Source organism: Oceaniglobus ichthyenteri (assembly GCF_003057885.1).
GTDB classification, from domain to species: Bacteria; Pseudomonadota; Alphaproteobacteria; order Rhodobacterales; family Rhodobacteraceae; genus Oceaniglobus; species Oceaniglobus ichthyenteri.
On the sequence record NZ_QAGK01000001.1, the window covers coordinates 1 to 461373 of the forward strand.

Below are 461373 nucleotides of genomic sequence, written 5' to 3' on the forward strand. Positions count from 1 at the left end.
AGGGCCAAGGCCAGTTCTCTTTCCCACTGATTTCGTTTTGGTTTTCGTCATTCGTCCTCTCCAACTCGGGTTCGCAACTGGTGACGACGACGGCGAACAAGGGCGAGGATGTCCAGCGAACTGTCTCGGTCGTCCGCAGAATTCTCATTTATTGTCGGTGGGTTGGTGCGATCCACGGCTGTAGCGAGGATCTGGGCTAGTTCTGCCAGCCGCTCATCGGTGGTGAGGCTTTCAGGTGATCGGCACGCTGGTCGAACGCACGACCCGCTTCACCATGCTCCTGCACCTGCCGCGCATGAAGGGGCACGGGACAGGCAAGCCAGTCAAGAATGGATCAGCCCTCGCCGGTCACGGTGCCGAAGCCGTCCGCGATACCATCGCCGAGACGATCAGCAGCCTGCCTGCTCAACTGCGTCGCTCGCTGACCTGGGACCAAGGTGCAGAGATGGCCCAACACGCGCAACTACGGATCGAAACAGGTCTCGAGATCTACTTCTGCGACCCTCAAAGCCCATGGCAGCGGGGCAGCAATGAAAACACCAACGGATTGCTCCGCCAGTACTTCCCAAAGGCCACGGACCTCAGCCAGCATGGCGCTGACGAGCTGGGCGCCGTTGCCCACGCGCTGAACACGCGCCCTCGAAAAACGCTGGGCTGGCAAACACCGGCAGAAGCTCTCGACCGGCTGATTAAAAAGGGTATGATCCAAGGTGTTGCGACGACCGGTTGAACCCGGCCGGTATCGCTGGCTAGGCTGGCTGGAACGTATCGAAGCAGCAAATCTCATTCGCTCATTGTCACGAAAGGCGAGCTCATTGGACAATGCCGCATATGAAGATTTCTTCGGACGCCTGAAGACTGAGTTCTTCTATCCTCTTGATTGGCGGACTTTCACTGCGGCCCAGTTTAGTGACGAAATCAGCGCCTGCACCGCTGATATAACGAAATACGCGTCAAGATGCCCCTGGGTGTCAGAAGCCCAATTGAATACCGTAAAACCTTTGCCTTATGCCGTGAAAACAGTGCAGGTTTTTATCCGCACCCCCATAAATAATATTGAGACACGCAAACGTGATCCTCACTTCATTTCTGTTTTCTAAATATCTCCGCCGGAGGCTCAATAATCAATCCGCGAAGGCCACCAGGGCGCGGTCGTCCCAAGATATGCGCGTGGATTCTCCGCGCTCCAATACGCGGCGACCGACCAGATTTTTCATCGACAGGGTTACAGGTTTTTCGACGCCGGGCAGGGCGATGTCATAATAGGTCATATCGCCGTAATAGGCCAATTCGTGCACTGTGCCGTTGGTTTCGCGGGCCGGGGCCGGTTCGGTTCCGAACAGGATGGACATGGTTTCGGGCCGGATTCCGATGGTGCAGGGCCCGGACGGGGTGCCGCCGGGGCATTGCTCGGGTGTGAGGGTTGCCGCACCAAGGCCGGGAATATCAATTTTGTTGCCACTGGCGTTAGCCGGAAGAAAATTCATCACACCGATAAAATCAGCCACCCGGCGCGAAATCGGACGCCGATACAGGGTTTGTGGATCGGCGAGTTGCGCGATTTCTCCATCAAACATCACTGCAATCCGATCTGACATGATCAATGCTTCTTCCTGATCGTGGGTGACCAGAATAAAGGTGATTCCCACATGACGCTGCAATTGGCGCAGTTCGTTCTGCATCTGATCGCGCATCTTTTTGTCGAGCGCTGACAAAGGTTCGTCCAGCAGCAACACCTTGGGTTTGAGAATCAGCGCCCGGGCCAGGGCGACCCGTTGGCGTTGCCCGCCCGACAGGGCGTGGGCCGCACGTTTTTCAAACCCGACCAGCCCGACCATTTCCAGCGCGTCCTGCACCAATGCCGCTTTTTCCTTGGTATTCAAATCAGACCGTTTGCGCAGGCCAAAGGCCACGTTTTCACCCACCGACAAATGGGGAAAAATCGCGTAGGATTGAAACACCATATTCGTCGGCCGTTTATTTGCCGGAACATCCGCCATGTTTTGGCCCGATAAAATCAGCGTTCCTTCGGAGATATCTTCAAAACCGGCGATGGTGCGCAAAAGCGTGGTCTTGCCACAGCCCGACGGCCCAAGCAGCGAGAAAAACTCGCCCTGGGCAATATCAAGGGTGACACCGCGCAGGGCGTGGTAGGTGCCATAATATTTCTGTACGTCTTTCAGGGAAACAATGGCGGTCACAAAAAGCCTCCGGAATCTTGGGTGCCGGTGCGGTGCAAACCGCGGCGGCGGGCCATTTCGGCCAAAATCAACAAAATGATGGACAACACCACCAAAATCGTACCCAGCGCCATAACAACCGGAATTTTCTGAGGAAACCTGAGTTGACCCCAAAGATAGACGGGCAGGGTGGGTTCGGTTCCGGTGAGGAAAAACGCGATGATGAATTCATCCAGCGAAATGGTGAACGAGATCAGCATGGCCGCGATGATCCCGGGCATCACCAATGGCAATGTGATCAGGCGAAAGGTCGATGCGCGGGTTTCGCCCAGATCAATCGCCGCCTCTTCCAGGCTGGGATCAAGGTTGGCAAAGGCAGAATTCAGGATCGCGATGCAAAACGGCGTGCAGATCAACGTGTGCCCCAAAACCACCGTCCAACTGCCCAAAGGCAGCCCAAGGGCCAGCAGAACCACCAGCATCGATACCGCCACGATGATTTCGGGCAGAACAAGAGGCAGCATGATGAACCCCAGGATGGGTGCCTTGAGCGGAAAGGTGTATTTTGCCCCGGCACGGGCGGCGCAAATGCCCAGGGTCGTTGATAAAACCGCGGTGGTCAGCGCGATGATCACCGAGGTTTGCACCGATTTCACCAAGGCCGGCGTGTTGGGAATTTCGCTGAACCACTGTGTCGTGAACCCCGACAAGGGAAAGGCGATGATCGTGCTGTCGTTGAACGCAAAGATCGGCAACAGAATGATCGGTGCGTATAAGAACAGCAGGTATAAAACGGCATAGCCGCGCAGCCAGGTCATGAATTGCGCCCCTTCAGCCAGCGCCGGTTGAGAAAGATAAAGAACAGCGCGATTACCGTCACAATCGCCATGGCGATCACTGCCAAGGCGGCCCCCATCGGCGCGTTGTTCAGTTTCAAAAACTGTGTCTGGATCATGTTTGCAATCATCAAACCATTAGGTCCCCCCACAAGGCGCGGTGTGACATAATCACCGATGGTGGGAATGAACACGATCAACGTGGCCGCCACAACGCCCGGCACCGCCAGGGGTAGGGTGACGCGCAGAAATGTCATCACATGATTTTCACCCAGATCGCGCGATGCCTCAAGCAACGAGCGGTCAATCTTTTCCAGGCTCACGAAAATCGGCAGAATCGCAAATGGGGCAAAGGCATGCGCCAGCGTGATGACCACCGCATTGGCGTTGTACAAGATAAAGGTTAGCGGCTCATCAATGATGCCGATGCTCAAAAGCGATGAATTCAGCACGCCATTATATCCCAAGATCACCTTCCACAGGAACACCCGGATCAGATAGCTGGTCCAGAATGGGATCGTGATCAGAAATATCCACAGGGATTTGCGGCTTTGCGGCACATGGAACGATACGAAATAAGCGATCGGAAAGGCCAACAGGACGGTGGCAACCGTCACCGCCCCGGCAATCAGGACCGACCGCATCATGAGTTCGGTATATAATGGCTCGCTCAGCGCTTCGCGATAATTGTTCAGCGTTGGCGTATAATCAATGGTCAGAAAATCTTGCGACCAAAAACTGAAGGCGAAAATCGCCAGCAAAGGCACCGCCAACAGCAAAAGCGCGTAAAGTGCCGGAGGCGCGATAAGGGTCAGACCCCGCGCCGTTTGAGAATTGCGAAACATCAGCCCCCCAAGTCGCCATTATCGCAATGGTTTATCGACTGGGGGGAAAGTGCAACAGCAAAATCGTTGTTCAGACCGGCGCAGAGGGCCGCAACACGCGTTGCGCCTCGGAAATCAGCGCAATCAGGATTTCAACGTGGCGCGCAACCATGTAACCGGCATCCCCCGCGGCGCGGCGCGCTTCGTACTGGGCCTCTTGCTCGATCAGGGGCGACAGCGGATTGGCCTGGGTTTTGGCACAGGCATCAGGAAGGATTCGCCGCAGGCACCGGGTGCGATCATAATCCGAAAGACCGAACCGCGCGGCCCGGATCAACAGACGGGGACGGCGCAGGTGGGCAAGGGCGGATGTGGCAGGATGGGTCATTATCGGCTCCGTCAATTGTGGCGTTACTGTGGCACAATCTTGGCACAACCCAGACGTGTGTTGCGCAAACGGCGCAAAGGGCGTGCGCAAACGTAGACAATTATTCACAAACCGTAGGCATTGTCGCCAATACCGGTCGCTCGTTAACCATCTGATAAGATTTACAATCAAAAGTTGTGTCGGGTTGGGGAGAACTCTGTGGATAAAAACAGGCCCGGCGACCGGTTGAACGAGGGGACGTAACGATGTTGTTAGCAACGCCAGCGATGGCGGCACTGGGTTGGGTGCCAAACGATGTGAGGCTTTATTTGGCCCACACGGAACACGGAACATCCATTCGCGCCCTGGCGCGCGAGGCGGGGTGCCATGCGTCGACGGTGATGCGCCAGATCCGACGCTATGAACAACGCCGCGACGATCCCTTGATTGATCATGCCCTCAGGCGCCTTGGTGCCTTGGGCGTCGGGCGGGGGACGCCCGATCATTTGACCGGAGGCGAGATGAAACACACCAAGATCACCCGTGACAGTGCGGCCCCGACCGATACCCAGATCGAAAAAGAAGCGGCGCGTGTGTTGCGCCGCCTGGCCGAACCGGGGGCCTGTCTGGCCATTGCCCAAGGCATGGAAAACGCCGTGGTGGTGCGCGAAGGCGCCGATGGCCAAACCGTACGCACCGCCGTCGTGGGCCGCGCCGTGGCCGAGGCGATGGCCCTGCGCGATTGGATCGCAGCGGCGGGCGGTGGCAAGATTGCCCGCTATCACCTGACCAATGCCGGGCGTGCCAAGTTGAAAAAGATCTTGGCCGATGGCGCGGACCGGGCCGCGCCTTCGGTATCTGATGGCGGGCGGGTCCGCTATGGTCTGGCCGAAAGCCCGCTTTTAACCTTGGCAAGGCGGCGCGACAAAGACGGCACGCCATTCCTGACCGAACCTTTGCTGGCGGCGGGCGAACGGTTGCGCGAAGATTTCGAATTGGCGCAAATGGGTGGCTCGGCCCCACAGGATTGGGACCGCGTGGTGACCCAAGGCACCACAGCCCCAACCGCCGACCCCAAAGGCACCGGGCCCGAAGCGGCAAGAGCCCGTGTGGCGGCGGCACTTGGTGATCTTGGGCCGGGGTTGGGCGATGTCGTGTTGCGCTGTTGCTGTCAGCTGGAAGGGATGGAAGCGATCGAGCGGCGCATGGGCTGGGCCGCGCGCTCCGGCAAGATCGTGTTGCGAATCGCGCTGCAACGGTTGCGCCGCTACTACGATGAAATCGAAGGCAAATGGTCGCCAATGATCGGTTGACCGGCGGCCAATGCGACCGGGTCCGGGGCATGCTTCGGGCCCGACACGACATTCCTGCAGGGCGCGGCATCACGCCGTTGGACTTGGCCGCGGTGATCTAGTATTCCATGTCTGACAAGCATGAGGTTCCAATGGCCCGCGATCTGAAAATCCCTGAACAACGCCACCCCGAAAAGGCCCGCCGCCCCGACAACGTGCAGCCGAAAAAACCCAACTGGATCAGGGTAAAGGCCCCGACCGGCGCGGGTTACACCAAAACGCGCGATATCATGCGCGAACACAAACTGGTCACCGTCTGCGAAGAGGCAGGGTGCCCCAATGTCGGCGAATGTTGGTCCCAGGGCCACGCCACAATGATGATCATGGGCGAGGTGTGTACCCGCGCCTGTACCTTCTGCAACATCGCCACCGGCAAACCGCCCGAATCCCTGGATGTGTTCGAACCGGGGCGCGTTGCTGACGCGGTCAAAAAGCTGGGCCTGAACCATGTGGTCATCACCAGCGTGGATCGCGACGATGTCGAAGACGGCGGCGCCGAACATTTCGCCCAGACGATTCGCGCCGTGCGCCGCCAATCGCCCGGCACCACCATCGAAATCCTGACGCCCGACTTCATCAAATGCGCGCCCGAAGCGCTGGAAAAGGTTGTCGCGGCCAAGCCGGATGTGTTCAACCACAACCTTGAAACCGTGCCGGGCCTCTACCCCGAGGTGCGGCCGGGCGCGCGGTATTTCCACAGCCTGCGTCTGTTGCAACGGGTGAAAGAGCTGGACCCAACCATGTTTACCAAATCCGGCATCATGGTCGGCCTTGGTGAAGATGGCCAAGGGGTGCGCCAGGTGATGGATGATATGCGCGCCGCTGATGTCGATTTCCTGACCGTCGGGCAATATCTGCAACCCACGCCAAAACACCACAAGGTCGATCGTTTCGTCACACCCGAAGAATTCGCCGCCTACGAAAAGGCTGCCTATGGCAAGGGGTTCTTGATGGTGTCGGCCACGCCGCTTACCCGGTCCAGCTATCATGCGGGCGATGATTTCCGGCGCCTGCGCGCGGCGCGCCTTAAAAAACTGGGCATCGCCTGACGCCCATTTTCGTTTTTCAAATATCCTGGGGGTGAATGGCCCCCAGGGCCAGAGGGGGCAACGCCCCCTTACTTCACGCCGGGCACTGCTTTCAGATACGCGGCCACCGCAGCGCGGTCCGATTCCGGCAGTTTGGCAAACTTTTCAACCACAGCCACCATATGCCCGCCTGCGGTATCGAACTCGGGAGTGAACCCCGACGACAGGTATTCGGCAATGTCCGCCTCGCTCCAATCCAGCACGGCAGGGGTGATGTTTGGCACACGGCCTTTTCCATCGGGGTTTGGCGCACCGGCCAGCCATTGCGCCGTATCTGGCCCACCCAACAGATTGCGCGGGGTGTGACAGGCGCTGCAATGGCCCAGTGCCTCAACCAGATACCGGCCGCGCGTCGCCTCGGGCGACAGATCGCCGTCGATCGCCCACTCATCGGTCACAAACAGTGTTTTCCACCCCCCCAAGGTGCGGCGTATGTTGAATGGAAATCCAACCTCATGGGCCTGACTGACGGCTTCCGATGCGGGCAGGGTGCGCATATAGGCGATCAAATCGACAATATCGCCCAACTCCGCCTTGTTATACGCATCATAGGGAAAGGCCGGGTAATAATGCGCGCCTTCGGGGCTGATTCCACGGGTGATCGCATTGGCCAGGTCATAGTCGCTCCAGCTTCCCACACCATAGACCGGATCAGATGAAATATTGGGCGCGATGAACGTGCCAAAATCCGAGGGAAAGCGCATGCCACCGGCCAGAACCGGCGCCTCTTCGCCCTCGGCCCCGGCGCTGACATGGCATGACGCACAGCCAGCGGCCAGAAACACCTGTTCACCGCGCGCGGCATCGCCATTTAGACCGGCCAATGCATCCTCGGGCAAGGGGTCAGGCCGGGTCACGCCCCAGAACACGGCACCTCCGACCAAACCAAGGGCAATCGTCCAGCGCAGGAATGGGGGCATATCAGGAACCTTTCGCGTTAATGTTGCCCCAGACTATCCCAACGCGGCATCAGGTTACAACAAACCTTAGCGCCCCCGTATCGGCAGCCGGTCCGCCGTCAGCGCATCGGGCCAACCCAGCGTGCGTTCAATAACAACCAGCAGTACGCACAGAGCGACAACGCCAACCACAATTTTCACCATTTTGGCCGAGGGCGGGTTGCGCGCCCACCGCGCCATGCGCATGATCCAGTGAATATTCATGACCCGTCGCCCTTTGACCTGTGCCCGATCACACAGTGCATATTAGGGGGCGCAGAAAGGCGAAATCAACCATGCGCACACGTGCTGTTCTGGCTCTGACGTTGTTTTTGACCGCCACTTCCGGGTCGGCACAGGATTATGAAACCGCACGTCAGGCTTATATCAATGGTGATTATGCCGATGCTCTGGCCGTGCTGGAACCGCTGGCGCGGGCCGGCGACCCCGAAGCGCGCAACATTCTGGCCGACGCTTATGATGATGGCAATGGCGTGACCCGTGATCATCAGCGCGCGCTTGAATTGTATCGCTCGGCGGCGGCGCAGGGATTGGCAAAGGCGTCTTACAATCTTGGCGTTTTACTGGCCGAAGGCCGCCCCGGTATCCCCGCCGATATCGCCCAGGCGATCGTGCACTACCACGAGGCGATGGCAAAAGATTATCCTGCCGCGTTCAACAATCGCGGTATTTTGCATGCCAAAGGGCAGGGTGGGCCGGTTGATCCGGCCGCAGCGGTTGCGCTTTATCAGCGCGCCCATACCTTGGGCGATCTGAACGGCACTGACAATCTGGCCGATATGCTGCGCCGGGGCGATGGTGTGGCCAAGGACGAGGCCGCCGCGCTGGCCCTGTGGCGCGGTGCGGCAGAACGCGGGCACGGCCCGGCGATGAACAATCTGGGCGCGATGTATGCCAACGGGATTGTCGTGGAACAAGATGCCATCGCGGCACAGGCGCTGTATTTGTTGGCGGCGCAAACCGGGTCGGTTCAGGGTGGTATGAACCTGTCAGACCTTTACGCCATAAAAGGCGATGATCTGCACGCCTTGGCCTGGTGTCTTTGGGCGGTTGAGCGGGGCAGCGAAGCCGAATGTGGTGCTAAGGATGATGCCATGTGGCCCCCGGCGCGCGCGCTTGCCGCGCGGCTTACCCCGTAAACCGTACTTTGCCGATATAGGGCAGATTGCGGTTACGCTGTGCATAATCGATGCCATAGCCGACAACAAATTCATCGGGAATTTCAAATCCGGTCCAGGTGGCGCGCACGTCCACTTCGCGGCGTGACGGTTTGTCAAGCAGCGCAATGGTTTCCAAACGGTTCGGATTGCGGGTTTTCAACAATTGAATCACATGGTGCAGGGTAAATCCGGTATCCACGATGTCTTCCACCACCAGCACATCACGCCCGGCAATTTCACCGCGCAAGTCCTTGAGAATGCGCACTTCCTTGCTGCTTGTCATCCCATCGCCATAGCTGGAAGCCTCAAGAAAATCGACCTCGACGTTCAGATCCAGTTCGCGCACCAGATCGGCGATAAACACGAATGACCCGCGCAAAAGCCCGACCACAACCAGTTTTTTCGTCCCGCGAAAATGATCCTGAATTTCGCGCGAAAGCGCCTCGATTCGGGCCGCGATTGCCTTGGCCGAGATCATTTCGTCGATCACGTATTCCGCCTGCGCCATACCGACCCCTTGATTTTATGTGTCCTATGGTCGACATGACCGGGAACGCAGCAACATAGATAAGACATGCCAACACATCAAGAAACCCGAAAACTGCCTTATTCCGCACAACAGATGTATGATCTGGTGGCGGATGTGGGCAAGTACCCTGAATTCCTTCCCTGGTGTGCGGCGGCCCGCGTGCAACAGACCCGTCCGTTTGAGGGTGGCGAAATCATGGAGGCGGATCTGGTGATCTCATTCAAGGTATTCCGCGAAAAGTTCGCATCGCGCGTCACATTGTGGCCAGACGATATGCGGATCGATACCGAATATCTGGACGGCCCGTTCAAACACATGATTTCCAATTGGGGGTTTCGCGATGTTCAAGACGGGTGCGAGGTGAGTTTTTTCGTTGATTTCGAATTTCGAAATCGCGTTTTACAAGCTGCCGCAGGGGTGTTCTTTAACGAAGCGATGCAACGGATCGTGCGCGCCTTTGAACGCCGCGCGGCCAGTTTACATGGTTGATGTATCGCATTAGCAATGATGACCAACCTATTGATATAATTTAATCTAGGGGACGATTTGCAGTGGAGCCTTTTGCCGCCTCACGCAATGCAGCGTTGCATCAGCATCGTTAACCAAGGTATTGAAAATTAGTTAAAAAACTAGCGTGTTGAACGCAATTGCCATAATGTTGTCTCAAATTGGTCATGTTTTACCAGGAGAGGCTCGTGTACACATCGGATTCAACATCGTCCTGTGACCACTCTGAAAATGGATCGGTAGAGCGTTTTATCTTTCGACATCATTGCGGTGACGATGATGTGCTGGATCACGCGCCATTGCATTCGGGCCGTACCTTGGCAGACCAACGCGCCTTTCGAAAGGCGCGGGCGGGATATGGCCAATCGCGCGCGGCAATGATGCGCCCGATACGCAGGGCACTTTCGTTTTCCGTTTGACGATCTTTTCTGCTGATTATCGCAGCGATTTTGCGCCACAACGCCTATAATTTGGGCAATCTGGTAATTTCATCAATCATAAGCTGTAATGCCTGTTCCACACTGGCGCGGCGCACATGGGCGCGCCCGATCGGGCCGAAATCATGGGTGCGCGCGGCGGTTTGTGTGGCCGTGGCGATGCCAAAACACACCCGGCCTTCGGGCTTATGCTCTGACCCTCCTGGCCCGGCGATGCCGGTGACCGATACGGCAATCTGCGCATGGGACCGGGCCAAGGCTCCGGCAGCCATTTCGCGGGCAACCTGTTCGCTGACCGCGCCATGGGCCGCCAGCGTTTCGCCCGACACGCCAAGCATCTCGATTTTGGCCGCGTTGGTATAGGTTACAAATCCGCGGTCCAATACTGCCGATGATCCGGCGATATCGGTGATCGCGGCGGTAATTCCACCGCCTGTACAGCTTTCGGCGGTGGCGATCATGATTCCCGTTTCAATCGCGATTTCAACAAGTTGTCGCGCGCGGCTCACATGAACACCATGTGATATGCGGCACCGGAAACAATCACGCCCAGCGCGGCAAGTGCGCCGGCGAACACATCATCCAACATCACGCCCATCGCATCGTCGCGCCGGTCGGCCCAGCCCACGATCCAGGGTTTGGTGATGTCAAACAGACGAAACAAGACAAAGGCGGCAACCCAACCGGGCCACAACCGTTCAGGCGCGACGCCCATCATGCCTGCGCCATAGGCCACGGGCAAAAGTGCGATCCATTGCCCCACGACTTCATCAATCACAATCTCTGAGGGATCGTGATTGGCCTTGCCCCGGGTTTCAACGCCGGTGGCCCAGGTGCCGGCGACAAACGCCACCACCGCCATTCCCACCAACAGCGGCCAACCGCCCCAAACGATCAGCCCATAGCCCAACGGCAATGCGGCCAGTGACCCCCAGGTGCCGGGCGCCGGGCGCAGATATCCGACGCCCGCAACAGTGGCGATAAGTTGTGAAATTTTCATGCTGATACCAATGTAACTGTGGCCATTGCGGCGATGCCTTCGCCCCGACCGGTGAATCCCAACCGCTCGGACGTGGTTGCCTTGACCGACACGCGGTCGGCCGACAGGCCCATCAACGCAGCCATATGGGCAATCATATCATCGGCATGGGGGCCGATTTTCGGGGCTTCGCAGATCAGCGTCAGATCGACATTCGAAATCCGATATCCCCGATCTTTCGCCAACCCCACCGCGTGACGCAGAAAAATCTCAGATGCTGCGCCTTTCCATTGTGGATCAGAGGGCGGGAAATGGCGGCCGATATCGCCTTCGGCCAAGGCGCCGTAAATGGCATCGGTCACTGTGTGCATCCCAACATCGGCGTCGGAATGGCCCAATAACCCCTTGTCATGGGGGATTTTAAGCCCGCACAAAACCACATGATCGCCCGCGCAAAACGCGTGTACGTCAAAACCGTTTCCGGTACGAATGTCCAAATGACGCTCCATCAAATGTTCGGCGCGCGCAAAATCGCCCGCCGTGGTGATTTTCAGATTCGCCTCGTCGCCGTCGACGATGCGCACGTTCAAACCGGCCGCGCGCGCCACCTCAACATCATCGGCGGCGAGGCCGGTATGGGCGCGGTGGGCCGCGAGAATCGCATCAAAATGAAACCCTTGCGGGGTTTGCGCCCGATAAAGATGCGTGCGGTCGCGGGTGCCCGCGACAGTGCCACCATCGCCCAGCCACAGCGCATCAGACACTGGCAGGGCAGGGGCCGCGCCCACGTGATGATCAAGTGCATCATGTATCCGCGCGATCAGATCTAGACTGACCAAGGGGCGCGCCACATCGTGAATAAGCACCCGTGTCACGCCCTGATCCTGCAGGCTGATCAAACCGGCCAGAACGCTGGCAGCGCGGCTGGCCCCGCCCTGGGCCACGCTGACGTCGGGGTGGGCGGTATATCCGTGGGCCATGTCCATGTCTGACTCATTCAACACCAGAACGATATGGTCAATGTGGGGCGAGGCGCGAAATGCCGCAAGCGTCCAGGCCACAACAGCGCGCCCGCGCAACATGCGCCATTGCTTTGGCACCGGTCCGCCCACACGCGTTCCACGCCCTGCGGCCACGATGACTGCGGCTGTTGTCATATGGTTTGAACCCCTCTTCGCGGCCTATGGTCTAGGACACAGGCGCGCCGGTGACAACGAAAAGCAGACCGTGAATCGCCCTGCCTATTAATTGGGCGGTTCGTGTTTTTGGCCGGAAATGTGACAAAGGGGCGGGCCTATGGTTTGCCATGGCCCAATGCGCGCGATACGTCTTTTCCCAGATGCACAAAGAACAGGCAAACCCAAGTGAGCGATTTTCGTCTTGATACCCCCGTCGTGCTGGCGCCGATGGCCGGCATCACCGATCTGCCGTTTCGCCAGCTTGTGGCGTCCTTTGGCGCGGGGCTGGTGGTAAGCGAAATGGTCGCCAGTCAGGAAATCGTTCAGGCCAGGGCGGGAATGCGTGAAAAGGCTGAACTGGGTCTGGGAGTGGCGCGCACCGCCGTGCAGCTGGCCGGGCGCGAGGCCTATTGGATGGGCGAGGCCGCCCGCCTTGTCGAAGCCAATGGCGCACAGATCATTGACATCAACATGGGCTGTCCGGCCAAACGCGTCACCAGCGGCCAGTCCGGATCGGCCCTGATGCGCGATCTCGATCATGCGCTGACGCTGATTGATGCGGTGGTGGGCGCGGTCAAGGTGCCGGTGACGTTGAAAACCCGGCTGGGGTGGGATGATGACGCCCTCAACGCCCCCGAACTGGCCCGCCGCGCCGAGGCGGCCGGGGTGCAGATGATCACCATACATGGCCGCACCCGATGCCAGTTTTACAAAGGCACCGCCGATTGGGCCGCGATCCGCGCTGTGTGCGACGCGGTGTCGATTCCGGTGATCGCCAATGGCGATATCGTCGATGGCGAAACCGCCAGCCGCGCGTTGGCGCAATCGGGCGGGGCGGGGGTGATGATTGGCCGCGGCGCGCAAGGGCAACCTTGGATCCTGTCACAGGTGGCGGCGCATTTGGCCGGCACAGCGGTGCCCGCTGCGCCCACGGGTGGGGCGCGCGCCGATCTGGTGGCGGGTCATTACGAGGCGATGCTGGCGTTTTATGGCGCGGCCGTGGGCGCAAAAACCGCGCGCAAACATCTGGGCTGGTTCATGGACCATGCCCAAACACCGCCCCCCCTGCGGCGCGAGGTGTTGACCGCGCCCGATCCCGCAGCCGTGCTGCGCCTGATCCCGCTGGCGTTTGGCGAGGCCGCACCACGGGTTGCCGCATGACCGCGCTGCACGACACGCTTTGGGCGTCGTTGCCGATGCCCGCGATTTTGGTGGATACCGACGATGCGATTGCCGATCTTAACCCAGCCGCCGAATTGTTCCTGAACATCTCGGCGCGCGGCCTGCGGGGCACATCGGTATATGACAGAATACAAATCGAGGCCCCGATCAAAGAATCCTTTGCAAGGGTGCGGCGCGATCACGGGGCGCTGTCGATCAGCAATGTCGATGTGGGCGGACGACAGCGCCCGCCGGTTCAATGCAATGTGCAACTGGCCCCGCTGATTGGCAGGCCCGGGCATATTCTGTTGCTGATCGAGCCACGTCAGATTGCCGATCGGTTGGGGCGGGCACATTCGGCCAAATCCTCGGCCCGCTCGGCCATTGGCATGGCTGAAATGCTGGCCCATGAAATCAAGAATCCGTTGGCAGGAATCACCGGCGCGGCACAGTTGTTGTCGATGAACCTGAGCCGCGCCGATCAGGAAATGACCGATCTGATCGTGATGGAAAGCCGCCGTATCGTGGCGCTGTTGGATCAGGTGGAACAATTCGGCAATCTGCGCCCGCCGGTGCGTCGTGCGGTGAACGTGCATGACATATTGGACCGGGCGCGCAAATCGGCGCTGATCGGGTTTTCCGGCCATATGAAAATCATCGAAGATTACGATCCCTCGCTGCCGCTGACATTTGTGGATGCCGATCAGATCCTGCAGGTGTTTCAAAACCTGATCCGCAATGCCACCGAGGCGGCAGGCCCCGCCGGGGGCATCATACGTCTGCGCACGTTTTACGATGTTTCCCTACGATTGCTGCGCAAGGATGGGGTGAACGGCGCGCTGCCGCTTCAGGTTGAAATCATTGATGACGGCCCCGGCCTGCCACCCGAATTGGCACAGAATGTTTTTGAACCTTTCGTGTCGGGCCGCGTAAACGGCACCGGGTTGGGATTGGCATTGGTCAGCAAGATCGTATCGGATCACGAAGGTTGGGTTTCGGTTGAAAGCGCGCCGGGGCGGACGGCATTCCGCCTGTCGCTTCCTCTTGCGCCGAAAAACGAAATTCACGAAATATAAAGGATGACCAGAGTATGGATGGCACGGTTCTTGTTGCCGATGACGACCGAACGATCCGCACCGTTTTGACACAGGCGCTGACCCGCGCCGGGTGCAAGGTGCATGCCACTTCGTCGATGGTTACGCTGATGCGGTGGGTTGAGGAAGGCAAGGGCGATCTGGTGATTTCCGATGTGATCATGCCCGATGGCAATGGTCTTGAGGCGTTACCAAGAATTGCACAGGCGCGGCCGCACCTGCCGGTGATCGTGATTTCGGCGCAAAACACGATCATGACCGCGATTCAGGCCGCCGAGGCCGAGGCGTTCGATTATCTTCCCAAACCTTTTGACCTGCCCGATCTGATGAAACGTGCCGCCCGCGCGCTTGAGGTAAAACGTCATGTGCCCCCCCCCCGTGACCCCGGGGAGCAGCCCGCCGATGATTTGCCGCTGGTTGGGCGCACCCCGGCGATGCAGGCGCTGTATCGTTTGGTGGCGCGGGTGATGAACACGGATCTGCCGGTTTTGATCACCGGGGAATCGGGCACCGGGAAATCGCTTATCGCGCGTGCCATACACGATTTTTCTGATCGGCGCGCGTTGCCTTTCGTGGTGGCCAGCGCGACAGAACTGGCCACGATGGATGGCCCGGCCCGGGTGATCGCGCAGGCGCGCGGTGGGTCGATCCTGTTTGATGAGGTTGGCGATCTGAGCGAAGAGGCGCAAGCGCGGATCGTTCGGATGCTGGACAGTATCGGTGAGGATGCGCCCAGGATCATGGCGACATCGCAAAGCGATCTGACCGAAAAACTGGAAACCGGCGCATTTCGCCAGGATCTTTTTTACCGTTTGGGCGGGGTGACGATTCCGGTGCCGACGCTGCGCGAACGGGTCGAGGATATTCCGTTACTGACCGCCCATTTCCTGAATCGTGCCGAACGGGACGGGCTGTCGATGCGGGTATTTTCCGAACCGGCAATGGATTTGATGCGCGGTTATTCCTGGCCGGGCAACGTGCGGCAGTTGGAAAACACCGTGCGCCGGATCGTGGTTACCGGCACCGAACCCGACATCAGCCGCGCCGAGGCTGAATCGGTTCTGGGCAATCAGCCGACGATGGACACGTCGGGCGCAAAGGGCGAGGGTGAAAAACTGTCGGGATCCGTCGCCAAACACCTGCGCCGCTATTTCGATTTGCATGGCGGCGCATTGCCTCCTCCGGGACTTTACCAGCGGATTTTGCGCGAGATCGAAGCCCCCCTGATTGATATCGCGTTGGAAGCGACCGGCGGAAATCAGGCTAAGTGTGCTGATTTACTTGGCATAAATCGCAACACCCTGAGAAAGAAGATCACCGAGCTCGATATTCGCGTGACACGGCGCCGCAAATTGATGTAAAACCGCAACATAATGTGTGGCCATTTGGCGTCAGCCGAAACGAGACCACCAAATAGAGCGGTACGTCGCGCAAAGCGACACATCAATTGGGGGTTTCACCCGTGACAGGGCGTGTTCGCACGGCAACTTGGGATCGTTTTGTGCGCTTGCGGCGGCAGCGCCGGTTCAAGACGTGGTCAACCATTGGCCTGGTCATTTTGGGGCCGGTTCTTGCTCTTGCCACGTTCCTTGTTCTGGGGCCGCTGGATCAGGGCGCGTCTGGCCTGTCGCTGCGCGTGGTTTTGTTGGCCGATCTGGTTTACGTTCTGTTTGTGGCGGCGTTGGTCATGGGGTCATTGGCGCGGATGGTGGCGGCACGCCGCGCGCAATCGGCAGGCTCGCGGTTGCATATGCGGCTGACGGCATCGTTTGCGTTGATCGCGCTGGTGCCCACCGTGACCGTGGCGATATTTGCCGGGCTGACCGTGAATGTCGGGCTTGAGGGATGGTTTTCGGAACGTGTGCGCGAAGTTGTCGGTGCCTCGCTTTCTGCCGCCGAAGCGTATGAGGAAGAGCAGCGCCAGGATTTGCGCACCGATGCCGAAGTATTGGCCGCCTTCCTGTCATCGTTGCAGTCAGACAGTTTCATGGTGTCCGATGGCGAAATGCGGCAGGCTCTGGCCCAAGGGCAAAACCGCATCCAACGGGGCCTGCGCGAAGCCTATGTGATCAACAATTCCGGCGAAATTCGTGCGCGCGGCGAAGGATCATATCTGTTCAACTTCGAACAACCCGGCGATGCGGAATTGGCCCGTGCCGCCCAAGGCGAAACCGTTGTTATCGAGGATTGGGCGCAAAACGAATTTCGCGCTTTGGTGCGTCTGGGCGGGCTTGGCAACCGGTTTTTATATGTCAGCCGCGAGGTGGATGGCGAAATTTTGGCGCTGCTGGATGACACTCAGGAAACCGTGCGCCTTTACAATCAGCTGGAATCCGAACGGGGCCGGATCCTGTTTGAATTTGGCCTGCTTTACCTTGGGTTTGCGGTGATCCTTATCCTGGCGGCGATCTGGATGGGCCTGTGGTTTGCCGAACGTCTGGCGGGGCCAGTGGGCCGTCTGGCCGGGGCGGCGCAACGGGTGGGTGCGGGTGATTTGGATGTGCGCGTGCGCGAGGAAGAAGGCGACGACGAAATCGCCATGCTGGGTCGGTTGTTCAACCAGATGACCAAGCGGTTGAAAGGACAGCGCGACACCCTGTTGGCCACCAATGATCAGATTGATCGGCGGCGGCGGTTGTTTGATTCTGTGCTGTCCTCGGTCACGGCCGGCCTTGTGGGGCTTGATTCAAAGGGGCGTGTGACGTTCGTGAACCGCAGCGCCGAACGTTTGTTGCAGCTTGATGAAACGCCCGAGGCGAAAACCGCGCTGGCCGTTGCGGTGCCGGAATTTGGCCCGTTGTTCGAACGGCTGCGCGCCAATCGCCGCCTTGAGGTGGCGCAGGAAGAAATCAAGGTGTCGCGCGGCGGCACATTGGAAAGCCTGCTGGTGCGCATGTCGACCCGCCGGTCCGGAGCGGGAAAACTGGAAGGGTATGTTGTGTCGTTTGACGATGTGACCGACCTGGTCGCGGCGCAACGTATGGCCGCCTGGGGCGATGTGGCGCGCCGGATCGCCCATGAAATCAAAAACCCCCTGACCCCGATTCAGCTGAGTGCCGAGCGGATCAAGCGCAAGTTCAGCAAGGAGTTGAGCGAGGAAAGCGCCGAGTCCCTGACGCAATATACCGATGTGATCATCCGCCAAACCGGAGATTTGCGCCGGATTGTCGATGAGTTCAGCAAATTCGCCCGGATGCCCACCCCCGAACGGCGTACCCACGACATCGCCAAATTGTTGCGCGACGCAGTGACATTGCAAGAGGCGCGCGTACCCGATCTGCGCCTGATTACCGACATTCCGAAAGCGCCGGTAATGGCGGAATTTGACGATACAATGATCGGCCAAGCGTTCACAAACCTGATCAAGAACGCCGGAGAAGCCATTGAAAGCCTTTATGAAAAGGGCGCGCCTGACGGACATATCCCCGAGGTGCGGGTGACCATGACCAGTGATCCAACCGATATCCACGTCACCATTTCCGACAACGGCATCGGCCTGCCCGAAGACCGGGCGCGCCTGTTCGAACCATACGTGACCACCCGGTCCGAGGGTACGGGCCTGGGCCTTCCGATTGTGAAAAAGATCATCGAAGAACACGGCGGCACGCTGACCCTGAGCACCAGCGAGCCGTTTGGCGACACGCCCCATTGTGGCGCGCGTGCGCACATCCAATTGCCCCGCCTGATCGAAATCGACGGTGGGGACTTCCACGAGGCAGGGGTTCAAGAAAGGTAACAGACCATGGGCGACATTCTTATCGTTGATGACGAACGCGACATTCGAGAGCTGATTTCGGATATTTTGAAAGATGAGGGATATACCACGCGCATGGCCGGTGGGTCAGACGAATGTATGGCCGAAATCGCCAAGGAACTGCCTGCGCTGATGATCCTCGATATCTGGCTGAAAGACAGCCAGATGGATGGGATCGACATTCTGAAAGCGACAAAACGCGATCACCCCGGCGTACCGATCATCATCATTTCGGGCCATGGCAATGTTGAAATCGCGGTCGCCGCGATCAAACAGGGGGCCTATGATTTCATCGAAAAACCGTTCAATATTGATCAGTTGACGGTGGTGATTGGCCGCGCCATGGAAACCAGCCGCCTGCGCCGCGAAAACAGTGAACTGAAACGGCGTGACGGCACGGTTTCTGAAATGATCGGTTCAAGTTCGGCCTTCAAGAGCTTGAAAGTAAACCTTGATAAGGTCACCAAATCAAACGGTCGGGTGATGCTGACCGGTCCTGCAGGCAGCGGCAAGGAAGTGGCGGCGCGCTATATCCATGCCCATTCCAACCGGGCCGATGCGCCGTTTATCACCGTGTCCAGCGCCACGGTTGAACCCGACCGTATGGAAGAAGTGTTGTTTGGCCGCGAAAGCACCGAACGCGGCGTCGAACCGGGGCTGTTGGAGCAGGCCGATGGCGGCATTCTGTTTTTCGACGAAGTGGCCGATATGCCCCTGGGCACCCAAAGCAAGATCCTGCGCGTTCTGGTGGATCAGTCGTTCGCCCGTGTGGGTGGCAGTGAAAAGATCAAGGTTGATATGCGGGTCATCTCGTCGACCAATCGTGATCTGGCACAGGAAATCAAATTGGGGCGTTTCCGTCAGGAACTGTTTCACCGTCTGGCGGTGGTACCAATTGCCGTGCCATCGTTGGATGAGCGGCGCGAGGACATTCCCGAACTGGCCGATTATTTCATCACTGCGTTCAACAAGACCCAGGGCTTGCCCCTGCGTCAACTGAGTGATGAGGCGATCGCGCTTTTGCAAACCATGCTGTGGCCGGGCAATGTGCGACAGTTGAAAAACGTGATCGAACGGGTGCTGATCCTGGGCGCCGACAAGGGCGACATCGCCGCCTCGGAATTGCCCGGCATGGAGCCGACGCCCGAGGAAGACGGGCGCGTTGTCCTGTCAGGTTCGCTTGCCACCTTGCCGCTGCGCGAGGCGCGCGAATTGTTTGAGCGGGAATACCTGCTGACCCAGATCAACCGTTTTGGCGGCAATATCTCGCGCACGGCCACCTTTGTGGGAATGGAGCGCAGCGCGCTGCACCGCAAGCTGAAATCGCTGAACGTGGTCACCAGCAACAAGTTGGGCAACCGCGTCGCCCATATCGAAGATATCGAGGTTTAATTCACCGTCACAAACACATAATCGCGGCTTTGGGTGCGGGCCGCGCAGACCCGATCACTGAGCGGGGGCAGGGTGGTGATGGCCCGCCCTTCGATTGCCTTGCTCACTTGTGGGGTGCACAGCGGGATCTGCACCTTTTGATAGCCTTTGGCGCCCATGCATTGGTCTTCGACACGCTGGCGCAAGGGCAGATTGGTATCAACCGTATAGGCATCGCCGCCGCTTACCTGGCCGGGATACACGACACAATCGCCCGCTTTGTTGCAAACGCGCCGGGGCGGGGAAACGGTGACGGGGGTGCGCCGGATCTGGGTGTTTGGCGGCACCTTCTGGGCGGCCTGCACCTCGCATGTGGTTTGATCGGCATTCAGCCGCGCCACCGTCTGGCCCGCCTGATAATAGCCGGAATAGGGCGCGCAGGCGGCAGTTGCGCATAGGATCAGCATCAAAGCCCGGTTTTGCATTGCGTCCCCCTTCGGGTCTTGCCATGACTCATGGTGTGGCAGGATCGTTTCATCGAATGGTGTGACTGTCCAGTATCATAGGCCCGCCAGGAGTATCGAGATGAAAGTTATCATTTGTGGCGCGGGCCAGGTGGGCTGGCAGATCGCCAAACATCTGTCGGGCGAACGCAACGACGTGACCGTGGTGGACAACAACGCCGATCTGGTGCGCCGCGCCACCGACACGCTGGATGTGCAAGGCGTCGCCGGCTTTGCCAGTTATCCCGATGTGTTGGACCGCGCCGGCGCGCGCGACGCCGACATGGTCATTGCCGCCACCCACAGTGACGAAGTGAACATGGTCACCTGTCAGGTGGCCCATTCGGTGTTTTCGGTGCCGCGCAAAATCGCCCGGTTGCGCAGTCAATCCTATCTCAATGCCGGATATGCCGATCTGTACCGGCGCGATCATCTGCCGATTGATGTCATCATCTCGCCCGAGCGCGAGGTGGCCGAGGCGGCGTTGCGCCGGTTGGCCGCGCCCGTCGCGTTTGATACCCAGAGTTTTCTGGGCGGGCAGAGTCAGCTTTTGGGACTGGTTCTTGATGCCGATTGTCCGGTTCTGAACACATCCTTGCGCCAACTGACCGATCTGTTTTCCACGCTGCGCGCCACCGTGGTGGGGGTACGGCGGGGCGATGTCTTGTTTGCCCCCGATGCCGACGATCAACTGTTTGTCGATGATCAGATTTACGTTCTGTCCCACCGTGATGACGTGAACCGGACCTTGGAAATCTTTGGCAAATCCATCGCCAAACAAAACCGCGTGGTGATTGTGGGCGGTGGAAATGTCGGGCTTTCGGTTGCTTCGACGCTTGAGAAAAAGGCGGATCGCGTGCGCGTCAAGGTGATCGAACGTTCCCGCGCCATTGCCGAACGTGCCGCTGATCGGTTGGAACGCACCATTGTGTTGCACGGTGATGGGTTGAACATGGATCTGTTGAACGAGGCGCGGATCGGCAAGGCCGACGCGATCCTGGCCGTGACCGATGATGACAAGGTCAACGTTCTGGCCGCCGTGCGGGCCAAGGCGGCCGGGTGCAAGATGGCAATCTGCCTGGTCAATGATCCGACCTTGCAATCGTTGATGGTCCCTTTGGATATTGATGCGTTCATCAACCCACGCTCGACCACCGTATCATCGATCCTGCGCCATATCCGTCAGGGTCGCGTGCGCGGTGTCTATTCCATCGGCGATGCCGAGGCCGAAATCATCGAAGCACAGGTTTTATCAACCTCGCCAATTTCGGGGCAGTTGGTGCGCGACATCGATTTTCCCGAAGGCGTGTTGGTGGGTGCGGTGCAAAAGGGCGACACGGTGGTGTCTCCGCGCGGCGGCACCCGGATCGAAGAGGGCGATATCATCGTCGTGTTCGCCATGGCCAAGGACGTGCCCGAAGTCGAACGTCTGTTCCAAGTCAGCATCGATTTTTTCTGATGGAGCGGGTTCTGGTCCGGTTTCCGTTGATTGTGGTGCTGATGGGCATTGCAGCGGTCGGAATGATCGTACCGTCCATCCACGCCTATGTGATGCGCGATTTGCATGTGGCGCGGGTGTTTTTTTATGCCTCGTTGGTGTTTTGCATTCTCACGGCGCTGATTGCGATTGCAACCGATGGCATGATCCTGCGCCGTCAGGCGCGCGGCTATCTGATTGCGCTGGTTGCGGCGTTCACTGTGATTCCCGCGGTTCTGGCTGTGCCATTTTACGAGGCATTGGGAACCACCCGTTTCAGCAGCGCGTGGTTTGAAATGGTGTCGTCCATGACCACGACAGGTGCCACGCTTTATGATCCGGCGCGCCTGCCCGACAGTTTGCATCTGTGGCGCGCCATGGTCGGATGGTTTGGCGGATTGTTGGTTTGGGTCACAGCGGTGGCCTTGATCGCGCCGATGAATTTGGGCGGATTCGAGGTGTTGTCAGACGGCGGCATTGGCGAAGGCGCCAGCCCGGCCGCCAGTCAGATCACCCGCGTGGCTGACGGATCGGAACGTCTGGCGCGATTCGCCGGATCGCTTGCGCCGATCTATGTTTCGCTGACCTTGGTGTTGTGGATCGGCCTGGCGATGGCCGGCGAAACGCCTTTGGCGGCGATCTGCCGGGCCATGTCCACCATGGCCACCAGCGGCATCACCACGGGCCAGGGCGGGCAGGGAGGATTTTTTGCCGAATTCCTGATTTTTCTGTTTTTGTTCTTTGCCATCTCACGCCTGACCTTTTCAAGCGACAGCAGCGGTCGAACATGGGAACAACTGCGCCGTGATCCCGAATTTCAGATGGGCGTGTTTTGCATTACTGCGCTGCCGCTTTTGTTGTTTGCGCGCCACTGGATCGGTGCCTATGAAATTGATGGCGCGATGAGCGTTGAGCGTGCGGCGCGCGCGCTGTGGGGCGCCGTTTTCACCACGCTTTCGTTTCTCACCACCACCGGATTTGTTAGTGCCGATTGGGATGCGGCGCGAAATTGGTCCGGTCTGGAAACCCCCGGAATCCTTCTCATGGGGCTGGCGCTGATTGGTGGGGGCGTGGCAACCACGGCGGGGGGCGTCAAATTGTTGCGCATTTACGCGCTGTATAAACACGGCGTGCGCGAAATGGAAAAACTGGTGCATCCCACCTCTGTCGGCGGTGCCGGCACGGCGGCGCGGCGGATGCGGCGCAAGGGTGCGTATGTGGCTTGGGTGTTTTTCATGCTGTTTGCCGTTTCGGTAGCGGTGATGATGTTGGCCTTTGCCCTGACCGGCATCAAGTTTGAACAAGCCACGGTTCTGACCATTGCGGCCCTGTCCACCACCGGCCCATTGGTCACGTTGGGTGCCGGCGATCCAATTGCAATGGCCACGCTGACCGGAACGGCAAAAACCATTTTCGCCTTTGCCATGGTTCTGGGGCGGCTTGAAACCCTGGCCCTGATCGCACTTTTGAACCCGGATTTCTGGCGCCACTGACACGGTTATGATCCGAATTCGCCCAAGCCTTTATTAGCGCTGGATTCTCGGCAAAACTCGGCACATATTGGCAACGTTTATGTTATGCCTGTGCGAACAGGCCAAGAATAAAAGGTAGAGCAGAACTATGGCAGGCGACAGACAGAACCTTCAAGACGCATTTCTGAACCATGTGCGCAAAACAAAAGTTCCGGTCACGATATTTCTGATCAACGGTGTAAAACTGCAAGGTGTGATTACCTGGTTCGATAATTTCTGCGTGCTTTTGCGCCGGGATGGGCAATCGCAATTGGTGTATAAACATGCGATTTCAACGATCATGCCCGCCTCGCCAATCAATCTGTACGACGGCGAAGAATAAGAATGGATGAAACACGCACACAGGATATGCGCGCCTGGGTGTTGCATCCTGACATAAAATCAGACCGCACCCGCCGCGATCCTGAGGTGGCATTGGCCGAAGCGGTGGCATTGGCCGCGGCCCTTCCGGATCTCGAAGTGGTGGGCGGTGATGTCATAAACCTGCCCAAGATCCATCCGGGCATGTTGTTTGGCAAAGGCAAAATTGCCGAACTGAAAGCCCGGATCGAAGCCGAAGAAATCGGGTTGATCCTGATTGATGGGCCGGTGTCGCCGGTGCAACAGCGCAACCTGGAAAAGGAATGGCAGGTCAAACTGCTGGACCGTACCGGCCTGATTCTTGAAATCTTCAGCGATCGGGCGCGCACCCGCGAGGGCGTGCTTCAGGTTGAAATGGCGGCGCTGTCCTATCAACGCACCCGTCTGGTGCGCGCCTGGACCCATCTTGAGCGGCAGCGCGGCGGCGTTGGGTTTGTCGGCGGCCCCGGCGAAACCCAGATCGAGGCCGACCGGCGCGCCATTGATGACCATCTGGTCCGGTTGAAGAAACAATTGGCAAAGGTGGTCAAAACACGGGAATTGCATCGTGCAGCCCGGGCAAAGGTGCCCTATCCCGTGGTGGCGTTGGTTGGATATACGAACGCGGGCAAATCCACCCTGTTCAACCGCATGACCGGCGCCTCAGTCATGGCAGAAGACATGCTGTTCGCCACGCTTGACCCAACGATGCGCGGTGTCGAATTGCCGTCGGGCAAAAAGGTGATTCTGTCGGACACGGTGGGGTTCATTTCTGAGCTGCCCACACAGCTTGTCGCCGCATTTCGCGCCACATTAGAGGAAGTGCTGGGTGCCGATCTGATCTGCCATGTGCGCGACATATCCCACGCCAACACCGCAGAACAGGCCCGCGATGTCACCGCAATTCTGAAACAGCTTGGCGTGAGCGACGCGACGCCGCAGATCGAGTTGTGGAACAAGATCGATGCCCTGCCGCCCGAATCGCGCGCGGCCCTAGAAACCCAGGCGGCCCGGCAAGAAAATGTTCTGCCAATTTCGGCCCTGACCGGCGCAGGTCTCGATAAGTTTTACGACGCGATCGCCGTCGCTCTTGATGACGAACGCACACGGCGCGATCTCACCCTTACCTTTTCACAAGGCCGCAAACGCGCGTGGCTACACGAACAGAACGTGGTTGAGGCAGAAGAGCAAACCGATGACGGTTTTGCCCTCACGGTCTATTGGACGCCCCGCCAGGAACGCGAGTTTCGCACCATGTGATCCCGCTGGGCTGTTGGATGGCGATGGATGCCTCCGGCGGGGATATTTAAGAAAACAGAAATGAAAGGGCCTTTGTTTTCTCATTTCTGTTTTGAAAATATCCCGGGGTTTGGGGCAGCGCCCCAAGACACTTATTCCAGTTTGAACGCCGCCAATCGGTCGTGCAGCTGCGAAATTCCGATGCGATCAACGTTTGCGAACGCAATCCGCAACTGCCTTTGTCCTGCTACGTCGCCTTGGGGCGTGAACATTGTTCCGGGCAAAAGCAACACGCCCGCTTCACGCACCAGCCGCCGGGCGAGGGTGTCAGACGGGATATCGAAGGGATGTTCCACATAAGCAAAATATGCCCCGCATCCCAAAAGGTTCCAGTCAGGCAGGCGGGCAAATTCCTTTGAGATGGCATCGCGTCGGCCGAGGATTTCATCGCGCTCACCGGCCAGCCATTGGCGCAGGTTGCGCATGCCCCAAAGGGCAGCGTGTTGGCCCAATTGGTTCGGGCAAATCGTGACGGTATCGAGAAATTTCTCGATCTGGTGCAAGCGCGCGGTGCTGGCCGTCAGCGCGCCGACGCGGTGCCCTGTCAGCCGGTAAGCTTTGGAAAAGCTGTATAGGTGGATCAGCGTTTCATCCCAATCGGGATCGGTAAACAGATCATGGGGCGCGCCGCTTTGGCTGTGAAAGTCGCGGTAGGTTTCATCGACGATCAGGGGCAAGCCACGGGCGCGGGCCATGTCGGCAAAGGCGCGCATCGTTTCCGGGGGGTATTCCGCACCGCCCGGATTGTTGGGGGTGACCAACACGATTGCCTTTGTGCGGGGCGTGATCAAGGCGGCGCAGGTGTCAGGATCGGGAATCAGGCCGCGCCCGGTGGGCAGAGGAACGGTGGTGATCCCGTTCATATCGAGCCACATTTTATGATTGAAATACCAAGGGGTTGGAAGAATAACTTCATCCCCATTCCGAGCAATTGAACTGATCACCGCGGCAAATGCCTGATTGCATCCGGAGGTGATGGCAACCTGATCGGGCGATACCGCGCCGCCATAGGCGCGTGTCCATTCTGCCGCCACCTCGGCACGCAGTTCGGGCAGGCCCAGGACCGGGCCATAAAGATGCGCGCCCGGCACGGTCATGATCGTGTCGGCCATGGCTTCGCGCATTGCCAGCGGGGGCAGGGTGATTGGCGCGGCCTGACTGACGTTTATCAGCGGGCGATCAGCGGGGAATGTGACCCCCTCAAGCCAGCGCCGCGCCTCCATCACAGGGGGGGGAGACGTGGCAGCCATATTCGGGTTGACGGTTAATGGCATGGCGCGACCCTTTCACAGTGTTCAGTCGCGCGACCTTAGCATTCCAAAAACCGTGGTAAACCCTTATGGAATAATACGATTGTATTTTGTGCCCTTGACGGTGGCCCCGGCAATCAAACCGGCCTGACCAAATACAACCGCAATCACTGGCGACAGGGATGTTGTGGTGTCGGCTGTCAGGTTTCCCGCCTGATCGTTCACCGCATATTGCACATCGGCACCGGCCGCCCAACCGGGAGAGTTGCGAAAATTGTACAGCGCATCATTGGTCATGAAGAACAATACATGGGCGTATTGTTGTGCCCCGATCTGCAATCCGACGCTGGCCTGGGTTGCCGAATAATAATCAATTGTCGTTCCGTTGACCTGCAACGCGCCGCGCCCGTAACTGCCGCCGATGCCGAACCCTGCTTCGGTCACAAGGGGCATCACCAACTGGCCTGCGGCCTTGTCGCGCAAATCCCGGGTGGCGGGATAGCTGGAATATAAAAAGCTGAGCGATTGCGCGACGCGGGCATCGATGGTGCCGGGGCCGCGACTGCCCAGGCCATTGGAACAGGCCGCGCCAAAGGTGAGCGACGAAACCGCACCGGCCAAAACCGTGCGCCTGGAATATTTATTCATGGAAAATCCTTACTGCTTTTGAACCGCCTCATTGCCGCACTCTGTACCGACCACTGACGAGCACAGGATAGGCAAAACGTCGCTTGGTGTCACGGTGCGATCTTAGGTTCGGCGGGAATAAGCCAGATATGGCGTGTATTTTCGCGCCTGTGTTTTGCCCATGGAAGTTGGCGCAAGAAATTTCAGCCTTTCAGCACCCGCGCCATGGACGGCGCGAAATAGGTCAAAACCCCGTCACAGCCTGCGCGTTTGAATGCCATCAGGGATTCTTGCATCACCTGTGCGCCGTCGATCCAACCCTGTGCCGCTGCGGCCTGGATCATCGCATATTCGCCCGACACCTGATAGGCATAGGTGGGCACGCCGAACCGGTCTTTGACCCGGCGGCAGATATCCAGATAGGGCAGGCCGGGTTTGACCATGACCATATCGGCCCCTTCGGACAGATCCCGTTCGACCAAACGCAGGGCCTCATTAGAATTGGCGGGGTTCAGTTGATAGGTTTTCTTGTCACCGGTCAGCGCCCCGGTTGCGCCGACGGCATCACGAAACGGGCCGTAAAAGGCGCTGGCGTATTTTGCCGAATACGACATGATCGTGACGTTCTGATGGCCTGCGGCCTCAAGCGCGCGGCGCATGGCGCCAATCCGCCCATCCATCATATCAGACGGGCCAAGGATATCGGCGCCGCTGTCGGCTTGGGCCAGGGCCATTTTCACCAATGCCTCAACCGTTTCGTCATTGACGATGATACCATCGCGCACAATGCCATCGTGGCCGTTGATATTATACGGATCAAGCGCCACATCGGTCATCACCGCAATGTCAGGCACGGCCGATTTGATCGCGCGGATTGCCTGATTTGACAGGTTGTCGGGGCTCCACGCCTCTTCGCACAGTTGGGTTTTCAACCTGGGGTCGGTATAGGGGAAAATGCAGATCGCCGGAATGCCGAGATCGGCCGCCTCGCGCGCGGCCTCGACCAGCAGATCCACCGACAAACGATCAACGCCAGGCATCGAATTGACCGGCTCACGCTGGCCCTCACCATCGCGCACGAAGACCGGCCAGATCAGATCACTGACGCTGAGGGTGTTTTCAGCACTCAGCGCGCGCAGCGCAGCCGAGGATTTCAGGCGGCGGAAGCGCGCATTGGGATAGGGTGCTGTTGTCATGGCTCATCTCGTGGCTTTGTGTGCCCTTGGGTGCCATGGATGGCGGCGTTTCTCAAGTGGTGTCATCATGGGGTGGTCAATGGCGTGCGCCGAACGTAATGTCGCGCCGAATATGCCTTCGGAGTTGTTGCGTGAATTGGTACACGGCCGTTTTTGAACTGATCGATATGCGGTCATTCTCCAATCTGTGGTATTGGATCGCGCTGGCCACGGTTTGGTCCACTGCATCCCACTGGGTTCTTGGCGTGCCGTTTGACATGGTGACCCGGGCGCGCCGGTTTGGCGGTCAGGCCGAGGCCGATCTTGATACCATCGCGCGGATCAACGTGAACCGGTTGCTTTATATTGCGTCGGTTTCTGGGGTTGGCCTGGTTTCTTTGGGGTCAATGCTGTTGTCGGCGTTGGGGTTGTTGGCATTCTGGTATGGTGTCGAATTTGCCCAGGCGCTGTTTTTGATCGCATTTCCGATGACGGGTGTCTGGATGCTGTCGCTTAACACCGCCAGATTGATCGCGCATGAGGATGCCTTGGGCGAGGATTTGCGCGTGCGCCTTGCGCGGCACCGGATGATTACACAACTGATCGGCATTGTTTCGATTTTTGTTACCGCCATGTGGGGGATGTACAAGAATCTTGATGTCGGTCCGTTGGGTGGTTGACGCGCCCCGGCGCGGATTTAGGTAAGGGCGTCATGTCAGATTCAAAACATATCACCGTTTCCGGCGCGCCCGAAGGGTTTGATGCCCGTCTGTTGGCCGACGAATTGGCCAAATCCGGCACGGTCGTGCATGTGGCGCGCGATGATAAACGTCTGGCCGCGATGCGCGGCGCGCTGGAGTTCTTTGCGGCCCAAGCCACGGTCATCACATTTCCGGGATGGGATTGTCTGCCCTATGACCGGATATCGCCCAATGCCGATATTTCGGCCACGCGGATGGCCACCTTGGCCGCTCTGGCGCATGGTATGCCGGGGCCGTTCATTTTGTTAACCACGTTGAACGCGGCCACACAACGGGTGCCCGAACGCGCCCTGTTGAAAGAGGCGGCGTTTTCGGCCCGTGTGGGCGAACGTATTGACGAGGCGGGCCTGCGCAATTTTCTGGTGCGCATGGGATTCACCCAAGCGCCAACAGTGGTTGAACCGGGCGATTATGCCGTGCGCGGTGGCATCATTGATGTCTGGCCCCCCGGCGAAATGGGGCCGGTGCGGTTGGATCTGTTTGGCGATGTGTTGGACGGCGCGCGTCGGTTTGATGCGGCCACCCAGCGCACAACCGAAAAACTGTCGGTGATCGAACTGGCGCCGGTGTCCGAGGTGATTTTGGACGAACCCGCCATCACCCGATTCCGGCAGAATTACCGGATCGAATTTGGCGCGGCGGGCACCGATGATCCGCTGTATGAGGCGGTATCGGCGGGGCAAAAACGCGCCGGGATCGAACATTGGTTGCCGTTCTTTCACGAACGCTTGGAAACCCTGTTCGATTACCTGCCAACCGCGTCATGGATGTTGGACGATCAGGCCACCGGCGCGCGGCTGGCGCGGTGGGACAGTATCGCCGATCAATATGACAACCGCCGCGATGCGATGCTGAGCAAAAAACGCATGGACAGCGTGTATAAACCCGCGCCGCCGGGATTGTTGTATCTGGATGATGCGGCGTGGGAAAAGGCGATCAAAGGGCGGCGTGTGCTGCAATTAAACCCGTTGCCGCAATCCACCGGGCCGGGGGTGATCGACGCAGGCGGGCGTATCGGGCGCAATTTTTCACCCGAGCGGCAACAGGAAAACGTCAATCTTTTCGAAGCTTTGGCGGGACATGTTCGCGCAAAGCGTGAAGAGTCCCAGGTGCTGATCGCAAGCTATTCCGAAGGCGCGCGCGAACGCCTGTCGGGCTTGCTTGAGGATGAGGGCCTGACCCAGCCAACCCTGATCACCGATTTCCGCGATATCCCCGAGGGGCATGGCGGGCTGTTTCTAACCGTCTGGCCGTTGGAGCACGGGTTTGAAGGCAAGGGCCTGTGCGTGGTGTCGGAACAGGATGTTCTGGGTGATCGGCTGATCCGATCGACCAAGCGCAAGAAGCGGGCCGAGAATTTCCTGACCGAAACGCAATCCTTGTCGCCGGGCGATTTGATTGTGCATGTGGATCACGGCGTCGGCATCTATCGCGGGCTTGAAGTGGTCAAGGCATTGGGTGCCGACCACGAATGTATCCTGTTGGAATATGCCGGGGGTGATCGGCTGTATCTGCCGGTTGAAAACGTTGAACTGCTGTCGCGCTATGGCCATGACGAAGGCATGCTCGATAAATTGGGCGGCGGTGCGTGGCAGGCCAAAAAGGCCCGTCTGAAACAGCGGATTCGCGATATTGCCGACCGTCTGATCCGGGTCGCCGCCGAACGGCTGTTGCGCCGGGCCCCGATCATGGAACCGCCCGACGGCATGTATGACGCATTCGCCGCGCGATTCCCCTATCAGGAAACCGATGATCAACAGAGCGCGATTGATGACACTCTGGCCGATCTGGCCGCCGGTGCGCCAATGGACCGGCTGATTTGCGGCGATGTGGGCTTTGGCAAAACCGAGGTGGCGATGCGCGCCGCCTTTGTGGCCGCGTTGAACGGGCATCAGGTGGCAGTGATTGCACCCACAACCCTGTTGGCACGGCAGCATTTCAAAGGCTTTGCCGAACGGTTTCGCGGCTTTCCGGTTGAGGTGCGGCAATTGTCGCGCTTTGTTTCGACCCGCGACGCCGCGCTGACCCGACAGGGGATATCGGACGGGACTGTTGATATTGTGATTGGCACCCATGCATTGCTGGCAAAATCGATAAAGTTCAAAGATTTGGGCCTGTTGGTGATCGACGAAGAACAACATTTCGGGGTGAACCACAAAGAACGTTTGAAACAGATGCGCAGCGATGTGCATGTGCTGACCCTGACCGCGACACCGATTCCGCGTACCTTGCAATTGTCGCTGACCGGGGTGCGCGACCTGTCGATCATCGGCACCCCGCCCATCGACCGGTTGGCGATCCGCACCTATGTGTCCGAATTTGATACGGTCACATTGCGCGAGGCGCTGTTGCGCGAACATTATCGCGGCGGCCAATCGTTCATGGTGGTGCCGCGCATCACCGATCTGCCGGATATGGAGCAATTCCTGAAGGATCACGTGCCCGAAGTCAGCTATATCACCGCCAATGGACAGATGGCGGCGGGTGAGCTGGATGATCGGATGAACGCCTTTTACGATGGTAAATACGATGTGTTGCTGGCCACCACGATTGTTGAATCGGGGCTGGATATTCCCACCGCCAACACGATGATCGTGCACCGCGCCGATATGTTTGGACTGGCGCAACTGTATCAGATTCGTGGTCGCGTCGGGCGCAGCAAAACCCGCGCCTATGCGTATTTAACCACGAAACCACGCAGCAAACTGACCCCGGCGGCGGAAAAACGGCTGCGCGTTCTTGGATCACTCGACAGTCTGGGCGCCGGATTTACCCTTGCGTCGCAAGATCTGGATATTCGCGGGGCAGGCAATTTGGTGGGTGAGGAACAGTCGGGGCAGGTGAAGGAAGTCGGATACGAGCTGTATCAATCCATGCTGGAAGAGGCGATTTCCAAGATCAAGGCGGGCGAATTGGAGGGGCTGGTTGACGGTTTGGACGATGGCCAATGGTCACCGCAAATCAATCTGGGCGTGCCGGTTCTGATTCCCGAAGATTACGTTCCCGATCTGGATGTGCGGCTGGGCCTCTACCGCCGCCTCTCGGGCCTGACCACCAAGGTGGAATTGGAAGGGTTTGCCGCCGAGCTGATCGACCGGTTCGGCAAATTGCCGCGCGAGGTGAACAGCCTGTTGTTGGTTGTGCGCATCAAGGCCGAATGCAAACGCGCCGGGATTGCGAAACTTGACGCCGGGCCGAAGGGCGCGACGATCGTGTTTCACAATGACAAATTCGCCAACCCCGCCGGGCTGGTCGAATTTATCACCGAACAGGATGGTCAAGCCAAGGTGAAAGATAACAAAATCATCGTGTTACGTGATTGGACCAAAACCGCCGACAAGATCAAAGGCGCGTTTGCCATTGCGCAAAGCCTGGCAAAACACGCCCGTGCCAAACCCTAGGGGGTTGGCACGGTGGTGCGCGGCGTTGGGTCCGCCTCGCGGGATTTGCGCATCAGCCACCAGGCCAGCGCCGAACACAGGAACGTGCCCATCATCACCGGCAATGTCGTGCCGTTGAACGCCAGGCCAATTGGCACCGCAATCAACACCGACAACACGGTCGAAACTCCGCCCACGGTCGATGCGGCCATGCCGGCAATATGGCCCATCGGTTCCAACGCCAGCGCATTGAGATTGCCAAAGGTCAGCCCGGCCAAAAAGAACACCGAAACCACCCAAACAAAGAACAGCGGAAACGCCAGCGGTGCAGGAACGATACCGGCGCTGTTGGCCAAAAGCAGAACCGCCGAAATCACCGTTTGACTGGAAAACGCGGCAATCGCCAGACGCCGCATGCCCAGACGCATGACAAGCCGCGCATTGATCACCGTCGCGCTGCCCGAAACAATGGCGATGGCCATGAACCACAACGGAAAACTGTCGCCGCGCCCAAACACTTCGTCAAACAACTGCTGGATCGAGCTGAGCATCGCGAACAGTTGCGCAAACCCCAGAGATAGCACCGCGATATAAAGGCGCACCATCGGGTGGCTTACCACCTCGACCAAGGCGCGTTTCAGCGGCGCAAAGGCCAGCGCGCGGCGGTGTTCGGGGGCCAGTGTTTCGGGTTGGCGCAAGGTCATCCAAAACGCGCCAATCATCGAAAACCCGACAAATGCAACAAAGATCGAACGCCAGCCAAATGCCGCAATGATAAGCGAGCCGGTAAACGGCGCGATGGCCGGGACCAGAATGAAAATCATCGTCACAAAGGACAGGATTTGCGCCATCCGTCGCCCCGCATACAGATCGCGAATCATCGCCGTTGACACGATACGCGGCCCCGCCGCGCCCAGCCCCTGCACCAGACGCGCAAACAGCAGGGTTTCCAACGTGGGTGCAAAGGTTGCCACAATGGCGCCAAACGCATAGAGGGCAAAGCCCGCCAGAATCGTGGTTTTGCGCCCGATTGCATCGGAAATAGGGCCGGCAAAAAATGTGCCCAGCCCCATCCCCATGACGAAAGATGTGAGGATCAGCTGCGATTTATTCGGGGCATCGGGGCTGAGTTCGGCGGCAATTTCGGGCAAGACGGGCAACATTGCATCGATGGAAAAGGCCACGGTGGCCATCATCATCGCCATCAGCGCAATAAATTCCCCCTGGCTGAGCGCGCGTTGCGGCCCGGTCATTGCGGCGCACCGTTTTCTGCGGTGGATTGGGCGGCGATATCATCAATGATTTTCAACCACATATCGGTGGATTGCGCGCCGGGCAGGGCATGTGCATTGGCGATGACGAATGTGGGCACCCCCGTCACCCCACGTTCGCGGGTGTGAGCATCTCGGGCGCGAATTTCTTCGACATCGGCATCAGAGGCCAGCAAACGGGCAATCATTTCGCGATCCAGCTCGATCGAGGCGGCGATATCAGCCAAAACCTCGGGGTCGCCAATGTCCAGACCCTGGCGGAAATACCCGTTCATCAATGCCGATTTCGCCGCAGTTTGCCGCCCCTCAAGCCCGGCCCAATGGATCAGACGATGGGCGTTCAACGTATTCGGAGTGCGGGTGATTTTTGACCAATCGATATCAATCCCTGCTGATTTTGCCGCCTGTTCGATCTGTGAATAAACCGCGATCGCCCCGTCTTTGCCGCCAAATTTGGCCTCAAGATAGGCGCGGCGCTCCATGCCTTGGGTGGGCATGTCGGGGTTCAGTTGAAAGGGGTGCCATTCAATGAGGAACGGATGATTGGGGCGCTGTTCCAGCGCGCGGTCAAGCCAGGTTTTTCCGATCAGGCACCAAGGGCAAATGGGGTCAGACAGGATATCGAGTTTCAGGTTTTGCATCTTATGTCTCCGGAACGCAGCCTGATTGCCCTACGCCCCGCTGCGGCCAAAGTCACGCCTTGGGATCAAAATTTGATAAACCGTGATGGGGGCGGTGTGGCGGCACATTGCGCGCCGTGCCAATGTCGGCCATACCAGCGCCATGTCAGATACCGAACCCTCAATCATCCGCCTGGCGCGCAGCGATGGCACCGAAGAGGTGGCCCACCCCGTTGATCTGGGCGCGCGGGTGCGCGATCTGCGCCGCGCGCGCGACTGGACGTTAGAGCAGGCGGCGAAACAGGCCGGATTGGCCCGCTCAACCCTGAGCAAGATTGAAAACGGGCAGATGTCGCCCACTTATGACGCATTGAAAAAGCTGGCCCATGGGTTGCAGATTTCGGTGCCGCAACTGTTTACACCGCCACGTGCCGAAAAGGTAAACGGGCGCATGGCAATCACGCCCAATGGTGCCGGTGCTGCCCATGCCACCGCCACCTATGAGCATGAGCTGTTGGCGGGGACGCTGACCAAAAAACGCATGTTGCCGTACCGCGCCACGATCCGCGCCCGCAGTTTGGAAGAGTTTGACGGATGGGTGCGCCATGACGGCGAAGAATTGCTGTACGTTCTGACCGGCACCGTGCGGTTGTGCACCGAGTTTTACGAGCCCGTCGAGATGCGCCGTGGCGACAGCGCCTATTACGACGCGACCATGGGTCATAACGTGATTTCCACCAGTCAGGAAGATGCGACCATTTTATGGGTCACCACGCTGGATTGACCGGGCGTGACCAAGCGGAGCGGGCTTGCGCCCGCATTTCATTCTGTGTCGGTGTGTAAACGGGCAGTCACCCGCCATCGCCAAGGTGGTTCATGTGGTGGGGTCGGATGCCTCCGGCGGGGATATTTCGGGCAAGAAAAAGCCGGGCGCGCCCCGGATTTGCGGTCGGGGGCGCGGTTGGTTCAGTTTTCGTACCACCAGATATCGGGCTGGAACCCTTGCCAATCGCCATAGGCGGGAATGGTTTCGGGGTATTTCAATGACTTGGCATGGGCAATGTAGGACACCGGATTGTGCCAGATCGGAATTACGTAGCGCCCCGAGGTCAGCACCCGGTCAAGTGCGCGGGTGGCGGCGACGAAATCATCGCGATCGGTAGCGTTGAGCATGGTATCAATCATCGTTTCGGCGGCCGGGCTTTTCATGCCCATCCAGTTGCGCGATCCGGGGGTGTCGGCGGATTGCGCGCTCCAATACAGCATCTGTTCATTGCCCGGAGACAGGGACAGACCCCGCGTGTAATAGGCCATGTCGAAATCAAACGATTGGGTGCGTTCCTTGTATTGGGCGGCGTCAATGGCAGTGATCGTTGGGTTGATGCCGATGCGGTTCAGCGATGCGGTATAAAGATCAACGATTTGCTGGGTCTGGGTGTCACCCTGATTGAGCACGATTTCGAAGGTGAAAGGCGTTGCGTTTGCATTTTTCAGCGTGCCGCCCTGGACCGTCCAACCGGCCTGTTCCAGCAGATCAAGAGCTGCGGCCAGATTTTTGCGATTACGTTCTGATCCATCGCCCTGGGGCAGGGTATAACCGCTTATTGCGCCGGGCAGCAGATCATCGGCGAAGGGTTGCAAAAGATCAGCAACCGGCGCGGGGGCCGGGCCGGGCACCATACCCAGAACCGAATTGCCAAAATACGATGTGATGCGCGGGTTCACGCCACCATTCAGCGTTTGGTTGATGAACTCAAAGTTGAAGGCATGAATCATCGCCTCGCGCACGCGCCAATCGGCAAAGACCGGATTGCGGGTATTCATCACCAGACCGCTGATGCCGGTGGGCCGTTGGTGGGGGATTTCCGATTTCACCACGTCGCCCGATCTTACCGCCGGAAAATCATATTGCGTGCGCCACTTTTCTGCGTTGGTTTCGCGCATCGTGGTCAGCAGCCCGGCTTTGAACGCTTCGAACATGGCGGTGGCATCGCCGAAAAACTCCATGCGGATTTCATCGAGGTTATTGGTGCCCTTGCGAAATGGCAAATCGGCGCCCCAGTAATCGGGATTGCGTTTGAGCTGTACAAAACGCCCCGGGTCGAAATCGGCAATGACATAGGGCGCGCTGCCGATGGGGATGTCATCAATACCCGACGCGGCAAAATCCTTGCCCTGCCACTGTGATTTTTTCAGGATCGGGCGCATTCCCATGATCAGCGCCAGTTCACGATCGGCCACATTGAAGGTGAATTTGACCGAACGCGCGCCGGTTTGCTCCATCTTGGCGACCTTGGACCAAGTGCCGAGGTAGCGGGGATGGCCGACGGTGCCCAGTGTTTCATAGCTCCACATCACGTCTTCCACCGTGACCGGGCTGCCGTCAGAGAATTTGGCCGCCGGATTCAGGGTAAATTCAACCCAGGTGCGCGCGGGATCGGTTTCAACTGATTCGGCCAGAAGACCGTATAATGTGAACGGTTCGTCATAGCTGCGCCCCAGCAGGGATTCAAAAGCCAGAAATTGCAGCTGCCAAGGCACGCGCCCCTTGAGGATGAACGGATTAAGGGAATCAAACCCGCCGACTTCGCCTTGAACGATCCGCCCGCCCTTGGGGGCATCGGCGTTTACAAATGGCAAAGACACAAAATCCGGTGGGTTGGCCGGGTCGCCATACATAGCTATGCCATGTTCTGGTTCGGCCTGCGCGATTGTGGCGGCCAACATGGCGGCCAGAAACGGGGCCAACGCGCGGGTTGTTTTGGCGATGCGTGGGAAACGATGAATGCTCATCTTGGGTATTGTCCTTTCGTTCCCGAAAAATTTACCCGACTTTACGGGGGTATCCGTGTCAATTCAAACTTTTAGCTTGGAGAGTGGGCCGGGATTGGGTATAAGTGAGTCACTGCTCGATAGGTTTCTTGCCTGTATGAAACCTGCCTCAATAACTCAGCGCCCGCCTTGTGCGGGCGTTTTTTTCGTTTGTTCCGGCAGGTTTGAAGGCCGTTGTTGAACGGTAACCTGCACTGGGATCCTTCGCCGGGATTGATTAAACCCCTTATAGGCTTGACCTTTTGCAACTATTGCCGTTTTGCGGCGCGGCGGTGCCGGGTATTTGGGCCGACTGCCGCCATGGGGGCGAATGGGCGCTGTGCGATCCACCCGGTTGTATATATCCCACCGGCGAACCCTTGGCGAATCACTTTGACCATGTTCGTTAATATCGCCGCTCTGGCCCATGGTCATTGCCGCGTGAACGGTTAAAATGGCCAAAACCACCATGTATTTTAGGAGCGTCCATGTCACTTTCGGGAAAAACCGCGATTATCACCGGCAGCAATTCAGGGATCGGCCTGGGGATCGCGTGGGAATTGGCCCGTGCGGGCGCGAATGTCGTGCTGAACTCATTCACCGACAACGAAGAAGACCATGCCTTGGCGCGCGAGATCAGCGCCGAAACCGGCACGTCGGCCCGGTATATCAAGGCCGATATGTCAAAGGGCGACGAATGCCGCATGCTGATCGAACAGGCCGGGGCGTGTGATATTCTGGTAAACAACGCAGGCATCCAACATGTCGCCGCGATTGATGAATTTCCGACCGAAAAATGGGATGCGATCATTGCGATCAACCTGACCTCATCGTTTCACACAACCGCGGCGGCGTTGCCGATGATGCGCAAGGCGGGATGGGGCCGGGTGGTGAACATTGCCAGCGCCCATGGATTGACGGCCAGCCCTTATAAATCGGCCTATGTGGCGGCCAAACACGGCATTGTCGGGATGACCAAAACCGTTGCCTTGGAAACCGCGCAAGAGCCGATCACCTGCAACGCGATTTGCCCGGGATACGTTTTGACCCCCTTGGTCGAGTCGCAAATTCCCGACACGATGAAAGAATACGACATGGATCGGGAAACCGTGATCAAAGAGGTCATGTTGCAACGGCAACCGTCGAAAGAATTCGCCACGGTTGAACAATTGGGCGGCACCTGTGTGTTTCTGTGTTCGGATGCGGCGGCGCAAATCACCGGCACCACGATCAGCGTTGATGGCGGCTGGACAGCCTTGTGAGGGCGCCCAAGCGGATCAACCTCGCGCTTCAGGGGGGCGGTGCACACGGCGCGTTCACCTGGGGCGTTCTGGATCGGCTGCTCGAGGATGAGCGGCTGGAGATCGCCGCCATATCCGGCACGTCGGCCGGCGCTTTGAATGCCGCCGCGCTGAAGGCAGGGTGGATCGAGGGCGGGGCCAAGGGCGCGCGCGACAATCTGGATTGGTTATGGGGGCAGGTCATGGGCCTGTCCGATACCCGTGTGGCCGATTGGTTTGCCGCGCTCGCGCCGCCGTCGGATGTGTTTAACGCCATGTTGGAAATGTCTGCCGCCTATCTGGCCATTGATGCCAACACCCGGGCCACCAGTCCGTACTCATCCCCGATCGTGATGGAAAATCCGCTGTCTCGGATTGTTGAGCAGTTTCAGTACGATAAGGTTTGCGCCCATGACGGCCCGGCCTTGTTTATCGGGGCGACGAATGTGCGCGACGGCAAGATCAAGATTTTTCAGGGCGACGATATCTGCACCCTCTCAATCCTGGCCTCCGCCTGTTTGCCAACCCTGTTTCGCGCCGTTGAAATTGACGGTGAGGCCTATTGGGACGGCGGTTATACGGGCAATCCGGCGTTGTTTCCGCTGTATGAACCCGAATTTCCCGATGATGTGGTGGTGGTCAACATCAATCCTTTGGTGCGCGCATCGCTGCCACGCACGGCACAGCAAATTGCCAACAGGATCAATGAGATCAGCTTTAATTCATCGCTGCTGCGCGAATTGCGTGCCGTGCGTTTCGTTCAACGGCTTTTGGAGCAGGGTCAGGTGCAACCGGGCACGATGAAGCGGGTTCTGGTGCATATGATTTCGGACGATCCGTTGATGAACGATCTGGGCGTGGCAACAAAAACCATCGCAACGCCTGTGGTCGTATCCCGGTTAAAGGCCGCCGGACGGGCAGCGGCGGATCAGTTTCTGACCGATCATTTCGATCATATCGGGGAACATTGTACCGTCGATCTGGAGAAAATGTTTAGCTGATTTCACTCTGCCGCGCGATTGGGCAATTCGACCGGCGCCACTTGATTTTTGTTGGGATAGACCAGACCGGCGGAAATCACCAGTTTTGCCGCGTCTTCAACCGACATGTCCAATTCGATGATTTCGGATTCCGGCACGAACAACAAAAAGCCGGACGTGGGGTTGGGCGTGGTCGGCAAGAACACCGATACCTTGCCTTCGTCGGCAGGTATCTTTCGTTCGATTTCGCCCTTGGCTTTGGTTGATACGAACGCAATGGCCCAGATTCCGCGGCGTGGATATTCAACCAGACAAGCCCGATCAAACGAAGTGTCGGTCTGGGCAAACACGGTTTCTGCGATTTGTTTCAAACCGTTATAGACCGATCTGACCACCGGCATCCGATCGACCAGGTTTTCTCCCCAGCGGATCAGGGACCGCCCGATCAGCCCCTTGGCCAACCACCCGACGACGACCGTAAACACTAAAAAGATGATGACTCCGACACCGCGCAGATTGATGCCGATATAGTTTTCAGGCCGGAACCGGCCCGGCACAAACGGCAACACCCAGCCATCGATCCAGCCCACAACCGACCAGATCAACCACATGGTCAGCCCGATCGGGGCAATCACCACCAACCCGGTCAGAAAACTGCCGCGGATGCTTGTGAAAAAACTGCGGCGGCGCCGTGGCTCGTGATCGTGGTCCAAACCGATGCTCATTTTTAGGGGTAATCGACCCCCCTCACTTAAGCAGTGCGGGGGGCGCGTGCAATGTTACGCCGTATTTTCTGTGGCATCCGCGCGCAGGGCGCTGATTTCACAGGCGATTTCACCGGCAAGACGGGCATTGTTCAATACCAGCGCGATATTGGCGCGCAGTGATTGTCCTTCGGTCAGTTCAAAAATACGCGCCAACAGGAACGGCGTGACCGATTTTGAGGCAATGCCCTGCGCCTCGGCCTCAGAGATGGCCTGAGCGATGATTGGCGCAAGATCCTGGGGCGGAATTTCTTCGTCGACGGGAATCGGGTTGGCCACCAATTGCCCACCGGGCAGGCCCATATATCCCCGTGTGACATGGGCGGCGGCCACTTCTGTGGCGCTGTCCATCCGCAATGGCGCGCCCAGCCCGGAATCGCGTGACCAGAACGCCGGAAACGAATCCTGACCCATGGCAATCACCGGGACGCCATAGGTTTCCAGAACCTCCAGCGTTTTGGGGATATCCAATATCGCCTTGGCCCCTGCGGCAACAACCGTCACCGCCGTTTGTGCCAATTCCGCCAGATCGGCGGAAATGTCGAATGTGGTTTCCGCGCCGCGATGCACGCCGCCAATGCCGCCGGTGGCGAACACTTCGATCCCGGCCAGACGCGCCGCGATCATTGTGGCGGCCACGGTTGTGGCGCCGGTGCCGCCTGTGGCAATACATGCGGCAATATCGGCGCGCGACAGTTTCGCAACCGATTGCGCCTGACCCAGTGCCGTCAGTTCGGATTCTGACAGGCCGATGTGCAACACACCATCAATCACGGCGATGGTCGCGGGCACTGCGCCCGCCTCGCGCACCGTGCGTTCCACCAGCATCGCGGTTTCCACGTTTTGCGGATAGGGCATGCCGTGCGTGATGATCGTGCTTTCCAATGCGACCAATGGCAGATTGCCTTCGCGCGCTTCTTCGACTTCGGCCGAAAATTTCATAGGTAGTGTCATTATCCCAAATCCCCCGAGACATAGTCAGCTGCCGCGCGCAAGGCGCGATCCAATGCCAATTCTGGCGCATCACCCGATAAATCGGCCGCCATATGCGCCGCCATAAATGTATCGCCCGCGCCGGTCACGCGGGTGACCAGAACCTCGGGCGGTTGTGCCGTGAATATTCCGGTTGGCCCGGCTTCCGCCACGGATTTCCCACCATTGGTCACCAATACCCGGTGCGCGCCACGATCAAACAGGGCCTGCGCGGCGGTCTTGGCATCGTCAAACTGGGTTTTCAGCAAAAGGCCCGCTTCCTCCAGGTTCACATAAAACGTGGCGCAGGGGTGGGCGAACAGGCCCAGCAAACGCTCGGCCTTGCCCGGTGACGCGGGGGCAACCCGAAGATCGGCACGGGCAAACAACGGATCCTGCGCGATTGTGTTCAACAATCCCGTGGTCAGATTGCCATCAAGGGCAATCATGCCGGCAAACGGGGTTGCCGCACTGCCCAGCCGACCATCGGACAGGGCGCGCAAAATCTTGTCGCCTGCGGCCTCTAACGAATGGGCATCGGCCACCGCCGCAATCAGACCATTCGCGCCCTCGATCGCCATATATCGGTCGGTCGGCAGATCATCAGAGCGATACAGAAAATCGGTGATCATCCCAAGGTTGTGACAGGCAGCAATCAGTTCATCGCCCTCGGCGTCACGCCCCACAGAGGTAAGAAGTGCGGCTGACAGATCGAACCGCCGCAATGTCATGGCAATATTCATGGCCACACCGCCGGGCAGACGGGTAATGCGCCCGGGCACGTCCGAACCCACCCGCATGGTGGCGGGGGCGCGGCCGATTATGTCCCATAAAACGGAGCCGATACAAAGGATAGTGGGCGTGTTCATCTGCCGAGTTTTGACCCAGACCGGGGCAGGGCGCAAGACAACAGCGCACCGTGAACCAGAAATCCGGTGGAAAAAGCGCACGATGCGCCATCCGGCTTTGCCTTGGGCGTTTCAATGGGGCATTTTCCGCACGCCACCCTTGCAAGTGCTGTGCAACCGGTGTATCGCCGCCACACTTCACAGGTGGGGCTTGGGCCGTTGCGGGGAGACATCCCGTTACAGTCCGCCGGTTGAGCATATGCTCTGATGGCCCTGCCGAGGCGCAAACCGGAAAAGGAATATGGACATGGCGCTCCCCGATTTTACCCTGCGGCAGCTTTTGGAAGCTGGCGTTCACTATGGTCACCAGACTCAGCGCTGGAACCCACGGATGCAGCAATACATCTATGGCGACCGCAATGGCATCCACATCATGGATCTGACGCAAACTGTTCCGATGTTGGATCAGGCATTGAAGGTCATTCGTGACACCGTGGCCAAAAACGGCCGCATCCTGTTTGTCGGCACCAAGCGGCAAGCGCAAAACCCGGTGGCCGATGCCGCCGAAAGATGTGCGCAATATTACATGAACCATCGTTGGTTGGGCGGCACGCTGACCAACTGGAAAACCGTTTCGCAGTCGATCGCACGTCTGAAATCCATCGACGAAAAGATGGAGCAGGGCGCCGAAGGTCTGACCAAGCGTGAGCGTCTGAGCATGGAGCGTGATCAGGCCAAGCTGAACGCATCGCTGGGCGGTATCCGCGAAATGGGCGGTGTGCCCGATCTGTTGTTCGTAATCGACGTGAACAAGGAAGACCTGGCCATTGCCGAAGCGAAGAAGCTGGGCATTCCGGTTGTTGCCGTGGTTGATTCCAACTGTTCGCCCGATGGCATTGATTACATCATTCCCGGCAACGATGACGCCGCTCGCGCGATCGCGCTTTATTGTGATCTGGCTGCACGCGCTGCGCTGGACGGTATGTCGGCGCAGATGACTGCCGCCGGTGTTGACATGGGCGCCATGGAAGAGGCCGCCGTCGAAGAGGTGCTGGCCGAGCAGGAAGCCGCCAGAATGCCCCTTGGCGATACGAAAATGGACCAGTCGAACAGCGGCATCGCCAAAGATGCGCCTTACGATCTGGACAACAAACCGGCCGAACACAAAGCCTGATTGTTGCGGCGCGCCAGAGATGGCGCGCCACTTCCCAAAATTGCAATCAAGGCGGGCCTGTCCCGGCTTTGATCCCGCCCAATTGAATAAGGAGAGCCAGCTATGGCAATCACCGCTGCACAAGTGAAAGAACTGCGCGATACCACTGGCGCCGGCATGATGGATGCCAAAAAGGCGCTGACCGAAACCGATGGCGACATGGAAGCCGCGGTTGATTGGCTGCGCACCAAAGGTCTGGCCAAGGCTGCCAAGAAATCCGGGCGCACCGCCGCCGAAGGTCTGGTTGCCGTCAAGGTTGATGGCGGCAAGGGTATCGCCGTCGAAGTGAACTCGGAAACCGATTTTGTCGGCAAGAACGCCGAATTCCAAAAGATGGTTTCGGACATTGCCGATGTGGCGTTGACCGTCGACAGTGTTGAGGCGCTGAAAGCTGCTGAAATCAATGGCAAGCCTGTCGAAACCGTTGTGACCGATGCGATTGCCAAGATTGGTGAAAACATGTCGGTGCGCCGCATGTCGTCAATCACCGGCGAAACGGTTGTGTCCTATGTGCACAATGCCGCCGCGGATGGGATGGGCAAGATCGGTGTTCTGGTTGCGCTGTCGGGCGCTGACAATGGCATCGGCAAACAGATCGCCATGCACATCGCCGCCACCAACCCCGCATCCTTGTCCGAGGCCGATCTGGACGATGCCGTGGTGGAAAAAGAAAAGGCCGTTCAGATGGATATCGCCCGCGAAAGCGGCAAGCCAGAAGCCGTGATCGAAAAGATGATCGTGGGCCGGATGAAGAAATTCATGTCCGAAGTGACGCTGCTGAATCAGGCGTTCGTTGTGAACCCCGACCTGACGGTCGAGGCCGCCGCAAAAGAAGCAGGCGTTACCGTAACCGGTTTTGTTCGGCTTGAAGTTGGCGAAGGCATCGAAGTGGTCAAGGAAGATTTTGCCGCCGAAGTTGCAAAAGCCGCCAAAGGCTGAGCAAGTCTCAGATCTGAGAAATTTAAGGCGTGCCATCATGGCGCGCCTTTTTCGTTTCTTTCACAGGGCAAAACGATATTTAAACCTGTGCCGCCCTTTGCATGGTCAGTTCATTGGCGATGTACTGACCATGCAAATTTCGGCTGCGGTATGTGGCGAACAACAAACACATCTGCAACCACCCCAGACGAACACCACCGACCGCACCCGAAACATTGGATAAACCAAAGGCGCATTCCTTGGCCGCAACTGCCGCCACTTACGGAACACGGTGAATATTGCAGGTAAGATAACGTGACGGAAGTGGGGTTTTCCTTACCTGATCACGTGTTTGGTTGTGGCTCAAATACAAAAATCTGATTTTGAAACGTCGCTTTCAGAACCGCTTGCGCAGTGGTCTCAACATCCAGCGCCTCGCGCGCAAGGCGCAGGTGTTTTTCCACCGTGGCCGGGGTCAGCCCCATGATTTCGGCTGCCTCTTGGGTGGTTTTGCCATCGCGCACCCATTCCAGCGCTTCACATTGGCGTTTGGTCAATTGCCGTGCCGGGGAAGAGTAGGGCAGGTTGATCAGTTTCAGATGCGCGACGTTGTTCATGACGATGATATCGCGGCCATGGTGTTTCCAAATCTCTTCCACCTCATCCTGAGACATGCCTTTTTGCGCTGTCAGGGCTATTGCCCCCTTGCTGCGGATTGAAGCATCGCGAAAACTGATGGAATATCCGGCCGTAACGCCGTGTTTGCGGTTGAATTCAACAACTTGGCGTTCACTTTTGGTCATGGAGTCGACGTGATCTGTCCACCAGCTCCAACTGCAGGCCCCGTTGTTTGCAAGGGCCCATTTCACCATCGGCGCATGAAGATACATGCCATCGGACATGAACTTTTCCGCGTAATCCCCTGAATGGTTTGTCATAATCAGAAAATCTTCGCGCGCACCAAGCCCGGTTGCCGTGCGAAATCGGGTAAATCCATACAACAACCGATCAAACCCGTAATCGGCCATTTTTTCACAGTGCAATTGCCAAACATCTTCGACCGTGGTGGCCTCAATAAGGCGTTCAAGATGGTTGATCATGGGCTTCACTCCAAGTGGCGCGCCATTGCTTCCAGCGCAAGGGTGTATCCGTGCGGGCCAAACCCGCAGATTACACCCAGGGCCACTTTGGCGATGTAGGATTGATGGCGAAACGGTTCGCGCGCATGAACGTTGGACAGGTGCAATTCGATCGTCGGGATTTCAGCCGATGAAATCGCGTCCATCAATCCGATTGACGTGTGGGTATAGGCGCCGGCATTTAGGATCAGCCCGCCATGAACACCGCGCGCCGCATGGATCGCATCGATCATGACGCCTTCGTGGTTGGATTGCTGAAACTGCACATCAATCCCCAAACGCGCGGCGTCAGCCTGGCACATGGTTTCGACCTCGGCCAAGGTGGTGCGCCCGTAAACTTCGGGCTGGCGCTGCCCGAGCAGATTAAGGTTTGGGCCATTCAGAATGAGAACCGACGTCATTTTAAGGACTCCTTTACGTTAGCTGTGGCATAAACCCGTGATGACGCAACTGTCGACCCAGATCGGACCATATGAAACAGCTGTTAGGAGAATGTGAGGTTTTCATCAACAATCCGTGCAGTCGGTTAAGGTTTTATTTACATAATACTGATTATGAGCGATACGGATGATCCGTTCACCACCTGCCTATCCAAGCGCATAGCCTGCGCCGCGCACTGTGCGCACCGGATTATCGCCGCCATATTGGCACAGCACTTTGCGCAACCGTCCGATGTGAACATCGACCGTGCGGGTATCGACATACACATCGCGGCCCCAGACCCGATCCAGAAGTTGTTCGCGGCTCCAGACCCGGCCGGGTTTTTCCATGAACATGGTCAGCAATCTGAATTCTGTCGGGCCCAGTTTCACATCGGCCCCCGCGCGCTGTACCCGGTGGGTTTCGGGATCCAACGTAATGTCCTCAAACTCCAACCGCGTGCCCACGGCTGCGGGACGGATGCGGCGCAGTTGCGCGCGCACCCGCGCCATCAGTTCGACCACCGAATATGGTTTGACCATGTAATCATCGGCGCCGGTTTCCAAACCGCGCACCTTGTCCACCTCTTCTGATCGGGCTGATAGCATGATGATTGGCGTGGCGCGGGTTTCGGTGCGAATTTTCAGGCGACGGCACACTTCAATCCCCGATACACCGGGCAGCATCCAATCCAGAACGATAAGATCGGGCGCGTCTTCCGCGACCAGAAGCAGCGCCTCATCACCATTCTGCGCGCTTGAAACTTCATATCCTTCGGCCGTCAGATTATAGGCCAGAACTTCGCGTTGGGCCGGCTCATCCTCAACCACCAGAACGCGGGGCGCATCAACGGTCATCGTCTAGGCTCCCAGCTCGGGCGCATACGAGGTTCGATCCATTTTCTGACGCCCCTCTTCGGGAATTTCCCCGGTCACCAGATAGATCACCTGTTCGGCAATCGACGTGACATGATCGCCCATGCGTTCAATGTTCTTGGCAATGAAATGCAGGTGCATACAGGCGGTGATGTGGCGCGGATCTTCCATCATGTGGGTAATGAATTCACGAAACAGGGCATTATACATCTGGTCCACCTCACTGTCGCGGGCGCGCACGTCTGCGGCCAATTCAACATCTTGCTGAACATAGGAATCCAGCGCATCCCGCAGCATTTTTTCAACTTCGCGTGCCATCCGCCGGATGGCGGTGGATGATCCGTCAATCTGTGGAATTTCTGCCAGGATCGTCGTGCGTTTGGCCAGATTTTTGGCATAATCGCCCAACCGTTCAAGATTTCCGCTTATTTTCATCACCGACAGCACAGTGCGCAGATCCTGTCCCATGGGCGCGCGCAGGGCAATGATGCGCGCCGCCTCTTCGTTGACGCGCTCTTCCAAGGCATCAATCGCCTTGTCACCTGTGCGCACCTTGGTGGCCAATTCGATGTCACGCTCCACCAAAGATGTGGCGCTGTCCAGAATTGCGGCTTCGACGAGGCCGCCCATTTTCATGATCATGGCGATAACGCCTTCGAGATCGCGGTCAAAGGCCGAAGCGATGTGATGGTCTTGCATGGTTCTGCTCCTTACCCGATCCGCCCGGTGATGTAACTTTCGGTGCGCTTGTCCTGAGGGTTGGTGAAGACCTGGCCAGTGTCGCCAAATTCCACCAGATTGCCCAGATGAAAAAACGCCGTGCGCTGTGAAACACGGGCCGCTTGCTGCATCGAATGGGTGACAATCACGACACAGTAATTTTGCCGCAATTCGTCGATCAATTCTTCGACCTGGGCGGTGGCAATCGGGTCAAGCGCGCTGCACGGTTCATCCATCAACAACACTTCGGGTGCCGTGGCGACAGCGCGCGCGATACACAGGCGTTGTTGTTGCCCGCCCGACAGGCCGGTGCCCGGTTGGTTCAGGCGGTCTTTGGCCTCGTCCCACAGGGCGGCCCGGCGCAAGGCGTTTTCCACGATCTCGTCAAGTTCGGTTTTATTGCGGGCCAACCCGTGGATTTTGGGGCCATAGGCCACATTATCATAGATCGATTTCGGGAATGGGTTCGGTTTTTGAAACACCATTCCGACCTTGGCGCGCAACTGCACCGGATCGACCGCTTTATCATAAATGTCTTCGCCATCTAATTTGATATCACCGCGTACCCGGCAAATGCCGATTGTGTCGTTCATCCTGTTGATACACCTTAAAAAAGTGGATTTTCCGCAGCCCGACGGCCCGATAAATGCGGTGACGGTGTTATCGGCAATATCGACGCTCACATCCTTGATCGCGTGGGTTTCGCCATAGTGAACCTGCACATCGCGCGCGGCGATCTTGGGCTGCAAAATGGCTTCACATTCGACACTTAGATGGTCTTTCACGATCTCTCTCTCCTTACCAGCGGCGTTCAAAGCGGCGGCGTAAAATCACGGCAACGGTGTTCATAACGATCAAGACCACCAACAAGGCGATGATCGCCCCCGAGGCCCGTTCGACAAAGGCGGGATCGCTGCGTTGGGTCCAGTTATAGATTTGCACCGGCAACGCGCTGGCCGGGTCAAAAAAACCGTCAGGCGGGGCATCGGGAAATTCTTTGACAAACGCGACCATACCGATCAGCAGCAAGGGCGCGGTTTCGCCCAATGCCTGGGCCAGGCCGATGATTGTTCCCGTCAAAATGCCCGGTGCGGCCAACGGCAGGACCTGGTGAAACACCGCTTGCATCTTGCTGGCCCCCACGCCCAATGCCGCATCACGGATGCTGGGCGGAACCGATTTCAGGCTGGCGCGCGTGGCAATGATGATGGTGGGCAGCGTCATCAGGGTTAACACCAAACCGCCGACAATCGGCGCCGATTGCGGCAATCCGGCGAAGTTGATGAAAATTGCCAACCCCAGAATGCCAAACACGATCGACGGCACAGCGGCCAGGTTCGAGATATTCACCTCGATCAGATCGGTCCATCGGTTTTTGGGTGCGAATTCTTCCAGATATATCGACGCGGCCACGCCGATGGGCAGCGCCAGGCACAACACCACGATCATCATATAGAGCGAGCCCAGTATCGCCACGCCCAATCCCGCCGCCTCGGGGCGCTGATCGCTTGCGTCCGGTTGGGTCAGAAAACCGCGATTGAACTGAACCTTCAACACACCCGCAGCTTTCAAAGCATCGGCCAGCCGCAACTGTTCGACGCTGACATTGCTATCCAAAACAGCGGTTTGCAGGGTGACGCGGCCTTTGTAATACCCGTCAATCCGACCATTGGCGAGAAAGCGAAAGCTTTGGGTGGTGCCGATCAGATCAGGATTGGCAATCACGAAATTGCGCAGTTTGGCTGTGGCCTCTTTGCTGATGATATCGGCGGCATCTTTGGGCGACAGACCGTCAATCACTATCCCCTGCCCGGCCATTTCCACCGCCAGCGCATTACGGATCAACGGCGCATAACCAAATGTCGTGACCTTTTTGATCGTGTCGATATCGCGGGTGCCGGATCTGTCCAACCTGTCTTCGGCCAGTTCAACATCCAGCGTCACAAAGGTCTGGCGAAACGACGAAGCGCCATCGCCGATGATCGAGCTTAGCAGCAAAATCAGCGCCACAATTCCCAGCCCAAGCGCAAGCCTGCCATAAATCCGAAACCGTGTTTCGGCAGCGTTGCGTTTTCGGGTGCGGGTATTTTGCACCAACAGCGATGCGGCGCGCGGTTTTGTATCGCTCATTCATAGTGCTCCCGATAGGTGCGCACGATGATCAGCGCGATCACATTCAGCACAAGGGTGATTGCAAACAGGGTCAGGCCCAAGGCAAAGGCCACCAGGGTTTCAGGCGCGGCAAAATCCGTGTCACCGGTCAGTTGCGACACGATTTTCACGGTTACGGTTGTCATCGCCTCAAACGGGTTCAGATCCATCCGCGCCGCCGCCCCTGCCCCCAGGACCACAATCATGGTTTCGCCAATGGCACGCGATGCGGCCAGCAGCACCGCGCCAACAATGCCGGGCAATGCGGCGGGCAAGACAACCTGCCGTATGGTTTCCGATTTCGTGGCGCCCAGCCCGAATGACCCGTCGCGCAATGTCTGGGGAACGGCGTTGATGATGTCGTCCGATAATGAGCTGACGAATGGTATAAGCATGATCCCCATCACCAGACCCGCCGTCATCACCGAACTGCCCGACTCGCCCCAGCCCATGGGCTGTGCGAAATAATCCCGCAGCAAAGGGCCAACCGTAACCAGCGCGAATAATCCGTAAACGATGGTGGGAATGCCGGCCAATACCTCGATCAGGGGTTTGGCGATGGCGCGGGTTTTCGCCGCGGCATATTCCGACAGATAAATCGCCGCATACAGGCCAATCGGCACCGCCACCAACAGCGCGATTATGCTGATATAAAGTGTGCCCCAAAGCAGTGGCAAAATGCCCAGTTGTGAATTGCCCCGAAAATTCGGCGACCATGTGGTTGAGAAAAAGAAATCGGCAATCTGATACTGGCCAAAGAAATTGATCGTTTCAAACAGCATCGAAAAAACAATGCCAACGGTGGTAAGAATCGCAATCGAGGCGGCAGCCATCAGCATTACCAACACCGCCCGCTCAACCGTGTTGCGCGCCCGAAATGCCGTGTTGGTTTGCCCCATGGCCCAGTAAAATCCGGCAACCGCCAATGTGATCACCACAATCGTGCGCAAAACATCGCCGGTCTGGGTTTTGGCCAAATATGACTGTGCCGCGATCAAAACCACCGGCTCCACCTCTGATCCCAGTGCCACGCCAACTGCCGCCAATGCCGCGCGAATGGTTCCGTCACCCGTGGCCAGCGCGCGCATGTCATCGCCGCTCATGGCGCCCTGTGCGATGGCGGTTTTCAACCCCTCAGCCAACCGGCGCACATCACTCATCACCAGTGTATGTTCGGCTGTGACAGCCGGCAAACCGGCGGCGACGCTGTGTTCGATGAGCATCGGCTGCATCAACATCCATGCAAAAAGAACACCGAAAGACGGTACCAAAACCGCCAGTAAAACATTCAAACCGTAATAATTCGGCAATGAATGCAGCCGCCGGGCATCACCGCCCGCCACCGCCACAGCGCGCCGCCGCCCCATGGCATAGCCGACCGCGCCAAGGGCAAGCAGACTTGCAAAAATCCAGATCAGCGGCATGAAACCCCCAGAAAATGAAAACCGGGGGTGACAGCAATGCCACCCCCGACCGTATTTCAGATTAGTTTGTGACGCCCATCATCTGTTCATCGGCAATCAGGGCCTGCGTTTTGGCCAAGGCCGGATCAGAGACCAAACCGTATTGCGCCAGCGGCCCGTCTGGGCCGGCAATCTCATCCGCGACAAAGAATTCGGCAAATTCCTTGAGTCCGGGGATCACGCCGATATGCGCCTTTTTTATGTAAAAGAACAACGGGCGCGATACCGGATAATCACCGGTTGAAATGGTTTGCGTGTTGGGCACCACATCGTTCATGGTGGCCACTTGCAATTTGTCGGTATTGTTTTCGTAAAATGCCAGACCAAACACACCGATACCGTCTTTGTCGCTGTCTATGCGGGCCAGGGTTTCGGTATAATCGCCATCAATATCAACCGCGCGTCCATCGGTGCGAATGGTCATGCATTTGGCCTCGGCGGTGTCTTCGTCCATTCCGCCATCCAGCATTGCCTGTAAAAATCCGCCGTCTTCACAGCCTTGCAGGATTACCTTTTCCTCAAACACTTCGCGGGTGCCGTGTTTGGTGCCGGGAATGAAAGCCTGAATTGTCTGTGCCGGGAAATCGGGATTTACCTGATCCCAGGTCGCCAATTTGTTTTCCACCAACGCGCCATCAATGAAATGTTCGCGCGCCAATGCCTTGTACCAATCCACCGGGGTAAAGGCAAAGCTGTTGCCGTTGATATCAGAGGCAAAAACAATTCCGTCATAACCAATGCGCACTTCGATCATTTCGCTCACGCCATTATCGGCGCAGGCCTGAATTTCCTTTGCGCGAATTTGGCGGCTGGCATTGGCGATATCGATGGTGTTTTCGCCCACGCCCTGACAAAATTTCTTAAGCCCGGCCGATGATCCGCCGGATTCAACAACCGGTGTGGGGAAATCGAAGTTTTGCCCAAATGCCTCGGCCACAATGGCCGCATAGGGCAGAACGGTGGATGATCCGGCAATCTGTACCTGATCACGGGCGGCGGCGGCGCTGGCGGATAGGGCAGCAATGGCCAGGGCCGAGGCAGACAGTTTCATAACGGACATGGAAGACTCCTGTGGGTGTTTCGATGGCCGCAGACCTAAGCGTGCGATGCTGCCCTTTTGTGAAGGTTGTGTAACAGGAACATGACAATCGGCAGATTAATCGCCGTTCACCGGCAAAAGCACCGAAAATGTGCTGCCTTCTCCCGGTTCGGATTCAATGCGCAGCCGCCCGCGATGGCGGTTAAGTATGTGTTTCACAATCGCCAGCCCCAAACCGGTGCCGCCCATTTCGCGCGCGCGGTGGCTGTCAACGCGATAGAACCGTTCGGTCAGCCGGGGTATGTGCAGCGGATTGATACCTATGCCCTGATCAATCACGTCGATCTTGACTGCCGCACTGCGCAGCGATGGATCCCGCGCAATCGGCCCGGCCCGCACCACGACCGATTTGCCGTCACCGCCATATTTCACGGCGTTTTCAATCAGGTTCTGAAACACCTGTCGCAACTGATCGCCGTCGCCCACCACAATGGGCAGGTCTGCGGCTCCCTCAACGGTCACGCTGACGCCACGCTGCTCGGCCAAGGGCGTCAGCGACACAATAGCAGAGTTCAGCACGTCAGACAGGCTGATCCGGGCCTTGGGGCGCATCCTTTCTTCGCTTTCAACACGGGACAACGACAGCAGATCCTGCACCAACCGGTTCATCCGCGTTGCTTCGTGCGCCATGATCCCCAAAAACCGTTCGCGCGCGTCTGCGTCATCCTTTGCCGCACCGCGCAAGGTTTCGATGAACCCGTTCAGCGCGGTCAACGGCGTGCGCAACTCGTGGCTGACATTGGCGACAAAATCGCGGCGCATCTCGTCGGCCTCCTGGGCGGCGGTTCTGTCTTCAAAGCTGATCAAGACACCGGGCTGTCCCGCGGCCATCAGGGGCGCGGCACTGGCCATCCACACTGTTTCTGCGGGCCCTTGCGTGCCCAGATATCTGGCACGCGTCGCCCCATTGCCCCGCTGCACCGTTTCAATCGCATCAATGATCAAAGGCTGGCGCAAGATCGCAGCATAATGCCGCCCCACCGCCCCGGCACCAAATAAACCCAATGCTTCGGGGTTGCACAGGGCAATGCGATCATCATGATCCACAAATACCGCAGGCAGGTGCAGCGCATTCAGAACCTGGGAAATGGCGTTGATATCCATGGGCTGTATTCCATTCAGGAAAATAATATTGGTAATTTGTCACAGCGTCCCTAAGTAATAGAGAACCAGTGTTCATTTCATTGTCTCCAAAACAATGATGTGATTGTTAGTACGAGTGGCCTTTTGGCATGGGCAGTGTCGCGCGACGAACAACTTCTGATATTTGGTAACACCGTCATGGTAAGACCTTCAAAGATTGAGTATTTCACGCCACCAAGACACAGCGATGACAGCTGTCAGGTCAAGTTGCGTTGTTTGTTTGTCGGCGACGCGTTCAGCTATCGGCGCGCATCGCTGCAAATCGCCCCGGATTTGCGGTTTGACCATTGCGAGATTTTTGAAATCCTTTCTGTCATGCGCCAACCGGTGCATCCCGATCTGGTATTGTCCTTTGCCATTTCACCGATGTTCGATTGTCTGGACCTTGCGCAGCTGTTGCTGCTGAACGGGTTCCGTGGGCGGCAACGGTTTTTGGCCAATGATATCGCCGCACCAAGGATGATTTGCGCCGAAGTACGGCACGCCTGCCCCGAGTTGGATTTCGATATCCTGAAACAGTCTGATTTTTATCTGGCCTAGGCGTGTTTTGCCGCGCTTATTGCTTTGGTGAATTCTTCGATCAGCAGATCAATGGGTTCAACCCCGACCGACACCCGAAACACCCCCTCGCCCAGGCCCAGCGCGGCGCGCCGTTCGGGCGACAGGGCGCGGTGTGATGATGTGGCGGGATGGCTAAGCGTCGTGCCGATATCACCCAAGGTCGGCGCAAAGGCGATGTTTTCTGCCGCCTGAACCAATGCGTTGGTCTGGGTACGCCCACCTTCGATTTCGAATGTCACCATTGCCCCGCCCCGCCCGTTCAGCAGATGCACGGCACGGTTGTGATCGGGATGATCGGAGCGCATCGGATACAACACCCGTTTGACCCCCGGCAAAGGTGCAATCGCATCGGCCAGCGCGGCGGCGTTTTCTTCGGCCCGGTCATAGCGCAGCTCGAATGAATACAGGCCCCGTTCCGCCAGCCAGCAATCAAACGGGCTGGGCGTCAGGCCCAGTGTCACACTGGTTCCCAACATTTCGGCGCCAACTTCCGGGTCGCGCGCGGCGACATACCCCAAGGTCACATCGGAATGGCCGGCCAACAGTTTGGTCACCGAATGGATCACAATATCGGCCCCATGATCAAACGGGCGCACCCCGCGCGGCGTGGTGAACGTATTATCCACCGCCAGCAGAATACCACGATCCCGCGCCAATGCGGCAATCCCGGTCAGATCGGCAACCCGCAAGGTCGGATTGCTGACCACTTCGATCAGGATCATCCGGGTGTTGGGGCGCAGCGCCGCCGCCATCGCCGCCACATCGGTGGGATCGGCCAAAGAGGTCTCGATGCCAAGGCGCGGCAATTCATTGGCCATCATCCGCATTGACCGGCCATACAACTGATCACCGCCCAAGACATGATCGCCGGATTTCAGGCACCCCAACATCGCGGCCGTAACCGCCGCCATGCCAGACCCAAGGATGAAACCGCCACTGGCCCCTTCCATCCCGTCGATTTTCTGCGCCAGAACATCAGCGTTAGGATGGCCTTCGCGGGCATAGGTATAGCCCTGAGCGCGGCCCTCGTATTGATCATCCAGGGCGTCGGGTGACGCGCTGGCATATACCACCGAGGGTTGCAGCGGCGTCACAACCGCGCGCGACGATGACACAGGCCAAGGCGTGCGCCGCACCAGGGTTTTAGGCGTATCAGCCATCAATTTTTCTAAGCCCACGGGCAAAGCGCCAGGCGTTGGCGCGGTATCCTTCGGCCGATTTCAGCAAACCGGCGATGGCGGCCTCGTCGAGTTCGCGCACCACCTTGCCCGGCGCGCCCATCACCAGACTGCCATCGGGGATAACCTTGCCTTCGGTGATCAATGCATTCGCGCCGATCAAACAGCCCTTGCCGATCACCGCGCCATTCAAAACCGTGGCCCCCATGCCAATCAACGATCCGTCACCGATGGTGCAACCATGCAGCATCGCCTTATGGCCAATCGTGCAATTGGCACCAATCACCAGCGGAAAACCCATATCGGTGTGCAACACACAGTTTTCCTGCACATTGCTGCCCTGCCCCACATCGATCCATTCATTGTCACCACGCAGTGTGGCACCGAACCAAACCGAACCTTGGCTCAGCACGCGCACCTTGCCGATAAGGTTGGCATCGGGCGCCACCCAGGCATCGGCGGCGATGCGTGGCGAAATATCGTCCAGGGCATACAGGGTCATGATCGCTCCTCAAATTCATCTTGCAGGGCGCGCACGTGATCCAGCAAATCGGGCTGCTGGCTGCGGCGCAGGCGCTCTGCGGTGATGATGGTTTTCAACCGCTCTTCGGTTTCGTCCAGATTATCGTTGACCAGCACATAATCATAGCCATCCCAATGGCTGATCTCATCCCATGATTTTTGCATCCGTTCGGCGATGATTTCATCGCTGTCCTGATCACGTTCGCGCAGACGACGTTCCAATTCGCGGATCGACGGGGGCAGAATGAAAATGGCCAGGGTATGTTTGCCCAGGGCCGAGTTGCGAATCTGCTGCCCGCCCTGCCAGTCGATGTCAAACAACACATCGCGCCCGGCGCTGATGGCGGTTTCCACCGGGCCCGACGGCGAACCATAGTAATTGCCAAACACCTGCGCATGTTCCAGCATCGCGCCATCGCGCACCATGGCTTTGAACGCGGCCTCATCGACAAAGTAATATTCCCGCCCGTCCTTTTCGCCCGCGCGCGGCGGGCGGGTTGTGGCCGATACGGAAAACCGCAACCCCGGATCCCACGCCATCAACCGGCGCGCCAAGGTGGATTTGCCCGCCCCGGAGGGCGAAGAAAGGATGATCAACAGGCCACGGCGCGCCACAGGCTTACTCCACGTTTTGAACTTGCTCGCGCATTTGGTCTATCGTGGTTTTCAACTCAAGGCCAACCCTGGTCAGCGCTGCATTTTGCGATTTTGAACATAAGGTATTGGCCTCGCGGTTGAATTCCTGTGTCAGAAAGTCGAATTTGCGCCCGACCGGGCCGGTTTGTGCCAACAAGTCCCGCGCCGCGGAGACATGGGCGGCAAGCCGGTCCAATTCTTCGGTAATGTCGGATTTCACCGCGATCAGCGCCAGTTCCTGTGCGACGCGATCAGGATCGGCGCCATCGGTATTGTCCAACACCTTGGCCAAGGTCGTGCGCAGATGCGCCGCGATATCCCCGGCGCGGGCCGCGCACAGGCTTTGCGCCGTTTCGGTCAGCTCGGCGATGCGCGTCACCTGGCCCGATAAAATATCGCCCAAGGCCCGACCCTCGGCGGCGCGCATGGCATTGAACGATTCCAACAACGTGGGAAGCTGCGCCAAAAGCGCCGATTTCAGCGGCCCGGTGTCTTCGGCAACTTCGCCCTGTGCCTCAAGAATGCCACGATGTGACAGGATGTCGGTCGCACTTGGGGCGACGATGTTAACCCCTTGTGCCATCGCCGCCTCTTCGATGGTGGCGATGAACGCCAGGGTTTGCGTCAGCGCGGCGGTGTTGATCTGTTGCGTGGGTGCGCCCGCCTCACGCGACACCTTGAGCGAAAGCGTTACATTGCCCCGCGCCACAACCTTTTGAATAATCGGGCGAATGTCTGATTCCAGCCCGTCAATCCAATCGGGAATCCGCAGCCGCATATCCAAACCCCGACCATTCACCGCGCGAATATCCCAACTCCAGGACCAGCCCGAAATACCACCCTGTGCCGCCGCGAACCCGGTCATGGAATATAGCATTTGGATTAACCTTTTGTCTAAATTGTGACAGATTTTGGGCGCGGCCCATGGTATGACGTTGATAACGAAGATGACTCAAAAAGCGGTAGCAGAGCGTCGGACAAACGACAACGGCGCACGCAATCAGGATAAGGGCAAAACCGATGAGCACGACTGAATCATCCATTGGTAAAGTGGTTTCGATGTTTTTGCGCAAACCGGTCGAAACCGATTGTTTTGCCGAGGTTGAAACCTATTGGAAATCCCTGTGCGATGGGCGGATGATGCCACTGCGCGCTGAGCTGGACCCGCGCGGGATTGTCGGCGCGTTGGACCGTACATTTCTGGTTGAACGTGTAGCGCCGGGCGTTGCGCGGTTTCGGCTGGCGGGCAACCACCTGTCCGATCTGATGGGCATGGAAGTGCGCGGCATGCCAATGACCTGTTTTTTTCAGCCCGGCGCGCGCGCACAGATTGCCGAAGCGGTCGAGGCGGTGTTTGCCGAACCTGCCCGCGTTGATTTGTGGTTGTCCGGGCCGGGCCGGTTGGGCCGGGGTGAGATGAATGGGCGCATGATGCTGTTGCCCCTGCGCGACGATCAGGGGCAGGTCACCCGCGCCCTCGGTTGTCTGTCGGCCAGCGCGCCCTTTGGACGCGCCCCGAACCGGTTTAAAATCACGTCCGACAATCGGCAAACTCTGGTGGGGTATGGCCGCCGCCCTGCCGGACGGGCGGCAACCCTGCGCCCCACGGTGATTGACACGCTCAAGGCGCAAACCAATCGCGGCGAAACCGCGCAAAAGCCAAAGCTGACATTGATTGATGGCGGCGCCTGATCCGGCGCCGCCCTTTCGGGAATTACCCCGCAGCCGCCAGTTTTGCAGCAGTCTGGCGCGCGCTTAACTGTTCCGCGACGAGAAACGCCAATTCCAACGCTTGCGATGCATTCAGGCGCGGATCGCAAGCGGTGTGATAGCGATCTGACAGGTTTTCATCGGTCACAGCGCGCACACCACCGGTGCATTCGGTAACATCCTGGCCAGTCATTTCAAAATGAACGCCACCCGGCACGGTGCCTTCGGCGTTGTGCACGGCAAAGAATTCCTGAACCTCGCGCAAGACCGAATCAAACGGGCGCGTCTTGTACCCGCTGTCGGCCTTGATCGTGTTGCCATGCATCGGATCGCACGACCAGACCACGTTTGCGCCCTCTTCTTCGACGGCTTTGATCAGGCGTGGCAGATGATCACCGACAGTGCCCGCGCCAAAACGCGCGATCAGCGTCAGGCGCCCGGCCTCGTTTTTCGGGTTCAGCGATGTCATCAGGCGTTTCAGATCATCGGTTGTCATCGACGGGCCGCATTTCAGACCGATCGGGTTGGCCACGCCTTTGCAGAATTCCACATGCGCGCCATCGGGCTGACGGGTGCGATCCCCGATCCAGATCAGATGGCCCGATCCGGCGATGGTTTGCCCCGAGGTGGAGTCGACCCGGCACAGGGCCTCTTCGTATTCCAGCAACAATGCCTCGTGCGATGTATAAAAATCGACGGTGGACAGTTCATGGTTGTTGTCACTGGTCAAACCGGCGGCCGTCATGAAATCCAGCGCGTCCTGAATCCGGTTTGCCATATCGCGGTATTTTTCGGCCTCGTCGGTTTCGGTAAACCCCAGTGTCCAGGCGTGAACGTGGTGAATATCGGCATATCCGCCTTTGGAAAAGGCGCGCAACAGGTTCAATGTGGCGGCGGCCTGAGTATATGCCTCAAGCATGCGATTTGGATCGGGAATGCGCGCTTGGGGCGTGAAATCAAATCCGTTGATGATATCGCCACGGTAGCTGGGCAATTCGGTGCCTTTTACCGTTTCCGTCGGGGCGCTGCGCGGTTTGGCGAATTGCCCGGCCATACGCCCCACCTTGACCGTTGGCACCTTGGCACCAAAGGTCAGCACCATCGCCATTTGCAACATCACCTTGAATGTGTCGCGGATGTTGTCGGCGGAAAACTCGGCAAAGCTTTCGGCGCAATCGCCGCCTTGCAACAGGAATGCCTTGCCTGCTCCGACATCGGCCAGTTCACGGCGCAGGGTGCGCGCCTCGCCAGCAAACACCAGCGGCGGATATTTGGCCAACCGTGCCTCAACCGTCGCCAGCGCGGCGGCGTCGGTATAATCGGGCATCTGCACCCGCGGTTTGCTGCGCCAATCGGATTTCTGCCACTGGGCCATCGTCTCTGCTCCACAATCAAACGATATCAGGCCATATGTATAAGGGGCGCAGGGGCAGATGAAAACCGCTAAACCGCTATTGGTCTGTCTGCGCGGTGGCTCTATGCCTTGATATACGGGGGCAAACCTGTTTCGCTCGCCCGACCCGTCAGGACGGAAAAGAGTTATGGAACTGAGTCGGCACAGCGTTGAAATTGAAACCGAGCGCGTTGCGCCGCGCCATTTCGTGTTTGTGCTGCTTGAAAACTTTACACTTTTGTCCTTTGCCAGCGGGATCGAGGCGTTGCGCATTGCAAACCGCCTGTCGCGTCTGCCGCTTTATACGTGGTCGATTCAGGGCGAAGGCGGCGATACGGTAAACTGTTCGGCGGGCACCGCATTCAAGCTGGATTCAGACCTGGGCGAATTGAACCGCGATGACACCGTGTTGATCTGTGGCGGGATTGACGTGGCCCAGGCCAGCACCAAACGCCTGTTGAATTGGTTGCGCCGCGAGGCCCGGCGCGGCGTGACCATGGGCGGGCTGTGCACGGCGGGCTATGCCTTGGCCAAGGCCGGGCTGTTGGATGGCAAACGCGCCACGATCCATTGGGAAAATCAGGACAGCTTTGCCGAACAGTTCGAAGATGTGCAGCTGACCAGATCGGTCTTTGTGATTGACGGAAACCGCTATACAACGGCGGGCGGGACATCCTCGATTGATCTGATGTTGAAACTGATTGCCGATCATTATGGCGATGCCTTGGCCAGTGCCGTGGCGGATCAGCTGATTTACTCCAGCATCCGCACCGATCAGGACACCCAGCGCCTGTCGGTGCCCACACGGATCGGCGTGCGTCATCCCAAATTGTCATCGGTGATACAGATGATGGAATCCCACATCGAAGACCCGATCAGCCCTGCCATTCTGGCCAAGGATGTGGGGATGAGCACGCGACAGTTGGAGCGGCTGTTTCGCCGGTATCTGAACCGGTCGCCGAAACGGTATTACATGGAACTGCGCCTGCAAAAGGCGCGCAACCTGTTGATGCAAACGGATATGAGCGTGATCAACGTCGCTCTGGCCTGCGGATTTGCATCGCCGTCGCATTTTTCAAAATGTTACCGGGCGCATTATGACACCACGCCCTATCGTGAACGCGGGGTGCAAACGACCCGCGCGCCGGTTTGAGTGCGGGCCACCCCGTCTAGTCCGGCGTGACGCGATACAACGCGCCGTTGCCAACGCTAAGAAACCAAAGCGCGCCGTCCGGACCTTCGCGAATATCGCGCACCCGTTCTGTTTCATCCGATTGCAACCGCTCAACCTCTTGCATCGTGTCGCCATCGAGGCGTGAAATCAGCCCGAATTTCAACGATCCGACAAACAGATCGCCCTGCCATTCCGGCCAAAGACGCCCGGAATAAAACACCATACCCGAAGGCGCGATCGACGGATCCCAATAGTGTCGGGGCTGTTTCATCCCCGATTTTTCAGTGCCCTCGCCGATTTTCAGCCCCGAATAGTGCCGACCATAGGAAATCACCGGCCAGCCATAATTCGCGCCGCGCGTGATCTTGTTCACCTCGTCACCGCCGCGTGCGCCATGTTCGACCACCCACAGATCACCCTGTGCATCCAGTGTGGCACCCTGCGCGTTGCGATGGCCGTATGACCACACCTCGGGCTGTGCGCCGGACTGCCCGACAAACGGATTGTCGGCGGGCACCGATCCGTCCCGGTTCAACCGGATCACCGTGCCATTATGGGTGGCCAGATTTTGCGCCTGATCGCCGTCACCGCGATCGCCGATGGTCATGAAAATATGGCCCTCGGCGCCTTCGACGATGCGTGATCCGAAATGGCGCCCACCGCTTGATCCTGCGGCCATTTCAAAAATCACCCGCACATCTTGCAGCGCGGTTGCATCAGCATTCAATGTGCCAACGGCAAGTGCCGTGCCTTCGGAACGCCCCTGTGGTTTGGCAAAGCTCAGGTAAACCGCGCGGGACGTTGCAAAATCCCGCGGGATCATCACATCAAGCAGCCCACCCTGCCCGGCATTGCGAACATTCGGCACGCCCGACACTTCGCCGATCTGACCATCGGCTGCGATATGCAACAAACGCCCGTCACGTTCCGTGATCAACATTGCGCCGCCCGGCAAAAACCCAAGGCTCCAGGGTTCATCAAGATCAGACACCACCGCATTGAGCCGCAAAACACCGGCACTGCTGTCCAATGCAGGGGCGATTGTGGGCAGGGTCAGGGAAAAGGTCAGCAGACCAACAGCAAGGAGTCGTTTCATCGGATTGATCCTGTGTAACGGCATTTCATTGGAAATTAGGGCAGATGACACCAACGTAAACCTGCAATTGCGGGTTTTCATCGGGTGAATGCCCTTTTCTTTTGGACAACCCCACAATATCGTTTGCTCAGGGACAACGATCCTGAAATGGGAGAGACTTATGAAAAAGATACTAATGGCCTCTGCGGTCAGCGCGATTGCCGCGACCTCGGCCTTTGCTGATGGCGACGTTAAGATCGGCGTTTTGTTCGGCTTTACCGGACCGCTTGAATCCATCACCCCGGGCATGGGCACCAGCGCGGAACTGGCGATCAAAGAGGTCAGCGATTCCGGCATGTTCATGGATGGCATGACCGTAACGCCCGTGCGCGGCGACAGTACCTGTATTGATGCTGGCGCGGCCACTGCGGCCGCCGAACGTCTGATCACATCTGACGGGGTAAAGGCGATCGTCGGCGCGGCCTGTTCCGGTGTGACCGGCGCGGTCTTGTCAAACGTTGCTGTGCCAAACGGTATCGTCATGATCTCTCCTTCGGCCACATCGCCGGGCCTGACCAGCGCAGAAGACAACGGTTTGTTCTTCCGCACCGCCCCCTCGGATGCGCGCCAGGGGCAGGTGATGGCGGAAATCCTGATGGAACAGGATGTTAACGAAATCGCAATTTCCTATGTCAACAATGACTATGGCAAAGGCTTGGCCGATGCATTGCAGGAATCCTTTACTGCGGCGGGTGGCACGGTGACGATCAACACCGCCCACGAAGACCAGAAGGCCGACTATTCCGCCGAAGTGGGCGCGCTTGCCTCGGCTGGTGGTGAGCGTTTGGTGGTTGTCGGATATGTTGACGGCGGCGGATCGGGCATTGTGCGCGCCGCGCTGGATTCAGGCGCGTTCGATTTGTTCCACTTCCCCGATGGCATGGTTGCCAACGCGTTAGAGGGCAATTTCGGCAGCGAACTGGACGGATCCACAGGGCAGCTTCCCGGCACCGACAGCCCCGGATCCGACAAGTTTGTCGAACTCGTCGGCGATTCCTTTGACCCAAGCGGCCCCTTTGGCCCCGAAAGCTATGACGCGGCGGCGCTGATCCTGTTGGCGATGCAAAAGGCCGGATCGGTGGAATCGGCCGATTTCAAAGATCACATCATGGATATCGCCAACGCCCCGGGTGAGCCGATTTACCCCGGCGAACTGGGCAAAGCGTTGGAATTGATCAAGGCTGGCACAGACATCGATTATGTCGGCGCCTCGGCGGTTGAATTCATCGAGCCCGGTGAATCGGCTGGCAACTATCGCCAGATCGTCATCGAAGGCGGCAAGATCACCACCGAAAAGTTCCGGTAAACGATTGATTTGAAAACCCAAGCCCGGCGTACGGATGTGCGCCGGGCTGTTTTCGTACCGATGGGGGAACGGCATGATCGTCGTAACGGATGTTCATAAACATTTTGGCGGCTTTCACGCCGTGGATGGCGCAAGTCTTGAAATCAAAACCGGCTCGATCACCGGGCTGGTCGGGCCAAATGGCGCGGGAAAAACCACTCTTTTCAATGTGATCGCCGGCGTTCTTAAACCCACATCGGGCAAGGTGACGATGGCGGGGGAAGACATCACCGGGCTGCCGCCCCACGAATTGTTTCACAAGGGGTTGTTGCGCACGTTTCAGATCGCCCATGAATTTGGTTCGATGACAGTGCGTGAAAACCTGATGATGGTGCCGCCGGGGCAATCGGGCGAAACAATCTGGAACGCCTGGATCGGGCGCGCGCGCATCGCCCAGGAAGAGGCGGCATTGTTGAAGAAAGCCGACGAAGTTCTTGAATTTCTGACCATTGATCATTTGAAGAATGAAAAGGCGGGCAATCTTTCCGGCGGTCAAAAAAAGCTGTTGGAGCTGGGCCGTACGATGATGGTCGAAGCCAAGATCGTGTTTCTGGATGAGGTGGGCGCCGGGGTAAACCGGACGCTTCTGAACACTGTCGGCGATGCGATTTTGCGCCTGAACAAAGAGCGCGGTTATACCTTTTGCATGATCGAACATGACATGGATTTCATCGGTCGACTGTGTGATCCGGTGATCGTGATGGCCGAGGGTCATGTTTTGGCCAAAGGCACGATTGATGAAATCAAAGCCAATGATCAGGTGATCGAAGCTTATCTTGGCACCGGGCTTAAAAACAAGGCAACGGCATGACCAACCCGTATCAAGACAACCGCGGCAACAAAGACCGGTCGATCACCAAATCGTCGCAAATGGGCGGCAGCGTGGACGCCGTGCGCCCCCTCCGCAAATCGGGCGGCCATGTGGATGAGGCGGCATTTTTGATCGGCGATACCATGACGGGCGGCTATGGCACGGGCGCTGACATTCTGCATGGCTGCACCCTTGCCGTGAACCCCGGTGAAATCGCTGTGATCGTCGGGCCGAACGGCGCCGGAAAATCAACCGCGATGAAGGCCGTGTTTGGCATGTTGAACGTGCGGTCCGGCGCGGTGCGCCTGAAGGGTGAGGATATCACCCACCTGTCCCCCCAGGCGCGGGTTGCCAAAGGCATGGCATTCGTCCCCCAGACCCACAATATTTTCACCTCGATGAGCGTTGAGGAAAACCTGGAAATGGGTGCATTTCTGCGCCGCGATGATATTCGCAAGACCATCGACCAAGTCTATGATCTGTTTCCGATTTTGGGTGACAAACGCTATCAGGCGGCGGGCGAATTATCGGGCGGGCAACGCCAACAGGTTGCCGTGGGCCGCGCCCTGATGACCAAGCCCGAAGTCTTGATGCTGGACGAGCCCACCGCCGGGGTCAGCCCGATTGTGATGGATGAATTGTTTGATCGGATCATCGAAGTGGCGCGCACGGGCATTTCAATTCTGATGGTTGAACAAAACGCACGACAGGCGCTGGAGATTGCCGATCGGGGTTATGTTTTGGTGCAGGGTGCGAATGCCTTTACCGGCACCGGTCAGGAATTATTGGCCGATCCTGACGTACGCAAAAGCTTTTTGGGGGGCTAAAATGGCGAATTATTTGATCGAGGGCGCGGCCTGATGGATATTTTGAACGCCCTGGTGGTGTTTGCCAATTTTGTTCTGGTGCCTGCCACCGCATATGGAGCGCAACTGGCGCTGGGGGCTTTGGGTGTCACGCTGATTTATGGAATCTTGCGGTTTTCGAATTTTGCCCACGGCGACACGATGGCCTTTGGCGCGATGATCACGATCCTGTTTACCTGGCTGTTTCAAAGCTGGGGCCTGTCGCTCGGCCCGCTGCCCACCGCGCTTTTGGCGCTGCCGTTTGGGATACTTGGCTGTGCGCTGTTGCTACTGGCAACCGATAAGGTGGTGTATCAATTTTACCGACGGCAAAAGGCGGCACCGGTGATTTTGGTCATCGTATCGATGGGCGTGATGTTTGTGATGAACGGCATCGTGCGGTTTATCATCGGCGTCGATGATCAACAGTTTGCAGATGGTGAGCGGTTCATCATTTCCGCCCGTGATTTCAAAACCATGACCGGGCTTGATGAAGGTCTGGCCATTCGCACATCGCAAGGGATCACGGTGATCACGGCGATTATTGTGGTGGCGGCGCTGTTTTGGTTTCTTAACCGCACCCGCACCGGTAAATCCATGCGCGCGTTTTCCGATAACGAGGATCTGGCGCTGTTATCAGGCATCAATCCCGACCGGGTTGTGATGATCACCTGGATTATCGTTGCCGCTTTGGCCACCATTGCCGGCACATTATATGGGCTGGATAAGTCATTCAAACCCTTCACTTATTTCCAATTGCTCTTGCCCATTTTTGCCGCCGCAATCGTCGGCGGACTGGGCAGCCCGATTGGCGCAATCGCGGGCGGTTTCGTCATTGCCTATTCCGAGGTGATGGTCACCTATGCGTTCAAACGGGTGTTTGGCTATCTCATTCCCAGTTGGGAACCTGACGGCCTGATCCAACTGCTGAGCACCGATTACAAATTTGCCGTCAGCTTTGCAATTTTGATCATCGTATTGCTGTTCAAGCCCACCGGTCTGTTCAAGGGGAAATCGGTATGACTCAATCGTTCAAAACCCCGCTTTTGTTTGCCCTGGTGGGGGCGATGTTTATTTTTACCGGCTTTACCTCAAGCTGGAACAGCGCGCTGTCGATTTTCAACATGGGGCTGATCAGTGCGATCATGGCCTTGGGCGTGAATATGCAATGGGGCTATGCCGGGTTGTTCAACGTTGGCGTGATGGGATTTGTCGCGCTTGGCGGGCTGGGCGCGGTTCTGGTGGGAATGCCGCCGGTGGCCGAGGCGTGGGCCGCGGGCGGTGTGCGGATCATGCTGGGCCTTTTGTTGGCCCTGGCCACGATCATCGGAGCGGTCCAATTGTGGCAGCGGATGGCACCGGGACGCACCCGGGGCGTTGCCATGGCGGCGCTGTTGGTCATCGGGTTTTTCGCGTTTCGCGCTGTGTTTGATGGCGGTGTGGCGGCGGTTGAGGCGGTGAACCCTGCGGTCACGGGCAATTTGGGCGGTCTTGGCTGGCCGATCCTGATAGGCTGGCCCGTCGGTGGGGTGCTGGCCGCGGGGGCGGCGTGGATCGTGGGCAAAACCGCATTGGGATTACGCTCAGATTATTTGGCGATTGCGACCTTGGGAATCGCTGAAATCATCATCGCCGTGATGAAAAACGAAGATTGGCTGGCGCGGGGGGTGAAAAACATCATCGGTTTGCCGCGCCCGGTGCCCTATGAAATTGATTTGCAGGAATCACCTGCCTTTGTTGAGCGGATGCAAGGATGGGGCGCCGATCCCGTGACCGCCTCCTCGGTCGTGGTCAAACTGGCCTATGCCGGGTTGTTCGGCGTGGTTTTGATTTTGCTGATCTGGCTGACACAATCGGCGCTGAAATCGCCCTGGGGCCGGATGATGTGCGCGATCCGCGACAATGAGATCGCCGCCGAGGCGATGGGCAAAGACGTGACCGGGCGGCATTTGCAGGTGTTCATTCTGGGGTCGGCGATTTGCGGTTTGGCGGGCGCCATGATGACCACGCTGGATGGGCAGCTGACGCCCGGATCTTACCAACCGCTGCGCTTTACCTTTTTGATCTGGGTGATGGTGATTGTTGGCGGGTCGGGCAACAATCTGGGTGCGGTGCTGGGCGGATTTCTGATCTGGTTCCTCTGGGTGCAGGTGGAACCGATGGGCCAGTGGATGATGAACCTTGTGTCATCGGGGCTGGACGAAGGATCCCCGCTTAAGGCGCATCTGATTGAAAGCGCGGCGCATATGCGGCTGTTGACCATGGGGATTGTTCTGTTGGTGGTGCTGCGGTTTGCACCCCGAGGGCTGATTCCGGAAAAGTAAGTGACCTGGCGGAGCGGGCGTGCCGCCCGCATTTCATATTTTGATTGGCGCATGTGGTTGATGTGACGATCCTGATTTGTGCGGCGGGGTATTCTTCGCGCATGGCGGGGGCCGACAAACTGTTGGAGGATGTCGGCGGCATCGCGCTGTTGCGCGACCGGGCGCAGGCCGCACTTGCCGCCTGCCCGCGCGTGTGTGTTGCGCTGCCCGTGGCCGCGCGGGCGCGGTTGGCCGCCCTTTCAGGATTGCCGGTGGCGGTGGTTGAGGTGCCGGACGCAGCCGAAGGAATGGCCGCGGCATTGCGCGCCGGGGCGTTGGCGGCGGGCGCTCAGCCGGGTCTGTTGGTGATGCTGGGCGATATGCCCGAGATCACAGCGGCGGATTTGCGCAGGCTGATCAGTGCATTTGACGGTGAATCGATCATTCGCGCCGCAAGTGCCGACGGCGTGCCGGGCCATCCGGTGATCTTTCCGGCCGATTGCCTGCCTGCCTTTGCCGATTTGACCGGGGATCGGGGCGCGCGTGATATTCTTGCGGCGCACAAACATCGGATCAAGCTGATGCCGTTGGAAGGCATCCGCGCGTTGGTGGATTTGGACACGCCCGAGGCGTGGGCCGCCTGGCGCGCAAAACGAAAAAACCCACCGGATTAGGGTGGGATACGTCCATTCAGGACCGCACAAAAAGTGACCGGGAGGCAGCCCTCCCCCCAGTCACAAGATATCGGCGCGGGGAGATGCCCCGCGCCGATCGCTGCTTAACTAAGTCTTACTTCAGCAGAAGCCTGGCTTCGTGCTTTTTCAGGGTGCGGCGTGCGGCCTCATAACTGGCCAGGCCCTCTTGCTGCTCCAACTCGGGGAACAGTTCAAAGATTTCAGCGCGCTGATCGTCGCCGAGGCCCTTGAGGCTGTAATCGCCGGGCTGGAAGCTTTCGGTCCAGGCCCCGTCAGACAACACCACCTCGTGCTGATCAAACATGAAGTGAATATAGGTGGTCGCGCTTGCCTCTACCCGCATGACACCTTTGTCGTCGATCATATGCTTGGCCGCGACCAGAACTTCACGCTCTTCAAAGTAAAGCGATGTCTTGTCATTGGCCACCAAAACACGGTGGTTTGGTGATACCAGCATATCCCGTTCGGGCAGACCATTGCCAAGTGCACCGGCCTTGATCAGCACGGGTTGCATATGCGGCGCATCGCGCAGGGCGCTGCCGCTCAGGGCCTTGTGGCCGACCCAACGGATGGTCTGGATGCCATTGTCGCGGGTGATCACACGATCCCCCTCGACCAGCTCTTCGACCAGCCGTTCGCCTTTTGGCGTTGCGATCAGGGTTCCGGGGGTAAAGCACGGCACGATTTCTTCGATATTGGTGAAGGCGATCGTCCCGACTTCGTTGCCAGCCGCGTCAAAATACACGACCGACCCGTCAATGCCGTTGCCATCACTGTCGGTGACGGTGTCCTGCAATTCAAACCGCACGGCACCGGGTGTGTTGGCGATGGAACCGGCCAAAGACATGGTGTCGTAATCTTCGCTGTCGGGGCCAAAGCCCGCGCCACCGTTGACTGTATCTCCGCCGTTCAGACCCGAGAAACTGTCGGCATCGTCATTGCCTTCCAGCAGATCGGCACCCGCACCGCCGTTGATGGTGTCTTCGCCATCATTGCCACGGATCGTGTCATCGCCCGGGCCTGCGATGATGCTGTCATCACCGGCGCCGCCTTCGACATTGTCATCCCCGGCACCGGCATCAATCGTGTCGTTGCCAAAGCCGCCAATGACGCTGTCGTTGCCGTCACCGCCTGTGATCAGATCGTCGCCTTCACCCCCCAGAAGCGTGTTTTCACCCTCGCCCCCGTCAAGGGTATCGTCGCCGCGACCGCCATCAAGCAGATCGTCACCAATTCCGCCATCAAGGCTGTCATTATCGGCACCACCCAAAAGCGTATCGTTGCCCTGACCGCCGATCAAAACGTCATCGCCCGAACCGCCGACAATGCTGTCGTCATCAACGCCACCGTCCAGCGTATCGTTACCGGCACCACCCAGAAGGGTATCGTTGTCATCTTCGCCGAAGATCAGATCGTTACCGGCGCCGCCTTCGATGTAATCACGACCGTTTTCCGGCACTGGGTCGGCCACATCACCGGGATTGACAGGCACATCGGGAATTTCGCCTGCAAAACCCGGGATCGGATCGTTGCCAAAGCCACCATAGATGGTGTCATCGCCCGCGCCGCCATAGATGGTATCGGACCCGTGCGATCCGGTCAGGCTGTCGTTGCCCGCGCCGCCATCGATCAGGTCATCGTCGATCCCGCCATTGATGGTGTCATCGCCCAGACCGCCATAGATGGTATCGGCATCGTCACCGGTTGAAATGCTGTCGTTTCCGGCCCCGCCATCGACATAATCGCGCCCATCATCAGGATTGGGATCCGACGTGAAACCCGGAAACGCCGCATTTGGCAGGCTCGGATCGTCGCCCTCATAGTCAGACAGGGTGTCGACACCTGCTTCGATCGTATCGTCGCCATCGCCACCATAGATCGTGTCCGAGCCTTGGATATCGACGATCAGATCATCGCCATCGCCACCGTAAACCTCATCATCATCGATGCCTGGGCGGATTTCATCATTGCCCGCGCCGCCATAAATGGTGTCGGCGTCGTCACCGGTGATGATGGTGTCGTTGCCATCGCCACCCTGAACCAGATCGCGGTCATCATCGGGATCGGGATCGGCGACGTTTGGAAAACCGGGCACAATCGGATCATCGATCAACGGGTTGCTGCCCGACACATCGATCAGATCATCGCCGTCACCGCCGTCAACGGTTTCTGCGCCATCGATATCGTTGATTGTATCATTGCCAACACCGCCGGACAGATCATCGTCACCGGTGCCGCCATAGATGATATCGTCCCCCTCACCGGCATCGACGGTATCGTCACCGCCAAGGGCTTCGATGATGTCATCGTTGCTGCCCGGGTTGGGTGGCAGGATCGCGTCATTGTTATCGACACGGTCGCCATCGGGATCACCGGTGTAATCGACATCGATCAGGTCATCGCCTTCGGTGCCGGTGACAATTCCATCTGCGCCGGTCGGCGGGGGGGGCGGTGTCGGACCATCAAGAACCACGTTTTCGATTTCGGTGAAATCGACAATCGTGCCATCGTTCAATGTTGCCGTGCCGGTCAATCCGCCCCCATCGCCGGGATCGGTGTTGGTATAGACGATCTGTGTTTCGGCATCATCAACCAGCCCGGTCAGATCCAGGGTATCGCCGTTCACTTCGCCGGTTTCGCCACCGATTACCGTGATGGTTTGGCCCGGTGCCAATTGATCTTGGGCAATGCGGATGTAATCATCGCCGCCTTGGCCATTTACGGTGTCGCCAGCGCCGGTTGTGATGTCATCATTGCCATCGCCACCCTCGAACACATTCGCGCCATCGCCGCCAATCAGCGTGTCATCACCGGCCGAACCGATGACACCTTCAACGCCCGACCCGCCATCGATACTGTCGTTGTCAGCATCGCCGCCGGACAATTCATTGGTCGCAAGGTTCACATTTACCGGATCGGCAGAGGCGGAATAATCAATGATATCCATGCCTTCGCCGCCAAAGATGCTGTCAGCGCCGGGGCCCCCGACAAACACATCATCACCAGCGCCACCTTCGAGAAAGTTGAGCCCCTCACCGCCAACCAGCGTGTCGTTGCCATCTTCGCCGCGCAGCGTGTCGCGCCCGGGTCCGCCATACAAAAGGTCATCACCGCGCCCGCCGAACACATCATCATTGCCTTCGCCGGCCATCACGGTGTCATTGCCATCGCGCGCCTTGACGATATCGTCGTTTGATCCGGGATTGCCGAAGATTGCATCGTTGTTATCGATCCGGTCGCCTTCGGGGTCGTCCGCATAATCGAGATCAATCAGATCATCGGGGTCCGCATTCTGATCGCCATCGACCACGCCATCCTGGCTGGTCAAGATTGGCGATCCAGAAAGCGCTGTTACGCGGTCTTCATTCAGGTCCTGTTCATTATCCGACATCATTCGGCTCCATCTCTGTGCGACGCGCGACACTGCACCAGGCGGCGCGCCGTCGAGCTTTCCAATCCGAAATGCCTGTTCGTTCCCCGAGACAAGCAATCCCATTCCGACCGTCCCAATCCTTGGGACGTGTATTGATGATGTGCTTGGGCCATTGACGGCCCCTGCAAACACTCATTCGATCAAACCTGAATGATTGCCCATCACAGGTCAGATCCGGTCGCCCCCCAGCGACGCTCGAAACCCAGTTCGCACTTCAATCTACTCTACCCCGCGCAGCAACCAAGGAGAAAATTGTCGGAGAATCCTCTCTTTCTCTCTGGTTACGCTACGGCACGGTTAAAAACCGGGGTAACGGGGGCAGGATTGCAGGCGCATTGTTGACGTTTTTTAAACATTTAACGTTGTCCAATCGGGGGCGTTTGGGGGGTTATCCCCTGAAAACATGTCCAAATTACGGAATTTTGATGAATATAAAAATTTCGGGCAAAAGATCATCTGTTGCAAGTTTGTTAACAGTCTTGCTGTCATGTGCGCCTGAGATCACGTTTTTCAGGGCACCTCGTTCAATGGCCGATGATTGCAGTTTTTTAAACCAATCCGGGCAAAACGGGTTGATTGGCGTCGATTCCAGAACGATCAATTCGAATCAATTGCCCCTGTGTGGCCGCGTTGGCGCATGGGGTCGGGCATAAACGTTAAGCACCGAAAGCCATAAATCGGTGTCCGGCAGAACCGTGCGCAGTGCCGCCGATCTCGGCCAACATAACGATTGTCCCGCCACATCCAAGGTTAAAAACGCGTCATCACAGGCAGATACCCGCGCCTTCAGGCTGAACAAGGCCGAGTTTGCGCCGGGATCCCGGTCTGATACCAAAACCCCGTCGGGCGATAGGGCAAGGGACCATGTTTCACCGATCCGCGCCGCCAAAGGCAACGGCACCCGGTCACGCCCCAACGCCAGCATGGCGCGCGCGCCGCTGCGCCCAATCACCTGTCCGGTCAATCGGGCCGGTGGTGCCGCCCAGCCGGTAATTTTTCCATGGGCTACGGTTAAAACCCGGTCTGCAAGGGTCAGCACCTCGTCTTGGGCATGGCTGACGAACAGGGCGGGCAGATCGAATGTGTGACTGGCCCGGGCGATATGGGGCAGGATTTCGGCCTTGCGCGACGCATCAAGCCCGGTCATCGGTTCGTCAAGAAACAAGATCCGCGGCCCCGACGCCAGAACCCGGCCCAAGGCAACGCGCCGCGCCTCGCCGCCCGAAAGGCCGCGAATATCGCGTGTCATCAGTGGCCCAAGATCCAGAACCTGTACCACCTCGTCAATGCGGCCCTGCCCAACACCCCGCCGTTTCGCGCCAAAGGCCAGATTGTCGGCCACATTCAAATGTGGAAACAGGCGCGGTTCCTGAAACACATATCCGATATCGCGCTGGTGCGGCGGGATGAACGCGCCCTGCCCCTGCAACCGTTGTGCTCCAAGGGCGACGGTGCCGTGCGCGCCCGGCTCAAGCCCCGCCAAAACCCGCAACAGTGTGGTTTTGCCGCTGCCCGACGGGCCGGTGATGGCCGTGATCCCCGAAAGCGGCAAAGATTGCGCCATCGACAGCGCAAAGCCGGGCCGTGCAAGGCTGACATCAAAGCACAACGTATCAGACAAGGCCACGCCGCTTTCCCTGATTCAGCAGGTACACAAAGGTCAGCACGACAAACGACAACACCAAAAGCCCGGCCGACAAGATATGCGCCGTGCGGTAATCCAGCGTTTCAACGGCGGCGAAAATCTCGATCGAAATCACCCGGGTCTGACCGGGTATGTTGCCCCCGACCATCAACACCACTCCAAATTCGCCCAACGTATGGGCAAAGGTCAAAACCCCCGCCGTCAACATGCCGCGCCGGGCCAAAGGCATCGCAACGCTGGCAAACGCATCACGGCGCGATGCCCCCAGCATTGCCGCCGCCTCCATCAATCCGGGGCCGACAGCGGCAAAGGCGGTTTGCATGGGTTGTACGGCAAAAGGCAAAGAATACAGGATCGAAGCGATCACCAGGCCGGTGAAACTGAATGTTAAGGTATCGCCTGTTAAGCTGAGAAAAGCAGATCCAAGGGGGGCATTCGGACTCATCAGAATCAACAGATAAAATCCAAGCACAGTTGGCGGCAAAACCAATGGCAGTGCGGTCAGTGCTTCGATCATCGGGCGAATCCGACTGCGCGTTGTCGCCAGCCACCACGCCAAAGGCAGACCCAGCACCAGCAAAATCGCCGTGGTAATGACCGCCAGCTTCAGCGATAGCCAAATCGCCGCCCCCATCACGGCGCGGGTACGGTATATCCTGCCGCCTCTAGAATCGCGGTGGCGGCGGGGGTTTGCAACCAGTCCCAAAATGACCGTGCCGCATTAGATTTGGCACCGCGCAAAAGGAGGACCGCATCCTGACGGATTGGATCGTGCAGCGCGTCCGATATATTGTGGTGCGCCATGGCGCGCTGTTCCAACACTTGCGGCAGCAGTGACAGGGCAATCATTGCCGCATCGACATTGCCGGTGGCGGCGAATCCGGCGACCTGACCGATGCTGTCCCCCGTGATCAGGGTGGTTTTTGCCAGATCCACGCCAAGCTGTGCCAGCGCCTGTTCGGCCGCCAACCCATAGGGGGCAAGCGCGGCATCGGCGATGGCCAGACGCCGCCCGATCAGGGTTTGCGGCAAATCACCATCGAGAATTTCATCCGTCGCCACCAACACAAGCCGCCCCAACGCATAGGTGCGGCGCGCAGCGGTGAACCCTTCATCCTCAAGCCGGGCGGGGCGTGCAACATCGGCGGCCAGAAAAATATCGAACGGCGCGCCAGCCCGGATTTGGGCATAAAGCCGCCCCGTCGATCCATGGGCAATGCGAATATCGCCCCCATGGGCCGCCGCCAGATTTTGCGCCGTGGGCAACAGATTGGCAGCCACGGCAACGGTCACGCCGTCTGCACGCACAACACCAGCACAGATCATAAAGGTAAAAACGATGAAAGAGCGGAACATGACATACCCTTTCATATGACCGCACCACAATCGTGGTACCCGAGGCCGGACTCGAACCGGCACACCTTGCGGCGGGGGATTTTGAATCCCCTGCGTCTACCATTCCGCCACTCGGGCCCGGTGCGGTGATTTGTTACCGGACACCGGCTATCTATAACGACTGCGCGCCGGGGAAAAGCGAAAAGTGCACGCTTACAGACGATTGGCGCCAAAAGTATCGCATTCAGCCATATCGCCCGTGTCAAACCCCCGTGCGAACCAACGCTGCCGTTGTTCGGATGTGCCATGGGTAAAGGTGTGCGGGCTGGGCACGCGGCCTGCGTTGCGTTGCAACGTGTCATCGCCGATTTGTTTGGCGGCATTCATCGCTTCGGCCACATCGCCGCGTTCCAGACTGCCAAATTTCGCATCCGCAGTGCGCGCCCAGATGCCGGCGTAACAATCGGCCTGCAATTCGATTCGCACGGAAATGGCGTTTGACCGCTCCTGACTGGCTGAGGCGCGAATCTGATTTGCCTGCGCCAGAATGCCCAGTTCGTTTTGCACGTGGTGGGCAATTTCATGCGCCACCACATAGGCGGCGGCAAAATCGCCCTTGGCGCCCAGACGTTGCTCCATCGTGGTAAAGAAACTTGTGTCGAGATAAGCCTTTTTGTCAGCCGGGCAATAAAACGGCCCCGTCGCCCCCGAGGCACCGCCACACGGGCTTTGGGTTACGCCCTTGAACAGCACCATGGTTGCCGGTTGATAGGGTTCGCCCACCTGGGTGCGGAAAATATCGGCCCAGACTTCCTCGGTATCGGCAAGGGTGACGGCAACGAATTGGCCGACCTCTTGATCGGCCTGGGTGATTTCACCGCTGGTTTGCTGGGTTGGTGCGCCCTGTTGCAACAGGGGCGTGACATCAATCCCAAAGAAATATCCGATCGCAAGCACCGCAATCAGGCCAACGCCACCTATTCCGCCGACCCGTCCACCCGACATGCCGCGCCGGTCTTCGATATTGCGGCTTGCCCGCCTGCCCCGCCATTTCATTTTCTGTCTCTCCTGAGGTCATACAACCTTTATCTAACGCGCCACACAGTGCATTGGTTCACGCGGTTGACCCGCCGCGCACGGCGTGGTGCAAAGGCGCGGATAAAACAGGCGGCAAACATGATACGATCCCTTTACACTTGGGTGCTGGGCCTGGCCGAAAGTCGCCATGCGTTATGGGCCCTGGCCATCATCGCATTTCTGGAAAGTTCGGTTTTCCCGATTCCCCCGGATGTTTTGATGGTTCCGATGATTCTGGCCCGTCCGTCAAAGGCATGGCTGATCGCGGGCATTGCCATGGTCGCGTCGGTGTTGGGCGGAATGTTGGGGTATTGGATTGGTTACGGGGTGTTTGAAACCGTGGGCAAGCCGGTGTTGGAGTTTTACGGCAAGGATGCCTATTTCGACTCGTTTGCCGAACGATATAACGCCTGGGGCGCCTGGGCCGTTCTGATTGCGGGGGTCACGCCGTTTCCCTATAAAGTGATTACCATCATGTCGGGCGCCACGGGCCTGTCGGTGCCGGTGTTCATCGCCGCCAGTATTCTGGCGCGGGGTCTGCGGTTTTTCCTGGTGGCCGCGCTCCTGTGGAAATTTGGCGCACCAATACGTGATTTCATCGAGCGCCGCCTGGGCCTTATGTTCGCCCTGTTCATGGTGTTCTTGTTGGGTGGATTTTACGTGGTCAAATATCTATGACGCGGCGCAGGCTTATTTTGATCGCCGGGGCCGGATCGTTCGCCCTGTTGCTGGGGGCTTTCATGTTTCAGGCCATCGGATATGCGCCGTGCCAGATGTGCCTGTGGCAACGCTGGCCGCACGCGGTGGCCGTTGCGCTGGCGGTTGTGGGGGCGTTTGCGCCGCGTGCAGCGGTTGCGGCTCTGGGCGCGCTGGCGGCGTTTTCCACGGGTGCGATTGGCGTCTATCATGCCGGGGTTGAATGGAAACTGTGGCAAGGTCCGACATCATGTTCGGGCAATGGCGCGGGACTCGGCGGGTTCAGCGCCGAAGGGTTGTTGGATACCACGATTGCCGAAACCGTGGTGCAATGCGACGCCATCGTGTGGTCGTTTCTGGGGCTGTCGATGGCCGGGTGGAACGCACTGTTGTCGTTTGGGTTGGCCGCCATCTGGCTGGTGGCAATGACCCGGCGCGCCTGATTCAGCGCGCGGGGGGAATCGAATAGGTCAGGCTGGCGCGGGCCACCGGTGCGCCCTGCCCCTGTGAATACATCATCACATCACCCACCACCAGCACACGGCCCAGCTTCAGCACCCGCGCATGGGCCACAACATCGGCATCGGCGGCCGGTTTGCGCATGAAATCAATGCTGCAATTCGTGGTCACCGCCAGGGCCTGTGGCCCGATGCGCGACAGCACGGCCAGATACATCGCCACATCGGCCAATGCGAACAGAAATGGCCCCGACACCGTTCCACCCGGTCGCAAGTGCCGGTTTGCCACCTTCAGGCGCAACGTCACACCATCTGGCGTGACCTGATCCAGGGCGACATCATCTTTCACCTGGGGAAATTCCCGATCCAAAAAAGCCAAAAGCGCGGCGGTATCCATCAACAGGGTCATCATTTGCCTTTCATCTGCAATGGGCCAACGTCGCGCTAAATCGGGCGAAGGGCAAGATGGGTGAGGGCCGCCATCTTGCCCCTTGCCCCCACCTGTCATAGGAATGCGCAACCCGGGCAAAACCGGACCATTCATCAGGGGGCTCTTATGGCCAAGGTCGGCGCAGGCAAATCGTCAAACATCTTTGTGTGGATCATCGTTTTGCTGTTGATCGTGGGTTTGGCCGGATTCAGCACCGGCGGATTTGGCGGCACCGTGCGCACCATCGGCAGCGTTGGCAAAACCGAAATCACCACCACCCGTTACGCCAACGCGCTGCAACAGGAATTGCGCACCCTGACCGCCCAGACCGGGCGCAGCTTTACCATGAGCGAGGCACAGGCATTCGGCCTGGACCGGGCCGTGTTGCAACAGGTTGTCGCCACCGCCGCGCTGGAAAACGAGGCCACCCAACTGGGCCTGTCGGTCGGGGATGAGGCGGTGCGCCGCGAAGTGTTGCGCGTGCCCGCGTTTCAGGGGTTGAATGGCACGTTTGATCGCGAAGCCTATGAATTTGCGCTGCGCCAGAACGGGCAGACCGTGGCCGAATTTGAACGCATGATCCGCACCGACACTGCGCGCACTTTGTTGCAGGGTGCGGTTGTGGCGGGCGCATCAACGCCCGAGGCGTTTACCGACGCTGTGTTTCTCTATGCCCGCGAAAGCCGCGATTTCACTTATATCGCCTATCGCCCCGAAGATTTGCAAACGCCCCTGCCCGCCCCCACAGATGCGCAGTTGCAAGCCTATTATGATGAAAACCCTGCCGAATTCACCCTGCCCGAACGGCGCAAGATCACCTATGCGTGGTTGTCGCCCAGCATGGTTTTGGATCAGGTCGAAGTTGATGAAACCGCCCTGCGCGCGCTTTATAACGACCGGATCGAAGAATTCGTGCAACCCGAACGCCGCCTTGTCGAACGTCTGGTCTTTGGCACCGAAGAAGAGGCCGCAGATGCAAAGGCCGCACTGGATGCGGGCGAAACCGATTTTGACACACTGATCGAAGATCGCGGTTTGTCGGCGTCCGATATCGATCTGGGTGATCTGGACCGCGCCCAGTTGGGCGATGCGGGCGATGCGGTTTTCGCACTGGATGGTCCCGGCGTTGCCGGGCCGGTCACAACCGATCTTGGTCCGGCATTGATCCGGGTGAATGCGATTCTGGCACCCCAGAATGTTACATTCGAAGAGGTGCGCGAGGATCTGTTCACCGAATTTGCCGATGGCGCCGCCCGCCGTCTGGTCAGCGATCAGGTGGATCCGGTGGATGATTTGCTGGCCGGTGGCGCCACGCTGGAGGAAATCGCCGCCGAAACCACATTGGAGCTGGGCGAGGTATTGCTGTCAGATGACAGCGACGAGCCGATCACCCGCTATCTTGAATTTCGCACTGTGGCCGAGTCCGTGACCGCCGATGATTTCCCCGAAGTTGGCGAACTGGAAGACGGTGGCATCTTTGCCCTGCGTCTTGATGAAATCGTGCCGCCCACCTTGCAACCGTTTGACGATGTAAAGGTCGCCGTGATCGGCGCGTGGGAAACTGCAGAAACCACCAAGGCCCTGATCGCCCAGGCCGAAGCGATGAAAGAAGCGGTGGAAGCGGGCCAAGGCATGTTTGCTGGCCCGGTCGAACCCGAGGCACAGGCCGATGTGTTGCGCGATGCCTTTATCGAAAATACCCCCGGCGCGCTGGTCACCACCGCGTTTGACATGCAGCCCGGCGAGCTGCGCATCGTTTCGGATGAAACCGGTGCGTTCTTGCTGCGGCTGGATGCGATCACGCAACCCATGCTCGACACCCCCGATGCCGAAGCAGTCCGCGCCGGATTTGCTGAACAAACGGCACAGGGCTATGCGCAGGACATGATTGATGCCTTCACCCTGGCGGTGGAAAATCAGGCAGGCATTTCATTGAACCAAACCGCAATCAACGCGGTGAATGCCCAGTTCCCCTAATCCATCGAAGGTTTGAGATGCAGCTTACCCCGACTTACGAAAGCTTTGCCGCCGGATATGAACGGGGTGAAAATCAGGTGGTGTTTGCCCGTCTGGCGGCGGATCTGGATACGCCTGTTTCGCTGATGTTGAAACTGGGCGAAGCGCGCGCCGATACCTTCATTCTGGAATCGGTCACCGGGGGCGAAGTGCGGGGGCGCTATTCGATCATTGGTATGAAACCCGATGTGATCTGGCAATGTCACGGCACCCAAAGCCGGATCAACCGTCAGGCCCGCTTCGATCCGACGGCTTGGGAGGATCAGATCGGCGCGCCGCTTGATACCCTGCGCGCGCTGATTGCCGAATCGCGCATTGATCTGCCCGCCGATCTGCCCGCCGCCGCGGCCGGGCTGTTTGGATACCTTGGCTATGATATGATCCGGCTGGTTGAAAATCTGCCGGATATCAACCCCGACCCCCTTGGCCTGCCCGATGCGGTGATGATGCGCCCCTCGGTTGTGGCGGTTCTGGACGGCGTCAAGGGCGAAGTTACGGTTGTGTCGCCCGCCTGGGCCGACAGTGGTTTGTCGGCGCGCGCCGCCTATGCCCAGGCGGCCGAGCGGGTGATGGACGCAGTGCGCGATCTGGAACGCCAGCCCAAGGGCGAATCGCGCGATCTGGGCGACGAACTTGTCGCGCCTGAACTGACCTCGAACTTTACCCACCAAGGGTATCTGGACGCGGTCACAAAGGCCAAAGAGTACATCCGCCAAGGTGATATTTTTCAGGTGGTGCCATCGCAACGCTGGTCGGTGCCGTTCACCCTGCCCCCTTTTGCCTTGTATCGGTCCTTGCGCCGCACCAACCCGTCGCCGTTCATGTTCTATTTCAATTTCGGGGGCTTTCAGGTGATTGGCGCCTCGCCCGAAATCCTTGTGCGGGTGTTTGGCGGTGAAATCACCATCCGCCCGATTGCGGGCACCCGCCCCCGTGGCAAAACCCCCGAAGATGATCGCGCGCTTGAGGCTGATCTGCTGGCCGATCCGAAAGAGCGGGCAGAACATTTGATGTTGCTTGATCTGGGCCGCAATGACGTGGGGCGCGTGGCCAAAATCGGAACCGTGCGTCCGACCGAAGAATTCATCATCGAAAAATATTCCCACGTCATGCACATCGTCAGTAACGTCGTGGGCGAACTTAGCGATGAACACGACGCCCTGTCGGCGTTTTTCGCCGGTATGCCTGCCGGCACGGTTTCGGGCGCGCCAAAGGTACGGGCGATGCAAATCATCGATGAACTTGAGCCTGAAAAGCGCGGCGTTTACGGTGGCGGTCTTGGATATTTCAGCGCCGGGGGCGACATGGACATGTGTATCGCCCTGCGCACTGCGGTATTGAAAGATGAAACACTGTATATTCAGGCAGGCGGCGGCGTTGTTTACGACAGCGATCCCGAGGCCGAATTTGTGGAAACCGTCAACAAATCCAACGCGATACGCCGCGCCGCCGAACAGGCGGGGCGGTTTGTACGGTCGTCAAATTTCTGACCCTGATCCGGGCTGACCATGGTAGCGCGCCAAAGGTGGATAGGGGCGCGGCGGGGATGGTGTTTGGTTTATCCATTCGTTACAAGGCGTTGAATGGTTCGGGATGGCCGGGCGGGGGAAATTGCACAGTCAGGGGGCGGCGTTTGCGTTTCTTGCTTTGTGTCATTTTACCCCATACTGCGCCAAGGATGACACAAAGGCTGATGGGAAACAGATGCGGAGCAGCTTTTTAGTGGTCTGCCAAGGGCTTGACCGGATCACCACCTGGCTGTGCGCCACCGCCTGTGCGGTTTTGACCGGCGCTGTTCTGGGCACGGTCATACTGCGCTTTGGGTTTGATACCGGTTTTGTCCGGCTGCAAAATCTTGCCGGTTATGCGTTTGCGGTGCTGATGATCCTATCGCTGCCGTATTGTTTGCGGCGGGGGGGCCATGTGCGGGTTGAGGTTTTGTCAGAACGTTTGCCTGCGGGCTATGGCCGCGCCGCCGATCTGACCGCGCTGGTGCTGTTTTTGATCCCGGTGTTCGGTCTGATGGTCTGGGCCTGGCTGCCTGATCTGGCCTATAGCTGGAAAATCCTGGAAGGGGCGATTGAAACCGGCGGATTGGGGGGCGTGTTTTTGGTGAAAACCATGCTGCCTTTTGCCGGTGTGTTGATGATATTACAGGGCATCGCCGTGCTTCTTGATCCTGCGTTGTCCGCCCGATGATCGCGCACGAGGCGTATCTGATCGCCATGGTTCTGGCGCTTTTCGCCGGCATTCTCAGCGGCATTCCCGCGATGCTGGCGATTGCGGGTGTGCCATTGGTGATGGCGGTCATCGGCAGCCTGACGGGCGCGTTTGATATCGGGTTTCTCAATTTCTTTCCGGCGCGGGTGTATGGGGTGATGTCCAACCCATTGCTGATGGCGGTGCCATTGTTTGTGTTGATGGGCGTATTGCTGGAAAAATCGCGCCTCGCCGAAAGCATGCTGGATGTGCTGGGGCGGATGTTGGGCGGAACGGCACGCGGCATGGCAATTTCGGTTCTGGCCTTTTCCGCAATCATCGCCGCATCAACCGGTATTGTCGGGGCGACGGTGGTGATGTTGGTGCTGATCGCGCTGCCAACCATGCGCGAGGCTGGCATCCCAAAACGGCTGTCGGCGGGCATAATCTGTGCCAGCGGTACATTGGGTCAGATCATTCCGCCCTCGATCCTGCTGGTGTTGCTGGGGGATCAGATTGGCAATACCTATCTGGAGGCACAGCAAAAGGCCGGTAACTTTGCGCCTGATCCGGTTTCGGTCGGTGATCTTTTTGCTGGAGCATTGCTGCCGGGGCTGGTTCTGGTGGGTCTGTATGGGCTGTATATTTTCATACGTCTGCGCCCTACCGCGCGCGGCACCCCCGCCCCCGTGGCCGGCAAACCGGTACGCGGCGCCGAGATTCTGTCAAGTTTCGCGCCACCGCTGCTGTTGATCCTGTCGGTGCTTGGGTCAATCCTGGCCGGAATCGCCACCACCACTGAGGCGGCAGGCCTGGGTGCAATTGGCGCGCTGATGTTGGCGGGATATCGCAGCGGCGTGTCAGGCATCGGGCGTACCCTTGTGCTGACGTCGGTTGCGGCCGCCTTCGCCCTGATGGCCCTGCGCCTGTTCAGCGATTCCCGAACCGAGGCGGCGAGCTTGGGCATTTTGGCGGCGGCTCTTGCGGTGCTGTTGGTGCTGGGCGTGATCGTTGCCGCCACGCGCCTGTGGTCCAGCGGCATGTTGCAAGGCGCGGTGGGTGATACGCTGCGCATCTCGGGCATGGTATTTGGCATTGTCGTTGCCGCATCCATGCTGGCGCTGGTGTTTCGCGGATTTGGCGGCGAAGAAATGGTGATGGAGGCGATGGCCGCCGTGCCTGGGGGCACATGGGGCGCGCTGGCGCTGGTGATGGGTGTGGTGTTCCTGCTGGGATTCATTCTTGAGGCGGTCGAGATCATCTATATCGTCGTGCCATTGCTTGGCCCGCCGGTTTTGGGCGGTGACATTTCGCCGGTGTGGTTTGGCGTGCTTCTGGCGATGAACCTGCAAACCAGCTTTCTCACTCCTCCTTTCGGCTTTGCACTGTTTTATTTCCGCTCGACCGCACCGCGCGATATCACCACTGGCGACATATACATGGGCGTCGCGCCCTTTGTTGGGCTGCAACTGGTGGGGCTGGGGCTGCTGATTGCCTTTCCCGCCCTTGCCACATGGCTGCCCAAGGTGGTCTTTGGCGGGTGACACGATAAGGTTTTTTTAACTGGGAGAAGGATACAAACCATGAAACGCAGAACTTTCCTCGCCTCGGGCGTGGGTGTCACGGCGGCCGCTGGTGCGCTGGCCAGCCCCGCCATCGCACAGGGCAAGATCGAGTGGAATTTGCCCACCGCATTCCCAAAGAATGCACCCGGCGTCGGATCAAACGTGGTGAACTTTGCAGAAAAAGTGGCCGCCATGTCCGATGGACGGCTCAGCTTCAAGGTGTTCGGCGCCGGTGAGCTGGTTCCGCCCTTCGCGGTTGAGGATGCAGTGCAACAAGGCAACGCGCCCGTCGGCCATGGGCCAACCTATTACGCTGCCGGAAAAAATCCGGCGCTGCACTGGTTCACCGCGGTGCCGTTCGGCATGACAGCGGGCGAACAGGTGGCGTGGCTGAAATACGGTGGCGGTCAGGAGATCTGGAACGATATTTATGCCCAACGCGGGCTGGTGCCGTTTTACTCCGGCAACTCGGGCACGCAATCGGGCGGCTGGTTCAAGAATGAAATCAACAGTGTGGATGACCTTAAAGGCCTGAACATGCGTATCGCCGGCCTTGGCGGCGAAGTGTTCCGCAAACTGGGGGTAAACGCGGTGCTGATGCCTCCTCCGGAAATCTTTCAGGCGTTGCAATCGGGCGCGATTGATGCGGCTGAATGGGTCGGGCCGATGCTGGATCAGGCATTCGGTCTGCAAAAGATCACCAAGCTGTGCTATCTCCCAGCCCTCACCGAACCGGGCGCGGGTCTGGCCGTGGTGTTTAACAAGGACGCCTGGGCCGAACTGAGCCCCGATCTGCAAAGCATCTGCGAAAACGCCGCCTATGCCGCCGCATTGGAAAACCACGCGAATTTCGATTACCACAACGCCCAGGCCCTGACCGCCCTGCGCGCCGATGGTGTCGATTTCCGCGCGTTCAGCGACGATATCGTTGCAGCAATGCGCACCGCCTGGTTGGAAGTGCAGGACGAACTGACAGCGGCAAGCACCGATGTCGCCCGGGTGCGCGAAAGCTATGACGCCTATCTGTCAAGCGCGCAGGATTACGCCAGCGCCATGACCCTGCCGATGCTGGCCGGGCGCGGATAAGCCACACCAACGGTCAGGCCGGGATTCGGCCTGACCAAGCCACCGAATTGCGTTGTTTTTTCGTAACTTCGGACGCCCGCGCCAGACAAATAAATCAGCGCGGGCGCATGCCCGCTCCTTTGGGTCAGTCCAGCGCCTGCAATCGCTTGAGCAGGGCTGACGTGTCCCAGCGCCCGCCGCCCAGCTTTTGCACATCCTTGTAAAACTGATCGACCAACGCGGTGACCGGCAGGGAGGCGCCGTTTTCATTCGCGGTCGACAGGCAGATCCCCAGATCCTTGCGCATCCAATCCACGGCAAACCCATGTTCGAAATGGTCATCCAGCATGGTTTCATAGCGGTTGGCCATCTGCCACGATCCTGCCGCGCCCTGGCTGATCACCTCAACCACCGCGCGCCCGTCCAGCCCGGCCTTTTCGGCAAAATGCAGCGCCTCGGACAGCCCTTGCACCAATCCGGCAATGGCGATCTGGTTGCACATCTTGGTCATCTGCCCGGCGCCCGATTCCCCAATGCGGCGGCACAGCTTGGCATAGGTTTCCATGATCGGCTCGGCCTTGGCATAGGCGTCGGCATCGCCGCCACACATGATCGACAGCTGGGCGTTCTCGGCCCCCGCCTGTCCGCCGGAAATGGGAGCATCGACAAAGGCGATCCCGTGATCCTTGGCCACGCCATATAATTCGCGCGTCACTGCCGCCGACACTGTGGTGTGGTCAACAAAAACCGAACCCTTGGCCATGCCCGCAAACGCCCCATCCTCGCCCAGGCAGACCGAGCGCAAATCGTCATCATTGCCAACGCAGCACATCACGAATGCGGCATCCTTTGCCGCCGCACGCGGTGTGGTCGCGGCGGTGCCGGTGTGGTCTTTCGCCCAGGCTTCGGCCTTGCTGGCCGTGCGGTTATAGACGGTTACATCATGGCCCGCACCGGCAAGGTGCCCGGCCATCGGGCCGCCCATCACGCCCAATCCCAAAAATGCTAGTTTGCTCACGGCTTTCCTCCCGGTTTCAAATCGCTTACCACCTTCCTAGCTAATCATCCCCTTTCCCTCAACCGAGGTTTCATGGCTGTTCTTTTTCGCTGGCTTTTGCGTATATTTCTGGGGCTGGCTGCTGTGCTTTTGCTTGCGGCCTTTGTCACCTATTCTTTCGCATCCCGTTCAATACCGGATTACACCGCCGACTTTCGCGCGCCGGCCCTGTCGGCGCCGGTGGAGATTGTGCGTGACAACGCCAATGTGCCCCATGTTTTCGCCAGCCAGGATGCCGATGTCTATTTCGGGCTGGGGTTTGCCCATGCGCAGGATCGGTTGTGGCAAATGACCATGCTGCGCCGCACCGCCCAGGGGCGATTGTCCGAAGTGTTCGGCGAACGCACGGTGCGCATCGACGATCTGATGCGCCGAATCGATCTTTATAATCGCGCGCGCCAATCGGTCGAGGCGCAAAGCGGCAGCACCAAGATCGCGCTGCGGGCTTATTCGGCCGGTGTGAATGCGTGGTTGGAACAGGTGAATGACGGTGCGCGAGGCCGCGGCGCGCCCGAGTTTTTCATGTTCGCGCCACAGATCGCCCCGTGGCAACCCGCCGACAGTTTGGCGATCATCAAATTGCTGGCGGTGCAATTATCGGGCCATCTGGATAATGAGGTTCTGCGCGCACGCACGTCCCTGATGCTGCCCGATGCGCGGGTGCGCGATATTCTGCCCGACTTTCCCGGCGCCGCTGTGGCGGCCTTGCCAGAATACGCCAGCCTGTTTCCCGGTGTTCCGACCTTTGCCGCGTCCGATCCCACACCGCGCGATCCGTTGTCGCCGTTCAATGACCGCGCCTTTGCCGGGGCATCCAATATCTGGGCGGCCGCGCCTGCGCGCTCGGCCTCTGGGGGCACATTGCTGGCCAATGATCCGCATCTCAATTTCACCGCGCCCACGATCTGGTATCTGGCGCGGCTGGATCTGACCACCGGCGGCGTGATTGGCGCGACCATACCGGGGGTGCCGGCGGTTCTGATTGGGCGATCGGCGAAAATCGGCTGGGGCATAACCTCGGCTTATGTGGATGATCAAGATGTCTATATCGAAAAACTGAACCCCGATAACCGCGAAGAGGTGCTGACGCCCGATGGCTATAAACCGCTGGAAACGCGCACATCGATCATTCAGATCAAGGATGCCGATCCCGTCACCCTGACCCTGCGCTGGAGCGATAATGGCCCGATCCTGCCCGCGCATCATTACGATCTGGGCACAATCACACCGCCCGGCCACGTGGCTGCCCTGGCCTGGACGGCACTGTCATCGGCCGATACCTCGATGACTGCCGCGCTGAACCTGATGGCGGCGCAAAACGTCAAACAGGCGCTGGCCGCAGGCGAGGATTTCATTGCCCCGGCGCAGAACCTTACCGTTGTCGACAGCACCGATATTGCGATGAAAGTAATCGGCGCTCTGCCCGCGCGCGACGAAGATCACCAAAGCCAGGGCCGGATGCCCAGCCCCGGTTGGCTGCCTGAGAATCGCTGGAACGGTCGCCTGCCCTATACGGCCAACCCCGAATTCATATCGCCCAGCGGCGGAATCCTCGGCAATACCAACAACAAAACCGTTGATCGCCCGTTTCCCATGCATGTGTCCTGGGATTGGGGCGATACCGAACGTGTGCAGCGCTGGCAGCGTCTGATGCAATCACGCGAAGTGCACACGCGCGAAAGCTTTATCGAGGCGCAGTTGGACACAGTCAGCCCGACGGCGCGCGCGTTGCTGCCCCTTGTGGCCGCCGATCTGTGGTTTACCGGTGATCCAGCACCCGATGGCACGCCCGAACGGTTGCGACAGCGCGCGCTGGATCTGTTGGCCAACTGGAACGGCGAGATGAGTGAACATCTGCCCGAGCCGTTGATTTACGCCGCCTGGATGCGCGCCTTGCAGGATCGGTTGATCCGCGATGAATTGGGCCCGCTGGCGCAAGAGTTCAGCCATATTTCGCCGGTATTCATCGAACGGGTGTTTCGCAATACTGGTGGGGCGGCGGTGTGGTGTGATGTATTGCAATCGGCACCGGTTGAAACCTGTCAGGATGTGGCACGGCAATCCCTGGATGCGGCGTTGATCTGGATTTCCGAACGCTATGGCACCGCGCTGGAATCCCTGCGCTGGGGCGATGCCCATGAGGCGACCCATGATCACCCTGTGTTGGGCGGCACGCCGATTTTGCGTTGGTTCACCAACATCCGCCAATCCACCAGCGGCGGTGACAACACCCTGCGCCGGGGCCGCACCAGCGGGGTTGAACCCGACCCGTTTCAAAACGTCCATGGCGCGGGCTATCGCGGGGTGTATGATTTTGCCGATCCCGACAGTTCGGTGTTCATCATTTCAACCGGGCAATCTGGCCACCCCCTGTCGCGCCATTATGACGATCTGGGCGAACGGTGGCGGCGGGGCGAATATATCCCGATGTCGCTTGACCCCGAACTGGCCCGCGCCGCGGCTGTCGGGATCACGACGTTGCGGCCATGATCCGCGTTACCGCCCCTTGAACAGGGTGCCGAAGATTCCGCGCACGATGCGCCGCCCGGTGGTGCCTTTCAGCTCTTTCACCACCATTTTTGCCATTGCCTCGCCAAAGCCATCTTTGGCCTTTGGCGCGCGTCTGGTGGTGGTTCCGGGAGAATAGCGGCGGCCAGCGTTAAATTCGCGGTCTTGCTTTGCTTCGGTTTGCTGTGCCTCTTGCGCGGCTTTGGCGGCGCGGCGGGCAAGGATTTCGAACGCACTGTCGCGATCAACCTCGGCTTCGTATTTGCCTTTCAGCGGCGATGCGGCGATCACCTCGGCGCGCTGCATATCGGTGATCGGGCCAAGCTGTGAGGACGGCGGGCGGATCAGCGTGCGTTCCACCACGCCCGGCACGCCCTTGCGTTCCAACAGTGATGTCACTGCCTCGCCCACGCCGACCTCGCGGATTGCCTGTTCGGTGGAAAAGCGCGGATTATCGCGATAGGTTTGCGCCGCTTTGCGCAAATCGGTCTGATCGCGGGCGGTAAAGGCGCGCAGGGCGTGCTGCACCCGGTTGCCCAACTGGCCCAGAATATCCTCGGGCACATCAGCGGGGTTCTGGGTGACGAAATACACCCCCACACCTTTGGACCGGATCAGGCGGGCCACCTGTTCCACCTTGTCGATCAAGGCCTTGGGGGCATCATCAAACAACAGATGCGCCTCGTCGAAAAAGAACACCAGTTTCGGTTTGTCCGGATCGCCCACCTCGGGCAGTTCTTCGAACAATTCGCTCAGCAGCCACAACAAAAACGTCGCATACAGCCGGGGCGATGACATCAGCGTGTCAGCGGCCAGAATGTTGATCCGGCCCCGCCCCTGATCATCCAGCATCATCACATCGGCCAGATCCAGCGCCGGTTCACCGAAAAATTGCCCACCGCCCTGATTCTCCAGCACCAGCAGGCGCCGCTGAATCGCGCCAATCGATGCGGTAGACACATTGCCATAGCGCAGCGAAAGATCCTTGGCGTTTTGCCCGGCCCAAACCAGCAACGCTTGCAGATCTTTCAGATCCAGCAGCGCCATGCCATCTTCATCCGCGACCCGGAAACAGATGTTGATGATGCCCTCTTGCGCCTCGGTCAGATCCAACAGGCGCGAAATCAAAAGCGGGCCCATTTCGGCGATGGTGGTGCGCACCGGGTGCCCGGCCTTGCCGAAAAGATCCCAGAATGTGACCGGAAATGCATCATAGGTATAATCGCTGAACCCGATGGTCGCGGCGCGTTTACTGAAGGCGTCGTGCAATTTGAAATCGACCGACCCGGATCTGGCCAGACCTGACAGATCACCTTTGACGTCTGACAGGAAAACCGGCACGCCGGCGGCGGAAAACCCCTCGGCGAGGATCTGCAATGTCACGGTTTTGCCGGTGCCCGTGGCCCCCGCGATCAACCCGTGCCGATTGGCGTATTGCAGCAACAGGCCCTGTGCCACGCCATGGTCGGGGCCGCCGCCGCCCACGAATATCCGATCTGTCACCGCTCTATCCTTTTCACCTGAATTGGCATCAAAATACAAAATTAACCAATCTGTGCCAGAGTGGATATGTCATCGCCCTGCCCGGTGCAGGATTTGGATGACACTCCTCCCTGACGAACTGGCCGCGCCCCATGGGGTGCGGTCTTTTTCGATGATCAGTTTTTGGAATGAAGGATGCAAAATTTTCTATTGACGGTTTGTCGCAGGTTTCATAAGTTTTGCGCAATACATAAGTCGGTCAGTCCGGCAGGGAGAATACCTTAAAAGGGCCTGTGTTTGCAGGCCCTTTTTTGCTGCACAAGCCTGTGAAATGACCGATCCGGCGGCAAGGTTTCGCGAAAGGCGGAAATGTCACCTGACAGCGGCGGCGCGGCGTGGTAAGTGGCGCCTAATCTACGAAGTGAGCGATGGGAACACTATGTCTGATCTATTGAAAACACTCGGAATCATGGCTCTTGTGGCCTGGGCGCCAATGGCGTTGGCCCAAACCGCAGATGCCCCTGCCCAAACGCCGCCATCCGCCGATGGCAACACGGCCGATGGTCTGGCCCTGGGACAGGAAGTCGGCGACGACGGCGGAATCGGATCAACCTATATCGAAAAGGTTGAGGGCGATTGGGAAATCCGCTGTGTGCGCACCGAAGATGGCAATGATCCGTGCCAGTTGTATCAGCTTTTGGCCGATGAACAGGGCAATTCGGTGGCTGAAATCAGCATGTTTGGCCTGCCCGAAGGCAGCCAGGCCGCAGCCGGTGCAACCGTGATCACGCCGCTGGAAACCCTGCTGACCGCGCAAATGACCCTGGCCGTGGATAACGGCAAGGCGAAACGCTATCCCTATACATTCTGTGCCGCGACCGGGTGTTTCGCGCGCATCGGGTTCACCAACGCCGACATCGCCGCGTTCCGCGCCGGTGCCAAGGCAACCCTGACAATCGTACCCGCAGCGGCCCCCGATGAAACGGTCGCCTTGGCGGTTTCGCTGAACGGGTTCACCGCCGGATTTCAGGCCGTGAACGAGAAAAACGGCAACTAACCCCTGTATCAAAAGCAATAGAGCGCCGCGCCGATGGGTGCGGCGTTTTGCGTTTTACACCCGCTTCAACGCCAATACCGCGTTCAGCCCGCCAAAGGCAAACGCATTCGACAGCACAACGTCAACCTGTGCGGCGCGCGCCAAGTTCGGCACCACGTCAAGCGGGCAATCGGGATCGGGCGCTTCATGGCCGATGGTCGGTGCAATCACCCCGTCACGCAGCGCCATGAGACATGCCAAAAGCTCAACCGCGCCGGTGCCGCCAATCACGTGTCCATGCATGGATTTGGTCGAAGAAATCATCAGACGGTCGGTGTGGGGGCCGAATACCTCGGCCACGGCGGCGCATTCGGTTTTGTCATTGGCCAGGGTGCCGGTGCCATGGGCGTTGATATACCCCACCTGCCCCGGATCGATCCGCGCATCGCGCAGTGCCCCGGCCATGGCCCGCGCCGCGCCCTGTTTGCTGGGCATCACGATATCTGACGCGTCCGATGTCATGGCAAAACCTGCGACCTCGGCCAAAATCTCGGCACCGCGGGCGCGGGCGTGCCCGTATTCCTCGAACACGAAGATGCCCGCACCTTCGCCCTGTACCATTCCGGTCCGGCCCAATGAAAACGGGCGGCAGGCATCCCTGCTCATCACGCGCAGCCCTTCCCAGGCTTTGACGCCCCCAAAGCACAGCATCGAATCCGACCCGCCGGTAACCATAACCGGGGCCAGCCCACCGCGCACCATGTTGAATGCCTGTCCCATGGCGTGATTTGACGAGGCACAGGCGGTTGAAACGGTGAATGTCGGGCCTTGCAGGTTGTATTGCATCGAAATATGCGACGCGGCGGCGCTGTTCATCAGCTTTGGCACCACAAAGGGATGCACACGGTTTTTGCCCTCTTGATAGACGGCGCGATAATTTTCTTCGCTGGTTTGCATTCCGCCGCCTGCGGTGCCCAATATGACACCGCTGCGTTCGGCCAGTTCGCCATCAAATTTCAGCCCGGCCTGCGCCACTGCCTGTTGCGCGGCGATCAGCGCGAATTGCGTAAACCGGTCATACAGCGAAAGCTGTTGGCGGGTGAACGCCGCCTCTGGCGCATAATCCTTGACCATTGCGCCAATGCGGATCGACAACCGATCAACATCGCGTATGTCAAGCGGGCCAATGCCACAGCGCCCCTCGCGCAGCGCGGCAAGGGTTTGCGGCACCGTATGACCCAAGGCATTGATCGTGCCCGCCCCGGTGATGACAACCCGTTTCATTCCAGTCGCTGATCCGCAACCAGGGTTTGCACAGCCGTAATGATGGCGCGCACCGATGATATGTCAAACCCGCTTTGCGCGGGATCATTGGCGTTGAACGGCACCTGAATATCAAAGGTTTCTTCGATGGCAAAAATACACTCGACCAGGCCCAGACTGTCGATGCCCAGATCCTGCAAGGTTTGATCGGGCGACACGTCTGATGGTTCAACCATCGCCTGTTCGGCAATAATGTAGATCACGGTCTGTGCGATTGACACGGCTCTGCCCCCTCAAGACGTTGTTTCACCATGGGGCATCTAGTCATTCTGATCCGGGTTTGAAACCGCTTTTTCACCCACCAATCGGCGCAACATCCGGGGAAGTCGCCGCGCGGCTTTGTACATTTCCACATGTTGATCCATCCGCACCGCAGGAAAGCCCATCATCACCCGGCCCGCGGGCACATTTGACAGGATCTTTGTTCCGCCCGTTGAAATCACGTCATTGCCAATCGACAGATTGTCGGCCACACCGCTTTGCCCGCCAAATACACACCGATCGCCGACCGTGGTTGACCCGGCAATTCCGGTCAGCGCCGCCAAAAGGCAATCGCGCCCCATCACCACATTATGGGCCAGATGGCACAAATTGTCGATCTTGCATCCGTTGCCAACCACCGTATCGCGGATCGTACCCCGATCAATACAGGCGTTTGCGCCCAGTTCCACGTCATCGCCAATGCGCACCGATCCAAGCGAATGAATACGCGTCCAGCTTTGTTCAAGGATCTCACCCTGATCGCCCAGACTACTGCGCGCCCGTTCCACGCCCGAGGTTTGCGGCGTGACAAATGATAATCCATCGGCCCCGATCACAGCACCCGGTTGGGCGATGAACCGATCCCCGATGACGATCCGTTCGCCAATCCGCACGCCCGCCAGAATCATCGCATCGGCACCGATCCTGGTGCCGTCGCCAATGCTGGTGTGGCTGGCAATGCGGGCGTTTGCGCCGATTTCAACGTCTTTGCCGATCATTACAAACGGCGCAATCGCCGCCCCCGCACCGATACGTGCCGATGGATCAACCACCGCCGTGGGATGGATTCCGGCATCAATGCGCGGTCCGGGATCCAGCAGCCGTGTCAGATGCGCCATGGCATAACGGGGGCGCGGCACCACCAATGCGGCCTCAAGCCCCAGTGCCTGCCAATCGGCGCCTTCCCACAGGATCGCGGCACGCGCGTCGCCCTTGGCCAGACCTTCAGCATATTTCGGCTGCATCGCCAAAGCAATGTCGCCCGGCCCCGCCATCGCCGGTTCGGCCGCACCCGAGATTAAAATATCAACGGCGCCAAAGGTTTGAGCCCCAAGCGCCGTCGCAATCTGTTTCACTGTATAGGTCATGCCGCCCCCTGTCTGTCAGGGGACAGTGTTAGCTGCCTGTGCGGGGTATTTCCACCCCGGCCGCGCGCAATGCCGCAAGGATATCGGCATCGCGGCCATAAACATCACGGCGATACTCCATCCCGCCGGCGGGTTTGGTATAGGCCGTGCGATAGACCAGATGCACCGGCACCGGCTGTTCCAGATTCACCCGGGTTTCACGCCCTGTGTTCAGGTAATTATGGAATGTCGCCTTTGGATCGTCAGATTGTTTGGCCAGCAGCGCATAGGCAAAATCAAACGGATCGGCCAGCCGGATACACCCATGGCTGAACGCGCGCCGTTCGCGGCTGAACAGGTTTTTAGCAGGCGTATCATGGAGATAGATGTTGTACTTGTTAGGGAACATGAACTTGACCAACCCCAACGCGTTGCGCGCACTGGGGGGTTGGCGCATGGAATAGGGAAAGGTGCGCGCCGAATACTGGCTGAATCCGCGGCCCCGGTTCACAACACGGCCCCGGCTGTCGGTAATCTCAAGATACGACAGGGCGTGGGGATTGCTGCGCAGAACCGGCAGGTATTCATTTACGATGATCGAGCGGGGAATATACCATGATGGATTGATCACCATATGGTTCATCACGTCGGAAAATTCCGGCGTTTCGCGGTCTGGCACATCCTTGCCAATCACACTGCGGGTTTCGAACGTGACCTCGCCATCGTCGATGATCTTGGCTTTGAAATCGGTCAGGTTGACCCAGATGTGGCGCTTGCCCCGGTCGATGTTCATCCAGCGTTCCCGCTCAAGCGCGACCATGATCTGCCCCATGCGCGCCTCGGGGCCGATGTTGATCTTCTCGATGGTTGAGGAACCGGCGATACCATCGTCGGTCAGCCCGTTGTCGCGCTGAAACTCGGCGACGGCGCCTTGCATCTCGTCATCATAGACCTGGGTCGCAGAGCGGCGCAGGTAATCCAGCGCGATCAGCCGGTCGCGCAGGGCAACGACCTGCTGCCCCTGATCGCCCGGCTTCAGCGATCCGGCGTTCACCTGCGCGCCCCATCCGCCCTGTTCGATCTGCTGTTCCAGCTTGAGCTTTTCGCGCACAAGGCGGGTGTATTCCGGCGATGTCGGGGTCAGACCCCGCAAATAAGCCAACGGCAGGCTGGTTTCGAAATCTTTCAGCATTTGCAAACGGTCGCGCACCGGCACTTCGCGTTTGATGCCTGATACCACCTTGTTGGGGTTCAGGATGCCGGTGTTCTTATCGGTCGCAAAACGCAAAAACAGGCGGCTCATCTCCACCTCAATCCGGCCCCGGTCGCGCGTGCTGCGCGCACTGGCCAGCATCGCGCGCACATCTTCGGGGCGGTAACGATCGGCCGGCAGCCCGTGTTCACCGGCCACCTCAAGCACCTTTAACAATGCTGCGCGACGGTTCAGGTCGTCTTCGTCATCGCCCACCCAGATCGGTTGATACCCGTTGTCGCGATAAAATGCAGACAGGGCGTCATCCTGTGCGGCGGTTTCGGCAATGGCCTGTTTGAATGCCGTGACTTCGGCCGTGGCCATGCCGGTGGAAAGAGAAAGCCCGGCCACAGACATCAACGCCGCAGCGGCCAACGATCGGAATCGGGTCAGGGGGGCGGTTTTCATCACGGTCAACAAGGTTAAAAACTCCGAATCAAAAACAGTTTTGGCGATCACACGCCTGTGAACACAGCTTTGCCGGGGTATTTTTACCCTGTCCACTCACAATTACGACAGATATTCCAAGTCGCCCCAGAATTATAAGTTCCCGTAGCGACAAGATTTTCCAAAAAAGTCACACAGCGTTAAGCAAATTTTTGCCTATTTCGCTCAAACAAGAGCCAGCGCTCCGCCTTCCACCTTGGTCCGGCCGCCCACTCGTGTCATAGAGGGGACGCACCTTGGGGGAATGAGGTAGCAATCAAGCTGCGCAAAGCGGCAACAGGTAAGAAACGGGACATAATCCATGACGAATACTTGCTCAAAGGGCCTGACCCGGCGTGCGTTGCTGGGGGCCTTTGCCGCCACAACCGTTGTTGCGGCGCCTACCTATTCCAATGCTTTCGGCTTTCTGCGCGGCGCGGGTGATATTCGCCGGTTGCGGATGTATTCGGGCCGTACGGGCGAAAGCATCGATATGATTTATTGGATCGAAGGCAAGTATATCAAGGATGCACTGACCGAAGTGAATCACTTCATGCGCGATTGGCGCAATAACAAGGTCAAAGGTGTCGATCCGCGCACGGTTGATATCATGACCGCGGCGCATAATCTGATGGATACGACCGAACCCTATATGCTGTTGTCCGGCTACCGTTCGCCTGAAACCAATGCGATGTTGCGCAGCCGGTCATCCGGTGTGGCGAAAAACTCTCTGCATCTGCGCGCACAAGCGGCGGATTTGCGGCTGCAATCGCGTTCGGTGAACCAGATGGCGCGCGCTGCCTCGGCTTGCGCGGCTGGCGGTGTCGGTCGTTATTCGCGGTCAGACTTTGTTCATATGGATTGTGGTGTTGTCCGGACTTGGGGGCGTTGATCGTTTCTTGACATGACAACTCTGAAAACAGGGCGGCGGTTCCACACCAGCCGCCTTTTTTATTTTTAAATTATCATTCAGCCAAACGCGTCGGGCATCGATTCCTTTTTCTTCGCGACATAGGCATCCAATGATTCCGCAATTGCCGGATCAAGATGCGGCTGAACATAGTCACCCAACAGTTTGCTTACCCGCGCGGCGGCCAGGGTTTGCGTATCGCGCGCGCCCTCCTCATCCCATGTCTCGAACGGCTTGTAATCAAACAGATCGCTGCGCCAGAAGGCCGATTTGAAATTCTCCTGGGTATGGGCACAGCCCAGGTAATGGCCGCCCGGCCCCACCTCGGCGATGGCGCCCATCGCCTGTCCGTTTTCGGTAATATCAACGCCCCGCGCCAACCCATGCAGCGCGCCCAGTTGATCGGCGTCCATGACAAATTTCTCGTACGAACTCACCAATCCGCCCTCAAGCCAACCGCAAGCGTGCAACATGAAATTCACCCCTGACAAAAGCCCCACATTCAGCGAATTGGCTGTTTCATAGGCGGCCTGAGCATCGGGCAGCTTTGATCCACAGAAAGACCCCGCACTGCGGTACGGCAGGCCCAACCGACGCACCAGTTGCCCGGTGCCATAGGTGATCTGCGCCGCTTCGGGTGTGCCAAAGGTGGGCGCGCCGCTGTTCATGTCAATGGACGTAACAAACGCCCCCGCAATCACCGGCGCGCCTGGTCGCACCAATTGTGCATAGGCCACGCCGACCAGAATTTCGGCCAATACCTGTGTCAAGGTTCCGGCAACCGACACCGGTGCCATGGCACCACCCACGATGAACGGCGAAACGATACAGGCTTGGTTGTTGGCGGCGTACACTTCCAGCGCGCCCATCATCGTGGCATCGAAGGTCAGCGGCGAATTGATATTGATGAGCGAGGTCATCACAGTGTTATTTTGCACAAAATCAGCGCCAAACAGCAATCCCGCCATATCCACCGAATCCTGCGCGCGCACCGGTTCGGTGACCGAGCCCATGAACGGTTTGTCGGAATACACCATATGGGCCTGCAGCATATCGAGATGGCGCTTGTTCACCGCCACATCGGTGGGTTCGCACACCGTACCGCCGGAATGGTGCAGCCATTTCGACATATAGCCAAGTTTCACAAAATTGCGAAAATCCTCCATCGTGGCGTACCGACGCCCGCCGTTGATATCGCGCACGAACGGTGGCCCATAAACCGGAGCCAGCACCAGATTGCGCCCGCCGATTTCAACATTCCGTTCGGGATTGCGAGCGTGTTGGGTGAAACTGCCCGGTGCCGTGGCGCAAAGCTGGCGCGCCAATCCGCGCGGTATGCGCACCCGGTCGCCCTGAACCTCGGCGCCGGCATCGCGCCAACGCTGCAAGGCGGCGGGGTTTTCGGGGAAATTCACGCCAATTTCGGCCAGTACCGTTTCGGCGTTACGCTCGATGATTTCGATGGTTTCATCGTTCAGAATATCGAGGTTGGGGATGTTGCGCTCGATGAAGCGCGCCGCTTCAATCCGCACGGCGGTGCGTTCTGCCCGCCGCGCGGCACCGCCGCCGCCTCTTGCCCGCCGGGGCGCTACCGCTTCGTTCATCGTGACACTCCCTTGGTTTACCGTTGATCTAACCAGGTGCGCGGGCGAAATAGGGTCGGTTTCCGCCACATGACGGCGATTTGCGACTTTCCCGGCACTTGCCTGTAAAATTGTGCAAAAGTGCGCCGCCTTCTTGCAACGTCTGGCGCGCTGGCCTATGCCGCAAGACATGACAAATATCTCTCACGAGCGGCTTCTGATCATTGATTTCGGCAGCCAGGTAACACAGTTGATTGCCCGCCGGTCACGCGAACTGAACGTGTATTGCGAAATACATCCGTTCCAGAACGTGACCGAGGCATTTCTGGCCGAATTCGCGCCAAAAGCCGTGATCCTTTCGGGTGGTCCGGCCAGCGTGATTGATGCCGCATCGCCGCGCCCACCCGAATCTGTGTTTACCATGGGCGTGCCGGTTCTGGGCATTTGTTACGGCCAACAGGTGATGATGCAGATGCTGGGCGGCAAGGTCGAACGCGGCCATGGCACCGCCGAATTTGGCCGCGCCTATGTAAAGCCGAACGATCACGCCACCGACCTGCTGACCGGTTGGTTTCTTGAGGGGCGCGAACAGGTCTGGATGAGCCATGGCGATCACGTGGCGCATATCGCCCCCGGGTTCGAAGTGTCGGCCACATCGCCAAACGCACCCTTTGCGGTGATATCCGACACCGAGCGGCGGTTTTACGCGGTGCAATTCCACCCCGAGGTGCATCACACGCCGAATGGCAAAACCCTGTTTGAAAATTTCATCAAAATCGCGGGGTTCACCGGCGATTGGACCATGGGCGCCTACCGCGAACAGGCAATTGCCGCGATCCGCGAACAGGTCGGCACGGAAAAGGTGATCTGCGCGCTGTCGGGCGGCGTTGATTCATCGGTGGCCGCTGTTTTGATTCACGAGGCAATCGGTGATCAGCTGACCTGTGTGTATGTCGATCATGGACTGATGCGGTTGGGCGAAAGCGAACAGGTGGTTGGTATGTTCCGCGAACATTACAACCTGCCCTTGATCCATGCCGATGAATCCGAACTGTTTTTGGGTGAACTTGAAGGTGTAAGCGACCCGGAAACAAAAAGAAAAATCATTGGCCGGTTGTTTATTGACGTGTTCCAGAAACACGCCGATGCGATTGGCGGCGCGGCGTTTCTGGCCCAAGGTACGTTGTACCCTGATGTGATTGAATCGGTCAGCTTTAGCGGTGGGCCATCGGTTACAATCAAAAGCCACCACAATGTTGGTGGTTTGCCCGAAAAGATGGGCATGAAACTGGTCGAGCCTTTGCGCGAACTGTTCAAGGACGAAGTGCGCGCCCTGGGCCATGAATTGGGCCTGCCTGACAGTTTTATTGGCCGCCATCCGTTTCCCGGCCCCGGCCTTGCCATCCGTTGCCCCGGTGAAATCACCCGTGAAAAGCTGGATATTCTGCGTCAGGCCGATGCGGTCTATATTGATCAAATCCGCAAACATAATCTGTATGACGAGATTTGGCAGGCTTTCGTGGCCATTTTGCCCGTGCGCACCGTGGGTGTGATGGGCGATGGGCGCACCTATGATTTCGCCTGTGCGTTGCGCGCGGTCACGTCTGTTGATGGGATGACGGCCGATTACTATCCGTTCACCCACGAATTTCTGGGCGAAACCGCCACCCGCATCATCAACGAGGTGCCGGGCATCAATCGCGTGACTTATGACATCACTTCAAAACCACCCGGTACCATAGAATGGGAATGACGGCACAGGCTGGGCCCGCTGCTCAGCCGCTCAAGGCCGCGCTCTGGATGGCGGCTTCGATTGTTTCGTTTTCTGCAATGGCCGTCGCCGGGCGCAGTTTGGCCAGCGAACTGGATACATTTGAAACCATGCTGTACCGATCCCTTGTGGGGGTGGTTCTGGTGGTTGCGGTCTGTACGGCCCGGGGTCTTTGGCCCCAGGTCGAAACCCGTCGTTTTCGTTTGCATCTGATGCGCAATGCGTTCCATTTTACCGGGCAGAACCTGTGGTTTTTTGCCATCACGGTGGCCCCATTGGCGCAGGTGTTCGCGGTTGAGTTTTCATCGCCGCTTTGGGTGGCATTGGCGGCGCCGTTTTTCTTGAAAGAGCGCCTTACATTGATGCGCGCCTTTGCTGCACTGCTTGGATTTGTTGGAATTCTGGTTGTTGCACGGCCAACATTCACCAATATTGACCCGGGATTGGCCGCCGTTGCATTGGCTGCCATGTTCTTTGCAGCCACCAATATCACCACCAAGGTGTTGACCCGCGATCAGTCGATCATTTGCATCATGTTCTGGCTTACGGTGATGCAAGCAGTGTTCGGATTGATCACATCGGGGTTTGACGGTGACATCACCCTGCCGTCATTGGCGCTGTGGCCTTGGGTCTTTCTGGTGGGCAGTTCCGGTCTTTTTGCCCATTATTGCCTCACCACCGCGCTGAGCCTTGCGCCGGCAACGATTGTCGTTCCGTTCGATTTCATGCGCCTGCCGGTGATCGCTGTGGTCGGTATGTTGGTTTACAACGAAGCGTTGGATATTTTCGTTCTGATTGGTGCGGTCATCGTATTTTCCGCCAATTATCTGAATGTCTGGACCGACTCGCGCAGTCGCCGGCGTGCTGCCAAAAATAGCACAGCACAACCAAAAGTTGTCTAGGTAATTGACCGACTGCCTAACCTTGGGTCACCTATGAATCCAAAGGAAACGCCATCGTGTAACGGGGAACACCAATGAAACATGTTCGTTTGGCCAGCGCGGCCTTGTTAACCAGTGTCTCGGTTGCGCAGGCGGGCGGCGTTGATCGTACCGGGCAATCGGTGGCGGTTATCTTTGAGGCGGGCAATTATCTTGAGCTCAGCTTTGGCAGCGTTGCGCCTTCGGTAAGCGGGATTGGCACGGCTGCGTCGGGCACGCCGGCATCGTCAGGTGACATGTCGTCATCGTTCACCCAATTTTCGGGCGCGTACAAACACAGCTTTGGCAATGGCTGGGATGCAGCGGTGATTTTCGATCAACCCTTTGGTGCGGCGGTCGATTATCCGGCGGCACAGCCATACTATGCGCGCGGATCGGTGGCCAATCTTGCGGCTGATGCGTTGACGGCCGTGTTGAAATACAAGCTTCCCAGCGACGTCAGCCTTTACGGCGGATTGCGCTATCAGACCTTTACGGCAAGCGCGACAACCCCGTTCATCACTCTTGATCCCACGATCCCGACCGCGCCTTACGCGGTCAAGGGCGCCAAGGATGGCGCGTTTGGTTATCTTGTCGGGGCCGCATATGAACGGCCCGATATCGCGCTGCGGGTGGCGTTGACCTATAATTCCAAGATCAAACATGCCCTTGATACGTTGGAAACATCGGCCTTTGGCGGCCCGGTGCGCAGCGTCACGCCGGTTCATACGCCGCAATCGGTAAACCTCGATTTTCAAACCGGCGTCGCCGCGAATACATTGGTGTTCGGGAACATCCGTTGGGTCGATTGGAGCGATTTTGACATCTCGCCAACCGTCTATCGCCTGATCACGGGTGAACCTTTGGTCAGCTATCGCAAGGACACCGTGTCATACACATTGGGCATCGGGCGCAAATTGAACGATACCTGGTCGATCGCGGGAACCATCGGGTACGAGGAACCGATGTATGGGTTTTCATCAAACCTGGGCCCGACCGACGGATATATCTCTTACGGCTTGGGCGCGACATATACCAAGGATCAGATGAAGGTGACAGCAGGCGTGCGATATGTTGATATCGGTGACACCCAAACCACCTTGGGCGGTGGCGTGGCGGCAGCCGATTTCAAAGACAACCATGCAATCGCGTTCGGGCTGAAGATTGGGTATACGTTTTAACCCATTTTCTTAACCATCGCCAAGCGATGATAAAAACCACAGGTTTTCGTTTTGGCGCATGAAACGGATCGCACAGCCCCCGGTTGGCTGCTAAGGCTGCGCTATGGCTGATCCGAAAAACATATCCCCCCGCGCCTGGGCCGAGCTTTTGCTTTTGGCAATGATCTGGGGCGCGTCGTTTCTTTCGATCCGTGTGGCGCTGGATGAAATCGGCGTGGCCACGGCGGTGGCCCATCGCGTTGGGTGGGCGGCGTTGATCCTGTGGGGCGTGGTGGCTGTGCGCCGCCTGCCCCTGCCCCGCAACCCGCGAATCTGGGGCGCTTTTCTGGTCATGGGGATACTGAACAACGTAATTCCGTTTTCGATGATGGGATGGGGTCAGTTGCATATCGAAACCGGCCTGACATCGATCCTGAACGCGACCACAGCCATTTTCGGTGTCGTGGTGGCGGCTGCGGTGTTTGCCGATGAACCGCTCAGCCTGCGCCGGATCATCGGGGTCAGCCTTGGATTTCTGGGTGTGGCCACCGCCATCGGGATTGAGGCATTGGCAAATTTCGATATCCAGTCCTTGGCGCAATTGGCGGTTTTATGCGGCACGTTCAGCTATGCCTTGGCGGTGGCCTGGGCGCGCAAGACTTTGGGGGGATTGCCCCCCTTGGTGGCGGCGGCGGGCATGCTGACAGGATCATCCCTGATCATGGTGCCGGCGGCCTGGATCATTGACGGGCCGATAACACTGGCGCTGCAACCGCGCACGTTGATGGCAATCGCATATTATGCGGCCATCGCCACGGCCTTGGCTTATTTGTTGTATTACAGGGTGTTGGCCATGGCCGGGGCCGGCAACGTGATGTTGTGCACCCTGCTTATTCCGCCGGTGGCCATCGTTTTGGGCGTGATCGTTCTGGGCGAAACGCTGCATCCGTCGGCCTATGTCGGGTTTGCGATTCTGGCGGCCGGGCTGTTGATTCTCAACGGAAAAGGCAGGCGCAAGACACCCCTATCCAAACCCCAGGTCGCGCGTTAAACCACCGGCAAAGCAAAAGGGGCGCCCATGATATATCCCACATCTCAGGCCTGGATCGACGCCACCGAAAAACGCGTGATGGTGTTTGGCATGTCGGGTCTTGGCAAAACCTATCTGGCCAATATGTTGCGCGCCTCGGGTGATTGGTTTCACTATTCCATCGATTACCGCATCGGCACACGGTACATGGGCGAACATATCGCCGACAATTTCAAACGCGAAGCGATGAAAGTGCCGCTGTTGCGCGAACTGCTGATGAGCGACAGCATTTATGTGGCCAGCAACATCACCTTTGAAAATCTCGCCCCGCTGTCTACCTATTTGGGTAAACCGGGCAATCCCGAACGGGGCGGACTCAGCTTTGCGGAATACATGCGCCGACAGGAACAGCACCGCGAGGCGGAAACCGCCGCGCTGCTGGACAGTGTGCCGTTCATCGCCCGCGCTGCCGATCTGTATGGATACGATAACTTTGTTTGCGACACGGGCGGATCAATTTGCGAGGTGGTGAACCCCGATGATCGCGACGATCCGGTGATGGGTACACTATCGGCGCATCTGCTGCCGGTCTGGATCGAAGGATCGCAGGATCACACCGCCGAACTGATCCGCCGGTTTGATCGCGCGCCAAAGCCGATGTATTATCACCCTGATTTCCTGATCCCCGCCTGGCAGGATTATCTGAGCCAAAACAATTTAGTAGAGGGCGATGTTGATCCCGATGCCTTTGTGCGCTGGACCTATGCGCGCGCCATGGCCCACCGCCAACCCCGCTATGATGCCATGGCGCGGAACTGGGGCGTCAGCGTGACCGCGCAAGAAGTGACACAGGTGCGCGACGCTGACGGGTTCAACGCCCTGATCGCCCGCGCCATCGACAGAACACCATCGCGTGTGACGGGTTGAGCCGGGGCACATTTCACCCTATCTGACCAATCCACCTTAAAGGATAAAGACATGCCCATCAAACTGCCCTCGGATTTGCCAGCTTTCACCGTGCTGAAAAACGAAGGCGTGATGGTGATGGACGATTCCGCCGCCGGGCGGCAGGATATTCGCCCACTCAGAATCGCTTTGCTGAACCTGATGCCGAAAAAGATTCAGACGGAAAATCAATTTGCCCGGTTGATCGGTGCCACGCCTTTGCAGATTGATCTGCATCTGATCCGCATGTCCGAACACCAAACCAAAAACACCGCCGCCGCGCATATGGAAACGTTTTACCGCACGTTCCAGGAGATGAAGCACGAAAAGTTCGACGGGCTGATCATCACCGGCGCGCCGATTGAACATCTGCCGTTTGATCAGGTCACCTATTGGGATGAACTGATCGAAGTGATGGAGTGGACCCAGACCAATGTGCATTCGACCTTTGGGGTTTGCTGGGGCGGCATGGCGATGATCAATTACTTTCACGGGGTCGAAAAACACATTCTGCCAAAGAAATCCTTTGGCTGTTTTCGGCAACGCAACATGGCGCCCACCTCGCCCTATCTGAACGGGTTTTCCGATGAATGCGTGATCCCGGTATCGCGCTGGACCGAAATGCGGCAAGATGAAATTGATGCGGTTTCGGGTCTGCATACCCTGTTGGGCAGTGACACGACCGGCCCTTGTCTGGTCGAAGATCCGGCGCACCGGGCGCTGTATATCTTCAATCATTTTGAATATGACAGCGATACGTTGAAACAGGAATACGACCGCGATATCGCAGACGGAACGCCAATCAATGTGCCTGATAATTATTATCCGGGGAACGATCCGACGCAAAAGCCGTTGAACAGATGGAGAAGCCACGCGCATCTTCTTTACGGCAATTGGATCAACCAGATATATCAGACCACACCTTATGACATTTCCCAAATTGGCAGTTAGCCTGATCTTTGCCACACTCGCCCTTGCCGGGTGTGGCATTCTTGTGGATGGACGGGCCGACAAACGCGAGGCATTGGCCGAGGCGGCCTTTCCCCCCGGGGGGCAATTTGTCATGGTCGATGGTCGGCGCGTGCACTATGTCACCGCCGGGCGCGGCCCCGATTTGGTGTTGTTGCACGGCGCCAGCGGCAACACCCGCGAATTTACCTTTCAATTTGTGGATAGGATCAAGGACCGGTATCGCGTTTGGGTGTTTGACCGCCCCGGCCTTGGCTATACCGACCGGATATCGGAAACCTTCGAAGGCCCCGCCAACACCAACGCCGAAAGCCCGGCGCAGCAGGCGGCATTTCTGAAAACTGCCGCTGATCAATTGGGGGTACAAAACCCTATCGTGCTGGGCCATTCCTATGGCGGTGCGGTGGCGTTGGCCTGGGGGTTGAACCATGATCCTGCCGCGCTTGTGGTTGTGTCGGCGGCATCAAACCCGTGGCCCGGCAATCTGGGCCCGCTGTATGGTGTGGCCAGTTCGGCGATTGGTGGCGCGGGAATTGTACCGTTGATCACCGCGTTCACGCCCGAAACAACGGTTGACGCCGCGATTTCCGGCGTGTTTGCCCCGCAAGAGCCGCCCAAAGGCTATGCCGATTATATCGGCCCTGCCCTGACCTTGCGGCGTGAAAGTTTTCGCGCCAATGCCCGACAGGTCAATTCGCTGCGCCCGCATGTGGTGGCAATGTCAAAATTATATGGCACTTTGGCGCTGCCGGTGGAAATCGTGCATGGCACAGCCGATGATGTTGTGCCGCTGCGCATTCATTCCGAACCCTTGTCGCGTCAGATCCCCAATGCCAACCTGACCCGGCTTGAGGGCATCGGCCACATGCCCCACCACGTCGCACCGCAGGCAGTGGAAGACGCGATTGACCGGGCCGCAAAGCGTGCCGGATTGCGCTAATGCGCCCAGCCCCCTAGGCTGGTTCAACCACAGATCGGGAAATTGCAATGACACTGCCTTTTGATGGCGCCATCAGCCGGTTTTATGAACATGACGCACCAAAATCCGTGCGCGACGCCATTCGTGACCGCAGGAAAAAGGCAATTCTTGACCCCGAATATCCATATGCCGAACGTATGGAAAAAGACGATTACGAAGAAACCCTTGCCGCGCTGCAATTGAACCTTGTGCGCCTTCAGGCCGATGTAAAGGCAACCGGCAAACGGTTGGCCGTGGTGTTTGAGGGCCGCGATGCCGCGGGCAAGGGCGGTGCCATCGAACGGGTGCGCGAAAATCTCAACCCTCGTGTGGCACGTGTTGTCGCCCTTTCAAAACCGACCGAGCGGGAACAGGGCGAGTGGTATTTTCAACGCTATATCGATCACCTGCCCACTGCCGGTGAGATCGTTCTGTTTGACCGGTCGTGGTATAACCGTGGCGTGGTGGAACACGTGTTTGGCTTTTGCACCCACGAACAGCGTGAAAAATTCTTCCAGCAGGTCACCGAATTTGAACATATGCTGGTCAATGATGGCATCGTATTGGTAAAGCTGTGGCTGAACGTCGGGCGCGCCGAACAGTTGCGCCGGTTTCTCAAACGTGAACGTGACCCGTTGAAACAATGGAAACTGTCGTGGATCGATGTCGAAGGGTTGAAACGTTGGGATGCCTATTCCGATGCGATCCGCGAAACCCTGAACCGCAGTCATTCCAGCCATGCACCCTGGACCGTCATTCGCGCCGATGACAAGAAACGCGCCCGCCTGGCCAGCATCAAGACCATATTGCAAAATATTGAATTTGAGGGGAAATCCGAACATCTGGCCGCCCCCGACCCGAAAATCATCAAAGGCCCCGACACATGGTCAAACGCGCGCGATGTCTAAGCGGGGCTATCACCATGGCAATCTGCGTCAGGCTCTTGTGGATGGCGCGATTGCCCTGATCCGTGATCGCGGGCCGACCGGTTTCACCCTGTCCGAGGCGGCCAAACAGGCCGGCGTGACGCCTGCCGCCGTCTATCGCCATTTTGAGGGCCGCGAAGATCTGATCGCCGAGGTCGCGCAGCAAGGGTATGAGATTTTCGCCGATCTGATGGCCTTTGCCTATGACAGCGGGCAACCTTCGGATCTGGCCAGTTTTGAGGCAACAGGCCGTGCCTATCTGGCCTTTGCGCGCAAATATCCGGGGCATTATGTGGCGATGTTTGAATCGGGCATTTCAATCAACCGAACACCCGATCTGGCCCGCGTTGCACACCGCGCCCACAGCGTGTTTGAAAAAGCGGCGATAAAACTGTCAGAACATATCCCGCCCGAAAAACGCCCCCCCCCGCAAATGTTCAGCGCGCATATCTGGGCCTTGTCCCATGGCGTTGTCGAACTATTTGCACGGGGAAGTCCGGGCACCCAATCGCCCTTTCCCCCCGAAGACCTTTTGGAAACCGGCATCGGGATCTATCTGCGCGGTCTGGGGTTGATTGCGCAGGATCGTTAAATTCATGCCGAAAATTCAAAACTCGTTTACTTTAATGGCGTTTAACAAAAACAACTGCGCGATATATAGCTCTGAGTTGTTGGGTACCTTGGCAGGCCCAAAGGATTTCCCATTCGACCATGCCGCGCAAAATAAAACCGGGTCACTGGCCCGATGACCCAAAGGATCAATCCGATGACGCAAGACCCGCCAGTGACACAGGAAAGCACCGAAATACCAACGGATCGCGCGCAGGATCTTACGTTTGAGGCCGATCCAGGGGCCAAACGATCCACCTTGATTGCGGCGGTTCTGGTTGTGGCTTTGGTTGGATGGATGGGCAGCGGATTCATATTTCCGTCAGAAAACGGCGAACCGACCACCGCGCGCGCCGAACCAAAACCGGTTTCCGTGGCTGTAACCGCGTCACAGGCCGAAACCGTGACCCAGTTTTATCAGGCCGAAGGTCAGGCGCTGCCGGATCGTGATACGATGATGCGGGCCGAAACCTCGGGCGATATTCGCCAAGTGCTGGTGCGCAAAGGGCAGGATGTTGAGGCAGAAGCCGTGATCGCGCGGTTCGATCCGACCAACAACATCGCCGATGCCAACCGCGCCAAAGAAGAACTGGCGCGCGCGCAACGCGAATTTGACAATGCCGAACAATTGCTCGACCGCGGCGTGGCCACTGCCGACCGCGTATCACAGGCGCGCGCCGCCCTGGCCACGGCACAGGCGCAGGTCACGGCGACAGAACAGGCCGCCAGGGCACTGATCATCACCGCCCCGTTCGCCGGGCGCATCGAAACGCTGGATCTGGACGAGGGTGAATTTGTATCGGCCGGCACCGAAGTGGGCCGTTTGGTTGATATCACCCCCCTGACCGTGGCCATTCAGGTGCCGCAACAATCCCTCACCCGGATCAAGGTGGGCCAACCGGCCGATGTAAAATTCATCACGGGCGAAACGCGCAAAGGCACGGTGGCATTTGTGGGCACATCCGCCGCATCCGAAACCCGTACCTTTCTGGCCGAAATCGAGGTCGACAATGACGATGGCGCGATCCCTGCCGGGATTTCGGCCCAGATCGTCATTCCCACGGGCGAAGTCACGGCGCATTTCCTGTCGCCCTCCATTGTGTCGCTGAACAGCGATGGCGCGCTGGGGGTAAAAACCGTCAACGCCGACAATGTGGTTGAATTTTTCCCGATCGAAGTGGTCAAGGCGCAGATTGATGGCATCTGGGTCACCGGCCTGCCCGACAGGGTTGATGTTATTTCGGTGGGTCAGGGATATGTGAACGCAGGCGAAACCGTCGCGCCCAGCATGGCCGAGGTGGCCCAATGAACGGCATCATCGACGCTGCATTTTCGCGCAGCCGGGTTGTGATCATGGTGCTGTTGCTGGTTCTGGGCGTCGGCGCTTATGCCTATACCTCGATCCCAAAGGAATCGACGCCGGAAATTCCGCTGCCGTTCTTTTACATTTCAACCGGGCTGGACGGGATCAGCCCGTCAGACGCCGAACGCCTGCTGTTAGAGCCGCTGGAAACCGAATTCGCCTCAATTGCGGGATTGGACAGCCTGAAATCCGATGCCTCGGAAGGGTTTGCCAGCCTGCAATTGGAATTCATGCCCGGTTTTGACAGCCAACAGGCGCTGGACAAGGTGCGCGAAGCGGCGGACCGCGCCGAACGTGATTTGCCCGACGATGCCTATGACGTCACCATCACCGAAATCAACACGGCCCTGTTTCCCATTGTCACCGCGATCCTGTCGGGCCCTGTGCCCGAACGCACGCTGAACGATCTGGCCGACCGGATGCAGGATGAAATCGAAGGGCTTGAAGGCGTTCTTGAAGTCGATATCGGCGGGCAACGGTTTGAGTTTCTCGAAGTTCTGATCGATCCGACCGTGTTTCAAACCTATAATCTGTCGTTTGATGAACTGATCGGTCAGATTCAGCGCAACAACCGGTTGATCGCCGCCGGTGCGATTGAAACCGGATCAGGGCGGATCGTTCTGAAGGTGCCCGGCCTGATCGAAGACATGGCCGATGTGATGGCGATGCCGGTCAAGGTGCGCGGCAATGCCGTTGTCACATTTGGCGATGTCGCCACGATCCGGCGCACATTCGAAGACCCGGATTCCTTTGCGCGGATCAACGGCCAACCGGCGCTGGCGCTGGAGGTCAAGAAAAGATCAGGCGCAAATATCATCGAAACCGTCGCCGCCGTGAAGGAACGGATTGAACAATTGCGCGTCGATTGGCCCGATAATGTGGAAATCACGTACCTTCAGGATCAAAGTGAACAGGTGAAAACCTTTCTCAGCGATCTTGAGGCCAATGTGATGGCCGCCGTGATCCTGGTGATGATCGTGATCATCTTTGCCCTTGGGCTGCGGGCCGGCGTTCTGGTTGGCCTGTCTATTCCCGGTGCATTTCTGACCGGTGTGATCGCCCTGTGGGCGATGGATTATACGATGAATATCATCGTGCTGTTTTCGCTGATCCTGGTGGTGGGAATGTTGGTGGACGGGGCAATTGTGACCACCGAACTGGCCGACCGAAAACTGCAAGAAGGCGTCGCCCCGAAAGAGGCATATGCGCAGGCGGCCAAACGCATGGCCTGGCCGATCATCGCGTCCACCGCAACAACGCTCAGCGTGTTTTTTCCGCTGCTGTTCTGGTCGGGGATGGTAGGGGAATTCATGAAATTCCTGCCGATTACGGTGATTTTGACGCTCACGGCATCTTTGTTCATGGCGCTGATCTTCATTCCTGTTGTGGGCGGTCTGATCGGCAAACGCCAACCCCAGACCGAAAAATCCAAGGCCGCGCTGCATGCCGCCGAATTTGGCGATCCGCGTGATATGGGCGGGCTGACCGGCATGTATGTACGGCTGTTGGAATGGGCGATATTGCGCCCCGCAACCACGGTTTTGTTGGCTGTGGCGCTGTTGTTGGGCGGTTTTGGCTTATATGGTCAATTTGGCAAGGGCATCACATTCTTCCCCTCGGTTGAACCGGAATTCATGCAGGTTCAGGTGCGCGCGCGCGATAATTTCTCGATTTTCGAACGCGATGCTTTGGTGCGCGCGGTGGAACAGCGGCTGTTGGGCTATGACGAAATCGCCAGTATCTATGCCCGCTCAACCATGAGTGCGGGGCGCGGTGACGAAGAAACCATCGGCACCTTGCAGTTGGAGCTGACCGATTGGGACACCCGGCGCACCGCCGCCGAAATCGGCATTGAGATCCGGCAAAGCGTGTCAGACATTGCCGGCATCGATGTTCAGGTGCAAACCGAAAGCGGCGGCCCGTCATCGGGCAAACCTGTCAACCTGAGGCTGACCGGCGGCACCCCCGAGGCGCAAATCACCGCCGTGGCGCAGATTCGCGAAATGATGGACCAAATCGGCGGTTTTACCGATACAACCGATACCCGCCCCGTTCCCGGTGTCGAAGTTTCGATTCTCGTGAACCGGGCAGAGGCCGCAAGATATGGCGCCGATGTCAGCCTACTTGGCCAGGCGGTGCAATTGCTGACCCAAGGCATTACCGTCGCCGATTATCGACCCGGAGACATTGACGGAACGCTGGATATTCGCGTGCGCTTTCCCCGGCAGGAACGCACGTTGGCGGAATTGGCGGCATTGCGCGTGCCCACGGCAACCGGGCTTGTTCCGATATCGAATTTCGTCACGTTCGAGCCGACCGAACGTACCGGCGTGATCCGCCGAATTGATGAAAAACGGGTGATGACGATTGAATCCAACGTGGCCCCCGATGTTTTGGTCAACGATCAGGTTGTCGCCCTGACGGCGGCGTTGGAATCGGCCGAATTGCCCGATGGCGTTAACTTCAGTTTCGCGGGCGAAGCGGCAGATCAACAAGACAGCATGGTGTTTCTGATCGGTGCATTCATCAGCGCAATTTTTCTGATGTTCATGATCCTTGTTCTGCAATTCAACAGCTTTTATCAGGCGTTCATCGTGATGAGCGCGATCGTCTTTTCCATCGCCGGGGTTTTGTTGGGGCTGGTGGTTACGGGGCGGCCATTCGGGATTGTAATGGGCGGGATTGGGGTTATCGCGCTGGCCGGGATCGTGGTGAACAACAACATCGTGTTGATCGACACATTCAACGATCTCAAGAAAATCGGCCAATCCCCGTTAGAGGCGGCATTGCGCACCGGAGCACAGCGTTTGCGCCCCGTGATCCTGACCTCGGTCACAACGGCGCTGGGGCTGATGCCGATGGTGATTGGGCTTAACCTAAACTTTTTCACCCGCGATATCGTCTACGGGGCCCCGTCGACCCAATGGTGGACCGAACTTTCGTCGGCCATCGCCGGGGGTTTGGTGATTGCCACGCTTCTGACTTTGGTTGTCACCCCAGCGATGTTGATGTTGGGCGAACGCAAGCGGCACAAGCCATCAAAACAAACGGCAGTGGTCGCATGATCCGCCGCTTGCGCCCCTGCGGGATCGACAGTTAAGGTTGTTACACACTTGGGCCGTCCTGTTTGACAATGGGATACCCCCACAAGGAGAAACCGGATGTCAAAACCTATTGTGATCCTCGGGGTATTTGTGGCTGATGCCAGTTTCCGCGCTGACCGTCAGCCGGAAATGGGCGAAACCATCCTTGGCAAAAGCTTTGCCTTGGGCCCGGGCGGCAAAGGCAGCAATCAGGCGGTGGCAGCGGCGCGCGTCGGGGGGGATGTGCATTTCATCACCCGATTGGGCCAGGATACGTTTGGAGATATGGCGCTGGATTTATGGCGCGATGCGGGGGTTAACCCGGCGATTACCCGGCACGGCGATAATTACACCGGTGCGGCCTATATCTTTTTGGATGCGGCGACGGGCGACAATGCAATCATAATCTGCCCCGGTGTCGCGGGTACGATTACGGCCGATGATCTGATTGCGCAATCCGACCTGATAAAAGGCGCGGGCGTATTCATGACCCAACTGGAATCGCCCGTTCCCGCAGCGCGCGCCGGGCTGCAAATCGCCCGCGATGCCGGGGTGACGACAATTCTCAATCCGGCGCCAGCGGCAGATCTTGACGATGGGCTGTTGGCCTTGTGTGACTGGATCACTCCCAATGAATCCGAGGCCGAAGGACTGACCGGTGTGCCCGTGCATAACGCCGAGGATGCGGGGCGCGCCGCCGAGGCATTATTGGCCCGCGGCGTGGGCAGTGTGATCATCACTTTGGGCGCGCAGGGCGTTTTGGTGTGTCACGACGGGGTGCATACCGTGGTGCCGGCACTGTCGCCCGGTCCGGTTGTGGAAACCACGGGCGCGGGCGATGCGTTCAACGGTGCCTTTGCCACGGCACTGGCGCGCGGCGATGATCCGATTGCCGCGGCGCGATTTGGCTGTGCGGTCGCCGGAATTTCGGTCACCCGCGCCGGGGCGGCGGCGTCAATGCCCACCTTGGCCGAGGTTACAGACCTGTTGGCGTGATCCGGGTGCAATCTGACGCAGTTCTGACATCAGGCACGACAGCCAATAGATCAACGAGGTACGAGTTTTATGGACGTCGCTTTTCATCTGGGCGCGCATTGCACCGATAGTGAGCGGCTGTTGCGTTCACTGCTGCGCAATCGTGAGCCGCTTTCGGATCTGGGCGTATCGGTGCCCGGCCCCGGGCGGTATCGCGATGTTTTGCGCGATGTGATGACCAAACTGCGCGGTGATGTGGCCAGCCAGGATACCCGCGACGTGGTTCTTGAAACCGTGCTTGAGCGGGACGAACCGGACCGGTTGATCCTGTCAAACCCCAACTTCATCTCGCGCCCGGTGATGAGCCTGCAAGGCGATCAGTTGTATCCCAAAGCGTTCAAGGTGGCCTGGCTGCGCAACATATTCCCCGACAGCCCTGTCGCGCTGTACCTGGCGGTGCGCAATCCAGCCACTTTCGTGCCGGCCCTGTTGGGACTGTTGAAAGACGATAACGCAGATCGCGCCGCCCTGCTTTCTGGGCTCAATCCCTTGGCGCTGCGCTGGTCGCGCACCGTGGCCGATATTCAGGCCGCCTGCCCCGATTGCCCGATTACGGTTTGGTGCCACGAGGATTCGCCGCTGTTGTGGGGCGAAATCATGCGCACGCTGGCCGGGGTTGGCGAAGATGCGGGATTATACGGCGGATTTGATCTGGTGCGTGAGATTATTCAGCCTGAGGGTCTGAAAAAGCTGCGCGCCTATACCAAGGCGCATCCGCCCGCCAATGACGGCATCCGGCGCAAGATCGTGGGTGCCTTTCTGGATAAATTCGCCATCGAAGACGAAATCGACGATGTGCTTGATGTACCGGGTTGGACCCCCGATCTGGTGTCCCAAATGACCGAAGCCTATGAACACGATCTGGACGTGATCGAGGCAATGCCCGGCGTGCGCCTTTTGATTCCGTAGGATCAGGGCGTTTTTTGATCGAGAATTTGGCCAAGGGTCGATTTGACCTGCTCTTTCAACCCGACTGTTTCTGCCAGAATATCTTCGGCATGCAGAAAATCGAGCGCGCGAAAGCGGTCAACAGCGGGCCTGAGGATCACCGAGTCCGGGAATGAAAACGCCATCTGTTTGACGATGGATTTCTGCATGATCTGATTGGATGCATAAACCACATCGATTTTCGATGGCCTTATATGGTTTGCCCCAACCGGGCCACCCGATACGTCAATCGCAATCACCTGATTGGCCAATCCCTGTACCGCATTCAACGGACAGGGATTGGCCGATCCGCCATCGATGTAAAACCGTCCGGCAATGTCGACCGGCAGAAACACAGCCGGAATCGCCGATGACGCGGCAATCACCGTATGCAGCGGGCCGGATGTAAACACCCGGTCGGTCATCGCATAATAATCTGTTGCGACAACTTTCAACGGAATTTGCAATTCTTCGAATGTGGCGGGAATTTCCTGAGGTAAGAAGATTGACAGGATCGTTTCAAGATTAAGCTCGCCCAAACGCAAACCGCCGTCATCGAAAAACCGTTTCATACTGGTGGGGCGGATTTTGAAAATATCGCCGATCAAACGGGTGCGGTCATTCAAACGCGCGGCGATGAAACCTTCGATGTCGGCGCCTGACATGCCTGCGCAATACGCGGCCCCGATGATTGACCCGATGGATGTGCCTGCAACAACACTGGGGCGTATTCCAAGTTCATCAAACGCTTTCAAAGCGTGGATATGGGCCAGACCCCGCGCACCACCTGCGCCCAAAACCAATGCCACTGTGTCCATTTTTTGCCCTTGTTCTGGGGGGCGGACATGGGCCGCGCCGGTCATGGGCCACAGCCCTTTTTCACGCCCGCGCCACAATGGGCGATCAGGCGGGCGGTGTCGGAACCGGTCCAGTTGTCAGGGGCAGTCACAGCCACCCATGGGCCGATATAATCGGGTCCGTAATAGGCATGGCCATAACCGCTGGGCGCGGTATTGGCCAAGGCCATATCGACCGCCAACTGAAACTGGGTCACGATGGGCATGAATTTCATGTCGGGTGACACATCGGGGCCTGGGGGTTCTTTCATCCAGATCGGTTCACGATACAACGAAGACGGTTCGTAAAACACGATCGGATCACTGGAATATTGCAAATAGGCAATGCGCATGTTGCCCCACCCATCGGGGCCACCTGCCCCTTGGGTGTGGGATGCAAACCGCACCAGCCGCCCCTCGCCCAATGTGGGGGCAATATAGGGGCTGTCGGGATTGCGCGAGGCAACGATGCTTTGCCACCGCGCCGAGGGAAACGGCGGCCCGACCCAGAATGCGCCATTGATCGGATCATCCAAAAGCGCAAACATATCAGTGCCATGCATGGAGGACCACGCGCCAAGGCTGAGGCCGTGAATATACAGGCGCGGCCGGTTATCCTTGGGCAAACCGCGCCAATAGGTGTGGACTGTGCTGATCAACGCTTCGGCCTGATCCAGCCCCGAGCGGGTTTCAAGGATCAGCGCCAGTGGCGATTGCAGATAGGAATATTGCACGGCAATCGTGGCAATATTGCCCCCGTGCATATATTCCACCGTATCCACCGCCCCCGGATCCAGCCATCCGGTGCCGGTGGGCAGCGCCACGATCAGAACGTCACGCTCAAACCCGCCCTGTCGTTGCAGTTCGGCCAGGGCAATTTTGGCCCGTTGTTGCGGTGTTTCGGCCTGCGCGCGCCCCACATAAACCCGGATCGGTTGCTGTGCATCGCGCCCCGTAAATGCGGCAATATCGGCGGCGGTTGGTCCGTTCTGCACATAATCGCGCCCCGGCTGGCCCAATGCGCCCCAATCCACCAAGGATTGCGCACTGCCGGTCAGGGAATTGTCGGTCGGCGCCGGGGGTGCAGTATCAAACAGCTCTTGCGCCACGGTCACCGAATTATCCAACCCGGTGATTACCCGGTCCAACACCCCGTCGCGGGTGACAATCAGCACGATCAGCGCCGTCAAAAGAAACCCCGCGACATTGGCCGTGCGCGGCGGCATGTAACGGTAAAGCCGAAACCGAACCCGATCAAACAGCCATTGCAGCGCGAAACCGACAATCACGAGGGCCGCAAACACCGCAGCCGCCAAAAGAGTGATCTGAATGGTATGGCCGCTGTCGGTCAACTCCATTCCCATCAGGCTGCGCGTGCCGTTCTGCCAATCGCGCGCTTTTGCAAGGCTGAGCGCCAGGATGATACCAACCGGAACGCCCGTAAAAATCCGCAGGATCAGCAGGTTGCGGGACGCCAATTCAGGCAGCTCCATCAACCGCCAGATCGCAATCAAAAACCGCCCGATCAAATAGCCAAGCCCCATCACCAGCCCGCCCAATATCCCCTGAACCAGCCAACTGCGCGGGATCAGGGTGGGCGTCAGCGATGTGGCGAAAAACAAAAGGCCCAGAAAAAGGGGCAGAACATAAAGGCCGGTTAATTTGAAAAACTTCATGAAACGACGTTTTGTCCTGTAAAAGTGGTCAGCCTGCTGTGGCTGTTACTGTGCCACTTTGCGCAGCCGGAAGGCCAGCAAAACAAACAGGAAACCAAAGGCAACCGCCCAAAACCCGATCAGCCACGCGATAGACACCAGCCCGGCATGGGGCAAAACCAGGATCGCGATACCAAACAAGACCGATATCAGACCGCTGAGAATCAGCATCCATTCGCCCTCGATCATTTTGCGCAACTGGATCGCGGCAACGATCCGCAGCAGCCCGCCAATGATTGACCAGACAGCAACAAACGCCAGCAACACAAATGCGGTCGTGCCCGGCATGAACAGCGCCAACAGGCCAACGATGATGCCCAGCACGCCCTCAATCAGGGCCAACCACCAGTTTTCGGATTCACCGCGCGACCGCACCGCATCAACCACCCCGATCAATCCATCGGCCAGAACGAACGCCCCGAAAAGCAACACCAGAACCGACAGGGTCAGCCCCGGCCAGATAAACGCCGACACCCCAAACAGGATGGCGGCAATACCGCGCACCAACAAGACCCACCAATTGCGCGCCAATGATTTCAATGTGTTATCCATGGTTTTCTCTTTCCATTACCGGCGACGTGCGGTGATTGTCTGACCGCCCGTGGTTTCCAAAATCAGGGCACCTGTATCGTCTATCTGAAACCCCGAAACAGTTGGCAACAGATCCAGAAGTTTGCGTTCCTGATTTTCCAATGCAGGCGGGCAGGCCATCATCGTGGCGCCGACCACGCTGATTGACAGGGCATCGCCGTCTTGGGTGTATTTCGCGATCAAACGGTTACAGGTGGCATTCCCGGCCAGCGATCCATCGGCCAGAAACTGAAGACTGGCGGCGGTGTTGTCGATCACGCCCTGATTGGCGATGTCTTCAATGTACCACTCCTGCCCGACAAGTTCGGGATTGGCGTCTTGCGCGATCAGATAATCGGCCACGGCGCGATAGGCGGGCAATGATGTGGGGTCACTGGCGGCATTTCCCGCCACCGGGTTTGAGGCGAAGCGCACGATCACCATATCGGCGGTCGGATCGACCCAAATGGTTTGGCCATGCACACCACGTGCGGCAAACGCCCCGTGCTCATCATGGCTGACCCACCACATCCCACGATAGCTCCAACCGTCCAGCAGATCATACCCTGCTTTGGCAAACACCGCCGGATCGCCCCCTTGGCGAATCCGTGCGATTGCGGCGGCGGGAATAACCTGTTCGCCGTTCCACATACCATCATTGAGGATCAACTGACCAAACCGGCCCAGATCGCGCAGTGTCGCGTTGAACCCACCACCGGCAAACGGCGTGCCGATGGAATCGACGGTATAAAACGCCTCGCGCTCTGCGCCGATTTGCGACCAGATGCGGTTTGACAGATATTGTGCCACCGAAACGCCCGATGTGCGGGCGATCAGCCATCCGGCGACGTCCGAGTTTACGGTTTTGTATCCAAAGGCATCGCCATGTTCGCCCTGTTTTTCAACGGTTTGCAGATATTCAAAATAACTGCGCGGTCCATCGTATCCTTCGGGTTTGGGCAGGGGGCTGCCGGCCTCGGCATAGGTCCAGACTTCGGCGTCAGGGTCGGAATAATCTTCGGAATACTGTAACCCCGTGGTCATTTCCAACACCTGCGCCACCGTGGCATCGCCAAAGGCGCTGTCTGCCAGTTCGGGGATCAGATCAGCCAGTTTCGCGGTTTCGTCCAGCTTGCCTTCGGCAATCAAAACCTCGGCCATCAGCCCTGTCAGGCTTTTGGTGACCGACATCGCGCCATGCAAGGTGTTTTCATCCAGACACCCATCATAGCGTTCATAAACAATGCGCCCCTTGTGCAGGACCAGCACACCATCGGTATAATTGGCATCAAACGCGGCATCCCACGTCATCGGCTCACCCCCACCCAAGGGGGTAAAGGACACGCCATCAATCCCGGCGTCCAACGCCACGGGCAAGGCCCGGTGATCGGTCTGGCCGTTATCAACCGCCACTGTGGGCATCAATTCGCGAAAATGGCACACCGTCCAGCGCAGTTTTGGAAAGGCAAAATAATCAGGATCGGTAAACCGGATGGTTTTATCGGCGGCGGGGGGAAACCCCTGCATCCAGCCCATGGTCACGGGGTTCGATGCCGTTGCATCAAGTGGGGCATCTTGTGCCGTGGCCGGTCCTGCAACAGTCATCATCGCGGCAACGGCCGCGGCAATCAGTTTGTTCATTATAATATACCTTAATTCAATTCTTGCACGCCGCCACCTGACACCGTCAGGATCTGACCACTGATCCACCCTGCCGCGGGTGAACATAAAAACAGTGCTGCATTTGCCATATCCTGCGATTCACCAAGTCGGTGGATCGGGGTATGTTCCAACATTTTCGCCTCAATCTGATCAGTCAGCACAGATTCCAGCGCGGCGGTGCGTGTCGCCCCGGGTGCGATACCGTTGACGCGGATATTCTTTGGCCCAAGATCAAATGCAATGTTGCGGATCAGGTGATTGGTGGCCGCCTTGGACGATCCATAAGACGCCATCTGTCTGTTCTTGTTTTCACCGGCCATTGACGTGATGGCCAGCATTGCGCCACCGCCCGCCTTATCCATTTCGGGTGCCGCCAGTTGCGCCAGCCGGAACAACGAAAACACGTTGAGATCATAGGCGCGCCGAAAGTCGGCCATCGGCATGTCAAATGGTTTCGGCCCGCCGCCCCCCGCATTGCTGACAAGGATCGTCAGTTTGCCAAAGGCGGCCACGGTTTGCGCCACGATATTTTCAAGATCCGCCTCGACGGTCACATCACAGGCCCCGGCAACGGCGCGCCCGCCCGATTGGGTGATTTCATCCGCAACAGTCTGCGCCAGCGCAAGGTCAAGATCGCTGACCATAACGGCGGCCCCTGCCCCGGCCAATGTCTGCGCAATGGCGCGGCCAATTCCGGCCCCCGCGCCCGTGACAATCGCCACATCGCCCGCTACCTGAAAATGTGATGGATCGTACATATCCTGTTCCCTAACCAATTCCGGGAGGTGAAATACCATCCCAAGCATGACATCCGGGCGTGCAGGACAAACAGCCCGCGTTTGCGCGCCAGATTGAGGGTTGATTTTTGACGACGCCATCGCCAATCCCGTTATACAACTGATATGAGAGGTCGCGATCAAAATGCAAGGTCGCCGCCGATTGCGGCCAAATCTCAGTGCTGCCCGATTGAAAGGTATTTGCGATGCAACCAGATGGCCAACCTGACGCACGTTCATTTCAAACCCTTGTTCTTGTGGCGCTTTTTGTCGTTTTGTTGGGGTATCTTCTGATCATTGGCAAAGTCGTGTTGTTGCCGATATTCGTCGCGGTCATTTCGGTTTATATTCTGGTGTCGGCCAGCGATTGGATGGGCCGACAGCCGGTCATGGGGTGGTTGCCGACATGGGCGCGCCGCGCGCTGGTATTGTTGGGGTTCATCATCGCCATTGCCGCCCTGACCGGCGTTGTGATCAGCACCGCGGTGCAACTGGCCGCCGAGGTTTCGACCTATCAAAAAAATGTCCGTGGCCTGGCCACCCGATTGTTTGAAACATTTGGCGTTGATGTTCCGACGGATTGGGATCTGGTGTGGAACAACACCGTTGGCAAAATCAACCTGCAATTGATTGCCACACGAGCGCTTGGATCGCTCAGCTCGCTTGCCGGTGTGATCTTTCTGGTGGTGATTTACGCGATGTTCCTGATGGGCGAGCGGGGTGGATTTGCCTATAAGGTGGCCATCGCCCTGCCCGGTCAAAGTGGCCGCCGCACCCAGGAAATCATTTCCAGCATCAACACCAGCATCGGCGATTATCTGGCCATCAAGACGCTGATCAATATCATTCTGGCATCGATTTCATACGTGATCATGTGGGCGTTTGGCGTTGATTTTGCGTTGTTCTGGGCCATTTTGATCGGGCTGTTGAATTATATTCCCTATGTCGGGTCACTTATCGGGGTTCTTTTTCCCGTTCTTCTGACCATGGCGCAATTTGGTTCCATCCAAACCACAATATTGATTTTCGGGTTTCTGACCGGCGCACAATTGTGGGTGGGAAACATGTTGGAGCCTTTGATGATTGGCCGAAAGGTCAATCTGTCGCCCTTCATCGTTCTGGTTTCACTCACCTTGTGGACATCGCTTTGGGGCGTCGCGGGCAGCATTCTTGCCATTCCGCTTACCTCGATCCTGTCCATCGTTCTCAGCCACTTTGCCGCCACCCATCCGATTTCGATCTTGCTGTCGGACGATCCCGATCATGTGATCAAACCCAACAACCTGATATAAAGGATTGTTCTTCTTACGGGCCGCGCAAATGGGCCAAATCAGGATATGTCGGGGCGATCGGCGGTCGTTAGTGGCGCACCGATACCGTGTCATTCGCGATCCCCGCCACCAGAAACAGCAGCCTGAAAACTCACTTGAACTTTTCGCCCCATAGCCGGATAACCGTTTAACTGGCGGGGATATTCAAGCCAAAAGTTGTTGCGCGATATGAGAATGCGGTTCGGCCTGATCATCGTTGACATCGCTTCCTTAACCTCGAAAAACCGTAGAAAAAGGATGGGCCAATGAAAATACTTGCCGTTGACGATGACGAATACATCCTTGAAATCCTCAGCATGCTTGTGATCAAGGCAGGTTTTCCAGATATCGTGACCGCCACCAGCGCCGGTGACGCGCTGGACCGGATTACATCGACCAGTGAACCGTTTCAGTGCATTCTGCTTGATATTCAGATGCCGATCATGGATGGGGTCGAATTTTGCGATCTTTTGCGGCGTCTCCCCGATTATGGGGAGTGTCCGATCATCATGGTGACCGCCATGACCGACAAGGTCTGGATGGATCAGGCCTATGGTGCCGGGGCGACCGATTACATCATCAAGCCGTTTGATTACAACATCCTGTCGGCGCGCCTGACCGCGGCGGCCAACGCAGTTGCACCGGCATCTGAAGATGTATCTTTTCGAACAAGCACCGATATACGTACGATTTCCGGGTCTTGAAAAGCGGGCGCTTCAGAACATCGCGCACCAAGGAGACTTTGATGAGCTCACAGGATAGAATGGCTGTTGCGCGTTCGTTGCACGCTGTAAAATGTACGGAAATACACCAGATGATCATCGCCCCCAACGGGCAGATCCTTCAGAGTAATCAGCCAAACGATATTCTGTTCGGCTATGACATCGGGCATCTGGCGGGGCGGCGCATGTCGGATGTTTTATCAATCAAAACGGTTGCCGAGCTGAATGGATATATCGCCGCGCCGTCCGTTTGCACCATCATCGAAGGGCTGACCGGAACCACCGCCACCGGCGACACCCTGTTGTTGCGCGCGCATGTGACCGCGTGGACCGATGCCGATAACGGGATTTATCACGCGCTTCTCCTCAGCGATATCGACGAAGAAAGAGACGCAGAGCGCGTTTCAAGGGTTGAGTTGGAGCGGGCAAACAACGCCATCAAAGGTGCCCGAATAGCCATTTGGGATTTTAATTGCGTCACCAATACCGTGGCGGTTTGCGATCTGTGGCGCGAGATTTTGGAAATCTGCAGCTACGATTCGGCGGTGATTCAGGAAGCCTGGCGCGCCCGGCTTCATCCCGATGATGAGATCAGGCTGATGGAAGGGCTTCAGCGGGTCCGGGAGGGAAAATGCCACCGCTACGAAGATGAATACCGACTGCGATCAAAGGACGATACGCATTGGATCTGGTTCCAGAGCGATCTTGCCATCGTCGAACGGGATCATGACGGAACAGTGACGCGGATCAGCGGCGCGATGAGTGACATCACAGACCGAAAAATGACCGAAGAGGCGCTGCGGCGCAGTGTCGAACGATTCAGATCCTCGTTTGAAAGTTCGGCGGTTGGCATGGCGCTTGTTGGGATCGACGGTCGTTTTCTGCAGGTAAACTCGGCCCTGTGCACCCTGCTGGGATATAGCGATGCCGCGCTGTTGGAGATGGATTTTCAGTCGATCAGCCATCCTGACGATCTGGAACATGATCTTGCACAGCTTGACCTTTTGAAGTCTCGCAAGATCGGATCGTATCAAATGGAAAAAAGATACGTCCGGACCGACGGTGCAATCATGTGGGGGTTGCTGAGCGTTGGATTGGTAACCGACGACGAAGGGCGGCCCGATCACTTTGTGTCGCAATTCGTCGACGTGACCGAACAACACCGCCTGAACCAATTGAAAAGCGATTTTGTATCAACAATAAGTCACGAATTGCGCACACCGCTGACCTCGATCCTGGGGTCTTTGATGCTGTTGTCATCAATGGATGATCCGCCCTTTTCGGAACAGGCCCAGCGATTGTTGTATATTGCCCAGCAAAATGGCAACCGCTTGCACGTTCTGATCAATGACCTGCTTGATTTTGAAAAATTTTCGGCCGGAAAAATGCGGTTTGAACGATCGAGACACCGAATCGCCGATCTATTGGAAGATGCAGTTCTGGCCAATATGGCATCGTCCGAAAAATACGGTGTGACATTCAATCTGGTCAGTCCGGATTTCAAGGCAAGCTGCCTTGTCGATGCCGAGCGTTTTCAACAAGTAATGACAAATTTACTGTCCAACGCGGCCAAATTTTCCCGTGCAGGCAGCGTGATAGATGTTGGCGTTGAAGAGCGTGAAACAAACAGCCGGATCACCGTGGTGAACCAGGGCGAACCGATCCCCGAGTCGTTTCGCGATGAAATATTCGAGCCCTTCATTCAGGTTGATCCCACATCAACCCGCGCGCGCGGCGGAACCGGTCTGGGCCTTGCCATAACAAAACAGATCGTCGAGCAAGCAGGCGGCAAGATCGGATTTGACAGCACGCAAGACGGGCGCACGACCTTTTGGTTCAGCCTGCCTTGCGCCTTGTCAACCGACGACTGAACCGTTGCGCAGGTGCGCATTACAGTTCTAAATCGAACCTGCCGCCAAACCTTGGCACGGCTGCGAAGCGGCTTGTACCTCGTGAAATGCCACCCGTAACCCGGGGATCGAAATATGCGTTCGGCAACAGCCCGCGCGCGTCTGGGTATCGGCTTGCAACAACCTAAGGAATAGTATTAGGGAGGGTAGAAAATCACATGTACGCAAATACAGGTATGGCTTATTCCGCGTGAATTCGACGCAGTGAAGGCCGGGGATCATTAATGAAAATTCTTGCCGTTGACGACGATCCATTTATTTTGGAACTTTTGACAATCATGTCAACGCGATTGGGTTTTGCCGATATCATAACCGTGCCATCGGGCGAAGCGGCGTTGGAAACCCTGCGCGACACGGCGTCAACATTTGACTGTTTCTTGTTGGATATCAGCATGCCCGGCATGGACGGGATCGAACTTTGCAGTCGCATTCGATCACTTTCCGCCTATCGCACAACTCCCATTATCATGCTGACCGCGATGACCGATACGGATTACGTCGAGCGTGCATTCAAGGCGGGCGCCACGGATTACGCGAATAAACCGTTTGATATTGTCGAATTGGGTGCCAGACTGCGCATCGCGCAAGAATTGGTCATGGCGCGCGCATCCACTAAACCGAAAGACGACGCACAACCAGGCAGTGATACACCCAATCCCATTGGCACGCATCAATTCGAACTGTCCGACGAAATTGCGTTCGAAGACATCGACTCGTTGGTTGAACTCACAGCTTTGGGGAATTACCTGATTCAATTGTCCCGTGACGCCGCGATCGCATCACAGGTTATCGCCGTGAAAGTTGAAGATATTGAGGCGATTTATGATCAGACATCGTCGGATCAATTTATTGGCGCTCTGGAGCATGTCATAAAATCAATCGGCAGTGTATTTGATTCTTATGGTTATTTGATGGGGTATACTGGCAACGGCATATTCATCATCATTTCGCACAAAGTGAAACTTGAGCCATCAATCAGTCTGGAACACAAAATTCAGGCCTTACTGGAAGAAAATGCGCTGCCGTTGGAGAATGGCGTTTCATTCCCGATTGAAGTGTCTCTTGGAAATCCGATCCGGCCCAGCACCAATAAAACACAACCGGTTCGAAAGACATTCGAACGGGCAATTTCACGGGCCGAAAACCGGGCCGCAAAAAAACGCGCCGAAGTGGTTGCGCCAAAAAAGCGTATTATCGGATGATTTCCGGCCCGGGCGTACTGGGAGTTTACCCCCACGAATGCCCCTTGCCCGTTATACTGGTTCTTGTTCGGGGACGGTAAACCAGAATGTCGTGTGTCCGTCTTCGGCACTGTGAAAACCGATTTCGCCGCCCGTTTGTTCAACAATCTGTTTGGTGATGTTCAACCCCAGACCCGTGCCGCCCCTTTGCCGTCTTGCGGATGCGGCAGCCTGTGAAAACGGTTTGAACATCTGATCTCGGAAAACGTCAGGTATGCCGTCACCTTTATTCGTTACTGAAATGCGGATCCCGTCCGGCACGGTATCAACCTTGACAACAACCGTGCTGCCTTTGTCGGCGAATTTCGCCGCGTTCGACAATAGATTTGCCATCACCTGCTGAAATCTTTTTGGATCCACAAAACCCATCAAGGATCTGTCAGGGCAATCAATATCAAACCGAATCCCATATTTTTCCGCATAGGTCATATTCGATAAGATCGCGTCGTCGATAAGTCCCGCAATGCGGTGTTGCGACAGTGAAAATCGCATCTGTCTGGCCGAGAATTTTTCAAAATCAAGGATATCGTTGATCAAGGCATGAAGCCGCTTGCCGTTCTCTTGCGCGATATACAACAACCGCTGTACGTCGTCAGAAAAGGTTTCCTCATCCATCGACGACATCAGATCAAGAGAGCCGAGTATTGACGTCAACGGCGTTCTGAGTTCATGGCTCACAGTGGCGACAAATTCACTTTTCATTTCGTTCAACCGCCGCTGTTCGGTAATATCAACGATCTGGGAAATAAAATGATCCGGGTTGCCTGCGGCGTCCCTGACAATCCCGACACTCAGCAATCCCCACATGATCGTGTCGTTTGCCCGGATGTAACGTTTCTCAATTTGATACGATGGTATTTCCCCGGTTTTCAAAAGCTCCAATTGGTTCAGATCGCCCTGCAAATCGTCAGGATGCGTGATGCTTTGAAAATCGAGGCACAGCAGTTTTTCTTCGGGATAGCCCAACAGATCGCACAGCGCGCGGTTGGCCTGCAAAATCGCGCCGTCCAGACCAATGACCGCATTGCCGACCGTGGAATTGTCAAAGGATGACCGAAACTGCTGAACGCTTCGGCGCAGTTCGATCTCGGCGGTTTTGCGCGCGGTGATATCCGCCATCGCGCCAATGACACTGACAACCTTGCCGGTTTCATCGCGCCGGGCCACGGCGACATGGGTGTGGAACCACTGCCAATGTGTGTCATCCTTGGATCGAAACCGATACTCGGCCTGGGCGCGCGGCACGATATCCTCCTGACACAACCGAACAGGGGTAAGCGCCGTGGTCAGCTCATCAGGATGCACCCGGCTGCGCCACGCCTCCTGAACATCTGTCGTATCGGATTTTTCAATCTCCAGTAGATCGCGCCAAATATCGGATACGACGACCGTCTGATCAATCGGGTTATATTCAAAAATCCCGATGCGCGCCCCTTTGATTGCATTGTTGGCCCTTTGCAACTCATCCTGCATCTGCCGGGCCGATGCCAGATCGGAACTGACGTCGCGCAGGATAAGCGCGTGCTGTTCGCCCCGTTCGGCATCTGTCCATGTTGTCAGGCGCACCGCCAGTGGAACCTGATCGCCCTGTTTTGTTCGCCCGGTCAACACCTTGGCAAAGGTATCGACCGTTGGCTGGTCAACCAGTTCGACAATATCACTCATTGACGAAACCATGAGAATGTCGGTGATGGGCCGCCCGGTTAAACTTTCGGGTTTATATCCGAACAACTCTTCAGTCGCGCAATTGCAGTGGCGAATTTCGCCCTCTGACCCCAGGATCATCAGCGGAACCTGCATGTGTTTGAAGGCGTCTGTGATCGACGTGTCAGCCATTTTTCCAGTTCCTTAGCGCGTTGTCGTCATCATAGGTTTTCAGCAAAACCTTTCAGGCCGCCGACATAAAATTGCATTCTTGCCGGTTTTCATTGTCGTAACGTCCGCGGCGCACAGGCAATGCAACAGGGCTGGCGAAACCCCTGCGCACCCTATCCCTCACTGACCCTTGGATATCAAGTAATTTGCCATCCGTGCCGGTCCGGCCTTTCCAAAATGCGCGCGTATTGTGAGCGAAGCATGGACTAAGGAAGATTTGACCGTCAAATGGTTGGACACCGACAACTACCTATGGTTGTATAGGCAGGCAACGCCAGACAGGAGGGGATTGTGATTTTAGGTTACGTACTGGTTGGCATGATCGCCGGTCTGGCTGCGCTTGTGGTTTCGCTTTTACTTGGGGTGTCCTGGACGACTGCGGTTCTGATGTACCCTGTGGTTGGGGCGGGTGTCTTGTTTTTGATGCCCCTCGGCCACTTGGCGCTTGGCCGTTTTGTGCCCCGGTCTGTCGCCCCGTCGGCACAGCCCCAACAGGGCGGATATGCCGAAACATCGCACGCCGCCCCCCCCGCGGATCAGACTTCGCCACTGCCAATGCGGATTCTGGCGGTTGATGATGATCCTTTCATTCTTGAACTGATACCGATGATCGCGGCAAAGGTTGGCTTTTCCGACATTACCACCGCGGCCTCGGGAAAAGAGGCGTTGAACGCGCTGTCTGATACCAAAACCACGATCGACTGTATCCTGCTTGATGTCAGCATGCCGGAAATGGACGGGATCGAACTGTGTGGGCGGATCCGGAAAATCCCGGCCTATCGCCACACACCGATCATCATGTTGACCGCAATGCGCGATCTGAAAAATATGGGCCACGCGTTTCGCGCCGGTGCCACCGATTACGCAACGAAACCATTCGACGTTACCGAATTGGGAACGCGCCTGAAAATGGCACAGGAAACGGTTCAGGCACATCAGCCGACATATCAGGACGGAGCCACATCGAATACCAACCTGGAATTGGCCGCACCTTTCTCCGTGGCCAGCGCAATGGAAATTGAAAAAGTCAATAATCTGATCGAACCTCTGGTTCTGATGAATTACCTCAGCCATTTACCCCGCAAAGATGTGCCCAATGTTCAGGTGTTTGCAATTCGACCGGATCAAAGTACCGCCGATTTCACATCACCACAGTCCTTTGCGCTGCGTCAGAATTTGGCCATCGCCACCGCCGAATGCATCGGATTGGATCGGACCTTGATGGCGTTTCTCGCAGACGGAACGCTTTTGGCAATCGCCGAGTCTGCGGATTTGATGTTTGCCCTTGAAATTGAGACAGACATCGAAACCAGATTTGCGCAATTGGCATCCTCTGCCGACACGGCGCAGGAAATCGGTATTTCCGTTGGCGGACCCGTCCATCCGATTGGCGCAAAGCCCGAGCGCGCGGGATCGGCTGTTATTCGTGCCACCGCGCTTGCCGCGCAAAGAGAATCCTACAAGCAAGGCGGAGCAGCCTCAGAAGCGGCCACAGCGTAATAAAAACAGTGGCCCTTCATTGCGCGCGAAATCACGCTTGATTAATACTCAAGATCCATCACAATCGGCAGATGATCGGACGCGCGCAGGGACAATGGCGATTGATGCACGAAACTTTCGCTTTCGGCAGACGCACCTTTTAGCATGAACCGATCAAGCGCGGCCATGGGCCGGGCCGCATGAAAACTGTTGCCCGGCGCGATCTGGGTAAATCCCGTTCCCAAAAGGCGCAGCATATTGCCATCTTCGCGCCAAGTGTTGAAATCACCGGCAATCAAGACGCAATGATCTGCGGATTTGAATTGTTCACCCAATGCCGCCACCTGTTTCAGCCGGATTCCCCGATTCAGCGCCAGATGAACCCCCACCACCTCAATTCCCGGTGCACCAAAATGCGCCGAAATCGCGCCGCGCGGCTCCAGCGATGGTAATAATATGCGCTGCGTATTGGACAGCAAAAGAGATTGAGGCCGGTATAAAATCGCATTTCCGTGCCACCCATGGCTTTGGGGGCGCACCGACACATCGGCAAAGGTATATCCCAAATCCTGCGCCAGCATATCCACCGGCAAAACTCCGGCACGCTGCCCAATCCGTTTGTCAGCCTCTTGCAAGACAACAATATCAGCGTTGATTTCCGCCAATACCTCAACAATCCGACCGCCATTGCGGCGCCAATCCAGACCAACCGCCTTGCGGATATTATAGCTCGCGATACGTAATTTCTTCATGTCTTACAACAACCATTCCACCGGCAACCATCCGACAATGGTTAACGCTATTCGTTTGAAAAAGGTCGATCCCGGTTCAAATTTGCTATGGGTGCCGGTTGATTTGTCGTGCCAGGCAAGTTTGTCATTTTTCAACGCCACATGCCACGCCATCCCATCCAGATCACGATCGAACGCTTCATGTAGTTGCAGGGCCATGGCATTACTATCTATCAAAAGTCCCATTTCCGTGTTCAGGGTGGTTGAGCGGGGATCAAAGTTGAACGATCCGATGAAAATCCGGGTTCCATCCACGGCAAATGTCTTGGCATGCAAACTGGCCCCCGATGACCCGAACGGCCCGATCTTATCGCGCGCCTTGTCCTCGGTGGCCTGTCGTTTCAGTTCAAACAACCCGACGCCCGCGGCAAGCAGATCACGCCGACGTTTCGTATATCCGGCGTGAACCGGCAAAACATCGGTCGCCGCCAAAGAATTGGTCAGCATCCGCACCGAAATGCCGGTGTCCTGAAGTTTTGCAAATGCCTTTACCCCTGCGGCCCCGGGCACGAAATACGGCGTCACGCCGTCAAACCGCGATTGGATTACGCCCACCGCCTGTGTCAGGCGCGTCGCCAACAGGTCTTCGCGTGGCACAGCGCCCAAACCCTTGATCGGGTCATCGCTGATCAGGATCACGTCGGTCCATTCCAGACCCAAGTTGCCCGAGCGCAGATTTGGCACCAGATCGGATGCGATCACCGCCTCGCGATACTCGCTGAGTTGCGGATCACCGCGATACCGGGTGACTGCATCCTCAATCGGGTCGCCCTGAGGGGGGGCGCCCACAATCGGCCCCGCCGGATGCACCGCCTCGGCGGCCCAATACCGGTCAAAATCATCGGCAACCTTTGGTACGATTTCACCCACGGCCAGCACATCAAGATCAACGAAAAGCGGTGTATTGCCGGTGTCGAAATATTCATCGCCAATGTTGCGCCCGCCCAAAATCGCCGCCGCACCATCAACGATAAAGGATTTATTGTGCATCCGGCGGTTTAGCCGAAAGAAATCAAACCCATATGACAGCACCTTGAAGGTGCGCAGGTTGAAAGGATTGTACAACCGCACTTCGGCGTTTTCATGGGCATTCAGCGCCGCCAAAGATTGGTCAAGCCCGGATGTGCCGTTGTCATCCAACATCAGGCGCACCCGCACGCCCCGTTCGGCGGCGCGTTTCAACGCATCCAGCATCAGTGATCCGGTCAGATCATTGTGCCAGATATAGTATTGCGCATCGATTGAGGTGGTGGCCGCATCGGCCAAAATCATCCGTGCGGCGAATGCATTGACACCGCTGCCAATGGCGGCAACGCCGGTTTTGCCCGGATGATCGCGCCACTGCTGTTGCACCGCCCGCACCAAAGGTGCGCTTTCGTCGGGGGGCAAGGCCATACTGTCAAAGCGCGATTCGATTTTCGGCAACGGAAAGATCAGGCGCGCCACGACAATGGCAATCAATACGCAGGCCAGCACCACCAAAGGGCCTTTGAGAAAAAAGATCACTTGGTTCCCTCGTCGTCTGTTCCGCCTGCCTTGGATCATAGTGTAGCGCGTCATCGGTGCGATTGGGAAACAGATAACCGCGGGGCATATGTGGCCTGCCCCGCGGTTGTCATTTGCGCGGGGTCTTGGGGTTGGATGAACGTTTCATCGCCTCGGCCAGGGCCGACCCAAATGCGCCCTGCCCGCCCGTCTTTGATGGCGCGGCTGCCGATGCCCGTGGCCCCCGGTTGGGTTTTGACGGCGCGGCCCCCCGGGGTGGCGGTGCCGCGCCGCCATCCTTGCGCATGCTCAGGCCGATGCGTTTGCGCGCCACGTCGATTTCGGTCACCCGCACCCGCACCACATCGCCCGCTTTCACCACCTCGTGGGGGTCTTTGACAAACCGGTCGGCCAATTGGCTGACATGCACCAACCCATCCTGATGCACGCCGATATCGACAAACGCCCCAAAGGCGGCCACATTGGTGACCGTGCCTTCCAGCGACATGCCCGGTTTCAGATCGGTAATCGCATCGACACCTTCGGCAAAGGTGGCGGTTTTAAAGGTTGGGCGCGGGTCACGGCCGGGCTTTTCCAGTTCGGTCAGGATATCGCGCACGGTGGGCAGACCGAAATTATCGTCAACAAACTGTTCCGCCCGCAGCCCCGAAAGCGCGCCAGCATCGCCCATGATCGCGCGAATGTCGCGCCCGCAGGCCTGAACAATCTTGCGCGCCACACCGTAAGCTTCGGGGTGAACCGATGAGGCATCCAGAGGTTCGTCCCCGTTTGCGATGCGCAAAAACCCGGCGCATTGGCGAAACGCCTTTGGTCCCAATCCCGGCACCTTCAACAACGCCTTGCGCGTCGCAAAGGCGCCATTGGCATCGCGGTGGGCCACAACCGATTGCGCCAATGATGGCCCCAAACCGGCGATATGGGTCAGCAGCGGGGCCGATGCCATGTTCAGATCAACGCCCACGGCGTTCACCGCATCCTCCACCACCGCGGCGAGGGATTGCGCCAGACGGCGTTGATCAACGTCGTGCTGATATTGGCCAACGCCAATCGCCTGTGGTTCGATCTTGACCAGTTCGGCCAGTGGATCCTGCAACCGGCGGGCGATTGAAACGGCACCCCGGATCGACACATCGACATCGGGAAATTCCTGTGATGCCAGTTCCGATGCCGAATACACCGACGCGCCCGCTTCGGATACGATCACCGGTGTTGGGCGCGCGACCCCCGCAGGCAGACGTTTCAACACATCACTGACCAAACGTTCGGATTCGCGGCTGGCGGTGCCATTGCCGATGGCAATCAATGCCACGCCATGTTTGCGGATCAGATGCAGCAGGGTTTCTTCGGACCCGCGCAGGTCGTTGCGCGGCTGAAACGGATAAATCGTAGCGGTGTCGATCAATTTGCCGGTTTCATCGACCACGGCAATCTTGCATCCCGTGCGGATCCCCGGATCAAGCCCCAGTGTCGCCCGTGCACCGGCAGGGGCCGCCAAAAGCAGATCGCGCAGATTGCGGGCAAATACATCAATCGCGCCGTCATGGGCGCGGCGGCGCAGATCGGTCATCAGATCCATGAACATCGACAGGCTCAGCTTGACCTTCCACGCCCAAACCGCCGCCTCGTGCAACCACAAATCGCCTGGCCCCTTGCCCGGTATGCCGATTTCGGCAGCAATAATAGCGATGATGCGCGGCAACCCGGCTTCGGGTTCGGGGCCGATATCAACGGTGACGATTTCCTCTTTCGAGGCGCGCAGAATGGCAAGCGCCCGGTGCGACGGGATCGCCGACCATTTTTCACTGTGATCGAAATAATCCGAAAACTTCGCGCCTGTTTCTTCTTTGCCCGGAATGACGCGTGCAGTGATCAGCGCCTCTTTTTGCAAGACATCGCGCAGACGGCCCAGCAGGGTGGCGTTTTCGCCCAACTCTTCGACCAAAATGTTGCGCGCGCCGCTCAGCGCGTCCTTTACCGTTGGCACGGCTTCGGAAATGTATTTCTGCGCCAACACTTCGGGATCGGCGGTGCGATCCGCCAAAATCCCGCGCAACAGCGGCTCCAGCCCGTTTTCACGGGCGATCATCGCCTTGGTGCGCCGCTTGGGTTTGAACGGCAGATACAGATCCTCAAGCACCGCCTTGGTATCGGCATTGGCGATAGAGCGCGCCAATGCATCGGTCAGTTTGCCCTGCCCGCTGATTTCAGCCAAAATACTGGCCCGGCGTTTTTCCAGATCGCGCAGATAATCCAACCGTTCGGCCAGACGGCGCAATTGCGTGTCGTCCAAACCGCCGGTCGCCTCTTTGCGATACCGGGCCACAAACGGAACCGTATCGCCCGCATCCAAAAGCGCGACCGTGGCGCTGACCTGTTCGGCGCGCGCCCCGATATCGGTGGCAATCTTTCGGGCGATGCTGTCATTTACGGCGGTCATGGTCGGCTCCCTTCGGTGATCGGATGCCCGTGATACCCGCACAGGCCGGGGCCGCCAAGCCTTTGCTTGCGCTGGTCGCAGAAATAGAACGCCGGTTGGCGGAAAAGCGATCAGCGGGTTGCCAATGCCCCCCGTGCCACCCCTGCAATGGCGCCCCAAACCGCACTGCGCAGGGCCATGGCAAACACTGTGCGCATTTCATAGGCCCCACCGCGCAGAACGCTGAAACCGAATGCGGCAAACACCAACAGCGTCGCCAGAAAGATCACCACCGAAAGAAGCCACGCCCAGCGCCGCCCGGCCCACAGGCCAGCACCCGCAACGATATAAGCCAGCCCCGCAACCGTATTGAACCACAACACGAAAGGCACAACCGCGCCCATATCCAGCCCGCCCAACAGCGTGCTGCCGCCCGAAATCACCGTCAGTGCGCCAAATGCAATGCCAATGCCGCCCAGAATGCGCAGCGTCAGATTTGATTTGCTCATGTTACCGGCTTTCTTGGTGTTGCAACAACGACATCTGCACATCAAAATGGCGCAGCCCTTCTTCGACGACAGAAAAACTGCGCGCGCCCAGCGTCCAACGGATCGCGACGCCCTGCACCAACGACGTCAGAAGAATTGCGATATCCGTGGCCGAAACATCCCGGCGCAAACGCCCGCGCGATTGCTGATCGGTGATTGCGTTCACCAGATGCATCTGGAAAACCCCCAAAAGGCGGCGAAACACGTCGCGCAAGGGCGGGTTGTCCACCTGCAATTCGCGCGAAAACAGGATGGATGGCAAAGCGGGGGTTTGCGCGATGGCGCTCAGCTGCGCGCCGATCAGCGCCTTCAGGCGCGCATCGGGGGCCACGGTATCGGCCTTGTCCCATGCGGCGGTCAGGTGTTGTGCGATGTCTTCGGCTACGGCCAGCCACAATGACCCCTTGGTCGGAAAATGCCGAAATATCGCCGGCTGGCTTAACCCGACAGCGCGCGCCACATCCGTCGTGCTCAGCCGGTCAGGGCCGATTTCATCAGCCAATTTAAGAACTTCGCCCACGATCTGCGCCTTGCGGTCTTTCGCACTCAGACGGACAGCCATATCGCCCCCTTGTTAGTTATCACTCACTAACATATAATAACCCGATACACAACACCTGTCCCGAGTCGCGGACAGCGCAACGAAAGGCCCAGCCATGACTGCCCCCACCGGATATTCGCGCACACAGATTGCCCTGCACTGGGTCGCATTTGGCCTCATTGCCGCGCAATACCTTTTCAAAGATGCCATATCCAATGCGTGGGATCAGATCAAACTGGGCGTCGAGGCCGGGTTTGACCCGCTGGTTCTGGCCCATGTCGCGGGTGGGGCTTTGGTGTTACTGTTTGCCCTTTGGCGGTTGGCCCTGCGCGCCCGACGCGGCGTTCCGGTAGCAATCGAAAGCACCCGAATTCAGGGGATTCTGGCAAAACTCACCCATGTCGGTCTTTACGCGCTGATGATCCTGATGCCGGTCAGCGGTGCAGTCGCGTGGTTTGGCGGCGTTCAACTGGCCGCGCAGGGGCATAACATCATGAAAGTCATCCTGTTGGCCCTGATCGCGCTGCATATCGTTGGCGCGTTATATCATCAATTCGTGTTGCGCGACGGCACACTGGCGCGGATGCGCCGGGCGCAGGGCTGAGGCGATCATGCGCTTTGCCCCGCTTCTCGCGCTGCCGCCGGTGGTTTTGGGCATTGCTGCGGCGGTGTGGATGATCACCACCGCACCCGGCCCGGCGCAGGTTGCGGGTGACGCGCCCGCCCTGCCGGTGCGGGTGATGACCGTAGCGCCCGAAGATATGCGCCCCACCGCCACCGCATGGGGCAACCTGCGCGCCGCAACAAATTGGGTGGCCGTGGCCGAGGTGCAGGGCGAAGTGATCTGGCGCCACCCCGATCTTGAGCCGGGTCGCCTGATCGCTGCGGGAACCGAGGTGTTGCGCATTGACCCCGCCGATTATGAACTGGCCCTCGCCCAGGCCGAGGCCGATCTGGCCGCCCTTGCCGCCGAGGCCGCACAGCTCAGCGCCGAGGCCGCCAATACAACCCGCATTCTCACCCTTGAGCGTGAGCGGCAGACATTGGCCGAGGCCGATCTGAGCCGCATTCGCGCATTAAGCGAACAAGGCAACGTATCACAGGCCCGCGCCGACGAGGCCGAGCGCGCAACATTGCTGGCCCGTCGCACGGTTGCCGAGCTGGAAAATGCGCTGGGGCTGGTGCCATCGCGCGAGGCGCGGATCGCCGCCCAGACCGCCCGCACCGAGGCGGCATTGGACCGGGCGCGCCTTGCACTGGATCGCACGACGCTGCGCGCGCCATTCAATCTGCGCGTGACCGAAGTAACCGCCGAGCGGTTTCAAACCATCGCACCCGGGCAGGTTGTCATCCGCGGCGATGATATTGCCCGGGTCGAAGTTGTGGCGCATCTGCCGGTTGGCGTGTTTCAACGCCTCATTGGCGATCTGTCTGCCGGAATGGCAGTCACCGACATGATGCAAGAGGTTCCGGCGAAACAGATCGACGTCACCCTGACGCCGCTGGCTGACCCGACGCAAATCTGGACCGCCCGTGTGACCCGGATCGAAGGGGCGCTTGACGCCCGCGCGCGCACCGTGCCGGTGGTGATCACGGTTGATGATCCCTATGCCGGTGCCCAACCACCGCTGCGCCTGCCGCTTGTGCCCAATATGCAGGTTCAACTGACCCTTTCGGGTGCGCCCCTGACAGATATCATCGCCATCCCCGATTCCGCAGTGCACGGCGATTTGGTGCGCCTTGTCGGCCCTGACGGTCAGTTGCAACTGCGCCCTGTCACACCCGCCTTTGCCCAAGGGGGCCGTGTGGTGCTGACCGATGGCCTTGCTCCGGGCGACCGGGTGGTTCTGGATGATATCACCCCCGCGATCCCCGGTCTGGCGCTGACCGCGGTTGAGGTGGCGCAGTGATCCGTTGGTTCACCGGCCATCCGACGGCGGGCAACCTGCTGCTTTTGCTGATCCTGGCCGCCGGGGTATTTGCCGCGCCGGGGCTATTGCGCGAAACCTTTCCCGATTTTCGCGCCGTCGAGGCCGAAATCACCGTGCCCTATCGCGGGGCCGCCGCCGAAGACGTGGAAGGCGCGATATGTGCGCCCCTGTGGGACGGGGTGCAGGGGGTTGAGGGGTTGGAAACCTTTGCCTGCACCGCGCAAACCGGTCGTGCCCGCGCGATTGCCACGATGGCACCGGGCAATGACGCGCTGCGTTTTGTGAATGCCCTGCGCACCGAAGTTTCGGCGATCGACAGTTTTCCCGCCCGCGCCGATCCGGCCATCGTGCGTGAATTGCACCGCTCTGATCCGGTGACATCGGTGGCCATATCGGGTGATCTGCCCTTGGCCGAACTTGACCTTTACGCCGACACCCTGTCTGATCGGCTGACCGCCCTGCCCGGCGTGGCAAAGGTCACGCGCAGCGGTCTTGGTGCGCGCACGCTGTCGATCACCGCAAACCGCGCCGTGCTTGACAGTCACGGCCTGACCCCGGCGGCTCTGGCCAATGCGATCACGGCACAGAACGTTGATCTGCCCGCCGGCACACTTGAGGGGCCGGGCCGCGATCTGACGCTTCGGTTTACCGCCGAGCGCGACACCGCCGCCGCGCTGGGCACAATTCCGGTGCTGGTTCTGGCCAATGGTGCAACGCTAACCCTGGGCGATGTGGCCCGGATCGATCCGCAGTTCGAGCCGCCCCATGACCGCGCCACGGTCAATGGAACGCCCGCGATCCTGATTGATGTGGCCAAGGCGCTGAATGCCGACGCGCTGCGCGTGCTGGATGGTGTGACTGCGCTGGTGGCCGCCGAATCCGCGCGCCTGCCCGACACGATTCAGATCGAGGTGGTGCAGGATGTCACCTCGATCATCCGCGACCGGTTGTTGATGCTGGTGCAGAATGGTGTGATCGGCCTTGTGCTGGTGGTGGCGGTGATGAGCCTGTTTTTCCGCCCCGGTTTTGCGATCTGGGCGGCAATGGGCCTGCCTGCCGCCTTTGCCGGGGCGTTTGTGTGGATGGCGCTGACCGGTCTTAGCCTGAACATGATGACGCTGGTGGCGTTGTTGATGGCGATCGGGATCGTGATGGACGATTCCATTGTGATTGCCGATTCCATTGCCGTACATGCGGCCAAGGGGGCCAGCGTTGCAAACGTGACCGCCGGTGTTGCGGCTGTGGCGCCCGGTGTCGTTTCATCGTTCCTGACCACCCTTGCGGTATTTTTGCCACTGGCGTTTCTCGCGGGCGAATTGGGCGCCGTACTTGAGGTTTTGCCAGTGGTTCTGCTGGCTGCACTGGCGGCATCGCTGGTCGAGGCGTTTCTGATCTTGCCGCATCATTTGAAAAGTGGCGCAAAGGAGGTTGCGCCGTCGCGGTTCCGCCTCTGGTTTGACAATGGCTTTGACACCCTGCGCGAAAAGGGTGTGGGCCGGTTGGCCGATGCCGCGATCCGCTGGCGTTGGTTGGTGACCGGGCTGGCCATTGGCGCGCTGATCGTGACCGTCGGCGCGTTGGGCGGCGGCATCGTCAAACGCGAAGCGATGCCCGACATTGATGGCGATGTTCTTGAGGCGCGGCTGTTGTTGCCTGCGGGCACACCGCTGGCGCGCACATCGCAGGCGGTAACACAGGTCGAAGCCGCGCTAGACCGGGTCAATGCCCGCCTGACCCCGGATCAGCCCGAAAACCACTCCCTCGTGATCCGCCGGATCACCCGATTGGGGCGCAATCTGTCGGCGGGCGAGGCGGGCGCCCATGTGGCCACTGTTGCGGTTGATCTGTTGGGCGCCGAAACCCGCGCCCATACTCTGGACGATATCATCACCCTGTGGCGGGCCGAAATCGGCCCCCTGCCCGGTGTATCCTCGCTGATCCTGACCGAGCCGGGCATCGGGCCACAGGGTGTTGCGGTTGAACTGCGCCTGACCCATCCCGACCTTGCCACACTGGAAACCGCAGGCCGCGCCACGTTGGCCGAACTGAACACCTATGCCGGTGTGCGCAACGCGATCCTTGATCTGCGCCCCGGCGCGCCGGAACTGCGCCTGACCCTGTCGCCGGGTGCCGAGGCGCTGGGCCTGACGGCAAGCGATGTTGCGGGCCAGTTGCGCGCGGCGTTTCTGGGCACACAATTGGCCGATATCCGGCGCGGCGATTTGGCGTGGGAACTTGAGGTGCGGCTGGCCGATACCGACCGCACCAGCCGCGCTGACCTGACTGCCTTTGAAATCGCCCTTGCCAGTGGCGATACCGTGCCCCTGTCCAGTATCGCGATCATTTCCGAGGCGCGCGGCTGGGGCAGCATTATCCGTCGCAACGGGGTGCGTACCCTGACGGTTTCGGCTGATGTCGATGGGCAGATCGGCAATGCCGACGCAATCACCGCCAAGCTGGCGGGTGGGTTTATGCCTGATCTGGCCAAAACCACTCCGGGCCTCGGGTTTGAAATCGGTGGTCAGGCGGCCAATTCGGCGGAAACCGTCGCGTCAATCTTGCGCGGTTTTGTGATTGGGTTGGTTGGCATCTATCTTGTGCTCAGTTTTCAGTTTCGCAGCTATGTCGAGCCATTGATCGTGATGATCACCATTCCGCTGGCGTTTCTGGGCGTGATCTGGGGCCATGTGTTGATGGGTTATAACATCTCGATGCCATCGCTTGTCGGGGCGGCATCCCTGGCCGGGATCGTGGTGAACAACGCGATCCTGCTGGTTGGGGTCATCAACACCCGCCGCACCGACGGCCGGTCTGCCCCCGATGCCGCGGGCGACGCCGTGCGCGCCCGGTTTCGCCCGATTTTTGTGTCCGTTTCGACCACGATCATGGGCATGGCCCCACTGCTGCTGGAAACCTCGACCCAGGCTCAGACGCTCAAACCTTTGGTGATTGCGGTGGTGTTTGGCCTGTTGGCGGCCACGGTGCTGATCCTTGTGGTTCTGCCCGCATTTTACGCCGTGCTGCATGATCTGCGACCCGGGCATGCGGGCAAACCGGGGCAAAAGACGTGATGAAACCGACGGGCAACCGTGTGGCAAACATCAATCTTTCTTCTGATGCCGCCTATGGTTCGGGCTGTTTGCGCGCAACGATATATGGATTTTGGCGATAATCGCCAAAAAGCCGCTGTTCGACAATCTCGAACCCCGCATCCAGAATGGCTTGGCCCAACTGACCTTCGCTCAGCGATTTGGCGGCCGGAAACAGGCCCACCGCCCGCAGTGCCGGGAACAGCGCCCGCAATGACAGCTTCATATCGGCAAAACACCAGGTTTTGCTGATCATTTGGCCGCCGGGTTGCAAATTTTTGTGGATCTGGCCCAGCGTTGCAGGCAGATCATCCACCAGATGCAGCACATTAAACGCGCAAATCGCATCAAACGGCCCACCATCACAGGCGGTCGCGGCGTCAGACACGGTGAAAGTCAGGTTTTTTGGTGCCGGTTTTGCCTGTGCAATCCGGATCATTTCACTGGAAAAATCTGTCGCCGTCCAGTGTGCAACGCCCGGTGCCAGCGCGATTGCGGTACCACCGGTGCCACAGCCGATTTCAAGCACGCGATCGGTGGGTTTCAGGCGGGCGGCCACATCGGCCAGCATCGCCTCATACGCCGGCACGTTTTTCAGCGGGCGCGCGGCATAGCGTTCGGCAATCCGGTTCCAGAACCTTTGGTTATTGCGATGCAACATGGTGCGGCCTTCATCCAGACATGCGATGGCGGGTCAGTGGTTATCGATCAAAGGATATCACCAATGAAAAATTATGCACCCCCGCACCCATGCCTTTCGGGGCTGCCGGGAACCGCGCGCGCCTGACGGCCGAAACCGCCGCCTGATCCAGCGCGGCATTGCCCGATGAGCGCCGGACACCCACCGATGACAGCCCACCCGACGTGCTGACCGCGACAGCCAACGTAACCTTGCCCCCACCGCGCACGCCCGCCGGATACCGTTTGCGCCGCTCAATGGCAGACCGGATTCGCCCGCCCCATTGCGCCATCAGCGCGGGGTTGGCCGCCTGTTTCTGCGTTGGCGCCGATGCGGTGCCTTTGGTGCCAGAGGCGGCTTTGCGGCCTGCCCCCGCGGCGGTCTGGCGCGGCGCGGATGGGGCGGGTTTCACCGGCGTTTTGCGGGTTTTGACCGACGGCGCCGGGCGCTTGGGCGGGCGGGGCGATGTTTCAACCACGGGGGTTGGCGGGGCCGGAACGGTGGTGTCGAGCGTGGGCATGTCCATCGTATCGGGCGGCGCGATCATCGGCGCGATTTGTCGCGGTGTGGGGGCGGATTGCACGACAGGTGCGCGCGGTTGTGCCGCCGGAAATGCGGGCGCGCGCATTTCAGGCTGCGCGATCTGCTGCACCGCCTGAACCGGGCGATCCCACTGCGCAACCATGTCAGACACCGATGGCGGGCTTGCCGCCAGGGTCACCGCATCGTTGCCCTGAGCCCCGGCAGATTGCGCGCCGCCGACCCCCGGTTCCTGAACCAGGCCGACGTGCACCGCCGCCGCAATCGCCAGAAAGGCGGTGAATTCAACAACAGTTCTCATGGGCGGCGCACCGCCAGATCGAAACTGTCAAACCCCATGCCGGCAAGGCGCGCCAGAATTGCCGCCATGCGCGGCGCAGGAAGGGCCGCATCAGCGCGAAGGGTCAGGTGCGTTTCCCTGTCGATTGCCGAAAGCGCGATCCAGGCGCCATCCCCCTGCCGGCCCTGAAAACCGGCAATGCCGTTTGCGGAAATATACAGGGTCGCTGCCTCTTCAATGGTGGCATCGTTCGACGATACCGGCAGCGTCAGATCAAAGGGCGGTGGCGGTGCGATCCGCGCCGACATCAGGAAGAATATCAGCAACAAAAACACCACATTGATCATTGGCACAGCGGATTCTGTAACCGGGCGGCGTGTGGGGCGATTGAAACGCATGGCTGTTACTCCACCACCGACAGCCGGGTAAACCCGGCCTGTTGCACGGAATGCGCCACATCAATCAGGCGTTGCAGAGTGGCGTCATCATCTGCACGCAGGATGATCAGATCGTCACGGTCCTGTGTCAACTGTTCCAGCCGCGCGGCCAGTGTTTCGGCATCGATCACCACACCGTTCAGGCGCAGATCTGTCGCGCCGATATCAATCAACCGGGGCGGCCCGGAATAGGGCGCGCGCCCCCCACCCGCGCTGAGCGGCACAGCCGTATCGCGCCCGAATTGCGAGGCAAGCATGAAAAACACCAACAGCAAGAACACCACGTCGATCATCGGCGTCAGGCTGGGCCGGCGACGACGACGGGGGGCGGCAAAGCTGAACATCAGGGGCGCCCGGTGCCGTGGGTGAACAGCCGTGTGGCCATATCTTCCATATCGGTTTGCACCCGGTCGGCGATGCCCTCAAACCAGCTGAGCGCGACAGCGGCAGGGATGGCCACGGCCATGCCAGCGGCGGTGGTCAGCAACGCCTCCCAGATGCCGCCGGCCAGAACCGATGGATCGGCCTGACCGCCGCTGGTTTCCAGCGCCTGAAACGCTTCGATCATGCCCAGAACCGTACCCAATAGCCCGATCAGCGGTGCGATGGTCACGATCAGTTCCAGTGGGCGCAGGCCGCTGCGCAATGTGGCGATTTCGCGGGCGGCCAGACGGGTGATTTCCTCGCGCGCCAATGTGTCTGTCAGGCTGCGCGCCCGCACCGCCCCGGCCACAAACCGCGCCCTGACGCCGCGCGGCGCGATGTTGGTGGATTTGGTTTTCGACAGGGCCGCGTCAACCATCCGGTTGGCGCGGCGCGTGCCCCATGCCCCCGACAGCGCCAGACGCCAGAGTTTCCACAAAATGATCGCCATTGTCAGAACCGAAAGAACCGCAATCGCGGCAAGAGCCGGGCCACCGGTTTGCAAAATCGCCAACACCGCTTGCATTTCAAATTCCATGGTCATTGCCCCTTGTGGCCCTTTGTTCTGTCCGTCGATTTGTGCGCGCCAGCATCACGCACAGCCCAGTTTCACGCCGATTTCGGTTTTCCACGTTTGCGCCCCTTCTGCCGTGGCGCGGTAAACGGCGGCGCCTACGGCCTCGCCCAATTCGGTGTGCAGCCCGGCGTAATCATCGGTGCCGGGTGGGGCGGCGATTGCGATGCAATCGGTGCCGGTGCCGGTGGCCGGACCGGTGGGCAAGGGCACATCCGCCGCGATGATGGCCGCCGTGCGCGCCTGTGTGGCAATGCTGAGCGTTTCGATCAGCCCGGCCTGTGACAGCGCACAATTCAGCCGCACCGCCACGTTGATCGTGCCCCAATCCATGGCGCGCCGGTCCATCCGATGGCCCACCCGTTCGGCGTTGGACAACCCCACAGTGGCGACGCATTGGGCCACCGTGCCACCAATCTGTACGGTTTTCTGGGTAAAGCTGGATACATGGCGTGAGGTGAGGAAAGCAACGGTGTGTACATACCCCTGCGCCGTCAGTTCCCGGCTGAACCAGTCGTGCACATCCATATCGCGCGGCAGATCGGCATTTCGCACCTCGCGCCAGACGATGCGCCGGGCGGTGACAAACCCGGGCCTGTTGATGGCCCAGCTCAGCACCTGCATATCACCGCCCAGATCAAAGATCAGCCAAGGATGGGCAAGGCGAACGTCGCTCATCCCACCACCTCAAGCGGTTGAAAGATCAGGCCCTCGGGCGTATCTTTCAAGAACGCGCGGATTCCGAATGTATCGCGCACCAGATCCGGGGTCAGAACCGCCGTTGGCGCGCCATCGGCGGCAATTCCGCCCCGGTCGATCACGATCAAACGTGTGCAATGGCGCGCGGCCAGTCCCAGATCATGCAGCGACACCAGAATGGAACGCCCCTCGCGCACCAGGGCGGCAAAGGTTTGCATCGTGGCGATCTGATGCGCCGGGTCCAGCCCGGCAATCGGCTCATCCGCCATCAACAGCGGCGTTTCCTGCGCCAGGGCGCGGGCGATCAGAACGCGCGCCTGTTCGCCCCCCGAAAGCTGTGTGGTCGTGCGATTGCGAAACGCACCCAGATCCATCCGCGCAACAGCGCGATCAACCGCGGCATGATCGGCCACGCGCATCCCCTGCCCCGCACCCAGATGCGGCGTGCGGCCCAGCGCGACCAGGGTTTGCACATCGACCGGCCAGGCGATTTCGCGCGATTGCGGCAACCAGGCCACGGCGCGCCCCCGCGCGTGGGGCGACAATGCCCCAAGCGAGCTGTGACCAACCGCATCGATCAGCCCCAGCGCGCCGCGCATCAGCGTGGTTTTGCCCGCCCCGTTCGGGCCGACAATGCCCACCAATTCGCCCGCGCCAACGCGCAGGTTAATGTTGCGCAGGATGTCGCGCCCGCGCCGGGTGACGCCGAAATCCCTGAGGTCAAGCAGGCTCATATCCCCTCGCGCCGAATACGGTAAATCAGATGCAGGAACAACGGTGCGCCAACCAGCGCGGTCACCACCCCCAGTTTCAGATCCCGCGCCGGCAGGATCATTCGCACCGCGACATCCGCCGCCAACAACATCGCCGCCCCCCCCAGCGCCGAGGCCCACAACAACCGGCCGGGCCGCGCACCCACAAACGGGCGCAGCAGATGTGGCACCACCAGCCCGACAAAACCGATGGCCCCCGCCACCGCGGTTGATCCCCCAACCACAGCCGCCGTGCCGAAAATCAGCGTCAGCCGCATCTGGCGCAGGCCGATTCCCATCGCCTCGGCGGCATCTTCGCCCAAGGTCAGCGCATCCAGACCCCGTGACAGCGTGGCCAATAATACCGCGCCAACCGCGATCAGCGGCAGCGCGATCCACACATGAACCATGGATCGATCCGCAAGCGAGCCCATCATCCAGAACACGATTTCATTCGCGGCATAGGGATTTGGCGACAGGTTCAGCACCAGCGCGGTAAACGCCCCCGTCAGCGCCGAAATCGCAATTCCGGCAAGGATCAGCGTCAGCGACGATCCCGACGGGCCGGCCAGAACCATCACCAACCCAACGCCAATCAACGCCCCCGCCAGCGCCGCCAACGGCAACCCCAACGCGACGCTGGCCGCCAACCCGGTGTGAATTGCCAAAACCGCCCCCAATGCGGCAGAGCCCGACACGCCAATCAACCCCGGATCGGCAAGCGGATTGCGCAAATACCCCTGCATCGCCGCCCCGGCCAGCCCCAGCGATCCGCCAATCATCAGCGCCAAAACCGCGCGCGGCAGACGGATTTCACGCATCACCAACGGCACCGGCCCCTCACCGTCAAGAACAAGCGCCTGAATGCTGTGCACGACACCTATCTCAGCCGGGCCAACCACAAGGGCGGCGATGAACAGCACAGCCACCAACCCCGACAGACCAAAGGCAAGCCGGGTCATGGCGTGGCCTTTTGGATTTCGCGGCGCAGGGCGACCATGTCATCGATGGCGCGCAACACGAATGGCGTGCCGCACACCCAATCGCTGTTGCTGATTGATGCGTCGGGATGGGCGCGGCGCAGGGTGTCGATGACCGGGTGGCGCACTATCTCTTCTGATCGTGACGCGCCCGGATAGGGGCGGCCGGTGATCACGGTGTCGGGCTGTGCCATGGCCAAAACCTCCAACGGGATAACGCCCCCGCCGCTGAACCCGTATTCCGCCGCGATATTGGCCAATCCTGCCGTGGTCAGGATTTGCCCGGCCAGTGTTTTGTCACCCAGGGTATAACCGTTGGCGTAATACAGGGCGGCGCGCGGGCGCGCGCCCTGTTCGGCCTGAAACGCGGCCAGTTGCGTGTCAAATTCCGTGATCAGCGCGGCGGCACGCTTTTGCTGCCCCAACACCGCGCCCATTTGTTCGATACGATCCGTGATCTGCGCCATGGTCGCGGCGGGTTCGAACATCACCACCTCAATGCCCAGCCGGGTCAGCATATCAACCGTTGCACGCGCGGTAAAACTGCCGGTGATAACCAGATCGGGCTGCATCAGATAAATCTCTTCGGCGAGCCCGTGATTGACAGGATAAGCTGCCGCCTCTTTCGCCATGGCCGAGCTGAGCGGATCGCGCGCCACATGCGAAACCGACACAAGCTGCCCCGCGCCCGCCACCAGCATGGCCAGTTGATCGGTACACAGGTTCATCGAAACCACCCGTGCCGGCACGTCAGAAACCGCCGCAACGGGCGCGCCACACAGCGCGCCCGCCAGACAAAGGGCGTGGATCACCCTAGAATTTTGCACTGATGCCCACATAGGCCGCCCGACCGCGCGACGCGAACCCCCAGGCATCAACCGCATCATCATCAAACAGGTTGGTGATCCGCCCGTTCAGCGTGATTGTATCGCTCAGTTCATATTGTGCGGCGACATTGACGGTGGTGTAGGATGGCAATTCGACGGTGGGCGCGGGCCATTGCCAGAACTGGCTGTCGTAATTGCCCGAAACGTGGCGGATATCGCCGGAAACCGAACCGCGCCCGCCGAATGTGTCCAACGTGGCCCCCAGCGCCAGTTCGTGGCGCGGACGGCGAATTTCAACGCTGCCATCGGGGTTCTTTGCATCAAGATACGTATAGGCCAGCCGCAGGTTCAGGGCATCCGTGGCCTGAATATTGCCCGAAACCTCGACGCCCTGGCGATCACTTTTGCCCGCCTGATTGACAAAGCTGAAGGCGCCCGGCCCGGTGGCGACATCGGTGATTTCATCAATCAGCGTTTCGTTGAAATAGGTCACATCGAAACTGCCACGCCCGTCCAGAATGGCAAACTCGGCCCCGATATCAAAGCTTTCGTTGCGTTCTGGCGTCAGATTGGGGTTGCCGCTGTATCCATAAGCATCGGCGTAAAGTTCGAAATACGAGGGGTTCACCACCCCAACGCCTGCAGATGCGTGCAGCCGAACACCCGTATCGGGGATCTGATAGGACAGGCCCACATTCCACGTCGTTGCATCCTCAAACACGGTGTTGTCGTCAAACCGCGCGCCGGCCTGCACATCAAGACCGTTGGCAAAACTGCCCCGGTATTCCAATGCAACCGATGTTGCCTCCCGCGCATAAAGCGGGTTGTCATCGCTGCTGTCTTTCTTGTTTTCAACAAGCAGGCTGAGCAAATGATCGGTATCGGCCACGGTGCGCCCGTCCAACCCATAGCTCAGCCGGTATTTTACCGCTTCGGATTCGCGGGTAACGGGCAGGCCACTGCTGTAGGTCGATTTGTATTTGGTTTTGTTGAACGACAAACGGTGGGTCAAACGCCCGCCCATCATTTCGTATTCGGTGTAAATGCTGGCGGTGCGTTCATCACGGGTGCTGAATTCGTCGGGGTCATCCACCACATAGCTGTCGGCGTCAGTCGCGCCAAATGGCGATGGGTCTGTATCTGCCTCTTCGTCAGAGCCGCGCAGGGTAAAGCCCACTTTCCAATCATCAGTCAGCAGATAATCGCCCGACAGGTTGATCGTGGTGCGTTCCAACCCATCCTTTTCGCCGCCATCGCCCGATTGGTCATAACCCCGATCATCCAGATGCGAAAACGACAGCGCCACACCACCGCGTTCGGTGCGCCGGGAAACGAACGCCGTTGCCGTGGTGGCCGCCCCAACCTCAAGCGTGGCTGTATAGGTATCGCCGATCGCGCCCTTGCGGGTGATGATGTTGATCACGCCGGTCGATGCGTTTGAACCATAATACACAGATTGCGGCCCGCGCAGTACCTCGATGCGTTCGATGTTGGCGGTTTGCAGACCACTGAGAACGTATTCACCGTCGCCGCCCGCCGCCTCGACGCCGTCAATCAGGATCAGGGTATGGCCAGATTCACCGCCGCGGATCCGGACCTGTGTGAACGAATTGCTCGACCCGTTGACCGACACACCGGGCAAGGCGCGCAAGGCGTCCTGAACCGTGGTCAGGCCACGCCGTTCGATCTCCTGCGCGGTAATCACGTTTGAGGCACGGCCAAAGGCATTGGCCTCAATTGGGGACAACCCGCCCGAAACGATAATTTCGCCGATATCGAAATAATCCTGGGCCGTTGCCGCAGTGATGAAAAACGGCGTTGCCGCCACAGAAGCCAGAAGTGAAGCGCGAAGCATGTGATACCCTCAAAAACGGCCCATTTCGGGCCCACAAACCTTGACGTGTCATATGAGGGAAACAGGTATTCCCCCGCAGACGGTGAAAACACCACACGCGGAAGATCCGCAGCCCTGACGCCCCTCGCGTCCGGACAGGGTGAAACCTTCGGCAGGTCTCCTGACTTGCGGGTCAATGCTGGGCCGGTCCTTCCCATCACGCGGACGTGACAGTGGCATATTCCGGCTTCGCTCACCGCCTACAGTTGCGGGGGCAGTCATGGATTTGGCCGACAGGCCGAACCACGTTCCCTTTTAACCAGACGGCGAACCGCCCGGACCGAAGTAGCGCACCGATACAAGAGCGCCACAATTTTTGAAAGGGTGAATCTGGACCGTGGCGCAATCTTGGATCGGGTGCGTTGTTTTTCCGACTGTCTGCGCGGGTGTTGATGGCCGGGGGTGGCTGTGTACCAACCCCGGCGAACAATTCAGAAGGTGCGCATCAGCGCGCCGATTGCCCGGCTTGACGCCAGAACCGCCGCATCCGAACCCGCCACCCCGGATACCAGCGCGCCAATCGGCAGGCCATCGCCATCGGCCCCATCCGGAATGCTGACACCCGGCATTTCCAGATAACTGCCCAACATGGTATTGCGCAAAACCAACGCGTTGGTTTCGGCAAACAGGTCATCATCCGCTTCCAGCACCGGAATTGACGGCGCCGTGATCGCCACGGTCGGGAACAACAACTGCCGATCCCCCAAAATCCTGGCGGTGTCCTGCATCAGCCGTTCGCGCGCCCATTGCAGCGTGACATAGTCGCGCGCGGTAAATCCGGTGGCGGTTTCGATCCGCCGGCGCACCCGTTGATCCATCTGGGCGGCCCCGTCGCTGTGCAACAGGTCATAGTGATGTGTATATGCCTCGGCCACGGCCAGCGTGCCGTGATCGCGAAACAGGTCGGCAGTCTCGGCAAAGGGCGAAAACGCCGCCCGCTCGATCTGCGCGCCAGCATCGCGAAGCCGCCGCACGAATTGATCAAACCGCGCCAGAATGTCGGGCGCGACACCGTCAAAAACCACCGAGTCGGGAATCAGAAACGACAGATCAGCGATGGCGCGCGCCGGACTGTCATCAGGATTCTCGCCACAAATCAACGCATCAAACCGAACCAGATCTTCAACGTCATTGGCAAAGGTACCAAGGGAATCCAGACTGCGCGACAGCGGGAATGACCCCTCAAGCGAATAATGCGCCTGACTGGCCTTGAACCCCCAAATGCCACAGAAACTGGCCGGAACCCGAACCGACCCGGCGGTGTCTGACCCGATCGCCAACGGCACAATCCCCGCTGCCACCGCAACCGCCGACCCCGAGGATGATCCGCCGGGCACCCGGTCGGGCAAGGCCGCCGCCGGATTGCGCGGTGTTCCGAAATGCGGATTGAGGCCAAGCCCGGAATAGGCAAATTCCGACATGTTGGTTTTGCCCACCGACACCAACCCAAGCGCGCGGCACTGGGCCACCAATCTGGCGTCATGCGTGGCAGGCGGTGCATCGCGGCGCACCGCCGCCCCGGCGGTTGTCACCGTGCCGGTGATATCAAGCAGATCTTTCCACACAACCGGCACCCCGTCCCACGCGCTGCGCGGGGTGCCCTGTCGGCGGCGCGCGTCACTGGCGCGGGCTTCCTGCAGTGCGGTTTCGGGCATCATCGACGTAAACACCGCCGCCGCAGCGGGGCTTTTGGCCCGTTTCATCACTTCGGCCAAAATGTCTTCGGAGGTGAAATCCTGCCGGGCCAGACCCTCGGCCAGTTTGATGGCTGACCGAAGCGGCATTGTCGTGTTGGTCATTCTGCTCTCTTTCCTGTTTCGGTAATGCGGCGGGCGGCGCAAATCGGGGCCTGCCGCATCTTTGAATGGGTTAGCGATGGGCGGTCAGGCGTGCATCATTCATCATTGCCGCCAACCACCCGCGCCTTGTGCCAGAATACGAAACGCGCCTGTATCCATGTGACAAAGCTGTACAGCATCAGGCCGATCAAACTGAGGTAGATGATCAGCGAGAAAACACGCGGCGTGTTCAATTGCGTCGCGGCAACGCGGATCAACTCTCCAAACCCCCGTCCACCGCCGAGAAATTCGCCGGTGATTGCCCCGGCCATAACCCCCGCCGCGCCGATTTTCAGTCCGGTGAAAATCTGCGGCAGGCCACTGGGCAGTTTCATCTTCCACAGGGTTTGCCAGCGGGTGGCACCCATGGTGCGAAACAGCATCCGCGCGTTATCATCGGCGGCATGCAGCGCCGCCGCCGTGCCCACCACAATCGGAAAGGTTGCGATAAAGGTCGCCAGCGCCACCTTGGATGCGATTCCAAATCCAAGCCAGGCCACGAAAAGCGGCGCAAAGGCAACCTTTGGCATTGTATCCAGCCCGACCAGATACGGCATGATCGACCGTTCGCCAAATTTCGTCTCACCCACGATGATACCAAGGGAAAAGCCGATGGCGATGGCCAGAAGATAGCCATAGATGATGGTTTTGAACGTGGTCCAAAGCGCGGGCAGCATATAATCGCCCGACAACAGGTTGCCGGTGACAAACACCAGATCCTCGACCGTTTCCAAAGGCGTCGGCAGGATGATCGGCGATACCATGGCCGTTGCGGTGACAAACCACCAAACACTGACAAAAAGGACCAGCACCAGCGTCATCCCGACCGAGCGCGGCACTCTGCTGATCCAGGATTCGCGTTCGGCCCAAACGGTATCGGGCGGAGTATCGTCAATCACGGGCGTTGCGTCGGTCATTGTTCGCCTCCCTCGTCAAGCCGGGCACGGATGCGTTGCACGATTTCGGCAAATTGCGGTGTCAGGATCATATCCAGAGTGCGCGGGCGCGGCAGATCGATATGCACCACCTCGGCGACACGACCGGGGCGCGGGGCCATCACATAAACGGTATCGGATAAAATCACCGCTTCGGGGATCGAATGGGTGACAAGAAACGCGGTCGCGCCGCGCGATGTGCAGATACGTTGCAATTCCATATTCATGAAATCGCGGGTCAGTTCATCAACCGCACTGAACGGTTCATCCAACAGCAAAACCGCAGGTTCGGTGATCAGCATCCGGCAGATCGACGCGCGCTGGGCCATACCGCCCGAAAGTTGGCTGGGATAGGCATCGGCAAACCCGTTCAATCCCACCAGATCAAGAAGTTCCAGCCCGCGCCCCTTGGCCGCCTCGGCGGCCTTTCGGCCATCGCTTATTTCAATCGGCAGGACGATATTCTCAATTGTCGTGCGCCATGGAAACAGGGTGGCGTGCTGAAACATCATCCCGATATCGCGGCGCGCGCCCAACACCGGCTCACCCTGAAGAATGATGCTGCCTTTTGATGGCGGGATCAAACCCGCCATCATCTTGAGCAAAGTGGATTTGCCACAGCCGCTGGACCCGATTACCGAGGAAAAGCTGCCCCTCGGCAAAGATATCGAAACATCCTTGACCGCGACGACACCGTTTCGGCCATAGGTTTTTGAAACATTCGTCAGACGATAGACCGCATCGGCGGCCTGTTCGGTCTGATCCATTGCGGCTGCAGCAGCGCCCATTACTGAAGCGCCTCGTTTGCGATCATGACGAATTCATTGGTATAGGCCGCCGTCAGATCATCAAGCGGTGCCTCAAGAGCGCCGGTTTCAACCAACACATCCTGCCAGGCTTCCCAGGTTTCCGGTGGCATCCACCCCAGACCTTTCGAGCCTTCCATGGGCATGGAGTTTTCGCGCAACGTATCCCAAAGCGCGTTGGCAAAGGCCGGATCTTCGCTTTCCTGACGGTTTGCTTCGGCCATATGCGACAGCACAGCTTCGCGATTTGCCTCGTCATTGGCAAAAGCGTGACCGCGCGCCCAGCCGCGAATGAACTTTTCCACCAGTTCGGGATTGTCGCGGATCAAATCACCCGTTGTCGCCAGACCGTTGCCAAAGAATTTCTGATACTCGGGCGGGGTGATATCACGCACGTTCACGCCGCGCAGGTTCAGAATCGCCGCATCCACCAGTGAGGCGGTATAGGCCGCAATGTCACCCCGGCTGAACGCCGCCGAGGCGGGGCCGCCATCGCCCACCGACAGGAATGTGAAATCGGTGCCTTCGGTCAGGCCCGAACCCTGCATCACGTTGCGCACAAATCCGACTTCGGAGCCATCAGCCGTGGCCACGCCAATCACCTGACCGGCAAGATCGGCAGGTGTCTGAATTTCGCTGTCTTCAGGCACGACAACGCCAAAGTTTGACCGCGCCGCAAAGTTGTAGATGAACACCACATCCGCACCCCGCGCCCGCGCATTCAGCACGACCGCCGGTCCGGGGCGCGCAAACTGGGCCTGATTGGCGGCCAGAACCTGTACCGCGGCCCCCGAGCCATCGACCGTTTGCACGGTCACATCAAGACCTTCGTCGGCAAAGAAACCCTCGTTTATGGCGACGAACACCGGAAAAGAACTGATAGATTTGAAACACCTTTTTTGTTGCTCGATAGAGTTTGTCGCAGGGGCCGCCCCGGTTTATTTTTCTGAATTTTGTAACCTTGCAGGCGGCGGGTGATGTAAGAATGGTGGATCGCGTTTATCAAAGTGTCTAGTAATTTTTCATTTTGTCCAGATATTTTTTGTGCGATCTTCTGTTCGCAGCCAGCAGCGGGGGCAAAACAGTGGTTATCGCGCTGAAACGGCTTAAACTTTACAAGGTCACATGGTTCGCGCCATGTTGCGCCAAGGAACAAACCCGCGTCGGCCCTGTCGGATCGTTGGTCGGGCGATCAGGATCAGGCAAGGACCGGCATGAAGCACCCAAAGGAAACCGTACTTGATGCAGCGGTGCAGATCGCCAAGGCGATCCAGCCCTCAATCGGTAATATTTGCGAAATCGTCGTTCATGACTTTCGCGATCTGAACCGATCTGTCATCGCCTATGAGGGCAACCTGACAGGTCGCAAGATCGGCGCGCCGATCACCCCGCTGTCTTTGGAAATCATGGCCGATGGGGGCCGCACAAAGGCGCTGACCGAGCGGCTTTTGACCACCGATGACGGACGCACGATCAAATCAACCGTCGTGGCGCTGTGCGATGATGATGACAGGATCGTTGGATCGTTTTGTATCAACATTGACGTGACGAACCTGCGCCACACCTTGCATCTTCTTGAAAGCATTGCAGGAAGCGAAAAAGACACCAGCCCTTACACCTTTCCCGACACCCTGCCCGAGCTTGTTCATTCGGTGATGGAGCAGGAAACCCGCAGGCTCGGGCGCGCCTTGACCAACCTTGATGCAAGAAGTCGCCGTGAGGTTGTGAGATCCCTGAACAATCATCAGGTTTTCGCCATTCGCAATTCCGTCAAACTTGTCGCAGATCATCTTGGGGTATCCAGGGCAACGCTTTACACCGACCTTGAAAAAGTGCGCGCCGAGACTGGCACGGTGCCATCGACATAGTCAAACGTTGGGCATGATACCGGTTGGCCGGTTGATATCAAATTCAGACGCAGAGTATAACGTCTGATCCGCTAAAGCCGAACAAAGCGGCGAAATCGGTAAGGTTGTGATCGGTGCTGCCCCCCGACGCCGTGATGTCACGGTTGGGTCGGGGGGCATCAGGTTATTGGCGCGATTACTCGGCCAGTTCGGGCTGTGGTGACAGCTCTTGTGGCGATTTTGCCGACATGCCCATGGCCCGGGCCACCCCTTCGCCGTAAGCGCGGTCACAGCGGGTGCAGTTGTCGATGTGGCGCTGTTTGATGAAATCAGGGGCGTCGCCCATGTTTCGCGCGGTATTTTCGAACAAAACCTGCTGTTGCGCGTCCGACATCAGCTGGAACAGCTTGCGCGGCTGGGTGTAATAATCATCGTCGTCCTCGCGGAAATCGAACATGGCCGCGTCGCCGTTAATCTTGAGCGGCGGCTCGGCATATTCGGGCTGATCGACCCACTGGCCAAAACTGTTTGGCTGGTAATGGGGCAAACCGCCATAGTTGCCATCCATCCGGCCAATGCCATCGCGATGGTTGCTCATCACCGGGCATCTGGCGGCATTCACCGGCACCTGCTGGTAATTCACGCCCAAACGATAGCGCTGTGAATCGGGATAGTTGATCAGCCGGGTTTGCAGCATCTTGTCGGGCGAAACGCTGATCCCGGGGGCAAGGTTAGCGGGGGAAAACGCGGCCTGTTCCACATCCATGTGATAGTTTTCAGGGTTGCGGTTCAATTCGAATTCGCCAACCTCGATCAATGGATAATCGCCTTTGTACCACACTTTGGTCAGATCGAACGGATGCACGCCATAGGTTTCGGCATCGGCTTCGGGCATGATCTGAACGAACATCTTCCAGCGGGGGAAATCGCCCCGCTCGATCGCGCCGTAAAGATCGCGCTGGTGGCTTTCGCGGTCATCGGCAACAATCGCGGCGGCCTCGGCATCGGTCAGGTTTTCGATGCCCTGCTGGGTTTTGAAATGGAACTTTACCCAGTACCGTTCGCCCGCTTCGTTCCAGAAACTATAGGTGTGGCTGCTGAAACCATGCATGTGACGATAGCTTTTGGGAATGCCGCGATCCGACATAAGCACCGTAACCTGATGCAGCGCTTCGGGCAGCAGCGTCCAGAAATCCCAGTTGTTCGTGGGCGAGCGCATGTTGGTGCGCGGATCGCGTTTGACCGCCTTGTTGAGGTCGGGAAATTTCTTGGCGTCGCGCATGAAGAACACGGGCGTGTTGTTGCCCACCATGTCCCAGTTGCCCTCTTCGGTATAGAATTTCAGGGCAAAACCGCGAATGTCGCGCTCGGCATCTGCTGCGCCGCGCTCACCTGCGACGGTGCTGAAACGGGCGAACATTTCGGTCTTTTTGCCCACTTCGCTGAAAATCTTGGCGCGGGTATAGCGGGTGATGTCATTGGTCACGGTGAACGTGCCGAATGCGCCCGACCCCTTGGCGTGCATCCGGCGCTCTGGGATGACTTCGCGCACGAAATTTGCCAGCTTTTCGTTCAGCCAGAGATCCTGAACCAGGACTGGCCCACGTTTGCCGGCAGTCATCGAGTTTTGGTTATCGACGACCGGCGCACCGAAGGCGGTTGTCAGGTGGGTCACCGGACACTTGCCCTTGTTTAAGACATCATCAGACATGATCATCCCTCTCATATACACAGAATTGTTGCGTCACATTAAGCGCGCCATCAAAGATGATAAAGCGACAGCTGTAAAATCATACGCCCCGCTTTTTCAGCCTTTGTTGGCCACCCCTAAAGGATCGCCGCCTTATATCCTGATCGCCGGTGGTTTGACAGACCACAGGATAAAATGAATGAGCGCAAACCAAATGGCCGGAAATCAAAATGCCGGGCAGGCCCGCTTATGCTGTGGGTGCATCGGTCGCTTTGTCTGATGCGGAAGTTTCGGGCTCTGTGCGCGGATCAAGCGCCAGCGCGACAGGCGAAATATCGGGAAGCGGGATGAATTTTTCGCGCTCGCCCACGGGCAGATGGGGGGACGACGCCCAGACGCGGAACAGAACAAAGATGGCATAGCTGATGGCGATGGCCGATTCGAACAGAAAAAACGACGACGGCCCATAGACCGACATCAACCCCGAAGCCAGAAGCGGGCCAATGGTGGCACCGATGGAATACACCATCAACAACCGCCCGGACGCGGCAACATAATATCGCCGCTCCAACCGGTCAAAGGTTTGTGCAACGCAGAGTGGATAAACGCTGCTGATCGCGCCGCCGAATGCCAGAGCCATGACCATCAGCGCCGCCAACGCAATCCCGTTTGCAATCGACACTGACAAAAGCCCCCAGGATGCCCCAACCGCGATCAGAATGCCGGACATGACAATGCGCCTGTCAAACCTGTCGGCCAGAATGCCAACGGGCACCTGAAATCCAAGACCACCCAACACGACAATGCTCATGAACATCGCCGCCTCGCTTACGCTCATCCCGATCTGGCGGGCATAAACGATGGCCAAGGCGTAAAACGACCCAACCAGCATGCCCGCAACACCCGCGCCAATCACGCCGGCCGGGGATGCCTTGTAAATCTCGCGTATGCCCAGAACGCGGATATCCTCAAGGTTGGGTTCGCCCAGCCGTGTCATCGCAATAGGAATAAGCGACAGCCCGATCAGCGCCGACGCCAGCATCAGATGATCACTTCCGCCCACGGGGGCGACATTTACCAAGGTCTGGCCAAAGGCAGTGGCCAGGTAAAAGGCCAGCATGTAAAACCCAAGAACGCGACCGCGGCTTTCATTGCTGCTGCGTTCGTTCAGCCAGCTTTCGATGGATGTTGTCATTCCGGCGATGCAAAATCCATTGATCACCCGCAAAACCACCCAGGCCGCCGGGCTGAAGAAAACATCATAGGCCAGGCAGGTCGCGGCGGTCAGGGCCGCAAAGGCCGAAAATGCCCGGATGTGGCCGATGCGCAGGATGACAAGTTTGGCTTTGAACCCGCCAAAGGCAAGACCCATGTAATAGGCCGCCATGATCACACCGATCAGTGACACGGGATAATCCGCCGCCTCCATGCGCAGCGGCAACACCACCCCAAGCAGGCTGTTGCCCGCCATGAATGCCACTGTCCCGCCCAACAGGGATCTTACCGAAGCAAGAGTCTCGCGTATGTTCTGCGCCATGGTTTGATCCGGTTATAATGTCGCCTATCGCTATAGCCCAATTCGCCCCGTACGGTAACGTGAAAGTGGTTTTGGGCCGCGCACCGGCCTTTCGCGATGGCATCTCAACCATGCCTTATGGGGTTTTACGCCGGACCAAAGAAGGGTTGCAAGCGTATGGAATCACTCATAGTCTGCTGTGAAATTCGAACCAGGGGAGATGAAAGATGACGATCAGAAATGTTTTAATGGGCACCGCCGCAGTCATGATGACGGCCGCACCCGCACTGGCCCAGACCGAAGTTGACTTCTGGCACGCCTTTACCGGCCGCCTTGGTGAACTGGTGGCGGAACAGGTTGAAACCTTCAACGCGTCGCAGTCCGACTATAAGGTGACCGCATCGCACAAGGGCAACTATTCCGAAACACTGAACGCCGGGATTGCCGCGTTTCGCGCCGGTGAACAGCCCGACATCCTGATGGTATTCGAAGTGGGAACCGCCACGATGATGGGCGCCAAGGGCGCGATCAAACCGGTTTATGAGGTGATGGCAGACGCCGGCGCCGACTTTAACCCGGATGACTATATCAGCTCGATCAACGGCTATTACACCACCAGCGAAGGTGAAATGCTGTCGTTGCCCTATAACGCATCCACGCCGGTTCTTTGGGTCAACCGCGACGCCCTGAGCGAAGCGGGAATCGATGCCGATGTTGATCTGTCGACATGGGAACAGGTCGGTGATGTGCTGGGCCAGTTGAAAGAGGCCGGTCATTCCTGCCCGCTGGTCACTGCATGGCAAAGCTGGGTGCATCTGGAAAACCTGTCGGCCTATCACAACACTCCGTTTTCCACCCAGGCCAACGGTTTTGGCGGATTTGATACCGAACTGGCGATGAATGGCCCAATTCAGGTCAAGCATATCCAGACCATGGGCGATTGGGCCAAAGACGGCAAATTCATCTATACCGGTCGGCGCAACGAGGGTGGCGCCAACTTCCGCAGCGGCGAATGCGCGCTGTTTACCGAAAGCTCGGCAGGCTATGCCGGGATCAAGGCAGAGGCCGAGTTCGATTTTGACGTGCGCCCCCTGCCCTATTGGTCGGATGTCGAAGGCGCGCCGCAAAACACCATCATCGGTGGCGCATCCCTGTGGGTCATGGCCGGTCAGTCGGATGAAGAGTATAAAGGCGTTGCAGAATTCCTCAACTTCCTCAGCTCGCCCGAGATTCAGGCGAAGTGGCACCAGGATACAGGCTATCTGCCCAGCACCCAGGCCGCCGCAGACCTGACCGAAGAGCAAGGGTTCTATGCTGAAAATCCCGGCACCGACATTGCCGTGAAACAAATGACCGCCAACGCCCCGACCGAAAATTCCAAAGGCATCCGCCTTGGGTCTTACGACCAGATTCGCGGCATCATCGACGAAGAGCTTGAGGCAGTCTGGACCGGCGACAAAGACGCGCAAACCGCGCTGGATTCGGCCAAGAAGCGGGGCGACGAATTGCTGCGCCGTTTTGAACAAGCCAACCGTTAAAGGAAAAATCCGCGCCCCGGTTTCGTGATCGGGGCGCGGTCTGATTTATGGAAAAGCGCGTCACCTTCAAAGGCCTCTGGTTGCCCCTGCTGCTGGTATTTCCGCAGTTGGTGGTGACCGCTGTCTTTTTCTTTTACCCCGCCGGGCAGGCGGTCTGGCAATCATTGTTCATTCCCGACCCGTTCGGATTGTCGATGAAATTCGTCGGGCTTGGAAATTTCGAATACCTGTTCTCAAACTCTTATTACCGGGCATCCTTTGTCACCACTGCCGTGTTTTCGATACTGGTGACGGTGGTTTCCATGGGGGTCGCGCTGTATCTCGCGGTGCTTGCGGACCGGCTGATCAAGGGATCGGGCGTTTATCGCACGCTGCTGATCTGGCCCTATGCGGTGGCGCCGGCCGTTGCGGGGGTGCTGTGGCTGTTCATGTTCAACACCCGTGTCGGGGTTGTGTCCTGGTATCTGGGCCAGCTTGGCTATGACTGGAACCACGTGTTGAACGGGGATGAGGCGATGGGCCTTATCGTTGTCGCGTCGGCCTGGGGGCGGATCAGCTATAACTTTCTGTTTTTCCTTGCCGGGCTGCAGGCGATTCCGCGCAGTGTGATCGAAGCGGCCGCCATTGACGGTGCGCGCTTCTGGACCCGGTTTCGCACCATCGTCTGGCCGCTGCTGTCGCCAACCACGTTCTTTTTGTTGGTGGTCAACATCGTCTATGCGTTCTTTGAAACCTTTGGGGTGATCCACACCATCACCAGCGGTGGGCCGCAACAGGCAACAACCATCCTTGTCTACAAGGTGTTTTCAGACGGATTTGTCAGTCAGGATCTTGGATCGTCCGCGGCGCAATCGGTTATTCTGCTGGCGATTGTCGGTGTCCTGACAATTGTACAGTTCAAATTCATCGAACGACGGGTGCATTACTGATGTCCGAGTCTTCTGGTATGGTTGAAAAACGCGGGCTGGGTCATTGGATGACCCATCTCGGGCTGATCATCGGCCTGTTGTTCATCTTTTTCCCGATCTGGCTGGCCTTTGTTGCCTCAACCGTGACGCAGCCCGAAATTGTGAAACCGCCCATGCCCCTGCTGCCGGGCGATCAGTTCTTTTCGAACTATCGCAAGGCGCTGGTGTCGGGTGTAAACGCACCTGTGGCGATGATGATGATGAACTCGATGATCATGGCGATGGGTATTGCAGTGGGCAAAATCATCATCTCGTTGCTGTCGGCCTTTGCGATCGTGTATTTCAAATTTCCGGGGCGGCGGCTGTTTTTCTGGCTGATCTTCCTGACACTGATGCTGCCTGTTGAGGTGCGGATCGTGCCGACCTATCAGGTGGCGGCGAATTTTGGCTTGCTCAACAGTTACTCTGGCCTGATCTTTCCGCTGATCGCATCGGCAACCGCCACGTTCCTTTTTCGGCAGTTTTTCATGACCGTCCCCGATGAACTGGCCGAGGCGGCGCGCGTCGATGGCGCCGGGCCAATGCGGTTTTTCTGGGATATCCTGCTGCCGATGAGCCGCACAAACATTGCGGCACTGTTCGTGATCCTGTTCATCTATGGCTGGAATCAGTATTTGTGGCCGCTGCTTATCACCACTGACCCGTCGATGAATACCATCGTCATGGGCATCAAACAAATGTTCCCCTCGGGCGACGATACCGCGGATTGGCCGGTGATCATGGCAACGTCGATCCTGGCGATGATCCCCCCCGTGATCGTCGTGATCAGCATGCAAAAGCTGTTCATCCGCGGCCTTGTAGACAGCGAGAAATAGTAAATGGCGACCGTCAACCTCAAGAATATCAAGAAATCCTTTGGCAAGACCCAGGTGATTCACGGCATCGACGTCGACATCAAGGATGGCGAATTCATCGTGATCGTTGGGCCATCCGGCTGTGGCAAATCAACATTGCTGCGCATGGTCGCGGGGTTGGAAACCATCACCAGCGGCGATGTGGAAATCGATGGCGTCCGTGTCAACGACCGCGAACCGATGGAGCGCGACATCGCCATGGTGTTTCAGAATTACGCGCTGTATCCGCATATGTCGGTGTTTGATAACATGGCTTACGGCCTTAAAATCGCAGGCAAACCAAAGGCCGAAATCGCACAGCGCGTGAACGAAGCCGCCAAACTGTTGCAGCTTGAACCATATCTCGCGCGTCGCCCACGCGAACTTTCGGGTGGGCAGCGACAGCGTGTGGCGATGGGGCGCGCCATCGTACGAAAGCCTGCGGTGTTCCTGTTTGACGAACCTCTGTCGAACCTTGATGCCAAACTGCGGGTGCAGATGCGATTGGAAATCAAACAGCTGCAGCGGCGGTTGGGGGTGACATCGCTTTACGTCACCCATGATCAGGTCGAAGCGATGACCCTGGCCGACCGCATGATCGTGATGAACGCCGGGCGCGCCGATCAGATTGGCGCACCTCTTGAGGTTTATGCCAATCCGCAGACCGAATTCGTGGCCGGGTTCATCGGATCGCCGCCAATGAATTTCCTTGCCGCTGATCTGTCGGAAAATCCACCGGTTAAGGCCGCGACCCTTGGCATTCGGCCCGAAAACCTGCGCGTTGTCACATCACCTGCCCGCCTTACTGGCAAAGTGGTTTATACCGAAGCATTGGGTGCCGAAACACTGGTGCATATCGAACTGCCCAAGGGCCCACCCGCCACAGTGCGCCAGGATGCAACAGCGCCTATGCCCGCCGAAGGCGATCCCGTACATTTGGATTGGGCGGTCGAGGATCAGGTCTTCTTTGACGATCAAGGACAGCGATGCTGATCTGACGTTGGTCAGACATATGTTCATCCGGCAAGGTCTGTTAAAAGTCTGCGCCGGTTTGAATCGTTTCCAGAATGGCGTGTTATGAGATATCAACCGCTGTTTTTAGGCAGAATCCAGAATTCTGGCGCTGAGTAATTGCCACGATTTACACAGGGTCGCGCCCCAACGCGCCCGCAATTTCAGGACACTTGGGGCGCGGCCAAAGAGCGCGCCGGCAGCATTTTCAACCCGGCTCGGTACGCACGTCAAGCGCGTCGCGCAGGCCATCACCGATAAAGTTGAAACTGGTCACCGCAATGGTGATCGTGATGCCCGGTATGATCGCCAGCCAAGGCGCACTTGAAAGGTATTGCTGCGCACCGTTCAACATATTGCCCCAACTGGGTAGCGGCGGTTGGATTCCATAACCCAGAAAGCTGATGTAAGCTTCAAGAAGGATTGCGCGCGCGACAGTCAGGGTGGCGGCAACGATGATCGGACCGGCGGCATTCGGCAACAGTTCACGAAACATGATATGGGTATCGCTGAGCCCCAACATCCGCCCGGCCTGAACAAAATCCCGCTCGCGCAGGGATTTGACTTCGGCCTCGACGATGCGCGCGATTTCCATCCAACTGGTCAGCGCAATGATCACTGTAATCATCACCGGACTGGGGCTGATGAAGGCGGCCAGCGCCAGCAATAGAAAAATCGAGGGAAAAGCGAGGAAGGCATCGACAAACCGCATCAAAACCGCATTGACCCGCCCGCCGTAATACCCCGCAACGATACCGATTACCGTCCCGATCAGCGTTGAGAGCAACATCGCGAAAAAACCGACCAAAAGCGATATTCGCCCCGCCATCAATAATCGCGCCGCTATATCGCGGCCCAACGGGTCGGTGCCCAGATAGTGATCGCCGGTCAAAGGCGGGGAAAACCGGGCGCGCAGGTCGATGAAAAGTTCATCATACGCCAGGAAATAAGGCCCAAATACACACGCCAGCGTTAAAAGAACCAACATTGCCAGCCCGAACAGGGCAAGGCGGTGACGCAAGAACCGCTGCATCGCACGGCTATTCCACCAATGTGAGCTGGCTGCAGGATTGATTGCAGTATTCATTGTGTGTCCTTCCTATACCGGCTCATGCAAGTCTGATCCGCGGATCGATTGCCGCTGCAACCAGATCGGCGATCAAATTGCCAATCAGCACCAAAATAGCCGAAAACATCAGCAGGCCCATGACCACCGGATAATCGCTGTATCCCAGAGAATCGAGGAACAGGCGCCCCATTCCCGGCCAGGTGAACACGGTTTCGGTCACCAACGCCCCGCTCAGCAGATTGGGAAGCTGCATTCCCGCCAGTGTGATCATCGGCAAAAGCGCGTTGCCAACGATATGTTTCATCAACACGCGGCGCTCACTCGCCCCTTTGGCGCGGGCGGTTTTGACAAAATCCTGATTGATCACGTCAAGGGTGGCGGTGCGCATATATCTGCTCCAGACCGCAATATTGACCAGTGCCAAAACAACGCTGGGCATGATCAGGTGATGAAGATAGTTCAAAACCGACTGATCGCCGATGGTGTACATATTGCCCGCCGGAAACCAGCCCAGCTTTAGCGAAAACAGATAAATCGCCACCAGACCGAACCAGAATGTCGGAATGGATAGGGCGATCATCGCGCCCACTGTCGCTGTATAATCAAACACGGAATACCGATGGGTCGCACCACGTATCCCGATCCACGTACCGATCGCGATGGAAATAACCGTGGAACTGCCCATCAAAAGGAAGGTCGCGAACAAATGCCGACCGATGACGTCAAGCACGGGCTGATTATCCCGGTAAGAGGTGCCCCAATCGCCCTGCAACAGCCGCCATGCCCAATCCAGATATTGCACCGGCAACGGGCGGTTCAGGCCCATCTGTTCCGAGATCCGATCCATCGCCTCTTGGGTCATGCCGGGCGTTAGCGCGTATTGCGACAGCGGGCCGCCCGGTGTCAGGTGCAGCACGCTGAACCCTATGATCGACACGATCACCAGCAATATGATGCTTTGTCCAAGACGGTTCAGAATGTAACGGGCCATTGGTATTCCTGTGGTCAAAAAATTCTGATGACGTGTTTCGTAACGTCAATGATCCGGCCGCAAAGGCGGACTAAGGTTCAGGTGTGGTTCACGGTGACACGGGCCCCGGCAAACAGGTGTTCAGATGCCCTGCTACACAGGCAGCAGGGCATCAAATCGGGCTTTATTTATCCCAGTAATAGGCCGCAGCGTGCCATGTATCGATCCGGGTGTTGATGTTGGGCTCAATACCCATGATCCCCTCTTTGTGGCCGCGCACCGTTGCATATTGGAACATTGGCAACATCGGCAGATCGTCGCGGATGATGCTTTGGATCTTGTCATAGATCGGTTTGCGCGTTTCCGGGTCGAAGGTTTGCGCGCCCTCGGCCAGCAATGCATCAACCTCTTCGTTCACATATTGGCCGTTGTTGGCCCCCTTGCCGCCCTGCGCCCCGATGGAATCAGAGTGAAAGCGCGCGCTGACATCCGGGTCGGCACCCGACATGAATGTGATCCCGACAAGCACCGTATCAAACTGTGACATGGTCCAGTATTCGCCCCACATCACCGCCGGTGGCAGGTTCGAAATGGTCATTTCAACGCCGATATCCTTGAACGTTTGCTGGACGAACTGTTGGGTCTGTTCGCGCAGGTGGTTGCCCGCCGTGGTTGAGTTGGTAAAGGCCAAGCGCACGCCATCCTTTTCGCGCACCCCGTCCGATCCGCGCGCCCAACCGGCATCGTCCAACAGTTTGTTCGCACGGTCGATGTTGAACTCATGGGGGGGCAGATCGCCGTTATAATAATACGACTGCTTGGGAAGATAGGTTTCGCTGGGCGTGGGCAGGCCATAATATAGGGCATCGATGATGGTTTGTTTGTCCAACGCGGCATACAGCGCCTCGCGCACGGCCGGATCTTGAAACTGTGGCCGCCCCATATTCAGATAGATCGATTCAATCGTCGCTGTGGGCACGACATTCACAACCTTACCGGGCAGCTTGCTGGCCTCGGCGTAGTTGTCTTGTGAAATATACTGCACCCCGGCGATATCAATATCACCGCTTTTGAACTGTGTATAAAGCACGGTCAGGTCGGGGATATATTTGTAAATCAACCGCTCGATATAGGGGCCTTCGCCGTAATATTCGGTGTTGGCCACCAATTCCAGATGATCGCCAGCAATGCGGTTGCCCCATTTGAACGCTCCAGTGCCGATGGGGGCGTTGTTGAACGGGGCGGTGTTTCTGTCTGCTTCAGGTTCAAGTATGTGTTTGGGAACCATGAATGTTTCGGCCAGGATCGACATGTAGGGCGAAAAGGTTTCTTCCATCCGCCAAGTGATTTCTGTGGGGGAAACGACGGTAATGTCGCGCACCAGATTATGCCCCAAGGTGCGCCAGCTGCGGAAATTTGGATCGACAACCAGTTCAAGCGTGAATTTCACATCTTCAGCAGTGAACGGCGTGCCATCGTGCCATGTTACATCATCGCGCAGTTTGACCCGCCACTCCAAGCCGTCCTCGGACAGGCCGCCATTGGCCACGGTTGGCACTTCTGCGGCAAGTGCGGGTTGGATCACGCCTTGGGTATCGACCCGGAACAGCGGATCGAACAGTGAAAACTGAACGCCATCGTCCACTTCGATTCGTGGCATCAACGGGTTGAAAACGGTGGGCTCCTGAGAAAAACCAACCACGATTTGCCCCGTGGGTGTTTCTGGCGGGGCGGCGTGGGCCGCACTGACCAAAAGATTGGGTGCCAAAGCGCCGGCCGCACCAGCCAGGCCAAGCATCTGCAGAGTTTTGCGCCGTGTGGGATGGGAAAAAGTCATGTTGATCCTCCTGTTTTATCAAGGTTACGCGGTTTGCGCGCTGCGGTTTTCACCGGGAATGGCCGCGACAAGCTGTTTGGTATAATCATTTTGCGGTGCGTGAAAAATCTGTGTCGGCGGGCCGAATTCCACGATCCGCCCGTTCTGCATCACGGCGATCTCATCGCAAATTTGACTGGCAACGCGAAGATCATGGGTAATAAAGAACATGGCCACCTGCGTATCACGCTGAATCTGGGCCAATAGTTCAAGTATTTGCGCCTGGATAGACACATCAAGCGCCGAAACCGCCTCGTCCGCGATCAATAAATCCGGATCGAACATCAGCGCCCGAGCGATGCCCACACGCTGCCGCTGCCCGCCGGAAAACTCATGTGGAAAGCGCCCGTACGCCCCCCGGTCCAAACCGACAAGTTCCAGCAGGTCATATGCCTTTTCACGCGCGACCTGGCGGCCCATACCTTGGGCGATCGGACCAACGGTAAGGATATGGCCAATGGTTGATCGCGGATTGAGCGAGGCGAACGGATCTTGAAAAATCATCTGAATCTTCGGGCGCAACGGGCGAAAATCACGCTCTGTCATTGGCGCAATGTCTTGATCCCCGTAAATCATCTGCCCACTGTCGCTTGCCAACAGTTTGATCAAAAGGCGGCCAAGGGATGTTTTGCCTGACCCACTTTCACCCACCACGCCCAGTGTGCGCCCACGGCGCAAGACAAAATTGGCATCGCGCACCGCCGGGACGACCCGTTCTTTCGAAAACCATCCACCGCCACTGCGATAGGTTTTATTCAGGTTTTGCACCGTCAATACCGCCGGGTAATTTTCAACGGCAACCGGCACATGCCCCGCCTCTTTCAGGCCCGGAACAGCCGCAATCAAGCGTTTGGTGTAATGATGCTGAGGCGCCTTGAATACCTGATCTGCACTTGCCCCCTCAACGACCTGCCCCTTTTCCATGACGATCACGCGATCGGCAATTTCGGCCACAACTCCAAAATCATGAGTGATGAAAAGAACACTCATCCCCTTACGACGCTGAATATCACGGATCAGGTTCAGGATCTGCGCCTGTGTCGTCACATCCAGTGCGGTTGTCGGCTCATCTGCAATCAGAATTGTCGGTTCAAGCGCCAGCGCCATCGCAATCATCACCCGCTGGCGTTGCCCACCTGACAGGCGGAACGGGTACTGACCCATCATCAATTCCGGATCGGGCAACCCAACCTCGGTCAACAGGTCAAGCGCACGGGCGCGCCTGGACTCAGGGGTCCCTTCATCATGCACCGCCATCACTTCGATCACCTGATCGCCGACTGTCATCAGCGGATTAAGTGCCGATAGAGGATCCTGAAAAATCATGGAAACGACCCGCCCACGCAGATTGCGCAGCGCTGGCTCGTCCAATTTCAACAGATCCTCACCCTGAAACAGGATTCGACCGCTCGAAACCCGCATCACTGGGGGCAGCAGCCCCATCATGGCATTTGCCGTGACCGATTTTCCCGATCCCGATTCGCCAATAACGCACAGGATTTGACCCCGCGGCAAATCAAAAGACACGTTGGTCACGGCATGACGGCGCTCCATTCCTGGCGGCAGATCTACCGTCAGGTTGCGAACTGACAGTGCTACACCGTCATCCTGATCATTGATTTCCGGGGTCACCTGAACCTCGCTCTTATGCGCAGCATTTCATTATTGAACCAATTTCACTCGTATAATGAAATTCCGACTAAGCCACGCAACAAATAAGAGGTCAATAGTGAAGATTGCTTGATCTGAGATTGAAAAGGTTCAATATTGAAATTCAGCAGGTCGGCCATCAACCGGTTGCCATTCGATCTGCCATGCCCCGCAATCAATCGCCGGACGTTGTGATGAAACACCAAGATACTGTTGACACGCGCTCTGAATCCCCGCGTGAAATCGGCGCGGCGCTCAGGCAGCTCCGGCATGATCAATCAATGTCACTTCAGGAGCTTGCGAAGAAATCGGGCGTCTCAGTCGGTATGATCAGCCAGATCGAACGCGACATGGCCAATCCGTCGATGCGGGTGCTGACCGCGATCAGACGGGCCTTGAACATCCCTATGCAGGCGATGTTTGGAGATGAAAAAAGCGATGGAGGCGATCCGTCTTTTGTGCGGCGCTCAAAACGTCGTCCGCACATCGACCTTGGTTCATTGCAAAAGGAATTGCTGACATCTGGCGGCAATCACAACCTGCAGATCATGATCCTCACCCTTTCGCCTGGGGGTACGTCGGGCGATACCGCGTTAAGCTACCCCGCCGAAAAGGGCGGATTGGTTCTTGAGGGTGAGTTCATTCTGGCCGTCGATCAACAAGAAGCATTGCTGCAGCAGGGCGACAGCTTTGTTTTCGACAGTTCTCTTGAACATAGCATCCGCAACGACAGCGACCGCACCGCCACAATTTTGTGGGTTATAGGCGCGGTGCAATTTGACCGCCATCTATAGTATTTGCTGCACGGGGCACACGCGCCCTGCCCGATCATAAAGGTTCTCCCATGTCTGACCCACGCGCCACCCTGAAAACGTCACCGTACTGGTGGGAGACCGCGCCGATCCGACCGCTTGACCAGACGCCACTGGAAAAGACAGTGGATGTTGCCATCGTTGGCGCCGGATACACCGGATTGACCGCAGCGCTTACTTTGGTGCGGGCCGGACGGTCGGTCGCGGTTTTTGATCGCCAGCACCCCGGCGAAGGTGCTTCGACCCGCAATGGCGGCATCACCAGTGGAAACATCCGGCTGGGGTATCAAGAATTGGCGCGTCGGTTCGGCGAAAAACGCGCAATAGCCATTGAGGCCGAAAGCAAAGCCGCCCGCGAACATCTTTACCGAATGTTGGCAGAGGAAGGCATGGATTGTGAGTTCCAGCAAACCGGCCGGTTCAGCGGTGCCGTCAATGCGCAAGATTATGACAGTCTGGCACGTGAAGCGGAAAAATTGCACCGTACCTTGGGTATTGAGGCGTATGCCGTGCCGCAGAGCGAACAGCGTCAATATGTCGGTACAGATTTCTTTCGCGGCGGATCGGTGCGGATGGATGTGGGCGGCTTGCAGCCCGCTCGTTTCTTTGCCGAACTGCTGCGCGTTGCCCAGGCGGCGGGCGTTGTCATCCATTCGGAAACCGGCGTCGAAACCATTGACCAGGACCCGACAGGTTTCAAGGTCAAGACCACGCGCGGAACGCTGAGCGCACGCCAGGTTATAATCAGCACAAATGGCTATACCGACAGATCAGATCCTTGGTTGCGCCGCCGACTTGTGCCTGTTCGCAGTCGCATCATCGCCACCGAAGAAATCTCTTCCAATCTTATGAATACACTGATGCCGCGCCAAATGATGACCAGCGACACACGCATTCTGGGTTTCTATTTCCGCCCTTCGCCAGACGGAAAACGCATACTTTTTGGTGGGCGGGATGGCACCTATCATGACGATTACACCAAACCGGTGGCCTATCTGCGCGAAAACCTGAATGCGCTGTTCCCGGAATTGGAACAAACCGGACTGACCCATACCTGGTTCGGCAATGTCGCCATGCACCGCGATATGATTCCGCGTATTTTTTCGCGCAACGGCATGGTTTACGCCACCGGATTTTGCGGGTCTGGCGTGGTTTGGGCCCCTTGGATGGGGCGCAAAGCCGCGCAGAAAATTCTTGGACAGGCGGATGAGGCACCATCGGCATTCGATTTCCGCCCCCCTCGCGCGATCCCGCTTTATGGTGGCAAACCATGGTTCATGCCATTTTTCATGTCCAAATTCCGGATGCAAGACCGGATCAAGATGCGCCGCGACGGCCGGACCTAAACCGTTTGGCGTTTGGCGTTTGGGGGTTCACACATCGCTTGGCTTCTGATGCAAGGTTCCAAACCTTGACCCGAAGAGTTCTGACCAACACGCGGTGGGCAATTTTCGAACCGTATTGCCTGGGGAAACCCACCGATCCGGGGCAAACTGGTGGTGCCCCTCCGGGTATTCATTGAGGCGGTCCTTTGGATCGTTCGCACCAGGGCTCAGTGGCGCGAGCTGCCGGATTACTTCGGCAGGTTGAAGGGAAACATAGAGATAGCCATGCGCTCCTGCAACACAGATCAGAGTTTCAAAGCCTTCATCTTAATTGCGGCAATAACCATTCAGATGCGGTGAACGTTAACAGATCCTAACTTGGTCCGTAAGTAACGGAAACGTGCCGCCCATTCCAAACAGGCGGCACGTATCGAAATACAGCTCCAATCAACTGGGCGGTTTTATCACGAGATGCTATACTCACTCATCAAGCACTGGATCCTCGCTGGAGATGTCCCCATGGAAATCCAGTCCATGCGATGCGCGGATTTTGTCTTCAATCTCAAGTGCCATAGCAGGATTGTCCTTGAGAAATTGCTTGGCATTTTCGCGCCCTTGGCCGATTCGTTCATCACCGTATGAAAACCACGAACCCGCCTTATTCACCACGCCGGCAATGACGCCGAGGTCAAGCAACTCACCGCGTTTTGAAATCCCCTCACCGTACATGATATCAAATTCCACAACCTTAAAGGGTGGTGCTACCTTGTTTTTTACAATCTTGACCTTAGTTTGATTGCCCACGATTTCATCGCGATCCTTAACCGCCCCAATCCGACGAATATCCAACCGGACGGATGAGTAAAACTTCAAAGCGTTGCCGCCAGTTGTCGTTTCCGGGCTTCCGAACATTACGCCGATTTTCATACGCAACTGATTGATGAAAATCACCATACATTTCGAACGTGAAATCGAACCGGTCAATTTGCGCATCGCCTGGCTCATCAGCCGGGCCTGTACGCCGACACTGGCATCTCCCATGTCGCCTTCAAGTTCAGACTTTGGAATCAATGCGGCAACCGAATCGACCACGACAAGACTGACTGCTCCTGATCTTACAAGTGTATCTGTAATTTCCAGCGCTTGCTCACCGGTGTCAGGCTGACTGATCAGCAGTTCATCAAGATTTACCCCAAGTTTTTTCGCATATTGAGGGTCAAGAGCATGTTCAGCGTCGACAAAAGCGCAAACCCCACCGTTTTTCTGCTCTTCGGCAACAACATGCAAAGTCAAAGTGGTCTTACCCGAACTTTCAGGACCATAAACCTCAATAATCCGCCCGCGAGGGAGACCACCGATACCAAGGGCGATGTCCAACCCCAAGGAGCCGGTTGAAATCGATTCAATCTCAGCAATGGGGCTGTCAGAGCCCAATTTCATGATGGACCCTTTACCAAACTGACGTTCGATTTGGGCGAGCGCTGAATCAAGCGCCTTCTGCCGGTCGGTGTTACGCTTGTCTGTCATATCTAAAAGATTTGCCGTTGCCATGTTCAGCGTCCTTATTTCACACTCAAGGCTGTGCGGCAATCATTGCCTTTGTTCACCCCTTGTTCCCGATCTATTTAGGATCAACACATGAACAAATCAACCTGATTATTCCATGTATGTTGGCGGCAGATGATTAAAATTTGGTTACTGGATCCCAAAACTGACCAACAACAGGGCTTAATCAAGCTGATTTTGAACTGTTGTGGTAAGTTGTGTCAGTGAAAATGGTTTTGGCAGGAAAACCGAGTTGGGAATCAGCGCTTGGGTTTCTGACAAGTTTTCTTCTGAATAGCCCGATACAAAGACCACTTTTGTCTCCGGGCGGGCGATCAACGCTTGTTTGACCCAGGTTGGCCCATCCATGCCGGGCATGATCACATCGGTTACAAATATATCCACCGCAAGTGCCGGATCCGATAACAATTCAATGGCATCTTCGCCGTTCTCGGCTTCGATCACGGAATAACCGCGTAACCTGAGGGCGCGTGACGCGAATGCCCTTACCGGCGCTTCGTCTTCGACCAACAACACCACGCCATCAGCAGTTTGCGGAACCTCTGGGTTGCTTTTGGTGTTTACATGCGCGACGGCATGTTTTTCGGCGTGAAGTGCGGGAAAGTACAGTGTAAAACATGACCCCTTGCCCGGCTCACTATCTGCAAAGATGAACCCGCCGGTCTGTTTCACAATCCCGTACGCCGTAGACAGACCAAGCCCGGTGCCTTCGCCTGTTTTCTTGGTGGTAAAGAATGGTTCGAATATCTTTGGTAATTTATCCGGCGTTATCCCGATGCCCTGATCGCGAACTTTTACGGTAACGTAATCACCGGCCGGAACACTAACACGATCACGCTCCATTGGTTGGGCAAGATGTTCAACTTGTGTTTCGATGCTGATTCTCCCACCCGATGGCATCGCGTCACGGGCGTTGACCACCAGGTTCATGATAACCTGTTCCAATTGCCTTTTATCCGCCCGGATGGGCCGCAAAGACGGATCATGGGAAAAAGTCAGATTGACCCTCTCACCAACAAGACGGTTCAGCAGGTGCGTGAGATCCGCCAATGTGAGGCGGAGATCCAGGAATTCGGGCCGCAAATTCTGTTTACGTGAAAAGGCCAGCAATTGCCCCACCAAACTGGCCGCGCGGTTGGCGTTCTGGTTGATTTGTTCGAGGTCGGCGAAGTCTGGATCCATCTCATCACGTCTGAGCAACAACAAATCGCAATGTCCACTTATCGCCGTCAGCAGATTGTTGAAATCATGCGCAACGCCGCCGGCAAGCTGCCCGATCGCCTGCATCTTCTGGCTCTGAACAAATTGGGCTTCAAGTGTTTTCAGCTCGGTCGCATCATGCAGGATCGCCACCAATTTCATGTCCTTCCCGACGCCGATCTGACCTAATGTCACCTGAAGATACAAATCAATCTTGCCTGGCGTCATGCGCACCACTTCGGGCCGATTCAACCCCCGCCCATCGAACCCGTCAGCCAACCAATCGCGGATCGGTCGGCCCAGCCCTTCGACGACTGCTGCAAGGGGCTGATGCAGAATGTCTGCGTCTTCAAGCAATTGCCTGGCGCGTCGATTGATCTGTACCACCGTACCATCGGGCGCGATCTGCAAGATCGGTACAGGCATATCTTCGAGATAAAGATCGGCATCGCCTTCGGCTTTTGCGCTTTGTGTATGCTGAGGCTGTGCAACGTTGCTGGTCGGTGCGGGCTTGGGGGGTTCTTTGGATTGCACGGCGCGGTTTGTGGTTACGGTATCGGATTTCATCCGCCAAATAAGCCCGTTTTGACCCATTTGGACAACAGTGAGTGTTGGTGAGTGTGACAAATGTGCCATGCAGTTTTCGGCGCGTCCTGTTTCAAGTGCTTGACGGCGCAACCTCTGAAATACCTCAAAAGGGGCTGCCACGAACAGGCCTAAAATTGCGGACGCATTGTCTCCGGCTTGCACTTCGAACGCCGCTTTGGATGCATCGTTTTGCGCCTCAACCACACCTGCGGCGTCGGTTAAAATCAAAGGGTCCGTGTCAAAATGGGCCATATCGCAAAAGGCGATCATACGGTGTCGGCGCTTTGTGTCCTGTCGGATCGAAAGGCCCAGAATCAAGATGCACAAAACCATCAAGGTGAGCGCCATAAACCAAGCGATACTGCGCATAATCTGGTCAGACAGCAAAAAACCCAGCGCAAAGAACCCCATTGCAAGGATCGCCAACACCGGCACCCGCGCGGCAAGCGGGCCTGCCGTTTTGCCCAATTGAGGGACCGGAATTGTAAAGTCTGACACTCTATCACCTGCTCGCGTTCGCTTTATACCTGCAGGTTTGGAGTGCATTGGTTAAATGTCCCTTAACGTTACCTTGGTTTCTCATCTCACACCTTACGAGAACCCGGTTTAGTTGTGTATAAGGGGCTACAATCTCTTTAAAATTGCAACGTAAAAACCATCCCCACCCGCAAGCGGTGAGACAGATCTTTGCTCAAGAATCTTCCATTCGAGGTTATTCTGGCAGAATTTTTGCACCTGAACTTCGTTCTCAGACGTCAGAACTGAACAGGTCATATAGGCCAAGATGCCGCCGGAATCGACCAAAGGTACGACATCGTGCAAGATCTGCGCCTGTGTGGCGATCAAAGAGTTCAACTTTTCCGCATTCAGCGCCCATTTTCCCTGTGGCGATCGGCGCCAAGCGCCGCTTCCCGAACACGGGGCATCCACGACAACCACATCGAAAGGTCCCGATTTTGGCAATTCTGAAGGCGTTAAAATGGTTACATCAACACCAGCCCGCGCCGCGCGTTTGGGCAAATCGCCGATCCGCGCCGGATCGGCGTCATGGGCATAAAACGTTGCATCAGGGCAACGCGCCGCAAGGGCAAGGGTTTTTCCACCGCCACCGGCACAATAATCCAGCACGCGTTGGTTCTGTTTCAGCGGAACGCGCGCGGTAATCGCCTGACTCGCGGCATCCTGAACTTCGACCCAACCGTCAAGAAATGCCTTGTTCGCCTGCACCCGGCGCGGGTTTTTCACAACCACAAGCGCGGTGTCGGCCAAGGCGGATGGTTCGGTGACAATACCATCTTCGGCCAACGCCTGCTGAGCCTCATCCATGGTGGATTTGGCGGTATTGACCCTTAGAAACATTGGCGCGCGCGATTGAAACAGCGTCAGCACCTGTTCAAATTCATCACCCAAAGACTGTTTCAATTGCGGCAAAAGCCATTCTGGATAATCCAGTGTCGCCGATACCTGAACTGGGTCTGGGGATGCTGTTTCATCCTCGTCCAACGGCGCCGGGGCGTGGCCGACGCCCGTGAAAACAGTGGTGCAGGCAATGCCTTGGCGCCGCATCAAGCCAATCATCAATTGACGGCCCGTCGCTCCGCCGCCCAACGCGCTGCATGTCCCATATTGTCGTAACACGTCAAACACATGATCGCGAATGGCCGCACGGTCACTTGAACCGGCAAACCGGTTTTGCCGCGCCCAATGGGTCAACACCTGCTCTGCTGCAGCGCCCTCATTGATACGATCAAGAATTTCTATCGCGGCAGCGACGCGGGCACCGGGGGTCATAGCTTCATGTCAAACATTAGCTTTATATCGTAAAGCATTGTCATATCATCCGATTCTGTAATTGGGGCTCTCCCGCGTTATCTGAACGTCATGCACATGGCTTTCACGCAGTCCGGCACCGGTAATGCGAACAAATTCACAATTTTTGCGCATCTCCGCAATAGTCGCACAGCCCGTATACCCCATCGCCGCGCGCAAGCCGCCGACCATCTGATACACAACGTTCCCGGCCGACCCTTGATAGGCCACCTGCCCCTCAATCCCTTCGGGAACCAGTTTGTCGTTCGCGGCGTCCTTCTGGAAATAACGATCGGCGCTGCCTTGGGCCATGGCGCCCAAACTTCCCATGCCGCGGTAGGATTTGAATGAACGCCCCTGATACAAGATCACCTCGCCGGGGCTTTCATCGGTGCCTGCAATCATGCTGCCGACCATGGCACAGGATGCGCCCGCCGCGATTGCCTTGGCAAAATCACCAGAAAATTTGATCCCGCCATCGGCGATGATGGGGACATCACCGGCCTCGCGGGCGCAATCCATGATCGCGGTCAATTGTGGCACGCCGACGCCTGCCACCATACGCGTGGTGCAGATGCTGCCGGGGCCAATGCCCACCTTGACCGCATCAACGCCCGCATCAATCAGGGCACGGGTGCCGCTGGCGGTGGCGACATTGCCGGCAATGATCTGCACATCAGAGAGATTTGCCCTCGCACGCTCGACCGCGCGCGCCACACCTTCGGAATGGCCATGCGCCGTGTCGATGACAATGATATCAACACCCGCATCGACAAGCGCCTGTGATCTTTCAAACCCAGCGTCGCCCACTGTTGTGGCCGCGGCCACCCGCAACCGACCCAGATGATCCTTGCAGGCCTGGGGATTCAAAACCGCCTGCTCACTGTCACGCAGGGTCAACAGACCGGTCAGTTTGCCATGGCCATCGGTGACCAGCAGCTTTTCAATCCGCCGGGCCTTCATCAGGCTGCGCGCCTCGTCCAGATCGGCGGGTTCGGTCAGAATGGCCAGGTTATCGGTGGTCATCATCACCCGCACGGGCGTGTTGTCATCGCTGGCAAACCGCATGTCGCGATTGGTGACAATGCCCAGTACGCGGCCTTTTTCATCGATCACCGGAAAACCTGTGACGCGATACCGCTCTTGCAGGGCTTTCGCATCGGCTAGGGTCTGATCGGGGGTCAGGGTGATCGGGCTGTAGACCACACCGCTTTCAAACCGTTTGACGCGCCGCACTTCTTTTTGCTGCTCATCAATGGTCAAATTGCGATGCACCACCCCAATGCCGCCCGCCTGAGCCATTGCAATCGCCATGCGCGCCTCGGTCACCGTGTCCATCGCCGAACTCAGCAGCGGGATGTTCATGGCAATTGATCGCGTGACCATCGTACGGGTGTCGGCCGTGCTGGGCAGAACACTGGATGCACCTGGAACCAGCAACACATCATCAAAAGTAAGCGCCTCGCGAATCTCCATGGGGATGCCTTTCGGTGGAGTTTTCGTTTGACGCGTCCCTTTCGCACGGGCAGCAAGGAAAGAAAAGGGCACAACCGAATTTACCCGATCATGGACCGGCATTTTTGCCGGAAATCCACACTGATCCAACCGCTCTTGCTCAGCACTTTATCGTGATAAATCCTTGGCGGTTTTGGCCAAACTCCGCACCGCATGGGCATAGCACGCAATATCGCCACCGACGCCCAGAAAGTTGAACCCCATTTCAGCATATTCAACCATTTTGACCTTATCAAAGGTCACGATGCCTGCCGCTTTTCCAGCCGCGCGAATTTTTACAGCTGCGTTTTCAATCTCTGCAACCACATCAGGGTGGGCCATATTGCCCAAATGCCCCATATCGGCGGCCAGATCGCCGGGGCCGACAAACACACAATCCACCCCCGGCACCGCGGCGATTTCTTCTATGTTTTCGATGGCTTGTCTTGTTTCCACCTGAACCATCAGACATATCTCATCGCCTGCTGTCGCAAGATAGTCGGTGAACTCGCCGAAACCGGTGGCGCGCGATTGTACGGCACCCACCCCGCGTATGCCTTCGGGCGGATAGCGCACCGCGCGCACCATTTCGGCGGCCTCCTGGGCGGTGTTGATCATTGGCACCAGAATCGATTGAATGCCGATATCCAACATCTGTTTCATGATCCGCACATCGGCAACCGGAACCCGGGCCACGATTGATGCCGTGCCCCCCGACATCGCCTGACATTGCGCCAGAATCAATGGCACATCATTGGGCCCGTGTTCGCCATCAATCAGGCACCAATCAAATCCGGCACGCGCGGCAATTTCGGCGGCCGTGGGGTGGGCAAACGCCATCCACAGCCCGGTTTGAAGCCGTCCTTCGGACAGCGCATGTTTCAGGCGGTTCTTTGGGGCGGGCATCGGAAACTCCTGTATCAAAGCACCGTCATCCGATCACGCCACAGATCATTTGCCAACTGCCATCTGTCCACATCGACACCTTGTTCAGATGAACAAGCAAGTTACTCATCGGCATCATAAAACCGCGTCACACGATTACACCCTCCTGTTGCATGAACCGTTTTCGCGGCATTACCCGCAAACGCGGCGGCGGAATTTGGCGCAGTTTCGCGCCGGTACCCATCTTGAACTGGTTCAATCCCGGCGTGTCCGGTGACACAAGGCCAAGATCCAGAGTTGCGATTCCGGCGGCGCGCAATTTCTGGACAGCGTTCCACATCAACAGGTTATGGGCAGAGTGCCGCCGCCCTTCTTCTCCGCTCCAGCCGATCAGATATGTGGCCGATGTCCCGTGAACCAGAAATGACATCGCGGCGGCGTTTCGCCCGGCACTTACCGTGAATAATCCATCCGCCCTGTACCGCGCCCAGCCATCAATCCATCGTGGCGGCATGTTACGATAGCGCGCCCGCTTTTGTTGCGCCTTTTCGGCCCGAAGCAGCCAATTCGGCACCCCGCCCATCTGCGATACAATCAATCCTGATCTCTGCGCAGCGTTCAACCGATTACGCCATTTCCCATGCAGCCGCGCGCGCAGGTCCGGCACGCTGAGGTCAAGCTGGGCATGGTGGCGCACCTGGCCCAGAGTGATGCCCAGCGGGGCAGGCCCAATCCAGATCAACGGCCCCTCATCGCGCAGCGCATCGGCGGCGTGCGCACTGCCCGGCGTGGGCAGCCCGTGCCACGCCACGCGCAGGGGTCCGATCCGCCGCAGGATACATTGAACGTGTGAGTGCGTACCATCCTCGGCAATCACCTGCGCCCGGCGCACTGTCGCCCCCAGTCGCGCCATTACGGCGCCATATGCCCATTGCTGTTGCAACGGCGCCGGGCCGACGGCCGTTTCCCATTCACTGCGGCGCAGTTCGTCCCAAATCACGTCCATGACGCAGTCTGGCACGGTCACAGTTAATCGTATGTTACCAGAATTGAAAAACCGGTGCGCCCGGGTCGAAAAAAATGATCCCCGTCCTTGCGCACCTCAATGCACAGAAACGTTCAGATTTTTCGTTGTGGCGGTTTTGGCCAGACCACCCGACCGATAAAGCAGCGATTCGCCGTCTAAAAACACATGCACCTTGTCCGGTTTCGCGCCAAGACGCACGGTGTTGCCCCGCAATTCGGAATGGATGCCGGGCAGTTTGCCAACCACCGGGTCGGCGCCGCCGACCCGTTCGAAATACAACAGTGTGACCTCGCCCAACGCTTCGGTGATGCCGACCTTGCCTTCGAATACATAATCGCCATCGGTTTCCACCAAATCCTCGGGGCGCACACCAACGTTCACCTTGGCCCCCATGTCGGCCTCGGTCGAAGGATAGGCCGACACTGTTGTTCCCCCGGCCTCCATCGCGATGGTGGTTTGCGCGCCGGTGCCAATGATTTTACCCGGCAACAGGTTCATCGAGGGCGAGCCGATGAATTGCGCCACAAATTCATTTTCGGGCTTTTCATACAGGGTCAACGGTGATCCGACCTGGGCAATGCCGCCACCTGCCAGCACCACGATGCGACTGGCCAATGTCATTGCCTCAACCTGATCATGGGTCACATAGATCATGGTGGAATTGGGCATCGCCTCTTTCAACTGGGCAATTTCAATCCGTGTGGCCACGCGCAACGCGGCGTCGAGGTTTGAAAGGGGTTCGTCAAACAAATACACCTTGGGGTCGCGCACGATGCTGCGGCCAATCGCAACACGCTGACGTTGCCCGCCCGAAAGCGCCTTTGGCAGTCGGTCAAGATACGGCTCAAGCTGCAAGATCTTGCTGGCCTTGGCGATGGCCTCTTCAATCTCTTGCGGGGATTTTTTGGCAATTTTCAGGGCAAACGCCATGTTATCGCGCACCGTCATATGGGGATAAAGCGCGTAAGATTGAAACACCATCGCGATGCCACGCTGTGCTGGGGGCACGTCATTCACCACCTCACCGTCGATCTGCAATTCCCCGGCGGTAATTTTCTCTAACCCGGCAATCATCCGCAGCAGCGTAGATTTGCCACAGCCCGACGGGCCGACAAATACGATCAATTCGCCACGCTTGATATCAAGATTGATGTTTTTCAAAACATCGACAGTCCCGCCATAGGTTTTGGCAACGTTGGTCAGCAATAGGTCAGCCATGTCTCTTTCCCCTTATCCTGTCTTGCTTGTCGCATCGCTGACGGCGAAATAGGCCTGCCATGGCGGCAATATGATTTCGATATCCGAGGCAACCGTTTGAAAAGGCGCGGCTTTGTCCTGTTGCCAATTGCCATCGGGTGGGCTGAACGGTTGGGCCTTGTTGGTCAGGTTAAAGGCGCAAAGCACCTGATTGCCGCCCTCGTCGCGGATCATCACCAACAGATCATCGGTCGCCGTGACGATGCGCAAATCACCCTTGATCAGTGGCGTGTGGGTTTTGCGAAATGCGATGAAGGCGCGGTAAAATTCCAACGTTGAATCGTCGGCCTGGTCTTGAACCGATTGCGCCCTCTCCAAATGTTCGACCGCCACGGGCAGCCAGGGTTTGGCATCGGAAAACCCGCCATTGTGATTGTCGCGCACCCAAGGAAACGGCGTGCGGCATCCATCGCGGCCTTTGAATTTTGGCCAGAATCGTTTGCCATAGGGGTCTTGCAGATCCTCAAACGCGACATAAGCCTCTGTCAGGCCCAATTCTTCGCCCTGATACAGGCAAATCGTGCCTTTCATGCTGAGCAATACCGCGGCGTAAAGGCGGCGCGCGCCTTCGCTCAGGTTCCAACGGCTGGCGTGGCGTTCCACATCGTGGTTGGAAAACGCCCAACAGGCCCAGCCTTCGGTCACGATCCGATCAAACCGCTCCAACACCTCTTTGATGCGGGTGCCACTGGGATAAATCGGCGACAGGAAATCGAAATCATACGCCATGTGCAACAGATCGTCGCCCGCCGTATAGGCCGCCTGGGTTTCCATGCCCCGCTGGCTTTCGCCCACCTCGCCAACCGATGTGATTGCCGGATATTCCTCCATCACCGCGCGCAGGCGGCGCAGAAATTCCAGGTTTTCGGGCTGGGTTTTGTCGTACAGGTGATCCTGAAAATTATAGGGGTTCACCGCAGGCGCGGTATTGGCGTTGCGCTGCTCCGGCGCCAGGGGCGGATTGTCACGCAGTTGCGCATCGTGGACATAAAAATTCACCGTATCCAGGCGAAATCCATCCACGCCCCGATCCAGCCAGTATCGCGCCACATCCAGTAATTCATCCTGCACCGCGGGACAGTGAAAATTCAAATCTGGTTGTTCGGTCAAGAAGTTATGCAGGTAATACTGCATCCGCTCACCATCCCATTCCCAAGCCGAGCCGCCAAAGATTGACAGCCAATTGTTGGGCGGCGTGCCATCGGGTTTTGGATCGGCCCAAACGTACCAATCATGTTTGGCATTGTCACGGCTTGACCGGCTTTCCTTGAACCACGGATGATCGGCGCTGGTGTGTGACAGCACCAGATCAATCAACACTTTCAGCCCCAGATCATGCGCCCGGCTGATCAGCGCGTCAAAATCGCCCAAGGTGCCGAACATCGGATCGACATCGCGGTAATCAGACACGTCATAGCCGAAATCCAACATCGGCGAGCGGAAGAAGGGCGAAATCCAGATCGCATCGACGCCCAAGGCCGCGACATGGGGCAATCGGTGGATGATCCCCGCCAGATCGCCAACACCATCGCCATTGCTATCCTGAAAGCTGCGCGGATAGATCTGATAGATCACCGCACCACGCCACCAGTCCCGATCAACCGCTGCCACCTTGGGGGCTGGCGCGGAATTTGTTTCAACAAAGCTCATAGTTTACCTTTACTTGACAGAGCCGGCCAAAAGACCGCGCACCAGATATTTCTGCATGGCAAAGAACACCACCAAAGGCACCGAAATCGACACGAACGCCGCCGTTGCCAGAATTTCCCAATTGCCGCCGCGCGTGCCCAAGAGTTCGACGATCTGCTTGGTCATCACAGTGGTTTCCCCGGTGCTGTCGATCAAAAACACAAGGGCGACCAACAGATCGTTCCATGTCCAGAGGAATTGAAAAATCGCAAAGGACGCAAGCGCGGGAAAAGACAGCGGCAGGATGATTTTTACGAAAATCTGAAAATCCGACGCACCGTCCACCTTGGCGTTTTCGATGATATCGCGGGGCAATCCGACCATGTAATTTCGGAGCAAATAGATCGCGAGCGGCAGGCCAAAGCCGGTATGGGCCATCCAGGCGCCCAGATACCCCTTTCCGATGCCGATTTCGTTGTGAAATTTCAACAGCGGAATCAGCGCCAATTGCAGCGGCACAACCAATAGCCCGACAACCGCGGCAATCAACAGCGCGCGCCCCGGAAAATCCATCCACGCCAGCGCATAGGCCGCAAAGGCCGCCACCAGGATCGGGATGATCGTAGCCGGAATCGTGACGGTCAACGTATTGAAAAACGCCTTGGCCATGCCTTCGCGGTTGGTGGGATCAAGCAGCATGTTTTCATAGTTTTCGGTGGTAAATTCCGCCGGGGTTGTCGCGGTGACAAACACACGCTCTCCCCTGCGGCCCTGAAATTCGGTGTCGTTCTCTAACCGGTAATCGCCGTTTTCCAACACGGTCAGGCGGCCATCATCACCCATATCTGCAGTGTCACCTGCGGTATAATCGGCAATGGCGCGCGATGAGGTGCCCCAAACCGAAATCTTTGCATCGGGCTTTGGGGTGCCATCTTCGACGAACAGATTGCCTTCAATCACATACAATGCACCCTCTTGGGTTTGTTCGGACGGCGCACCGGTGCGCAGCACCAGATTTTGTTCGGATGGAAACGCCGCCTTCCACCAGCCGGAGGTTGAAATCTGATCCGCCGTGCGAAACGAACTGACCAACAATCCAACGGTGGGAAACAGCCACAAAAACACCAAGACTGCGACAGATATATGCACCGCCCAGGTCAGCGAAGATTTGGTTCCAGCGATGTTATCCATTACCGCATCTCCTTACGGGCGTTATACACGTTCCAGATCAGGATCGGCGAAACCAACAGCATGATCACCATGGCGCTGGCGCTGCCCACGCCCCAATCATTGGCGCGAAACAGCTTATCGTACATGTAATTGGCCAAAACCTGAGTTTCCCACTGGCCGTTGGTCATGGCAAACACGATGTCGAACACTTTCAGAACAACGATGGTGATCGTTGTCCAAACCACCACGATGGTTGAGGCGATCTGTGGGATCTTGATTTTGAAAAACACCTGAAACGGCCCTGCCCCATCGACAATCGCCGCCTCAACGGTTTCTTCGGGAATACCGCGCAGCGCCGCCGATAAAATTACCATGGCAAACCCGGTTTGAATCCAGATCAGAACCACCATCAACAAGATCGAGTTCCAGAACGGAATGGTCAGCCATTGAATTGGCTCAGCCCCGCCCAGGGACAGATAAATCGCATTCATGATGCCGATCTGTTCCTGATCAATCGGGCGCGTGTCATACACCAGCTTCCAGATTACCGCAGCACCGACAAACGAAATCGCCATCGGCATAAAAATCAGCGACTTGGCAATCGCGCCCCACCCGATCTTGTCCGTCAGTTGCGCGGCCAACAGGCCAAACATGGTGGAAAACGCCGGCACAATCAGCAGCCAAAGGAAATTGTTTTGCAACGCTTCCCAAAATTTCGGCTCGCTCGCCATCTGGCGGTAATTGTCCAGACCGACAAACGCGCCGCCTGCGGCACGGTCGGTCAGGGATAGGCGCAATGTTTCAACAACCGGATAAGCCAGGTAAAGCCCCAAAGCCAAAAGCGCGGGCATCAGAAAAAGCCAAGGGCGGATCATATTGGCGCGATTGATGTTATGGCCTGCGTCGCCACCGATATTCCTGAGTAATACATAAAAGAAAAAAGCAAACACGACCGAAATAGTAAAGGACAGTATGACCCTATAGATGAATGCCCCACCAACCAGCATTTCTACCGAAATTTTGTTATAGACAATGGCAGAAAATACCTCAGGCATCATCGGGACAGCCAAAAAAACCAACAACATAAAAAATAAAACTAGACCAAAGCCCAAAGCTTGTCGTATTCGAAAACTATTCCTTTCTTCTCGTCCCATTTTAGTTGCTGGAAACAGCACCTTGTCCAAAAACTGATTGGAGAAATAATAATAGGCGATGCACCCGCCCACACCGATCACGATGGTCAAAAGACCCGCTATTGCTGGATGCATCTTTCCCCCTAAATGGCTGTTCTTGCAGACATTTGCGCCTGTGCTCAGATGAAAACGGCCCCCGCATGAACGGGGGCCGATGCGGTTCACATTACTTCAGGGCATCCCAGCTGTTCTGAATTTCATTGGCCACCTGTTCGGCGTCCTTGCCCCCGGCATAATCAACCATCCCGGTCCAGAATGAACCGGCGCCAACGCCGCCCGGCATCAAATCCGATGCGTCAAAGCGAAACGTCGTGGCATCCAGCAAAACATCGTTCAGCGCCTTTTGTGTGGGATCGGCAAACATATCGGTGTTTGCACCGGTATGCGGTGTCAGGAACCCCGACTGCGCCATCCACAATTCATGGGCCAAGGGCGTTTGCAGAAAGTCGATCAAAGCATGCGCTGCGGGGCTGTCTTTGGTGATCGCCCACAGGGTGCCGGCCCCCAGAACCGGCTTGCCCAGATCCTTGCTTTCATAGGCGGGCATATAGAAGAAATCGGCATCTTCGCCCACCATCGTGCCTTCGGGGAAAAACGCCGGAATAAAGCTGGCCTGGTGGTGCATGTAACACTGGGGTGGCGAGCTGAACAATCCTTTGGGGCTGTCGCGGAAATCGGTGCTCGCGACGGCACCGGCCCCTCCGGCCACAAAATCATCGTTGCGGGCGAAATATCCGAATTCTTCGATCGCGCCAATCACCGCAGGGTCATTGAATTTGATCTCGTTCGATACCCACTGATCGTAGACTGCGGGCTCTTGTGTGCGCAGCATCATGTCTTCGACCCAATCGGTCGCGGGCCAACCGGTTGCGCCGCCGCTGCCCAGCCCGATGCACCATGGCGTTTCGCCATCGGCAACGATCTGTTCGGTCAGCGCCTTTAGATCCTCCATGGATTCGGGCACTTCGTAACCGGCATCTTCAAAATTCTCGGGGCTGTACCAAACCAGAGATTTTACATCGACCTTATAGAAAAAGCCGAATAGATCGTCCTTGCCATCGGCCCCGGCATAGGTGCCCAGATCAACCCAGGATTGACCTGCGGCATAGTTTTCCTTGACCCAGGCGCCTGTGTCCTCACCCAAGGGTGTCAGAAAACCGCGCGCTGCCATTCCGCTGGCCAATCCGGGCTGTGGAAATACGGCGACGTTTGGCGCTGATCCGGCTTCGGCATCAACGACGATCTGCTGTTCGAAACTGTCCGATCCGGTATAGCGCACGTCAGCGCCGGTTGCATCGGCGAAATAGGAGAGCACGTTTTCAACAAAGGTTTGGTCTGGCCCCAGCCAGGGGCCGAACACGGTCAACTGTTCCCCCGACAAATCCATCGCTTCGATTTCTGACAAACTGTCCCAGCTGAAATCACCCTCGCCTTTGGCGAATGGCATCTCGGCCTGTGCCATGCCAGCGGTCAGCGCAACTGTCGCCGCCCCCGCAAGAAGCATCTTGTTCATGGAAAATTCCCTCCCGAATTTTGCGCTGTTTGCGCGTTCCAATACTATCTGCGCCGGATTCGTACCAAAGCGCTTTGAACTATTTTACGCTTGCCGATCATGTGGCCGCTGTCAATTCACTATACGATTTTTGGCAATAAATCCAACAGGTACTCCCATCTCTTATGCTGCAGTGCGGCAAGGGTCGGCTTTGACGCGCCGACAAACACTGGCTAGTGTCAGGAATGAATTGATAGCGCTTTGAATAAACAAAACAATGAATCTCCGCCAACTCTCTGCCCTGCTGGGCCTGTCGCAAACCACGGTCAGCCGGGCCCTGAACGGATACCCCGAGGTGAGCGAGGCGACGCGGCAACGGGTCGCACAGGCCGCGCGCGCCCATAATTACAGCCCCAACACACGCGCCAAAAGCCTGGCCACCGGGCGATCCATGGCCATTGCCCATGTGATTCCCCTTTCGTCGCACCATGAAATGGTGAACCCGGTGTTCGCGGATTTCATTGCAGGGGCCGGCGAAGTTTACGCCAAAAATGGCTATGACATGATTTTGTCGATGACCGGGGACCGCGACGAATCCAAGGTGTATCGCGATATCCGGGCCAAAAATACCGTCGATGGCCTGATCATTCATGCGCCCCGGCTGCATGATTCACGGCTGAAACTGCTTGAGGATCTGGGCCTGCCTTTTGTCGTTCACGGGCGGTTTGGCAACCAGACGGAAGGATATCACTGGCTGGATATGAACAACCGCCGGGCGTTTGCCCGCGCCACGGGGTTTCTGGCCGAACTTGGACATCGCCGGATTGCTCTTTTGAACGGGCTTGAAGATATGGATTTTGCCGATCGTCGGCGCGATGGATATCTGACCGGACTTGCCAATCACGGCCTGTCACGCGATCCCTTTCTTATGGCTGCGCAGGAAATGACCGAATATCACGGATTTAGCGTGACCAAGACCTGGCTTGCCGCGCCCAGTCCGCCCACGGCCATTTTGCTGTCATCGATGATCCTGACCATGGGCGCGCGGCGCGCGGTTCACGAGGCGGGCCTGACGTTGGGGCGCGACATTTCAATCATCAGCCATGACGATGATCTGTCCTATTTCCGCAATGGCGATCCGGTGCCGGAGTTCACATCGCTCAGATCACCGGTGCGCGATCACGGGCGGCGCGCGGCGCAAATGCTGTTGCGCGCAATTGCCACGCCTGACATGCCGCCCCAAAATCAACTGCTTGAGGCCGAATTACACGTAGGTCTGTCGACCGGCCCCGCCCCACTGCCGTTTCGCCGTGTGAATAAAGGATAGAAAATGCAATTCAAACGTTCCGATTTTCCCAAAGATTTCCTGTTCGGCGCCGCCACGTCCTCTTATCAGATCGAAGGTCATGCCATGGGGGGGGCGGGCCAAACACACTGGGATACCTTTGCCGCAACGCCCGGAAATGTGGTGGGGGCCGAAAATGGCGACCGGGCCTGCGACCATTACAACCGGATGGACGAAGATCTGGATCTGTTGAAGAATGGCAATTTCGATGTTTATCGGTTTTCCACCAGTTGGGCGCGCGTGATCCCCGAGGGGCGCGGCACCGTCAATCAAGAGGGGTTGGATTTTTACGACCGCTTGGTTGACGGGTTATTGGAACGGGGCCTGAAACCCGCCGCCACCCTGTATCATTGGGAATTGCCGGTGCAATTGGCCGATCTGGGCGGCTGGCGCAATCGCGACATTGCCAGTTGGTTTGGCGATTTCACCGAAGTGATCATGTCGCGCATCGGTGATCGTGTCTGGAGCGCCGCGCCGATCAACGAGCCGTGGTGTGTTGGCTGGTTGTCGCATTTTCTGGGCCATCATGCGCCGGGGCTGCGCGACATCCGCGCAACCGCCCACGCCATGCATCACGTATTGCTGGCCCACGGAAAAGCCATCGAAACGATGCGCGGTCTGGGCATGAATAACCTCGGCGCGGTGTGCAATTTCGAATATGCCACGCCCGTCGATGCCAGCCCCGAAGCGGCCAAGGCAGCCACGCTTTATGATGGATATTACAACCGGTTTTTCCTGTCGGGGATGTTCAACAAATCCTATCCTACCGATGTGATGGAGGGGCTGGGCCCGCATATGCCAAAAGGCTGGCAGGATGATTTCGACGCCATCGCGCAACCCGTTGATTGGTTGGGCATCAATTATTACACCCGCAAAATCATTGCCCCCAATTCCGGGCCCTGGCCCCATCATCACGAGGTGCAAGGCCACCTGCCCAAAACCCAGGTCGGATGGGAGATTTTTCCCGAGGGGCTGTATTCGTTTATCAAACGCGCCCACGAAGGGTATGCGCGCAACATTCCGATCTATGTAACTGAAAACGGGCTGGCCAATGATGACAAACTGGTTAACGGCAAGGTCAACGATCAGGGTCGGATTGATTATCTGAACGCGCATCTGGCCAAAGTCAAACAGGCCTGCGATGAAGGCTTGCCGGTAAAGGGCTATTTCACCTGGTCATTGATGGACAATTACGAGTGGTCCTTGGGGTATGAACCGCGCTTTGGTCTTGTGCACGTTGATTTCGACAGCTTGCAGCGCACACCAAAAGCATCCTATCACGCCCTGACTGCCGCTTTGGCACGTTAATCACAGGTTGCACATGACAACGTATTCCGCTGATACCCTGACCCTTGTTGCCGATATCGGTGGCACCAACACCCGTGTCGCCTTGGCCAAGGGCGCGCAAATCCTGCCCGAAACGGTGCAGCGGTTTCGAAATGCCACCTATGATGGGTTGGGTGCTGTGCTGCGTGAATATCTGACCGCACAAGGCAATCTGGATTGTGGGGGGGCCTGTGTTGCCGTAGCCGGCCCAGTGCACGATGGGCGCGCCACCCTGACAAACCTGGACTGGACGATTGACCGCGATACATTGATCAACGCGACAAAAGCCGAAAAAGTATCCATTCTCAACGACTTGCAAGCCCAAGGTCATGCGCTGGGTCATCTTGATGAGGCGAACCTATGCTGTATTCTCAAGGGGCAGCCAGCGGGCGAACATGCTGCGAAACTGGTCATCGGGGTGGGCACCGGGTTTAACGCCGCCCCGGTGTATAACACTGAAACCGGCCGTTACGTGCCCCCCGCCGAGGCGGGCCATACCAACCTGCCCATCTGCAGTGATGCAGACCTGCGCCTGTCGCGGTTTGTAAAGGCCGAACACGGCTTTGCCGCTGTCGAAGACGTTTTATCAGGACGCGGCATCACCCATATTTACAGCTGGTTGTCGTGCGAAGCGGGCGCGCGCCGCGATCTGACCTCAACCGAAATCATGGATGCATTGGCACGGCGCAGCGATCCGATTGCGGTGGAAACCGGTCGGGTGTTCACCCGGATGTTGGGCACCGTCGCGGGCAATCTGGCCCTGAACACGTTGCCCTTTGGCGGTGTTTATCTGGTGGGCGGCGTATCGCAGGCGATCACACCCTATCTGGAAGAATTCGGATTTGGCGCGGCGTTCCATGACAAGGGCCGTTTTGGCCCTTTCATGGAACAGTTCGCTGTCTCAGTGGTCGAAGATGATTACGCCGCGCTTACCGGATGTGCCGGCCATCTTCATTCTGTCGCTTTGTGACGGGCCTTTAGACATACGCCCCTTGCGGTGCAAAACTGGCTGAATCGGCGCGGTTCCACCGCTCAAGATACCCTTTGCCGCAATCTTCGCCGCGCAAAAGGAATCCTTCGGGAAGGTACGGGAAAACCTGTTGGCCGGTCACGGTTTCGCCACTGGCGTCGCGCTGCAAAAAGTGGTGCGGTAAAAATTTGCGAGGGTCGGAAAGCCCGGCCGCACCGGACATCTCGGCCAGTGCTTCCATCGTATTGCGGTGAAACATTTCAACGCGCTTGGCCTTGTCACTTACCACCAGTGCGCGCTGGCGCAGCGGGTCTTGGGTGGCCACGCCGACGGGGCAATGGTTGGTGTTGCACGCCTGTGCCTGAATGCACCCGATGGAAAACATGAAGCCCCGCGCCGAATTGGCCCAATCCGCGCCCAACGCAAAAGCCCGCGCAATATCAAACGCATGGATCAATTTGCCCGACGCCCCAATGCGGATCTCATCGCGCAACCCGGCGCCGCGCAACGTGTTGTGAACAAAGGTCAGACCCTCGGTCAGGGGCATTCCGATATGATTGCAAAACTCCAGCGGCGCGGCACCGGTGCCGCCCTCTTTGCCATCCACGACGATAAAATCGGGCCGTATTCCCGTTTCGATCATCGCTTTTACCAGACACATGAATTCACGGCGGTGCCCCACACACAATTTGAAACCCACAGGTTTGCCACCAGACAAATCGCGCAATTGCTGGATGAAATGGCATAATTCCAACGGGGTGGAAAACGCCGAATGCCCGGCCGGCGAAATACAATCTTCGCCCACTTTCACACCGCGCGCTTCGGCAATTTCTTCGGTCACCTTGCTGCCGGGCAGAATACCGCCATGGCCGGGTTTTGCACCCTGTGACAATTTGATTTCGATCATCTTTACCTGATCGAGCGCCGCGTTTTCCGCAAACATTTCAGGGTTGAACGACCCGTCACTGTGGCGACAGCCAAAATAACCCGATCCGATTTCCCATATCAGATCGCCACCACCTTTTTTGTGATAACGTGAAATGCCGCCTTCGCCCGTATCATGGGCAAAACCGCCCGCCTTGGCGCCGTGATTCAGCGCCGAAATTGCATTGGCAGACAGGGAACCAAACGACATCGCCGAGATGTTGTAAAGCGATGCATCATAGGGCTGCTGACACTTTGGCCCGCCAATGCGTACCCGGATATTGGGGTCATCAATATGGCACGGGTTCACCGAATGGGTCAGCCATTGATACCCCTGATCGTACACTTTCTGTTTGGTGCCAAAGGGGCGCGCCGCCACCTGGTTTTTGGCGCGTTGATACACAATACTGCGTTCTTCGCGCGAAAAAGGCTCTTCTTCGTTGTCGCCTTCGATCAGATATTGGCGAATTTCCGGGCGGATTTGTTCAAAGAAATAACGGATTCGCCCCAAAACCGGATAGTTCCGCAATACCGCATGCTGGGTCTGAAACAGATCCCATATGCCCATCAACGTCGCGATGCCAAACACCACCACACCAATCCACCCCCATGGCGTGATCGAGAGCCAGAAAAATGAAAGCAAAAGCAGCAAAATCGCCACGGCAAAGGTGGTAAAGCGGATCAGTTCTTTCAGTCGGTGCATATCGGGGCCTTTATTCCTGTTCCGCTTAGGTGCGCACATCCGGAGCCTGGCGGCCAGTAAACTTGGCGATACCTGCCAAGTGATCGGCGCGCGCGATCATATCCTTAAGCGCTTCTTGTGTATCTTTGGTAAACGTCGCCGGATCATCGGACACATCCTCAAGATATACCCGCAGCGTCGCGCCCACCGTACCTGTGCCCGAAAGACGGTAAACGATGCGCCCGCCCCCCGTGAACGTCACGCGCAACCCTTGCGCGGTGGCGCGGCTGCCATCGACGGGATCATCATAGGAAAATTCATCAGCGGATTCGACGGTTGCGCCCAATACATCGGTGCCGGGCAAGCCAGGAAGTTTGGCGCGCAACCCCTCGATCATCGCGTTCGCTTCTTCGGCATCCACCGACTCGTAATCGTGGCGGGAATAGAAATTGCGGCCAAATTCGGCCCAGTGATCGGTCATCATCTGTTGCACCGACTTGCCGGTTTTGGCCAGAATGTTCAGCCATAGCAAAACCGCCCACAGCCCGTCTTTTTCGCGCACATGGTCGCTCCCTGTGCCGGCGGATTCCTCGCCACACAGGGTGATGCGGCCATCATCCAGAAGATTGCCAAAAAACTTCCAACCCGTTGGGGTTTCATAACAATCAAGACCGCGTTTCGCCGCCACCCGGTCCAGCGCGCGGGACGTGGGCATCGATCGCGCCACGCCTTTCAATCCGTCGCTATAGGCCGGGGCCAAATGCGCATTCGCGGCCAAAACGGCAAGGCTGTCGGACGGCCCGACATAGCAATTGCGCCCCACGATCATGTTGCGATCCCCATCGCCATCGGACGCCGCGCCGAAATCGGGGGCATCATCGCCCATCATCACGTCCATCAATTCCTTGGCCCAGATCGGGTTGGGGTCGGGGTGGCCGCCGCCAAAATCCGGGCTGGGCGTGGCGTTCACCACGCTGCCGGGGGCCGCGCCCAAAGTATCCTCCAGAATTGTTTTGGCATAGGGGCCGGTGATCGCGTGCATCGCATCAAACCGCAACGTAAAGCCACCGGCAAACAGATCGCGCAGAGCATTGAAATCAAACAGCTCTTTCATCAAATTGGCATAATCAGCCACGGGATCGACAATTTCGATTTCCATGTCGCCAAGGGTGGTGGTGCCCAGGGTTGACAGGTCGACATCCTGCGCTTCCATGATCTGATATTCGGTGATCGAGGCGGCCGCCGCGACCATCTTGTCGGTCACGTTTTCGGGGGCCGGGCCGCCGTTGGGCGTGTTGAATTTGACGCCGAAATCTTCATCCGGGCCGCCGGGATTGTGGCTGGCCGACATGATGATGCCGCCATCGGTCTTGTTCAGCCGGATCAGATGTGACGCCGCCGGTGTCGACAACAGCGCGCCCTGCCCGACGATCATCTTTTTTGCACCCGACGCCGCCGCCATGCGCAAGATCACCTGCGCCGCCCGGTCATTGAAATACCGCCCGTCGCCACCAAGAACCAAGGTTTTCCCCCGAACGCCCCCGATGGCCGACCAGATCGCCGCCACGAAGTTTTCAAGGTAATGCGGCCCCATGAACACGCGGGTCTTTTTGCGCAGACCGCTGGTGCCCGGTTTCTGGCCATCGATTGGGGCGGTTTTAACAGTGATCACACTCATATCGGTCCTCATCTTCCTGCGGTTTTCATGGTTTGGGCTGCTTTTATCACACCGGGGTGTTTGGGCAAATCTTGCGGTGAAATACCCAGTCGGCGGCGCCAATTGGGATGATCATACACGGTGCCGGGCAAATTGGGTTGTTCAATCAGACCTAACGCATCTTCGGCCTGAACAGCGACAAGGCGCGATGGCGTGGCGGCGAGAAACCCGTTCACCTGGTCAACGCCATGCCCGCCAACCGTGGTTTCAAATGCCTTCACCTCGGCGGCGCGCTCTGTCATGGCGGCGGTTTGCGCGGCGCAATCCAGCCCCCCCAGTTTCGCCCGCCAGCCAATATCGCTGCCCCGTCGCCAACCGCGATAGGTGGGCAGATCATGGCTGGCAAATGATGTCAGAACCCGGGTGTCATAATCGGCGGCAGGTTTGAATTCGGGCGTGTCGGATTGCCACTTCTGCTCAAACATTGCCACCCGGCATCCAAGGATGTTGGATTCGGCAAGATCGGACTGCAACCCTTTGGGAATATTTCCTAAATCCTCGCCGATAATCACCGCGCCAACCCGCGCCGCTTCGATCCGTGCAACCGCCAGAAGTGCGGCTTTGGGCATGGTCACATAGGCGCCGGGCGCGTTTTCCGGCACCCAGAATGCCCGTTCAAACCCCAGGATATGATCAATCCGCAACACCCGCGCATAGCGCAGTTGCGCGCGCAGGATTTCGGCCAAGGCGGCAAAGCCGGTCCGTGCAAGATGGCGCGGCCGCATCGGTGCGAGATTCCAGCGTTGACCGCCCGGCGAAAACCCATCGGGAGGTGCGCCCAGCGAGCATCCCGGCGCAAACAAATCCGGATCGCCCCAGGTTTCGGCCCCCTTGGGATGGGTGCCCACGGCCAGATCCAGATAAAGCCCCAGCGCCATTGCCCCTGCCTTTTCGCACACCTGACCCAACTGATGCTCGGCCCGCCATTGCAGCCATTGATGATAGCGCAGCGTGTCGGCATTTTCGCCAGCGAACGCCGCCACATCCGCTGACTCTGGCGTATGAAATGCGACCGGCCAATCGGGCCAATAGGCACCATATTGATCTGACAGCGCCTGATGCAGGGCAAACCGGCGCAACGACTCGCCTTCGGCCAAACAATAGGCATCAAACGTTGAATCGCCCTGAAACGCCGCATATTCCGCACGCAAGGCCCTGTTTTGCGCGCTCAGAACCGCCGCATAATCAATCAACGGCCCATGATCATCGGCCTTTGCATCCGCCGCGATATGCAGGATGGAAAACCGGCGGCGCGATGACGGTGAATAAGGGCTGAACGCCATCGGGTCGGTCGGAAATCCGGCGTGAATCGGATTGATCCCAAGGAATCCGACACCAAGCCCGGCCAGATCCCGTACCAGACCGCCAAGATCGTGATAATCGCCAACGCCCCCCTGCGCGGCGGTGCGCAAGCCATAGAGCGGCATCGTCAGCCCCCAACTTTTGGGCGCCGGGGGCAGGGAAACAGGCGCGCTTAGCAGCCATGTGATGTAATCGCCCACGACCAATCGATGGATGCCCAGCGGCAAAACGGGCAAGGCGCCCTGCCCCTCGGACTGGGCCCCGTTTTCCAGGGTCAGCCGCCAAGGCGCGGCAACAACAGGCCCCGGCGCATTGGCCACGGTCACCATCCATTCGGGCAAATCACGCGCGCCATCCTCAGCGCGCAGCGCGTCATGGGCAGCCGTTAACGCCGAAGCGTTTGACGTATCAAACCCCATACCGGCCACAATCGCCGCCTTGGTTTCGGGCGAGGTATCATGCCAGCTGTCGGTTTGATCCTGATACCGCTCGATCACCCCCAGATATGCAGCCAGTCGCGATAACGGGTCGCTCATTGGGCAGGTTCCAACACCAAAACCGCGACGCTGTGATCGGCCACGGATATCGTGCCGTCCGCACACGGGCCATCCGTGCCCGCGACCGCCGTGTTGATCTGACAACACCACACCTGACCGTTGGGTGGATCGGGCAGCGTCACGCAAACCGCTGCGCCTGCGTTAAATACGGCAAACACCGCTGTTTCTGTGGCGGCATAAAACGGCGTCGCCGAGGCGGTGCGCATTTCAAGACAGATGCATTGCAATCCCGGATCCTGCCAGGCCTCGTCCGAAATCGGCGTCCCGTCTGCCAGGCTCCAGAATAAATCGGGGCGGCCATCAACGGCGCGTTCCTGCGCATGCAAAAACAGCTTTTGGCGCAGGATCGGGTGCTTTTTGCGAAATGCGATCATCTTTTTGGTGAAGGCGTGAAAATCACTGTCGGCCTCGGCCCAGTCGATCCAACTGATGCCATTGTCCTGACAATAGGCGTTGTTGTTGCCCCCTTGGGTGTTGCCCAATTCATCACCGGCAAGCAACATTGGCGTGCCTTGGGATAAAAACAGCGTCGCCATCATATTGCGTTTACGCCGCGCACGGGCCGCAATCACCGCCAGTTTCTGGGTCGGCCCTTCGACGCCCATATTGTCGGAGTAGTTTTCACCATGCCCGTCATTGCCATCTTCGCCATTTGCCATGTTGTGTTTTTCATTATAGGAAACAACATCTTGCAAGGTGAACCCATCATGGGCCGTCAACAGGTTGACCGATGATGTGGCCGGCCGGCCCGAATGATCAAACTGTAACGATGATCCGGTCAGCCGGTCGGCCAGCCCAGGTGCCATGCCCGGATCGTGGCGCCAGAACTGGCGCACCGTATCGCGGTATTTATCGTTCCATTCCATGAACGGCGGCGGGAACGCACCCAATTGATACCCCCCCGGCCCGATATCCCATGGTTCGGCAATCAATTTCACACCGGTCAAAACCGGGTCCTGGCGGATCGCATCAAAGAACGCTGCGCCCCGGTCAAACCCGGTGTCGGTGCGCCCCAGGGTCGAACACAGATCAAACCGAAACCCGTCAACATGCATCACTTCGACCCAATAACGCAATGAATCCATCACCATACGCAAAACCATCGGGTGATCGACATTCACCGTGTTCCCGGTGCCGGTGTCATTGATAAAGTGGCGCGGATTATCGGCCAGCCGATAATAGCTGGCATTATCCAAGCCCCGAAACGAAAGAGTCGGGCCCAGTTCGCTCCCTTCACAGGTGTGGTTATAAACCACGTCAAGCAACACCTCGATGCCCGCGGAATGGAACCGCGCCACCATCTGTTGAAACTCGGCAATTTCGCCCCGGTGCATATAACGCGGTTCGGGCGCAAAAAACCCAAGGGTCTGATAGCCCCAATAGTTGGTGAGGTTTTTTTCAACCAGAAACCGGTCGTTCAAAAACGCCTGCGGTGGCAGCAGCTCAATCGCGGTGATGCCCAGATCGGTGAGGTATTCCAACATCGGATCACTGGCCATGCCCAGAAACGTGCCCGGCAAATCCACGCTGGGATGCAGCGCGGTCAACCCTTTGACATGGGCCTCATAGATCACGGTATCCTGAATCGGGGTGGCAGGCGGCGCATCGCGGCCCCATGAAAACGCCGGATCTTCGACCACGCAGCGCGGCATGTACGGCGCACTGTCGCGTTTATCAAAGCTGAGGTCCAGATCATGCGCCCCGACGGTATAGCCCATCAAGGCATCGTGCCATTTCGGATGCCCGGTCAGCCGTTTGGCATAGGGATCAAGCAGCAGTTTGTTGTGGTTGAACCGGTGCCCTTCTTCGGGGGCATAGCGGCCATAGGCGCGCAAACCGTATTTCTGGCCCGGGCGCATCCCCGACACATAGCCATGCCAGACATCGCCATCCCGTTCGGGCAGATCCAGCCGCGCAACCTCGTGTTTACCATCTTCGGAAAACAGACACAGGACCATTCGGTCGGCATGTTCGGAAAAGACGGCGAAATTTACCCCGTCGCCAACAAACGTCGCACCAAGAGGGGCGGCGCGCCCGGCGGTCATCACAAAGGGACTGGTCATATTTTATATAATTGCCTGATAGAGCTGTGCATATTGTTTGGCGGATTCACCCCAACCCACGGGGTGGGCCATGGCGTTGCGCTGGATGTGTTGCCACAGATCGGGCTGGGCATACAGCGCACATAGCTGATCCAGCGCCCCTGACAATGCCTGCGCCGTGATTGGCGCAAATTGCAGACCAGTTGCCACACCGATCTTGCGCGCGGCATCATTGGCGGCGATCACCGTATCGGCCAACCCCCCGGTCAATGCCACCACCGGAACCGTGCCATAGCGGAGCCCATACATTTGGGTCAGGCCACAGGGCTCAAACCGCGATGGCACCAGAATTGCATCGCCCCCTGCCATCATCCGATGGCTCAGCGCCTCATCATATCCGATGCGCACCGCTATGTTCGGGTGATGATCGGCCAGGGCGCGAAACGTATCTTCCAACCCTTTATCGCCACTGCCCAGCAGGGCCAAACGGCCCCCCTTGGCCAAAAATCCCGGCAGGGCGTCGATCAGCAGATCCAGCCCCTTTTGTTCGCTCAGCCGCGAAATCAGCACGGCCAGCGGGCCAGCGCCAGGGGGCAGATCAAATTCATTGATCAGACGGGTCTTGTTTTCGGCCTTGTCGGCTGGCGTGGCATAGGGCGCGATATTGGGATCGGTCGCGGGGTTCCACACATCGAGATCGATACCGTTCAAAATGCCCGATAAATCCGCCGAACGCGCCCGCAGCACGCCATCCAGCCCCATGCCAAATTCTGGCGTCAGCAATTCGCGGGCATAGGTGGGGCTGACCGTGGTAAGTTTGTCGGCATAGACCAAACCGGCCTTGAGCGCCGAAATCTGGCCATAAAATTCAAGACCATCAGGGGTAAACATCCAATGGGGCAGACGTAATGTATCCAGCTTTGACGCGGGTGCGAGGCCGTGAAAGGCAACATTATGAATAGTCACGATCGCACGCACATTGTGTATCCCAAGCGCGCGCAGATACGCAGGGGCCAGCCCCGCCTGCCAGTCATGACAATGCAGGATCTGAGGCCGCCACTCCCCCACCCCCTCGCGCGCGAGGCGCGCCGCCATCCACGACAGCGCGGCAAAGCGTTCCGGATTATCGCTCCAATCCTGACCGGCGGTGTTCAGGTAAATCGATCCGCCCCGCTCGTATAAATGGGGGGCGCGCAGGATCAAAAGTTTCAGGTCGGCAATCTGCGCCTGTACCACCTCACCGCGCCCACCGAACAAATCCTCTTCGGACAGCACAACGTCGCCCAATTCCAGCTGGTCTAAAACCGCCGGATACCCGGGCAGCAGCGTGCGCATATCGGCCCCCTGCCCGGCCATTGCGCCGGGCAACGCGCCCACAACATCGGCCAGACCGCCGGTTTTCACCAGCGGCGCGCATTCCGATGCAACGGACAAAGCCCGTATCACAGCGCTTTTGCCCGTGCGTCCAACATGCCCTTGGTGATCAGGGTCACGCCGCCTTCGGACACGCGGAACCATTTGGCATCTTCGACCGGATCATAACCCACAACCAACCCTTCGGGAATGTGCACACCACGGTCGATCACGACCTTCTTCAGCTTTGCCTTGCGCCCGATATTGGCATAGGGCAGCACCACCGCCTGTTCCAGACAGGCGAACGAATTGGTGTGCACCTGTGTAAACAGCAGGCTTTCCCGGATTTCAGTGCCCGAAATCACACAGCCCCCCGCCACCAATGACGAAATCGCGATGCCGCGACGGTCAGGTGAATCATGCACGAATTTTGCAGGCGGGACAGATTCAGAATAAGTCCAGATTGGCCATTTTGTATCCCACAGATCAAGATCGGGGGTGAAATCGGTCAGATCAATATTGGCTTTCCAAAATGCATCAACCGTGCCCACGTCACGCCAATAGGCCGGTGCGTCGGGGTCATGTTTGACACAGGACTCTTCGAACCGATGCGCCACGGCTTTCCCGTTTTTCACGATGTCAGGAATGATATCACTGCCAAAATCGTGGCTGGAATTCGGGTTGGCGGCATCGGCCATCAAACGTTCACGCAACTGCGACCATTTGAATACGTAAATGCCCATTGATGCCAGGGTCACGTTGGGATCATCGGGCGTGCCCGGCGGATCGGCAGGTTTTTCCAAAAAGCTCGTGATGCGGTCATTTTCGTCAATCGCCATCACGCCAAATGCGCTTGCCTCTTGCCGGGGTACGGTCAGGCACCCGATGGTGACATCGGCACCGGATTCAACATGCTGTTGCAACATCACTTCGTAATCCATCTTGTAGATGTGATCACCGGCCAGGATCAGAACATATTCAATCCCATAACTGTCAATGATATCAATGTTCTGGGTCACCGCATCGGCCGTTCCCAGATACCATTTGTTTTCTGCCACCCGCTGAGATGCAGGCAGGATGTCAAGGTATTCGTTGCGTTCCGCCCGAAAAAACGACCAGCCCCGCTGGCAATGGCGGATCAGTGAATGCGCCTTGTATTGGGTGGCGATGGCCATCTTGCGGATGCCCGAATTCAATGCGTTGGAAAGAGCGAAATCAATGATCCGGGTCTTGCCGCCGAAATAAACCGCAGGTTTGGCACGACTATCGGTCAGTTCCTGTAATCGCGACCCGCGCCCACCGGCCAGCACAAATGCCATACTTCTGCTCGACAATCTCGCATTCGGGGTCGCCATAGTGTCTCCTCCACATCTGGACTCATCGGTACGGTTGAATTCGATGGTTTGCCCACCGTGGTATTGGCTGCACATGTTGATCGACACAGATCAGATATGCGCCGGGCGGCCTGTGAATTGCAAACCGCCCGGTTGGTTAATCATCCTTAACAAAAATCATTGTCGAAAGCGGCGGCAGCACCAGATTGGCACTGGCCGGTTGCCCCTGATGGGGGTCGTCGCGGGCGACAATGCCGCCCATGTTGCCGCGATTGCCGCCACCATACACCTTGGCGTCGCTGTTTATCACTTCGCGCCAGCGGCCCGATTTTGGCAGACCCATGTGATAATCGGTACGCTCGACCGGGGTGAAATTGCAGACCACAACAATTTCCGCATCATCGTGATTTCCCCGCCGGATCCATGATAGGATCGAGTTTTCGGCATCGTTCACCTCGATCCACTGAAATCCGTCGGGCTCGCAATCCTTGACATGCAGCGCCGGCTGGGTGCGGTACAACACGTTCAAATCCCGCACGAGGGTTTGAATGCCCTTATGCGCCGGGTCTTCCAGCACGTCCCATGTCAGCTGTGCGTCGTGGTTCCATTCACCGGGCTGGGCAAATTCCTGACCCATGAACAGCAATTTTTTGCCCGGATGCGCCCACATGAACCCGTAATAGGCGCGAAGATTGGCGAATTTTTCCCAGGTGTTGCCCGGCATTTTATCCAGCATTGATCCTTTGCCATGCACCACTTCGTCATGGGAAATCGGCAGGATAAAGTTTTCGCTGAATGCGTAATGAATGCCGAAGGTCATCTGGTGGTGGTGATGCTGGCGATAAATCGGGTCTTTTTCCATGTATGACAGGGTGTCGTTCATCCACCCCATGTTCCATTTGAACCCAAAGCCCAATCCGCCCGCATCCACCGGCTGTGACACACCGGGAAATGATGTGCTTTCCTCGGCCACGGTCATGATGCCGGGCTGTTGGCCATAGACGATGGTGTTGGTGTTTTGCAGCATGGCGATGGCTTCGTAGTTTTCGCGCCCGCCGTCCTTGTTGGGCACCCATTCGCCGTGTTTACGGGAATAATCGCGATATAGCATCGAGGCCACAGCATCCACACGCAGCCCATCAACGTGATATTCCTCAAGCCAATACAGGGCGTTGGACACCAGAAAATTCGCCACCTCGGTGCGGCCATAGTTATAAATCAGGGTGTTCCAATCCTGATGAAACCCTTCACGGGGATCGGCATGTTCATAAAGTGGTGTGCCGTCGAATTTACCCAACCCGTGGGCATCGGTGGGGAAATGGCCGGGCACCCAATCCAGGATCACGCCAATGCCGCGCCCATGCGCCGCCTCGACCAGATTGCGAAATTCATGGGGCGGGCCATGGCGCACGGTGGGTGCAAACAGACCCACGGGCTGATACCCCCACGATCCGTCAAACGGGTATTCCGAAATCGGCATCAGCTCGATATGGGTAAATCCCATCTCGGAAACGTAATCAATCAACTGCTCCGCCGCCTCGACATAGCTGAGCGGGCGGTTGTTGTCATTAACGTGCCGCCGCCACGACCCCAGATGCACCTCATACACCGAAATCGGCGCGCTGCGATCATTGCGCCCGGCGCGGGCATTCATCCATTCGCCGTCTTGCCAACCGTATCCGCGAATATCGCGCACCATGCTGGCATTTTCCGGCGGATGCTGGCTGCCAAATCCGACCGGATCGGCCTTGAGCGGTTGCAACGTGCCATCGGGGCCAATGATTTCGTATTTGTAAATTTCCTTGTCGGCGACACCGGGAATAAAGATTTCCCAAATTCCGGTTGCGCCACGACGCCGCATCAGGTGCCGCCGCCCATCCCAGTTGTTGAACCCGCCCACGACGCTGACGCGCTGTGCATTCGGGGCCCAAACCGCGAAATGCGTGCCTTGCGCGCCTTCGTGTTCCATCACATGCGCCCCAAGCACGGTCCAGATACGTTGATGGGTGCCTTCGCCCAACAGATATTCATCCATCTCGCCAATGACAGGGCCATGGCGGTACGGGTCTTGCATTGTCCAGTTGTCCGTATCGTTGGAACCGGCCAGAACATAGGCCTTGTTCGCCGGGATTTTGCCCGCAAACACATGCAAATCGTCAAATACACGTTCCAATGGGTAATCTTTGCCGCCAATCTGTGCCGACATCGCGGTGGCGCCGTGATCAACCGCCGTTAACCATGTTGCGCGCCCCCGTTTATGGGGGCCCAACACCGAAAACGGGTCGGCGTGCCGCCCGTTGTTCAACGCCTCGGCCACATCGCGCGATATTCCGTGCGCCGGGGGCTTGTCAACAGCGGGTTTTTTCACCGCTGCACGCTTTGCTGGTGCCGCTTTTGGTTTTGCGGCAGACTTGGCGGGAGCTTTCTCGCTTGGTTTAGGTGTTTTCATTTTTCCCACGGTAAGTCATTTTTACGTTCTAACAACCCCACATTGGCACGGGGGGTTCCCTGACCGGGGTTTACGCCCCGGCTTTGACGGCTTTTGCATCCCAGACATCCGCCATATAGCCGCGAATGGTGCGATCCGATGAAAACCAGCCCGAGCGCGCAGTGTTCAACAGCGCCATACGGTTCCAATGATCCGGCTTGGCATAGGCCTGATCCACCTCGCGTTGGGCGCGCCAATAATCAGTGAAATCAGACGCCACCAGGAAATAGTCAGGCCCGGCCAGATTATCGGTAATGGCATGGAACAGCGTCGGATCATCCTTGCTGAACACCCCATCGGAAATCGCCTTGGCGGCGCGGGCCAGACGCGGATCGGCGGCGATGGCCTGTGCCGCGTGGCCGTCGATTTCGCGCCGCGCGACCACCTCGGCGGCGGTCATGCCGAACAAGAAGAAATTCTCGGCACCGACATGGTCACGGATTTCGACGTTTGCGCCATCCAACGTGCCAACCGTCAGCGCACCGTTCAGGGCGAATTTCATGTTGCCTGTGCCGCTGGCCTCTTTGCCGGCGGTGCTGATCTGTTCTGACAGGTCAGACGCGGGAATCAACCGTTCGGCCAATGTGACGTTATAGTTGGGCGGATACACAACCTTGAGAAATTTAGAGGTCACTGGGTCAGCATTAAGAACATCGCCCACCGCGTTAATAAGATGGATGATTTTCTTGGCAAACACATAGCCGGGCGCCGCCTTGCCGCCAAAGATTTTCACCCGCGGCGTCCAATCACCATTGGGGTTGTCGCGAATTTCCTGCCACAGGGCGATGGTTTCAAGGATGTTCAGATGTTGGCGTTTGTATTCGTGAATACGCTTGATCTGCACATCAAACATGGCGTCGGGGTCCAACGCCACGCCTTGGGTTTCCCCAAACCAATTTGACAGCTCTTCCTTGTTGGCGCGTTTTGTCGCCGCATAATCAGCCAGAAAAGCGGCATCATCCACCCGGCTTTCCAGCTTTTGCAACCGCTCCAGATCATCAACCCAGCCTGTGCCGATCGCATCGGTGATCAGGGATGACAACCGCGGATTGGCCGCCAGAACCCAGCGGCGCGGGGTCACGCCGTTGGTTTGGTTCACGATCCGGTGAGGGTGCAATTCGTGCAATTCCTTGAACACGGTTTCTTTCATCAACCCGGTATGCAGCGCCGAAACGCCATTTACCTTGTGCGCCATGATGAACGACAGTTCGCCCATCTTCACATCGCCATCGTCCAGAATTGACAGATTGCGCTGTGGCTTTGCCTTGGCGTGGGATGCATCGATCTGTTCAATCAATTGCATGTGACGGGGCAACAGATCGGTCATCAATTCTTCGCTCCACCGCTCCAACGCTTCGGGCAAAAGAGTGTGGTTGGTGTAGGAAAGACAGCCGCTCGCGGTTTCTATGGCGGCGTCAATCTCCATGCCTTTTTCGTCGTGCAGGATACGCACCAATTCCGGCCCGGCAATCGCTGGGTGGGTATCATTCAGCTGAATTGCCACCTTGCCGGGCAGCAGGGTCAGATCATTATATTCACTGTCAAACCGGCGCAAAATATCGCGCAGGGATGCGGCGGTGAAAAAGAATTCCTGCTTCAGGCGCAAACGCTTACCCTCAGGCGTCGTATCATCGGGGTACAGAACCCGCGAAATCGTGCGCGCCAAAGCCTCGGGTTCGGCCGCTCCGTAATAATCACCAGCGTTGAACCGATCCAGATCGAACAGCTTGGTTGGCAATGCCTCCCACAGGCGCAATGTATTGGCCCACCGTCCCTGCCAACCGATGACCGGTGTGTCATACGCCTTGGCGATGACGGATTCATCTGGTTCCCACCCCTGCTTTCCGACATTGCCACCAAACCCGATGGTGTAACAGGATTCCGGGCGCTCAAATTCCCACACATGGGGCTGCTGCAACCAATCCTCGGGGGCCTCTTTTTGCACACCATTTTCAAAGCTTTGCTTGAACAACCCGTGTTCGTAACGGATGCCATACCCATAGGCCGGGCAGCCCAGCGTTGATAGGGATTCAAGGAAACATGCCGCCAACCGGCCCAAACCCCCATTGCCAAGGGCGGCGTCGGGTTCATCGGCCAACACCGTCGGCAGATCAATACCATGCGCCCGCAACGCGCCATCGGCGGTGTCCATCAGGCCCAGATTGACAACCGCATCTTCCAACAACCGTCCGATCAAAAACTCCATCGACAGGTAATACACCCGCTTGTGTTGTCCGGCATAGGTGGCGCGCGTGCTGGCAAACCACGGATCCACAATCCGGTCACGCACAGTCAACGACAGGGCAATGCGCCAATCGGTAATCTGCGCATGCTGTGGATCTTTGCCCAAGGAATAGGTCAGGTGCCGCGCGATGGCTTCGGCAAAATCGGCGGATTGGTCTTTGGCGGACATGATAATCCCTTCAAGGCTCAGAATTTAGAACGGTGTTAGCGTTAACTTATCTGCAAGTGATAAGGCATGACTGTGGCGTTGCAAGCGCTTTAAAGGATGCTTTACACTGTTTTCTGGCGAAATGGCAAGAATTGCTGCGCCGCAGCAACAGTTGAGCCAAGGAAAAGCAGCGCCCGCGTTTACGGCGTTGGCGCATCTTCGCGCAACAGGCCCTGCGCCTTGAGATCACGCCACAAATCCTCAGGAATCAGCGCTTGCGCCGCCTGCACGTTAGATTGGGTTTCGCTGACACCCTGCCCGCCCGGCACAACCGAAACAGTGGCCGGATGCAGCAACGAAAACCGGAACGCCGCATCGACAAGCCGGGTATCATGGGCGGCGCATACCGCCTCAATCCGGGTCACGCGATCCAACACATCTTGCGGCGCGGGGTCGTAATTGTAATACGCCCCCGGCTTAGCGCCCGTGGCCAGAATGCCCGAATTATAGGCCCCGCCGGTGACAATGCCTATGCCGCGTTGTTGTGCCAGCGGCAGAAAACTATCCAGCGCGGTTTGTTCAAGCAAAGTATAACGCCCGGCGAGAAGAAACAGATCGAAATCGCCCCGTTCGGTCAGCCATTCACAGGTTTCCCATTCATTGACGCCGGCCCCGAAGGCCTTGATCACGCCCTGATCGCGCATGTTAAGCAAAGCCTTGTATCCGCCCGCCATGAATTCATCCAGCGCGGCATCCAAAACGCCGCGATCTCCGCGCGAAAACATATCCAGATCATGGGCATAGAGGATATCAACCCGATCCAACCCCAGACGTTCGAACGAAAACTCAAGGCTGCGCATGACGCCATCATATGTGTAATCAAACACCTCATTGCGATTGGGAACGTCAAACCATTTGTCCTGACCATCGCGCTGTTGCGGCGGGCAAGGGCGCATCAGCCGCCCCACTTTGGTCGACAGAACATATTCATCGCGGGGTTTGTCACGCAGAAACCGGTTCAGCCGCGTTTCCGACAGGCCCAGCCCATACAACGGCGCGGTGTCGTAATACCGCACCCCGGCATCCCATGCGGCCTGCAACGTGTCATGGGCCGCCTGATCGGAAATCGCGCGGTACAAATTGCCCAAAGGCGCTGTGCCCATGCCCAATTCGGTAAAGTCGATCTTGTTTCCGATACGGTCGAACGTGCGGGTGGCAAGGGTCATGTCTGCTCCTTCAGGTCATTTCACCGGCGCGAAAACACGCCACCCGGCCTTTGCCCTTGGTGGCAAGCGGTGGGCGTTCGGCGCTGCATCGCGCAATCGCAATCGGGCAGCGCGGATGATAGGCGCAGCCGGTGGGTGGATTGATCGGATCGGGAATTTCACCTTGGGGCGGCGTAACTTCGCGGCCATAGCCATCCATCTTCGGCGCTGCCTCGATCAGCATTTTTGTATAAGGGTGCTGTGGATTGCTGAACAATTCATCGGGCGTCGCCTCTTCGACCAGGCGGCCCAGATACAGCACGCCGATCCGGTCGGCCATGTGTTGTACCACCGTCAGATCGTGGGAAATAAACAGATAGGTCAGACCAAATTCATCACGCAGATCGCTCATCAGATTCAGCACTTGCGCCTGCACCGACACATCCAGCGCGCTGGTGGGCTCATCGCAGACAATCAGCCGTGGTTCCGAGGCCAAGGCACGGGCAACACAAATCCGCTGGCGTTGGCCACCGCTGAATTCATGGGGAAATTTGCCCGCATCCTGCGCCGACAGGCCAACTTGTTCCAACAGCTTTTCTGCCAGACCTTTGGTATCGCCACCGCGTGCCGCCACCGGTTCGGTGATGATATTGCGCACTTTCCAGCGGGGATTGAGCGACGCAAACGGATCTTGAAAAATCATCTGAATATCGCTGCGAATGCGATCAATCTCGCTGCCGCTGGCCTTCATCAGGTCGGTGCCGTCAATTTCAACGGTGCCTTCCGTGGGCTTCAGCAGACCCACGACCATTTTGCCAATGGTCGATTTGCCACTGCCCGATTCCCCGACCAGGGCATAAACGCTGCGTTCTTCAATATCGAAACTCACGTCCGAAACGGCGGTCAGCATTCGTTTGGGCAGGCGTTCGATCACCCGGTTCAGCCAAGGTTTTGACACATCGAAAACGCGGGTCAGATTTTTGATGGAAACCAGGGTCATGCGTCCTCCATCGGGAACCAGCAGGCGGCGCGCCCTGCCCCGTCTTGCACGGTTGGGCGCGGGTCGGATTTGCACTTATCCTGCGCTTTGGGGCAGCGCGGGTGAAAGGCGCAGCCATTGGGCAATGCACCCAAACGCGGCATCGCGCCGGGGATTTGCGCCAGGCGTTTGCGCCCCTTGCTGGCCAAGGGCGTCGCGCCCATCAACCCGTGGGTATAGGGATGGCGCGGCGCACCGAGCACTTGCGCCACCGGCCCGATTTCGGCCAAACGGCCCGCATACATCACCGCGACCCGATCGGCGGTTTCGGCAATCACGCCCATATCATGGGTGATCAGCATCACCGCCGCCCCCCGTTCGCGGCAAATGCGTTTCAACAGGGCGATGACTTGCGCCTGCACGGAAACATCCAATGCGGTTGTCGGCTCATCCGCGATGATCAATGATGGTTCGGCGCACAACGCCAAGGCAATCACCACCCGTTGCCGCATTCCACCTGAAAATTCAAACGGATAACTGTCAATCCTGTCTTTCGCAGCGGGAATGCCGACTTCGTCCAATGCGGCGATGGCGCGTTTACGCGCCTCGGTCCGGCCCACGGCAAGATGGGTTTCAATCGTTTCACTCAACTGATCCCCGATGGTCAACAGCGGGTTGAGCGAGGTCAGAGGATCCTGAAACACCATGCCAATCTGTTTGCCGCGCACCTTGCGCATTTGCGCGGGCGTCAGATTGTCAATCCGCGTACCGTTCAGGCGCACCTGCCCACCCGAAATCCGCGCCGGACGATCCAAAAGCCCGATCACCGCATTGCCGGTCATCGATTTCCCGGCGCCCGATTCCCCGACCACGCCCAGGATTTCACCCTTGGCAATATCCCATGACACTTGATCCACAGGTTTCAACAGCCCATGGCGCGTGGGAATTTCGACGCTGAGCGCATCAACAGATAATACAGGAGTGTTCACTTGAGCCTCGGGTTCAATGCATCGCGCAGCCAGTCGCCCATCAGGTTTACCGCCAGGGCCAAGGCCAACAGGGTGATCGACGGGAACAGCAAAATCCACCATTCGCCCGAGAACAAAAACCCCTGACCGATGCGGATCAACGTGCCCAGACTGGGCTGTGTGGGGGGCGCGCCAACGCCCAGAAACGACAGCGTCGCCTCGGCAATAATCGCTAGCGCCAGCGATATGGTGGCAATCACCAGCACCGGCGACAGCACGTTGGGCAGAATGTGGCGCAGCATGATCGCCGGACCGGTGCGCCCGATCAGGCGCGCGGCCTGCACGTATTCCTTGTTTTTTTCCACCAATGTCGCGCCGCGCACGACCCGGGCGAATTGCACCCAATCCGACAGGCCGATGGCGATGATCAACACCCAGATTGCCATTTGATTGCGGTATTCCGGCGGTGTAATCCCCTTGGCCACGCCAAAAATCAACATCGCCACAAGGATCGCTGGAAAGGTCAATTGCACATCGGCCACGCGCATGATGATGGTTTCGGCCCAGCCCCCGGCATAGCCCGCGATCAACCCCAATGTGACCCCGATGATCAGCGCCAACAAAACCGCAGAAAACCCCACGAACAGCGAAATCCGCAGCCCATACAGGATGGTGGAAAACACATCGCGGCCCTGATCGTCGGTACCCAACCAGAATGTATCACCCGTAAACGCGTTGGGCGTGCCGGGCGGGGTGAAGCCGTTCATCAGGTTCAATGTGGCCGGGTTGAACGGATCATGGGGCGCGATCAATGGCGCAAATATTGCCGCCAGCACCAAAACAAGGACCACCGCCGTTGCGCCGATGGCAACGGGCGAACGGCGAAAGGCATAGGCGAAATCGCTGGCCCAAAGCCGCGACATGCGGCCGGGATCTTGCGCCTGTTTCACAGCATCCGGTTGAGGAAAATCCGTCATATCAATGCCTTCCGTCGATGCGCAGCCGGGGATCAATGGCGAAATACAACAGATCGACAATCAGGTTGATCGCCACAAACATCACCGAAATCAGCATGAGATATGCTGCCATCACCGGAATATCGACAAACTGAATGGCGTTGATAAACAACAGCCCGACGCCCGGCCACTGAAATACCGTTTCGGTGATGATGGCAAAGGCGATGATGCTGCCCACTTGCAACCCGGTCACGGTAATCACCGGCACCAGCGTGTTTTTCAAAGCATGGCGAAAATTCACCACCCGTTCGGGCAATCCGCGCGCGCGGGCAAAGCGGATATAATCCTGGCGCAACACTTCCAACATTTCAGAGCGCACCAGACGCATGATCAAAGTCATCTGATACAGGCCCAAGGTGATGCTGGGCAAAATCAACGCCAACAGGCCCGATTTGGTCAGGAATCCGGTCGACCAACCGCCCACCATCACGGTATCACCCCGCCCGAAACTGGGCAGCAAATCCAATTCGACCGAAAACAGGTAGATCAGCAATATCCCGATCAGAAATGTCGGCAGGGAAACCCCCACCAGACTGAGCGACATGATCACATTCGAGGCTACGCCATTTCGTCGAATCGCCGTAAACACGCCCATCCCGATCCCGACCAGAACCGCCAGGGTTCCGGAAACGGCCGCCAGTTCCAGCGTCGCAGGGGCGCGTTCGGCCAGAATTGTCGCCACGGGCCGCCCCTGACGATAGCTGACACCAAAATTCCCTTGGGCCGCGTTGCCCAGAAATTTCAGATATTGCACGATAAATGGCTGATCCAGCCCCAGTTGCGTGCGCAACCGGTCAACATCGGCCTGCGTGCGTTCCTGACCCAGCATGTTTTCGATCGGATCACCGACAAAGCGAAACATCGAAAACGCCACCAGCCCCACAATCAGCAGGACGATGACAGACTGAAACACACGGCGAAGGATAAAAGCAATCATGAGTCACTTGGGCCATGAACCGCCCCGAGCGTCAAGACCGACAGGCGCTTAAAACGCGCTGTCGATCCTGCTGACTTTGCGGCAATCTGACGTTTATTCAATACGGATCCAACGCAGGATCAGAAAATCGTCTGGCCGCTGGGTCAGGGAAACGGTATCGCGCGCACCCCAGATCAGGGGTTGCACATACAGCGGCACATAGGCGACTTCGTCTTGATAGATCCGGGTGACCTCCTCCAGCATTTCCATACGTTTGGTATCGTCGATCTCCGATTGGATCTGCGGCAGCAGTTCGTCAATCCGGGCACTGGAATATCCGCCGAAATTCCAACTTCCCAGCTTTTTCTCGGGATTGTCGGTGGCGACGATGAACCGGATCGGGTGTTCGGCATCAAACGTGCCGGGCGACCAGCCCAAAAGGAACATATCCATGTTGTTGCTGCGCAGTTCGGGCCAGTAATTGCGCACTGGCATCGCGTCAAGTTCGGCCGTCAGACCGATTTGCGCCAGCATCGAAACCACAGCCTGACATACGGATTCATCGTTCAGATACCGATCATTGGTACACTTCAGACCAAACGAAAAGCCGTTTTCATACCCCGCCTCGGCCAACAGATCCTTGGCCATTTGCACATCATAGGCGGGGCGTTCCTCCAAATTATCGATATAGCCACGCATCGGCGCGCTGACCAATTGCCACGCTGGTTCGGCATTACCGCGCATGATCGTTTGCAAAATCGCCGGTACGTTGACCGCATGGGCAACTGCCTGTCGTACGCGCACATCCAGAAACGGATTTGGCTGCCCGGCCTGCGCGGTGTATTTCAGCGTTTCGGCGGCGTGGGGAAAGCCCAGCATGATCACCCGCGCCTCAATGCCTTGAATGACCTGCACACCGTCGCTTTGGGCCAGACGTGCGGCATCCTGAATTGGCACCGGGTTAATCAGATCGACATCGCCTGACAACAGGGCCGCTACCGCCGTGGCGGGGTTTTGAATCGGGGTAAATTCGGCGGATGTGATGTTATGCTCGGCCTCACCCCACCAATCATCATGGGGGGTCAGGGTGGTTTTCAGGCCCGGCTGACGCTGTGCCAACACGAACGCACCGGTGCCGTTGGCGTTCAGCGTGGCAAAATTCTCGGCCTCTTTTGCCGGAAGTTTGGCGCCGTTTGCCGCCGCCCAATCGGAATCCATGATCATCCAGTTGGCAATGCTGTCGGGGAAAATCGGGTTTGGGTCGGTGGTCATGAAATCAACGGTGTATTCATCCACCTTGATGACTTCGGAAACCGGCGCAAACCAGGACGCCACATCGGATGCATCGCTGCTGGCGCGCTCGTAGGAAAAAATCACATCATCAGCGTTGAATGTCGCGCCATCGTGAAACACCACGCCTTGGCGCAGGGTAAAACGCCAGCCTTCGCCATTGCCTATCGGCGCCCATTCCGTGGCAAGGGCCGGTTCAACCGACATATCCTTGCCGCGCCGCACCAGCCCCTCATAGACATTGTTGAGAAAGCTCAGCACCGGAGTGCTGCTGACGGCGTGGGGGTCCATGCTTTGGGGGTCGGTCGTGCTGGCCCAGCGAAAGGTTTCGCCATGTGCCGCAGCACCGATGGACAGCGCGATCGCGCTGGCAATTGAAAGTCTGAACATATCTCTCTCCGCTAAAGGGACCGCGCGCCACATGGCCAGGGGCGGGCCGCGGCGCATCGCCCTGCCCGCCCCTCGTGTGGTTTAGTTCACTTCGAAATATTTGATCTTGGGCGTGTCTTCTGCCGAGACGGGTACGTTGATATTATCGGCAAATCCCCAGTTCAAAACCTGATGGTGCAGCGGAATATACAGGGTTTCATCCTGAACGGTGGCCCAGATGTCGGCGATGCTTGCATTGCGCGCTTCCAGATCGGTTTCGCTGGCGAGGGCCTGAATCTTCATGTCAAGATCGGGGTTGGAATACCCGGTCGCATTCCACGAGCCGTATTTTTCACCGCTCGTATGCACCAGAAAGTTAAAGATATATTCGCTGTCCTGGGTTGGCACGCCCCAACCCAACATGAAGAAATCGGTGGACCGATTGGCGATCAGCGGGAAATGTTGCGCCTTGGGTTTGGCATCCAGATTAACGGTGATTCCGACCTGGGCCAACATGCCCACAGTGGCCTGACAGATCGCCTCGTCATTCACATACCGGTCGTTCGGGCAATCCAATTGGATGCTGAACCCATCGCCATATCCGGCCTCGCTCAACAGGGCCTTGGCGCCATCGATATCGGTCGCGGCGGCGGCGTCCAACTCTTCGGTCCAGCCGTTGACGAAGGGCGGCGCGATCATGCCCGCGGGTTGGGATTGCCCGCGCATCACCACCTGTTTGATGGCTTCGCGGTTGATCGCCATGTTCATCGCCTTGCGCACCCGCTTATCGGCCAGGGGGTTTTTACCTTCGACATTGTCATTGGTCAGATCGTCAGCACCCACATTCAGACCAAAGAAAATCACCCGGTTCTGCGGTGCTGTTTCCACCTTGAGGCCATCAGCCGCCGAAACGCGCATCAAATCCTGTACCGGCACATCCTGAATGAAATCCAATTCACCCGACAGCATGGCCGCCACGCGGGTCGAGGCGTTCTGGATGGGCGTGTAGATGATTTCGGTCACGTCCAGCGGAAATTCATCGGCACCCCAGTAATTTTCATTCAGGGTCAGCACGGTTTTCACGTCCGGTTCGCGGCTGACCAATTTATAGGCGCCGGTGCCATTGGCGTTCTTGGCCGCGAACGTGTCTTCGCCGCCCTCATAATCCTGTACTTTGGTGGCGCCGTTTGCTTCGGCCCAATCCTTGTCCATGATCATCATGTTGGTCAGATTGGCGGGCATGATCGGGTTTGGCCCGTCGGTGACGATTTCAACCACATAATCAGACGGCGCGCGCACTTCCTTGACCGAGGCCAACAGCTCTTTGTAATCGGAACTATCGCTCATGGCGCGGTCGAGCGAAAATTTGACATCCTCACTGGTGAAATCGGCGCCATCGTGAAATTTCACCCCCTGGCGCAGGTTGAAAACCCACACATTGGCATCATCGGGCGACACGGCCCAATCGGTGGCCAGGGCCGGCACCTGTTTGTTGTTCATATCAAGCAACAACAGCGGTTCCATGATCTGATGGTTGATGGTGATTGTCGGGCCTTCGTTCTGGGCATGGGGATCCAGGGTCAGGGCATCGCCCGCCCGCGCCCACCGCAGGGTTTCGGCATTGGCGGCAGTCATGGAGGTGCTGGCCATAAGGGCCAGGGCGAGAGCAGTGGTGGCAGTGCGCATTGCGGTCGTCCTTTCGACATTGATTTCGCGGTCAGTGTTGCGGGGCCGCGCACAGATTGCAAGGGCCTGCCACCGGGTGGCCCACAATCAATGCGCTTTGCCCCGCGCCGCAATCAAACCTTGACCGCCCTCGTCACCCTTGGGATTTGCGCGTATCTGGATGAAGCGAGTTCGCCAGAATATGATCGGCATTCTGCACGATGTTTTCCGCCTGATGCACGATTTTCGGATCGGGCATTTGCACCACTTCCATATCCTTGTCGGGATATTCGAATTGCGACAGAAAATGCCGCATGCAATTCAGTCTCGCACGTTTCTTGTCATTTGACCGGATCACGGTCCACGGGGCATCGGCGGTATCGGTGTAAAAGAACATCGCCTCTTTTGCCTCGGTGTACTCGTCCCATTTATCAAGGCTGGCGCGATCCACCGGCGACAGTTTCCAGCGTTTCAGCGGATCGGTTTCCCGGCTGGTAAAGCGGGCGCGCTGTTCTTCCTGGGTGACGGAAAACCAATATTTGAACAGATGTATGCCACTGCGCGTCAGCATCCGTTCAAATTCGGGGGTCTGGCGAATAAATTCCAGATACTCGTTGGGGGTGCAAAACCCCATCACCCGCTCCACTCCGGCGCGGTTGTACCACGACCGATCATACAAAACCATTTCACCTGCCGTGGGCAGATGTTTGATATAGCGTTGAAAAAACCACTGACCGCGCTCTCGTTCGGTGGGTTTGTTCAATGCGATCACGTGCGCTGTGCGCGGATTAAGATGTTCGGTAAACCGTTTGATCGTGCCGCCCTTGCCTGCCGCATCGCGCCCCTCGAACAACATCACAACCTTTTGGCCGGTTTCCTGAATCCAATGCTGCACCTTGAGCAATTCAACCTGCAGCGCGGCCTTGTCGGCCTCGTATTCGGCGCGACCCAGTTTTTTGGCATAGGGGTATTTCCCCTGTTCAAACCCCGAAATCTGCGCGGTGGCTTGTGTCTGATCGTGTTGGGATGTGTCGTTGGTCATCGGCGCGCTCCTGTATTGGTTGGCATATTTTAATTTTCTCGACACGGGGCAGTCTTTGATTTCCATCAATCCTCAGCTGAATGGCCCCTATTCTTTTGCCCTTGCCGCGCTAAGGTCACCGTCAATCATACAGAGGTTTTCATGGCACGGCGCGATCTTACCAAAGGCTCCATTCCGGCGCATTTTCGCGCGCTGGCAATTCCAACAGCGATCGGCATGGTGTTCACCACGCTATATAACGTCGTTGATGTCTATTTCGCGGGAATGATCAGCACCGATGCCCAGGCCGGGCTGGCGATATCTTTTCAGGTGTTCTTTGTTCTCATTGCCCTTGGGTTTGGCCTGTCCACGGCCATGGGCGCATTGGTTGGCAATGCCTTGGGGGAAACTTCGGGAAAGGAATCGGTGATTGCCTCTCAGGGCTTGAGTTTTGCAGTGATCGTTTCGGTTTTGGGCGTGATCCTGGGCTGGTTTTTGTCGCCCGCCCTGATTTCGGTCATTTCCGAGCCGGGCGATTACCGCGATGCCGCCAATCAATACCTTGACCTGTTGGTGTTCGCCGCGCCTGCGTTTCTGATTGCCTTTGGCGCCAACGGAATTTTAACCGCGCAGGGCGACACCAAATCCATGCTTTACGCCAATATCGGGGCGTTCTTTGGCAATATCATCCTGAATCCGGTATTCATTTTCGGCATTGGCCCGTGGGATGGAATCGGGTTCAACGGCATCGCCCTGAGCACGCTGATCAGCCAAAGTGGGGTGATGGTATTTATCCTGTGGCGGGTGTTCGGATCGGACGCAATGCAGGGCAAACGTGTGTACAAACCCCGGTTGGCCGTGATGACAGAGATCACGGCACAGGCGCTTCCGGCCAGTTTTGCGATGATCGTGATGATGGTGGCCGGGTTTGTCGTACAATATTTTCTGAAAGGGTTCGGCGGATCGGCGGTGGCGGCATATGGCGTGGCTTTGCGGATTGAGCAATTGCTGTTGTTGCCCGCCTTTGGTCTAACGGGCGCGTTGCTCCCGATTGCATCGCAAAACTTCGGCGCACGGCATTATGACCGCGTGCGCGAGGCGGCGATGTTCTGTTTCAAGGCGGGCGTGATCCTGATGTTGGGCGCGGCCTGTGTCTTGTGGTTTGCGGCCGGCCCGGCCCTGGCCATCTTTACCGACGACGCGGATGTTATCGAAATCGGCAAAAGCTATTTGCACGTCGATGGCTTTATCCTGCCGGTTTATGTGATGCTGTTTGCCATCAATTCGCTGCTGCAAGCGTTCAAAAAACCGATCTACACACTTTGGGTCGGGATATACCGCCAAGGCATCGGCGTGGCACTGTTTGCCTGGCTGTTCGTGGTGGTTTTGGATCTGGGATATTGGGGCGTCTGGATCGGGATCGCCACGGCGGTCACGACCGGACTGGTCCTGTCGTTGATCCTGGTTGAACTGTTGGCGCGGCGATTGATCGGTGGACTGTTCCTTGTGAAATCCGCTCCGGTAACAATCTGACAGGCGTACCCGGCAGGCGGGGCGAAAAAAACGGCCCCGGTGAACAAACACCGGGGCCGTTTTAGTCTGTGCTGATTGAAACGCGTCGTCTCAATCGATTTTTGTCAGAAGCTCATCCAAAGATTTCTTGGCATCACCATAAAACATCCGTGTGTTTTCCTTGAAAAACAACGGGTTTTCGATGCCCGAATATCCGGTGCCCTGACCACGTTTACTTACGAACACCTGTTTGGCTTTCCAGACTTCCAGAACCGGCATCCCGGCAATCGGGCTGTTTGGGTCGTCTTGGGCGGCGGGGTTCACGATGTCGTTTGACCCAATCACGATGGCCACGTCGGTTGTCGGGAAATCATCGTTGATTTCATCCATTTCCAACACGATGTCGTAAGGCACGCGCGCCTCGGCCAACAGCACGTTCATGTGGCCCGGCAAACGCCCGGCAACCGGGTGAATGGCAAAGCGCACGGTTTTGCCTTTGGCGCGCAACCGCTTGGTCAGCTCGCTCACCGACTGTTGGGCCTGGGCCACGGCCATGCCGTATCCGGGGATGATCACGATGCTGTCGGCATCGTCCAGCGCGCTGGCCACACCATCGGCATCGATGGCGATTTGTTCGCCCTCAACCTGCATTTGTGGCCCCGACGTGCCGCCAAAGCCGCCCAAAATCACCGACACAAACTTGCGGTTCATCGCCTTGCACATGATGTACGAAAGGATCGCGCCCGATGACCCAACCAATGCCCCGGTTACGATCAAAAGATCGTTGCCCAAGGTAAAGCCGATCGCCGCCGCCGCCCAGCCCGAATAACTGTTGAGCATGGAAACAACCACGGGCATATCCGCGCCGCCAATCCCCATGATCAGATGCCAGCCGATGAATCCGGCTATTATGGTGACCAAAACCATGGTCCAGATGCCCGCGCCATTGAAATACATGATCCCCAGGATCACACAGATGGCCAACGCCGCCGCGTTCAACATATGCCCACCGGGCAACTGTTTGGGCGACCCTGACACCTTGCCCGCCAGTTTGCCAAAGGCAATGACCGACCCGGTAAAGGTGACAGCACCGATAAAGATGCCCAAAAACACCTCAACCTTGAGAATGGCGATTTCAACCGCATCCTTGGCCCACAAACGTTCGCCAAAACCGGTCAAATCAGCCTCGGCCAGATTGACGCCGCTGTCACGCAACGCCGTGACCGACCCCAGCATGATATCGGCATTCAGCCCGATAAATACCGCCGCCAAACCAACAAAGCTGTGCAAGGCTGCCACAAGTTGCGGCATGTCGGTCATTTGCACCTTGCCCGCGATGTAAACACCGGCAAACGATCCGGCCGCAATTGCGACAAGGATCAGCGCGATATTCTGCACGCCCGGCCCGAAAACCGTGGCGATCACGGCCAAGGCCATGCCGACAATGCCATAATAGATCGCGCGCTTGGCGCTTTCCTGATTTTTCAGACCGCCCAGCGACAGAATGAACAGTACCGATGCGGCGATATAGGCCGCGGATTGGATTCCTACTCCCATGATCGCCTCCTCAGGATTTCTGGAACATGGCAAGCATCCGGCGCGTCACCAGAAAACCACCCACGATATTGATTGATGCAATCAGCACGGAAACCAGGCTCAGCAGCACAACCAGCATGTTGCCCGACCCGATTTGCAGCAATGCGCCGACGATCACGATGCCCGAAATGGCGTTTGTGATTGCCATCAGCGGTGTGTGCAAACTGTGTGCGACACCCCAGATCACCTGGAAACCGATGAAACAGGCCAAGGCAAACACGATGAAATGCTGCATGAAACTGGCCGGAGCAAAGGCACCGATGATCGCCATGATCACACCACCGATCACCAACAGACCGACCTGCGATTTGGTCGCCGCCTTGAAATCGGCCACTTCTTTGGCCTTCTTTTCCTCGGCAGTCAGTTCTTTTGGTTTGTCTTTTTTCGGCGCCGCCGCAATCGCCGCCACCTTGGGCGGGGGTGGTGGATAGGTGATTTCACCCTGGTGCGTAACGGTTGCACCGCGGATCACGTCATCTTCCATGTTGTGATTGATCTTGCCGTCCTTGTCGGGCGTCAGATCGGTCAGCATGTGGCGGATGTTGGTGGAATACAGCGTGCTGGCCTGGGCCGCCATGCGCGATGGAAAATCGGTATATCCCACAATGGTCACACCATTGTCGGTGACAATCTTTTCATCGGGCACGGTCAGTTTACAGTTGCCGCCCTTTTCCGCCGCGAGATCCACGATTACAGACCCCGGTTTCATCATCGCAACCATGTCGGGCGTCCACAATTCGGGCGCTTCGCGGTTGGGAATCAGGGCGGTTGCGATGACAATGTCGATTTCGGGTGCCATTTCGCGGAATTTCGCCAATTGCTTTTCACGAAATTCGGGGCTGGAGGGGGCGGCATACCCGCCGGTTGCGGCCGAGTCCTGGCTCGATTCTTCGAAATCCAGGAATACAAACTCGGCCCCCATGGATTCGATCTGTTCGGCCACTTCGGGGCGTACATCAAATGCATAGGTGATCGCACCCAGCGATGTTGCCGTGCCGATGGCGGCCAGACCGGCCACACCGGCGCCAATCACCAACACTTTCGCGGGGGGTACTTTGCCCGCTGCGGTCACCTGACCGGTGAAGAACCGGCCAAAGTTATTGCCCGCCTCGATCACGGCGCGATACCCGGCGATATTGGCCATCGAGGACAGCGCATCCATCTTTTGCGCCCGCGAAATACGCGGCACCATTTCCATGGCGATCACCGATGCGCCCTGTTCTTTGGCCTGTTCCATCAAGTCGGCATTGCCCGCCGGATTGAAGAACGAAATCAAGGTCTGGCCGCTGCGCATTTGCGCGACTTCGCTTTCGCTGGGTGGGCGCACCTTGGCCACCACGTCGGCCTTTGACCAGACGACGCCGGCGTTTTTAACCACCTCTACGCCAGCCTCGGCATAGGCGGCGTCGGAAAATCCGGCTGCCGCTCCCGCGCCACTTTCGATTAAGGCGCTGTGGCCCAGTTTTGCCAGCGCCTTGGCGCTGTCCGGCGTCAACGCAACGCGGCGTTCGCCTTCAAACTGCTCTTTCGGTGTCCCGATCAGCATGTATGTCCCCCAAAGGTTAGAAGCCACGCCCGAAGGCGTGGTGATTTATTCCGATAGACGGTATGGCCGCGCAACAATCTTGCGTCAAGAAGCCGATTACTTTTTCTTTTTGATTTCTTCAACCGCGTCTGCAACCTGGCCCTTTACCTGCTCATAGGCCTTCTCATTCGCCTCGCGGGTTGCATCGGCCAGTTTCTTCATCATCACCAAAGCCTCTTCCACGGCTTCGTTCATCGCTTCCTGCTTGGCCTTCAACGTATCGGCACCGGCGTTGTCTTCGGCCCACTGGTATTGCTCGCGCACATGTTTGGTCATGGTGCCGAACACTTCCATCTGCTTGTCCAACATATCCTTATAGGTGGCGGCAGCGGCCTGATTGGCCTCTTGCAAGGCTTCGAAATTACGCTGATTGGCCTTGATCATGCCTTCCATATCAAACATTTGCGGCTGTTGGGGTGGTTGAAACATGGCAAACATGTTTTGCGGCTGAAACGCTTTTTGCATCTCGGCCGGATCGAAAGCCTTGAACATCTCGGTCATATCGAATGGGTTCTTGGTCATGAATTCAATCCTTTAATGGCGTTTCTTCGGTGGCATCAGATCGGTTATCGTACCTTCGTACATTTCTGCGGCAAAGTTAACGGTTTCCGACAACGTGGGGTGCGGGTGGATGGTATGGCCCAAGTCCACCGCATCTGCCCCCATTTCGATGGCCAAGGCAACCTCTGAGATCAGATCACCGGCGTTTGTGCCAACGATTGCGGCGCCGATCACCCGGTCATCGGACGGATCGAACAACAGTTTGGTAATGCCCTCGCTGCGCCCATTGGCCAGGCTGCGCCCCGACGCGGCCCAGGGAAACACGCCCTTGGCATATTTGATGCCTTTCGCCTTCGCCTCGGTTTCGGTCAGGCCAACCCAGGCCACTTCGGGGTCGGTATAGGCAACCGATGGAATCACCTTGGCATCAAAGGCGCGCTTGTGGCCTGCGGCCACTTCGGCGGCGACCTTGCCTTCGTGAACGGCCTTGTGCGCCAACATCGGTTGGCCCACCACATCGCCGATGGCGAAAATATGCGCCACACCGGTGCGCATTTGGTGATCAGTGGCGATAAACCCGCGATCATCCACCGCGACACCGGCCTTTTCGGCATCAATCAGTTTGCCATTGGGGCTGCGCCCCACGGCCACCAATACCCGGTCAAACGTATCAGTCGAGGTTTTGCCCTTGTCATCCTCAAACGTGACTTTCAGCCCCTTCTTTTGGGCCTCAACGGCGGTAACCTTGGTTTTCAGCAGAATGCCATCCAACCGCTTTTCCATACGCTTTTGCAAGGGCTTGATGATGTCCTTGTCACAGCCCGGAATGATCTGATCCATCAATTCCACCACGGTCACGTCCGACCCCAGCGCGTCATACACCGTGGCCATTTCAAACCCGATGATGCCACCGCCCAGAACCAACAGTTTTTCGGGAATATCGCGCAATTCCAGCGCGCCGGTGCTGTCGATCACCCGCTTGTCATCATGGGGGATGAATGGCAGTTTCACCGCCTCTGACCCGGCAGCGATGATGCATTGATCAAAGCTGATGGTTTTGGTGCCTTCCTCGCCTTCAACCTCAATCATGTTCGGGCCGGTGAATTTGCCGTATCCCTGCACCGTGGTCACCTTGCGCGCCTTGGCCAATCCGGCCAAGCCGCCGGTCAATTGCGACACAACCGAGTTTTTCCAATCGCGCAGCTTGTCCAGCTTGATCTTGGGTTTGGAAAAATCGATGCCGTGATCGTCCATTTCCTCGGCCTCGGTAATCACCTTGGCCGCGTGCAGCAATGCCTTGGACGGAATACAGCCGACGTTCAAACACACGCCGCCCAGGGTGGGGTATTTTTCGATCAAAATCACCTTTTTGCCCAGATCCGCTGCCCGGAACGCGGCGGTATATCCCCCCGGCCCAGACCCCAGAACAACGACTTCGGCGTGCATGTCACCCGGCCCCGTGGCGCTGCCGGTGGCGGCAACGGTTTTGGGGGCGTCCGGCGCGGCGGGCGCTTCGGTCTTGGGTTGATCTGCCGCTTCGGCGCCCTCAAACACCATGATCACGGTGCCTTGCGAAACCTTGTCGCCCTCTTTCACCTTGATTTCCTTGACCACCCCGCCCGAGGGCGACGGCACCTCAAGCGTGGCCTTGTCGGATTCCAGTTCAATCAACGGGTCTTCGGGCGCGATGGTATCGCCGACCTCAACCAAGATCGAAATAACGGGAACGTCGGAAAAATCGCCAATGTCGGGTACTTTGATATCCATGTCAGCGCCCCCTTACAGCATCAACCGACGGGCATCGCCCATCAGATATTTCAGATGCGCGCAGAACCGCGCGGCCAAGGCCCCGTCAACGGCGCGGTGATCATAGGACAGTGACATCGGCAGCATGTTGCGCGGCACGAATTGTTCGCCATTCCAAACCGGCGCCATTTTGCTGCGCGTCAGGCCCAAAATCGCCACTTCGGGGGCGTTGACGATGGGGGTAAACGAAGTGCCGCCAATTCCGCCCAGCGATGAGATGGTGAATGTCGCGCCCTGCATATCGGCCGGTTTCAACTTGCCCTCGCGCGCGGCGGCCGACAATTCCATCAACTCTTTGCTGATTTCGACAATGCCTTTGCGATCGGCATCCTTGATCACCGGAACCATCAAACCATTCGGCGTATCGGCGGCAAAGCCGATGTTATAGAACGATTTTTTGATCAGCTTGTCGCCATCGGGGTGGATGGATGAGTTAAACTCCCAGTACTTTTTCAACGCTGAAACGCTGGCCTTGACCACAAAGCTCAACAGCGTCACGCGATAGCCGTCAGATTTGGCTTCGGTGTCCAGTTCCTTGCGGTATTTGTCCAACTCGGTGATGTCGGCCTCTTCGTTGTGGGTGACATGGGGAATGTTCAACCACGACCGGTGCAGCGCGGGGCCGGACAGCTTTTTGATCCGCGACATTTCCACATCTTCGACCGGGCCGAATTTTGAGAAATCGACCGCCGGGATCGGCGGAATGCCCATGCCGCCCGACACAGCCCCGCCCGCAGCCGCCGGCGCGGCGCTGCCTTTGAATGCGGCGGTGATATCTTCGCGCAGGATTCGGCCCTTGCGTCCCGATCCATTCACTTTGGTCAGATCGACGCCAAGGTTGCGCGCGAACGCCCGCACCGAAGGCGAAGCGTGCGCCTTGGAAAACCCGCTGTCGGTGACACTTGGCGCGGGCGCGGCGGCGGGGGCCTCTTTGGTGGGCGCTTCGGCTTTTGGTTCTTCTTTGGGGGCTTCTTCCTTGGGCGCTTCTTTGGCGGGCGCATCGCCCGTCTCTTCGCCCTCAAGGATCAAAATCAGCGCGCCTTGCGATACTTTATCGCCTTCCGACACCTTGATTTCTTTCACCACACCGGCGGCGGATGAGGGCACTTCCAGTGTCGCCTTGTCTGATTCCAGCTCGATCAGTGGGTCTTCCTTGGCCACGGTATCGCCCACCGATACCAGAATGGATATCACCGGAACGTCGGAAAAATCACCGATATCAGGTACTTGTACTTCAATGCTCATATTTTTCTCCAATATCTTCGGCTTACACCAAGCGGGGGTTCGGCTTGTCGCCGTCGATGTCGTATTTCTTAAGCGCCTTTTCCAAATCGGCCTTGCTGATCGCGTCAAGCTTGTACAACTCAACCATGGCAGCCGCGGCAATGTGGTTTGGATCAACCTCAAAGAACCGGCGCAGATTCACCCGGCTGTCGGATCGCCCAAACCCATCGGTGCCCAAAATCGACACTGGCTGTTCAATGAACGCGCGCACCTGTTCGCCGTAGTTTTTCATGTAATCTGTGGCGATGATCATCGGGCCTTTGGCGTCTTTCAACGTTTGGGTGATGAACGGCACCTTGGGGTCTGACAGCGGGTTCAGACGGTTCCACCGGGCGCAATCCTGCCCATCGCGGGCCAGTTCGTTGAAACTCGTCGCGCTCCAGATATCCGAGGTTACGCCGAAATCTTCCTTCAGCATTTTCGCCGCTTCCATGGCTTGCACCAGGATCGTGCCAGACCCCATCAAATTCACATGCTTTTTGCCAGGTTTCTTTTCCCGCTCAACAGCATACAGCCCTTTGATGATCCCTTCTTCCGCGCCCATCGGCATGGCGGGGTGGTGGTAATTTTCGTTCATCAAGGTGATGTAGAAATACACATCTTCCTGATCGCCATACATCCGCTGCATCCCGTGCTGCACGATCACCGCAACTTCATAACTGAAGGTCGGATCGTAGGTGATGCAATTGGGAATGGTGCTGGCCAAAACGTGGCTGTGCCCATCCTGGTGCTGCAACCCTTCGCCGTTCAGGGTGGTGCGCCCGGCCGTTCCGCCCAGCATGAAACCCCGCGCGCGCGAATCCCCGGCGGCCCAGGCCAGATCACCAACCCGTTGGAACCCGAACATCGAATAATAGATGTAAAACGGAATCATCGGCACGCCGTGGTTGGAATATGACGTGGCCGCCGCGATCCAATCGGCCATGGCGCCGGCCTCGTTGATACCTTCCTGAAGAACCTGACCGCTGGTGGATTCCTTGTAAAACATCATCTGATCGGCATCTTCGGGCGTATAATTCTGGCCCAGCGGATTATAAATGCCGACAGATCGAAACAGCCCTTCCATGCCGAATGTCCGACTTTCATCGGGCACGATCGGCACGATCTGCTTGCCGATTTTCTTGTCGCGCAACAGCGTGGTCAGAATGCGCACAAACGCCATCGTAGTGGAAATTTCACGATCACCGCTTGATTCCAACTGGCCTTTGAATTTTTCCAGCTCGGGAATTTCCAACGCGGGCGCACCGGTGAACCGTTTTGGAAACTCACCGCCCAGTGCCTTGCGTTTGTCGGCCAGATACGCCTTTTGCGCATTGTTCAGCTTGATAAACGGCGCTTTTGGCAAATCCTCGTCCGAGACCGGAATTTCAAACCTGTCGCGCATCGCGCGCAACTGATCCTCGTTCACCTTTTTCTGTTGGTGACTGGTATTCTGGCCTTCACCAGCCTTGCCCATGCCATAGCCTTTGACGGTTTTCACCAACAGGCAGGTCGGCTGGCCCTTCACTTCGGTCGCGCGTTTGAACGCGGTGTACACCTTTTGCGGGTCATGCCCGCCCCGGCGCAAGGCCCAGATCTGATCATCGGTCCAATCTTCGACAAGGGCGGCGGTTTCGGGATATTTTCCGAAGAAATGCTTGCGAATGAACGCGCCATCCTTGGATTTGAACGTTTGGTAATCGCCATCGACGGTTTCATCCATCAACTGACGCAACCGCCCGGTCGTGTCCATCTCAAGCAGGTCGTCCCAGCCTTTGCCCCACAATACCTTGAGAACTTCCCAACCGGCGCCGCGAAATTCACCCTCAAGCTCTTGCACGATCTTGCCGTTGCCCCGCACCGGCCCATCCAGACGTTGCAGGTTGCAGTTGACCACGAAAATCAGGTTGTCCAGCTTTTCACGCGCCGCCAATGCAATCGCGCCAAGCGATTCAGGCTCGTCCATCTCGCCATCGCCCAGAAACACCCACACCTTGCGGTCGGCCATGTCGATATGGCCCCGGTTGTGCATGTATTTCATGAACCGCGCCTGATAGATCGCCATCAGCGGCCCCAACCCCATGGACACAGTCGGAAACTGCCAATAGTCGGGCATCAGCCAGGGGTGCGGATAAGACGACAGGCCGCCGCCATTCACCTCTGATCGAAAATTTTCCATCTGCTCTTCGGTGAAACGCCCCTCCATAAACGAGCGTGCGTAAATGCCGGGCACCACATGGCCCTGAAAAAACACCAGATCGCCACCGTGAATCGCCGATTTCGCCCGCCAGAAGTGATTCAGCCCGATATCATACATGCAGGCCGACGATGCGAATGACGCGATATGCCCACCGTATTCCGATGATTCCTTGTTGCGCCGTACGACCGTGGCCATGGCGTTCCAACGGGTGATCCGGCGAATCCGTTTTTCCATTTCCATATCGCCGGGAACGTCCAACAGATCATCGGCGGGAATGGTGTTTTGATACGGCGTCGTGGCCGAAAACGGCAGCGTTGCACCGGCGGCGCGGGCCTGCTGCACGGCTTTGTCCAACAGAAAATGCGCGCGGTCCGCCCCGTCACGGGCGATAACATCTTCAATCGCTTCTTGCCATTCCTGGCTTTCTACGGGGTCGATATCGGGTGTTCCGTCTTTCATTTACGTCTCCTTTTGAGGCGCTTTATATCAATAAGAGTGCAGCAGATTATCAAATTTTATACGAAGAACTCTGCGTCATTTGTGCCCAGTGCGCCACATGGAATTTGCGACCTTGGCATCTGCGGATTGTTTTTGTCCAATGAAAGGCGCCGCGCGGATATTTCCGGTTACATAGGCAACCTGTCTCATAATGTTCCTCCACATATGCGGCCCCGCCGGGCTTGGACACGGCGCTTGAAACGTCAAAAACGTTGCACCCTGCGTTTGCGTAATACGGTATGCAATCATTCCCATGTCATACGCAAACATTCCCGTGTACAAATAGTTTTTTCGGCCTTTCCACACTGGAACATGCCAGATTGCGCCGCGCAACCCCATGGCACTGCCCCCTTTTCACCACGCTCACCGCGGCGTATAGGCATCACATCACAACCCGGAGCCTGCACATGCGCACTGCGATGATCACCCGCACCACCGCCGAAACCGACATTTCGGTCGAAGTCAATCTGGACGGCACCGGCCAATACGATTGTGACACCGGCATCGGATTTTTCGATCACATGCTCGATCAGCTCAGCCGCCATGCGATGATTGACATAAAAGTGCGTGCCACCGGTGATTTGCACATCGATGATCACCACACCGTCGAGGACACCGGCATCGCCCTTGGCCAGGCCCTGACGCGGGCATTGGGCGATAAACGCGGGATACGCCGCTATGGGTCGTGCCAATTGGCCATGGATGATGCGCAAATCGCAACCGCGCTCGATCTGTCGGGTCGTGCATTTTTCATCTGGAACGTTGATCTGCCCGCCGCCAAAATCGGCACGTTCGACACCGAACTGGTGCGCGAATTCTTTCAAGCCCTCGCCACCCATGGCGCGATCACCCTGCATATCGACAAAATTCACGGGTTAAACAGCCACCACATCGCCGAGGCGACATTCAAATCCGTCGCCCGCGCCCTGCGTATGGCCGTCGAACCCGATCCGCGCATGGGCGATACCCTGCCCTCGACCAAAGGCGCGCTGTGAATGCTGACTGTTATCATCGACTATGACAGCGGCAATTTGCACTCGGCCGAAAAGGCGTTTCAACGGATGGCCCGCGAAACCGATGCCGGTCAGGTGATCGTATCCTCGCGCCCCGAAGACGTGGCGCGCGCCGATCGTGTGGTTCTCCCGGGGGATGGGGCATTCCCGGCCTGCCGCGCCGCCCTCGCCCAAGGCCACGCCGCATTATACGAGGCATTAATCGAAGCCGTCGAAACCAAGGCCCGCCCGTTTTTGGGCATTTGCGTCGGAATGCAACTGATGGCCCGCATGGGCCATGAATATGACCCCACCCCCGGCCTGAACTGGATCGCGGGCGAAGTGCGCAGGATCACGCCATCCGATCCAACTTTGAAAGTGCCGCACATGGGCTGGAATGATCTGGTGATCGACAGACCCCACCCCGTGCTCAACGGCATAAAAACCGGCGAACACGCATACTTCGTCCACTCCTATCAGATGGAGATGGACGACCCGACCCAACGCCTGGCACATTGCGAATACGGCGGAAAAATCACCGCAATCGTCGGCACGGAAAACCGGATCGGAATGCAGTTTCACCCCGAAAAGTCCCAATCCACAGGCATGCACCTGATCGCAAACTTCCTGTCCTGGGCCCCCTGATTTCCGTTTCACAAATATCCTCGCCGAAGGCATCCAACCTGTCCACATCCACACCGTTAAAAGTCCAGACACAGACCCACCCCCAAGCGCCAAACAAAATATAAAATGGCGCGTCAGCGCCTCCGCGCGCTCAGTCTTGCTCACAAAACCTGCGATGCGGCTTGAACTGCCATATCGCGCCATGTCAAAATCCCGTTTTATGTAAAGGCCCCGCCATGATCCTCTATCCCGCGATTGATTTGAAAGACGGCCAATGTGTGCGCCTGCTCAAGGGCGACATGGACAAGGCGACCGTGTTTGGCGACGATCCCGCAGCACAGGCGCTGGCGTTTCAGGATGCGGGCTGTGAATGGTTGCATCTGGTTGATCTGAACGGCGCCTTTGCCGGGGCACCGGTGAATGCCGCCGCGGTCGAGGCGATTCTTGCCGCCATCACCGTACCCGCACAATTGGGTGGTGGCATCCGCGACATGGCCACGATCGAGGGCTGGCTTTCAAAAGGTCTGGCGCGGGTTATTCTTGGCACTGTGGCTGTCGAAAACCCCGATCTGGTGCGTCAAGCCGCGCGCGCCTTTCCCGGTCAGGTGGCCGTGGGCATTGATGCCCGCAAGGGGCGCGTCGCCACCAAAGGCTGGGCAACGGAAACCGATGTGATGGTGACCGATCTGGCACGCCAATTCGAAGACGCAGGCGTTGCCGCGATCATCTATACCGACATTGACCGCGATGGCGCCATGCAAGGGCCCAACATCACCGCCACCGCCGACCTGGCCCGCGCCACTGAAATTCCGGTCATCGCCAGCGGCGGTGTGGCGTCAATGGCCGATCTGCATGCATTGAAAGACACCGGTGTAATTTCCGGCGCAATTTCGGGCCGCGCATTGTATGACGGTGCGATCGATTTAACCCAGGCACTCAAGGCGTTGAAGTAATGTTGAAAATCCGGATTATCCCCTGCCTTGATGTGGCCGAGGGGCGCGTTGTCAAAGGCGTGAATTTTGTCGATCTTGTTGATGCGGGTGACCCTGTTGAGGCGGCCATTGCCTATGATGCCGCTGGCGCGGACGAGCTGTGTTTTCTTGATATCATGGCCACCGAAGACAATCGCGACACCATGTTTGATCTGGTCACCCGCACCGCCGAACACTGTTTCATGCCGCTGACCGTGGGCGGTGGCGTGCGCACGCCCGAGGATGTGCGCAAATTGCTGCTGGCCGGTGCCGATAAGGTCAGCTTCAACTCGGCTGCCGTGGCCAACCCCGATGTCGTCGCGCAATCGGCCGACAGGTTCGGCAGTCAGTGTATCGTTGTCGCCATTGACGCCAAAACCGTATCGCCCGGAAAATGGGAGATTTTCACCCATGGCGGCCGCCGCCCAACCGGCATTGATGCGGTCGAATTTGCCAAAACCGTCGCCGCCAAGGGCGCGGGTGAAATCCTTTTGACGTCAATGGATCGCGATGGCACGCGCGCGGGTTTCAATCTGCCCTTGACCCGCGCGATATCTGATGCGGTGTCAATCCCTGTTATCGCCTCGGGCGGCGTCGGCACGCTGGATCACCTGGTCGAAGGCGTCACCTTGGGCGGCGCCAGCGCGGTTCTGGCGGCGTCGATCTTTCACTTTGGCGATTTCACCATCGCCGAGGCCAAGGCACACATGGCCGCCGCCGGCATTCCGGTACGTCAGACATGAGTGCGCTGAACCGTCTTGCCGCAACCATCGCCACCCGCAAATCCGCCGACCCCGACAGCAGTTGGACAGCCAAACTGCTGTCAAAAGGCCCGGAAAAATGCGCCGAGAAGTTTGGCGAAGAGGCAATCGAAGCGATCATCGAAGCCATCAAAGGTGACCGCGCCCGCCTTACATCAGAAGCGGCCGATGTCATGTATCACCTGCTGGTGATGCTTGCCGCCCATGATCTGACCTTGGCCGATGTCGAGGCCGAGTTGGCAAACCGTGAAGGCACCAGCGGCATTGCCGAAAAGGCCACGCGCGGCTGAACCCTTTTGATCCGCGTGCAAGGTTCCGGGCGGGCACCATTTTTGATGTCCGCGGGTGGCCTGTATTCACACAACCGAAATTCACCGCCCTCGCCGCATTGCATCTTTACCAAAACGCGTCTCGCATGAAAAAGGGCCACCAAACGGCGGCCCTTACATGGTTTCTGCGGTACTGACTTAGCGCTTGGAGAACTGGAAGCTCTTACGCGCCTTGGCCTTACCGTATTTCTTACGCTCTACAACGCGGCTGTCACGGGTCAGGAAACCTGCTGCCTTCAATGCGCCACGCAAGGATGGGTCATAGAACTGCAGAGCTTTCGAAATGCCGTGCTTGACCGCACCGGCCTGGCCCGACAAACCGCCGCCCTTGACCGTTGCAACAACGTCAAACTGGCCTTCGACACCGGCCACCTGAAACGGCTGGCGCAGGATCATCTGCAAAACCGGACGGGCGAAATAAACCGATTGATCACGGCCATTTACCACAACCTTGCCCGATCCGGGCTTGATCCATACACGGGCGATTGCGTCTTTGCGTTTGCCCGTGGCATAGGACCGGCCCAGCTCATCGCGCACTTGCTCATGGACGGGGCCAACATTGACGTCGGATGCCAGATCGCTGCCGGCAACGGCGGCGTTCAGCTCATCCAAGGATTTGATTTCATCGGCCATGCTTATGCGCTCCGCGTGTTTTTCTTGTTCATGGATTTGACATCCAGAACGGTGGGGTTTTGCGCCTCGTGCGGGTGATCGGCACTTGCGTAAACGCGCAGATTGGTCATTTGCTGACGGCTCAACTTGCCGCCGGGCAGCATCCGCTTGACGGCCATGGTGACGACGCGCTCGGGGAATTTCCCCTCAAGGATCTGACCTGTGGTGCGCGATTTGATGCCACCTGGGTAACCGGTGTGCCAGTAATTCGGCTTGTCGCGCTTGTTGCCCGTCAGCTGAACTTTGTCGGCGTTGATGATGATGACGTTATCACCCATATCCATGTTTGGCGTGAAGCTCGGCTTGTGTTTGCCGCGCAGACGCATGGCGATGATCGAAGCAAGACGGCCCAGAACAACGCCTTCGGCGTCGATCAGGATCCACTGCTTGTCGATATCCGCCGGAGTCGCGGTAAAGGTTTTCATATCGATTCCTGTCGAGAAATTGCGTGGCACACCTGCGCCACCTCGGGATGGCGTGTTTTTACGGTTTTATGCGGTACAGTCAATCGCGTAAGGGTAAATAAAATTACTATCTTTCAATGGGTTATAATTAAGGTATTTAAATACCCCATAAATTTGTGCCTGCAAGGGCATGCGCCTTCCCTGGCCCGTTCACTGCACGCCCCGCTAGTGCAACGTAAACTCACCCTGCACATTCCGCCACGCGCCCGGCGCGATCATCTTGCGATGGGTAAAACGAACCGAATGCAACGGGCCATCGATTTCATCGCGCCAAAATTCGATGAATTTGAACAGTCGCGGATGGTCGGGCGCAAGATCGTAATCTTGCCACACAAAGGTATTCAGAACACTTGTATAATCCGGCATCCGATAGAACATTTCTGCAGTCGTCAACCCATACCCCTTAAGCATCATTTCTGTTTCAGACATCTTCATCGGACACCTCTTTTGATTGCCTGTTTTCAAATCATCGCATGAAATAATTACTTTTCAATGAAAACAGTATGTTATCACTCTGCGCCGATGGCTGCTTGACGAAAGTCCCACCAGCCATTGCACGCTAGATGCAGCTTGGGATATAGTCGCGCCAACTAGATATAGAACAGCCAAAGGGCGCAGCGGTAAACATGAACGATACCCCAGAAACCCCTGAAAACGATGATGAAAATGGCCCCGAACGCCCGGTTTACACTGGCGAGGTGATTTCGATCGCCGAAGAGATGAAGACCTCATTTCTTGATTATGCCATGTCGGTTATTGTTTCGCGTGCCATCCCCGATCTGCGTGACGGTCTGAAACCCGTGCATCGGCGGATTTTGTATGCGATGCATGAAACCGGCAACACCCACGATAAATCCTATCGTAAATCGGCGCGGCCGGTCGGCGATGTGATGGGTAAATATCACCCCCACGGCGACAGCGCGATCTACGAGGCCCTCGTGCGAATGGCGCAAGACTTTTCAATGTCGTTGCCGCTGCTGGATGGACAGGGCAACTTTGGCTCGATGGATGGCGATAACGCCGCCGCCATGCGTTACACCGAAGTGCGGATGGACAAGCCTGCCGCGTTCTTGTTGGCCGATATTGAAAAAGAAACGGTTAATTTTCAGGATAACTACGACGGAAAAGACCGCGAACCGACAGTATTGCCGGCCCGGTTTCCGAACATGTTGGTTAATGGTGCGGGCGGAATTGCGGTTGGCATGGCCACCAATATCCCGCCCCACAACTTGGGCGAAGTGGTCGATGCAACGCTGGCCCTGATCGAAAATCCTGACCTGTCATCAGAAGAATTGATGCAGATCGTCCCTGCTCCGGATTTTCCGACCGGCGGGCTGATCCTGGGGCGTTCTGGCGCGCGCAAGGCGTATACCGAAGGGCGCGGCAGCGTGGTCATTCGCGCCAAGACCCGGATCGAAGAGATCAGGAAAGACCGCTATGCCATTGTTCTGGATGAAATTCCTTATCAGGTGAACAAGGCATCGATGATCGAAAAGATTGCCGAACTGGTGCGCGACAAACGCTTGGAAGGTATCTCAAGCGTTCAGGATGAGTCTGATCGCGTTGGCGTGCGCGTGGTGATTGAGCTGAAACGCGATGCAACGCCCGAAGTCGTGTTGAACCAGCTGTTCCGCTTTACCCAGATGCAAACATCGTTCGGCTGCAACATGCTGGCGCTGAACGGCGGGCGCCCCGAACAGTTGACGCTTCGCGATTTTCTCACATATTTCATCAGCTTCCGCGAAGAAGTTGTAGCGCGCCGCACTGCGTTCGATCTGCGCAAGGCCCGCGAGCGCAGTCATATCCTGTGTGGTCTGGCGGTTGCCGTTTCCAACGTCGATGAGGTCGTCGCCACGATACGCGCATCCATGGATGCGGCCGAAGCACGGCAAAAACTGATGGAGCGCCCCTGGCCCGCTGCCGAGATCGCGCCGTTCATCCGGCTGATCGATGATCCGAGCCATACAATCAACGATGATGGCACCTACAACCTGTCGGAAATACAGGCCCGCGCGATTTTGGAACTGCGCCTGCAACGTCTGACCCAACTTGGCGTCAAGGAAGTGACGGATGAGTTGGAAGAATTGGCCGCGAAAATAAAGGATTACCTCGACATCTTAAGGTCGCGCGACCGGATCATGGAAATCATTTCAAACGAACTGCAAGAGGTGAAAGACCAGTTTGCAGTGCCCCGGCGGACGGAAATCGTCGATTGGTCGGGCGACATGGAAGACGAAGATCTGATCGAACGAGAAGACATGGTCGTGACGATTACCCAGACCGGCTATATCAAACGAACGCCTTTGGCAGAATTTCGCAGTCAACGCCGCGGCGGCAAGGGCCTGTCGGGCATGTCGACCAAGGATGAAGACGTCGTCACCACCCTGTTTGTGGCCAACACCCATACGCAGCTGTTGTTTTTCACCACAGATGGCATGGCTTACAAGTTGAAAACATGGCGTTTGCCGCTGGGTGGGCGCACGTCCAAAGGCAAGGCGATCGTGAATATCCTGCCGATTCCGACAGGCGTTTCCATCGCGGCCATCATGCCGGTAGATCGCGACGAAAAAGAATGGGACGAGTTGCAGGCGGTGTTCTGCACCTCGGCGGGCACAGTGCGGCGCAACCGGTTGTCGGATTTCACCAATGTAATGCGCAACGGCAAGATCGCCATGAAGTTCGAAGGCGAAGATGCTGATATCAAACTGATAAACGTGCGCATTGCCGCCCCTGACGACAACGTGATGCTGGTCACAAAATTGGGCCGTGCAATCCGATTCCGGGCCGAAGAAGTGCGGATTTTCAACTCGCGTTCCTCGATCGGCGTGCGCGGTATCCGCCTGGCCAAGGGCGATGAGGTGGTTTCAATGGCCGTCATCCGCCATTTCGAAGCGACGCCGGAAGAGCGCACAACCTATCTGAAAATGCGCCGTGCGATGGCTGGGTTGACCGACGATGCCGAAACCGATGATGAAGATGCAGCCGCCGAAGATCAGAACTTCACGCAAGAGCGGTACGCCGAAATGTCAGCCGCCGAAGATCTGATCCTGACCATTACATCGAAAGGGTCTGGCAAGCTGTCTTCGTCCCATGATTACCCGCTTCGGGGGCGTGGTGGCCAGGGCGTGATGGCAATGGACAAGGCCCGGCGTGGCGGCAATCTGGTGGCGTCATTCCCGGTGGAGCTGGACGATCAGATCATGCTGGCAACGTCAAAAGGCCAATCCATCCGCGTTCCGGTTGAGGGCATTTCTTTCCGCTCGCGCGGTGCGGGCGGGGTCAAGGTGTTTGACACAGGCGCCGGCGAAGAAGTGGTCAGCGTTGCCTGGATCGCCGATCAGGGTGATGAAGAAGCGATAGAAGAATAGCATTCATGAACAAGACTTTGAACATCATCGGCGGAGGCATGGCCGGATCCGAGGCGGCGTGGCAGGCCGCCCAGGCCGGGATCGATGTTGTGCTGCACGAAATGCGCCCCAACGTCGCCACCTTTGCCCATCGCACCGGACATCTGGCCGAAATGGTGTGTTCAAATTCGTTTCGCTCGGATGACAATGAACAGAATGCCGTGGGGCTTTTGCATTGGGAAATGCGCGCGGCTGGTGGCATCATCATGGCGATGGCCGAACAGCACCGCCTGCCTGCGGGTGGGGCTTTGGCTGTTGATCGTGATCCGTTCGCGGCGGCGGTCACTGCAAAGCTCATGCAACATGACAAGATCACCGTTCAACATGATGAAATTGTTGAACTTCCTGAAGATGGACATTGGATTATCGCCACCGGCCCGCTGACCTCGGGCAATCTGGCCGAGGCTATTCGCACCGAAACCGGGGCCGATGCCTTGGCGTTTTTCGATGCGATTGCGCCCATCGTCCATGCCGACAGCATCGATATGTCCAAGGCATGGATGCAATCACGCTATGACAAGGGCGACACCGAGGAAGAGCGCACCGCGTACGTCAATTGCCCCATGGACAAGACAACATATGAGGCCTTTATCGACGCGCTTTTGGCCGCTGACAAAACCGAATTCAAAGAAGGCGAAACAGCCGGATATTTCGATGGCTGCCTGCCGATCGAAGTGATGGCGGAACGGGGCCGCGAAACATTGCGGTTTGGCCCGATGAAGCCCATTGGCCTGACCAACCCCCATCATCCCGATGTGAAACCCTATGCCGTGGTGCAGTTGCGCCGCGACAATAAACTGGGCACGCTTTATAATATTGTCGGCTTTCAAACCAAGATGAAGTATGGCGCGCAAACCAATGTTTTAAGGATGATTCCGGGATTACAGGACGCGCGATTTGCGCGCCTTGGCGGCATTCATCGCAACACTTTCATCAACTCTCCGACATTGCTGGATGATCAGATGCGTTTGAAGTCCCGGCCGAATATTCGCTTTGCCGGGCAGATCACCGGCGTCGAAGGGTACGTTGAATCCGCCGCCATGGGTCTGCTTGCGGCGCGGTTGGCCGTGGCAGAAATCACCGGTGCGTCGTTGCCACCCGTGCCCGCCACCACCGCCATGGGCGCGTTGGTCAGCCATATCACCGGTGGCGCCGATGCAAAGACGTTTCAACCAATGAATGTGAATTTTGGCCTGTTTCCCCCTGTTGACGGTCTGAAATCGGGGCGGCGCGGACGCAAAGACCGATACAAGGCTTATACCGACCGGGCCAAGGCAGATTGGCAGGCATGGTTGGCGGCAGTCCCCGCATTGGCCTGACATGTTCGTTACCCGATTTGCGCCGTCGCCCACGGGGCCGCTGCATTTGGGCCATGCCTATTCGGCGCTTTTGGCGCATGATATGGCGATGGCAGCGGGTGGAATATTTCTGCTGCGTATTGAGGACATTGATCAGGAGCGCGCCCGCCCCGAATGGGAGGCGCAGATTTACGACGATCTGCATTGGCTTGGTCTGGATTGGGCGCATCCACCAATGCGCCAATCCCAGCGGCAATCGGCCTATGTCGCTGCTTTGGATGACCTGTGGGATCGTCACCTTTTATTTCCATGTGCCTGCAGCCGACGCGATCTGCTCCTCTCTGGTCAGGCTCCGCAAGAGGGGGCCGAGGCCGTACATGATGCCTGTCATCGCAAATGCACCCCACAGCCGGGCGGCGTTCCCTATCCGCCTCGGGTGCAAGGGCAACACCTGCGGCTTGATATGCGGAACGCTTTGGCCCTATGCAAACATCACAATGTTGCGGGAATTGACGATCAGCATGGCCTAAGCTTTCAAGAAACCGGGCCGACGCACCGTGGCACCGTATTCACAGCGCGCAGTGCATATGCCACCGACATCGCCGACGTCGTGATCGCGCGCCGCGATATCGCGACATCCTATCACCTGTCGGTCGTTGTTGACGATGCCGCGCAGGGGATTACCCATGTTGTGCGCGGCGAAGATTTGTTTGAAGCGACGCGCATACACGTTCTGTTACAGAAACTGCTCCATCTTCCGACCCCGATTTACCACCATCATCGGTTGATCCGCGATGAGGCTGGCAAACGTCTTGCCAAACGCGATGATGCGCGGGCGCTGGCAAAATACCGGGCCGAAGGCGCGACCCCAACCGATATTCGCCGCCTTGTGGGGCTAGACCATGGGTGACGACAGTTCAATTTCGGCGCCGTCACGCAGCGCGGTATAAAAACACGACCGCCGGTTGGTATGACAGGCCGGGCCGATCTGGCGCACCTGGGCCAGCAGACAATCGCGATCACAATCCAGACGCAGTTCAACCAGATGTTGCACATGGCCACTGGTTTCGCCCTTGATCCAAAATGCCTGCCGCGAGCGTGACCAGTAGGTAACACGCCCGGTTTCCAGGGTTTTCGCAACCGCCGCGGCATTCATCCAGGCCATCATCAGAACTTCGCCAGATTCAGCATCTTGCGCAATACACGGGATCAGGCCAGCGGCGTCGTAACGCAGGCTGTTGGGGTCAAACGACATGGGGCCACCTTTTCTTTGGGTCTTTCCAACGCTATCTAAGGCAGAGGTTCAAGAAACGAAAGCGTAAGCCCGATGTCTGACAGCGATATGATCAAGCTTTATTCCGGGCGAATCCTGGCTCTGGCGGCGGATATGCCATTCACCGCTCCGCTTGCCAATCCCGATGCCACGGCACGGCGGCGCTCGCCTTTGTGCGGATCGACCGTGACGGTCTCTTTAACCCTCAGCGATGGTAAAATCGCGCAGTATGCCCAAGAGGTGAAAGCCTGCGCACTGGGCCAAGCGGCGGCATCGGTTGTCGGGGCCAACATCATCGGCCGGACCCGCGCCGAAGTTGAAATGGCGCGCGATCAACTGAAAGCCATGCTGAAATCGGACGGCCCCGTGCCTGACGCGCCCTTTGACGGCCTTGGCGTGCTGCAACCTGCGAAAGATTACAAGAACCGCCATGCATCAATCATGCTGTCGCTGGAGGCAACGGTTGAAGCCCTTGAAAGTGCTGCGCAATCCGCTTGCGCCTGAGGCATCTAAAAAAACGCCGCGCATTCCTGTGGGGAATGGCGGCGCAAGTGGCAAATCCGATCAACGCACCCGTTGATCCGGCGTTAACCCGGATCAGGGACAGTGAGGCAGTGCATCTGAGTTGGGGACAGGGATGCATTTGCGGGTGCAACGGATTGCAGGGCAGTCAAGTAACCTGAGGCAACATCACAGACCGGGAAGGTAAAGCCCGACCATCAGCAAAACAACCAAGGCAAAGGCACCTGCGAAATCCTGAAGCAACGTATCAGTGCGGCTAAAAACCGTTTTGATCTGTTTCAGCATCGTAAGCCCTTTCTTTGTATGCTCTGCTTTGTTGCCTCTTTGTTCCATATCAAGTCGAACCTGTAAAGAACTTTATGAGAACATATGCGAACAAAATGCTTAACCGACTGAAATCAAACGAATTGCTTTTTCCTGTTCCATGAGCCACAAAAGGTGTCGCGCGCCCTGCCCGCGCGGTGTTTCCAGCCTTGGATCATCATTCAAAAGTTTGCGCGCATCGCTTTGCGCCAGTGCCAGCAGCGCCGATTGACGTTCAAGATCGGCAATTCGAAACCGTGGCAGACCGGATTGTGCGTGCCCAATCAAATCGCCCGCCCCGCGCATTGCCAGATCTTCTTCGGCAATCCGAAACCCGTCTTCGGTTTCACGCAAAATTTCCAGACGCCGCTTGCCCCCCTCGCTTAGCGGGGCCTGATATAACAACAGGCATGTTGAGGCTGTGCTGCCCCGGCCAACACGGCCGCGCAACTGATGCAGCTGCGCCAGACCGAAATGTTCGGCCCGCTCAATCACCATGATCGACGCATTGGGCACGTTTACCCCCACCTCAATCACGGTTGTGGCCACCAGAACGCTGGTTTTTCCTGCTACAAAATGCGCCATAGCTGCATCTTTTTCGGTGTGTGGCATCTGCCCATGCACCAACCCGACCACATCATCCCCCAACGCGGCACGCAGACGTTTGAACCGCTCCTGCGCCGAGGTGAGATCGACCGCCTCGCTTTCTTCGACCAGGGGACAGACCCAATAGGCCTGCCGCCCATCGCCGATTGCGCCGCGCAATTTTTCAACCACTTCGTCGATCCGCGCCGTGCTGGCCAGAGCCGTGGCAATGGGTTTGCGCCCGGGCGGTTTTTCATCCAACACCGACACTTCCATATCGCCATATTGCGCCAAGGCCAGCGAGCGTGGAATCGGCGTGGCGGTCATGACCAATACATCAACCGCGCGCCCCTTTGCGCCCAGTTCAAGCCGCTGACGCACGCCGAACCGGTGCTGTTCGTCGACCACGGCAAGGCGCAAATCGTCAAATATCACGTCTTTCTGAAACACCGCGTGGGTGCCCACAAGGATCTGAATGTCACCGCGTGCCAGCGCATTCAGCTTTGCAGCACGTTCGCCGCCTTTGTCGCGCCCGGTCAGCAATTCCAAAACCACACCGGCCTTTTCGGCCAAGGGCTGCAAGCCTTCCAGGTGCTGGCGGGCCAGAATTTCAGTTGGGGCCATCATCACACCCTGCCCGCCCGCTTCGACGGCGATCAACAGCGCCATCAACGCGACAAGTGTTTTTCCCGCCCCCACGTCACCCTGCAAAAGCCGGTTCATCCGGGTCGGTTTTGCCATGTTGTCCGCGATTTCACCTATCGCGCGCAATTGCGCCGCGGTGGGGCGATAGGGCAGCGATTTCAACACTTTGCCTTGCAGACGCCCCGTACCAACCGAGGTTATGCCCTTTGCTTTGGCAAAATCGGCCCGCGCCAGTGCAAGGGTGAGTTGATGCGCCAAAAGCTCATCATAGGCCAATCGCCGCCGCGCCGGGGCGTCAGTTGACATATCTTTACTGCTCGTGGGGCGATGCGCCTGAGCCAATGCGGTTTGAAAATCGGGCCACTGTTCCTTTTTGATCAGATGCGGATCAATCCATTCTGCCAACTCGGGCGCTTTCGCCAGCGTGGCCGCCGTTGCCCGAAACATCAGTTTCTGGGTGATCCCCGCAGTAAGGGGGTAAATCGGCTCGTACAGCGGAATTGTCTCGGCATTTTCAACAGGAACCATGTATTCGGGGTGGACGATTTGCGCAATGTTATCAAACACCTCAACCTTACCCGAGATCACCCGCCGCTGCCCGATCGGCAGTTGCCGAGTCAAATATTCATCGCGGGCATGAAAGAACACCAGTTGGAACGTGGTTTCAGCATCCGCCACCTCAACCCGGTAGGGGCGCCCGCGCGCTGTCGGGGGAATATGGCGTTTCACTTCGACCTCGACGGTGACAACCTCGGGCGGCACTGCATCACGAACCGAGCCGCGCAATCGCCGATCAACCCCGGCGTTTGGCAGTGTGAATAACAGATCGCGAGGCCGCTCAATCGCCATATGTTTGAAATGTTCCGCCGTTTTTGGCCCGACCCCATCCAACGTGGTCAGGTCGGCAAATAGCGGAAACAGGGCTTCGGGCCGGGTGCTCATGCGTCTGCGATCATTGACAGCCAACCGTCCTCATCCACGATTTTCACACCCAGATCAGCGGCCTTTTTCGCCTTGGATCCGGCACCGGGCCCCGCCACCAACAGATCGGTTTTGGTCGATATGCTGCCTGCTACCTTTGCCCCAAGGGATTCGGCCCGCGCTTTGGCCTCGGCGCGGGTCATTTTTTCCAGTGTGCCGGTGAATACCACCGTTTTTCCGGCAACAGGGCTGTTGATCCGGGTCGGCGCGGCAATATCCTGAATTGAGAGATGGGCCGCCAGACGATCAATGGCATCGCGTTCGGGGCCGGAAGCAAATGCCGCGCACAAAGAGCGCGCCATCACATCGCCCACCCCGTCAATTCCCAACAGATCGCGCCACGCTTCGCTTTCGGGGCTCGCGGCGGACATGGCGGCCTCGAATGCGGTCCAGCTGCCGTAATGGCGCGCCAACAGGTTGGCATTGGTTTCGCCCACATGGCGAATCCCGAGTGAAAAGATCACCCGATTCAGCGGGATGGTTCGTTTTTCTGCGATGGCGGCAAACAGATTGTTTGCGCTGCGCTCTCCCCATCCCTCACGATTTTTTAATTGTTGCAGTCCCGTGCCGAACCGATCTTGCAAGGTGAAGATATCCGCAGGTTCGGCAATCCAGTCATCGCTATAGAATTGCTCAACCTGTTTGGCGCCCAATCCTTCGATGTCAAACGCGGCCCGGCTGACGAAATGTTTCAGCTTTTCCACCGCTTGCGCCGGACAGATCAGACCGCCGGTACACCGGCGCACCGCATCGCCCGGCTCGCGCGGCGCGGGCGACCCACATTCAGGGCATGTGTCAGGGAAATCATAGGGTTGCGATTCAGGCGGGCGTTGCGAAAGATCAACGTCGGCCACCTTTGGAATGACATCACCGGCGCGATACACCTGCACCCAATCACCGATCCGAATGTCTTTGCCACCCCGGATTTCTTCGCCTTTGCCACCGCGCCCCGCGATGTAATCTTCATTGTGAAGCGTCGCATTTGATACCACCACACCGCCGACCGTAACGGGCGAAAGCCGGGCGACGGGTGACAGTGCGCCTGTACGACCGACCTGAATCTCAATATTTTCCAACCGGGTCCAGGCCAGTTCGGCCGGAAATTTATGCGCTATCGCCCAACGTGGCGTGGTTGAGCGAAAACCAAGCCGGTTTTGCAGCGTCAGATCGTTAACCTTGTAAACAACCCCATCAATGTCATAGCCCAAGGTGGCGCGCCGCTGCTCGATCATCTCATAATGCGCGATCAGCGCCTCTGGCCCGTCGCCCACAGCCGTCAAATCATTGGTCGAAAACCCCATTTCTTTCAGTCGGTTGATCGAACCCATCTGAGTGTCGGCCAAGGGCGCGCTCAGCTCTCCCCAAGCATACGCGAAAAAACGCAGCGGCCGCGCGCGGGTGATTTCAGGGTCAAGCTGCCGCAACGACCCTGCAGCCGCGTTTCGTGGATTGGCAAAGGTTTTGGCATTATTTTCGGTCTGCCGCACATTTAACGCGGCGAAATCGGAATGTGCCATGTAAACTTCGCCACGCACCTCCAAAATATCCGGCGCGCCATCCAGTTTTTTGGGAATGTCGGTGATTGTCAGCGCGTTCGCCGTCACATTTTCACCGGTCGCACCATCACCCCGTGTCGCAGCCTGTACCAAATTTCCCTGCTCGTATCGAAGAGACAGGGAAAGGCCGTCTATCTTTGGCTCTGCGGTATAGGAAAGCGGCGTTTCAGAACCCAATCCCAGATATTTGCGAATCGACTGATCAAACTCTGCGACATCATCGGCTGAAAAAGCGTTTCCAAGTGAAAGCATGCGCACCCTGTGCGCCACTTTTGAAAATCCGTCGGCCGGAGCGGCACCCACCTGGTCTGTTGGGCTATCGGAGTGCTTGAGTTCTGGAAACCGCGCCTCGATCGCGGCATTGCGCTGTTTTAACGCGTCATATTCAGCATCGGTAAGAGTGGGTGCATCATCCTGATAATACGCGGCGTTTGCGGCGGTCAACAGGTCCGCCAGCCGCGCCAGTTCCCGCTTTGCCTCGGCTTTCCCCATTGTCTCAATCGCCACGAGATCGGCCATCCGCCCCTCCATCAAAACCTTTTTGGTTTGATATGGGCGGATCTTGGCGGGGTCCAGTCTGATGACACGTTATTTCAATGCCGCCAGCTGTTCAGGCGCTGGCGGCGACGGGCAACTCGTTCTCTTTCGGATCAGGATCGCGCAGAACATATCCGCGCCCCCATACCGTTTCGATGTAATTGTCGCCATCGGTCGCCTGCGACAGTTTCTTGCGCAGCTTGCAAATGAAAACATCGATGATTTTCAGTTCGGGTTCATCCATTCCGCCGTACAGGTGGTTCAGAAACATCTCTTTGGTCAGGGTCGTTCCTTTGCGCAAGGAAAGCAGTTCGAGCATCTGATATTCTTTGCCGGTAAGATGTACGGTTTTTCCACTGACACTAACCGTCTTGGCGTCCAGGTTCACCGAAATCTTGCCGGTGTTGATCACCGATTGGGCATGCCCTTTTGAACGACGAATGATCGCATGAATACGCGCAACCAATTCTTCCCGGTGGAACGGTTTGGTCAGATAATCATCGGCCCCAAATCCGAAACCCTTAATTTTGTTTTCGGTATCATCGGCCCCGGACAGGATCAAAATCGGTGTATCGATCCGCGCCAGACGCACCTGGCGCAACACTTCGTGCCCATTCATATCCGGCAGATTAAGATCCAGCAAAATGAGATCGTAATCATAGAGTTTGGCCAGATCGACGCCTTCTTCCCCCATGTCTGTGCAATACACGTTCAGGTTAGCATGGGTCAGCATCAATTCGATGCTGCGCGATGTGGTAGGGTCGTCTTCGACAAGTAGTATACGCATTGAAATCTCCGCCAGTTCCTGGATTGACCCCACCCTGATCGCTAAAGGTTAATGTCCCGTTACTCTTAATCCGGATTAACACGTTCTCCTTAAAGTTGTCTATATTTTTGAAGTCGTGTGGTTTTCAAGGCAGCCTCTCCATGAAGATTCACGGCTTTTGACCATGATTCCAACTCTTCTGCGGTTAACCTGTAGGTTGCCATTGCCTCTTCTTCGCTGATCAGTCCGCCAATAACGGCGCGTACGACCGCCGCTTTTCGGCTGGCGACCCATCGTTTTGTCATCGGATCCGGTAAATCAGCGCGCGTCATCATTTGGCCCCCCGGCAGCTTTACGGCGCGTGGGCCGTCAACTTTCTTTAAAAACATGGTTTCACCCCTTTCATGCCCCCACAACAAATCGTAGACCGCACCACTTAATGGGGAATGAAACCAACCCTTGAGAGTGTTTCCAATTTTCCTATATTCTTTCGATATATAAGGAGATAGCGATGCCGCTTGATTCAAATCACCCGCTCAATTCGCTGGGTTTTGCAAAACCGCCCGCACAGACCCGTGTGGTGGTGGCGATGTCGGGCGGCGTCGACAGTTCGGTTGTTGCCGCCGAATTGGCCAGCCAGGGATATGATGTGGTGGGCGTGACATTGCAGCTGTATGACCACGGTGCCGCCTTGGCGAAAAAGGGGGCCTGTTGCGCGGGGCGCGATATTCATGATGCCCGCCGGGTCGCCGAAACCATGGGTTTTCCCCATTATGTGCTGGATTATGAAAATAAATTCCGCGCAGCGGTGATTGACGAATTTGCCGACAGCTATCTGGCCGGGGCCACACCCGTGCCCTGTATCCGCTGTAACGAGCGGGTGAAATTCAAGGATTTGTTGGAAACCGCGCGCGATCTAGATGCCGATTGCATGGCGACCGGCCATTACATTCAGCGCAAGATGGGCCCGCAAAAGGCCGAACTGCACGCCGCCGCCGATGCCGCCCGGGATCAAAGCTATTTCCTGTTTTCCACCACCCAGGATCAGTTGAATTTTCTGCGTTTTCCGTTGGGCCACCTGCCCAGCAAGGATGACACCCGCGCTTTGGCCGCAAAATACGGACTGAGCGTAGCCGATAAGCCCGACAGCCAGGATATTTGTTTCGTTCCAAACGGAAATTATGCCGCCGTTATCGAAAAATTGCGCCCCGGCGCGGCTGATCCCGGCCGCATCGTGGATGTGGACGGTACGGATTTGGGCGAACATCGCGGTGTGATTCATTATACGATCGGGCAACGTCGGGGCCTTGGGATTGGCGGTTTGGAAGACCCGCTTTATGTGGTGCGCCTGGATGTGGACCGCAAAGAGGTGGTTGTCGGGCCGAAATCCATGCTTTCGACCCGTATCGTGCCGCTGCGCGAAATCAACTGGTTGGGGGATGTGGCGATCACCGATCAGGCCGAGTGGCACGTGATGGTAAAGGTGCGATCAACCCGCCCACCCCGCGCCGCCATTCTGCGCCCGATCAGCGAAACCGAAGCAACGGTTGAATTGCTGACCCCGGAAGAGGGCGTGTCACCCGGCCAAGCCTGTGTGTTTTACGACCCCGATAGCACCCGAATTTTGGGCGGCGGATGGATCTGGAGGGGATAGGTTGTAAGCGTGCAACTTGGACTGTGCCCGGCATTGGTTAAGACCCTGTGCCGTTCAGCCCTTCCAAGACCGCCATCGCGGCACGCCGCCCGGGCGCAATGCCGCCTTTACCCAATCGCATCATGGTCAGGGACAACGCCTGTGCCTGTTCTTCATGTGCGTTCAGCACCGAAAGCAAAGCGTCGGCAATTGGGCCCGGTTGACAAGCAGGGCCCAAAAACTCTGGAATGATGCGCGTTTCTGACACCAGATTCACTAATGTGACTGTGTCGATCAGCGCAGCGCGTGACATGATTTGCCAGGATAACCAGCTCATATCATAGGCCACAACCATCGGCGTGCCCGCCGCCGCCAATTCCAACGACACCGTGCCAGATGCCGCCAATGCGACGTTGGCCGCACCGAATGCCGCCGCCTTTTGGTGCTGCGCCGCATCCCCGGACTGGCCGCGCATGTCCAGAACGACCGGCCGACCGGCCCAGTCGCGCACACCGTCGCGCACGCTGTCATGCACCCCCGGCGCCGCCGGCACCACCACCCGCAGATCCGGGCGCGCTGCGTGCAGCTTCGCCACCACTTGCGCGAATATTGGCAGCAATCGCGCCACCTCCGATCCGCGCGATCCGGGCAAAACCAATAACACAGGCGCATCGCCCAGATTATGGGTCTGACGAAATGCGGCAATTTCGGCGGCGTCAGCCTGCGGTTCGGCCACAACCGGGTGCCCGACAAAATCACAGCGCATTCCGGCGGCTTCCATATAGGGCGGTTCGAACGGCAAGAGCGCCAGCACCTGATCGACATGGCGCGCCATTTTGGCCGCCCGCCCCGGGCGCCAGGCCCAAACCGAAGGCGCGACATAATGCACCGTGCGGATAGTTCGGTTTTGCGCCCGCACCCGCGCCGCAACCCGAAGGCCGAAATCAGGTGAATCGATGGTGATCAATACATCAGGCTGGGCCGTCAGAACCGCATCAGCGGTTTCAATCATCCGGCGGCGCAGATGCCGATATTTTGGCAGAACCTCGGCGATTCCCATCACGCTTAGCTCTTGCATCGCAAACAGGCTGTGCAACCCTTGTTCAGCCATCAAGGGGCCGCCCACCCCGGCCCATTCCACCGGCTTTGGCGCGCAGGATTTCAGCCCGGCCATCAGCGCCGCGCCCAACCGGTCACCCGATGCCTCGCCTGCGACCAGAAATACCTTCATTCCGGTTGCCGCACCCAAAGAAACAGACCCAGTTTATCGGCCAGATCAATTACCGTTTCGCGGTCGATCACCATCACGCCGCCCGCCTCGATCACAATACCTGACAGGCCCGCCGCCGCCGCGCCACGCACGGTTTTCGGCCCAATCGCGGGCAGATCAATCCGCCGATCCTGACCCGGTTTCGGGGCCTTGTAAAAAATACCGCCCGCCGGAACACCGGGCATCTCCAACGACCCGGCCTTTTTTCCGCGCAATTGCGCCACACTGGCCAATGTCCAATCCGTACCTGGCCACGCCTCAATCGCCAATGCCTGCCCCTGGGCCACAACACAGGATTGCCCCACATCGGCCCGGCCCATGGCGGCCAGAATCGCCTGCCCGCGCTGCGCATCGCGCCGGGCGGTTTCATCGGGTTGTGCCTGTGTGGCAATGCCTGGCGATGGCATCAGGCCGGGCAAAACATCATGGGCGGCAACCACCGCAAGACCCGCTTCTTCAAATAACGCCAAAACAATGCGCAAAGCCGCGTCATCGCCCTGTTGCAACGCCTGCATTACCCGCGGCACCATTGGCATAGTGGCCCGATCAACCAATGCGGGGTCCAGCGGCGGGCGGCGGATCAAACCCGCAAAGCAAACCCGATCCACACCCTGATCCCGCAGCGTTGCAATAAAGCTGCCCAAGGTTTCGATCCGAAACCGGATCACCGGGCGCGTGCCCCGATCCTCCATCTTAAAGCCCGAAAGCTCGGCCAAAACCGGCGGTTCACCCACTGCTTCAAGCCGTTCAATCAGCAGTGCTGGCAAACGGCCCTGCCCCGCGATCACACACAAGGTCATGACGGCGTGAGAAAGCCGCGATCACTGTCGGCAAGAATAAAATCAACCATTTTTCGCACATAGGCACTGTCGGTTTCATCGCTAAGCCGACGCGCGCGGTCTTGAAACGCGCCTTCGCCTTGCTTCAGCATCTGAAATGCGGCGCGCAGGGCTGTGATATCGGCCCGGCTGACCCCCTTGCGTTTCAGCCCCACCAGGTTCAGCCCATCCAATTCGCCGCGCGGTGCCTGTACCAAAGCGTGGGGGATTACATCATGGGTGACCATGGTGACCGCGCCAATGATCGCGCCCTCCCCGATCCGTACAAATTGATGGATGCCAGACAAACCGCCGATAATCACGTCATCTTCGATAATGCAGTGGCCCGCCACCGCCGAACTGTTGACGATGATCACCCGGTTGCCCACCTGTGCATCATGGGCCACATGTGCACCGGCCATGATCAGACAATCATCGCCCACGCGGGTCACACCGCCACCCCCATCGGTGCCGGTGTTGATTGTTACATGTTCGCGAATCCGACAGCGTGCGCCGATGATCAATTGCGTTTCTTCGCCCGCGAATTTCAGATCCTGAGGAATTTCACCGATGCTGGCGAACGGAAAAATCACGCTGTCCAGCCCGATCTCGGTACGCCCGGAAATCACAACATGGCTTTTGACAGTCACGCCGTCGCCCAATGAAACCTGTGGCCCGATCACAGAGAACGGCCCGATCACGACATTGGCGCCAATCACGGCCCCATCTTCCACGATGGCCGAGGCGTGGATTCGGGCAGAGGCGGCGATGCTCACTTGGGCAGATCCATCATCGCGGTGAATTCCGCCTCACAGGCCAATTCGCCCTCAACCTCGGCGCGGCCATGAAATTTCCAAACCTTGCCACCGCCCCGCTTGGTAGTGACGTGCAGTTCCAACACATCGCCCGGAACCACCTTGCGCCGGAACTTGGCGCTGTCGATGGCCATGAAATAAACCAGAAAATCCTTGTCGGCCAGATCTTTGGCGACCCCAACCATCACGGCGGCGGTTTGTGCCATCGCTTCCACGATTGTGACGCCTGGCATGATCGGGGTGCCGGGAAAGTGGCCCTGAAAATGCGGCTCGTTCATGGTGACGTTTTTGATGCCAACCGCACTTTGCGCATCGACAATATCGCGTACCTTATCCACCAACAAAAACGGATACCGATGCGGGATGATCCGCTGAATCAACTGAATATCGGCGCTGGTTTTATCGCTCATCTGCAGGCATCCTTTGGCTTTTGGTCTGACTAACAATTGCACGCCAATGCCGCAAGCGGGCGGTTAAGGTTGTTGCCCGGTTCCATCGCCGATGGCGGCATCAATCCGCGCGATGGCCAGATCCGTGATGTCAATCGAGTCGACCGACAAGAACACCATCCTTTCATCCAAAATGGCCAAGGCGCCGCGTTCTTGCATGATTGTCAGCAGCACAGTTGCAACGCGTGAAAAAAACACCTGTTGCGCTTCGTCGTTCTTACGACCGATGGCCCGGCCCTTGGCGTCTTGTTCTGTGCGGATCGATGTGACCTTTTCATCAAAGGCCTGCGCCTTTTCGCGAAACTCATCAACGGGCAGATTGGCGCGTTCGGCCGTCAGCGCTTGCTCTTCTGCCATCAGGGCTGCTTCGATCTCACGGTTTTCCGCGGCCAGCTCTGCCGACGACGCGGCGATATCTGACCGGATCCGTTGGCCAAACTGGGATTGCAGGAACAGTTCTTCCTGATTCAAGGTCAAGACAGGTGTGACGTTTTGCGCCCCGACCGGTCCGGTCAGGGCGACAAAGATAACAAGCGCAAGCGCGCGCCACATTCTTAAAACTCGGTCGAAATCGTCAGGTTGAAGTTCTGCTCAAGATCATAGTCTTCTTTCTTGAGCGGTTTGGAGAAGTTGAACCGCAACGGACCGATTGGCGTATCCCAAAACAGCGAAACACCGATTGAGGCGCGCAACGCGGCGCTGTCATCGACAATACCGCCCGCACCGGCCGTGTCATCCAGGCCCCAGAGCGACCCGACATCAACAAACGCACCGCCCGAAATTCCGTATTCTTCGGGCAAACCCAAGGGAAATTCAGCCTCAAACCGGGCGACGGCAAACATGTTACCGCCCAAGGCATCCCGATTTACGGCCCCCAGATCACGCGGGCCGATCCCCTTGGATTCAAACCCGCGCAAAAGGTTGGGACCAAGGAAATAGCGGTCGGTCAGGCGGGAGGTCGACCCGCCAAAAGAGTTGATAGCGCCACCTTCGAATGTGGCCCGCAAGGTGACTTCTTCATTCATCACCTTAGTCTGACCAATCGCCTTGGCGCTGGTTTTGACGTATTTCGTGTCACCGCCAAAGCCGGCAAAATCCTGACCGAAAGACAGCAACACACCCGCGTTCGGGTTCAACCCGGTCACCCGGGTGTCATAGGTAAAGGTATAACCAAAGGCGCTGGTATATTTCGAACCGACCTCACCCTTAAGGATTGGCGAACTTTCTTTGCTAATATTCGACACGGTGTCTTTTGATACGGAATAACGGGTCTGAAGGCGGCCATTCTCGGAGATTGGAAAGGTCAGCGAAGGTGAAATGCCGACAACCCGCGTGTCGTAAAACGAATCGTCCTGCTCTGACACGGAATAGAAGGCGTTGAACGTGAACGACAAATCGCGCCCCAACAAGGCCGGTTCCGTAAACGACAGGTTCGAACTCGCCGAATCGGTGCCGCTTGCCACGACAAATCTCAGGGTCTGCCCCCGGCCCAAAAAGTTACGCTCGGAAAATGAAATGTTAACGCCCGGGCCGGTATCGGCGGAATAGCTGGCGCCGAATGACAGGTTGCCAGTGGGCTGTTCTTCGACGTCGACATCAACAACCACCTGATCACCTGCGCTGCCTTCGCTGGTGTTCACATCGGCATTGGCGAAATAACCCAAGGCGCGAATCCGCTCGGCGGCCTGGCGAATTTCGCGCGGGTTGAACGGATCACCCTCAACGGTTTTAAATTGGCGCCGGATCACCCGATCCAATGTCGTGGCGTTGCCTTCGATGTCGATCCGTTCGACAAAAATGCGCGGACCCCGTTCAATGACGTAATCAACGTTCAAGATCAGATTGCGTTGATCGCGGGTGATTTCGGGATTCACACGGATAAACGCCAAACCTTTTTGCGTCGCCAAACGCTCCATCCGGTTGATATCATTTTCCAAAGCGCCGGGCGAATAGGTTTGGCCAGCACGGGTTTTGGTAACGGCCAGAAATTCCTGCGCATCCACATTGGGCAAATCCGAAGATGCCGTGACACCGCCAAACTTGTAAGGCTGGCCTTCCTGGATGGTGAAGGTGATGAAGAATGCATTCCGCTCGCGGGAAAACTCGCTGTTCACGCTGAGGATCTGAAAATCGATATAGCCGCGCGCGGTGTAAAAATCGCTCAGAAGCCGTTTGTCAAATTCGATACGGTCGGCAACAAATGTGTCACGCTGAATGATCTGACGCAGAAAACCGGCCTGTTTGGTGTCCAGAACGCGGCGCAGGCGGCGGTCTGAAAAACTGCGATTGCCGACAAATGACAAACGTTCGATTTCAACAACTTTGCCCTCGACAACCTCGAATACCAGATCAACGCGGTTGTTTGCACGGCGGATGATTTTCGGCGAAACACTGGCGGCCAGACGACCGCGCGCCTCGTACAATTCAACCATTGATGCGGCGTCTTGTTCGGCGACGGTCGGGTTATAAACCCGACGCACCTGTGATTGCACCAAAGGCAGCAACTGATCATCCTTTAGACGCACGTTGCCTTCAATGTTGATACGGTTGATTGTCGGCCATTCCTGAACCCGGATGACCAGGGTTGAACCGCTGGGCACCAATTCGACCGTTTCAAACAGGCCGGAATTGACGATCCGTTGGTAGGCATCGTTCAACGCGCCGGGCGATACGGCCTCGCCCCGCCCGATTCCCGCGTATGACAGGATCGTGCCCTGTTCGACCCGCTGATTGCCTTCAATCGATACGGTGTTGAAACTGTAGGATTGCGCCTGGGCGTGGGACGCGGAAAAAGCGGCAAACACCCCAAAACAAAGGATTAAAGCCACACTGCGCAGGCGTACCCACGCGGTTTCAACTGCACGGCGTTGATCGCCTGTTGTTTTGATACTCATGTGCCCCAGTTCCGATGCCGACTTCGTGTAAGACTTAGCTATCGAGATTGGCAGGACTTGTCAAAACACAGACGACTCAAAAACCGCTTATTTATCCGCTGTTTTCGAATATGACCTAAATGTAGGGGCAACCCCGATCAGAACGTGCCGATATAAGCACCAACCATCAAGGCAGCGAGGATCGTTGCAAAATAGATGATCCGGTCAACATTGAGATCGACCAACAATGATATGCTGCGCGCGCCGGCTTCGATATGTTGCATCGCTTCGCCCTCTTTCCCGGTGTACCTTTGACTTCACCAAGGGTTAGCGCGCGAATGTGGCGTGATTTTGGCGTTGGCGCAGTTTTTCACCCCCTAGGGGCAGAACAAATCGTTGGTGATGGCAAAAATCATCAGCGTTGCCAACAGTGACAGGCCGATAATCATCAGCACCCGCAACGCGCCGTCGCTGGGCGGCTTGCCGGTAACCGCCTCATAGGCGTGAAACACCAGGTGCCCGCCATCCAGAACCGGAATCGGAAACAGGTTCAACAACCCCACCGCCGTTGACAGCACCGCGATGAACCAGATGAACGTCAGCCCCCCCTGCGAGGCCGCAGCGCCGCTGGTTTGGGCAATGCCGATCGGCCCTTGCAAGCCACAGCTGGAAATCGCGCCCACCGCCATGTGATACAGGCCCGAAACCGAGGATTGCGCGATGAAATAGGTTTGTTGCACCGCCTGACCAAGGGCGCTGAACACTCCCGGCGTTTCAGTTTGCGGGGTAAAGAACAGCCCACCCGATATCCCGATCAGCCAGCGGGTTTCAAACCCACCTTCGGCGCGGGGCAAATCCACCGGACGCGGCGACAGGGTGATATCCAACGTCTCACCGCCGCTGATCGTGCTGCGCCAGACCGTCAGGTTCAGTGATTTGCCTTCGGCCGCGGCCACCAATTCGGGCAATTCGTCAAACACCGAAATGCTTTGCCCATCAACGGCGGTGATCACATCGCCCACTTTCAGGCCCGCATCCATCGCCGCGGATTGCAGATTAACGCCATTGACCAACGGCGGATAAGGGTGCGGCCCCTGCACCGTGATCGTATCTCCATTGCGCAAAACCGTATAATCCAGGATCGGAGCGACAGGCAGCTGTTTGATATATTGATCCAACTGCGCCAGGGCCGGGGTTTTCAACCCGGCAATCGACAGCAGTTCGTCACCCGCGCGCAATTCCTGTACCGGCGCGGGCAGTGGCATGATTTCATCCACCGTCAACGGATCGCTGGCCACGCCGCGAAACATCATCACCGTTGCAAAGATGGCGATGGAAAAGACAAAATTGAACCCCGGCCCCGCCGCAACCGTGGCGGCCCGTGCCCACAACGGGGCGCCCGCCATGGTGCGGCGTTTTTCAGCCGCGCTCAGGGTGGACACATCGGTCGCTTCAACGCTGGCAGCATCCGCATCACCGGCAAATTTCACATATCCGCCGAACGGCAATGCCGCGACCTGCCACTGTGTGCCCCGTTTATCGATCCGCGAATACAGGATCGGCCCAAAGCCCAAGGAAAACACATCGGCATGAATGCCCGACCACCGGCCAACAATGTAATGGCCATACTCATGCACCGCCACAATGATCGACAACGCGACGATAAACGCCAGAATGGAATAGAAAAAACTACCGAAACTCGGGATCAGGCCGATCAGGTCCATGGGCTGTGATTATCCTTATGAGGGGCGCGCGGCAATCGCCTCGGCCGCACGTATCCGAGCCATATGGTCGGTCTGCGCCACATTATCTAGGGTCATTGCGGCATGGACAAGGCCATCTGCGGCCATTTTACCCAGGGTGTCTTCCACAATGGCGGCCATATCCAGAAATCGGATCTGTCCGTCGATGAACGCATCCAGCGCGCGTTCCTTGGCCCCGTTGAACACCGCACCCGTCAGCCCGCCCGCCTGCATCACCTCGCGGGCGAGGCGCAAGGCGGGGTAACGCGCGGGGTCTGGCGCGCGAAACGTGAACTGTCCCAGTTTGGCGAAATCCAGACGCGCCACCGGCAACGGGCGGCGGATGGGCCAATGCAGGGCAAACCCGACGGCGTGGCGCATATCGGGTGGGCCGACATGGGTCATCAACCCGCCATCGACAAACCCGACCATGGCATGCACCAATGATTCCGGGTGCACCAACGCCTCGATCTTGTCCGGGGAAACGCCGAAAAACTCATGGGTTTCAATCAGTTCCAGTGCCTTGTTGAACATGCTGGCACTGTCGATCGTAATGCGCTGTCCCATCGCCCAATTGGGATGTGCCGACGCATCGGCAAGCGTGGCTTGTGCCATTTTTTCAAGGGGCCAATCACGGAATGCGCCACCGCTGGCGGTGATGATGATGCGCTCGACCGTTGTGATATCTTCGCCAATCAGCGCCTGAAACACAGCCGAATGTTCACTGTCCACCGGCAGGATCACCGCGCCATGATCGCGCGCGGTTTGCATCAGCAAAGGCCCTGCCGTCACCAAGGATTCCTTGTTGGCCAAGGCCAGGGTCGCGCCCTGTTTCAACGCCGCCATACCCGGTGCAAGACCGGCGTGACCGACGATGGCCGACATCACCCAATCGGCCGGGCGCGCTGCCGCCTCGGTGATTGCCCCTGCCCCGGCGGCACATGCGATGCCAGTTCCGGCAAGCGCCGCGCGCAAGGCAGGCAAGTGATCTTCATAGGCGGTCACGGCAATTTCGGCGTCAAACTGGCGCGCCATCTGCGCCAACCGATCGATATTGCGCCCCCCGGTCAGGGCAACCACATCATAGGCTGCCGGATCACGCCCGATCAGATCCAATGTCGTGCCGCCAATTGACCCGGTTGCGCCGAAAATAGAAATTCGTCGTGTCATAAAACGCCCGGTGGGAAATCCACCAACTGCTCCACCAATAGCAAAAACACCGATGCGCCCAGCATTCCGTCAAACCGATCAAACAGCCCGCCATGTCCGGGCAAAAGTGACGAACTGTCTTTCACGCCAGCGCGGCGTTTTACGGCGCTTTCGGCGACATCGCCCATCTGGCTGGCCATCGAAACCGCGATGGAAATGCCAATGATCTGTAAACCGACATCGGTTTGAAGCACATAAATCCAACCCACCACGGCGGCCGCGATCCAGCCCGCAACCGTGCCCGACCAGGTTTTTTTGGGGCTGACGCGCGGCCAGAATTTTGGCCCGCCGATAAACCGCCCGGCAAAATATCCGGCGATATCGGTGACAATCACCACCAGGGCCAGCCACAACATCCAGACAAAGCCAAAATCGTTGCGCAGGATAAGAAGGCCAAACCCGGCCAACAGGATCATCACCGAGAAAATGGCGAAGGTCGCCCGGCGTTGGCGCAGTTGCCCAAACCCCACGAACGCCGGCGCCAACAAAAGCGGCAGCGCAAAGCCCGGCGGCAACAGATCCGCCACCAAAAGCGCGCCCCCCGCAATTGCGGCAATCACCAGGGCCGGCGCCTGATCGTCAAGCATGCGGGTAAGTTCCCACACCATCACGGCAGAAACCACGACAGTCAGCGCCAGAAAGAACCAACCTCCCAACCAGACACAGCCGATCCCAACCACGGCAATTACCGCGCTTGATGCGACACGAACGATCAGATCGTCCCATTGTCCGGGCTTGGACGTCATGCAGGCACAGCGCCAAATCGGCGTTCGCGTTTGCCATAACTGGTTAAAACGGTGGCAAATTCAGCGGCCGAAAAGTCGGGCCACAGGGTATTGACGAATTCATATTCCGAATAGGCGGCCTGCCACAAAAGGAAATTTGAAATCCGCGCCTCGCCCGACGTGCGGATCACCAGATCCGGATCGGGCAGAAAACAGGTATCAAGAAACCGGGCCAGAGTGGTTTCATCCACTGTTTCGGGGTCGATCCGGCCAGCCGATACCTCACGCGCCAATCTTTTGGTGGCGCGGCCCAATTCATCGCGCCCGCCGTAATTCAACGCAATCGTCAGATGCACCCGGTCATTGCCGCTGGTCAACAGCTCGATCTCGTCCATCAGTCTGCACAGTTTCGCGTCCAGTTTCACCCGGTCGCCGATGAAACGCACCCGCACACCTTCGGCCAGCAAATCACGCGCTTCCGAGGCAATATAGCGGCGAAACAGTTTCATCAGGCCGGAAACCTCGGTCTGGGTGCGTTTCCAGTTTTCAGTGCTGAAGGCAAAGATCGTCAGATATTTGACATCATGATCCGGGCAGGCGCGCACGATTTCCTTCACGCGCTTTGCGCCCGCGTGGTGCCCGAACAGGCGGGGCTTGCCGCGCGATTGTGCCCATCGCCCGTTGCCATCCATGATGACTGCGACGTGATTGGGGCCATTTTTGATCGTGGTCGTGCCGGTCATGCGTGCCTCTCCTTTTGGGTGGCATCCTGAAAATCGCGGGGCGCAGAGCGGTTTAGACCTGCATGATCTCTTCTTGCTTGTTCGCCAGTACCTTGTCGATATTCTCAATCGCGGCGTCGGTCAGGTCTTGCACTTCGGCACTCCAGACCTTGTGATCGTCTTCGGACATGCCGTTGGCCTTGGCCTTTTTCAGTTGGTCCATGCCATCGCGGCGCACGTTGCGAATGGCGACGCGGGCATCTTCGGCCCTTTGGCCGGCAACCTTGGTCAACTGAATGCGCCGCTCTTCGTTCAGCTCGGGGATCGGCAGACGGATGGTCATGCCGTCAATCACCGGGTTGATGCCCAGACCAGATTCGCGAATCGCCTTTTCGGTCTTGCCCATCAGGGTCTTGTCCCACACCGTGACGGTGACCATGCGGGGTTCGGGCACGTTGATCGTGCCCACCTGGTTGATCGGCGTCAGCTGTCCATAGGCGTCAACCATGATCGGTTCCACCATCGAGGCAGAGGCCCGCCCGGTGCGCAAAGATGCAAATTCGTGGCGCAAGGCCTCCATCGCGCCGTCCATCCGGCGCTTCAGATCATTTACATCCAGTTCGAATTCTTCGTCAGCCATAGGTCACCTTATACCGTAAGACGCGCTCAGCGCACCGCTTTTTGCGCTTATAGCGTTATCCATGCACGATTGTATAGGTGCCTTGCCCCGCCAAAATACCCCGAAATCCGCCGGGTTCATCCAATGAGAACACAACGATGGGCAATTTATTGTCACGTGCCAGGGCAATCGCGCTGGCATCCATGACTTTCAGGTTCTTGCGCAACACCTCGTCATAACTCACCCGGTCGTAACGTTTCGCCTCGGGGTGTTTGACCGGGTCCATGTCGTAAATCCCGTCTACCTTGGTGCCTTTGAAAATCGCCTCACAGGTCATTTCATTGGCGCGCAGGGTCGCCGCCGTGTCGGTGGTGAAATAGGGGTTGCCCGTGCCCGCAGCAAAGATCACGACGCGCTTTTTCTCAAGATGGCGCACGGCGCGGCGGCGGATATAGGGTTCGCAGACCTGATCCATCGGGATCGCGCTGATCACCCGGGTGTGAATGCCCAATTCTTCCAGCGCGCTTTGCATGGCAAGGGCGTTCATTACCGTCGCCAACATGCCCATATAATCGGCGGTTGTCCGCTCCATCCCTTGGGCGCTGCCTTGAAGCCCACGGAAAATGTTGCCCCCGCCGATCACCATGGCAATTTCAACGCCCAGATCATGGACCGATTTCACCTCTTGCGCGATCCGCTGTACCGTGGGCGGATGCAGGCCAAAGCCCAGATCACCCATCAGCGCCTCGCCGGAAATTTTTAACAACACACGTTTATAGGTCACCTTGTTGGTCTGTGTCTGAGCCTCGGTCATCGGATTTGCCCCATTTTGTGCTGCTGTGATTGTGCTGGCCGCCTAAATGTCGCAAAAGCGGGCGGGTTTCAACGGGGCATTGGCGTGGACGTTAACAGTATTATCGCGCAAGCCGGGCGTGACAGGCCGGTGTTGATTGCCGGACCGACAGCGTCGGGCAAATCGGCGCTGGCTTTGGCGATTGCCGAAACCGCAGGCGGCGTGATCATAAATGCCGATGCGTTACAGGTGTTTGCCAATTGGCAGGTGTTGACTGCGCGCCCCGATGCGGCGGATCTGGCCCGCGCGCCCCATGCCCTATACGGCCATGTGCCGGGCGATGCTGCCTATTCCACCGGCCATTGGTTGCGCGATGTGACCGGCCTTTTGCATGGGTCGCGGCCGATTATCGTCGGTGGCACCGGGCTTAACTTTGCCGCGCTGACCGAAGGTTTGGCCGAAATTCCACCCACCCCTGCGGATGTGCGCCAAACCGCCGATGCCATCATCGCGCAGCACGGCGCCTCGGCGCTGTTGGCCGATCTTGATCCCGCAACGCTGGCCCGGATCGACACCGCCAATCCCGCCCGCATCCAACGCGCCTGGGAGGTATGGCGCACCACCGGCACCGGCCTGGCCACCTGGCAAGACTCAACGCCGCCGCCCCACCTGGCCCTTGCCGCCACCCTGCCCGTGGTGTTGGACGCGCCGCCCGAATGGCTGAGCCCGCGAATCGGCCGGCGTTTTGATCAGATGCTTGCCCAAGGCGCGCTGGACGAAGTGCGCGCCAATGCTGCCGATTGGGATGCCCGCCGCCCCTCGTCCCGCGCCATCGGCGCGCCGGAACTTCTGGCGCATCTCAGGGGTGAGATGACATTGGATCAGGCCCGCGACGCCGCAATCATTGCCACCCGGCAATATGCAAAACGCCAGCGCACATGGTTTCGCAAGCGGATGAAAGACTGGCATCAGATTGCGGCAACCGAAATCGCAAAGCGGTCGTAATTCCGCCGAAACCGGAAACTATGTTTGACAAGGCGGGCGATTACCCTGACCTTTCTGTTTCGGGGGCCTGCCAGCGCCTGTGCATATTTCAAAGAATGGGTCTCTCTGCCATGACCGTTGTTGAACCGTCACCATTGGGTTTTCGCCTTGTTCCGCTACAACGATTTGCCCAGGGCGGGCGTTGGCGCACCGAAGCGATGCGCAGCTATTCCAGCCCGGTCTTGTATTGGTTCACCCGCGGCCAGGGCCGAATCACCATATCGGGAATCACCCGCGGTTATGGGCCCAATAACGCCATTTTGCTGCCGGCGGGCACGATGCACGGGTTTGACATGATGGGTCAGGTTTCGGGCGTTGCGCTGTTTTTCCCCCGTGAACAGGGGTTTGAAATGCCGGCTGACCCGCTGCATGTGCGCCTGCGCGATGCACACTCGCAAAGTGAAATGGCGCAGCAGATTGAAAACATCCAACGTGAATTGGAACGCGGCGCCGAGACGATGGAACGGGCGCTGAACCATCACACCGGCCTGCTGACCGTCTGGCTGGAACGTCACGCCCCGGTTCATGACGACATATCGCCCCCCGCCGACGCCCGCGCCGCCGACCGCCTGGTCGAGGCATTCACCGCGCTGCTTGAGCGGGATTTTCGCAAGGGTCAGGGTGTGGCCGATTATGCCGCCGCCCTTGGCGTGACGGCCACCCATCTGTCGCGCAGTTGCAAGGTGGCCAGTGGGCGCACGGCTTCGGCCCTGTTGCAAGACCGGGTGCATTACGAGGCGCGCAAATTGCTGCGCGACACCACCCTGCCGATCAAGGATGTCGCCGCCAACCTCGGCTTTCGATCAGCGGCCTATTTCACCCGCGCGTTTCAGCATCAGACCGGCAAAACCCCGTCGGCATTTCGCAAGGCCGATTAAAACCGCGCCGCCTGTACTTCACGCAGAGCCTTAACATTTCCGCACAACCAGTTGTTTTAATGGCATTGTCTTACATCAGACAATGCCAGAAAACTCACATACCCAAGGCTTGCATATACATTTCCAGAACCGCTTCTTCCTCGGCGATATCATCCTTGTCGCGTTTGCGCAGGGCGATGATCTTACGCATCACCTTGGTATCGTATCCCCGGCCCTTGGCCTCGGCCATGACCTCTTTTTGCGCTTCGGCGATATCTTGTTTTTCCTGCTCCAACCGCTCAAACCGTTCGATGAACTGGCGCAACTCGTCGGCGGTTACACGGTAATTGCTATCGGCGGCGGTGGGTTCTGGGGGAAGATCGCTCATGTTGGCCTCATTTGAATGTTGATTTTTTTCCATGGGTAGCTTTTGCGCGCAGCCACCGCAAGGGTTTGCGCCGCTTGTGCAGATCGTATAGGCAGCGCGCACCAGATCACAGCAGAGGGTGCCATGGATATCGTAATTTGGACGGGCGCCGCCCTGTCGGTGGTCGGATTGATCGGATTGATATATTGCATCATCTCGGGCGTGCGCGTGCGCCGCGCCGGATTGGAGGATGCGGCCCTGCGCGCGGCTTTGCAACGGCTGGTCACGGTCAACATGGCCGCGTTGCTATTGTCTGTTTTGGGTCTGATGTTGGTGATTGTCGGCATTTTTCTGGGCTAGGAAACGCGCTCTGAAAGGGGTGTGCCGTTTTTGATACAATCGTCGAAAAGCGGTGAGATAGGCGTGCCCGCACCTGCCAGCGCCAGATCCTGTTCCACCCGCACAAGGCCGCGCAGATCCGCCGCCATCATCGGGCCACCACGCCAACGCGGAAACCCCAGACGATGAACCGCCGCCACATCCACATCACCGGCCCGGCCAATCAGACCGGAATCGAGCATATGTGCCCCCGCATTCGCCAGAGCCGCAGCACAGACATGGGCAATATCGCGGCGGGCGACGCCCGACGCCCGGGGCGCGCCTGCCTCGGCCAACGCCGCCATCAGGGCGCGGGTATCTTCAGTTTCGCCGATCGGTGTGTCATCTGACCACTGCAAAAGCCCGGCCCCCGCGCGCCGTCCGGTCAACCCGCAATCAACCAAAGCATCCAGCAGCCCAAGTTCGTCCGCGCCTGTACCATGCACCGCCTTGCGATGGGCCAATACCCGATCCAGCCCACGCATATCCAGCGTCGCACAAGGTGGGTGGCGAAATCCGTAATCCATGAGGGCGGCATCGATATCCTCGGCGCTAAGCCCTGCGATCAACAAGGTTTCGATCGTGCGCTCGAACACTTCGCTCAGATGATGCACAAGGCGGCCCGGCTGATCGGCGCCACGCACCACCTGCCGCTGCAATCGGCGCACCAGGGCGAGGGCCGTGGCAACCGTATCGGGGCGCGCACCCGGCGCGGGGCAAAGTTCGGCCAACGGCCCGACATGGGCCGCGCCGGGAATATGCAAGCCAACCATGTCGTCCAAACGCGCGCCATCGCCGGCCAGATCGATGGGCGCAACCGTATCCCCCGATGCGATCAGCAAAGCGCCCGGGCGCGCCAACAAGGTGATCGCCGCCCACAGTTCCTGACGCAATGTTAGATCGTCAACTGCCGCCTCCCACACCACATCGACACTGTTCAGGTCGTCGAAACTGGCCTCGGGTTGCACGCGCAACAGGCGGGCGTCGCGCTGCTCGGCCGTCAGAGAACCGCGATCAACCGCATCGTCATACAATGATAATAGCCGTTCCAGAACAATCGCTTGCCCCGCTGTTTCCAGCTCTATCAGCAACACCTCAAGCCCGGCATTCAGACACGACAGGGCCAATTCACCCGCCCGCGCCGTGCCGCCCAAAATCGCCACACGGCTGATTGGCTGGGCGCGCCCGCCCCCCGCCTCGGGCAAGGCCCAGGCGGCGGATTCGGCCCCGGCCAAATGGCGCAACGCCCGGCTGGCGGGACTGGCGGCGCAATCGTCATAGGCTGCCTTTTCCATCGCAAGCCCCGACTCCATCGGCAACAACATCGCCGCCTCGACACAGGCCACAATCCGTTCGGCCACGTCAAGCGGAGAGCCCGCCGACGCAGTTCGCGCGCGGGCAACGGCGGCCATGAATGTGTTTGGGTCACTCAAACCGTCGCGGCGTTGCGATGTCGGACGCGGATCGGCGACAGATTTTGCCATCTCAAGGGCCGCAACCAACGGATCATCGGTAAAAGGCGCGTCCAGAAAACCCGGAAACGGCGCCCGTTCCGCGCCGTTCATCAACAAGGACAGGGCCGGTGCGGCGCCGCACAATCGTGGCAAACGTTGGGTCGCGCCCCCACGCGGCGGCAGGCCCAGACGGATACCCGGCGCACCGATTCGCGTGTCGCGCCCACCAACCCGAAAATGGCAGGCCAGCGCCAGATCCAATCCATCCCCCAACACTGCCCCTTGCAGCGCCACGATCACGGGTTTGGGGCAGTCTTGAATCTGGCGACACAGGGTCATCATGCCGGGTGCATCGCTGTTGTGGTCGGCTCCGGTGCAAAAATCCCCCCCGTCGCCTGTCAAAATCAAGGCCCGCACAGCATCATTTTTGATCGCGTCCGTCACGGCCGCAGCCAGCGCGGCGCGCAGTGATCCGGTCATGGCATTTGACGGGGGGTTGGCAAAATGGATCACCGCCACATCGCCGTGCAGATTGGTTTCTAAATCCATGCCCTCGCCCCTTTGCCCGTTTGCCACGCTGTCTTACCGTATATATTCACGATTGGCGCGGCAAATTTGCACGCCTTTTCAGGCCGCTACGATACCGGCCCGCGCCGCCACCCCATTGGCGGCAAGAATGGCAACCAATCGGAAAGAATAAAAGGCCAGAACGACCGCCCCTTTGTGGGCCAGGGCCAGAAAACGCCTTTTTTGTCGCGGCAGCCTTGCGTATATGTTGCGCGCAGATTGTGCAGACTGCAGGGCGCGAACGCTATCTGAATTTAAAGGGACCGACATGCAAATCAATGCTTTGACCGAAGACTATGCCGTTGGCGCACAAATCCAGCCCGGCGATGTGCCCGCGTTGAAAGAGGCCGGATACACCGCTGTCATCTGTAATCGCCCCGATGAAGAGGTCGCCGAACACGAAGCAAGCGCGGCAATCAAGGCAGCAGCCGAGGCGGCAGGCCTGACATTTCATTTCAACCCGGTGACAAACGGCGCGATGACCCACGAAAACGTAAACATCCAAGGCACAACCGTTGCAAACGCCACCGGGCCGGTCTTTGCCTATTGCCGGTCAGGGACACGGTCGGCCATTGTCTGGGCATTCAGCCAAGCGGGAAAACAGCCAGCCGACACTTTGATCACTGCAGCGGCACGTGGCGGGTATGATCTTTCGGGGTTACGCGGCCAATTGCAGGGCGCGCAGACCTAGAGTTTTTGCCCAAAGGCCGGTTTGCCCGTCATCAGCGCGCCAACCCCCGGCGTGGCGGCGGGCAGAACGCCGACTGGTGGCGCCTCGGGGATGTTATCCAACATCACCGCCTTGTTGCCATTGCTTTGGCCCAATCGCCCCTGAGCCAGGATTGATCCTGTGCAACTGATCAATGCGATCTGCGTCAGCGATCTGGCCGGGATCGTCAGCAGATCGCCCACTTTCCATTCTGTCACCTGCTCAATCGGAAGATGCAGTCGGGTCAGCACCGCCGACAACTGCGCCTCGGCGCCCATCAGATTGCTTTCGATCCGGGCGTTCCATTCGTGATCGGGCACATCCACCGGATCAACCTTGGGCAAGGCGGCAGGCAGGATCAGGCGCAACCGCCCACGCCGATCCCCGCCACCAAAGCTGAGCGTGATTTCCGTCATGATATGGGATTCATCGGGCAATGCCATCATCACCGACCGCCCATCCGACAGCGGCGTGGCAAACCGCATTCCAAAACAGGTTTCAGCCCCCTCCAGCCCGCTTGCATGGCCTTCAAACAGGGTCAGCGCGCGATCGAGTGGATCGGCGATCATCGCACCGTCGGTCGGGGTCGGATCCCGGGCGAGCGACGGGCGCAGCAGAACACGGCCCATGGTTTGTGCTTCGATCAAGGCGGCCAGCAATTGAACATCCAACAGCGCGACACCAAAACCATGGGCGCTTTCCAACAGCACGCCAAGATCGCCGGCACCCATCTGATCGGGCATCTCCGACGGCGCAATCGCCGTGGTTTCATGACCATCCATGGTCAGGACAAGCCCCGCCGCCTCGGAAAATCCATGCACGATCGACAGCCGCCAGGCCCGCGCCAGGGTCATCGCCTGAACGTTTGCGGGGGTTCGCACCGCCCTGAGTTTGCGCCGCAATGCGGATTGGGTCGCGCCCATGCTCATGAATGCTGACCTTCTGTCTCCAAGTTCAGTCTTTTTTGGATCAGCAAGGTTACCAAATCATGAATACATCAGAAAAAAGTGTTTATTCTGCCGCTTCGGCGTCGGCATTGGTCAACCGCCGGGGCAATGTCACGCGAAACGCAGCCCCGCCCTGCCCCGGTACATAGGTCAGTGATCCACCCAACCGCGCCGCAATTTCACGGCAGATCGCCAGCCCCAAACCGGCCCCGCCCGACGCGCGCGTATCACCAAGACGCGAGAATTTTTCAAAGATCAACGCCTGATCTTCGCTTGGAATACCGCTGCCGTTGTCAATGAAATCAATCACCGCGTGCTGTTTATTATCGCGCACCAGAATACGCAGAACCGGCGTGTCGGCGTCACAGTATTTCTGCGCGTTCGCGATCAGATTGATAAACACCTGGGCCAAGCGATCGGCATCGGTAAACAGGACCAACCGTTCCTGCAACGGCTGGCGTTCAATCCGCAAGGCCGAAGCATTCTGGCCGGTGGCGGCGATGGCGCGGTCAATGATATCGCCCAGGATCGTCACCTCGTTATAAAGGGTCACCTGGCCGCTTTCCAGAACACTGAGATCCAGCAGATCATCCAGAACGCGGGTCAGGCGCCGGGCCTCGTCGTGGATGATGCGGGAATATCGCGCGCGCGCCTCGGGCTCCATATCACCTCCATCGCGCAGGATTTCCGAAAATGCCCGGATCGATGTCATCGGAGTGCGCAATTCATGGCTGATCTGGCTTAAAAACTCGTCTTTCTGGATGCTCAGCGCGGTCAGTTTTTCATTGGCCACGCGCAACTGGCGGGCGGTGCGGCCCAACTCTTCAGATTTCGCCTCAAGTTGGTTGGAATATTCCATCATCTGCGCGGTTTCATCGGCAACGCGCATCAATTCGCTGACCGACACTGCCGATCCGCCGGTGATTTGCCCCATCATCGCATGGGCCGTGGCCGCGCCGACAGACCCGGCCAGTTCCCGCTCCAACCGCTCCAGAAATGCGCTGGTGGTGTCGGGCAGATACCCCTCTTTTCCCTGCTCCAGAGCGACCGATTGAAACAGGGCCTGGGCCTCGGCGCTGCCCAGGATGCGCTGTGACATCATCAATAAATCTTCGGCGTCGACCGTGCCGGGCGAAAACGCCCGCGCCCCGGCGGAATAGCGCAGGATGTTGACAAACTCGGCCCCTTGCAACCGCTCGACCGGATTGGGAAAGCTGAGCAGGGACAGCGCCACAAACACCCCGGTGTTCAGGGTAAGCGACCAGATCGCGGCATGCACGACACCGTCCAATCCTTCGATCCCGAACAACGCCTGTGGGCGCAACCAGCCCATGCCAAACGGCCCCTGGGCCATGGTTTGGGATGAGATCAAAACACCCTCACCGATGCCGGGCAAAAACAATGTCCAGGCCCAGACGGCAAAGCCCACAATCAACCCCGCCGCCGCCCCCAACCGGGTTGCGCCGCGCCAGAACAGCCCGCCCAACAGCGCCGGCATGATCTGTGCTGCACCGACGAATGCGATCAGGCCAATCGCCGCCAGGGCCGCGCCCCCGCCCGACATCGCATAATAGAAATAGGCAAGCGCCAGCACCGCCATGATCGCAATCCGGCGCGAGCGCAGCATCACGTTGCGCACATCACCCGACACGGTCGCGCCACCCTTGCGCGCGTTCAACCAGATCGGCATCACGATATGGTTGCTAACCATCGTGGCCAGCGCAATCGCCGCCACGATCACCATGGATGTGGCCGATGAAAACCCGCCAAGAAACACCAGTGTCGCCAACCCTTTTTGCTCAAACGCCAATGGCACGGTGAGAACAAACAGATCCGGGTTCGACCCTTCGGGCAACACGTTCAGACCGACCACCGCGATGGGCAGCACGAACAGGCTCATCAAGAACAGGTACAGTGGAAACGCCCAGGCCGCCGTTGCCAGATGGGATTCGTTTGAGTTTTCAACCACCATCACCTGAAACATGCGCGGCAAACAAATGCAGGCCGCCGCCGACAGAAATGTCAGGGTGACCCAGCGGCTCTGATCCATTTTCCAGGTTGAAATCGGGCTGTCCTCAATCATGCGAAACACGTCGCCCGGCCCGCCGGCCACGCCCCAGACGACAAAACCCCCAACCGCCAAAAGCGCGATCAGCTTTACAACCGCCTCAACCGCGATGGCGGTGACGATGCCGTGGTGGCGTTCGTCAATATCCAGGTTCCGGGTGCCGAACAAAATGGTAAACACGGCCAGACCGGCGGCAACCCAGAATGCCGTACCTTTGGCGTATCCATCGGTAAAAATCGAAAAAGACAAGGTAACCGATTGTAATTGAAGCGCAATATATGGCGTGGTAAAAACCACTGCCAAAATCGTGACCAGCACCCCCAACAGATTGGATTTGCCATAGCGCGATGAAATCAGATCCGCGATCGAGGTGATGCGTTGGGTGCGCCCGATCCGCACCAGTTTGCGCAGCAAACCCCACCATCCGATCATGACCAAGGTCGGGCCAAGGTAAATGGTCACAAATTCCAAACCCGACCGCGCGGCATAGCCAACGGCGCCATAAAACGTCCAGGCGGTGCAATAGATCGACAGCGACAGCGTATAAACCAAGGGCGAGCGAAGGATGCCCAACCGCCCCCGCAGCGCGCGTTTTTCAGCCAGAAACGCAACCGCGAACAGAAACGCGACATAGGCAAAACACGCCAAAACCAGCATGTTGAACGTCAGCATCAGCGCGTGCCGCTGTCCGGTGGGGCGGCGCGGATCAGGCGGCGTGACAAAATCCCCGCTGTCACGATAAGCAGCGTCCAGACCCCGAACAGATACAACCCGCCCACCGCGACCGAGGCATCCGCGGCCCCCGGACCAGCCCACAACATCGGCAGCATGCACAGGATAAACCCGGCAACCGGCAAAATCCGCGCGGCATCCATCAACCGGCGCCGGCGATAGGTCTGACGCTCAAGAAACAGGGGTTCGGTGGGGCGATTGGCCATGTCAGGCGCCCGGGCTTTGGGTGGCGGCGTATAACTCTTGCACGCAGGCCAACATTTCGGCGTTGGAAAACGGTTTGGTCATGAACCGGTTGGCCCCATTGCGCGCCGCCATGTCGCGGTCTTTTTGCTGACCACGGGCCGTCAGCATCAGCACCGGAATGTCGGCAGTTTTGGAATCTCCGCGCAGATCCCGCAATATTTCAAACCCCGACCGCCCCGGCAGCATGGCATCCAGCACGATCACATCAGGCACCCGCCGCGCCACCGCCGACAGCGCCGTTGCGCCATCGGCATGGGTATCGACAGACCAGCCATCGCGCGACAGGATGAATCGCACCGCTTCGATTATATTCGGCTCGTCCTCGATCAACAAAACCCGTTTTGCCATCGCACCTCCCTGGACCGGTCTTTTGACCTTGGTCGGGGCAAGTATGGCACCCTGCCCGCCCCCCTGTCAAAGCGCGTTCTGATGGCGCGGGGCGGGAAATGTCGGGCGGCAAACCGCAGATCAGGCGCTGTGTTCGGCCACGATCGCCGGTTCCCGGCGCGCGGCACAGGCCCGGCGCGGGCAAATCCGGCACGATGTGCCCACAGGATATCCCGACGCTTCGCTGTCATGGGGCAGGATCAGCATCGCCGCCGTGACCACCGGCACGCTGTCAAACCCCCCGGGATAGGCTTTGTGCGCTACCGCATAACAGGTGAACCGCGGGGTAAGTTGGCCGACCTGTTCAACAACCTGACGGATCGGCGTGTGTGGCCGTGACAGCGCCTGATACATCGGCCAAAGAGGGCACGCAGCGCCAAACCGGGGCAGCGCGAAACCATCCAGAGGTTTGCGAAAAGTCAGCGTGCCTGACCCGTCGCAAACCACCAAACCAACCGCCCGTCCGGCCCAACCATCGGGCATCGTCGCCAACCGGCGAAAAACGGTAACAAGATCGGTTTGAAACCTCTGCGCCAAATGCTGAGGATCGGTGATTTCCCCAAGTGCATCTGCCAGATCCGATAATGGGATGGTCAGGGCATCGGCGCGATATTGCGCCGCATAGGCCAACATCAGCGTCCGTGCCGACCCCGCCGCGCCATTGGGCAGAACCGCCTCAATATCCATATCCCGCACTTGGCCGTGTTCCAACGCCGCAAGATGATAGTGGTGCGCGGCCAACCACGCCTCAAGCTCTTCTTGCGGCGCGGCGATTGTGGCGTCGGCCTGTTCACCGGCATCAAGATAGCCAACCAGACTTTGCGCGCTTTCGGCCAGACGCTGACTGTCCTCAAACAGATTGCGGTGAAAGCGGGTTTGCCATTCGCGGTCAATCTCGCCGTCTTCGGCGAGAATTGCGCTGGTTGATCGAATGGCCGTGACCGTTGACAAAACATCGTGCAACGCCTCAGACAGGAACGGGTCGTGGGTCATCCGGTCTGACAAGTTTTCAACCGTGCGCTGCAATCCGGCAATGCGGCGGGCCTGTGCGATGGTCAGCCCGGCCCAATCGGGAAACCGGGCGGCGAAATCTTCGGCCTGGGCGATGTTTGGGGCACCGTCGGGGATTTGCGCCAGGGCATCGCGCAACCCCTCGATCAACGCCGCCTCGGCGCCTTGGGTCAAGGTTACAACATCCGTGGCCAGGGCGCGGGCGGCCCTGCTCAGCAGTTTTCCGCCGATTCTGCGCCGGTTGTGTTCGATCAAATTCAGATACGACGCGGAAATTTCCATCGCCTCGGCCAATGCGCCCTGTTTCATCTTCAGATCCAGCCGCCGCGCCCGAATCCGGCTGCCGGTGACTGTGGAGTTCACCATGGTAAAAAACTTGTGATTTCAGTCACTTTCTGCACCTTGTCGATAATTTATTTACAAATCCCAATCTCAACCTGTCCAAAACTTTACAGAAGTTTCGTTGAAAATGAACCCTTTGTTGCGGTCTTTTCTTGCGCCGCGCATTATGGGCGCAGTCCTGTAAAAGGACAGCCCTGGCGCAAAGCCCGGGACGAAGACATCATAAAGGGAGGACTTTATGTCTAAATCGAACTTCACACGCCGTGGGATGTTGAAAACCGGCGCGGCAACGGGCGCAGGCCTGGCGATGCCGACCATTTTCACCGGCGCTGTATGGTCGGACGGCCACACCGGGTTCACCAACGCGCCGCAGGGCGACACGGTTACCCTGGGCTTCAACGTCCCTCAATCAGGCCCCTATGCCGATGAGGGTGCGGACCAGTTGCGCGCCTATGAATTGGCGGTTGAGCATCTGAATGGCGGCGGCGATGGCGGCATGATGTCAACCTTCAGCTCAAAAGCGTTGGATGGCACCGGTATTCTGGGCAAAAAGGTGGAATATGTCACCGGCGACACCCAGACCAAATCCGATGCGGCGCGCGGTTCTGCCCGCTCAATGATTGAAAAAGACGGCGCGATCATGATCACCGGCGGTTCATCTTCGGGTGTTGCTGTGGCGGTTCAGGCATTGTGCCAGGAGGCCGGCGTTATTTTCATGGCTGGCCTGACCCATGCCAATGACACGACAGGCAAGGACAAAAAAGCCAACGGTTTCCGCCACTTCTTTAACTCGTACATGTCGGGTGCCGCTTTGGCGCCGGTGTTGGGCAAACAGTATGGCATGGATCGCAAGGCCTATCACCTGACGGCCGATTATAACTGGGGCTATACCACAGAACAGGCCGTGCGTGAATCAACCGAGGCAATGGGTTGGGAAACTGTGAATTCGGTCCTGACACCGCTGACCCAAACCGATTTCTCATCCTACATTGCGCCGGTGTTGAATTCAGGGGCCGATGTTCTGGTTCTGAACCATTACGGTGGCAACATGGTCAATTCGCTGACCAACGCGGTGCAGTTCGGCCTGCGCGAAGCATCGGCCAACGGCAAGAACTTTGAAATCGTCGTCCCGCTGTATTCCGAGCTGATGGCACGCGGTGCCGGGGCCAACATCAAAGGCATCTTTGGCTCGCAAAACTGGGATTGGAAACTGGAAAACCAATTGGGCGCCCGTTACACCGGCACCAATGCGTTTGTGCAATCGTTCGGCACGAAATACGGCTTCCCACCGTCGCAGGCGGCCCACACCGGATATGTTCAGGCGATGCTGTACGCCGATGCCGTTTCGCGCGCCGGGTCGTTCAACCCGTGTGCCGTAGCAGAAGCATTGGAAGATTTCGAATTCGATGGTCTGGGCAACGGCCCGACCCTGTATCGCGGCGCCGATCACCAGTGTTTCAAAGACGTGGTCGTGGTGAAGGGTGCAGAAAACCCCGAAAACGAATTCGATCTGGTGGAGATCGTCGAAGTCACCCCAGCCGAGCAAGTGACCTATGCCCCCGATCATCCGCAGTTTGCCGGTGGCTCGTTGGGCGAATGTAACCCAGGCGCCTAAACGCCCCGGTTCACCCAATCCTGACATGACCAAAGGCGCGCGTTTCGCGCCTTTGGCCCCTTTGCCACCCCTTTGGGGGATCGGCCCCCTATATGACAAAGGTGGAGAACGATGGACGCCATCATCCTGCAAATTCTGAACGGTCTGGACAAAGGCAGCGCCTATGCGCTGATCGCTTTGGGTCTGACCCTGATTTTCGGCACCCTGGGCGTGGTGAATTTTGCCCATGGGGCGCTGTTCATGCTGGGCGCGTTTTGCGCCGTGACCCTCAGCCGGCTTCTCAATACATCCTACACGGTGATCGATGAAAGCCGCACCGATTTTCTGGGCAACCCGATGAAGGTGGACATGCCCTATGTGATGGATTGGTTCGGCCCCGAAGCGGGGGCCGCGATCATTGACTGGTCTGTGCCCCTGTCGATCGTATTCGCCATTCCGGTGATGATTGCCATCGGTGTGATCATGGAACGCGGGCTGATCAAACATTTTTACAAACGTCCCCATGCCGACCAGATTCTGGTCACATTCGGCCTCGCCATCGTGTTGCAGGAAGTGATCAAATTCTACTTTGGTGCCAACCCAATTCCGACACCGGCGCCCGCCGCCTTTGCCGGATCGTTCGATTTCGGGGTGCTGATCGGGTTTGATGCAGGCAGCATCATTTACCCCTACTGGCGGCTTGTCTATTTTGCCTTTGCCATGGTCGTGGTTGCCGCTGTGTTTGCCTTTTTGCAATTCACCACCTTTGGCATGGTTGTGCGCGCCGGCATGGCCGACCGCGAAACCGTGGGTCTGTTGGGCATCAATATCGACAAACGGTTCACCATCATGTTCGGCATCGCCGCCGCCGTGGCCGGGGTGGCCGGGGTGATGTATACCCCGATCATTTCGCCCAATTACCACATGGGCATGGATTTTCTGGTTCTGTCGTTTGTGGTTGTTGTTGTCGGCGGCATGGGGTCATTGCCCGGTGCGGTTGCGGCAGGTTTCCTTTTGGGAATTCTGGAATCGCTCGCCTCGATGGGCTGGGTGATCGATCTGATCCCGGGCATCAACCAAATCATCATTTATCTTGTGGCCATCGTCATTCTGCTTACCCGGCCCCGTGGCCTGTTGGGCCGCAAAGGCGTGATGGAGGACTAATCCAATGCTTGGACTGAATTCAAAAGACTTTCGCCTGTTGCTCATCGTGTTGGGCCTGACCATGTTGGCGCCATTCATCCTGAACCCTTTTCCCGAAAGCAGCGAATTGGCCCAATTCAACGCCGGATATCCGGATTTGATGCAGCGTTTCGTGATCTTTGGTATCTTTGCCATCGGGTTCAACATCCTGTTCGGCCTGACCGGATACCTTTCCTTCGGACATGCCGCGTTTCTGGGCGTGGGTTCATACGCCGCGATCTGGATGATGAAACTGCTGACGATGAACGTGATCCCGGCGATCATCATGGCGATCGTGTTTGCCGGCCTGTTCGCCCTGCTTGTGGGATGGATCAGCTTGCGCCGCTCGGGCATTTACTTTTCGATCCTCACCCTGGCCTTTGCGCAGATGTCATATGCCCTGGCCTATTCCGTCCTTACCCCGATTACGGGCGGTGAAACCGGGTTGCAGGCGAAAACCTTTGATCCGCGGATCTTGGATGGCAATGCGGGCGAATTGGGCCGCGCCAACCTGTTCGGTCTGGAAATGAGCAGCAGTTATGAGCTGAACCTTGGCGCTTGGGAGTTTACCTTTAACACCGGGTATTATGTGGCCGCCGTTGTTTTGCTGATCGGGTTCTACATGTCGATCCGCATCTTTCGCTCGCCGTTTGGGATGATGCTGCGTGCCGTCAAATCAAACCAGCAGCGGATGAATTACACCGGCCTGAACACCCGCCCCTATACATTGGCCGCATTTGTGATTTCGGGCATGTATGCCGGTCTGGCCGGTGGTTTGATGGTGGCGATGGATACCCAGGTCGGCCCCGAGCGGATGTTCTGGACCGCCTCGGGCGAGGTGGTTCTGATGACCATTCTGGGCGGGGCTGGTACGTTGATCGGCCCGGTTCTGGGCGCGGGTCTGATCAAATACATGGAAAACATCATTTCCAAGATCAATGAATCGATCCTGCATCAGTGGTTTGCATTCATGCCTGACGGGCTTGAGGATCTGCTGATTTCTCTGATCTATCCGTTCATCGGCAAAGGCTGGCATTTGACCTTGGGTCTGGTGTTCATGCTGGTGGTGATTTTCCTTCCCGGTGGATTGGTGCAGGGCGGGCAAAAGGTGGCGGGCCTGTTCCGCCGCAAAAAGGCCGAAAAATCCGCAACCGCCACCAAACCCGCAGAATAAGGAGCCACGCATATGGGCATTCTCGAAGTTAAAAATGTGGGCAAACGGTTTGGCGGGCTCAAGGCGCTGGACAATGTTAACCTGAACGTGATGGAAAACACGGTACATGCGATTATCGGCCCGAACGGGGCCGGTAAATCGACCCTGCTGAATTGTCTGATCGGAAAACTTATCCCCGATACCGGATCGGTCATGTTTGACGGACAATCGGTATTGGGCCGCAAACCCCACGAAATCAACCAGATGGGCATTTCGCGGGTGTTTCAGACGCCCGAAATCTTTGGCGATCTGACCGTGTTTGAAAACGTGATGATCCCGATTTTCGCTAAACGGGATGGCGCGTTTCGGATGCATGCCTATGAACATATGATGGATGAAAAAGACATCGTCGCCGAAACCGAAAAAATGTTGATCGATGTGAACATGATCGAAAAACGCCATGAACACGCGGCGTCCCTGTCGCGCGGTGACAAGCGGCGTCTGGAAATGGCGATGTGTCTGAGCCAACAACCCAAACTGTTGTTGCTGGATGAACCGACCGCCGGCATGGCCCGCGCCGATACCAACAATACCATTGATTTGTTGAAAGAAATCAAGGCATCGCGCGACATCACCATGTGCATCATCGAACATGACATGCATGTGGTGTTTTCATTGGCCGAACGGATTACCGTGTTGGCCCAGGGCACGCCATTGGTCGAAGACACGCCGGAAAACATCAAAGGCCACCCCAAGGTACGCGAAGCATACCTTGGCGAAGCGGCCGTGTAAAAGGATACGCACATGAACGCCCCCTTTAACAAACACGCCAACAACGCCGCCACCCACCCCGCTTTTTTGTCGATCTGGGATATTCATGCCTATTATGGCGAAAGCTATATCGTGCAAGGTATCAGTTTCAACATTCACGAGGGTGAAATCCTCGCCCTGTTGGGGCGCAACGGGGCGGGCAAAACCACGACCCTGCGCACCATCGCGCGAATGGACAATCCCGAACTGCAGCGCGGTGAAATCTGGCTGGATCACCAACCGCTCCACCAGATGAAATCATATCAGGCCAGCGCCCATGGCATTGCCCTGGTGCCCGAAGACCGCTGCATCATTCCCGGGCTCACGGTCGAGGAAAACCTGAAACTGGCACAGATCGCGCCGCCCATGGGCTGGTCGATCGAACGGGTGTATGACCTGTTTCCGCGCCTGCGCGAACGGCGCAAACAGGATGGCATCACCCTGTCGGGGGGCGAACAGCAGATGTTGGCCATTGCCCGCGCCCTGTGCCGCGATATCAAGGTATTGCTGCTGGACGAACCCTATGAGGGGCTGGCCCCCGTGATCGTACAGGAAATCGCCAAAACCCTGGGCATCATCCGCGATCAGGGCATCACCACTGTGATCGTTGAACAAAATGCCGTTGCCGCGTTGAAACTGGCCGATCGGGCGGTGATACTGGACTCGGGGATGGTCGTGTACGATGGTTCCGCAGAAGAGGTGTTGAACAACGAAAAACTTCGCGCCGAATACCTCGCGATCTAAAGCAAAGTTGAGAGTGATATGACCGATACAACCTATCCCCCCTCGCCCGAATTCGCCGCCGCATCCCACGCCGACCGGGCCAAGTACGAAGAGATGTACAAGGCCAGCATCGACAACCCCGAAGCATTCTGGGCCGAACACGGCAAACGTATCGATTGGATGACGCCCTATACCAAGGTGAAGAACGTCAGCTATGATTTTGGCGCGGTGTCGATTCGGTGGTTTGAAGACGGCGGTCTGAACGTCGCGGCCAATTGCATTGATCGCCACCTGAAAGACCGGGGTGATCAGACCGCGATCATCTGGGAACCCGACAGCGCCGATGACGAAGCACAACACATCACCTATCAACAGTTGCATTCGCACGTCTGCAAATTTGCCAATGTGCTGAAAGATCTGGGCGTGAAAAAGGGTGATCGTGTCGTGCTGTATATGCCGATGATCCCCCAGGCCGCCTATGCGATGTTGGCCTGTGCGCGTATCGGGGCGGTGCATTCCATTGTTTTTGCAGGGTTTTCTGCCGATGCTTTGGCCGCGCGCATTGCTGGCTGCAACGCCAAGGTGGTGATCACCGCCGATGGCGCGCCACGTGGCGGCCGGGTCACCAACCTCAAGGACAACGTGAATCAGGCGATGATCAACGTGATGCACGAGGTGAAATGCCTGTGCATCAAACGCACCGGTCAACAGATCGCCTGGCGCGGAACCGGTGATTACTGGCTGCACGAAATGGAGGAAAACGTTTCAAACGATTGTCCGCCCGTGGAAATGAACGCCGAAGATCCGTTGTTCATTCTTTATACTTCGGGGTCGACCGGTCAGCCAAAAGGCGTGGTGCATACCAGCGGGGGCTATATCGTCTATGCCTCGATGACCCATGAATATACGTTCGATTATCACAAGGGCGATGTGTTCTGGTGTACCGCCGATGTGGGTTGGGTGACGGGCCACAGCTATATCGTTTATGGCCCTCTGGCCAATGGCGCGACAACGTTGATGTTTGAAGGCGTGCCAACCTATCCCGATGCCGGGCGGTTTTGGGCGGTGTGCGAAAAACATAAGGTATCACAGTTCTATACCGCCCCCACTGCCATCCGTGCATTGATGGCCCATGGCAAGGATGTCGTCGCCAAATACGATCTTTCCTCGATCAAGGTTCTGGGCACCGTCGGCGAGCCGATCAATCCCGAGGCATGGAATTGGTATAACGAGGTCGTGGGCAAAGGCCGCTGCCCGATTGTCGACACCTGGTGGCAAACCGAAACCGGCGGGCATTTGCTGACCCCTCTGCCCGGTGCAACGGCCACCAAACCCGGATCGGCCACATTGCCGTTTTTTGGCATCAAACCGGTCATCCTTGAGGCAACCACAGGCGAGGAAATCCACGATAATCCCGCCGAGGGCGTGCTGTGCATCGCCGACAGCTGGCCAGGCCAGATGCGCACGGTTTATGGCGATCATGAAAGGTTCGAAAATACCTATTTTTCCGATTACAAAGGGTATTATTTCACCGGCGATGGCTGCAAGCGCGATGCCGATGGATATTACTGGATCACCGGTCGGGTTGATGATGTGATCAACGTATCAGGCCACCGCATGGGCACCGCCGAGGTTGAATCGGCCCTTGTTGCCCATGAAACCGTGGCCGAGGCGGCGGTGGTTGGATACCCCCACGCCCTGAAGGGCCAAGGGATATATGCCTATGTGACCCTGATGAACGGCATCGAGCCATCGGATGAGTTGCGCACAACCCTTGAAAAATGGGTGCGCCACGAAATTGGCCCGATTGCAAAACCCGATATGATCCAATGGGCGCCGGGCCTGCCAAAAACCCGCAGCGGCAAGATCATGCGCCGGATTTTGCGCAAGATCGCCGAAAACGATCACACCACTTTGGGCGATACCTCCACCTTGGCCGATCCGTCGGTGGTGGACGATTTGATCGAAAATCGAATGAATCGCGCCTAAGAGGCACGAAATGCGCGAAGGGGGAACCATATCGCCCTTTCGCACATTGACTCGTTTGTGGCCGCGAAAACAATCATAACCTGTTGATTTTTTGGGAGATATTTCGGAACACATCTATCCTTATCACCGTTTAGTGATCAGAACAGTGAATAAGGATAGCAACAATGACCATTAAAACACTTTTGATGACCTCCGCCGCTTCGCTCAGCCTGATGGCCGGTGTTGCCCAAGCGCAAACCGTCACCGATGAGCCGGTAATGGACGGCCAAATCATCGTTGAGCAAGACGACCCAACCGTAAGCGTGACCGTGCCGGAACCAACCGTTACCGTCGATCGCGCACAGCCCGAAGTGACTGTGGAGCAGCCTCAGCCCGAAATCACCGTGACACAACAAGCACCAAACGTGAAGGTGCAGCAACGTGCGCCGATCATTACCGTAGAGCAAGCACAACCTGTGGTAACTGTACGCATCCCCGAACCCATCGTCACGATCCGCATGCCCGAACCAGATGTGGCCGTGTCCCAAGGTGAACCAAGCGTCGCCGTTGAACAGCCAGAGCCGGTGGTTCGGTTTGTGCGTCCAGAACCGAAAATCGTTGTCGAAGAATCACAACCGCAAATCGAGGTGGTCGCCGCCGAACCAGAAGTCCGGATGAGTGACGCGGGCGAGCCGATTGTAAAAATTGACCAGGCCGAGGCAGACGTAAATCTGCAAACCTCGGGCGAGGCAGTGGTGGATGTTGAAACAGCCGATGCAGAAGTGAATATCGACCCCGCCGACGAAGCCCAAGTGAACGTTCAGCAGTCCGACGCCGAGATACTGATCGAAGATCCGCTGCAAGACGGTACTTTGGAAAAGGGCACGATGCAGAAAACAGAAGAGGCCGCCGCCGTTGATCGTGAAGTTACCGAACCTGATCTTGAGGAAAGAACCGGCGTGATGATGGCAGATACGCCCGCTGTTCAGGGGTATCGCATCATTGAAGTTGATGAATTGACCACCGAAGAGCTGACAGGTGCCCGGGTTTACGATCAAAACGATAAATGGGTTGGCGAAGTGTCCGAGCTGCTGATCGAGGGGGACCAAGTCACCGACGCGGTCGTTGATGTTGGTGGTTTCCTGGGCCTTGGCGAAAAACCGGTTTTGGTTGGTCTTGACAATCTTTCGTTTCAGCAAGGCGAAGACACAGTCGGCGAAGTTCGTGTATTTACAATCATGACCGAAGAAGAATTGAAATCATTGCCTGCCTACGAATGATCTCGTTAACTATGTCTTAACTAAAGGGGGCCGAGGTTCCGGCCTCCTTTTCCTTTGCCGTTTCGAACCGTATCAGCTGGGATACAGGTCTGGTTTTCAACAGTCTTGGCAAAACATTACCGCGTGAATTACCCCATGCTGGATCGTTCGGGGCTGCGCCGGGCGCGGCGTTTATCGTCGTTCCAGCTCCAGAATGCGAAAAGTCCCAAGGCCAGGCAATAAGCCGCCCCAAAACCCAAAACGTAAGTTCCATCAATCGGGCCAATCGCCGCCCGCTCAAACAGTTGGTCATACCCGGTCAACGGGCCGGGATGCACAATCAGTTTGCCCATATAGGCCCCGGTTTGGATCAGCAGTATCCAGAAATAATTGCGACGAATACGCCGCCCAATCGCCACAAACATCGACACGTGATAGCGCGGCTTCCAATAATCTTCGGCCAGAATCCGTTGCCAGCCCTCTTCCATATGCAGATCACCGTCGTGCAGCATGGGGGCAAAGAAATGCACCTCCAACCAACGGCAGCGCGCGCGCCAGACGTTGAAATACCGGTATCGCCGGGCCTCAAGCATCAGGAAAAACATAATCAGAACTCCCACCAGGATCAGCGGCAGCGCCGATGCGTCGGGGTCGGAAAACGCCAGCGACAGCGCAATTCCCAAAGTAACAACCGCCCAGTTTGTCGTCGTATCCAACCGGGTGCGCCAGATGGTCGAGCGGTACACTTCTCCCCGGTACAAATGCGCGATGGCGCCAATTTCGGCGGCGTCCAACTGTTTGCGCTCTTCCAAACTTCCCGACGACATAAATCCTCCGTTTTCCCACTCAACGATGACACGCAATCAAACCCAAAATCAACGGCCCCGGATCGCGGATGAAAAAAGGGCGCCCCCAGTGGCGGCGCCCCAAATCACTGCGTCAGGCGTGGCCTAGTTGCCCATCATATCGGTAATTTCATGGGTCCAGGCGCCTGACGGCTCTTTCGTGATTACCGGGTCAGACCCACCCGCCAACAGCGATTGCACTGTGGTTTCATAGGCGGCCTCGTCCAACGCGCCGGTGCTGCCTGCGGTCAGTTTCGCCACCTCTTCCATCATCCGCCTTTGGTGTTTTTCGGTCTGCGCACCGGTTTCATCGTATTCCAATACGATGTCTGCGGCTTCTTCGACGTTTTCGGCGGCGTATTCCCATCCTTTCATGCTGGCACGCACGAATTTGGCCAGGCTTTCCTTGAACGCCTCATCCTCAAGACGCTCTTCCAGAACATAAAGCCCGTCTTCCAACGTGGCCACGCCGTTATCCTCATATTTGAACGTCACCAATTGTTCGGGTGTGATCCCGGCATCGATCACCTGCCAATATTCATTATAGGTCATGGTCGAAATGCAATCGGCCTGTTTTTGCAACAGCGGATCAACGTTGAACCCCTGTTTCAACACCTCAACCCCGTCTTCGCCACCGTTGGTGGGTATGCCCAGTTGCGACATCCATGACAGGAACGGAAATTCATTGCCAAAAAACCAAACGCCCAAGGTTCGGCCCGGAAAATCCTCGGGGCCGGTGACGCCGGATTCTTTCAGACACGTCAGCATCATGCCGCTGCTTTTGAAAGGCTGTGCAATATTGACCAAAGGCAGGCCCTTTTCCCGCGCAGCCAGCGCGGCAGGCATCCAGTCAACCATCACGTCGGCGCCGCCACCCGCAATCACCTGGGTTGGCGCAATATCGGGGCCACCCGGTTTGATTGTGACGTTCAATCCTTCGTCGTCATAGAACCCTTTTTCCAGGGCAACATAGTAACCGGCAAATTGTGCTTGGGTCACCCATTTCAATTGCAGGGTCAGATCCTGCGCCGACGCGGCCCCCCCGCTTACTCCCAGTGCCAGCGCACTCATCATCAATTTTTTCATTTTTTCACTCCCAGTTGCTTATCGCTGCCTTCGTTGCGACGGATGCCAAAATGTCACCCCCCGTTCGATCAACGCCACCGCACCATAGAACGCCGAACCGGCCAGTGCGGCAATCGTGATTTCTGCCCAGACCGTATCAAGGGCCAACTGGCCGACGGCCGTGGAAATGCGAAACCCCATTCCCTGGGTGGGTGATCCGAAAAATTCAGCCACAATCGCCCCGATCAAGGCCAGGGTTGTGCAAATTTTCAGCCCGTTGAAAATGAACGGCATCGCGGCAGGAAACCGCAGTTTGGCGAGCGTTTGCCAATAACTGGCACCATAGGTGCGCATGAGGTCGCGCTGCATCGCCTCACTGGCCCTTAACCCGGCCATGGTATTGATCAGCATGGGAAAAAACACCATCACCACGACAACCGCCGCCTTGCTTTGCCAATCAAACCCGAACCACATCACCAGAATCGGCGCGGTCCCAACGATGGGCAGAGCGGCGGCAAAATTTGCCACCGGCAACAACCCCGATTGCAGGAATTTTGATCGATCAATCAGCACCGCCGTGATCACCGCCGCGCCGCAGCCCATGATATACCCCGACAGCGCGCCCTTGATCGCGGTTTGTACGAAATCGCCCCATAATATCGGCAGGCTGATCGCGATGCGCGCGCCAATCACACTGGGCGCGGGCAAGATCACCAAAGGCACAGCAAACAGGCGCACGGCCATTTCCCACAGCACCAGCATGGTAATGCCAAACACCGCCGCCACCAAAATCCGCCGCTCACCCCGGGCCAACACGGCGTTGGTCCACCATGAGGCCAGCCAGACAGCAAACAACAGCCCAAACCGCCAATCAATCGCCCCCAGCGCCAGCGCCACCAGCACGGGCGCCCAGTTGCGCCACTGGGTCGGTTGCCAATCACGGCCCACGTTTTCCTCCAGCGAACTCACCGTGCCATTCCTAACCGTTTCAAAACGCCGGACTCAATCCGGGCCACCGTGAATACCAGTATTGCCGCAAGGATCGCCGCCATAAACAGCGCCGCCCACATCTGGATGGTCTGTCCGTAATACGACCCGCCCAACAAACGCGCGCCCAATCCGCCCTGTTGCACCGGCAATTCGCCCACAACCGCCCCCACCAAGGCCGCCGCGATCCCGACCTTGAGCGAGGCAAAAAGAAACGGCATCGACGCGGGAAGGCGCAGTTTGAACAGCACCTGAACAGGCGACGCATTATAGGTTTTCAACAGGTCCATCTGCATGGAATCCGGGCTGCGCAGTCCCGCAACCATGCCCACAACCACCGGAAAAAACGACAAATACGCGCTGATGATCGCCTTGGGGATCAGCCCGCTGATGCCAATCGAATTCAGCACCACAATGATCATCGGGGCGATTGCCAGTATCGGAATCGTTTGACTGGCGATGGCCCAAGGCATGACGCTTTGATCCATCGCGCGGTTGTGGACAATGCCCAAGGCCAAGGCGATGCCCAGCCCCGTGCCAATCGCAAAACCCAGCAACGTCGCACTTAGCGTGATCCATGCGTGATAGACCAGCGACCGTCGCGATGTGATCTTTTTATCAAACACCAGATCGTAAAAACTATAGGCAACCTGGTGTGGTGCGGGCAATTTGGGCCGCTCTTGCGCCATCGTATCGGCGACGATTTCACCAAAGCTCGGCGTGGTTTGCGCGCGCGCGGCCTGATCCAATGTCCACTGACTGTTCATCCATGCCGCCGCCACGTACCACACCACGATCAGCGCCAGCAGCACCGCCACAATCGGCCACACATGGGTGCGGATCCAGTTCATTTTTCGGCTCCGCTATACATCATCACCATGCCCCGCCCGCAGCCCTTCACGCACCCGGTGGGCAATTTCGATAAAGGCGGGCGTGTCGCGAATATCCAGCGGCCGATCCTTTGGCAGCGGGCTTTCGATCACCTCGGTTATGCGACCGGGACGCGGCGACATCACAACGATCTTGGTGCTTAGATACACGGCTTCGGGGATGCTATGGGTAACAAAACAAATGGTTTTTTCCGTGCGCGCCCAAAGTTTCAGCAATTGTTCGTTCAGATGGTCACGGACAATTTCATCAAGCGCGCCAAACGGTTCGTCCATCAACAACAGATCGGCGTCAAAGGCCAAGGCGCGCGCGATACTGGCACGTTGCTGCATCCCGCCGGATAACTGCCAGGGATATTTACCACCAAACCCTTCCAGATCAACCAGTTGCAGGACGTTGTTCATCCTGCGATCCTGTTCGGCCTTGTCAAACCCCATGATCTCAAGCGGGAGCTTGATATTCTTGCCGATCGTGCGCCAGGGATACAGCCCTGCCGCCTGAAAGACATAGCCATAAGCCCTTGATAATCTGGCTTCTTCCGGGCTCATTCCGTTTACTGTCAATCGCCCGCCAGTGGCCGTTTCCAACCCCGCAATACAACGCAAAAATGTGGTTTTCCCACATCCCGAAGGGCCGATGAACGAAACGAAATCGCCCTTTTCCACATCCAGACTGACGTTACTTAGCGCATGAACATCCCCATCCCCGGTGTGAAACACCAGATCGAGATTTTGCGCTTTTACAACAGTGCCTTGCACGCTCATTATACGCCGCTGACCGGTATACCGGTGCGTTCAACCTTGCGCGGCGCGGTCAGTTCCTTCCACGTCGATAACGCCTTGTTCACCGCGGTCATCGGTTCGCGTTTCACGAACTTTCCGTGGCTTTCTTCCGCGCGCATGTCACCATCATGCACGGCCACATGCCCCCGAGTCAGGGTGAAACGTGGAAGCCCTGTGATAACTTTGCCTTCGAACACGTTGTAATCAATGGCTGATTGCTGATTTTCGGCGGCGATGGTTTTTGTTTTTTCAGGATCCCAAACCACCAGATCGGCATCAGCGCCAACCAGAACCGCACCTTTTTTTGGATAGCAATTCAATATCTTGGCGATGTTTGTTGATGTAACTGCCACAAATTCATTTGGTGTCAACCGCCCGGTGGCTACGCCATGGGTCCACAACATCGGCATTCGATCTTCCAACCCACCGGTTCCATTGGGGATTTTGGTAAAATCACCCAACCCGGTGCGTTTTTGTTCGGTGGTAAACGCGCAGTGATCGGTAGCCACAACCGAAAGTGACCCGGCCTGCAACCCGGCCCACAGGCTGTCCTGATGTTGTTTGTTGCGAAACGGCGGGCTCATCACGCGGCGCGCGGCATGGTCCCAATCGGGGTGGGCATATTCACTGTCATCCAAGGTAAGATGTTGGATAAGCGGTTCGCCATACACACGTTTTCCCGATTGACGGGCCCGGCGGATCGCCTCGTGGCTTTCCTCGCACGAGGTGTGAACGACGTACAGAGGCACGCCAGCCATGTCGGCAATCATGATCGCGCGGTTGGTCGCCTCACCCTCAACCTGGGTTGGACGCGAAAATGCGTGCGCCTCGGGGCCATTGTTGCCCTCGGCCAACAAACGGGCCTGTAAATCGGCGACGATATCGCCGTTTTCGGCATGTACCATGGGCATGGCGCCCAGTTCGGCACAGCGTTGGAACGACGCGAACAATTCGTCATCATTCACCATCAACGCGCCCTTATAGGCCATGAAGTGTTTGAAACTGTTGATGCCCTTGTCGCGCACGACAGCTTCCATTTCATCAAACACCTGTTCACCCCACCAGGTGATCGCCATGTGAAAACTGTAGTCGCAATTGGCGCGGGTCGATTTGTTATCCCACATCTGCAGCGCATCCAGCAGCCCCTGACCCGGGCTGGGCAGTGCGAAATCGACCACCATGGTGGTGCCCCCGGCCAAGGCGGCGCGTGTGCCGGATTCAAAATCATCGCTTGAATAGGTGCCCATAAACGGCATCTCAAGATGGGTATGGGGGTCAATCCCGCCGGGCATCACATAACATCCGGTGGCATCCAACGTGGTATCACCGCGCAAATCTGGCCCGATGGCCGTAATCACCCCATTTTCCACAAGAACATCAGCACTATAGCTGAGATCGGCGGTCACCACCGTGCCATTCTTGATCACTGTCGTCGCCATGAAACCCTCCCTGGATCACTCTGCAACAGCCGCCGTGATACACGGCGTCTGAGACATTTTTTATCTTGCCCACAGGTGTTGTGGGTCACGCGCCCGTGATATCAGGCGTCGCAAACTTGTTTACCGTCGGCACCCAACAGCGCCACACCGGTTTGGGGTTCGGTTTTTTCGACCGCCAATCCGTAACAGCCATTGTCATCGCGGATCAAAAAAGATTCGTTTATGCCCGGGGGCAATGCGGCGATGGCGGCAGGCGATACATTGCGCAGCCCGGTGGGCGCCGCTGTGCCAGGTTCGGTCAGCTCACAGGCCGAAACGCCAACTGCAAATGCCAGAATAGTAAGTGATCTTAATGCCATACACGGCCTCCTTAATCTTGGATAATTGCTGTTTCCACAACTGCGTGGAACAACACGTTCGTTCCTGCCGCTGCCCATTCTGGCGAAATCTCTTCGGCCTCGTTATGGCTTAGCCCATCAACACAAGGGCACATGATCATCGCCGTGGGCGCCACCCGGTTGATCCAGCAGGCATCATGCCCCGCGCCGGAAATCAGATCCATGTGCGTCAGTCCCAAACGTTCAGCAGCATTGCGCACCGCACTTACACAGGTTTCATCAAAGGTAACAGGATCAAACCCGCCCACCTTTTCAAACTCGACGGTCAGCCCCATATCGTCACAGATTTTCTGCGCCCCCTCGCGCAACCGCTTCTCCATATCTTCGATGACCGCCAGATCGGGCGAGCGGAAATCGATGGTGAATTGAGCTTTGCCCGGTATCACGTTGCGACTGTTGGGAAAAACGTCGATATGTCCGGCGGCGCCAACGGCGTGGGGTTTATGGCTCCAGGCGATTTCATCGACCAATTCCAGCACCCGCGCCATGCCCAAACCGGCATTGCGCCGCAGCGGCATCGGGGTTGACCCCGTGTGGCTTTCGCGGCCAGTGATCGTGACTTGTGTCCAGCTGAGCCCCTGGCCGTGGGTCACCACGCCGATCTCTTTGCCTTCCGCTTCAAGGATCGGGCCTTGTTCGATATGCAGCTCAAAGAATGCGTGCATCTTGCGCGCGCCGACCTCTTCTTCGCCACGCCACCCAATCCGCCGCAATTCATCGCCAAATTTCAATCCCTCGGCATCGGTGCGATCATAGGCCCAATCTTGGGTATGGATCCCGGCAAATACCCCCGATGACAGCATCGCGGGGGCAAATCGTGTGCCTTCCTCGTTGGTGAAATTTGTCACTACAATCGGGTGTTTGGTGCGGATGTTCAGGTCATTCAGGGTGCGTACCACCTCAAGCCCGCTAAGCACCCCCAGAACCCCGTCGTATTTGCCCCCCGTCGGCTGTGTGTCCAGATGACTGCCCATATAAACCGGCAGGGCGTCAGGATCGGTGCCTTCGCGCCGGGCAAACATATTGCCCATCTGATCCAGCCCCATGGTACACCCGGCCGCCTCGCACCAGGTTTGAAACAGCGCGCGGCCTTCGCCATCTTCGTCGGTGACGGTTTGGCGGTTATTGCCGCCCGCCACGCCGGGGCCGATTTTCGCCATCTCCATCAAACTGTCCCACAACCGCTGACCGTTGATTTTAAGGTTCTCACCGGGGGCAGATGTGGGCGCGGTCATGACAGCTCCTGATAAATGGACGAGGAATAGTTTGACCAAACGGTCAGGATCACGCTAGCAGAGCATTCACATCAGTCAAGGAAATCGCTTCATCAAAATATTTGATGACCCAGGTTCAAGCGATCTGCCGAGAAAACAAAGCTGTTTCAGCCCGCAAACAAAGGCGATTTAGTGGAAGCACCAGCAACAACTGCCCAGACGCGCATTCAAAAAGAAAACAGCGCCCGCATTCTTGAGGCGGCGTTGGATGTGTTTTCAACCCATGGGTACAGCGGCGCAACCCTGGATTTGATCGCGCGGGGGGCCGGGTTATCCAAACCGAACCTGCTTTATTATTTCCCGTCAAAACAGGCGATTTATGGCACGGTTCTGGCGGGCCTGATGAAGACGTGGCTTGACCCTCTGCGCACGATGGACCCCGAAGGCGATCCAATTGCCGAGATTATCGCATATGTGCAACGAAAACTGGAAATGTCGCGGCTTTATCCGCGTGAAAGTCGTTTATTTGCAAATGAGATTTTGCAAGGCGCGCCCCGGATCATGGATCAGATACAGGGCGAACTCAGAGAATTGGTCGAGGAAAAGGCGACCCTGATCGAGCGTTGGCAGGCCGAAGGAAAACTTGTCACTCTGGACGCGCGGCATTTGATTTTTTCAATCTGGGCGACCACACAACATTATGCCGATTTCGATGTGCAGGTGCGCGGCATTCTGGCCCCCACCCAAGACCACCATTTCAACCAGGCCGACCAGTTTTTAAGCGCGCTGTATCGCGGAGCGCTAACGCCTAAAATTTGAGCCGTTCCTTTACGATTGGGTAAGATTCGTCGCGTAACATTGTTTTAATCATTTGACGTCTCTCAACCGCGAAAGGATCTGTCACATGTTTGAGCCTATCGGCCCCGTGTCGGGCACCACAGGCAGCGGTCTTTCATGGGCGATGGCTGCCGCCGCCCGGGATGCACAGGCGCATTTGCGCGCCCATCAAAAAGCCAATGGCGATGTTCCGGCGTCATCGGACGCCACCGAAACGGCGCGCCCGGTTCTGGCGGTGACGGCTGTTGAGGCGACAGACCAAACCACCCTGCGTCTGCCGGTGATTGTGGCCTTTGACACCCCGAAACTGACAGGCCCGCGACCGACATTCGATCAGACTCCTTTGGAAGAAATGAAATGCCTGGCATTGAAAGGATCGCGGCCTGAGCCCGGAAAGGAAGACGGTTTGGCATTCGACTCCGAGGCCCAGCGCGACCCGAACGCACCATACGGGGATCGACACGAAGTTGAGCCTTCAGTGCCATCAACCCATCTTTTGGATATCACCACCTGACAGGCATCACGTCAGCGTGGGGTTTATAATCGGGCGCTGGCAATTTCATGGTGACGCGCCTACCACGGGCTACCGAATTGTGAGTGCCCATTATGACCCCCGCGCCCCTGCCCCTGACTCGTGATATTGTTCTGATCGGTGGCGGCCATGCCCATGCTTTGGTTCTGCGGGCGTGGGGTATGAACCCTTTGCCAGGCGCGCGGCTTACGCTCATCAACCCCGGCCCGACGGCCCCATACACAGGGATGTTGCCCGGATTCATCGCCGGGCATTACAAACGCGACGAGCTTGAGATTGATCTGGTGCGCCTGGCGCGTTTTGCCGGGGCGCGTTTTATAGCCGGGCGCGCCGAAGCGATTGATCGCAGCGCAAAGACCATCACAGTTTCGGGGCGTGGCGCTGTGGCGTACGATGTCGCCTCGATTGACATTGGCATCCATTCCGCGCTGCACAAATTGCCGGGATTTGATGATCATGCGATCCCCGCCAAGCCTTTGGGCCGCTTTGCCACGGCCTGGGCTGATCATTTGGCGGCGTTGGCCCGCGCGCCAGATTTGGCTGACAAAGGTTTGGTCGTGATCGGGGCAGGAGTGGCCGGGGTAGAATTGGCCATGGCGATGGCGCACGGCGCAAAAACCGCCGCCGGGCGGACCGTTCCTGTCACCCTGATCGACAGCAGCAGCGCGTTACAGGGGTTGGGCGCGGGGGCCGCGCGCGCGGTGCGGCAACGGTTGCACACCATGGGCATCACCCTGCGTGAACATACCGATATCGCGGCGGTCACGCGCCGTGGCGTGACCCTTGCCGATGGCGCACTTGTGCCTGCGGGCCTCATCGTTGGGGCCGCGGGCGCGGTGCCTTATGGGTGGTTGGGCGACACTGGTCTGGCGTTGCACGATGGGTTTGTGCGGGTCGATGCGACCCTGCGCAGCATCAGTGACCCGTCAATTTTTGCCGTCGGTGATTGCGCCCATATGGATCATGCCCCCCGCCCCAAGGCCGGTGTGTTTGCCGTGCGTCAGGCGCCGGTTCTCACCGCGAATCTACGCGCGGCCTTGGGCGCGGGTGCAATGAAACACTACAGGCCACAGCGCGATTATCTGAAACTGATTTCCTTGGGCAAAAAGGCCGCCGTCGCCGATAAATTCGGCCTCAGGTTTGAGGGCGCTTGGCTGTGGGCCTGGAAAAACCATATTGATCGCAAATTCATGGCCCGCCTTGCCAATCTGCCGCCCATGTCGGCCCCAAAACTGCCCCGCCATATGGCCGATGGGGTGCGCGACGCCCTTGGGGACAAACCGATGTGCGGCGGTTGTGGATCGAAACTGGGGCGCGGCACTCTCATCGGTGTGCTGAATGGCGGGTCAATGGATGATGCCGCTGTTCTTGGCGATGGGGCCATCAAACAGGTTCTGAGCACGGATCATCTGCGCGCTTTTGTCGATGATCCGTTCACCATGGCCCGGATCGCGGCCAACCACGCCTTGGGCGATGTATTTGCCATGGGCGCACGGCCCCAGACGGGCCTGGCCACGGTGATCCTGCCCCCCGCCAGTCAACAGATCCATCGCCGGATGATGACCGATATCATGCAGGGCGCGCGGCAGGTGTTTGCCGATGCAGGCGCACAGATTGTGGGCGGGCACACGTTGGTCGGCGATAGTCTAAGCATCGGGTTTGCCGTTACCGGCACCACTGAACAGCCGATCCGCCTGTCGGGCGCGCAATCGGGCGATGCGTTGGTATTAACCAAACCTTTGGGAACCGGCGTTATCATGGCGGCTGATATGGCACTGGCCGCCCGTGGCGCATGGGTCACTGCGGCCCTCACCGCGATGCAGCAATCGCAAGGCCGGGCGGCGCAAATTTTGCGCCGCGCCCATGGTATGACCGATGTTACCGGTTTTGGCCTGGCCGGGCATGTGATGGGATTGTGCGAAGAGGCGGGGCTGGCGGCCACCCTGCATCTTGACGCTATTCCCCTGCTGGATGGGGCCGAAATATTGGCCAAGGCGGGCCAACGCTCGTCATTGTTCGATCAGAATGCCGAGTTGGCACAGCAGATGACCCTGCCAAATGATCCACGCGCCGATTTGTTGTTTGATCCGCAAACTGCTGGGGGGCTGTTGGCTGCTGTTGCGCCCGAAACCGCGGCGGAGCTGTGCGGGGCATTGTGCGATGCCGGATACATCGCGGCGCAAATCGGAGTGCTGACAGACGGCGCGCCCCATATCACGGTTGTTTAACCCGGCTCCATCAACGCCAGTATCTGATCCGCCGCGCGATCCAGATCTGCAGGATGCAACCGCGACAGCGCAACCTGACCCAGCGTTGCCGTTTCAGCCCCATGGCGACCATAGCGCGGATCGTAGTGGTGGATGATCAACTGCTCGGCAAGATCGCGAAACTCTTTGGCCCGCGCCATCCCTTGCCATGTCGCGATGCGGGCCGCGCCCTGATGCGGCGTCAGCGCGGCAATCACATCCTGCAATCTGGATTGATCCGCGATGATATCATCGTAGGCCGATACCAGATAATCGGCCCGCGCCGGGGCCGCAACAGCCAGTTGAATGCGCGGCGCGGCACACATCGCCGTCCACAAAGCCGGGGGCACGACGCGCGCGCCCACCTTGCTGCTTTCCGCCTCGATCAGGACCGGGCGGGCGGGATCAAGCCGTGAAATTGCCTGTGCCAGTTTGGTTTCAAACCACTTTTGCGGCGGCTGCATGCCCATCGCGCCAAACACAGAGCCGCGGTGATTTGCCAGCCCCTCCAGATCAATCACCTGCCCGCCCCGGGCCGCGACGCGGTGCAACAGATCGGTCTTGGCCGATCCGGTGTTGCCATCCAGCAATATGATGGGCGTCGTGATCGGTTGATCGTATAACAGCGCCGAAACCGACCGCCGATAACTGCGGTATCCGCCTTCAATCACAGAAACGCGCCACCCGATCTGATCCAGTATCGACGCAAAGGCATTGCTGCGCTGCCCGCCCCGCCAGCAATAAAGCAACGGCCGCCAGCCCCCATCAAACTCCGACAACGGGCCATCGATGTGATCGGCGGCATTGCGCGCCACAAGGGCCGCACCGGTTTTGCGGGCGGTGAACGGGCTGACCTGTTTATACAATGTGCCGACTTCGGCGCGCTGCGCATCGTCAAGCACGGGCAGGTTGATTGCGCCGGGAATGTGATCTTCGGCAAATTCCGCCGGGGCGCGCACGTCGATCACAGTGTCAAACCCATGCGACACCGCGTCTTGAAAACATGTGATCGCAAATGTCATGGCTCCTGTTACCCTTTTGATTTGGCGGACGAAAGCAAAATCAGGCGATACATCAGTACAGTCCGCATACCATTCCCCCGCGGGCTACCTGCCGTTCTATCCGGTTGATGGAACAACACGGTGCGATTGCCTTGTGCACCTCCCCACAATTCCCTCGTCAGAAATACGCGCCGGGTCTTGCCGCGCGCATCCGCTCGCAGTACGCCTAGCCTATGAAAACGCTGCATCAATCCCCGACCGATCCCGCCTTTGTTCAAAACCCCTATGGGTTTTATGATACCGCCCGCGCGGGCGGTGATCTGTTTCATTGGGCCGAATATGGCATGGCCTGCGCGACCTCGTACAAAGCGGTCAGCGCGGTGTTGCGCGACCGTCGCTTGGGCCGCGAAGTGCCGGGCGAACACGCCACGCCCCCTGCCCCGCACACCACCGATTTTTACGGGGTCGAGGCGCATTCGATGCTGGAGCTTGAGCGCCCGCGCCACACCCGTCTGCGCGGTCTGGTTTTGCGCGCGTTCACATCGCGCCGCATTGCCGCCCTCGCCCCCGAAATTGAGGCCCTGTGCCACAGCCTGATCGACGGGTTCGACCCCGAATTCGATCTGTTGACCGCTTATGGCCAGAACGTGCCGGTGATCGTGATCGCGCGGCTGCTGGGCGTGCCTGATTCCCTTGCGCCACAGCTTTTGGCATGGTCCAATGCCATGGTCGGGATGTATCAGGCGGGCCGCACCCACGCCATGGAGGTGGCCGCAAACGCGGCCGCGCGCGATTTTTCGGCATTCCTGCGCGGCTATGTGGAACAGCGGCGCACGACACCCGCTGACGATCTTATCACCCATCTGATTGCCGCCGAGGAAGACGGCGAAAAGCTGAGCACGGATGAGTTGATCACCACCTGTATCCTGTTGCTGAATGCCGGCCACGAGGCGACCGTGCACACCTTGGGCAACGGTGTGAAAACCATTCTGGAACACAACGTGCCGCGCGAATTTCTGACCCCCGACACGATCACCGCCACGGTCGAAGAAATCATCCGCTTTGACCCGCCCCTGCATATGTTCACCCGCTGGGTGTATGAAGATTGCACAGTGGCCGGGCATTCATTCAAACGCGGCGATCAGATTGCCTGTTTGCTGGGCGCTGCGAATCGTGATCCTGTGGCCTATGACGCGCCCAACACGTTCGATCCTACGCGCAACGGCCCTGCCAATACCAGCTTTGGGGCCGGGCCGCATTTCTGCGTCGGTGCGCCCCTTGCCCGGCTGGAGTTGCAAATTGCGCTGCGGGTTCTGTTTGAACGCCACCCAGGTATCGCCCTGGCGCAACGCCCGGTGTTCAACGACATTTACCATTTCCACGGGCTTCGCAGTCTGCCAGTCACGCTGAACCGATAACGTTTTCTTGCGCCCTACAACGGCAACATCGTGGTTGATTTCAACTCTTCCATCGACAACAGCGCCGTGACGTTGTGAATTTTCACCTCCGAGATCAGCGCCTGATAAAACTGATCATAGGCGCGGGCATTTTTCACCCGCACCTTGAGGATATAATCGATATCCCCGGCCAGACGATGGGCCTCTTGCACTTCGGGGCGGGCGCGCAGGGTGGTCAAAAACCGGTCCTGCCACGCTGCCTCGTGTTCGGATGTGCGGATCAGCACGAAAAAACACGCCTCAAACCCCAAGGCCTCGGCGTTAAGCTGCACCGTGTGCTGACCGATGATTCCCCCATCGCGCATTTTGCGGATTCGGTTCCACACCGGCGTCTTTGACGACCCCACAGCGCGGGCAATATCATCCAACGACTGGCTTGCATCCTGTTGCAGGACCGAAAGGATTTTCCGGTCCATCGCATCTATCCGAACAGACATGTTGGCATTTCCTTTTCTGCGAAACGGGCGTTTCGATTTCATCTTACATTAAAACATGCGTCCCTTTCAACGCCCGGATACTGCCCAGGATCGGAATAATATTCTATACCTTCCTCAATAGTTCAGGGGGCAGCGTATGAAACATTTTCCAATCTTTATGGCCGTCGATGGGCGGCGGATTGTTGTGTCGGGCGGGGGCGATGCCGCTTTGGCCAAGCTGCGCCTTTTGATGAAAACCAAGGCGCGCATCACCGTTTGCGCCGCCACACCAGCACCCGAAATCACCGAATGGGCGGCGCGCGGCAAACTCACCCTGGCCCCCCGCGCACTAAAGCCGGGCGATGCCCTGTGCGCCACGCTGTTTTACGCAGCAAACGAGGATGCAGCCGAAGACGCGCGCGTGGCTGCGATTGCCCATCGTGAGGGTGCTTTGGTCAATATCGTCGACAATTTGGCCGACAGCCAATTCATCACCCCGGCCATTGTCGACCGGGATCCAGTGGTTGTGGCCATCGGCACCGAAGGGGCCGCGCCGGTTTTGGCCCGCGCGATCAAAAAAGAGCTTGAGGAAAAATTGCCCCCCGTTCTGGGCACCTTGGCACGGGTTGGCAAAACCTTTCGCGCCAAGGTTGAGGCGCTGCCGTTTGGCGCAAAACGCCGCGCCTTTTGGGCCGATTATTATTTCAACACCGGCCCGCGCGCCATGAAAACCGGCGGCGAAACCGCGCTTAACCCGGCGCTGCATGCGCTGTTGGCCGATCATCTGCACGCCGCGCCGAAACAGGGCCGGGTTGAATTTGTCGGCGCCGGGCCGGGCGACCCTGAATTGCTGACCCTCAAGGCGCGCCGCGCCCTGCACGACGCGGATGTGGTGATTTACGACCGTCTGATCACCCCCGAAATTCTGGAATTGGCGCGCCGCGAGGCGGTGATGCTGGACGCTGGAAAAGAAGGGTTTGGCAAAGCCATGGCCCAGGGCGATATCAACGCCCTGATCACCGATCACGCCGCCAAAGGCACCCATGTGGTGCGGTTGAAATCGGGCGATGCAACGGTATTTGGCCGCCTTGACGAAGAAATCGAAGCCTGCGCAGCGGCCGGCGTGGCGTGGTCGGTGGTGCCGGGCATCACCGCCGCCAGCGCGGCGGTGGCCAGCATCGGCCAAAGCCTGACCAAACGGGGCCGCAATGGCGCGGTGCGGTTCATCACCGGCCACGACATGAAAGGCTTTGCCGATCACGATTGGGCCGCCTTGGCCTGCCCCGGCGAGGTGGCGGCAATTTATATGGGCAAGCGCGCGGCGCGTTTCATTCAGGGCCGTCTGTTGATGCATGGTGCCGATCCTGCCACCCCCGTCACGGTGATTGAAAACGCATCGCGCCCCGATCAGCGGGTGCTGGCCACCACCCTTGGCGAGCTGGAACCGACATTGACCAATGCCGGGTTAATCGGTCCGGCGCTCACCCTGTTTGGCCTTGCCCCCCGGGCTGCCATAGCCCGCCTTGACACCGCATTTCACCCCCAGGAGGCCGCGATATGACCCCGAAAGTAATCACCGCCAATGCCCTGCTCAGTGGCGATGCCATCTGGCTGACCGCTGACGATCAATGGAGCGGCAATATTTCCGAGGCCGAGTTGATCGAAGACGAGGCCCATGGGCAAATCCGCCTGCTTGACGCGCTGATGAACGGCGATGTGGTGGGGGCCTATCTGGCCGATGCCGCGCCGGGGGCCGATGGCCCGCAACCGGTGCATTTCCGCGAGGCGTTTCGCACGCGCGGTCCGTCAAATTATGCCCACGGCAAACAGGAAAGCCTGTAATCATGTATCATTACAACGATTTTGATCGTGCCTTTCTGGCACAGCGCAACGCCCAGTTCCGCGCCCAGGTTGAGCGCCGGATCGACGGTTCGCTGACCGAGGATGAGTTCAAGCCCCTGCGCCTGATGAACGGTCTGTATCTGCAACTGCATGCCTATATGCTGCGCGTTGCCATCCCGTATGGGACATTGAATTCGGCGCAAATGCGGCAACTGGCAATGATTGCCGAGCGGTGGGACAAGGGCTATGGCCACTTTACCACCCGTCAGAATATCCAGTTCAACTGGCCCGCCCTGCGCGATGTGCCCGATATTCTGGATGCGCTGGCCGATGTCGGAATGCATGCCATTCAAACCAGCGGCAACACGATCCGAAATGTCACCGCCGATCATTTCGCCGGTGCCGCCGCCGATGAAATCGCCGATCCGCGCCCGGTGGCCGAATTGCTGCGCCAATGGTCAACTGACCATCCCGAATTTCAATTCCTGCCGCGCAAATTTAAAATCGCCGTGACAGGGGCCGAAGCGGACCGCGCGGTGATTTTTTCCCATGACATCGGCATACAAATCGTGCAGCGCGGCGGCGAGACCGGATATAGGATCATCATCGGCGGTGGTCTTGGCCGCACCCCGATGATTGGCAAGGTATTGTGTGATTATTTGCCCGCCGAAGATCTGCTGCCTTATGTCGAATCCATCGTCAGTGTTTATAACCTGTTGGGACGACGCGATAATAAGTACAAGGCGCGGATCAAGATCACCGTGCATGAAAACGGCATCGACACGATCCGCGATCTGGTGAATGATCGGTTCGCCCTGATCCGTCCGCAATTTTCAGGCGTTGATCAGGATATGTTGCGCGGCATCGCGCGCCACTTTGCCCTGCCTGATTTACAGGCCGGATCAGCCGGTAATTTCGAAGCCGCCAAATCCGACCCGATCTTTCGATCCTGGGCCGATACCAACCTGACCGCCCATCGCCACCCGGATTATGCCATCGTTTCTATTTCGCTGAAGAAACACGGCGCAACCCCGGGCGATGCCTCAAGCGCGCAAATGCGCCTGATGGCCGATCTGGCCGAAGGGTATGGGCACGACGAACTGCGCATTTCCCATGAACAAAACGTCATTCTGCCCCATGTGCACAAATCCGATTTGCCCGCCGTCCATGCCGCCCTGAAATCCGCGGGGCTGGCCACGGCGAATATTGGTCTGATTTCCGATATTATCGCCTGCCCCGGCATGGATTATTGCGCCCTGGCCACCGCGCGCAGCATCCCGGTGGCCCAGGAAATCGCCGAACGGTTTGACGCGCTGAAACTGGAACACGAAATCGGGCCGCTGAAAATCAAGATTTCGGGCTGCATCAATGCCTGTGGCCATCACCACGTTGGGCATATCGGGATCTTGGGGTTGGACCGGGCCGGGGTTGAGAATTATCAAATCACCTTGGGCGGCGATGGTACGGAAACTACCGTCATCGGTGAACGCGCCGGGCCGGGTTTTTCCGCCGATCAGATCGTGTCGGCGGTCGAACAGTTGGTGCGCGCCTATCTTTCCCTGCGCACAGCCCCGGATGAGACATTCATCCAGACCTATCGCCGTCTGGGCCTTTCCCCGTTCAAAACCGCACTTTACCCACAGGAGCAGGCCAATGCCGCTTGAATCCCCCCTTCCGCCATTGGCTGAACGCGTGGCGGCGCTGAATGCCCGGTTTGCCCATCACAGCGCCCACGATATTCTGCGCGCGGCGCTGAACGATCCGTTCGTCGGGCGATTGGCAATGGTATCGTCCTTTGGGGCGGAATCCGTGGCGCTGTTGCATATTCTCAGCACGATTGACCGGACCGTGCCGGTGATCTTTCTGGACACTGAAATGCTGTTTCACGAAACGCTGACCTATCAACAACAGGTGGCGCAGCATTTGCGCCTGCGCGATATCCGGATCATCCGCCCGGCGCGTGGCGATATATTTCGACAGGATAGCGACGGGTTGCTGCATCAGTCCAATCCCGACGCCTGCTGCACCCTGCGCAAAACCGTACCGATGGCGAACGCGATTGAACAGTTCGATGGCTGGATCACCGGGCGCAAGCGGTTTCACGGCGGCGCACGTCAATCTCTGCCGTTGTTCGAGGTTGAAGGCCCCCGGATCAAGGTGAACCCCCTGGCCCATTGGGCCCGCACCGATGTGAGCGATTACATCACCAACAACCGCCTGCCGCGCCATCCGTTGGTGGCAAAGGGGTTTGGTTCGGTCGGATGCGCCCCGTGCACCACGCGCGTCACGTCCGTGGAAAACCCCCGGGCCGGGCGGTGGCGCGGGCAGGAAAAAACCGAATGTGGCATCCATTTTCCGAATGGTCAGGCAGTGCAAACCTGAAGGCGGGCGCGCGGATCACGCGGCAGGATTTGGATATTTGAAGCAAGAAAAAACCAAGGGCGAAATGATATGACAACTGTGATTGTTAATGACAGCGGGTTTGGCGCGGATGATTGGGCCGGTGATTACGTGACCTTGCCGGGCCTGCCGGCCAATGACTGCGCGGTGGCGGTGGATATGCCGTCTGACGGTGATCCCGACGCTTTGGCGGAATGTCTGCACCGGATCAAAATGATCCGCGTTGATTTTCCCAGCTTTGCCGATGGGCGCGGCTTTACCCTTGCGGCGCGATTGCGGCGAATGGGGTTTGGCGGGCGGTTGCGGGCGCGCGGGCACGTGATTGCCGATCAATACGCCATGGCGCGCCGCGCCGGATTTGACGAGGTTGAAATCACCCCCGGCCTTGCCGCCCGCCAGCCGCAAGAGCAATGGTTGGCCCGTGCCGATTGGGCCGCCTATGACTATCAGTCGCGGCTGCGTGGCTGAAACGGGGTTTCGCGATATTCAATTGACTGCTAACAACAAAAGGTGCGGGCCATTATCGCCCCGGAATCTCTGATGAACGAGCATGTAACAGTGACCATTGCCCAATCCGCCCCCACCAAGCTGACTCTGCCTGACGCGCAAACCGTGACTTCTGTGCGCCATTGGACCGATCGATTGTTTTCCTTTCGGGTGACGCGCCCGGCCTCTCTGCGGTTTCGGTCAGGCGAGTTTGTCATGATTGGGTTGATGGGCGATCCCGACCCGAAAACCGGCAAGCAAAAACCGCTGTTGCGCGCCTATTCCATCGCATCGCCTGCCTGGGATGATGAGTTGGAGTTTTATTCGATCAAGGTACAAGATGGCCCGCTGACCAGCCGGCTTCAGCATATTCAGGTGGGCGATGAAATCATCCTGCGCCCCAAGCCCGTGGGCACGTTGGTGCATGATGCCCTGTTGCCCGGCAAACGGTTGTGGTTCTTTGCCACGGGCACCGGGATCGCGCCATTCGCGTCACTGATCCGCGATCCGCAAACCTATGAAGATTATGACGAAATCATCCTCACCCACACCTGCCGCGATGTGGCCGAGTTGGACTATGGCCGCGAATTGGTTGAGCATGTGAAGGCCGATGAGATGATGCAGGAGCTGTTGGGCGATGCCCTGAACAAGCTGCGCTATTATCCGACCACCACCCGCGAACAAAGCCCGAAAATGGGCCGCGTCACCGATTTGCTGCGCTCGGGCGAATTGTTCCGTGACCTTGGGATCGACGGCATATCGCCGGAAACCGACCGCGCGATGGTCTGTGGATCACTGGGCCTGAATACCGATCTGAAAGAAATCCTTGAGGGGTTTGGCCTGCGCGAGGGCGCCAACAGCGACCCGGCGGAATATGTGGTGGAAAAGGCGTTTGTCGGCTAGGCGTGAACGCCTGCTACCGTAGGGTTTTACAGAATAGAAAAGCCGCCGCATATTGATGCGGCGGCTTTGTTTTTAGATCGGGTTTATTCGATTTCCAGTGCTTCGCGCACCTGAGTCAGAATCGCGGCCAACGCTTTGGGTGTGTCCGCTGCGGCATCTACGGCCTGGACAAGTGCCAGTTTCTGCAACTCACCCATGTCCGACTCTGTGATGGCATCCTTCACGACTTCAGCGTCGAACCCGTCCAGCGTCAAAGCGTCACGAAGGCGCGCCTCGGGGCTCTGCGCGCCCTCCGGATCGGTTGATGCCTCTTGCGCTGCTTCAGGTTCGGCGGCCGGAGTTTCGGTTGCAGCTTCAGCGGTTTCATCGGCAGGCTCTGCTGCGGTTTCCGCTGTCTCTGTCTCCGGCGCTGTGGTGTCGGTGGACGTGTCAGCCGCAGTATCTGCCGGGGTGTCTTCGGCTGTTGGTGCGGCGTCGGGGGCAGTGCGCTCGCCTTCTCCAGGTGCCGCTTCTTCTTCGGCTGCAACTTCGTCGGTGGTGGCCTGCTCTGCGTCACTTTCTTCGGTCAGGCGTGCGGTTTCCTGTTCAGTTGCCTGTGCGGCGTCTGCTTCCGCCTGTTTTGCCGCTTCTTCCTCGGCGTCCTTGGCAACATCGGCTTCTGCCTGACGTGTGGCGTCTTCTTCGGCAGCGGCAGCGTCGGCTTCTGCCTGACCTGCGCCTTCTTCTTCGGCAGCGGCAGCAGCGTCAGCCTCGGCTTGTGTCGCGGCTTCTTCCTCTGCCAGGCGTGCGGCCTCCTCTTCGGCGGCTTTCGCGGCTGCGGCTTCCTCTTCTGCTGTTTGGGCCGCTTCGGCTTCGGCCTGCGCGGCGGCTTCCTCTTCGGCTACTCGGGCTGCTTCGGCTTCGGCCGTCTTGGCTTCGTTTTCCTTTGCCAAACGTGCGGCTTCTTCCTGCTTGGCCTTTTCGCGGATTTTCAACGTTGCAGCCACCGTGACAGCGGCGGCCACGGCGGCGGCAACTTTGTTCGGGTCGATCTTGGCCTTGGCTGCCTCTTGTTCAACCAGCATGCGGGCGTCGTCGGGCATGCGAACCGTGTCTGTCGCCTCCAATGCCAACGCCAGTTCCTCAAGGCTTTGCGCGTCACGACCACTGGTGATCTCTTGCGCCAAACGCTCGGCCAGCGCGTCAAGGCGTTGCTCTTCCTCGGCTATACGGCGTTTTTCGGCTTCTTCGGCGGCTTTCGCGCTGGCGGCTTCGTATTCGGCCAGTTTGGCGGCGTTTTCTTCGGCTTGACGGTCAGCTTCGGCTTGGGCGGCGGGTGTTGGTTCGGCGGCGGTTCCTTCATCGGCAAGCGCCTCTGGCTGAACGACGGCGGTGCCGCTGCTTTCGGTTTCGGTTGTTTCTTCTTCCCAGCACGCGGCGGTGGTCAGGGCAACAGCCACCATGGCAGCGGTGGTTGAAAAGCGAATAGTCATCGATGCTCTCCTCGAACAGTCAAAGGGCCAGGTTGTAATGGGAACCCGCTTGGCCCGCTTTGTGTTCCATGCCATAGATGGGCTCAAGTGATATTTTAGATGCCTGTGCCTGATCTGCCGATGGTGGCTTGTATCGGTTGAGCAGGTTGGCTATTTTTCGCCCAGCGTCATTGAATAAGGAACACTATCATCGCTCGCAGACCTCACAACGCCCCGCCTCAACGCGACACCGGCCCTCGCGTCAACGACCGTATCCGCGGTGGCGACATTCGTCTAATCGGAGCCGAAGGCGAAAACATCGGCGTCGTCAGTCCCGAACGCGGCATGGCCCTGGCCGAAGCTGCCGGTCTTGACCTGGTTGAAATTTCGCCAAATGCATCGCCCCCCGTGGTGAAAATCATGGATTTCGGCAAGTTCAAATATGAACAGCAGAAACGCGAAAGCGAAGCACGCAAAAAGCAAAAGATCATCGATATCAAAGAGATAAAGTTTCGTCCGAACACCGACTCTCATGATTACGAAGTGAAAATGCGCAACGTGTACAAGTTTTTGGAAGCGGGCGACAAAGTAAAGATCACACTGCGGTTTCGGGGCCGTGAGATGGCCCACCAAAGCCTGGGCCGTGAACTGTTGGAGCGCGTGGCCGAAGACACCAAAGAGTATGGCAAAGTCGAGAACTTTCCCAAAATGGAAGGTCGTCAGATGGTCATGCTGATTGGTCCGCTGAAGTGATGCAAAGGGGCGCGACGGGATGACCGACGCGCCCGACAGGCCGCGCCACACGGCGCGGTATTTTTCAGGCAATGCTGATTCTACCGCTGATGGGCGGTTGTTCGCCCCTGTGTTTGGCCGAAATTTCCCGGCTGTTTTGGCGGCCCTCGCTCCTTGGCTTTCGGGGCGAAGCGGGGCGGTTTTGGAAATCGGCTGTGGCACCGGGCAACATGCGGCGTCTTTCGCACTGGCCTTTCCCAATCTTTCTTGGTGGCCATCTGATCCGGATGCGGGGCATCGCGCGTCGGCGCGGGCCTGGGCCGCAGAATTGGGCGCACCGGCCCGCGCACCGTTGGCATTGGATGCGGCCACGGATTGGGCAACGGACACTGCGGTTACGACACTCGGACCGCTCAGCGCCGTGGTGTCGATGAACGTGATCCACATCGCGCCCTATGCGGTAACCAGCGGCATAATAAACGGTGCGGCGCAGTGTTTACAGGCGGATGGATTGCTGATTTTCTATGGGCCCTTTATCGAAACAGGCCAGCCCACCACAGCCGGAAACGCCAGTTTTGATGCCGGTTTGCGCGCTGAAAACCCCGCCTGGGGGCTGCGCGATGTTACCGACATACGGCGCGAGGCGGCCGCACTTGGGCTTGGGTTTGCGGCGTTGATTGCGATGCCGGCCAACAATCGGCTGTTGATTTTTCGCAAGGAATAGACCGCGTTTAGCGGGTTAAAAACCGCTCCAATGCCTGACGATAGGCCGATGAATGGCCTGCTTTGGTCTGGTGCTTTGCCTCGGCGCGTAACTGCGTCGCCAGTTCGTTCACATTGGCACCGTGCAACAATTCCTTGGTCGCACTGATCGCTGGGGCGGGCGCCGCGGCGATGGTTTTGGCCATGTCACGGGCAAGGGTTTGCGCACCCTCGGGCGTGTCGGCCAGATCGGCCGCCAGCCCCATATCCAACGCCATCTGCGCAGTGATCGGTTCGGATAACAACAATGCCTTGGCGGCGCGTCCGTGGCCAAGCCGACGCTGCAAGAACCAGCTTGCGCCGCTATCGGGCACCAGCCCCAGTTTGGCAAAGCTGAAATGCAGACTGGCATCGGCGCTACACACCATCAAATCACAGGCCAACGCCAGACTGGCGCCCGCGCCAATCGCCCTGCCCTGCACTGCGGCGATCACGGGTTGGGGCAAATCGGCGAGGGCAAGAATGATGCGGTTGATCCCGTCTTCCAGCGCCTTGCCCAGATCAATCGGCGTGCCCTGCACAATCGGCGCCCGCTCGCCCAGATCCTGACCTGCGCAAAAGGCGCGCCCTTGGGCCTGTAACACGACACACCTTATGGTGTCATCGGCCGCGATATCGGCCAGAACACCCAACAACGCGTCGCGCAGGCCCACCGTGATGGCGTTATATTTTTCCGGCCGTGACAGGGTGACAACAGCCACCCCATCGGCACAGGAACGCGTGACCAAATCGCCCATCCTATTCGCCGGTAAAGGTGGGTTTGCGTTTTTCAAGAAACGCCGCCATGCCTTCGGCTTTGTCCTTGCTGGCAAACAACACCTGAACCGCCTTGCGTTCCAACGCAAGGGCCGCGGAAAGCGGGGCATCGGCCCCGGCCAAAATCACCTCTTTGATCTGCGCCACGGCGATGGGCGGCAGTTTGGCAATGGCTTCGGCCATGGCAAGGGCCGTATCAAACACGGCATCATCCTCAACCAGCTTACTGATCAGTCCCATCTCGAACGCTTCGGGCGCGGTGATGATTTCACCGGTCAGACACATGCACATGGCCCGAAATTTCCCAACCGCGCGGGTCAATCGTTGTGTGCCCCCGGCGCCGGGCATGATGCCCACCTTGACCTCGGGTTGGCCCAGTTTCGCGCCTTTGCCCGCGATGATGATATCAGCATGCATCGCCAATTCCAGCCCGCCGCCCAAGGCAAATCCGTTGACCGCCGCGATCACCGGCACCGGGCATTCGCCCACCGCCGCCCATAACCGTTCGGTGTGGCGGTGATACATTTCGATGGCATCGATGCGGGCCATATCGGCAATATCGGCCCCGGCCGCAAAGGATTTGGAATCGCCTGTCAGAACCACACAGCGCAGCGTGGTATCATCGGCCAGCGTGCGAAAGATCTCGGCCAATTCCTGCCGGATGCTCAGGTTCAGCGCATTGCGCACCTCGGGGCGGTTCAGCCGAACAATGGCAATCGCGTCCGAGGGGCGTTCAACAAGAACGTCAGCCATTTATACAGCCTCCAACATCAGGGCGATCCCCTGCCCGACCCCAACGCACATGGTGCACAAGGCCCGGCGCGCATCGCGGTCGTGCATTTCGATGGCAGCGGTCAACGCAAGGCGCGCGCCGCTCATCCCCAGGGGGTGACCCAAGGCAATCGCGCCGCCATTCGGATTCACATGATCGGCATCATCGGGCAGGCCAAGATCCCGCAGCACGGCAAGGGCTTGTGCGGCAAACGCTTCGTTCAGTTCGATCAGATCAATATCGGTGATCTTGACGCCCAACCGGTCAATCAGTTTGCGCGTGGCCGGAACCGGGCCGATGCCCATGATACGCGGCTCAACCCCCGCTGTCGCCAACCCGGTGATCCGCGCCATTGGTGTCAGGCCATATTTCTTGATCGCCTTTTCCGAGGCAATGATCAACGCCGCCGCGCCATCGTTCACGCCCGACGCATTGCCCGCGGTCACACTTCCGCCGTCGCGAAACGGGGTGCGCAGTTTGCCCAGACTCTCAAGCGTGGTTTCGCGCGGATGCTCATCATGTTCGATGAGGATCGGATCGCCTTTGCGCTGCGCCTTTTCAAGTGGCACGATTTCACGGGCAAAGCGGCCATTTTTCTGCGCCGCCGCCGCACGCTGTTGCGAACGCAGGGCGAATTTATCCTGATCCGCGCGCGAGATGGAAAAATCAGCGGCCACATTTTCGGCGGTTTCCGGCATGGAATCGATGCCATATTGCTGTTCCAGCAGCGGGTTGACGAACCGCCAACCGATGGTGGTGTCAAACATTTCGGCCTGGCGCGAAAAGGCGGTTTCCGCCTTGCCCATCACGAAGGGCGCGCGCGACATCGATTCAACGCCGCCTGCGATGATCAGATCGGCCTCGCCCGCGCGAATGGCCCGCGCGGCGGCCCCAACAGCGTCAAGCCCGGAACCACACAGCCGGTTCACCGTCAGGCCCGGCACATTTACCGGCAGGCCCGCCAGCAATGCCGCCATACGGGCCACATCGCGGTTGTCTTCGCCCGCCTGGTTGGCGCAGCCCATGAAAACATCATCAATGTCAGCGGTGGCCAAAGCAGGCGTTTCAGCAATCAGCGCCTTGATGACATGCGCGGCCAGATCGTCAGGCCGGAACGAAGCCAATACACCGCCATAGCGGCCAATCGGAGTGCGCTTTCCAGCGCAGATATATGCGTCAGCCATGATTAAAGTGCCGATTCTGGATTAAAGTTGGGGCGCCGCTTTTCCTGAAGCGAGGCCAGACCTTCGCGCGCGTCGGGGCCCATGAAGCCCATGAATTCCAGCGCCAAAGAGGTGTCAAACGTCGGCCCCGCCATGCGATACCAATTGTTGAGGGCATATTTTGTCCAGCGCAGCGCGCTTGGTGCGCCGCGGGCCAGTTTGCGCGCCACTTCCAATGCTTTTTCCTGTACCTCGGCATCGTCAACGCACAGGGAAACCAACCCGATCCGCTCGGCCTCTTCGCCGCTGACGGGTTCGCACAGCATCAAATAATATTTTGCCTTCGCCATACCGCACAACAGCGGCCAGACGATGGCGGCATGATCGCCCGCCGCCACGCCCAGACGGGTGTGGCCATCAATGATGCGCGCGTTTGTGCCAGCGATTGAAATATCGGCCAGCAATCCGGCAACCAGTCCGGCGCCCACGGCGGGGCCTTGCATGGCAGACACCAGGGGTTTGGAACAGTTGATGATGTTGTAAACCAGATCGCGCGCTTCTTTCCAAACCCGGGTCAGGGTTTCGAAATCCTTGGTCATTTCTTCGACCAGATCCAGATCGCCGCCCGATGAAAACGCCTCGCCCGCGCCGCGGATGATGACGGCGTTCACGCCGGAATCTTCGTCGATATCGCGCCAGACCCGCACCAGTTCACCATGCATCACGGCATCGGCAGAGTTAAGCCGCCCCGGATTTTCCATGGTGATGCGCAAGATACGCTCTTCGGGCCAATCAAATTTAAGACGCTTATAATTCGCGTAACGATCGGTCATATCTTTTTCTCCATGTTCTTCCAGTAAGGTTCGCGCAGAACGTTCTTCTGGATTTTACCGATGGGTGTCTTGGGAAAGGCATCGACGAATTTCACCAGTCGCGGCCGTTTGAACCGCGCCAGATGTGCGGCGCAATGGTCAACCAACACATCTTCTTGCAATGTTTCGCCGGATTTCAACAGCACGTAAGCGGCCGGCACTTCGCCCCATTTCTTATCGGGAATACCGAACACCGCGCATTCGGCCACGGCGGGCAAACCGTAAATGACATTTTCAATCTCTTTCGGGTACACGTTTTCACCCCCCGAAATGATCATGTCTTTTGACCGGTCGACCAGAGTGATGAAACCTTCATCGTCAATCGTGCCAACATCGCCGGTCCAGCCCCAGCCGTGTTTGAAAAACGCTTTTGTCTGCTCGGGCTCGTTGTAATATTCCAGCATCACGTTTTCACCGCGCGAAACGATTTCGCCGATCTCGCCGGGTTTGACCGGTTTGCCATCGGGATCAACAACCGCCACATCCACATTATACGCCTGCCGCCCGATCGAGGACAGTTTTTCAGGCAAATACCAGTGGCGCAGCGACGTAAGCACGCCAACCTCGGATTGGCCGTAAATCTGCGTCAGTTTCAGGTTGGGTAGTTTTTCAAACAGATCGCGCTGCACCCAGTCGGGCATCGGCGCACCGGCAACTGACAGCTTTTCGAAGGATTTGAAATTGGCGGCGTCAAAATCGGGGTCGGACACCATCATCGACACCTGGGTTGGCACCATGAACGCGGCACTCATCCTGGTACTGCGCGCCATGGCGGCAAAATCCGCAACGCTCCACTTTGACAGCATCGTCACGGTTGCGCCCACCAGAACCGCAGGTTGGAACATGATGTTCAACGCGGCCACATGGAACATCGGTGTCACGATGCCAACGATGTCGCGCTCGTCCAATGCCTCTTCGACGGCAACGGTATGGGCGGTGATCATGCGGTTGCGATGGCTGCACAGCACGCCCTTGGGCCGGCCCGTGGTGCCGCCCGTATAGGTCATCGAGAATGGATCATCCTCGTGAATTTGAACATCGGGATACCCGGCCGATCCCTTGGCCAGCAGATCATCCAGACCTTCGGCATCCCCCTTGGCGCCAATCACGTAAACCGATTTCAGTTTCGGCAACTGGTCACGAACCGCCAACAGCTTTTCAAGGAAGATATCCTCGACCAACATCACTTCGACATCGGCCTTGGCCAAAACGAACTGTAGCTCATCAGCGGCATAAAGCACGGAAATGTTGACCAGAACACCGCCGGTCCGGGCAACACCGAAAAACGCGGTCGCATATTCGGGACGGTTGCGGCAGATGATGCCAACCTTGGCGCCTTTCGCCAGACCCTGCGCCAACAGGCCATTGGCCAATCGGTTTGCGTCGTCGTTGAGCTGTGAAAAACTCAGGCTGGTGTCTTGCCAAAGAACGGCCGGTTTATTTGGAAAGCGCTCGGCAGAGCGGCGCAGCATGTCACCCGTTAACATCTGACTGAAATCCTTCGACTGGGGCGAAATTCGCCTTGGTATTGTCGTGGGTACGGGCGACGGCATCGGCCGACCCCTGTTTTACTGGCTCGACTGTCCCTGATGGCGATGTTAGACGCAATATCAAATTGCGAAATTGCATTCCGCACTGCAGAATAGTGGTGCGGATCAAAGGAGGTAGACCAATGGCACAGGATGATCGGCAATTCGTTGACGCGCTGGCGCGCGGGCTGGCCATACTTGAGGCATTGTCGCGCGCCCAACGCCCCCAAAGCAACGGCGAGATTGCAAAAGCGACCGATCTGGCGCCCTCAACCGTTTCGCGCCTGACCCACACCCTGACCGTGCTGGGATACACCCGCCAATCGGGCGGCAGCCGTGCCTATGAGCTGACACCAAAAAACCTGTCGTTGGGCTATCCAATCCTGGCTGGCATGTCGCTGATTGATCGGGCGCGCCCGCTGCTTAAACAATTGGCCGAAACCACCGGGGAAACCGCCGCGCTGGCCATTCGCGATGGTTTGCACATCACCTTTGTCGAGGTGGTGACAGGATCAAGCATCGTATCGGTGCGCCTTGCCATGGGCGGGCGGCTGCCGATTTCTGCATCGGCGGCGGGCATTTCCCTGTTGGCCGCAATGCCCGAGCGTGACCAAAGAACGCTGGCGGCGCGGGTGCGCAGTTATATCGATAAACAGGGCGGCGATCTGGACAGTTTCAACCGCTGTTATGCCCGAACCTGCGAAGACGGCATTGCCATCATCCGCGATGTCTGGCGCCCCGGCATTGGCGGCCTGTCGTTCCCGGTGAGATCGGGCAGTGAAATGGCCACCCTTACAATTCCCGTCGCCACCGGCAGCGTGTCGGAACGCACCATGCGCGGCCCGCTGGCAGATGCGCTTAAGGACATGGCGGCCCGGCTTTCCGCCGGGTAACGGCGCGCGGCGGGCTATTCGCCCATGAACAGCCAGACGCCAAATTCGGAAATGGCCGGAATGAATGTGACCAGCATCAGCGCCACCAGATAAATGGCCAGAAACGGCAGCGCACCGCGAAACGCGACCGACAGTTTGGTGCCGAAAATTGATTGCAGCACAAACAGGTTGATGCCCATGGGCGGGGTGAACAGCCCGATTGCCAGGTTCACCGTGACGATCATGCCAAAATGAATCGGATCAATGCCAATCGCCATCGTCACCGGCAACAAAAGCGGCGTCAGCAGCAAGATCGCCGAAAGCGGGTCAAGAACACAGCCGATCAACAGCAGCAAAACGTTGATCACCAACAGCAACATCCACGGCGCAACGTTCAGCGCCTCCATCCAGTTCACGATGCTGACCGGCACCTGATTGACGGTGATGATCCATGAAAACACCCCCGCACAGGCGACAATGATCAGGATTTGCGAGGTGAACACAACCGTGTTGCGCGCCGCGTCAATCACGCCCTGCACATCCAGTTCGCGCATGACAATCACGGTTACGATGATGGCATACAAACAGGCCACGGCCGCCGCTTCGGTGGGGGAAAAGACACCGCCGTAAATCCCCCCAAGAATCAGAACCGGCACGCCCAAGGCCCAGACGCCGCGCTTGAACGCCGCGAAAAACCGGCCAAGGTTGAACGCTTCGGCGTCAATCTGGATTTTGCGGCTGGCCCAGATCGCATAAAGCGACAGCAAAAGCAGGATCAAAAGGCCCGGCCCGATGCCGGCCGCATAAAGCCGCGGAATCGATTGTTCGGCGGATGCGCCATAAATGATCATCGGGATCGATGGCGGCAAAACCACACCCACCGCCCCGACCGACACCAAAAGCCCGGATGAGAATTCTTCGGTATATTTCGCCTTGCGCAACGCGGGAAAGGTGACTTTGCCAACCGTTGCCACCGACGCGGCGCCAACCCCCGTGATTGCCCCGAAAATCGCGCCGGTGCCGATGGTGGTCAGCGCCAATTTTCCCGGCACCCGCCCCATCGATGCCTGAACCAACGTCACCAGACGCGACGCGATGCCGCCGCGATCCATCAATTCACCGGCAAAGATGAAAAATGGCAGCGCCAACAATGTATAGGCGTTGACCGATGCAAACAGGGTTTGCTGCACCACCGCCATCGGCATGTTCATCAAAAACACAAGGCTAAGGGTGACGGCACTGAGCAGAACCAGAAAAATCGGGAATCCCAGCACCAAAAGGAACACCGGAGCAACGGCAAGCGTCCAGATCATTTTGCGCCTTTCAAGCTGGAAACAACCGCAAACAGCCTTTGCGCCAGACGGGCCAGCGCCAGCAGGGTGAGTGCGGCAAAACAAATCGTAACGGTTGAATGGGGAATCCACATGGCGATGCCCGACGATCCGCCCTTTTGGCCAAAGGAATAAGTGCGCACCAAAAACGCCCAGGAATGATAGGCCACGAACCCACACACCAGAACGGTGACGACAGATTCCAGCACGCCCAAAAGCGATTTCAACCAAGGCGCGTCGATCTGGCCCAACAGATCAAGGCGCAACTGGCCCTGTTCAACACTCACAACAATCGCCCCCAGAAACGCGAGGCCGATCATGATGAACACCTGCAATTCGTCTGCGGCAAGCCAGTTGATTTCAAGAACATAACGCAAGAAGATATTGGCACAGCTGATCAGAACCAATCCGATCAAAACCAGCGCCAGCAGGGTTTTGAACGTACTCGTGACTGTTTCGGTAATCTTCTTCATTCGCGTCGCTCCACCAAAATGCATCCGGCCCGACAATTCGTTGTCGGGCCGGGCGTTGATATGGATATATTACTGCGCCAGACGTTCGGCGGCCGCCTTGAAGAAATCGATTTCGGCGCCGAGTGTCGGGTTGGATTCGATGATCGATGGCAGATGTTTTTGGATATTGTCCAGATACTGCTGATTTTCTTCGGCCGTCCATTCCACGACAGTACCGCCATTTTCGCGCCATGTGTCCAGCCCACGATCAACCGCCGCGATATTCCAGGCGTTCGCGGTTTCGGCGGCGACCAGCGCTTCGGACCGCACCAGCGCGCGCAAGTCGTCATCCAGGGTGGCCATGAAATCGCGGCTCGCCACGGCGGTTGCAAAGGCATAGCTGTTGGGCAGCAGGGTCATATCCTTGGCCACATCCCAAAACCGCAAGGCGGGATAAACCGACGTGCCGGCCATCAGACCATCAACCAGTTTGTTTTGCATACCGGGCATCACTTCGCCCAGCGGCATCGCCGTTGGCAGCGCGCCAAGATCGGTCAGTGGCTGAATATGCAAGGCCGTCGGGCCAACCGCGCGAATCCGCTGGCCTTTCAGCGACGCAATGGTGGGCACCCCGGCAATGGTCAGCATCGCCAATGGGCTGTGCGGGAACACGGCAATCGGGCTCATCCCGCGATCGTTGCCATATTCGGCGATATGCGCGGCCACTTCGGGGTCGGCCAAAACGCGCTGTGCATGTTCCAGATCGTTGAACAGGCTGGGCACATCAAACACTTCGAAACGCGGGTCCATGGGCACAAAGAAACCCGACGCCGGAACGGTCACTTCGATCGTGCCGAATGCCACGCCTTCGATGGTGGCGGGCACCTGGCCCAACTGGTTGGCGGGATACAGTTCAACCGCGATGCGTCCGTTGGATTTTTCTTCGATCCCTGCCTTGAATGAATCCATCCAGTTCTGGATCACGTCATTCGCCGTCGATGACGCAACCTTGAGGGTGTAATCCTGGGCAAGTGCGGGTGCCGCCGCCAAAGGCAATGCCAGCGCGGCCATGGTCAGCCAATTCATAATCTTCATCTCGGTCCTCCTCCTATAGATCGGATGCCGCCCGTGCGCCATTGGCGCGCCGATCCGTTCCCGATCAGAACACGTCTTGTAGCAGTATCTGCCTGGTCAAAAATAAGTCCAGCGATGCCATTCCGCAGTGCGGAATATTGTTTTGCAATTGCGGACAAAACCACCCTTCCCTATCGCGTCAGGGCCGACAGGCCCAGTTGCGCGCGGCGGCGCAACCATTGGCTGGGCCGATATCGGTCATCCCCTGTCAGGTTTTGCAACTGAGTCATGATGCCAAACACCGTGTCCGGCCCCATGGCATCGGTCAGTTCCAATGGCCCCTTGGGATAATTCAGCCCAAGCCGCATCGCGGTGTCGATATCATCGGGCTGCGCCAACCCCATCTGGGCCATTTCGCACCCCAGATTGGCCACCATCGCGCAAATCCGTTGGGCAATGAACCCCGGCGAATCCGCGATTGCGGTGACTGCGCGGCTGGGTGTGAACAGCGCCGCAACCTGCGCCAAGATCGCCCCATCGTTGCCGGGCGCGGTCATCAACGTAATGCGTTTGCTGACATCAAAGGCCAGGTCAAGCGCAACCAAACGGCGGTGATCTGCCCCCGTGCGGGCACCCAGCGCGGCGCAATCTTCGCCCGTTGGCGCCGCCAGAATCGGCGAAGCCCCATCATCGGCGTCCAGAACACTGACCCCCAGATCGGCCAACAGCGTGCGCAAACGTTCACTTGGCTCAAGTACGCTAACCGCTTTTGGTGGCTGGCCCGCATCTGGCCCTTTGGCCTCGGGCTTAGTGGCGCCATCGCGGTAATCGAAAAATCCACGCTGGGTTTTGCGGCCCAATTGACCAACATCCAACATGTACCGGTGCAGCGGGGTCGAGCGCAGGCGCGGATCGGAATAATGGCTTTGATGCACAAACGCGGTCACGGGATAATTCACATCAACGCCGGTCAGATCCATCAGTTCGAATGGGCCCATGCGAAACCCGCAACAATCCCGCATCACGGCGTCGATCTGCGCCGGGCTGGCCACGCATTCCTGTACCAGGGCCAAACCTTCGGTGGTGTAAGCCCGCCCGCCAAAATTGACGAGGAACCCGGGCGTATCGCGCACCTCGACCGGGGTGCGCCCCATGTCGCGTGACAGGGCCATCAACGCGGCAATCACCGCATCCGATGTATCGGGGGTTCGGATCACCTCGACCAGTTTCATCACCGGGACCGGGTTGAAAAAATGCAGCCCGGCAATGCGTTCGGGCTGCGCAAGCCCTTTGGCAATCGCACCGATGGGCAAGGATGAGGTGTTCGATGCCAGCACGCAATCAGCGGCCACAATATCGACCAATTGCGAAAATACCGCGCGTTTGGCGTCAAGGTCTTCGATGATTGCCTCAACCACCAGCGCACAGGGGGCCATATCATTCAGGCTGGCGGCGGGGTGCACGTTGCGCGCCAAGGTATCGACCGCATCCTGGGTGGTCTTACCCTTTGCCAACCGATCCTGCATCCGTTTCAACATGGTTGCGCGGGCGGTTTCGGCTGCACCTTCACGCTGATCAAAAATCAACACCTTGCGCCCGGATGTTGCGGCGATTTGTGCAATGCCCGCCCCCATGGCGCCGGCACCAACAACCCCGATAACGGCTTGGGTGCTGTCCAGTTTTGTCATGATACCCACTCTCCATAATCACTGTGCGCCGTCGCCCACTGGCGATGGCCAGCGCGACCGCGGGCGGATCGACAGCAATAAAAGATGCCGATGCGCGCAAATCTTTGAGGTGCATCAAATCCGGTCTGACCTGCCATGGTCAAGCGGTATTGCAGAAGATCATTCCGCACTGCAGAAGAGTATGAGTGCGATCACCGCGCGCCGCGCGATCGGTTACGCCGCCACCTTCCGAAATACGCTGTATTGAAAGCTTTGGTGATTGCCTTTTGGCGTGATATGCATGTGCCGCCTGGCCTCAATCACCTTGAATCCACCGGGGCACAGGCGCTCTAATTCCTGAGCAAGATCTTGTGCGTCATACCGCACCACCGGCAGCCCCGAACATTTTTCCGGCCCGTCCTGCGCAAAGGTTGCGATGATTGCGATTCCACCGGGGCGCAGCGCCTTTGACAACGCCCCCACATAAGCGGCGCGATCATTGGCATCCGTCAAAAAATGAAAAACCGCCCGGTCGTGCCAAAGCGCATAGGTCTGGTCAGGCTGCCAATCCGTGATGTCCGCCTCAATCCAATCGATATGATCGCCGCGCTGGCCCAGCCGCAGCTGACTGACCGCCAGGGCCGCCGCAGAGTGATCGAGCACGCTGAGCGGGCCAAACCCTTTTTCGATTAACGCGTCGACAAGCCGCGAAGCCCCCGCGCCGATGTCGATAAAGGCCTCGCCCGGTTGCAAATGCGCGCTGATATATTCCAACGACACCGATGGCGTGGCCTCAAACCACGTCAGCTCATCTTCGGCCCGTGCGCCGTATACCGTGTTCCAATGATCCTGCCCGCCTGTCATGACTTTGGACCTCTATATTTATACAACACAAGGGATATCCGCGGCGCTGGGCAACAGATTGACATCGCAGACGATGTGTTCACCCACACGACCGGGGCCGGATATTTCAGCCGCCCCAGATTACCTTAACGTAATTGCGGGTTTCCGCGTAAGGGGGCACGCCGCCGTGTTTTTCAACGGCCCCCGGCCCGGCGTTATACGCGGCAAGCGCCAGGCGCCATGATCCGAATTTCTGGTACTGTTTGCGCAGATACCGCGCGCCACCCTCAAGGTTCTGACGCGGATCCTGTGGATCGACCCGCAAAATCTTGGCCGTGGCGGGCATCAATTGCGCCAATCCAATCGCGCCCTTGTGCGATATGGCCGCGGCGTTCCACCCCGATTCCTGTTGCACGAGGCGCAGGAACAAATCCTCGGGCACGTCATGTTTGCGCGCGGCGAGACGGGCCATGTTCAGGAACGGGCCATTGTATTTACCGACATAGCGGGGTGATTTCACCTCGGGTGTGCGCCCCGGAATTTTCACCGTATCCGGGCGCAACCGCACCGAATTGGCATATTGCTTCGCCGCCCGCCCATCCAGCACGCTGGTTTGGGATTTGAACAGCTTCAGGCGATTCTTTGATGAAACGGTCAGATTTTCGGCCGAACTGACCCCCGGAACCATCAAAAAGGCCGCCAATGCCAATGTTGCCTTGCCAATCATACGCCAACCTTCATGCCGAATTTTCGAAACTATACCCGATCCTGCCGCTTTTTCCACCCTTGGCATGCTTTCGGTTTGGCGCGCCCTAAGCTATCACAATCGCAACATCCAAGAATCAGGAGAATGGTACAATGGCGGGTTCTGTAAACAAGGTGATCCTGATCGGCAATCTGGGCCGCGACCCGGAAGTGCGCAGTTTTCAGAATGGCGGCAAGGTGTGCAATCTGCGCATTGCCACATCGGAAAGCTGGAAAGACAAAAACACCGGTGAGCGGCGCGAGCGTACCGAGTGGCACTCGGTCGCGATTTTTCAGGAAGGTCTGGTGCGTATCGCCGAACAATACCTGAAAAAAGGCAGCAAGGTTTACATCGAAGGCAAACTGCAAACCCGCAAATGGCAGGATCAGTCGGGCCAGGACAAATACTCGACCGAAGTGGTGTTGCAGGGGTTTGACGGTGTGCTGACCATGCTTGACAGCCGCGAAGGCGGTGGCGGTGGCGGCGGAAATTACGGTGGCGGCGGCGGCGGATACCCCGACGACCGCGATGGCGGCTACGGTGGTGGTGGCGGCGGGCGCGGCAATCCCCCGGCCAGCGACATGGATGATGAAATCCCGTTCTAATGCACATCAGAAACAGGTTCAAAAAAAGGGGAAACTGATGTTTCCCCTTTTTTCATTTTTCAGAAACCGGCAGTTTGAAGTTTAAAAACCTCGGCGCGATGCAGGATGAACATGGTCCTTAACAACGGGGCCCATTTTCCGATTATCCTGCCGCGGCCAACTGTGCCTTGAACACTCGGCGCATCACTCATCGCAACTCTCTCGCGATCACACCACGCTGGCATTTAAAACGCCCTGCCAACTACTCGGCGCTTAAAGCCATTTTTTGATCTTTCAATGTTCCGAAAACCGGACTGGCCGGTGTTTTCAGGCCATGTGCGGCGACCATCGCATCACGCACGTATGCGATGTGGGCGGTTTCTTCGATGATTTCTGCCAGATATTGTGCGGCCAAAAGTGTTTTGCCAGTGCCGATCGTTCCGTGGTTGGCCAACACGGCTGCGCGGATCTTGGGGTCGTCGAAATAGGGTCCGATCATTTCCGCCGTCTGCGGGCCCAGTTGATCGTTCAGCGGAATCAACGGCATCCTGCCAATCTTTTCAACAGTTTGAACCGTGAGGCACGGAATTTCAAGGCCCGCACTTGCATAGCCGGTTGCCCAGGGGCTGTGGCAATGAACAATTGCGCTGATGTCGGCGCGGCGACGGTAGATTTCCAGATGAAACTCCAGGTCCTTTGACGGCTTGAGCGGGAGTTCGGACGGAAGAATCTCACCGTTCATCATCACCAATTGCAGGTTTTCGCGAGTGCATTCATTGTATCCCACGCCCGAAGGTTTGATCACGATTGCCTCGCGCGTTTCAAGACAGACAGACAGATTTCCGCCTGCGTTTGTCTGAAGCCCTCTTTCAAAACAGCGCTTGGCGGTTGCGATCAACTGATCTTTTTTGTCGAGGATATCGTGAAAATCGAGAGATGTGGTCATGGGGTGAACTCTTTCATGGCAGGTGTCGAAGTAATGTGGAAACGGCGGTTTCTGCTGTTTCGGCATCCCCGATATGGGTCGGGATCATGGTCACGGTGTATCTTTGCGCGCGCTGCCTGAGGATGTCTGCGACGAGGGCGCGCAGTGCTTCGTCCTCGATTGCGCCGCCTTTGCGGTCTTCGCTGCTGAAACCGCCCATGGGGATAATGACGTCACATGGCGCGCGCGATTTGTTCAGATCATCGGCCAAGGCATTGGTTGCGATTTCCAACTCTTCCGGGGTCAGTTTGATATGGGTGAAGTAACTTGAATGACGATAGTGAGGCCGTTTCAATACGGCTTCAGGTATTGTATCGACCGGCCCGCCATCGTAAAAATTGATGGCCCCCGGCATCACCAAACGCGGCAGATGGGCCGCACAGGTAAACCGCTCTGGCATTTTGACGTGGGCGCCTTTGACATGCATGCGCACGATTTCGTTCACCGTCAAATCAATCATACCGCTCAGGCGGCCTTCTTTTGCGAACCGAGAAAGTGCGGCGCCCCCGAACCCGTTGGCATGGAATGCCATCGCCTCAAGGCCCTGTGCCGCAAGCCGCGGGAGGATTTCGTCGCACGCTTTCTGGGTTACCCCAAGCAGGCTGAGCCCAATCGCGAGGTCATCGGAGGTTGGTTCGGATGTTGGATGATTGACACAGGCGCCGACCATCGCCGCCGCCCTTGCGAAGGTTTCCCGCAAGGCCATGTTCATTCCCTGCAGATCACACAACGTCGGAATCAGAACCGTTCCGTTGGCGGCCAAGGCATGGCGCGGATCAAACGGCAGTGTCGTGATCAGAAACTTGGGCAAGGAAACGGGTAAATCCCGCATCGCCTCCAGCGAAATCTCGCTTCCTGTGCCGCCGCCCAAGGCCACAACCGCCGAAATGGGCCGACCTTGCATCGATCTCGCGGCGGCCTCGGAAACGGCGGCCATGCGCAAAAGCTTTTCTTCGCCGCTAAAGACACGCGTCTGTGATTGCAGCGAAAGGTCAACGGGAAATATCCGAAGACCCTGCGCCAACAGATAGCGCGACAATGCGTCAAGCTCGGCAGATTTGGTGTCGAATGTACCCAATAATGCAACGTCGTGGGGCATGGTATTACCCCTTGACCGCACCGGCGGTCATACCGGTGATGATCTGACGCGAGGCAAACAAGGTGAAAATGATCGGCGGAATGGCCAGCAACATGCCCGTGGCCATGATCACCCCCCATTCAACGTTGAATTCGGATGTGTTGTTCACAATCAGGATCGGCACGGTCTTGGTATTGCGATCAGACAAGGCAGAGGCCAACAGATATTCATTCCAGGCAATCCGGAAGGTGAAAATCGCCGCGGCGGCAAGACCGGGTTTGATCAGGGGCAGAACCACTTTGAAGAACACCTGAAACGGGCTGGCGCCATCCACGCGCGCCGCCTCTTCAAGCGAACGGGGCACCTGAACGATGAAGCTTTGCAAAATCCAGATCACGAACGGCAGATTCATCGCCACATAAATCAGAATGATGCCCGAATGCGTGCCAGCCAGACACACATCGCCCCGCCCGCCAAAGGTGTCGCGGATCGCGCCGCCGATCAATCCTTCTTTGTCGAGGCAAAATTCATTGTTCCAAAGGCCAAATACCGGCACCAGAAGAACGGCAGCCGGCACCATGCGCACCATCAATGTTGTCAACGACACCGTGTCGCGCCCCATGAACCGAAACCGCACCAACGCATAAGCCGCCATGCATCCGATCACCAGTGTCAGGGCCGTGGAAACCAACGCGATAATCAGCGAGTTGATGAAAGCGCCGCCAAACTTGATCGAACAGTAATCAAGATGCGCGGGTTCGTACCACAATACGTCACACAGGGCCGTTTCATAATTGCGGATCGTGGGCATGAACAACAATCCCGACGTTCCGCCGATAATATCGACATCCAATTTGAAAGAGTTCGCCATCATCAACGTGATCGGGCCAACCGCCATGAAAATCAGCGCGATAAGCAATGCATAGAAGGCGGGGTTTGGGCGTTTGTTCTGCATTTTAGGCGTCCTGTTGAATTTGGCGCGACATGCGGGCGGATCGCATTTCCTGAATTTTGGTGATCGCAAACATGGAAACCGTCAGGATGAACAACAGGATCAGCAAATAATTCGACATTGCAGCCGCAACACCAAGTTCACGGAATTCAGTTGCGGTTCGGCTGATGCGCAATGCGAGGATTTCGGTAGATAATCCCGGGCCACCTTCGGTCATGACCAATATCACCTCGAGAACCTTGAACGCATCGATCAGACGCAAAAGCCCCGTAACGATCAAGACGGGCATCATCAGAGGCAACTTGATATGCCATATCTGCTGCCACCCGGTGGCCCCGTCAATCCGCGCCGCCTCAAGCGCGGAACGGGGCAAGGATTGCAGCGCCGCCAGGGACAGAATGAAAATGAAAGGCGTCCACTGCCAGATATCGGCGACAATGACAGAAAAAAGCGCGTGCGCCCCCAACCAATCCACGCCCTCAAATCCAAAAGTTTCGAGCCATTTGTTAAATGTACCGACTGTGGGATGGTACATGAACCGCCACATCAGCCCGACCACAACCGGTGCAATCATCATCGGCAGAATGAACAGCGTGCGCAAAACCGACATACCGCGAATTTCGCGATCAAGAAGCAGCGCAAGGCCAACCCCGATGAACAATTCTGCAAACACCACGCTTGCGGCGAATGTAAGTGTCACCGCCAGGCTTTCGCGGAACGCCGGGTCATGAAAAAGGGTGATATAGTTTGCCAGCCCGACAAATTCACTTTCGCCGATGGTCTGGCTGGGATTCCAGTCGCGGAACGAGCCGAAAATCATGTAGCCCAGCGGATACAGCAAAGCGATCGCCATGATAATCGCCGCGGGCGCCAGAAACACATAGGGCGTGAAACGATTGGCAGAGTTCATTGGGAGCCCCAATCCGTTATCGAATTTCAAGGGATGCAAGGCGCCACAACCGGGCGCCTTGCATCGTCTTCAGGTTGATTGGACTACTGCCAGGTGTAATAGCCTGCTTCTTCCATGATGGCGCGCGAACGTTCTGCAACCCCGTCCAACGCCTCTTTTGGATCAAGCCCCTCAGTCAGCACTTTTGACATCGTCGTGCCGATATCAGCGTTGATTTTACCCCAGGTCGGGATGATCGGACGCCAATCGGGATCGGCATATTTCAACGCTTCACCAAACGTCTCGGCAAAGGGATATTTCGCCTGAACCTCTGCATCGGCATAGGTTGAAAAGCGTGATGGGTTTCCACCGGCCATCGCGATCAGTTTATCGCCCCGCTTTGAGGTCAGCCATTGTGCCAAAAGAAACGCTGCTTCCTTGTGCTCGGCGTTTTTTGGAATAGCGATGCCAAATCCGCCGGTCTGGCTGCCACGACGCACACCTTCGGGGTGAAGGGCATAACCGACATTACCGGCAACCTTGCTGCGTGTCGGATCTTCGAAACCCGGTGCAAATGCGATCGAGTCCATGAACATTGCAGATTCGCCATTGCTGAACGAGTTTGCTGCCTCTGACGGACCAAACGACATCGCACCTTTGGGGCCGCAATCGACGATTGTTTTCAAAGCGTTGGCCGCTGCGACCCCTTCTTCGCTGTTGATGACCGGATTCCAGTTGTCGTCAAACACCCGCCCGCCCAATGGCGCCAGGTGCAGCAGGAATGCGTGGCTTGCCTGGTGGCCAGAGGCCGCGCGCGATGCCATGCCGCCCATGCCCGGCTCGACTTCGGGAATTTGACACGCCACTTCAAGAAGCTGGTCATAGTTCTGGGGCACGTCGATGCCGTGCTTTTCAAAGATGTCCTTGCGATACATCAGAACCGACGTTTCCGACCCCTGGGGCAGACCGAAAAGTGATCCGGTCGGACCGGGCAAATAACCTTTGGTCCCGCCTGCCACACCGATGTTCTGCACGTAGCCGTCGATCAGATCCTTTGCGTCATAGGTTGGATCCGACAATTTCGGATTCATGAAATATTTCGCAAGGTTTTCCAACTGATCGGCAAAGATGTAATCGGCCTTGGAAAATACAACATAGGAAATCAGGTCATATTCGCCCTCGTCCTGCGTCAGCTCAAGCGTCTGGCGCTCGCGCATCTTGAGGTAGGGCAGCATGTCGACCTCGACTTCGATGCCGGTTTCCTCGGTGAACTGGGGCAATACCTGAACAACCGCTTCGTAATGCGGGTGCGCCGGAAAGTTCACGATGAGCGTGGTCCCATCATAAGCCTCATAGGGGTTGGCAAAGGCACCTGCCCCCAAAGCCGTCGAGAACACCGCCCCGACAAGAGTTGTCTTTAGTACGCTATGCATAAATTATTCCTCCCTTATACATACGATTGCGCCTTAAAGCGCTTCTTCTGTTGTACGATTGAAAACGTGAATCGCGCCGGGCCTGACGCCAAACCTGAGCGTTTCACCCAGAGCAATCGGCGTTTCTGATTTCAGCTCGACAGTGACATCCGATTGGCCACACCGGCACAAAAGAACCGATTGCGCACCAATATATTCGGAAACCACAACCGACAGATCCAGGCTTTCCGCTTCGGATGCGTTCGGATCATATGACAAATCCGATGGCCGTATTCCCAATGTCACCGACGCGGTTCGTGATTTCAGCGCCCGCGCCTTTTCTGCCGACAGCGCGATCTTGAATCCGTCGCCCTTTGCAAAAAGCGTTCCGGCCTCATCCAAAAGCTCGGCCTGCAGGAAATTCATCGGTGGCGAGCCCAAAAATCCGGCCACGAATTTATTCACCGGCTGTTTGAACAATTGTTCGGGCGTGCCCTCTTGCTGAATCTTGCCGTTGTTCATCACGACGATCCGGTCGGCCAGTGTCATCGCCTCAATCTGATCATGGGTCACATAGATCATGTTGCGCTGAACCCGTTGCCGCATGATCGCCAGTTCCGCGCGCATCTGGCCCCGCAATTTCGCGTCCAGATTGGAAAGCGGTTCATCAAACAGGAATATATCGCCATCCTTGGCCAGCGCGCGCGCCATGGCAACACGCTGACGTTGCCCGCCCGACAACGCACCAGGTTTTCTGTGCAGGAAATCGGTCAGGCCAACCATGTCGGCCACTTTGCGAACCTTTTCGTCTATCTCGGCGCGGGGGCGCCGCTGAAGACGCAGGGCAAAGGATATGTTATGCGCGACATCCATGTGTGGATACAAAGCATAATCCTGAAATACCATGGCAAGGTTCCGGTCCTTCGGCTCAAGATGTTTGATCGGTCGGCCGTCGGTGTAAATCTCACCCTCAGTGACACTTTCAAGACCCGCGATCATCCGCAATGTCGTTGATTTACCGCACCCCGAAGGCCCCACAAGCACTGTGAATTCGTTCTCAGCCATGCTTAGGTTGATACCATGCAACACCTCGACAGCCCCGTAACGCTTCACAAGATTTTCCAGCTGTATAATCGGCATCGAATCTTCCTTCTGGTTGCCGGTTCATAGGATTGCATACAAAATGAATTGTAAACATGCTATTTGCCAGAAATGTATTTTTCTGCCACAAGAATGGTCACAACGAAGGGATATCCAGTGCCTCTAAACCGATCTGATGACCTCACCGATACAAAGCTGTCGACACCCCACCGGATCGCCCAGGCGTTGATGGATGAAATCAGCGCAGGTCAGCTTGAGCCTGGTCAGCGCCTTGATGAAGTCGGGCTGGCGGAACGCTTTGGGGTATCGCGCACGCCCGTGCGCGAAGCGTTGTCGCGGCTGACCGCCCAAGGGATCGCCGTTCAGGGGGAAAGGCGCGGCGTGTTTGTTGCACAATATTCGCGCAAAGAGCTTGGGCAGATTTTTGAAGCGATGCATGAAATCGAAACCGCATGCGCCAGAATCGTTTCACAAAGACTGGATTTATTGAACAAATCCGAAATTCTGGCGGCGCAGGCCGAATGCGTGGCTGCGGCCGAGGCCGGTGATCTGAACCGATACCTGAAGGCCAACGAGGCGTTTCACGTTGCAATCTACGCGGCAACAGGAAACCCCTATATGGCAGAAATGGCCTTGGAATTCCGGCTGAGAACCGGGCCCTTCCGCGCCAAGAGGTTCAAGACCAAAGAAGACCTGATCGCATCGGCGCAAAGCCATCAAGCCCTGATTGATGACATATTCTCTGAGGATTCCATCACCGCATCAAAGGGAATGCGCGATCACATGACGGCAAGCTTTCTACAGGCCCTGAAGGCCAGTTAAGGCGGCAAATATCGATTCTCTCTTGCCAATGTTTTTTGGATGATGTCTATGTATACAAAGTATAGCAAAGAGGGACATTTGCCGTGGGCATTGCAGAAACCAAAATTTATCCGATCAACACAGGCTGGCTTCACGGCGATCTTGGCACTTACATCTTTTGGAAAGGCCCGGCCGGTCAAAAGAAATGGCAGCCGGTCTATTGCCACTATGTTGACACGGGCGAGCACAAGATCCTGATCGACACCGGCCTGCCAGATCAGGAACGCGCGTCGAAATATCATCACAACTGCGAAAAACGTGGCTGCCTTCAGGTTCACGAACATCTTGAACAGAAATTGGGCGTTCACCCCGACGAGATTGATGCAATCGTCTTTACGCATCTGCACTGGGACCATGTGCAGAACATGAAGCAATTCAAAAACGCCCGCTATATCGCCCCCAAGGCCGAGATCGAGATGGCGAACAACCCCCTGCCCCTTTATTACAGAACCTATGAAAGCGGCGCCTTGGGGATTGAACCGGCTTACGCAGGCTGTGCCCTCGAAGCGGTTGAAAACGAATGCGAAATCCTTCCCGGGATCACGATGTTTCACACGCCGGGACACTCCGTGGGCCATATGGCCGTGAGCGTGGCGACAAGCGCCGGTGATATCGTGGTGTGTGGCGACGCCATTTTCGAAGAGCGCAACCTTGAGCCAAACCCCGATGAAATGTGGCGGTACTGGGTGCCTGCGCGGTTTGTAAACTCTTACCAGGGCTGGCAGTCGGTTGAAGAAATCGACAAACGCGCCGATTATGTTTTGCCGTGTCACGATCATGCCGCGAATGCGCGTTCCGATGTGTTTCCCTATGAAGGCATGCCCATCCGCAAACGCCGCCAGTATATTCCCGGTTACAAATTCTACTTTGGCGACATGCCCGCCGGCACCGCAACAAAAGCAGCCCCGGCAATGAAGCCCGAAGAGGTCGATGATTATATCGCCGGTCTGGTCAAACCGATTGACATGGTCGACTGAAAAGCCCGTGACCCGGTTCATAAACAGCATCGTTGACATAGCCGAGGATTACGACGCCATTGTGTTCGATCAATGGGGGGTGCTGCATGATGGCAGCGCCCCCTATCCGTTTGCCATCGACACGCTGAACGCGCTGAAGGCAAAGGGCACCGTTCTGGCGGTTTTATCCAACTCGGGCAAGCGCGCGGCACCCAATGCCAAGCGCATCGCATCGTTTGGATTCAAAGACATGTTCAGCACTGTAATGACCAGCGGAGAGGCCCTTTGGCAGGGTTTTTCAAAAGGGATGCTGAAAGAAACCCGGCTGTTCGCGATTGAACGTGACGCAGGGGATGCAATGGAGTGGGCCCAAGGGCTCGCGCTTGAATTTACGGGCATTGAACAGGCCGAAGCGATCCTTCTCATGGGGTTGCCTGAAAACGCGGCGGAAAATTATTGTTCGGCGGAACTGAAAACTGCACTGGCGAAATCGCTTACTGTATATTGCTCAAATCCTGATCGCGCATCGCCCCGTGCGGGCGGCACGCGTGTCATTGCGCCCGGAACATTGGCGCATGAATACGCACAGGCCGGTGGCCCGGTGACGTTTTACGGCAAACCCCACCGCGCCGTGTTCGACGCCCTGCAGGCCGCGTTGGGGTGCAGCCGGATCTTGATGGTCGGTGACAGCATCGAACATGACATCGCGGGCGGCACGGCGGCGGGGTGGGATACGCTCCTTGTGCAGGGGGGCCTTTACAAAAATGAATTTGCCTCGCAACCGGCATCGCAGGTGTTGGCATCATTATGCGCCAAATACGATGCCGCAGCGCCAACTTATCAGATAGAGTTATTATCATGAATACAGAGCCTGAACTGCTCTCGACTGAATTTCGCGCCCTTTCTGCCCGTTTGGGACAGGACCCTTTGCAGGTGCAGGGGCCGGGTGGCAACACCTCGATCAAATCTGATCGGGTGATGTGGGTGAAGGCATCGGGAACCGAACTGGCCGATGCCGAGGCGGCCGACATTTTTGTTCCGGTCGATTTGGCGCAGGCGCGCGCGCAGGCACACGGCGCGGGCGACGGAAGTTGCAAGGACACTGTCATCGATCCGGCGATAACACTGCGCCCCTCAATTGAAACCACGTTTCACGCCGCACTTGATTGCACCGTCGTGGCCCACACACATTCCGTTGCAACATTGGCCCACGCCATCAGCCCCCAGGGACGTGAGGTTTTGCGCCGGAAGCTGAAGGGTATGCCGTTTGAAAGCGTGCCTTATGCAAAGCCCGGTCTTCCGCTGACACAGTTGATCCTGTCAAAAGTCACCGACGAAACCCGCATCGTCATTCTTGAAAACCACGGTCTGATCTGCATGGGCAATACCGTGGCCGAGGTTGCAGGCACCATTGCAGAGGTGGAAAAGAGATTGGCGCTTTCGCCAGTCATCCCCGACACGCAGACACCTCACTCCCCTGCCCTTTCCGGCTATGTCTGGGCCGATGAAAGCTGGATCGCCCAAAATCCGCGTACGGCGACATTGGCTGTCTCGGGTTCGTATTATCCTGATCATGTGGTGTTTTTGGGGGCGGGGTTGCCCCAATCGGCATCCGATCCATCCACCCCGGTAATTTTGATCAAGGGCGAAGGCATACTGATCCGCAGCGACGCCACACCCTCACAGCGCGCGATGCTGCGCTGCTTGGGCGATGTGCTGTGCCGCGTGCCCGCCGATTGGCAGATTGAGCCGATCGGAACCGAGGCCGAGGCCGCGCTTCTTAACTGGGACGCCGAAAAATATCGCCAGGCGTTGGCGCAACGCTCGTGAACCTTGCACTTGGGATAGACATCGGCACGTCTGGTGTCCGGACTGCTGTGTTGGACGCTTGCGGCGAATTGCTTTGCATGGCGGCCCACCCGCATCAGCCGCAAAATCCAACCTGCATTGACGCAGAAAAATGGTGGGAAACCGTGCTTGCCTGCCTTACCGATCAGATAACGGCACTGCGTGATCTGGGGCATGATCCCATGCAGATTGCAAGCATCGCTGTCGACGGAACATCCGGCACGATGGTCCTGACCAACGCCCGGTTGCAAACGGTCACGCGGGCGTTGATGTATGACAGCAAAGGGTTTGAGGCCGAGGCCGCGTTGATTGATCCGCTGGCGCCCGACCTTCACATCACCAAAGGCCCGGCATCGGCCCTTGGTCGCGCTCTGCGGCTTCAGTCAGAAGACACCGACAAAAGCGCACGCCATTTGTTGCATCAGGCCGATTTCATCACCTCGCGCCTGATTGGTCGCGTTGCACCCTCTGATTACAACAACGCGCTGAAAACAGGGTTCGACCCCGAAACAGAAACCTGGCCCGTCTGGATTTCAAAAACGGGGTTTGCCACATCGCTGCTGCCAGAAGTTGTGGCGCCCGGCGCCGAAATCACATCGATTTCTGCGCGCCTGGCCGATGAATTGGGTCTGTCGCGGCGCACCAGAATTCATGCCGGCACCACCGACAGCATCGCGGCATTTCTTGCCTGCGCCGACCCAATGCCCGGCGTCGCGGTCACGTCAATCGGAACGACACTCGCCATTAAAATCCTGTCGCAACAGCGGATAGATGACCCTGCTACCGGTCTGTATTCTCACCGCCTTGGAGATCACTGGTTGGTTGGCGGCGCCTCAAACACCGGTGGCGGCGTTCTAAAACACTATTTCTCTGACGAAGAGCTGATCACTCTGAGCCAGAACATTGATCCCGAAATCGACACCGGGCTTGAATATTACCCGCTTTTATCCGCTGGCGAGCGTTTTCCGATCAATGACCCGAAACTAGAGCCAAGATTATCACCCCGTCCCGAAAACGATGTCGAATTTCTGCACGGTTTGTTCGAAGGAATCGCAAGAATCGAAGGGTTGTGTTATCAACGGATCACGCAAGCAGGCGGAACAATGCCGCATAAGATTTTCACCGCAGGCGGTGCCGCGCGAAATTCAGTATTCACACGAATCCGATCAAGATACCTCCCCGTCCCTCCAACAACCGCAAAACATACGGAGGCCGCGATCGGCGCAGCCAAACTCGCATCAATTGCATGAGTGGCAAAAAATTGGGGATGAGGCTGGAACAACCTAGCCTGCTAAGAACCAGCCAAAATAGGCCCCCTGTTTCACGTATCAACGCCGATCCGTTCGCATCCGGCGTGGGCCGTGAATCAAGCTCCGAACAAGCGCCGATATTCGATTTTCGGGCAGAGATTTTCGATAACCGTCACGCCGCGCGCCCGGGCACGCGCCGCGGCTTCGTCATGATGCACACCGATCTGCATCCAAATCACATCCAGCGTGGGAAACCGCGCCAAAGCAGATTCAACGATGTCTGGCACATATTCTGAGCGACGAAATATATCAATCATATCAATATTATCCGGCAAATCACTGATCTGCCCCACAACGGTTTCGCCAAACAATTGTGCGCCCGCATGGCCCGGGTTGACGGGATATACCCTGTACCCCTTGTCGATCAGGTATTGTGAAACATCATGACTGGGCCGCACGGGTTTCATCGACGCGCCGACGCAGGCAATTGTTTTCACCCGTTTAAATACGTCACGCAAAAGATCATCGGATGGGGTCATGCGAAACCTTTCCAAAAAAAACGCCCGAAGCATGGCCCGGGCGTGAGTTCGGAACGAGGGACAGTAAAGGGCAACACAGCTGTTCCGATTCCGTGTGCTAAACCTGATATGGGGGCCACTTTGTTTGACGAAAGACCCAATCTCGAATTTGTGATCGCAGGTCTGCGCGACAGCATGATTCACCCCATTCGGTAGCCTTGGTAAATTCCCGCCCCGTTCAGGCCTGGCGCGTGGCGTATAACGCAACAGCGGCGGCATTTGACACATTCAGTGATCCAAACGCACCGGCCGAGGCAATCCGCACAACGTGATCACAGGTTTCGCGGGTTTTTTCGCGCATTCCGGGCCCTTCTGCGCCAACAACCAAGGCAATCGGGCGATCCGCAAGGCTGGGCAGGAGATCGCTCAACTCACCCTCACCCGTCCCATCAAGACCGATCAAGGTATATCCCATGGCGCGCAAACGCTCCATCCCGTCAGACAGATTGGTGATGCGCAGATAAGGTTGCCGCTCCAATGCGCCAGATGCAGTTTTGGCAAGTGCGCCGGTTTCTGGCGCAGAATGGCGACTGGGTGCAATGACCGCGCAGGCGCCAAACACCTCTGCACTGCGCAATACCGCGCCCACATTATGCGGATCACTCACCCGATCCAATAGTACAACGATCGGGCGGCGTCCGTCGGGGGCGATACAGCGCTCTTCGATGCTGCCCCAGTGCAGCGGCTTGACTTCAAGCGCGGCACCCTGATGCACCGATCCGGGGTCCAGCGGCGCGGTGAATTTGCGCGGGTCCACCACCTCGGGCTCCATCCCCGATTCCGTTACTGCATCGCCCAACCGGTCAAGCGCGTTGCGCGTCACCACCAGGCGCAACCGATCGCGCGCCGGGTTCAACAACGCATCACGCACCGCATGCAGGCCAAACAGCCACACGGTTTCTGCCGCAGCGGCCCGTTTGCCGCGCTCTTTATCCACCACCCACTTTGGTTTTTTCATGGCTCGCCCGCTTTTTCTATGTCGTATCCGAGTATCCCTAATTATTGTTTAATACCAGAGCACCATATCAAAGCATTTTCCTGCTTGACGCTGAAAACCAGCACAGCTATCCACCACCACGTTGAGACGGTTCACCGGCTCATGTGGGCGACAGGCCGCAAGGTGTGGCAGGGGACTGTAACTCCCTCGCGGAGACGCACGCCAGGTTCGATTCCTGGGTCGCCCACCATAAGCACGAATTAGCGCTTAATGGTGATCTGCCCCCCGAGTTTTCCCCATTCATGATGAGTTTGCAGGTTTGAGTTAGCGCGTCGCGTGCGTGGCCCTCAGATTGCTCAAGCACTCGCACGACTGCCCGGCAGGGGGTTGCGAGAGGGGGCACAGAGCCTCGCGGCAGCGATCGTCAGTCGCTTCCATAATGCGCAACCGTTGCGATGCCCAAACGGGTCGGACCAGAAGTCCCGCGATTCCCCAGTATAGAAACGATACAGCTACCTTTGGTTCAAGATGATTGCCTTGCGCTATAGTTTTTGGATTAAACTAACTCAATCCAACCGACCGGCCCGGGGCGCTGAAGCTGCCGATTGCGCTCCGGTCACCACCATAACGCCGACATAAATTGACAGATGTCGCGATGACGGCCTAACGTTTCTGGACATGTGTCAATCTGGGAGGAACGATCAATGAAATACCTGTCACACGCACTGCTTGTCTATGTCATGATCGGGGCAACCGCCGTCACTGCCGGCGGTCTGGCGCCCGCGGTTATGGAGCCTGCTATCGTAATTGAGGAAACAGCCTCATCTTCGGGCGGTATCGTCATTCCGCTTCTTCTGTTGGCGCTTGTGGTCGCTGTGGCCAGTGGGTCAAGCGGCGGCGGTGGCGGCGCCGCATTGAGCGATGCTCGGCTCAAAACCGACATCGTGCGCGTGGGCAGCACGGTGCACGGCCTGCCCCTTTACCAATTCGGTTATCGCGGCGGAAGCGGGCGTTTTGAGGGCGTGATGGCCCAAGATGTGGCCCGTGTCATGCCCGACGCCATTATCGCGATGCCTGCAGGATACATGGCGGTCGATTACGCAAAGCTGGGTCTGAAAATGCGGCGCATCGACTGAACCTAACGGCGCAGTCAGACCTTGGCAGGTGCGCGCCCAAAGGCGCGCACCGTTCGTTCAGTCCGATCTTCAGTGAGCTGTTGCGCCCGGGCCTTCGCCCTTGCGCTCCATCGCGGTTTTCAGCGCGGCGGCCTCTTCTGCGGCCTCGTCCCATTCGATCGGTTCGGGCTTGCGCACCAGCGCATGCTCCAACACTTCCGAGACATGGCTGACAGGAATAATCGTCAACCGCTCTTTCACATTGTCAGGAATCTCGGCAAGATCCTTGGCGTTTTCCTGTGGGATCAATACCGTCGTGATGCCGCCACGCAGCGCCGCCAGCAGTTTCTCTTTCAAACCGCCAATCGGCATGGCATTGCCACGCAAACTGACCTCACCGGTCATGGCAATATCCTTGCGCACCGGAATCCGGGTCAGAACCGACACGATACTGGTGACCATGGCCAAACCGGCGCTTGGCCCGTCTTTCGGCGTCGCCCCGTCGGGCACGTGGACGTGGATATCCAACGTGTCAAACTTGGGCGGTTTCACCCCAATCTGTGGCGCGATCGAGCGAACATAGCTGGACGCGGCGTCGATGGATTCCTTCATCACATCGCCCAGTTTCCCGGTCGTTTTCATCCGCCCCTTACCCGGCAGGCGCAACGCCTCGATGGACAGCAATTCGCCACCCACACTGGTCCAGGCCAGTCCGGTCACGACACCGATCTGATCTTCGGCTTCGGCCAGACCATAGCGGTATTTTTTCACGCCCAGATAATCGCCCAGATTTTCCGGTGTGATCACCACTTTGGTTTCGGCCTTGCGCACGATCTTGGTCACCGCCTTGCGGCACAGTTTCGCGATTTCACGCTCAAGGTTCCGCACACCGGCCTCGCGGGTATAGGTGCGGATGATTTCCAGCAACGCGTCGTCCTGCAGTTCAAACTCACCCTTTTTCAGACCGTGATTCTTGATCTGTTTGGCGATCAGATGCTGCTTGGCGATCTCGGATTTTTCATCCTCGGTATAGCCTGACAGCGGAATGATCTCCATCCGGTCCAAAAGCGGGCCTGGCATGTTGTACGAGTTTGCCGTGGTCAGAAACATCACATCCGACAAATCATATTCCACCTCAAGATAGTGGTCGATGAACGTCGCGTTTTGTTCCGGATCCAGCACTTCCAACATTGCACTGGCCGGATCGCCGCGAAAATCCTGACCCATCTTGTCAATTTCATCGAGCAGGATGAGGGGGTTGGTGGTTTTCGCCTTTTTCAACGCCTGAATGATCTTACCGGGCATCGACCCGATATAGGTGCGCCGGTGGCCGCGAATTTCCGATTCGTCACGTACACCGCCCAGAGAAATGCGGATGAATTCACGCCCGGTAGCCTTGGCCACGGATTTACCAAGGCTGGTTTTACCCACACCCGGAGGGCCGACCAGACACATGATCGGGCCTTTCAATTTCTTGCTGCGCTGTTGCACGGCCAGATATTCAACGATGCGTTCTTTCACCTTTTCCAATGAATAGTGATCATCATCCAGCACCTGTTGGGCGCGGGTCAGATCCTTTTTCACGCGGCTGCGCACGCCCCATGGAATGGACAGCATCCAATCGAGATAGTTGCGTACCACGGTCGCCTCGGCCGACATCGGCGACATGTTTTTCAGCTTTTTGATCTCGGCATCGGCCTTTTCGCGGGCTTCCTTGCTCAGCTTTGTGGCCTCGATCCGCGCTTCCAGTTCGGCGACTTCGTTCTGGCCTTCTTCGCCATCGCCCAGCTCTTTCTGAATGGCTTTCATTTGCTCATTCAGGTAATATTCGCGCTGGGTACGCTCCATCTGCGATTTGACGCGCGTCTTGATCTTGCGCTCAACCTGAAGCACCGACATTTCGCCCTGCATCAAGCCGAAAATCTTCTCCAACCGTTCGGCCACGACCAGCGTTTCCAAAAGCTCCTGCTTTTGGTTCACTTCAACGCCCAGATGCCCGGCCACAAGATCGGCCAGCTTTTCAGGCTCGCGCGTGTCGGACACGGCCGAAAGCGCCTCTTCGGGGATATTTTTCTTAACCTTGGCGTACCGCTCGAATTCTTCGGACACGGAACGCACAAGTGCCTCAACCGTGTCTTCATCGCCCATGGTTTCTTCCAAAACCTCGGCATGTGCCTCAAAAAACCGATCGTTTTCAACGTATTCGGTGATGCGCACTCGCGAACGGCCTTCGACCAGCACTTTCACGGTGCCATCGGGCAGTTTCAAAAGCTGCAGCACATTGGCCAGAACGCCAAATTCATAAATGCTGTCGGAGGTCGGATCATCGACCGCCGGGTCGATTTGCGATGACAGCAGGATTTGTTTGTCATCCGCCATCACTTCTTCGAGGGCGCGCACGGATTTGTCGCGCCCGACAAACAGCGGGACGATCATATGGGGGAACACCACGATGTCGCGCAAGGGCAACACGGGATAGGATTGGCTGAGTTGCTCGGTCATTCTTTTTCCTTTGTTGGCAAATCGCCCTTGTCCCGCTTTGCGGCAACATGGGGCGACTCCGGTCATGATGGAATAGGTGGGGTGCCTGCCCCCCCGCGTCAACCATGGCCTGTTCTTACTTGCTCACTTCATAGTGTGCCTGTGCCGCTGTGGCGGGGCAAGATGTACTTGGACGTTATTCTGTTGTGAAGGTTGATGTGGCGTTAATTTCGCCGCCGACCAGGGGGAAAAACCCGTTCATTTGTCCGCGAATGTGGCTAGCGGGGCAAAAACCGCAATGCAAGCGTGTCAACGATCAGGGCAAGTGTGCTCAGCGCCACATTGAGCAGCAACAATTGCAACAGCCCTGATTGCGTCACCCGGCCCTGTTCAAACGCCAAAACCGCGCCTGTTTTCACGGTGATTTGCGCCATATCGGCAATGCTAAGGGCCAGCGCCACAGGCATCGCGGTAAAGATCAGCGCAAACACCACCACCCGCCATTGCCCGGCGCGCAAGGCACAGACATGGGCAGACACCATCGCGCCGCTCAGAACCATGCCATTGATTACGGTGCCGAAAATCGTACCGCTAATCGCCGCCACAACAACGATCACGGCGATCAGAGGCAGGAAAATGCCGTGCCTCACAATGGCTCGATATCGCCTTGGGCGCGGGTGGTGTGAAATTCGGTTTCCCAGACGTCAAAGGTGCCTGTGGCAATGGCGTTGCGCATTCCGTCCATGATATCCTGAAAATAGGTCAGATTATGCCAAGTCAGCAACATGCCCGAAATCATCTCTTGCGCGCGAAATACATGGTGCAGATAGGCACGCGAATAATTGCGGCAGGCGGGGCACCGACAATGTTCATCCAACGGGCGCGGATCATCCTGATGGCGGGCATTCTTGATGTTGACCACACCGGTGCGGGTAAACACCTGACCGGTTCGCCCCGAACGGGACGGCAGCACGCAATCCATCATGTCGATTCCACGCTTCACCGCGCCGACAATATCATCAGGCTTGCCCACCCCCATCAAATAGCGGGGTTTATCCTTTGGTAACATGTCGGGGGCATAATCGAGACATGCAAACATCGCCTCTTGCCCCTCTCCCACCGCCAAACCGCCCACGGCATACCCGTCAAAACCGATATCGGTCAGGGCCTGTGCGCTTTCCTGGCGTAAATCCTGCTCTAACCCGCCTTGTTGAATGCCAAACAATGCGTGGCCCGGCCGATCGCCAAAGGCATCGCGCGACCGCGACGCCCAGCGCATCGAAAGGCGCATCGATTCAGCAATTCGCGCCCGATCTGCGGGAAGCGCCGGGCATTCATCGAAACACATCACGATATCACTGCCCAACAGACGTTGAATTTCCATGCTGCGCTCGGGCGTCAATTCGTGCTTTGATCCGTCGATGTGGGATTTGAACGTGACCCCGTGTTCCGACATCTTGCGCAGGCCAGCAAGGCTCATCACCTGAAACCCGCCTGAATCGGTCAATATCGGGCGGTCCCAGTTCATGAACCGGTGCAACCCGCCCAACCGGTCAATCCGTTCCGCGCTGGGACGCAGCATCAAATGATAGGTATTGCCCAGCAAAATGTCGGCGCCGGTTTCACGCACTGATTCCGGCATCATCGCCTTGACCGTGGCCGCCGTGCCCACGGGCATGAACGCAGGCGTGCGAATATCGCCGCGGGGCGTTGAAATCACCCCTGTGCGCGCCGCGCCATCTGTGCCATTCACCTTAAACGTTATGCGATCTGTCATCTGCCCGGCCCTTTTTCCTGCGCCCCTTCTGGCGCAAACCGGCCCCCACGCGCAAGGAGGTTTGCCCATGTCCGACACCCCGCTGACCCTGGGATGGGAGGAATGGTGCGCCCTGCCCAACCTGAATCTGCCCGCGCTGAAGGTAAAGGTAGACACCGGCGCGCGCACATCGGCGCTGCATGCGTTTGATATTGAACCGGGCGGCACGGCTGACGCGCCGTGGGTGAAATTTGCCGTGCATCCAATTCCGGGGCGGCACGATCTGGTGGTGCGTTGCACCGCGCCCATCCATGACCGGCGCGAAGTCACGTCAAGCAACGGTGAAACCGAATACCGCTATGTCATCCTGTCTGACATCACCATCGGGCCTAAAACCTGGCCGGTTGAGCTGACCCTGACTGACCGGGGCGCGATGGCCTATCGCATGTTGTTGGGACGACAGGCGTTGGGCGATCATGCGGTGGTCAGCCCCGGCCAAAGCTTTTGCCAACCCCAGCTCAGTTATGCCTGTTATCCGGCGGCGCGGCGCACAACGCCGGTTCCCGACCGCCCCCTGTCAATCGCGATCCTCAGCCGCGATGGCACCGGCTACACCTCGCGGTGCCTGCTCGACGAGGCCCGCGAACGGGGCCACAAGGCCGAAATCATCGATACCATGCGCTGTTACATGGCGATGAATGCCCTCGCCCCCGAGGTGCATCTGGGCGGCGCACCCCTGCCCCGCTATGATGCGATCATCCCCCATATTGCCGCCGGTTCCACCCCTTATGGCGCGGCCCTGGTGCGGCAGTTTGAAACCATCGGCACCCATTGTCTGAACAGTTCCGATGCGATCATCGCCAGCCGTGATTCGATGCATATGCATCAATTGCTGGCCCGCGCCCATATTGCGATTCCCGCCACCGCCTTTGCCGCCTCACCGCGCGATTCCGAATATCTGATCCCGCTGGTCGGTCAGGCCCCGGTGGCGCTGAAACTGCTTGATCCCACAACCCCGACCGGCATGATCAAGGCCGACAGCCCCGCCGCTGCCGGTTCGGTCATCCGCGCATTTCGCGGGTTGAAAGCCAATCTTCTGGTGCAGGAGTTTCAGCATCAAACCCGCGGCGATATCAAATGTCTGGTGCTGGGCGGTAAACTGATCGCGGCGCTGGCTCGCAAAACCGCCAATGCCGATACCCACACCCAGCCCGTCAAACCCACCAAAGCCGAACGCCTGTTGGCGCAAAAAGCCGCCCGCGCGCTAAAGCTGACCTTGGCCAGCGTCGATATCCTGCGCACGGTCGATGGGCCAAAGGTGTTATCACTCTCGGCCACTCCGGGGTTGTCGCGTTTTGAAACGGCCAGCGGCACCAATATCGCCGGGCTGATCCTTGATCATCTTGAATCGCGCCTGCGCCCCACCCCGAAGCCAAGGAAAAAGCGCAAGGAACCGTGACGCGCCCTCGACCGTTAGGCGGTATGATGTCAGACGCCATTCGCCGCTTTGTTGTGCTGTGCCTTGCCACGCTTTGTTTTGCCCTGCCCGGCTGGTCCGACACGCACGTTTTCGAAATCGAAACCCTGAATCCCGGCCTGCCCGCGCCGGGCGATACGGTTGATTTGCGCACCCCCCATGGCGCCATGGCCACGCTGATCGACAATGTCGAAGAGGGCCGATTGATATCGGCGGCGCACGCGCTGGATCTCAGCGATCTTGCGCCACAGATACAGGCCGAAAAAGGCCCCGAATTGGCAAGAATGCTGGTGTCGGTGTTTGAGCGGCGGGTGATCATCCCATGGGGTGATCTGCTTCAGCGCCCTGATGGGTTGGATGCCAATGCCGCGCAACAAAATGTCACCGCAGGCGAGCCGCGCCGCGCGCTGCTGCTTGCAACGGTCGATGGCCCCAAACGGGCCGCCGCAATCCGACTGGAGCGGGTAAGCGATGGCACCACAGACCCTGTATGGCTGATTTCACGCGAAACAGTCGCACAAATCCCAGCTCTTTATGCCCTGCACGGGCCCAGCGCGTTTGAGGAAATGCTGCCCGATTGGCTGAAACAGCGGTCGGTTTTCGGGTTGTATGTGTGGGAATTGGTCGCCCTGCCCCTGATGATATTTGCGGCCTATGTCGTGGGACGGGGGATTTATCTGCTGTTTCGCGTCCTGTCGCGCCGCGCCGATGGTTGGTGGAGCACACTGGCCCTCAGCGCCCTGCGCTGGCCCGGTCTGATCGCGGCGGTGACCACCGTATTCCTGTTGGCCACGAAATACCTGTTCGTCTTTTCGGGGGGCATCACCACGATACTGTTGCCGCTTATCGTGATCGGATATGTCACGGCCGCCTTGATGTTTGGCCTGCAATTGATTGATGCAACCCTGCGACAAATGGTCAGTTTCGACATGACCGATCTGTCCGACCACGGGCGTACCAGTTCACGCTCGCTCGCCACCGCGCTCACTGCTGCACGGCGATTGATCGTAGTCATCGCATTGGTGATTGCGGTCGGTTTCATCCTGTCTTCCGCGCGGCTTTATAACTCGCTTGGCGTGTCTCTTTTGGCCTCGGCGGGGGCGATCACACTGATCCTTGGTTTTGCCGCGCGCTCGGTTCTGGGGAATATGCTGGCATCTTTGCAAATCGCAATCAACCGGTCGGCCCGGATCGGCGATCAGATCGAATATGATGGCGTCTGGGCCACGGTCGAGCGGATTCATTTCACTTTTGTTCAGCTCAAGGTGTGGAATGGCGACCGCCTTGTTGTTCCGGTGGAACATTTCGTGTCGGATAATTTCGTGAATTACACGCTGGAAAACACTGAACAGATCCGCACCGTCAAAATGACATTGGCACAAACCGCCGATCTTGACGCCATGCGCGACCGGTTTCACCAGATCGTCGCAGAGGAAGAATGTGTGTATGATCAGGATGCGGCGCAAATGCTGGTATATTCTCAGGATGCTTTTGGTCAGGTGGTGCGCTTTCAATTTCCCACCACCAATCCCAATGATGGATGGGAGGCAGAATGTCGCATCCGCGAGGCATTGATGAAAGCCGCGCAGGAATTGCATGGTGCGAACGACCGCGCGATGCTGCCTCGTGGCGGATTGGATGATATGTCAGACCCCGCCTGACCCAACACGCCCTTTACGGCCCGCCCCTCAATCCTTATATGTTTAGTCAACCTTTAAGCCGAGGAAGCCATGACCGCTGAAACAAGCCCCCCCCTCGAAGGCACGCCTTTGATCAAGCCTTCCAGCACCGATCACCCGCTGTATGAACAGGTCGTAGAAGCCTGCCGCAGTGTTTATGACCCGGAAATCCCGGTTAATATCTATGATTTGGGCCTGATCTATACCATTGATATTTCGGCTGAAAACGAAGTTTCGGTATTGATGAGCCTCACCGCACCCGGCTGTCCTGTGGCCGGTGAAATGCCCGGCTGGGTGGCTGATTCCATCGAACCGTTGCCCGGTGTCAAAACCGTCGATGTGCAACTGGTCTGGGAGCCGCCTTGGGGCATGGACATGATGAGCGATGAGGCCCGACTCGAACTTGGCTTCATGTAAGCTGTTTGCATCGCGACTGGATAACAAAAGGGGTGGGTCGCGGGCCCGCCTCTTTTTTTTGTGAAAAATCTCGGCAGTACGGGCATGGCACCGCCCTTGAGCCGCAGGTGCAAAGGCACTACCTTATGAAAAGACCCTGAAAGGACATATCATGTTCGGCATTCCCGGCAAACAAGCAGTTACAATCACCCCGACCGCCCAACGCCAGATCGCCAAACTCATGGCGCGCGATGGCCACCAGGGCTTGCGCATCGGGGTGAAAAAGGGCGGATGTGCGGGCATGGAATACACCATGGATTACGTCACCGAAGTAAACCCGATGGACGAGGTGGTAGAGGTTGACGGCGCCCGCGTCATGATTGCCCCGATGGCGCAGATGTTCCTGTTTGGCACTGAAATCGACTATCAGACCTCTCTGTTGGAGTCCGGTTTCAAATTCCGCAATCCCAACGTCACCGACGCCTGTGGATGTGGTGAATCGATCAAATTCAAAGACGTCAGCGAGTTGGAATCAGAGCAGAGCGCCGACTAAGTCAGGCGCCGCGCCTTGGCGTGGCTGATCGGGATCGTGGCCATGTAAATCAGGCTGCACACCACCAGGGTCAACCAAGTATAGGTCAGCAGTGCGGCGATAAAGAACACGAATCCGATCATGAAATACCGCACGCGCCGACGCTCGATCGTGGTGCTTTTGCCCGAAAATGTCGGGATGCGGCTGATCATCAACAGCCCGACAATCACCACCCAGGCGCAGATGGCCAGAAATTCAAATGCACTGTCCGGCATCCATCCGCTCAGGAACGAATAATAAACCGGCAGCAAAACCAGAACCGCACCCGCCGGGGCCGGCACGCCGGTAAAGAAATCCTTGGGCGCTTCGGGTTCGCCTGCCCGGGCATCGACGTTGAACCGCGCAAGGCGGGTCACACAACACACCGAAAACAGCAACATCGCGATCCAGGCTTCGTTGCGGATATCCTGCAAACCCCACAGATACACCAACAGCACCGGCGCCACGCCGAAGTTCACGAAATCCGCCAGCGAATCCAGCTCGGCACCGATTTCGCTTTCGCTTTTCAACAGGCGGGCAACCCGGCCATCCAGCCCATCCAGAATTCCGGCCAGCAGGATCAGCCGCACAGCGGTTTCAAAATTGCCCTGTATCCCAAACCGGATCGCGGTCAGCCCGGCGCAAATCGCCGCCAGGGTCAACAGATTGGGTAACAGTTGGGTCAGTTGCAATTCGGACTTGGGGTTGGTCATGGCTTATTCCAATCGTGCGCGGCGCGCGGGTTCGCTGCTGTGTAAATCGGCCAACACGGTTTCACCGGCAATGGTTCCTTGTCCGACCGATACCAATGGCGACACCCCTTCGGGCAGATATACATCAACGCGGCTGCCAAACCGGATCAGGCCAAACCGTTCACCCGTACGCAGCACGGTATCCTGTTCGACAAAACACAGGATTCGCCGCGCCACCAAACCGGCAATCTGCACCACTGCGACCTGCCGCCCGTCTTTCAGGGTCAACGCCAGTGACATCCGCTCATTATCGCTACTGGCCTTGTCCAGCGATGCGTTAAAGAATTTACCGGGGCGATAGGCCACAGCCGCCACCGTGCCGGCAATCGGCGCGCGGTTCACATGGCAGTTGAACACATTCATGAACACGCTGACGCGGGTCAGGGGCGTGTCGGCCATGCCCAATTCTGCCGGAGGAACCGCCGGTTCGATCAACGACACCACGCCATCCGCCGGGCTGATGATCAGCCCTTCGCGTTCGGGCACCGTGCGCGGTGGATCGCGAAAGAAATAGTAACACCACACCGTCGCGCCCACACCGATCCAGCCCAGAGGCTCCCACAGTAAAAACAGGGCCACGGTGATGGCGGCAAAGATTGCGACAAACCGGCGCCCTTCGGGGTGCATGGGTTTCACAAAGGTGGACATCATGTTCATCGGACTGCGTCTCGTTAGAAGTGTTCCCTGTCCTTTTGCAGAAATCGCGCGCAATCACAATGTGTCAGCGCGCGCCCCTTGGCCAAACCCGCCGTTCCACGTTACACCACAGTCAGACATTTGAAATGGGAGAAGACAGATGGCCAACCGCCGCAAACTTGCCGCTGGCAATTGGAAGATGAACGGAACCGCCGCCGCCCTATCCGAGGTTCAGGCGCTGTTGGCCGCCCACCCCGCGCCGGGCTGTGATGTGTTGTTGTGCCCGCCTGCCACGCTTGTGCACCGTATGGCCGAGGCGGCAAAAGGCGGCGCGCTGTCGGTTGGCGGGCAGGATTGCCATGCAGCCACATCCGGCGCCCATACCGGCGATATTGCTGCCGATATGTTGGCCGATGCCGGTGCAAGCCATGTGATTACGGGCCATTCGGAACGCCGCACCGATCACGGCGAAACCGATGAAATGGTGCGCGCCAAAACCCAGGCGGCCCATGATGCGGGGTTGATCGCCGTGGTATGCATCGGCGAAACGCTGGATCAACGCGAAGCGGGCGAAACCCTGGCCATTTGCGCCGCGCAACTGACCGGTTCGTTGCCCGATACCGCCAGTGCCGCCAACACCGTTGTCGCCTATGAACCCGTGTGGGCCATCGGCACCGGCAAGGTGCCGACCCTTGATCAGATCGGTGAGGTGCATGGGTTTCTGCGCGCCGAGCTTGAAAAACGCTTTGGCGATAACGGAACCAGTATGCGCCTGCTTTACGGCGGGTCGGTCAAGGCCGCGAATGCCGCCGAGATTTTCGCCGTGCCCGATGTGGATGGCGCATTGGTTGGCGGTGCCTCACTGAAAGCGGCAGATTTTTCCGGCATTATCAGCGCGTTGGAAAAAGCCTAGGCCGTGACATCGTGGCGATAAAGCCAATCGAACTTGCGCACCATGGCCGACGGTGCCACCCGGTCCAACATCCGCAACGCGGTGTGGGCCGGGCCCACCTGCCACCACTTTGACAGGTGATAATTGCGCGCATTGTCATTGGCCGCCGCAATCGCACGCGCGACCCGGGCGCGGCGCTTTTCCTGATACATCGGCAAGGCTTGATCCACCGGACGCTGCGCCAGACAATCGGCCAGAACCCAGGCATCCTCCAACGCCAGATTCGCCCCCTGCGCCATGAACGGCAGGGTCGGATGCGCCGCATCGCCCAACAATGCCACCTGCCCCCGGTGCCAGGTTTCGGCAACCCGGTGGCGGAACAACCCCCACAGATGCACCTGATCGACCAACGCCAGATCGCGTTGAACCCCATCGCAAAACCCGGCAAACGCCGCGCGAAACTGCGCCGGATCCGCCGGGCTGTGCCACGTTTCCTCGGCCCATTCGGCGCGTTCCTCAACCCCCACCAGATTGATCACACCGCGCCCCGCCAAGGGATAGCGCACCAGATGCCGCCCCGGCCCCACATAAACCCGTGCCTCGGGCGCGCCTTCCGTGCCGGGAATCAACGCCCGCCAGGCCACCTGGCCGGTAAAAAACGGCGTGGCCACCCCATCAATCACAGGCCGCACCACCGACCGCACCCCATCAGCCGCCACCAACAGTGGCACCGTCTCCCCCGTGCCATCGGCAAAATCCAACCGCGCGCCGCTGCTCTCCAGGTTCACCGCCGCCACCCGCCGCCCGGTTTCCACCGTTACACCGGCGGCGCGCGCGCCTTCGGCCAAAATATCGATCATGTCGGCGCGATGCACGAATCGAAACGCGCCGGGATCCATCGCCATGCGAATCAACCGCGCGCCATTTTGCCCCTGGCGCAATTCCACCGCCCCGTTGCCGGTTGATCGGGCCAAAAACGCCGGCTCCAACCCCAAAGCGCGCAGCACAGCCAAGCCATTGGCGCTGATCTGAATGCCGGCGCCGACCTCTTGCAATGCCGGGGCCTGTTCCAACACCCGCACCCGCGCGCCGCGTTGTGCCAGCGCACAGGCACAGGCCAACCCACCGATACCACCCCCCAGCACGGTTACATCCATATTCGCAATCATCGCACCACACCCGTCAGACAAAAACACCGGGGCGTTGCCACCCCGGTGCCTGTTGATGTTTACCGTTTCATCATCTCAATCGTCGCGATGCACCTTTTCGCGCCGCTCATGGCGCTCTTGCGCCTCAAGGGTCATGACCGCAATCGGGCGCGCATCCAGCCGCTTTAGCGAAATAGGCTCTCCCGTTGCTTCGCAATAGCCATATTCGCCCTCTTCAACCCGGCGCAGCGCGGCGTCGATCTTGGCGACCAATTTGCGCTGCCGGTCGCGCGTGCGCAATTCCAGCGCGCGATCGGTTTCTTCGCTGGCGCGATCGGCCACATCGGGAATATTTCGCGTGCCGTCCTGCAATCCCTGAACCGTGCTTTTGCTGTCGTCCATAAGGTCGGCTTTCCACGCCAACAATTTGCGGCGGAAATACGCGACCTGACGGTCGTTCATGAACGGCTCGTCCTCGGCCGGACGATAATCGTCAGGCAATAAGGCATCTACCTTCATTGTCTCTCCCATTTCTGAACAAGAGGCCCGTCTTGTGGTATCTGCTTCCATAATGTGCCTCCCTTGGCGGTGGAATATCGCAACCCCAACCTGTTGTCACTAGGCATTGATAAGGCCATTGTGCATTGTGATTGCCCAACAGTCTGGGCTGACAGAGGTTTGGAATTCCATGAAATTTACCGGCACTGATGCCTATATCGCCACCGAGGATCTGACCATCGCGGTGAACGCCGCCGTGACATTGCAACGCCCGCTTTTGGTAAAGGGCGAACCGGGCACCGGCAAAACCGAACTGGCCCGACAGGTGGCCAGTGCGCTGGGCATGGAGATGTTCGAGTGGCACGTCAAATCCACCACCCGCGCGCAACAGGGGCTGTATGAATACGACGCCGTCAGCCGGTTGCGCGACAGCCAGCTGGGCGATGACCGGGTGCATGACGTGGGCAATTACATCCGCAAGGGCAAGTTATGGCAGGCGTTTGCCGCCGAAGAACGGGTCGTGCTGCTGATTGATGAGGTCGACAAGGCCGATATCGAATTTCCCAATGATCTGTTGCAGGAATTGGATCGGATGGAGTTTCACGTTTACGAAACCGGAGAAACGATTATCGCCAAGCACCGCCCGGTGGTGATCATCACTTCGAACAACGAAAAAGAACTGCCCGATGCCTTTCTGCGCCGGTGCTTTTTCCACTATATCCGCTTTCCCGATCCCGAAACGCTGAAACACATCATCCGCGTGCATCACCCCGATATCAAAGAGGCGCTGCTCACCACCGCGCTGTCACAGTTCTTTGATATTCGTGAAACTCCGGGGCTAAAGAAGAAACCCTCAACATCCGAAGTGCTGGATTGGCTGAAATTGCTTCTGGCCGAGGATTTAACGCCCGAAGATCTGAAACGCAAAGGTGCCGATTCCCTACCGAAACTGCATGGGGCCTTATTGAAAAACGAACAGGATGTGCAACTGTTTGAACGCCTTGCCTTCATGACCCGGGGTCAGAGGTAATGCAAACAGGGCGCGGATGGGGGGCGGGCCGCTGGCCTGCACCGCAGGCCGGCCGGGGTGCCCACCATACAGCGCACATATGATTCACGTTCTCACCCACAATATCCTGCCGGTGTTTGCCATGCTTGCCCTTGGGTTTGTCATGGGGCGCACCGGCACGGCCACCGCGACCGAGGCGCGCGCGATCAATCGGATCGCGTTTCTGGTGCTGCAACCGCCGCTGATTTTTCTGCTGATGATCGGGCTTGATCTGAACGGGTTCGATATCGGCGCACTGGCGCTTTACGGCGGTTCTCAGGTGGTGGTGTTTACCGCCGCCTATCTGATCGCGCGCCATTTGTTGCACCGTGAACATCTGGAATCCTGGCTGTTGGGCATGACGGTGATCTTCATCAACTCGCTGCTCTATATATGGCCGATCACCCTCTTGATCTATGGTCAGGATGCCGCCCTGCCGGTCACCGCGATCGTGGCCTGGGATTCGGCAATCACCTTCAGCTTTTTCATTATCACCACCCAGGCCATGGCAGGGCGCGTGCCGCCGGTGCAAACCCTGATCCGGATCGCGCGCAATCCTGTCATTCTGGCCATCATTGCCGGACTTACCATCAACCTTACCGCATTTCAGACCCCCGAACCCATCCTGACCGCCGCGCGCTTTGCTTCGGTGGCCACGGCCCCCCTGACGCTGTTTGCCCTTGGCGTCATCCTGTCGGGCCACCTGTTGACGCCCAGCCCCACAGTGGTGACCTTTACGGCGCTGAAACTGGTTGCCTTTCCGGTGATCATCTTGTTGGGCATGGCAACCCTGTTGCCCGGCAATCCGTGGCAACATCTGTTCACTTTGACAGCCGCCGGCCCATCGGGTGCCATGGCGTTCTCGTTGGCCATGCTTTACGGTGTGCGCACCGATGCCATTGCCCCTGTCATTATCTGGACATCCACATTGTCACTGTTTTCCCTGGCGTATCTTGCATGACCTTAATCATTCGCCCCCTCACTGCCGATGATCGCCCCGATTGGGAGCGTTTGTGGACCGCCTATCTGGCCCATTACGATACCACCCTGCCGGATCAGGTGATCGATACCACCTTTGGCCGTTTGATCGGAGGTAAACCGCATGATTACAATGGCTTGCTGGCCGTACTTGATGGAAAACCCGTGGGGCTGAGTCATTATCTGTTTCACCGTCACGGCTGGAAAACCGAAAACGTCTGTTACTTGCAAGATCTCTACGCCGATCCCGCTGTGCGTGGCACCGGGGTCGGGCGCGCCCTGATACAGGCGGTGTATGACCGCGCCGATGCGGCCGGTGCGCCTTCGGTTTATTGGCTGACGCAAGAGTTCAACACCCAGGCGCGCAAATTGTATGATCGGATTGGAACACTGACACCCTTCATAAAGTACGCGCGCCCATGATCCATCGCTTCGCCCTTGCGCTGGCGCTGTCAGCTATGGCTGCCTGTGCGCCCCAGCCCGTTATCGACCGCGCTGAAACATCGATCAGCACACTGCCGCCGATGAAGATGTTCGCAAGCCCGACAGTCACCCGGCCCACCCGGTCAAACGCGTCAATTGCCGCTGATTTCCTGGATCTGTCGTTCCTGCTGGAATCGGGCCGCCCGCTGCCCGTGTTCACCCGGTTCGAAGGCCCGATCACAATTCGCGTGCGTGGCGCGACACCGCCTTCGATGTTGCCCGATCTTGACCGCCTGATCACCCGGTTTCGCCGCGAGGCCGGTATCGACATCCGCCGCGTCACCCCGTCAAGCCCGGCATCGATCACGGTTGAAACAATTCCGCGCGCCGAATTGCAACGCGCCGTGCCGCAGGCCGCGTGTTTCGTCGTGCCCCGCGTGACCGGTTGGGCCGATTTCAAACGCAACCGCCGCAGCGCCGTCACCGATTGGAAAACCCTGAGAGTGCGCGAAAAAATGGCGATCTTCATTCCCAACGATGTTGCGCCACAGGAAATTCGCGATTGCCTGCACGAAGAAGTGGCACAGGCCCTTGGCCCCCTTAACGATATGTATCATCTCACCGATTCCGTGTTCAACGACGATAACTTTCACACCGTCCTCACCGGGTTCGACATGCTGATCCTGCGCACCACCTATGCGCGCGAATTGCACTCCGGCATGGACCGCGCCACCGTCGCCGCGCGCCTGCCCGGCATTCTGCGCCGCCTGAACCCGGCGGGCGCAAACCGCGCCACCCCTTCCCGCCCGCCAACCAGCCGCGCCTGGATCGACACCATCGAACAGGCCCTCGGCCCGCGCGCCGGCCTGTCACAACGCCACGCCGCCGCAAAACGCGCCGTAACCCTGGCCCGTGCGGCCAACTGGAACGACAATCGCCTGGCGTTTTCCCTGTTTGCATTGGGCCGCCTGTCGCTGGGGCGTGATCCTGAATTGGCGCTTGCCTCGTTCCTGCAGGCGGGCGCAATTTACGGGGCCGACCCCGATACACAAGTTCACGCCGCCCATATCGCCATGCAATTGGCCGCCTTCGCCCTCTCCTCGGGTCAGGCAGGTGCCGCCCTTGAAATCGTTGATCGCTATGTTGTTGCGGTCACGCGCGCCGAAAATGCCGCCCTGCTGGCAACCCTGCTGATGGTCAAGGCCGAAGCACAGGATCTGCTGGGCCAAACCGGCCCGGCGGCAACCACGCGCCGTGACAGTCTGGGTTGGGCGCGCTATGGCTTTGGCCCCGATGCCGAGGTACGCAAGCGCGCATCAGAAATCACCGCCCTCAATCCGCGCCGCCGGGCCGGGGCCACCACCGGAGATGCCATATGATCATCGTTATACTGACGGCGCTGGGTGTCGCCATTGGTGCATATCTCGCCCACAAACGCGGCGGCACCCGGCTTGATATTGCCCATCACGCTGGCACACTGGCAATCATGGGTGCCGTCCTGGGCATTCTCATCACCATCCTTTTGGCGCGGTTGATGCAGTAATGTTTCTGCCATTCTTCGATCAGTTGCGCAAAAACCGCGTGCCGGTCAGCCTGCGGGAATTTCTTGCGTTTCTCGAAGGGTTGAAAGCGGGCCTTGCCACCTATGACGCTCAGGCGTTCTATTATCTGGCGCGCTGCATCCTGGTGAAAGACGAACGCCACATCGACCGTTTCGATCGCGCCTTCGCCACCAGCTTTGCAGGCCTCGACACCATCACCGATGAACAGGTGATGAACGCCATCGATCTGCCCGAAGATTGGCTGCGCAAAATGGCAGAAAAGCATCTGTCAGACGCCGAAAAGGCCGAAATCAATGCCTTGGGCGGCTTTGATAAACTGATGGAAACCCTCAAAAAACGGCTCAAAGAACAAAAAGGTCGCCACCAGGGCGGCAACAAATGGGTCGGCACGGCGGGCACGTCGCCCTTTGGCGCCTACGGCTACAACCCCGAAGGCGTGCGCATCGGTCAGGATGAATCGCGCCACCAACGCGCGGTCAAGGTTTGGGACAAACGCGAATTTCGCAATCTCGACGATTCCGTCGAACTGGGCACCCGCAATATCAAGGTGGCGCTGAAACGCCTGCGCAAATGGGCCCGGGATGGTGCGCACGAAGAACTGGATCTTGACCAAACCATCCGCGCCACCGCCGAACAAGGCTGGCTTGATGTCAAAACCCGCCCCGAACGACGCAATGCGGTCAAAGTGCTGCTGTTTCTCGATGTCGGCGGCTCGATGGACCCGCATATCAAGGTTGTCGAAGAACTGTTCAGCGCCGCACGATCCGAATTCAAACATCTCGAACATTTCTACTTCCACAACTGCCTCTACGAGGGCGTGTGGCGCGACAACGCCCGCCGCTGGAATGCGCAAATCCCAACCCACGACGTGCTGCGCACCTATGGCCCCGACTGGAAATGCATTTTCGTCGGCGATGCGTCGATGTCGCCCTATGAACTGCTTTATCCCGGCGGTGCCAACGAACACATGAACCCTGAATCCGGACAAACCTGGCTCGAACGCGCGCGCGATCATTGGCCCGATCACCTGTGGATCAATCCGGTGCCAGAACGCTATTGGCCCTATACCCAAACCATCGAAATGATTGCCCAAATCTTTGGCGCCGACCGTATGGTCCCGATGACGCTGGAGGGGCTGACAAAAGGCACGCGCAGCCTGACGCGCTGATCCATTTCTGTTTTTGAAATATCCCGGGGGTCCGGGGGCTGGCCCCCGCCACACCGCCAGATCGGAAAGCCAACAGATGCCGCTTCAACCCGACCAAATCCCAATGCGCAGGCCCTCATGGGCCAATTGACAACCCGCCTGGCCCGGATCTGGCGCAGACGCCCGGTTGCCAGTCTTTTGTTCATCGTTGCTTTGGTTGTGACATTGGGCCTGACCACCCGATCTGTTCTGTTTGCCGTCTATTGGGCCGATCCTGCGCACCGCGATCAGGTCGTCGCGGGGTGGATGACACCGCGTTATATCGCCTATTCCTGGAAAATACCGCCTGCGGTGATCCAGGACGCATTGGGCGATACGCTGCTGCCCGGTCGCCGCCTGACCCTTGATGATCTGTCCGCTGAGCGCGGCGTGCCGGTCGGCGATCTGATTGCCCGGATCGAGGCCGCGATTGCCCGCCACCGCGCCGAGGCCCCCGATCCATGATCGAAACTCTGGCCGACCTGACAATCCACTACGGTGCCGTGTTGATTTTTTTCGCAACCTTCGCCAGCTGCCTCGCCATACCCGTGCCGACATCGCTGATCATGCTCAGTGCGGGCGCATTCGCCGCCGGGGGCGATCTGACGCTGTTTACCGTTGCCGCGTCGGCACTGGCAGGGGCGTTGGCTGGCGATCAAACCGGGTTTGCCCTGGGCCGCAGGTTTACCGGCATTCTTGACAGGGCAACCGGAAAAACCGCCAAAACCATCGAAAAGGCCCGGCGTTTTTCACAACAGCGCGGCGGCCTTGGTGTTTTCTTTAGCCGTTGGTTGTTCAGCCCCCTTGGCCCCTATGTCAATTACATCGCCGGAGCCACCGGCATGGTCTGGCCGCGGTTTTCGCTGTGGTCGCTGATGGGTGAAATCATCTGGGTGACGATTTATGTCGGCGCGGGATATCTGTTTGCCGATCAGATCGAAGGCGTGGCGACACTTTTGTCAAACGCCAGCGGTGCAGCGGCCGGATTGGCCATCACCGTGATCTTGGGCCTCTGGCTGTGGCGCCAAAGTGCGCCACGCCGGACATAGGTTGGTTTGGCCCCTTTATTTCCTGTGCTATCCGCGCCATACCACGATGAGAGACCACAGGAGAGTATTTCGATGGCCGTGATGGGCCGCCTCGCCGCGCATTTTGCCATGTCCGATCCCGTCTGGGACCGGCACGCGAACCCGTGGTCGGGTCTGACGCGGCTTCCGATCCTGCCACTGATGGCGCTGGCGATTTATGCGCGGGTCTGGATTGGCTGGGCCTGTCTGGTGCCGCTGGCGCTGTTGATCCTTTGGGCGTGGTACAACCCACGGGTTTTTGCGCCGCCCGCCCATACTCATCATTGGCTGAGCCGCGCGGTGATGGGCGAACGGGTGTGGTTGAATGACGGCACGGTTCCGATCCCGGCGCATCACAGCCGTGCGGCCAACTGGCTCAGCGTGCTGGCCGCTCTGGGGTTGGCCCCGCTGATCTGGGGGTTGTGGGTGTTGGACCCTTGGGCCGTGGCTTGTGGCTGTACGTTTACCATATTGGCCAAGCTGTGGTTTTTGGATCGGATGGTGTGGTTGTATCACGATATGGCCGCGCACCACCCCGAATACGCCGCCTGGCTGCGGTGATGCGCCGCTTGCCACGCCACGCGGGCGGCCCCATATTCATGGTATGATAAAATTTACCCCAATCCTTCTGGCGCTGATTTACGGCTATGTGATGTTTCGCTTTTCGGCTTGGCGCACCGCGCGCGAGCTGGATGAGAAATCCACGGAACTGGCCGATGTCACCCTGCGCAATCTGTGCGACCGGATGGCCGCGGCGCTGGATCTGAAGAGGATCAAGGTGCATATCTATGAGATTGCACCGGTGAACGGGCTGGCCGCGCCGGACGGGCGTATTTTTATCACCCGTGGGTTTTACGACCGTTACCGCGCCGGTGAGGTCACCGCCGAGGAAATCGCCAGTGTCATTGCCCATGAACTGGGCCACGTTGCCTTGGGCCATTCGCGCCGTCGGATGATTGATTTTTCCGGTCAGAACGCCCTGCGCACGGCGCTGGCCATGGTGCTGTCGCGTTTTTTACCGGGTATCGGTGTGTGGATCGCAGGCGCGGTCATGTCGATGTTGGCGGCGAAACTTTCGCGCGCCGATGAATACGAGGCGGATGCCTATGCCTCGGCGTTGTTGACGAAATCGGGCATTGGCACCGCGCCGCAAAAATCGCTTTTTACCAAGCTTGAGGCGCTGACCGGCGCACGCGGCGGTGCCGCCCCCGCGTGGTTGATGAGCCACCCCAAAACGGCCGAACGCATTGCCGCTATTGAAGCAAACGAGGCGAAATGGGGCTGACCGGGTTTGGGGCGCTGCCCCGGGATATTTTTAGAAACGGAAATTTACAGAAGTTTTGCCAGTCGCGGCAGGCGCGCGCGTTTCAAAAGCGGGCGCAGGGGCAGTGTTTCCCCTGACAGGGTTTGTGCCTTTTCGTGCACGCTGTTGATCACCTCGCGCACGGCGTCGGGGTTTTCCGCAAACAGGGCGCGTAACACTTGATCGGGGTCTTGGCGGCTTAACCCTTCTTCGGTCAGGGTGTGGCGCGGAAAATCCTTGGCGTTGAACGTCACGATCAGGTCGGCGTGGCCTGCGATGGCGGCGGCCAGTACATGCACGTCATTTTCATCGGGCAGATGCAGGCGCGCCAGATCTTTTTCGCGCGGCTGTACGCTGGCCTTGGGCCAATTGGCGCTGAGTAGTGCGATTTCACCGCGCGCCACGTCTTCGGCACCGGGGCCGAGTTTGATCGTGGCGCGGGCCCATTCCTCAAGGATGCGGGGCGACCAAAGCGGCTCAAACAGCCCTTTTGCCGCCACGCCCAGCAGGATTTCACGCAGCACTGTGGGAAACAGCACGCAGGCATCCAGCAGGATTTTCACCCGTTCAGTCGGTAAAACAGGGCCTTGAGATATCCGGTTTCGGCCAGTTGCGGCAATTGCGGATGATCCGCCCCGGCAAAGCCCGTGTGGATCAGTTGCGCAGAGCGCCCCGCCCGGCCAATGCCCGAATTGCACGCACCGCGAAACCGCGCCAGATCGGCGGCATGGGAACAGGAACACAGCACCAGATACCCGCCCGGCGCCACCAGAGCAGACGCCAGCCGCGCGACCCGTTCATAGGCCCGCACGCCCGCCTCCAACGCCTGTTTGTTCGGGGCAAAGGCGGGCGGATCACAGATCACCAGATCGAAGTGTTCGCCCTCTTGCGCCAGCTCTGCCATTACCTCAAAGGCATCGCCTTTGCGGGTGGCGAACCGGTCGCTCATCCCACCCTGCGCCGCGCCCTGTTCGGCCAATTCCAATGCGGGGGCCGAGCCGTCGACCGCAAGCGCCTGTGTTGCACCCGCCGCCAGTGCGGCCAGCGCAAAGCCACCGACATGGGAAAACACATCCAGCACCCGCGCCCCATCGGCAAGTCGGGCGGCAAAGGCGTGATTGGGCCGTTGATCGAAAAATAGGCCGGTCTTTTGCCCGCCCAGCACATCGGCCATATAGGTTGCGCCATTCATCGACACCGCGACCGGCCCGTCGATCTGGCCCGCGACCACGGCGGTTTCCTCATCCAACCCTTCCAGTGTGCGCGCCCGGCCTGTGGCGTTTTTCACAACAGCGGTCACGCCTGTCACTTCGACCAAGGCGGCGATCAACGCATCAAGGTGCAGTTCGGCCCAGGCGGCGTTTGGCTGAATAACCGCGGTGTCGCCAAACCGGTCGATCACGATCCCGGGCAACCCGTCAGCCTCGGCGTGGATCAGCCGGTAAAACGGTGTGTCAAACAGGCGCGTGCGCAGCGCCAGCGCGGTGCGGATGCGGGCGGCAAACCATGCGGTATCGATCACCGCCCCGGGATCACGATCCAACATGCGGGCGATGATTTTTGATGTCGGATTAACCGCAACAAGCCCCAGCGCGCGCCGCTCGCCATCTTCGAGCAGGGCAATCGTGCCGGGCGTCAGATTGCGGGTGCGTCGATCAACGACCAGTTCATTGGCAAACACCCAAGGGCTGCCGCGGCGCAACGGGCGCGCATCGGTTTTGGGCAAAAGGCGGATGGTGGGCAGAATGGATTCTTGTGTCATACCCTGCCCTACCCCGTTTGATCGCCACCGGAAAGAGGGCTTAGCCCTGTTGTTGCACGACCTGTGCGGGTTTGACGGCGAAACGGGTCGCAACCCACAGTCTGAGCGTTTGAAATCCGTCGCCGATCACCTTGGCACGCAGGGCGCGGGCCTGTGCTTCGACGATGTGCAAGTCCTGAGATTTGAGATGTGTCATGATTACTGCCTTATTGGTTGGTTCCTTGGTGATCTAGGCTTCGCCCCAACGCGCCACCACCACCAAAGGCGCAAGGCCGCCATGCACGGCGCGCAACTGCGCGAATATCGCGCTACCCCCTTTTGTTAGCGCTAAACCTGCTGTAAGAAGGCCCCAAACACAGATTATCGCAGCGAAAGGTCATCCAATGTCGCTTAGCCCTGTTATTGCCAAAGTCACCGACCGTATTATCGAACGCAGCCGGGCCGCGCGCGGCACATATCTTGACCGTATGGCACAGGCCGCAGAAGACGGTCCGCGCCGCGCCCACCTGACCTGTGGCAATCAGGCCCACGCCTTTGCCGCAATGGGCGCGGACAAGGGCACATTGGTGGCCGAGCGCGCGCCAAACCTGGGGATCGTGACCGCCTATAACGATATGCTGTCAGCGCATCAGCCATTTGAAACCTATCCTGATAAAATCCGCGCCGCCGCCCGCTCGGTCGGGGCCACGGCCCAGGTTTCGGGCGGTGTTCCGGCCATGTGCGATGGCGTCACACAGGGGCAGGCCGGCATGGAACTGTCGCTGTTTTCGCGCGATGTGATCGCCCTGGCGGCGGGAATTTCCCTGTCTCACAACACTTACGACGCCGCCGTTTATCTGGGCGTGTGCGATAAAATCGTGCCGGGGCTGGTGATTGCGGCGGCGACGTTTGGGTATATTCCGGCGCTGTTCATCCCCGCCGGGCCGATGGTCAGCGGTCTGCCCAACGATGAAAAGGCCAAGGTGCGCCAACAATTTGCCGCTGGCGAGGTGGGGCGCGATGCGTTGATGCAGGCGGAGATGGACAGTTACCATGGCCCCGGCACCTGTACGTTTTACGGCACCGCCAACAGCAATCAGATGTTGATGGAATTCATGGGTCTGCACCTGCCCGGCAGCAGCTTTGTCAACCCAAACACCCCCCTGCGCGAAGCCTTGACCGAGGCGGCCACCAAACGCGCACTGGAAATCACCGCCCTGGGCAATGATTATCGCCCCGTGTCCGACATTCTGGATGAAAAGGCGATTGTGAATGGCATCGTCGGGCTGATGGCCACGGGGGGCTCAACCAACCTGATCATCCACCTGCCCGCCATGGCGCGCGCGGCGGGCGTATTGCTTGACCTGTCCGACTTCGCCGAAATCTCCGAGGCGGTGCCGCTGATGGCCAAGGTTTATCCAAATGGCTTGGCCGATGTGAACCATTTTCATGCGGCCGGTGGTCTGGGGTATATCATCGGCGATTTGCTGGATCAGGGTCTGTTGCATCCCGATACTAAAACCGTGGCCGGCGACGGGCTGTCACTATATTCGCAAGAGCCAAAGTTGAAAGACGGCGTGCTGACGTGGGAACCGGGCACAAAAGAAACCCTGAACGACAAGATCCTGCGCCCGGCCCGCGATCCGTTCAAATCAACCGGCGGGACCAAGGATCTGAACGGCAATCTGGGCCGCGGCGTGATGAAAGTGTCTGCCGTCGCGCCCGAACGCCACATCATTGAGGCACCGTGCCGCATTTTTGACGATCAGCGCGATGTGAAACCGGCGTTTCAACGGGGTGAATTCACCCAGGACACGGTGATCGTGGTGCGGTTTCAGGGGCCGCGCGCCAATGGGATGCCGGAACTTCACTCCCTCACCCCCACCCTTGCCGTGCTGCAGGATCGCGGGCTCAGGGTCGCACTGGTCACCGATGGCCGGATGTCGGGCGCATCGGGCAAGGTGCCGTCGGCCATCCATGTTTCCCCCGAGGCGGCCTTGGGCGGCCCACTGGCACGTTTGCGCGATGGCGATGTCGTGCGCGTCGATGCCACGGCGGGCACCCTCGATGTGATCGGCGTCGATCTAAGCACGCGCGAACCGGTCACCGCCGATCTGTCGGCCAATGGCCACGGGGTGGGGCGCGAATTATTCGAAGTGTTCCGCCAGAATGTCGGCCTGGCCAGTGATGGCGCAGGGGTGGTTGTATAACACATCAATCCTGTGCCCTACTGAAACGACAGGCGGCCCCTTTCCCTATCTGACGCCTGTGTTTTTTCTTGCTAAAAATATCCCCGCCGGAGGCTCCTGCCCCCTCGTTTCTTTCAAACGTTCAGGATCAAAAGAATGACCCCAGAAACCGCCTCGCAAAAAGCTGCTGAAATCTGCCGCATGGCCCCGGTCGTGCCGGTTTTGGTGATTGATGATGCCGCCCTTGCCTTCGATCTGGCCACCGCGCTGGTCAAGGGCGGTCTGCCCGCGCTCGAGGTCACCTTGCGCACGCCCGCCGCACTTGAGGCCATTGCCGAAATGGCGCGGGTTGGCGGCGGCGTTGTGGGTGCGGGCACCTTGCTGACCCCGGGTGATGTTCAGGCGGCCGTTGATGCGGGGGCAACATTCGGGGTGTCGCCCGGCGCGACCGATCGTCTGCTGGACGCCTGCGAAGAGGCCGGCCTGCCGCTGTTGCCCGGTGCTGCCACCGCATCCGAGGCAATGGCATTGTTGGAACGCGGCTATACCACTCAAAAATTCTTTCCCGCCGAGGCGAATGGCGGGGTTCCCGCGCTCAAAGCCATCGGCGCGCCGATTCCACAGGTAAAATTCTGCCCGACCGGCGGTGTCAGCCTGAAAAACGCGCGCGATTACCTTGCCCTGTCCAACACCATTTGTGTCGGTGGCAGTTGGGTCGCGCCCAAAGATCTGTTGGCCGCAAAAGATTGGGACGGGATCGAGGCATTGGCGCGCGAGGCGGCCGCCTTAGCTGGATAAGCGTCGCGCGCCGCGCCAACCGCCCCGCCGCGTTGGTTTTGGCGCGGCGATCAACCCGTCGCGCAACACGGCAGTCATCGGGTGATCGGGGTTGGCGTGTTCGTATTGCGCCAACATCCGGGTGATAACCGCCCGCATATCGGCGCCATCGGGCAGCGACAGCGCCCAATCCAGAAATATCGACCGGCATTCTTCCGGGCCAATACCCTCAATCTGATAACTTTCGCGGATTAAACCCTTGCGGTCGATATCGGTGCTGTCCATTGGCCTGCCCCTTTATTCTATACGCTTTGATCTAGGGCGCGGCATCCCGATTGCCAAGCATATCCGCCACGCATTTCGCCGCCTCGCCGGTGACTTGCGACAGATGGGCGATCAATTCGTCCAGATCGCCGCATCCGGTGTCGCGCAACACCAGCGCGATTCCCCCTGCGCCCAGTCTTTCGGGCACCAACGCACCGGGCAGCAACAGCCGCGATGCAACGTGCAACGCCCAAAGCTGCGCCTGTGCCCGGGTCAGCGTTTCGCACTGCTGCGCGCTCAACAATCCTGCGGTTTGCCCCGCCTGCAACTGCGCACCAACCCCCGCCATCGGCGCACCGGCCAACAGCGCACAGCACGACGCAACCAATTCGATATCCTGTAAACGGCCCGGCCCGGCGCGGGCATCGAGCGGGCCATCTGGGCTGCGCGCAGCGGCAAGGCGGGCACGCATATCGGCCACATCGGCGCAGACCGCAGCGCGATCATGGGCCCGGTCAAGGATCTCCCGGCGCAGACTTTCGACATCGGCGCACAGGCTGTCATCCCCGGCAATGGGCCGGGCGCGGGTCAGGGCCAGATGCTCCCATGTCCAGGCTTCGGTGCGTTGATACGCCTGAAACGCGCGCAAAGACGTGGCCACAGGCCCCTGACGGCCCGACGGGCGCAGGCGCATATCCACCTCATACAACCGCCCCTCGGCCATGGGGGCCGACAGCGCGGTGACCAGGGCCTGTGTCAGCCGGGCAAAATAGGGGCGCGTGCCCAAGGGGCGCGGCCCGTCCGATTCTTCGGCGCCGTCGGCATCATAAATCATGATCAGATCCAGGTCAGACCCGCTGTTCAAGCGCCGCGCGCCCAGACTGCCCATGCCCAGCACCATTGCGCCCCGCCCCGGCGGGGCCCCGTGTTTGACGGCAAATTGCGCCACGACCCGGGGCCAGATCACCGATACCACCGCGCCCGCCAGATCGGCATATTGCGTGCCAGCCTCCTCTGCCGTGATCAGATTGCGCAGGTGATGCACCCCGATACGAAACCGCCATTCCTTGGCCCAGGCGCGCAGCCGGTCAAGAATCGATTCATAATCGGTTATTCCGGCCAATTGCGCGGTGATATCCGCCTCTAACCCGTCCTGATCGGGCCAGGGTTCGAAAAATCCGCCCCCCAGCACACTATCCAGAACCTGGGCGTTGCGGGCCAGATAAGCGGCCAGATCCGGCGATGTGGCGACGATATCCACCACCAGATCAATCAGCTGCGGATTTGCTTCGAACAGGGCGAACAATTGCACGCCCGCTGGCAGGCCCTTCAAAAACCCGTCAAAATGCAACAGCGCCTGATCGGGGGCCGCACTTTTGGCCAATCGGCGCAACAGATCGGGGCGCAAGCGGCCAAAAATCTCTTGCGCGCGGGCCGAGCGTAGGGCGGGATAGCTGCGCCAGCGTTTCACGATATCTTGCTGATCAAGGCTGAGATCGGGTGTATCGGCCGTATCGCAGGGGTTTGGCGCAAAGAACCGTTCCGATATTTCGTGTACCCGGTCCAACCGTTCGGTCAGATCGGCGCGCAGATCAGACACGTCGCGATCCATCATCGCCGCAAGGCGCGCAAACCCGTCATCGGTCTGGGGCAGTTCGTGGGTTTGCTGATCGGCGATCATTTGCAGGCGGTGCTCAACCTCGCGGTGGGCGCGGTAATCATCGCCCAATGTATCGGCCACGTCCTGATCGACCCAGCCTGCCGCGACCAGCCGGTTCAACCCCTCCAGCGTGCCCCGCACCCTGAGCGACGGATCGCGCCCGCCCGCGATGATTTGCCGGGTCTGGGTAAAAAACTCGATCTCGCGGATGCCACCGCGGCCCAGTTTCATATCGTGCCCTTCCAGAATGATCGCCCCGCCCAATCCTTTGTGATCGCGGATGCGCAGGCGCATGTCGTGGGCATCCTGAATCGCCGCAAAATCAAGATGCCGCCGCCAGATGAAAGGGCGCAGATGTTCCAGATACCTTGCGCCCGCCGCCACATCGCCGGCACAGGGGCGCGCCTTGATATGGGCGGCCCTTTCCCATGTGCGGCCCAGGCTTTCGTAATACCGCTCGGCCGCCTCCATGCTAAGTGCGACAGGCGTGACCGACGGATCGGGGCGCAACCGCAGATCGGTGCGAAACACATAGCCATCGCCGGTGACATCCGACAGCAACGTGGCCATCGCCCGGGTGGCGCGCACGAAACCGGGGCGGGCCTCCATGAATGTGTGGGGGTCAAAGCGCGAGTCATCAATCAGGCAGATCAGATCGATATCCGAGGAATAATTCAACTCGTGTGCGCCCATCTTGCCCATGGCCAGGGCACACAGCCCCCCCGCCACCGCAAGATCGGTGTCGGTCACACCGGGCAGTTTGCCACGCGCATGTTGCGCGCCGATACAGGCGCGCAGGGCGCGGTCAGTGGCCAGATCGGCAAAGCGCGACAAGGCATCTGTAACATCATCCAGGGGCCAGACACCGCCCAGATCCGCAAGGGCAATCAACAGCGCCGCGCGGCGTTTGCCCTGACGCAGGCCGGTTTTCAAATCGCCATCGGCCAAGGCGCGCACCCAATCAAGCAGATCGTCAAAGGCGGTTTCCGGATCAACCGACAGTGCGGCGCGCAGCCACTCGGCCTCGCGGGTGATCAGGCCGCGCAAATACGGGCTGCACCCGGCGGTGCCATGCAGCAGCGCGTGCAATTCGGGCGGCAGATCGCGGAGCGGTGCCAGGGTTTCATCGGCGCGGTCCCGATTGAACGGGCGCGGCGTGCGGGTGATGCGGGCGGCAAATGTCATGGCGCGACGCTGGGCGAGACAGGGCGCGGCGTCAAGCCTTGGCAGGATGCGCGTGCGGTTTTGGGGTCAGTCGCCGATGATGACCCGCGTGTTCCAATCGCGACAGCGCGCCGCCAGCGTGGCATCAAGCGGGCGATCGGTGACAAAGGTGTCGATCTCTTTCAGCGTGGCGATGCGGGCGGGGGCGTTGCGTTTGAATTTCGAATGATCCGCCACGAGAATCTTGCGCCGTGAGCGGGTCAGAATGGCCTGACTTACCCCCACCTCCTGCACGTCGAAATCAAGGATATCACCATCAACATCCATCGCTGAACAGCCGATCACGCCGATATCGAATTTGAACTGGCGGATCGTGGCCGTGGTGATATCGCCGGTCAAACCGCCATCAGATTGGCGCAATGATCCGCCGGTGACGATCACATTGCAATTTGGATTGCTCGCCAGAATATTGGCGACATTCATGTTATTGGTCACCACCAACAGGTTGCGGTGATGGATCAGCGCGTTCGCCACCGCCTCGGTGCTGGTGCCGATGTTCAGAAACACGGCGCAATCCTCGGGGATACAGGCGGCACAGGCGCGCGCCATCGCGGCCTTTGCATCGGAATTCAAACTGCGCCGCTCATCATAGGCGATATTGTTCGTTCCCGATGGCAGAACCGCGCCGCCATGCACCCGCTCAAGGCGCCCCGCTTCGGCAAGATCCGACAGATCGCGGCGGATCGTCTGCTGTGTCACGCCGAAATGTGACGACAGGCCCTCAACCGTCACTTTGCCGTCGCGGCGCGCAATATCAAGGATTTCGGGGTATCGAATCGCCTGCGACATACCATGGTCCATGAGTTGCGTGGGTCTGCGCGCCCACGTTCGCCACTGTGCTATTATTTTCGCTTTCTGACAAGGCGGCGCCAGGATTCGAAGACTTTTCCGCCGATTTTGCCAAATCCTGCGCTTGCGACCGCTTGAAAACCCAACAAATTCAATCCTTAGGCACAAATACGAATAAAACCGAAAATATATATTGTTCTTTTTTGCCCGCTTTGCTTAGATACAAACATAAACCGAAGACTTGGGAGGGTCTGCGTGACTGAGGGAGAAGACACCTGCGATTTACTGGTGATCGGCGGCGGCGTGAATGGCTGTGCCATCGCACGTGACGCATCGGGGCGCGGTTTGTCTGTTGTTCTGGCGGAAATGTCGGACCTGGCCTCGGCCACTTCTTCGGCATCAACCAAGCTGTTTCACGGTGGGTTGCGGTATCTGGAATATTTCGAATTTCGGCTGGTACGCGAAAGCCTGATTGAGCGCGAGACACTGTTGCGCGCCATGCCGCATATTTCCTGGCCAATGCGGTTCGTTCTGCCGTTGCACCCCGGAATGCGGTTTGACAGTGATACCCCGACCAGCCGTCTGATGAACATTGTGATGCCGTGGATGCGGGGCCGTCGGCCCGCCTGGCTGATCCGTCTGGGGCTGTTTTTATACGATATCATGGGCGGGCGGCAGATTTTGCCCGCAACCTCGAATGTTGATCTGACCCATGCCCCCGAAGGCGCGCCCCTGCGTGCTGAGTTGCGCCGGGCCTATGAATATTCCGACTGTTGGATCGAAGATTCACGTCTCGTGGTTTTGACCGCACGCGACGCCGAAGCCCGCGGCACACGTATTTTCACCCGCAACCGCGTTGTTTCGGCCAAAGAACAGGACGGCGGTTGGTGTGTCACCATGAGAGACACCGAAACAGGTGCAGATCGCACCGTGCGCGCCCGCATGGTTGTGAATGCGGCGGGCCCATGGGTGGCACATGTTCTTGGCAGCGTCGTGCGTTCCAACAGCACCGATGGTGTGCGCCTTGTGCGGGGCAGTCACATCGTCACCCGGCGGCTGTTTGACCATGACAAATGTTATTTCTTTCAGGGCGGCGATGGGCGGATCGTGTTCGCGATTCCATATGAAACCGATTTCACCCTGATTGGCACCACCGATCTGGACCATGAAAACCCCGATATCGCCCCGGTCTGCACCCCCGAAGAACAGCAATATCTGGTGAATTTCGTCAACGGCTATCTTAAACAGCCGATTTCGGTTGATGATATCGTCTGGACCTATTCGGGCGTGCGGCCCCTGCACGAAGACGGGGCATCCTCGGCCACGGCGGCCACGCGGGATTACACGCTGAAAATCGACCGCAGCCTTGGCGCGCCGGTGCTGAATATTTTTGGCGGTAAAATCACCACCCACCGCCGCTTGGCCGAAAGCGCGCTGTCGCTGATCGGTGAGGAATTCAAGGGGTTGCGCGGGCCATGGACGGCGGGCGTTGCATTGCCGGGGGGCGATTTTCCGGTTGATGGCGTGCCCGCCCTGATCGCTGATTTGCGCGCCGCCCACTCTTTTGTTGACGAAACCTGGGCGCGGCGCATGATCCGGGCCTATGGCACCGAGGCGCGCGAAATCCTGGCGGGTGCAGACAGCAAAGCGGCCATGGGGCGTGATTTTGGCGCAAACCTGACCGAGGCCGAGGTGATATGGTTGATGGATCGCGAATATGCGCGCACCGCCGAAGATGTGCTGTGGCGACGTGGCAAACTGGGCTTGCGGTTGACGCAGGATCAGGCAACGGCGCTGGATGGATACATGGCGCAACGCCGCGCACAGCGCGCGCAAGCGGCGGAATAAGGGGCAAGGTATGACACTGGAATTGCAAGGTTTGACACATGTGGTGGGGGGGCGCACCCATATCCACGACACGTCACTTACCCTTGAAAAGGGCACGATGAACGTTTTGCTTGGGCCAACCCTGTCGGGCAAGACATCGCTGATGCGGCTGATGGCGGGGCTGGATACCCCCACCACCGGGCGGATCATCTGGAACGGCGAAGATGTGACCGGGCAGCGGGTGCAAGACCGCAAAATCGCCATGGTGTATCAGCAATTCATCAATTACCCCTCGATGACGGTGTATGACAATATCGCCTCGCCGATGAAACTGCTTGGCATTGACCGGGCCGAAATTGCTCGTCGGGTGAAAGAAACCGCCGAACTGATGCGCCTGACGCCGATGCTGCAACGCAAGCCTTTGGAACTGTCGGGCGGGCAGCAACAGCGCTGCGCGCTGGCCCGGGCGCTGGTGAAAAACGCCGGTCTGGTGTTGCTTGATGAACCGTTGGCCAATCTCGATTACAAGCTGCGCGAAGAATTGCGCGCCGAAATTCCGAAAATATTCGAAAAATCCGGTTCGATTTTCGTTTACGCCACCACCGAACCGGAAGAGGCGCTTTTGCTGGGCGGCAATTGCGCCACCCTGTGGGAGGGCCGCGTGACCCAGTTTGGCCCCACATCCGAGGTTTATCGCAAACCCGCCGATGCCACCACGGCGCGGGTGTTTTCCGACCCGCCGATGAATTTTCTCAATGTGGAAAAACGAGGCGAAACCATGCGCCATGGCAAGGATGATTTTTCCGCTGCCGCCCTTGGCCGCCACCTGCCCGATGGCAGATATCTGGCCGGATTCCGCCCCAACCATTTAAAGTTGGACCCGTCCGATGGCGCGATCCGGTTCGACACCACATTGAACGTGACCGAAATCACCGGATCGGAAACCTTTGTGCATCTTGATCATGGCACCGAACGTTGGGTCGGGCTTATCCACGGATTGCGCGATCTGAAACCGGGGCAGGATCTGCCGGTGTATCTTGATCCGTCACGAATTTATCTTTTTGCCGAGGATGGCGCGCTTGTCGCTTCGGCGGCATATGCGGAGGCGGCGTAATGGCGCGGATTACCCTGGATAACCTGGCGCATTCCTATTTGCCCAATCCCACCACCGAAGATGATTTTGCCCTGAAAGAGCTGAATCACGATTGGACCGATGGCGAGGCTTATGCGCTGTTGGGCGCCTCGGGCTGTGGCAAATCCACCCTGCTCAACATCATTTCCGGCCTTCTGATTCCATCGCAAGGGCGGGTTTTGTTTGACGGGGTCGATATGACAACCGCGCCGACGGCCGATCGCAACATCGCGCAGGTGTTTCAGTTTCCCGTGGTTTACGACACGATGACGGTGCGCGAAAATCTCGCGTTTCCGTTGAAAAACCGCAAGTTGGAGACGGCCGAAATTGCCCGGCGGGTGCAAAAGGTCAGCGCGATGATCGGCATGGACAACGAACTGGACCGCAAGGCGCGCGGCCTGACCGCAGATGCCAAGCAAAAGATCAGCCTGGGCCGGGGCATGGTGCGCGAAGATGTGAACGCGCTGTTGTTTGACGAACCCCTGACCGTGATCGACCCGCATATGAAATGGGAATTGCGCACGCAGTTGAAAAAGCTGCATCAGGATTTCGGCCACACGATGATCTATGTCACCCATGACCAGACCGAAGCGTTGACCTTTGCCGACAAGGTTGTGGTGATGCACGGCGGCCGGGTGGTGCAGATTGGCACGCCGCAGGATTTGTTTGAACGTCCGGCCCATACGTTTGTGGGCTATTTCATCGGCTCACCGGGCATGAACCTGTTTGATGCGACGTTGAACGGCACACAGGCCCGGATTGGCGATGCGACGGTGGATCTGGGCAAATCCTATGCCGCCAGCGGACGCACCCAGATCGGTGTGCGGCCCGAATTCATCCGCCTGCACGCAGGCGGCAGCGGCATACCGGCGCGGATTGACCGGGTGGAAGACGTGGGCCGCCACAAGATCGTGCGCCTAAGCGTGAACGGCACCGAAATCAGCGCCATCGCCGGCGAAGGCGACGAAATTCCCGCAGGGACCGACCGGATCAGTTTCGCCCCCGAGGGGATCAACGTTTATGCCGACGACTGGCGCGTCGCGGCCACAGGGGAGGACGCAGCATGAACAAGACCGTCAACCAAAAGGCCTGGTTTCTGGTTTTACCGGTGTTGGTGCTGGTGGCATTTTCCGCCGTAATCCCATTGATGACCGTGGTGAATTATTCGGTGCAAGACACCTTTGGGCAAAACGTGTTCTTTTGGGCCGGGCTGGATTGGTTCAAGGAGATGCTGGGCTCTGAACGGATGTGGAGCGCGCTGGGCCGCCAATTGATGTTCTCGGCGATCATTCTGGCGATTGAGGTGCCGTTGGGCATTTATGTTGCGCTTCACATGCCCAAAAGCGGTTTTTGGTCGTCGTTCTGTCTGGTCACGATGGCGCTGCCGCTGTTGATCCCCTGGAACGTGGTTGGCACGATCTGGCAGATCTTTGGCCGCGTCGATATCGGGCTGCTGGGCTATACGCTTGAGGCGCTGGGCATCGATTATAACTATACCCAGAACACGCTGGATGCCTGGATCACCGTGATCGTGATGGATGTGTGGCATTGGACATCATTGGTGGCATTGCTGGCCTTTGCCGGTCTGCGCTCGATCCCCGATGCCTATTATCAGGCGGCCAAGATCGATCAGGCCAGCCGTTGGGCCGTGTTCCGTTATATCGAACTGCCGAAAATGGCGGGCGTGCTGATGATTGCGATCCTGCTGCGGTTCATGGACAGTTTCATGATCTATACCGAACCTTTCGTTCTCACCGGCGGCGGTCCGGGCAATGCCACCACCTTCCTGTCGATTGATCTGGTGAAAATGGCATTGGGGCAGTTTGATCTGGGTCCGGCGGCGGCATTCAGCCTGATGTATTTCCTGGTGATCCTGGCAATTTCCTGGGTGTTCTACACCGTGATGACCACACTTGACGCAAGAGAGGGCAAATAGCATGGCCGATACCGCAACCCCCGCCGTCGGCCCGGATCAGGCCAGCATGACCATTGAAAAACCGCGCACCACGTCGCGCCGGTTCCGCCCTTCGGGATCGGCGATGGTGATGGCGATTTACCTGCTGTTCCTGATGCTGCCGATCTATTGGCTGTTGAACATGAGCCTGAAAACCAACACCGAAATTCTGGGGTCGTTTTCGCTGTGGCCACAAAACCTGACCTTTGCGAACTACCAGAAAATCCTGACCGATCCCAGCTGGTACATGGGCTATGTCAACTCGCTGATCTATGTGGTGATGAATACGGTGATATCGCTGGCCGTTGCCCTGCCCGCCGCCTATGCGTTCAGCCGCTACAGCTTTACGGGTGACAAGCATCTGTTCTTTTGGCTGCTGACCAACCGGATGGCGCCGCCTGCCGTGTTCGCTTTGCCATTCTTTCAGCTGTATTCCTCGATCGGGCTGTTTGATACGCATATCGCGGTGGCTTTGGCCCATTGTCTGTTCAACGTGCCCTTGGCGGTCTGGATCCTTGAGGGGTTCATGCGCGGCGTGCCAAAGGAAATCGATGAAACGGCGTATATCGATGGCTATTCCTTCCCGCGCTTTTTCATCAAGATCTTTACCCCCCTGATCGCCAGCGGCATCGGCGTCGCCGCGTTCTTCTGTTTCATGTTTTCGTGGGTCGAACTGCTGTTGTCGCGCACCTTGACCAGCGTTGATGCAAAACCCATCGCCGCCACCATGACCCGCACCGTGGGCGCGGCGGGTGTTGATTGGGGTGTTCTGGCCGCTGCCGGAATGCTGACGATCGTTCCTGGCGCGCTCGTCATCTATTTCGTGCGCAATTACATTGCCAAGGGCTTTGCCCTGGGGCGGGTCTGATGGACCGCGCAAACCAAATCTGGAAAGGATCCCCCCATGCTTGACTGGATGGCCTGGACATGGCCCACGGCGGCGTTCTTCGGTGTGATCGCGCTGTTGCTGATCACCTTTACGGTGCTGGCGGTCAAATTTCCCGAAACGCCCCGCAAAGGGGTGTTGCAAATCGAAACCACACGCGGGGATCGTCTGTTTATCACGCTCCTCGGCTCGGCCTTTATCAATCTGATCTGGCTGGGTCTGGCGCTGGGTCCACAATACCTGGCGCTGCTTGTCTGTCTTGCCTTTGCCGCGGCGGTGTTTCGCTGGGTCTAGGCAGGCTGAATACCGATCCGGCGGTGGTTGCCGCAGGATCGGCCAAATCGAACCGTTCAAAAATGGGAGGAAACCAAATGAACGTTCTACTGAAATCATCCACTGCCCTGGGCCTTGCCCTGGGTCTGGTGGCCGGGCCGGCATTTGCCGACATGGAGGCCGCGAAATCGTTTCTTGACGCGGAAATCGGCGAGGTAACAACCCTGTCGCGCGCCGATCAGGAAGCGGAAATGCAGTGGTATATCGACGCCGCCAAGCCGTTTGAGGGCATGGAAATCAACGTGGTGTCCGAAACCATCACCACCCACGAATACGAATCCCAGGTTCTTGCCCCCGCCTTTACGGCGATCACCGGGATCAAGGTGAATCACGACCTGATCGGCGAAGGCGATGTGGTTGAAAAGCTGCAAACCCAGATGCAGTCGGGCGAAAACATCTATGATGCCTATGTCAACGATTCCGATCTGATCGGCACCCACTGGCGCTATCAGCAGGTGCGCAGCCTGACCGATTTCATGCAGAACGCCGGCGCCGATGTGACATCGCCGACCCTTGATCTGGATGATTTTATCGGTTTGCAATTCACCACATCACCCGATGGCGAATTGTACCAACTGCCAAGCCAGCAGTTCGCGAACCTTTATTGGTTCCGGTATGATTGGTTCAACAACGAAGAATTCAAAGCCGAATTCAAGGAAAAATACGGCTATGATCTGGGCGTGCCGGTCAACTGGTCCGCATACGAAGACATCGCCGAATTCTTTACCGGCAAAACCATCGATGGCCAGGAAGTCTATGGCAACATGGATTACGGCAAGAAAGACCCCAGCCTGGGTTGGCGTTATACGGACGCTTGGATGTCGATGGCCGGTATGGGCGACAAGGGCGAACCCAACGGTTTGCCAGTCGATGAATGGGGCATTCGGGTGAATGAAAACTCACAGCCCGTTGGCGCCTGTATGAACCGGGGTGGTGCCACCAATTCGCCTGCTGCGGTTTATGCCGTGAACAAGGCGATCAAGTGGTTGCAGGAATATTCGCCCCCCTCGGCCGCCGGCATGACATTCTCTGAGGCGGGGCCGGTTCCTGCACAGGGCAATATCGCGCAGCAGATGTTCATGTATACCACCTTTGTCGCGCCTCTGGTTGCGTCGGATGCGGTGATGAACGAAGACGGCACACCGAAATGGCGCCTCGCCCCCTCGCCCCACGGCGTGTATTGGGAGGACGGCATGAAAGTGGGCTATCAGGACGTGGGATCATGGACGATCATGAAATCCACCCCCGAAGACCGCGCCAAGGCCGCCTGGCTGTACGCGCAGTTCGTGACATCGAAAACCGTGGATGTGAAAAAGGCCGATGTGGGCCTGACCTTTATCCGCGAATCCACCATCAATTCGGATCACTTTACGGACCGGGCGAAAAACCTGGGTGGTCTGGTTGAATTCTATCGCTCGCCCGCCCGCACACAGTGGTCGCCGACCGGTACGAACGTGCCCGACTATCCAAAGCTGGCACAGCTGTGGTGGCAAAACATCGGCGATGCAATGTCAGGCGCAAAAGACGCCAAAGGCGCGCTGGACCAGTTGTGTGCCGACATGGAAAACGTGATGTCACGTCTGGAACGGGCCGGCATTCAGGGTGATCTGGGTCCAAAGCTGAACGATCAGGAATCCGATCAGTTCTGGTTGGAGCAGGCCGGCGCCCCCAAGCCCGCGCTTGAAAACGAAGACGAAGAGCCAATGACCGTCAGCTATGATGAGCTGATCAAGTCCTGGAATCAGTAAAACCTGATCCCTTTTTGTCTGACGGGGGTGCGCATTATTTGCGCACCCTTTTTTGCATTCATCACCCCCGCCTTACGGCCTGAATTGATCGAACCCTTGTGAATAAGGGTGAGTAGGTTACGAATGAGCTTCGGCCCGGACATTTTGTGATCATGTGGGCCATCAACGACACCGCGGCAAAGCTGATCGGCCCGCTTTCCCCCGCCACACAGTTGACCATCACAGCCAAGCCCCGCCACACCGGCACCGGACCGCTGCATTCCGAAAAGACAGACCATGGCCAGAGGCAACAACAGCAGCAAACGTGGCAATAAGGAAGCCAAGAAACCAAAGCCGGAAAAAAGGTAAGATAACGAATTGAAATCGCCGCGCCCGGGCAACATTCGGGCGCGGCTTTCTGCGCGATCACGGGCATTCGTGATCATGCACTGGCCCATGCGGCCAATTGCCTCTCCCATTCCATCCATCAGTGTCGGCAGGGCCGAAATCTGCGCCAGACCGCTGACAATAATGTTTACGCATTGGTAAATATCTTATACCAATCTTTGTTAGTGGCGATGGGGTTTCCGCTTTACAGGCGGTCTCAAAGCTGCGTTTTAAATTATGCCACGGGTTCAATATGTTGGTATTGACTGTGGCATGGTGAAGCGCACAAACCAAAGTGCGGCACGATATCTGGGAGGCTAACGTGAAAAACAATGCAAACATGGGCCGACGGTCCTTTCTGAAGAAAACAGCGCTGGGCGGCACCGCCGCGGGCGTGGGCGCACTGGCCGCGCCTGCAGTCATGGCGCAAGCGCCACGCGTGCTGAAAATGCAATCATCCTGGCCATCCTCCAACGTCTGGCAGGAAATGGCGCAGGACTATGTGACCCGCGTCGAAGCCATGTCGGGGGGCCGCCTCAAGATTGATCTGCTGCCTGCAGGGGCCGTTGTCGGCGCATTTCAGGTGCTGGATGCGGTGAACGATGGCCTGCTGGATATCGGCCACGATGTGCCGGTGTATTGGTACGGCAAGAACAAGGCGGCATCGCTGTTTGGCACCGGACCCGTGTTTGGCGGTTCGGCCACGACGATGCTGAACTGGTTCTATGAGGGCGGCGGCAAGGCGCTGTATGATGAGCTGACCCAGGATATCATGGGCCTCGACATTGACGGTTACATGGCGTTCCCGATGCCCGCACAGCCCTTTGGCTGGTTCAAGAACCCGGTCACCACCGTTGAGGAAATTCAGGGGTTCAAATATCGCACCGTGGGCCTTGCGGCCGATCTGTTGCAAAGTATGGGGATGTCGGTGGCACAGCTTCCGGGTGGCGAAATCGTTCCGGCCATGGAGCGGGGCGTGATCGACGCGTTCGAATTCAACAACCCCTCGTCTGACCGCGATTTCGGTGCACAGGATGTGGCCAAGAACTATCTGCTGTCGTCCTATCATCAGGCGTCGGAATCCTTTGAATTCCTGTTCAACGGCCTGTTGATGGAAGACATGGAGCCTGACCTGAAGGCAATCCTGATCCATGGCGTCGAAGCGGTTTCAACCGCAAACACCGCCAAGGCGGCGCGCCGTTACTCGGCCGATCTGAAATGGTTGCAGGAAGAAGCAGGCGTCGATGTCTTGCGCACCTCGAAAGAGATTTTGGCCGCACAGATCGAAGCCTGGGATAAACTCATCCCCGAGCTTGAGTCAGATCCGTACATGAAGAAATGTCTGGACAGTCAGCGCGCCTGGGTCAAGGACGTGGTGTTCTATGAACTGATGAACGCCCCCGATTATGCCCTAGCCTATGAGCATTACTTCCCCGGTAAGCTCAAGCTCTGATCGCACGGCACCCCCGCCCTTTGTGGCGGGGGTTTTCCACGGACCTTTGGGGAAAATTTGATGCTGCACTATATTCAATTCGCCGATGCTGTTTCAGCATGGTTCGGCAAAACCTTTGCGTGGCTTATCGTTTTCATGGCTGCGGGCACAGGATACGAGGTGTTCGTGCGGTACGTTCTGAACAGCCCGACCGCCTGGGCGCTGGACGTATCGTTTATCATGTACGGCACGTTGTTCATGATGGGCGGGGCGTACACCTTGTCACGGCGCGGCCATGTCAGGGGCGATTTTCTGTATCGGCTGTGGTCAACACGCTGGCAGGCGCGGATTGATCTGGTGCTGTATTTCCTGTTTTTCTTTCCCGGGGTTCTGGCGCTTATCTTTGCGGGCTGGAAATATGCCGGACGCTCGTGGCAATACGGCGAAGTGTCGGTCAGCAGCCCCGCAGGCATTCCCATTTACCAATTCAAGACGGTCATCGTGGTGGCGGGCATTTTGCTGTTCATCCAAGGTATCGCCGAAGTCTTCCGCTGCATCCATTGTATTCGTACCGGCGTTTGGTTGCAGGCCGATGAAGACGTGTTCGAAACCGAAGATCTTTTGATGAAACAGGCCAACCAGGCCGAAAAGGACGCCCATCCATGACCGATCCGCAGGTCGCCCTGTTCATGCTGGGGCTTTTTATCGTTTTCGTTTTCCTTGGCTTTCCGATCGCTTTCACCCTGATGGCCATGGGCATCGGGTTTGGCTATTACGCCTATTTCGACGAACGGCGCATGTGGCGCGCCTATGACAGGCTGGATGCCGAACTTGCCTCGTGGTGGGATCAGGCCAGCCTTTGGGTCGAGGGGTTGTTCAACAACCGGGTGTTCGATCTGTTCGTCAATCAGACCTATACGGTGATGAGCAACGAAGTGTTGACCGCCGTGCCGCTGTTTTTGTTCATGGGGTACATCATCGAGCGGGCGAACATCGTCAGCCGGTTGTTTGACACGCTGAACATCGCCTCGCGCAGGGTGCCGGGCAGCATGGGGGTGGCCGCGCTGATCACCTGTGCGCTGTTTGCCACGGCCACCGGTATCGTGGGCGCGGTTGTGACGCTGATGGGTTTGCTGGCGCTGCCTGCGATGTTGAAGGCGCGCTATGATCCGTCATTCGCGGCCGGCATCATCTGTGCCGGTGGCACCTTGGGCATTCTCATTCCACCGTCGATCATGCTGATCGTTTATGCCGCCGCATCCAACGTGTCGATTGTGCGGCTGTATTCCGGTGCATTGCTTCCCGGGCTTACCCTGACCGGGCTTTACCTGATTTATGTGGTGGGCCGGTCGATCCTGCAGCCCAGCGTCGCGCCAAAACCCACCAGAGAAGAAGTGCCAGACGTGGCCACGGGCAAATTGGTGATGATGATCATCACCTCTTTCGTGCCACTGGCGTTCCTTATCTTTTCGGTGCTGGGGTCGATCCTGTTTGGTCTGGCCACCCCGACCGAGGCGGCATCAATTGGCGCTCTGGGCGGCATCCTGCTGGCCTTCCTGTACCGCGCGATGACCTGGCAACGGATGCGGGAATCGGTGTATCTGACCGTGCGCACCACCGCGATGGTATGTTGGTTGTTTGTCGGGTCCTACATCTTCAGCTCGGTGTTTTCGTACCTGGGCGGCGAACACGTGATCAGCGAATTCGTGCAATCGCTGAACCTGACTCCGCTGATGTTCTTGATCTTGGCACAGCTGATCATTTTCCTGCTGGGCTGGCCGCTGGAATGGTCGGAAATCATCATCATCTTTGTGCCGATCTTCCTGCCGTTGCTGGTGATCTTTGAAATTGATCCGTTGTTCTTCGGCGTCCTGGTGGCACTGAACCTGCAAACCAGTTTCCTGACCCCACCGATGGCGATGTCGGCCTATTACCTCAAAGGCATCGCACCCCCCGAGGTAAAGCTGACCCAGATCTTCAAGGGCTGTTTGCCGTTCCTCTTTTGCGTATTGATTGCGATGATCCTGATGTATGTTTTCCCGCAAATCGTGTTCTATCTGCCGAATGCTTTCTATGGCAGTTGATCGCACCCCCCCCGCCAATGCGGGCGACGCCGAAACCCTGCGCGACAAGATTGCGCAGGGCGCCGTGTCCGTGGCCGATACCGCCGCCCACTATATCAAACTGATCGAGGCGGCCGAGCCCGAGATCGGCGCGTTTGCGTGGTTTGATGCCGATTATGTGCGCAAACAGGCCGAAATGCTGGATAATCAACGCAGCGCCGGGCGCGCCATCGGGCCGTTGCACGGCGTGCCGGTGGCATTGAAAGATGTCATCGACACCGCGCATATCCCCACCGAAAACGGCACCGCGCAAGATGCCGGGCGGGTGCCACGCACCGATGCCGCATTGGTCGAACGGTTGAAATCGGCGGGCGCCTTGATCCTTGGCAAAACCGTGACAACCGAACTCGCTTTCATGGAGCCTTCGGCCACGCGCAACCCCCACAATCCCGACCGCACACCGGGTGGATCGTCGGCCGGATCGGCCGCTGCCGTTGCTGCGGGCATGACCCCGCTGGCGGTGGGCACCCAAACCGGCGGATCGGTCATTCGCCCTGCTTCATTTTGTGGCACCACCGGGTTCAAACCCACCTTTGGTGCAATATCGACACGCGGCGTGTTGGCGCAATCCCCCAGCCTGGACACCATGGGGGTTTTTGCCCGCACACCGCGCGACGCGGCGCTGTTGTGTGATGTGCTGTTTGCACCCGAACAGGCCGGAGTGGCGATGCCACCGCCGGGCCTGCTCAAAACGGTTGCAGCCGGCGCGCCCCTGCCGCCAACCTTTGCCGTGCTGCGCCCCCCCGGATGGGAGCGTGCCAGCCCCGAAACCGTGCAGGCATTCGACGAACTGTCCGCCGCCTTGGGGGATCAGGCGTTTGAAATTGCCCTGCCCAACCTGTTTGATCAGGCCGAATCCGAACGCCGCCGGATCAATCTGGCCGAAATGGCGCGGTGCTATCATGGCTATGGCAAAAACGGCGGGCTGTCCGACAGCGTGACCGCCGCCATAACCGAGGGCAATACGATCCTGGCGCGCGATTATATTGCCGCGCTGGATTGGCCAAAGGTTCTGAACGCCATGCTGGCCGAGATATTTCAACGCTGCGATGCCATTCTGTGCCCCGCCGCCCCCGGCCCTGCACCCGGGCGCGAAACCACCGGCGACCCCATTTTCAACGGATTATGGACCCTGTGCGGCACCCCTGCCGTTACGGTTCCAATCCTGGACATCGATGGCATGCCACTGGGGGTTCAACTGATCGGGCCGCGTGGCGGCGATGGGCGGTTGTTGCGCACCGCGCAGTGGCTTTACGATTGGATAGACACCGCAGGAGAAACACCATGAACTGGATTTTAGCGGCGCTTGCCTTTGTGACCTTCAGCGCCTTCATCGGCATTCTGATCTTTGCGGTGCCCAGTCCCGATCTGATCGCGGTTGCCGTGCTGACTATGGCCTTGGTGATCTATGATCTGGCCACTTCGGCCGGGCGCAAAAGCTGAGGTATTTGCCGGGGGCACACCCCGGCAAAGCGGCCCCAAACAGGTCGGCTGTGTTCTGTGTGATTTGACGACCGCGCGTCGGGCGCGCCGATTATGGTTCCGTTCAAATCAGCATGTGGTGCCGTGCTTATCACGCTGTGAAATAACCACGCCGCTATGCGCGCCCGGAAAGTCGCCCCCAAATTCACCCGCCGCCCGACCGGTGCCACGTCAGCCCTGAAAGTGGCGATGGCACCGATCCTTGGTTTGACGTGATCCCCTTGGTCACTGCAGAAACCCCCAATAACCTCGCGCAATTCGTGGCGGATGCCGTAACGATGGGCGCCGAAATCGAATGCGGCGGTGAGACACCCGGCGAAATGGCCATTTCGGGGTTCACCCGCACCAAAACCTTACCGATATGGGGGAATGACACACCGCGCGCGGTACCAATGGTACCGTTTGATCAGAACGGGGGGTTGGGGTTTACCGCACATACCCTTCTGCCAGATCCCGCGCCACAAGGGCCGGATCACGTTCGGCGCTGTCGCCCCAGCCGCCACCGCCCGCCGATTGCATTTCGATTACATCGCCTTTGCGGATCGTCAGCCCGATGGATTTAACCGGCAGCACCCGCTCATCGCCCCGCCCGGGGTTCAAAACCGCGCCTGCGGCTGCGCCTTCTTCGCCGCCAAAAATGCCCCAAGGGCGGGTATCATCGTTGGCCTGTTGGAAATAACAGCCAACAACCGCCTTTTGGGCCAATAACTCATACGATCGGCGCACCGCCAAACCGCCACGCTGTTGCCCCGCACCGCCGGAATTTGGCACCAGATCAGTGCGCAGCACGCGAAACGGGCTGACGGTTTCCATCACCTCGGCCGAGAGCAGCGGACAGTTGCCGCCATGGGTATCAACCGCGTTCTTGCCATCGGCGGATGCACAGGCCCCCATACCCCCACCCACGATATCCTGCACGATGTAATAGGGTGCGCTGCCGTCGGCGGCACGGCGCGCTGCGCGGTCATCCAGGCCCCCCGCCCGCAGGCTGGGAAACGAAATCTGCCCGCCCGCCGCCGCATGTTCGGGCATCAACGGCAGCATCGCTTTCAGCACCACCTCGGCCACGGCCTGTTGGGTGAAATGGCGCGAACTGACCGCACCGGGAAAGCGCGGGTTCAGAACCGTGCCTTCGGGCACATTGATGCGGATGGGTCGGTTCAGCCCGTCGTTGGGTTTGATCGCGGGGGCCAGCACGCATTTCATCGCGTAATTCACCATCGACACCGCCGAAGCATGGGGGCAGTTCAGCCCAAAATCGCGTTGTTCGCTGGTGCCGTCGAAATCGACGGTGATTTCATCGCCTGCCACGGTGATCGCCACCTTTAGGGTGATCGGTTCTTGGCTGACGATCCCATCCTCGGTCGGCAAACTGGCGCGATAGGTGCCATCGGGCAGGCCCGAAATCGTGTTGCGGGCATAGCGTTCGGTATAATCGAAACTGTCTTCGATCAGATCGCCAAACCGTTCCAGACCATGCTGATCGATCAGGGCACGCACGCCCGTTTCACCGGTGCGACAGCCCGCAACCTGGGCACGCAGATCACCAAGGCATGAACGCGGATCGCGCACATTGGCGGCGATGAATTGATAGACGATGGTGTTGGCCACACCCCGGTCAAACAGCCGCATCGGCGTGATACGGATGCCTTCGGAAAAGATATCAAGGTTGTCGGGCGCGGTGGAACACGGCACCTTGCCGCCGATATCCACATGGTGCGCCACGGTGGCCGCCACCGCCACCAAGGTTTCGCCGTGAAACACCGGAGAAAACAGCACCATATCCGGCGTATGGGTACAGCCTGAATAGGGGTCATTGGTCAGGATGGCATCGCCGTCCTCCCATGACTCGATCGGGATCGTGCGCGTCACGGCGGCAAAGGCCATGGGCAAGATGCCTAGTTGCGCGGCGATGGTTTCGGCCTGGGCGATGATTTCACCCTTTGGCGTCAGCAAGGCACAGGTGTAATCGTACATGTTCCAGATGATCGAGGAATAAGACGACAAGCGCAGCGCAGTCGACATTTCATCGGCCACACCCGAAAGCTGGTGGCGAAACACATCGCGGCTGATCGGATCGGTGCGGGTTTGGGCGGTGGGCGCGTGTGTCATGGCTTACTCCATCGTCAGGGTCAGAACACCCAGATCGCAGACTGTACCGGTTTGGCCGGGCAGGATCAGGGTGGTTGTATCGCTTTGCATCACAATCGCCGGGCCGCTCAGGCGGTGACCGGGGCACAGCGCGGCGCGGTCGTAAATCGCGCAGGTTTCAAATCCGCTGTCGTGGTCCAGATACATCCGCCCCTCACCGATCGGCTGTGCCGGGCCTTGGGTCGTATCATCGCGGCGCGCGAACCCGGCCTTGGGCATCACACCCGTGGCGGTACAGCGCAAGTTGACGATTTCAACCTCGGCGCTGGGGTCGGCATGGCCATAGACCCGCTTGTGCGCGGCGTGAAACGCGGCGGCGATGGCCGCGCCATCCCACCAATCGGGGGTGCCCGGCGCGTTCAGATCGACCGACAGTTCGTGAAACTGCCCGATACAGCGCATATCGGCAGTGAACGCAAACCGTTGATCGCCCGGCGCGATATGATCGCGGGTCAGCGATTGCGCCAGCTCATCGCGCATCTCGCCCAGTGCAGTGGCGATGGAATCGGGCGATACATCGGCCACCGGCGCGGCAAAGGGGCGCGCACCGGTATAAGACACATCGCACATCAACAGACCGTTCGCGGCAAACACGCCGGGGCGCGGTGGCACGATGATATCGCGCATCCCCAAGGCACGGGCGATGAACGGCGCCATCACCGGCCCTGCCCCGCCAAACGCCATCAATGAGAAATCGCGCACATCACAGCCCCGCGCGAGCGAGAGGGATTTCACCGCCTCAACCATCTGCGCCGCCGACAGTTCAACGATACCCAAGGCAGCCTGTTCAACGGTCAACCCCAAAGGCCCGGCAACATGGGTTTCAACCGCTGTGCGCGCGGCGGCAACATCCATTTCCAACCCACCGGCCAAGGCACCGGACGATCCGATAATGCCGAGAACCACAGTGGCATCGGTGAGGGTTGGCAGGGTGCCGCCTTTGCCGTAACTCGCCGGGCCGGGCACCGCGCCCGCCGATTGCGGCCCCACGGTCAGTGCGCCACCCACGTCGACCGCGGCAATCGATCCGCCCCCCGATGAGATGGTTTCAATGTCCAGCGACGGCACGCGCAACGGCTCGCCCGCCACCTCGCGCGCGGGCACCGGGCGCGGTGTTTCACCTTCGATCAGGGAAAAATCGGCCGAGGTGCCGCCCATATCAAAGGTAACAATATCGCCCCGCCCCATGGCCCGGCCCAATTCCGCCGCGCCAATCACACCCCCCGCAGGCCCCGACAACAAAACCTTGGCCGGGTTATCCAAGATCGCGCTGGCGGTGCCAACGCCACCATCGCTTTGCATGTAAAGTCGCGGCGCGGTGAACCCGATATCGCCCAGGCCGCGTTCAAGATCGTTGATATAAGCCCCGACCGCCGGGCCGACATAGGCGGCAATGGCGGTGGTGTTGGTGCGGGGGTATTCCTCGATCTGGCGGTTGATATCTGAAGAACAATAAACCGGCACACCGGGCAAGGCGGCGGTAAGTGCCGATTTCATCGCCTGTTCATGGCCGGGGGCATGGTGCGCAAACATCAATGAAATCGCCACCGCTTCGGGGTTTGTCGCGGCCACTTCGGCCACGACACGGGCAATTTCCGCGTCACTTAATGCGGTGACGGTTTCGCCAAAGGCATCGGTGCGCTCATTCACCTCGAACACCTGTGATCGTGGCACAAGGGCCAGGCGTTGGGGCGCGGTCAGCGAATAAATATCGGCGCGGCGCTGATCGCCAATTTCCAGCACGTCGCGCAATCCGGCGGTTACGATCAACGCGGTATGAGCGCCGCTGCGCGTTAACAGCGCGTTGGTGGCAATGGTAAACCCATGCACAAACAACCCCACATCGCCCGGTGCCAGCCCCGCCTCGGTCAGGGTATGTTCGATCCCGGCAACGATTGCGGTGCTTTTGCCTGCGGAACTGGGAACTTTTTCAACGCTCATCGCCCCGGTTTCGGTGTCGATCAGTACGATATCGGTAAAGGTGCCGCCAACGTCGGCCGAAAGATGTTTCATGGCTATGGGGCCCTTTTCACAACAGATTTTGCACGTGGGGACCGCCGCAATCAGGTCAGCGGAAAGAAACACGCGGCGCGGTGGCGCGTTCCTTCAAGCGGGGGCGCGGATTGGCGGCAGATGTCCTGCACCTTGGGGCAGCGGGTGGCAAAGGCACAGCCTTTGGGCGGGTTGACCGGGCTGGGCGGATCACCCTTGACCTGCATCGCGCGGGTATATCCGCGCGATTTGCGCCGCTCCAGCGATGGTGCAGCGGCCAGCAAGGCCGCGGTATAGGGATGGCGCGGATTGGCAAACAATTCATCGCAGGGCGCGGATTCAACGATCTGGCCCAGATACATCACCGCCACATCATCACAAACATGGCGCACGACGCCTAAATCGTGACTGATAAACAGATAGCTCAGCCCCAATTCGCCCTTGAGCCGCGCCAGAAGGTTGAGGATTTGCGCCTGAATCGCCACATCCAGCGCGCTGACCGGTTCATCGCAGACCAACAGGCGCGGATTGGTGGTCAGCGCCCGTGCGATGGAAATTCGTTGCCGTTGCCCACCCGAAAACTGGTGAGGAAACAGCGCCATCTGATCTTCGCGCAGACCCACCAGTTTGAACAGGTCGCGCACCCGGCTTACCCGTTCTTCGGGGGTGCCGATCTGCATCAAATCAAGGGGTTCGCGCACGATATCACCGACCCGCGCGCGCGGGTTGAGCGAGGAATAGGGATCCTGAAAAATCAGTTGCACATCACGCCGCCGGGCGCGCATGTCTTCATCGCTGAGTTGCAACAGATCTTCGCCGTCAAACAGGATTTGCCCGCCAGTGGCCTTGGTCAGGCGAATGGCGGCCATGGCGGTGGTGGTCTTGCCTGACCCGCTTTCGCCAACAATGCCCAACGCGCGGCCCTTTTCCAGGGTGAACGACACCGAGCGGACCGCCTCAAGCACCGGGCGGGGGGCGAACAACGACGGGCGCGGCAGGGTAAAGGCCACGCGCAAATCGCGCACATCCAATAGGGTGGTCATATCCGGCCCTCCTCTACGGCGTGACAGGCGGCAGGGTGCGCCCCGTGATCGCGCAACGCCGGTTTTTCACGCAAACACCGCGCATCCGCACTGTCACAGCGCGCGGCAAAGGCACAGCCCGCCCCAAGCAGGTGCAAAGGCGGCACCACACCGGGAATTTCACGCAGCTCACCTTCGGTCTTGGCAATGTTTGGGATGCAATCAATCAAACCGCGCGTATAGGGATGGCGCGGATTGTCCAGCACGTTATCGGCGGTGCCGGTTTCAATCACCCGCCCCGCATACATCACCGCGACCCGGTCGGCCATTTCGGCAATTGCGCCCATGTCATGGGTGATCAGCATGATCGCGGCACCAAAATCACGCTGAATTTCATTCAGCAAATCAAAGATTTGCGCCTGAACCGTCACATCGAGCGCGGTTGTGGGTTCATCCGCGATCAGCAGTTTTGGTTGGCACGACACGGCCATGGCAATCATCACCCGCTGGCGCATCCCACCCGAAAGCTGATGAGGGTAATCGCGCGCCCGCGCCTTGGCAGATGGAATACCGACCCTGTCCAACAGCTCCACGGCCGCCTTCATCGCGCCGTCGGCGCCGATATCCTGGTGCAGCATGATCGCCTCGGCGATTTGTGCGCCGATGGTGAACACCGGGTTCAGCGATGTCATCGGTTCCTGAAAAATCATCGCCATTTCCGCACCGCGCAGGGCGCGCATCCGCGCATCTGTGGCCTTGGTCAAATCTTCGCCCAGCAGACGGATCGCGCCCCCCGCCACACGCCCCGGCGGTGATGGCACCAACCCCATCACCGACAGTGCGGTGATCGATTTGCCACAGCCCGATTCCCCCACAACGCCCAGGGTTTCGCCTGCATTGACCGACAGCGATACGGAATCCAACGCCGTCACCGCACCATGGCGGGTATCGAACGTGACCTTGAGATCTTCGATTTCCAATAGTGGTTTCATCTTTGTCTCAGTTTTGGGTTGAATGCATCGTTCAGGCCATCGCCCACCAGACTGACCGCCAGCACGGTCAGGAAAATTGCCACACCGGGCAATGTAACCGGCCACCAGGCCACCAGAATGTAATCGCGATTGGCACCAATCATCATGCCCCAGCTGATCGCATTGGGATCGCCAAGGCCCAGAAACGACAGGCCCGCCTCAAACAAAATCGCCACCCCAACGGTCAGCGTGCCAGACACGATCAAGGTTGGCGCGGCATTGGGCAGGATCAACCGCCAGATGATGCGCCCGTTGCGCGCGCCGATGGCCCGGGCGGCCAGGACATATTCCAACTCCTTGACGCGCAAAAATTCGGCGCGGGTCAGGCGTGCGGTCTGTGGCCAACTGACCACGCCGATGGCAATCGCAATGGTCCAAAGTGACGGCGAAAACAGCGTGACCAGAACCATGGCAAACAGCAGCGCCGGCAACACCTGAAAGAACTCGGTCACGCGCATCAGCAGGTTGTCGATCCAGCCGCCATAATATCCGGCCAGCGCCCCCAAACCGACACCGATCAGCATGGTGATCAGCGCGGCAACCGCGCCCACGGCCAGGGTCGGACCGCCACCAATCAACAAACCGGCGAAAATATCGCGGCCCAGATAATCGGTGCCGAGGGGAAATTCGGGTGTGACGCCCGGCCGCTCAAGCGGCGCCCAGACAATTTCAAACGGATCGACATCATAAATGAACGTGCCGTACAACGTGGCGGCGATGATCGCCCCCAGCAGCACCAGCCCGAACAATGCCGGGCGGTTGCGCACAAACATGCTCCACGCCTCGCGCGCGGGGCTTTGCGCCTTGGGGGTGGCGGGGGCGGCAATCTGAGTGGTCATGTTATTGCCCCTTGAGGCGCGGATCGGCCCAGCGATAGGACAGATCGGTTATGATATTGGCCACGACCACCATGGCCGATGCGAAAAACAGCACCCCCATGATTGTTGGATAATCCCGGCGCAAAATGGAATCGAACGCCAACCGCCCCATGCCCGGCCAGTTGAACACCGTTTCAACCAGCAATGCGCCCGAGATCAGGTTGCCAAATTGCATGCCCGCCACGGTCAGGATCGGCAGGGCGGCATTGCGCAACGCGTGTTTGAACAGGATTGCACGCTCGCCTGCCCCCTTGGCCCGCGCGGTGCGGATATAATCCGACCCCAACACATCCATCATCGAGGCCCGCGATAACCGCGCATACTGCGCCAGATAAATCAACGCCAGCGTCAAAGCAGGCAACACCAGATGGTGCGCCACATCCAGCGCCTGCACCCAGAACGACGCGCCGCGCAACCGCATGGATTGCATGCCGTCCACCGGAAAGATCGGGATGATCGACGCAAACAGCACGATCAGCATGATCCCGGTCCAGAACACCGGCACCGCATATCCGATGGTGGCAACCACAGTCACAAAGCCCGACAATATCCCGTTCGGCTTGCGCGCCGCGATCACGCCCAGAAACACGCCGATCACGATCGACAGCACCTGTGCGGTGATGACCAACAGGATTGTCGGCAGCACCCGCTGTGCAATCAATGTCGCAACCGGTTGGTTGAAAAAGAAACTTTGGCCCAGATCGCCCTGGGCGACGCCGCTGATGTAAATCCACAGCTGGGTCATCAGCGGTTTGTCCAAACCGTAATCGGTGCGGATCTGCGCCAGGATTTCATCGGTTGCGCCACCCATTTCCCCAGCGATCACCATCGCCGGATCACCCGGCGCAAGGCGGATCAACATGAAGTTCAGGATCACGACCCCCACCATCAGGATCAGCCCGTAAAACAGCCGCCGCAAGAGGAAAGACACGCTCATCCCGCGGCCCGTGCGGCAAATTCCGGGCGCGCCTCGCAGGCATCGCGCAGGGCCGCCAGACGGGGGTGGCGCGCCGGATCGAACACCGGATCGGCCAGATTGGCGGCAAATGTCAAACCCGTGGCCAGCACGATATCAAGATACCCAAGATTTCCGCCAAGCGGTGAAATCCGCTGTTCCAGCGCATCCAGACCGCTTTTGCCCTGCGCCTCGCACAGGGCGATCCAATCCTGCGATACCAATTCCGCCGGACGGCGGGTTTTTTCATAATAGGCCGCCACCAGCTTTTCGACCACACCATTGGCAAGCGAAATCTGCTGCAATGCCTCGGCGCGCTCTGGACCTGAGCGCGCCAGAAGCCGCCCGTCGGGATCGTGGGCTTCCAGCAGCGTCAGCGCGATTGCCAGGCTATCCACCAACAATCCATCGGGGGTTTGCAGCGCGGGCACCCGGCCCAGCGGGTTCAGCACGCGCAATCGATCCTGCTCGGTGATGGCGGCAATCGGCTCAATCGTAAAAGGCAGGCCCAGCAGATCCAACAGGATCGCCGTGCGCCGCACATAAGGAGAGCCGAGGCGCCCGTATAAAACAAATTTATCGTCGGCGGTGCCTTGCATGATCTGCCTTCCGTTTATCTTTATCCGATTTGATTGTATTGTATTGCAATACGGTTGCGGCAAAACTAGTGTTAAGATATTCATCCTGTCAAGCCAAGACATGCACTTTCACTATGTTTCTCAGATTGAGGCCCGATGACCCAAGAAATCGATCCACGGTTGCGCCTGCAATCGGTTGCCCGCACGTTTCACGTTTTAGAAGTTATCGGACAGGCGGGGTGCCCGCTGTCATTGGCAGACATCGCGCGCCTTGCGGAAATCGACAAAAGTGCAGCGCAAAGGATTGCCAATACGCTGTTAAGTCTGGGGTATCTGGAACGCAGCACCGGGGCCAACGGATATGTTCCGGGCCGCCGACTGTTGGAACGCGCGTTTGATTTTCTGCGGTTCAACCCGATTGTCGAACGGGCCACGCCGCTGTTGATCGAGTTGCGCAAAACCTGCCGCGAACGGGTGGATTTCAGCCTGTTTGACGGCAACATGATTGTTTACGCCGTGCGCCTGCAAAGCAAACGTGAAAATTTCTATGCCACCCTGATCGGGCGGCGTTTGCCGGCCTATTCCTCGTCCGGGGGGCGGGCAATGATGGCGCTGATGCCCGATGACCAGGTGGATGCCCTGCTGCAGGCCAGCGATTTGAAACCATTCACGCCGCGCACGGTTTACGACATCGCCGGGATCAAGGCCAAGATCGAAGAGGCCCGGCGCGATGGCTACGCGTTGGCGGTAGAGGAAAGCCTGCTGGGCGAGGTTGTGTTGGCCGCAGCCGTAAAGGATACCGCAGGGCAGCCTTTGGGCGCGGTACACATTGCCGGATCGCTTTCGGAATGGTCACCCGAGGATTTCGCCGCCAAATTCAGCCCGCTGGCGATGGCCACGGCGCATGCGCTGAACCATTAGGTTCAGTGAAATGCGCGCCCGCCATCCACGGTCAGGGTGGTGCCGGTGACAAACCCGGCTTGGGCCGATGTCAGGTACAACGCGGCGGCGGCGATATCATCCACCGTGCCGATCCGCCCCAGCGCCGGGCGGGTGGTGATTTCGGCCAATGCCGCCTGCGGATCATCGGCATTTTCCCACGACGCGCGCAACATCGGCGTGTCAATCACACCGGGGCACAGAACATTGGCACGAATATCGCGCGGCGCCAGATCCAGTGCCAGTGTTTTGGTAAACATCGCCAACCCGGCCTTGGCCGCACAATAGGCGGTGCGATTTGCCAAGGGCCGCAGCGCCGCACCCGAGGCAATATTTACGATGCTGCCCGGCCCCGCCATGTGTGTCAGCGCCGCCTGACATACCATCATCGGCCCGGTCAGGTTGATCGCCAGCACACGATCCCAATCGTGGCGCGACATCTGATCGAACGGGCGCAGTAAATCCGCCCCTGCCCCGTTGATCACCCCATCCAGCCCGCCAAATGCCGCGCCCGCCTTGGCGATGGCGCGCTGAACTGTTGGCTCATCCGTAACATCACAGCGGATAAACATCGCATCCGCCGGCGCACCCGCGTGAAGATCCAGCACCGCGACCTGTGCGCCATGGGCCAAAAACAGTGTCGCGATGGCATGACCAATGCCCGACGCCCCGCCCGTGACAATAATCCGTCGGTTTTCAAGCTGCATGGGACACCTGTTGCAAACGCTGCACCATCTGCGCCGATTGTCGCGCCTGTCCGGATTCGATTTCACCGATCAATGCCACCAAGGCGCGGGTCAGTGGCACCGACATCCCATGGCGGGTGGCAGCCGCCAGAACCGGGGCCAATTGCGCCGCGCTGTCGGTGCGCCGTCCCGGAACCTCAAGATCGCACCAGGCGCCGCTGTGGGTCTTGCTTGACCCGGCCCAGAATTGTGCCAGTTGATCAAGGCCACTGTCATCAGCGCCCGCAAATGTGGCCGGATCGAACCCATCAAACCCCATGGGCGTGATGCCCTCGGCGCGGGCCACGGCCAGAATTTCGCGGATCAACCCGCCGTTTACCGCGCGCGATGCGGGATCCGTCAGATACTCGACCATGGTGCCATCGCTTAGCCCTGATGCCTTGAGCACTGCGGCATAGGCCTGTTTCGCCCAAAGAAAGCCCCAGATATTATCGGTTGAAATGGCATCCGGTTCGAATTGGCGCAGCAGGTCAAGAATGCGCGCCGTATCGCGATGGGGCGCACCATCAATGCCCCCCACCACCACCGCGCCCCGATTGCCCATCGCCACATGACCAGGGCCGATGATATCGCCGCCGAAATTTATGAACGCGCCCAACACCCGGTTTTCGCCCAGAATATCGGCCAGTTCCCATTCGCACAGCCCGTTTTGCAACGAAACCACAACGCCACCGGGCGAAAGATGCGCGGCAATGCCACGTCCGGCAATGCCGGTGATATGCGCCTTGACCGCCAGAAACACCGTTTCAAACCGCCCCGTCACATCATCGGGATGGCAGGCGGCGGGATGGGCGGTAAACCCACCCCCCGGAAGATCGACGCGCAGGCCATGGTTCACAATCTGCGCCACATGGGCGCTGTCGGTGTCAACGATCAAGACATCGCGCCCGGCCCGCGCCAGATGCCCGGCGAAAACGCCGCCCACGGCACCACCGCCCCAAATCACCACTGGTTCAGCCATTGCGCGCCCCTAAAGTGTTATGAACGGTGAAATCGCGCGATCCGCCGGATCGAACGTTTTTGTATCACGCCAATGGTCGGCCACCTCGGCCCCTTTGGCAAACCACACCCCATCGAACCCTTGCACAAAATCGATGAACCGGCGCAGCAATTCAATGCGCGACGGCCGCCCGATCCCCTGGGGGTGCATGACCAGATTGAACAATCCGCCCTGCCGATAAATGGCGCGAAATTCGTCCTGCCAGATTGTCAGGATATGATCGTTGGTGAATATGGGCCGCGGCCCGGCCAGAGAGAAAAACAGATAGGGCGCGTCATCCAGGCTCCAATGCCAAGGCAGTTCGACCGGCCCCGGTCTGCCATCGGGCAGCACATGAAAATAGGGGTTCACACTGTCCATCAGCGAACTGTCATAAGTAAATCCCCGCTCGGCCAACAGGGAAATCAGATTGACACTGGTTTCCCCCGCCGGCGAGCGATAGCCGCTGGGCCGCACGCCCAGACGGGTGTGCAGCGCGTCAAGACCGCGCTCCATTTCCTCAAGTTCCTGATCGGGAAATTCGGGATCGACCCATTTGTGCAGGTATCCGTGGTGGCCGATTTCATGGCCCCCCTTCAAGATCGCCTCGGCCACGACAGTGCGGTTTTCGGCCACCCAACCGGGCACGAAAAATGTGCCGGGCAACTGCCGCTCGGCGAGCAGGGCCAGAACATTGGGCACGCCTTCGCGCGCGCCATATGTCCCTTGGGACAGGGTGCCGGGGCGGCGGGCATTGGCCGGATCACGCGACAACCAATTGGTTTCGGCGTCAAAATCAAAGGTCAGCGTCAGCGCGCAATGTGCGCCGTTGGGCCAGTGGGACATGACCGGCAACTCCTTTATCAAAGAGGCGCGCCCGCTATCGGGCGCGCCCACAGGGATTAACCCCAGCGTGTTTCATCAAACGGCGCCAGCGCGCCCCACACCGTCATCGGCGGGTTTTGCAACCCTTTGCGATAGATGGTGAACAGCGGTTCTTCGTTGGTCCAGTACAGCGGCAGTTCGTCTGTCACCACCTTCTGGAATTCGCCATACAACGCCTTGCGCTTGGCCGGATCCACCTCAGATCCTGCGCGGGCCATCAGATCGTCAACCGATGGGTTGGCATACCCCGACGTGTTCGAAAAGATCACGTTGCGGCGGTTATTGCTGTCATAGGCACGGTGCACGCCGATCAACGGATCGGGATAGTTCCACAGCCCATTCAGCGACAGTTGATGTTCGCCCGCGCCAATCCGGCTGGCAAAGCTGCCGAAATCGGCATTGGGGCGCAGTTCGATGTTGATACCGGCCTTTTTCAGTTGCGATTTCAGATATTGCGCCACGGGTTCCTGGCTGTTGATGTTCACATCGGGCAGCCATTCCAGGGTCAGGGTCATGCGCATGCCATCGGCGCCCGCCGGATGCCCGGCCTCGTCCAACAGCGCCCCGGCACGTTCCAGATCCAGATCGTAAAGCACCAGATCATCGGGCGAGGCAAACGGGTTGGCGGCGGTCAGCGGGCCATTCAAACGGGCCGCTTCACCGCGCAACAGCGCCTTTTCGATGAAATCCTGATCAATCGCATAGGCGATCGCCTTGCGCACACGCACATCGTCAAGCGGTGCAACCCGGTGGTTGAACTCAAGGAAATTCACCGCGCCCAATGCCTCGTACCCATCGCTGGTCACCACCAGATCGGCGTTTTCACGCAACCGGGGCAGATCGTTGACCCGGATCGGCGCAAACGGCAGATAATCCAGATCGCCCTGCTCCAGACCCAGAACGTTGGCGATGGGGCTGTTTGCCAGGTTGAACAACAGTTCATCCAGATGCGGGCGACCCTCAAGAAAGAAATCGTCGTTGCGCTCAAGGATCAGGAATTCACCGGGGCGGTAATCCTTGTATTTGAACGGGCCTGACCCGACCGGCGTAGAGTTGCGCGGGTGGTTTTTGATATCCTGCCCATCGTCATAGATATGCTTGGGAAGGATCGGCAACAGCAGCGGGATCAGCGCGCTCATCAACGCCGGGTGCGGCCGGTCAAGAACGAAGCGCGCAGTCTTGTCATCGGGGGTTTCAACGCCGGTGACGGGGCCAAACATGGTGGGGCCGAAGGGATGGTTTGCCTTGACCACGGCCAGCGAAAACGCAACGTCGTGGGATGTGACGGGTTTGCCATCATGAAACGCTGCCGATGGATCAAGGTTGAACGTATAGCTCAGACCGTCTGCCGCCATTTCCCAGCTTTGGGCCAGATACGGCTGGGGTTGGAACGCATCGTCGGTGCGGATCAACCCGGCAAAGATATTGGCACCGGGCACGCCTGTGGCCTGCCCCGACTGCACCGCCGGATTAAGATGGCGAAATGTGCTGTGCCCAATCACCAATTGGCCGCCGGCCCCTTGGGCGCGCGCCGCACTGCCCACGCCAAGCGCCAGCGTTGCACCGACCGCCCCCATGGATTGCAACGCATGCCTGCGGGTCATGTTGGAAAATCTTGAACCTGTCATTTTGTCTTCTCCCTGTTGAAATTACTAAACTTGCGCTGGCGCGTCCTGATCCAATGGGTAGATCGGGCGCGTCAGTTTCTGGAACGGGAATGCGGAATAATCCGAACTGCACACGCCCGGCCCGGCAACCAACACGATATGACGCGCGATGGGTTCAAACCCGGCCCGGAAATGTTGGCGTGATTTGATCAGAACAAACCGTTTTTTCGTCGGGTCGATTCCGGCATGGGTGAAACAGCCGACATCAAACGTTTCCAGCCGCCGTTCGCACACCACCAGTTGCATCGGCCCGGTGTCCAGAACAACGCAGCGACCCAGATCAATCATGATGCCGGTCATCATTGGCCCGGTCACCCGAAATTTGCCATCGGTGATCCGCGTCACGGTGCCGCTCAGGCGCAGGGGATGCCCCGCCAGATCAAGCGCGGGCATATCCACCTTGCCGCCAATATCGATGGTAATCTCCTCACCCACCCCGGCGGCAATCATCTGTGCCACGGCCTCGGGGTCAAAAATCGGTCCGGCTACCATATCATCAAGCCCTTGGCGCAGGGCCTCTTCGATCACGGCCATGCCATCCTGACAACCGCCCGCACCCGTGTTATCGCCGTGATCAACCAAGATCACCGGCCCACCTTCAAGCGCGCGGGCAGCTTCGATAGACTTTGACATCGGCTCGATCGAGAAAACGAAATCGGCGCGCCTGTCCCAGGCCATATCCAACAGCCGGGCCATCAGACCCTTGGCGGCGTCGGCCTTGGCCCGTTCGGCCACGACCACAGCAGACATCCGGGTGTGGGGCGTGTCGGCCAACGGAAACCCGACAAACAAAGAGGCATTCGCCACCTCACCCGAATTTTCGGCAGCAATGGCCAGTTCCATGATGTCGCGCATCGGCTGTTGGGCGGGGGTCTGGTGCAACATATGGGTCAACATCTGGCGATGGTCCCACATCATCACCAGATCAACGCCATCCTGGACCGCGCGCATCAGCGTGTTCATCGCCCGTTCACCGGTTTCATACATATCCACATGGGGATAGGTGCGATAGCCGGTGATCACCGTGCTGTTTTCAACCAACTCGGCCGACAGGTTGGTGTGATAATCCAATGCCACGGCAATCGGCACATCGGGGGCCACCCCACGGATCCGGCGCACCAATTCGCCTTCGGCGTCGTCATGGCTTTCACACACCATGGCGCCGTGCAAATCCAACAACACCGCATCACACCCTTTGGCGATATCATCCAGGATCAGTTCGCAGATGTGTTCAAACGCCGCGTCATCGACCACGCCGCTGGGCGATGCGTTGGCGGCAATCGGCACCGACAGATCGGCCCCCACTTTTTCAGCACCGTCAATGAACGCCCCTAACGGATAATTCGTGCCCCGGTATCCGGCCACGGCATCGGCCCCATACAACGGCCCACCGGTCCATGACCCCCGAAAGAAACCCGACAACGGCGTGGGTATGGGCGAAAACGTGTTGGTTTCATGTCTCATCATGGCGGCCACAAAGCGCATTGTACTTTCCTTCGGGTGTATTGTATATCGATACATCTAAATTGCTTATGAATACCATCCAAACATGTGACGCCGTTGTCAAGGCTCTTGCGCAACGCCATGGCCCGACACGCCAGCACTGGCGCGCGGAATCGCAACATGAAGGTTTTGGGGGAGCGATTTGCAAAACACGTCGGCGCGTGCTTCACACGGTTCCATCGCGCAGCGTGAAAGACGCATCAGTTATCTGAACAGTCGGGCAGGATGATCCGCCCGCGCCAGTGCGGGTTTTAAAACTATGATTAAAAAATTTCGGGAACTTCAGAGCAGGAAAATGCCGACTATTTCCGCCCGGCTTTCCATCGCATGCCCCAATCATAGGCATTATCCATCGCCTCATGACCGGTAAAAAACCGGACTTCGCGATTGATGCGTATTTGATTGTCTTTATTTTCCAAAAGGGCCACGGCGCACATGCCCTCATTCCGGCCTGCGCTCAGTTCATTCATCCGCACTTCGACTTCGGGTTGTCCGGGCACCATAAGGCGTATGACGCCATCGGTTTCCTGCCAATTTGCCACGCCTTCGTAAATAAAGGCAAAAATCAGAATACGTTTGAATTTGGGCCAGGCATTGCCGTCAATTTCCAACCATTCGCCATCGGTCGAGGTTCCGGTACGGTCATCAGACATCAGTTGTGTGAACGGCATTTCAGTCAAATCGCCGAAACAATCACCAAGTGCCTGAACGACACCAAATTCACCGGTCTTGAATTCAATGAACGCACCAAGATCCAAATCGATACCGCGTTTGCCAAAACCAAAAAGGCCGCCTGACGTTTTCTTTTGGTTCCAATTCAGGTTGATCCGAATACGACCAAATTTTCCGTCGTCCTTTTTCAGTGAAATGGTGCTTTCGCGTTTGGTCAGCGAAACCTTTGACAGATCGACACTCGGGGTGGGTTTTACCGGGGTCGGTTCAGGCGCGGCCACCTCAACCCCGAAATGTTCGGCCAGGGCTTGCAATCCGCCGTTGAACCCTTGGCTGACATTGCGGATTTTCCATTGATCGTTGCGGCGATAGATTTCGCACAGGATCAATGCCGCCTCGGAACGCCCGGCCGTTGCCACCGGAATCTTGATGCCATCTGACGTGGTCAAATCAAGATCGGCAACCGCGCTGAACGCCCCATTTTCCAACGTTGCGTTAACGACGATTTTCTCAACATCCGGTGGCATTTTTCCAAGATCAAAGGAAAAACTTTGCCGATCCCCCTGAATGCGCAGCGAAACCGCGCCGCCGCCAATCGAGGTTTGATTGAAAAAACACATGTCCCCATCACCGCGCACCTTGCCATCACCATAAAGCAACAGCGCGGTTACATCGATTTGCCCGCCGGTGGGCAAATCGACATCCAATGTGAACGTCGGTGACGATATCGGCGCGTTTGCGCCCATGGCAAGCTGTGTCATGCAAAAGCTCCGATAGGGCGGGTAAGATCGCAAAAAGCGCGCAGGCATTGCGGCCCGCGCGCCAGATGTCTTAGCCCAGGTTCACGCCATGTGACGAGGCAAGCGGCCCAAGGCCACCTTCAAAGCCACCACCGATGGCCTTGAATTTCCAATCGGCGTTGTGACGGTACACTTCGCCAAAAATCATCGCCGTTTCGGTTGAATAATCCTCGGACAGGTCATAGCGCGCCAGTTCTTTTTCGCCGTCCTGATTGATGACGCGCATGAACGCATTGGCCACCTGACCAAAGTTCTGCTTGCGCGATGCGCCTTCATGGATCGTGACCGCAAAGACAAGTTTCTTGACCTCGGCGGGTACGGCGCTCAGGTCGATCTTGACCTGTTCATCATCGCCTTCGCCTTCACCGCTGCGATTGTCGCCGGTGTGTTCGACCGATCCATCGGGGCTTTTGGCGTTGTTGTAAAAGACGAAATGTTTGTCCGACAACACTTTGCCATCTTCGCCGCAGACAAAGACCGACGCATCGAGATCGAATTCGGCACCGTCTGTGACGCGCGGATCCCAGCCAAGACCAACAGTGACCTTGCTCAGGCCCGGTGCCTCTTTGCTGAGCGAGACATTTCCGCCTTTTTGAAGTGATACAGCCATTATATGTCCTTTCATGACGTTTGGTGTGGGGCCGACGCAGCCCGCGCCGACAGGTTCAATTTATCGAAGAGCAAACTGAGCAACGGTAAAGATCAGGTAGGCCACAGCCATCAATGCGCCCGACAACCGCCCGATGCGCCCTGTAAACAACAGGAACACAGCAAAAAGAAGCGTTACGACGATGACAATCGGCATATCAAACTCGGCAAATCTGCTTTCGATGATCAGTGGTTTGGCGACCGCCGAAAATGCCATGACCGACAGGATGTTAAAGATATTCGATCCGACAATGCCACCAATGATCATATCTGATTGGTTTTTGCGCGCCGCCGCGACACAGGCGGTAAGCTCGGGCAATGACGTGCCGAATGCAATCATGGTCATGCCGATCACCGCTTCGGGCACGCCCAATGCGACCCCTCCGGCAACCGCGCCCTGAACCAGCAATTCGGATCCGACCAAAAGCGTGACAATCCCCAAAATCAGCATCAGACCGGGGCGGGTTGCGCCACTATCATCGCCATCACCCTCATCAATATCAAGCTTTGACGCCTTATATTGATACAGAATGTAGGCGATGATCGCCGCCACCATGGCAAACCCACCCCAGCGGGGCAAAAGCCCGTTCAGAATGGCAACCGCCATCGCCGCCGTTGCCGCGATCATGACCAAGGCATCAACGCGCACTTCGGTGCGGGAAAATACGATCGGCGCAATTACCGCCGAAATCCCGACCACCATCAAAACGTTTGCGATGTTCGATCCGATCACATTACCCACCGAAATACCGGGATAACCGGAAAGGTTGGCGTTGATCGAGGTGAAAAGTTCGGGCGCCGACGTGCCGAATGCCACGATTGTCGCGGCGATGAATAATTTTGACAGGCCGGATTTTTCGGCGATGACAACGGCATTATCGATGGTCCAGTCGCCGCCCTTGACCAGAAGGTAGACGCCAAAGGCAATCGCGCCCAGTGCGATCACCATCAATTGGTAAGACTCAAGTTCGTGCATCAATGGTTCCTGTCTGGTCAAAATGGGCGGATCGTGCGACCCGCCCAGGTATCAAGCGTTCTTTGCAGAGACTTAAAGATCAAAATCGGCTGGGTTCAGCCCAAGTTCACGGGCAATCTCCGACACCATTGCCTTTTCATCGGCGTCAAAATCGCCATCGGCCGCGCCAATCGCACAAACGACACGGACCAACAGTTTCGACTGTTCTTCGTTGCCTTTGATCTTGCCGATCACCTTCAGCGCCGAAGCCTTGCCGATGGCATGGTCAAATTCAAAATCCGACGCCGCCTTTTGAAACACTTCGATCACCTGGCGCATTTCGAAATGTTTCAATTCATCTGCACGCTCAAGGAAGCCGGCCATCTTTTGTTTTTCCGACGCATCGATGTTGCCATCCGCAGCGGCCACAAGGGCACAGCCGTTCACGACCGCTTCCATGAAGGCGCGATTTTTGAATTTCGATGCCTCGGCCGTCAATTTCGAGCGGGCCTGTTCTGCGTTTTGTTTAAGCCAATTCAACATATTACTCTCCTTAAATTTCTGCGACTGCCGCGCCAATAAGCTCTTGCGCGGTGCGTCCGTTGGTGGGGGTTCCGTGGGCTGTCATTTGCCAGCCCGCGCCGGTTTTTTCCATTGATGCCATGACCACCCCGGTATGGCGGCCTTTTTCGTTCAATGTATACCGACAGATTTCGTTTTGGTTGCTTGCGTCAACCAGACGCGCAAAGGCATTGTCCACTTCGTCAAACGTCTGGCCACGAAAGCTGTTGACGGTAAAGACAAGATATTTCGCGCGCGCATCCAGCGCCTTGAGATCGACGTGAATGACTTCGTCATCGCCATCGCCATCGCCAGTCAGGTTGTCGCCACTGTGAACGATGGATCCGTCGTTTGATTTCAACTGCTTGAACCAAACCAGATCAATCGCTTGTTTGTCTGCATCAAAAATAATGACCGCCGCGTCAAGATCAATGTCATCGGCGCCGCCCCCGCCCAGAAGGCTGCCGAAGAACCCCTTTTTTTTCGGCTGCGCCGGATCCCAACCGCACCCCATGAAGACTTTGGCAAGGCCAGAATTTTTCTCAAGGGAAACGGTTTGTCCCTTCGCAAGCGAAACGCTCATTATAATCTCCAAGTTGCACAGTTTGACCTTAGGAAGGTATTGAGAGTCATCGCTTTTACAAGATGCGGTCGGGCGAAAAGCGGCGCAATCACCCCTCAGGGCCTTCGATTTGTTCTTGCGATCCCGATTTCATCTTTACGATTTCTTCATAGGCTTCGTTAAAGCTGACCAGACGGGCGTTGGCCAATTCGATCATCTCGATGGGCAACCCTTTGGCAATCAACCGGTCGGGGTGATTTTCGCGCACGAACCGTTTTCGAACGGCGCGCAGATCCTCCAACGAAACATCGGGCGGAACGCCCACGATACTGAAAGGATCACGCAAGGCAGGCACATGCCGCGCCCGCAGACGCAAAAACACGGTTTCATTCAACCCGAACACGCCGGTGACCCGGTGAAGAAACGCATCTTCGGCCGGGTGATATTCGCCGTCTGCCACCGCGATGTGAAACAGCCCGTCCAACACATCTTCGCGCAATGTGTCACCCTTTGGCGTGCGTTTCAGAACGTTTGACAGTTGCCGCGCGTAGGCCTCGTATCCGGTGGTTTCCTGGCGGCACAGGTTGAACACGCGGGCGGCGTTTGCCTCTTCCTCGGGCGGAATGTCGAAAATACGGCGAAACATGGTGACTTCGTCGCGGGTTACGGTGCCGTCGGCCTTGGCCAGTTTGGCCGCCAATGCGATGAAAGCAATTGAAAAGGCAACAGAATCTGTCGGCGCGCGCGGTGCAAACGCCTGACGCACGGCGGCAGTGCCATTTTCAAGATAGGTAAGAATGCGCTGCCAAAGGCTGGGTGTGCTCATGCGGAATGGGCCTGATTTACGGAATGGTGTGCACCGCAAAGGGCGGATCGGGCCAGGATTCTGTGGGCCCAGGCGGTGTGCGTTGACGGTTCGCACATCACGCCGCCAATCTGAAACACCGCGCTGGCGCGATTGTCCAAAATCGCCCTTGCCTGCGCAAGCTCTGCGTCACTGACTTGAAACGCCTCTTGAATGTGCATCACCTGTGCCGGGTGAATGGCGGTTTTCGAAACAAAACCGGCGGCAACGTCCTGTGCCACCTCACGTCTGAGCGTTTCGATATCGGCAATTATATCAAACACCGGTGCGGCAACCGGATAGCCCGCCGAAATCAACATGGACGACGCCATCGCCAGAACCCAGGCCAACGGCCCCTCCCACGAGGTGATTCCTGACTGACGGCGCAGCGCCATCGCCGCCAACAAATCGTTTCCGCCCAGCCGGATCGCCGCAATGCGGTGGCGATCATGGTCGTCAAATGCCTCTTTCAACGCGGTGATACGGCCGGGGTCGAAAAACTGCGCGCTTTCAACCGTGGGCATGATCCGCAAATTTGCCGACTTGCCCAGATCCATCCAGGCGGGGGCGGTTTGCGGCAAAATCTTCGGCGCGACGAACCCTTCGATATGCTCGATCCCCGCAAATTCAGCCAGCTCCAGCGCCATTTCAAGGGACCGGGGCCGCACGAAAACCTGTGTATTGGATACCACAGGCCCTTGGTTCAAAAGCGTTTTCAGCGTTGCAATACCGCGCACCACGTCATCTTCGGCCAACGCATCCTCAAGACACAGCACAACCGAGGGCGACGGAAAATCAACTTCGCCGCGCAAATAGGCCGGAACGCGGTGATGCACAATCGGCATATAAAGCGTGGCACCCAGCGCGTAAGATGAAAAATCCCACTTCATTACGCGACCTTCTCAATCAATGTGACAGCGCGGTACGGCCCGGTAAGGGATGCATCTTCAACCATATCAATACCATCGGTTCGGCACAAATGAATCAACGCCTCAAGATCGGGATCGTTGAGTGCGCGCAGAAACACCATTTTCGGCCGCCGCCGCAATACCGCACGGGTGGCTTCGGCGATGCCCGGTTTGATTCGGTTCAGATTGCGCACGTCATATTTGGCGGCAATGGCATTGACCGTTGCAAGGGCGCGCGTTTGCAACTTCTGGCCACTTACGACGTGCGGATTGGCAACCGGTACATCACGATATTGCGCCATTAGGGTGGTGATCTGATCAACAAATTCCAGTGACAGATCGATATCGGCCAAATGATCCACCGAAACAGAGCCGTGAAAATCACCCGGACCAATCACATCGCTGTTCAGGATCGACCGGCTGATCAGTCCGGAAATATTGGCCCCCAGAATGCCCGACGGAATCAGCCAATCGTCATGGGAGCCGGCCATGGTGGCAAAACCACTGGGGTCGGCAAGAACGGCAAGTTCGGCATCGGCGCGCCCGGTAAGGTCGTGCCATGAGTTTTGCAACTCGGTCGCAATCGCGCCTTTTCCTGTCCATCCATCAACAAAGATGATCCCATCCTGCGCGCGCCGATCAAAAATGAATGCCATCGCATTGCGATCAAGCCCGCGATCGCGAATAATTGAAACGCCAAAGTGGCAGCAGTCGTGCCCCAATGCCGTCAACTCCCGTTGCAACAAAACGCCATAAGGCACCCCCGCCCGCACCAGCGAACACAGGGTGATTTGCGCACCAAGCGTTCCGCCAACCACCCGGTCAGAAATACGGCGCGCCAGGGCTGATATTTCCCGCGCGATCCGATCAACACCATTGGCCCGCGCGGTTTGAAAAATTTGCAGATAGCGGGCATCAGGGCGCCGTTCTTGTGAAATCATCTCGGAATAATGCGCTGTGCCGCTTTGGATCAAACGCTCTTTCAGGGCGATATCGGTTGGGGTAATCTGAACCGGTTTCAGTAGAAACGTCACATCATCCGGATTATAGGATCCGGTGATGACCTGCGGCAGGCCCGCCATCACGCCGCCCCGGTGTGAAAAATTTCACGGCTGATCTGCGAAGCGCGGGGAATAACCATCATGTCGCAAACCGCCATGAACGGCAGGTCTGTCAGGCTGTCGCCCATGCCGAATACCGGCGCGGTATTGTCGTGTAGATGGGTGCGCAAAAGATATTCAACCGCGTGTCGTTTGGATATGCCTTTCGGCGTGAACGACAGATTGTTGTCATTGCGGTGGCGCACCAATCGACCGCCCGCCAACATGGTCAGTCGGTGATCAATCTGATCAAGCGCGGCGGCGGTGCTGTTTGATTTGACACAAAAATAATATCCTGTGCCGTATTCCTCGACGATCCAACTGCGGTACTTGCCCGGTTCGGTTTGGGTCTGCACAAAATCCAGAAGCGCGGTCAGATCGCGCATGTCGGCCTGACTTTGTGTCTGGCGCAACCAATCGGAATCGGGGCGGCCATCGGGCCATAAAATAACCGCGCCATTGGTGCAGATCTGATAATCCTGAAACGGCAGGCGGCACCGCCCTATTGCCTTGGTCGAACGGGCCGTGACCGGAATGAACCGGGTTGAGGCCAACAGCCACTCCATCATCGCGGCCTGCGCGGGCGACATATAGGAATGGCTGCCATTCAATGCCTCGGATGCCAGATTTTCGGGGGCGGGCACACCATCCATCTTGCGCGCTGTCTGAAAGACCGTATCATCGAGATCACTGAAAAAGATCGGGCGTTTCATGGCTCGCCCCCTGCCCCGCTCAATACGGTCACGGCACCTGCGCCATCGATCACATCAACCCGGCCCAGCCAATCAACCAACGCGGGCGGCACACCGTCCACCCCCGTTTCGGTAAACAGAACAATCCGATCCCAATCAGACGGCACGACATTGTGCATATACATCTTAAACCCCTGACCATAGTGATCGGGAAACGTGACCTTGTGGCGGATCGTTTCCCCCGTCAGGATTGGCGACCGGGTCGTGGTGATGAACCGCGTGTAATGGCCACGGGCGCAAAATTCTTCGGCCACCAGCATCGGTTGCCAGACATGTTCGCCCGCCCCAACCACCAGAATACGATCGGCTTTTTCCGGGGCTTCGAACCCTGACCGTGTCATGTCAGTCAGAATATCCTTGCCCGATTGGCGCGGGTCCACCCCGGCAAGACCGGTGCGCGGTGCTGCAAATGCCTGTTCGCTCTTTGGCTGCCAGGGGGCGCAACACGCAGCACAGCCGCCCGGCAGACCGGGCAGTGTGGCGCCGGGTTCCGACGTCCACACCCAGGTGCCGCATTGCAATGACACGCTGCGCACATCAGCCTGTTCAAAAATCCCCTCTACCGCTGCGGCGGCCTGACCATCTGACCAATCGGTGAGCGTAACCAATATGACACGGCCAAACTCCACACCCTGCGCCTGTAATCCGGCCACCAGTTGCGCAAATGTTCGCCCTGTGGTGGTTTCATCATCAACCAACACCAGCGTCGCATCGGGGCCATAATGCAGCACCCCCGGATCCGGGGCCAGGATGAAATGATCAACAGCGTGGGAATGGCTTTCCGTGATTGTGAACCAATCGCGCGTGAGCGCCGGTGAAAAACGCGTGGTCGTCAGATAACCTATATCTCGGTCGCCCACCGTATTTCTGAGGCAGTCAAACACACCCGCACCGATACCCACCGCCGTTTCGGCAAAGCCCATCACAAAGACCGGACCAGCCAAAAGATGCGCCGACACACCATCGGCCAACGTCGCAAGCGCCGCGCGATGCCTTACCGGATCAACCGGGATATGCCGCCCCAAAACGGTTGATACAAACAAGAACGCCCGTTTTGGATTGATCCGCTCTGCGATCCGAAAAAGCGCCAGTTCCGGACCATCGAACGTGGTCAGCGTCAATGTGCCGGCCTCAAGGCGATGGATTTCGGTATTTTCAGCCTTCTGCGACCGCGCATCCTCCATGAATAATCAGTCTTTCTTATCGTCGCCAGAATTCAAGAAATCGTTAAGATCGGCCTGATTTTTCTGTTCTGCCTCACGGGTGCGTTGTGCCGTGCGCGCCGCCAATGCGTCACGCTGCGAACGCTCGGCCTCGCGGGCGCGGCGGGTTTCGGCGCGGGCTGTCGCGGCACGGCGCACACGGCGAAACCCCATAAACCCAAGGATCGCCAGACCCAACAAGACCACTGTGTTGAAGATTGGAATATGACGGTAACCTTCTTCGACCGGCCACGCCTTTACCGCATTGGGAAACGTTGAAAACAGGGTCAGCCGCCAGCCGTAATGGCGCAGTGCGACCAGCTGTTTTTCGGCCGCAAGTGATTGAATTTGCGCCTGAAGGTTGGCCGAATCGAATTTTCCGTAAAGAAAATTATCCTCGTTGCGATAGACGCGCGGCCGCCCTTCGGGTGTTTCCATCTGAAGCTGATAGACATCGCGCGTGCGCTGCTGGCCGGTCTCGCTGTCGGTGATGTCAACGCGTTTGACCTCAACCCCGACGGCGCGCACAACATCGACCTGCGGCAGAGCATAGGAAAGCCCGATCGCAATGATCAGCACAGGTATCGCGATCAGGAATGTTTTCAGGGTAATAAATCTTGACATGAATGCTCCTAACATTTCGTGCGCGGCGCGGTTTTATCGACAGGCGGATCAGAGCGGCCAATCTATCCGCGGATATGCCGTGGTCACAACATAAGACCGCACCTTTAACTTTTAAGTCGCAGGGTCAACGGTTTTTGCCAATTGTGCCGGTCCGGATGCCGGATGGCACAATAAACATCATCAAGATACTGGGTAAATGGTGGGTCGTGAGAGGCTCGAACTCCCGACATCTTCGGTGTAAACGAAGTCAGAAACCGCTTTGGGCTTTGTTATCATTGTGTTTTTTGTTCCCACTAACTTGGTATATTTCGGCCATTCCGCTCGTGAACAAAAGGGGAATTTGGGAACGGTTTCTCCGCGATCTACGGCCTCATAGGCGCACCGGCGTAGGGTAGAAGATACGGGGCTCCGCAATTCCAGTCAGGCACACTTTACCCCGTTCCCGGGCCATTACCTTGCTCACGGTCGATTCGGCACTGCCTATGCAGTATGTCCAGGACTGCCAAAGAGACAGTGTGGCCAACTCGGCACCAGATGTGCAAGTGTTGTTCGCGGATGGCGGTGAACTGGGTTTCCATGTGATAATGACGACACCACATCTAAAAACATTTACCGCTACTTCCGGCCCTTACCGTACGGTCATGGGGCGATAATGCTGCAAAGTAGCATTCCTCCAAAGCGGCCGATCGTCGACCTGATGCCGCACGGTTGCACTAGACAATCAGCAGTCTAACTTCGTCATCGGCGTCGGGAATGCGTTTCATGCGCGCGTCGGCGGTCACGAAAACGAGGTCTCGCTCCTTTACTTGTGCGCACATCCATAGATCGTTCTCGTCAATGCCGAGCTTTTTGCCTGTGGCCTTGTCTACCCATTCCTCAATATACTTCGGACGATCCTTTCGCAGAACCTTGGCGAGATACTTTTGCGCGATCCGAGCTTTCAAATCGGCATAGGCAGCCGCGGTGTGGTGAGTGAGATCTAGGACGGCGTAGGTCCGCGCTTCTGCGAGAATGGCCTCAAGTGCGGGAAGATTTCCCTTACCGATAACTGCCGCGAGACGTGTTCCGAACGCGAGTTCGGCTAGCGCGACCGTCGAAACGAAGCGTGGCGCTCCGGCTGGCAAGGCGTTCAATGATTGGCTTTTTTCGGCATGGAGCGGATGCGTCGAATCAAGATAAATCGACAAAACGGTCGTATCGAAGAGATAAGCATCCATCCCAGTCAAGCCACATACTTGCGTAGCATCTTAATCTCTTCATCGGGAAGTGCACGAAAGACCTTGCTGACCCAATCGCCGCTTGCACGGAACCGGCCAGAAATCCGCTCGGCAAGCGTCAATCCCGGCACCGGAAACAAGTCGTCCCAATGCTTCCATTGATGAGGAATTGGGCGTTCGGCACCACGGAAAAAGTTCAGCAACTGCCGCTCCTGCCGCATGGGCAGATCGTACCCACGCAGCACGGCGGCATCAATCGCCGCGAGCAGACGCGCAAGATCCGCACTGCTTTCTGCAAAGAGACGACCCTTAGTGAGGATACTCAAATATTCGTGGACAAGCTCGGGCAATTCCTTCGGAATATAGCTCGGCATCGGAGCCAGCGCGACCACATTTGAACGAAAGCGATCCCTTGGTGAATGAACTGCAAGATAGGCATTGACGATCGGGCCGTTCATAACGGCGCTAAAAGCAAGCAGGTGTTCCGGCGTCATGTCGGTGAGCGGCCAAAGTCCGAAGAACTGCTGCGAATAGAGGTGCGATTCCAGATCAGCGATCGCGCCTACGCGCCAAGGACCTCGGCTTAGCCGTGTCGCATTCATTATTAGCTTCGGCTTCGACCAATCCTGATCATAGCCCTCACGCAGATTCTCTAGATCAAAGTCGAGCCAAGTAGCTTTAACACCTACAAATTGTTGGAAGCGTCGGGCATTCAGATACCCCCGGCGATATCCTTCCTTCTCGACATCGCTTGCGGCGAGATCCTGTTCGTAATTCCAGCGAAGCCCCCATCTTGGTTTGAAGACCGTTCCGAGCTGCGGAGCTTTTGCAAGATAGGTCCACAAATCGTGCAGCGGGGGAATCCAAAGCTCCCCCTTCGGCTGGCCGACTTCCCGAGTGGTCTCGCGTTGAACGGTCGTGCGACCGGTTTTCAGGAACTCCGCCCGATCTTGGTCGGAAACTTCCGTTGACCGGATTGTAACATGCGTCGATCCTTCGGCTCGCAGATCGCGCGCGATCAGTGCGGCGGACTCGATGCTCGATGCCCCAAAAATCCGGTCCGGCAGTTCAACTACCTCGACGAAGCCGTAAAGATCCTCGATGCGGCGACGCTGTTCCGAGAACTGCTTCTCCAGTATGAAGGACCGCGGCAATACGAACCCGATGGCGAGCGGCTGCGCATCAATCACCGCGCTGAGCACTGCGATCGCCTTCGTAGGCTTCCGGCTCGCTTCTGGATAACGTTCCTTTTCTTCTTGGGTGAACGCCTCGAAAGGAGGGTTGCAGACGATCACATTCTTGCCGATTAGCGCCCTTTCTAACGCACCGTCGACGAGTAGATCCGCTTCACGGATGTGCCAGCCATTGTGGTTGGGATAGTCAGCAAGGATCAACGAAAGCGTTGCCACCTCGCAGGCGAAAGGATCAATCTCATCACCCGCGATGTGCTCGATCAGAAAGTTGTGACGCTCTTGATCCGACCACCCCACTGGAAGCAAGTCGCGCAAGTGTCTGAGTGCTGATACTAGAAAGACGCCTGCACCTGCGCATGGCTCGTAGATCTGGAGATCGATCGGATTATAGCGGTGCAACTCTAGTCGTTGAACGATATATTCAGCCACTTGGCGCGGCGTGCTGTGCGTCCCGAACAGCTTGCGGGCCTCCGGCGTCACCAGCGTATTCTCATACACAAACGCAAGATCGTCCGAGGAGATATTGGAAAAGTTTATTCCAGCGCAAAGATGTGCCCATGCCGCACTAAACATTCGCGCCAGTACCGGGTTAGTGCGCCCATCGATTTGTGATAGGCTATAATAACGCTCGATAGCTGTCAAAACCGAGAACAGATTGTCGGCATTCCACTCCGCCGAGAACGGGTGGCGGCGATCCTGTAGAACCTTAGCGGCCAACAGGCGGAATACCACCCTGAACATGGTTCTCGCATCGAGCCGACCCCCACCAGGTCCCTTGCGGGCCAGATCGAGCGTCTCGACAAGCAGGCGGTCAAGCTTTAGATGGATTTCCCCTTCAATCGCCGGCAGAAGTCCTAGGTCGACGAAGTCAAGCTGATGGCCGGCAGCGGGGCCCCCAACCGCCTTTGCACGGTGGATCGCGTCAGGGTGCCAGTCCGCCTGATTGCGTTCGAATAGTTCGGTGAGCTGGCCGACCGTGATCTTCTCGAGCGCTCGCGGCGGTCTTTCACTGCGAACCTGCCACACCGTGACATCATCGCGGTCGATGACGAACAGCAGCGGTGCGCCGAGCGCACGGTACGATTGAACGAGGTCGATGGAGGAACGCCCATCGCTTTCAACCACTCCAAAGGCAGCTGAGCGATATGAAGGGGGCGTGCGAGTGAACGCAACTAAGGGGACGGTACGCGTATCGTTGCCTTCGGCAAGCACATCGGCGAACGCATAGTCGCGCACCACGGCTTCTGCGCGATATCCTGCGCGATGAGCCTCTATGGCGATCTGATTGAGGGCGGTCATGACCGGCCTCATTGCGCGGTACCCGCGCTCGCGATGGGGGTGGGTGGGAAGAGCAAAGATGGCTGTTCCACATGATCAATTGCCGCAATCAGCTGTTCGCGCAGGTGCACAACAATCGCTCGCAGAGGAATGATAATCAGCGGTTGATCGCTGTGCGCTTCCGCCAGTTCTGCCGCGAAGCGCACGCCCGCCTCCTGCAAATTGATGACGACATTCGTACGCTCGAGCACCGGCCACGACGATAGGTTGCACAGTTCAAACAGAGCTGTCGCGATTGGTGCCAACGCACCAACGCGAACGGAAAGATCAGTGGCAAGCGTGCGAATGACGGACGCGGCAACCACGTCACCGGAGCTGAAACAGGGGCTGTGTCCGCGGCCGCGATCAAACGGGACAAGAGCCTTTTTCCAGTGGCGATGTGTCTCAGGTGCGATCGAAACAGCACTCCTCAACTGACCAGGAGTATATAGAACGGTCATTTTTGCGCCATAAATTATTGCTGACCACAAGATGCCTTTTTTATCGACGGTGGGCAAGCCCCATCAGAGCATGACACCAGCGGGCTGCGCTGTCACTTCGTCCTCTTCGTTTCGACCTTGCTGATTTGCACGGGGTCTGCTGTCTTCCACGACATCAAAGCGAGAGTTGATACCTGACAGTTCGCTGGAATTTACAAGAGGGACTGTTAGCGTGGCGCTACTGCATTTGCCGTCCTGCCCCACCCGTCATTCTCTTGACCGATATGGTAGGCTTCTCACGACAGCTTACGCCAAAGGCAGTTCTTTCATTGTTGCTGCGTCTGCCATGCCGCAGCGCCGTCAGGCTGCTGTCCGCCCAATTCATTCCGCAGTAATGCTGTTGCAGGTTACTTCGGCTTACCAATCTTCACAAACACGGTGGCAGCGCACCGCTCACCCCTTCGATCAATAACGCCAGATCGCGCCACTGCCATTACGACGCCAGCAGATACCAACCCCCCAAGATAGCGCGCGACATCATGACACCCCGCAACCGCAACCGAATCGCAAACAGCCCGCTATCTCAAAGCGCGAATTGCGACCTCGGGATACTCTGCCGCTGCGACCGTTACGCGATGCTGGACATTGATGACCTGATCAAACGATTTGGACCTGACGCGGATCTGCTAGATGTACTGGACCGCGCCAGGTGCGACCAGTGCGGGACCAAGGGCCAATACGACATCAGAATCATCCCGAAAAGCAACGCATCACCTAAGCCGTGAACGCCTCACCTTCCGGGCAAATGTATTGGTTGTTCTCAGCGCCCCACTCAAAATCTGTCCGGCGCCCGGCCTAGATTGGTACTCGACTGGCCAATTATTGCGGGATCTGACAGAGGTCGGTCTTCCATCAATATGACGAAAGATCAGCCATGCCGGTCGACTCCTCTAACGTAACAGACAATGACGGACCAGACGCGCCAGTTTCGGATCGCATCCGTGCGCGCCTGACTGAGGCTGGGATACCCTTCAACGCCAATGACAATATCGCCGCTTTCTTACACAAAGGCGACCTGGATGCGCTACGCGATGAAGTGGCCAAGCACATGCAAGACGTGTTGAGCGCATTGGTAATCGACACCACCCGCGATCACAACACAACCGACACAGCGCGCCGGGTGGCAAAGATGTTCGTCGACGAAATATTCGCCGGTCGTTACCGCGCTGCGCCAGATGTGACCGCTTTTCCCAATGTGTCGCGCTTGAATGAGCTGATGATCATCGGGCCTATCACTGTGCGAAGCACCTGCTCTCATCATCTGTGCCCAATCATGGGGCGCGTCTGGGTGGGGATTATGCCGAATGCCGAATCCGAACTCATCGGATTGTCGAAATACACGCGTCTCTGCGACTGGATTATGAGCCGCCCACAAATCCAAGAGGAAGCTGTCGTGATGCTAGCCGACGAACTGGAGGCTCGCATCCATCCTGACGGGCTGGCCGTAGTGATGGAAGCGGATCACCTCTGCATGCACTGGCGCGGGGTGAAGGACAACCAGTCGATGATGACCAATTCGGTCATGCGCGGTTGCTTTCTATCAAATTCAGATCTGCGGCGCGAATTCCTGAGCTTGATGAAACGCTGAATGCAATGTGGCAAACACTATACGAGGTGTGTTTCTGAGAGCCACGCACCCGGCCGATGTCAGCCGCGGGTCACTTCGATTCGCCAATCTTGGCAAACGCCTCGGCAGCGTATCGCTCAATCAGCCGATCAATCACGCCATCGCCGGGGGTCAGCGCCTTGAGCGCATCTGGCACACTTTCGCGCAAATGCTGCACGACATGGGCGCGCAATGTTCCAAAGGCCTCGTTTGGACCGTGCCTCATGGCGCTTTCGACGCCTGAGATGATCGCCTCATGCAACGCTTCGCGGTGACGCGCCTCGATCTGGATGCCGGTCGCCAGCGTAAATGCCGCAGACGCGCGGTTGACGATGATGGTCAGCGCAAGGCCGATCAGGGCGATGATGGCGGTCTGCACTTGTTCGCTGGCCAAGAGGCCGGTGATGATATCCATTTTTTGTCCTCATTTCAGGTTTAAAAAGTTAAAGGCGGGCCGCTTGCACATGCATCCAGTCGAAGTCTCTAGCGCGGCCCAGGCTGACCCAGCCCTCTGCCTCCCACGCCCGCCAGAACGGCACAGCGTCGGGGCGCGACAGGCGCGCTTGGGGCTTGGTCCAGCGCAGTTGGTTGCGCTCAGGGTCAAAGTCGATTGCGATGCCCCAGGAATGCATCGAATACCGCGTGCCGCCGCGCATCCGGCGCACGTTCAGCGACCCGCCAAACAGATCGAGGCCAAGGTCGGAAATCTCGACCGCGGAATATGTACGCGCGATCTTCTGCAATGCCCGCTCGGCACTGGCCGCCACACGTTCGTGCAGCGTGATCCGGCTGATCCGCACGTTTTTATCCCACGCCAGGCGCATGGCCCACGGCACATGAACGCGCGTTTGTCGCTCGCCCACCTTGCCAAAAAAACCCTGCACATCGCCCTGTCGCGGCCATACCGGTGCAGGTTGATCCAATTCAGGCACGTCCTGATTGCGCTCGGGAATCGGCGTCACTGTGGCTGTCGAGCTGAGCCGCAGCGATGTAACGGTTTCCGGTGTCGCGGTGCCGGTCACGATCAATCCGCGCGCGCGCTGGAATGCGCGCAGCGCCGCTGTGGTGATCGGCCCCACAATGCCATCGATCTGGCCGCACGGGTATCCGTGGGCGGTCAGCCGCGATTGCAGCCATCTGGAAAATGTCATGCTGTCTCCAATGCAAAAGACCCCGCAAACGGGGCAAATGTGAGGGTTTCGGGGGCGGTTATCGTGGCCGGATCGGAAACGGGATGCGCGGCGATTGAAACACTAACGGCTCGTCGCCATCGGCCATGCCGGGGCAACCGATATATGCCGCCTCAAAGTAAAAATCCGCTGTCGGCTCAAGACCCACCGGCGTTAAAATGATGATGTCGATGGTGGTCCAACTGACGCCGATGTTGCGCGCCTCACCCGGCTCAATGCGCTGTGCCGGTGCGGATAGATCAGACCTGGGATTGATGAATCCCCATTGGGTGGACCCCGGCACAATGCGGCACCGGATACCCTCGGGACGCCTGCGCACCTTGAGCTGCACCGCGCATGGTTGCCGCTCAATGCAGTATTCATCGATCGGGCGGGTGTTGGTGCGCGACACCTCGAACACCTGTGACGGTCGGCGCAGGGACTCGATATCATCCCGCACATCGGCCACCTGCCCCAACAGGTTTTCAACCCGCACCACCAGTTGGTGTAGCGAATCCGGGGTGTTCCAGATCGCCATCGCCCGCTCTTTGACCGGATCGAATACCATGATAACGGCCCCGCCGATGGCTGCGACAACCAGCCAATCGACGGATTTAGAAATAAACCGCTCCCAAATCATCTGGCGCAGCGGTCGTTGATCGTCTGACATAAATTCGCCCCCCTGACGATCTGGACAATTACGCGGCATACACCGGGTAGAGATGCAGCGAGTGGACAATACCCTCGTTGACGATCACATCAGGCCAGCCCACCGTCATGTTGCATTGCCGTAAACAGCGATATCGCGCCCCAACCGCGTCAGAACCGGCTCGGGAAACACTGTTGCGCAAACCAGCACAGGTTCCCCTTTACCCAATCCATCATTGCAGAATCACCCCGCAGGCGGTCTCTGTCGTTTCAGCCATGCCGAAAATCCTTATTCGTCGGTGTGGTTAGCTGCGCGATTTAGGGTGTCCGCCCTGTCGCGCAGCGCGTGTGTGGTGCCAATCGCAGAGAAAGGCGCAGCACGGGAAAATCAGACCCACTGGTTGGCAATTATTAGCAATTCATCGTCAGTCAGCATGCGCTGATAAATAACAACATGGGTGATGATCGAGCAGCACCTGTTAGGCGCGCTTGCATAGGCGCTAGCCCCGCCGATAAGAATCGCTGTGGGTGCCCCAAACACTGCACCGTTTCCTGTCGATTTGCTGATTTGCCCAAAGGAAGCCACAGTGAAATTATCGCCGAAGCCGTCGAAGCCGATGGCGTGAACCATACTGTCACGCCAGTTGCCAGTTACTGACGCAGTGTCTGTCGAACCATTCCATGCCGCTCCGTCAGCATAAACCGCCCCGTTGTCGGTACCGGATGATCCCGTGGTGCGCGATGATGTCACCGCCACGCCGCCTAGTGGGCTAGATGTTTGCACCGCAACTGGCGTGAAATTCCTTGTGTCAGCGTCTGCACCCCTGAGTGCCACACTCCGAACCACGACAGTCCCAACACCAGAGGCCAGAAGGTCTTTGAACGGGGCGTGAAGGCTTGCCGACTCAATCGCCACTGTTGCCGAGTACCCCATAAAAGGTGATGCACAGCGCCCGCCACTAGCGAGTTCCACTTGCAAATCAGTTGCGCCGCTAACGCTTAAGGTTGCCGTGATTGTCGATGTTGGCGACCGTGAGTATGCCTTAACTGTGCGTCCATCCACAATCCGCGTGGATTCCAATGTCAGGTTGGCATGGCTTAACTCTGCCGAGCCTCCTGTATATGAAAGTATCGTCCACTCCGTGGCCCCCGGAATAGACACGCCACCAGCGCCCCCGGAAGACAAGAGGTTTTGCCGAGCGTTCATCACTAACAGGCCCTCCGCATCAACAGATGACAGGTAATGCCGACGCGGGATATTTGCCGACGCGCTGCGCATTACTCCATCACGCAAAGCGTATGGCGCAACCGAACTTCGCGAAACAGAAACTGCGTTGGATAAGGAATAGTCTGCCCGATCACCCGACAAGACTGTGTAGTATTCATCGCGTGAAAAATCGAGCATAGCCACAAAGTCAGTCGGCCCAGACATTCCGTGCACGTTGCCCGTTGAATTAGATGCGGCATTGTTGGATTTCAAAACAAGTGTCATGTAGCTACCTCACAGAGCTGTTAAATCAACCCAATCGGTTGATCTAGAATGAAAATCAAGAGCCATCCCAGGTTCGGATGGATATGCATAGGTATTCCAGCAGACATGCAGCCGCATATTGTCACCGTCGAATTCCGGGACAAAACTGCCCTTGTAGACCGGATCGGAAGCGTCAGAGATCAACGCATCGCCTATCGTCCAATTTGTGCCGTCAGTAGAATAACCGAGGAAAAGGTTTGCGCGGTCATTCACGAGCATGACAAACGCCTCCCCCATCCACTTCACTTCGCAATGCCACGCTGCAATGCCATCAGTCGCATTTAGGTCTTGCGACCCTGCAACCGTCCAGGGTCCGTATTTAGTTGGGCCTGTGTAACTCCGAACTGTGTTCTCGGTCGGCAAGACCCACAAGCGCCATGTTTCGGCGATTGGGTCATATAGAATGGAGGGCGACAGCCAGCCGATGCCTGATTGGCTATGACTAACCTCATCCGTCCAATTCACCCCGTCCCATGTGCTGCGATAATGGAAGGTAATAGCCGCCGCCGCGCCAACCTGCCGCCAAACCGCGAACATCTCGCCCGTGTTCGGATCATAGCCAAGTGCAATGTCGCTGTTATAGCCGGTTTGATTGCCCGGCGGGTGGCCCAAAGGCATGGGGCAATCTGGCAAGAGGTCAAAAGTTTGTAGATCATTTGACCCGTAAATAATCGGGTTCTCCTCCCACGCGTTTGCGTTTTTGTGAGGCGTTTCCCCCATGATATAGCGGTATCCCATCAACGGCCTGCGCACTTCCAATAGATAAGGATGCACATTGCCGCCCGGCCCATATGGCGTTTCAAGCATCACGCCAGTTCCTTCCGTCACGCTGTAGGCGTCCACAATCCCGCTCGGTACTGGCGCGTTGTTCGGCACAAGAAGTGCGGGCGGTTCGATAAACGGCAGGCCCTCAGTACGGAGGCTGGCAATCATCGGCGCTACCGTTGAATGCAGCTTGTCGCGTGCGGTAGGGAATCGCCGCTCACGGGTCAGGGTTTGCCCCACAACGCCCTGAACAGGGCCAGCCAAGCCCGGTAGGTAGACGGCCCCTCGCGCATCTTGCCGCATCGTTACATTACCGTCCGCGTCCTCGATGCTCAGAACATCTTGGGCCACGCTCCCCGCCCCTTCGTAAACCCGCTCCTTCGTTTCGCTGATCGCCTGCTGCACAGACTGGTCATCCATGTGCGGTAGATACTGGTGGCCGTCATTGGCCGTGCGCCGCCAAGCATTCCCGACGATGTCAACACCCACCTCCAAATCATCGTTTGCCATGATCGTCTTGGCCGGGACCGATGACAAACCATCCTCCACGTCAGCAACCTGCACCGCCAGCGCGCTCTGATCCCTCGTTGCCACCCAAACAATCGGATCAGTGCCCAGCGTGACAACCTCAGAGCCGGTGTAGAAGGTCTTGCCCGCGCCCACCGTGCCGCCTGTGACGTAAACCATCGCACCTTGCACCTCTCCCGCCGCGTCCATGTCGCTGCGCCGCGTCCATGCGCCCGCCGCTGTGGTGTAAACGCCGTTCTGCGCCGGATTAGCCTGTGCCCGCACGATCACATCGCTTGTGCTGGTTAGTGTGCCGTCGATTGTTTGCTCCCCCGACAACGTGACATTGGCCGTTGTGGCCAAATCAGCGGCGGCGCGCGGGATAGTGCCCGATATGGCAACGGACTCAAGTGACGTCGTGCGCGTGTCTAAATCCTGTCCCTCGATGGTAGTGACGCGATCCGCGACCGCCGCCGTATCGGCAATCATTTCTTCGGCCAATATCTGCGCGTCGGCAGGTTTTGGTTGATAATTTGCGTCAGCGGGCACACCGCGAAACACCTCTTGAGGAGTTTTTGTTACCATGTCTGGCCTCTTACTGTTGTTTTACGTGATGATTGCGGTGTCAGGCCCACTGGCGGTGCCAGCGACATTCGAGCCGTTCAGCGGCACGGCCCAGAAATAATAGGTGCCAGCAGCTAGCCCGGTGTTGGTCGCACTGTTGGCGATATTGGCCGCTGCAATAACCGTTTCGATCAAGGCCGCATCGCCAAACGTCGTCGTGGTGCCGCGATAAATCTGCACTTTGAATTGGTTGGCGTCGTTGGCGGTCGTGAACGTCACAATGCTTTCGCCGACGCCATCCGCCGCATTAAATGCAACAAGGTCGGCGGGTGCGGTTGGGTTGGCTGTAGCGGTAATCGTGACGCTTTCCGGCGTATCGCGTTCGTTGGACCATGGCGTTGCCCGGCCACCGGCGGTGACTGTCTGCCAGGACACAACGTATTCTGTGCCATCATCCACGAGGGCCGAGTAGGCGATCAGCTCGTCCATGTCGGTGATAAAATATTCTGGCGCATCAGCCCCCGCGCGGTATCTGAAACGATAGCTGCGATCCACACGGGTTGGTTCGTCAAACGTCACCTCAAGCCGGACACCCGCGCCGCCGGATGCCGCAACCGACACTGCCGAAACATCCACGTTTTGCGCAACCTCCAAGCTGCCGTCTATGTCGAGCGCCGGGGCAATCGGTGGCGGCGCGCCTTCTTCGCCCAGTCCCAAATCCCACCGATCCGACTGCAAAGGCACAACCGCAAAAGCCGCGCCCCGCCCATCTGGCGCAATCTCAACTGACGTTCCAAGTTCAAATTCACCGACGAAATCCGATGAATAATCGACATTCACCCCGCGTTCGCCGCGCACCAGAATCCCTTTGACGCCAACGGAAAACGCAGCGCGCCTGGTTGCCCCCACGCGCTGGCCGATTGCCTTCGCCAGCCGCACCGCCTGGTTGTGGTTCTGGCACCCCAAAATATCCACGGTCTGATAATTCGGCTCTGTGGTACCATCATAATACGCCGCATTGCGCCATGGCGCGGACGGTTGTTTTGTGTACCCATGATCGGCAGATATGTAATTGACGATCACGCCATCGAGCGCGGTTTCGCCATCATCGAGTATCTGCGTTTCCGCCGAAAGGATATCGCGGGCCTCGGTGAATGTCAGCGTCGGGGACTCATATTTTCCAACGCGCGGCCATGCCCGCCCCTGATCGTCATAGACAGAAAACCCGTCACAGGTCAGCAGTATGTCCGCCTCGGCTTCATGGCGCGGGGTGTTGTCTGCTATCGCAAAGCCACCGCGATAGCGCGGCACCGGTGTTCCTGTGCGGTCCAACACCGTCTCGTCGCAAACATCGGCCTGCGCCCCAACCTGCGCCCAGTTGATTTCTGACAACGGTTTCTTGCGGCCATAGGGCGCGGTGCGAAACCAACCCCAAATCAACGCCGAGTTACCGCCGCTGCTTTTCCATGTGGCCCGGTCATTGATATCCTGCGTCACGTCGCGCGGATCATAGACGCGCGTGAAATCGCCGTACATGGCCACCGATGGCTCGCCCAAAGCAAACGCCCCGCGCCAACGATAGGCCCTGCCGTAGTGCTCAGGCGGGATGGCTTTGCAGCGCACCACCGAATAGACCAAACCGGCAAGGAAAAAATCGGTCGGCAGTTCTGGGAATGCGTCGGTGAAATCGGTCGGTTTGGTGCCGTATACCTGTGATGGCGTCGGGCTGACCGTATAAATTCTGAGGTAGGGTACACGCCCGCCGGTGCCTGTGAATTGGTTATATTTTTCGGTCAGGCAAAAATCATCGGTGATCACATCACCAACCGCAATTTGGCTCTGCCCCGCACTCCACACCATCGGGTCAGTGCCGACAACGCCGGATGGTTCCAGAACGCTGAAATACCGGGGGATACGCACGTCATTCCAACCCGGCAGACTGGCAGTGCCACGATCCACCACAAACAGCTTGATATCATCACCGCTTGCCATGCTGGGATGACGCGACCACGCACCGGACGATGTAACCCACAACCCGTTTTCAATCGGGTCAGTCTGCGCCACCAACAGCACTTTATTGCCGACCGTAAAGTAACCGTCCTTGTATTCATACTCACCGGACAGCGGCACGTTTTCCGCAATTATGGCGTCGGCGGTCAGATCAACGGTTGGCTCGGTGGCCAATTCCACCCGGATGTTATCCAGCAGGTAAATCGGATCATTAAGCAATTCACCATCGCCGTGCGCGACGATGTACCAGAAATTGCCATCAGCATCGTATTCCCCAAACGTGCCAACATGCCCCCCGACAGCAACCGGGCCGCACAACTGATAACGCGGGCTGTCGATGATACGCGGATTCGCGCGGGCCTGCTCAATGTCCGGCGTTTTGGGCTTGTTTAGCAAAGCCATGCCAAAGCTCAGGCCGACATTCAATAGCAGCGAGCCAAGGGTGCCGGTGAAGAACGATCCGATTGACAGACCAGCAGCAAACGCCCCACCGATCCCGGCCCCGGCCACGGCACCGGTCGTGAACCCCGTGGCAATCCCGGCGAAAAACGAAATCACCGGCCCCGCCTCGGCAGGCACCGGCATAATCAGGGCAGTGCAAAGCAAAAGGGCCGCGCGCATTTTCATATTTCCCACGCTCCGATTACTTTGGCTGGCATTTCGATCATACCGCGCCCTTCGGCCATAAACGCAACGCGCCGCCCCAGATCCACACCAGCCACCAGAATGCCTTGCACATCGCACATCACAGGCCGCATAGGCGCACGGTCAGCGCGATCAAAGCCCGCCTGCTCCATCGCATAGGCAAACACCCCGAAGGCCCCGCCATAGGCGTCACAGATCGCCTGCGCCCCATCTGCATCGTGGTAAGTGCCGCGCCATTGTGCGCCGGGGTCAATGCCGGTTGCTGTCTGGACGTATGACCAAACCGACATCATGCAGTCTGACGCGCCCCAGACGAACCGACCCCGCGCCCAAAGCGCGCGCAGATCATCCGCCGACAAGATATGTCCTCTGCGCATTACCGGCGATAAAATCCGCACCGCTGTCTGACACCACACCAAGTTGCCGCGACCGCTCGCGCAAACTGGTCGCGGTCATTGTCCCGCGCGGCGCAAGGCTGCGGCCCGCCTCACCTGTGCGGGCCAGAACCCGCGCTGAATATACACGCTGTTCCGCACCCGGCGCCCCCTCTCTGCTTTCCGAAAACGTGACGCCGCGCATGGTCAGGCGATATGCAAACCGGATCGGCAGGCCCGCGCGCAAACCTTCACCGGGCCTCACTAGCACATGGTAGCAGGTCAGCGACCGGCCCTTGGCCTTGTCCTGATCGGCCCGGATCGCGTCGAACGTGGCCCGGTCCAGATAGGGTATGGTAAACTCATATCGTGGGCTGGCCCCGTCGCGTTCATCGCCCACCGCAGCCGGTTGGTGCATGTTGTTGCCCCGCCCGTCAAATGTGCCGAGCCATTCGTTGGCGGCAATCGTGCCGTTCGGCGTCACCACAGGATCACCAACGCCAGTTGATGTGACCAACACGCCCTGCCCATCCCAAAGGCGCACAGGCACTCCGTCAAAATCGTAAAAGTAGCAGTTGACCAGGCGCAGATTGATGTCGTGGGTGTCAGTGGCATCGCCGATCTGATCCAGCAGGTAATCGGTGAAATCACTCACAGCAGCGCCTCTACGAATTGTGCAGAACCAAACTGCATGTGCCGCCCGCTGGCGAAATTGCCCGCAACCTCGCGCGCATTGATGCACGTCACCATAACAGCGGGGCGGTAAAGCAGCCGGTCATCGGTGGTTAAGCCCCGCCGCAATGGCGGTGACACAGTGACCGTTGCCACGTCCGCGCCGTCATATTCAATGTCCATAATGGTGTGCGCAAAGTCATAGCCGCCGCTCTGAAACCCGATTACATGCCCAATTTTCAAGACCGGGCCGATATCGCTTAAATCCGCCGTGAACATTTCCGCCCCCCGGCCAGCCGGGTTGGTGATCGGCGAGCTTGGCGACCACGCCCAATTCTCGCCATTCGCCCAAGGCTCGTCGTTGGCCCATGGGATGCCGTTCTCAACATCCGCGCCAGTGATTGCACTGGCCGCGACAAGCTGCACAGTTTTGTAAAGGCGCACCCGCATGATGGCGCTGTTTAAAATACGGCTGACAGTCCAGCTTGCGTTGAGATTTGCGGCCTCGGCGGCGAAAGGCGCAAAGTTCATCATCACCTCGTAGCGACCGCCGACCTCTGGCGTTGCGGTGGCAAAGCCGCCAACAGTCATGCCGCCCGGCGTTGACGTGCCGCCAGCGCGAAACACCTGATCAATCGGCGCGCAGTCATAACGCCAGTCATAGATTTTCGGGACATAGACCATCAGGCAATCCCCCCGAACCGGGAATACTCAGTCTGATAATTGGCAAGGTTCTTCTGAACCGTTTTCACCGACTGCCCGACGATTTGCGGGGCCGCTGACCTGATCGCCGCTGCAATCTGATCGGCCACGCCCTCCTGTGCGCCACGGGCATCAATGTTGATCACGGCCCCCGATTGCGCAGCACGGGCGCGGCGGGCAGTGTCTTGGCGCGATGTGACGACCGAACCGTTTGGCGTTGACTGCACAAGCTCCGGGCCATTCTCCCCAACCAAACCATATTGACCGTTGGGGATTGTGCCGCCACCGTCGAACATGCCTGCGAAACTCTTGAAAATAAGTGTGCCGAGGCTGTCGCTTGAACTGCCGCCTGTGACCGATTCCAGCAGCTTTGCCTTGGCATAGGCCAATATCAGTTCCTTGATCACGTCTTGCAGGATATCGCGCCAATCCCCGGTCCCGGCAATCAACCGATCAATGGCCGACCCGCCAATGCTGGCGAACTCATCCCAGATGTCCGATGTATTTTGCGCCGCCGCCGATGCTTCCTCGAACCGCTCGCGCGCCAGGTCGTATGCGCGCCCTGCCTCGCCAGCGCCGATGTAACCGGCCTCAAGTGCGTCGTTGATTGTCTCCTGCGCCTTTTCATAGTCCTGTGTGGCGCGGACAAGCGGATCAAGGGACGCAATCAGGCTGTCATAGGCTGTTTGCAGTTGGTTGGCGCTGCTTGCGGCTGATCCGCCACCGCCGCCACCACCGCCGCCTGAAAATGACGGAATGTCAGGCAAGTTATTTTCGATGTACTTTCGTGTTTTTCCGAAAGACCCGAAACCCAAGACGGCGCTCCCGACAGAGGGATCCCCAACGCTGGGCATCCCGAACGACAAGCCACCGGCAGTGGCGGCAGTGGGGTCTTTCAAGCCTGCCGTTCGGTTCAGGGCCGCATTGAGTGCCGCCGCGTTCCCGGCAGCAACGCCCAACATCCCGGCCAGTGAAGCCGCTTGGCCCGACAGGCCAGAGATATCGATTGACGCAATCACCGTGCGCAGTGTGCTGGCGTTGTCCGCCGCGTCACCCATCCCATTGCCCAGCCTGATAGTCGCCCCGCTCGCCTCTGCAATCAGTGCTTCGAGCTGTTCAACCCGTGAACGCGCGGCGGCATATTCAGGCGAAAGATCGGCGGCGTCGCCAATCAGTTGCTTCTGGATATCGACGGCCCGTTGCAAGCCCTCAACCAGCCTTCTGAACCTATCCGCATCGCCCGCGCCCTCCTTATCGGCGCCGTATTTATCCCTCATTTCATAGTATTTCTGGATTTCTTCGTTCAGAAACGCCTGTGTTTCCACCTGCTTTCGGTAAGCATCCGATGCCTCGATTGCCGCGATGTTTTCCTGTCTGATCGCATCAGCTGCTTCCAAATGCGCCCTTGCCTGGGTCAGCTTTACCCCAGCAACATCAATCGACATGGTGCGGCCGTCAGAAAGTACTGCCATCAGCGCGGCGGATTGCTCAACCTCTTTGGATATCGCGCCAGCCGCCGCCTCAGAGGATGTTCTAATCTGATCGGTTGCCCTTGCGAACAGGGACAGCCGCCCAACGTAATCGATGAGGCTCCCGATGGCCTGAACTGTTTGACTGATTATTCGGGTAACGTCCGTCAGCCCCTGAATTGCGGCCCGCAAAACGGCAGTTAACCCAGCCTCACCCATTGCCAAGATCAAACCCTCAAGGGCAGATTTCAGCGAGTTAATATCGCCGCCCAGGTTGTCGCGCATTGTGTCGGCCATGCGCGTAGCTTCGCCCTCGACATTGGACAGCTCGCCAGTCAATTCGCGCAGCCCGCCAACCTGCGAAGTCAGCGCCAAGATGGCAGGCCCGCCCCGATCACCGAAGATCGTAAGCGCCTGCGCCGCATCAATCCCGGCGTCCGAAAGCTGCTCCACGATTTCGACAATGCTTGTGGTCGCGGGGTTCAGCGCGTCCAGTTCAAGGCCCAGATCGCGAATGACCGCCGCCGCCTGCGGCGTGGTGTTGGCCAGCGACGAAAGCACCCGGCGCAAACCAGTACCCGCCATGCCACCTTGGATACCGGCATCGGATAGAACGCCAATAGCCGCAGCCGCGTCATTCATCTCGATCCCGAGGGCAGATGCCACCGGGCCGACAAATTTCATGGCCTCGCCAAGCTGGCCGACATCAGTGTTCGCCCGCGATGATGCCGCCGCCAACACATCGGCCACGGCACCAGCGTTTTCGGCGCTGATCGCAAATGCTGACATGATGTTTGATGAAATGTCAGCAGCCTGCCCAAGGTCCAATTGCGCCGCCGTGGCAAGATTCAGAACGTCGGGAATCGCGGCCATGCTTTCGGCGGCGTTAAACCCGGCCATCGCCAAGAAATTCAAACCCGATGCCGCTTGTGTGGCGCTGTATTCCGTCGAACTGCCCAGATCCATTGCGACCGTGCGCATATCCTTCAGTTCGCTTGCAGTGGCGCGGGATACGGCACCCAACTGCGACATGCCAGTTTCGAACTGCGATATGCCACGGATCGCGGCTGACACCCCGGCAATGCTGGCAAAACCCGCCGCAACAGCCGCTAGGGATCGTGTCGCGGCACGGGCCATGCCGCCAAGGCCGGTTTCGACCTGCTGTGTGCGACCAAGCAGCCGATCAAGGGCGGATTCCCCACGGCGTCCACCGGCTTCCATGCCTCTTGGGTCGATAGCAAGGCGAAGTGTGGCCATATGGATAATCCTTGCGGGAACGGCTTCTGCCCCATAGCCTTGCGGCGATGAAACGAAGGAAGGTTAAGATGATGGGGTCAGGCTTAGTTTTGGCAGTCTGTGTTGCTACTTTTTTAGCCTCAAACGCTGCCGCTGGCATAAAAGACAAAGCGATGCTGAAATCGCCCTCTCAGTGGTCAGATGATGAGAAAAGAAGCTTTTCGGGAAGCAATGGGTTTTTCAACCTATGCATTATGCATCACAAAGGTAGATTTTACGCCGGTGAGGTAGAGCAGCCTTTTTCGGATGCAGATATCAAGGTTATCGAAAGTGAATTAAGGGTCCGAGGGCTGTCGGATTTTGACATCAGCATCTTAAAGGACAGGAAAGGAGGCCAGGTCTTTGTCGGGCAGTCGTTTGCGGGATTGGTTTGCAAGTTGCGCAGGGCGGTTAAGTTAAACAAGTCATTTATGGTTGGAGTAGGACACCAATGGCAGGCCATTCTGCCAAGAAATTTCGTCTATCTGAAAGGCGACGGGACTTCTGCCGGAATGTTCGTATACGGCTGGAACTGACAGCCCCCGCCGCTCCGACCGAATATTAACCCATCGCCGCCCGTTCGGCATTATCCATCGCCATGATCATCCGCACCAGCCTGCCCCGGTCAACCGGGCAAGTGATGCCCAGGTAGCTGTCGGCATACGCCATGATTTCGGAAAACGGTATCGGCCCAAGCCCCATGCCTTGCTGCCGTGACCCGCGCAAATGGTGGAATGCCTGCCAGTATAGCCAATTGCACGGCTCGACCTCGTTTTGCAGTTCCGCCGCGCCCTTTTCGCGCAAATACCGCAACTCTGCGCTTGAGTATTTCAGGCCCCAAGCGACGGCCTCGGTTAGTTTTTTACCGTTTCCTCATCGTCTTGGCTGATCATCTTGCCCGCGTCCAAAACCTTGCTTTCGAACTGCGTCAGAGCCTTGGCGATTTCTGGTATTGGCTGATCCGACAATTCAACAAAGGTCGCGCGGTCGCATGTGATCGGCACGGCCTTGCCATCGTCGTCCTCGGTCAGGATGTTTGACCGCCATTCAATCACGCATGAATCGTACAGCGTTTCGAACCTGCCCCTCCCGATGGCCTTGGCGTTGGCGTTGTCTGCGGCCACATACTCAGCATCATCGGTCACTTTGCGGGTCTTTCGATCCATGATCCGTGCGCGCAGCATCAGCGATTCCGCAGACGCGACATAGGCGCTGTTGATTGCGCCACCGGCGCGCGCGTCGATCTCGATAAAGCACTCGCCGCCGGGGCCAAGCCATTCCGGCAGAACGGCGCGAAACTGCACCATAGGCAATTCGCGTGACTTAAGCCTTAGCGCCATCTTTGCGGGCCTCCTTCTTCGATGTGGCAAGGCCCGGCTTGTCCGCCAGGTTCATTTCTTCGGCCTGTTCTTTGGTAATCGGGTCGCCCTTGCGAAAGGTGCGCAGCTTGCCGCCAACAGCACCCTCAAACGTGACTGCGGCTCGCATTACGCGACCGCCCGCGTAACAATCAAAGTTGCCTCAGCCGTCTTGTCGTATTGCGGCAGGATTTCGATCTTCTGCATCACGGTATTGCCTGACATGTCAATTTCGGTTGACCCAAAATGACATGCGGGGAAAACCAGCGTGTACTTTTCGCCGGTTATCGAGCCAAGCGGGACGGTCACCGAAAACGGCGAATGGGTGGCGCGGGCGGCGTTGTAGATCGCAAGGAAATTGCTTTCGACGTACATATTTGCCGTCAAAACCGGCAGGAAGTCACCGCGCGTGATGCCGCACAAATCGTCACTGCTGATTTTAGGCTGGATTTCGCGCTTTTCGAACGCAAAGTTGATGTCGAGCGACTCCATGCAGTCGAGCGTGAAAGTGTTGAACGCAATCGTGCCAACGTCCTGCCCGGATGAAAGCGGATCGGACCGCGCCGGGTCCGCATAGGTCGCACCGGCAATGGCCGTTGTGGTGGCCGGATCAGACCCACGGCCCAACAGCGTCAGGTTCAGGTTGGCCTGTTCGCGCGCTTTCAGGGTTAAGGTGCCGCTGGTCGCTTCAACACCGCGAAAGCGCAACATCGTCGCCGTGCCGCCATTTCCGGCCGGAATCGTATTTTCAACCGTCAGGGATTTTGTGGCCGAGCCGTTTTTAAGCACGTCAGCCGACCAAGCGCCCTGTAGAAGGCTCTCAAGCCAATCATCCAGAACGCCGTAGACCAAAGGCCCCTCAAGTGTCCCGGTAACGTCGATGCCAAGGATGCCATGCCCTGACCGCTGCCCCTTAGCCGTCAGTGACGTCCCCGACACGACAAGCGGCTTTGCCACCATCATTGCCCCGTCGTGCATAGTGGTGAAGCCGGGCGTGGCGGGGGTGGTGCCTGGGGTGGCCTCTTTGATAAACGCAGATTTGATCTGTGACGTGCTCGTGCCTGCCATTGCAGTGCCTCCTATCGGTGTGAATAGCGCACGTATGGCGCAATGACGTTGGTTTGATGGAACGGTGGCGAAGCGAAATCCGCCGCGATGTATGGGTGCCGGTTATCGCCAAGTTGCGGCGGGCTGAACCGGATGAATGTGTCAGTGCCGGTGGTTATTAGCGCGCCTGCACTGGTGATGGATTTCTCGAAGAACAGGCCGGTGATGGTTTCGGCGTAGCCCCGCCATGCCGCCGAGCCTTCACCGCCTGCGGTGTAGATTGTCGCTGTCAGCGTGCCGATGTGGTCGATGCGGTTGGCAATGCGGCCAATGCTGCCCTGAATTGCAGCCCCTGATTTTATAGTCAGGCGGATGCTGTTGATGGATGGCGTGAACTCATGCCCGTCCATGCCGACAGGAACGGTTGTATCGGTCCATGCCGTTGTGAAATAGGTCTCTATTGCCTTGCGTTCGTTTTGCAACGTCATACCCGGCTCCCTAAATTGCTCGCGATGGCTTCCAGTTCTGCCACTGTGATCGCCAAGACCCCGGCAGGTGCTTGCCCGGACCAGCCGTTTTCGAGCCTCAAGGAATACGGCAAGCTGTTTTGAAGGTAGATAATCGGTAAACCATCAACGCCTGCATATGACGCCAGCGCCGCGGCGTTCATCCCGGCGAATTCAGATAGCGACATTGTGGTGGCGTCGGATGGCTCGCCGATGCTGATCAGCCAATTCGCGCGGAATGTCCCAAGATCAACCGGCGATTTCTCCTGAACCTTCGCCAGCCCCTCGGTTGCCAGATAGATCACGGCCTTCTGGACGTTGCCCATGATCGCCGCCCATTCGCGGTCGATCTGGATTTGGAATTCTTTCGTCGCCTGCCCCGGTGCCAGCGCCATCAGCGGGCGACCACGTAATAAATCGCCCCGGCGGCAACGATATCCTGTGCGCGCAAGATGGTGCGCGTCCGACCCGCATAGGTGATCGTGTGATTCTCTTTCGGGACCGTGGTGAAACCTTCCATCAGCACCAGCACATCGGCAGGGCCAGCAACATAGCCCTCGAACACGTCCGCAACGGGCTTTTCGCTGTCCTCAACCGCGCGCCCGGTATCGCTCTTGGCCGTGGTGGTGTAGCTGCCCGTGTCGGGGTCATAAGCGCCCTTCTCCGTCCAGTTCATCGTCGCCGGGTGGATCACGCCAGCGATCTTGCCCGCCACGCCGTCGAAGGCCTTGGCAGCGATTTCAGCGACTGTGACCATTTCAGAACTCCGGTTTCTTGGTGCGATACACGGCAACACAGCGGCACTGTATCAAATCATCTGGCCCCGCACCGTGTGCGGTATCCCCTGGATGCGCCAGCCGCCCGCCCGTGGGGCTCTCAAACAGTTCACCGAAGGCAATAATCGTCCCGTTCAATTCGCGGTGCGCGTCCCGTGTCCGACTGTCGGATGTGGCCAGCCATTTGACCGTCATGCCCTCGGCAAGCCCAGTATCAACCAACGTGCCAAAACCCTCGTGCTGGCCTGTGCGCAGCGCATTGAGTGTTTCCGTGCGCGCTATCGTCTCGCCCCGGTTGCGCAACAACCGCGCCTTGTGCAGTTCGGATATCCTGTCAGCCTGCGCCGGTGTCAGCGCCCGCCCCTCAGCAATCGCCTTGCGCACCATGCTGTCAAACCGCCGGTCTGTGGTTTTGTATCGCGGGTCAGCGCCCTTGAAGTATCGCGCGATTTCGTCAGGGTCCGTCAGCATCGCCCGCACCTTGCGCGCCTGCTCTGCCCGTGGCGCGTCCAGCCCGATAAATCCACCGCGACGAACTGCGCCGCCTTGTGTTGTCCTACCCACCAGATCGAGCGCCTGCTTGCGTGGTGGCACACCGTTGGCAATGCCCAGGCCGATCACCTGTCGCGCCATTTCGGTGGCTTCTTCCGCCAGTATTTCGGCCAGCTTGCCGGTGACTTGCTCAACCGCTCTGACTGCCCGTGGGTTGCCGCCGAAACCAAACTGCCCCCGGATCGTGAGGGGCAGGGTTGCCGCCACCGTCTGCCCGCCAGCAATAACCGCCCCCCGCAAGCTTTCGGTCAGGGGAAACAATGCCTGTTGGTTCATCCGCAGCAATTGCACCGCGCGTTCAATGTCGCGCCGTTCCAGCGCCTCAATCAGAGCGGCCAGATCAACAGCCTGCCGCTGCGCCTGTACGGCCTCAAGAAACGCCTTGGCCACCTGCGGTTCAAACTGACGCAGCAGCGCGTCTAACCGCCGCTCCTGTGCCGTCTTGCGTCTTGCCATGGGTCAGCCCCGCTGTGTGCGCCCCCACGCATAAGCGAAGAGGATAGCGGCATCACGCGCCGCATAGATAGACGATGGAACGCGGGACACATAAGCCGCCGACACCCAATCGCCCCGCATCAGGTGGTGCGCGATCACATCCAGGTGTCCGGGGCTTTCGATGACTTCCACGGCCAAAAGGAACGCCGCGCGGGTGTCCGGCGGCATCGCGTCAATTGTGGATTGGAGTTCGGGTATCACACAACGAAAATGGCAGGGCCGGGGGAATAGATCAAGTCACGCAAAAGCCCGTCGATCACCGAAAAAACCGGCAGGGGCGACACACTGCCATCGTCCCGATACTCTTCTTCGCTCTCGACCGGACCAGCCTTGACCCGCTCGCGCTTCACAACCTTGCCGGGGGTGTAATCCGGTGCCAGCGAACCCGGCGCCCCAAGATCACGGATCGCCGCTTCAGTAATGGCGAATTTCACCGCGTCAGGTGCAGTGGCATCTGTGAATCCCGACAGCCATCGCCCGTTATATTTTGACGCAATGTAATCCTGCCCCCGCCGCAGCGCCGCCTCCTTTACCGTATCGTCACCAACCCAAGCCGCATAGCCGCGCGACACGGCATAGGCGTCCGCCTCGGCCAGCGTCAAAGCTGGGTCGATATAGGACAGCATCAGCCCTTGCCGCCCTTTTTGCCGCTGGAATTTTCGGCCGTTTTTTCCGCGCCGCTTTCAACCAAATCACCAGACACCAACCAGTGTTTTACAATCGGGTTTTTCTTGTGCGCAGTCAGCTCTTCGTTGTCAATTTCCAGCGCGCCCATGGCAGGCACAATGGTTTCTGGATCAAGGCCCAGGTCGCCTTTGGTGGTGTTGGTCAGTTTCATGGTGTTCCCTTTCAAAGCGCCCTCATAAAAGGGGCCGGTCGCCCAGCCCCTCGTTGAACGTGCTAAATCCCATCACCGTAGCTGATCGCCTTCGGCAGGCGCACGTCCAAGCCGCCCAAGCGGAACACACCGGGAATGGTGAACTGCAATCCCTCGATCTGCACCGGCAAAAACCGGTGAACCATTGGGATGTGCAGCTTCAGAACCTCGGGCGAGCGACGGTAAGCAATCATCCGCGCGGTGGTCCCTGCGCCCTTTTGCAGAAGCCCGCGCTTCCCACGGATCATCAAGGGTTGTCCCGTTTGCGCCGTATAAACGTTTGCCTTCTGGATGAATTCCAGAATCGTCATGCCGGTGTCGGTCAGGCGCGTCGAAGCGATATAGTTGAACCGCTCAGTCGGCAGAATCAGCGTGTCGGCCAGTTCGGTTTCCTTGGTGGTCGTACTGATACCGGTAATCAGCGCGTTCACGTCGCGGATGATCTGATCCGGCGTCTTTGTTGACCACGCTGTTGCCGACCCGGTGCCATCCGCCGTAACGGACGCAGCCGGAACACCGGTGTAGTCATACAGGCCCTCAAACCCCTTCACGGCGTCACCGTTCAGCGCAACGCCATAAACCATCTGCTCATAGGCACGGCGAGCCAGGCCAGCCTTGGTGCTGTCAAGCGGAACACCAAGCAAGCGCGCCTGGTTGATTTCCTCATAGCCATAGGAATAGCCGATACCAGCCGTATAGACCGCCGTTTCGTGCTGCTCCATATTGGCACCGACAACGGGGATATCCTTGCCGTTCCCGTTGATCCAGCCCGCCGCGCCCGCGCCATCCATCGAATAGTATGTGACGGATTTGGACCACTCACCGGCGGATGTATCAACCGGCACAAGCTCGGCGTAGTTCAGTTCCGGATAGCGGATCGCGTAAACGCCAGCCTCGATGTGAGAGGTCTGCTTCTGAGCGAACCCCAAAGACGCTTGCAAGGCGTCGTTGAATTGCGTGTGCATTGTCATCTGTTCAGGCCCCCTTAGCCCAGACGGATCGCGACCAGTTCATCGGCAGCGCCGCTGGTCTCGAAGATTGCGCCGGGAATGGCGAGGTTATCGGTGGTGGTGTCGGTAAACTTGCCCGCGCCACCGGCCACACGCATGTAAACGGGTGCGCCCGCCACAACGGTGTCAAATGCCGTGACCCAGATCACGCCTTTGGTCATAACCAAAGCACTGTCGGCCACGGCGAATTCGTCGCCAGTTGCAGACTGGTCGCGCACCGTGATGCCACGCACGACATCATTTGCGGCGGTGGCGGCTTGGACCTGCTTATCCGCAGTGCCCTGCTTGACCACTTTCCCGAACCCGATGGCGGCGGTTTGAACCTCACGGCTGATCAGCACATTTGGTTCGGTGTTCGCAATCATGCCATTCAGCGCGACGGGCATGGTTTCTGCATAGGTGGATTGAACAGCCATGATTAGGCCCCTTTCACGGGATCAGAGTTGCGATATGCCGACTGCAAATGCGCGACATTGGCCGCGTATGCATCATCGGCGATGTTGGTTCCGGCCTTTGGCACGGTGCCGCCCTTCATGCCGTCGGCGAATGGATCGGCCTTAGCGGCGTCTTTGGCGATGGCCTTGAACATGCCAACGATTTCGCCTTCTGACGCGTCTGCCACCATATCGTCACCCAGCTTATGGGCCACGACAGCCTTGCGCAGGTCAGCGTCGGAAACGCCGTCTGTCTTGGCGTCGGCGAAGATCGCCTTGGCAGTGCCTTCCAGCGCCACGCGATCTGCGACCAGCTTGGACACCTTTTCAGGGGTCATTGCAGCATCGGTCAGCTTTTTGGCATCAGCCTTGAGCGTGCCGATTTCCTCGTCTTTCGCCGCAATAGCAGCGGCATGGGCCGTTTCGGCATCGGTCAAAGCCTTGGCGGCGTCGGCCTTGAATTTCTCGATGGCACCAGCGTCAGCGACAGCGACTTGCACCGCCTGATCGCCCAGCACCACCGTTTTGAGAGCGTCGGACATGGTGTCCTCCTTCTTATTGCTCGTGGGGGGACAGGGCATAGCGCCCCAAGGTTTCGCACTGTCGCCAATGCGGAGTTGCTCGCCACCGCGCGCCTTCGCGACGATGGCAAGATGATTGATGCGGATCGGGCCGGTTTGCACCGCCTGATAAGGTGTGCCGTCAGGCGCTGTGCCATCCTGCATGGTGATCGGGGTGGTGTACCCCATCGAAACTTCCCGATTGCCGTCCTGCACTGCAGCAATCGCGGCTGCATCCATCAACCGGAACGGAACCTTGACGAACTCACCATCACGGGCAATTTCATCTCCGATATCGCCAACGGAATGCTGACGCCAATTGTCAGCCGTGACCTGTTCCGCCGGGTGGCCCATAGTCACCGGCTTTCCCGCGAATGTCGCCAAGCTGTCTTTGTGAAATACTGCCGCCTCGGGCCGGTAAACCGTGACTGTGCCGCCATCGATCAGGCCAAGTTCGCTTGCCCGATATGTCTGGCAGCCCGTGCGGGCGCAGCGGACCTCGCCAACCATGTAGCCGTCGGAGGTCTGGCGCATTCCGGTGATCGGGGCGCTGTCTGTGAATTTGATTTCGGTCATTGCGTCACGTCCTGCCCATCGCTCGGATCATCATCGTCGTCGCCCGAAGTCCGGTCCTTCGGAAATTCCTCGGCGTACCCTTCCAGCCCCGGAAAGGCGCCGGATTCAGTCAGCGCGTTAACCAATGCCGAACCTGCCGACTCTGGCGAAACTGCATCCATTTCCAGCGCGATCTTCATGGTTTCGGCGCTGATCTTGCCAACCTCGGCGCGCTCTTTCGCTGTTGGTTGCCAAAGCGGTCGCCAGTTGTAATGCAGGCCAGTGGGTCGCTCGCCCAAGGCAGACCTGATCAAACATTCATCCAGCGCCGACATGGATGGCTCCATGTGCAGGGTCTGCTGCACCCTGATCCTGTCATAGTAATTTCTGACGTCGCTTTCGCCTGTTGCATTGAGACCGCCCGGCGACTGCATGAAGAACAGCGTCATTGGGATGCCAACCGCTGCGCTTGCCAACTGCATGAAGCGGTCCATCACGTCAGGCAGCCCACCGAAACTGGCCGATTTCTGCTGGTAATCTTCCAGCGCATCCAGAAGCAACATGCCGTTGATGCCCTTGGCGGTTGCGGCCAATGTCATCCGGCGCAAAATCTCGGCCTCGTAAGCCTGCCCCCTGCTTTGCAGATTATTCATCAGCCCATCGACCTTCAAAACATCGACTTTGGCCTCATACAGCAGCGAATTGACGTTGGCAGCACCCTCATCAACCCGCCGCAGGTTGTCGATCATCCCCGGCAGAACTGAACCGCCCCAGCCATCGTGCGCATCATACCCGGCATCGTCGGCCAGCGGCGCAACGCCGTGCTGGATGACCAGCCGCGACGGGTGTATCTGCATCGCGCCAGCCATTCGGGTATTGACCGTCCAAAGACGCGGCTTGCCATATCCTGGCAAAGTCACATCGTCCTCTGGCTCACTGGCAGTAATTGACTGCCGTGAAAGAATTGTCAGATATTTGACGCCGCCCTTGCCGATCTTATCCGGGTCCAGCGGCTTCATCAGATCCTTGTCACCGGTCCCGATCACGATGGCCGCGCCGCCCATCAAGCGCGCCAGCCGCCGTGCCTCAAACATTTTGCCGCGCACGTCCAGCCGCTTTTCCTCGGCTTCGATCTTCGTGATGTCGGTCGATTCAGCCTGCCATTCCCGCCACTCACGGCAGGAATCCTCGGCAGGAAGATCAATGGCTCGCGCGATAATGCGTGACGACTTGTAGGCGGCAAGATATTGCGCCGGGTCATCAACCGGCATCGTGTATTGCGCAAGAAAACCCTTATCCCGACTGGTGCCCATGCCGGAAACGACGTTTTGCAGCCCATCTTTCGTCAGGCGATAGTGCGGTTTTGCCATCAGATCGCCCCCGTGTAAGATAGCCCATACCCGCCCAACATGTCCGCAACCGCGTCCATCATCGGGTCGATCTGGTCGTCATAGCCCGTTCCCAGGCCGTCAAATGTCTGCATTTCATATTTGAACGCCTGCGAAAAAGCCGCGTCCGATGGTATCCAAACCTGCCCGGTTGCCACCCATGGCGCTGCGTCCAGACCGCGCGTGTATTTATCCCGATTGCGTTGTATCCCCTCGATCGGGATGCCCTGACGCTTCAACGACTGGATCAGGCCGGTGCCTGACGACTTGTCCTCAACGCATAAACCACGAACAACCTTGCCGACGTGCTTCCGCCAGAATGCCAACGCGTTGCGCTCAAGATCGGGCGCTTCCCACTTGCCGCGCACTAGATCCACCAGAACCGCCGCGCCGCCTTTGGACTTACCCCACAATTCGATAACCGAATAATCGTTGCGTTCCTCGGTCTTCTGGGCCGTATCAGCATACATTCGGTAATAGTCTATTTCTGGCAATTCCGAGTGCCTGAACCATCTGACCCCTGCCATATCAAACAGCGCGCCCTCAATCGAAACAGGCCGCTGCATGTACTGGCTGGCGAAGGTGTAAGCGTCGGCTTTTAGCACCTCGATTTCGGCGGCATTGTGCTTTTCGGTCCAAAGCGGGCCATCCGGCAAGCCGTGTCCAATGGGCCTGCCGTGTGTCCATTCCGCTGGGTAATCCGCGCCGCCCTCAATCAATACCGGCAGATCGAGGTGATCCCATATCTCGCCGGTGCCTCCGGTCAACAGGTGGCCCGCGAAGTCGTCGCCGTGAAGCCGCTGCATGATAACAATGATCGGCACACCGTCATGCGCCAGTCGGCTGCGAAAGGTGTTGGTAGCCCGCTGATTGACTGTCTTGCGTTTCGTCGGGCTGAATGCGTCGTCAGGCTTTAGCGGGTCGTCCACGATCAGCGCGCCTGTAAAGCGCGTCTTGTCCATGTATCCCGCCCGAAAGCCGGTAATCGGGCCGCCCGCCGCTTTGGCGAGCATCCCTCCGTTTGCTGTCGTTTTCCATCGATCCTTGGCACTGGTGCTGGCGTCAATGCCAAACGCCCACATCGCCTGAAACTCTTCGGACTGGATCAGCCCCTTGATTTTGTCGCTGTTCTCGCGCGCCAGATCATCAGAAAATGTAGCATGAATAAACCGCGCCGCCGGGTTGATTGCAAATCCCCGCGCCGCAAAATTAACCACGGCCATTTCGGTTTTCGTGTACCCAGGCGGAAGAGTAATGATCAGCCGCGATATTTCGCCATTTAGAACCCTGTCCAGCGCTTGACCGATAACCCTGTGATGCGGGCCTTCGATCAGGTCCATCCCCTCGCGGAACGGGAAAAAGTAACGCGCAAAGCCCAGGCTAGTCCGCCTCGCCCACTCCTGCTGGATTTGTTGCTTTGTCGGTAAGGCGTTCAAGCTGGGCAAGCTCCTTATCCGTCAAGTTGGACAGGGCCACGCTTGGCTTTGGCGTCATTGTCCCGTCGCTGCTGGTGTGGTCTTTCTTGTCCGCCAGACCAAGCTCCCGGGCCACAATCGCCGCGTTCAGCAACCCAGCAGCAGCGCCGGTGAACTTTTGAGTGAAGATCACAGACTCGACCCACTGGCAGTCATGCTCGAACTCAGGCAGTGACCGGTAGCGCCGCCAGGTGTCGACGCTGATGTCGAGGAATAAGCACAGACCACCGATGGTCATCGCGTGCATTCGCCCGGTATCCGCCCGCGCAACTTGGCCTTCGTATGAAAATAGCTTTTCTTCTATCAGCGGGTTTTCAGTCACCCATTCGAAATATTCCACTGCGGCTGCTCGCAGCTGCTCTGGATTTTCGAATGTGGGCTTGCGTCCAAAAGTGCTGGATTGAGCCCAGAATTTATTGCCAGGGAGAAAGTATCCAGTGGCGGGGTCTTTTCCCTCCATTGTTGTCTCCTGCTGGTATGGTGGCTGCGGGGCCTGAAAACGCAAAACGCCCGGCAGGAATTAACCTCCGGGCGGAATGTGCCGTCTCATTATTCGGAGTTATTCAGGTTTCCGGGCCAAAGTCAACGACATTTCTGCGCTCCCTCGGCGATCTCCGTAAGATGCGCCAGTGCTGAATATGCCTCAATGCCTGCCCAGGTCGGTGCGCGCTGCAGCCAAAGCGGCCTGCTGGTACCATCCTCGACGGACTGAATCGCTGCTCGCTCCTGCCCCGTTAATCCGCGCAGATAGGAAGACCACCGCGACCACGATGCCCTTGCGTCGTCGTCTTTTTCATCAGCGGTTCGAATGTCCACGCTGTGAGATACGTCCGACTGCATCGGCTCAGGTGCAAGAGGCAGCGTGCTGCCGATGGATCCGCTGATTGAAAGAACCCTTGTGCGATAATTCCGGGCCGAAGCCAGAAACGCCTGCCATACGCGCCACATTCCGCGCAGATCGTCCTCGCTGCGCATCTGGCGCATTAGAACCCGCCCCAGATCATCGCCCGCCCACTCAGCAGTCATTGCCTGCCTGGCCCCGGGGCTTGGTGCGATGCCAAAGATTAAACACCTCGCGTCCAGCGCAGCGCGATCCGCACGCTTTGGCCGCCCGCCCACATTCCTCGCGGTCGGCTTCACCGATAACGCCGGAACGCCTGCAGGTCGAGGCGCTTTCGCTTTACTGCGCCGATCACCCTTGCCCAATTTGTGTCCTCCTTTGAGAAATTTCCGCTTTCAATCCGTTCATGCCCCCATCTGTGGATGGCGAAGTTTGCCGATTCCGTTCTGCCTGTGCGGCTCGCTCAATCGCTGCAGTCGCTGCCATCGCCGAAGCCACCCCACGTTCGAGAAACTCTGCAAGACTGATAGTTTCGGCGCGGCCATTGCGAACCTTTGCGTTGACCACCGTACCCGTGCTGCGAGCTGGCAGGCCGAGGTTGCGGCGCCGATGGCTGACCGATGCAGCGTCCGCGTATCCGAACACGCGCGCCATTTCCGTTGCGTTCACTCCGGCGGTCCACATGCGGATGAACGTGGCATTATCGCTTCGGTGCGCGGGCACCTGGTTGCCTGACCTGGACGGAAGGCCCAGCGCTTTGGCCTTTGAGCTTAGCGATTGGCGGCTGACCCCAAGCGAAGTGGCAATCCGAGATGTCGGCACATCCAGCCGGGACCATAGCGGCTCGATATCGGCCTTTGTTAGCCGCTTGAGCGGGCGCGGCCCGAGGGCCGATGTGATTTCGTTCCGGTTCGTCATTGGGTTCCTCCGGCGATTTTCTTCCAACGGTCCATTTTCTGTGCCCGGTCGTCTGGCCGAGCGGGACGCTGTCCGCCTTGGTTTGGCTGCATCGGTCCCGCCGCCAACTGGGCAGAGAGATTGCGCATCACGCCGTCCAGCGCCTTCGGCCCGTTTGGCGGCTCGTCATGCCTCGCCCTGCTTTGCTTGGCGGCATCCACGATGTTGAGGCATGGCAGATTGAGGTCGCGTCGCCATCGTCCGACGTGGATCGTTGCGGCAGGCGGCATCCAGTGTGTCGGCACCCGGTCACGGATGCCCACGGCGGCCATGACCTCGGAAAGCAATCGATCATCGTCCCACGAACTCGGATCGTCTCGCGCCTCGCGCGCACTGCTACTACTATTCTGGCTTCTGGCTTCTGGCTTCTGGGCTTTATCCTCGGGGTTAACCCCCAAATCGTCACTTCCCCTTGTTTTTAAGGATGGGTTGCCACCCATTCGACCATTTGACTTGTCTCGTTCGGCCTTTTTAAAGTCCTCAATCATGCGCGAAGAAGCAACGAATGAACCCTGAACGGTGGTCGAAACGCCAGCATCGGCCAATTCGGCCATGAGTTTTCGGGTGGTTCTGGGGTTGTCCCCGAGAATGTCAGCAAGCTCTTTTTCGGTCATAGGCCGCCCCTGCACTTCGAGCCTCCCGGTGCCGGATTGGTGCATCAGACAAAGCATATCGATCCACAGAGAGCGGGCTGCTCTGGATACCAGTCTGAGCTTGTGCTCCCCCAGCCAGTCGTTGGTGTAGAATTTCAGCCAAGGGTCAGCCAAGGTGCGCCTCCCAGATCCGGTTCAGCGCCACGTTACAGTACACATTTGCGGTGCCGATTGGCCCCTGACGCTGCTTGGCCACGATGATTTCAAGCCGGTTTCTTGCGTGCTCCATGGCGTTTTGCCAGGCCTCAAATGCGTCGTTGTCATGCATCTCCGGCTGCTCACGCTCAAGGTAATATTCGTCGCGATAACAAAACATGACGGCATCAGCGTCTTGCTCCAACTGCCCGGATTCGCGCAGATCAGAGAGCATCGGGCGCTTGTCATCGCGGGATTCCAAGGCGCGGGAAAGCTGTGAAAGGGCCAAGATCGGGACGTTCAATTGCCCAGCCAATGCCTTTAGGGACCGGCTGATTTCTGAAACCTCATCATATCTGGATCGCGCACCCTGAACCTTTAGAAGTTGCGCATAGTCAACGATCAGCAGTCCCATTTCGTTACCCATGATGCGCTTCGCCTGCTTGGCGCCAGCGGCCATTGCGCCAATATCCGCATATTGCCTTGACAGGAATTGGATCGGCAGGCTGGCGACCTCCTTTGCGGATTCCGCCAGTGCCTCCATCTGCCAGTCAGTCAGGTCACCACCTCGAATGTCGCGATAGCTGATCGCCTTGCTGATGCGCGCGGTGCCCTCGGACAGCGCGCGCAGGGCCATGGCTTCGGGGTTCATCTCCAATGAACAGATCACTACGCCATGTCCCGCCCTGGCGGCATTCAGGGCCACGTTGAGGGCCACACTCGTCTTACCCATGGATGGCCTGCCACCCAGCAAGATCAGTTCGCCAGGGTACAGGCCCGTCACCATATTATCGAGCGACTCGATCCCCGTCTGAACGAACGTGCCAGTGTCGCCGTTTCTCGCTGCCATGACTTGCTCAAGAGCGGTGGAAACGGCGGATGTCATGGAGATTGGTCGGGGCGCGTTACCGGTACCCTCGATCGCCATCAGCGCCCCCTCAAGGCGCGCTGCAATAACATCGGCGGGCTGATCGCTGGCCATCGTTGCGGATGTGGCGGTTCGCAGCGCGTCCATCAGAAGCCGCCGCGCGCGCGTTTCAGCCAGAACGCGGCAATAATGCTGCATGTGGCTGCTGGCGCTTGTAGCACCGGCAATCCGCATCAGGTATCCCGCCCCGCCCAGCTCGCTCAATGGCTCGTAGGCCCGCGCCCACTCGGCCAGTGTCGAAGGACTGGCAAGAATGCCGTTTCTGTCCATGCTTCGGATCTTGGAATAGATCGCTTTGTGGACAGCATCGTGGAACAGGTTCTCACCGCCATCTGCCTCAATGGTCGGCAGTCCATCAGTTGCCAACAGCAGCGCGCCAAGCACCTGCTGTTCGCATTCGACATCATGCGGGACATAATCCATTGGGATTATCTGTGCTGTTTCACCCATGGCCGCTTGCCTGCTTTGCAGCGGCTTTTTCTGCCAGCTTTAGGGCGATTTCACCTATGCTTCGCCATTCCCCGTTGACGCACTGCGGCTCGCTCTCGTATTGTTTGGCCTCAGCCATTGCCTGATCCTCCGTTGATCGGGTTGCGGTTTGAGGCCGTGGGTGTTTGCCCACCTGCGGCCTCGTCTATCTCAATACCCTGCACCGTCACGCAAGTGCCTGCGACAGGCCCCCAGACCTTCACAACGCGCGCGTCGGCCACTTGGCTGTCGTCGGACCATGCAATGCGGTTGAGCCCGTCTTTTACGGCTTTCAAGCAGTTGTCGCCGTCGGGCTTTTGGGTGTGATATCGCCCCAGGAATGCAGCGGTCTTTTTCTTTGACCAGCTTTTTGCAGGGACGAACGTTGCGGTGACGACAATCTTCACCGGACCCGATAATGGCGCCGGGAAATACGGCAGTGCGATCTGCCCAACCTGCCGTTCAAAGCTGACGGTTTCTTTGGGCGTGTACATGCGGGCAAATCCGCAGCGGGCGGTTGCTCTCGCCCGCTGCTTGCCAAACGGTTTGCCGGGAATTGTGAAACGGATGGTGGTCATGGCGATCTCAGATCAGTTCTGGCTGGCGATAATCGACCCGATCAAGCCAACGAAACGCAGGCTCGCCGACCCAATCCTTGCGCCAGACGAACCATGCGTTCCGTTGCGGTGGACTGCCCTCGCCTGTGAAGTCCAGTTTCCAGCGCATCAGATAGCTGTACGAAAACGGTTGATTGTCGAGAATTGCGCCGAGGCCATTAGCCTTTGCCGCTGGCCAGTCCCAAGACAGCAAAAGGGCGAGGTAATCCCATCCTGGCATGTCAAGGGTGTGCCGCAGCCATCTGCCGTGGCCGTCGCGGGCATTGACCAGATTGTACGGCGGGTTGGTGATGATTGCCCGGCACCGTGATCGGCGGCATGTGAAATAATCTGCGGTCCAGCTATCAGGGCAGCCACGGTCGATCAGATCAGATGCACAACACGGGATACCTGCAGAGCGGATTTCACGCACCAGCGCGCCGTCACCACAGGCGGGTTCCCAGACGGACCCGCATTCGCGTATCCTTTCACCATCGGCAGCGAGCAAAGCGCGGATAGCTTCTGGCTGCCCGGTTGGGTAAAAGTCTGCGTCACGCCGTGCTGCATTTGGCCGATCTTGCCGGGGCAACAACAGTCCCAACGGCACCCCAAGGTCAGGCTTCAATCTTGTGGCGCGAAACAATGATTTTGCAGATGAAGTCACTTCCGGCCCCCTTGCAATTCCAGCTTTCGCGTGATGCCAAGCTGCGCCATGGCTTCATCACTGCGCGCACGGCAAGCCTCGATCCAGCCGAGACACTCTTCGACGGTGGACATGCTCGCAGCCTTTGTGATCGCGTGTTGATCTGTCATTGCGCTGCCACCGCACTCGCGGCGCGCGCCCGCAATACCTCGATCAGCCGGGTTTGTTCGGAAACGCCGAATTGCCCACCATCTGGCGTTGCAGCCAGCTTGAGCTTGCCAAAGCGAGCTTTGCAATCCGCCGCATCGATCCCGAGATCAAGCGCGACGGCACCCAGCTTTGATCCTCGGGCAAGGCCGGTGACCAAATCCAGATCAACACCGGCTGACCACGGCGCTGGAAACCCCAACAGGTCCAGCCATTTGTTAATTTCGCGGTGCCAGATGGGCGCATTTTCCGGCGGCGCGACCGGCGGTGCGGGTTTGGGCGACGGCTCGGGCGCTGGCTGCCACTCAATGGGTTCATCCCCCGAGCGCGCCGCTTCGGCCCGATCACTCAAACTCGACTTCAGCCGAAATGCCACGGCGCCGGGTGTGCGGCCGAGCTGCGGACCAATGATTTTGGACACCGCGTTGTTCGACGCGTCAGGCTGTGAGGCGACTGCGGCAAGGATGGCCTCATCTTCCTCATCGGTCCACGGCTCGCCATTTTTTGACGCACGCTCCAAAGCGCGCGGTCCTTTCGGCGCGTCGGGGGTCGGAAGGGTGGTGACCTCTTCAACTGGCTTTTCCGGCTCAGCGATGTTCTCTTGGGTATCCGGGTGGTGCGCTTCTGCCTCTGCGACAGGCGCGAAGCTCTCCGGCCCCGCGACATCCACTTGCGCCGGGAACAGCGGGCACCGGATCATCAACGGCCCGGTCAGGTCAATCACTGGCGCGGTGCCTATGGCGTATTCAAGCGCCGATGCGGCATCGGCCATCGCTGACAGGGTGGTGACCAGATCGCGCAAATCATCGGGGTTCATGCGTGTGAAATCGTGGGACATGGGGCGTCTCCTTTTTAAGCCCCGGCTCCAATGCCGCGCCGTTCGAAACGCGCAAGGGGGCCGGGGGACCGGTGTAATGAGCACCGGTATTCTGTGAGGGCGGTCATTTGCGCGCCTCAATAGTTTTGCTCAAAAACTTTTGTGTCGGGACCAGCCGTGAGGCGATCCACTCAAGGCTGATCCCTGCCCCGGCCAGCAGCGCGATAAGCGCCGTGACCGTCCAAAGCGCAGGATATGCAAGCGCCTTCATTTTCCACCTGCCATGTGGTCAAGGTACACCTGCCCGTGCATCATGGCGGCAAGGGTGGTTGTGTCGCCGGATGGCGCGTTCAAGCCCTGCCACCAGTTGTTCGCAGTCTGGTATCGCACCCCGTAAACGACGCTGACCTCTTCGGCGTTGCGGTAGTTTGCCTGTAGGAATTGCGCGAACCGATGCTTGAAAAACATCTTGAAACCGCGCGGGTCCAAAACTTTGGTATGGGACTTTTGCATAACTGATACTCCATGTTTCTGGTGTGATGCAGAAACTTGAAAATCAGCGTGTGTGGGGGCGGCGGTCATTGCGCCGCCCCTTCTTTTGTGCGCTCGGCAGGTGGGACATGACGCGGGCCAAAGATATCAGGCCTGAGCACATGCCGGGATACCTGCCCTTCAGTGCTGTCGTCGAGCTTCTTGGCCATATCGGCGGTGATGCTCTTAGCCTTCAGCAGATAGGAGATTTGTTGCTGCGAACAGCCAATCGCCTCAGCCAGCTTTGCCTGCGAGCCGTGGTGCCTAATGGCTCGTTCAACTTGTGTGCGGATCATGTTCATACAAGTTTACTAGTATAATGCTGGGGAGCAGTCAACTAGCAAACTTGTCTGTCAGAAAACAAGGTGGCTGGTATGGTGTGTAGGAAATGACGCTCGCTCAAAACACCAGACGAATCCGCCGCGAACGCGGCATGTCACAAGCTGCGCTGGCTGAGGCTGCGGGCGTGAAGCAACAGCTAATTTCTCAAATTGAACGCGGCGTGAATACCACGACTAAAAAGCTTCCTGAGATTGCTCGCGCGCTGGGGTGCAGAGTTCACGACCTAGAGCCAAATTATCGGACCGATGGGAGCGAGGACCAAGCCGAGCTGCTGAGCAAATTTAATCAGATTCTGAACGGCGAGAATGAAGCGCAATTGCAGATGCTAGACGACTATTTTGACTTCCTTCTTTCAAAGTATCGCCAGCCTGATGATAGCAACGAATGAACGATTCAAGTTCCTCGATATCTAAAAGACTTGCCTTTTTTAACATCTCTTTCCGCATGCCGCGCCCCGCCCTGTTCTCAATTTGTTCACGTTACGTCAATGGCGCGGATTCGGTCAAGGATTGGCAAGGCGCGACTTAAACAAACTAATTTCTTGGAAATTTTAACCGCAAAGGAAACCAAAATGGCCTCTATCGATGACCAAGTGAAGGATTTGCAGGCACAAATCCGACGCCAGGAAGAAGCAATTGATATACTGATGAAATCAATTCAGGATCTTGCAATCTACAGCCACTTTCAGCACGGCGGCCAACCTGACGGAGAATGGGCACGCGAAACCGAAAAACGCCCGACACCAAAATCAGTCTGGAACCGAGCGTATCTGGCGTATTTCAAGGTCCGTGTTTCTGGCGGTTATCCTCCAAAGCAGATTGTCGCCGCTGCGGAACCGGAATGATTATTCGATACTGACCAGACGATAGGTCAGCCGAGACCCCTTGTATCTGATATCAACCCTGTCCCCGGCTGCCTCAACGGTGCAATCAGGATCATCATCGACCCGCACCACGCTGCGCGCGATGCTTGGCATACTGTCCGCGTGGCCTTGGCGCGCCACAGCGGAGTCCATCGCATGGCGTGCCACTGGGCCGATTTCGTCGGCAAGCGCCTGAAGGCCCGCGAGCAATGCAAAATTTGACGGCATTCTTTCACCTTTCAATAGAGTAGAGACCCGGCCCCGCGCCGGGTTTTTCTTTGCCTACTGTAGCAGGTGATTCTGTTAATTACTAGATTTCTTGTTTTCCCACTTGACCGGCTCACTAGTTTACTTGTACACCTTCCCTATCACCGGCCTCACGGCCACCGGATAGGAGAGACGCAAGATGAATATCCCCTCCACGCTTTTCATGGTCTGGACAGACTTTGGCCCAGCCATCGGCCAGGGTGTCGAAGCAGACCCGGCCCCCATGTTTGATGATGCCGTTGATCAATACGCCGAGGCCCGCCGCGATGATCGCGCCGCCATCATCTGGCGCATCGACACCCCGCACAATGGTCAGGCTGGCATGGCAACAGATGTAACCGCCGATGCCGAAGATTGCATCCGCCGCCGCTGCGCCGCCAGCTGCACCGATCTGCCCGATTGGCTGTTTGATCGCCACCAGATCGCAGCCGAATGACCCCCGAAATAACTGCCACGCGCCAATCCCAAAACGGCGCGCACCTTCCGGGGGCGGTGAAGTCCTCCCCACTGTCCCCGGACTTTTCAGATCACACCCTCGCCAGCCAGCACGGCGCGCCTTGGGGCCACATCGACACAATCCGCGAAATACTGCGGGCGAAGGAGAAGAGCGCAATGACCTATCATGAGTATCTTAAGGCGGTGAACGAAGCTGCCTACGCCGCATTGCGCCGGGGCTTGAGTGACGCCCGCGATGTCAGCGCCTTACGCCAGATTGCCGCCGCAACCGACGCGCTTGTCGATCAAAACGCGCCCCGTGCTCTGGGGAATGCACAGTGATCCGCCCCGACGAAAACCTTGAGGCGTTCCACCTCTATGACAGCGCGCGCGAAATCCCAGCGCCCGACGACACGCCCTATCCACCGGCCATCTGCCTGTTGATCTGGATCACCATCACCATCGCCGTTTGGCTGGCCATGGTTGTCGCTTGGAAGGCCGCCGGTTGGATTTTCGGCAAGGCCATCGCCCAGGCTGCATTCGATGCCGCCGCATGCGCATTTTGAGAGGATAACGACAATGAATGATATGACCGTTACCGAACCGAATACGGCAATCGCCCTGCCTGCCCCCACGCAACTTGCGGCGGTGCTGACCAACAAGGCCGAAACCAACGACCTGTTGGCTCGCATGATCGCCGATGGTGACGCCGAGTTCGCAAGCCTATCCCCCGATACGGCGAAGGGTCGAAAGGCGCTGATTTCCCTCGCCAACAAGGCCAGCACAACGCGCGCCGAAATTATCAGGCAGGCGAAGGCCCTGACCGAAGAATGGCGCACCAAGACCGCCGCAGTAAACGCGGGAAAAAAGGCTTTTGAGGATGGTCTTGCCGAGGCGCGCGACAAGTGGCGGAAACCCGTCACAGATTGGGAGGTGGCCGAGGAATCGCGCGTTGAGATGCACCAGCGAAACCTCAATTCCTTTGACTTGGGGAGGGTGGATGGATCGTCTTCATCCGAAGATATTCGCGCCTGGGTCGCCCACGTCGAGGCCCTGACCACCGGCCCGGAATGGGATGAATTTCAGCCGATAGCCGAGGCCCGCAAGGAAGCAGCGCTGGCGCACTATCGCACGTTGCTGGCAGCCGCCGTGAAGGCCGAAGCCGACGCCGCCGAACTGGCCCGCCTGCGGGCCGAAGCTGATGCGCGCGCCCGGAAGGATGCCGAAGAAGCCGCCGCGAAAGCAGAGGCCGACCGGCTGGCTGCTGAGAAGGTCAAGCAGGAACGTATTGCAGCTGAAAAGATCGAGGCCGACCGCATTGCGGCCGAACGCGCGGAGGTAAAGCGGATCGCAGATGAAAAGGCCGAGGCTGCTCGCCGTGAGCAGCACGAGCGAGACAAGGCCGAAGCCGCAGAGCGCGCCCGGGTCGAAGCGCAGCAGCAGGCCGAACACGACCGGATTGCCGCAGATGAGCGGCACAAGAAGGAACTGGCCGAGGCGAAGGCCCGCGAAGAAGCGGCAGCGCAGCGGGAACGTGACCGGCTCGAAATCGAACGCAGGGCCGAAGCTGATGCGCGCGCCAAACGTGAAGCCGATCAGGCGCACCGTGCGCGGATCAGGAACGAAATCGCAGCGGGCCTGAAAGCGCTCGAAGCCGGGAATTGGTTTGCACTGGCCGACGCCCTGATCGACGGCAAGGTGCCACATTGTGAGGTGAGAATATGAGCGACTTCCTGAAATCCGGCGTCCACCAAATTGACGCTGACCGATACCACGCTGATCCGTGTCAGGCCCCCAGCCTATCCAGCACCGTCGCCAAGATACTGCTGGCCCAATCGCCGCTTCACGCATGGACCGCATCGCCACGGCTAAACCCGGATTGGGAACCGAAAGACAGCAAGACGTTTGATATTGGTAGGGCCGCACACCGGGCGACCCTGGGCGCTGGATCAGACTTCTGCGCCATCCCAGACGGCATTCTCGCCAGCAATGGCGCGGCATCGACCAAGGCTGCAAAGGACTTCATCGCCGAAGCGCGTGACGCTGGCCTGACGCCATTGAAGTCCGGAGAGGTGGTGCAGATCGACGCCATGAAGGCCAAGATCGCTGACAAGCTGACCGCGCTACAGATCGACCTGGACCCCGCTCACTCGGAAATCGTCGCGTTAGCACAGATGGATAGCATCTGGTGCCGCGCCATGATCGACAATGTGCCGGCCGATCCGCGTGCGCCATTGTACGACTTCAAAACCACCACCGACGCCAGCCCGGACGCCGCCATGCGCGCCGTGATGAATTACGGATACGATATTCAGGCTGCGCACTATCTCGACACATGGAAGGCCGCGACCGGCGATGATCGCCTGTTCCGGTTTATCTTCCAGGAAAAAGAGGCCCCGTTTGAGGTCTCCGTGATCGAGGTCGGCCCGGACTCACTGGCGATGGCTCGCAAGAAGATCGCCCGAGCGCGCGCGATGTGGGCAAATTGCCTGCACGCCGACGACTGGCCCGGCTATCCGCTTGGGGTTCATCGGATCGAACTGCCCGAGTTCTTCCACGCCAAATGGTTGGAGCGCGAAAGCGTTGATGCCGATTACAAGCGCCGCACCGGCAGGGATGTGCTCGACGCCGCCCGCCAATGGCAATCCCCAGAAACCTATCGCATCGCAGGAGAGTGACCATGACACAGTTTGTAGCCGTGAGGTTCAACCCGTGGGATTATCGGTCCTACACCTATTGCCATGACGGAGAGCCAGTTGCCCCTGGCGACATGGTGGAGGTCAACACCCCGAAGGAAGGACCGAAGACTGTGGTGGTTGAGTCGGTGACCAACACCGCCCCGGCGTTCCAGTGCAAGCCCGTTTCGCGAGTGATCAAGCGCACCGCCGATGACGAGGTGACGGAATGAGCGCCATGATCCGCTTCATCCCCGTCGCCGAACTGAACGACCCCCTGACGCTGGCCATCGGCCTGTCTGGTGGGTCGGGCACCGGCAAGACCTATTCCGCCCTGCTGATGGCGCGGGGCATCGCAGAGGTTACGACTGGCAAGACCGGCGCACCCATCGGTTATGTGGACACGGAAAACCGTCGCGCCCTGCATTACAAGCAAGCGTTCCCAGAAATGTGCCATTTCGACATGAAAGCCGTGGACGACGCCGGGAAAATGATCGGCTTTGGCCCGGAGCGGTGGATTGAAGTGATCGACGCCGCAGAGGCCGCAAATCTGCCAGTGGTGATCTTGGACAGCTTTTCTCACGCTTGGGAGGGCGTTGGCGGGGTTCTGGACCTGCAAGCGCAGGTGTTGGACCGGCTGACCGGCGGTGACGACAGCAAGAAAAACCAGCGCAGCCAGTTGGCGTGGGCAGAGGTAAAGCCTCGCTATCGCCGCCTGATCGACCGGATTGTACGCGCCAAATGCTCGATGATTATCTGCACCCGCGCAAAGCCAGTCATGCAGGAGAAATCTGCCAAGACAGGGTGGAAGGAAGTCAACGCCCGCGCCACAAAAACGCGCCGTCAGGATGTGCCGTGGGATCCGGCGAGCGATGGCGACCTGATGTTTGAAATGACCGCAATGGTGATCCTCGACCCATCAGCCCCTGGCTGCCCGGTGCATCAAATCAAAGTCGCCGATCAGTTCAAAGGTCTGCTCGATGCCCGGCGCCCCATGGGCGTGGAAACAGGGCGCGCCATGGCCGAATGGGCGAAGAGCCAAGGCAGCGGGCAACAGGATAAGGCAGTTCTCGACTCGGCTCGCGAGGCGGCGCGTGGCGGCAAGGAGGCTTTCACCACCTGGTGGAACGAACACAAAGAGGATCGCGCTTTGGTCAAGACGATACTGGCCGAATGCCAGGATTTGGCGGCGAACGCGGATGCAGCGAAGGACGAAAGCGAGAGCGACGATCCATTTGCAAACACGGATGACGCCCCACGCCTCACCCCCGAACAAGAAGCCGAAATCCAGCGCGAAATTGACGAACGGAACGCGAGGGAGTCGGCGTGACCCTGCGCCCGAATGGGACGCTGGTTTTCAAGTGGAACGAGCATGATATCAGAGTTTCCGAAATCCTCTCCCTGACGGATCAGAAGCCTCTTTTCGGCAGTCGGTCGGGGAAGAACGCAAAATCACACTGGATCGTATTCATGAAACCCGACTTCGATCGGCAGCAAATGGACAGAAAGAGGATACCCTCCGATGAGCGAACACGCCCGCATGGTGCAGGATTTCGAAACGTCAGAGAGCCACGCCCACGATCCCGAGGGCCGCTTGCCGCATGGATCAGGCATTGTGATCGCGCTGATCGCCAGCATTCCGATACTGCTATTTGTCGGCGGCTTTATCTGGCGTGTGGTGGTGTGATGGCCGAAATTACCGACATCACCCGCGAAATGAAACACGCCTGCGCCCTGCGCGAATTGCGCATGCGGCGCAGCACATATCCGAGGTGGGTGCGCGCCAAGAAAATGCGCCAATCCGAAGCCGACCGCGAAATCGCCGTCATGAAGGCCATCGCTGATGATTACGCCGCGCCGGATCTGTTGGGCGGGGTGGAGTAATGTTCGATGCAGCCCCAGAAACCGAACTGCCCATGATTATCGACAGCTTTGCCGGTGGCGGTGGGGCCAGCACTGGAATCGAACTGGCGCTTGGGCGCAGCCCCGACGTGGCCATCAACCACAACGCCGCCGCGCTTGCACTGCATGCGGTCAATCACCCGGAAACGCTGCACCTCGACAGCAATATCTGGGATGTTGCGCCGCTGGATGTCACGAAGGGGCGACACGTCGGCCTTTTGTGGGCCAGCCCCGATTGCAAGCATTTCTCCAAAGCCAAAGGCGGCGCGCCGAAAGATCGCAACATTCGGGATCTGGCGTGGGTTGTGGTCGATTGGGCTGAACAGGTGCGACCCGATGTCATCCTGATGGAAAACGTCGAGGAATTTTTGACATGGGGCCCACTCGGCGAAGACGGGCAACCATTGAAGGAGTTTTCGGGAATGACATTTGAACTCTGGGCTAAGCGCCTACGCCGCGCAGGATATCGGGTGCAGTGGCGCGAGCTGCGCGCATGTGATTATGGCGCACCCACGATCCGCAAACGGTTCTTCATGGTTGCGCGCCGTGACGGCCGCCCGATTTCGTGGCCAAAACCAACCCACGGCGATCCGAAGTCGCCCGCGGTAAAGCGCGGCCACCGGTTGCCCTGGCGGACGGCAGCAGAATGCATTGATTGGTCACTGCCCTGCCCGTCTATTTTCGATACCGGCCCCCAGATCATGGAAAAGCACGGCCTGCGCGCCGTCCGTCCGCTGGCGAAGAACACCATGGCACGCGTGGCGAGGGGAATGAAAAGATACGTTCTGGACAGCGCAGATCCGTTCATCGTGAACATCGCCAACTCCAAAACAACAACGGCAGGCGGACAGCATCACGCATTGGGCGCACCGCTGCTGGCGACCATGCGCAACAGTCAAAAGCCTTGGCAGGGATGCGATGAACCCACCCACACCATAACGGCGGGCGGCGCCGGGCTGACAACCATCGCCGCATTCATCGCACAGCACCACACCGGAGCGACCGGGCATGACGCGCGCGACCCGCTTTCGACCGTCGCAGCCACGGGCAGCCATCAAACGCCGATCGCCGCATGGTTCGCGAAATACTATGGCACCGGTGATGGCGCGCCGACGGGCGACCCGATGCATACCGTGACAGTCAAAGATCGCATGGGACACATGCAAGCCGCACTGTCGGCACCGCCCTTCACCAAGGATCACGCCACCCGGGCCCGCGATGTGGCCGACTTCATGCGTGCGCACGAAGCGTGGGATGATCGCGAATTTGTCACGATCAACATTCAGGGCGCGACCTTTGTGATTGTCGATATCGGGATGCGCATGCTCACGCCACGCGAACTGTTTCACGCCCAAGGGTTTCCTGCCGATTATGTGATCGAGGGGCACTGGACAGAACGCGACGGAGAATACACCTGGACCCAATTTCCGAAGAACGTCCAGGTTAGCTGCTGTGGAAACAGCGTCTGCCCACCCCTCGCCGAAGCACTGGTGCGGGCAAACTGTAAGCACCTGATGAAAGAAAGGATCGCAGCATGAGTGACCCAATGAAAGAAATGGAACGATACCATGACGCAACACGAACCATAATTGACGGGCGTGATCCGGTCACAGATATGGCCGCTGTAATGGTCACATTAGAGGGAGCGGTGGCCGCAACGCTCTTGATGGTTATGAACGGGGATCACCGCAAAGCCGTCGGGATGCTGAATGAAGGGCTTGTTCCGGGCGTCGAGCACAGGATTGCCTTATCGGCATCAAGGACAGGTGCAGCATGACTGACACCCTAGCCGACGCCCTGCCCCGCGAGATCGCCCGCGTCAGCGCGAAACGCGACAGATGGCGCGATATGGCCGCTGAACATCCCGCGATTGCAATGGGCATGAATATGACAATCGCAATCATGCAGGCCGAAATTGATCACGCGGTGCGCGCCTGCGCCATCGGCGACGTGGTTGAAATGATGGCCGCGCTCGACTCTTTACGGGGGTACGACGACAATGACTGACCACCCACGTCGCATCCAGCTTTCCCGCGTCAAAGGCTGGCGCAAACCTGACGATGCTGTTGTTGTGGCACGCCCGACCAGATGGGGTAACCCGTTTGACTTCCGCGCGGCGGCAGAGGCGGGATATGGCGACGGACGCGCCGTCGCGGTTGATGCATTTAGGGGGTGGCTGCACGGCGAGGATTGGGGCTTACCCACGAGTCAGACTCGCGTCAGCATGGCCGCCAAGAAAGTCGTCATCCTACGAAACTTAGCCGAACTGCGCGGCAAAGACCTGTGCTGTTGGTGCGCGCTGGATCAGCCGTGCCATGCAGATGTGTTGCTTGCGATCGCAAACCCGCCTGAAAGTGAAACCCCATGAGCAACATCCAACACATCCACGTTGCGACAGCTGCGCAGGTGGCCGAAGCACCGCGCGTGATCGGGTATGTCAGCGCGGCAACCTTGGCACAGCTGCTGGACATCAGCGCAGGCACAGTGGCCGAATGGGTCAAACAGGGCCACCTGCCCCGCCCTATCAAGATCGGCGGATCGAACCGATGGAAATGGACAGAGATTGAAAAACGGTTCAGCACCGGGTCTAGTGAGCCGGTTGACCCAATCCTGAAAGCATCCCGTGGCGGCTGACCTGACCCTTGAACAATATGTGCAGCGCAAGCGGCGCGGGGCGCGCGAGTATTTTTACTTTCGCGTGGTGCGTCATGGCGTGGAAACTCGCCTCCCCTTGCCACATCCGTTCAGCGCCGATTATCGCGCGGCCTATGACGCGGCGCATGTGTCGGTTTTTGGCATCGCACCGAACGAATTTGAAAGCCCCACCGCGATCACCGCATTGATCCGTCAGCACAAAGACAGCGCGCGATATCACAACCTGCCCCGCCCATCGCGCCGGTTGCGCGATTATGCGCTGGATCTGATGATGGATCGCTGGGGCGCATTTGATGCCACGGCAATCCGCCCGGTGCATGTGCAGGCGCTGTATGACAGCTTGGCCGATCGGCCTGCCACCGCAAATCGCCGCCTTGATGATATCAGCGCCGTGTTTGGTTGGGGCCGCACGCGCGGCTTTGCCGATGTGAACCCCTGCGCCCGGATCGAACGGGTGCAATCCACCGAATCGCGCGAACCGTGGCCCGATGATGCCCTGCGCACCCTGATCGATCAGGGCCAGCCGCATATCCTGCGACCGGCGCTGGTGGCCGCATACACCGGCCAACGGCGCGGCGATGTCCTGACGCAATTCGCCGATGCCCAGATCGATGGCGGGGTCTGGTATCTGAAACAGTCCAAGACCAAAACCGAGGTGCCGGTGCCCCTGCACCCGGTGATCCTGGCAATTGCCGAAACCGAACGGGTTGCGCGCCGGGCCGCCGGCATAGTTTCGCCGCGCCGCCCCCTGTTACTCAATTCGCGCGGTGAACCTTGGACCGGATCGGGCTATGGCGCGTCCTGGCGCACCGAGTTGATCCGCCTGGGCTTGCGCCCGAACCGCAATGACGAATATGCGGCCGATCAGTTTCAGCCGACGTTTCACGGGCTGCGCCACACCAGCGCCACTTTGATCGCCAACACAGTCGCCAGAAACCCCGATTTGTTTGGTGGAATCGCCCGCGTGAAATCAATGCTGGGCCACCTGACTGAGGCCATGGCCGAACACTATTCCAGGCGCGCTCAGGCGGAACATATGAACACCGAAACCATGCTGCTGTTACCCGAGATTGGGAACACCGCGCCCCAAATTGGGAACGCTAAAAACGCCGATTTCGCAAGTGACTGATTTCATTTGGTAAATGGTGGGTCGTGAGAGGCTCGAACTCCCGACATCTTCGGTGTAAACGAAGCGCTCTACCAACTGAGCTAACGACCCGATGGCGGCTGTTTAGCGTAGGTCGTTACGGATTGGCAAGAGCGTTTTGCACGGAAATTCAAAGTAATCCGCACCCTTGTGATGGCGCGGGTCTGGGCCCGTATTACAAAGCCCCTCCAGCGGTTCAAAATCGGCTATCTATCGCCCTCGTCTGACAGGCGGCTGGCCAACAGATCACCAGTTTCCGACAGAATCGGATATCCGATCAACGAAAATGATGTGTTGATCTGTTTCAAAACCCGCAGCGTTTCCTGATGGATGCTGCTGGTTTCGATGCTTTCGGTCAAACCTTCGCGCAGGCGGCCGAGATGTTCGCGCTGCAAATGCTGCTCGACAGTGCGGACCTTTTCCTTGGCGGCGACAAGTTCGCGCGCCGCATCGGGGTTTTGGGTCATCAGCACATTCAGGCCCAATTGCACGTTGGTCAAAACCCGGTCGTGAAAATCGCTGATTTCCACGCTGCCTTGGGTTGAAAATGTCACCCCCTCGCCATCTAGGCGGCGCGCCAATTCGGTCAGGTTGCGGGCAATGGCATCGGATGCTGCCTCAAGATTGCTGGCGATACTGGCCAGATCGTTGGATTTTTTGCTCTGGTCATCGTCCAGACCGTTGCGATTGAGCCGTGCGAGAAACAGCTTCAGCGTTTGATGCCGGGCGCGCACCCGTTCATGTTTGTCCTTGATCGCCTGACTCACCGCCCCATCCCAGCGTTGATACAGCGGCCCGGCGGCGCGCAACATGGTTTCGATCATCTCGCCAATATGCAGGATTTCACGCGCCGCCAATGTCAACGATTGATCGGCAGTCTGGCTCGTGCCGGTGTCCAGAATGCTGGCGCGGTCCAGATCGACGGTTGCGTCGGCTTTGCTGGGCATCAGGGCTTCGGTCAGGCGGGCAATCGGCCCCAACAGCGGCATCGCGATCAGCGCCAGCACCAGATTAAAGGCCAGATGCAGGTTGATCGTTTGCTGTGCACCATCCCGGCCCAGCCAGACCAAAGGGTTTTCCAGGTTAGACAGGATCACCAAGGCCACCGCCGCACCGCCGCCGCGCAGCGCCAGATTGGCCACAACCATTTGCCGCGCCGATACCGGCGCTGACAAGGTCAGCACATAGGCAATGAACGCACCGCCCAAATTGGCCCCCAATACCATCGCCACAGCCCCGGTTGCGGGCAAAAGCCCCTGCGCCACCAAGGTGACGAACAACAAAACCGCCGCCACGCTGGAATGCACAGCCCAGGCGAAAACCGCCCCGATGGCAAAAGCGGTCATGGCGTCGGTGCCCAGATATTGCATGGCCGCCACGGTGCCGGGGCTGTCAATCAACGGTTCGGCCGCGCTGCGGATCATATCGAGCGACACAAATATCAACGCCAGCCCGATCAGAACCCGCCCGACCTGGCGCGCACGGCCATTCTGGCTGCGCAAAAACAGCCCGACGCCAACCACCAGCAGAAGCGGAATAAGAAACGTCTGCCGTACCAACAACAGTTGCGCCACGATGGCCGACCCGACATCAGCCCCAAGCAGGATTCCTAAACCGACAAAGGTGGCGATGTTGCCCTTGGAGACGAAATTTGACACCAGAATCGCCACCGCAGTCGAACTTTGCAGCATGATCGCGGCGCCCGTGCCACTGATCGCCGCCAAGACGCGGCTTTTGGAGGAGCGGCGCAACCATTGGCGCAACTGCACCGAAAATGCCCGCTCAACCCCCGTGCGCACCAGCCGGACAGACCAGATCAAAAGCGATGCTGCCCCGGCAATATGAAGGATGAACAAAAGGATGTTGGGGTGTTGCACAGCAGGCTTTCTTTGGGGGGCACGAAGGGGGGTTAAAAGGAAAATGGCCCGCTGCCGCGATCCGGGCCAATATGGATACTGCGAAAGGTGCCCAGCCAGTCATGCACCAGATAGCCGCCCGGTTCGGTGAAAAATCCAACCGGCGCGTCGGGGCGGAAATCGGTGGCAAATGTGCTGCACGTGGCGGGGCAGGACATTGCAACAGCGCCGCCAACCTCGCCCATCATAACGCTGTGAATATGGCCACAAACCAGCCGCACATGGGCCTGTGTCCTGCGCAGGATATCGGCCAGGGGCGCGATGCCATCCAGACCGATCCTGTCCATGAACGCGATTCCCGACGCAAACGGCGGATGGTGCAGCGCCAGCAAAACCGGCCCCTGCCCCGCCTTTTCAAGCTCTTTTTCGAGAAAATCCAAGGTGTCGGCGTCCAACGTGCCGCCGCCTGCGCCCTCAACCAGGGTATCCAACCCGATCAGGTGCAGATCACCGATTTTCGTGGCCCAGTTCAGCCGCCCGGATTTGGGCAACTGGGAAAATGCCGCGCGCATCGGTTCGCGCAGATCATGATTGCCGGGAATGACCCACGTGGGCAGGTTCAGCGGCGCGATAAGTTCGTGAAACAACGCATAGCTGCCGGGCGAGCCATCATCGCTGATATCCCCTGTCACCAACAGCGCGTCAATCGGACCGATCCGGGGCAGATCATCGATAATGCGCGCAACGATCTTTTTCAGATGCGCAGCACTGTCAATGCACCCCGATACGATCCCGGGCGGGGTGACGATATGTGGATCGCTGATTTGAAGGATACGAACCATAAGACCCTACTTAATTCCGGCGCGCAGAAACGCCTGCACAAACTGACGCTGAAAGATCAGAAAGGCAATCAGCAGTGGCGCGACCGACATCAGCGTGGCGGCGGAAATCACGCTGATATCCACCCCGTTTTCCGGCGCGCCAAAAATCGACAGACCCACGGTCAGGGGCCGGGTGTCGGGCGAATTGGTCACGATCAGCGGCCACAGAAAATTGTTCCAGTGGGTCGAAACCGACACCAACGCATAGGCCAGATAGGTGGGTTTGGCCAAAGGCACATAGACGCGCCACAAAATTCCCAACAGGCCACAGCCCTCGATCCGCGCCGCCTCGTGCAATTCAATCGGCACGCCTTTGAACGCCTGACGCATCAGGAAAATGCCAAATGCACTGGCCATATAAGGCATTCCAACGCCCAAAATCGTGTCAAACAGGCCCAGGCGCGACACCATCGCATAGTTTTCAACGATCAACACCTCGGGCAAGATGAACAGTTGCATCAGCACCAGGATGAACACGAAATCCTTGCCCGGAAATTGCAACTGCGCAAAGGCAAAGCCCGCCAGGGTGGTCAGCACGAATTGCCCGATCAGGATAATCGTGACCAGGATAAACGTGTTGAAAAAGTATTTCAGCCACGGCGCACCGGCCCAGGCGGTGCGAAAATTATCCAGCGTCCAGGGTGACAGCAGGTTGAAATTTACCGCGTCCGATGTGGAATGGGTCGCCGCCCAAAACGCAAAAACCAAAGGCGCAATCCAGACGATTGCCAATAGAATCGCGCCGAAACTATCCATGAAGCGGGTCAGATCCTTCATTGGTAATGAGTCCTTTTGTCCATATAAAAGAACTGAATCGCGGCAACGATGCCCAGTACCAGGATCACCAAAATCGTCATCGCCGCCGCATGGGGCGCGTCGAAAAAGGCGAAGGCCATTTCCCAGATGTAATACAGGATCAGTTTTGACGCATCCGAAGGCCCGCCTTTGGTGAGAATGAACAAATGGTCAATCAATTTGACCGAATTGATCATCGCATTCACCGCAATAAACAGGGTTGTCGGCATCAACAAAGGCAGCACAATGCGGCGGGTATAGGTCCAGCGGCTCGCCCCTTCGATATCGGCGGCCTCTTTCAAATCTTCGGGAATGGTTTGCAGCGCGGCGAGATAAAAGATCATGAAAAACCCCGCTTCTTTCCAGATGGTTACGATGATAATCGCCCAAAGCGCGGTTTCCGGCTGGCCCAACCAGTTGACCGAGGGAAAGCCAAAAAGCGAGCCGATCTGATCGAGCACGCCCAAGCCCGGCGTGTAGAAAAACAACCACAGGTTCGCCGCCGCGATCATCGGCAAAACCGTGGGCGTGAAATAAGCGGTGCGCACAAAACCGCGCGCCGAGATCTTGGAATTGGCCCATAAAGCCATGGCCAGCGCGATGCCAATCGACACCGGAATCGTCACGCCGGCATAAAACAGATTGTTGCGCACAACGAGCCAGAATGTCGGATCGGCAAACAGATCGGCGTAATTTCCCGTACCGATAAATTCGGTCGGATTGCGCCGGGTGCCGCGTGAAAACAGGCTGGACCACAGGGTGGCGATTGACGGGTAAAATGCAAAAACCGTCAGCAGCACCGCCGCGGGCGATAGCAACAGCCAGCCATAAATGGCCTGTCTGCGGCGTTCAAGATTGGCGTGGGCCGACATGGGCGGTGACTCCGGGGGTGGGATGGGCCGGTACGGATGCACCGGCCCAAATTGGGTTTACTGATACGGGGCCAACAAACGTTCGGCGGCGGCCTGCGCCTCGGCCAAGGCATCAGGGGGGGTTTTCGAGCCGGTCAGGGCCGACTGAATCGCATTGTTCAGCCCATCGCGTACGCGCGCCGTCTCAAAGGTGGAAAATTCGGCAACCGCGCTTTCCAACTGATTGCGCGCCACCAAAGCAGGCGGAAATTCGGCGGTATATGCCTTTAACGCCTCGGTTTCATAGGCGGCGGGCGACACGCCCATATATCCCGTGGCGATTGACCATTCGGCGGCCTGTTCGGGCGCTGTCATGAATTGCATCAGCTTCAGTGCGGCGGCGCGCTCTTCTTCGGTTGTGTCTTTGAACAGATAGAAATTGCCGCCCCCCGTTGGCGATCCGGGGCGCACATTGGCGGGCAATTCAGCCACGCCAAAATCAAAGCTGGCGGCATCTTTCACGGCAGTCAGGTTGCCGGTTGAATGCCACATCATCGCGGTTTGCCCCTCAAGAAACGCCTGGCGCAATGTGCCCCATTCGACGGTTCCGGTGGGCATGATGCCATGTTCGCGCGACAGGGATTGCCAGAATTCAAGTGTTTCAACCACGGCCGGATCATCGAAATAGGTTGTCAGGCCGTCGCCCGACATCAGCTCTTTGCCATTCTGAATCGCAAGCGCCTGAAACATCCAATAGGGATAACCGGTGGACGGGATCATCAATCCATAGGTATCGCCCTTGGTCAGGGCCTTGCCCATTTCCACCATTTCATCCCAGGTTTTGGGCGGTGTTTCCGGGTCTAACCCCGCCTCGCGAAACAGGTCTTTGTTGTAATAGGCCACGATGGTTGAGCGTTGAAATGGAATGCCCCATGTCTGCCCTTCGATCTGACCATTGGCCATCAGCGCGGGGTAAAAGCCGGTTAACCATTCCTTATCGGCGTCGGTGGTTGCGACCTCTTCAAAAGGCACGATCAGTTCCTGTTCGATCAGATCATAAGCATCGATCGAAAACATCACCGCCAATTGCGCCGCCTCGCCCGAGGCCAGCGCCGACAGCGCGCGCACGCGGGTATCATCATAATTGCCCGAATAGATTGCGGTAACGTTAATATCTGGGTTTTCCGCCTCAAAATCGGCGACGATCCCATCGACCACCTCGGTCAGCGCCCCACCCACGGCGATGGGGTAATACATGGTTAATTCGGTTTCGGCCTGGGCCGGGGCAAACACCCCCGCCGCCATGGCGGTGGCAAGCCCCAGTGCGGTTGTCGAAAACAGTTTCATAGCATCCTCCGTTGGTTTGGTATCACGCGCGCGGCCTCAGGGGGCCGCGATTCTTTCGCCCGCTGCGTTGAAAACGTGCAGGTGGTCATCGCTGAAATTGATTTCCACGGGCTGACCTTCGGGCATCATCGCCATGCCGGGTTTCAAAACGCTTAGGCCCGTCGCCCCCGCGTAATTCAACCCGATCAAGGTTTCCGCGCCTAAAAATTCGCTTTCGTTGACGGTACAGCTGAGCCGCCCCTGCCCCTGTGGCACGATGTCGATATGTTCGGCGCGTAGCCCGATTTTGCGCCCTTCGCCGAACCCCTTGATCGCGCCCGAATCGATCAGGGCCATGGGCGGCGCGCCGACAAATTCGGCCACAAAGGTGTTGTTGGGGCGATTATACAGGGCCTCGGGCGCGCCAACCTGTTGGATATAACCGTCTTTCATCAGCACGACCGTGTCGGCCATGCTCATCGCTTCGGTCTGATCATGGGTCACATAGACCACGGTGATGCCCAGATCCCGTTGCAGTTTCTTGATATCCTTGCGCACCGAATTGCGCAATTTTGCGTCAAGATTGGACAGGGGTTCATCCATCAGGCACAACCGTTGACCGGCAACAATGGCGCGCGCCAAGGCGACGCGCTGCCGCTGCCCGCCCGACAATTCGCCGGGCTTGCGATTTTCATAGCCCAACAGCCCGGTGATTTCCAAAGCACGGTGCAGTTTCTTTTGCCGCTCGGCCTTTGGCACACGCCGCACCTTAAGGCCGAACACCACGTTTTCCGCGACCGACAGATGCGGAAACAGCGCATAGGATTGAAATACCATCGACAGGTTGCGATCCGACGCCGCGCTGGTGGTCACATCTTTGCCATCGATCAGGATTTGCCCCTGATCCGGCCATTCCAACCCCGCCAAAAGCCGCAGTGTCGTTGATTTTCCGCACCCCGACGGGCCCAAAAGCGCGGTAAAGCTGCCTTCGGGGATGTCCAGCGTGATGCCCTCAACCCCCAATTGCCCGTTCCAGCGTTTGCCAACGTCTTTCAATTGCACAAAGGGGTCTTGGGTCATGTCGGCTCTCCTTCGGCAATCAACAGCCTGTCTTTTATACGGTCCAAAAGCGGGGCGAATGCCGGGCCGGGGTGACGATCAACAATCACCCTATCAATATCGGCAATGTTGTCACCCAGCGCCGGCGCCTGACGGCCAAACTTTGAACAATCCACCACCAAGATCGATTGTTGCGCATTTGTACAAATCTTTTGTGTCGCGCGTACTTCGGTTGTGTGAAATTCCAACAATCTGCCATCCGCCGCGATGCCAGCAGCACCAAACACGGCAAATTCTGCCCGAAACCGGCTGAAAAACTCCAAAACATCATTGCCCAGAATATCGCGGTCCGGCAGGCGCACTTCGCCCCCCGGCAGAATGATCCGGTTCGACAGTTCGTCAGACAGCGCCATCGCCACGCTCAGATTATTTGTGATCACGGTCAGCCCCTTGCGGCACTGCAATGCCTTGGCCACCGCAAGCGGGGTAGAACCGATCGAGATGAACACCGTCGCCCCATCGGGAATAAGCGCCGCCGCCGCCTGGCCAATCGCGCGTTTTCCCAACAGGTTGGTATCGGCGCGTTGATCGAACGGTGTGTTCAAATATTCCTTGCTCAGCTCAATTCGGCCATGGACCCGGTGCAGCATGTCGCCCTCACACAGCGCATCAAGATCACGCCGTATCGTTTGCATCGAAACACCAAACCCTTCGGCCAACGCGCCAACCGTTGCCGCGCCCTGCTCCAACACAAGATCCGATATCGCCTGCCTACGGCTGCGTTTTCTCGATGACATGCGCCCCCCGCCATACCTGGCTGATGCGATACTAGGATTGAAAAAGCCACAAAACAACAAAAAATGCCGACACAAGGGAAATCTTTACCGGCAGGCCGCGAATATCGGGGTTTTGCGGCGGCCTATCCAACAAAGAACAAAGCGTTGTCTGCCACGACGGGCCGCAACAGCCCCGCCTTTCCCGATCATCCCCGTTGCTTGCCCCCCTTCAATCCCATAAACGCATGGCAATCACATTCATGGGAGACACCAGATGTCCAAAACTCACGGCTTTGATACCCTGCAAATTCATGCCGGCGCCACACCCGACCCCACAACCGGGGCGCGCAACACGCCGATTTACCAAACCACCGGCTATGTGTTTCGCGATGCCGATCACGCCGCAGCGCTGTTTAACCTGCAAGAGGTGGGATATATCTACTCGCGCCTGACCAACCCCACCATCGCCGTACTGCAGGAACGCATTGCAACCCTTGAAGGTGGCGTCGGTGCCGTGTGCTGTTCCTCGGGTCACGCCGCGCAAATCATGGCGCTGTTTCCGTTGATGAGCCCGGGCATGAATGTCGTTGCCTCGACCCGCCTTTATGGCGGTACGGTTACGCAGTTTGGCCAGACGATCAAACGGTTCGGATGGTCAGTCAAGTTTGTTGATTTTGATGATACCGACGCCGTCAAGGCCGCGATTGATGACAACACGCGCGCCGTGTTCTGTGAATCCATCGCCAACCCCGGCGGATACATCACCGATCTGGATGCGATTTCCGCCATTTCCAACGCCGCTGGCGTGCCATTGATCGTGGATAACACCAGCGCGACGCCCTATTTGTGCCGCCCATTCGAACATGGCGCTGCGTTGGTCGTACATTCCACCACGAAATATCTGACCGGGAATGGCACCGTCATGGGCGGATGCGTGGTGGATTCGGGCAATTTTGACTGGTCGGCATCCGACAAGTTTCCATCGCTCAGCGCGCCAGAGCCGGCCTATCATGGTCTGACATTCCACGAAACGTTCGGACCCATGGCATTTACGTTTCACGGCATTGCCATCGGCCTGCGCGATCTGGGCATGACGATGAACCCCCAGGCCGCCCATTACACATTGTGCGGCATCGAAACCCTGTCGTTGCGTATGCAACGCCACGTGGAAAACGCTGTGAAAGTGGCGAAATGGCTCGAGGCGGATCCGCGCGTCGAATATGTCACCTATGCCGGATTGGAAAGTTCGCCCTATTTTGATCGCGTTGAAAAAATCTGCCCACGCGGTGCCGGGGGCCTGTTCACCTTTGCGGTGAAGGGTGGATATGACGCATGCGTGAAAATGATCGACTCGGTTGAAATTTTCAGCCACGTGGCGAATTTGGGCGATACGCGCTCGCTGATCATCCATTCGGCCAGCACAACCCACAGGCAGTTGACCGAAGACCAACAGCGCGCTTCGGGTGCTGCGCCCGAGGTTGTGCGCGTTTCAATCGGGATCGAAAGCGCCGAAGACCTGATCGCCGATCTGGATCAGGCCCTGACCAAGGCCACCGCCTGAACAACAAAGGGGACATTGAAAAATGTCCCCTTCTTTCATGATACTATCGACCGATGTTAATCCATTACATGAAGGTCAGTCTTTCAGTTCAAAGATCATGCGCACCCGCGCGTTGATCTCCAACTCGCCCGCGGCAATCGGCATGGAGCGGAAGCTGGCGCTTTCCATCATTGGCATTGGCGCGGGGCTGGCGCCGTCTTCGGATATCTCGATTACATCGCCCAGAGCGACATTCGCTGCACCGGCGTAAAGGGCCGCCTTGGCCATGGCATCGGCCACCGCCGCCTGACGCGCCTGGTTCAGCAAAGGTGCCGGATCTTGCACTGCAAAGCTGAAACCAGAAAACTGGTTGCCGCCCGATTGCGCCACCAGATCCAGAAGTGCGCCCAGACCATCCAGATTTCGCACACGCACGGTCACGTCACTGCGCGCTTCGTACCCTACCACTTCTGGTCGCTCACCGCGCTGATCTGACTGTTGGTAAACGGGTTGAACGTTGATCTGGTCGGTCTGGATATCGCGTGCTTCGATTTGATTGCTTTCCAACGCGGCCACAACACCGCCCATCTGTTCTGCGACGGCAGAAAATGCCGCCGCGGCGGTTGAATCCTGTGCCGAAACACCCAAGTTTATTCGCGCCATATCCGGAACGGCGGCCACCGTTCCTTCGCCAATGACGGCAATCCGCCCATCATCGGCGAAAGCCGGCCCAATTGCCGCCAAACACAAGGTAAAAACCCCTGCGATCCACATCCGCCTGCTTACATATGCCATAACTGGCCCTTTCTTCTGGTGTTTATACTTAATAACCTGATGACACGTTTAGGTTTCGGAAACCTCTTTTTGTTTTCCTCGGCGGAAAGCTGCTATAGAAGAATAAAAATCAGCCGAGGGACTCCTGCGCGCGCCGCCACATGTTAGAGCATTGATATGAAGCCGAACTTTATCTTAGAATTGTCCCACGACGGTATCCGCCTCAAGTCGAATGGATCTGGCGCGTCCGAAGACTTGGGTCATGTCGCGCTGTCGGATCCAGATTTCGATGCAAAAGTAACCGATATGCGCAACGGGGTGGCCGAGCAGTCGGATTTCCCCATGGCAACCGAACTGAGGATTCCGGATTCCGAGATTTTATATACCACCCTCGACGATCCTGAATTTGATCCCAAATCCGCCAAGGCAGACCGCGCCAAGCTGCGCCATGATGCCGTTTGTCAGGCTTTGGAAGGGATGACCCCTTATGCCCTGAACGATCTGAATTTCACGTGGAAGGTCAAAGGCAAAGGCGAATTATGTGTCGCCGCGGTGGCGCGTGAAACCCTGGCCGAGGCGGAACAGTTCGCCGCAAGTCGCGGGTTCAATCCTGTCTCTTTCGCGGCGATGCCGGGCAAGGATAAATTCAAGGGTTCGGTCGATTTCGGGGCCACGGCCCTTCAGATTCAGCGTGACAGGGCCGCCGCGCTGGAAAAAGCAGAGGCCGAGCGCAAAGCCGTCGCGCCCGAACCGCCCAAAGCGGAACCAGTTGTTGAACCTTCTGCGCCGAAAGTGGAGACCACACCGCCGAAAACCGCAGATGTGCCTGATCAACCGCCCGCAAAAACCGATTCGGCCAAAGCAGCGGATGACGCAGCGCCAAACGCTCCGACTTTGGATGATCCGGCGCCAAATTCCGATACAAAACCTTCGGAAAAAGCACCTGCTCAACAGGAAAAACCGTCCAAATCGATGGAAAAATCGCAGACTGCTTCGGGGCGTGTGACGCCCCCTGTCGCCGGGGGTGACGCCGCCAAACCGCGTGCCGAAAAAAACGTCGCGCCAAAAGAACCCGAAGCGGCCGAAAAACCCGATCTGTCAGCGGCGGCAGAAAAACCTGTCGAAATGCCACGGGTTGGATTTTCACAGCCTCGGGTCAATGATCCTCTGCCCCCTTTGGATGACGCAGCAGATGGCGCGGCGGTGTTGGATGATGTGCCGCCTATGCCGGTGGCCTTTGCGTCACGGCGCAAACCCGTGGCCAAACCGCCGATGGTGGCGGGCGCGAAATCTCCCGGGCCGCTGACACCCGGCGTTGCGGCGACGCCCCGGCCCAGCGAATCCGCCCCCAAGGACACACCGGCGCGCGATGATAGCAAAGACAGCCGCCTGAGCCGCATTGCCGCGCGATTTGCGGTGTCACCTGACACCGAAGATGCGCTGCCACCACCGCCCCCACGCCGCGCGCCGATCCCGGGCGGCGGGTCTGCCAAATCTGTCGACAAACCCGGCGCACCCCGGCCAACCCGCGCTGCCGCATTGCCCGACACGCGCGACGCCGCCGCCAGCCTTTCGCCCATAAACGACTCCGATGGAAACCCGCTGCCGCCCCCCGCCCGCGATACGATAAGCGCGCGGATGGCAAAGGGTGGAAAGCTGAACGAAGCCGAAGCGATGACCGTGTTTGGTGCACGCGATGTCAGACCGGGGCGGTCATTTGCCCCGCTTGTGATCGGGCTCATCGTGGCTGCATTGCTGGCCATTGGCGTTTGGACCGCGTTTTTCCTGGCCGGTGACGATCAGGTGACGAACACGCCCGAGGCCGCAGCGCCCGAAGAGACCGCCAATCTGACACCGGCCATTTCCCCCGCCGCCACCATGCCGGATGATGTCACAGTTGATGAACCTACGGAAACTGCGCCCACTGACCAACCGACCGAAGACGCGCAACCGCTTCCAAGTACGGATGTCGCCGATCTGACCCAATCTCAAGAGCCAGAGCAATCCGGCACAGAACGCGTCGCGCGATCCGACTCGACAGTTGCAACTTTGGGGCCCATCGCCCCGGCACCGCCAAACGCCGATGGCCTGCCCCTGACCGAATCCGCGCCCCCGCCTTTGGCCAACGATCCTTTGCAGCGGCCGCCAAATGTTAATGATGATTCCGTGGGCCGTTACGCCACAACCGGCATATGGGTGGCACCGCCAGACGCACCCTCTGATCTTAACATTGATCGGTTGGAGGACATCCATGTCGCCTCTACCGATGCCAATCTTGCCGTGGGCGCGTTTCAACCGGTCACAGAGATCGCAGCCCCCAATGCGCCACGCATCCCCGCGCGCCAGTTGCCCCCGGCACCGTCGGGGCAGAGTTTTGATCTGGACGCGCGCGGTCTGGTCCGCGCCACACCCGATGGCGCAATTTCACCCGATGGCATCCTGATCACCGCGGGCCGCCCGGACAAGACACCGCCAGCCCGCCCCGATCGCCCCACGGCTTTGACACCCGCGTTGGAAAATCAGCCTGATCTGCCGCGCATCCGCCCCCGCGACCGTCCTTCTGATTTGGCCGAAGAAACCAATCTAACACCCGAAACGACGCCCGAGCCTGATACCCGGTTGGCCGCCCTGCAACCGCGCGCCCGCCCCGCTGACGCCGCGCCAACGGGCGATAATGACATCCAAGACCGGGCGCGCGCGGCGGCCTTTGCCGTGACCGGCGCATCGACTGCGACGCCCCAGGCGCCGGTCACCGCACCAGTTCCGCGCAAAGCACCGGCTGACCTTGTCGCCCTGCGCCCCGTACCCCCTGCCGAGCCAGCCGAAGAGGCTGTGGTCCCCGAACCGATCAGCCCCTATGCCGTGGCCCAATCCCGCCTGCCAAAGGGAAAACCGCGCAATTTTGACCGTCTGGTCGCCCAGGCACGCGCCAAAGCCCCCGAAGTCAAGGAACAACAGGTGACCCGTGTTGCGGCGCCCGCTGCCGTTGTCACCCCCAGCATTCCGTCGCGCGCGTCGGTGGCCAAACAGGCCACTGTCAAAAATGCCATCAATCTTGGAAAACTGAACCTGATTGGCGTTTACGGAAGCACATCCAATCGTCGCGCACTTGTCCGTTTACCATCCGGACGGTTCGTAAAGGTCAAAGTCGGAGACTCGATTGATGGCGGCCGAATTGCAGCAATCGGCCAAAGCGAGTTGAGCTATACAAAATCCGGACGTCGCGTCACGCTGCAAATGCCCCAAGGCTGACCTTCAAGCGCAGACTTCCCCCGGATCGGCATCAGGACCAATCTGAATGGTCTGTTTTTGCAGATGCCATGATGTGCCCTCGTCATTTTCTGGAAATAAAGTTATGACGCGGTGGCTCAACCGCTCCTGTAATAAAGCCATAAGGTGAACATGGAAATATTCCTGTACCAAGCCACGATTTATCTGACCGCCGCTGTGGTTGCGGTGCCTTTGGCCACGCGTCTGGGGCTGGGTTCGGTTTTGGGATATCTTGCCGCAGGAATCCTGATCGGCCCGACATTGGGCCTTGTCGGCAGCGAAACCGCAGAGTTACAGCATTTCGCGGAATTCGGCGTGGTCATGATGTTGTTCGTGATCGGGCTTGAGCTTGAGCCAAAAGTGCTTTGGGCGATGCGCCATCGGCTTTTAGGCTTGGGCGGCTTGCAGGTGTTAACCACCATCGCGCTGATCGCGGCGGGTGCCGTGGCGCTTGGTCTGCCGGCGCCACAGGCGGTCGCGATTGGCATGGTGTTCGCCCTGTCCTCCACAGCCATTGTTTTACAAACCTTGTCGGAAAAGGGGTTGATGCAAACCTCTGGCGGGCGGTCTTCCTTTTCGGTGCTGCTCACTCAGGATATCTCGGTTATTCCGATGCTCGCCTTTATGCCGCTTCTGGCGTTACGCTCCCCTCGCGCGGGGCCATCCGTCGATGATACGGCACTCCAATCCCAACCCGATTCACCCAACAGCCTGGCCGAAAACGCACAAGAGGCCACCGAAGCCTTGACCGCAGGCGAGCCTGAGAAAACCGCCGAGGCCGCAATTACCCTGGTGCAAAGCCTGCCGGCATGGGGAATCACGTTGGTCACGTTGGTGGCGGTCGGTTTGATCGTTTTGTTCGGCATGTATGCAACGCGGCCGATCTTTAAATTCATCCACCGCGCGCATCTACGCGAACTCTATGTGGCCTTGGCGCTGCTTATCGTGATTTCCATCGCCTTCGTGATGACATTGGTGGGATTATCACCGGCCCTTGGCACCTTTTTGGCGGGCGTCGTCCTTGCCAACTCGGAATTTCGCCATCAACTGGAATCCGATATCGAACCCTTCAAGGGTTTGCTTCTTGGGTTGTTCTTTATCACGGTTGGTGCCGGCATCAGCTTTCCAACATTTTTTGCGGCCCCCCTCACTCTGCTTGGCCTCACTCTTGCGGTGATGGTCACAAAAGGTGTCATCCTTTACATTCTTGCGCTGATATTCAAAATCAAAGGCCGTGATCGGTGGCTTTTTACATTGGGGCTGGCACAGGCGGGGGAATTTGGGTTTGTCTTGGTGTCTTTTGCGCTAAGCACCGATGTTTTGCCTGCCGATTTGGCGCAAACCCTGCTTTTGATCGTCGCTTTGTCGATGTTGCTGACCCCGCTTGCCTTTATTGTCTATGATCGCCTGTCTGCCCGGATGACCACGACATCGGACACACCTGAACCTGATGAAATCGACGATCAGCAGCCGATCATCATCGCCGGGGTTGGCCGTTTTGGGCAGGTGATCAACCGCATGATGCAGATGACCGGCCTGCGGACCACCGTGATCGACAGCAACTTGGAAACCGTGCAACTGATGCGCAAATTCGGTTTCAAGGGGTTCTTTGGCGACCCGACCCGCCCTGAACTGTTGCACGCCGCGGGTTTGCAATCGGCACGGGTGCTGGTCGTGGCCCTCGACAATCGTGAGGCGGCGCTGAAACTGGTCCGTTATGCCAGAAAAGAGCGCCCTGATCTGCACATTGTCGCGCGGGCTTATGACCGTGTGCACACCTATGAAATGTTCAATGCCGGTGCCAATGATATCGTACGCGAGGTTTTCGACAGCTCGCTGCGCGCCGGGCGGTATGTATTGGAAAATCTGGGCATTCCCGATCTGGAAGCAAAAGAGATGGAGCACGAGTTTTTTAAACACGACCGGCACGCGCTTCTTGAATTGGCCGAACTTTGGCAACCCGGCGTGCCGCTGGATCGCAATTCCGCCTATGTGGCCCGCGCCCGGGCGTTAAATAAAGAGCTTGAGACAGCGCTGGTCCGCCAATCGGGCGATCGCAAACAAACGGGTACAGATGGTTAGATGCCGCAGGAAACCATAAAAGCTGTGAAATATGTGCTTTCTCAGTGCTGATCTAATGCCGCCGCCTATCCATCGGTCACGCCCGCCTCGGCAAAGGTGGCCATGCCCGAATGGCAGGCAATCGCGCCCTTCAACACCCCCAGCGCCAATGCGGCGCCCGATCCTTCGCCCAGGCGCAGTCCAAGATTCAACAACGGCACTTTTCCCAGCCTCTCCAACAACGCCGGATGGGCATCTTCAGCAGATTGATGGCCCGCCACACAATGATCCAGCCCGCCATCAATGATAAGGGCCAGCGGCGCAACCGCCGCACAGCAGATGAAACCATCCAATATAACCGGAATCCGCAACATCCGGGCACGCAAAACCGCCCCCGCCATCGCCGCCATTTCGCGCCCCCCCAAGGCCGCCAAAACTTCCAGCGGATCACCCAGAATATCGCGATGACGTGCCAATCCGGCCTCGACCACCGCAACTTTTGCCGCCAACGCATCGCCGACAAAACCTGTACCGGCCCCCGTCCACGCGGCTGCACCGCCGCCAAACAACGCCGCCGCAACAGCCGCCGCTGCCGTTGTATTACCGATGCCCATTTCACCCACCACCACCACATCGGCATCTGGATCAACGGCGTTCCATCCCACATCCAGCGCGGCCAGAAATGCGCGATGATCCATCGCGACGGTCTGGGTAAAATCGCCTGTCGGATTTTCCAGCTCCAATTCGAACACATCCATCCGCGCGCCGAAACACTGCGCCAATTGGTTGATGGCGGCCCCCCCGGCACGGAAATTTGCCACCATCTGCACGGTGACTTCGGGTGGAAATGCCGATACGCCGCGCGCCGCCACGCCGTGATTGCCGGCAAACACGATGACTTGCGGTGCTTTTATCTCTGGCCGGTCTGTCCCCCGCCAGCCACCATACCAGATCGCCAGATCCTCCAACCGGCCCAGGGCCTGTGGCGGTTTGGTCAACTGCCCATTGCGCGCCCTCGCCCCCGCAATGGCAGCGTCATCCGGTCCGGGTGCGCCAGCGAGGACCGTGCGTATATCAGTAATGGAGGCAAAGGGCGTTTGGAACATCGGATCATCCTGGTTGCTCTGGGTCACGGCCCTGTTTAACCATTGGAAAAATCAGTGAAAGCAGTATTCCAAGGGGATCGAATGTCGGACCGAAATAAACCAGTCTTTGCCGACATCGCCGCCGCATTGGGCCTGCTTTCGCGCCTGCCGATCCCGGTGAATGGGTCACAGACGCAGAGGCGCGGCGCGGCCTCTGCCTGGGCGTGGCCGGTTGCAGGCGCGCTGATCGGCGCATGCTCTGGCGGCATTGGGTTTATGGCCCTCGCTCTGGGAATGCCGCCGAAACTGGCGGCGGGGTTCGTTTTGGCAACCGGAGCGATCATAACCGGTGGTCTGCACGAAGACGGCCTGGCCGATACCGCCGATGGCCTGTGGGGCGGCTGGACCCGTGAGCGGCGTTTGGAAATCATGAAAGACAGCCATATCGGCAGCTATGGGGTGATCGCTCTGATCCTTTCGTTTGGGCTGCGATGGGTGGCGTTGACCGCCATGTTTGAAACTGGCCTAGGGGCCTGGGGCGTCATCGGGGCGGCGATTTTGTCGCGCGCGCCCATGGTGGTGCTGTCGTGGCGGATGACACAGGCGCGCCCTGGCGGCCTTTCCGCTTCGCTCGGGCGGCCCGACGGGCGCACCGCGGCGCTGTCGGTCTTTGTCACCCTTCTGATGGCCACGCCGCTGCTGGGTCTGGCGCTGGTTCCAGCCATGCTCGCCGTGACACTCAGCACCGCGGTGTTTGCCCGCATCGCACAGGCCAAGATCGGCGGGCAAACCGGCGATATCCTGGGCGCGACACAGCAATTGGGCGAAATCGCCGTGCTTGCCACGCTCGCCACATTGGCCATTTAGGCGCCAATCAAAGAATGCAATGCGCCCGCACGGGCGCCCCTTTTGATCATATGCGGCAATAAAAAAACCGCCGCTCAGGGTTGCCCTGAACGGCGGTCAATAATGCAATCAGCCCGGATCAGGCGGCGCGACTGATCAAGACATCGCCAACCTGCTTTTGCGCCAGCACCTCGTCGCCGCCGGTGACAGCCGCCACTTCACGGGTCAAACGCTCAAGCGCGGCTTCGTACAACTGACGCTCGGAATAGCTCTGCTCGCGCTGATCGTCGGTGCGGTGCAAATCGCGCACCACTTCAGCAATGGCAATCAGATCGCCCGAGTTGATCTTTTGCTCATATTCCTGCGCGCGGCGTGACCACATGGCTTTTTTGACCTTGGCCTTGCCTTTCAGCGTTGTCATCGCCTTGTTTACCACGTCGGGTGAAGACAGGGCGCGCATGCCGACTTCGGTGGCCTTGTGGGTGGGCACCCGCAACATCATCTTGTCTTTTTCAAATGAAATCACGAACAGTTCCAGCGTCATGCCGGCAATTTCCTGCTCTTCCACAGACACCACTTGACCCACACCATGGGCGGGATACACAACAAATTCATTCGGACGAAAGTCCAACTTTTTCGACTTACTCATTCAGACACATTCCTCGTAAGGACCCCAGACATCGGGCGCAGAAAACACGACGGGAACACACACATCCTCCCGTCGTTTGTTCGATTGGTGGGTCAGATTCCCAAGAACAGCATCTTGCGCCTTATTCAACACCTGCCACTATAGCATAAAAAACAGCTATCTCAAAGACATCGCTGCGTTACAGCGAAACGCCCTGCAAAATAAGGCGAATCGACGGATATTGTTCCGTTTCAGGGCATAAAACGGCCACCGGGCGCGAATCAGCCGCCTTCGCCGGGGGCTTCGCTGAAATGCGTTTGCAGTTTGCCCTCTTTGCCGTCCAACTCTTCTGCGTCGGGCAATGGGTCTTTTTTGGTGATGATGACCGGCCAGGCCTCGGAGTATTTCCGGTTGAATTCCACCCATTTTTCCATGTCAGGCTCGGTATCGGGGCGGATGGCATCAGCAGGGCATTCAGGTTCGCAGACGCCGCAATCGATGCATTCATCCGGATGAATGACCAGCATGTTTTCGCCTTCGTAAAAGCAATCAACGGGGCACACTTCCACGCAATCCGTGTATTTGCAGGCGATACAATTGTCGGTGACGATATAGGTCATAGGCTCGGTTCCATCTCAGATTGTCTGTCACCTAGACGAGACATCGCAATCATTCAAGCGGTCGAAAGCGCGCAGTCTCTGACATCCGCTCCATGTCGCGGCGATCTTTCTTTGTGGGTCGGCCCCCGCTGTCAAAACGCGGTCCGGTCGGGGCTTTGGGTGGTGGGGGTGGCGAGGTATCGATATACAGCGCCTGCGCCTCGGGGGCCGGGCCTCGACGCACGCCACATGCGGCAATTTCGACGACGCGAATCGCGTCCCCTTGGGCAAAGGTCAAAACATCGCCTGCCCCGACTGCGTGGGCCGGTTTACCCGCCCGCACGCCGTTTATCCGAACGTGTCCGCCCGAAACAAGTTTGGCCGCCAAGGTGCGGGTTTTGAAAAACCGCGCATACCACAGCCATTTGTCCAGGCGAATCGTCTCAGCTTTTGTCACGCAGCCCCATCAGCGCGGCGGCAAAGGGGTTATCAGGATCAATCGGTTTTTCCTTTTTGGGCGGGCGCGCCTCAAACTTTTGGCTCTTGTTTCCGCTCTGGGGCGGCTTGCCTTTGCGCGGCGCACCCTTGCCGCGCGGTTTGCCATCAGATTGCGGGCGTTTGTTGGCGTCACGCTCGCGGCGGGGGCCACGGGATTGTTCGCGCGCACCACGGTTTCCGGCCCAAGTGAACGTGTAAAACACCTCCATCTCGGGCGGCGCGGGTTCAACGGCGGCGGCCGGATCGGCATCGCCGGGGGTCTGGGCCGCTTCGGTGGCTGGCAAATCTGCGGCGGCGCCGGTATCAAGCGCCTGATTGAGCATCGGATCGCCCGGGTTTTCCATGGCCGCATCAACAGGAACGACACCGGAAACAGCGGCGGCTTTTACCTTTGGCCGCTCGCCTTTTTCGGCGCGATACCCAAGGCCAGTCATCAGCGCGCTGAATTGCTCCAGCGTCATACCGGTAATCGACAGCATGTCGGCGCTGGCCTCAAAACCGCCACGGCTGTCTTGTCCGCGCAGCATGTCGGCCAGACGCTCCAACATATCGATTCGGATCGCGCGATCGCCCGCAACGCGGTAGCCTGACATTGTTGCCGCCTCGCGGTTGATGTCGGCAGGCACCGGAATGGTCACCAACCCCGGTGGCGGGCTTTCGGGAAATTCGTTCAACCCTTTGGAAAGCGACCATAATACCAGGCGCAGGCGGGTTGGCGCGGGCTTCAGCAACAAAGGCATGAAGATGGTGAACTGGCCAAACCGGATTCCGTGCTTGCGCAATACGCCGCGCGCGTCCTGATCCAATTCCTTGACCTCGTTCATCACCTGATCCCGCGGAATCAGGCCCATGGTTTCGATCATCCGAAAGGCAAAGCCACGCGCCAGACCGGTAAGGGTTTCATCGCGCTGCATGTTCAGCAACGGCTCCATCAACGTGGCCACACGGCGGTCGATGAAATGCTGCAACCGGCGCTGCACCTTCTGGGCCACGTCGTGGCCTGCCTCGTCATCGACGAACGCTTCGATCCCCGGCTTCATCGGTTCCGGTCCGGCGACCAATTTGCCGACCGCATGCGCGCCCCACATCAACCCACCCTGCTCGGTGAAATCGATTTCGGTGTCGGGCGCGTTGTAAAACCGGTCTGCCCGCAAGTGAAATTCCGGGCGCAAGGCCGCAACCGCCGCCTGGCGCAGCGTCTTTGCCTCATCCGGTGAGGCGGATGTATCCTGTTGAAAGCGAAAGCCCTGAAGCCGCCCCAACGCCTGACCTTCGACGGTCACTTCACCTTTGTCATTTACCTCGGCCAAAAGGGCCTCCTTTTGTTTGAGCCGGCGCAGCAACACAGATGTGCGCCGATCCACAAATCTTTGCGTCAAAGCCCCGTGAAGAGCATCTGACAGGCGGTCTTCTACGGCACGCGTCGCCCCGCGCCAATGTCTTTCGTCATCTACCCAGCCTTTACGTTGTGCGACATAGGTCCATGTACGAATATACGCCAATCTTTTGGATAACGCATCAATATCTCCATCGGTTCGATCAATCCGTTTAATTTGTCGCGCCAGCCAGTCATCAGGCACCCTGCCCCATTCGGCCAGAAAGCCGAATATCTTTTCCAACAGCCCCGCATGTTCGCCCGGAGAGATACCGCGAAAGTCGGGGATTCGGCAGACATCCCAGAGCAGGCGCACGCCGCGCGCATCGCTGCACCGCATCATCACCTCGGGCAAGGCGGTCAGAGTTTTTAGCGCGCTGAGATCATCCGCTTCGCGCGCGCGCACCAACCAATCAGCAGCGCCGCTGGGCAGGCTCGGGTTGCCTTCGCAGGGGGCCTCTAAACTGCGGATCAGGGCATCTGGGGTGCCAAATTCCAACCGCGCACTGCGCCACACCAGCTTTTTCAACGGGGTAAACCGGTTTTCCATGATCGCCGCGGCCACGCCTTCGTCAAGCGGCGGGGCTTCGCCGGTCACGCCAAATGTGCCGTCTTTCTGATACCGCCCGGCCCTGCCCGCAATCTGGGCCAGTTCGTTGGGCGCAAGATTGCGCATCCTGCGGCCGTCAAATTTTGACAGCCCCGAAAACGCCACATGATTGATATCAAGGTTCAGCCCCATCCCAATGGCATCGGTCGCCACCAGAAATTCAACATCGCCGTTTTGATACATTTCAACCTGGGCATTGCGGGTGCGCGGCGAAAGCGCGCCCATGACCACCGCAGCGCCGCCTTTTTGGCGGCGGATCAATTCGGCGATGGCATAGACGTTATCAACCGAAAACCCGACAATCGCACTGCGCGGCTGCATCCGGCTGATTTTCTTGGCGCCCGAATAAATCAGCTGTGAAAATCGCTCGCGCCTGAGGAATTGCGCGGTGGGCACCAAGGCGGCAATCGCGCCCTTCATGGTTTCAGCGCCCAGAAACAGTGTTTCGTGGGTGCCACGGGCGCGCAAAAGCCGATCGGTAAATACGTGCCCACGTTCCGGATCGGCGCAAAGCTGAATTTCATCAATGGCCAGAAAATCGGCGCCCATGCCATCTGGCATCGCCTCGACCGTGCACACCCAATATTGCGCCCGGTCCGGCACGATCCGTTCTTCGCCCGTCACCAGCGCAACAACCGAAGGCCCCCGTGCGGCAACGATTTTATCATACACCTCGCGCGCCAAAAGACGCAAAGGCAGGCCAATCACACCGGTGCGATAGGCCAGCATCCGTTCAATCGCGTAATGCGTTTTGCCGGTGTTGGTGGGGCCAAGAACGGCGGTGATCCGCCCAGTGGTTTCCATCGCTGCTCTCGTTTTTGGCAAAGCTGGACTGCTAACAGACAGCATTCGGCGACAAGGCTCAAGGGGTCAAAGTTCGACACCCTCGGCAATCACTGTCAGCCGCGCAATTGCTTTGGCGGCACTGGGGCTGGCGGGGTAAATTTCGGCCACCGCACGCCATGCCTGCAGGGCTTGGGCATTATACCCCAATTCCTCAAGCAAGGTGCCGAACCCCGACAGCGCGGCAAAATGGCGCGGGTTCAACGCCAGCGCCATCTGAACATCGGCCAAGGATTCGCCAAAGCGGTTCATCTGATACAGGGCCGTGGCCCGTGCGTTATACGCTTCGGCGAAATCGGGCGCATGATCAATCAGCGCCGAGAAATGCTGTATCGCCAGCACCACATCGCCCTGCTCGATCATCTCGCGCCCGCGCGCCAAAAGCAGATCCATGGCGGGTGATCCGCTTTTGCTCCACTCATCCCAGATTTTTTGGGCAATCGGTTCGGCGGTTTGCGCATCAGCGGTTTTCAGAGCGGCGAACAGATCATCCAACTCTGCCTGTTGTGCCACGCCGGGAAATGCCGCACAAAAAGACAAAGCAACCGCCGCAATCATAGATGTGAGACTTTTCATATCCGCTCCCATAACCTGTTGAACATCTTAGCGCCGCTTGCGCAAAATGCACCCCACAGCAGATCACATTATAAGGAAATCCCCCATGTCCGAAGTTTTGACCACCGCCGCCGCCACATTGAATGAAAAACTCGGCGGTGATTTCGATGGATCGGCCAAATTCAACATCGAAGGCGAAGGCACGATCATGCTGGATGGTGCGGGCGCACGGGTTGACGATGGCGATGCCGATGTCACCATGGCCGCCGATGTCGACACGTTTCGCGAAATCATCGACGGCACGTTGAACCCGACAACCGCGTTCATGTCAGGACGTCTGACCATCGAGGGCGACATGGGCACCGCGATGAAGCTTGCCTCGGCGCTGGCCTGATCCGATGGATGCGCCCACCTTGGAAATTGCCCCGTTTTACCGCGATGTGGCCAATGCGCCCGAGGGGGGGCAATGCCATTGGACCACCACATCCGATGGTTTGCGGATCCGGGTGGCCCATTGGGCCAAGGGCGTAAAAGGCACGGTGCTGTTGTTTAACGGGCGCACAGAATACGTTGAAAAATATGGCCCCGCCGCGGGGGAATTTGCCGCGCGGGGCTATGGCATGATAACCGCCGATTGGCGGGGTCAGGGATTGGCCGATCGGATGATCGAAGATCCAAACCCCGGCCACGTGGCGAAATTCAGCGACTATCAGAAAGATGTCGCTGCATTCCTGGGCATGGCCAACCGGCTGAATTTGCCACGGCCCTATTACCTTGTGGCGCATTCCATGGGCGGCGCGATTGCCCTGCGTGCCCTGCACGATGGGATGAAAGTGAACGCTGCCGTGTTTTCTGCACCGATGTGGGGAATTTCCATGGCCCCTGCCCTGCGCCCTTTGGCATGGTCGCTCTCATGGGCCAGCCGATCCATCGGGCTTGGCCAGAATTTGACACCCGGCACAAAACGTGAATCCTACCTGAATGCGGTCGCGTTTGAAGACAACATGCTGACCACTGATCGCGAAATGTGGGAATGGATGCGGACCCAAGTGAGCAAACATCCCGAATTGGTGCTGGGTGGCCCCTCACTCCGTTGGCTTTACGAGGCGTTGAACGACACGCGCCATTTGTCACGCCTGCCCACCCCGACTGTGCCAACCCTCACCACCCTTGGCAGCGACGAACAAATCGTTGATCCCGACAGGATCAAGGCGTTGATGGCCGATTGGAAAAACGGAACACTCGATATCATCCGGGGGGCCAAGCACGAGGTGATGATGGATAACCCAAGCCAGCGTCAGTATTTCTTTGACGCTGCATGCGCCCTGTTTGACGGCCACCCCTGAAACACCCGGCGTCAGTGGTTATTTCAGGAGATACCATTTCACAAATCGCCCCCTACAGGGTTTCGGCGCGCACCACCTGGCGTTGACGCCCCAGCGCGCCAACCTCAAGCTCCATAACATCGCCGGGGGTCAGAAACACTTGTGGCCGCCGCCCCATGCCAACCCCGGAAGGCGAACCAGTGGCGATGATATCGCCCGGCTGCAACGACATGAATTGCGAGATATAGCTGATCAGTTTGGCCACCGGGAAAATCATGTTCGACGTATGGCCATCCTGCATCAACTGCCCGTTCAGCCAGAATTTCAACGTCAGATTCTGCGGATCGCCGGCCTCATCCGGTGTCACCAGCCACGGGCCGACAGGGCCGAATGTATCGGCCGATTTGCCCTTGGTCCATTGGCCTGCACGCTCGATCTGAAATTCACGATCGCTTACATCATTGACCGACACAAAGCCCGCCACATAGGACAATGCATCCTTTTCAGTCACGTATTTCGCCGGTCGGCCAATCACCACGCCCAACTCGGCCTCCCAATCGGCCTTTTCCGATCCGCGCGGCAAAATCACATCATCATGCGGGCCGCACAGGGCCGATGTTGCCTTTAAAAAAATGATCGGTTCGCGCGGCGGCTGCATGTTGTTTTCGCGGGCGTGGTCGGTGTAGTTCATGCCGACACAGATGTATTTTCCAACCTGCCCCACGGGGTTGCCAAGGCGCACGTCGCCATGGGCCGCCGGATAATTCGCCGGATCAATCTTGTTTAATTCTGCCAATACCGGGCCAGACAGATCATTGAATTCACCGGATAAATCGCGCAGTTGCCCGGTGTTGTCATACACGCCCGGCCGCTCGGCGCCCGCTGGGCCAAATCGCACAAATCGCATTTTGTTCTCCAAAAACCTTGGCCGCACTGAACGGCAGCCCACGGCGAAGGTCAAGCCACCGCAACCCTTCAGTATCTAATATGATAAATTTTCAGTCAAACCCGAGACTATAGAGCGATGTCTTGAAACGCATCCCGCAACGCGGTGGACCACGCCGCGCTCATCGCGTGAAATCCGGCGTCGTCCGCTTCGATGCGGCGCTGTTGGATCTGCATGGTGCCTTCGGGAATTACACACATATCCAACGGCATACCAACCGAAAGGTTGGATCGCAAAGTGGAATCCATCGACAGTAAAACCGCTTTTTGGGCATCGGCCAATGTGGTTTCCATTGTCACCACGCGATCCAGAATCGGCTTGCCATATTTATGTTCGCCGATCTGCAAAAATGGCGTGTCTGACGTGGCTTCGATGAAGTTCCCTTCGGGATAGATCAGAAACATGCGCATTCCGCCGCCTTTGCGCTGACCGGCGACAATCATCGAAGCACTGGCATTTTGTGTCATGCCGCCCATCTTCGCCGCCACATCGCGGGCAACTGTGGACAGGGCATTGCCGACAATTTCCGCCACCCGCAGCATGGTAGGCGCGTTCAGGATCGATTCGTCGTCTTCCGTTTCAATCGCGTCATGCAACCGGGCAATCGCCGTCTGGGTTACAGACAGGCTGCCGGCGGTCATGATTGCGATGGCCCGTTCACCCGGCTGTTCGAACGTGAACATTTTCTTATAGGATGAAATATTATCCAGCCCGGCGTTGGTGCGCGTGTCCGACAACAGCACCATACCCGCATTCAACAACAGCCCGACACAATAGGTCATCTTTTTCCGCCCGTTTTCTGTACCGCAGTCTCCCTATTCCTCGGACAAGGGATGCGCAATGCGGCGCACCCCTGTGATACGGCGGTTTCTTTTCCAAATTATGAAAACGGCAGATTATTGTTGGGTTTGTGATTGGCCTTGGTCGGCTGTCGTATCGTCCACATGCACATCAACCTCTAACGCCTCAACTCCGATTCCGGCTGCGACACCGCGGATTGGTGCGGCATCCTGGGCATCATGGCCCGATCCGATCCGCACATAGCGTTCGTCGGGGCAACAGGCATTGGCCGCGTCAAACCCGATCCAGCCTATGCCATGCACCCACAATTCGGCCCAGGCATGGCTGGCCTCGTGCGCGCCACCATCGGCGCCGGATTCGAGGTATCCGGTAACATAGCGCGCCGGAATATCACTGGCCTGGGCCACGGCGATCAGGGCATGGGTATGATCCTGGCACACCCCCCGGCCCAGCGCCAAAGCCTCGGCCGCGCTGGTGCCCGGGTTGGTTTCGCCGGGGCAATAGGCAATGGCATCGGTCACAGCAGAGGCAAGCGCATGGGCCCGCGCCAGCGGATCATCATTTTCCACCGATTCCAGTGCCGATTCAGCCAAGGCGCGCACCGCCATGTCAGCCTCGGTTGGCAAGGTCGGGCGCAGATATGCCTCGGGCGGAACAGTTTCACGGTGGCCTTTCAGCACGCCAATCAGATCTTGGGTTATCACAGTGCCCCGCACCACCACGCGCACTTCGGATACAGGGCCAAGAACGGACACGGTTTCAACCCAATCCCCCGCCCCATCGCGAAACGCGGCCCCCCTTTCGGCGCCCGCCACGTCGATTGACCAGTCAATCACCTGCTGCCCCTCAAATTGCGACGGTGTCAGGCGCAAACTTTGCACGACACCGCGCATGGGCGGTTCAAAACGATACAGGGTTTCGTGGGAAATCGTCAGTTTCATCGTATGTCCCCACTCAGATACATTGTTTGCGCTGCGCCGCCCACGGCCATCACCTGCCCCATGAACCGGGTCAGAAATTCGTGCAGGCCCTCATCGAACACATCCTGCACCTGCATTTCATGCAATTCGCCAACCAAGGCGCGCGCCCGGGTTTGCGCCGGGCCGGATTTGCCATAGGCCCGCGCCAGACGATCCAGATGTTCATTCGCGCTTTCGACCGAACTGATCAGGGATCGGGGGCAGGCCCGGTTTAACACCAGAAAATCAACAATCTTGGCCGGTGAGATTTCGCCGCCATAGGCCCAGTTGAATGCACGGCTTGAGGACATCGCCCGCAACAGCGTGCGCCATTGGTAATTGTCCAATCCCGATCCGACGTAACTGATCTGCGGCAAAAGCGTGAAATATTTCACATCCAACATCCGCGCCGTGCTGTCGGCACGCTCCAGATGAAAACCGATATTGGTAAAATCCCACCCATCGTTGCGCATCTGCGTGTTCAGACCCGCGCCGCGAATAAGCGCGGTGGTGCGCAACGTCCAATCGGTCAGATCAGACAGCGAAAGCGACGAGCGTTCCTGCCGTCCAAATTCCTGCACCTCCTGGTAGGCGATATTGATTGCATCCCATACCTGAGTGGTCAGGGCAGTGCGCACGATGCGGCCATTTTCGCGCGCCCGCTCAATACAGGACAACACCGAATTGGCATTGTCACGATCAAAAAACATGAACGTTTCGATATTGCGCTGCACGATATCGGAATATTTTTCGGCAAACCCGTTTGCATTGCCACTGGCGTGCAAAATCGATTCCCATTCGTTGCGATATCCGCCGCCGATGTTTGGGATCAGCGCGTTGCGCGCCCCCACTTCCAGCAGGCGGGCGTTGGTTTCAGCGCGTTCGATATAACGCGCCATCCAATACAGATTTTCGGCGGTCCTACTTAGCATGACTGATTCCTCATTCCGCCAACACCCAGGTGTCTTTTACGCCGCCCCCCTGGGACGAATTCACCACCAGCGATCCTTCGGTCAGGGCAACACGGGTCAACCCCCCCGGCACCAGATTGATATCTTCCCCCACGAGGCAATAAGGGCGCAAATCCACATGGCGCGGCGCGATGCCTTCGTCGACAAATGTCGGGCATGTGGACAAGGCAAGGGTGGGTTGTGCGATGTAATTCCACGGCTTTTCGCGGATTTTCTGATCGAACAAGGCGATCATCGCCTTGTCGGCCTTTGGCCCGACCAACATGCCATAACCGCCCGATCCGTGTACTTCCTTCACCACCAGTTCTGACAGGTGTTCCAGAACGTATTTCAAATCCTCGGGTTTGGCACATTGCCACGTTGGCACGTTGTTTAAAATCGGCGCTTCGCCCAGATAAAACCTGATCATTTCGGGTACAAAGGTATAAATCGCCTTGTCATCGGCAACACCCGCGCCGGGGGCTGAACAAATCGAAACCCCGCCCGACCGGTACACATTCATCAACCCCGGCACGCCCAACATCGAATCCGGGCGAAAACACAGAGGGTCGATAAACGCATCATCGATCCGGCGATAAATAACATCGACACGCTTGGGGCCTTCGGTCGTGCGCATCCAGCAATAATCGCCCTCGACGAACAGATCACTGCCTTCAACCAGTTCAACACCCATCATATCGGCCAGAAACGAATGTTCGTAATAGGCACTGTTGAAGTGACCCGGTGTCAGGATCACGACCCGTGGGTCACTATCGCATTTGTGCGGCGCGACACTGGCCAATGTACGACGCAACATTGCCGGATAGTTTTCAACCGGCGCGATCCTGTTTTCCTGAAACAGGGCCGGAAACATCCGCATCATGATTTCGCGGTTTTCCAACATGTAACTGACACCCGATGGTGTACGGCAGTTGTCTTCGAGCACGAAAAACTCATCAGGTCCGGTGCGCACCAGATCAATGCCAACGATATGGGAATACACGCCTTTGGGCGGTACAATTCCGCAGACCGCAGTTTCATACGCCTCGTTCTGATACACCAGCCGACCGGGGATGCGCCCGGCTTTGACGATTTCGCCGCGCCCGTACACATCAACCAGAAATGCATTCAACGCCCGCGCGCGTTGTTTGATACCCCGCTCAAGACGGGCCCATTCATCAGCCTGAAACACCCGGGGAAACATATCGAACGGGATCAACCTGTCGGGGCTGCCGCCTTCGCCATACACCGCAAAGGTAATTCCAATGCGGCGAAACAGCGCCTCGGCCTCGTTTTGTTTCAAACTTCGAAGTTCGCGCGGCATGTCGCCGCTCCAACCTTCCAACCCACGGTATGGCGCACGCACGGTATCGCCCTCGAACATCTCGTTGAAATAACGTGTGATCGCCGGTCTCCCCCTGAATTTCGTTCATCATATTCATACCAACGGCGAAAGTGAAATAGTGTTCCATTGGCAACGCCGCGCCGACGCAATATTGATCCGCTTGACGTTCCTTGGCATTACAACGCAAGGTAGAGTGGCATCGCAGCGATCTGTTGCTGACCACCCACGAAACAAAGAGAACGTCCTGCGATCGGGCGAGAGAGAACACCATGGCTTGCCTCGCGGTTTTTTTTAGCACAGCCGTTGCAATCAGCTTTACCGGAGCCTTGGCGGCGTTTGCGAATCCAAGTGTTCTTGACCTTGTGCTTGGATATCTCGTGGTGGCAAAGCTGTCGTTCTGGCTGGTCATTCTGCGCTGCACTCTGCGCCCGGCCCGGGCCGAAGGCTGATTCACCCAAACTCTGGTTAAGAAGATTGCAAGGTGTTCACTTTAAACATCTCGTGATGAACCAAAGTTATGGGCCGCGAAACAATGATCCGACTTCTTTATGTAAGTGAAAGTACAGGTGACAATCTGCACGACATTCTGTCAGTGGCACGCCGCAACAATCCCGAATTGGGCATGACCGGTATCCTGATCACCCACGGAACCACGTTTATTCAATTGCTCGAAGGGCCAAAGGAAACCATGCCCGAATTGATTAAATTTCTGAAAACCGACACCCGGCACAAGAATTTCCGCATCCTTCTGAAACATCAAACACAGTCCCCCGTATGTGCGGGATGGACGATGAAACACCACGAAATCATCGATACCGACCGCCCCGAGCATCGCGCCGTGATAGCGGCGCACGCCAATCTTGGCCCCACCAACGACCCGGCGCGGATCGAATCGCTGTGCCATGCGGTGCTGGAAT

General features: G+C 58.1%; 437 protein-coding genes, 3 tRNA genes, 1 pseudogene and 1 riboswitch (1 of these 442 only partly in view). Of the genes and pseudogenes, 173 read left to right on the top strand and 268 right to left on the bottom strand.

Going from position 1 to position 461373, the window contains the following annotated elements:
* From C8265_RS19625 to C8265_RS19275, 3 genes and pseudogenes are all read left to right on the top strand, one after another.
* Positions 1-200, top strand: a 200-nt coding sequence (locus tag C8265_RS19625; RefSeq protein ID WP_206050222.1) for a hypothetical protein, incomplete at its 5' end; no start/stop codon positions are given.
* A gap of 38 nt (positions 201-238) precedes the next feature.
* Positions 239-730, top strand: a pseudogene (locus tag C8265_RS00010) (IS30 family transposase); the annotation flags it as partial.
* A gap of 85 nt (positions 731-815) precedes the next feature.
* Positions 816-1100 carry a hypothetical protein gene (locus C8265_RS19275; RefSeq protein WP_126623122.1) on the top strand — a complete coding sequence of 95 codons (285 nt, stop codon included), beginning with the start codon at positions 816-818 and terminating at the stop codon, positions 1098-1100.
* A gap of 24 nt (positions 1101-1124) precedes the next feature.
* On the opposite strand, the gene C8265_RS00015 is transcribed toward C8265_RS19275, so the two are convergent.
* From C8265_RS00015 to C8265_RS00030, 4 genes are all read right to left on the bottom strand, one after another.
* Positions 1125-2201 carry an ABC transporter ATP-binding protein gene (locus tag C8265_RS00015; protein WP_108481938.1) on the bottom strand — a complete coding sequence of 359 codons (1077 nt, stop codon included), beginning with the start codon at positions 2199-2201 and terminating at the stop codon, positions 1125-1127.
* Positions 2198-2998, bottom strand: a complete 801-nt coding sequence (locus C8265_RS00020) for an ABC transporter permease (RefSeq protein ID WP_108481939.1) — start codon at positions 2996-2998, stop codon at positions 2198-2200. Before C8265_RS00020 ends, C8265_RS00015 begins: the two co-directional genes overlap by 4 nt.
* Positions 2995-3861 carry an ABC transporter permease gene (locus C8265_RS00025; RefSeq protein WP_108481940.1) on the bottom strand — a complete coding sequence of 289 codons (867 nt, stop codon included), beginning with the start codon at positions 3859-3861 and terminating at the stop codon, positions 2995-2997. Before C8265_RS00025 ends, C8265_RS00020 begins: the two co-directional genes overlap by 4 nt.
* Positions 3862-3931: 70 nt before the next feature.
* The gene (locus C8265_RS00030) at positions 3932-4228 is read right to left on the bottom strand and encodes a DUF6477 family protein (protein WP_108481941.1); all 297 of its coding nucleotides are present in this window, start codon (positions 4226-4228) and stop codon (positions 3932-3934) included.
* Between the two features lie 245 nt (positions 4229-4473).
* On the opposite strand from C8265_RS00030, the gene C8265_RS00035 reads away from it, so the two are divergent.
* Positions 4474-5520 (top strand): DUF6456 domain-containing protein, encoded by a 1047-nt coding sequence (locus tag C8265_RS00035; RefSeq protein WP_108481942.1) that lies wholly within the window; start codon positions 4474-4476, stop codon positions 5518-5520.
* A 131-nt stretch (positions 5521-5651) separates the two neighbouring features.
* The gene (lipA, locus tag C8265_RS00040; RefSeq protein ID WP_108481943.1) at positions 5652-6608 is read left to right on the top strand and encodes a lipoyl synthase; all 957 of its coding nucleotides are present in this window, start codon (positions 5652-5654) and stop codon (positions 6606-6608) included.
* A gap of 68 nt (positions 6609-6676) precedes the next feature.
* Here lipA and C8265_RS00045 read toward each other — a convergent pair whose 3' ends face one another.
* Together C8265_RS00045 and C8265_RS19350 are read right to left on the bottom strand one after the other, a co-directional pair.
* Positions 6677-7567 (bottom strand): cytochrome c, encoded by an 891-nt coding sequence (locus tag C8265_RS00045; RefSeq protein WP_108481944.1) that lies wholly within the window; start codon positions 7565-7567, stop codon positions 6677-6679.
* Positions 7568-7633: 66 nt separating this feature from the next.
* Positions 7634-7810 (bottom strand): hypothetical protein, encoded by a 177-nt coding sequence (locus C8265_RS19350; RefSeq protein ID WP_164512218.1) that lies wholly within the window; start codon positions 7808-7810, stop codon positions 7634-7636.
* A 71-nt stretch (positions 7811-7881) separates the two neighbouring features.
* Here C8265_RS19350 and C8265_RS00050 point away from each other — a divergent pair, with 71 nt between their 5' ends.
* Positions 7882-8745, top strand: coding sequence for a tetratricopeptide repeat protein (locus C8265_RS00050; RefSeq protein ID WP_108481945.1), 864 nt, complete (start codon positions 7882-7884; stop codon positions 8743-8745).
* Here the strand turns inward: C8265_RS00050 and hpt are convergent.
* The gene (gene hpt, locus C8265_RS00055; protein ID WP_108481946.1) at positions 8735-9274 is read right to left on the bottom strand and encodes a hypoxanthine phosphoribosyltransferase; all 540 of its coding nucleotides are present in this window, start codon (positions 9272-9274) and stop codon (positions 8735-8737) included. The two genes, C8265_RS00050 and hpt, sit on opposite strands and share 11 nt — an antisense overlap.
* A 66-nt stretch (positions 9275-9340) precedes the next feature.
* Here hpt and C8265_RS00060 point away from each other — a divergent pair, with 66 nt between their 5' ends.
* Entirely contained in the window at positions 9341-9784 is a 444-nt protein-coding gene (locus C8265_RS00060; RefSeq protein ID WP_108481947.1) for a type II toxin-antitoxin system RatA family toxin, read from the top strand.
* A gap of 481 nt (positions 9785-10265) precedes the next feature.
* Here C8265_RS00060 and C8265_RS00065 read toward each other — a convergent pair whose 3' ends face one another.
* The 3 genes from C8265_RS00065 to C8265_RS00075 are packed head-to-tail and all read right to left on the bottom strand — an operon-like array spanning position 10266 to position 12375.
* Positions 10266-10748 carry a CinA family protein gene (locus C8265_RS00065; RefSeq protein WP_108481948.1) on the bottom strand — a complete coding sequence of 161 codons (483 nt, stop codon included), beginning with the start codon at positions 10746-10748 and terminating at the stop codon, positions 10266-10268.
* Positions 10745-11239 carry a phosphatidylglycerophosphatase A family protein gene (locus tag C8265_RS00070; protein WP_108481949.1) on the bottom strand — a complete coding sequence of 165 codons (495 nt, stop codon included), beginning with the start codon at positions 11237-11239 and terminating at the stop codon, positions 10745-10747. The genes C8265_RS00065 and C8265_RS00070 overlap by 4 nt, the downstream gene beginning before the upstream one ends.
* Positions 11236-12375, bottom strand: a complete 1140-nt coding sequence (locus tag C8265_RS00075; protein ID WP_108481950.1) for a bifunctional 2-C-methyl-D-erythritol 4-phosphate cytidylyltransferase/2-C-methyl-D-erythritol 2,4-cyclodiphosphate synthase — start codon at positions 12373-12375, stop codon at positions 11236-11238. The genes C8265_RS00070 and C8265_RS00075 overlap by 4 nt, the downstream gene beginning before the upstream one ends.
* A gap of 249 nt (positions 12376-12624) precedes the next feature.
* Between C8265_RS00075 and dusB the strand changes: the two genes are divergently transcribed.
* The 5 genes from dusB (at position 12625) to ntrX (ending at position 19797) form a co-directional block, all read left to right on the top strand.
* Positions 12625-13557 carry a tRNA dihydrouridine synthase DusB gene (dusB, locus tag C8265_RS00080; protein WP_108482465.1) on the top strand — a complete coding sequence of 311 codons (933 nt, stop codon included), beginning with the start codon at positions 12625-12627 and terminating at the stop codon, positions 13555-13557.
* Positions 13554-14633, top strand: a complete 1080-nt coding sequence (locus C8265_RS00085; protein ID WP_108481951.1) for a two-component system sensor histidine kinase NtrB — start codon at positions 13554-13556, stop codon at positions 14631-14633. Before dusB ends, C8265_RS00085 begins: the two co-directional genes overlap by 4 nt.
* A gap of 14 nt (positions 14634-14647) precedes the next feature.
* Positions 14648-16012 carry a response regulator gene (locus C8265_RS00090; RefSeq protein WP_108481952.1) on the top strand — a complete coding sequence of 455 codons (1365 nt, stop codon included), beginning with the start codon at positions 14648-14650 and terminating at the stop codon, positions 16010-16012.
* A gap of 101 nt (positions 16013-16113) precedes the next feature.
* A complete protein-coding gene (locus tag C8265_RS00095; RefSeq protein WP_108481953.1) occupies positions 16114-18387 on the top strand; it encodes a sensor histidine kinase NtrY-like in 2274 nt (757 codons plus the stop codon).
* A 6-nt stretch (positions 18388-18393) separates the two neighbouring features.
* Positions 18394-19797 (top strand): nitrogen assimilation response regulator NtrX, encoded by a 1404-nt coding sequence (gene ntrX, locus C8265_RS00100; protein ID WP_108481954.1) that lies wholly within the window; start codon positions 18394-18396, stop codon positions 19795-19797.
* Here the strand turns inward: ntrX and C8265_RS00105 are convergent.
* Positions 19794-20261, bottom strand: coding sequence for a hypothetical protein (locus C8265_RS00105; protein ID WP_240610924.1), 468 nt, complete (start codon positions 20259-20261; stop codon positions 19794-19796). The genes ntrX and C8265_RS00105 overlap by 4 nt on opposite strands.
* A 100-nt stretch (positions 20262-20361) precedes the next feature.
* Here C8265_RS00105 and trkA point away from each other — a divergent pair, with 100 nt between their 5' ends.
* The 4 genes from trkA (at position 20362) to hflX (ending at position 24887) form a co-directional block, all read left to right on the top strand.
* Complete coding sequence (gene trkA, locus C8265_RS00110; protein WP_108481955.1) at positions 20362-21738, top strand: Trk system potassium transporter TrkA; 1377 nt, start codon at positions 20362-20364, stop codon at positions 21736-21738.
* Positions 21738-23249 carry a potassium transporter TrkG gene (locus tag C8265_RS00115; RefSeq protein WP_206050224.1) on the top strand — a complete coding sequence of 504 codons (1512 nt, stop codon included), beginning with the start codon at positions 21738-21740 and terminating at the stop codon, positions 23247-23249. The genes trkA and C8265_RS00115 overlap by 1 nt, the downstream gene beginning before the upstream one ends.
* A 127-nt stretch (positions 23250-23376) precedes the next feature.
* Positions 23377-23610, top strand: coding sequence for an RNA chaperone Hfq (gene hfq / locus C8265_RS00120; RefSeq protein WP_102107186.1), 234 nt, complete (start codon positions 23377-23379; stop codon positions 23608-23610).
* A 2-nt stretch (positions 23611-23612) separates the two neighbouring features.
* Complete coding sequence (gene hflX, locus C8265_RS00125; protein ID WP_240610925.1) at positions 23613-24887, top strand: GTPase HflX; 1275 nt, start codon at positions 23613-23615, stop codon at positions 24885-24887.
* Positions 24888-25018: 131 nt separating this feature from the next.
* Here hflX and C8265_RS00130 read toward each other — a convergent pair whose 3' ends face one another.
* From C8265_RS00130 to hemB, 3 genes are all read right to left on the bottom strand, one after another.
* Positions 25019-26200: an aminotransferase gene (locus tag C8265_RS00130; RefSeq protein ID WP_108481956.1), complete on the bottom strand. Its 1182-nt coding sequence runs from the start codon at positions 26198-26200 to the stop codon at positions 25019-25021.
* Between the two features lie 63 nt (positions 26201-26263).
* Entirely contained in the window at positions 26264-26824 is a 561-nt protein-coding gene (locus C8265_RS00135) for a lipid-binding SYLF domain-containing protein (protein ID WP_108481957.1), read from the bottom strand.
* A 182-nt stretch (positions 26825-27006) separates the two neighbouring features.
* Positions 27007-27999, bottom strand: a complete 993-nt coding sequence (gene hemB / locus C8265_RS00140) for a porphobilinogen synthase (protein ID WP_108481958.1) — start codon at positions 27997-27999, stop codon at positions 27007-27009.
* A 131-nt stretch (positions 28000-28130) separates the two neighbouring features.
* Between hemB and C8265_RS00145 the strand changes: the two genes are divergently transcribed.
* Together C8265_RS00145 and mfd are read left to right on the top strand one after the other, a co-directional pair.
* Positions 28131-28658 carry a component of SufBCD complex gene (locus C8265_RS00145; RefSeq protein ID WP_108481959.1) on the top strand — a complete coding sequence of 176 codons (528 nt, stop codon included), beginning with the start codon at positions 28131-28133 and terminating at the stop codon, positions 28656-28658.
* A 32-nt stretch (positions 28659-28690) separates the two neighbouring features.
* Positions 28691-32140 (top strand): transcription-repair coupling factor, encoded by a 3450-nt coding sequence (gene mfd / locus C8265_RS00150; protein WP_108481960.1) that lies wholly within the window; start codon positions 28691-28693, stop codon positions 32138-32140.
* Here the strand turns inward: mfd and C8265_RS00155 are convergent.
* Both C8265_RS00155 and C8265_RS00160 read right to left on the bottom strand, forming a co-directional pair.
* Entirely contained in the window at positions 32137-33372 is a 1236-nt protein-coding gene (locus C8265_RS00155; RefSeq protein ID WP_108481961.1) for a multidrug effflux MFS transporter, read from the bottom strand. The genes mfd and C8265_RS00155 overlap by 4 nt on opposite strands.
* Positions 33369-34031, bottom strand: coding sequence for a DsbA family oxidoreductase (locus C8265_RS00160; RefSeq protein ID WP_108481962.1), 663 nt, complete (start codon positions 34029-34031; stop codon positions 33369-33371). Before C8265_RS00160 ends, C8265_RS00155 begins: the two co-directional genes overlap by 4 nt.
* A 142-nt stretch (positions 34032-34173) precedes the next feature.
* On the opposite strand from C8265_RS00160, the gene C8265_RS00165 reads away from it, so the two are divergent.
* Complete coding sequence (locus tag C8265_RS00165; protein WP_108482469.1) at positions 34174-34794, top strand: helix-turn-helix domain-containing protein; 621 nt, start codon at positions 34174-34176, stop codon at positions 34792-34794.
* A gap of 182 nt (positions 34795-34976) precedes the next feature.
* On the opposite strand, the gene C8265_RS00170 is transcribed toward C8265_RS00165, so the two are convergent.
* A complete protein-coding gene (locus tag C8265_RS00170) occupies positions 34977-36803 on the bottom strand; it encodes an extracellular solute-binding protein (RefSeq protein ID WP_108481963.1) in 1827 nt (608 codons plus the stop codon).
* 506 nt (positions 36804-37309) lie between these two features.
* Here C8265_RS00170 and C8265_RS00180 point away from each other — a divergent pair.
* Together C8265_RS00180 and C8265_RS00185 are read left to right on the top strand one after the other, a co-directional pair.
* Positions 37310-38083, top strand: a complete 774-nt coding sequence (locus C8265_RS00180; protein WP_108481965.1) for a 3-hydroxybutyrate dehydrogenase — start codon at positions 37310-37312, stop codon at positions 38081-38083.
* A complete protein-coding gene (locus tag C8265_RS00185; protein ID WP_108481966.1) occupies positions 38080-39102 on the top strand; it encodes a patatin-like phospholipase family protein in 1023 nt (340 codons plus the stop codon). Before C8265_RS00180 ends, C8265_RS00185 begins: the two co-directional genes overlap by 4 nt.
* A gap of 2 nt (positions 39103-39104) precedes the next feature.
* Here C8265_RS00185 and C8265_RS00190 read toward each other — a convergent pair whose 3' ends face one another.
* From C8265_RS00190 to C8265_RS00200, 3 genes are read right to left on the bottom strand one after another with little or no spacing between them, the layout of a single operon-like run.
* A complete protein-coding gene (locus tag C8265_RS00190) occupies positions 39105-39806 on the bottom strand; it encodes a DUF502 domain-containing protein (RefSeq protein WP_108481967.1) in 702 nt (233 codons plus the stop codon).
* A 54-nt stretch (positions 39807-39860) separates the two neighbouring features.
* Positions 39861-40787: a pseudouridine-5'-phosphate glycosidase gene (locus C8265_RS00195; protein ID WP_240610927.1), complete on the bottom strand. Its 927-nt coding sequence runs from the start codon at positions 40785-40787 to the stop codon at positions 39861-39863.
* Positions 40788-40798: 11 nt separating this feature from the next.
* Positions 40799-41686: a PfkB family carbohydrate kinase gene (locus C8265_RS00200; protein ID WP_108481969.1), complete on the bottom strand. Its 888-nt coding sequence runs from the start codon at positions 41684-41686 to the stop codon at positions 40799-40801.
* 286 nt (positions 41687-41972) lie between these two features.
* Here C8265_RS00200 and rpsB point away from each other — a divergent pair, with 286 nt between their 5' ends.
* Both rpsB and tsf read left to right on the top strand, forming a co-directional pair.
* Positions 41973-42839 (top strand): 30S ribosomal protein S2, encoded by an 867-nt coding sequence (gene rpsB / locus C8265_RS00205; RefSeq protein ID WP_108482470.1) that lies wholly within the window; start codon positions 41973-41975, stop codon positions 42837-42839.
* A gap of 102 nt (positions 42840-42941) precedes the next feature.
* On the top strand, positions 42942-43817 hold the full coding sequence (gene tsf, locus C8265_RS00210; protein WP_108481970.1) for a translation elongation factor Ts: 876 nt from the start codon (positions 42942-42944) through the stop codon (positions 43815-43817).
* A 323-nt stretch (positions 43818-44140) separates the two neighbouring features.
* Here tsf and C8265_RS00220 read toward each other — a convergent pair whose 3' ends face one another.
* The 9 genes from C8265_RS00220 to C8265_RS00260 form a co-directional block, all read right to left on the bottom strand.
* A complete protein-coding gene (locus C8265_RS00220; protein WP_108481972.1) occupies positions 44141-44896 on the bottom strand; it encodes a helix-turn-helix transcriptional regulator in 756 nt (251 codons plus the stop codon).
* Positions 44897-44901: 5 nt separating this feature from the next.
* A complete protein-coding gene (gene aroQ / locus C8265_RS00225) occupies positions 44902-45336 on the bottom strand; it encodes a type II 3-dehydroquinate dehydratase (protein WP_108481973.1) in 435 nt (144 codons plus the stop codon).
* A 186-nt stretch (positions 45337-45522) separates the two neighbouring features.
* Positions 45523-46212, bottom strand: coding sequence for a phosphate regulon transcriptional regulator PhoB (gene phoB / locus C8265_RS00230; RefSeq protein WP_108481974.1), 690 nt, complete (start codon positions 46210-46212; stop codon positions 45523-45525).
* 3 nt (positions 46213-46215) lie between these two features.
* Entirely contained in the window at positions 46216-46929 is a 714-nt protein-coding gene (gene phoU / locus C8265_RS00235; protein ID WP_108481975.1) for a phosphate signaling complex protein PhoU, read from the bottom strand.
* 11 nt (positions 46930-46940) lie between these two features.
* Positions 46941-47735, bottom strand: coding sequence for a phosphate ABC transporter ATP-binding protein PstB (gene pstB / locus C8265_RS00240; RefSeq protein ID WP_108481976.1), 795 nt, complete (start codon positions 47733-47735; stop codon positions 46941-46943).
* Between the two features lie 13 nt (positions 47736-47748).
* Positions 47749-49080, bottom strand: coding sequence for a phosphate ABC transporter permease PstA (gene pstA / locus C8265_RS00245; protein ID WP_108481977.1), 1332 nt, complete (start codon positions 49078-49080; stop codon positions 47749-47751).
* Positions 49077-50525 (bottom strand): phosphate ABC transporter permease subunit PstC, encoded by a 1449-nt coding sequence (pstC, locus tag C8265_RS00250; protein WP_108481978.1) that lies wholly within the window; start codon positions 50523-50525, stop codon positions 49077-49079. The genes pstA and pstC overlap by 4 nt, the downstream gene beginning before the upstream one ends.
* Positions 50526-50586: 61 nt before the next feature.
* The gene (locus tag C8265_RS00255; protein ID WP_108481979.1) at positions 50587-51624 is read right to left on the bottom strand and encodes a substrate-binding domain-containing protein; all 1038 of its coding nucleotides are present in this window, start codon (positions 51622-51624) and stop codon (positions 50587-50589) included.
* Between the two features lie 96 nt (positions 51625-51720).
* On the bottom strand, positions 51721-52767 hold the full coding sequence (locus tag C8265_RS00260) for an ATP-binding protein (RefSeq protein ID WP_108481980.1): 1047 nt from the start codon (positions 52765-52767) through the stop codon (positions 51721-51723).
* Between the two features lie 255 nt (positions 52768-53022).
* On the opposite strand from C8265_RS00260, the gene C8265_RS00265 reads away from it, so the two are divergent.
* Positions 53023-53346 (top strand): hypothetical protein, encoded by a 324-nt coding sequence (locus C8265_RS00265; protein WP_126623123.1) that lies wholly within the window; start codon positions 53023-53025, stop codon positions 53344-53346.
* On the opposite strand, the gene C8265_RS00270 is transcribed toward C8265_RS00265, so the two are convergent.
* The 4 genes from C8265_RS00270 to C8265_RS00285 are packed head-to-tail and all read right to left on the bottom strand — an operon-like array spanning position 53343 to position 56580.
* Positions 53343-54527 carry a trans-sulfuration enzyme family protein gene (locus C8265_RS00270; protein WP_108481982.1) on the bottom strand — a complete coding sequence of 395 codons (1185 nt, stop codon included), beginning with the start codon at positions 54525-54527 and terminating at the stop codon, positions 53343-53345. The genes C8265_RS00265 and C8265_RS00270 overlap by 4 nt on opposite strands.
* Positions 54520-55047 carry a gamma carbonic anhydrase family protein gene (locus tag C8265_RS00275; RefSeq protein ID WP_108481983.1) on the bottom strand — a complete coding sequence of 176 codons (528 nt, stop codon included), beginning with the start codon at positions 55045-55047 and terminating at the stop codon, positions 54520-54522. The genes C8265_RS00270 and C8265_RS00275 overlap by 8 nt, the downstream gene beginning before the upstream one ends.
* Entirely contained in the window at positions 55044-55682 is a 639-nt protein-coding gene (gmk, locus tag C8265_RS00280) for a guanylate kinase (RefSeq protein ID WP_108481984.1), read from the bottom strand. Before gmk ends, C8265_RS00275 begins: the two co-directional genes overlap by 4 nt.
* 4 nt (positions 55683-55686) lie before the next feature.
* Positions 55687-56580: a YicC/YloC family endoribonuclease gene (locus C8265_RS00285; protein WP_108481985.1), complete on the bottom strand. Its 894-nt coding sequence runs from the start codon at positions 56578-56580 to the stop codon at positions 55687-55689.
* A gap of 143 nt (positions 56581-56723) precedes the next feature.
* Here C8265_RS00285 and C8265_RS00290 point away from each other — a divergent pair, with 143 nt between their 5' ends.
* Positions 56724-57395, top strand: a complete 672-nt coding sequence (locus tag C8265_RS00290) for a PAS domain-containing protein (RefSeq protein ID WP_108481986.1) — start codon at positions 56724-56726, stop codon at positions 57393-57395.
* Positions 57396-57417: 22 nt separating this feature from the next.
* Here C8265_RS00290 and C8265_RS00295 read toward each other — a convergent pair whose 3' ends face one another.
* Positions 57418-58788 (bottom strand): class II 3-deoxy-7-phosphoheptulonate synthase, encoded by a 1371-nt coding sequence (locus C8265_RS00295; RefSeq protein ID WP_108481987.1) that lies wholly within the window; start codon positions 58786-58788, stop codon positions 57418-57420.
* A 166-nt stretch (positions 58789-58954) separates the two neighbouring features.
* Here C8265_RS00295 and C8265_RS00300 point away from each other — a divergent pair, with 166 nt between their 5' ends.
* On the top strand, positions 58955-59959 hold the full coding sequence (locus tag C8265_RS00300; RefSeq protein ID WP_108481988.1) for a GlxA family transcriptional regulator: 1005 nt from the start codon (positions 58955-58957) through the stop codon (positions 59957-59959).
* Between the two features lie 16 nt (positions 59960-59975).
* Here C8265_RS00300 and C8265_RS00305 read toward each other — a convergent pair whose 3' ends face one another.
* Complete coding sequence (locus C8265_RS00305) at positions 59976-61076, bottom strand: PQQ-dependent sugar dehydrogenase (protein WP_108481989.1); 1101 nt, start codon at positions 61074-61076, stop codon at positions 59976-59978.
* Between the two features lie 160 nt (positions 61077-61236).
* Here C8265_RS00305 and C8265_RS00310 point away from each other — a divergent pair, with 160 nt between their 5' ends.
* The 6 genes from C8265_RS00310 (at position 61237) to C8265_RS00335 (ending at position 67093) form a co-directional block, all read left to right on the top strand.
* Positions 61237-62421, top strand: a complete 1185-nt coding sequence (locus C8265_RS00310) for an ABC transporter substrate-binding protein (RefSeq protein ID WP_108481990.1) — start codon at positions 61237-61239, stop codon at positions 62419-62421.
* Between the two features lie 73 nt (positions 62422-62494).
* Complete coding sequence (locus C8265_RS00315; protein ID WP_108482471.1) at positions 62495-63271, top strand: ABC transporter ATP-binding protein; 777 nt, start codon at positions 62495-62497, stop codon at positions 63269-63271.
* Positions 63268-64098: an ABC transporter ATP-binding protein gene (locus C8265_RS00320; protein WP_108481991.1), complete on the top strand. Its 831-nt coding sequence runs from the start codon at positions 63268-63270 to the stop codon at positions 64096-64098. The genes C8265_RS00315 and C8265_RS00320 overlap by 4 nt, the downstream gene beginning before the upstream one ends.
* A 33-nt stretch (positions 64099-64131) precedes the next feature.
* Positions 64132-65139, top strand: a complete 1008-nt coding sequence (locus tag C8265_RS00325; protein ID WP_108481992.1) for a branched-chain amino acid ABC transporter permease — start codon at positions 64132-64134, stop codon at positions 65137-65139.
* Positions 65136-66440 (top strand): branched-chain amino acid ABC transporter permease, encoded by a 1305-nt coding sequence (locus C8265_RS00330; RefSeq protein WP_108481993.1) that lies wholly within the window; start codon positions 65136-65138, stop codon positions 66438-66440. Before C8265_RS00325 ends, C8265_RS00330 begins: the two co-directional genes overlap by 4 nt.
* Before the next feature lie 62 nt (positions 66441-66502).
* Positions 66503-67093, top strand: a complete 591-nt coding sequence (locus C8265_RS00335) for a nucleotidyltransferase family protein (RefSeq protein ID WP_338065756.1) — start codon at positions 66503-66505, stop codon at positions 67091-67093.
* A 115-nt stretch (positions 67094-67208) separates the two neighbouring features.
* Here C8265_RS00335 and C8265_RS00340 read toward each other — a convergent pair whose 3' ends face one another.
* The 6 genes from C8265_RS00340 to ypfJ all read right to left on the bottom strand — a co-directional run bounded on the left by C8265_RS00340 (position 67209) and on the right by ypfJ (position 74583).
* Positions 67209-70505 carry a Hint domain-containing protein gene (locus C8265_RS00340; RefSeq protein WP_164512219.1) on the bottom strand — a complete coding sequence of 1099 codons (3297 nt, stop codon included), beginning with the start codon at positions 70503-70505 and terminating at the stop codon, positions 67209-67211.
* A 649-nt stretch (positions 70506-71154) separates the two neighbouring features.
* Positions 71155-72174 (bottom strand): ATP-binding cassette domain-containing protein, encoded by a 1020-nt coding sequence (locus C8265_RS00350; protein ID WP_108481996.1) that lies wholly within the window; start codon positions 72172-72174, stop codon positions 71155-71157.
* Positions 72161-72826, bottom strand: a complete 666-nt coding sequence (gene modB / locus C8265_RS00355) for a molybdate ABC transporter permease subunit (protein ID WP_108481997.1) — start codon at positions 72824-72826, stop codon at positions 72161-72163. Before modB ends, C8265_RS00350 begins: the two co-directional genes overlap by 14 nt.
* The gene (modA, locus tag C8265_RS00360) at positions 72826-73548 is read right to left on the bottom strand and encodes a molybdate ABC transporter substrate-binding protein (RefSeq protein WP_164512220.1); all 723 of its coding nucleotides are present in this window, start codon (positions 73546-73548) and stop codon (positions 72826-72828) included. The genes modB and modA overlap by 1 nt, the downstream gene beginning before the upstream one ends.
* Before the next feature lie 33 nt (positions 73549-73581).
* A tRNA-Leu gene (locus C8265_RS00365) sits at positions 73582-73665 on the bottom strand.
* A 75-nt stretch (positions 73666-73740) separates the two neighbouring features.
* Positions 73741-74583: a KPN_02809 family neutral zinc metallopeptidase gene (gene ypfJ / locus C8265_RS00370; protein WP_108481999.1), complete on the bottom strand. Its 843-nt coding sequence runs from the start codon at positions 74581-74583 to the stop codon at positions 73741-73743.
* A 120-nt stretch (positions 74584-74703) separates the two neighbouring features.
* Here ypfJ and C8265_RS00375 point away from each other — a divergent pair, with 120 nt between their 5' ends.
* Together C8265_RS00375 and C8265_RS00380 are read left to right on the top strand one after the other, a co-directional pair.
* Positions 74704-75282, top strand: coding sequence for a YqaA family protein (locus C8265_RS00375; protein ID WP_108482473.1), 579 nt, complete (start codon positions 74704-74706; stop codon positions 75280-75282).
* Positions 75279-75743, top strand: coding sequence for a disulfide bond formation protein B (locus tag C8265_RS00380; RefSeq protein WP_108482000.1), 465 nt, complete (start codon positions 75279-75281; stop codon positions 75741-75743). The genes C8265_RS00375 and C8265_RS00380 overlap by 4 nt, the downstream gene beginning before the upstream one ends.
* Before the next feature lies 1 nt (position 75744).
* Here C8265_RS00380 and C8265_RS00385 read toward each other — a convergent pair whose 3' ends face one another.
* Positions 75745-76167: a PaaI family thioesterase gene (locus C8265_RS00385; RefSeq protein ID WP_108482474.1), complete on the bottom strand. Its 423-nt coding sequence runs from the start codon at positions 76165-76167 to the stop codon at positions 75745-75747.
* Positions 76168-76314: 147 nt separating this feature from the next.
* On the opposite strand from C8265_RS00385, the gene C8265_RS00390 reads away from it, so the two are divergent.
* The 5 genes from C8265_RS00390 (at position 76315) to C8265_RS00410 (ending at position 83054) form a co-directional block, all read left to right on the top strand.
* Positions 76315-78165, top strand: coding sequence for a peptidylprolyl isomerase (locus tag C8265_RS00390; RefSeq protein ID WP_108482001.1), 1851 nt, complete (start codon positions 76315-76317; stop codon positions 78163-78165).
* Positions 78166-78182: 17 nt separating this feature from the next.
* Positions 78183-79694 (top strand): anthranilate synthase component I, encoded by a 1512-nt coding sequence (trpE, locus tag C8265_RS00395; RefSeq protein WP_108482002.1) that lies wholly within the window; start codon positions 78183-78185, stop codon positions 79692-79694.
* 214 nt (positions 79695-79908) lie between these two features.
* A complete protein-coding gene (locus tag C8265_RS00400; protein WP_108482475.1) occupies positions 79909-80403 on the top strand; it encodes a TRAP transporter small permease subunit in 495 nt (164 codons plus the stop codon).
* A complete protein-coding gene (locus C8265_RS00405; protein ID WP_108482003.1) occupies positions 80400-81947 on the top strand; it encodes a TRAP transporter large permease in 1548 nt (515 codons plus the stop codon). The genes C8265_RS00400 and C8265_RS00405 overlap by 4 nt, the downstream gene beginning before the upstream one ends.
* A gap of 39 nt (positions 81948-81986) precedes the next feature.
* Positions 81987-83054: a TRAP transporter substrate-binding protein gene (locus C8265_RS00410; RefSeq protein ID WP_108482004.1), complete on the top strand. Its 1068-nt coding sequence runs from the start codon at positions 81987-81989 to the stop codon at positions 83052-83054.
* 124 nt (positions 83055-83178) lie between these two features.
* Here the strand turns inward: C8265_RS00410 and C8265_RS00415 are convergent, their stop codons facing one another.
* Positions 83179-84051: an NAD(P)-dependent oxidoreductase gene (locus C8265_RS00415; RefSeq protein ID WP_108482005.1), complete on the bottom strand. Its 873-nt coding sequence runs from the start codon at positions 84049-84051 to the stop codon at positions 83179-83181.
* A 72-nt stretch (positions 84052-84123) separates the two neighbouring features.
* Between C8265_RS00415 and C8265_RS00420 the strand changes: the two genes are divergently transcribed.
* Entirely contained in the window at positions 84124-86580 is a 2457-nt protein-coding gene (locus C8265_RS00420; protein ID WP_108482006.1) for a penicillin acylase family protein, read from the top strand.
* A 6-nt stretch (positions 86581-86586) separates the two neighbouring features.
* Here the strand turns inward: C8265_RS00420 and C8265_RS00425 are convergent, their stop codons facing one another.
* The gene (locus C8265_RS00425; protein WP_108482007.1) at positions 86587-88101 is read right to left on the bottom strand and encodes a helicase HerA-like domain-containing protein; all 1515 of its coding nucleotides are present in this window, start codon (positions 88099-88101) and stop codon (positions 86587-86589) included.
* A gap of 418 nt (positions 88102-88519) precedes the next feature.
* On the opposite strand from C8265_RS00425, the gene C8265_RS00430 reads away from it, so the two are divergent.
* The gene (locus C8265_RS00430; protein ID WP_108482008.1) at positions 88520-89137 is read left to right on the top strand and encodes an invasion associated locus B family protein; all 618 of its coding nucleotides are present in this window, start codon (positions 88520-88522) and stop codon (positions 89135-89137) included.
* Positions 89138-89191: 54 nt separating this feature from the next.
* Here C8265_RS00430 and C8265_RS00435 read toward each other — a convergent pair whose 3' ends face one another.
* The 4 genes from C8265_RS00435 to C8265_RS00450 are packed head-to-tail and all read right to left on the bottom strand — an operon-like array spanning position 89192 to position 93427.
* Positions 89192-90400, bottom strand: coding sequence for a beta-ketoacyl-[acyl-carrier-protein] synthase family protein (locus C8265_RS00435; RefSeq protein ID WP_108482009.1), 1209 nt, complete (start codon positions 90398-90400; stop codon positions 89192-89194).
* Positions 90397-90660 carry an acyl carrier protein gene (locus tag C8265_RS00440; RefSeq protein ID WP_108482010.1) on the bottom strand — a complete coding sequence of 88 codons (264 nt, stop codon included), beginning with the start codon at positions 90658-90660 and terminating at the stop codon, positions 90397-90399. Before C8265_RS00440 ends, C8265_RS00435 begins: the two co-directional genes overlap by 4 nt.
* A 39-nt stretch (positions 90661-90699) precedes the next feature.
* Entirely contained in the window at positions 90700-91788 is a 1089-nt protein-coding gene (gene lpxD, locus C8265_RS00445; protein WP_108482011.1) for a UDP-3-O-(3-hydroxymyristoyl)glucosamine N-acyltransferase, read from the bottom strand.
* Positions 91789-91816: 28 nt separating this feature from the next.
* Positions 91817-93427: a L,D-transpeptidase family protein gene (locus C8265_RS00450; RefSeq protein WP_108482476.1), complete on the bottom strand. Its 1611-nt coding sequence runs from the start codon at positions 93425-93427 to the stop codon at positions 91817-91819.
* Between the two features lie 340 nt (positions 93428-93767).
* Between C8265_RS00450 and mepK the strand changes: the two genes are divergently transcribed.
* On the top strand, positions 93768-94337 hold the full coding sequence (gene mepK, locus C8265_RS00455; RefSeq protein ID WP_108482012.1) for a peptidoglycan L,D-endopeptidase MepK: 570 nt from the start codon (positions 93768-93770) through the stop codon (positions 94335-94337).
* Between the two features lie 77 nt (positions 94338-94414).
* Here the strand turns inward: mepK and C8265_RS00460 are convergent, their stop codons facing one another.
* Complete coding sequence (locus tag C8265_RS00460) at positions 94415-95959, bottom strand: trimethylamine methyltransferase family protein (RefSeq protein ID WP_108482013.1); 1545 nt, start codon at positions 95957-95959, stop codon at positions 94415-94417.
* A gap of 169 nt (positions 95960-96128) precedes the next feature.
* Here C8265_RS00460 and guaA point away from each other — a divergent pair, with 169 nt between their 5' ends.
* The 13 genes from guaA to C8265_RS00525 all read left to right on the top strand — a co-directional run bounded on the left by guaA (position 96129) and on the right by C8265_RS00525 (position 111616).
* The gene (gene guaA, locus C8265_RS00465) at positions 96129-97691 is read left to right on the top strand and encodes a glutamine-hydrolyzing GMP synthase (protein ID WP_108482477.1); all 1563 of its coding nucleotides are present in this window, start codon (positions 96129-96131) and stop codon (positions 97689-97691) included.
* Positions 97688-98611 (top strand): DMT family transporter, encoded by a 924-nt coding sequence (locus tag C8265_RS00470; RefSeq protein WP_420818836.1) that lies wholly within the window; start codon positions 97688-97690, stop codon positions 98609-98611. Before guaA ends, C8265_RS00470 begins: the two co-directional genes overlap by 4 nt.
* Positions 98612-98685: 74 nt before the next feature.
* Positions 98686-99810, top strand: coding sequence for an OmpP1/FadL family transporter (locus C8265_RS00475; RefSeq protein ID WP_108482015.1), 1125 nt, complete (start codon positions 98686-98688; stop codon positions 99808-99810).
* Positions 99811-99913: 103 nt separating this feature from the next.
* A complete protein-coding gene (locus C8265_RS00480) occupies positions 99914-100840 on the top strand; it encodes a DMT family transporter (protein WP_108482016.1) in 927 nt (308 codons plus the stop codon).
* Positions 100841-100867: 27 nt separating this feature from the next.
* Positions 100868-101746 carry an ATPase gene (locus C8265_RS00485; protein WP_108482017.1) on the top strand — a complete coding sequence of 293 codons (879 nt, stop codon included), beginning with the start codon at positions 100868-100870 and terminating at the stop codon, positions 101744-101746.
* 51 nt (positions 101747-101797) lie between these two features.
* Entirely contained in the window at positions 101798-102715 is a 918-nt protein-coding gene (gene metA / locus C8265_RS00490; RefSeq protein ID WP_108482018.1) for a homoserine O-acetyltransferase MetA, read from the top strand.
* Positions 102690-103673 (top strand): alpha/beta fold hydrolase, encoded by a 984-nt coding sequence (locus C8265_RS00495; protein ID WP_108482019.1) that lies wholly within the window; start codon positions 102690-102692, stop codon positions 103671-103673. The genes metA and C8265_RS00495 overlap by 26 nt, the downstream gene beginning before the upstream one ends.
* Positions 103674-103720: 47 nt before the next feature.
* Complete coding sequence (gene ppk2 / locus C8265_RS00500) at positions 103721-104599, top strand: polyphosphate kinase 2 (RefSeq protein ID WP_108482020.1); 879 nt, start codon at positions 103721-103723, stop codon at positions 104597-104599.
* Positions 104592-105209 carry a TetR/AcrR family transcriptional regulator gene (locus tag C8265_RS00505; protein WP_108482021.1) on the top strand — a complete coding sequence of 206 codons (618 nt, stop codon included), beginning with the start codon at positions 104592-104594 and terminating at the stop codon, positions 105207-105209. The genes ppk2 (C8265_RS00500) and C8265_RS00505 overlap by 8 nt, the downstream gene beginning before the upstream one ends.
* Before the next feature lie 174 nt (positions 105210-105383).
* Positions 105384-106535 carry an efflux RND transporter periplasmic adaptor subunit gene (locus C8265_RS00510; RefSeq protein WP_108482478.1) on the top strand — a complete coding sequence of 384 codons (1152 nt, stop codon included), beginning with the start codon at positions 105384-105386 and terminating at the stop codon, positions 106533-106535.
* Entirely contained in the window at positions 106532-109654 is a 3123-nt protein-coding gene (locus tag C8265_RS00515; RefSeq protein ID WP_108482022.1) for an efflux RND transporter permease subunit, read from the top strand. Before C8265_RS00510 ends, C8265_RS00515 begins: the two co-directional genes overlap by 4 nt.
* 96 nt (positions 109655-109750) lie before the next feature.
* Positions 109751-110668, top strand: a complete 918-nt coding sequence (locus tag C8265_RS00520) for a ribokinase (RefSeq protein WP_108482023.1) — start codon at positions 109751-109753, stop codon at positions 110666-110668.
* 69 nt (positions 110669-110737) lie between these two features.
* On the top strand, positions 110738-111616 hold the full coding sequence (locus C8265_RS00525; protein ID WP_108482024.1) for a hypothetical protein: 879 nt from the start codon (positions 110738-110740) through the stop codon (positions 111614-111616).
* A gap of 2 nt (positions 111617-111618) precedes the next feature.
* Here C8265_RS00525 and C8265_RS00530 read toward each other — a convergent pair whose 3' ends face one another.
* From C8265_RS00530 to hdhA, 5 genes are read right to left on the bottom strand one after another with little or no spacing between them, the layout of a single operon-like run.
* Entirely contained in the window at positions 111619-112452 is an 834-nt protein-coding gene (locus C8265_RS00530) for a patatin-like phospholipase family protein (RefSeq protein ID WP_164512221.1), read from the bottom strand.
* 41 nt (positions 112453-112493) lie between these two features.
* Positions 112494-114146, bottom strand: coding sequence for an alpha/beta hydrolase (locus C8265_RS00535; RefSeq protein ID WP_108482026.1), 1653 nt, complete (start codon positions 114144-114146; stop codon positions 112494-112496).
* A 45-nt stretch (positions 114147-114191) separates the two neighbouring features.
* Complete coding sequence (locus C8265_RS00540; RefSeq protein WP_108482027.1) at positions 114192-114737, bottom strand: HdeD family acid-resistance protein; 546 nt, start codon at positions 114735-114737, stop codon at positions 114192-114194.
* A gap of 15 nt (positions 114738-114752) precedes the next feature.
* Entirely contained in the window at positions 114753-116396 is a 1644-nt protein-coding gene (locus tag C8265_RS00545; RefSeq protein ID WP_108482028.1) for a serine hydrolase, read from the bottom strand.
* A gap of 11 nt (positions 116397-116407) precedes the next feature.
* Entirely contained in the window at positions 116408-117175 is a 768-nt protein-coding gene (gene hdhA, locus C8265_RS00550) for a 7-alpha-hydroxysteroid dehydrogenase (protein ID WP_108482479.1), read from the bottom strand.
* 224 nt (positions 117176-117399) lie between these two features.
* Between hdhA and C8265_RS00555 the strand changes: the two genes are divergently transcribed.
* From C8265_RS00555 to C8265_RS00570, 4 genes are all read left to right on the top strand, one after another.
* Positions 117400-118485 carry an AI-2E family transporter gene (locus C8265_RS00555; protein WP_108482029.1) on the top strand — a complete coding sequence of 362 codons (1086 nt, stop codon included), beginning with the start codon at positions 117400-117402 and terminating at the stop codon, positions 118483-118485.
* 284 nt (positions 118486-118769) lie between these two features.
* On the top strand, positions 118770-119207 hold the full coding sequence (locus tag C8265_RS00560; RefSeq protein WP_108482030.1) for a response regulator: 438 nt from the start codon (positions 118770-118772) through the stop codon (positions 119205-119207).
* Positions 119208-119317: 110 nt separating this feature from the next.
* The gene (locus C8265_RS00565) at positions 119318-121096 is read left to right on the top strand and encodes a PAS domain-containing sensor histidine kinase (protein ID WP_164512222.1); all 1779 of its coding nucleotides are present in this window, start codon (positions 119318-119320) and stop codon (positions 121094-121096) included.
* 263 nt (positions 121097-121359) lie between these two features.
* On the top strand, positions 121360-122337 hold the full coding sequence (locus C8265_RS00570; protein WP_108482032.1) for a response regulator: 978 nt from the start codon (positions 121360-121362) through the stop codon (positions 122335-122337).
* A 51-nt stretch (positions 122338-122388) separates the two neighbouring features.
* Here C8265_RS00570 and C8265_RS00575 read toward each other — a convergent pair whose 3' ends face one another.
* The gene (locus tag C8265_RS00575; RefSeq protein WP_108482033.1) at positions 122389-124212 is read right to left on the bottom strand and encodes a sensor histidine kinase; all 1824 of its coding nucleotides are present in this window, start codon (positions 124210-124212) and stop codon (positions 122389-122391) included.
* Between the two features lie 330 nt (positions 124213-124542).
* On the opposite strand from C8265_RS00575, the gene C8265_RS00580 reads away from it, so the two are divergent.
* Entirely contained in the window at positions 124543-125751 is a 1209-nt protein-coding gene (locus tag C8265_RS00580) for a response regulator (RefSeq protein WP_126623124.1), read from the top strand.
* A 41-nt stretch (positions 125752-125792) separates the two neighbouring features.
* Here C8265_RS00580 and C8265_RS00585 read toward each other — a convergent pair whose 3' ends face one another.
* The 5 genes from C8265_RS00585 to C8265_RS00605 all read right to left on the bottom strand — a co-directional run bounded on the left by C8265_RS00585 (position 125793) and on the right by C8265_RS00605 (position 131553).
* Positions 125793-126482 (bottom strand): endonuclease/exonuclease/phosphatase family protein, encoded by a 690-nt coding sequence (locus tag C8265_RS00585; protein ID WP_108482035.1) that lies wholly within the window; start codon positions 126480-126482, stop codon positions 125793-125795.
* Between the two features lie 3 nt (positions 126483-126485).
* Entirely contained in the window at positions 126486-128027 is a 1542-nt protein-coding gene (locus C8265_RS00590; protein ID WP_240610928.1) for a phospholipase D family protein, read from the bottom strand.
* Between the two features lie 109 nt (positions 128028-128136).
* Positions 128137-130464 carry a Tex family protein gene (locus C8265_RS00595; protein ID WP_108482037.1) on the bottom strand — a complete coding sequence of 776 codons (2328 nt, stop codon included), beginning with the start codon at positions 130462-130464 and terminating at the stop codon, positions 128137-128139.
* Positions 130465-130574: 110 nt separating this feature from the next.
* On the bottom strand, positions 130575-130952 hold the full coding sequence (locus C8265_RS00600) for a hypothetical protein (protein WP_108482038.1): 378 nt from the start codon (positions 130950-130952) through the stop codon (positions 130575-130577).
* A gap of 1 nt (position 130953) precedes the next feature.
* Positions 130954-131553, bottom strand: coding sequence for a TetR/AcrR family transcriptional regulator (locus C8265_RS00605; protein ID WP_108482039.1), 600 nt, complete (start codon positions 131551-131553; stop codon positions 130954-130956).
* Positions 131554-131647: 94 nt separating this feature from the next.
* Here C8265_RS00605 and C8265_RS00610 point away from each other — a divergent pair, with 94 nt between their 5' ends.
* The 3 genes from C8265_RS00610 to C8265_RS00620 are packed head-to-tail and all read left to right on the top strand — an operon-like array spanning position 131648 to position 136534.
* Positions 131648-132136, top strand: a complete 489-nt coding sequence (locus C8265_RS00610) for a cytochrome b (protein WP_108482040.1) — start codon at positions 131648-131650, stop codon at positions 132134-132136.
* Between the two features lie 7 nt (positions 132137-132143).
* Complete coding sequence (locus C8265_RS00615) at positions 132144-133442, top strand: efflux RND transporter periplasmic adaptor subunit (protein WP_108482041.1); 1299 nt, start codon at positions 132144-132146, stop codon at positions 133440-133442.
* Positions 133439-136534 carry an efflux RND transporter permease subunit gene (locus C8265_RS00620; protein ID WP_108482042.1) on the top strand — a complete coding sequence of 1032 codons (3096 nt, stop codon included), beginning with the start codon at positions 133439-133441 and terminating at the stop codon, positions 136532-136534. Before C8265_RS00615 ends, C8265_RS00620 begins: the two co-directional genes overlap by 4 nt.
* A 52-nt stretch (positions 136535-136586) precedes the next feature.
* Here C8265_RS00620 and C8265_RS00625 read toward each other — a convergent pair whose 3' ends face one another.
* From C8265_RS00625 to C8265_RS00690, 14 genes are all read right to left on the bottom strand, one after another.
* Positions 136587-137213 (bottom strand): class I SAM-dependent methyltransferase, encoded by a 627-nt coding sequence (locus tag C8265_RS00625; protein ID WP_108482043.1) that lies wholly within the window; start codon positions 137211-137213, stop codon positions 136587-136589.
* 40 nt (positions 137214-137253) lie between these two features.
* Positions 137254-138072, bottom strand: coding sequence for a TonB family protein (locus C8265_RS00630; protein ID WP_108482044.1), 819 nt, complete (start codon positions 138070-138072; stop codon positions 137254-137256).
* Complete coding sequence (locus C8265_RS00635; RefSeq protein WP_108482045.1) at positions 138069-138449, bottom strand: ExbD/TolR family protein; 381 nt, start codon at positions 138447-138449, stop codon at positions 138069-138071. The genes C8265_RS00630 and C8265_RS00635 overlap by 4 nt, the downstream gene beginning before the upstream one ends.
* 5 nt (positions 138450-138454) lie before the next feature.
* Complete coding sequence (locus tag C8265_RS00640; RefSeq protein ID WP_108482046.1) at positions 138455-138832, bottom strand: ExbD/TolR family protein; 378 nt, start codon at positions 138830-138832, stop codon at positions 138455-138457.
* Complete coding sequence (locus tag C8265_RS00645; protein ID WP_240610929.1) at positions 138832-139449, bottom strand: MotA/TolQ/ExbB proton channel family protein; 618 nt, start codon at positions 139447-139449, stop codon at positions 138832-138834. The genes C8265_RS00640 and C8265_RS00645 overlap by 1 nt, the downstream gene beginning before the upstream one ends.
* A gap of 54 nt (positions 139450-139503) precedes the next feature.
* A complete protein-coding gene (locus C8265_RS00650) occupies positions 139504-140163 on the bottom strand; it encodes an adenosylcobinamide amidohydrolase (protein WP_108482047.1) in 660 nt (219 codons plus the stop codon).
* Positions 140160-140918, bottom strand: coding sequence for an ABC transporter ATP-binding protein (locus tag C8265_RS00655; protein WP_108482048.1), 759 nt, complete (start codon positions 140916-140918; stop codon positions 140160-140162). Before C8265_RS00655 ends, C8265_RS00650 begins: the two co-directional genes overlap by 4 nt.
* Complete coding sequence (locus C8265_RS00660; protein WP_108482049.1) at positions 140915-141898, bottom strand: FecCD family ABC transporter permease; 984 nt, start codon at positions 141896-141898, stop codon at positions 140915-140917. Before C8265_RS00660 ends, C8265_RS00655 begins: the two co-directional genes overlap by 4 nt.
* Positions 141895-142728 (bottom strand): ABC transporter substrate-binding protein, encoded by an 834-nt coding sequence (locus tag C8265_RS00665; RefSeq protein ID WP_338065757.1) that lies wholly within the window; start codon positions 142726-142728, stop codon positions 141895-141897. Before C8265_RS00665 ends, C8265_RS00660 begins: the two co-directional genes overlap by 4 nt.
* Position 142729: 1 nt before the next feature.
* Entirely contained in the window at positions 142730-144598 is a 1869-nt protein-coding gene (locus tag C8265_RS00670; protein WP_108482051.1) for a TonB-dependent receptor plug domain-containing protein, read from the bottom strand.
* Between the two features lie 133 nt (positions 144599-144731).
* A riboswitch (cobalamin riboswitch) is annotated at positions 144732-144937 on the bottom strand.
* Between the two features lie 131 nt (positions 144938-145068).
* Positions 145069-146436, bottom strand: a complete 1368-nt coding sequence (locus C8265_RS00675; protein ID WP_108482052.1) for an amidase family protein — start codon at positions 146434-146436, stop codon at positions 145069-145071.
* 95 nt (positions 146437-146531) lie between these two features.
* Complete coding sequence (locus C8265_RS00680) at positions 146532-147392, bottom strand: ABC transporter permease (RefSeq protein WP_108482053.1); 861 nt, start codon at positions 147390-147392, stop codon at positions 146532-146534.
* On the bottom strand, positions 147389-148198 hold the full coding sequence (locus tag C8265_RS00685) for an ABC transporter ATP-binding protein (RefSeq protein ID WP_108482054.1): 810 nt from the start codon (positions 148196-148198) through the stop codon (positions 147389-147391). The genes C8265_RS00680 and C8265_RS00685 overlap by 4 nt, the downstream gene beginning before the upstream one ends.
* Entirely contained in the window at positions 148198-149082 is an 885-nt protein-coding gene (locus C8265_RS00690) for an ABC transporter substrate-binding protein (RefSeq protein WP_240610930.1), read from the bottom strand. Before C8265_RS00690 ends, C8265_RS00685 begins: the two co-directional genes overlap by 1 nt.
* A gap of 348 nt (positions 149083-149430) precedes the next feature.
* On the opposite strand from C8265_RS00690, the gene C8265_RS00695 reads away from it, so the two are divergent.
* Positions 149431-150084 (top strand): helix-turn-helix transcriptional regulator, encoded by a 654-nt coding sequence (locus C8265_RS00695; protein WP_108482056.1) that lies wholly within the window; start codon positions 149431-149433, stop codon positions 150082-150084.
* Between the two features lie 175 nt (positions 150085-150259).
* Here the strand turns inward: C8265_RS00695 and C8265_RS00700 are convergent, their stop codons facing one another.
* A complete protein-coding gene (locus C8265_RS00700) occupies positions 150260-151774 on the bottom strand; it encodes a catalase (protein WP_108482481.1) in 1515 nt (504 codons plus the stop codon).
* A gap of 226 nt (positions 151775-152000) precedes the next feature.
* Positions 152001-153290: an MFS transporter gene (locus C8265_RS00705; RefSeq protein WP_108482057.1), complete on the bottom strand. Its 1290-nt coding sequence runs from the start codon at positions 153288-153290 to the stop codon at positions 152001-152003.
* A 206-nt stretch (positions 153291-153496) separates the two neighbouring features.
* Between C8265_RS00705 and ugpB the strand changes: the two genes are divergently transcribed.
* Genes ugpB through ugpC form a run of 4 tightly spaced genes read left to right on the top strand, consistent with a single transcriptional unit; the run spans position 153497 to position 157601 of the window.
* Positions 153497-154807 carry a sn-glycerol-3-phosphate ABC transporter substrate-binding protein UgpB gene (ugpB, locus tag C8265_RS00710; RefSeq protein WP_108482058.1) on the top strand — a complete coding sequence of 437 codons (1311 nt, stop codon included), beginning with the start codon at positions 153497-153499 and terminating at the stop codon, positions 154805-154807.
* 47 nt (positions 154808-154854) lie between these two features.
* Complete coding sequence (ugpA, locus tag C8265_RS00715) at positions 154855-155736, top strand: sn-glycerol-3-phosphate ABC transporter permease UgpA (protein WP_108482059.1); 882 nt, start codon at positions 154855-154857, stop codon at positions 155734-155736.
* A 17-nt stretch (positions 155737-155753) separates the two neighbouring features.
* Positions 155754-156590: a sn-glycerol-3-phosphate ABC transporter permease UgpE gene (gene ugpE, locus C8265_RS00720; protein ID WP_108482482.1), complete on the top strand. Its 837-nt coding sequence runs from the start codon at positions 155754-155756 to the stop codon at positions 156588-156590.
* Between the two features lie 3 nt (positions 156591-156593).
* On the top strand, positions 156594-157601 hold the full coding sequence (gene ugpC / locus C8265_RS00725) for a sn-glycerol-3-phosphate ABC transporter ATP-binding protein UgpC (RefSeq protein ID WP_108482060.1): 1008 nt from the start codon (positions 156594-156596) through the stop codon (positions 157599-157601).
* A 226-nt stretch (positions 157602-157827) separates the two neighbouring features.
* Here ugpC and C8265_RS00730 read toward each other — a convergent pair whose 3' ends face one another.
* From C8265_RS00730 to C8265_RS00745, 4 genes are all read right to left on the bottom strand, one after another.
* Positions 157828-158706, bottom strand: coding sequence for an ABC transporter permease (locus C8265_RS00730; RefSeq protein ID WP_108482061.1), 879 nt, complete (start codon positions 158704-158706; stop codon positions 157828-157830).
* A 22-nt stretch (positions 158707-158728) separates the two neighbouring features.
* Positions 158729-159679, bottom strand: coding sequence for an ABC transporter permease (locus C8265_RS00735; protein ID WP_108482062.1), 951 nt, complete (start codon positions 159677-159679; stop codon positions 158729-158731).
* Positions 159680-159842: 163 nt separating this feature from the next.
* Positions 159843-161495, bottom strand: a complete 1653-nt coding sequence (locus C8265_RS00740) for a peptide ABC transporter substrate-binding protein (protein WP_108482063.1) — start codon at positions 161493-161495, stop codon at positions 159843-159845.
* A 24-nt stretch (positions 161496-161519) separates the two neighbouring features.
* Complete coding sequence (locus tag C8265_RS00745) at positions 161520-163088, bottom strand: ABC transporter ATP-binding protein (protein WP_108482483.1); 1569 nt, start codon at positions 163086-163088, stop codon at positions 161520-161522.
* A 182-nt stretch (positions 163089-163270) separates the two neighbouring features.
* Between C8265_RS00745 and C8265_RS00750 the strand changes: the two genes are divergently transcribed.
* A complete protein-coding gene (locus C8265_RS00750) occupies positions 163271-163978 on the top strand; it encodes a cupin domain-containing protein (RefSeq protein WP_240610931.1) in 708 nt (235 codons plus the stop codon).
* Between the two features lie 50 nt (positions 163979-164028).
* Positions 164029-165342 carry an NAD(P)/FAD-dependent oxidoreductase gene (locus tag C8265_RS00755; protein ID WP_108482064.1) on the top strand — a complete coding sequence of 438 codons (1314 nt, stop codon included), beginning with the start codon at positions 164029-164031 and terminating at the stop codon, positions 165340-165342.
* A 459-nt stretch (positions 165343-165801) separates the two neighbouring features.
* Here the strand turns inward: C8265_RS00755 and recA are convergent, their stop codons facing one another.
* The 11 genes from recA to C8265_RS00820 all read right to left on the bottom strand — a co-directional run bounded on the left by recA (position 165802) and on the right by C8265_RS00820 (position 180652).
* Positions 165802-166872, bottom strand: coding sequence for a recombinase RecA (gene recA / locus C8265_RS00765; protein WP_108482066.1), 1071 nt, complete (start codon positions 166870-166872; stop codon positions 165802-165804).
* A gap of 177 nt (positions 166873-167049) precedes the next feature.
* On the bottom strand, positions 167050-169086 hold the full coding sequence (locus C8265_RS00770; protein ID WP_420818839.1) for an ATP-binding protein: 2037 nt from the start codon (positions 169084-169086) through the stop codon (positions 167050-167052).
* 213 nt (positions 169087-169299) lie between these two features.
* Positions 169300-170466 (bottom strand): RsmB/NOP family class I SAM-dependent RNA methyltransferase, encoded by a 1167-nt coding sequence (locus C8265_RS00775; protein WP_108482068.1) that lies wholly within the window; start codon positions 170464-170466, stop codon positions 169300-169302.
* A gap of 45 nt (positions 170467-170511) precedes the next feature.
* Entirely contained in the window at positions 170512-171960 is a 1449-nt protein-coding gene (gene guaB, locus C8265_RS00780) for an IMP dehydrogenase (RefSeq protein WP_108482069.1), read from the bottom strand.
* Between the two features lie 147 nt (positions 171961-172107).
* Positions 172108-172884, bottom strand: coding sequence for an HpcH/HpaI aldolase family protein (locus tag C8265_RS00785; protein ID WP_108482070.1), 777 nt, complete (start codon positions 172882-172884; stop codon positions 172108-172110).
* Positions 172885-173011: 127 nt separating this feature from the next.
* Positions 173012-173869, bottom strand: a complete 858-nt coding sequence (locus C8265_RS00790) for a GNAT family N-acetyltransferase (protein WP_108482071.1) — start codon at positions 173867-173869, stop codon at positions 173012-173014.
* Positions 173870-173965: 96 nt separating this feature from the next.
* The gene (locus tag C8265_RS00795; protein WP_108482072.1) at positions 173966-175108 is read right to left on the bottom strand and encodes an ABC transporter ATP-binding protein; all 1143 of its coding nucleotides are present in this window, start codon (positions 175106-175108) and stop codon (positions 173966-173968) included.
* A 12-nt stretch (positions 175109-175120) separates the two neighbouring features.
* Positions 175121-176797: an alpha-amylase family glycosyl hydrolase gene (locus tag C8265_RS00800; RefSeq protein ID WP_108482073.1), complete on the bottom strand. Its 1677-nt coding sequence runs from the start codon at positions 176795-176797 to the stop codon at positions 175121-175123.
* Between the two features lie 9 nt (positions 176798-176806).
* Positions 176807-177967 carry a carbohydrate ABC transporter permease gene (locus C8265_RS00805; RefSeq protein WP_108482074.1) on the bottom strand — a complete coding sequence of 387 codons (1161 nt, stop codon included), beginning with the start codon at positions 177965-177967 and terminating at the stop codon, positions 176807-176809.
* Positions 177967-178953, bottom strand: a complete 987-nt coding sequence (locus tag C8265_RS00810) for a carbohydrate ABC transporter permease (RefSeq protein WP_108482485.1) — start codon at positions 178951-178953, stop codon at positions 177967-177969. The genes C8265_RS00805 and C8265_RS00810 overlap by 1 nt, the downstream gene beginning before the upstream one ends.
* Positions 178954-179305: 352 nt before the next feature.
* The gene (locus C8265_RS00820) at positions 179306-180652 is read right to left on the bottom strand and encodes an ABC transporter substrate-binding protein (RefSeq protein ID WP_108482075.1); all 1347 of its coding nucleotides are present in this window, start codon (positions 180650-180652) and stop codon (positions 179306-179308) included.
* A 256-nt stretch (positions 180653-180908) separates the two neighbouring features.
* Here C8265_RS00820 and C8265_RS00825 point away from each other — a divergent pair, with 256 nt between their 5' ends.
* Genes C8265_RS00825 through C8265_RS00835 form a run of 3 tightly spaced genes read left to right on the top strand, consistent with a single transcriptional unit; the run spans position 180909 to position 184272 of the window.
* Positions 180909-181958 carry a LacI family DNA-binding transcriptional regulator gene (locus C8265_RS00825; RefSeq protein WP_108482076.1) on the top strand — a complete coding sequence of 350 codons (1050 nt, stop codon included), beginning with the start codon at positions 180909-180911 and terminating at the stop codon, positions 181956-181958.
* 3 nt (positions 181959-181961) lie between these two features.
* Positions 181962-183284 (top strand): GH1 family beta-glucosidase, encoded by a 1323-nt coding sequence (locus C8265_RS00830; RefSeq protein WP_108482077.1) that lies wholly within the window; start codon positions 181962-181964, stop codon positions 183282-183284.
* A 13-nt stretch (positions 183285-183297) separates the two neighbouring features.
* Positions 183298-184272, top strand: coding sequence for a glucokinase (locus tag C8265_RS00835; protein ID WP_108482078.1), 975 nt, complete (start codon positions 183298-183300; stop codon positions 184270-184272).
* A 7-nt stretch (positions 184273-184279) separates the two neighbouring features.
* Here C8265_RS00835 and C8265_RS00840 read toward each other — a convergent pair whose 3' ends face one another.
* The 16 genes from C8265_RS00840 to ppk2 (C8265_RS00915) all read right to left on the bottom strand — a co-directional run bounded on the left by C8265_RS00840 (position 184280) and on the right by ppk2 (C8265_RS00915) (position 208513).
* Positions 184280-185899, bottom strand: coding sequence for an FMN-binding glutamate synthase family protein (locus C8265_RS00840; RefSeq protein WP_108482079.1), 1620 nt, complete (start codon positions 185897-185899; stop codon positions 184280-184282).
* Positions 185900-185924: 25 nt separating this feature from the next.
* Complete coding sequence (locus tag C8265_RS00845) at positions 185925-187556, bottom strand: alpha-D-glucose phosphate-specific phosphoglucomutase (protein WP_108482486.1); 1632 nt, start codon at positions 187554-187556, stop codon at positions 185925-185927.
* A gap of 8 nt (positions 187557-187564) precedes the next feature.
* Entirely contained in the window at positions 187565-189433 is a 1869-nt protein-coding gene (gene malQ, locus C8265_RS00850; RefSeq protein WP_108482080.1) for a 4-alpha-glucanotransferase, read from the bottom strand.
* On the bottom strand, positions 189430-191517 hold the full coding sequence (gene glgX / locus C8265_RS00855) for a glycogen debranching protein GlgX (RefSeq protein WP_108482081.1): 2088 nt from the start codon (positions 191515-191517) through the stop codon (positions 189430-189432). The genes malQ and glgX overlap by 4 nt, the downstream gene beginning before the upstream one ends.
* Positions 191518-191520: 3 nt before the next feature.
* On the bottom strand, positions 191521-192939 hold the full coding sequence (gene glgA, locus C8265_RS00860; RefSeq protein WP_240610950.1) for a glycogen synthase GlgA: 1419 nt from the start codon (positions 192937-192939) through the stop codon (positions 191521-191523).
* The gene (gene glgC, locus C8265_RS00865; protein WP_108482083.1) at positions 192939-194204 is read right to left on the bottom strand and encodes a glucose-1-phosphate adenylyltransferase; all 1266 of its coding nucleotides are present in this window, start codon (positions 194202-194204) and stop codon (positions 192939-192941) included. Before glgC ends, glgA begins: the two co-directional genes overlap by 1 nt.
* Positions 194205-194340: 136 nt before the next feature.
* Positions 194341-196551 carry a 1,4-alpha-glucan branching protein GlgB gene (gene glgB / locus C8265_RS00870; RefSeq protein WP_420818837.1) on the bottom strand — a complete coding sequence of 737 codons (2211 nt, stop codon included), beginning with the start codon at positions 196549-196551 and terminating at the stop codon, positions 194341-194343.
* A 151-nt stretch (positions 196552-196702) separates the two neighbouring features.
* The gene (locus C8265_RS00875) at positions 196703-199084 is read right to left on the bottom strand and encodes a glycogen/starch/alpha-glucan phosphorylase (protein ID WP_108482085.1); all 2382 of its coding nucleotides are present in this window, start codon (positions 199082-199084) and stop codon (positions 196703-196705) included.
* A gap of 179 nt (positions 199085-199263) precedes the next feature.
* Complete coding sequence (locus tag C8265_RS00880; RefSeq protein WP_108482086.1) at positions 199264-200289, bottom strand: aldo/keto reductase; 1026 nt, start codon at positions 200287-200289, stop codon at positions 199264-199266.
* Between the two features lie 10 nt (positions 200290-200299).
* Positions 200300-201268 (bottom strand): ABC transporter ATP-binding protein, encoded by a 969-nt coding sequence (locus C8265_RS00885; protein ID WP_108482087.1) that lies wholly within the window; start codon positions 201266-201268, stop codon positions 200300-200302.
* Complete coding sequence (locus C8265_RS00890) at positions 201265-202236, bottom strand: ABC transporter ATP-binding protein (RefSeq protein ID WP_108482088.1); 972 nt, start codon at positions 202234-202236, stop codon at positions 201265-201267. Before C8265_RS00890 ends, C8265_RS00885 begins: the two co-directional genes overlap by 4 nt.
* The gene (locus tag C8265_RS00895) at positions 202233-203138 is read right to left on the bottom strand and encodes an ABC transporter permease (RefSeq protein ID WP_108482487.1); all 906 of its coding nucleotides are present in this window, start codon (positions 203136-203138) and stop codon (positions 202233-202235) included. Before C8265_RS00895 ends, C8265_RS00890 begins: the two co-directional genes overlap by 4 nt.
* Positions 203139-203193: 55 nt before the next feature.
* Positions 203194-204168 carry an ABC transporter permease gene (locus C8265_RS00900; RefSeq protein ID WP_108482089.1) on the bottom strand — a complete coding sequence of 325 codons (975 nt, stop codon included), beginning with the start codon at positions 204166-204168 and terminating at the stop codon, positions 203194-203196.
* Between the two features lie 93 nt (positions 204169-204261).
* Positions 204262-205827 (bottom strand): ABC transporter substrate-binding protein, encoded by a 1566-nt coding sequence (locus C8265_RS00905; protein WP_108482090.1) that lies wholly within the window; start codon positions 205825-205827, stop codon positions 204262-204264.
* Between the two features lie 81 nt (positions 205828-205908).
* Positions 205909-207492 carry an ABC transporter substrate-binding protein gene (locus tag C8265_RS00910; protein ID WP_108482488.1) on the bottom strand — a complete coding sequence of 528 codons (1584 nt, stop codon included), beginning with the start codon at positions 207490-207492 and terminating at the stop codon, positions 205909-205911.
* 133 nt (positions 207493-207625) lie between these two features.
* Positions 207626-208513: a polyphosphate kinase 2 gene (ppk2, locus tag C8265_RS00915; protein ID WP_108482489.1), complete on the bottom strand. Its 888-nt coding sequence runs from the start codon at positions 208511-208513 to the stop codon at positions 207626-207628.
* A 141-nt stretch (positions 208514-208654) separates the two neighbouring features.
* On the opposite strand from ppk2 (C8265_RS00915), the gene C8265_RS00920 reads away from it, so the two are divergent.
* Positions 208655-210025: an MATE family efflux transporter gene (locus C8265_RS00920; protein ID WP_108482091.1), complete on the top strand. Its 1371-nt coding sequence runs from the start codon at positions 208655-208657 to the stop codon at positions 210023-210025.
* A 90-nt stretch (positions 210026-210115) separates the two neighbouring features.
* On the opposite strand, the gene C8265_RS00925 is transcribed toward C8265_RS00920, so the two are convergent.
* The 6 genes from C8265_RS00925 to aceE all read right to left on the bottom strand — a co-directional run bounded on the left by C8265_RS00925 (position 210116) and on the right by aceE (position 219414).
* Positions 210116-211561, bottom strand: coding sequence for an NAD(P)(+) transhydrogenase (Re/Si-specific) subunit beta (locus C8265_RS00925; RefSeq protein ID WP_108482092.1), 1446 nt, complete (start codon positions 211559-211561; stop codon positions 210116-210118).
* Between the two features lie 10 nt (positions 211562-211571).
* On the bottom strand, positions 211572-213146 hold the full coding sequence (locus tag C8265_RS00930) for a Re/Si-specific NAD(P)(+) transhydrogenase subunit alpha (RefSeq protein ID WP_108482093.1): 1575 nt from the start codon (positions 213144-213146) through the stop codon (positions 211572-211574).
* Positions 213147-213242: 96 nt separating this feature from the next.
* Positions 213243-213707: a hypothetical protein gene (locus C8265_RS00935; protein WP_108482094.1), complete on the bottom strand. Its 465-nt coding sequence runs from the start codon at positions 213705-213707 to the stop codon at positions 213243-213245.
* Between the two features lie 12 nt (positions 213708-213719).
* The gene (gene lpdA / locus C8265_RS00940) at positions 213720-215453 is read right to left on the bottom strand and encodes a dihydrolipoyl dehydrogenase (RefSeq protein ID WP_108482095.1); all 1734 of its coding nucleotides are present in this window, start codon (positions 215451-215453) and stop codon (positions 213720-213722) included.
* A gap of 12 nt (positions 215454-215465) precedes the next feature.
* On the bottom strand, positions 215466-216737 hold the full coding sequence (gene aceF, locus C8265_RS00945) for a dihydrolipoyllysine-residue acetyltransferase (protein WP_240610935.1): 1272 nt from the start codon (positions 216735-216737) through the stop codon (positions 215466-215468).
* Positions 216738-216759: 22 nt separating this feature from the next.
* The gene (gene aceE / locus C8265_RS00950) at positions 216760-219414 is read right to left on the bottom strand and encodes a pyruvate dehydrogenase (acetyl-transferring), homodimeric type (protein WP_108482096.1); all 2655 of its coding nucleotides are present in this window, start codon (positions 219412-219414) and stop codon (positions 216760-216762) included.
* Positions 219415-219860: 446 nt separating this feature from the next.
* On the opposite strand from aceE, the gene hisB reads away from it, so the two are divergent.
* The 5 genes from hisB (at position 219861) to C8265_RS00980 (ending at position 223091) form a co-directional block, all read left to right on the top strand.
* A complete protein-coding gene (gene hisB / locus C8265_RS00960; RefSeq protein WP_108482098.1) occupies positions 219861-220448 on the top strand; it encodes an imidazoleglycerol-phosphate dehydratase HisB in 588 nt (195 codons plus the stop codon).
* Positions 220449-221090 (top strand): imidazole glycerol phosphate synthase subunit HisH, encoded by a 642-nt coding sequence (hisH, locus tag C8265_RS00965; RefSeq protein WP_108482099.1) that lies wholly within the window; start codon positions 220449-220451, stop codon positions 221088-221090. It begins immediately after the preceding gene.
* Positions 221091-221305: 215 nt separating this feature from the next.
* Positions 221306-222022: a 1-(5-phosphoribosyl)-5-[(5-phosphoribosylamino)methylideneamino]imidazole-4-carboxamide isomerase gene (gene hisA / locus C8265_RS00970; RefSeq protein WP_108482100.1), complete on the top strand. Its 717-nt coding sequence runs from the start codon at positions 221306-221308 to the stop codon at positions 222020-222022.
* Positions 222022-222783 (top strand): imidazole glycerol phosphate synthase subunit HisF, encoded by a 762-nt coding sequence (gene hisF / locus C8265_RS00975; protein ID WP_108482101.1) that lies wholly within the window; start codon positions 222022-222024, stop codon positions 222781-222783. The genes hisA and hisF overlap by 1 nt, the downstream gene beginning before the upstream one ends.
* Positions 222780-223091, top strand: coding sequence for a phosphoribosyl-ATP diphosphatase (locus tag C8265_RS00980; RefSeq protein WP_108482102.1), 312 nt, complete (start codon positions 222780-222782; stop codon positions 223089-223091). The genes hisF and C8265_RS00980 overlap by 4 nt, the downstream gene beginning before the upstream one ends.
* Positions 223092-223268: 177 nt before the next feature.
* Here C8265_RS00980 and rpsI read toward each other — a convergent pair whose 3' ends face one another.
* The 3 genes from rpsI to C8265_RS00995 form a co-directional block, all read right to left on the bottom strand.
* Positions 223269-223763: a 30S ribosomal protein S9 gene (gene rpsI / locus C8265_RS00985; protein ID WP_108482103.1), complete on the bottom strand. Its 495-nt coding sequence runs from the start codon at positions 223761-223763 to the stop codon at positions 223269-223271.
* A 2-nt stretch (positions 223764-223765) separates the two neighbouring features.
* A complete protein-coding gene (gene rplM, locus C8265_RS00990) occupies positions 223766-224227 on the bottom strand; it encodes a 50S ribosomal protein L13 (protein ID WP_108482104.1) in 462 nt (153 codons plus the stop codon).
* 204 nt (positions 224228-224431) lie between these two features.
* A complete protein-coding gene (locus C8265_RS00995) occupies positions 224432-224701 on the bottom strand; it encodes an usg protein (RefSeq protein WP_108482105.1) in 270 nt (89 codons plus the stop codon).
* Between the two features lie 191 nt (positions 224702-224892).
* On the opposite strand from C8265_RS00995, the gene gyrA reads away from it, so the two are divergent.
* The 3 genes from gyrA to gluQRS are packed head-to-tail and all read left to right on the top strand — an operon-like array spanning position 224893 to position 229881.
* Positions 224893-227634 carry a DNA gyrase subunit A gene (gene gyrA / locus C8265_RS01000; protein ID WP_108482106.1) on the top strand — a complete coding sequence of 914 codons (2742 nt, stop codon included), beginning with the start codon at positions 224893-224895 and terminating at the stop codon, positions 227632-227634.
* Positions 227635-227639: 5 nt separating this feature from the next.
* Positions 227640-228992 carry a methylenetetrahydrofolate--tRNA-(uracil(54)-C(5))-methyltransferase (FADH(2)-oxidizing) TrmFO gene (gene trmFO / locus C8265_RS01005; RefSeq protein ID WP_108482107.1) on the top strand — a complete coding sequence of 451 codons (1353 nt, stop codon included), beginning with the start codon at positions 227640-227642 and terminating at the stop codon, positions 228990-228992.
* A gap of 1 nt (position 228993) precedes the next feature.
* Entirely contained in the window at positions 228994-229881 is an 888-nt protein-coding gene (gluQRS, locus tag C8265_RS01010; protein ID WP_108482108.1) for a tRNA glutamyl-Q(34) synthetase GluQRS, read from the top strand.
* Here gluQRS and hisI read toward each other — a convergent pair.
* Positions 229867-230226 (bottom strand): phosphoribosyl-AMP cyclohydrolase, encoded by a 360-nt coding sequence (gene hisI / locus C8265_RS01015; protein WP_108482109.1) that lies wholly within the window; start codon positions 230224-230226, stop codon positions 229867-229869. The two genes, gluQRS and hisI, sit on opposite strands and share 15 nt — an antisense overlap.
* 72 nt (positions 230227-230298) lie before the next feature.
* On the opposite strand from hisI, the gene C8265_RS01020 reads away from it, so the two are divergent.
* A complete protein-coding gene (locus tag C8265_RS01020) occupies positions 230299-230748 on the top strand; it encodes an iron-sulfur cluster assembly scaffold protein (RefSeq protein WP_108482110.1) in 450 nt (149 codons plus the stop codon).
* Positions 230749-231150: 402 nt separating this feature from the next.
* Here C8265_RS01020 and recG read toward each other — a convergent pair whose 3' ends face one another.
* The 4 genes from recG to sciP all read right to left on the bottom strand — a co-directional run bounded on the left by recG (position 231151) and on the right by sciP (position 236528).
* The gene (gene recG, locus C8265_RS01025) at positions 231151-233241 is read right to left on the bottom strand and encodes an ATP-dependent DNA helicase RecG (protein WP_108482111.1); all 2091 of its coding nucleotides are present in this window, start codon (positions 233239-233241) and stop codon (positions 231151-231153) included.
* On the bottom strand, positions 233238-235355 hold the full coding sequence (ligA, locus tag C8265_RS01030; RefSeq protein WP_108482491.1) for an NAD-dependent DNA ligase LigA: 2118 nt from the start codon (positions 235353-235355) through the stop codon (positions 233238-233240). The genes recG and ligA overlap by 4 nt, the downstream gene beginning before the upstream one ends.
* A 91-nt stretch (positions 235356-235446) precedes the next feature.
* Complete coding sequence (gene ctrA, locus C8265_RS01035; RefSeq protein WP_108482492.1) at positions 235447-236160, bottom strand: response regulator transcription factor CtrA; 714 nt, start codon at positions 236158-236160, stop codon at positions 235447-235449.
* An 89-nt stretch (positions 236161-236249) separates the two neighbouring features.
* Positions 236250-236528: a CtrA inhibitor SciP gene (gene sciP, locus C8265_RS01040; protein WP_108482112.1), complete on the bottom strand. Its 279-nt coding sequence runs from the start codon at positions 236526-236528 to the stop codon at positions 236250-236252.
* A 122-nt stretch (positions 236529-236650) separates the two neighbouring features.
* Here sciP and mnmA point away from each other — a divergent pair, with 122 nt between their 5' ends.
* Positions 236651-237793: a tRNA 2-thiouridine(34) synthase MnmA gene (gene mnmA / locus C8265_RS01045; protein ID WP_108482113.1), complete on the top strand. Its 1143-nt coding sequence runs from the start codon at positions 236651-236653 to the stop codon at positions 237791-237793.
* 37 nt (positions 237794-237830) lie between these two features.
* Here mnmA and lpxB read toward each other — a convergent pair whose 3' ends face one another.
* From lpxB to pyrH, 13 genes are all read right to left on the bottom strand, one after another.
* Positions 237831-239003, bottom strand: a complete 1173-nt coding sequence (gene lpxB / locus C8265_RS01050; protein WP_108482114.1) for a lipid-A-disaccharide synthase — start codon at positions 239001-239003, stop codon at positions 237831-237833.
* Complete coding sequence (locus C8265_RS01055) at positions 239000-239830, bottom strand: LpxI family protein (protein WP_420818838.1); 831 nt, start codon at positions 239828-239830, stop codon at positions 239000-239002. Before C8265_RS01055 ends, lpxB begins: the two co-directional genes overlap by 4 nt.
* An 8-nt stretch (positions 239831-239838) precedes the next feature.
* The gene (gene lpxA, locus C8265_RS01060) at positions 239839-240636 is read right to left on the bottom strand and encodes an acyl-ACP--UDP-N-acetylglucosamine O-acyltransferase (protein WP_108482116.1); all 798 of its coding nucleotides are present in this window, start codon (positions 240634-240636) and stop codon (positions 239839-239841) included.
* Positions 240633-241085 (bottom strand): 3-hydroxyacyl-ACP dehydratase FabZ, encoded by a 453-nt coding sequence (gene fabZ, locus C8265_RS01065; protein ID WP_108482117.1) that lies wholly within the window; start codon positions 241083-241085, stop codon positions 240633-240635. The genes lpxA and fabZ overlap by 4 nt, the downstream gene beginning before the upstream one ends.
* Before the next feature lie 63 nt (positions 241086-241148).
* Entirely contained in the window at positions 241149-241676 is a 528-nt protein-coding gene (locus C8265_RS01070) for an OmpH/Skp family outer membrane protein (RefSeq protein WP_108482118.1), read from the bottom strand.
* Between the two features lie 2 nt (positions 241677-241678).
* Complete coding sequence (bamA, locus tag C8265_RS01075) at positions 241679-244018, bottom strand: outer membrane protein assembly factor BamA (protein WP_108482119.1); 2340 nt, start codon at positions 244016-244018, stop codon at positions 241679-241681.
* Between the two features lie 137 nt (positions 244019-244155).
* Positions 244156-244281: a hypothetical protein gene (locus C8265_RS19865; protein WP_276308482.1), complete on the bottom strand. Its 126-nt coding sequence runs from the start codon at positions 244279-244281 to the stop codon at positions 244156-244158.
* Positions 244282-244374: 93 nt separating this feature from the next.
* Positions 244375-245721, bottom strand: coding sequence for an RIP metalloprotease RseP (rseP, locus tag C8265_RS01080; RefSeq protein WP_108482120.1), 1347 nt, complete (start codon positions 245719-245721; stop codon positions 244375-244377).
* A gap of 15 nt (positions 245722-245736) precedes the next feature.
* A complete protein-coding gene (dxr, locus tag C8265_RS01085; protein ID WP_108482121.1) occupies positions 245737-246909 on the bottom strand; it encodes a 1-deoxy-D-xylulose-5-phosphate reductoisomerase in 1173 nt (390 codons plus the stop codon).
* Complete coding sequence (locus C8265_RS01090; RefSeq protein WP_108482122.1) at positions 246906-247694, bottom strand: phosphatidate cytidylyltransferase; 789 nt, start codon at positions 247692-247694, stop codon at positions 246906-246908. The genes dxr and C8265_RS01090 overlap by 4 nt, the downstream gene beginning before the upstream one ends.
* Complete coding sequence (gene uppS, locus C8265_RS01095; protein ID WP_108482123.1) at positions 247691-248416, bottom strand: polyprenyl diphosphate synthase; 726 nt, start codon at positions 248414-248416, stop codon at positions 247691-247693. The genes C8265_RS01090 and uppS overlap by 4 nt, the downstream gene beginning before the upstream one ends.
* A gap of 52 nt (positions 248417-248468) precedes the next feature.
* A complete protein-coding gene (gene frr, locus C8265_RS01100) occupies positions 248469-249035 on the bottom strand; it encodes a ribosome recycling factor (RefSeq protein WP_108482124.1) in 567 nt (188 codons plus the stop codon).
* A gap of 55 nt (positions 249036-249090) precedes the next feature.
* A complete protein-coding gene (gene pyrH, locus C8265_RS01105; RefSeq protein WP_108482125.1) occupies positions 249091-249828 on the bottom strand; it encodes a UMP kinase in 738 nt (245 codons plus the stop codon).
* An 84-nt stretch (positions 249829-249912) separates the two neighbouring features.
* Between pyrH and miaA the strand changes: the two genes are divergently transcribed.
* Both miaA and C8265_RS01115 read left to right on the top strand, forming a co-directional pair.
* Positions 249913-250812: a tRNA (adenosine(37)-N6)-dimethylallyltransferase MiaA gene (gene miaA, locus C8265_RS01110; protein WP_240610936.1), complete on the top strand. Its 900-nt coding sequence runs from the start codon at positions 249913-249915 to the stop codon at positions 250810-250812.
* A gap of 110 nt (positions 250813-250922) precedes the next feature.
* Complete coding sequence (locus C8265_RS01115) at positions 250923-251729, top strand: helix-turn-helix transcriptional regulator (protein ID WP_108482494.1); 807 nt, start codon at positions 250923-250925, stop codon at positions 251727-251729.
* A 94-nt stretch (positions 251730-251823) separates the two neighbouring features.
* Here the strand turns inward: C8265_RS01115 and C8265_RS01120 are convergent, their stop codons facing one another.
* The gene (locus C8265_RS01120) at positions 251824-252096 is read right to left on the bottom strand and encodes a DUF2312 domain-containing protein (RefSeq protein WP_108482495.1); all 273 of its coding nucleotides are present in this window, start codon (positions 252094-252096) and stop codon (positions 251824-251826) included.
* Between the two features lie 123 nt (positions 252097-252219).
* Here C8265_RS01120 and C8265_RS01125 point away from each other — a divergent pair, with 123 nt between their 5' ends.
* Positions 252220-252435 (top strand): hypothetical protein, encoded by a 216-nt coding sequence (locus C8265_RS01125; RefSeq protein ID WP_108482126.1) that lies wholly within the window; start codon positions 252220-252222, stop codon positions 252433-252435.
* Here C8265_RS01125 and C8265_RS01130 read toward each other — a convergent pair.
* Entirely contained in the window at positions 252432-254456 is a 2025-nt protein-coding gene (locus C8265_RS01130) for an enoyl-CoA hydratase-related protein (protein WP_108482127.1), read from the bottom strand. The genes C8265_RS01125 and C8265_RS01130 overlap by 4 nt on opposite strands.
* 286 nt (positions 254457-254742) lie before the next feature.
* On the opposite strand from C8265_RS01130, the gene C8265_RS01140 reads away from it, so the two are divergent.
* Positions 254743-255165, top strand: a complete 423-nt coding sequence (locus C8265_RS01140; RefSeq protein WP_108482129.1) for a protein tyrosine phosphatase family protein — start codon at positions 254743-254745, stop codon at positions 255163-255165.
* On the opposite strand, the gene C8265_RS01145 is transcribed toward C8265_RS01140, so the two are convergent.
* The 5 genes from C8265_RS01145 to C8265_RS01165 form a co-directional block, all read right to left on the bottom strand.
* A complete protein-coding gene (locus tag C8265_RS01145; protein WP_108482130.1) occupies positions 255162-256112 on the bottom strand; it encodes a FliM/FliN family flagellar motor switch protein in 951 nt (316 codons plus the stop codon). The genes C8265_RS01140 and C8265_RS01145 overlap by 4 nt on opposite strands.
* An 82-nt stretch (positions 256113-256194) precedes the next feature.
* Complete coding sequence (locus C8265_RS01150) at positions 256195-258870, bottom strand: ATP-binding protein (protein ID WP_108482131.1); 2676 nt, start codon at positions 258868-258870, stop codon at positions 256195-256197.
* Entirely contained in the window at positions 258870-259136 is a 267-nt protein-coding gene (locus tag C8265_RS01155; RefSeq protein ID WP_108482132.1) for a hypothetical protein, read from the bottom strand. Before C8265_RS01155 ends, C8265_RS01150 begins: the two co-directional genes overlap by 1 nt.
* 1 nt (position 259137) lies before the next feature.
* Positions 259138-259524, bottom strand: a complete 387-nt coding sequence (locus C8265_RS01160; RefSeq protein WP_108482133.1) for a response regulator transcription factor — start codon at positions 259522-259524, stop codon at positions 259138-259140.
* A gap of 120 nt (positions 259525-259644) precedes the next feature.
* Positions 259645-260940, bottom strand: coding sequence for a helix-turn-helix transcriptional regulator (locus C8265_RS01165; protein ID WP_108482134.1), 1296 nt, complete (start codon positions 260938-260940; stop codon positions 259645-259647).
* Positions 260941-261154: 214 nt separating this feature from the next.
* On the opposite strand from C8265_RS01165, the gene C8265_RS01170 reads away from it, so the two are divergent.
* The 7 genes from C8265_RS01170 (at position 261155) to C8265_RS01200 (ending at position 269626) form a co-directional block, all read left to right on the top strand.
* Entirely contained in the window at positions 261155-262531 is a 1377-nt protein-coding gene (locus C8265_RS01170; protein ID WP_108482135.1) for a substrate-binding protein, read from the top strand.
* 111 nt (positions 262532-262642) lie between these two features.
* Positions 262643-263674, top strand: coding sequence for a branched-chain amino acid ABC transporter permease (locus tag C8265_RS01175; RefSeq protein WP_108482136.1), 1032 nt, complete (start codon positions 262643-262645; stop codon positions 263672-263674).
* A gap of 4 nt (positions 263675-263678) precedes the next feature.
* Entirely contained in the window at positions 263679-264866 is a 1188-nt protein-coding gene (locus C8265_RS01180; RefSeq protein WP_108482137.1) for a branched-chain amino acid ABC transporter permease, read from the top strand.
* A gap of 12 nt (positions 264867-264878) precedes the next feature.
* Positions 264879-265637 (top strand): ABC transporter ATP-binding protein, encoded by a 759-nt coding sequence (locus tag C8265_RS01185; protein WP_108482138.1) that lies wholly within the window; start codon positions 264879-264881, stop codon positions 265635-265637.
* 12 nt (positions 265638-265649) lie between these two features.
* Positions 265650-266399, top strand: a complete 750-nt coding sequence (locus tag C8265_RS01190; RefSeq protein WP_108482139.1) for an ABC transporter ATP-binding protein — start codon at positions 265650-265652, stop codon at positions 266397-266399.
* A gap of 18 nt (positions 266400-266417) precedes the next feature.
* Positions 266418-268367, top strand: coding sequence for an acetate--CoA ligase (acs, locus tag C8265_RS01195; RefSeq protein ID WP_108482140.1), 1950 nt, complete (start codon positions 266418-266420; stop codon positions 268365-268367).
* A 164-nt stretch (positions 268368-268531) separates the two neighbouring features.
* Positions 268532-269626, top strand: a complete 1095-nt coding sequence (locus tag C8265_RS01200) for a PRC-barrel domain-containing protein (RefSeq protein ID WP_108482141.1) — start codon at positions 268532-268534, stop codon at positions 269624-269626.
* A 128-nt stretch (positions 269627-269754) separates the two neighbouring features.
* Here C8265_RS01200 and C8265_RS01205 read toward each other — a convergent pair whose 3' ends face one another.
* The 8 genes from C8265_RS01205 to C8265_RS01240 form a co-directional block, all read right to left on the bottom strand.
* Positions 269755-270432: a DUF2270 domain-containing protein gene (locus C8265_RS01205; RefSeq protein WP_108482142.1), complete on the bottom strand. Its 678-nt coding sequence runs from the start codon at positions 270430-270432 to the stop codon at positions 269755-269757.
* Between the two features lie 123 nt (positions 270433-270555).
* Entirely contained in the window at positions 270556-271536 is a 981-nt protein-coding gene (locus tag C8265_RS01210; protein WP_108482143.1) for an ABC transporter substrate-binding protein, read from the bottom strand.
* A gap of 18 nt (positions 271537-271554) precedes the next feature.
* On the bottom strand, positions 271555-272391 hold the full coding sequence (locus tag C8265_RS01215) for an ABC transporter permease (RefSeq protein ID WP_420818840.1): 837 nt from the start codon (positions 272389-272391) through the stop codon (positions 271555-271557).
* A gap of 89 nt (positions 272392-272480) precedes the next feature.
* Positions 272481-273353: an ABC transporter permease gene (locus C8265_RS01220; protein ID WP_108482144.1), complete on the bottom strand. Its 873-nt coding sequence runs from the start codon at positions 273351-273353 to the stop codon at positions 272481-272483.
* Between the two features lie 12 nt (positions 273354-273365).
* Positions 273366-274154: an ABC transporter ATP-binding protein gene (locus tag C8265_RS01225; RefSeq protein WP_108482145.1), complete on the bottom strand. Its 789-nt coding sequence runs from the start codon at positions 274152-274154 to the stop codon at positions 273366-273368.
* Positions 274154-275611, bottom strand: a complete 1458-nt coding sequence (gene hydA, locus C8265_RS01230) for a dihydropyrimidinase (protein WP_108482146.1) — start codon at positions 275609-275611, stop codon at positions 274154-274156. Before hydA ends, C8265_RS01225 begins: the two co-directional genes overlap by 1 nt.
* A gap of 101 nt (positions 275612-275712) precedes the next feature.
* Positions 275713-275970 (bottom strand): SH2 domain-containing protein, encoded by a 258-nt coding sequence (locus tag C8265_RS01235; RefSeq protein WP_108482147.1) that lies wholly within the window; start codon positions 275968-275970, stop codon positions 275713-275715.
* An 11-nt stretch (positions 275971-275981) separates the two neighbouring features.
* Positions 275982-277244, bottom strand: a complete 1263-nt coding sequence (locus C8265_RS01240; protein WP_108482148.1) for a Zn-dependent hydrolase — start codon at positions 277242-277244, stop codon at positions 275982-275984.
* A 171-nt stretch (positions 277245-277415) separates the two neighbouring features.
* Here C8265_RS01240 and C8265_RS01245 point away from each other — a divergent pair, with 171 nt between their 5' ends.
* The 3 genes from C8265_RS01245 (at position 277416) to selD (ending at position 280820) form a co-directional block, all read left to right on the top strand.
* The gene (locus C8265_RS01245) at positions 277416-278042 is read left to right on the top strand and encodes a TetR family transcriptional regulator C-terminal domain-containing protein (RefSeq protein ID WP_108482149.1); all 627 of its coding nucleotides are present in this window, start codon (positions 277416-277418) and stop codon (positions 278040-278042) included.
* Positions 278043-278127: 85 nt separating this feature from the next.
* Complete coding sequence (locus C8265_RS01250) at positions 278128-278574, top strand: hypothetical protein (protein ID WP_108482150.1); 447 nt, start codon at positions 278128-278130, stop codon at positions 278572-278574.
* Positions 278575-278666: 92 nt separating this feature from the next.
* Complete coding sequence (gene selD / locus C8265_RS01255) at positions 278667-280820, top strand: selenide, water dikinase SelD (protein WP_108482151.1); 2154 nt, start codon at positions 278667-278669, stop codon at positions 280818-280820.
* Here the strand turns inward: selD and mnmH are convergent.
* Positions 280817-281860, bottom strand: coding sequence for a tRNA 2-selenouridine(34) synthase MnmH (gene mnmH, locus C8265_RS01260; RefSeq protein WP_108482152.1), 1044 nt, complete (start codon positions 281858-281860; stop codon positions 280817-280819). The genes selD and mnmH overlap by 4 nt on opposite strands.
* Positions 281861-282072: 212 nt before the next feature.
* On the opposite strand from mnmH, the gene C8265_RS01265 reads away from it, so the two are divergent.
* On the top strand, positions 282073-283257 hold the full coding sequence (locus tag C8265_RS01265; protein ID WP_108482153.1) for a cytochrome P450: 1185 nt from the start codon (positions 282073-282075) through the stop codon (positions 283255-283257).
* Positions 283258-283271: 14 nt separating this feature from the next.
* On the opposite strand, the gene C8265_RS01270 is transcribed toward C8265_RS01265, so the two are convergent.
* A complete protein-coding gene (locus tag C8265_RS01270; RefSeq protein WP_108482497.1) occupies positions 283272-283733 on the bottom strand; it encodes an Lrp/AsnC family transcriptional regulator in 462 nt (153 codons plus the stop codon).
* A gap of 136 nt (positions 283734-283869) precedes the next feature.
* On the opposite strand from C8265_RS01270, the gene cysG reads away from it, so the two are divergent.
* From cysG to C8265_RS01300, 6 genes are all read left to right on the top strand, one after another.
* Positions 283870-285273, top strand: a complete 1404-nt coding sequence (gene cysG, locus C8265_RS01275; RefSeq protein ID WP_108482154.1) for a siroheme synthase CysG — start codon at positions 283870-283872, stop codon at positions 285271-285273.
* Positions 285270-285554 (top strand): DUF2849 domain-containing protein, encoded by a 285-nt coding sequence (locus C8265_RS01280; RefSeq protein WP_108482155.1) that lies wholly within the window; start codon positions 285270-285272, stop codon positions 285552-285554. The genes cysG and C8265_RS01280 overlap by 4 nt, the downstream gene beginning before the upstream one ends.
* 2 nt (positions 285555-285556) lie before the next feature.
* The gene (locus tag C8265_RS01285) at positions 285557-287218 is read left to right on the top strand and encodes a nitrite/sulfite reductase (protein WP_108482156.1); all 1662 of its coding nucleotides are present in this window, start codon (positions 285557-285559) and stop codon (positions 287216-287218) included.
* Positions 287208-287936: a phosphoadenylyl-sulfate reductase gene (locus tag C8265_RS01290; protein WP_108482157.1), complete on the top strand. Its 729-nt coding sequence runs from the start codon at positions 287208-287210 to the stop codon at positions 287934-287936. Before C8265_RS01285 ends, C8265_RS01290 begins: the two co-directional genes overlap by 11 nt.
* A 69-nt stretch (positions 287937-288005) precedes the next feature.
* A complete protein-coding gene (locus tag C8265_RS01295) occupies positions 288006-288422 on the top strand; it encodes a DUF934 domain-containing protein (RefSeq protein ID WP_108482158.1) in 417 nt (138 codons plus the stop codon).
* Between the two features lie 72 nt (positions 288423-288494).
* Positions 288495-289343 carry a ferredoxin--NADP reductase gene (locus tag C8265_RS01300; protein ID WP_108482498.1) on the top strand — a complete coding sequence of 283 codons (849 nt, stop codon included), beginning with the start codon at positions 288495-288497 and terminating at the stop codon, positions 289341-289343.
* Between the two features lie 83 nt (positions 289344-289426).
* Here C8265_RS01300 and C8265_RS01305 read toward each other — a convergent pair whose 3' ends face one another.
* Positions 289427-290815, bottom strand: coding sequence for a hypothetical protein (locus C8265_RS01305; RefSeq protein ID WP_126623125.1), 1389 nt, complete (start codon positions 290813-290815; stop codon positions 289427-289429).
* Positions 290816-291004: 189 nt separating this feature from the next.
* On the opposite strand from C8265_RS01305, the gene infC reads away from it, so the two are divergent.
* Positions 291005-291547 carry a translation initiation factor IF-3 gene (gene infC / locus C8265_RS01310; RefSeq protein ID WP_108482160.1) on the top strand — a complete coding sequence of 181 codons (543 nt, stop codon included), beginning with the start codon at positions 291005-291007 and terminating at the stop codon, positions 291545-291547.
* Positions 291548-291566: 19 nt separating this feature from the next.
* Positions 291567-292250, top strand: coding sequence for a DUF938 domain-containing protein (locus tag C8265_RS01315; RefSeq protein WP_108482161.1), 684 nt, complete (start codon positions 291567-291569; stop codon positions 292248-292250).
* 7 nt (positions 292251-292257) lie between these two features.
* On the opposite strand, the gene C8265_RS01320 is transcribed toward C8265_RS01315, so the two are convergent.
* From C8265_RS01320 to C8265_RS01340, 5 genes are read right to left on the bottom strand one after another with little or no spacing between them, the layout of a single operon-like run.
* On the bottom strand, positions 292258-293016 hold the full coding sequence (locus C8265_RS01320; RefSeq protein ID WP_164512224.1) for an enoyl-CoA hydratase/isomerase family protein: 759 nt from the start codon (positions 293014-293016) through the stop codon (positions 292258-292260).
* A 10-nt stretch (positions 293017-293026) separates the two neighbouring features.
* Positions 293027-293797, bottom strand: coding sequence for an enoyl-CoA hydratase-related protein (locus C8265_RS01325; protein WP_108482163.1), 771 nt, complete (start codon positions 293795-293797; stop codon positions 293027-293029).
* A complete protein-coding gene (gene pcaF, locus C8265_RS01330) occupies positions 293798-295000 on the bottom strand; it encodes a 3-oxoadipyl-CoA thiolase (protein ID WP_108482164.1) in 1203 nt (400 codons plus the stop codon).
* Positions 295001-295002: 2 nt separating this feature from the next.
* The gene (locus tag C8265_RS01335; RefSeq protein ID WP_108482165.1) at positions 295003-295812 is read right to left on the bottom strand and encodes an enoyl-CoA hydratase/isomerase family protein; all 810 of its coding nucleotides are present in this window, start codon (positions 295810-295812) and stop codon (positions 295003-295005) included.
* Complete coding sequence (locus C8265_RS01340) at positions 295809-297338, bottom strand: class I adenylate-forming enzyme family protein (RefSeq protein ID WP_108482166.1); 1530 nt, start codon at positions 297336-297338, stop codon at positions 295809-295811. The genes C8265_RS01335 and C8265_RS01340 overlap by 4 nt, the downstream gene beginning before the upstream one ends.
* 185 nt (positions 297339-297523) lie before the next feature.
* On the opposite strand from C8265_RS01340, the gene C8265_RS01345 reads away from it, so the two are divergent.
* Entirely contained in the window at positions 297524-298273 is a 750-nt protein-coding gene (locus tag C8265_RS01345) for an IclR family transcriptional regulator (RefSeq protein ID WP_108482167.1), read from the top strand.
* Positions 298274-298287: 14 nt separating this feature from the next.
* On the opposite strand, the gene C8265_RS01350 is transcribed toward C8265_RS01345, so the two are convergent.
* From C8265_RS01350 to C8265_RS01375, 6 genes are all read right to left on the bottom strand, one after another.
* A complete protein-coding gene (locus C8265_RS01350) occupies positions 298288-299565 on the bottom strand; it encodes a TRAP transporter large permease (protein ID WP_108482168.1) in 1278 nt (425 codons plus the stop codon).
* Complete coding sequence (locus C8265_RS01355) at positions 299562-300056, bottom strand: TRAP transporter small permease (RefSeq protein WP_164512225.1); 495 nt, start codon at positions 300054-300056, stop codon at positions 299562-299564. Before C8265_RS01355 ends, C8265_RS01350 begins: the two co-directional genes overlap by 4 nt.
* Before the next feature lie 69 nt (positions 300057-300125).
* Complete coding sequence (locus tag C8265_RS01360) at positions 300126-301130, bottom strand: TRAP transporter substrate-binding protein (protein WP_164512226.1); 1005 nt, start codon at positions 301128-301130, stop codon at positions 300126-300128.
* A 170-nt stretch (positions 301131-301300) separates the two neighbouring features.
* On the bottom strand, positions 301301-302797 hold the full coding sequence (locus C8265_RS01365) for a 3-hydroxyacyl-CoA dehydrogenase (RefSeq protein ID WP_108482171.1): 1497 nt from the start codon (positions 302795-302797) through the stop codon (positions 301301-301303).
* 213 nt (positions 302798-303010) lie between these two features.
* Positions 303011-303640: a class I SAM-dependent methyltransferase gene (locus C8265_RS01370; protein WP_108482172.1), complete on the bottom strand. Its 630-nt coding sequence runs from the start codon at positions 303638-303640 to the stop codon at positions 303011-303013.
* A gap of 106 nt (positions 303641-303746) precedes the next feature.
* A complete protein-coding gene (locus tag C8265_RS01375) occupies positions 303747-304346 on the bottom strand; it encodes a lytic transglycosylase domain-containing protein (protein WP_108482173.1) in 600 nt (199 codons plus the stop codon).
* A gap of 131 nt (positions 304347-304477) precedes the next feature.
* Here C8265_RS01375 and ssb point away from each other — a divergent pair, with 131 nt between their 5' ends.
* Positions 304478-304969 carry a single-stranded DNA-binding protein gene (gene ssb, locus C8265_RS01380; RefSeq protein ID WP_108482174.1) on the top strand — a complete coding sequence of 164 codons (492 nt, stop codon included), beginning with the start codon at positions 304478-304480 and terminating at the stop codon, positions 304967-304969.
* Between the two features lie 241 nt (positions 304970-305210).
* Here ssb and C8265_RS01385 read toward each other — a convergent pair whose 3' ends face one another.
* The 6 genes from C8265_RS01385 to C8265_RS01410 form a co-directional block, all read right to left on the bottom strand.
* Entirely contained in the window at positions 305211-305960 is a 750-nt protein-coding gene (locus C8265_RS01385; RefSeq protein WP_240610937.1) for a class II aldolase/adducin family protein, read from the bottom strand.
* Complete coding sequence (locus C8265_RS01390) at positions 305908-307032, bottom strand: Tm-1-like ATP-binding domain-containing protein (RefSeq protein WP_108482176.1); 1125 nt, start codon at positions 307030-307032, stop codon at positions 305908-305910. Before C8265_RS01390 ends, C8265_RS01385 begins: the two co-directional genes overlap by 53 nt.
* Positions 307033-307036: 4 nt before the next feature.
* Positions 307037-307966, bottom strand: a complete 930-nt coding sequence (locus C8265_RS01395; RefSeq protein WP_108482177.1) for a carbohydrate ABC transporter permease — start codon at positions 307964-307966, stop codon at positions 307037-307039.
* A 1-nt stretch (position 307967) separates the two neighbouring features.
* Positions 307968-308873 (bottom strand): carbohydrate ABC transporter permease, encoded by a 906-nt coding sequence (locus tag C8265_RS01400; protein ID WP_108482178.1) that lies wholly within the window; start codon positions 308871-308873, stop codon positions 307968-307970.
* An 83-nt stretch (positions 308874-308956) separates the two neighbouring features.
* A complete protein-coding gene (locus tag C8265_RS01405) occupies positions 308957-310285 on the bottom strand; it encodes an extracellular solute-binding protein (RefSeq protein WP_108482179.1) in 1329 nt (442 codons plus the stop codon).
* A gap of 33 nt (positions 310286-310318) precedes the next feature.
* Positions 310319-311404 (bottom strand): ABC transporter ATP-binding protein, encoded by a 1086-nt coding sequence (locus C8265_RS01410; RefSeq protein WP_108482180.1) that lies wholly within the window; start codon positions 311402-311404, stop codon positions 310319-310321.
* A gap of 117 nt (positions 311405-311521) precedes the next feature.
* Between C8265_RS01410 and C8265_RS01415 the strand changes: the two genes are divergently transcribed.
* The 5 genes from C8265_RS01415 (at position 311522) to C8265_RS01435 (ending at position 316280) form a co-directional block, all read left to right on the top strand.
* Complete coding sequence (locus tag C8265_RS01415; protein WP_240610938.1) at positions 311522-312187, top strand: GntR family transcriptional regulator; 666 nt, start codon at positions 311522-311524, stop codon at positions 312185-312187.
* A gap of 83 nt (positions 312188-312270) precedes the next feature.
* Positions 312271-313203 (top strand): N-acyl homoserine lactonase family protein, encoded by a 933-nt coding sequence (locus tag C8265_RS01420; RefSeq protein WP_108482182.1) that lies wholly within the window; start codon positions 312271-312273, stop codon positions 313201-313203.
* Between the two features lie 7 nt (positions 313204-313210).
* Positions 313211-314044 (top strand): TIGR01459 family HAD-type hydrolase, encoded by an 834-nt coding sequence (locus C8265_RS01425; protein ID WP_164512227.1) that lies wholly within the window; start codon positions 313211-313213, stop codon positions 314042-314044.
* Positions 314041-315012 carry a class II aldolase/adducin family protein gene (locus tag C8265_RS01430; protein WP_108482184.1) on the top strand — a complete coding sequence of 324 codons (972 nt, stop codon included), beginning with the start codon at positions 314041-314043 and terminating at the stop codon, positions 315010-315012. The genes C8265_RS01425 and C8265_RS01430 overlap by 4 nt, the downstream gene beginning before the upstream one ends.
* Positions 315009-316280 (top strand): FGGY-family carbohydrate kinase, encoded by a 1272-nt coding sequence (locus tag C8265_RS01435; protein WP_108482185.1) that lies wholly within the window; start codon positions 315009-315011, stop codon positions 316278-316280. The genes C8265_RS01430 and C8265_RS01435 overlap by 4 nt, the downstream gene beginning before the upstream one ends.
* 116 nt (positions 316281-316396) lie before the next feature.
* Here C8265_RS01435 and C8265_RS01440 read toward each other — a convergent pair whose 3' ends face one another.
* Both C8265_RS01440 and rlmB read right to left on the bottom strand, forming a co-directional pair.
* On the bottom strand, positions 316397-316819 hold the full coding sequence (locus C8265_RS01440) for a CoA-binding protein (protein ID WP_108482499.1): 423 nt from the start codon (positions 316817-316819) through the stop codon (positions 316397-316399).
* A gap of 217 nt (positions 316820-317036) precedes the next feature.
* Positions 317037-317816 carry a 23S rRNA (guanosine(2251)-2'-O)-methyltransferase RlmB gene (rlmB, locus tag C8265_RS01445; RefSeq protein WP_108482186.1) on the bottom strand — a complete coding sequence of 260 codons (780 nt, stop codon included), beginning with the start codon at positions 317814-317816 and terminating at the stop codon, positions 317037-317039.
* A 145-nt stretch (positions 317817-317961) separates the two neighbouring features.
* Here rlmB and C8265_RS19355 point away from each other — a divergent pair.
* A tRNA-Tyr gene (locus C8265_RS19355) sits at positions 317962-318045 on the top strand.
* A 454-nt stretch (positions 318046-318499) separates the two neighbouring features.
* Positions 318500-318931: a tail fiber domain-containing protein gene (locus tag C8265_RS01450; protein WP_164512228.1), complete on the top strand. Its 432-nt coding sequence runs from the start codon at positions 318500-318502 to the stop codon at positions 318929-318931.
* 69 nt (positions 318932-319000) lie between these two features.
* Here C8265_RS01450 and lon read toward each other — a convergent pair whose 3' ends face one another.
* From lon to tgt, 3 genes are all read right to left on the bottom strand, one after another.
* Complete coding sequence (gene lon / locus C8265_RS01455) at positions 319001-321412, bottom strand: endopeptidase La (RefSeq protein ID WP_108482187.1); 2412 nt, start codon at positions 321410-321412, stop codon at positions 319001-319003.
* A gap of 257 nt (positions 321413-321669) precedes the next feature.
* Positions 321670-322041, bottom strand: coding sequence for a hypothetical protein (locus C8265_RS01460; protein ID WP_108482188.1), 372 nt, complete (start codon positions 322039-322041; stop codon positions 321670-321672).
* On the bottom strand, positions 322038-323168 hold the full coding sequence (tgt, locus tag C8265_RS01465) for a tRNA guanosine(34) transglycosylase Tgt (protein ID WP_108482189.1): 1131 nt from the start codon (positions 323166-323168) through the stop codon (positions 322038-322040). Before tgt ends, C8265_RS01460 begins: the two co-directional genes overlap by 4 nt.
* A gap of 67 nt (positions 323169-323235) precedes the next feature.
* On the opposite strand from tgt, the gene C8265_RS01470 reads away from it, so the two are divergent.
* From C8265_RS01470 to C8265_RS01485, 4 genes are all read left to right on the top strand, one after another.
* The gene (locus C8265_RS01470) at positions 323236-324606 is read left to right on the top strand and encodes a putative ATP-dependent zinc protease (protein WP_108482501.1); all 1371 of its coding nucleotides are present in this window, start codon (positions 323236-323238) and stop codon (positions 324604-324606) included.
* A 26-nt stretch (positions 324607-324632) separates the two neighbouring features.
* Complete coding sequence (locus C8265_RS01475) at positions 324633-326285, top strand: mechanosensitive ion channel family protein (protein WP_164512229.1); 1653 nt, start codon at positions 324633-324635, stop codon at positions 326283-326285.
* Between the two features lie 69 nt (positions 326286-326354).
* Positions 326355-326720, top strand: a complete 366-nt coding sequence (locus C8265_RS01480) for an SUF system Fe-S cluster assembly protein (protein WP_108482191.1) — start codon at positions 326355-326357, stop codon at positions 326718-326720.
* Between the two features lie 151 nt (positions 326721-326871).
* Positions 326872-327252 (top strand): HesB/IscA family protein, encoded by a 381-nt coding sequence (locus tag C8265_RS01485; RefSeq protein ID WP_108482192.1) that lies wholly within the window; start codon positions 326872-326874, stop codon positions 327250-327252.
* Here the strand turns inward: C8265_RS01485 and pssA are convergent.
* Together pssA and C8265_RS01495 are read right to left on the bottom strand one after the other, a co-directional pair.
* Positions 327249-327983 carry a CDP-diacylglycerol--serine O-phosphatidyltransferase gene (gene pssA / locus C8265_RS01490; protein WP_108482193.1) on the bottom strand — a complete coding sequence of 245 codons (735 nt, stop codon included), beginning with the start codon at positions 327981-327983 and terminating at the stop codon, positions 327249-327251. The genes C8265_RS01485 and pssA overlap by 4 nt on opposite strands.
* A gap of 3 nt (positions 327984-327986) precedes the next feature.
* A complete protein-coding gene (locus C8265_RS01495) occupies positions 327987-328679 on the bottom strand; it encodes a phosphatidylserine decarboxylase (RefSeq protein WP_108482194.1) in 693 nt (230 codons plus the stop codon).
* A 139-nt stretch (positions 328680-328818) separates the two neighbouring features.
* Between C8265_RS01495 and tpiA the strand changes: the two genes are divergently transcribed.
* Positions 328819-329571, top strand: coding sequence for a triose-phosphate isomerase (gene tpiA / locus C8265_RS01500; RefSeq protein WP_108482195.1), 753 nt, complete (start codon positions 328819-328821; stop codon positions 329569-329571).
* On the opposite strand, the gene C8265_RS01505 is transcribed toward tpiA, so the two are convergent.
* Both C8265_RS01505 and dksA read right to left on the bottom strand, forming a co-directional pair.
* Positions 329568-330719 carry an FAD-dependent monooxygenase gene (locus C8265_RS01505; RefSeq protein ID WP_164512230.1) on the bottom strand — a complete coding sequence of 384 codons (1152 nt, stop codon included), beginning with the start codon at positions 330717-330719 and terminating at the stop codon, positions 329568-329570. The genes tpiA and C8265_RS01505 overlap by 4 nt on opposite strands.
* Before the next feature lie 75 nt (positions 330720-330794).
* Positions 330795-331217, bottom strand: a complete 423-nt coding sequence (gene dksA / locus C8265_RS01510) for an RNA polymerase-binding protein DksA (protein WP_108482196.1) — start codon at positions 331215-331217, stop codon at positions 330795-330797.
* A gap of 169 nt (positions 331218-331386) precedes the next feature.
* Here dksA and C8265_RS01515 point away from each other — a divergent pair, with 169 nt between their 5' ends.
* The 10 genes from C8265_RS01515 (at position 331387) to C8265_RS01555 (ending at position 338745) form a co-directional block, all read left to right on the top strand.
* Positions 331387-332226 (top strand): AAA family ATPase, encoded by an 840-nt coding sequence (locus C8265_RS01515; RefSeq protein WP_108482197.1) that lies wholly within the window; start codon positions 331387-331389, stop codon positions 332224-332226.
* Between the two features lie 79 nt (positions 332227-332305).
* Positions 332306-333205: an AEC family transporter gene (locus tag C8265_RS01520; protein WP_108482503.1), complete on the top strand. Its 900-nt coding sequence runs from the start codon at positions 332306-332308 to the stop codon at positions 333203-333205.
* Entirely contained in the window at positions 333202-333645 is a 444-nt protein-coding gene (locus C8265_RS01525) for a GNAT family N-acetyltransferase (RefSeq protein ID WP_108482198.1), read from the top strand. The genes C8265_RS01520 and C8265_RS01525 overlap by 4 nt, the downstream gene beginning before the upstream one ends.
* Positions 333642-335024 carry a DUF2927 domain-containing protein gene (locus tag C8265_RS01530; RefSeq protein WP_108482199.1) on the top strand — a complete coding sequence of 461 codons (1383 nt, stop codon included), beginning with the start codon at positions 333642-333644 and terminating at the stop codon, positions 335022-335024. Before C8265_RS01525 ends, C8265_RS01530 begins: the two co-directional genes overlap by 4 nt.
* Positions 335021-335188: a hypothetical protein gene (locus tag C8265_RS19360; RefSeq protein WP_164512231.1), complete on the top strand. Its 168-nt coding sequence runs from the start codon at positions 335021-335023 to the stop codon at positions 335186-335188. The genes C8265_RS01530 and C8265_RS19360 overlap by 4 nt, the downstream gene beginning before the upstream one ends.
* Positions 335188-336375 (top strand): vWA domain-containing protein, encoded by a 1188-nt coding sequence (locus C8265_RS01535; protein ID WP_108482200.1) that lies wholly within the window; start codon positions 335188-335190, stop codon positions 336373-336375. The genes C8265_RS19360 and C8265_RS01535 overlap by 1 nt, the downstream gene beginning before the upstream one ends.
* A gap of 117 nt (positions 336376-336492) precedes the next feature.
* A complete protein-coding gene (locus tag C8265_RS01540; protein WP_108482201.1) occupies positions 336493-336858 on the top strand; it encodes a hypothetical protein in 366 nt (121 codons plus the stop codon).
* Entirely contained in the window at positions 336855-337442 is a 588-nt protein-coding gene (locus C8265_RS01545) for a DedA family protein (protein WP_108482202.1), read from the top strand. Before C8265_RS01540 ends, C8265_RS01545 begins: the two co-directional genes overlap by 4 nt.
* Positions 337443-337514: 72 nt before the next feature.
* Complete coding sequence (locus tag C8265_RS01550; RefSeq protein WP_108482203.1) at positions 337515-338021, top strand: DUF6653 family protein; 507 nt, start codon at positions 337515-337517, stop codon at positions 338019-338021.
* Between the two features lie 43 nt (positions 338022-338064).
* Complete coding sequence (locus C8265_RS01555; protein WP_108482204.1) at positions 338065-338745, top strand: M48 family metallopeptidase; 681 nt, start codon at positions 338065-338067, stop codon at positions 338743-338745.
* A 44-nt stretch (positions 338746-338789) separates the two neighbouring features.
* Here C8265_RS01555 and C8265_RS01560 read toward each other — a convergent pair whose 3' ends face one another.
* From C8265_RS01560 to C8265_RS19365, 3 genes are read right to left on the bottom strand one after another with little or no spacing between them, the layout of a single operon-like run.
* On the bottom strand, positions 338790-339326 hold the full coding sequence (locus C8265_RS01560) for an RSP_2648 family PIN domain-containing protein (protein WP_108482205.1): 537 nt from the start codon (positions 339324-339326) through the stop codon (positions 338790-338792).
* Positions 339323-340525, bottom strand: a complete 1203-nt coding sequence (locus tag C8265_RS01565) for an RSP_2647 family RNA methyltransferase (RefSeq protein WP_108482206.1) — start codon at positions 340523-340525, stop codon at positions 339323-339325. Before C8265_RS01565 ends, C8265_RS01560 begins: the two co-directional genes overlap by 4 nt.
* A 40-nt stretch (positions 340526-340565) precedes the next feature.
* Entirely contained in the window at positions 340566-340721 is a 156-nt protein-coding gene (locus C8265_RS19365; RefSeq protein ID WP_164512232.1) for an RSP_7527 family protein, read from the bottom strand.
* Between the two features lie 187 nt (positions 340722-340908).
* Between C8265_RS19365 and edd the strand changes: the two genes are divergently transcribed.
* A complete protein-coding gene (gene edd, locus C8265_RS01570) occupies positions 340909-342714 on the top strand; it encodes a phosphogluconate dehydratase (RefSeq protein ID WP_108482207.1) in 1806 nt (601 codons plus the stop codon).
* Positions 342715-342849: 135 nt separating this feature from the next.
* Entirely contained in the window at positions 342850-343491 is a 642-nt protein-coding gene (gene eda, locus C8265_RS01575) for a bifunctional 4-hydroxy-2-oxoglutarate aldolase/2-dehydro-3-deoxy-phosphogluconate aldolase (RefSeq protein ID WP_108482208.1), read from the top strand.
* Here the strand turns inward: eda and C8265_RS01580 are convergent.
* The 3 genes from C8265_RS01580 to C8265_RS01590 all read right to left on the bottom strand — a co-directional run bounded on the left by C8265_RS01580 (position 343480) and on the right by C8265_RS01590 (position 347407).
* The gene (locus C8265_RS01580; protein WP_108482209.1) at positions 343480-343755 is read right to left on the bottom strand and encodes a hypothetical protein; all 276 of its coding nucleotides are present in this window, start codon (positions 343753-343755) and stop codon (positions 343480-343482) included. The genes eda and C8265_RS01580 overlap by 12 nt on opposite strands.
* 31 nt (positions 343756-343786) lie before the next feature.
* Positions 343787-346579, bottom strand: a complete 2793-nt coding sequence (glnE, locus tag C8265_RS01585; RefSeq protein ID WP_108482210.1) for a bifunctional [glutamate--ammonia ligase]-adenylyl-L-tyrosine phosphorylase/[glutamate--ammonia-ligase] adenylyltransferase — start codon at positions 346577-346579, stop codon at positions 343787-343789.
* 66 nt (positions 346580-346645) lie between these two features.
* Positions 346646-347407, bottom strand: coding sequence for a DeoR/GlpR family DNA-binding transcription regulator (locus C8265_RS01590; RefSeq protein WP_108482211.1), 762 nt, complete (start codon positions 347405-347407; stop codon positions 346646-346648).
* A 255-nt stretch (positions 347408-347662) separates the two neighbouring features.
* Between C8265_RS01590 and glpD the strand changes: the two genes are divergently transcribed.
* From glpD to C8265_RS01625, 7 genes are all read left to right on the top strand, one after another.
* Positions 347663-349255, top strand: a complete 1593-nt coding sequence (gene glpD / locus C8265_RS01595) for a glycerol-3-phosphate dehydrogenase (RefSeq protein ID WP_108482212.1) — start codon at positions 347663-347665, stop codon at positions 349253-349255.
* A 10-nt stretch (positions 349256-349265) separates the two neighbouring features.
* Positions 349266-350348, top strand: a complete 1083-nt coding sequence (locus C8265_RS01600) for an ABC transporter ATP-binding protein (protein ID WP_108482504.1) — start codon at positions 349266-349268, stop codon at positions 350346-350348.
* Positions 350348-351433, top strand: a complete 1086-nt coding sequence (locus tag C8265_RS01605) for an ABC transporter ATP-binding protein (RefSeq protein ID WP_108482213.1) — start codon at positions 350348-350350, stop codon at positions 351431-351433. The genes C8265_RS01600 and C8265_RS01605 overlap by 1 nt, the downstream gene beginning before the upstream one ends.
* Positions 351430-352302 carry a carbohydrate ABC transporter permease gene (locus C8265_RS01610; RefSeq protein WP_108482214.1) on the top strand — a complete coding sequence of 291 codons (873 nt, stop codon included), beginning with the start codon at positions 351430-351432 and terminating at the stop codon, positions 352300-352302. Before C8265_RS01605 ends, C8265_RS01610 begins: the two co-directional genes overlap by 4 nt.
* A 46-nt stretch (positions 352303-352348) precedes the next feature.
* Positions 352349-353188: a carbohydrate ABC transporter permease gene (locus C8265_RS01615; protein WP_108482505.1), complete on the top strand. Its 840-nt coding sequence runs from the start codon at positions 352349-352351 to the stop codon at positions 353186-353188.
* A gap of 36 nt (positions 353189-353224) precedes the next feature.
* Positions 353225-353500: a DUF2160 domain-containing protein gene (locus C8265_RS01620; RefSeq protein WP_108482215.1), complete on the top strand. Its 276-nt coding sequence runs from the start codon at positions 353225-353227 to the stop codon at positions 353498-353500.
* A 77-nt stretch (positions 353501-353577) separates the two neighbouring features.
* Positions 353578-355287 carry an ABC transporter substrate-binding protein gene (locus C8265_RS01625; protein WP_206050226.1) on the top strand — a complete coding sequence of 570 codons (1710 nt, stop codon included), beginning with the start codon at positions 353578-353580 and terminating at the stop codon, positions 355285-355287.
* Here the strand turns inward: C8265_RS01625 and C8265_RS01630 are convergent.
* Positions 355281-355712 carry a hypothetical protein gene (locus C8265_RS01630; RefSeq protein ID WP_108482216.1) on the bottom strand — a complete coding sequence of 144 codons (432 nt, stop codon included), beginning with the start codon at positions 355710-355712 and terminating at the stop codon, positions 355281-355283. The two genes, C8265_RS01625 and C8265_RS01630, sit on opposite strands and share 7 nt — an antisense overlap.
* Before the next feature lie 281 nt (positions 355713-355993).
* On the opposite strand from C8265_RS01630, the gene C8265_RS01635 reads away from it, so the two are divergent.
* From C8265_RS01635 to C8265_RS19370, 5 genes are read left to right on the top strand one after another with little or no spacing between them, the layout of a single operon-like run.
* Complete coding sequence (locus C8265_RS01635; protein ID WP_108482217.1) at positions 355994-357106, top strand: TRAP transporter substrate-binding protein; 1113 nt, start codon at positions 355994-355996, stop codon at positions 357104-357106.
* A 60-nt stretch (positions 357107-357166) separates the two neighbouring features.
* A complete protein-coding gene (locus tag C8265_RS01640) occupies positions 357167-357751 on the top strand; it encodes a TRAP transporter small permease subunit (protein WP_108482218.1) in 585 nt (194 codons plus the stop codon).
* Entirely contained in the window at positions 357748-359169 is a 1422-nt protein-coding gene (locus tag C8265_RS01645) for a TRAP transporter large permease (RefSeq protein ID WP_108482219.1), read from the top strand. The genes C8265_RS01640 and C8265_RS01645 overlap by 4 nt, the downstream gene beginning before the upstream one ends.
* The gene (locus tag C8265_RS01650) at positions 359159-360496 is read left to right on the top strand and encodes an amidase (protein WP_108482220.1); all 1338 of its coding nucleotides are present in this window, start codon (positions 359159-359161) and stop codon (positions 360494-360496) included. The genes C8265_RS01645 and C8265_RS01650 overlap by 11 nt, the downstream gene beginning before the upstream one ends.
* On the top strand, positions 360493-360651 hold the full coding sequence (locus tag C8265_RS19370; RefSeq protein ID WP_164512233.1) for a hypothetical protein: 159 nt from the start codon (positions 360493-360495) through the stop codon (positions 360649-360651). Before C8265_RS01650 ends, C8265_RS19370 begins: the two co-directional genes overlap by 4 nt.
* A 465-nt stretch (positions 360652-361116) precedes the next feature.
* On the opposite strand, the gene C8265_RS01655 is transcribed toward C8265_RS19370, so the two are convergent.
* The 7 genes from C8265_RS01655 to C8265_RS01685 are packed head-to-tail and all read right to left on the bottom strand — an operon-like array spanning position 361117 to position 369318.
* The gene (locus C8265_RS01655; RefSeq protein ID WP_108482221.1) at positions 361117-362802 is read right to left on the bottom strand and encodes a hydantoinase B/oxoprolinase family protein; all 1686 of its coding nucleotides are present in this window, start codon (positions 362800-362802) and stop codon (positions 361117-361119) included.
* Positions 362803-362805: 3 nt separating this feature from the next.
* Positions 362806-364854, bottom strand: a complete 2049-nt coding sequence (locus C8265_RS01660) for a hydantoinase/oxoprolinase family protein (protein WP_108482222.1) — start codon at positions 364852-364854, stop codon at positions 362806-362808.
* A gap of 50 nt (positions 364855-364904) precedes the next feature.
* Complete coding sequence (locus tag C8265_RS01665) at positions 364905-365876, bottom strand: ABC transporter ATP-binding protein (RefSeq protein WP_108482223.1); 972 nt, start codon at positions 365874-365876, stop codon at positions 364905-364907.
* Complete coding sequence (locus C8265_RS01670; protein WP_108482224.1) at positions 365873-366847, bottom strand: ABC transporter ATP-binding protein; 975 nt, start codon at positions 366845-366847, stop codon at positions 365873-365875. Before C8265_RS01670 ends, C8265_RS01665 begins: the two co-directional genes overlap by 4 nt.
* On the bottom strand, positions 366844-367725 hold the full coding sequence (locus C8265_RS01675; RefSeq protein ID WP_108482225.1) for an ABC transporter permease: 882 nt from the start codon (positions 367723-367725) through the stop codon (positions 366844-366846). The genes C8265_RS01670 and C8265_RS01675 overlap by 4 nt, the downstream gene beginning before the upstream one ends.
* A 1-nt stretch (position 367726) precedes the next feature.
* On the bottom strand, positions 367727-368701 hold the full coding sequence (locus tag C8265_RS01680; RefSeq protein WP_206050229.1) for an ABC transporter permease: 975 nt from the start codon (positions 368699-368701) through the stop codon (positions 367727-367729).
* Positions 368698-369318 (bottom strand): glutathione S-transferase family protein, encoded by a 621-nt coding sequence (locus C8265_RS01685; RefSeq protein ID WP_164512234.1) that lies wholly within the window; start codon positions 369316-369318, stop codon positions 368698-368700. The genes C8265_RS01680 and C8265_RS01685 overlap by 4 nt, the downstream gene beginning before the upstream one ends.
* 135 nt (positions 369319-369453) lie before the next feature.
* Between C8265_RS01685 and C8265_RS01690 the strand changes: the two genes are divergently transcribed.
* Complete coding sequence (locus C8265_RS01690; RefSeq protein ID WP_108482227.1) at positions 369454-370218, top strand: IclR family transcriptional regulator; 765 nt, start codon at positions 369454-369456, stop codon at positions 370216-370218.
* Between the two features lie 2 nt (positions 370219-370220).
* On the opposite strand, the gene C8265_RS01695 is transcribed toward C8265_RS01690, so the two are convergent.
* The 19 genes from C8265_RS01695 to C8265_RS19280 all read right to left on the bottom strand — a co-directional run bounded on the left by C8265_RS01695 (position 370221) and on the right by C8265_RS19280 (position 389832).
* Positions 370221-370943 carry an SDR family NAD(P)-dependent oxidoreductase gene (locus C8265_RS01695; RefSeq protein WP_108482228.1) on the bottom strand — a complete coding sequence of 241 codons (723 nt, stop codon included), beginning with the start codon at positions 370941-370943 and terminating at the stop codon, positions 370221-370223.
* Positions 370933-371943: a ketopantoate reductase family protein gene (locus C8265_RS01700; RefSeq protein WP_108482229.1), complete on the bottom strand. Its 1011-nt coding sequence runs from the start codon at positions 371941-371943 to the stop codon at positions 370933-370935. The genes C8265_RS01695 and C8265_RS01700 overlap by 11 nt, the downstream gene beginning before the upstream one ends.
* Before the next feature lie 9 nt (positions 371944-371952).
* On the bottom strand, positions 371953-372807 hold the full coding sequence (locus tag C8265_RS01705) for a polysaccharide deacetylase family protein (protein ID WP_108482508.1): 855 nt from the start codon (positions 372805-372807) through the stop codon (positions 371953-371955).
* A 56-nt stretch (positions 372808-372863) separates the two neighbouring features.
* Positions 372864-374474 carry an ABC transporter substrate-binding protein gene (locus tag C8265_RS01710; RefSeq protein WP_108482230.1) on the bottom strand — a complete coding sequence of 537 codons (1611 nt, stop codon included), beginning with the start codon at positions 374472-374474 and terminating at the stop codon, positions 372864-372866.
* 24 nt (positions 374475-374498) lie between these two features.
* On the bottom strand, positions 374499-375998 hold the full coding sequence (locus tag C8265_RS01715; protein WP_108482231.1) for a M81 family metallopeptidase: 1500 nt from the start codon (positions 375996-375998) through the stop codon (positions 374499-374501).
* A gap of 320 nt (positions 375999-376318) precedes the next feature.
* The gene (locus C8265_RS01720) at positions 376319-377449 is read right to left on the bottom strand and encodes a TerD family protein (protein ID WP_108482232.1); all 1131 of its coding nucleotides are present in this window, start codon (positions 377447-377449) and stop codon (positions 376319-376321) included.
* Between the two features lie 70 nt (positions 377450-377519).
* Positions 377520-378098 (bottom strand): TerD family protein, encoded by a 579-nt coding sequence (locus C8265_RS01725; protein ID WP_108482233.1) that lies wholly within the window; start codon positions 378096-378098, stop codon positions 377520-377522.
* Between the two features lie 60 nt (positions 378099-378158).
* A complete protein-coding gene (locus tag C8265_RS01730) occupies positions 378159-379112 on the bottom strand; it encodes a calcium/sodium antiporter (RefSeq protein WP_108482234.1) in 954 nt (317 codons plus the stop codon).
* Between the two features lie 72 nt (positions 379113-379184).
* Positions 379185-379634 (bottom strand): tellurite resistance TerB family protein, encoded by a 450-nt coding sequence (locus C8265_RS01735; protein WP_108482235.1) that lies wholly within the window; start codon positions 379632-379634, stop codon positions 379185-379187.
* Positions 379635-379644: 10 nt separating this feature from the next.
* Positions 379645-380235 (bottom strand): TerD family protein, encoded by a 591-nt coding sequence (locus C8265_RS01740; protein WP_108482236.1) that lies wholly within the window; start codon positions 380233-380235, stop codon positions 379645-379647.
* A gap of 88 nt (positions 380236-380323) precedes the next feature.
* Complete coding sequence (locus C8265_RS01745) at positions 380324-381040, bottom strand: J domain-containing protein (RefSeq protein WP_108482237.1); 717 nt, start codon at positions 381038-381040, stop codon at positions 380324-380326.
* The gene (locus C8265_RS01750) at positions 381037-381948 is read right to left on the bottom strand and encodes an HpcH/HpaI aldolase/citrate lyase family protein (RefSeq protein WP_108482238.1); all 912 of its coding nucleotides are present in this window, start codon (positions 381946-381948) and stop codon (positions 381037-381039) included. Before C8265_RS01750 ends, C8265_RS01745 begins: the two co-directional genes overlap by 4 nt.
* Positions 381948-383048, bottom strand: coding sequence for a cysteine protease StiP domain-containing protein (locus tag C8265_RS01755; protein ID WP_108482239.1), 1101 nt, complete (start codon positions 383046-383048; stop codon positions 381948-381950). The genes C8265_RS01750 and C8265_RS01755 overlap by 1 nt, the downstream gene beginning before the upstream one ends.
* Positions 383048-383779: an HAD family hydrolase gene (locus tag C8265_RS01760; RefSeq protein WP_108482240.1), complete on the bottom strand. Its 732-nt coding sequence runs from the start codon at positions 383777-383779 to the stop codon at positions 383048-383050. Before C8265_RS01760 ends, C8265_RS01755 begins: the two co-directional genes overlap by 1 nt.
* Positions 383776-385002: a phosphoribosyltransferase domain-containing protein gene (locus tag C8265_RS01765; protein WP_108482241.1), complete on the bottom strand. Its 1227-nt coding sequence runs from the start codon at positions 385000-385002 to the stop codon at positions 383776-383778. The genes C8265_RS01760 and C8265_RS01765 overlap by 4 nt, the downstream gene beginning before the upstream one ends.
* 6 nt (positions 385003-385008) lie before the next feature.
* On the bottom strand, positions 385009-385644 hold the full coding sequence (locus tag C8265_RS01770; RefSeq protein ID WP_164512235.1) for a DUF1523 family protein: 636 nt from the start codon (positions 385642-385644) through the stop codon (positions 385009-385011).
* Positions 385645-386357: 713 nt separating this feature from the next.
* The gene (locus C8265_RS01775) at positions 386358-386861 is read right to left on the bottom strand and encodes a type II toxin-antitoxin system VapC family toxin (RefSeq protein WP_108482243.1); all 504 of its coding nucleotides are present in this window, start codon (positions 386859-386861) and stop codon (positions 386358-386360) included.
* Positions 386862-386866: 5 nt separating this feature from the next.
* Complete coding sequence (locus C8265_RS01780) at positions 386867-389353, bottom strand: HsdM family class I SAM-dependent methyltransferase (RefSeq protein ID WP_164512236.1); 2487 nt, start codon at positions 389351-389353, stop codon at positions 386867-386869.
* A gap of 8 nt (positions 389354-389361) precedes the next feature.
* A complete protein-coding gene (locus tag C8265_RS19280) occupies positions 389362-389832 on the bottom strand; it encodes a hypothetical protein (protein WP_164512237.1) in 471 nt (156 codons plus the stop codon).
* A gap of 913 nt (positions 389833-390745) precedes the next feature.
* Between C8265_RS19280 and folE the strand changes: the two genes are divergently transcribed.
* On the top strand, positions 390746-391459 hold the full coding sequence (gene folE / locus C8265_RS01790) for a GTP cyclohydrolase I (protein WP_108482246.1): 714 nt from the start codon (positions 390746-390748) through the stop codon (positions 391457-391459).
* A gap of 70 nt (positions 391460-391529) precedes the next feature.
* On the opposite strand, the gene C8265_RS01795 is transcribed toward folE, so the two are convergent.
* The 10 genes from C8265_RS01795 to C8265_RS01840 form a co-directional block, all read right to left on the bottom strand.
* Complete coding sequence (locus C8265_RS01795) at positions 391530-391892, bottom strand: hypothetical protein (protein ID WP_108482247.1); 363 nt, start codon at positions 391890-391892, stop codon at positions 391530-391532.
* Positions 391893-391920: 28 nt separating this feature from the next.
* The gene (locus C8265_RS01800) at positions 391921-392628 is read right to left on the bottom strand and encodes a peptidoglycan-binding protein (protein ID WP_108482248.1); all 708 of its coding nucleotides are present in this window, start codon (positions 392626-392628) and stop codon (positions 391921-391923) included.
* A gap of 58 nt (positions 392629-392686) precedes the next feature.
* Positions 392687-393316 (bottom strand): hypothetical protein, encoded by a 630-nt coding sequence (locus tag C8265_RS01805; RefSeq protein WP_108482249.1) that lies wholly within the window; start codon positions 393314-393316, stop codon positions 392687-392689.
* A 366-nt stretch (positions 393317-393682) separates the two neighbouring features.
* On the bottom strand, positions 393683-394786 hold the full coding sequence (locus C8265_RS19285; protein ID WP_126623127.1) for a hypothetical protein: 1104 nt from the start codon (positions 394784-394786) through the stop codon (positions 393683-393685).
* Between the two features lie 9 nt (positions 394787-394795).
* On the bottom strand, positions 394796-396682 hold the full coding sequence (locus C8265_RS01815) for a hypothetical protein (protein WP_108482251.1): 1887 nt from the start codon (positions 396680-396682) through the stop codon (positions 394796-394798).
* Between the two features lie 21 nt (positions 396683-396703).
* Entirely contained in the window at positions 396704-399292 is a 2589-nt protein-coding gene (locus tag C8265_RS01820) for a phage tail protein (protein WP_126623128.1), read from the bottom strand.
* 2 nt (positions 399293-399294) lie between these two features.
* On the bottom strand, positions 399295-399675 hold the full coding sequence (locus C8265_RS01825; protein ID WP_108482253.1) for a DUF6950 family protein: 381 nt from the start codon (positions 399673-399675) through the stop codon (positions 399295-399297).
* On the bottom strand, positions 399662-400345 hold the full coding sequence (locus tag C8265_RS01830; protein WP_108482254.1) for a hypothetical protein: 684 nt from the start codon (positions 400343-400345) through the stop codon (positions 399662-399664). Before C8265_RS01830 ends, C8265_RS01825 begins: the two co-directional genes overlap by 14 nt.
* Positions 400342-401046 (bottom strand): hypothetical protein, encoded by a 705-nt coding sequence (locus C8265_RS01835; RefSeq protein ID WP_108482255.1) that lies wholly within the window; start codon positions 401044-401046, stop codon positions 400342-400344. The genes C8265_RS01830 and C8265_RS01835 overlap by 4 nt, the downstream gene beginning before the upstream one ends.
* Positions 401046-403790, bottom strand: coding sequence for a phage tail tape measure protein (locus C8265_RS01840; protein ID WP_108482256.1), 2745 nt, complete (start codon positions 403788-403790; stop codon positions 401046-401048). The genes C8265_RS01835 and C8265_RS01840 overlap by 1 nt, the downstream gene beginning before the upstream one ends.
* 68 nt (positions 403791-403858) lie before the next feature.
* On the opposite strand from C8265_RS01840, the gene C8265_RS01845 reads away from it, so the two are divergent.
* Positions 403859-404344, top strand: coding sequence for a hypothetical protein (locus C8265_RS01845; RefSeq protein ID WP_108482257.1), 486 nt, complete (start codon positions 403859-403861; stop codon positions 404342-404344).
* Between the two features lie 25 nt (positions 404345-404369).
* Here the strand turns inward: C8265_RS01845 and C8265_RS01850 are convergent, their stop codons facing one another.
* From C8265_RS01850 to C8265_RS01970, 26 genes are all read right to left on the bottom strand, one after another.
* Positions 404370-404621: a phage tail assembly chaperone gene (locus tag C8265_RS01850; RefSeq protein WP_108482258.1), complete on the bottom strand. Its 252-nt coding sequence runs from the start codon at positions 404619-404621 to the stop codon at positions 404370-404372.
* 41 nt (positions 404622-404662) lie between these two features.
* A complete protein-coding gene (locus tag C8265_RS01855) occupies positions 404663-405148 on the bottom strand; it encodes a hypothetical protein (protein ID WP_126623129.1) in 486 nt (161 codons plus the stop codon).
* Positions 405132-405296: a hypothetical protein gene (locus C8265_RS19375; RefSeq protein WP_164512238.1), complete on the bottom strand. Its 165-nt coding sequence runs from the start codon at positions 405294-405296 to the stop codon at positions 405132-405134. The genes C8265_RS01855 and C8265_RS19375 overlap by 17 nt, the downstream gene beginning before the upstream one ends.
* Complete coding sequence (locus tag C8265_RS01860) at positions 405296-406234, bottom strand: phage tail tube protein (RefSeq protein WP_108482260.1); 939 nt, start codon at positions 406232-406234, stop codon at positions 405296-405298. The genes C8265_RS19375 and C8265_RS01860 overlap by 1 nt, the downstream gene beginning before the upstream one ends.
* An 11-nt stretch (positions 406235-406245) precedes the next feature.
* The gene (locus tag C8265_RS01865) at positions 406246-406701 is read right to left on the bottom strand and encodes a hypothetical protein (RefSeq protein WP_108482261.1); all 456 of its coding nucleotides are present in this window, start codon (positions 406699-406701) and stop codon (positions 406246-406248) included.
* Positions 406698-407114, bottom strand: coding sequence for a hypothetical protein (locus tag C8265_RS01870; RefSeq protein WP_108482262.1), 417 nt, complete (start codon positions 407112-407114; stop codon positions 406698-406700). Before C8265_RS01870 ends, C8265_RS01865 begins: the two co-directional genes overlap by 4 nt.
* Complete coding sequence (locus C8265_RS01875) at positions 407114-407476, bottom strand: hypothetical protein (protein ID WP_108482263.1); 363 nt, start codon at positions 407474-407476, stop codon at positions 407114-407116. The genes C8265_RS01870 and C8265_RS01875 overlap by 1 nt, the downstream gene beginning before the upstream one ends.
* A 1-nt stretch (position 407477) precedes the next feature.
* Positions 407478-408503: a phage minor head protein gene (locus C8265_RS01880; RefSeq protein ID WP_108482264.1), complete on the bottom strand. Its 1026-nt coding sequence runs from the start codon at positions 408501-408503 to the stop codon at positions 407478-407480.
* Between the two features lie 236 nt (positions 408504-408739).
* The gene (locus C8265_RS01890) at positions 408740-409168 is read right to left on the bottom strand and encodes a DnaT-like ssDNA-binding protein (RefSeq protein ID WP_108482266.1); all 429 of its coding nucleotides are present in this window, start codon (positions 409166-409168) and stop codon (positions 408740-408742) included.
* Positions 409168-409380, bottom strand: a complete 213-nt coding sequence (locus C8265_RS01895) for a hypothetical protein (RefSeq protein ID WP_108482267.1) — start codon at positions 409378-409380, stop codon at positions 409168-409170. The genes C8265_RS01890 and C8265_RS01895 overlap by 1 nt, the downstream gene beginning before the upstream one ends.
* Before the next feature lie 62 nt (positions 409381-409442).
* The gene (locus C8265_RS01900) at positions 409443-410390 is read right to left on the bottom strand and encodes a DUF2184 domain-containing protein (RefSeq protein WP_206050231.1); all 948 of its coding nucleotides are present in this window, start codon (positions 410388-410390) and stop codon (positions 409443-409445) included.
* Positions 410391-410404: 14 nt separating this feature from the next.
* Positions 410405-410845, bottom strand: coding sequence for a structural cement protein Gp24 (locus C8265_RS01905; protein WP_108482268.1), 441 nt, complete (start codon positions 410843-410845; stop codon positions 410405-410407).
* Positions 410846-410847: 2 nt separating this feature from the next.
* Positions 410848-411999 carry a DUF2213 domain-containing protein gene (locus C8265_RS01910; RefSeq protein ID WP_108482269.1) on the bottom strand — a complete coding sequence of 384 codons (1152 nt, stop codon included), beginning with the start codon at positions 411997-411999 and terminating at the stop codon, positions 410848-410850.
* Positions 411996-413348, bottom strand: a complete 1353-nt coding sequence (locus C8265_RS01915; RefSeq protein WP_108482270.1) for a DUF1073 domain-containing protein — start codon at positions 413346-413348, stop codon at positions 411996-411998. The genes C8265_RS01910 and C8265_RS01915 overlap by 4 nt, the downstream gene beginning before the upstream one ends.
* Entirely contained in the window at positions 413348-414802 is a 1455-nt protein-coding gene (gene terL / locus C8265_RS01920) for a phage terminase large subunit (protein WP_206050233.1), read from the bottom strand. The genes C8265_RS01915 and terL overlap by 1 nt, the downstream gene beginning before the upstream one ends.
* Positions 414747-415301 (bottom strand): terminase small subunit, encoded by a 555-nt coding sequence (locus C8265_RS01925; protein ID WP_108482272.1) that lies wholly within the window; start codon positions 415299-415301, stop codon positions 414747-414749. Before C8265_RS01925 ends, terL begins: the two co-directional genes overlap by 56 nt.
* A gap of 122 nt (positions 415302-415423) precedes the next feature.
* Positions 415424-415867 (bottom strand): hypothetical protein, encoded by a 444-nt coding sequence (locus C8265_RS01930; protein WP_126623130.1) that lies wholly within the window; start codon positions 415865-415867, stop codon positions 415424-415426.
* 166 nt (positions 415868-416033) lie between these two features.
* A complete protein-coding gene (locus C8265_RS01935; RefSeq protein ID WP_108482274.1) occupies positions 416034-416600 on the bottom strand; it encodes a hypothetical protein in 567 nt (188 codons plus the stop codon).
* Positions 416597-417253 carry a hypothetical protein gene (locus tag C8265_RS01940; RefSeq protein WP_126623131.1) on the bottom strand — a complete coding sequence of 219 codons (657 nt, stop codon included), beginning with the start codon at positions 417251-417253 and terminating at the stop codon, positions 416597-416599. Before C8265_RS01940 ends, C8265_RS01935 begins: the two co-directional genes overlap by 4 nt.
* Before the next feature lie 145 nt (positions 417254-417398).
* Positions 417399-418778, bottom strand: a complete 1380-nt coding sequence (locus C8265_RS01945; protein ID WP_164512239.1) for a replicative DNA helicase — start codon at positions 418776-418778, stop codon at positions 417399-417401.
* Between the two features lie 19 nt (positions 418779-418797).
* Positions 418798-418923 carry a hypothetical protein gene (locus C8265_RS19870; protein WP_276308483.1) on the bottom strand — a complete coding sequence of 42 codons (126 nt, stop codon included), beginning with the start codon at positions 418921-418923 and terminating at the stop codon, positions 418798-418800.
* Complete coding sequence (locus tag C8265_RS01950) at positions 418916-419401, bottom strand: RusA family crossover junction endodeoxyribonuclease (protein ID WP_108482277.1); 486 nt, start codon at positions 419399-419401, stop codon at positions 418916-418918. The genes C8265_RS19870 and C8265_RS01950 overlap by 8 nt, the downstream gene beginning before the upstream one ends.
* 7 nt (positions 419402-419408) lie before the next feature.
* Positions 419409-420020, bottom strand: a complete 612-nt coding sequence (locus C8265_RS01955) for a hypothetical protein (protein ID WP_126623132.1) — start codon at positions 420018-420020, stop codon at positions 419409-419411.
* Between the two features lie 208 nt (positions 420021-420228).
* A complete protein-coding gene (locus C8265_RS01960; protein ID WP_108482279.1) occupies positions 420229-421107 on the bottom strand; it encodes a hypothetical protein in 879 nt (292 codons plus the stop codon).
* A gap of 246 nt (positions 421108-421353) precedes the next feature.
* Positions 421354-421668 (bottom strand): hypothetical protein, encoded by a 315-nt coding sequence (locus C8265_RS01965; protein ID WP_126623133.1) that lies wholly within the window; start codon positions 421666-421668, stop codon positions 421354-421356.
* Positions 421665-421919 (bottom strand): transcriptional regulator, encoded by a 255-nt coding sequence (locus C8265_RS01970; RefSeq protein WP_108482281.1) that lies wholly within the window; start codon positions 421917-421919, stop codon positions 421665-421667. Before C8265_RS01970 ends, C8265_RS01965 begins: the two co-directional genes overlap by 4 nt.
* A gap of 86 nt (positions 421920-422005) precedes the next feature.
* On the opposite strand from C8265_RS01970, the gene C8265_RS01975 reads away from it, so the two are divergent.
* Positions 422006-422347: a helix-turn-helix domain-containing protein gene (locus tag C8265_RS01975; protein ID WP_108482282.1), complete on the top strand. Its 342-nt coding sequence runs from the start codon at positions 422006-422008 to the stop codon at positions 422345-422347.
* Between the two features lie 183 nt (positions 422348-422530).
* Positions 422531-422803 (top strand): hypothetical protein, encoded by a 273-nt coding sequence (locus tag C8265_RS01980; RefSeq protein ID WP_126623134.1) that lies wholly within the window; start codon positions 422531-422533, stop codon positions 422801-422803.
* Here the strand turns inward: C8265_RS01980 and C8265_RS01985 are convergent, their stop codons facing one another.
* On the bottom strand, positions 422804-423049 hold the full coding sequence (locus C8265_RS01985) for a hypothetical protein (protein ID WP_108482284.1): 246 nt from the start codon (positions 423047-423049) through the stop codon (positions 422804-422806).
* A 178-nt stretch (positions 423050-423227) separates the two neighbouring features.
* Here C8265_RS01985 and C8265_RS01990 point away from each other — a divergent pair, with 178 nt between their 5' ends.
* The 15 genes from C8265_RS01990 (at position 423228) to C8265_RS02055 (ending at position 431884) form a co-directional block, all read left to right on the top strand.
* Positions 423228-423524 (top strand): hypothetical protein, encoded by a 297-nt coding sequence (locus C8265_RS01990; RefSeq protein WP_126623135.1) that lies wholly within the window; start codon positions 423228-423230, stop codon positions 423522-423524.
* Between the two features lie 176 nt (positions 423525-423700).
* Positions 423701-423865, top strand: coding sequence for a hypothetical protein (locus tag C8265_RS19380; protein WP_164512240.1), 165 nt, complete (start codon positions 423701-423703; stop codon positions 423863-423865).
* Complete coding sequence (locus C8265_RS02000; protein WP_108482287.1) at positions 423862-424089, top strand: hypothetical protein; 228 nt, start codon at positions 423862-423864, stop codon at positions 424087-424089. The genes C8265_RS19380 and C8265_RS02000 overlap by 4 nt, the downstream gene beginning before the upstream one ends.
* 13 nt (positions 424090-424102) lie before the next feature.
* On the top strand, positions 424103-425248 hold the full coding sequence (locus tag C8265_RS02005) for a hypothetical protein (RefSeq protein ID WP_108482288.1): 1146 nt from the start codon (positions 424103-424105) through the stop codon (positions 425246-425248).
* A complete protein-coding gene (locus C8265_RS02010) occupies positions 425245-426201 on the top strand; it encodes a PD-(D/E)XK nuclease-like domain-containing protein (protein WP_108482289.1) in 957 nt (318 codons plus the stop codon). Before C8265_RS02005 ends, C8265_RS02010 begins: the two co-directional genes overlap by 4 nt.
* 2 nt (positions 426202-426203) lie before the next feature.
* Positions 426204-426431, top strand: a complete 228-nt coding sequence (locus tag C8265_RS02015) for a hypothetical protein (protein WP_108482290.1) — start codon at positions 426204-426206, stop codon at positions 426429-426431.
* Positions 426428-427528: an AAA family ATPase gene (locus C8265_RS02020; protein WP_240610939.1), complete on the top strand. Its 1101-nt coding sequence runs from the start codon at positions 426428-426430 to the stop codon at positions 427526-427528. The genes C8265_RS02015 and C8265_RS02020 overlap by 4 nt, the downstream gene beginning before the upstream one ends.
* A gap of 192 nt (positions 427529-427720) precedes the next feature.
* Positions 427721-427885 (top strand): hypothetical protein, encoded by a 165-nt coding sequence (locus tag C8265_RS19385; protein ID WP_164512241.1) that lies wholly within the window; start codon positions 427721-427723, stop codon positions 427883-427885.
* Entirely contained in the window at positions 427885-428082 is a 198-nt protein-coding gene (locus C8265_RS19390; protein ID WP_164512242.1) for a hypothetical protein, read from the top strand. Before C8265_RS19385 ends, C8265_RS19390 begins: the two co-directional genes overlap by 1 nt.
* Positions 428082-429638 (top strand): DNA cytosine methyltransferase, encoded by a 1557-nt coding sequence (locus tag C8265_RS02030; protein ID WP_108482291.1) that lies wholly within the window; start codon positions 428082-428084, stop codon positions 429636-429638. The genes C8265_RS19390 and C8265_RS02030 overlap by 1 nt, the downstream gene beginning before the upstream one ends.
* On the top strand, positions 429635-429877 hold the full coding sequence (locus C8265_RS02035; RefSeq protein WP_108482292.1) for a hypothetical protein: 243 nt from the start codon (positions 429635-429637) through the stop codon (positions 429875-429877). Before C8265_RS02030 ends, C8265_RS02035 begins: the two co-directional genes overlap by 4 nt.
* Positions 429874-430107: a hypothetical protein gene (locus C8265_RS02040; RefSeq protein WP_108482293.1), complete on the top strand. Its 234-nt coding sequence runs from the start codon at positions 429874-429876 to the stop codon at positions 430105-430107. Before C8265_RS02035 ends, C8265_RS02040 begins: the two co-directional genes overlap by 4 nt.
* A complete protein-coding gene (locus C8265_RS02045) occupies positions 430100-430468 on the top strand; it encodes a DUF4326 domain-containing protein (RefSeq protein WP_108482294.1) in 369 nt (122 codons plus the stop codon). The genes C8265_RS02040 and C8265_RS02045 overlap by 8 nt, the downstream gene beginning before the upstream one ends.
* Positions 430465-430734: a helix-turn-helix transcriptional regulator gene (locus C8265_RS02050; RefSeq protein ID WP_108482295.1), complete on the top strand. Its 270-nt coding sequence runs from the start codon at positions 430465-430467 to the stop codon at positions 430732-430734. Before C8265_RS02045 ends, C8265_RS02050 begins: the two co-directional genes overlap by 4 nt.
* The gene (locus C8265_RS02055) at positions 430724-431884 is read left to right on the top strand and encodes a tyrosine-type recombinase/integrase (protein WP_108482296.1); all 1161 of its coding nucleotides are present in this window, start codon (positions 430724-430726) and stop codon (positions 431882-431884) included. Before C8265_RS02050 ends, C8265_RS02055 begins: the two co-directional genes overlap by 11 nt.
* 14 nt (positions 431885-431898) lie before the next feature.
* Here the strand turns inward: C8265_RS02055 and C8265_RS02060 are convergent.
* From C8265_RS02060 to C8265_RS02095, 8 genes are all read right to left on the bottom strand, one after another.
* Positions 431899-431974: transfer RNA gene (locus C8265_RS02060), tRNA-Val, on the bottom strand.
* Between the two features lie 134 nt (positions 431975-432108).
* Positions 432109-433779 carry a Na/Pi cotransporter family protein gene (locus C8265_RS02065; RefSeq protein WP_206050235.1) on the bottom strand — a complete coding sequence of 557 codons (1671 nt, stop codon included), beginning with the start codon at positions 433777-433779 and terminating at the stop codon, positions 432109-432111.
* Between the two features lie 32 nt (positions 433780-433811).
* Positions 433812-434600, bottom strand: a complete 789-nt coding sequence (locus tag C8265_RS02070; RefSeq protein ID WP_108482297.1) for a phosphodiesterase — start codon at positions 434598-434600, stop codon at positions 433812-433814.
* Positions 434601-434606: 6 nt separating this feature from the next.
* Positions 434607-435416 (bottom strand): carbohydrate ABC transporter permease, encoded by an 810-nt coding sequence (locus C8265_RS02075; RefSeq protein ID WP_108482298.1) that lies wholly within the window; start codon positions 435414-435416, stop codon positions 434607-434609.
* Positions 435413-436306 (bottom strand): carbohydrate ABC transporter permease, encoded by an 894-nt coding sequence (locus C8265_RS02080; protein ID WP_108482299.1) that lies wholly within the window; start codon positions 436304-436306, stop codon positions 435413-435415. The genes C8265_RS02075 and C8265_RS02080 overlap by 4 nt, the downstream gene beginning before the upstream one ends.
* Positions 436307-436363: 57 nt before the next feature.
* Positions 436364-437632, bottom strand: coding sequence for an ABC transporter substrate-binding protein (locus C8265_RS02085; protein ID WP_108482300.1), 1269 nt, complete (start codon positions 437630-437632; stop codon positions 436364-436366).
* A 36-nt stretch (positions 437633-437668) separates the two neighbouring features.
* Complete coding sequence (locus tag C8265_RS02090) at positions 437669-438691, bottom strand: ABC transporter ATP-binding protein (RefSeq protein WP_108482301.1); 1023 nt, start codon at positions 438689-438691, stop codon at positions 437669-437671.
* On the bottom strand, positions 438688-439467 hold the full coding sequence (locus C8265_RS02095) for a DeoR/GlpR family DNA-binding transcription regulator (RefSeq protein WP_108482302.1): 780 nt from the start codon (positions 439465-439467) through the stop codon (positions 438688-438690). Before C8265_RS02095 ends, C8265_RS02090 begins: the two co-directional genes overlap by 4 nt.
* 253 nt (positions 439468-439720) lie before the next feature.
* Between C8265_RS02095 and C8265_RS02100 the strand changes: the two genes are divergently transcribed.
* Complete coding sequence (locus tag C8265_RS02100; protein WP_108482303.1) at positions 439721-441007, top strand: O-acetylhomoserine aminocarboxypropyltransferase/cysteine synthase family protein; 1287 nt, start codon at positions 439721-439723, stop codon at positions 441005-441007.
* Between the two features lie 75 nt (positions 441008-441082).
* On the opposite strand, the gene C8265_RS02105 is transcribed toward C8265_RS02100, so the two are convergent.
* Positions 441083-441781 (bottom strand): SIMPL domain-containing protein, encoded by a 699-nt coding sequence (locus C8265_RS02105; protein ID WP_240610940.1) that lies wholly within the window; start codon positions 441779-441781, stop codon positions 441083-441085.
* A gap of 156 nt (positions 441782-441937) precedes the next feature.
* On the opposite strand from C8265_RS02105, the gene C8265_RS02110 reads away from it, so the two are divergent.
* Positions 441938-445012 carry a hypothetical protein gene (locus C8265_RS02110; protein ID WP_126623136.1) on the top strand — a complete coding sequence of 1025 codons (3075 nt, stop codon included), beginning with the start codon at positions 441938-441940 and terminating at the stop codon, positions 445010-445012.
* Positions 445013-445162: 150 nt separating this feature from the next.
* On the top strand, positions 445163-447112 hold the full coding sequence (locus C8265_RS02115) for a cation:proton antiporter domain-containing protein (RefSeq protein WP_108482306.1): 1950 nt from the start codon (positions 445163-445165) through the stop codon (positions 447110-447112).
* Positions 447113-447177: 65 nt separating this feature from the next.
* Here C8265_RS02115 and cobT read toward each other — a convergent pair whose 3' ends face one another.
* Positions 447178-448197 carry a nicotinate-nucleotide--dimethylbenzimidazole phosphoribosyltransferase gene (gene cobT / locus C8265_RS02120; RefSeq protein ID WP_108482512.1) on the bottom strand — a complete coding sequence of 340 codons (1020 nt, stop codon included), beginning with the start codon at positions 448195-448197 and terminating at the stop codon, positions 447178-447180.
* Between the two features lie 81 nt (positions 448198-448278).
* Between cobT and cobS the strand changes: the two genes are divergently transcribed.
* The gene (gene cobS, locus C8265_RS02125) at positions 448279-449043 is read left to right on the top strand and encodes an adenosylcobinamide-GDP ribazoletransferase (RefSeq protein ID WP_108482307.1); all 765 of its coding nucleotides are present in this window, start codon (positions 448279-448281) and stop codon (positions 449041-449043) included.
* 118 nt (positions 449044-449161) lie between these two features.
* Here the strand turns inward: cobS and C8265_RS02130 are convergent, their stop codons facing one another.
* The 5 genes from C8265_RS02130 to C8265_RS02150 form a co-directional block, all read right to left on the bottom strand.
* A complete protein-coding gene (locus C8265_RS02130; protein ID WP_108482308.1) occupies positions 449162-449671 on the bottom strand; it encodes a CarD family transcriptional regulator in 510 nt (169 codons plus the stop codon).
* Positions 449672-449931: 260 nt separating this feature from the next.
* A complete protein-coding gene (gene fdxA, locus C8265_RS02135; protein ID WP_108482309.1) occupies positions 449932-450270 on the bottom strand; it encodes a ferredoxin FdxA in 339 nt (112 codons plus the stop codon).
* 49 nt (positions 450271-450319) lie between these two features.
* A complete protein-coding gene (locus C8265_RS02140) occupies positions 450320-450706 on the bottom strand; it encodes an RNA-binding S4 domain-containing protein (RefSeq protein ID WP_108482310.1) in 387 nt (128 codons plus the stop codon).
* Entirely contained in the window at positions 450693-453536 is a 2844-nt protein-coding gene (locus C8265_RS02145; RefSeq protein WP_108482311.1) for a helicase-related protein, read from the bottom strand. Before C8265_RS02145 ends, C8265_RS02140 begins: the two co-directional genes overlap by 14 nt.
* Positions 453537-453602: 66 nt before the next feature.
* Entirely contained in the window at positions 453603-454151 is a 549-nt protein-coding gene (locus C8265_RS02150; protein ID WP_240610941.1) for a tetratricopeptide repeat protein, read from the bottom strand.
* A gap of 85 nt (positions 454152-454236) precedes the next feature.
* Between C8265_RS02150 and C8265_RS02155 the strand changes: the two genes are divergently transcribed.
* Complete coding sequence (locus C8265_RS02155; protein ID WP_108482313.1) at positions 454237-454524, top strand: SCP2 sterol-binding domain-containing protein; 288 nt, start codon at positions 454237-454239, stop codon at positions 454522-454524.
* A 4-nt stretch (positions 454525-454528) separates the two neighbouring features.
* Positions 454529-455476: an alpha/beta fold hydrolase gene (locus C8265_RS02160; protein WP_108482314.1), complete on the top strand. Its 948-nt coding sequence runs from the start codon at positions 454529-454531 to the stop codon at positions 455474-455476.
* A 52-nt stretch (positions 455477-455528) separates the two neighbouring features.
* On the opposite strand, the gene C8265_RS02165 is transcribed toward C8265_RS02160, so the two are convergent.
* The 5 genes from C8265_RS02165 to C8265_RS02185 form a co-directional block, all read right to left on the bottom strand.
* Positions 455529-456362 (bottom strand): fumarylacetoacetate hydrolase family protein, encoded by an 834-nt coding sequence (locus C8265_RS02165; RefSeq protein WP_108482315.1) that lies wholly within the window; start codon positions 456360-456362, stop codon positions 455529-455531.
* A gap of 107 nt (positions 456363-456469) precedes the next feature.
* Positions 456470-457183: a proteasome-type protease gene (locus C8265_RS02170; protein WP_108482316.1), complete on the bottom strand. Its 714-nt coding sequence runs from the start codon at positions 457181-457183 to the stop codon at positions 456470-456472.
* Positions 457184-457297: 114 nt separating this feature from the next.
* Entirely contained in the window at positions 457298-458143 is an 846-nt protein-coding gene (locus C8265_RS02175) for a transglutaminase family protein (RefSeq protein WP_108482317.1), read from the bottom strand.
* Positions 458140-459093: an alpha-E domain-containing protein gene (locus C8265_RS02180; protein WP_108482318.1), complete on the bottom strand. Its 954-nt coding sequence runs from the start codon at positions 459091-459093 to the stop codon at positions 458140-458142. The genes C8265_RS02175 and C8265_RS02180 overlap by 4 nt, the downstream gene beginning before the upstream one ends.
* Positions 459094-459103: 10 nt before the next feature.
* On the bottom strand, positions 459104-460495 hold the full coding sequence (locus tag C8265_RS02185; RefSeq protein WP_164512243.1) for a circularly permuted type 2 ATP-grasp protein: 1392 nt from the start codon (positions 460493-460495) through the stop codon (positions 459104-459106).
* 230 nt (positions 460496-460725) lie between these two features.
* On the opposite strand from C8265_RS02185, the gene C8265_RS19290 reads away from it, so the two are divergent.
* A complete protein-coding gene (locus tag C8265_RS19290) occupies positions 460726-460905 on the top strand; it encodes a hypothetical protein (RefSeq protein WP_126623137.1) in 180 nt (59 codons plus the stop codon).
* A gap of 83 nt (positions 460906-460988) precedes the next feature.
* On the top strand, positions 460989-461373 hold the 5' portion of the coding sequence (locus C8265_RS02190) for a BLUF domain-containing protein (protein WP_164512244.1). It continues 38 nt past the right edge of the window; only the first 385 of its 423 coding nucleotides appear in the window; the start codon lies at positions 460989-460991; its stop codon lies beyond the right edge, outside the window.

What these genes read in the sequence shown, in the direction of transcription:
- C8265_RS19865 (WP_276308482.1), bottom strand. Translation starts at nt 244,281, where the DNA reads ATGCAACATATCGAAGCCGGCGCGCGCAGCATATCATTGTTGGTCGAT.
- C8265_RS01615 (WP_108482505.1), top strand. Translation starts at nt 352,349, where the DNA reads ATGACCATTGAAAAACCGCGCACCACGTCGCGCCGGTTCCGCCCTTCG.
- C8265_RS01325 (WP_108482163.1), bottom strand. Translation starts at nt 293,797, where the DNA reads ATGGCTGACGTTCTTGTTGAACGCCCCTCGGACGCGATTGCCATTGTT.
- C8265_RS00645 (WP_240610929.1), bottom strand. Translation starts at nt 139,449, where the DNA reads ATGGAATTTGAAATGCAAGCGGTGTTGGCGATTTTGCAAACCGGTGGC.
- C8265_RS00775 (WP_108482068.1), bottom strand. Translation starts at nt 170,466, where the DNA reads ATGACCCCCGGTGCCCGCGTCGCTGCCGCGATAGAAATTCTTGATCGT.
- C8265_RS01835 (WP_108482255.1), bottom strand. Translation starts at nt 401,046, where the DNA reads ATGGTCTATGTCCCGAAAATCTATGACTGGCGTTATGACTGCGCGCCG.
- C8265_RS01905 (WP_108482268.1), bottom strand. Translation starts at nt 410,845, where the DNA reads ATGGCTGTTCAATCCACCTATGCAGAAACCATGCCCGTCGCGCTGAAT.
- C8265_RS01410 (WP_108482180.1), bottom strand. Translation starts at nt 311,404, where the DNA reads ATGCCGATTATACAGCTGGAAAATCTTGTGAAGCGTTACGGGGCTGTC.
- C8265_RS00180 (WP_108481965.1), top strand. Translation starts at nt 37,310, where the DNA reads ATGTCACTTTCGGGAAAAACCGCGATTATCACCGGCAGCAATTCAGGG.
- C8265_RS00650 (WP_108482047.1), bottom strand. Translation starts at nt 140,163, where the DNA reads ATGAGCGACGTTCGCCTTGCCCATCCTTGGCTGATCTTTGATCTGGGC.
- C8265_RS01270 (WP_108482497.1), bottom strand. Translation starts at nt 283,733, where the DNA reads ATGTCTGTTCGGATAGATGCGATGGACCGGAAAATCCTTTCGGTCCTG.
- C8265_RS00875 (WP_108482085.1), bottom strand. Translation starts at nt 199,084, where the DNA reads ATGTCCGCCAAAGACCAATCCGCCGATTTTGCCGAAGCCATCGCGCGG.
- C8265_RS01820 (WP_126623128.1), bottom strand. Translation starts at nt 399,292, where the DNA reads ATGCGCGCGGCCCTTTTGCTTTGCACTGCCCTGATTATGCCGGTGCCT.
- C8265_RS01070 (WP_108482118.1), bottom strand. Translation starts at nt 241,676, where the DNA reads ATGTGGCGCGCGCTTGCGCTTGTTATCTTTGTCGCCCTGACCGGACCG.
- C8265_RS00380 (WP_108482000.1), top strand. Translation starts at nt 75,279, where the DNA reads ATGACGCGGCGCAGGCTTATTTTGATCGCCGGGGCCGGATCGTTCGCC.
- ppk2 (WP_108482020.1), top strand. Translation starts at nt 103,721, where the DNA reads ATGACACTGCCTTTTGATGGCGCCATCAGCCGGTTTTATGAACATGAC.
- fdxA (WP_108482309.1), bottom strand. Translation starts at nt 450,270, where the DNA reads ATGACCTATATCGTCACCGACAATTGTATCGCCTGCAAATACACGGAT.
- C8265_RS01520 (WP_108482503.1), top strand. Translation starts at nt 332,306, where the DNA reads ATGATTCACGTTCTCACCCACAATATCCTGCCGGTGTTTGCCATGCTT.
- C8265_RS00630 (WP_108482044.1), bottom strand. Translation starts at nt 138,072, where the DNA reads ATGAGAACTGTTGTTGAATTCACCGCCTTTCTGGCGATTGCGGCGGCG.
- guaB (WP_108482069.1), bottom strand. Translation starts at nt 171,960, where the DNA reads ATGGAGATTCGCGAGGCGCTTACTTTTGATGATGTGTTGCTGGTTCCA.
- C8265_RS02095 (WP_108482302.1), bottom strand. Translation starts at nt 439,467, where the DNA reads ATGTCATCGAGAAAACGCAGCCGTAGGCAGGCGATATCGGATCTTGTG.
- C8265_RS00400 (WP_108482475.1), top strand. Translation starts at nt 79,909, where the DNA reads ATGCGGAGCAGCTTTTTAGTGGTCTGCCAAGGGCTTGACCGGATCACC.
- ligA (WP_108482491.1), bottom strand. Translation starts at nt 235,355, where the DNA reads ATGGCCGATCTCGTGGCGATTGAGACAATGGGGAAAGCCGAGGCAAAG.
- hisF (WP_108482101.1), top strand. Translation starts at nt 222,022, where the DNA reads ATGTTGAAAATCCGGATTATCCCCTGCCTTGATGTGGCCGAGGGGCGC.
- C8265_RS00935 (WP_108482094.1), bottom strand. Translation starts at nt 213,707, where the DNA reads ATGACCAAGAACCCATTCGATATGACCGAGATGTTCAAGGCTTTCGAT.
- C8265_RS01775 (WP_108482243.1), bottom strand. Translation starts at nt 386,861, where the DNA reads ATGGATGCTTATCTCTTCGATACGACCGTTTTGTCGATTTATCTTGAT.
- C8265_RS00585 (WP_108482035.1), bottom strand. Translation starts at nt 126,482, where the DNA reads ATGAAGAAATTACGTATCGCGAGCTATAATATCCGCAAGGCGGTTGGT.
- C8265_RS01430 (WP_108482184.1), top strand. Translation starts at nt 314,041, where the DNA reads ATGAATACAGAGCCTGAACTGCTCTCGACTGAATTTCGCGCCCTTTCT.
- C8265_RS00920 (WP_108482091.1), top strand. Translation starts at nt 208,655, where the DNA reads ATGGCACGGCGCGATCTTACCAAAGGCTCCATTCCGGCGCATTTTCGC.
- C8265_RS00730 (WP_108482061.1), bottom strand. Translation starts at nt 158,706, where the DNA reads ATGAATACTGCAATCAATCCTGCAGCCAGCTCACATTGGTGGAATAGC.
- C8265_RS00755 (WP_108482064.1), top strand. Translation starts at nt 164,029, where the DNA reads ATGTCTGACCCACGCGCCACCCTGAAAACGTCACCGTACTGGTGGGAG.
- C8265_RS00735 (WP_108482062.1), bottom strand. Translation starts at nt 159,679, where the DNA reads ATGGCCCGTTACATTCTGAACCGTCTTGGACAAAGCATCATATTGCTG.
- C8265_RS00695 (WP_108482056.1), top strand. Translation starts at nt 149,431, where the DNA reads ATGAAGCACCCAAAGGAAACCGTACTTGATGCAGCGGTGCAGATCGCC.
- C8265_RS02180 (WP_108482318.1), bottom strand. Translation starts at nt 459,093, where the DNA reads ATGCTAAGTAGGACCGCCGAAAATCTGTATTGGATGGCGCGTTATATC.
- folE (WP_108482246.1), top strand. Translation starts at nt 390,746, where the DNA reads ATGCCGGTCGACTCCTCTAACGTAACAGACAATGACGGACCAGACGCG.
- C8265_RS02080 (WP_108482299.1), bottom strand. Translation starts at nt 436,306, where the DNA reads ATGTCGGCCCACGCCAATCTTGAACGCCGCAGACAGGCCATTTATGGC.
- recG (WP_108482111.1), bottom strand. Translation starts at nt 233,241, where the DNA reads ATGAGCACCCGGCCCGAAGCCCTGTTTCCGCTATTTGCCGACCTGACC.
- C8265_RS01170 (WP_108482135.1), top strand. Translation starts at nt 261,155, where the DNA reads ATGTCTAAATCGAACTTCACACGCCGTGGGATGTTGAAAACCGGCGCG.
- C8265_RS19375 (WP_164512238.1), bottom strand. Translation starts at nt 405,296, where the DNA reads ATGCGAGCCGCAGTCACGTTTGAGGGTGCTGTTGGCGGCAAGCTGCGC.
- hflX (WP_240610925.1), top strand. Translation starts at nt 23,613, where the DNA reads ATGGATGAAACACGCACACAGGATATGCGCGCCTGGGTGTTGCATCCT.
- pssA (WP_108482193.1), bottom strand. Translation starts at nt 327,983, where the DNA reads ATGACCAACCCCAAGTCCGAATTGCAACTGACCCAACTGTTACCCAAT.
- C8265_RS01960 (WP_108482279.1), bottom strand. Translation starts at nt 421,107, where the DNA reads ATGTCCCACGATTTCACACGCATGAACCCCGATGATTTGCGCGATCTG.
- C8265_RS02070 (WP_108482297.1), bottom strand. Translation starts at nt 434,600, where the DNA reads ATGGTTCGTATCCTTCAAATCAGCGATCCACATATCGTCACCCCGCCC.
- C8265_RS01160 (WP_108482133.1), bottom strand. Translation starts at nt 259,524, where the DNA reads ATGGCAAAACGGGTTTTGTTGATCGAGGACGAGCCGAATATAATCGAA.
- C8265_RS00625 (WP_108482043.1), bottom strand. Translation starts at nt 137,213, where the DNA reads ATGTTGCATCGCAATAACCAAAGGTTCTGGAACCGGATTGCCGAACGC.
- C8265_RS00505 (WP_108482021.1), top strand. Translation starts at nt 104,592, where the DNA reads ATGTCTAAGCGGGGCTATCACCATGGCAATCTGCGTCAGGCTCTTGTG.
- C8265_RS19365 (WP_164512232.1), bottom strand. Translation starts at nt 340,721, where the DNA reads ATGACACATCTCAAATCTCAGGACTTGCACATCGTCGAAGCACAGGCC.
- trpE (WP_108482002.1), top strand. Translation starts at nt 78,183, where the DNA reads ATGCAGCTTACCCCGACTTACGAAAGCTTTGCCGCCGGATATGAACGG.
- glgX (WP_108482081.1), bottom strand. Translation starts at nt 191,517, where the DNA reads ATGACCAGTCCCTTTGTGATGACCGCCGGGCGCGCCGCCCCTCTTGGT.
- C8265_RS01225 (WP_108482145.1), bottom strand. Translation starts at nt 274,154, where the DNA reads ATGAGCGTGCAAGGCACTGTTGTAAAAGCGCAAAATCTCGATCTGGTG.
- rpsI (WP_108482103.1), bottom strand. Translation starts at nt 223,763, where the DNA reads ATGGCCGATGAAATCAAATCCTTGGATGAGCTGAACGCCGCCGTTGCC.
- edd (WP_108482207.1), top strand. Translation starts at nt 340,909, where the DNA reads ATGTCGCTTAGCCCTGTTATTGCCAAAGTCACCGACCGTATTATCGAA.
- C8265_RS01665 (WP_108482223.1), bottom strand. Translation starts at nt 365,876, where the DNA reads ATGACCACCCTATTGGATGTGCGCGATTTGCGCGTGGCCTTTACCCTG.
- C8265_RS01710 (WP_108482230.1), bottom strand. Translation starts at nt 374,474, where the DNA reads ATGACAGGTTCAAGATTTTCCAACATGACCCGCAGGCATGCGTTGCAA.
- C8265_RS01550 (WP_108482203.1), top strand. Translation starts at nt 337,515, where the DNA reads ATGGCCGTGATGGGCCGCCTCGCCGCGCATTTTGCCATGTCCGATCCC.
- lpxD (WP_108482011.1), bottom strand. Translation starts at nt 91,788, where the DNA reads ATGACCTATACAGTGAAACAGATTGCGACGGCGCTTGGGGCTCAAACC.
- C8265_RS01650 (WP_108482220.1), top strand. Translation starts at nt 359,159, where the DNA reads ATGGCAGTTGATCGCACCCCCCCCGCCAATGCGGGCGACGCCGAAACC.
- C8265_RS00525 (WP_108482024.1), top strand. Translation starts at nt 110,738, where the DNA reads ATGGACGTCGCTTTTCATCTGGGCGCGCATTGCACCGATAGTGAGCGG.
- C8265_RS01645 (WP_108482219.1), top strand. Translation starts at nt 357,748, where the DNA reads ATGACCGATCCGCAGGTCGCCCTGTTCATGCTGGGGCTTTTTATCGTT.
- C8265_RS01940 (WP_126623131.1), bottom strand. Translation starts at nt 417,253, where the DNA reads ATGACCGAAAAAGAGCTTGCTGACATTCTCGGGGACAACCCCAGAACC.
- C8265_RS01745 (WP_108482237.1), bottom strand. Translation starts at nt 381,040, where the DNA reads ATGAGCACACCCAGCCTTTGGCAGCGCATTCTTACCTATCTTGAAAAT.
- cobS (WP_108482307.1), top strand. Translation starts at nt 448,279, where the DNA reads ATGTCGGACCGAAATAAACCAGTCTTTGCCGACATCGCCGCCGCATTG.
- C8265_RS00435 (WP_108482009.1), bottom strand. Translation starts at nt 90,400, where the DNA reads ATGAAACGGGTTGTCATCACCGGGGCGGGCACGATCAATGCCTTGGGT.
- C8265_RS00155 (WP_108481961.1), bottom strand. Translation starts at nt 33,372, where the DNA reads ATGACCGGGCCGCAACGCGCGCTCAGCCAGGGGGAATTTATTGCGCTG.
- C8265_RS19280 (WP_164512237.1), bottom strand. Translation starts at nt 389,832, where the DNA reads ATGACCGTTCTATATACTCCTGGTCAGTTGAGGAGTGCTGTTTCGATC.
- C8265_RS01815 (WP_108482251.1), bottom strand. Translation starts at nt 396,682, where the DNA reads ATGGTAACAAAAACTCCTCAAGAGGTGTTTCGCGGTGTGCCCGCTGAC.
- trmFO (WP_108482107.1), top strand. Translation starts at nt 227,640, where the DNA reads ATGAACAAGACTTTGAACATCATCGGCGGAGGCATGGCCGGATCCGAG.
- C8265_RS00740 (WP_108482063.1), bottom strand. Translation starts at nt 161,495, where the DNA reads ATGACTTTTTCCCATCCCACACGGCGCAAAACTCTGCAGATGCTTGGC.
- ssb (WP_108482174.1), top strand. Translation starts at nt 304,478, where the DNA reads ATGGCGGGTTCTGTAAACAAGGTGATCCTGATCGGCAATCTGGGCCGC.
- pyrH (WP_108482125.1), bottom strand. Translation starts at nt 249,828, where the DNA reads ATGACCGAGGCTCAGACACAGACCAACAAGGTGACCTATAAACGTGTG.
- C8265_RS00615 (WP_108482041.1), top strand. Translation starts at nt 132,144, where the DNA reads ATGCGCTTTGCCCCGCTTCTCGCGCTGCCGCCGGTGGTTTTGGGCATT.
- C8265_RS00075 (WP_108481950.1), bottom strand. Translation starts at nt 12,375, where the DNA reads ATGACAACAGCCGCAGTCATCGTGGCCGCAGGGCGTGGAACGCGTGTG.
- C8265_RS19390 (WP_164512242.1), top strand. Translation starts at nt 427,885, where the DNA reads ATGGCCGAAATTACCGACATCACCCGCGAAATGAAACACGCCTGCGCC.
- C8265_RS00545 (WP_108482028.1), bottom strand. Translation starts at nt 116,396, where the DNA reads ATGAACAAACTGATTGCCGCGGCCGTTGCCGCGATGATGACTGTTGCA.
- C8265_RS02165 (WP_108482315.1), bottom strand. Translation starts at nt 456,362, where the DNA reads ATGCGATTTGTGCGATTTGGCCCAGCGGGCGCCGAGCGGCCGGGCGTG.
- C8265_RS01235 (WP_108482147.1), bottom strand. Translation starts at nt 275,970, where the DNA reads ATGGCATTAAGATCACTTACTATTCTGGCATTTGCAGTTGGCGTTTCG.
- C8265_RS00325 (WP_108481992.1), top strand. Translation starts at nt 64,132, where the DNA reads ATGGATATTTTGAACGCCCTGGTGGTGTTTGCCAATTTTGTTCTGGTG.
- C8265_RS01610 (WP_108482214.1), top strand. Translation starts at nt 351,430, where the DNA reads ATGAACAAGACCGTCAACCAAAAGGCCTGGTTTCTGGTTTTACCGGTG.
- C8265_RS01130 (WP_108482127.1), bottom strand. Translation starts at nt 254,456, where the DNA reads ATGGATTTAGAAACCAATCTGCACGGCGATGTGGCGGTGATCCATTTT.
- C8265_RS02155 (WP_108482313.1), top strand. Translation starts at nt 454,237, where the DNA reads ATGTCCGAAGTTTTGACCACCGCCGCCGCCACATTGAATGAAAAACTC.
- C8265_RS19290 (WP_126623137.1), top strand. Translation starts at nt 460,726, where the DNA reads ATGGCTTGCCTCGCGGTTTTTTTTAGCACAGCCGTTGCAATCAGCTTT.
- C8265_RS01770 (WP_164512235.1), bottom strand. Translation starts at nt 385,644, where the DNA reads ATGTCAAGATTTATTACCCTGAAAACATTCCTGATCGCGATACCTGTG.
- C8265_RS19360 (WP_164512231.1), top strand. Translation starts at nt 335,021, where the DNA reads ATGATCATCGTTATACTGACGGCGCTGGGTGTCGCCATTGGTGCATAT.
- C8265_RS01795 (WP_108482247.1), bottom strand. Translation starts at nt 391,892, where the DNA reads ATGGATATCATCACCGGCCTCTTGGCCAGCGAACAAGTGCAGACCGCC.
- C8265_RS01760 (WP_108482240.1), bottom strand. Translation starts at nt 383,779, where the DNA reads ATGAAACGCCCGATCTTTTTCAGTGATCTCGATGATACGGTCTTTCAG.
- C8265_RS00895 (WP_108482487.1), bottom strand. Translation starts at nt 203,138, where the DNA reads ATGTCGCGGCTTTGGGCCAGCGATTTCGCCTATGCCTTTCGCCGTTCG.
- C8265_RS00705 (WP_108482057.1), bottom strand. Translation starts at nt 153,290, where the DNA reads ATGGCGCAGAACATACGCGAGACTCTTGCTTCGGTAAGATCCCTGTTG.
- C8265_RS00995 (WP_108482105.1), bottom strand. Translation starts at nt 224,701, where the DNA reads ATGAAGATGTCTGAAACAGAAATGATGCTTAAGGGGTATGGGTTGACG.
- C8265_RS00610 (WP_108482040.1), top strand. Translation starts at nt 131,648, where the DNA reads ATGACTGCCCCCACCGGATATTCGCGCACACAGATTGCCCTGCACTGG.
- C8265_RS01150 (WP_108482131.1), bottom strand. Translation starts at nt 258,870, where the DNA reads ATGCTGACGTTCAACATGCTGGTTTTGGCGTGTTTTGCCTATGTCGCG.
- phoU (WP_108481975.1), bottom strand. Translation starts at nt 46,929, where the DNA reads ATGCAAGACCATCACATCGCTTCGGCCTTTGACCGCGATCTCGAAGGC.
- C8265_RS01915 (WP_108482270.1), bottom strand. Translation starts at nt 413,348, where the DNA reads ATGGCAAAACCGCACTATCGCCTGACGAAAGATGGGCTGCAAAACGTC.
- C8265_RS00135 (WP_108481957.1), bottom strand. Translation starts at nt 26,824, where the DNA reads ATGAATAAATATTCCAGGCGCACGGTTTTGGCCGGTGCGGTTTCGTCG.
- C8265_RS01205 (WP_108482142.1), bottom strand. Translation starts at nt 270,432, where the DNA reads ATGTCGTCGGGAAGTTTGGAAGAGCGCAAACAGTTGGACGCCGCCGAA.
- rlmB (WP_108482186.1), bottom strand. Translation starts at nt 317,816, where the DNA reads ATGAAAAAACCAAAGTGGGTGGTGGATAAAGAGCGCGGCAAACGGGCC.
- C8265_RS00320 (WP_108481991.1), top strand. Translation starts at nt 63,268, where the DNA reads ATGACCAACCCGTATCAAGACAACCGCGGCAACAAAGACCGGTCGATC.
- cobT (WP_108482512.1), bottom strand. Translation starts at nt 448,197, where the DNA reads ATGTTCCAAACGCCCTTTGCCTCCATTACTGATATACGCACGGTCCTC.
- C8265_RS00820 (WP_108482075.1), bottom strand. Translation starts at nt 180,652, where the DNA reads ATGAACAAGATGCTTCTTGCGGGGGCGGCGACAGTTGCGCTGACCGCT.
- hisH (WP_108482099.1), top strand. Translation starts at nt 220,449, where the DNA reads ATGCTGACTGTTATCATCGACTATGACAGCGGCAATTTGCACTCGGCC.
- C8265_RS00430 (WP_108482008.1), top strand. Translation starts at nt 88,520, where the DNA reads ATGTCTGATCTATTGAAAACACTCGGAATCATGGCTCTTGTGGCCTGG.
- C8265_RS01240 (WP_108482148.1), bottom strand. Translation starts at nt 277,244, where the DNA reads ATGACCGCGCCCACATCTGCCCCCGGTGAGAACCTTAAAATCAACGGT.
- recA (WP_108482066.1), bottom strand. Translation starts at nt 166,872, where the DNA reads ATGGCAACGGCAAATCTTTTAGATATGACAGACAAGCGTAACACCGAC.
- pstC (WP_108481978.1), bottom strand. Translation starts at nt 50,525, where the DNA reads ATGCCGCTGATCTGGATTTTTGCAAGTCTGCTTGCCCTTGGCGCGGTC.
- C8265_RS01355 (WP_164512225.1), bottom strand. Translation starts at nt 300,056, where the DNA reads ATGAAGAAGATTACCGAAACAGTCACGAGTACGTTCAAAACCCTGCTG.
- C8265_RS01535 (WP_108482200.1), top strand. Translation starts at nt 335,188, where the DNA reads ATGTTTCTGCCATTCTTCGATCAGTTGCGCAAAAACCGCGTGCCGGTC.
- C8265_RS01190 (WP_108482139.1), top strand. Translation starts at nt 265,650, where the DNA reads ATGAACGCCCCCTTTAACAAACACGCCAACAACGCCGCCACCCACCCC.
- C8265_RS01280 (WP_108482155.1), top strand. Translation starts at nt 285,270, where the DNA reads ATGACCCCGAAAGTAATCACCGCCAATGCCCTGCTCAGTGGCGATGCC.
- C8265_RS00130 (WP_108481956.1), bottom strand. Translation starts at nt 26,200, where the DNA reads ATGCCATTAACCGTCAACCCGAATATGGCTGCCACGTCTCCCCCCCCT.
- C8265_RS01780 (WP_164512236.1), bottom strand. Translation starts at nt 389,353, where the DNA reads ATGACCGCCCTCAATCAGATCGCCATAGAGGCTCATCGCGCAGGATAT.
- C8265_RS00845 (WP_108482486.1), bottom strand. Translation starts at nt 187,556, where the DNA reads ATGAGTGTGATCACTGTTAAAACCGCCCCAATCGATGGCCAGAAACCG.
- C8265_RS00255 (WP_108481979.1), bottom strand. Translation starts at nt 51,624, where the DNA reads ATGTCCGTTATGAAACTGTCTGCCTCGGCCCTGGCCATTGCTGCCCTA.
- C8265_RS01565 (WP_108482206.1), bottom strand. Translation starts at nt 340,525, where the DNA reads ATGACACAAGAATCCATTCTGCCCACCATCCGCCTTTTGCCCAAAACC.
- hisA (WP_108482100.1), top strand. Translation starts at nt 221,306, where the DNA reads ATGATCCTCTATCCCGCGATTGATTTGAAAGACGGCCAATGTGTGCGC.
- C8265_RS00640 (WP_108482046.1), bottom strand. Translation starts at nt 138,832, where the DNA reads ATGTTCAGCTTTGCCGCCCCCCGTCGTCGTCGCCGGCCCAGCCTGACG.
- C8265_RS00290 (WP_108481986.1), top strand. Translation starts at nt 56,724, where the DNA reads ATGAGCACGACTGAATCATCCATTGGTAAAGTGGTTTCGATGTTTTTG.
- C8265_RS01660 (WP_108482222.1), bottom strand. Translation starts at nt 364,854, where the DNA reads ATGAAACATCTTTCGGCCGACGTTGGCGGCACCTTTACCGATATCGTA.
- hisB (WP_108482098.1), top strand. Translation starts at nt 219,861, where the DNA reads ATGCGCACTGCGATGATCACCCGCACCACCGCCGAAACCGACATTTCG.
- C8265_RS01740 (WP_108482236.1), bottom strand. Translation starts at nt 380,235, where the DNA reads ATGAGCGTTTCGCTTGCGAAGGGACAAACCGTTTCCCTTGAGAAAAAT.
- C8265_RS01870 (WP_108482262.1), bottom strand. Translation starts at nt 407,114, where the DNA reads ATGGCGCTGGCACCGGGGCAGGCGACGAAAGAATTCCAAATCCAGATC.
- C8265_RS01155 (WP_108482132.1), bottom strand. Translation starts at nt 259,136, where the DNA reads ATGGCCAATCGCCCCACCGAACCCCTGTTTCTTGAGCGTCAGACCTAT.
- C8265_RS00460 (WP_108482013.1), bottom strand. Translation starts at nt 95,959, where the DNA reads ATGAACGAAGCGGTAGCGCCCCGGCGGGCAAGAGGCGGCGGCGGTGCC.
- C8265_RS00540 (WP_108482027.1), bottom strand. Translation starts at nt 114,737, where the DNA reads ATGGATAACACATTGAAATCATTGGCGCGCAATTGGTGGGTCTTGTTG.
- C8265_RS01300 (WP_108482498.1), top strand. Translation starts at nt 288,495, where the DNA reads ATGAACGAGCATGTAACAGTGACCATTGCCCAATCCGCCCCCACCAAG.
- C8265_RS01910 (WP_108482269.1), bottom strand. Translation starts at nt 411,999, where the DNA reads ATGACCGAAATCAAATTCACAGACAGCGCCCCGATCACCGGAATGCGC.
- C8265_RS00050 (WP_108481945.1), top strand. Translation starts at nt 7,882, where the DNA reads ATGCGCACACGTGCTGTTCTGGCTCTGACGTTGTTTTTGACCGCCACT.
- lon (WP_108482187.1), bottom strand. Translation starts at nt 321,412, where the DNA reads ATGACCGAGCAACTCAGCCAATCCTATCCCGTGTTGCCCTTGCGCGAC.
- C8265_RS00300 (WP_108481988.1), top strand. Translation starts at nt 58,955, where the DNA reads ATGGAACTGAGTCGGCACAGCGTTGAAATTGAAACCGAGCGCGTTGCG.
- C8265_RS00595 (WP_108482037.1), bottom strand. Translation starts at nt 130,464, where the DNA reads ATGACCGCCGTAAATGACAGCATCGCCCGAAAGATTGCCACCGATATC.
- C8265_RS01680 (WP_206050229.1), bottom strand. Translation starts at nt 368,701, where the DNA reads ATGAGCGTGTCTTTCCTCTTGCGGCGGCTGTTTTACGGGCTGATCCTG.
- C8265_RS01385 (WP_240610937.1), bottom strand. Translation starts at nt 305,960, where the DNA reads ATGCCGAAACAGCAGAAACCGCCGTTTCCACATTACTTCGACACCTGC.
- aceF (WP_240610935.1), bottom strand. Translation starts at nt 216,737, where the DNA reads ATGAGCATTGAAGTACAAGTACCTGATATCGGTGATTTTTCCGACGTT.
- C8265_RS00565 (WP_164512222.1), top strand. Translation starts at nt 119,318, where the DNA reads ATGATCATCGCCCCCAACGGGCAGATCCTTCAGAGTAATCAGCCAAAC.
- C8265_RS01505 (WP_164512230.1), bottom strand. Translation starts at nt 330,719, where the DNA reads ATGATTGCGAATATGGATGTAACCGTGCTGGGGGGTGGTATCGGTGGG.
- C8265_RS00160 (WP_108481962.1), bottom strand. Translation starts at nt 34,031, where the DNA reads ATGCAAAACCTGAAACTCGATATCCTGTCTGACCCCATTTGCCCTTGG.
- C8265_RS00670 (WP_108482051.1), bottom strand. Translation starts at nt 144,598, where the DNA reads ATGCTTCGCGCTTCACTTCTGGCTTCTGTGGCGGCAACGCCGTTTTTC.
- C8265_RS01970 (WP_108482281.1), bottom strand. Translation starts at nt 421,919, where the DNA reads ATGAACATGATCCGCACACAAGTTGAACGAGCCATTAGGCACCACGGC.
- C8265_RS00295 (WP_108481987.1), bottom strand. Translation starts at nt 58,788, where the DNA reads ATGGCCCAGTGGCAGAAATCCGATTGGCGCAGCAAACCGCGGGTGCAG.
- C8265_RS00480 (WP_108482016.1), top strand. Translation starts at nt 99,914, where the DNA reads ATGGCTGATCCGAAAAACATATCCCCCCGCGCCTGGGCCGAGCTTTTG.
- C8265_RS01750 (WP_108482238.1), bottom strand. Translation starts at nt 381,948, where the DNA reads ATGAAGTGGGATTTTTCATCTTACGCGCTGGGTGCCACGCTTTATATG.
- C8265_RS01625 (WP_206050226.1), top strand. Translation starts at nt 353,578, where the DNA reads ATGAACGTTCTACTGAAATCATCCACTGCCCTGGGCCTTGCCCTGGGT.
- C8265_RS00375 (WP_108482473.1), top strand. Translation starts at nt 74,704, where the DNA reads ATGATACGATCCCTTTACACTTGGGTGCTGGGCCTGGCCGAAAGTCGC.
- C8265_RS02145 (WP_108482311.1), bottom strand. Translation starts at nt 453,536, where the DNA reads ATGGAAACCACTGGGCGGATCACCGCCGTTCTTGGCCCCACCAACACC.
- C8265_RS01800 (WP_108482248.1), bottom strand. Translation starts at nt 392,628, where the DNA reads ATGACATTTTCCAGATGGCTGCAATCGCGGCTGACCGCCCACGGATAC.
- C8265_RS01375 (WP_108482173.1), bottom strand. Translation starts at nt 304,346, where the DNA reads ATGATTGGCAAGGCAACATTGGCATTGGCGGCCTTTTTGATGGTTCCG.
- C8265_RS01730 (WP_108482234.1), bottom strand. Translation starts at nt 379,112, where the DNA reads ATGCACGAACTTGAGTCTTACCAATTGATGGTGATCGCACTGGGCGCG.
- C8265_RS01675 (WP_108482225.1), bottom strand. Translation starts at nt 367,725, where the DNA reads ATGACCACTCAGATTGCCGCCCCCGCCACCCCCAAGGCGCAAAGCCCC.
- C8265_RS02150 (WP_240610941.1), bottom strand. Translation starts at nt 454,151, where the DNA reads ATGAAAAGTCTCACATCTATGATTGCGGCGGTTGCTTTGTCTTTTTGT.
- C8265_RS01985 (WP_108482284.1), bottom strand. Translation starts at nt 423,049, where the DNA reads ATGCCGTCAAATTTTGCATTGCTCGCGGGCCTTCAGGCGCTTGCCGAC.
- C8265_RS01495 (WP_108482194.1), bottom strand. Translation starts at nt 328,679, where the DNA reads ATGAACATGATGTCCACCTTTGTGAAACCCATGCACCCCGAAGGGCGC.
- C8265_RS00085 (WP_108481951.1), top strand. Translation starts at nt 13,554, where the DNA reads ATGACCGCGCTGCACGACACGCTTTGGGCGTCGTTGCCGATGCCCGCG.
- C8265_RS01555 (WP_108482204.1), top strand. Translation starts at nt 338,065, where the DNA reads ATGATAAAATTTACCCCAATCCTTCTGGCGCTGATTTACGGCTATGTG.
- modA (WP_164512220.1), bottom strand. Translation starts at nt 73,548, where the DNA reads ATGTTCCGCTCTTTCATCGTTTTTACCTTTATGATCTGTGCTGGTGTT.
- C8265_RS01360 (WP_164512226.1), bottom strand. Translation starts at nt 301,130, where the DNA reads ATGAAGATTATGAATTGGCTGACCATGGCCGCGCTGGCATTGCCTTTG.
- C8265_RS02170 (WP_108482316.1), bottom strand. Translation starts at nt 457,183, where the DNA reads ATGACCTATTGTGTCGGGCTGTTGTTGAATGCGGGTATGGTGCTGTTG.
- hemB (WP_108481958.1), bottom strand. Translation starts at nt 27,999, where the DNA reads ATGACAACAGCACCCTATCCCAATGCGCGCTTCCGCCGCCTGAAATCC.
- C8265_RS00885 (WP_108482087.1), bottom strand. Translation starts at nt 201,268, where the DNA reads ATGACCCTGGTTTCCATCAAAAATCTGACCCGCGTTTTCGATGTGTCA.
- C8265_RS01180 (WP_108482137.1), top strand. Translation starts at nt 263,679, where the DNA reads ATGCTTGGACTGAATTCAAAAGACTTTCGCCTGTTGCTCATCGTGTTG.
- fabZ (WP_108482117.1), bottom strand. Translation starts at nt 241,085, where the DNA reads ATGAGCGATAAAACCAGCGCCGATATTCAGTTGATTCAGCGGATCATC.
- gyrA (WP_108482106.1), top strand. Translation starts at nt 224,893, where the DNA reads ATGAACGATACCCCAGAAACCCCTGAAAACGATGATGAAAATGGCCCC.
- C8265_RS00270 (WP_108481982.1), bottom strand. Translation starts at nt 54,527, where the DNA reads ATGGCTGATACGCCTAAAACCCTGGTGCGGCGCACGCCTTGGCCTGTG.
- selD (WP_108482151.1), top strand. Translation starts at nt 278,667, where the DNA reads ATGACCCCCGCGCCCCTGCCCCTGACTCGTGATATTGTTCTGATCGGT.
- C8265_RS01185 (WP_108482138.1), top strand. Translation starts at nt 264,879, where the DNA reads ATGGGCATTCTCGAAGTTAAAAATGTGGGCAAACGGTTTGGCGGGCTC.
- C8265_RS00930 (WP_108482093.1), bottom strand. Translation starts at nt 213,146, where the DNA reads ATGCTGATCGGGACACCGAAAGAGCAGTTTGAAGGCGAACGCCGCGTT.
- C8265_RS00420 (WP_108482006.1), top strand. Translation starts at nt 84,124, where the DNA reads ATGGCTGTTCTTTTTCGCTGGCTTTTGCGTATATTTCTGGGGCTGGCT.
- C8265_RS01630 (WP_108482216.1), bottom strand. Translation starts at nt 355,712, where the DNA reads ATGATCACGAATGCCCGTGATCGCGCAGAAAGCCGCGCCCGAATGTTG.
- C8265_RS00515 (WP_108482022.1), top strand. Translation starts at nt 106,532, where the DNA reads ATGAACGGCATCATCGACGCTGCATTTTCGCGCAGCCGGGTTGTGATC.
- hisI (WP_108482109.1), bottom strand. Translation starts at nt 230,226, where the DNA reads ATGTCGTTTGACCCCAACAGCCTGCGTTACGACGCCGCTGGCCTGATC.
- glgC (WP_108482083.1), bottom strand. Translation starts at nt 194,204, where the DNA reads ATGGCGACCCCGAATGCGAGATTGTCGAGCAGAAGTATGGCATTTGTG.
- dxr (WP_108482121.1), bottom strand. Translation starts at nt 246,909, where the DNA reads ATGACACGACGAATTTCTATTTTCGGCGCAACCGGGTCAATTGGCGGC.
- C8265_RS00115 (WP_206050224.1), top strand. Translation starts at nt 21,738, where the DNA reads ATGGAGCGGGTTCTGGTCCGGTTTCCGTTGATTGTGGTGCTGATGGGC.
- C8265_RS01845 (WP_108482257.1), top strand. Translation starts at nt 403,859, where the DNA reads ATGATGGGGTCAGGCTTAGTTTTGGCAGTCTGTGTTGCTACTTTTTTA.
- tsf (WP_108481970.1), top strand. Translation starts at nt 42,942, where the DNA reads ATGGCAATCACCGCTGCACAAGTGAAAGAACTGCGCGATACCACTGGC.
- C8265_RS01405 (WP_108482179.1), bottom strand. Translation starts at nt 310,285, where the DNA reads ATGCATAGCGTACTAAAGACAACTCTTGTCGGGGCGGTGTTCTCGACG.
- C8265_RS01525 (WP_108482198.1), top strand. Translation starts at nt 333,202, where the DNA reads ATGACCTTAATCATTCGCCCCCTCACTGCCGATGATCGCCCCGATTGG.
- hydA (WP_108482146.1), bottom strand. Translation starts at nt 275,611, where the DNA reads ATGGCGACGACAGTGATCAAGAATGGCACGGTGGTGACCGCCGATCTC.
- pstA (WP_108481977.1), bottom strand. Translation starts at nt 49,080, where the DNA reads ATGAGCGATACAAAACCGCGCGCCGCATCGCTGTTGGTGCAAAATACC.
- C8265_RS00275 (WP_108481983.1), bottom strand. Translation starts at nt 55,047, where the DNA reads ATGACCCTGTATGCCCTGGACGATATTTCGCCACGCATCGCCGCCGAT.
- C8265_RS01400 (WP_108482178.1), bottom strand. Translation starts at nt 308,873, where the DNA reads ATGAACTCTGCCAATCGTTTCACGCCCTATGTGTTTCTGGCGCCCGCG.
- lpxB (WP_108482114.1), bottom strand. Translation starts at nt 239,003, where the DNA reads ATGAAGGTATTTCTGGTCGCAGGCGAGGCATCGGGTGACCGGTTGGGC.
- C8265_RS00105 (WP_240610924.1), bottom strand. Translation starts at nt 20,261, where the DNA reads ATGCAAAACCGGGCTTTGATGCTGATCCTATGCGCAACTGCCGCCTGC.
- C8265_RS02035 (WP_108482292.1), top strand. Translation starts at nt 429,635, where the DNA reads ATGAGTGACCCAATGAAAGAAATGGAACGATACCATGACGCAACACGA.
- acs (WP_108482140.1), top strand. Translation starts at nt 266,418, where the DNA reads ATGACCGATACAACCTATCCCCCCTCGCCCGAATTCGCCGCCGCATCC.
- C8265_RS01690 (WP_108482227.1), top strand. Translation starts at nt 369,454, where the DNA reads ATGACCCAAGAAATCGATCCACGGTTGCGCCTGCAATCGGTTGCCCGC.
- C8265_RS01670 (WP_108482224.1), bottom strand. Translation starts at nt 366,847, where the DNA reads ATGAAACCACTATTGGAAATCGAAGATCTCAAGGTCACGTTCGATACC.
- malQ (WP_108482080.1), bottom strand. Translation starts at nt 189,433, where the DNA reads ATGAGCGACCCGTTATCGCGACTGGCTGCATATCTGGGGGTGATCGAG.
- eda (WP_108482208.1), top strand. Translation starts at nt 342,850, where the DNA reads ATGACCCCAGAAACCGCCTCGCAAAAAGCTGCTGAAATCTGCCGCATG.
- C8265_RS01705 (WP_108482508.1), bottom strand. Translation starts at nt 372,807, where the DNA reads ATGTCCCACTGGCCCAACGGCGCACATTGCGCGCTGACGCTGACCTTT.
- C8265_RS00410 (WP_108482004.1), top strand. Translation starts at nt 81,987, where the DNA reads ATGAAACGCAGAACTTTCCTCGCCTCGGGCGTGGGTGTCACGGCGGCC.
- metA (WP_108482018.1), top strand. Translation starts at nt 101,798, where the DNA reads ATGCCCATCAAACTGCCCTCGGATTTGCCAGCTTTCACCGTGCTGAAA.
- C8265_RS02040 (WP_108482293.1), top strand. Translation starts at nt 429,874, where the DNA reads ATGACTGACACCCTAGCCGACGCCCTGCCCCGCGAGATCGCCCGCGTC.
- C8265_RS01580 (WP_108482209.1), bottom strand. Translation starts at nt 343,755, where the DNA reads ATGGACAGCACCGATATCGACCGCAAGGGTTTAATCCGCGAAAGTTAT.
- C8265_RS02020 (WP_240610939.1), top strand. Translation starts at nt 426,428, where the DNA reads ATGAGCGCCATGATCCGCTTCATCCCCGTCGCCGAACTGAACGACCCC.
- C8265_RS01640 (WP_108482218.1), top strand. Translation starts at nt 357,167, where the DNA reads ATGCTGCACTATATTCAATTCGCCGATGCTGTTTCAGCATGGTTCGGC.
- ctrA (WP_108482492.1), bottom strand. Translation starts at nt 236,160, where the DNA reads ATGCGTATACTACTTGTCGAAGACGACCCTACCACATCGCGCAGCATC.
- mnmA (WP_108482113.1), top strand. Translation starts at nt 236,651, where the DNA reads ATGCCGCTTGATTCAAATCACCCGCTCAATTCGCTGGGTTTTGCAAAA.
- C8265_RS00310 (WP_108481990.1), top strand. Translation starts at nt 61,237, where the DNA reads ATGAAAAAGATACTAATGGCCTCTGCGGTCAGCGCGATTGCCGCGACC.
- C8265_RS01345 (WP_108482167.1), top strand. Translation starts at nt 297,524, where the DNA reads ATGGCACAGGATGATCGGCAATTCGTTGACGCGCTGGCGCGCGGGCTG.
- C8265_RS00925 (WP_108482092.1), bottom strand. Translation starts at nt 211,561, where the DNA reads ATGGGAGTAGGAATCCAATCCGCGGCCTATATCGCCGCATCGGTACTG.
- C8265_RS01290 (WP_108482157.1), top strand. Translation starts at nt 287,208, where the DNA reads ATGCCGCTTGAATCCCCCCTTCCGCCATTGGCTGAACGCGTGGCGGCG.
- phoB (WP_108481974.1), bottom strand. Translation starts at nt 46,212, where the DNA reads ATGACCGTTGATGCGCCCCGCGTTCTGGTGGTTGAGGATGAGCCGGCC.
- C8265_RS01695 (WP_108482228.1), bottom strand. Translation starts at nt 370,943, where the DNA reads ATGCAGCTTGAAAACCGACGGATTATTGTCACGGGCGGGGCGTCGGGC.
- C8265_RS00195 (WP_240610927.1), bottom strand. Translation starts at nt 40,787, where the DNA reads ATGAAATTTTCGGCCGAAGTCGAAGAAGCGCGCGAAGGCAATCTGCCA.
- C8265_RS01990 (WP_126623135.1), top strand. Translation starts at nt 423,228, where the DNA reads ATGAATATCCCCTCCACGCTTTTCATGGTCTGGACAGACTTTGGCCCA.
- C8265_RS00660 (WP_108482049.1), bottom strand. Translation starts at nt 141,898, where the DNA reads ATGACCCGGCTTGCCTTTGGTCTGTCGGGGTTGGTGGCTGTGCTGTTC.
- C8265_RS01295 (WP_108482158.1), top strand. Translation starts at nt 288,006, where the DNA reads ATGACAACTGTGATTGTTAATGACAGCGGGTTTGGCGCGGATGATTGG.
- C8265_RS01125 (WP_108482126.1), top strand. Translation starts at nt 252,220, where the DNA reads ATGGATATCGTAATTTGGACGGGCGCCGCCCTGTCGGTGGTCGGATTG.
- C8265_RS01395 (WP_108482177.1), bottom strand. Translation starts at nt 307,966, where the DNA reads ATGCAGAACAAACGCCCAAACCCCGCCTTCTATGCATTGCTTATCGCG.
- C8265_RS02015 (WP_108482290.1), top strand. Translation starts at nt 426,204, where the DNA reads ATGACACAGTTTGTAGCCGTGAGGTTCAACCCGTGGGATTATCGGTCC.
- C8265_RS01600 (WP_108482504.1), top strand. Translation starts at nt 349,266, where the DNA reads ATGACACTGGAATTGCAAGGTTTGACACATGTGGTGGGGGGGCGCACC.
- C8265_RS01965 (WP_126623133.1), bottom strand. Translation starts at nt 421,668, where the DNA reads ATGACCGCCGCCCCCACACACGCTGATTTTCAAGTTTCTGCATCACAC.
- C8265_RS02130 (WP_108482308.1), bottom strand. Translation starts at nt 449,671, where the DNA reads ATGAGTAAGTCGAAAAAGTTGGACTTTCGTCCGAATGAATTTGTTGTG.
- ugpB (WP_108482058.1), top strand. Translation starts at nt 153,497, where the DNA reads ATGACGATCAGAAATGTTTTAATGGGCACCGCCGCAGTCATGATGACG.
- C8265_RS00600 (WP_108482038.1), bottom strand. Translation starts at nt 130,952, where the DNA reads ATGAGCAAATCAAATCTGACGCTGCGCATTCTGGGCGGCATTGGCATT.
- mfd (WP_108481960.1), top strand. Translation starts at nt 28,691, where the DNA reads ATGTCAGATTCAAAACATATCACCGTTTCCGGCGCGCCCGAAGGGTTT.
- gluQRS (WP_108482108.1), top strand. Translation starts at nt 228,994, where the DNA reads ATGTTCGTTACCCGATTTGCGCCGTCGCCCACGGGGCCGCTGCATTTG.
- rseP (WP_108482120.1), bottom strand. Translation starts at nt 245,721, where the DNA reads ATGGACCTGATCGGCCTGATCCCGAGTTTCGGTAGTTTTTTCTATTCC.
- C8265_RS01980 (WP_126623134.1), top strand. Translation starts at nt 422,531, where the DNA reads ATGGCCTCTATCGATGACCAAGTGAAGGATTTGCAGGCACAAATCCGA.
- C8265_RS00910 (WP_108482488.1), bottom strand. Translation starts at nt 207,492, where the DNA reads ATGCGCACTGCCACCACTGCTCTCGCCCTGGCCCTTATGGCCAGCACC.
- C8265_RS01930 (WP_126623130.1), bottom strand. Translation starts at nt 415,867, where the DNA reads ATGACTGCTGAGTGGGCGGGCGATGATCTGGGGCGGGTTCTAATGCGC.
- C8265_RS00685 (WP_108482054.1), bottom strand. Translation starts at nt 148,198, where the DNA reads ATGGGCGCTGCTGCAGCCGCAATGGATCAGACCGAACAGGCCGCCGAT.
- C8265_RS00795 (WP_108482072.1), bottom strand. Translation starts at nt 175,108, where the DNA reads ATGGCTGACCTATTGCTGACCAACGTTGCCAAAACCTATGGCGGGACT.
- C8265_RS01655 (WP_108482221.1), bottom strand. Translation starts at nt 362,802, where the DNA reads ATGACACACGCGCCCACCGCCCAAACCCGCACCGATCCGATCAGCCGC.
- C8265_RS00790 (WP_108482071.1), bottom strand. Translation starts at nt 173,869, where the DNA reads ATGGACGTGATTTGGGACGAACTGCGCCGCAGTGAATGGGAAACGGCC.
- mnmH (WP_108482152.1), bottom strand. Translation starts at nt 281,860, where the DNA reads ATGACATTTGCGATCACATGTTTTCAAGACGCGGTGTCGCATGGGTTT.
- ntrX (WP_108481954.1), top strand. Translation starts at nt 18,394, where the DNA reads ATGGGCGACATTCTTATCGTTGATGACGAACGCGACATTCGAGAGCTG.
- C8265_RS01545 (WP_108482202.1), top strand. Translation starts at nt 336,855, where the DNA reads ATGATCGAAACTCTGGCCGACCTGACAATCCACTACGGTGCCGTGTTG.
- C8265_RS00405 (WP_108482003.1), top strand. Translation starts at nt 80,400, where the DNA reads ATGATCGCGCACGAGGCGTATCTGATCGCCATGGTTCTGGCGCTTTTC.
- lpdA (WP_108482095.1), bottom strand. Translation starts at nt 215,453, where the DNA reads ATGGATATCAAAGTACCCGACATTGGCGATTTTTCCGACGTTCCCGTT.
- C8265_RS01720 (WP_108482232.1), bottom strand. Translation starts at nt 377,449, where the DNA reads ATGACACAGCTTGCCATGGGCGCAAACGCGCCGATATCGTCACCGACG.
- C8265_RS01265 (WP_108482153.1), top strand. Translation starts at nt 282,073, where the DNA reads ATGAAAACGCTGCATCAATCCCCGACCGATCCCGCCTTTGTTCAAAAC.
- C8265_RS01875 (WP_108482263.1), bottom strand. Translation starts at nt 407,476, where the DNA reads ATGGTCACAGTCGCTGAAATCGCTGCCAAGGCCTTCGACGGCGTGGCG.
- C8265_RS02045 (WP_108482294.1), top strand. Translation starts at nt 430,100, where the DNA reads ATGACTGACCACCCACGTCGCATCCAGCTTTCCCGCGTCAAAGGCTGG.
- C8265_RS00560 (WP_108482030.1), top strand. Translation starts at nt 118,770, where the DNA reads ATGAAAATACTTGCCGTTGACGATGACGAATACATCCTTGAAATCCTC.
- C8265_RS00385 (WP_108482474.1), bottom strand. Translation starts at nt 76,167, where the DNA reads ATGACCCTGTTGATGGATACCGCCGCGCTTTTGGCTTTTTTGGATCGG.
- C8265_RS00745 (WP_108482483.1), bottom strand. Translation starts at nt 163,088, where the DNA reads ATGGAGCGCCGTCATGCCGTGACCAACGTGTCTTTTGATTTGCCGCGG.
- C8265_RS01890 (WP_108482266.1), bottom strand. Translation starts at nt 409,168, where the DNA reads ATGCTGTCCTATATCGACCCAGCTTTGACGCTGGCCGAGGCGGACGCC.
- C8265_RS01975 (WP_108482282.1), top strand. Translation starts at nt 422,006, where the DNA reads ATGACGCTCGCTCAAAACACCAGACGAATCCGCCGCGAACGCGGCATG.
- C8265_RS00485 (WP_108482017.1), top strand. Translation starts at nt 100,868, where the DNA reads ATGATATATCCCACATCTCAGGCCTGGATCGACGCCACCGAAAAACGC.
- glnE (WP_108482210.1), bottom strand. Translation starts at nt 346,579, where the DNA reads ATGACATTTGCCGCCCGCATCACCCGCACGCCGCGCCCGTTCAATCGG.
- ugpC (WP_108482060.1), top strand. Translation starts at nt 156,594, where the DNA reads ATGGCGACCGTCAACCTCAAGAATATCAAGAAATCCTTTGGCAAGACC.
- C8265_RS01805 (WP_108482249.1), bottom strand. Translation starts at nt 393,316, where the DNA reads ATGTCAGACGATCAACGACCGCTGCGCCAGATGATTTGGGAGCGGTTT.
- C8265_RS00570 (WP_108482032.1), top strand. Translation starts at nt 121,360, where the DNA reads ATGAAAATTCTTGCCGTTGACGACGATCCATTTATTTTGGAACTTTTG.
- C8265_RS01925 (WP_108482272.1), bottom strand. Translation starts at nt 415,301, where the DNA reads ATGGAGGGAAAAGACCCCGCCACTGGATACTTTCTCCCTGGCAATAAA.
- C8265_RS01945 (WP_164512239.1), bottom strand. Translation starts at nt 418,778, where the DNA reads ATGGATTATGTCCCGCATGATGTCGAATGCGAACAGCAGGTGCTTGGC.
- C8265_RS02105 (WP_240610940.1), bottom strand. Translation starts at nt 441,781, where the DNA reads ATGGCATATGTAAGCAGGCGGATGTGGATCGCAGGGGTTTTTACCTTG.
- C8265_RS01365 (WP_108482171.1), bottom strand. Translation starts at nt 302,797, where the DNA reads ATGACAAAACTGGACAGCACCCAAGCCGTTATCGGGGTTGTTGGTGCC.
- C8265_RS01530 (WP_108482199.1), top strand. Translation starts at nt 333,642, where the DNA reads ATGATCCATCGCTTCGCCCTTGCGCTGGCGCTGTCAGCTATGGCTGCC.
- C8265_RS19350 (WP_164512218.1), bottom strand. Translation starts at nt 7,810, where the DNA reads ATGAATATTCACTGGATCATGCGCATGGCGCGGTGGGCGCGCAACCCG.
- hfq (WP_102107186.1), top strand. Translation starts at nt 23,377, where the DNA reads ATGGCAGGCGACAGACAGAACCTTCAAGACGCATTTCTGAACCATGTG.
- C8265_RS19870 (WP_276308483.1), bottom strand. Translation starts at nt 418,923, where the DNA reads ATGGCTGAGGCCAAACAATACGAGAGCGAGCCGCAGTGCGTCAACGGG.
- uppS (WP_108482123.1), bottom strand. Translation starts at nt 248,416, where the DNA reads ATGACCGGCACGACCACGATCAAAAATGGCCCCAATCACGTCGCAGTC.
- tpiA (WP_108482195.1), top strand. Translation starts at nt 328,819, where the DNA reads ATGGCCAACCGCCGCAAACTTGCCGCTGGCAATTGGAAGATGAACGGA.
- C8265_RS01755 (WP_108482239.1), bottom strand. Translation starts at nt 383,048, where the DNA reads ATGGCGGGCCTGCCGCAGGTCATCACCGGATCCTATAATCCGGATGAT.
- C8265_RS00200 (WP_108481969.1), bottom strand. Translation starts at nt 41,686, where the DNA reads ATGAACACGCCCACTATCCTTTGTATCGGCTCCGTTTTATGGGACATA.
- C8265_RS00020 (WP_108481939.1), bottom strand. Translation starts at nt 2,998, where the DNA reads ATGACCTGGCTGCGCGGCTATGCCGTTTTATACCTGCTGTTCTTATAC.
- C8265_RS01590 (WP_108482211.1), bottom strand. Translation starts at nt 347,407, where the DNA reads ATGTCGCAGGCGATTCGATACCCCGAAATCCTTGATATTGCGCGCCGC.
- C8265_RS00880 (WP_108482086.1), bottom strand. Translation starts at nt 200,289, where the DNA reads ATGACCCTTGCCACCCGCACGTTCGACCGTATCGGAAACAAGATCGAC.
- C8265_RS00330 (WP_108481993.1), top strand. Translation starts at nt 65,136, where the DNA reads ATGACTCAATCGTTCAAAACCCCGCTTTTGTTTGCCCTGGTGGGGGCG.
- C8265_RS01515 (WP_108482197.1), top strand. Translation starts at nt 331,387, where the DNA reads ATGAAATTTACCGGCACTGATGCCTATATCGCCACCGAGGATCTGACC.
- C8265_RS02075 (WP_108482298.1), bottom strand. Translation starts at nt 435,416, where the DNA reads ATGAAGGATCTGACCCGCTTCATGGATAGTTTCGGCGCGATTCTATTG.
- C8265_RS01285 (WP_108482156.1), top strand. Translation starts at nt 285,557, where the DNA reads ATGTATCATTACAACGATTTTGATCGTGCCTTTCTGGCACAGCGCAAC.
- lipA (WP_108481943.1), top strand. Translation starts at nt 5,652, where the DNA reads ATGGCCCGCGATCTGAAAATCCCTGAACAACGCCACCCCGAAAAGGCC.
- C8265_RS00390 (WP_108482001.1), top strand. Translation starts at nt 76,315, where the DNA reads ATGGCCAAGGTCGGCGCAGGCAAATCGTCAAACATCTTTGTGTGGATC.
- C8265_RS01020 (WP_108482110.1), top strand. Translation starts at nt 230,299, where the DNA reads ATGTCTGACAGCGATATGATCAAGCTTTATTCCGGGCGAATCCTGGCT.
- C8265_RS00090 (WP_108481952.1), top strand. Translation starts at nt 14,648, where the DNA reads ATGGATGGCACGGTTCTTGTTGCCGATGACGACCGAACGATCCGCACC.
- C8265_RS00785 (WP_108482070.1), bottom strand. Translation starts at nt 172,884, where the DNA reads ATGCCCGCCCCAAAGAACCGCCTGAAACATGCGCTGTCCGAAGGACGG.
- C8265_RS00825 (WP_108482076.1), top strand. Translation starts at nt 180,909, where the DNA reads ATGAATCTCCGCCAACTCTCTGCCCTGCTGGGCCTGTCGCAAACCACG.
- C8265_RS01210 (WP_108482143.1), bottom strand. Translation starts at nt 271,536, where the DNA reads ATGAAAAAATTGATGATGAGTGCGCTGGCACTGGGAGTAAGCGGGGGG.
- C8265_RS00605 (WP_108482039.1), bottom strand. Translation starts at nt 131,553, where the DNA reads ATGGCTGTCCGTCTGAGTGCGAAAGACCGCAAGGCGCAGATCGTGGGC.
- C8265_RS19380 (WP_164512240.1), top strand. Translation starts at nt 423,701, where the DNA reads ATGACCTATCATGAGTATCTTAAGGCGGTGAACGAAGCTGCCTACGCC.
- C8265_RS00905 (WP_108482090.1), bottom strand. Translation starts at nt 205,827, where the DNA reads ATGTTCAGACTTTCAATTGCCAGCGCGATCGCGCTGTCCATCGGTGCT.
- C8265_RS00510 (WP_108482478.1), top strand. Translation starts at nt 105,384, where the DNA reads ATGACGCAAGACCCGCCAGTGACACAGGAAAGCACCGAAATACCAACG.
- pcaF (WP_108482164.1), bottom strand. Translation starts at nt 295,000, where the DNA reads ATGGCTGACGCATATATCTGCGCTGGAAAGCGCACTCCGATTGGCCGC.
- C8265_RS00030 (WP_108481941.1), bottom strand. Translation starts at nt 4,228, where the DNA reads ATGACCCATCCTGCCACATCCGCCCTTGCCCACCTGCGCCGTCCCCGT.
- C8265_RS01350 (WP_108482168.1), bottom strand. Translation starts at nt 299,565, where the DNA reads ATGATCTGGACGCTTGCCGTTGCTCCGGTGTTCCTTTTGGTGCTGGGA.
- C8265_RS00450 (WP_108482476.1), bottom strand. Translation starts at nt 93,427, where the DNA reads ATGAAAACCGCCCCCCTGACCCGATTCCGATCGTTGGCCGCTGCGGCG.
- C8265_RS02085 (WP_108482300.1), bottom strand. Translation starts at nt 437,632, where the DNA reads ATGAAACTGTTTTCGACAACCGCACTGGGGCTTGCCACCGCCATGGCG.
- C8265_RS00285 (WP_108481985.1), bottom strand. Translation starts at nt 56,580, where the DNA reads ATGCTATATTCCATGACCGGGTTCGCGGCGGCACAGGGTGGTATTTCG.
- C8265_RS01485 (WP_108482192.1), top strand. Translation starts at nt 326,872, where the DNA reads ATGTTCGGCATTCCCGGCAAACAAGCAGTTACAATCACCCCGACCGCC.
- C8265_RS00060 (WP_108481947.1), top strand. Translation starts at nt 9,341, where the DNA reads ATGCCAACACATCAAGAAACCCGAAAACTGCCTTATTCCGCACAACAG.
- C8265_RS00025 (WP_108481940.1), bottom strand. Translation starts at nt 3,861, where the DNA reads ATGTTTCGCAATTCTCAAACGGCGCGGGGTCTGACCCTTATCGCGCCT.
- C8265_RS01475 (WP_164512229.1), top strand. Translation starts at nt 324,633, where the DNA reads ATGTCAGACGCCATTCGCCGCTTTGTTGTGCTGTGCCTTGCCACGCTT.
- C8265_RS01865 (WP_108482261.1), bottom strand. Translation starts at nt 406,701, where the DNA reads ATGACGTTGCAAAACGAACGCAAGGCAATAGAGACCTATTTCACAACG.
- C8265_RS00165 (WP_108482469.1), top strand. Translation starts at nt 34,174, where the DNA reads ATGTCAGATACCGAACCCTCAATCATCCGCCTGGCGCGCAGCGATGGC.
- C8265_RS01370 (WP_108482172.1), bottom strand. Translation starts at nt 303,640, where the DNA reads ATGACAGGCGGGCAGGATCATTGGAACACGGTATACGGCGCACGGGCC.
- tgt (WP_108482189.1), bottom strand. Translation starts at nt 323,168, where the DNA reads ATGACAGATCGCATAACGTTTAAGGTGAATGGCACAGATGGCGCGGCG.
- C8265_RS02115 (WP_108482306.1), top strand. Translation starts at nt 445,163, where the DNA reads ATGGAAATATTCCTGTACCAAGCCACGATTTATCTGACCGCCGCTGTG.
- C8265_RS01950 (WP_108482277.1), bottom strand. Translation starts at nt 419,401, where the DNA reads ATGACCACCATCCGTTTCACAATTCCCGGCAAACCGTTTGGCAAGCAG.
- C8265_RS01145 (WP_108482130.1), bottom strand. Translation starts at nt 256,112, where the DNA reads ATGAGCATGGGCGCGACCCAATCCGCATTGCGGCGCAAACTCAGGGCG.
- C8265_RS02010 (WP_108482289.1), top strand. Translation starts at nt 425,245, where the DNA reads ATGAGCGACTTCCTGAAATCCGGCGTCCACCAAATTGACGCTGACCGA.
- C8265_RS19370 (WP_164512233.1), top strand. Translation starts at nt 360,493, where the DNA reads ATGAACTGGATTTTAGCGGCGCTTGCCTTTGTGACCTTCAGCGCCTTC.
- aroQ (WP_108481973.1), bottom strand. Translation starts at nt 45,336, where the DNA reads ATGACGTCGGTTCTCATTCTGAATGGCCCAAACCTTAATCTGCTCGGG.
- C8265_RS00475 (WP_108482015.1), top strand. Translation starts at nt 98,686, where the DNA reads ATGAAACATGTTCGTTTGGCCAGCGCGGCCTTGTTAACCAGTGTCTCG.
- C8265_RS00305 (WP_108481989.1), bottom strand. Translation starts at nt 61,076, where the DNA reads ATGAAACGACTCCTTGCTGTTGGTCTGCTGACCTTTTCCCTGACCCTG.
- C8265_RS00635 (WP_108482045.1), bottom strand. Translation starts at nt 138,449, where the DNA reads ATGCGTTTCAATCGCCCCACACGCCGCCCGGTTACAGAATCCGCTGTG.
- C8265_RS01115 (WP_108482494.1), top strand. Translation starts at nt 250,923, where the DNA reads ATGACCGTTGTTGAACCGTCACCATTGGGTTTTCGCCTTGTTCCGCTA.
- C8265_RS01390 (WP_108482176.1), bottom strand. Translation starts at nt 307,032, where the DNA reads ATGCCCCACGACGTTGCATTATTGGGTACATTCGACACCAAATCTGCC.
- C8265_RS02175 (WP_108482317.1), bottom strand. Translation starts at nt 458,143, where the DNA reads ATGAAACTGACGATTTCCCACGAAACCCTGTATCGTTTTGAACCGCCC.
- ugpE (WP_108482482.1), top strand. Translation starts at nt 155,754, where the DNA reads ATGGTTGAAAAACGCGGGCTGGGTCATTGGATGACCCATCTCGGGCTG.
- C8265_RS01900 (WP_206050231.1), bottom strand. Translation starts at nt 410,390, where the DNA reads ATGACAATGCACACGCAATTCAACGACGCCTTGCAAGCGTCTTTGGGG.
- hdhA (WP_108482479.1), bottom strand. Translation starts at nt 117,175, where the DNA reads ATGTACGATCCATCACATTTTCAGGTAGCGGGCGATGTGGCGATTGTC.
- C8265_RS01935 (WP_108482274.1), bottom strand. Translation starts at nt 416,600, where the DNA reads ATGACGAACCGGAACGAAATCACATCGGCCCTCGGGCCGCGCCCGCTC.
- C8265_RS01220 (WP_108482144.1), bottom strand. Translation starts at nt 273,353, where the DNA reads ATGAACTGGATCCGCACCCATGTGTGGCCGATTGTGGCGGTGCTGCTG.
- C8265_RS01120 (WP_108482495.1), bottom strand. Translation starts at nt 252,096, where the DNA reads ATGAGCGATCTTCCCCCAGAACCCACCGCCGCCGATAGCAATTACCGT.
- C8265_RS02050 (WP_108482295.1), top strand. Translation starts at nt 430,465, where the DNA reads ATGAGCAACATCCAACACATCCACGTTGCGACAGCTGCGCAGGTGGCC.
- C8265_RS00655 (WP_108482048.1), bottom strand. Translation starts at nt 140,918, where the DNA reads ATGAGCCTGCTTGACCTCAGGGATTTCGGCGTCACCCGGCGCGGGCGC.
- dusB (WP_108482465.1), top strand. Translation starts at nt 12,625, where the DNA reads ATGGCCGGCATCACCGATCTGCCGTTTCGCCAGCTTGTGGCGTCCTTT.
- C8265_RS00800 (WP_108482073.1), bottom strand. Translation starts at nt 176,797, where the DNA reads ATGAGCTTTGTTGAAACAAATTCCGCGCCAGCCCCCAAGGTGGCAGCG.
- ugpA (WP_108482059.1), top strand. Translation starts at nt 154,855, where the DNA reads ATGGAAAAGCGCGTCACCTTCAAAGGCCTCTGGTTGCCCCTGCTGCTG.
- C8265_RS01840 (WP_108482256.1), bottom strand. Translation starts at nt 403,790, where the DNA reads ATGGCCACACTTCGCCTTGCTATCGACCCAAGAGGCATGGAAGCCGGT.
- C8265_RS01335 (WP_108482165.1), bottom strand. Translation starts at nt 295,812, where the DNA reads ATGACCGATCGTTACGCGAATTATAAGCGTCTTAAATTTGATTGGCCC.
- hpt (WP_108481946.1), bottom strand. Translation starts at nt 9,274, where the DNA reads ATGGCGCAGGCGGAATACGTGATCGACGAAATGATCTCGGCCAAGGCA.
- C8265_RS01305 (WP_126623125.1), bottom strand. Translation starts at nt 290,815, where the DNA reads ATGACTATTCGCTTTTCAACCACCGCTGCCATGGTGGCTGTTGCCCTG.
- C8265_RS01620 (WP_108482215.1), top strand. Translation starts at nt 353,225, where the DNA reads ATGCTTGACTGGATGGCCTGGACATGGCCCACGGCGGCGTTCTTCGGT.
- C8265_RS00170 (WP_108481963.1), bottom strand. Translation starts at nt 36,803, where the DNA reads ATGAGCATTCATCGTTTCCCACGCATCGCCAAAACAACCCGCGCGTTG.
- C8265_RS02090 (WP_108482301.1), bottom strand. Translation starts at nt 438,691, where the DNA reads ATGACCCAAGACCCCTTTGTGCAATTGAAAGACGTTGGCAAACGCTGG.
- C8265_RS01250 (WP_108482150.1), top strand. Translation starts at nt 278,128, where the DNA reads ATGTTTGAGCCTATCGGCCCCGTGTCGGGCACCACAGGCAGCGGTCTT.
- C8265_RS01715 (WP_108482231.1), bottom strand. Translation starts at nt 375,998, where the DNA reads ATGCGCTTTGTGGCCGCCATGATGAGACATGAAACCAACACGTTTTCG.
- C8265_RS01140 (WP_108482129.1), top strand. Translation starts at nt 254,743, where the DNA reads ATGCAAATCAATGCTTTGACCGAAGACTATGCCGTTGGCGCACAAATC.
- cysG (WP_108482154.1), top strand. Translation starts at nt 283,870, where the DNA reads ATGAAACATTTTCCAATCTTTATGGCCGTCGATGGGCGGCGGATTGTT.
- ypfJ (WP_108481999.1), bottom strand. Translation starts at nt 74,583, where the DNA reads ATGAAATGGCGGGGCAGGCGGGCAAGCCGCAATATCGAAGACCGGCGC.
- C8265_RS01880 (WP_108482264.1), bottom strand. Translation starts at nt 408,503, where the DNA reads ATGGCAAGACGCAAGACGGCACAGGAGCGGCGGTTAGACGCGCTGCTG.
- C8265_RS01470 (WP_108482501.1), top strand. Translation starts at nt 323,236, where the DNA reads ATGTCCGACACCCCGCTGACCCTGGGATGGGAGGAATGGTGCGCCCTG.
- C8265_RS01315 (WP_108482161.1), top strand. Translation starts at nt 291,567, where the DNA reads ATGACCGACGCGCCCGACAGGCCGCGCCACACGGCGCGGTATTTTTCA.
- C8265_RS00770 (WP_420818839.1), bottom strand. Translation starts at nt 169,086, where the DNA reads ATGGGGTTCTTTGCGCTGGGTTTTTTGCTGTCTGACCAGATTATGCGC.
- C8265_RS01440 (WP_108482499.1), bottom strand. Translation starts at nt 316,819, where the DNA reads ATGACCCCATCCGATGATCTTTTGCGTGACGTATTTAAACGGGTGAAA.
- aceE (WP_108482096.1), bottom strand. Translation starts at nt 219,414, where the DNA reads ATGAAAGACGGAACACCCGATATCGACCCCGTAGAAAGCCAGGAATGG.
- C8265_RS00260 (WP_108481980.1), bottom strand. Translation starts at nt 52,767, where the DNA reads ATGGATATCAACGCCATTTCCCAGGTTCTGAATGCGCTGCACCTGCCT.
- C8265_RS01090 (WP_108482122.1), bottom strand. Translation starts at nt 247,694, where the DNA reads ATGACGTCCAAGCCCGGACAATGGGACGATCTGATCGTTCGTGTCGCA.
- C8265_RS01700 (WP_108482229.1), bottom strand. Translation starts at nt 371,943, where the DNA reads ATGGCTGAACCAGTGGTGATTTGGGGCGGTGGTGCCGTGGGCGGCGTT.
- C8265_RS00810 (WP_108482485.1), bottom strand. Translation starts at nt 178,953, where the DNA reads ATGCTGGTTGGTGGGGCATTCATCTATAGGGTCATACTGTCCTTTACT.
- C8265_RS01725 (WP_108482233.1), bottom strand. Translation starts at nt 378,098, where the DNA reads ATGGCTGTATCACTTCAAAAAGGCGGAAATGTCTCGCTCAGCAAAGAG.
- C8265_RS02160 (WP_108482314.1), top strand. Translation starts at nt 454,529, where the DNA reads ATGGATGCGCCCACCTTGGAAATTGCCCCGTTTTACCGCGATGTGGCC.
- C8265_RS01685 (WP_164512234.1), bottom strand. Translation starts at nt 369,318, where the DNA reads ATGCAAGGCACCGCCGACGATAAATTTGTTTTATACGGGCGCCTCGGC.
- ppk2 (WP_108482489.1), bottom strand. Translation starts at nt 208,513, where the DNA reads ATGACCAACGACACATCCCAACACGATCAGACACAAGCCACCGCGCAG.
- C8265_RS02185 (WP_164512243.1), bottom strand. Translation starts at nt 460,495, where the DNA reads ATGTTCGAGGGCGATACCGTGCGTGCGCCATACCGTGGGTTGGAAGGT.
- C8265_RS00840 (WP_108482079.1), bottom strand. Translation starts at nt 185,899, where the DNA reads ATGCACCGACTGAAAGAACTGATCCGCTTTACCACCTTTGCCGTGGCG.
- C8265_RS01540 (WP_108482201.1), top strand. Translation starts at nt 336,493, where the DNA reads ATGGGCCAATTGACAACCCGCCTGGCCCGGATCTGGCGCAGACGCCCG.
- C8265_RS01765 (WP_108482241.1), bottom strand. Translation starts at nt 385,002, where the DNA reads ATGGAGGATGCGCGGTCGCAGAAGGCTGAAAATACCGAAATCCATCGC.
- C8265_RS00700 (WP_108482481.1), bottom strand. Translation starts at nt 151,774, where the DNA reads ATGTCTGATGATGTCTTAAACAAGGGCAAGTGTCCGGTGACCCACCTG.
- C8265_RS00530 (WP_164512221.1), bottom strand. Translation starts at nt 112,452, where the DNA reads ATGGACACAGTGGCATTGGTTTTGGGCGCAGGTGGTGCGCGGGGTCTG.
- C8265_RS01635 (WP_108482217.1), top strand. Translation starts at nt 355,994, where the DNA reads ATGGGCCGACGGTCCTTTCTGAAGAAAACAGCGCTGGGCGGCACCGCC.
- C8265_RS02030 (WP_108482291.1), top strand. Translation starts at nt 428,082, where the DNA reads ATGTTCGATGCAGCCCCAGAAACCGAACTGCCCATGATTATCGACAGC.
- C8265_RS01200 (WP_108482141.1), top strand. Translation starts at nt 268,532, where the DNA reads ATGACCATTAAAACACTTTTGATGACCTCCGCCGCTTCGCTCAGCCTG.
- C8265_RS00575 (WP_108482033.1), bottom strand. Translation starts at nt 124,212, where the DNA reads ATGGCTGACACGTCGATCACAGACGCCTTCAAACACATGCAGGTTCCG.
- C8265_RS00045 (WP_108481944.1), bottom strand. Translation starts at nt 7,567, where the DNA reads ATGCCCCCATTCCTGCGCTGGACGATTGCCCTTGGTTTGGTCGGAGGT.
- C8265_RS01480 (WP_108482191.1), top strand. Translation starts at nt 326,355, where the DNA reads ATGACCGCTGAAACAAGCCCCCCCCTCGAAGGCACGCCTTTGATCAAG.
- C8265_RS00220 (WP_108481972.1), bottom strand. Translation starts at nt 44,896, where the DNA reads ATGATCAACCATCTTGAACGCCTTATTGAGGCCACCACGGTCGAAGAT.
- C8265_RS00900 (WP_108482089.1), bottom strand. Translation starts at nt 204,168, where the DNA reads ATGATTGCTTTTATCCTTCGCCGTGTGTTTCAGTCTGTCATCGTCCTG.
- C8265_RS00035 (WP_108481942.1), top strand. Translation starts at nt 4,474, where the DNA reads ATGTTGTTAGCAACGCCAGCGATGGCGGCACTGGGTTGGGTGCCAAAC.
- C8265_RS00680 (WP_108482053.1), bottom strand. Translation starts at nt 147,392, where the DNA reads ATGACCGACGCAACGCCCGTGATTGACGATACTCCGCCCGATACCGTT.
- C8265_RS00315 (WP_108482471.1), top strand. Translation starts at nt 62,495, where the DNA reads ATGATCGTCGTAACGGATGTTCATAAACATTTTGGCGGCTTTCACGCC.
- C8265_RS00535 (WP_108482026.1), bottom strand. Translation starts at nt 114,146, where the DNA reads ATGAAGTTTTTCAAATTAACCGGCCTTTATGTTCTGCCCCTTTTTCTG.
- rpsB (WP_108482470.1), top strand. Translation starts at nt 41,973, where the DNA reads ATGGCGCTCCCCGATTTTACCCTGCGGCAGCTTTTGGAAGCTGGCGTT.
- C8265_RS01860 (WP_108482260.1), bottom strand. Translation starts at nt 406,234, where the DNA reads ATGGCAGGCACGAGCACGTCACAGATCAAATCTGCGTTTATCAAAGAG.
- C8265_RS19285 (WP_126623127.1), bottom strand. Translation starts at nt 394,786, where the DNA reads ATGACACTTGTTTTGAAATCCAACAATGCCGCATCTAATTCAACGGGC.
- C8265_RS01165 (WP_108482134.1), bottom strand. Translation starts at nt 260,940, where the DNA reads ATGGTGAACTCCACAGTCACCGGCAGCCGGATTCGGGCGCGGCGGCTG.
- C8265_RS01450 (WP_164512228.1), top strand. Translation starts at nt 318,500, where the DNA reads ATGAAATACCTGTCACACGCACTGCTTGTCTATGTCATGATCGGGGCA.
- C8265_RS01340 (WP_108482166.1), bottom strand. Translation starts at nt 297,338, where the DNA reads ATGTTAACGGGTGACATGCTGCGCCGCTCTGCCGAGCGCTTTCCAAAT.
- C8265_RS00190 (WP_108481967.1), bottom strand. Translation starts at nt 39,806, where the DNA reads ATGAGCATCGGTTTGGACCACGATCACGAGCCACGGCGCCGCCGCAGT.
- guaA (WP_108482477.1), top strand. Translation starts at nt 96,129, where the DNA reads ATGACAAATATCTCTCACGAGCGGCTTCTGATCATTGATTTCGGCAGC.
- C8265_RS00070 (WP_108481949.1), bottom strand. Translation starts at nt 11,239, where the DNA reads ATGAAAATTTCACAACTTATCGCCACTGTTGCGGGCGTCGGATATCTG.
- sciP (WP_108482112.1), bottom strand. Translation starts at nt 236,528, where the DNA reads ATGTTTTTAAAGAAAGTTGACGGCCCACGCGCCGTAAAGCTGCCGGGG.
- C8265_RS02005 (WP_108482288.1), top strand. Translation starts at nt 424,103, where the DNA reads ATGAATGATATGACCGTTACCGAACCGAATACGGCAATCGCCCTGCCT.
- C8265_RS00470 (WP_420818836.1), top strand. Translation starts at nt 97,688, where the DNA reads ATGACGGCACAGGCTGGGCCCGCTGCTCAGCCGCTCAAGGCCGCGCTC.
- C8265_RS00805 (WP_108482074.1), bottom strand. Translation starts at nt 177,967, where the DNA reads ATGGATAACATCGCTGGAACCAAATCTTCGCTGACCTGGGCGGTGCAT.
- C8265_RS00675 (WP_108482052.1), bottom strand. Translation starts at nt 146,436, where the DNA reads ATGACCAACACGACAATGCCGCTTCGGTCAGCCATCAAACTGGCCGAG.
- C8265_RS02100 (WP_108482303.1), top strand. Translation starts at nt 439,721, where the DNA reads ATGTCCAAAACTCACGGCTTTGATACCCTGCAAATTCATGCCGGCGCC.
- bamA (WP_108482119.1), bottom strand. Translation starts at nt 244,018, where the DNA reads ATGAGTATCAAAACAACAGGCGATCAACGCCGTGCAGTTGAAACCGCG.
- C8265_RS00830 (WP_108482077.1), top strand. Translation starts at nt 181,962, where the DNA reads ATGCAATTCAAACGTTCCGATTTTCCCAAAGATTTCCTGTTCGGCGCC.
- C8265_RS00555 (WP_108482029.1), top strand. Translation starts at nt 117,400, where the DNA reads ATGCAACCAGATGGCCAACCTGACGCACGTTCATTTCAAACCCTTGTT.
- C8265_RS02110 (WP_126623136.1), top strand. Translation starts at nt 441,938, where the DNA reads ATGAAGCCGAACTTTATCTTAGAATTGTCCCACGACGGTATCCGCCTC.
- rplM (WP_108482104.1), bottom strand. Translation starts at nt 224,227, where the DNA reads ATGAAAACCTTTACCGCGACTCCGGCGGATATCGACAAGCAGTGGATC.
- C8265_RS01175 (WP_108482136.1), top strand. Translation starts at nt 262,643, where the DNA reads ATGGACGCCATCATCCTGCAAATTCTGAACGGTCTGGACAAAGGCAGC.
- C8265_RS00835 (WP_108482078.1), top strand. Translation starts at nt 183,298, where the DNA reads ATGACAACGTATTCCGCTGATACCCTGACCCTTGTTGCCGATATCGGT.
- C8265_RS01735 (WP_108482235.1), bottom strand. Translation starts at nt 379,634, where the DNA reads ATGTTGAATTGGCTTAAACAAAACGCAGAACAGGCCCGCTCGAAATTG.
- C8265_RS00980 (WP_108482102.1), top strand. Translation starts at nt 222,780, where the DNA reads ATGAGTGCGCTGAACCGTCTTGCCGCAACCATCGCCACCCGCAAATCC.
- trkA (WP_108481955.1), top strand. Translation starts at nt 20,362, where the DNA reads ATGAAAGTTATCATTTGTGGCGCGGGCCAGGTGGGCTGGCAGATCGCC.
- C8265_RS00495 (WP_108482019.1), top strand. Translation starts at nt 102,690, where the DNA reads ATGACATTTCCCAAATTGGCAGTTAGCCTGATCTTTGCCACACTCGCC.
- C8265_RS00520 (WP_108482023.1), top strand. Translation starts at nt 109,751, where the DNA reads ATGTCAAAACCTATTGTGATCCTCGGGGTATTTGTGGCTGATGCCAGT.
- C8265_RS00340 (WP_164512219.1), bottom strand. Translation starts at nt 70,505, where the DNA reads ATGTCGGATAATGAACAGGACCTGAATGAAGACCGCGTAACAGCGCTT.
- C8265_RS01855 (WP_126623129.1), bottom strand. Translation starts at nt 405,148, where the DNA reads ATGGCGCTAAGGCTTAAGTCACGCGAATTGCCTATGGTGCAGTTTCGC.
- C8265_RS01895 (WP_108482267.1), bottom strand. Translation starts at nt 409,380, where the DNA reads ATGAAACTGACCAACACCACCAAAGGCGACCTGGGCCTTGATCCAGAA.
- dksA (WP_108482196.1), bottom strand. Translation starts at nt 331,217, where the DNA reads ATGAAGGTAGATGCCTTATTGCCTGACGATTATCGTCCGGCCGAGGAC.
- mepK (WP_108482012.1), top strand. Translation starts at nt 93,768, where the DNA reads ATGACGAATACTTGCTCAAAGGGCCTGACCCGGCGTGCGTTGCTGGGG.
- modB (WP_108481997.1), bottom strand. Translation starts at nt 72,826, where the DNA reads ATGGGGGCGGCGATTTGGCTATCGCTGAAGCTGGCGGTCATTACCACG.
- C8265_RS01605 (WP_108482213.1), top strand. Translation starts at nt 350,348, where the DNA reads ATGGCGCGGATTACCCTGGATAACCTGGCGCATTCCTATTTGCCCAAT.
- C8265_RS19385 (WP_164512241.1), top strand. Translation starts at nt 427,721, where the DNA reads ATGAGCGAACACGCCCGCATGGTGCAGGATTTCGAAACGTCAGAGAGC.
- frr (WP_108482124.1), bottom strand. Translation starts at nt 249,035, where the DNA reads ATGGCTGACGAAGAATTCGAACTGGATGTAAATGATCTGAAGCGCCGG.